We start from the raw sequence: 461,373 nt of genomic DNA on the forward strand, positions 1-461,373 counted from the left end.
CATTTTCTCCAATACTTCCAAAAAGTTGTTTCATTAACGTTTTGCGCATTTCAACATCATCTGGATGCAAATTATTAATTTCATAGCATATTGCCTTACCACGCTGGCGTGCTTTTGCCAACTCTGCAGCCTCTTTCGGATAATTAGCATCGTGATCTGTAAATAATTGTTTGCTAACCATTCTTTCTTGGATATTCATGCCACATTCTCCTTTATACATGCTTATATTTATTAGAATAAATTGCAAAACCTTATTTATGATCAGGTTTATGCAAAGTTTCTAGTGATGTTGTTAAGCCATTTAAACTGTCGATATCGAATAAAAGCAATGGGAAGTTTAATCATCTCGTCTAGGCTGATGACGATATATAAGAAAATGGGGGAGACTTGCCAAACAAAAGCACATAGGTAACTAAGCGGTAGAATAATAAGCCACATGACAACAGTGTCGCACCAAAATCCAAATTTAGAATCCCCACCAGCCGTGAATATACCCGCTATAGTTGTGGAGTTAAACGATTTGGCTATACAATAATACGCACTAATGTAAAGCATCCCATCTAGGTAACTTTGAGCAGTTGGATTCAAATTGACGATAGAGTATACCAGTGGTTTAATGAACAGAATCGTGCAGCCTGCAATGACCCCAAATATCAAAGCATAAAAACACATTTTGTTGCCCGCATGCTTTGCTTTCTCGATTTCACCCTGTCCCAAATACTTCCCAACAAGTACAGAGCCCCCAGTAGCGATGCCTCCACAGAGAACCACTGCTAGATTTTTAACTACAGACGCTATGGAATTTGCGGCTACCATATCGGAGTTCACATGTCCAATAATTGCAGCAGTAGCGGTAAGAGCTCCTCCCCAAACAATATAATTCCCCTGTACAGGCAGAGTATATTTTAGGAAATCTTTTAATAAATTTCGTTGAATGCCGTCACGTACAGGCAAACGAAAACGAATGGATCCCTTGATTATGGAATGAATCACACAACACGCTAGTTCAACAATCCGTGCTAAAACCGTGGCAAGAGCTACGGCTGAAATGGCCAGTTCGGGCCTTGATGGGAATAAAATAAAAATGCAAATGGCATTGAAGAAAATGTTCAAAATCAAACATAAGGAACTAATCCACGCACTAAGTTTTGCATTTTCCATACTTCTAATCACACTGAGATACATCTGCGATATTCCCATCACAAGATAAGAAAAGGAATTCATTTGTAAAAACCTTGAGCCGAATCGAATCAGTTCTGCATCATTGGTGAATAAACGCATAAGTGCACCCGGAAGAAAGAAGGAAGATAAAAAAAACAAAATGGAGACACAAAAGGAGAACATGCAAGCGATACTAAGAATGCGCTGTATGGTTGAAGTATCCTTTTTCCCCCAGTATTGCGCAGTGAGGATACTTGCCCCCGCTGACATTCCCATATAAAACAATGTTAATGCAAAAGTAATTTGCCCTGCGAGTGATACAGCTGACATTGCGGATTGACTAATCATGCCCAGCATAACTACATCAACGGATATCACAGTTGCTGATATTAAATTTTGTAATGCAATGGGAATAACGAGCGTCATTAACTCCCGATTAAAATCACGATTAGAACCTTTGAGTTGTATGCGGTTTCTCACCTATCTCCTGTCCTCCCCCACTGATCTACACAATATAAGGATAGGATAATATCATTGTTGTTTCCATTAATATTGGCTATAATTTTATAAAAATCGTATATTTACAAAGGGGGGGCTCTTTGATGACAAATTTAGAGGTGTTTTCTGATTTATCAGAACGTTTGAATTATAATCTTCCTGATTTACCGCTTTATGTCCGAAAGGGAAGCCTTCATCAATTTAACAATTATGCAGCAGTAGCGCATTGGCATTTGGACATAGAGTTTATCTACATATTACAAGGATCGATGGATTTCTCTGTGAATGGAAGTATCACTCGATTGCATCAAGGGGATGGACTTTTTGTGAATAGCCAACGTTTGCATTTCGGCTATTCTCTTGTAGACCATAAAGATTGTTTATTCCTTGTCGTCGTCATTCATCCCTCTATCCTTGGTGAGAAGCCTTCATTTATTCAAACATACTGGGGGGAAAAGTTTAGTTTAATGATGGCTGATTTTGTTGTACTTACAGATCAGGTTGATTGGCAGCAAAGAATATTACTGTCCATTCAAGAAATCTATCAGGAAATGCATAAGGACCATACTCCTCCAAATCCGCTTCGTCTGGCATCACAAGCTTTATCTTTGTGTGCAACAATAGGGGATCATTTGCAACCCATTTATGGGCAACCTGGAGTATTGACGCATGTTCAAGAAATGACGCGTTTCATTCATCAAAACTATGATCAAAAAATAACTCTTGAGGAGATCGCCTACGCAGGAGCCGTTTGCAGAAGCCGTTGCTGTACATTATTTAACAAGTATGTGGGCCAGACACCCAACAATTATGTCACTCAATATCGTCTTCAAAAAAGTTGCGAAATGTTAAAAGAAACACGAAGATCCATAAGTGAAATTGCACTTGCCTGCGGTTTTCAAAGTGCTAGTTATTTTTCATCCATTTTTCGTAAACAGATGGGTGTAGTTCCGCAAAATTATCGAAAACAAGTTTCGAATAACGATTCAACTTGAATGGAAGTAATACAAACCGATTTGAAATAATCTGGATTACAACAGTCTTCCAATCAAATTTTATTTTCTCAAAAGCGTAATATAGAAATTCAAACAATAAGGAGTACGGACTTTACGTAGAGGAACAACCTGTTTTTCACGGAGAGCGCTAACATGCCAGCGTCTTTTTAGATATTTAGGGGCAACATATCTCGCAAAAGTTTCATTCTTTATTGATACATGTGATGAGTCTGCTCATAAATCATTTCTTTTTCGGTACATAATAACCATTGGAAGTGCCTGTTTCTGCAACTCAAATGATAAAAGAGGGGGGCAATCACACCATTGCCCCCCTCTTTTACATAATGAAATACCAGTTGACAGACAAGGAAAGGGTCACTGCAAATCCAGTATTTTTTGAATCGTGAGAAGAACACCATTTTCTTCGTTTGACTTAGTAATGAAGTTTGCTGCCTTTTTAGTATTTTCACAAGCATTACTCACTGCAAAACTGTATTTCGCAATTGCCATGAGTTCCACATCATTCTCGCCGTCACCAAATGACATTGTTTCCTCGTATGTGACGCCCAACATTTCTTGCAGTTTCTTTACTGTCTCACCTTTATGCGTATGCAATGCCGTGATATCCAGCCATCTAGCTTCTGAATCAACAATATAAATTTTCCCACCCAACGTATTCTCAACATGCGCTCTTAATGCTGTACTTCGTCCCTCCGTGTCGAAGACCGTAATTTTGATAAAACAGCTATCTATGTTTGCAAAGGAGTCTGTTTTTAATACACGTTCATAGGAGCCTTTAACAACGTTATACATATCTTCTGAAATGGAAGAATGAACGTACGCAGCATCACTAGCACATACAATAAGTGTCATATTGTTGTCGAAGTCTTGAATTTGATCAATCGCCTGTAGAGCTAGATCTCGATCAATACTAAACTCTTTAACCACTTGGCCATCTTTTTTAATTCGAGCAGCACTGTCACCCAATATCCAAACTCCCTTGCCATGTTCGTCAAACAATTTTTCAACACGTTCACATTGTTTACCTGTACATGCGACAAATGTGACTTCTTTTTGCTGCATCTCGGCATAAACTTTTTTGAAAAGTTCGACATCGTACAAACTTTTATTGTTCAGAAATGTTCCGTCTAGATCAGTGACTACAAGTTTAATCATACTTATTACCCTCCTGTTTTTTGTTTGTCTTGTTTATCCTTCTGATTGCAATGATCGACGTATTTCACTTGCATGTTTTCCACCAGAATTTGAACTTTGCGAATATACAATTGCGCTAATGATAAAATACGAACCCATCAAAACGCACGTGGTCAATATATCCACCTAATATTCCCATCAAATTCGCCTCCTGTGAAATTCATAAAACTCTTTTTTTAAATACTTTATAATGGACATTTAAAATGTATTTAAAAAAATTCAAAACGAGTTGGTAACATGCTTATCTATGATCTCTCGCTACAAAACAAGATTAAAATATGTAACTGGTTTCATGTCAATAAATTAATTTCAGTACATTTTTCCAAGTTGCCAAGCCACAATTATGATATGTGATCGTTAAAATGCCAGCTGTTTAGGAAGAGGTATTTTAGAGAATATTAAATTTCAGAAATATCATTGCTACTTCCTATGCCTCAATATACAATAGAAGGAAATTGTTGATGAGGCCGATATGTGGTGAATATTTCGTTATTTGAATCACAAAAAATCACATAAAAAATCACATAAAAAATCACAATCTCGGCGAATATGAATGAATATAGGCAAATGAAATTTTCTGAACAGGGAACAAACCATGTTATAAAATAAGAGTTAAGTTCAGAAACGTTTATCGGCGAGAATCAATCCAGTTTTTTCACTTCATTACGCTCTAAAATGAAAGCGTTGACATGTATTTCAACCCACTATATACTTAGCTTAATTAAATGAATAGCACTAGGATTGTTACTGTTACGCAGGCAAAACCTAAGGAACAAAATATTAAGATCCAAGGATCTTATGTATTTTGTTATACTTAGGTTTTTTTGTTTATAGAGAGAGGGAGGTTAAATACAAGTGGTTTCGGCACTCTGCTGAAGCCATTTTCTTCTATTTATGAGGTCACATCTGAGAGGAGCGATAAACTTGGAATACAAATATGAGCTGGTCCAGGCAGACCATCATTTTCCGTTAAAAATTATAGTTCATTCCTCCAATGAACCAGCATACATACCTGGGCATTGGCACGATAGCATCGAAATATCCTATGTACTTTCAGGAAGAATTGACCATATCTATATTGATGGTGCGAGCTATAGCTCCAAAGAAGGAGATATTGTGCTCATTAATTCGAATGCTATTCATTCCTTTTCTGTGGCTAAGGGAAAAGGAAGAGAGGCCATAACCGTTCTGATTCCTTCTGAATTTATTAGAGCAAATGTCAACGGCAGTAACCCCATTTCATTTGACTGTATATCCATTTTCGAAACTAACGAGCAGAGATTACAGCATTTTGCGGAGCTGCGTGATTTGCTAAACACCTTATTTGTGGCTTATCTCAATCAGCATAATGACTCTTTAGCACATATCCATTTAACATCGCTATCTTATAAACTGGTGTATCTGTTATTAATGCATTTTAAAATGGACAATGAATCTATCCCCGGCTTTAACTCTGATAAATATTTGGAGCGGCTGACGCTGATAACCAATTATATCAAAGAGAATTACGATCAAAGCTTATCCCTGGATTCCATAGCCCAGGTTTTTGGACTATCTCCCGAATATTTGTCCCGTTTTTTTGTGAAGCATGTAGGGATGACTCTATTTCAATATATCAATGCCATCCGTCTGGAGAGATCTTATCGTGTTCTTATGAATACGGATCATTCCATCATACAAATTGCGTTGGAGCACGGTTTTCCGAACGAGAAGTCTTTTGCCAGGGTATTTAAGAAGGTTTTCCAGGCAACACCGCATCAATATCGAAAAGAGAACAAGAGGTATTCTGGAGCAAGGAGTCAGTAATTGACCTGAATTAGGCTAATAAAAGACAGGATGCAAATTAAAAAGATTATTAAAATAAATAATGTAAGCGTTCTATTAATGGATCTGGGAGGTAAGACATCATGTTTAAACGGTTTCAAAAGGCTGCTAAGACAACTATGTTACTCACTTTAGCTATCGGTACGACTCTTGTTTTCAGCTCCGGTGCATGGGCCAAGGATGTAAAGATACAGCCCACCTCATACCGGACGGTTGCGGAAGTTAAGGATTGGGGAGCAGCCATTACGAAGATCATTGTTAACCTGGGTAAGCCAGTCCCTAAAGATGCGATAACTAAGGATACATTTAAGGTGCATGTGGGAAGAAGCGACAATCGGTTGTTAAATCCCTTTATTGAAAATGGCAACCGGAAAGTCACCAAGGCCTATGTATCGGACAAAAGTGGCAATCCTGTAAATAAAACCGGAAGCTATGTTGTATTGGAAATGGAAATCGGTCCGACATTAACACTAAGCTCCGCTATTCATTATGATGCGGCAGGCTCCGGGTTTAATGCATGGAATGATAACAAATACACGATCACGCAGCAAAAAGCTATTAAAACCAAATCCGGAACGATTTCCGATTTGAAGATTGATACTTCCGCAGGACAGATACGGAAGTTGGTTGATCAATTTGCGACCGGTAAATCTACTTTTGATGGAGTTACTTTAACCTACGCAGACTATGCACCGGCAAAAGACAAAGTGAAAAACCCTTTGGTGATCTGGCTGCATGGTATGGGTGAGGGAGGTACCGATCCAACGATTCCGATTGCCGGAAATAAAGCAGCAAATTTTTCCTCAAAGGATATTCAATCCTATTTTGGCGGGGCTTATGTGTTGGCACCTCAGACCCCAACCTACTGGATGGATGGCTTTACAAGCTTTGGGGACGGAACCTCCAAGTATGAGCAAGCATTGATGTCCTTAATTAAGGATTACGTGGCCCAAAACAAAGACATTGATACAGATCGAATCTACATTGGTGGAGACTCCAACGGTGGTTACATGACTATGCTGATGATCCGTGACTATAAAGATTATTTTGCAGCAGCTGTGGTCGCATGTGAAGCCTTGAAGGATAGTCTTATAACCGATGAACAGATTAACGAAATGAAGAACCTGCCGATCTGGTTTGTGGCTGCCAAAACCGACACCGTGGTTCCGCCCAACGATTATACGGTTCCGACTTACAACCGTTTAGTGAATGCTGGAGCAAAGGATGTTCATATGTCGTTATTTGATAACGTAGTGGATACCTCTGGTTTGTATAAGAAGAGCGACCAAACACCGTATGAATACAACGGCCATTGGTCTTGGATTTACGTATATAACAACGAAGTATCGAAGGTGATTAACGGAAAGAAAACAACGATGATGCAATGGCTTGCCTCCAAAACATTGGACTAAAGTATAGCAATGATCTTATTAATTGCCGCGTAAGTCGCGGCTTTTTATATTTTGGGGGATGAGATCCTTTTCAAAACCAAATGCCAAGAGTCTCATACTGCAACGCTATATAAAACTCCGTCAACAAATAATTGACGGAGTTTAATTCTTCCTTTCACTTATTCACTTCAATCAGCCCATCCGGTTTTTCCCGATTAGAGAGTAATTCAGATACCGTAACGAAGGTATAACCTCTTTTCTTGAGCTCGGGTAGAATAATTTTCAAGGCTTCAACGGTTTGCGTACTTTGATGTACATAATCGTGCATGAGGACAATGTCGCCGTTACGGACGTTGCGAAGGACCTTATTAGCGATACGATGTACACCGGGTTTTCGCCAATCTAAGGTGTCCTGATGCCAGGACCATAAAATAATTTTCAGCCCTTTCTCCTTGGAGAGCTTGACCAGCGAATCGGTATAGGAGCCGCCGGGCGGCCTAAAAAGATGGGTCCCCGCACCAGTTGCCTGTACGATGCTCGCCTGAGCTTGATCCAATTCGGACAGAGCTTTGTTGCGAGAAATATACTGAAAGGATGAGTGAAGGAAGGTATGGTTGCCAACTTCATGCCCTTCTTCTCGTTCCCGCTTGACAAGGTGAGGCAGCTTTTCTACACGACTGCCGACGACAAAAAAGGTCGCTTTAGCATCGTATTCTTTAAGCAAATCCAAAATGGCAGGCGTATTGCTTCCATCCGGTCCGTCGTCGAATGTGAGGGCAATCAACTTGCGATGGGTAGGAACTTCCCATACAATGTCGCCGCGTTCTTCATAATAGGCTCTTCCCTTTGTAGGAGTAGGGGAGGCATGGGCTTGTGCATTGGTAGATGGAGTGGGACAAGAGCTGATACACAGTAAAGAAACAGCGATTCCAGCGCACAGCAAATGGTTATATTTCATCAGGCTTCTTCTCCGTTCTTACGTATTCTCACATTAGCTTGCCAAGAAAGAGCGCATACCATTCCCCGTTTCTAAGATTCATCATTTCAAATCACTCAAGATTAGATCTATTTATCGGATTCTAGAGGGAACATCACGCTGATTAATCAGGGTGTGAACGAGGTGTTCACCCACCTACCGAGTGGAGATTGTATAGAGATAACTAAAACCTCCAACTTCGTAATGGGCCAATGGCAGGCCCCTTACGGAATTGGAGGTTTTTTGTCTTTTTAACTAGACAGATTGTATGGATCGAACGCTAGCTCAACAGGGTTATAACCGTCCTTGTGCTCATACCTATAGAGAGTTGCTTTTACAATAAGAAAAAACATTAACATTTTACTCCAGCCCACTTGACGTTCCCTTTACATCGAAACGATACACTTACTGAGGTTGGTTTGAAAAGAAAGGGGCGCTCCGTTTTGGGTGAGCTTAACAAATCTATGGGACTGGGGACGAGGAGTCAGCAACAGACTTCGTCTAAAGCCCGCATACGCACGGGTTCGCTAAAAATTCAAAGACTGCGCGAAAACGCGCTGGCGTATACCTTTTTGGCTCCATCGCTTATTTTGTTCGTTATATTTATGTTTTATCCGATGATCAAGTCCGTTTATCTCAGCTTGCATTCTACAGATCCCGCAGGAAACGTTGCAGCATATGTAGGATTAGATAATTTCACTACACTTTTCAGCTCGGGATTGTTTCTGCAAGGGATTAAGGTGACACTCCTGTTTGCACTGTTAACCGTACCAGTAGGTATTTTATTGGCGCTGGTACTGGCTGCACTTACACACAGTAAATTGCGGGGAATGCGTATCTTCCAGTTTGCCTTTTCGCTGCCGATGGTGTTGTCGGTCGGTTCATCTGCGGTCATTTGGAAATTTCTTTTTCATCCGACACTGGGGATGCTCAACTATGTGCTTTCCCTCCTACATATCAATCCGGTTCCGTGGCTGACCAGCCCGGATTGGGCGCTGTTCTCAGTAGCCATAATGACCATCTGGATGAATCTTGGCTTCAATTACATTATCTTATCGAGCGGACTTCAAGGGATTCCAGATGACATGTATGAGAGTGCCAAAATGGACGGGGCTGGACCGCTCGTCACGTTCTGGCGTATCTCCATGCCACTGTTATCACCGACGATCTTTTTTGTGACCGTAGTTTCCATCATTGGAGCCTTCCAGTCTTTTGCTCAAATTAACATTTTGACCAAAGGCGGTCCGGTGAACAGTACGAATGTATTTGTGTATTCCATCTATCAGGAAGCTTTCGTTAATTTCCGGTTCGGAACGGGGAGCGCGCAGGCCATTGTCTTGTTTGCTGTCATTCTGCTGCTCACGATGATTCAGTTCAAATGGGTGGAAAGAAAGGTGCATTACCAATGAAACGACACCTGAATTCAACATTGCTGTATGTGCTGCTTACGATTGCAGCTGCTCTCATTTTGTATCCGGTTATATATACGTTTTTTATGGCAGTCATGTCTCCCGAGGAAGCGAGCGCTTACCCACCAAGCTTTTTCCCGCATTCTTTTCATATGGCCAATTTTACTGAAGTGTTTGAAATCGTTCCGATTGCAGCCTTTATTGGAAATACATTTCTCATTTCGGGTCTTACAATGATTGGGCAACTGATTACAGCGAGCTTGGCGGCCTATGCCTTTGCCAAAATGGAATTCAAGGGAAAAAACTTCATTTTCAGCATGTTTGTTGCGACAATGATGATCCCTTGGGAAGTGACCATTATTCCGAACTACCTGACGGTACGAAGCTGGAACTGGCTTGATACATATCAAGGGTTGACAGTTCCTTTTCTGGCGACAGCATTCGGAACATTCCTGTTAAGGCAATTTTTTCTCCAGCTTCCCAAGGAACTGTTCGAGGCGGCTCGAATGGATGGGTGCGGACATATCCGTTACTTTCTGTTCCATGTGCTTCCGTTATCGCGCCCTGCGCTCGGAACACTGGCTGTGTATTCGTTCCTGAATATGTACAATTCGTACCTCTGGCCTTTACTGATCACCAATAGCGAGAATATGCGCACGGTACAGATCGGCATATCCATGCTCGAATTTCAGGAATCGACTTCATGGAATCTGGTATTTGCGGGTACGGCTCTTGTCATTTTACCGTCTCTGCTCCTGCTGATCTTTGGACTAAAACAGTTGGTTCGTGGAATGGCGGCGGGTGCACTTAAAGGCTGACCACATATGTCAAAAGAAAGCAACACCTGCGCAAGCAGCCCATATACAGAGCTTCAACACACAAGAATATCGCAAGAGAATGCCAATTCAAGAATCATTTAATCAAAGGGAGAGAAGAGAGATTATGAGATTTTTTCGTCTGAAAAGTGCATTGACCCTGCTTATTCTGACTGCCATGGTGGTTGCAGCAGGTTGTAGCAATAATACTGCTGCAGAGAAGCCGAGTAATGGTAGTGATGGGGCAGCAGCGGCTTCTCCAGTGAAGCTGACTTGGTGGCATTCGATGTCCGGTAACGGTGAAAAAGCAATCAAGCAGATCGCTGCTGACTTTAACGCCAGTCATAAGGACATTCAGGTAGAGCCAGTATATCAAGGCAAATACGATGATAGCTTGAACAAGCTGAAAGCGTCGCTTGGTTCCAACAGCGGCCCGGACATCATTCAAGTATACGAAATCGGTAGTAAATTCATGATCGATTCCAAAATGATCACACCCGTACAACAATTTATTGATGCAGACAAGTTCGATCTGTCACAGCTAGAGCCGAATATTACACGATACTATACGATTGATGGTAAACTGAACGCCATGCCGTTCAATACGTCAAACCCGATTTTATATTACAACAAGGATGCATTCAAAGCCGCAGGACTTGATCCAGCTAATCCTCCGAAAACGTATGATGAGTTCGAAAAGGCTGCTAAAGCCTTGAGCAAGGATGGTAAATCCGGTGCTTCCATTGCCATCTACGGCTGGTTTATGGAACAACTGTTTGCCAATCAGAACGCAGATTATGTGAATAATGGCAATGGTCGTGATCAAGCGGCAACGGAATCCATGCTGAATTCGGATGCAGGTGTAAAAACCCTAACGTGGTGGAAGAAAATGATCGATGAAAAGGTTGTATCCAATCTGGGACGTAACTCGGACGATACGGCAAAGGCTTTTTCCGCAGGGCAAATTGCAATGACGCTGGATTCCACCGCTTCGCTGCGTAATATTGTGGAGCAGGTTGGCGATAAATTTGAAGTAGGCACAGGATTCCTGCCAAGAGCGAATGAAGCTAAAGAAGGCGGCGTGGTTGTAGGCGGCGCAAGCTTGTACATCATGAACAACAAGCCCGAAGCCCAGCAGAAGGCAGCATGGGAGTTCATTAAATTCGTCGCTTCCCCAGCTGTACAGGCACAATGGAGTGTGAATACCGGGTACTTCCCGATCACGAAAGCGGCCTATGACGAAAAGGTACTCAAAGACAATATGGTAAAATATCCGCAATTCCAGACGGCGGTTGACCAATTGCATGCATCGGCACAATCCACCGCTACACAGGGCGCAGTGATGGGCGTATTCCCAGAAGCGCGTCAAATCGTCGAAGGTGCAATCGAGGCTGTTCTGAGTGGCCAGCAACAGCCCAAACAGGCATTGGATCAAGCTACCCAAGAAATCACAGGCAAAATTGCGCAATATAATCAAACCGTGAAAAAATAGTCGGCCTTCCCTTAAAATCGGTTGATAATCTGTAGAATGGCCCCCTTATCATCCGATTTTATGACATAGCGGATCGAATGAGTGACCCCCTCACTTATTCGATCCGTTTTTGCATTTTCACTTTTAGAATAAGCGTTTAGACGAATTGTCTAAAATGAAATATTTTCATTTTTCCTATTGCTGGATAACTAAAAATGGGCTTATAATAAATACATAATTTTTGTACTGGACGGTCAGTTCAAAAAAGGAGGAAGCATGAAACAGCAGACAAAGGAAATTATTTTTAACGGCGCACTCAAAGCTTTTTCTGAACGAGGATTTAATGAAACAAATATGGAGGAAATTGCCAAGGTTTGTGGCATAGCCAAAGGAACCCTGTATTACAATTTTAAAAACAAGCAAGAATTGTACATTTACATTTTGAAGATGGGGATGGAGCGTTTTGTCCGGGATATCCATGAAGCAATGGCTCATACGCCTAAAGATCAGGTGGAGCTTAGGATTCGCAAGCTAATCCAAGTACATATTGAGTTTATTGTGAGAGAACCGGACTTTTGCCGTCTATTGGTCAGTAAGGGCTGGGTTTCGCAAGAGCAGCATTTTAATATTAGGCAGGTGCTGGCTGACTATTTTGATTTTATGGAGGCAGAGATCGATTCCGGCAAGTTTCATGGGAAAATTTCAAGTAAGCTGGATGCCAAAACAACAGCCAATTGCTTATTTGGGATTTACATTTTTGCACCGATGAGGTCAATGGTTTGGGGCGAAACGATGAATCTGCAAGAGGTTCGTGAAAGTATTGAAGTTTTTGTGTGTAATGCATTGGGCATGCAACATTAATATACAGATGGAGTGATGAAAACATGAAAGCTAAAAAATATACGATTTATGTCGTACTTATTATTTTAATCGCGGTTGGGATATATGCCTTAACTGCTCTTCCACGGGGTGGAAGCAGCTTGTCTGCGGATCAGTCTTCTTCCATTCCTACGGCTTATGTGGAGTCGGATACCCTCAATGCCAGCTTTAAAATGGCAGGACGGATTGACCAGATGCTCGTCAAAGAAGGCGATCAGGTTAAAAAAGGGCAGGTGTTAGCCCATCTGGAAAGTCGCGAGTTGGAAGATAAGGTGAAGCAGGCACAGGCGGCATTGCTGGCAGCCAAGAGTAATGTATCCAAAGCAAAAGCTGGAGTGTTGCAGGCTCAAGCAGGCGTAGGCCAGGCACAGGCTACTGTGAGTGCTGCTCAGGCCAAGAAAAGCCAAGGCACGACATCGGTCAGTGTGACCGCGGAGGCTTCCTCCAGCCAGATTGAACAGGCCAAGGCGGCTGCGAACGCCGCCAAGGCAAAACTGGATGCCCTCAAGAGCGGGGCAAGACCACAGGAGCTTGAGCAATTGCAAGTATCTGTGAAGGTAGCCAAGGAAACGCTGGACCTGACCGTTAAAAATCTGGAGCGTGCCAAAAAGCTTCAAGAAGCCGGTGCAGCAACCCAGGCATCTTTGGATCAAGCGACATTGGAACATCAACAGGCAGTGGCCAAGTATAATGCAGAGTCGCAAAAATTGGATATGGCACGGGAGGGAAGCCGCAAGGAGGAAATTACGGCGGCTGAAGCTCAATACCGTCAAGCCTTGGCTGCGGTGAAGGAAGCACAGGCAGGAGCGGGCAAAGTTGCTCTGCAACAGGAAGATGTCAAAGCCGCTCAGGCTTCGGTAGAACAAGCGCAATCTGCGGTGAAGGCGGCGCAATCCACAGTTGAGCAGGCTCAATCTGCGGTTGCAGGTGCCAATGCTCAGGTAGCCCAAGCGGAAGCCGCACTTCAAGAGGCTCAGACCTATTTGAGCTACACTACGCTGCGTGCGTCCGAGGATGGAATCGTAAAATCCAAGTCGCTTAGCTTAGGTGAAATGGCTAGCGCAGGGTTCCCGGTCTATACCATTGAAACTTTGACACAACGTTGGGCTAAATTCTATGTACCTGAAACGTCTCTGAACGGTCTTCAAGCAGGGGATACAGTCCAAATTAAATTGCTGTCTGGCGGTAAGGAGCTGAAGGGTAAAGTCATTCTGTTAGAATCGGCTGCTGACTTTGCTATTCAAAAACCGAGCCAAAGCTCCGGTGACAAGGATGTCCGTTCCTTCGGTGTTAAAGTAGCATTGCCAGACCTTGCTGCATCGGTTCCAACAGGCTCCACGGTTCTGTTTGCAGGCAAAGGGGCGCAGTAATATGCAGGATTCACAGGAAAGACTTCGTATCCGCGATGTGTTTCGCGAGGAATGGCTGAGCATCTTCCGGGACCGCCGCTTTATGGCTATTCTGCTGATTACGCCGATTGTGTATACGATACTATTCGGCTTCCTGTATTCACATCAGCGGATTACCGAGATGCCTGTCACTGTGTACGACGGAGATAATTCGCAGCTCAGTCGCCAGATCATTCAGGCGTTTGATTCGACCGATTCATTTGCCGTTACACGGCAAGCAAACAATCAGGATGATGTAGTCCGTCAAGTAGAGACTGGAGAAGCTAAGGTCGGAATCGTCATTCCCGACAACTTTACCACTCGGCTTAAGCATGGGGAGAATCCACCCGTGCTCACGCTGATTGACGGCAGTAATATGATGTATTCCAATAGTGCCAGTCGGATTGCGAATCAGGTTATTAGTAGCGTGAGTGCCGGAGTATCAGTCAATTCCATGAAACAAAAGGGAATGAACGCCGATCAGGCCGCCTCGACGCTGACTACCATCCCGTTCCGATCCAGAGTGCTATTTAACCCGGTATATGATTATAAGCTTTTCATGCCACTAGGGGTTATCTCTGCGGCTCTCCAGCAGTGTTTGCTGCTTGGTATCGCGTTGTCCTGCACGCGTGATAAGGAAGCAGGGACTTGGGGGAGATTTGGCGCATGGAGAAATACCCCTTGGCGTTTGGCTATTGCCAAACTGGCACCGTATTATGCAGCGGGAGCTTTCAATGTGCTGACTGTATTCAGTATCAGCGCTTTATGCTTCGATATTCCGTTTAGGGGACAGGTACTGCCGTTGATTTTAGTGTCGCTGGTTTTTAACTTTGCCTTGTGCGGATTAGGCTTCCTGTTCAGTCTCTTTTCCAAAACCAGAGTAGATGCGACCCAAACTCTGATGCTGATTGCTGTTCCTTCCTTTATGCTGTCAGGCTATACGTGGCCATTAGAGGCAATGCCCGGCTTCTTGCGGGGGCTTGCTGAGATATTGCCACTGACGTATTACCTGGATGCTGTACGGAACATCACGCTCAAAGGATTGGATATCACCTACATCTTCAAAGATATGATTGCTCTAGGCGTCATTGGTTGTGTGAGTCTGCTGGTGTCCTTTGCGATCTATCCGTTATTCTTTAGACAGCACCAGACGACAGGGCAGCATGCCGATGTGTCCGCTCAAGAAGGATTCACGCTAAAAGGCTGAGAGCAACTCTAAATATTGGATATCATAAAAAGGCAGATCAGGAGTAAACCCTGATCTGCCTTTTGCTTGTTCATATGGTTTAAAAGTGGAAAAAATATTATTGCGGCTGCTTAAGATCCTCGATAGAATCAATCGGCACATAGGATGGAACGACAAGCCCGGACATAACGCCAGTCATACTGGTTCCGATGTCATCCACCTTATCCTTGTATTGAGCCCAATAATCAGCATGCGTCAATGGAAGCCAAGCGGCTGCGGTAGCATCTACACTTCCGCCAGCTACGCCAGTCCACATCGGGCCGATTTCCACTTGCAGGGCTGTTACTTTATAGCCCAAATTTTGTTCCAATACATATTTCAATACGTTCGTACTGGCAATTTCAGAATCCCAAGCAGCGTAGCTCAGCTTCAAAGGATCGCCGCTGACGGGCTGCAGGCCCTTGATCCATTCCTGAACCTTGTCAGGATGTTTATCAGCCCAGTTCTTGGCAGCCTGCTGCGGGGCAGTACCGTCCTGAATCGCGATCATCACTTCACCCATATCCTCAGCAGTCCACTTGAAGCGGCTTAGAAATTCATAAGCCACAGGAGCATCCTGCTTCAAGCCTTTGCGGGCAATGGTATGGATTTCTTCCTTATCACCATACGCCTTCTTAGGGTCCTTCAAGTATTTCAGATCGTATTTGTTAAACATCCAGTGAGGGGTCCAGCCTGTTACAACGATAGGTTGTTTGGCTTTGATCGCCTTGTCCAGGTTAGCTGTCATAGCAGCGCCGGAGCTTTCAAGCAAATTCCAGTCGGACAGGTCGTAATCGTTCATGGCCTTGGCAGTCAGCTTCATCAATCCGTCGCCGGGAGCGACACCGACAATGCGGTAACCGACCTCTTTGCCAAAGTCCTCAGTTGTGGCGGAAGCCGTAGCCGCTTCGGCTCCGTTATCCTGCAAATCAGTAATCGATTTAACATCCATGTAAGCTGGAACGACCAATCCGGTTTTAACACCGCTCATATTAGCCCCAAGATCGTCGAGCTTATCCTTGTATTTAGCCCAGTAATCCGCATGTGTTAACGGCAGCCATGCAGCCGGTGAAGCATCTACATCACCACTAGCGACACCCGTCCACATAGGACCTGCTTCAACTTGAAGTGCGGTTACTTTGTAACCCAGTTTGTTCTCCAAAATATAACTTAGCAAATTCGTGCTGGCAATTTCAGAATCCCAAGCCACATAACTTAGCTTGAAGGTATCACCATTGACAGGTTGCAGTCCTTGAGTCCATTCCTGAACCTTGTCGGCATGTTTCTCCGCCCAATCCTTGGCAGCTTGCTCAGGACTGGTTCCGGCTTGAATGGCGACCATCATTTCACCCATATCTTCTGGTGTCCATTTGAAACGTTTTAGAAACTCATAAGCGATAGGAGCATCCTGGTGCAAGCCTTTACGGGCAATCGTATGAATCCCCTCGGCTTCACCATAAGACTTCTTAGGGTCTTCCAAATATTTGAGATCATACTTGTTGAACATCCAGTGAGGAGTCCAACCTGTAATAATGATCGGTTTTTTCGCTTTAATGGCTTTGTCCAGTGTGGCCGTCATAGCTGCACCGGAACCTTCAACCAGTTTCCAATCAGACAAATTGTAGTCTTGAATTGCTTTGGCAGTCGATTTCATAATGCCTGCCCCGGCATCAATACCGATAATTTTGTAACCGACTTCTTCGCCAACCGGGTTGGCAGCAGCGTTACCTTTGCCAGATGCGGAATGGTCCGTTCCAACAAAATATTGGGATGCACCAGCGATCAGAATGACAGCTGTAACTGCAGAAGTAATCCATACTTTTTGCTTGCTGGATACGCGGCTTTTGCCTTTTTGCGTAGGTTTAAACAGATTTTGCGTAAAACGGTCAAGCACAATAGCCAGAACGACAACAGCTAAGCCTGCTTCAAAACCTTTACCGATTTGCAGCTGTGTCACAGCACGGTACACAACAGCACCGATGCCTTCCGCACCGATCATGGAAGCAATAACAACCATGGACAGTGACAGCATAATCGTCTGGTTAATACCAGCCATTAAGGTAGGCAATGCCAGTGGAAGCTGAACTTTGAACAGCTTTTGCGCTGAGGTTGAACCAAAAGCGTCTGATGCTTCGATCAGCTCACCTGATACTTGCATAATCCCCAAGTTGGTCATGCGAATGGTTGGGGGGATTGCAAAGATAACAGATGCGATAACACCCGGCACAACACCCAGGCTGAAAAAGGTAACCGCTGGGAGTAAGTACACGAACGCAGGCATCGTCTGCATAAAATCAAGTAAAGGCGTGATAATGCGTGATGCCGATTTACTGTATGCACACCAGATCCCGATGGGAATCCCGATAACAATGGATACGAGCGCAGACGTGATGACCAGTCCGAGCGTATTCATTGTTTCACTCCAATAACCAAGATTATCAATCAGCAGGAAGCCGATGACAGTAAACAGCGTAAGCTGAACCCGCCCGATCATAAAGGCGATAATGCCGATGATCACGATGAACACCAGAGGGTGCGGAAGCATGAACAGGCCTGAGAAAAAGCCTACTACAGCTTCTATAATGGAAGAAATAACATTAAACAATCCAGCCAGATGAATACCCATCCAGTCGACAATGGCTTGAATCCACTCAGCGATTGGCAGTTTCGGTATCATGGGCATTCACCTCCTTCGTAGTAGTAACATCTCCACCAAGTGCGCCGAGTAATGCTCCACGGACGATAACGCCCAGCAGCTTTTGCTTGTCATCGACCACAGCCAGCGGTACCTTGGACGAGCTTGTAATTTCAAACAAATCATTAATGACAGTTTCGGCAGCAACCTGCGGTCCGTCCGTGATCAAAATATCTTCAATTTTCAAATTATTGCGCAGTGCATGAACAGCATCCTCGGCGTTAATAACACCCAGTAGCTTTTTGGTGCGGTCAATGACGAACAAATTGGAAATCCCACGCTCTCGCATCAATTCCAGAGCCACACGCGGACCACGATCCATGGTGATGGTTTCTGGACGAAGCATGACATGAGCAGCCGTCAATACCTTGGACAGATCCACATCCTCGACGAAGCGGGCTACGTAAGAGTTAGCCGGTTGGATCATAATTTCTTCCGGTGTACCGATTTGTACGACCGCACCGTCTCGCATCAATGCAATCCGGTCACCAATCCGCAACGCTTCATCCAGATCATGGGTGATAAACACAATGGTTTTCTTCATTTTATCCTGAAGCTCCAACAGCTCATCCTGCATGTCACGGCGAATGAGCGGGTCCAATGCACTGAACGCTTCATCCATCAGGAGCACTTCAGGGTCATTAGCCAGCGCCCGTGCCAGACCGACACGCTGCTGCATACCGCCACTCAATTCATCGGGCATTTTATCGCCCCAGTTTTTGAGACCAACCAGTTCCAGCGCTTGTTGCGCCTTTTCCTGACGCTGTGCTTTTTCTACCTTTTGAATTTCAAGACCATATTCTACATTTTCTAATACAGTCCGATGTGGGAACAGAGCGAATTTTTGAAAAACCATGCTGATGGTTTTACGACGAACTTCGCGAAGTTGTTCTTTGTTCATCTTACGGAGATCTTTGCCGTGGACCAGAATTTCACCGGAGGTAGGCTCAATCAAGCGATTTAGCATTCGCACCAAAGTGGACTTGCCACTGCCCGATAGCCCCATAATTACGAAAATTTCACCTTGCTTAATTTCCATGTTGGCCTTATTGACACCAACAGTAATCTGTTTTTCTTTGGCCAACTTTTCCTTGCCCCAGCCTTGCTCCAGGAGCGGAACACCTTGCTCTGCGTGAGGACCAAAGAGTTTGCTGACATTTTTGACTTCCAAAATCGTCATACATACACCTCTTCTTTCTATACTTTGCTTGGTATTAACCCCATGTTGCATTAAGGATTGAGTATAAAAATCATAATTCTGAACATCCTGAACGGTTAATGACAAAATTAATTGTAACAGAAGCATTGCTTACATTTCAAATAAAAAAACTGTTCATAAAGTACGTACAGAAAAAACTGTACAAAGTTTCCTTCAATATGCTCCTTCGTTCTATAGAATGCTCAAACATTCGGAACTTTACAACCGATAGTGCTTTTTTTAAAATAGACAATGAAATATAACCATAAGAAAAAGATTTATGTATATCCATAATTTTAAAAGTTTACTATCATTAGCAATTTTGCGAATTATGATTTTGAACGACCCATGCTGTTGTAATATAGACAGAAGCTTTGCTTTTGAAACATTTCATTTATTGTTGAAAGATTTCATATATTGCGTCAAAGCTAATCTTTTACGGGTAAATCGTTCATACTAGGTTGTGCAAAATGCTCTAAAATTAGGAGGTTGCAAGCATGAGCTTGTACCAGTTAGGTGATGAGCAGCAGGCTTCGCTGCAAAAAATTCGCAAACGTGTCATAGAAGCTATAGGTAAAAACATGGACCTGTATGGGATTACTTTGTCTGCGGGGCATTTATACGGTTTGCTTTTTTTTGCGGATAAACCGATGACGCTGGACGAGATGGGCCGTGAAATGGAAATGAGCAAAACGAGCATGAGTACAGGAGTTCGCACATTATTGGATCTGAAAATGGTAAATAAGGTATGGAGCAAGGGCTCACGCAAGGATTTGTATGAAGTTGAATATGACTGGCATCAAACATTTACTGACTTCTTCGCTATTAAATGGAGAAAAGCGGTAGAAACAAATTTACTGGTGCTGCGCAAAGCCATTGATGAGCTGGACAAATTGATGAATCAGGGTGAAGAGTACGAGGAATTTAAGGCGATTCTTCAGCAAGATCGTTTGAAAATGAAGCAGGCCGTCGCTTATTACAAGTGGCTAGACAGACTAATTGACTCTATGGAAAGCGAAGAAATTTACAAGCTGATTCCAAAAGAAGAAGTTCGGGATTAATCGCTATTTCCCTATCTTGTTTATAAAAATGCCGGAGCGCAAAAGTGCTTCCGGTATTTTTTGGTTTGGCCGTGTGCAAAGGGTATAATAGAGATATGTAAAGATTGATATTATACCGTTGTGTTGAACATACGAAATAAAGGGGGCTTCATGATGGAGAGTATTATAGTACATACTCGTCTAGGTCAATTGCGTGGGGAATCAGGAAATGGATATCATGTATGGAAAGGTATCCCATATGCACAGCCTCCTATTGGAAAACTACGTTTTCACGCGCCCCAGCCTTTGGAGTCTTGGGAGGGTGTGCGGGCTGCGACGAGTTTTGGGCCAATCTGTCCGCAACCTATGCCATCCGCTGAAAGTATGACTGGAAATCTGGTGGAACCGCCTAAGCAGTCAGAGGATTGCTTATACCTGAACGTTTGGACACCTGCTTCGAAGACTCCTGAGAAGGGACGTCCAGTGATGGTGTGGATTCATGGCGGTGCCTTTGTCACGGGGTCCGGGATTATACCTTTATATGACGGGGAACGCATGGCGAAGAATGGCGATGTTGTGGTTGTTACGATCAATTATCGATTGGGGCCGTTAGGGTTTTTGCATCTGACTCCAAAGGGAGATGGCCTGACCTCTAATGCGGGACTACTGGATCAGATCGCTGCGCTGAAATGGGTTAGGGATCACATCTCTGCCTTTGGCGGTAATCCGGACGAAGTGACGGTGTTCGGTGAATCAGCAGGCGCGATGAGTATTGCCGCTTTATTGGCGATGCCAGCAGCTGAAGGACTGTTCCAGCGTGCGATTTTGCAGAGCGGTGCGTCGCAGGTATTGCCAACTTCACAGGCCGAGCAAGTGACGGCTGTGTATCTACAGCAGCTGGGTGTGGACACTCAGCATCCAGAGAGGTTGTTTAGCCTGCCGACAGATGCGCTGATGCTAGCGATGGCGAAGACGCATGAAGTCATCGGACCAGGGATGGCGATGATCTATCAACCCGTTGTGGACGGTGTGACCTTGCCAGATGTACCCCTGTCTGCAATCGCGCAAGGTTCAGCAAAGCAGGTTTCCGTTTTGATTGGAACGAACTTGCATGAGGGGGCCTATTTCATCCGAAAAGAATCCCATCTAATGAACAAGTCGACAGCGAGACAAGCATTGGAAATGATGACGGGCATGTCAGACATCGGCAACCTGATAGAACCATTTCCGGTTACGATTGAGGGACAGGCGCAAATGTTGACCGATCTATTTTTTTGGCGTCCTGCGTTGGCTCTTGCTGTTGCACAGTCGGCGCATGCGCCTGTATGGATGTATCGTTTTGATTGGACATTGCCCGGGCATCCTACCTTTGAACAAGCGGTTCACGGTGCAGAGATTGCGTTTGTTTTCGATAATCTGGAGCTGCTAGATAAGCTTGGATTAGAGATTCAACCTTCGATGCAGAAGCTGGCTCAAGATATGCAGCAGGCATGGGTTGCTTTTGCACGTGATGGGAAGCCAGTGCTGTCCGAGGGGGCTTGGCCGATGTACGACAGAGAAGGGCGGACTACAGCTATTTTCCATCAGAATATTAAGGTGGAGCACGACCCCGAAGGAGATAGACGCCGTCAGTTAACCGGTCAGATGACCCTTTAAGTAACAAGAGAGAGAGCATATCAAGAACTCAAATGTAAAAAGCCTTCGCCCGTAATTTGTATACGGACGAAGGCTTTAGTTAGTCAGGATTTTGCAAAATTCGATTCCAGTCGCTCCAAAGTGCAAGATATTGACGAACTAAACCATTTTGATCTATATCTTGTTCATTGGAAGTCGCTTATTGGATTTTTGCAAAATCCTCTAGTAATTAGATGTACTACTGTTCATTCTTACATGCATGAAATTGCAACGATGCAATGTGTAAGTTAAATCTTAAATCGCTTAACCAGCTGTTGCAAATCCTGCGCCATGTTGGACAACTCCTGTGACGAAGAGGCGATTTCCTCCATAGCTGCCATTTGTTCCTGAGCAGCAGCAGATGTTGTCTGCGAGCTGTCCGCCGAATTGCGAGACAGGCTTGCCAAATGGGTAACGGTGGCGGAGACTTCCTCTGTACTGGCTGAGATTTGTTCAGCAGCAGCGGACACACTTTGAATTTGTTCCACGATATGAGAAGTAGAGCGCTCAATATTCGTAAATGCACCTTCTGCATCTTGGCTAATACGCATACCTTCACCTACCTGGTTACGAACATTACCGTTCATGGTAGCGGTAGAGCGTTGAATCAAATCGAGCATCTGAGTAATAATCTGACTGATGGAATCCGCGCTTTCCTTGGATTGCTCAGACAGCTTGCGTACCTCTATAGCGACTACGGCAAATCCACGCCCGGCTTCGCCAGCTCTGGAAGCTTCAATAGACGCGTTCAGAGACAACAAATTGGTTTGCTTGGCAATGGCGGCAATAGCCGTATTCATCTGCTTCGCATCGTCCGAGAGCTGGGATAGCTCATCCATTAAGCTAGCCGTTTGGCTGACAGCCTCCAGAATACGGTCCATTTGGGTCCGTACACTACTGATCATTTGACTGCCTTGAGCCACATCATGCTCGGTTTGTCCTGCTGAATCCACGATGGAGCTTGCCGATTCGGCAATGGTGCTGACACCCTTCGCCATTTCTTCAACGGCATTAGCGGTCTGCTCGGATGCCTCGGCGCTGGTGGCTGCATTTTCCGCGGATTCCATAACCGTTTCCGCTACATGTTGTACGGACTCCGTCGTTTGCTCTGTGCTTTCCTTAATTATCAGGGAAGAGGAAGCAAGTCGGGAGGAGGTTTGGTTGACCTCGGAGACCATCGTATGCAAGGAATGCGTCATCTGGTCAAAATTCTGTGCCAGTTCGCCGAACTCATCCTTGCTGGATAGATTAACACGTTCGGTCAGATTTCCGTCACGGACGATGCGTGTTCCTGCTTGCAGCTTGCGCAGCGGAATTAAGAACGAGCGGACCATAAGCACAATGATGATCGCCGCGGCAAGTATGGAAATAACAATTACAATCAGGCTTTGCTTCAGAATTGGTTGGGCTGCATCACTATAATCCTCCAGATCCGACAGTGCGACAATGCTCCAACCGGTGAGAGGGTCCTTAAGTGTAAAGGCCAGCATATCTCGATTCATAAATTGAATTTGCGACATGGAAGGAGCATCATTTTCAACGGTTGTCGCCACTTCGGGAAGTCCTTCTATGGCGTCAGCCGCTTTTTTGCCTGTCTTATTAAAGGCTGTTCCAGTCCCAGATACAACTTTATGTTCAGAATCAACAATAATGAGTCCTCCGCGCTCACCAATCTTAACAGACTGCAGACTTTCACTCATTTTGTCCAGGTTCAAAGCCAGGGCAACAGCTCCTTCACCGTCCTCCAGCGTTCCCGATATATTAACGACTAAATTCCCTGTCGTGACGCTGGCAACTGGAACACCGACGAATACTTTGCCCTTTTCCAGCATCGCATTTTTGTACCATTTTCTCTCCCTGGGATCATAATCGGACTCCTGTTTTTTCGGCGAACGTATGTATTGCCCCTTCTCATTGCCGAGAAGCGCTGCATCTAGCTCGGGGTGAGCCTTGACGATAACATCTAACTTTTTCTGAAGGGCTTCTTGGTTGGTACCGATGGAATCAGAATTGATTTCAGTGGTAAGCACGTCCAGATCTTTCATAATGGGCGCTACATACTGATTGACATTGCTTCGGATCAGATACAGATTCGTATATACGGAACCGCCCATTTGCTGACTGAGTTGTGTCGTAGCCCCCTGATAAGAAAAGTACCCGATAAGTACGCTCGGAATCAATAACACAGCTAAAAAAGATATTATTAATCTTGTCCTCATTAAATAAAACTGCTTGAGAAACCTGTTCCACCACGGAACTGTTTGTTTTGTTTTAGTCATAGTTCTTGCTCCTCTGTGTCTGATGATCACTACATTGTTTTATTCGACATAAACCGACGAATTTTATAGATGTAATCATTGGGAAACGAGAAATAGTAGCATATTTTAGACACTTTTTTTGAAAAACAGGTCTAAAGAACTATGATTAATATTAATGCGAACACATAAAAAGCCAAATCGGAGATGCAAAAGCATCTTCACAATTTGGCTTGGGTGAGTCATGAAAGGGACATTGAACTGTTAATTTTTTTGCTGACGTGAAATCATAAAGAGCGTAATCCAGATGAGCATAAAACCAGTCAATTGCGCTACAGTAACGATTTGCTGAAATGCGATCCAATTAATCACGACACCCACCATGGGAAAGCTCAATTCTGCCATCGTAGCATAAGACGCTTTGGTCGTACTTAAGCCTTTGTAATACAGCAATAAGCTAAGAAGACCCGGAAGCAATGCCTGCAATAGCAAGTTGATAATCACAGCTGCGCCTGCCCATGTACCGGCAGGCATATTCCATGGCGCATGCTCTACAGAGGTGAGGACAATCAGCAGAGGAAGCGCCACCATGAAGCGGAGGGAGGTTACCGTTTCATATTTCATTGAACGAAGCAAGTAACTTCCCATGACTGTCGAACCACCCCACAGAACTGCTGCACCGAGTGCAAGCAGACTACCGACCTGGACAAAATCACGAACATGCCCGAAGGGGAGCGACCAACCGAAGGTCAGAAGATACGTCCCGAACAGAGCGACGACAATTAATAATCCAAAATGACGCGGCAACATTTCCTTCAAAATAATACGGGCTAGAACAATAGCGACCAGCGGTTGAAGCTTCTGGAGCAAGAGTACAGCATTCAAATCACCATTGCTGAGCGCCATGGTAAAAATCACGCTGGCCAGAGCCGAGCCGCCCCACGAGACGAACAAAATAGCGAAAACTTGACGAAGCCGTACCGCTTTGAGTTCCTCACGATGCTTCCACAACATCGGTGTCAGAGCGAGGAAAAGCAGCATATGCTCCATTAGTACAATTTGTGTTGAAGTAAATGATTTTAGCAAAATAATACGAAACAGCGGATCAGCGCCCCACAAGGCTGCTCCTATTGCGACCAGCCAAAAACCGCTTTTCATGTGGGAGCTATGATCAAAACCTTTGGATGTTAGTACAGTAGAAGATTGACTCATACTCAATTAGCTCCTTGCGAATACAGGACCGGTGGCACAAAAACCCCCGCCCATGGCGAAAGGCCATGCAAGACGGGGGTTGATCAAATAAACTTGCCGCTTTATGCAAGTTAAATGAAGTTACTGCAACTGCAAAACCCATAACGCAGCATTCATCCACTTCGCGGCATGTTGATATTTCGATCTTCTTCCATCCGGACTCTACCGTCGGCTTTGGCATCTCACCAAATCAGTCCGTATCCTGTTGCCAGATACAGAGTCGCGGGCTTAGCTCCATGAGCCATACCGCCGGTTGGGAATCTCACCCTACCCCGAAGATCCTTATTCCGTTTTTTAATTTCTCCTATAGGATATACCTGTTTTAGAATGAAGTCCAGTGAAAAATGTGTGTATAACTAACAATGATTTTCATCTATTTTTCGAAAGCGTTTTACTAAGTTACATACTATGAAGTAATATCCTTATACTCAATGCGTCGAATCGCTGCATAAGCCACAAGCATTCCCAGTATAGAGAAGCCTATTTGCACGGGGGCTATGGAGCTAAGTGTAGCGCCGTTATTATTGGAGAAAAGCAATGCTACAATCAGGATTGAGGTCACAATGGTGGTGGGTACAGAGTATCTTCGCATCCCCATATACAGCGGAACCAGTCCCATAAAGCTGGCAGCAACGGCATTGATCAGCGTCCGTGCTGATTGTTGACCCAGTATCGAAAGAGTAAGGTTATCGGGTACAATCAAGACAAACTGGTTGAGCAGATGAATAGCAGCCGTAATGATTATTTCCGAAATAATAATAGACAAGAAGGTAAACAGCAGCACAACCAAGAGCTTGACGATCATCAGCTTCTGACGGTGAATCGGATACATGAACAGGATCGTAATCGATTTGGACTTAAATTCCCCTACGATAAAGCGGCACAGGAGAACAGAGGCAAACACAATAAATGTGGCTCTGACCAGCATGTCCATGAGATCGAGAAGCTGAGTGTACTGTGTAAATTCGGGTATTCCTGTACTTTGGCTGTCCAGCGCGATGATACAGAGCAGCCCAAGAATGCATGCATTGGCGATCAGTGCTGAACGGATATAACCGGCCAGATGAAATTTTTTCAGCTCCAATTGCATCAATTTAAGCATGGAGATCACCTCCGTTTAACAGCCGCAAAAAGTAGTCTTCCAGCGTACTGCTTTTCTGATGAATGGAATCCACTTCTATATCATTTAAAATGAGCGTCTTCGTAATTTGTTTCTGCGGTACATTTGAATCGTAAATACGTATACTCTGTTCATTGAGCACCCTTATATTATTCAGATTCAGATGATGGGAGAGGACGTAGGCCGCCTTTTTACAATCGTTGGTCGTAAATTCGATGTATTCCGTATTGGTTTCCCGCACCTGTTCCATCGACACTTCCTCAATCAGCCTTCCGTGATTAATCACGCCTACCGTATCCGCAATCTGCTCTATTTCCGCTAAAATATGACTGGACACGAGCAGAGTCATCCCATATTCCTTGCATAGCATGTGGAATAGTTGGCGGATTTCCTTGATTCCCACCGGGTCCAGACCATTAATCGGCTCATCCAAAATGAGTAGCTCTGGCTTAGTCGCAATAGCGCGGGCAATCCCGAGACGCTGTTTCATTCCCAGTGAAAAGTCTTTTACCGACTTGTCACCCGCATTCTGCAAGTTTACTAATTCCAGGGCATCCCGAACAGCCTGCTTATTATAGTAGCCCATGTATTCACAATGAAGTTCGAGATTTTGCTGCGCCGTCAGCCTATCATAAAAAATTGGGTATTCAATAATCGAACCCATCCGTCTGAGCAGATGATACGATTTTGGCGTTAATTTCTCACCGAATAATTCAATTTCACCCGATGTCGGCTTGAGTAAATTCGTAATCATTTTCATCATCGTCGTCTTGCCTGCCCCGTTAGGGCCGAGAAAGCCATAGGTTTCTCCCTTGCGCACATTCATGGTGACTCCCGCTACAATTTCGTTACCCTTCAGGGCTTTGGTCAACTGATGTGTACGTATTACGTAAGTCATGGGTGTTCTCCCTTCGTATACTGCTGATAATTCAAGGATAAAGGGCGAAATGTTCATTTTTCTTTCGTGATTCTTACAAATTTATTAAGTTGAGCATGTTTAGTACGATTAATAGTTGATTTTCTTCAATGTAAAAGAGAAGACTGTCCGCTCATAAGGTCTACTGGTCAATTGAACTTCTCCGTTCATCGTTTCAACCAGACGTTTGGCAATCGTAAGGCCCAGTCCGCTACCTTGTACCGCTTTATTGCGGGAGTCTTCCAGTGTATACATGCGTTCAAAAACTTTATCTTGCTCAGATTCCTGTATGCCTTTCCCACGATCCCATACCTCTATACGCACTGTATCCTGCTGTTCTGACAGTGTCAGGCCTAGCGTCCGTCCATCTGCCCCGTAGCGAATGGCGTTCGAGATCAGATTATTCAGCACCCGCCCAATCGCTCCTTCGTTCCCCAAGGCATGAATGGTATGCTCCGGGATCTCAATATGCACAGTAAACCCCTGTGCAGTCAGCAGGTCATAAAACTCTAAAATGCTGCGTCTGCACAGTTCTCCCACTTCCAGTCGTGTCAACGGAATATCCGTATCATTAGCTTCCAGTTTCGCCAAATTAAAAAAGCTTCCGATCAACTCAATCGCTTCGCTTGTCTTTTGATGAATTTTGGATAGCAGCTTTATACGTTCTTCCGGCAAAATAGTCGGATCGCCATCCAGCATCTCGGCATATCCAAGCACAACCGTAAGCGGGGTCTTGAGATCGTGTGAAATGTTCGAAATCATTTTGCGCATAGCAATTTGGCTACGGTTGTAATCTGCAGACACTCTGAGATTCAAGTCCAGCAGTCGATTAATTTCCGTCATGAGTCGTTGCAGTTCAACGTCACCTGTGACATATAGCAGCTTTTCCGCATGATTCACCGTCACAATCCGCTCTAGTAGGGCTCGGATATCCCTTATTTTGCGCTTATTGGCCATACGCTCCCGCCAAAGCCATACTATAACGACTGACATGATGAGGCCGACAATCCACTCAGAAATGTTTTCGATGTTCATATCAGCCATTCTCCCATTTGTAGCCAATGCCCCATAGCGTTTTAATGTGGACAGGATGAGAGGGATCTTCTTCGATTTTCTCACGCAGGCGGCGAATATGGACGTTAATCACGTTCTCGTCGCCCATATAATCGTCTTTCCAAATAAATCCGTATAATTGTGCTTTTGTAAATACCCGGTTTGGATTGGCTACAAATAGCTTCAAAATATCGGACTCTTTGGCTGTTAGCTGAATTTCATTTTCATTGCGTATGACTATAAAATGATCAAAATCAATGCGCAGACTGCCGTAGGTCAAAACTTGTGCTTGCGGTTGTTCCTCCTGCTGTTGCTGACGGGCATATGTAGTAGATCTGCGGATCGCGGACTGAATACGAGCCGTCATTTCCAGCATTGAAAAAGGTTTGGCAACATAATCGTCTGCCCCAAAGCCCAGTCCAAGCGCTTTATCCACGTCGCTGTCCTTGGCTGACATAATCAGAATAGGTACGGCGCTGTGGGTACGGATTCGGCGGATCACCTCCATACCGTCCACCTTCGGCATCATCAAATCCACCAGTACCAGATCATAGGTATGACGTTCAAAGGCAAGAAGCCCCTCTTCCCCGTCATAGGCAGTGGTTAGGCTGTATCCTTCCTTAGTGAGTGCTTTGAGTAGCATTTCGGCAATGGATAGATCGTCTTCAATAAGTAAAATATGCTGTGGCATAGGTGTGGAACACCCCTAATTTTTAGATTAAGCTCGTGTGACGAACTGTACCTGAATTATATAGAGCAGTGGAGGGGATTTCCATAAAAATATCCAAAGAAAAAATGAAAACTCCCTGGATCGTCCCAGGGAGTTACGTAATCAGCTGTGTCTGGCAATATATCTTTCCTCTATTATACTGAAAGAGTTTATAATCCGATGTTTGAAATACAGTGTTATAATATCCGGGGCATGCCTTATTATGAGAGATTAGGTATGTCGAATCACGCTGCGGTACAGGAGCGTCAATAAAGGAGAGCAACGATGTTTGTCATACGAGGAACACAAAAACTGCTGAAGGAATGGGAGACTGAACCACTTCAAGTTGATATTTATCCGCCTTTGAATAGTTGGCATGCCAGTTTATTTTTACTGAATCGAAGAAAAAATATAGTGTTTATGCATGATATATCCCGCTTAAGCATCACGCTGTTTGGGATTAAAAAATCGCAGTACAAAAACCTGCCGACTCTTTTTATACAAGCCTTGAAGGAATTAATGATCAGCGAAGGGTTTGATGAGCAGATCGTGAAGGCATACACACAGGAAGGCGAGCAGATGCTGGCAACTACGACGAATAGACATAGTGTGTTGGTAACCTTAGATGAGATTATATTTATTATGAAGGAACTGGATATGGAGCATGGGTGCGAGCTGGAAAAAAACCAGTGGAATAACCGGATTGTTTTCAAAACTGTTGAATACAAGTACCCTGTTGATGTTTTTAAAGAAGTGCTGGAAAAGCATTATAAACTAGAGCGTATTTGAGAAATTTATGATTTTACGAAATGAGTTCCATTTATTCCCTCTGTCCTATATAATCTAATATAGTTCTAAAAGACTATATAAAGAGAGGTAAGGGGTAAATGAAGATTAAATTAAGAAATAAAACTGGAATGATCAAGGAACGCAAAGTAGGTTTTTCATGGACTACGCTCTTTTTCGGTTTTTTCCCTGCGTTGTTTAGAGGGGATTGGAAGTGGGCTGTTATTATTTTTCTGGTATCGATCCTTACGAGTGGGGCGTCCAACTTTGTATTTTGCTTCATTTATAATCGCTTACATATTAATGATCTGCTGTCCCAAGGCTATGGCCCTGCTACTAAGAAATCCCAATCTATCCTGATTTCTAAGGGATTTATTGCTGAAAATTACGCTGCTAACTTTGCAGGTTAATTTGAGAGCTGTTTGTTAAACGAGACGTATCAAAAGGGCATCCACCAAAGTCCATACGGGCGGGGGATGCTCTTTTTTTATAACTCACATGATAGCAACGCTTGCGATGAAATGAATCATAGCGCAATAAGCGGCACACTTTGGTAAAATAAAACGATACAGGGTTTGACACCATCGGTCAGACTTATAAAACGGGGGGTACATAACGAAAGATGAAGAGAATTATTGATATAGCCAAAGAAGCAGGAATTGAAGAAGAACATCTAGAGACGTATGGAAAATATAAAGCAAAGCTGAACCCGTCCCTGTGGGAGCAGTTAAAGGATCGTCCGAATGGAAAGCTGGTGCTGGTTACGGCGATGAATCCCACGCCGGCGGGAGAAGGAAAAACGCTGACAACTATTGGGCTGTCACAGGCGCTGAATGCGCTGGGGCATAAAACCGTTGCTGCGTTGCGTGAGCCGTCCCTGGGCCCTTGCTTCGGCATGAAAGGAGGAGCAACCGGAGGAGGACAAGCCCAGATTGTTCCGGCAGAAGACATTAACCTGCATTTTACAGGTGATATTCACGCGATTTCGGCAGCGCATAATTTGCTGGCAGCGATGATCGATAACCATTTATTTCATGGAAATGCTTTGCGGTTGAAACCCGAGCGGATTGTGTGGAAACGCGCTGTCGATATGAACGACCGGAGTTTACGAAACATTGTAACCGGATTGGGGTCAGGTAATGGAGCAGTGAGAGAAAGTGGTTTTCTGATTACCTCGGCTTCAGAAGTGATGGCCGTATTATGTTTAAGTGAAGATATGGACGATCTTAAAGTGCGATTGGGTCGGATGGTGATTGGTTATAACGAAGATGGCGAAACGGTAACAGCTGAGGAACTAAATGCGGTGGAAGGTATGGCTGTGCTGCTTCGGGAAGCATTGAAACCCAATCTGGTGCAAACGTTGGAGGGAACTCCAGTTATTGTGCACGGCGGACCTTTTGCGAATATTGCGCATGGATGCAGTAGTTTGATCGGTACGAAGCTAGCCCTGAAGCTGGGAGAGGTGGTTGTCACGGAGGCTGGGTTCGGGGCTGAGCTGGGGGCAGAAAAGTTTTTTGACATCAAGTGCCGTCAATCCGGTTTGCAGCCAGATGCGGCTCTGTTGGTCGTAACCGCCAAAGCGCTGAAATATAACGGCGGTGTAGCTAAAAATGAGCTGGACGCAGAAAATCTGGAACAATTGCAACTTGGATTAGCCAACATGAACCGGCATATACGGAATTTGCAAAAGTTTGGCGTGCCAGTACTGGTAGCGGTCAACCATTTTGTAACAGATAGCGAAGCCGAGCTGGAACTGATTTTCTCGGAATGCCGCAAGCTGGGAGTACCCGTAGAGTTGTCACAGGTGTGGGCACAGGGGAGCCAAGGGGGAGAAAAGCTGGCCCAAAGCCTGCTCAACCTGCTCCAGGAGGACAAAGCCCATTTTGCACCATTGTATGAGCATACCCTTGGTTTGCAAGCGAAAATTAGTGTTATTGCGAAGGAGATTTACGGTGCGGCAGAGGTAGCTTACACTCCTGCGGCCAAACGGGCGTTGGCCGGTATGGAGCAGCTTGGTTTTGGACAACTGCCTGTATGCATGGCCAAAACGCCATATTCATTCTCAGATCAACCTTCTCTGCTAGGTGCACCGGAAGGCTTTACCATTCACGTGTCCAGCGTTGCTTTGTCTGCAGGGGCAGGCTTTGTGGTCGTGGAAACAGGCAATACTATGACGATGCCAGGATTACCAAAATCCCCAGCAGCTGAGCATATGTCGCTGGAGGCAGATGGAAGCATTCAAGGTCTAATGTAGTATCTTTAGAAAATGGCAGCTTCTCAGGATGAAGTGCCAAGCAGTTTGGGCAGTGCAGTAAGCAGTTTTTGTCGGGTTATGGCATCGCTCCAGTTCCAGCGTTCAGCTTCTACGAAATATACCCGACCTTGACGTACAGCAGGGAGGCTGCGCCAGAGAGGGCTGCTGATCATACGTTCCAGCGTATGTTTGGATTCTGGTGCTGTTGGGACAAGCATAAAAATGCGGTCCCCGGCGTAATCAGGCAATTCGCTTGGATCTATTTCCGCGAAGCCGTGTCCCTCGTCGAGCACCCTTTGGATCGGTTCAACGGGCTGAAAGCCCTGGGGGTGGTAGAGGGCCGACGAGAATCCGGACATACCCATGACAAAGAGCCGATCACCATGATCGAAGATGAAGACGGAGGCCGTTTCTCCGGCTGTGATTTGCGTACCGAGCTGCTGCCACATTGCCAGATTACGGGCTGTGAAGGTAGACAACCAGCGTTCGGCCTCTCGCTCCTTACCGAGCCAGACGCCAAGTGTACGCATCCGTTCCTCCAGCGTGGCGAAGGAGTTGAAGGTGACGGTGGGGGCGATGCTGGCAATGCGCTTATATTCCTGTTCGTCCGAATTGGCGATGATAATTAGATCGGGATCAAGAGCACTAGTCAAGCGGGCATCCAGTGGAAGGCCCACATCGGCAACATTCACAAGACGATGTTTATAGACGCTGTATTCACTGAGTTGCAGACTTCCACCGATGGCTTTGGCCCCTAATGCCAATAGATCGCCCATCGTTTCTCCATGATAGATGATGCGGCTTGCTCGGCGCGGAATATGAATATGGTGACCCGTCCAATCCTTGACGCGCACAGAACCGGAGACAGAAAGTGCGTACTTGCCAGGGGGAATCCCGGTCATTTGCCTAAACCGTCGATTAAAATAATATTCGTCAGAGAAACCAACCTGACGGGCTATTTCACGTAAAGGCCGTTTGCAATCCAGCAGCAGCCGCTTGGCATGATTCAAGCGCAGCTCAGTGAGGTAATGCAGCGGCTTTTTGCCTGTAATTTTACGAAACATTTGCGAGTATTGCCATATGGAAACGTTCGCCTGCTCGGCAAGCTGCTTGACGGTAATGGGCTTTTCATAGTTGTTTTCCATATATGTGAGAGTGCCTTCTACCGATGCTGGCAATGCCGGATTAGAGGTATTGTTTTGATCAATATCGGTGTGATCTTCCTGCCACAGCAAAAACAACTCTTGAAACATGATTTGCTGCCGTAATACGGATGTTTGGTTATGCGGCTGTACCGTTTGTTGGGTACTATAAAATAACTCTTCAATCAACTGAATAAGTTTGGAGGAAGAAGAGGAGACGATGTATTCGCGCGGTTCCGGCAGGACAGCTCCATGATATATGGATGGCATGCGCGCTGCGTGTTCAGCCAAGGCCATGTCCGCTTGTGGTTCCGACGTCAAAGCGATGACCTCAAACGTGATTTTGTAGTATTCAGGTACAGTTCCATTTAGGGGAGCGATTTGATAGGATTCACCTGGAGCTAGCCAATACCCATGACCTGTATGGAATAGATACTGCTCTAGGCCAATGTCCACCATCCCTGTCCCACTGATGAACATAAGCAGACAGTGATATGAACTGGGACGTGATAATAATTCATCGGTAGGCTCACCAATCAACGCAATTTCTTTAAAATGAAAAAGCAGTGAGCTGAACGGAGGAGGATATACGGACGACGGAGACTGGTTCACGGTATTGCTCCTTTTATTGAGAATGGTTATCATGTATATATGAGTATACCTCCTTTAGGTTCAACAAAAAAGAAGCCTATCAACAAGTGTCGATAAGCTTCTCCAATTTTATCTGATGAGCTTGGGCAATTCCTCCAGCAGCCATTCTCGAGTGGAAGCATCACTTTCAGTTTTGCCAATATCCTGAGTGTACACACGACCCTGTTTGACAGCAGGGAGCTGGAGCCACAGCTTGCTTTTCATTAACTGTTCGGTGGATTGTTCGGCTTCTGAACTTGGTGTTCTTAGTATGAAAATCCGATCTCCAGCGTATTGTCCGATCACTTCCTGAGATATTTGTACAAATCCTTTGTCTTCATCCAGTGCTTTCTGGATAGGAGGGGTAGGTTTGAAACCATTCTTTTCATACAGTAATTGTGACAGTCCTGTCCGTCCCATTGCGAATAAACGGTCACCTGGATAGTAGGTAAAGACTGAAGCAGTTTCCCCCGCCTTAACACCTTCTGCGTGAAGTTTGGTCCACATCTCCGCTTCCTTTATTTTATATTGGGCAAGCCAATCTTCAGCGTCCTTTTTCTTGTTCACAATGTCTCCGAGATGCAGCAAACGTTCGTTTAACGGAGCAAAGGTATCGAACATAATTGTAGGTGCAATTTTTGTTAACGCTGCGTATTGCTTTTCATCTGTATCGGCGGTAATGATCAGGTCAGGCTGTAGTTCCAAGGCTTTTTCCAAATTAATCGGGAACCCCAGATCAGCCACGTTCTGAACCTGCTTTTCGTAAACCTTGCCTTCAATCATAGAAGTTGATGTACCTACAGCTTGTACGCCTAAAACCAATAAATCCCCATAGTTTTCTCCAAAGTAAACGATGCGCCGAGGAGTCGTGGGAATATTCACTGTATGTCCCTTATAGTCTGTGTATTCACGAGTTGTGGCAGCTTCCGATGTTTTTGTAGATGCTGTCGTGTTGCTGTTTGCACTCTGATTGTCAGATGCGCCACATCCCAGCAGCAATGCCCCCATAAGAAAGAATAGGCAGATGAGAGCAGTGTATGGTCGAGTAGATTTTTTGTTGATTGTCGAGCTCTTGTTGGTCATAGCAACCTCCGTATAATAGAATGATTCAGAATTTTGCAAATGAGAATTATTATCACAAAAGCTATGATAAGCGCTGGACCCTCAATACTCAATGGACAAACTTGGTCAATGAATCCGATTTTGTACAAAATAAGTCTCATGTGTTCTTAGCTCATTTCATTCTTTAAATTTTATTGATTCGTCATTTTTTATGGTATAGAATAGCATTTTTATACATTTGAAAGGGGTTTTGAAATGGCATTGTTTATTACATATGTTTTACTAGGTTTCTCTATAGCACTACCTGTAGGTACAATTACGGTTGAAATGACGAAGCAAGGGCTAAAGAATGGATTCATGCATGGTTGGATTGTGGGCCTTGGGGGGATGACCATCGATTTGTTATTAATTACTGGCTTGTATTTTGGTCTGGCCTCAGTCTTGTCATTACCTGTTGTACAAGTGATTATGTGGTTCGTTGGAGCCCTTTTTTTGTGCTACGTGGGGTACGACAGCATTAAAAATGCAGATCATGATATTGCGCTAGAAGGAGAGAAAAAGACGAAATCATTATTTTCGTCCTATAAAAATGGGCTGCTTGTAGCTGTTTCACCAGGAAATTTAGTGTTCTGGGTGAGTGTTTTTGGAACTGTGCTGGCAAGTTCATTTGATCGGTCAAATACAAGTCAATTCTTGATTGTTGGCTTAGGCATTTTGTTTGGTATTCTTATCCATGATTTAGGCTTGATGACCCTCGTAGCCACAACACGAAAAGCCATGAATCGAACCGCTATCAAGTGGGTTACGATCGGTGCAGGCGTGGTTTTGATCGGTTTTTCGATTTATTTTCTGTATGAATTTATGATCACTCTCCAAAAGATTTTATAGCATTACGCAAGGATACGTTCAAGCTTGTCATGCCAGTCTGCATAAATCGAACAAGTCCTTCATAGACATGTACTAATTCATTTAAAACATGTGCTGAAGGGGTTGATGACATGCGCCGGATTTCATGGATGCTCGCCATGGTCATGTGTGTAACGCTGCTGCTGGCCGGGTGCGGCAAGAAGAGCGCGGACGATGTGGTTAAAGATTTGAGTGACGTGGTGAGCGACCTGAACAGCTACCACGGTACAGCTTTGATGACGCTGCATACCGGCGACACGCCGCAGGAATACAAGGTGGATATTTCCTACCGCAAGCCGTCCTATTACAGAATTGCCATGACGAACGAGAAAAAGGATGTTACGCAAATTGTGCTTCGTAATGATGAAGGTGTATTTGTGCTAACACCCAGCCTGAACAAAAGCTTCCGTTTCAAAAGCGACTGGCCAAACAATCAGGGTCAAGTATATTTATATGAAACGTTGGTTCGCAGCATTATCGGCGATGCCTCCCGTCAGTTGGCTACCGACGATAAATCCTATGTGTTTGATGTGGCAGCGAATTACAACAGCCATGCGCTGGTGAGACAAAAGATATGGCTGTCCAAAAATGACTATGCACCCACTCAGGTACAGGTGTCTGATGCGAATGCCAAGGTAGTTGTTGATCTGAAATTCGATCAATTTGCTTTTGATACGAAGTTTGACAAGGACTCTTTTGATATGGAGCGGAATATGGCTTCAGGTAAGACGAGTACAGGTAGCGCAGGGGCGCCATCTTCCGGAGCAGTAGATCCCAGCGGTCAGCCTGATCCTTCCGGTGCGATGGATGGGACGACTGGCGTGACGACTGGCGAACCCGGACAAGAGCAGGGGACCGCAGGGGATGCAGTCCAGCAATCGTCAGGGGAAGCCAAGGTGGACGGTACTGCCACAAACGATACGTCCAAACCGGATAAAGCAGCCAACGCAGAGGCGCAGCAACAAACCCCGGGCACATCGGATGCCGCAAACGGAACGTCAGCGGGAACAGATGCGGCAGAAGCTGTGATGGGTGAGTTCGGTTTGATCGAACCTTCCTACACGCCAGCCGGAGTACAGATCAAGGATACGCCGGAGCTGGAGGATAATGGTACACATGCCGTGATGCTGCGGTATAGTGGAACATATAATTATACCATTGTGGAGGCGCGTCCAAAAGATCGGGCGGTCGCACTGGCCGCAGGCGAACTGGTTGATATTGGAGGAAGCTTCGCCGTGCTGACCGGAAGCGAACAGCAGACGATGACCTGGATGAATGACGGAATCGAATTTAGAATCACCAGTGCTGACCTGCCTGTGAGCGAAATGATACAAATTGCCGCTTCTATACAGGATCAATCGGGTAAATAAAATTTTATAGACGGATGCAGACGGTCTAGAGTGTAAAAATGCTCTGCTGCCGCCCGTATCCGTCTTTTGTTCATTCGCAGTCTAAGATGTGCATCGCTTGTATATCCTATTCTATTGTAGAGATGGTAGAGGAGGCTGGTAAAGCCCACCTGCCATTGACAGCCACGTTTTTGAACATTACCATTAACCTTTGGAAGCAAGCACTTTGCCACACTCCGAATGGTAAAGGTTATGTTACAGGCTAACAATTGAAGAAGGTGACTGGATTTGCAAGCACAATACAGATCGACCCGGGCCGAAATCAACCTGGATCACCTTGGCGCCAACTATGAAGCTTTTCGCAAGGCATTGCCAGCGGATAAGCTGATACTGGTCTGTGTCAAGGCTAATGCCTACGGACACGGTGCCGTGGAAATTTCAAAGGAATTGGAACGCCTTGGTGCGGATTATTTGAGCGTCGCTTTTCTGGATGAAGCGTTGGAGCTTCGTCATGCGGGGGTTCAGCTACCGATTCTTGTACTCGGCTATACCCCACCGGAAGCTGTACAAACGGCTTGGGAGCATGATATCTCATTGACTGTGTTCAGTGAAGAAGTGCTGGAGGGTATCCGCAGACTGGACTGCCAAGGAAATGAACGCAAGCTGAAGGTGCACATCAAAATAGACAGCGGCATGGGAAGACTGGGTTTGCTGCCTGGAGAAGAGGCTATGGCTTTTGTCCGGCAGGCTCACGAATTAGAGCAGGTGCTGCTGGAAGGCATGTACACCCATTTTGCCCGCGCGGATGAAGAAGACAAAAGCTATACACTGCTACAATATGATCGGTTTCGGGGCGTGGCGGAAGCGCTAAGGGAACAAGGTATCACCATTCCCATTATACATACGGCCAATAGCGCCGCTACCATTGATACCCCTTCTCTTTCCCCCAATATGGTGCGGATTGGTATCAGTATATACGGTCTGTATCCGTCTGATGAGGTTAACCGGCAAGCCATTGAACTGCTGCCTGTATTGTCATTGAAGACGGCAGTGGTTTATACCAAGACGCTTCCTCCCGGCTGGGGAGTTAGCTATGGCACCCGGTATGTGACTTCCAGTGAAGAACGGATCGGTACACTGCCAATCGGCTATGCGGATGGATACTCCCGCATGCTGAGTGGGAAGATCGAAGTATTGATACGCGGTCGCCGCGTCCCGGTACTCGGCACGATTTGCATGGACCAGTGTATGGTATCCTTACAATCTTTCGCAGAAGATGCGGAAGAAATCCAAACCGGCGAAGAGGTTGTTCTCATCGGTCAGCAGTCCGGCGAAACTATCGCGGCGGATGAGCTGGCATCCAAGCTTGGTACGATCCACTATGAGGTGATCTGCATGATCGCAGACAGGGTACCTCGTGTATACACACGAGATCATGTTCCTGTTATTCGAGTGAACTCGCTTCTTCCAACCCACTGGAATTAATTTCATAACGCAAATTACCGAATAAAAGCAGGAGTTTTCGCAGAACGTCCCGAAATATGTACAAAGGAAAGAAAAGAGCGCTATAACTGTCAAAAGACGCATCAGGCTCCGCTGACACTTGTATTTCGGGGATCAAACGCCTGTACGAAAACGAACTGCGTAGTTTATAATGGAATGCAGCATAGATGATATACGAATATCATATACATTCTTGTATTCCGTTTGAATAAATTACCGGGAATAACGTTATAATGGTACAATGGCGACAAGGTTTTGGGGGTGGAAGAGAAGTTGGCCAATTTGCAGAACACCAAAAGAATAATGATCAGTTTGCCAGATCATCTCTTACAGGAAGTGGACGGGATCGTAGCTATGGAAAATTCCAACCGCAGTGAATTTATCAGGCAGGCCATGAAGCTGTATGTAGGCGAACGTAAAAAACGTTACATTCGTGAAGCTATGCAGCGTGGATACATGGAAATGGCTAAAATTAACTTGACCATGGCATCCGAAGCCTTTCACGCGGAGGAAGATGCAAACAGCACCTTGGGCCGTACAGTTAGCGGGGTGTAATCCATATTGATCGTAAAGCGCGGCGACGTTTTTTTTGCAGACCTTTCACCCGTAGTCGGTTCCGAGCAAGGTGGCGTCAGACCTGTGCTGATCATTCAAAATGATATCGGCAATCGGTTTAGTCCTACCGTGATCGTGGCAGCTATCACCGCTCAGATTCAGAAGGCAAAGCTGCCTACACACGTGGAAATCGACGCGGCGACGCATGGCTTTGATCGTGATTCTGTTGTTCTTCTGGAGCAAATTCGGACGATCGACAAGCAAAGGCTTACCGACAAAATCACCCACTTAGATGAAGAAACTATGCGCAAAGTGAGCGATTCGCTACAAATCAGTCTTGGTTTGATTGATTTTTAGCATGATGGAACGACGAGTGAAACGGGAAAAGGGCAGCGCTTGGGCGCTGTCCTTTTGCGTGTCTGATGAAAAATGCAGATAGGGCTTGCTCTAACGGCACCTGCTGGCGCTTTGAATCATTTTTTGTGATAATGAAAGACATGCTGTATGACAAGAGTTGTGAGGAAGAAGGGATAGGTTTGTCTAACGAGGAAACGAAGACGGAAATCCGGCAGGAGCCGAACGAAGCAGAACGCCAAGAGCGGATTGTCAAACAAGTGGCGAGAGAGCTGTCGCTGGCACTCAAGCAAATCCGGACAACGATCAGTTTGTTGGATGAAGGGAATACAATTCCTTTTATCGCGCGTTATCGTAAGGAAATGACAGGAGAGCTGGATGAAAATCAGCTACGTGAAATTGAAGATCGTGTAGTGTATTTGCGTAATCTGGAGGATCGTAAGGTAGAGGTCATCCGCATTATTGATGAACAGGGCAAGCTGACGGAAGACCTGCAGGTGGCTATCACTTCTGCGGTTAAACTTCAGGAAGTGGAGGATCTGTACCGTCCGTATCGGCAAAAGCGCAAAACCCGCGCCAGTGTAGCAAAGGAACGGGGACTGGAGCTGCTGTCCATCTGGATCTGGAGCCAGCCGAAGCAGGGCGATGCTCTGAAAGAAGCCGAGTCTTATGTAAATGCGGAACTGGGAGTGGACAGCGCCGAGGCGGCCATCCAAGGAGCCTTGGACATTTTAGCTGAAAATATAGCGGATGATGCGGCTATTCGTCAATGGGTGCGTCGATACACGCTGGACCATGGTATGCTGACCTCCGAAGCGAAGGATGCAGAGCAAGAATCTGTGTATGAGAACTACTACAGCTATCGTGAACTCGCTAAGAAAATGCCACCTCATCGTATTCTGGCGATTAATCGCGGGGAGCGGGAAGGCATTCTTAAGGTTGGTCTGGAGGTAGTGCCAGATTCTATTTACAATTACGTGGCAGGCCAAGTGATTAAAGGATCGTCTGTCGTGCAAGATCTGCTGCGCAGTGTCATTGAGGATGCGTATAAAAGACTTATCGCGCCGTCTATCGAGCGTGAAGTGCGCGCTGAAATGACGGAGAAGGGCGAGCAGCAGGCGATCTCCATTTTTGCAGGCAACTTGCGCAGCCTGTTGCTACAGGCTCCGATCAAGGGCCGACGTGTGCTCGGTGTCGATCCGGCCTATCGGACAGGCTGCAAGCTGGCGGTTGTCGATGACACCGGCAAGCTGCTCGAAGTGGCTGTGACGTACCCGACACCACCGAACAACAAGAAGCGCGAGGCTGCTGAAAAGTTCAAGCAGCTGATTGCTCAATACGGGATCGAATTGATTGTCATTGGTAACGGAACCGCTTCGCGCGAGACAGAGCAATTCGTAGCGGAAGTCATCGCGGACATTGGTGACAGCAGTCTAGCGTATCTGATCGTCAATGAGGCGGGCGCAAGCGTATACTCTGCCTCCAAGCTGGCACAGGAGGAATTTCCCGATTTGGACGTGGCCGAGCGCAGTGCGGCTTCCATTGCACGTCGTGTGCAGGACCCGCTGGCTGAGTTGGTCAAGATTGAGCCGAAGGCTATTGGTGTAGGCCAATACCAGCATGATGTGTCGCAGAAACATCTGGATGAAAGCTTAAAGGACGTTGTCGAATCAGCCGTTAACCATGTCGGTGTAGATGTGAACACGGCTTCCTCTGCGCTGTTATCCTATGTAGCAGGGATCAATGCGACGATTGCCAAAAACATCGTTAAGTACCGCGAGGAAAACGGTAAATTCAGCAACCGTCGTCAGTTGCAGAAGGTGCCGCGTCTTGGTGCAAAAACCTACGAGCAATCTGTTGGCTTTATCCGTATACCGGGTGGAGAAAATCCGCTGGATCGCACACCGATTCACCCTGAATCCTATGCTGTCGTAGACCGCCTGTTGGCGGAACTGGCCATCAATGCCCACGATCTGGGCACCAAGGCTGCAACGGAAGCACTGAACGTGTCCAACATTGACGAATTGGCCGCGAAGCTGGAAGTCGGCGTGCCGACACTGAAGGATATTCTGGACAGTCTCCAGCGTCCGGGCCGTGACCCGCGTGACGAGCTACCGTTGCCGGTATTCCGCAAGGATGTGCTGAAGATCGAGGATCTGGCACCGGGTATGGAGCTTCAGGGAACCGTCCGCAATGTCATTGATTTTGGCGCGTTTGTCGATATCGGTATTAAAAGTGACGGGTTGGTTCATATTTCACAGCTGCGCAGTGGCTTCGTAAAGCATCCGATGGATGTCGTATCTGTCGGTGATAACGTAACGGTGTGGGTGTTGAATGTTGATTTGAAAAAAGGCAGGGTTGGTCTGACGATGAAACCTCCTGCAGAGGCGCAATCGCAGGCATAATACTTTAAATAAAGCTGTACAACCTTCTTGTGAAGGGTTAACAAAAGCCGGAATCTCCGTACTGTATCGGAGATTCCGGCTTTCGTTTTTGGATGCCTTTAGCTTTTACCCGTTGTTGGCATCGAACTCCACGCCAGGTGCTTTATGATAAAAAAACCAACAATCGTTCAACAGTTTAATTTGGCGCCGGTCCTTTTTGTAAAAGGCCCGCATGAGCTGGTTGCTGAGCCATTGAGGCAAGCCGATCTCCTCCTCTGTGTTACATCTGTATGTTTAGCATATGGGGTGGGTACCTAAAGTGTGCTTATGAATTGGGGGTTAGACTTCGGCCGTTATTTTATAATATGCTTGTCAGTAAGGAGCAAAGGAGGAGAGACCGTAAGGATGGAGTCCAAGTCCCTGAGTAATTCAATGAACCATTCAATGAGCCGTTCTATGAGTAATGAAGAGCTTCAAGAATGGGTAGAGCGAATTTCGCTGGAGAGCTTCGGTGTGCCGTTTCGACATCAAGCCACCTTTAATGCACGCCTGTCTTCCACAGGCGGTAGGTATTTTATGAAAAGTCATCATATTGAAATTAATCCACATCAACTCGCAGCTTACGGACGTTCTGAGGTGGAGAAAATTATTAAGCATGAGCTGTGCCATTATCATTTACATTTGCACGGGATGGGCTATCAGCATCGAGATGCTGACTTCAAAGCATGGTTGGCCCGTGTAGGAGGAAGCAGGCATTGTCAGACTCTGCCGGGAAGAACGGAACGTAAGCCTCAGCCTTATCGTTACAAGCTAGTATGCGTTTCCTGTAAACAGGAGTATATGCGCAAGCGTAAGATGAATCCACAGCGATATCGCTGTGGGAAATGTGGAGGTAAGCTTCGCCTGTTGGCACTTGACGGCACCCCCTGAATCATGGTAAATTAACCATACTGTAAGATAATTTACAGTAATGTTCCCTGATAGCTCAGTTGGTAGAGCACTCGACTGTTAATCGAGTTGTCACAGGTTCGAGTCCTGTTCGGGGAGCCATGGAGAGGTACCCAAGTGGCTATAAGGGGACCCTCTGCTAAGGGGTTAGGCTGCGAAAGCGGTGCGAGGGTTCGAATCCCTCTCTCTCCGTTGGTATTTTAAGTAGAAAAAGGACGCTCGTATGCATTGTAATGATGCTTGCGAGCGTCCTTTTTGTCTAGATCTGCTTTGAAAATAACGGTGGACTGAAATTCGTTTAAATGGAGAGACGAACGTGCTGCGTACGCCATGAAGCGACGTCAGCCTGTCTTGTAAGCAGCCAATGACTTCTATTTCACAGTGTCAGCCTCAACTGTCTTAAGTATGTTCAACAGAGCATGAGCGACGCCATCTTCCGTATTAGTCAGAGTCACTTCGGAGCAGACGGCCTTAATGTCGTCTTTTGCATTGCCCATGGCAATGCCTCTTCCTGCCATTGTCAGCATGGAGATATCGTTGTAACTGTCCCCAATCGCTACAGCTTCCTGCATGGGAATGCTCAGATGATTCGCCAGATAACGCAATGCATTACCTTTAGACGCGTCCTTATGCTCGACTTCAAAGTTACGGTCTGAAGAGATGACCATGTTCAGGCCCTGAAAACTTTGGTAACGCTCACGGCCCCGATCCAATTTGGCTTGATCAAAGGAGAAACAGAGCACGTTATAAATCTCTACATCCAGTGGAATGTCCTCATATGAAGCGATGCGGGTATGTCCGGTCTGTTCATATTGTTTTTCGGCTGCGTGTAATAATGTATCCAGCGAAATATCCGGGTTGGCGCTCAGCAATCGATCCATTTCAACAGCAAGTAGCTGATGTCCGTTTTGTGGAGAATAAATAGCGCGGTCTGTCATGACCTCATAGTAAAAGTCGTTATCGTGCAGCCAGCTCAGCACTTCAAACGTTTCACTGCGGCCCATAGGAGTAGAGGTTAACTGACGACGATGCACATCGTGTACGGTTGCCCCGTTTGCTCCAATGACGGGAGTTATAAGTTCTGCTTCCTCTAGCTTTGTCCAGGCGTCATAAGCGGCTCTACCAGTGGCAATTGTCACCTGAACGCCTTGCTTTTGTGCTTGGCGTATAGCCTCCGCGTTCACTTTGCTTATTTTTCCTTCCTCGTTCAGCAGTGTTCCATCCATATCAATCGCAAACAGTTTCATTTCTCTCCAACTCCTGTCTTTCGATATCTCTGTGATAAATCATGAGTTCTAGCTAAGCAGTTTCATATTTTATGAGGGGACAACAACTTCAATATCATGATGTTGCAAAATTTCTAGCATTGCTGGTTCTGGCAATCGATCGGTGATCACGATATTAACTTCAGATAAATCAGCAAAACGATACGGGAAATTAATTCCGAATTTCGAATGGTCCGCAAGGATGATCACCTGATCCGCCTGTTTCATCATCTGATGCTTCAGCATACCGTCTTCTTCATGAATCAGGCTTAGTCCGTGAGATGATATGCCTCCAATCCCGATAAAAGCTTTGTCTACAAAATAATGAGACAAAGTGGCGATTACGGACGAGCCATATACATATCGGTGCTCTTTTTGCAGGCGGCCTCCCAACAGATGAATGGAGACACCGTCTTTTCCAGATAGTACGTCAGCCTGATTAATTGAATTGGTGATAACCGAACATTCCTGCACATTCAGTCTTTCTGCACACGCCTGTACGGTGGTAGAGGAATCCAATATAATACGATCCCTATCTCGTACCATGTTGGCAGCCAATTGTCCGATCACTTGTTTCTCCTCAGATACAGTAAGCAGTCTTTCGTTATAATTTCCAATTGGATCGTGATGCAGTTTAGGGAGAAGGGCGCCGCCGCGGGTGCGAATAATTTTTTGATGCTCCTCAAGTTTTACCAGGTCTCGACGGGCCGTATCCCGTGAAACATTAAAAATTTCACAAATATCATCCACCGAAATACGCTTGTGAAGCTGTAAGTAATCAACGATTTTTAACATTCGTTCTTCCTGATACATAGAAAGCTCCTCTGATATATAATGATTTCGGTATCTCGTAAGTGATTATAAGTAAATGTAAGTGATATTGCAATCATTTATCATGATTTTTCAGGGATTAGATGATTATAGATAAGTTAATGTAAGTGGACGTGCATTTTGTAATGATAAAAACTGCTTTTTTTAAAATTTAAAAAATAAGTATTGCCATTTGTTATTCTATTTGATATACTCTTTCTTGTCGCCAAGTTGGCGCATAATAATAAGGCCCGTTGGTCAAGGGGTTAAGACACCTCCCTTTCACGGAGGTAACAGGGGTTCGAATCCCCTACGGGTCATTGTTGTCTTTATAGACTACATGTTGCATGCTTAAGGGAAATTCCTGAGGTCTGGTCTAATGGCGGACAGCTTGGATGAACAGCATGAGCCATTAGCTCAGTTGGTAGAGCACCTGACTTTTAATCAGGGTGTCGAAGGTTCGAGTCCTTCATGGCTCACCATTTATATTTTGTTATGCGGTCGTGGTGGAATGGCAGACACGCTATCTTGAGGGGGTAGTGAGCGTACGCTCGTGGAGGTTCGAGTCCTCTCGACCGCATCAATGGAATGAACGGAAAAGTCTCTCGCGGTAGAGGCTTTTTTTTATTTGTGTAGTGATGTAATAAAGTAATGATTATGATGAAATAATGATTCCATAGTATAATATAACGCCATAATGTTATAGAATGATAAGTATAAACTTATGAAGTGACGGTGAAAAATATGGACACTCAACTGTTAGGAAATATATCAGAAAATATTTTGGGCTTGTTTCCGATTGTGAAGAAGAAATTTTTCACCTACGGTCCGCTCGATTTCCCATTACACTTGTCGCCTAATAACTTTCAGGTGCTAATGCTCCTGCGTGAAGTACGTTCGTCTACGGTATCTGATTTATCCAAACAGCTTAATGTCTCACGTCCGAACATGACTCCTCTTCTGGACAAACTGGTGGAGCATGGGTTGGCTGACCGCCAGTCGTGTGATTCGGATCGCAGAGTCGTGAATGTAGCGATTACACAGGAAGGCGATGCTTTTTGTGAACAGGTATTTCATACCTTCTCCAATAAAATTCAAGAAAGACTGGTGTATCTGCCAGAAGAAGATTTATTGCATCTGAGTGAAACTTTGAATGAATTGAAGCATATTTTACTTAAAATCGACAACTCTGCTACGTGATTGGCGTAAGTGAACCAGCTTAAAACCGCCCTTTCTTCGGAAAACAGGCGGTTTTTGTTGCGTGTTGTGGTATAATGGGAACCAACATACATAATTCGGTAATTTTAGCATACGTGATCTTTGAAATGGGAACAGAGAACATGATATCGTTATTTGAGAGCCTGCTAGGGAGGAAGGAACTTCTATGCAATCTATTTACCATCGCATCGAGGAACTCATCAAGGAACGGGGAATGACGAAAAAGGCGTTCTGCCAGCAGTTAGGCATTAGTACAGGGAACTTCGGGGATTGGAAAAGAGGAAAAACGACGCCAGGCACGAATAAACTCATTGAAATCGCTTCTTTTTTTGATGCCAGTCTGGATTGGATTATGCTGGGTCGAGATGTACAGGGTGAGGTGCTAAAGGAGTCGCAAGACCCTTATTTTTTTGACGCTTCAGGGCAACTGAATTGCCAGGGGGAACCGCTTAATGAGGCGGAAAGAAATTTTATACTTGAGTATATTGAATTTACCCGCTTTCGTAAAGAGAAAAACCAGCGCAATTCTACTATGGGGTAATGGTTGCTTAGGATTTGATGGGGATTACTAATGAGTAAGGCTGAAAAATGAAAATTATTTCAGAAAAAGTTACTGTTTCGGAGGGGAAACATTTTGGGAGATCAAACTATTTATCAGCGCATTGAAGCTTTGATTAAAGATCGGGGAATGACCAAGAAGGCATTTTGTGAAAAACTTAAAATCAGTTCAGGGAATCTCGGTGATTGGAGAAGGGGTAAAACAACGCCGGGTACCACCCATTTAATTCAGATTTCGGACTTTTTTAATGTATCGCTCGATTGGTTAATGAAAGGGATTAAGCCAGGAGAAGGCGTACTTCAGGAGCAGAAGGCTGCTTATTTTTTTGGAGTGATGGGGCCACTGAATTGCCAGGCAGAAGATCTTGAGACGGAAGAACAAAATTTTATTTTAGAATATGTTGAATTTGCGAAATATCGTAAGCAAAAAATTGAGAAGGATAAAACAAAGCCGGAATGATTTTTTGGCTAAAGATCGTCTGGGTGAAAACCCGTAAACGAACTGGAGGGGTTCGCTTTACGGGTTTATTTGGTTTCTTGGTGATATGGAATGACCTGTATGTAACTGGAATGCTTGTTGGATTTAGAGTGGCGATGCCTCCTTATAATCGTTATCGTCGATGTTCAGAATTGCAGCAACTTGTTTTCTGTACCTTTGTGCTTTGCGGGTGCCGTGAATCAGATTGGACAAGCGTGAAGGCGGAATATTGTGTGTCTCACAAAATGTTTTCTGATCCAGTCGAAGTTCGACAAGCTGTTGTTTGATGGCCCACCCGAAGGAGGTGACAGGCATTTTGTTGTTCAAAAGAAATCGCCCCTTACGGATTCTTACGGAATAATTGGTGTGTTATAATAATCATCAGTAAACATGTTAGAATTAACCATCTGAAACTATGATACACTTTTATACGTGTTTTTACAATCGTAAATACGTTATTTCGTCAAATTAATTACTTAGTTAAGTGCTAGGTGGTTCTGATAATCCGTAAGGGGGCAACATTAATGCATAGTTCAGCAAGCGGTTATCTTTATGCAGGACGGTATTATTATCGCTCATATATGTAAGTTAAAATAATTATTATATTTTTGTTTACAAATAGTTGATGAGAGAGTATAATAAATCTGTTGCCTCAATACATTATAATTTGCGGTCGTGGTGGAATGGCAGACACGCTATCTTGAGGGGGTAGTGGGCGTACGCCCGTGGAGGTTCGAGTCCTCTCGACCGCATTATATGCAAGACCCAGTTAAAAAGCATCCTGACACGATTTACGTGAAGGGATGCTTTTTTTGTTAAGCATTTCTCGTTATATTCTTTAGTCACGGAAGCCACGGTTGCAACAGGTCGTTTATTAACTGTGATAATGAAGAATGTCAGTTTTGCTGCAAAAGCTTCTCTATATCTCCCGCCAGCTTATCTGGAGTGGTTTGCGGTGCATAGCGCTTAAATACGTTACCTTCTCTTGTAATTAAGAATTTAGTAAAATTCCATTTGATCGCTTTGGACCCTAATACCCCCGGAGCTGTTTGGGTCAGGTAGCGAAATAAGGGGTGTGCTTGATCGCCATTGACATCTGTCTTGGCGAACATCGGAAAGGTGACACCATAATTGATCTGGCAAAACTCGGAAATCTCCTCACTGGAACCTGGCTCTTGTTTGGCAAACTGGTTACTGGGAAATCCCAAAATTTCGAGCCCCTGTTCATGATACTGGTCATATAGCTCTTGTAGCGCTTTGTATTGGGGGGTTAATCCACATTTGCTGGCAGTGTTAACGATAAGCAGAACGTTCCCTTCAAATGTGGATAACGGAATTTGTTTCCCTTGCAGGGTTTGCGCATCATATTCATAAACGGTCATAGCATCTCTCCTCATTCAATATTCAGCAATTAAATTTTAGACAATTTAAAGAAGGGTTGCAAGCCTGGAAAAGCTGCATAAAGCCTTCAGGCGCTGTAAAATCGTATTTTGCTCAAAACAGTAAATCGCACCGCAAATGGAGCGAATTAAGGTGTTTCTTCTTATAAAAGCGGGTTCAATCGGTGTTTAGCTGGTACATATAGCGTATTTTCTTCTCTTTTTACAAAAAAGGCCAATAACGCTTTACCCTACGCCAATATTGACATGCTTGTCATTTTCAAAAAGGGATGAAAAACAGAGATTAAAGGAGCTGTGAGAAGCATAGTTGCATTGTAAGCGTTATTATTAATCTTCTATGCTCTAAAGCCCGATTTATAACCCTGCAGTTGAGCTTTACAGTCTTCCATGCGCGGGTGTATGATTCAAGACGTAATTTCAAATTAATTTGAATGAAGCAACAACGAAATGTCTATAGCGCTGAATTTTGCAGTTGCAAAAGCGGGGGAACCAATCGAGACTGTACGGCTTCGGAAGCCGTGTGTCTCATGGGGTGAATTTTCCGGTCAAGTGCCAGAAATAGGGCGACTCTCACGTCCGAATCCGACAGCTAACCTCGTAAGCGTACAGGGAGAGGCAACAAACCGCCGTGTGCAGCCATGGTTTATTTTATCATGGATATGTCAGAAGCCGGAGGAAAGCCTTTTTCCTTCGGCTTCTTTTTGTTGTCTTTTTATACCGGGAGAGGAGCTACTGATGGAAGGTCGGTTAATTATTGTCACTGCACCGAATGAAGCGGGCAGAAGTTTTGTGAAATTGCTTATTTTCAAAAAATTGGCGTTTGCAGTTCTCACGAATAGCGCCCAGGAGGAACGACAGCTCAAAAAAATGGGTGTGGAGCACATTGTCCGCATCAATACCATGCAAGCGGGAAAATGGAATTTTCCAAAAAAAGAAATTGGTAGTGTGTATTTGTTCGAGAACAGCTTGAATCTGACTTGCCGTTTCCTGCAAATATGTCGACCACTAACATCGGAATCGATCTATGTTATTACACACGGCTGTAATCCACAAGGAATTTATCGGGGATTGGGAGCGGACCATGTGATCTACACATTGAACGGAGAGGTGGGTTTTCTGCTGAACGGATAAGCACTTATGACATAGTTGTTTTATGATTTTATGATGGAATAAGAATGGCGATCTGAGGATCGATACGGAGGGTATAAACATGATGGATATATACATGCTGCTCGTCATGGCTGTGAGTTATGGAGTGATACTGCTGTTTGTACGCTGGTGTGATGCGCAGACCTCTAAAGGAGGACGAAGAGGATGATCGTTATACTCGGGCTTACGGCTATTGTGTTTATGTATTTAATCTACGCACTCCTGAACCCTGAAAAGTTCTAGTCACTTGTAGGGATAGAGCGGGCGGGAACAACAGATCTGAACATTAAAGCATCATTGGTAGCAGGTTTTCGCAAACGTGTGCACTTCATAGATGGTCTGAATCGGGTCTGTTGTTCCAAACGCAGGAGCATTTTGAAGGAGGAATAGAGGATGGAGCTGCTTCAAATTGGAATTGTGATCGTTATATTGCTGCTCTTGGTTAAGCCAATGGGTACATATATGTATCATGTATTCTCGAATGAACCGAATCGGACGGATCGGATTTTTGGCAGAACAGAAAAGCTGATTTATAAGGTAGTAGGCTTGAAGAAAGTAGAGAGCATGCGTTGGACTACGTATGTTATGAGTTTCATTGCTACGAACGCCGTGCTTGTGGCAATCAGCTACTTGCTGTTGCGTTTACAGGGAATGCTTCCCGGTAATCCGACTGGAAACAGTAATATGGAAGCATCACTAGCTTTTAATACGGTAATCAGCTTTATGACGAATACGAATCTCCAACATTATAGCGGAGAAAGCGGGCTTACGTATCTGACACAGATGGCGTTCGTCACGATGATGATGTTCACTTCGGCTGCTTCCGGTTTTTCGGTTGCTGCGGCTTTTATGAGAGGATTGACGCGGCGCGGTGAAGGGATGGGCAATTTCTTTCAAGATTTTATTAAAGCCATTATAAGGATTTTCCTGCCGCTGGCCTTTGTGCTTACGCTGGTGCTGGTGGGATTGAAGGTACCACAGACGCTACAGCCTACGGCGGATCTTACGACGCTGAGCGGAACACAACAGCAAATTTCTATGGGACCCATTGCTTCTCTGGAGTCCATCAAGCATTTGGGAACAAACGGGGGCGGTTATGCGGGAGCTAACTCTGCGCATCCTTTTGAAAATCCAAGTCCTTGGACGAACGTGCTGGAAATTTTGGCAATGTGGGTAATGCCGGCTTCGTTGCCGTATACCTTTGGATTGTTTGCCCGTAATCGTAAGCAGGGCTGGATTATTTTTAGCTCCATGATGGTATTGTTTCTTATTTTTCTATCCATTACGTATGTGTCTGAGAAGACAGGTAATCCGTTAATCCAGACACTGGGTGTGGATGCTTCTCAGGGAAGCATGGAAGGGAAAGAGGTTCGTTTTGGCATCGGACAATCGGCCTTATTCACTGCGGTCACGACAGCGGCAACGACAGGTTCGGTCAATAATATGCATGATACACTAACCCCACTGGGTGGTATGGCTGCTTTGGGAGAAATGATGCTAAACGTCATTTTTGGCGGCAAGGGTGTCGGGCTGATGAATATGCTGATGTATGCGATTTTGGGTGTGTTTATATGCGGACTGATGGTCGGGAGAACTCCGGAATTTATGGGAAGGAAAATTGAAGGCAAGGAAATGAAGCTGATCGCCATTGCCATTTTGGTACATCCGTTTCTCATTCTCGCCCCAACTGCGCTTGCGTTTATGAGTCATTGGGGATATGATGCGGTCACTAACCCTGGCTATCACGGGTTGACTCAGGTGCTCTATGAATATGCGTCATCTGCTGCGAATAATGGTTCGGGGTTTGAAGGTCTTTCAGATAACAACGTATTCTGGAATGTTACAACGGGGATGGTTATGTTCTTCGGACGATATGTATCTATGATTGCATTGTTGGCTGTGGCGGCTTCGTTGAATGCCAAAGCACCGACTCCGGTGACGACGGGGACACTGCGCACGGACAACAAGTTATTTGGAGCCATTCTGATCGGAGTCGTGCTGCTGATTGGTGCGTTGACCTTTTTACCTGTCATCGTATTGGGACCTGTTGCTGAATTTTTGACTATGTGAAGAAGAAAATGAGAATGGATGAACGGGGTGTTTGACCATGAAGGAACAACGCAAACACATGCTGGACAGAAGCATCTTGAAGCATGCGATCAAGGATAGCTTTATAAAATTAAATCCGATGATGATGATGAAAAATCCTGTCATGTTCGTCGTGGAGATCGGTACATTGGTCGTGCTGCTAATGTTACTGTTTCCCGGTTATTTTGGAACTGACAAGGAAATGGGCTTTAACCTGGCCGTGTTTGTTATTCTGTTGTTTACGTTGCTTTTTGCCAATTTTGCCGAAGCGCTCGCGGAGGGGCGGGGTAAGGCACAAGCTGCCTCTTTAAAAAAATCCAAGCAGGATACGCAAGCTAACAAGCTTGTCGGAAATGACATTCAGGTGGTTAGCTCAACCGAGTTGCGTAAGGGGGACGTAGTTATTGTCTCCCAGGGCGAAATGATTCCAAGCGATGGTGAGGTCATTGAAGGTTTGGCTTCGGTGGATGAATCTGCAATTACGGGAGAATCGGCTCCGGTCATCAAGGAATCGGGTGGTGATTTTTGCTCGGTAACCGGCGGAACGCGAGTGGTTAGTGACCGGATTAAGGTGCGGATTACGACAGAGCCGGGCGAGACATTTATTGATAAAATGATTTCGCTCGTGGAAGGCGCTCAGCGGCAAAAAACGCCGAATGAGATTGCGCTGAACACTTTGCTGATTAGCTTGACGATTATTTTTCTAATTGTGGTGGTTACGCTAGCGCCGATTGCCCGTCATTTTAACATTGATTTGCCTGTTCCTGTGCTGATTTCGTTGCTAGTCTGTCTGATTCCAACCACGATTGGAGGACTGTTGTCAGCCATCGGGATTGCCGGTATGGACCGGGTCACCCAGTTTAATGTACTAGCCATGTCAGGCAAGGCGGTAGAAGCTTCTGGGGATATCAACACGATGATTCTGGATAAAACAGGTACAATCACCTTCGGGAACCGGATGGCGAGTGAATTCGTGCCTGTAGAGGGCGTGGAGAAGGCAGAGCTAGTGAAGTGGGCAGCAATTAGCTCTATGAAGGATGAGACGCCAGAGGGTCGCTCGGTTCTCGAGTTGATGCGCAAACAGGAGCATACGTTGGATGAATCCTTGGCGGCAGGTGGAACCTTTATCGAATTCAAGGCGGAGACCCGGATGAGTGGCCTGGATCTGGCCGATGGACGAAAGGTACGCAAGGGCGCAGTGGATTCCGTTCGGCAATGGATCGTATCGCAAAATGGCAGTGTTCCAGCCGATCTGGAAGAAAAAGCGAATCAGGTAGCCTCTGAAGGAGGTACACCGCTGGCAGTCGCGCTAGATGATCAGATATACGGTATTATTTATTTAAAGGATACAGTGAAGCCAGGCATGAAGGAACGGTTTGATCAGCTCCGGGAAATGGGTATCCGTACGATCATGTGTACCGGAGATAATCCGCTGACAGCAGCTACAATTGCACGGGAAGCGGGTGTGGATGACTTTGTAGCTGAGAGCAAGCCGGAGGATAAAATCGCGGTTATCCGACGTGAGCAGGAACAGGGTAAGCTGGTTGCCATGACCGGAGACGGCACCAATGATGCACCTGCGTTGGCGCAAGCCGATGTAGGTCTTGCCATGAATAGCGGCACAGTCGCGGCCAAAGAAGCGGCTAATATGGTGGACTTGGATTCCGATCCGTCCAAAATTATTGAGGTGGTCGCGATCGGCAAGCAACTGCTTATGACGCGCGGAGCATTGACAACGTTCAGCATTGCGAACGATGTTGCCAAATATTTTGCCATCATCCCGGCGATGTTCATGCTAGCCATTCCACAAATGGGCGCTTTGAACGTCATGGGGCTTGGCTCCCCGCTGTCCGCTATTTTGTCGGCGTTGATCTTTAACGCGGTTATTATTCCGCTTTTGATTCCGCTGGCCATGAAGGGCGTGAAGTATAAGCCGATGAGCTCGGATCGCCTGCTGGGACGGAATTTGCTGATTTACGGTCTGGGCGGTATGGTCGTACCGTTTGTCGGTATAAAGGCCATTGATTTGCTGGTGCATTTGTGGATTTAGCGCAGAAAGGGTGAACGACATGAGTGGTTTTTATCGGATGATGTCTGGACGCAGATTTGCTGCACACGAAAAAGCTGAATCTGGCGGACAAGGTCATAACAAACATACAGGGACCGGGACTGTGGCGGAAGGACAACCGGAGAGACAAGAGATGCGAGGAAGTACAGTTATTGGAGTGGCTTTGCGAACTTCGGTGCTGATGATTCTCTTGTGCGGTTTGGCATATCCGCTAGCCAGTACAGGAGTAGCGCAGGTCCTGTTTCCGCAGCAAGCAAATGGCAGTATGCTCCGTGACGCGGAGGGGCGGGTGGTCGGCTCCGAACTGATTGGGCAGTCTTTCACTGATTCGGCGTTTTTTCAAGGTCGGGTATCGAGCGTTGATTATAATGGGGTTGGTTCAGGCTCTAGTAACTACGCACCGTCGAATCCGGCCTTGATACAGCGAGTCAAGGACTCTATTGCGGATTGGCAGAAGCATAACCCGGGTGTACCCGTCAGTCGGGTTCCGGTGGACCTGATTACGAACTCCGGCTCCGGTCTAGACCCACACATCTCGCCACAGGCGGCATGGGTGCAAATTCCGCGCATTAGCGGCTTGACGGGTATCCCGCAGGATCAACTGAGAGCACTGGTGCAGGAGCAGACAGAAGGCCGCAGCGCCGGCGTGTTCGGCGAGCCGCGTGTCAACGTGCTCAAGCTGAATCTCGCGCTTGAGGCGCAAATGAAGGTAGAGCCTGCCAAGCCATAGATGGATCAAAAAAAGGTATTCCTGAGCGATAAGCTTGAGGGATACCTTTTTTCAGGGGTTTGAATTCTGTATAATGGAAAATATGAAATAAAATGTTTTATCATTTATGTGGATATGAATTTTTGTTCACTTATTTACTTAGCTTTACATTGCTTGATGAATTTTTGGTTTTCCTTAAGGCTGAAGCGAGTACGAACATGTATATAAATACAATAATGCCTATGATTAAATAAGAGAACTTAATATTCATTAGATCCGTGAGAGTACTGCTCAAAATAGGGCCGATCATTAGGCCAATCGAGTATGCCGTGTTATAGAGTGCAAAAGTAATTCCATAAGAATGAATTCCACTTCGTTGAGAGATATCAGCAAGTTGAGGTAAGCAGGGAGCAAGGACCATACCCATGCTAACCCCTAAAATAGCTAAAATAACAGCTTGAAGCGATAATATTGCTGGAAGTGCAGTTAGAGGAAGTGCGATGGATACCATAAGTAGACCGAGGAGAATTCCATTTTTATAGCCGACTTTACTAGAAAACTGTCCTATAAAAGGTGTTGCCAGGCCATAAGCAAGCGTGGGAATAGCAAATAATAATCCAATAATTCCTGGGTTAGCGCTAAATTTGTGCTGTAGGTGTAACGGTAATGTTGGCTCAAGTACGCTTGGGATGGATGCGCCGATAATCACCACTCCAATAACCAAAAGCAAATCTCTATTTTTCATGAACGAGAAAGGGGAAATATACTTTTCATTTTTCGCTTCCGGAATATCATGCAGGAGAATTAGTCGAAGTACAGCATCGATGACGGCCAAGGAGATGGCAAAGTAAAAAGGAAGCTGGTAACTTCCCCATTGATACAACCAACCGCCAATAGTCGGTCCGAGAAGGGTTCCGGCGGCTTGACCGGATAATGCCAAGCCCATAGCTTTACCACGTTCTTCAGAAGGGTATAGATCAGCCAAGAGAGCGAGTCCTGCTGTCCAGGTCATTGCGGCTGCTATTCCCTGAAGAGCGCGTGCCACTATAAGTAGCCAGAAAGTGTGGGCTATGGCAAACATAAAAGTGGAGGCTATGAGTCCAATTAACCCCCATAATAGAGGTGTCTTTCTCCCAATCCGATCCGTTAATAGGCCAAAAACAGGTGTAGCTATAAATAATGCGATTGCATAACTGCTGAATAAAAATCCGATTTCAGTTTGAGTTGCGCCCAGAGAATTTGCATACCTTGGCAAAATGGGAACGACTAATCCATAGATTAACATATCAATGAATACAGCTAATCCGACAACAATTAGTGCAGCTTTTTGCTTATTTTGTACTCCTTTACTCAGTTTCATTATTATATCCTCCTCATAAATTTCTTCTGATTTCCTCTTTAATTTGTTTAACAAATTTTAATTGAAGCTCGCATTGATCATAAATATTTCTGAAAATTAACATGACGTTTACGGGGATATCCATAAGTTCAGCTTTTTGTTCTTGCCCTAGTTTCATTTCTTTATAGATTTTTTCGATGGCTTGCTGCTGAAAACTTAAAGCTTCTTCAATTTCATGGAGCCCAGCCTCATCCATAAAAGTTAAAGCTGTGTACAGTGCTGTTGGAAACACAACAGAAGATTCTTTAAATGATTCGATTAAAAGCCGACTAAACTCACTTTTTCCAGCCTCCGTGATAGCATATATAGCTTTGGACCGGTTCCCTGTCTGTTCTAACGTTTCTAACTGTACAATTCCTTCTGAATCCATTTTTTTTAAGGCATGATATATGGAAGCTGGTTGCACATAAGCCCATTTATCCGTTTGTGCTGATTGCATTTTCTGTTGTATTTCGTATCCTGACATTGCTCCATATTGCAGCAAGAGCCCAAGAACCATCACACGTGTTGTACTCAAGATGATATCTCCTCCATAACTTTATTGCTAAATGTTTTATACTAAATATTTAGTAAAGGATTATAGTCGGATTATATCATTACAATCCAATGATGTAAAGGTTTATTGCCTACATGCATTCCTCACTATGCCTCTTCAAAAGGAGAGCCATGCTAACGAAATTAATCGGCCTTGGTCTTTGGAGACACTATGGTTGGCCTCAACATCGGAGTTAGATAAGCGGTCCCATTAATCCCTTTATTTTTAGGATAGTTTTTTACTGATTAAGTCTGATGAAATTATAATAGTTTGCGATTATAAATTTAGCCTGAAAAACATTAATTCAATATTTACTTTACGAAAATATGGAGGTAGAATATTTCTTGTGTAACATACTAAATATTTAGTATTTTATATTTTTTAAAAAATGTATAGTTATTAATGTTTTCTATTCTCTTAGAAAGGAGAGAACATATGAGCAGTTTATAATGATGCATACATTTACATCGGAAAGGTGCTTTCTGCAAGGGGAGTGATCCGAAATGTTAAGCAAGTTGATCAAGGATATCCGGTTTATTAGAGAATTGGACCCAGCGGCAAATAGTTGGCTAGAAATACTATTATGTTATCCAGGTTTTCATGCTTTGATATTCTATCGATTATCTCATTTCCTTTTTGAGGTTCATTTGTATTTATTTGCACGAATGTTATCTAATTGGGGACGATTTTTTACGGGAATAGATATACATCCAGGTGCAAAGATGGGAGATGGGATTTTTATAGATCATGGTATTGGAGTTGTAATAGGTGAAACTGCTGTAATAGGGAGCAATGTGACGATATATCAGAATGTTACTTTAGGAGGCACTGGGAAAGATGTGGGGAAAAGACACCCCACTATTGGAAACAGGGTTGTTATAGGGGCGGGAGCCAAAGTGTTGGGCCCTATTACAATTGGCGATTACTCCAAAATAGGAGCAGGTGCAGTTGTGTTAAAAAATGTTCCTGCCAATTGTACTGTTGTTGGTGTTTCGGCAGGCATAGTGAAATGGAACGGGTATTCTTTCATAAAAAACAACCAGCATAATAAGTCAGTGGTCAGATATCTTAAATGATCATATTTAGAGGAGGAACTATTATGCATAAGCAAGTCCCTGTGAAATTATCCAAATTAATCCATAATGAAGCGGAGTATTTCTGGTCTCCATCCGTTCGTTGGTGCAAAACAGAGGATGCTGTTGAAATTGAGCAATCCATATTCTCTGGTATAGCACTTGAATTATTTCCTGAATTGTACTACATAACGCAAAAAGGCATAAAGCTGGAATCTCTTATCGAGCATTATTCTCATTTAGATCAGGAACTTCTTGTTGATTTTATTAAACATTTAATTAATGAACGTATATTAGTAAATTTTATTTTATCCCCTCAAGAGCTCCTTTATCCGCATAATTATCTTGTACACAACCCTCACCACGAGGACACTTTTATTGATCCGGAACGATACAATCACTTCAAACAAAAACAGCTAGAACGCACATTTTCGAATGTAATGGATTATGATCTTCCTTTAGAGGATGTTTCTTACCCGGAAGAGATTGTTAATCGCAGATCTTTTCGTGATTTTGATATAAATCGCAAACTTTCATTTAAAACATTTTCAAAGCTAATCTCTGTTTTTAAGCAGACGATAACGAATGGCGAGATTCGCTATTTCTATGCAACCGATGGTGGATTATATCCAATCGATATATTCATTTATGTTAAGGATGCCCGTATAGAAAAGGTGAAGGCAGGCTTATATTACTATAATCCTGTACGTAATATGCTTCAAATGGTAAGCAGCGCCTGTGTTATCACACAAGAAGCGCATTATGCCCAAAATCAAGAAATATTTAGCACATCAGCTTTTTCCGTATTTATGGTTTATAACAGCGAGGTTACGATGCCAAAGTATGGAGGAATGGGCTATTTGTATGCCGCTATCGACTGTGGAATTATGGTACAACTGTTGACTCAAGTAGCTGAGCTGGAGCAGGTGGGGCTGTGCTCAATTGGTGATATGAATTTCCGTAAAATTAAAAAATATTTCAAACTAAATTCCAGTCAGGTTATGCTGCACTCTATTGAAGTTGGACTCAAGTAAATAGAACGATGGAACCTCGGCAGGGAGGAAAAACAATATGACTATCCACAGTCTATTTGAAAAGCAAGTAGTAGCTAATTCAGATCATCCCGCTGTTGTCAGTTGTGAAAATTACCTAACTTATCGCCAATTAAATGAAAAATCCAATCAATTAGCTGAAATATTGGTTGAGCACAATGTTTGTACTGGTTGTATTGTCGGAATTATGATGGAACGCTCTGTCGATATGATCATTGCAGTATTAGCAGTGCTTAAATCTGGAGGAGCTTATTTGGCACTTGATCCAGGTTACCCTGAGGAGAGAATTAAATTCATGCTGAGTGACAGCAATGTGAAGTTGCTACTTACACAACAGCACTTAAAATCTCCTAATCATCCGGGACTAAGTAAATTAACAGTGACTGAACAGTTGTATTCCAATCGTTCGACCAGCAATTTGGAGCGGAATGTTTGCTCAAGCGATCTCGCCTATCTAATCTATACATCAGGTTCAACAGGGCAGCCTAAAGGAACCTTATTAGAACATAAGGGAATTGAAAATTTACAGTTAATTTGGGCAAATAAATTCCATATTACTTCAAAAGATCGAATTGGCCAGTTCGCCAGCTTTTCTTTCGATGCCTCTGTTTGGGAAATTTTTATGGCACTTTTTAATGGGGCGACCTTATATATTATTCCTCAGGAAATAATACATCAGACCCTCGATTTTGAGTCCTATGTTTCAGAAAATATGATTACTGTATTAACATTACCTCCAAGCTATGCTGTTTATTTGGAAGCTTCGCGTATTACGAATTTAAGGTTGATGATAACAGCAGGATCTTCATCATCCGGTAATTTGGTAAATCAATGGAGTCCGTATACAACTTATGTGAATGCATACGGGCCCACGGAAGCGAGCATATGTGTTTCTTTATGGGTGGCTCCTTCAGCATATTTTGAAGGTAATTCAGTTCCTATAGGCTTGCCATTGCCGAATACGCATTTTTTTATTTTTGATGAGCAACTGAACCCTGTTGATTCTGGAAAAATCGGGGAACTTTTCATAAGCGGATGTGGGCTGGCAAGAGGCTATTTGAATCGTCCAGAGCTTACTAAACAAAAATTCATCCAACATCCAACAATTCCGGAATTAACAATATATAGAACCGGTGATTTAGTTCGGATACTTCCTGACGGGAATTTGGAATATCGTGGGAGGACGGATCAGCAAGTAAAAATACGTGGACATCGGATCGAATTGGAAGAAATCGAAGTGATTCTTCTTAAACATAAAGAAATCACAGAAGCAGTAGTGCAGGCTATTCAGGATGAGCAGGATCAGTTGCAGTTGTGTGCGTATTATGTAGCCCAAAATACGATAAGCACAACTGAGTTGCGTCAGTTTATCAAGCAAGAATTACCGATTTATATGATTCCAACCTATTTTGTTTATTTATCTGAACTTCCTATGACCATTAATGGAAAAGTGGATCGAAAAGCTCTTCCTATGCCAACTAGGGATTTATCAAGCCAACTTAATCATCATCAGCCTCGCACTGATTTAGAAGAACTTTTATGCCTACTAATGAGTGAGGTTCTTGGTGTAGACCAGGTGGGTATATATGATAACTTTTATGATTTGGGTGGTGATTCAATTAAAGCCATTCAATTATCTGCAAAGTTGAACTTCCATAATCTAAAGCTCAGTAGTCATCATCTTTTAAAACAACCTACTATTGCACAATTTGGTCAGTCCATTCAACAGATTCACCGTAAGAGTGACCAAGGAAAAATTTTGGGGAATGTTCCCCTTACCCCTATTCAGCATTGGTTTTTTACAAAAAAGTTAACTGATAAGCATCATTGGAATCAATCTGTTATGTTTTATAATCCAGAACGGTATGAAACAGAAGCATTGCTCAGAGTTTTGAGAACATTGGTTGAGCATCACGATGCGCTTAGAATGACTTACCAAATGGAGGGTGGCATTCTAAAGCAGATGAACATGGACATGAATCCTGAAGTATTCAGCTTCAATATACTCAACGTGCCGTATGAGGATGAAGAGCAATTTATTATCAACCAAATTTCGGAGATTCAAGGGAGTAAAAATCTAGAAAGAGGTCCATTAGTACATTTAGAGTTGTTCAGATCCAAGGTAGGAGATCATTTGTTGCTGTCCATACATCATTTAGTGATGGACGGAATTTCATTACGTATATTAATCGAAGATTTGACAAAGTCCTATGAGCAACTTATTGAGAGGAGACAGGTTGTACTACAGGAGAAAACAGATTCATTTCAAAGATGGGCTGAGGCATTAGAAAATTATTCATGTAGCGAGGAGGTAGTAAAACAAATTTCTTATTGGCTGGATTTTGAAGCAAGAGTTAATCAGGAATCGATACTGTGGAAGAGAGAACTAGTACAGAGGTCAACACAAAGGAACAAACGTAATTTAAAATTCGCTCTGTCAAAAGAAAACACAAAATGGCTTCTTGGTCAAGTTCATCATGCATATAACACCGATATAAATGATGTTTTGATAACTGCTGTAGGAATAGCTCTGTATGACTGGCTTAAAGTCAAACAAGTTGTAATCAATATGGAATCCCATGGCCGTACTGATATTTTACCTGATATGAATATTACTCGTACAATCGGCTGGTTTACATCTCAGTGCCCCGTACTTCTATGCATGCATGATTCTGACGATTTGTCTGAGTGGATTACAAAAACCAAAGAGAATCTTAGAACTATTCCAAATAAAGGATTGGACTATGAGGTACTAAAATATCTTAGCCCGGAACATCTGAGAGCGCCTTTGATATTTTCTATTGAGCCAGAAATTAATTTTAATTATTTAGGTCAACTTGACCAAATCTCGAATTCTCCATATTTCCAACTCTCTCCTTACAGTAGTGCAGCTTCCTTTGGACCTGAGGGATTAGGGAATATCAGCCCTAATAATGAACTGTGTTATGCACTTGAAATAACAGGATTTATCACGGGGGATCAATTGCATCTTTCTATCGGCTATGATAGTGCACGAATTAGTGGACAAGAAATCCAACATTTGACGGAGGGATATGAAAAGCAGCTTATCAAGGTTATTCAGCATTGCATAGACAAGAAGGAGCAGTTGCGCACTCTAAGTGATTTTACATTAAAAAATTTAAAGGAAGAGGATTTAGATATGATTTATGATGTACTTCTCAGTTCCTTGAATTCTAAACACTAGATTAGGCAGGTGAGTAGAGTGAACCCGTTTTCGAAAGAACAAATACAGGATATTTATGCGCTGTCCCCTATGCAAGAAGGCATATTATATCATTCCCTCTCAGATACAGATCCCAACACTTATATAGTACAGCTAATCCTAACCATGGAAGGTCATCTTAATGTTGAGCTTATGAGGCAAAGTTTTTCGACACTTATCCAACGGCACAATGTATTAAGAACTACTTTTTTATTGGAAAAAGTCAAACAGCCACTTCAGGTAGTGCTGACGGAAAGACCTCTTCAATTTGTTTATGAAAGCAGAGCTGATATATCAAGCCTGGATAAAAAAGAGTGGATTCAGCAATGTTTAAAAAAGGATCGCCTGCGAGGATTCAACTTGACGATAGATCCGCTCATTAGGCTATCCATGCTCGAGACAAGCCTTACTGAATGTACTTGTATACTCACTTTTCACCATATTTTAATGGATGGTTGGTGTTCCGATTTAATCCTTTGTGAATTATTTGAAATCTATACTGGTTTAGTTAAAGGACAAAGCCAATCCATTTGTATGGAGCAGCCTTATAGTCAGTATATAGAATGGTTGGCAAAACAAGACCAAGAAAGTGCACTTGAATACTGGAAAGATTATTTAAGCGGATTTGAAGAGTGCTCGATCCTGCCAGGTCAGACACGTACTAATGGAAACAAATCAATTCAAGATTATAGCTTGGGTAAACATTCTATTCAATTAGAGCGTCGGCTGTCCAATTTTTTAAAAGAATTGGCCCGAAACAACCAAGTCACATTAAACGCGGTCTATCAGAATCTGTGGGGGATTGTGCTGCAAAAATATAATAATAGTAACGATGTTGTATTTGGCTCAGTTGTTGCAGGAAGACCACCAGAGATCCCAGCAGTTGAGCGAATGATAGGGTTGTTTATTAATACAGTTCCCTTACGTATACAATCAGCAGGAGACTTAACCTTTACTTCACTAATACAGCAAATTCATCATCTAAATTTGAATTCCAAGCCCTACGAGCATTTGTCCCTTTCACAGATTCAAAATCAGTCGATTGGTCATAGCCTGTTTGATCATATTTATGTGTTTGATAATACGCCTTTAAATTCCTCATGGAAACATCAATTAGCAGAAGTAAATGTAAACATCAAGGACGTTGATGTTATAGAACATACTAATTATGACTTAAGTATTACAGTGCTTCCGGGAGATGAAACAAACATAACATTTATCTATAATTCCAATATTCATTCTGAAGATACTGTGATAAGAATGGCAAATCATATTTATAATGTTGCAATGAAAATCTACAGTGAACCTTCTGTTTGCTTGGAAAATATTTGTATTTTGAGTGCTGATGAGGAAACCGAACTTATTGCACTGAGAAGTTCAAAGAGTATGGAGCACAGCGGTACAGAAACACTTGCAGATTTATTTGAAAGGCAAGTTAAAGTTGCGCCATTTGCAACGGCCCTTACATGTGGAGAAACTCATATATCCTATGGAGAGTTAAATGAGCAAGCCAACAAACTTGCCTATGTTTTACAATATATGGGTGTTCAACCTGATCAACTAATTGGACTACTTACAGAGCGTTCACCAGAGATGATTATTGGGATACTAGGCATTTTGAAATCCAATGCAGGCTATACACCTCTTGATCCGGAAAATACAAGTGAGCGGTTAAAGGTTATTGTGCAGGATGCGAACTTATCAATCATTGTAGTTTCACGATCAAAATTTTCTTTAATTACAAAGCTAATAGAAGAACTGGAAGGTTCCGAAAGACACCAGATTTTGATTCTTGAGGACGTGCTGGAACAAACAAATGATCGTGATAAGAGTAATCCACTACGCATATCAGAGGCTAACCATTTGGCTTATGTGATGTATACTTCCGGTTCGACCGGTATACCTAAAGGGATCATGATTGAAAATATCAATGTGATGAGAATAGTGAAGGGCTCGGATTATGTACAAATTGCACCACAAGACACTATTCTTCAATTATCTAACTTTGCTTTTGATGGTTCTGTTTTTGATATATTTGGGAGTCTTTTGAATGGAGCAAGACTTGTTTTAGTAGACAAGGAGACAATGCTTAATGCATCTGAGTTAGCTCAGTTGATTTTAAAAGAGAATGTCTCCGTTTTTTTTGTGACAACTGCTTTGTTTAACACACTCGTTGACCTTGAAATTCATTGCTTGACCAATGTAAGAAAGGTGCTTTTTGGTGGCGAGCGAGCATCAGTAGCACATGTAAAAAAAGCATTTCAGTTAATGGGGAAAGGTAAAATTATTCATGTATATGGCCCGACAGAAAGTACGGTTTATGCGATGTATCATGAAATTCAAGAAGTTAATGAGGATATGTATACAATTCCGATCGGGCGACCCATTAAGAATACGGAGGTGCTTGTTCTTAATGGGGAAAATCATCAACAGCCGATTGGGGCAATTGGGGAGCTGTGCATTGCTGGAGAAGGTCTCGCACGAGGATACCTCAACAATGACCCATTGACTCAAGAGAAATTTTTCTATCTGTACGAAAAACGATTATATAAGTCAGGTGACTTAGGGCGACGGCTTGCAAACGGAGAAATTGAATTTCTGGGGCGTAATGACCATCAGGTAAAGATTAGGGGATTCCGAATTGAATTGGGTGAAATTGAAAAGTGTATCCTTGAAAATCAAGCTGTAAAAGAAGTATTCATCATGGAGCAGTCAGATAAACAAGGGGATAAGCGCTTATGGGCGTATTTTGCTGCAGATCAAGAAATGAATACCGAAAAAATCAGGCATTGGGTTGCTGAAAGACTACCGAACTACATGATCCCTGCCTTTTTTGTACAAGTTAAGAAGCTACCTCTAAGCGCAAATGGCAAAGTGGATCATAAGAAACTGACAATGTCCGATACAAGTCAGCTCTTTCAGGACCAAGCTATACCTCCAAGGAACAGCACTGAAGAGACGGTAGCCCGCGTATGGGAAACAGTGTTGGGGATTGAAAACATAAGTGTAGTCGAAGATTTTTATGCATTGGGAGGAGATTCAATAAAAGCGATTCAAATCTCGGCGCAACTTCGAGCGAAAGATATGATAGTGACTACTAAAGATATTTTCCAGTATCCAAGTGTAGCGGACTTAAGCACCTTTATTATAAAGGGACAATCCAAGCAGGCGCAGTCTGTGAATTCTGCTGTGATCCAAAAAGGCTATGACGAATTAGGGATTTCCGCAAGTGATCTGTACGAACTTCAAACAGAATTGAATTCTAAGATCAATTAACAGGAGGAACTAGTCATGTCGTCTAAACAACTTTTACAAAAGATTTATTCGCTAACACCGATGCAAGAAGGAATTCTATACCATACATTGCGTGAAGAAAATCAGGGTAATTTTGTAGTTCAGCTTTTTTTCAGTGTGGAAGGGCCTCTCTCACTAGATACTCTGAATAAGAGTATGCAATTGCTTGTACAGCGACATGATGTTTTACGTACGCTTTTTAATGTTGATAAAGCAAAGCGACCCATCCAAATGGTCGTAGACCATCTGGAAAATAAAATTGTTTTTCAGGATTTAACTGAAAAAAATCATGACTGCCAAATGGAATATATCTCTCATTATGCCGATGAGGAAAAAATGAAAGGTTTCGATGTAACTGCTGAAATGCTTGTTCGGCTTGCTGTATTTCAGACGAATCTACAACATTTCCGGTTACTGCTAAGCTTTCATCATATTATTGTAGATGGTTGGAGCTTGAGTGCGATAGTACAAGAGCTTTTTGAAATATATAGTGCCTTAACTACGCAACGTTCACCTAATCTAAAGGAAATACACTCTTTTCAAAATTATATCGAGTGGCTTAAACTACAGGATCAAGATTCTGCAAGTTTATACTGGAACCAGTATTTAGAGGGGATTGAACAGTCCAGTGCTCTACCATGGCAACCGAAACAGAAAAAGGAAGGCTACTTGCAGGAACTAGTTAAGTTTACCTTCGATCGGGAAATGACTAAAAAAATTAAAGAATTGGCACTTGCCTATCGTGTAACGATGAATGCTGTTATTCAGGCAATCTGGGGCATCGTGCTAAAAAGATATAATAATACCAATGATGTGGTTTTTGGAACAGTCGTTTCAGGAAGGCATGCAGCGGTTTCCGGAATCGATCAAATGATCGGAATATTTATCAATACCAATCCAGTAAGAATAAATTTTGAGCAAGATATCCATTTTGAAGACCTGTTGACACTCATCCATAAGCAAATGATTGACTCCCAAGAGCATAGTCATTATCCTCTGATGAAGATACAAGCGGCTACGCCATTGAAAGAGAATTTAATTAATCATATTGTAGTTTTTGAAAATGTGCCTTTGGAATTCAATTTATTAGACGGACAGCATGTCCATGAGTTGAAAATCTATGATTTTGAATTAAAAGACCAGACAAACTATGATTTCAATATCATTGTGATCCCCTCCGAGGAAATATCTGTATGCTTAAAATATAATGCATTCTGCTATTCAAATGAAGATATGCAAAAGGTTGCCGGACATATTCGTACGGTCACTACTGCCATCACTGATAATCCACATATACTTGTTAGAAATATTTCAATTCTCACACCAGATGAAAAAGAACGCATATTAACAGAATTCAACAACACAGAACATGTTTTTTCTGATCTGAAAAATTTACACGAATTTTTTGAGGACAGAGCTTTAGCTTATCCTGACAAAACCGCCCTGATCCTTGGTGAAGAAAATATGAGCTATGAAGAGGTTAACGAACGTGCCAATCAATTAGCCAGAATACTACGACGCAAGGGAGTATGTAGTAACCAGAGCGTTGGAATAATGGTTGAAAGATCATTTGAAATGATCATAGCTATATTGGCGATTCATAAGGCTGGTGGTGCTTATATACCTATCGATCCCGACTATCCCAAAGATCGTGTTCGTTATATGCTGCAAGACAGTGGAACTAACCTTGTCTTAACAAAGACAAGATGGAATGAACGCCTTGTAGGTTTAGGAATAGAAATCCTGCTCTTGGATATAAGCTTGTCTGATAACGAGGATAACACCAATCTTAATTGTGTTAATCATCCTGATGATGTGGCTTACATCATATACACATCAGGTTCTACTGGCAAGCCGAAAGGGGTAATAGTTCAGCATCGGTCCGTTGTCAACAATATGTTGTGGATGCAACGAAAGTATTCGATTACAGAAGCGGACGTTATCATGCAAAAAACAGCTTACACTTTTGATGTGTCCGTGTTTGAATTGTGCTGGTGGTATTTTCAGGGCGCAGCCGCCCTATGTTTATTGGAGCCTGGAGCTGAAAAAGACCCTGAGAGCATAATCCGCACAGTTGAACAACAAAAAGTAACTGTAATCCACTTTGTTCCATCTATGTTACATGCATTTTTAGACTATTTGGAGTATGGAGAGGGACACATTCAGCGTTTATCGTCTATACAAAAAGTATTTACTAGTGGAGAAGCACTAACATGCAGGCATGTTCAACGGTTTAACGATGGATGGAGAAGAGATAAAAACATTGTTTTCGCTAATCTATACGGACCGACTGAAGGCACTATACATGATTCTTATTTTGATTGTCCTTCTGATTTTAAGATGGATTCCATCCCAATTGGCAAGCCGATAGATAATATACAAATGTATATTATAGACCAGGATGGTCAATTGCAGCCAGTTGGTGTAGCAGGGGAATTATGTATTTCAGGTACAGGCGTAGCAGCAGGATATGTGAATCTTCCTGAAGCAACAGAAGAGAAATTTGTAAGAGATCCATTTAAAATCGGTCAACATATGTACAAAACAGGCGATTTAACAAGATGGATGAATGATGGAAATATTGAGTATATGGGGAGAAAAGACTTTCAGATCAAAATCCGAGGGTATCGAATTGAAACTGGAGAAATAGAAAACGTACTACTTCAATATTCAGGTATTCAGCAAGCATTGGTTACATTATGCATGGATGTCGAAAACAATGGATATTTATGCGCATATATTATTGGATCTCAATCTATTGATGAAAATGCTATAAAAGACTATCTTATCCATTATGTTCCATCGTATATGGTGCCGTCTTATTTTATAAAGTTAGACAGATTTCCTCTATCGCAAAGCGGAAAGATTGATCGTAGGAATTTACCCATACCGGGCATCAAAGTAAAGGCATCTGCTAGCTACACACCGCCAAGAAATCATATTGAAAACGTGACGTCGGAGATATGGGAAGAAGTGCTGGGGGTAGAAAAGGTTGGCATTCATGACCATTTTTTTGCGCTCGGGGGAGATTCTATCAAAGCCATTCAAGTGTCGTCACGTTTACAACGTCATCATGTGCATATCGGAATCAAAGATATTTTCGCAAATCCGACGATTGCACAATTAACTCAGGTGTTAGCTGTACAAACAAAAGTTGTAGATCAGAGTGTTGTTGAGGGGATCGTTCCGCTTACGCCAATTCAAAAGTGGTTTTTTGAACATCAGGGGATACAACGTCATCACTGGAATCAGTCTTTTATGTTGTATAGAAAAGAAGGATTTGAACCTGACATTCTTCAAGAAACGATGAATTATATCATTTATCATCATGATGCTCTACGTATGGTGTATGCAAGCGAGCAAAACTCTATTGTACAAACAAATCAGGACATGAAAGAGTCGGCTTGGTTGCAGGTTGTGGATCTATCAAGTGAACTGGATGTAAGGGATCGTATCGCAAATTTTTCAGAAAAGATTCATATGAGTATGGATTTAACTACAGGTCCTCTACTGAAAGTGGGACTATTCCAAACCATTGAAGGGGATCATCTCCTTATTGTTGCGCATCATTTGGTAATCGATGGTGTTTCTTGGCGAGTATTGATGGAAGATATCACACAGGTTTATAAACAGCTTAGTTCTGGAGAAAAGCCTTCATTACCGTATAAGACAACTTCCTATAAGAGCTGGGCTAGCGCACTGGAGGAGTATGCGAATAGTCCGGTATTACTTGATGAGATTCCCTACTGGATGAATATGGATCAGCGTCATATTGAGCCTCTGCCTAAGGATCACACATGTCCAACCAACTTTATCAAGGATACGAGATCGATAAATATTCAACTATCTAAGCAGGACACAGACAATCTGCTTCGTCATTCCAATCAGGCTTACAATACGGAGATTAATGACTTATTGTTAGCTGCGTTAGGGAGTGCATTCCGAGATTGGACACATCATACTCAGATTCTAATCGGTTTAGAGGGGCATGGGAGAGAAGACATAGTTCCTGATATTAATGTCTCCCGGACGATTGGTTGGTTTACAACGATGTATCCTGTAGTAATTGATCTTCTGTCATCTTGTTCTGTTCAGGATACTGTTCAACATGTAAAACAAACATTACGCCAAATTCCGAAAAAAGGGATCGGATATGGTCTGTTAAAATATGTTACTCATCCGGACTACAAAAAAATGATGAAGTGGAAACATCATCCTCAAGTTTGTTTTAACTATTTAGGTGAATTTGCCCAAAGCATAGATCAGGGAGTTTTTACGCTTTCTGATATGTCACAGGGCCAGATGCTTGATCCGCAATCAGAGCGAAGTTACTCCATTGACATAACAGGAGCAGTCATGGAGGACGAGTTAAAAATTTCTTTTATATACAATAAGTATGAATATGATGAAGATACCCTGACCGAAGTGGCCCTGAAATTCAAGAATCATCTCCTGGAAATTATCAATCATTGCGTAACATGTGGAACAAGGGAGGTTAGTGAAAAAATATACCCGACAGCGTTTCCCGATTTAGAACAATTAAACGCTCCTTTCGCGTTAACTGATATTCAGATGGCATATTTTTTAGGTCGAAATGATGAACTTGAAATGGGCGGCGTGTCCACTCATGTATATACCGAGGTGGAGACTGACGTTGACATGGTGCGTTTTAATCAATGTTTGAATAAAGTCATTCAGAGACACCCGATGCTAAGAGCAATTATCATGCCAAGCGGCGAGCAGGTTATTCTTAAAGACGTGCCTGAGTATCTAATGGCTATAGAAGATCTTCGATTCCTGACAAGAAGAGAACAAGAGGAACGAATTCATCTGGAGCGAAGCCGGATGTCACACCATGTGTTTGTTCCTGAACAGTGGCCGATGTTCGAATTTAAGGCTTTCCAGCTTGAGAATGATAAGTATCTATTGTGTATGGGCAGAGATTTGCTTATTGCTGATGCAGCAAGTATGGATATTATCGGTCGTGATCTGATGTATTTCTATCACAATCCAAATGCCGAATTGCCCAAATTGGACTTCAGCTTCCGCGATTATATTCTTGCTTATTTAGATTTGAAGCAATCTGAAATATATGAGCTGGATCGCAAATACTGGCTTAATAAAGTGGAAGATTTTCCATTAGCGCCTGTTCTTCCTTTACAATGTGATCCAGAACAAATAAAAACACCAAAATTCCAAAGAAAAGAGAAGATATACAATCAGCAACAGTGGATTTCTTTAAAACAGCTGGCTTTACAAAATGGAGTGACTCCATCCGCTTTGCTTGCGACCATTTATTCATATCTTCTTTCCATATGGGGCAATCAAGAGAACTTGTCCATTAATCTTACAGTCTTCAATCGTTACCCTTTTCATGAGCAGGTAGAACATATAGTAGGTGATTTTACATCAAACCTTCTGCTTGGCATTTCATTTAAACCGGGTATGTCATTCTGGGAAAAGGCCAGGGTCGTTCAGTCTGTCTTAATTGATGCATTGGAGCATCGCCACTATGAGGGTGTTGAGTTTATTAGGGATATTGTGAGACATCATGGGATTAGACATGGAAAGGCTGTAATTCCGTATGTTTTTACCTCTGTGCTTTCTGAAAATAACACGGAGCGCACACCTGGTCTTGAACAATTAGGAGACTTGAAAACGGGAATAACGCAAACCTCACAGGTCTATATTGATTTTCAGGCTACATTAGTAGCAGATGAATTATGGCTATTTTGGGATTATGTAGAGGAATTGTTTTCGCCAGAAATGATTGAAGGTATGTTCAGCCAGTTTACGCAAATCATTGATTCTCTTTTGTTAAATACTATGTATTCAAATTTGGAAATTGAAATAGAGAATGAGGATGTTATCCGATTATACAACAATACGAACAAGACTGTACCGCCTAGCACCTTGCACGGGTTGTTCGAGGAGCAGGCAGGGCGTACTCCAGAAGCGGTGGCCTTAATGTATAAGCATGAAAGTCTTACGTATGGAGAACTGCAGAAACGTTCGAATCAGATTGCCCGCTATTTGCAAGAGCAGGGGGTATGTCGTGGCGATTATGTCAGCGTATCGGCAAGCCGAAGTATTGCAACCGTTGCTAATGTTATAGGTATTTTGAAGGCTGGAGCAGCTTATGTACCGGTGGATCCGGACTATCCCGAAGAACGGCGCCACTACATCCATGAGCACAGTCAATGTAAGCTGACTGTTGAACCGGAGTTGTACGATACAGCCGGTGTAGCAGCATATTCTGACGAAGCTCTTCCGCTGGATTATCATCCGGACGATGTGGCATATGTGATCTATACATCGGGTAGCACAGGCCGACCGAAGGGAGTAATCACAACCCACGGAGCAGTAGCCAATACGATTCAGGATATAAATCATAAATTCGGCATTCATGAGCAGGACCGGATGATAGGTTTGTCCTCCATGTGTTTCGATCTGTCTGTATATGATCTGTTCGGTGCCTTGGCAGCCGGAGCGGCATTGGTATTGATTGACGATCAGCGGGATGTGGAAGATGTCATCTACACGATAGAGCGTCAGGGCATCACTATATGGAATTCTGTACCGGCTATTATGGAAATGGTGCTCGCCAACGTCACGGCTGACTTCTACAATAATGGAATTCGAACAGTGTTGCTCAGCGGGGACTGGATACCCCTACAGCTGCCTGAGAAAATAAAGCGACATTGTCCGCATGCAGAAGTGATTAGCCTGGGAGGAGCAACAGAAGCCTCGATTTGGTCCATCTACTACCCAATCAAGGAATGGGATAGACAGACCGCCTCGATACCTTATGGCAGGCCGCTAGCGAACCAGCAGATGTACGTGCTGAACTATGAGCTGAAGCCTTGCCCGGCGGATGTACAAGGGGAATTGTATATTGGCGGGATGGGGCTTGCGACAGGTTATCTGAATGATGAACAGAAAACCCAGGAATCGTTTGTGGAACATCCAGAGCTGGGCCGATTGTACCGAACCGGAGATTATGGAGTATGGCGTCCGGCAGGTTATATCGAATTTCAGGGACGGAAGGATCAGCAGGTAAAGATCCGTGGGTACCGGGTAGAGTTAGGAGAAATTGAAGGACGTCTACTGGCACATGAATTCATCAAAAATGCAGTAGTAATGGAACAAAGGGACCATCGCAATCACGTATATCTATGTGCGTACTATGTTCCAGCTGAGGAGGAAGTGACCCCGGAGGAGCTGCGAATATATTTACAACGGGAACTGCCGAATTATATGGTGCCGTCGCATTATATGGAACTGGAGAAAATACCGTTATCTCCTAACGGCAAGGTGAATCGAAGAGAGTTGCCGATCCCGGATGTGGAACAGCAAATGGACTCGAAATATGAAGAAGCACGTAATGAAACAGAGCAGAAACTGACGGAAATATGGAAAGAGGTATTGGGAGTCGAACGAATAGGAATCCATGATCATTTCTTTGAACTGGGTGGGAATTCGATTCTGATGGTGCAAATCCGAACAAGAATAAGCAGGGAAATGGGAATTGAATTGAATCTACGAGACTTTCTGCAGCATTATACCATAGCGAAGCTGTCAGAACGGATGAAGGAAGGTGTAGATACACAAGCGGCCATCGTGTATCCGGAGTTAACACCTGATCCAGAGCATATGTATGAACCGTTTCCGCTAACGGATGTGCAGATGGCTTATCTGATGGGACGCGAGGACCATTTTGAAATGGGTGGAGTGTCGACTCATGGATATACGGAGATTAAAACCGTCTTTGATATAGACCGACTTAACTTTGCATTACAACAGATCATTCAATATCAGCCCATGATGCGCGCAGTCGTATTTCCTACCGGAGAGCAGGTTATCCTGGAGAACGTACCGGAATATCGAATAACAGTGGTTGACCTTACCCATATGAGTTCGTCTGAGCAACAAGAACGGATAGTGTCAGAAAGAGAGCGAATGTCTCATTATGTATTTCCAACAGACCAATGGCCGCTCTTTGAATATAAAGCTTTTAAATTATCTGAAGGAATTCATTATTTGTTTATCAGCTACGACATGTTGATTACGGATGGAGCAAGTATTCAACTGATAGGCAAGTTGCTGGTTAAATTCTATCATGAGCCCAATTGGATGCCGTCACAGTTGCAGAGTACATTTCGGGACTACATTCTGGCATTGCAGCATTTTAAAAATTCGGAAACCTATAAGAAGGACAAACTGTATTGGCTGAATAAATTGGGCGATTTTCCTGCAGCTCCGGAGCTGCCTTTAAAAGCAGATCCCTCCGGTGTGACTGAGCCTCATTTTTGCCGTCTGGAGCAAGAGATCGATAGAGAAACCTGGGAGAAAATTAAAAAACAGGCGTATCAGTACAATATCACGCCTACAGCGGCTCTTCTTGCTGCTTATGCAGAAGTGATGGCCTTTTGGAGTAATCAGCCTCATTTAGCCGTGAGCTTGACCGTTTTCAATAGACTACCGTTTCACCAAGATGTGAACGACATGATTGGGGATTTTACTTCCGTAATTCTTATAGAAATTGATTTTAGGTCTGAAAAGGGATATTGGGAGAGGGCGAAACAGATCCAAGAACGTCTTTTAGAATCACTTGAGCATCGGCATTATGATGGAATTGAATTAATACGAGAAATATCTAAATACCATAATTATGGTAATCGTGCTGTTATGCCAATTGTTTTTACAAGCATGCTGCTGGGGACCAAAGAAAGAGGTGAAGTTAGTTGGTATGAATTAGGAGAAATACAAATGGGTGCGGGGCAGACATCTCAAGTTTACTTGGATCATCAACTTTTTGAAGATAACGGTTCGTTAAGGCTTGTTTGGGACTACGTTGAGCAACTATTCGATGAAAATGTAATCCATGCAATGTTCAAGCAGTATATTGATACATTAACTCTGCATACCAACTGCATAAAAATTACTGAACAAGAAATGAAGTTGATGGAGAGCTACAATAATACAGAGAAACTGATACCATATAGCACCTTGCATGGGTTGTTCGAAGAGCAGGCAGGGCGTACTCCAGAAACAGTGGCCTTAATGCATAAGGATGAATGCCTTACGTATGGAGAACTGCAGAAACGTTCGAATCAGATTGCCCGTTATTTGCAAGAGCAGGGGGTATGTCGTGGCGATTATGTTAGCGTATTGGCGAGTCGGAGTATTGCAACCGTTGCTAATGTTATAGGTATTTTGAAGGCTGGAGCAGCTTATGTACCGGTGGATCCGGACTATCCCGAAGAACGGCGCCACTACATCCATGAGCACAGTCAATGTAAGCTGACTGTTGAACCGGAGTTGTACGATACAGCCGGTGTAGCAGCATATTCTGACGAAGCTCTTCCGCTGGATTATCATCCGGACGATGTGGCATATGTGATCTATACATCGGGTAGCACAGGCCGACCGAAGGGAGTAATCACAACCCACGGAGCAGCAGCCAATACGATTCAGGATATAAATCATAAATTCGGCATTCATGAGCAGGACCGGATGATAGGTTTGTCCTCCATGTGTTTCGATCTGTCTGTATATGATCTGTTCGGTGCCTTGGCAGCCGGAGCGGCATTGGTATTGATTGACGATCAGCGGGATGTGGAAGATGTCATCTACACGATAGAGCGTCAGGGCATCACTATATGGAATTCTGTACCGGCTATTATGGAAATGGTGCTCGCCAACGTCACGGCTGACTTCTACAATAATGGAATTCGAACAGTGTTGCTCAGCGGGGACTGGATACCCCTACAGCTGCCTGAGAAAATAAAGCGACATTGTCCGCATGCAGAAGTGATTAGCCTGGGAGGAGCAACAGAAGCCTCGATTTGGTCCATCTACTACCCAATCAAGGAATGGGATAGACAGACCGCCTCGATACCTTATGGCAGGCCGCTAGCGAACCAGCAGATGTACGTGCTGAACTATGAGCTGAAGCCTTGCCCGGCGGATGTACAAGGGGAATTGTATATTGGCGGGATGGGGCTTGCGACAGGTTATCTGAATGATGAACAGAAAACCCAGGAATCGTTTGTGGAACATCCAGAGCTGGGCCGATTGTACCGAACCGGAGATTATGGAGTATGGCGTCCGGCAGGTTATATCGAATTTCAGGGACGGAAGGATCAGCAGGTAAAGATCCGTGGGTACCGGGTAGAGTTAGGAGAAATTGAAGGACGTCTACTGGCACATGAATTCATCAAAAATGCAGTAGTAATGGAACAAAGGGACCATCGCAATCACGTATATCTATGTGCGTACTATGTTCCAGCTGAGGAGGAAGTGACCCCGGAGGAGCTGCGAATATATTTACAACGGGAACTGCCGAATTATATGGTGCCGTCGCATTATATGGAACTGGAGAAAATACCGTTATCTCCTAACGGCAAGGTGAATCGAAGAGAGTTGCCGATCCCGGATGTGGAACAGCAAATGGACTCGAAATATGAAGAAGCACGTAATGAAACAGAGCAGAAACTGACGGAAATATGGAAAGAGGTATTGGGAGTCGAACGAATAGGAATCCATGATCATTTCTTTGAACTGGGTGGGAATTCGATTCTGATGGTGCAAATCCGAACAAGAATAAGCAGGGAAATGGGAATTGAATTGAATCTACGAGACTTTCTGCAGCATTATACCATAGCGAAGCTGTCAGAACGGATGAAGGAAGGTGTAGATACACAAGCGGCCATCGTATATCCGGAGTTAATACCTGATCCAGAGCATATGTATGAACCGTTTCCGCTAACGGATGTGCAGATGGCTTATCTGATGGGACGCGAGGACCATTTTGAAATGGGTGGAGTGTCGACTCATGTATATATTGAGTTAGAAACTTCATTGGATATGGATCGGTTTAATCATGCTCTACAAAAAGTTATTGAACGCCATGCTATGTTGCGAACGATTATCTTGCCGAACGGAGAGCAACAAATATTAGAGTATGTTCCAGAATATCATATTGAGATTATCCCGATGGAGGATCTCTCCAAGGAAGCCCAGGAACAAAGAATACTGACGGAAAGGGAGCGCATGTCTCACTATATTTTCAAGACAGATCAGTGGCCTCTATTTGAGTATAAGGCTTATCAATGTTCTGCAGAAATGTTTTACCTTTTTATTGGTTATGACATGTTAATAACGGATGGGGCAAGCTTTCAATTCATTCATCAGGAAATTATGAAATTTTACCATGATCCAGATTTAGATTTGGAAGGCGTGGACATTACTTTCCGAGACTATATGATGGCTTATACGGGTTTCAAATCCTCGGAAATATATAAGAGGGATCGGCAATACTGGATGGATAAAGTGGAATGTTTCCCTGACCCTCCTGCTTTACCGTATATTTCCTCACCAGGCCTGATTGTACAACCGCGTTTCAAAAGGGTAACCCAACACTGCGATAGGGAACTTTACGAAAAGCTAAAGCAAGTTTCACAAAAAAATCACCTGACACCAACTGCAGTGCTGTGTACTGTATTTGCCAAAGTGTTGTCATACTGGAGTAATCAATCCCAATTGGCGCTCAATTGTACTATTTTTAATCGTTATCCATTTCATAAAGATGTCTATAAGATGATTGGCGACTTTACGTCTGTTATGTTGCTTGACATCACGATTGAAGGAGGAAAATCTTTCTGGGAGCAAGCTGAATCCGTGCAAAACGTGTTGATGGAGGCGCTTGAACATAGACACTACGACGGCATTCAATTCATCAGGGAGATTATACGTCAACGTGGTGCTGAAACCCATAAGGCAGTCATGCCCATTGTATTCACAAGCATGTTACTGGATGCAGGGAAAGGTACAGATGAGTCTGTTTATTTTATGGGGGATATAAAGACAGCGGTGTCTCAAACCTCTCAAGTTTTTTTAGATTATCAGGTTCTGGAAGTAGATGGTGGACTCACGATCACTTGGGATTATGTTGAACAACTGTTTGATTCGGTATCAATTAAAGCGATGTTTGACCAGTACTTTATGCTGCTGGAATTTTACTTAAACTCAGATGAAGAAAATAGGTTCCCATGGGGACGTGAAAACTATCATCTGATTTCAGCTTTTAATGATACCTATGAAGAAATTCCAAGATCTACACTTCATTCCTTGTTTGAAAAGCAGGTTATTCGTTGGCCAGAGGCATTTGCGGTGATTTATAAGAACAGCCACATCACTTATCAGGAGTTAAATGAACGTTCTAATAGGGTAGCTCGCTATTTACATGAACATGGCGTGTGTCGTGGTGATTTTATTAGTGTATTAGCCAATCGGAGTATTGAAACCATTGTGAATATAGTAGGTATATTGAAGGCTGGAGCGGCTTATGTACCGATTGATCCTGACTATCCGGAGGAACGTTGTGAATATATTAGGGATCACAGTGGTTGTAAATTAATGTTGGAACCAGAACTATACGTTAAGAAAGGATTAGCGGTTTATTCTGGTGAAACTCTCCAGATCGAACATGATCCAGATGATGTAGCCTATGTGATTTATACTTCAGGTAGTACAGGCCAGCCTAAAGGAGTCATTGTTACACACGGGGCGGTAGCTAACACGGTGCAGGATATAAATCGTAAATTCAATGTGAATGAGCAGGATCGTATAATTGGATTATCATCCATGTGTTTCGATTTATCGGTTTATGATCTATTTGGAGCGTTAGCGGTTGGAGCGACTTTAGTACTTATTGATGATCAACGCGATATTACAGAAGTCGCCAAGACAGTGGAGGAACATAAAATTACAATTTGGAACTCCGTGCCAGCTATAATGGACTTGATGTTGAACCATGTGCTTGGAGAAGAAGAGGAAAGCTGTTATTACTGGAATAGCATGCACCGATCGTCTGGATCGCGCAAGAAAAACAGTTCCTTGCGTTTGGTCATTCTTAGTGGAGATTGGATACCTCTCAGTCTACCGAATAAAATTCGTAGACAATATATTCACGCGAATGTAATAAGTATGGGTGGGGCAACAGAGGCTTCTATTTGGTCCATTTATTATCCCGTATATGAAGTGCATGAATCCTGGGCCTCCATACCTTACGGAATGCCATTAGCTAACCAAACTTATTATGTATTGAATTATGATCAGGAACTTTGCCCAATAGGTGTAAAAGGTGAGCTTTACATTGGAGGTGTTGGCCTAGCCAAAGGTTATCTTCATGAAGAAGAAAAAACGGCATTATCATTCTTAAATCATCCGAAGTTTGGCAGGTTATATCGCACTGGGGACCAAGGAATTCTGAATTCAAAAGGATATATTGAATTTTTGGGACGTAACGATCAGCAAGTAAAAATCCGTGGTTATCGTGTAGAGCTTGGGGAAATTGAAAATCAAATTCTTCAAATTATTGGAGTAAAGGAAGCAGTGGTTTTGTATACCCCGGATTCGAGAGGAAATAAAATACTGTGCGCGTATATCGTGACCCAACCAAGTTTGACTATCCAGGATATTAAAGAAGGTATTAGTCGTGTATTGCCAAATTACATGGTGCCTACCCATTTTATTGGTCTTGAACAAATTCCTTTAACACCTAATGGTAAATTAGATCGAAAAGCACTGCCAGAGCCATCGGCTAAAACCATATTTCAAAAGAAATATGAAGCTCCAGTGACGGAGATGGAGTGCATTATGGTACGAATCTGGGAAGAGATTTTGGAGTACAGTTCCATTAGCGTAGACGATTCTTTATTTGAATTGGGGGTGGATTCGACAAGTGTAATTAAATTTGTGGCGAGACTAGCTACAGGGCACGGAATAGAGCTTCCGATTCGACAGATATTTGTGACACCGACTATTCGAGAGTTGGCCTCCTTAGTTTCATCATCTGAAACGCAGATTAGTGATCTTTCTAACGAAAGAATGTTGTTTAATCCAGAGGGAGAAAGAGACCGAAACATATTTTGTTTCCCTCCGGTAGTAGCTTTAGGGGTTGTATATCAAAGGCTTGCTGAATTCCTTGGTTCCTATCGATTGTATAGTTTCAATTTTCTTGAGATTGAACAAAATCGTCTCATTGCAGAATATATCCGCCTTATAAAAGAAGTTCAGCCTGAGGGACCTTACGTAATTCTAGGGATTTCAGCGGGAGGCAATTTGGGATTTGAGATTACAAAGGCCCTTGAAAAACAGGGAGATAAGGTTAGCCAGCTCGTTTTATTGGACTCATTTTACATTACAGAAATAAATTCAGAGCGGCTTACAACGGAAGAGAGTCGTAAATATGCGAAAGAAACGGTAGATCTTATGTTGGATAAATATCCACAATTGCAAAGTGAAGGAGATTTTTTTCATCTCCATGTTGGCGAGAAGATTCAAAGATACTATGCGTATTTGGATAATTTAATGAATTCTGGACAAGTTGCGGCTCATATTCATGTTATTAAATCTCTTCAGAGTCAAAGTAAACATATACGTGGAGATATCCGAATGTGGGAGCATTCTACAAGTGGGGAGTATTCCATTTGTGATGGTTATGGAGATCATGAAAGCATGCTTGATGCTACATTTGTTGAACAGAATGCAGAGTTAATTCTACACATATTGGAAAAATAAACGATAAAAAGAGGTATTCCTTGGCTATTTTGGCCTGTGGAGTACCTCTTTTTAATGGTTGCATCCAAACGGTCTGTCAACCTGATATCGTTTGTATAATGAGCACTACATTCAAGATAATGATGATAGCGGTCACGATCCAGGTTAGTACTTTTTGCCACATTTTATTTGCGAATTCACCCATAATCTTTTTGTCGCTGGTAAAGAGCAGTAATGGAATGATGGCAAAGGGAAGCTGGATGGACAGGATGACCTGGCTCAGCACAAGCAGTTCCTCCGCACCTTTTTCCCCTGCGATGGCAGTGACGATGACCGCTGGAATGATCGCGATGAGGCGGGTCACCAGACGACGCAACCAAGGTGAAAGACGAAGATTCAAAAAGCCCTCCATCACGATTTGCCCGGCTAAAGTGCCTGTTACGGTTGAATTTTGCCCTGAGGCGAGTAACGCTACCCCAAATAGTATGCTCGCCAGTGTGGTTCCCAGTAGGGGCGAAAGCAGATAATAGGCATCGCTAATTTCGGCTACATCTGTTCTTCCTGCCGTATGGAATACAGCAGCTGCCACGATCAAGATGGCGGCATTAATAAATAATGCGAACATCAGCGCTATACTGGAATCCCAAGTTGCAAATGTAATAGCTTCCCGTTTACCTGCTGAAGTCTGCTCAAATTTGCGAGTTTGTACAATAGAAGAATGCAGATACAGGTTATGCGGCATTACAGTAGCGCCCATAATACCGATGGCAATATACAGCATACTTGGATTCGTCAAAATTTGCGAGTCTGGTACAAAGCCGCCCAATACGCCGCCCCATTCCGGTTGTGCCAAAATGAGATTAATGCCAAAACAGCCGGCAATCGTCGCCATCAGCACAATGACGAGGGTTTCCAATGCCCGAAAACCTTTGTTTTGCAGCAGTAAAATGAGCATAACATCAAATGCGGTAATGATGACTCCGTATAGTAACGGTAGACCAAACAGCAACTTCAGCGCAATGGCTGAACCGATGACCTCGGCTAAATCCATGGCTGCAATGGCAATTTCGCACAAGAGCCATAAGCCGATCGCGACAGGACGACTGTAGGCATCACGGCACATTTGAGCCAAATCTTTACCTGTGGCAATGCCAAGCTTGCCAGATAAGGCTTGCAGCAGGATGGCCATTAGGTTGGAGATTAGAATGACACTAAGCAGCGTGTAGCCGAATTTTGATCCGCCGGCGATGTCTGTAGCCCAGTTGCCGGGGTCCATATAGCCGACTGCGACCATATAGCCGGGCCCAGCAAAGGCAAGAAACTTCCGAAACCAGGTTCCGTCTTTTGGGACGCTCAAGGAACGATTCACTTCCGACAGTGAAGCGATTTCCGCGAAGTTACCCTTTGTATTTTTCATACGCTTCACCTTCTTTATTGATGTTGAAATATATTATTAGTGACATAACGATTGTGTTATCCCTATTGTACACTCCCAATAGTTTTTGTCTAGTACAACTTTTGTGTGGTCAAGCAAGTTAATCGTATTTTTGAAGCAATATGGCCATCGTATAAGCTGAACCTAGAAAAACCAAGCTATATCGCTCTGAGGGGAGCGGCTTGGTCGTTTTGGATTTTTTAAATTGTTGTCCATCTTCCCGGTGAACGCCCGTTCCATATTTTATCAATTTTTTTCTCGCATGCGACAGGGTTACCCTGTCGAATTGTTAGGACCATAAAATGGTCTTACCTTATTCCGTCCCCGAAAATTAAACGACTGGTGGAGATGGTTGTTCAATGTAGACGGCCCAAGTAGGGGCCTATAACATATAGTGTAAACATGGTGGGGTGGAACTAAACGGTAAATGTACTAGTTTACATCCATATTTCAAATGATTCATTTTATGTAGTTCGTTTAAAGTACATACGAGAAGGAAATCATGTATTAACATGACGATAAGGTTCCTGCGGAATGCAAAAGATATAGTGAAGGAGAGATGAAATCATGGAAGCATTATACACAGCATCAGCAACGGTACATGGTGGAAGAGACGGTTCAGTCTCTTCATCCGATGGAGTTTTGAAGCATAAGCTCAGCACGCCGAAGGAACTGGGTGGCGCAGGTGGAGAAGCTACGAATCCAGAGCAATTGTTTGCGGCAGGCTATGGTGCCTGCTATGAGAGCGCATTGGCTAATGTGGCCCGGAAGGCTAAGGTGAAGGTGGACAATGTTGAGGTCACCAGCCACGTATCTATCGGCAAGGATCCAAGCGATGGCGGCTTCCAGCTGGCGGTACGTCTGGATGTGAAAATACCCGGTATTGAACGCGCCCAGGCCGAAGATTTGGCACGCCAAGCGCATGATTTTTGTCCGTACTCCAAAGCAACACGCGGTAACATTGATGTCGAGCTTAATGTCATTTGACTGCATTTCTATAACTTCTACACTCTGGCCGCCGATTTATCGGGGGCTTTTGCACATAGATCTTGATTCGCTGAGATTCACGACCATTTGACATCATCGCCAAAATTCATTAAGATGGCTTAGGTGATTCTGGTCATCAGGTACGAAACAAATTTGAAAAATACGGGTGATATGATGTCTTACAGACCGAATATTGTTAATTTCACGCTGGCTGGCAGCAACGAAAAAGAAGGGCTTTATGAGTTTAAAATGAGTTTGGCCGATGGAACGGAGTGCCGCGTTTTTTCTCAACGTCATCCGGAGTGGACCTTGACGAATATTAGTCGACTGCTAACGACGCCTTGCCCGGTATGCCATAAGGATTTTATCTGCAAGTGTATGGATAAGTTCCATGAGGAGTTTTTAGAGCAAATTAATACGAAACAGCTGTTTGAGAAAGCATTGAGCTAGTTTTTCAAACAGGTAAAGACTATACATTTCTAAACAAGCGTCGGATACTTTCGGCGTTTTTTTGTTTATATTCATATGGTTGCGTTGATGGTATTCATGCCGTTGATTTCCTGGAGGTGAAATGCTATATGAACCAGTCTGATCATGCTCATTCAGATCACTCCATTGTGTTGGTGGATGGGGTATGCCACTTTTGTCAGGGAGCAGTCCGCTTTATTATCAAGCGTGATCCTAAGGGCACATTTCATTTTGGTTCCCTGCAATCCGAGGCAGGACAAGAACTATTACGTGCAGGAGGACTATCTGCGGATCAGCTGGATACGTTCGTGCTGATTGAAGACGGTACGTATTATACGAGGTCCACTGCGGCTTTGCGAATTGCCAAACGTCTTCGTTTTCCATACCCGCTAGTCTATATATTCATCCTGGTTCCCCGATTTGTGCGCAACGCCGTCTATAACTGGGTGGCGCGTAACCGATATCGTTGGTTCGGTAAGGATGAAGAGGATCAATGTCTGATCCCCCCACCAGAAATTAGACAACGATTTTTTTAGTTTCTTTTTTAAGTTTCTTTTTTGGAGCGATGTCTACGAATTAGTAAGATCACAGCGATCACGATCAATATCAGGCTCGTAACAGCTACATACATGATATGTCGTACATTGGGCACGTTAACAGACAATTTTAGCTCGTTAGGTTCCAATGGAGCAATGTTCCAGTACAGTGTTTTTCCGTCTTCCGACACACGGTCCGCATTATGGGTAGCAGGTTGGATGGGCAAGGATAGGCTGAAGTTAAGATCCAGCTGCCGCTCCAGTAATTTGCGCGCAAACACATTCATTTGCTTAAATTTGTCACTCAGTCCTTGAGCTTCTTCAGGAAGCATCCGTGGTAGATCGAGCTTCATGGTAAGATCAATATTCGTTGTGAAAAAATGTTGGCTCACAGCGCGCTTTATTTCTAATCCCTCAGGTAGATGTAATCCCTGACTGGGATTTTTTTTGTTTGTACTCCAATCTCCTTGATAATGCCCCTTAATTTGATATCCCTTTCTTCCCTGTTCAGCTAGCGGCTGTACATCTACATTGTTGCTTTGAATACGCTTGACTAATTGATCTAGCACCCCGGGATTGTCCAACATCATCAGTGTCTGGTTGTTTACGCTGAACGTCGCATCCATATCTACACTTTGATCGAGATGAACATCTACATGGATGTCACCTCGAGCACAGGAAGTTAGGGTAAGCAGACAGCATACCAGCATAAAAATGAGCAGTATTTTTCGTATCCGAACTTGCCGACGTTTGTTCCGATATGGGCTGTACCCTATTGGCTTCATGACCTACACCTCTTTATATGTATTCTTTGGTTTAACGATTGGATATCTTCTATATATTACACATTGGGAGAACGAAAATCGAACGGTATAACGAAATACATAAGAAGAATTATATTTCACAAAATGTTTCCCTAGGTAAAAACTTTAGTGTATACTCTAAAATATAGTATTGATAAAAAATAATTGAATCAAGGAAATAGTTTGTCCCAAAACGAAATTCAAAGGAGGATTTTAAAACATGAACAAGCAGTTTAGGAAGGCTTTGCCGCGATGGGTAACGACGGTTGGAGTATTGTCACTAGCTCTGGTTCTAGCAACTGCATGTACCGATGCTAAGAAGAAGGAGCAGGGAACTGCGAGAGATTCGGGACAAAAAATAAAGGCAACGGCTACCATCGGTATGATCTCTGACATTGTCGGCAAGGTCGGCGGTAATCATGTGGAGGTCACGGGAATTATGAAGTCAGGCGTTGACCCGCATTTGTACAAGGCTTCACAGGGAGATATGCGCAAGCTGGATCAGGCCGATGTTATTTTTTATAACGGGTTGCATCTGGAAGGTAAAATGCAGGACATTCTGGAGAAAATCAGCAAGCAAAAACCCGTCATACCCGTGTCCAAGAACATCACACAGGATCAGTTGCGTGCAGGTAGCCCGGAAATGGGATCTGAGCATGATCCACATATCTGGTTTAACGTACAGAATTGGATGTCTGCGGTAGAAACCGTCAGAGATGAATTGTCGGCGCTAGACGCTGTACATGCGGAGGAATATAAGGCCAACGCAGAAGCCTATCTTACTGAGCTACGAGAGCTGGATGATTACACGAGAGAGCAGATTGCCAGTATACCGGAAGCCCAGCGCGTGCTTGTCACGGCACATGATGCTTTCGGCTATTTCGGAGATGCCTACCACATTCAAGTGAGAGGACTTCAAGGTATGAGCACAGAGTCAGAAGCGGGTTCTCAAGATGTGACCAAGCTGCGAGATTATTTGGTGGAGCATAAAATCAAGGCCATATTCGTAGAATCTAGTGTTCCGAGAAAGGCCATAGATGCGGTTATTCAGGGGGCCGCTCAGCAAGGTCATACAATTGAGGTTGGTGGCGAGCTGTATTCGGATGCCATGGGTGAAGAGGGCACAGAAAATGGAACATATATCGGAATGGTCAAGCATAACGTCAATACGATTGTTAAAGCTCTTAAATAAGGAGGCAGAGATACATGGGGCATTCACCACTTGTCGTTCGTGATTTATCGGTAGCTTATCAAAAAAAGCCCGTTTTGTTCGATGTTTCCTTTGAGGTGCCGGAAGGCAAGCTGATTGGTATTATCGGCCCGAACGGGGCTGGGAAATCTACACTGATCAAGGCAACGCTTGGATTGATTCCAAAGCTTAGGGGCGAGGTGCTAGTTTACGGCAAGCCCTATAAGCAACAGCTGCTTAAGGTTGGCTATGTACCACAGCGGGAGTCGGTGGATTGGGATTTTCCGACGAACGCATTGGATGTGGTTTTGATGGGACGGTATGGCAGATTGGGCTGGTTTAAGCGTCCGGGAGCAGCAGATCGTCAGGCTGCAATGGAGAGTTTGGACAAAGTTGGAATGAGCCAATATGCAGACAGACAGATTAGTCAATTGTCTGGCGGCCAGCAACAACGTGTTTTTTTAGCCAGAGCACTCGCGCAGGACGCTCAGCTTTATTTTATGGATGAACCGTTCGTCGGTGTGGACGCTGCAACGGAAAAAGCCATTATTTCATTGCTCAACGATTTGAAACAGCAGGGTAAAACCGTGCTTGTCGTTCATCATGATTTATCTACAGTCACGGATTATTTTGATCAGGTTATACTGTTGAACGGGCATCTTATGGCGTTTGGAGAGACGACAGATATTTTTACCGAGGAAAATCTGCAGCGTACGTATGGCGGGCGTCTGAGTATACTCAAAACAGGCCCGGATTCCGGCACGATACTTGGAGTGAGGTGAGCAGTATGACAAGCTTGGCAACGCTTTTGACCGATCCAAACATGCAGTGGATTTTGCTGGGCTGCATTTTGCTCGGTTTAAGCAGCGGGGTGATTGGCAGTTTTATGTATTTACGCAAGCAGTCGCTCATGGGAGATGCTTTGGCACATGCGGCTTTGCCAGGAGTATGTGTGGCATTTATGATCACAGGTACAAAATCTGTGTTTGGATTTATGATTGGGGCCGCCATTGCAGGGATTGTTGCGACCTTTGCTATCAGTGCGTTAACCCGGTATTCGCGAATTAAAAGCGATTCGGCGATTACAGCGGTGCTGTCGGTATTTTTTGGCTTCGGCATTATGTTGTTGACCGAAATTCAGCATAGTGGCGCAGGAAACCAAAGCGGATTGGACAAATTTCTATTTGGTCAAGCTGCGGCAATGGTATTGTCTGATGTCTATACGATGGCGGTAATTTCAGTGGTACTCATCGGAATATGTATATTATTTTTCAAGGAATTTAAGTTGCTCAGCTTTGATCCTGGCTTTGCGCGCGGACTTGGTTTTCCGGCAGGTTGGCTGGATAAGTTGTTGATGCTATTGATTGTCATTGCGGTGGTTGCTGGCATTCAGGCCGTGGGAGTCATAATGATGGCTGCCTTGCTGATTACCCCGGCAGTGTCGGCAAGATACTGGACAGAGAAGCTGGGTGTCATGGTGTGTTTATCAGGTTTGTTTGGTGCTATAGCGGGGCTTGGTGGGACGCTCATTAGCTCTCTGGGGCAAAATCTGCCTACAGGACCGTTATGTGTGTTGTGTGCGACTGTGATGTTTGGAATGAGCTTGATTTTTGCGCCGCAGCGCGGGATGATCTCCAAGGCTATCGTTCGGTTGAACGCCAGGAAAAATCTGGAGCTGACAGTCGGGACACAGCCAAGGGAGGAGCGTGCCCTATGAGTTCATTTTATGTAATTTTGACGGGAATGTTAGTGGCAGGGGGATGTAGTATCGTTGGGTGCTTTCTTGTGCTCCGAAAAATGGCTATGATCGGTGATGCAATCAGTCATGCGGTACTACCGGGGATTGTCATTGCCTTTCTCATCAGCGGATCGAGAGATTCGGTGTGGATGATGTTTGGTGCGGCAGTGCTGGGTCTTCTAACGGTGTATTTGATTCAGCTGTTCCAACAAAGCGGTCTGCAAAGTGATGCTGCCATTGGCGTGGTGTTTACGACATTGTTTGCTATCGGTGTTTTGCTGATCAGCGTGTTTGCTTCCAATGCCCATCTGGATATGGATCACGTTTTATATGGGGAAATTGCTTATGTGCCATGGAATACGTTAGAGATAGCCGGCTTTGATGTCGGTCCGAGGGCTGTGTGGATTACGGGTGCGATGTTTTTGATCAATTTGCTCGTGATAGGGGGCTTTTTCAAGCAATTTAAAATTACTTCCTTCGATCCCGCTTTGGCAGCTTCATTAGGCATTCCAGTTGTTTTTTTTCATTATCTGCTGATGAGTCTCGTCTCATTAACGACGGTGGCGTCATTTGAGAGCGTAGGCGCAATTCTGGTGGTTGGCATGCTCGTTGTACCGCCTCTTACCGCTTATTTGCTGACGGAGAAGTTGTCCCGCATGATTGTATACAGTGTCGGACTTGGAGCCATCAGCTCGGTCGCAGGCTTTTACACAGCAAGTGTATTGGATGCTTCTATTGCGGCATGTATGCTGTGTGTATCGGGTGTGTTGCTGCTTTTGGCTTTTCTCTTTTCCCCGTCTCACGGTGTGGTATGGCAAAAGTTAATTCAACAGCGGGGGATCGTTGGCGAAGATAGCAAGTGATTATAGGAAGTGATCCCATATGAGTTACCCAAAATAGCGTGCATTCAGGCATAAGAGACCTGAATGCACGTTTTTTTGCGCTTATGCTACCCTGTGCGGCTTTTTTTGGGGCAAGCTTGATTGATCATCTTGAATTGATTGGGACACGGGAGTACATTCATTACAACCATATAAGATGGACGGAACGAGCGGCTACGCTGTGGGGAGGAACGAAAGTGGAGAGCTTCAAACGTAAATCACCAGAGGAAATACTGGATTCGATTAACAAGCTGCATCGAGGCAGACTCAAAATATACATGGGTGCGGTCAGTGGCTCGGGCAAGACGTATCATATGCTGCAGGAGGGACAATCGCTGCAGCATGAAGGTATTGATGTTGTGATTTGTGCGGTCTCAACCATGCAGCGGCCTGTGACCGTGGAACAGGTCGGCACGTTGGAGCGCGTGCCTAGTATTCATTGGATAAAAGATGGTGAGGAGCAAAAGGATCTGAATGTGGAAGCTTTGGTGGCGCGAAATCCCGAGGTGGTACTGGTAGATCATTTGGCACATCATAACCGGAATGACGCTCCATTCCCAACACGGCTGGAGGATATTCGCTATTTGCTGGAGCAGGGAATTAGCGTCATTACGACAGTCAATGTTTATGAACTCGAAGGAATTACGGAGTGGGTATATCAGCTGACAGGCTTTGAGGCGGAATATACGGTTCCGGTTGATACACTGGAGCTGGCGGATGAAATTCGTCTGATTGATGCCACCCCGGAGATGATTTTGGAACGGCTGGCGAAAGGCTACATGCATACGCCCAATCCTGAGATGTTTCACCGGGGAAATCTGGGTAAATTGCGTGAGCTTGCTTTGCGATTGGTAGCAGAGGATGTGAATGATTCGCTGGAACGGCACCGGGAGGAGTTAGGCTTGCATGGGGCGTCAGGAGCCGCAGAGCGTATTTTGGTACCTGTCCAATATCATTGGAATGGGTCCATTTATGTACGCAGGGGGGAACAGGTCGCCAAGCGGTTGGGTGGAGATATGCTAGTAGTCTCCTTTGTCAGCTCGAAGCGCAAGCTGTCCAAGGAATCAGCAGCCTTTAAGCGCTCAATTGAGCAATTGGCTGACAAGATCGGATCAACATTTGAAGAAATCCCGCTTTTTTCCCGCAGAAGGTTGCCTCGCCAACTGATTCATTATGCGGTGACGCACAATGTTACCCGAATTGTTATGGGACATTCTCGGCAGACTCCGTGGCAGGAGCTGATAAAAGGATCGCTGGTGAACGGGATTTTAAAACGAATGAAAAATATGGATCTACTGTTGATTGCGGACCGAGCCGAGCAGGAGGGGGAACGAATTTTACCAACGATGAGACAGGAGGTAGAAGAGAATGATCCGTATCATCGTTTGAGCGTTGAGGAAGCACAGGCTGAGGCAGCCAAAATCCTGCGGGGCAAGCTCAAGGTATACATTGGCGCTGCTCCGGGGGTCGGCAAAACATACACGATGCTGAGAGAGGGAAATGATCTGCTGGAAAGCGGGATCGATGTAGTTATCGGATTGCTGGAAACGCACGGAAGGGCAGAAACACTGGCACAAGTAGGCTCTCTGGAGATGATTCCCCGTCAGTCCATTAAGCGTCATGGTGCACATTTGGAAGAAATGGACACCGAAGCCATTCTCAGGCGTAATCCCGAGGTGGTGCTTATTGATGAGCTGGCACATACCAATGTTCCCGGAAGTCTGAGAACTAAGCGTTATGAGGATGTGCTTACCATTTTGGAACAAGGGATTTCTGTGATATCCACAATGAATGTACAGCATCTGGAGAGCTTGAATGATGCGGTAGAACAGATTACGGGCATACGAGTGAGAGAGACTGTTCCCGACCATATGTTGCGTCTGGCCGATGAAGTACAGCTTGTTGATGTGGCTCCCAAATCGTTGCAGCAGCGTATGCGTGAGGGCAAAATATACGATCCTGCGAAGGTGGAACAGGCACTTAGACACTTTTTTAAACTGGGCAATCTGATTGCGTTGCGTGAACTTGCTTTGCGGGAATTGGCAGATGACGTAGATGAGCGGCTAGAATCCTGGGATCGACACGAATCACTTCGGGGACCGTGGCGCAGGGAGGAAGTGATCTTCGTAGGCGTGACGTTAAGCGAAAATGCTGAAAGGTTGATTCGCCGTGGTTTTCGTATTGCCTTTCGTCTGAAGGCTGTGTGGATTGTGACTTATGCTCATGTCGGTGAGCGTATACCTGAGAGGCTGAGCCCTCGTCTGGAACAACTAAAGCTACTGACCCACCGACTGGGGGGGACCTTTGAGATGCGGCTTGTTTCCAGCCGACGCGAGATTGCCGACATTTTGATTACTCCGGTGGAAGGATATTCAGGTACACAGCTCATCGTGGGGCAGTCTTCTCGAAGTAGCCGTTGGGGTAAGTCTGCGGTTGTGCCAAGGATTCTTCGTCAAGCACGTCATATGGATGTTCTAATTGTGGCGGATTATGATCCGGATATTAAGCTAGAGGTAGATCATTAATTAGCCTAGTAAATTCATAAATAGTCATATGCTGGTTACCGATGGTTCGCTGCTTCCATAGTATATTCTATCTCAAAGAAATGGAGGCGAATTTGAATGTATAAACATCGTAAGCATGATTGTCATTTTCCAAAGCCAAAAAAACGTGTCTTTAAGAAGATCATTAAGGTGACTGTCATTAAGTTTAAACCTAAATTTAAACGTGATCACTGGAAACATGAAGATTTTGATAAGAAATGTCATTGCCGGAAACGTCATCATCGCCATCATGACTGTCATCGTCGTCACCACAAATTCTACTAAGATGAAGATGGTAGGAGGCGGGGCTAGACTGCCCGCCTTCTCCTAGTACGAGGATTTTGGAAGATACTTGCACAAAAAATACTTGCTCTAATATAAGCGCTATGCTATTCTACCAATAAATAGATTGCACGTGACGGAAGCACCGTTCACCAACCGTATGTACTTACGGATGGATGAACGGTGCTTTTTTGCGTTGTTGTGTTAGGGAAAGGGATGAGCATTATGATTCCAGTGAAAGTGGTATTAGCCGTAGAAGGTCGGGATTATATTGAGCCGCTGCTGAATTATGTTCACGGAAGCGAGTACGCTAGAAGGCTGAGAATAACGGCTTTTTCGCAACCGGAGGCATTTCATCAATACATGATGGAAACCAGCGGAATGAAAAGACCGGATGTGGTGGTTGGTGAAACTGCCTTTTTGAATCTATGGATAGACAGGGAAGCTGCTGATATTCCTTGTTTGGTATTGCATGAGGGAGAACAAGTGAGCGAATATGGACAGCCTTTATTAAAATATCAGCCTTTATCTGAGCTGGTTGGTTTTATTTTGGAAACGGCGAGACAGAAGTCAAACGGTCGGAAAAGTGTAAACAGCCGGGAAGGTGGGATGATTATCGGCATGGTAGCAGCTTCCGGAGGACTGGGCAAGACAACGGCCGCACTCAATATGTCCAAACAGCTGGGGAATGAGGGATATTCGGTATTCTATCTGAATCTGGAGACGGTGGATTCAAGCTCATTGTTCACTGGTTCAGGCAGTGCTAGCGGAGCAGAAGGAGAAGGGCTGTCCAGGCTGCTCTATGATCTCAAGGCAGAAGGGAGTGAGGAGACTCCGTTATCCATGGCTTCCTATTGTGTTCGTCGCCCTGAAATTCAGGCGGATACTTTTCAGCCTGTCTATAATCGCAAGGAGCTGACGGACATGACTTGTGATGAAGCGAAAGAGCTGATTCGAACAGTTGCCGAAAGTGGACAGTATGATGTGGTGATCGTAGATGGCGATTCTGAAAAAGGTGATCGGGCTCAAGCCGTGCTTGAAGCTAGTCATAAGCTGATTTGGCTGCTGGCAGACGATTTAATGAGCATGCACAAGTGCGGATTATGGCTGGATGTTTTAGAAACCACGCGGCCTGAAGGACTTGAAGACATGATATGCAAAACCAGCTTTGTGGTGAACCGCTATATGGGAACTATGATCAACTCGTTACCTCGTGACTTCATGGAGCTAAACGGAGCGTTACCCTATATACCTTCATGGAAACAGATGCAGCACCGTGAGCTGCTGCTAAGTTCACCGATTTATCAGCGGGAAATTCGTCATCTATGCCGCGAGCTGCTGAATGTGGACAGTGTAACACATCCGGCCACCGTTTGGTCTTAAAAGGGGCTGATGAACATGAATGAGGAACGATTTAAGGCATTGCGAGGAGATATCCGAAACGGGCTGGACGTAACGTCTTCGGTAAAGGATGCAGATCTGGTACGGCATATTGAAAATCGAATTTTACACGATGTAGAGCTGGTGGGCTTAACTTCCCGGGAGAAGCACGCACTTGTCCGCAAGATTTTTAACTCTTTCCGTGGGCTGGATGTACTCCAGCCATTGATTGACGACCCGACCGTTACGGAAATTATGATCAACAGTCACCGGGAAATCTTTGTGGAGCGGGCTGGTGAGGTGATGCAGATACCCGATCAATTTGAGTCCCGCGAGCGACTGGAGGATTTAATCCAGACGATTGTAGCCGGAGTGAATCGAATTGTGAATGAGGCTTCCCCCATTGTGGATGCCCGATTAAAGGATGGGTCACGCGTAAATATTGTGCTGCCTCCAGTTGCTCTCAAGGGTCCGACGATGACCATACGGAAGTTTCCCGAGCGTCCTATGACGATGGATGACTTGATACGAATGGGTGCGCTGGATGCAGAAGCCGCTGCTATGCTCAAGGACTTGGTACGTAGCAAGTACAACATTTTTATAAGCGGAGGAACGGGTTCTGGTAAAACAACTTTTCTGAATGCATTATCCCAATTTATCCCGCCGTCTGAACGGATTATTACCATTGAAGATTCAGCAGAGCTGCAAATTGTGACGGTCCCTAATCTGGTCTCCATGGAAACACGGAACGCGAACACCGAGGGGAAGGGAGAAATCACAATTCGTGATCTGATTCGTTCCTCCCTGCGTATGCGGCCCAACCGCATTGTGGTGGGTGAGGTCCGGGGGAGTGAGGCATTGGATATGCTGCAAGCGATGAACACAGGACACGATGGATCGCTGTCAACTGGCCACGCAAATAATATCCGCGATATGGTCAGCCGGCTGGAAACGATGGTGCTGGGAGGGGCAGAGCTTCCGCTTGGAGTAGTACGACAGCAGATCAGCTCGGCCATTGATATATTTGTTCATCTGTCACGGATGCGCGACAAATCCAGACGAGTGCTGGAAATTAGCGAAGTGATTGGTTTTGAAAAGGGTGAGGTGACGCTTAACCCCCTTTATCGTTTTCAGGAGCGAGGAGAAAGCAAGGGGCGAATCGTAGGAGGTCTGGAACGTTGTGGCGAGGGTCTGCAACATACGTTGAAGCTGCAAATGGCCGGGATCAATCCCGAAAACTGGCACAGGGGAGGCGTATCAGCGTGAAGTCAGGAAAAACGGCGGCCAAGCAAGTATCACGTGAGGCCCCTTCTCTGCCAGATTATACGGTGTATACATTATCGACAGTACAAAAAAGTCTGTGCATATTCTTTAGTGGCGTGTTGTTCGCGATGATCGGTTATCTATTTTATCACCAATGGATATTATCGTTGCTGTGCGCTGCCGGGGCTGGGGTGATGCCTCGTTATTTTAGGCAATTTTTGCTGCAAAGACGCAGGTCTGCCCTAAGCATCCAATTCAAACAGGCTTTATATTCGCTCTCATCTTCTCTTTCAGCGGGAAGGTCGGTGGAGAATGGTTTTCGTGAGGCTGTAGAGGATTTGAGATTGCTTAGTCCAGATGGAGATCACGACCTGATTTTTGAATTTAACATTATTACCGCCTGTCTCGAAATCGGACAGCCTGTAGAAACCGCTTTGCAGGATTTGGCCCGTCGGGCGCAGATGGAGGATATTACTAATTTTGCGGATGTATTTGCGGCTTGCAAACGAACCGGAGGTGATCTGGTAGAAGTCGTAAGACGAGCTTCAAGTGTCATTGGTGAGAAGCTGGAAATTCAGCAGGAGATCGGTGTAATGATTGCGCAGAAACGTTTTGAATCGAGGGTTATGTTTGCGGCGCCTTTTTTGTTTGTATTGTTTATGACCATGACAGCGGGTGATTACATGATGCCCTTATACAGCGGTACAGGTATGATTTTATCAACCTTTTGTTTATTGGTGCTTGGTGGGTGTCTCGTGTGGATCAACCACATTATGAAGATTGAAGTGTAAGGAGAGATGGGTGTGGTGATGTTGATTTGTCTGGTCATGCTGGTTCTGCAAGTGGGAGGTTGGGTGGTGCTGAACCAGATGCACGGTGCTAAGTATGCGCATTTTCGCCATATGAAGTTGGAGGGACTGCGGCTGCAAAGACTTTCAGTCCCATTTGTACACATGATTCATGCTTCACGTGCTACTCATAGGCTGCCTTTGCTAATGTTCAAGCTCCAGCGTTCGGTGCAAAAGCTGTATGGTATGCGTAACAGCGGAGAAAAAACGATGCTTTTTCTGGCAGAAATGTTGGGTTACGGATATATGATGGCTGCTGGTGGAGCTATAATATCGCTTTTGCTGGGTGGGGATGCGACCGGGCTGGTGCTCGGATTGGGACTTGGTCTTCTGGTACCCATCGCGCTGATCAAGGATTTGCACGGGAAAGTACAGAAGCGGGATCAGCAAATTTTAATGGAACTGCCTGAACTGTTGAGTAAAATGATGCTTTTAGTAGGTGCAGGTGAGACGGTACAACGGGCATTGCTACATTGCGTGGAACGTAAAGGGGCGGATACGGAACATCCGTTGTATCGAGAACTGAGGCAGACGGTGGCAGAATGGGACAGCGGCTTTTCCTTTCAACAGGCATTTGAGCACCTGAGCAAACGTTGTGGTATTCAGGAAATGACAGTATTTACGACGACAGTTTTGTTGAATATGAGGCGCGGCGGGAGCGATTTCGTGATGGCTTTACGTGAGTTGTCCCAGACGTTATGGGGCAAGCGGACTTCAATTAGCCGCACAAGAGGGGAGCAGGCTTCATCTAAGCTGGTATTCCCGATGGCGCTGATTTTGCTAACGGTAATTGTGCTGGTGGGCGCTCCGGCTTTAATGATGATGAATATGTAGGAGGAATACAACGATGATGACATTAGTAACAGGCAGTATTCGTAAATTGTACAAGGATGAGGATGGTCTGGGTACGTTAGAAATGATCCTGATCATTGCCATTCTGATTGCGGTGGCAATTATTTTCAAGGATCAGATCAAGAAAATTGTAGAAGGGCTTTTGAAAAAGGCGGATAAAAAAAGTAACGATTTTATGGATTCATAATGCTGCACAAATTGGCACAAAAAGAGGACGGGAGCTTCTCCTTGGAAGCTTCCCTCGTCTTTCCCATTCTACTGCTGGTCATTTTTGTGATGTTATTTTTTTGCCTATATATATATCAAAAATCTATATTGGTGCAAGTCGCTTCTACTGCTTCAGAAAGAGCCGCTTACAGCTGGGATAACAGCTTCAAGGACCCACGTACAGGAGCATTTGCGCAAGGGCAACGGGATTCTCTCTATTGGCGCTTGAAGGATGATGTTATGCTGGGAGCCCTGTTTGGCTGGACCGGAGCCAACAATCAGGAAAATGTACAGGTGCCGGGCGGCAATGGGGGAGGCTCGTTACCTGCTCAAAAGCTGTCCAATGCAGAAAATAAAATGCCTGCGGGCATGCAGGGGCAGATGACATATGAGAACAGTATGATTCACCGTAAGGTGACCACAAAGTTAAATAAGATCGTGAAGGTACCTTTGCTGAATCAGTTTTTAGATCAGACAGATTTGCAAGGGAAAATGAGCTCTGGCGTGGTCGAACCTGTGGAATGGATTCGTACGGTGGAGTTGGTCCGTTATTATGGTGCGAAGTTTATGGGCAGAGGAACAGGTGAAAAGGTAGATTCGGCAGTTGTAGGGAAAGTATTGATGCAATATGGTCAAAACGGTCAGTGAGAAGTAAGTAACGGGAATGTAACTGGAAAGGAGGAAGCGGGTGTTTGGTAAGGGACACAATACAAAGGACGGGGAATCAGGTGCTGTCACGGTCTTTTTAATTCTGATTTTGGCGGTCATGTTCGGTTTTATTGCTGTATTTATTGATTACGCGAGAATTGCTGCACTGCATGTGCAGACTGAACGACTGACCCATGCGGCGGTTCGTTCAGTGATGTCTGCTTATGATCCGACATTACAACAGGAGTACGGTTTGTTTGCTTATGGCGAAGGCGGCGGAGAACAAATTATGGTCAAAGTGCTGAATGACAGCGAGCGGCGTACGGCACGCGCAGAAACGCTACCGCTTATGAATATGAAGCTGGATTCTAGTTCTCTGCAAATGGAAAGGGAGCTTGGTAAGTATGCCATATTTAACGAGCAGATCCGTGAAGAGATGAAGTATAAAGCACCTGTCGATTTTACGTTTGAAGTGCTCGAAAAGCTAAAGCCGCTCTCTCAAAATATGAAAGAGGCTTCTCATACGGTAGATTTGCTGAAACGGCTGCAAAAGCTGTACGACAGACGAGAGACCAAACTGGATGACATGCTGGAGAAGCAGCGTAAGGCAGGGGCTTATATGGAAGAGGTTCGTAAGCGGATTATTAAACAGAGGGGCACCTATATGCCCAATCAGTATATATGGGACCCGCTTGAGGTTGTAGCCGATATTGCCGCTCAATATAAGCATTACGTACATGTATATGAAGACAATAAGAAGAGTGTGGACGACGTTAAAATCATGCAGATGGAAAAATATGCACGTAGAGCGAGGGCAGCGCTTGATCGCCTGCGTCAGATCATGGTTCAAGCTGGGGAAGAACATGATAAGCTGCTTCTGGAAGCCAAGGAACCGTTAAATGAAGCACGGCAGATTAATGAAGAGATGCGCAAAGTCATTGCCCAATATAAGCAGAGGGCGGCCAATGCAGGCTACGATGAAGTTTCAGCAGCCCCTACTCCAAGCGGAGCAGGCTCCAACGCAGATCCGTCGGTAGGAAGCGCACGGCAAAAAGCAGAGGATTTATTGATTCCAGACAAGGAATTTGAGCAATGGGAAGCAGAAATTGAAAAGCAACGGACTTCTATAAATACTGCTAACAATAGAATAACGAGTATGATGCGTACGTTATCCTTTTATACAGATCCATTTTTGAATGCAGACATGCTCAAGCAAGAAGTCGCTTCTACGCTCAAGGAGATAGATAAATACTTAAATGCGTATGCTTGGGCGGGACCCGCCAATGTACTCGACGGTGAAGCCAGGACGATGGATACGCGACGCGGCCCGGACAAAGAACGCAAAAAAATGGAAAAAGAGGCGAAAAACAAGCTCAAACAAGCCTATCGGATTATTGAGGTTCTTTCCAAGGGTAAACAAAGTGCAGAACAATTCCAAAATCTGGAGCGGTATTACAATGAAAGTATTTCGTTTAACCAGTCTACATCCAGTCCATCTGTTTCCTCCGATTTGCCCTATGACACCTATGATGCAGCGGGAGCTTCTATGGATAGTATGGATGGTCTATACGGATCGGCATCCAATTTACTGACTCAACTGGGAGACGAGTTTTACCAGAATGAATACGCACTTTCTTACTTCCATCATGTGGATTTCAGCCGTTTTGGCAGTTTGGCCGGATCGGGTGGAAATGTGGGAAATGCTGCACAGATTTTGGGAGATCAGCTAGAGGTAAATAATCAGGAAGTTGAGTATATCCTGTATGGGTTCCATAATCCGACGGGTAATCTGGCATCCGCCTATGGGGAAATTTTTGCTATGAGACTTGCCATTCGAACAATGGAGGGATTGGTTAAGAACAGCTCAAAAGGTAATCCGTTGGTCGTTTTGGCGGCAGCTTTGTTATATGGAGTAGAAAAAGCGATAGAAGACATGATTATGCTGGCACAAAAGGGGGACGTGCCATTGTCTGATTTTCTGAAATTTCGAATGACATACAAGGATCATTTGCGATTGTTCCTGATGATCCATAGCAATAATGAACGAAAAATGTCCCGTATGCTGGCTCTGATCCGTCTGAATACAGATGTCAATCCTGCTGAGCGGCAAACGTATGCAACGGGTGAGGTCAAGAATGGGATGAGGCTGTGGTTTCTACCTGGGGTAATGAAGATGCTCGGGACCGCCTCAAAAGAAGGCGAGAGTATTAAGGGAAGTGTGTACTATGTCACGAAAACAGCGCATTTTTCCTATTAATCGGTGTTTACGGAAAGTTTGTGGGCAAAAGCAATGTGAACAAGGAAGTATTGTTTTAGAAGCGTCATTGGTGTTGCCAATGTTTCTGTTTTTTATTATTTTTCTCATTTATATGGTTCAGATGACACTGGTATCTACAGCGTTGCAGACCACCGCTTCAGAAGCGGTTAAGCAGGTTTCGGCTAAAATCTACCCAGTTTCTCTAGCTGTGGAGGCGGCGTCCGCAAAAATAGATGCAGCGCGTGAACCGCTGGATGAACTGCCCAAGTTATCTGTGAGTGAATATGCAAGCCAATTCGCTGCCCAGTTGCCACCTCCAATTGGTGATTGGGTAGAAAGCGCTGTTCAGGGCGGTCAAAAGCCGATGGAGGAACTGCGGGGGCGATTTACGGAAGCTGCACTCGATCCTGTTTTGAAGCCGATGCTAAAGCCTTTTATGGAGGAAAGCATTCTGGAATATGACCGTATTCATATAACGAGCGTACATGTACCTGCTCTTTCAGGAACTAAGGACCCTTATTTTAGAGTAGAACTGTCGTATGAACTGCCGATGAAGGTTCCTTTTCTGTATCGCAGCATTGTGCTTCAGGCGGCAGCTGAGGAACGTCTTTGGATTGGCGACACAGGGGAAGGAGCAGGTACAGGAAATGCGACGGGGGACAAGGATGCGGAGCATTCCATACAGTTGCTCGTTAAGCCTGAACCTGCTGTGAAGGGTGTGTACAATTTAATCAAGGCCAAGGTTGAGCCTGGGACGACTGCTAACCTTTCTGTGCTTTATAAGTCGGGTGAAAGCACAGCTCAGCACTTGGGCTGGATCTCTGCCAACGCGGACGGGATTATAGAATGGAACTGGTTTGTGGGAACGAACACAACACCTGGTCAATGGAGCTTTGTAATTGAAACAGAGGATGGTCAACGTATAGAAGTTCCGTTTACCGTGGAAAAGCCAGCTGATGGATAGGATGGATATAGACTTGTAGGGATAGCTACGATGGAAAATGATTTGGCAGTCTGCTAGTTCTATTTTATAAAGGGGGAAGATCGCATTGACGTGGATGTATATTGTATGCGGAGTTCTGCTCGCGATCGCGTTAGTTACGGATTTACGTAGCATGAAAATCCCTAATAAGCTTACATTGCCCGGCATAGTGGTAGGCTTGGTATTCAATACTCTATTTGGGGGATGGCACGGTTTTTTATTTGCTGTTGCTGGACTGGGTACCGGATTTGGGTTCATGCTGATTTTGTACTGGATGGGAGCTGTTGGTGCAGGAGATGTGAAGCTGTTCGGCTTGATTGGAGCATGGACAGGTGCCGCTTTTGCATGGCAGTCAGCTTTATATTCGATTTTTTTTGCAGGTATTATTGGCATAGGGATTTTGCTATGGAAGAGGGAAACCATCATGAGACTGCGGCGCGTAGCTTTTAATTTAGGAGGATTTTTTCTATTTCGCAGCGGAAAAGCACTGACCAGTGGAAATGAAGCACACCTCAGGTTTCCTTTTATGACGGCAGTCATCCCGGGAGCGATCAGTGCTTATCTTTACTTCTTGCCATGACATGTCCGCTGGGGGAGATCATGCTACCTCACGGAGATAGGAAATTGTTAAGGAGGTCATGAATTGTTTGGTTTAAGCAGGGATTTTGCCCGGAACGGCGGGACATTTATGATTCTAAACAAGGAAGACGGGCTCAAAACCGATGATTTAAATTCCGTACAAACTGGAATGATGACTGGTAATCGGATTCCCGGTCTGCTGGAACTTAGAATAAAGGAAGTCGATTTTCAGATTGAGTTACATTACGACATTTCGGGGCAACGCATGCTTTCCCAGTTATGGAAAGGTGGGGGCGTGTCGACTTCTGATTTCTACCGGATTCTTTTTGAAGTGGCAGATGCCCTCCATCGCAGCCCGCAATATATGTTAGATATTCGCCAGTTTATTTTGCACGAGGATTATATTTTTCTAAGTGGTTCAGGTACAAGGGAAACCGCCAGTTTAACCTATGTTCCTTTACGCAGTGTACAGTATGCAAGGCAAACAGGCAGTCAATTTAAGCAGATGGTTATTCGTTTAATGACTCGTGTGGCCCACTTTCAGGGAGAAAATATACAACGCATACTCGATCTGTGTGATAGAAATGAATTTGAATTGGGTTTGCTAAAGGAACTGCTGTTGCAAGGAATGAAGGCTGGTACAGAGAGTGCTAGCGTGCAGGCAGAAAGTATGGAAGAGCGAGCCTTTTCATCAGCCGATCCTATCCTATCTGCTCATACCTCACAGGGGAACTATACGGATCGTGGCGGAACATACGCGCGAGAGCATCGGGAAACTCTACAGGAGATTCAGGAGCTTAAACGGATCAATCGGCTCAAACCGTCCGTGAAACCAGAGGAGAATTCCGAGCATGTAACAGAAAACGAAGTAGAAGATGTGGAGTCTGGATTGCAAAAATATAAAACCTACATTGCTCTCGGATGTCTGCTCGCTTCGGCCATCGTGTGGCGTTATATTTATCTGGACCATCCAGAGACGGTACCGTTGATTATTTCCGTGGTGCTGACCTTGGTACTTGCCGCTGTTGCTTATATAAGCTGGACGGGGAAATGGGAGCGCAATCGAACTTCATCTCGTATGTACAGCGATTCAGTACCTGTATTGGATTCGGAATGGTTAGGGACTACTTCTTCCCCAGCACAGCGCAAAAATGATCGTTATCAGGTAGATAAGCTGACCGGATTTGTAGCGGGACGTCATCATCAAGACAAGCAATCTTCCGATTCGAGTGATCAAGGGCAGGAGAACTGGAGATGGACTTTTCCAAACTCAGAATCTAAGAGCGTGGGAAATCGAGTTACGGAAGATAGTAAGAAAACTTCAGCAAATTGTGACTTACACGAGCCATCGTGGAAAGGTGCGGAACGGGGAAATGAATTGGAAGCCAGTGATACCAGCGAGGCTTATTATAAGTCTCTCTCCGGGGTAACGGAGCTTCTAAATGCTGCATCTAAGCAGGAAACGATGCTGCTTCGTGCAGATCAAGAGATGCAGATTTCACCAGTGCAGCAATCACCGATGGCTTGCCTGGATCGCAAGCCACCAGGTAGTGAAGGGACAGAGCGCATCCGGTTGCAGCCAGACCAATTCGTTGCAGGCAGTTTTATCATCGGGAGAGATCCGCAACTGGTTCAGTTTGTAGAGCATACGGATGGAGCTTCCCGTTCTCATATTGAGCTTTGCATAGTTACAGGAGAACATAGCCACATTGTTAAGGATTTATCCTCGACGAATGGAACTGTTCTGAATGGAGAGCCTATGGTGCCTTATAAGGAGTACACAATGAAGGATGGAGATACTTTTAAAATCGCTGGAGTTTCTTATACTTACCGGTTGGACTCTTTTAAATCCTCCAATGCATCATAAATGAAGGTTATATGGATATATGTCAAGAAGATGCCTGTTATATTCAGAGCTTCTTTCTTTATGAATAGTGGACTATTCATGGGAATAAAATGGGGCATCTTAATAACTTGCAGTCTGCTTGAGAGATTGTATCTGACTAAAAAGAGGAACCCTAAGCTGGTAGTGACACTACCTACCAGCCAAGAGTTCCTCTTTTTCAATTCAATGCTGTTTTTGGGAAGAATGGAGTTCTTTAAGAGCGTCCTTAAGTGAAGGATAGTGAAACTTAAATCCGTGCTCCAGTGCTTTGCGCGGTATTACCTTCTGACCATCCAATACCAGCGTGCTCATCTCACCAACTAGCTTTGAAACGAGAATGCTGGGGACGGGAAACCAGTGCGGACGGTGATATACCGTAGCTACTGTCCTCCCAAACTGGTCGTTCGTCAAGGGGTGTGGTGATGAAGCATTCACTGCCCCGACGATTTCCGTCGTATGGATGCAGTACGTGATCAGACGAACGATATCTTCAATATGAATCCAGCTCATCCATTGATGGCCGCTACCTATTTTGCCGCCGAATCCGAAGCTATAAGGCATCTTCATGAGTGGGAATGCCCCTTTTTTTCTGTCCAGCACAAGGCTAATGCGTAACTTAATTAAACGGGCTTCAGAAGGGTAGGCATTGGCTGCTTCTTCCCATTGCTCAGCTACCTGAGACAGAAAATCTCCCGAACAGCGCGGGCTCGTTTCATCGAATGTTTCGGTCAGGGATGTACCATAGGCGGCAACAGCAGAAGCCTGAATGATTACTTTCGGTTTTTTTTGTAGAGCATTCAATGCTTGAGCCAACCGGGCAACAGATAGCAGTCGAGATTGAAGAATTCTTTGTTTGGACTTATCCGTCCAGCGCTGATTCAGCGTTTCGCCTGCTAAATTAACGACCGCATCTGTGCCTTCCAATACTTCAGGCTTTTGTTTTAATTCGTTCCAGCTCATATATTGCAAGCGGGGGCTCGCTTCGTGTCCTACCAGTGGCTTGCGGGTAACGACTTTCACGGTGTATCCGTCGTCTAGCAGGCTTTTGACCAGTGCACTCCCCACCAATCCAGTTCCTCCACATACGATGATGTTCATGGAGCCAGCTCTCCTTCCAATTCACAAAAAATACATCTGTTATAGAATATAACCCTTTTCGAGAGAAAAAAACTTCATATGAATGTCCTTTATACGGTTAAGTGTCAATCCATGATTTTATTTACCCCTGTTTGACTAACATATATTCTGATGTGTACTTTACTACTACGTGTTCCCTTAATAGAGTTATTTGAGGATTTTGCAAAAGCCCAATAAGCGACTTTCAATGAAGAATATATAGATCGAAATGGTCTGGTTCGTCTGTATATTGCACTTTGGAGCGACTGGAATCGAATTTTGCAAAATCCTGATTTAAGAAAGTTGCCATAAAAGCTATGTTGTTTGATTTCAATAATCACGTTAAAATGATTAAATTAAAATAAGACAAGCATAACAGGATAAGGGGATGAATCAGGGTCATGCTGAAAATTGGTTCTCATGTGTCCTTCTCGGACAAGGGTCTGCTCAGCGCTACAAAAGAAGCGTCTACTTACGGGTCCAGCTCCTTTATGATATACACGGGAGCACCGCAAAACACGCGTCGTAAGCCGATGGAGTCCATGTATTTGGAGGAAGGCAAGCAGTTAATGGCTGAGAAGGGAATGGAAGATATCGTGGTGCATGCCCCGTATATCATCAACCTTGGCTCTTACAAAGAAAACACCTATGAGCTTGCGGTCAGCTTTCTTCAGGAGGAAATTCGGCGCACACACGCGATAGGTGTAAAAAATATTGTGCTGCATCCGGGCGCTTTTACCGATAAGGATGCGGAATATGGGATCGGGCGTATTGCCGATGGTTTGAACGAGGTACTGAACGGCGTGAAGGAGACAGATGTTAACATCGCGCTTGAAACGATGGCAGGCAAAGGAACGGAAATGGGGCGTAGCTTTGAGGAGATTGCCTCCATTATAGATAAAGTAGAGCGTAACGAGCGTCTTACGGTTTGTATGGACACCTGTCACATTCACGATGCGGGTTATGATATCGTAAATGATCTGGACGGTGTATTGGAGCAGTTCGACCGTATTGTCGGCTTGAATCGCATTGCAGTTGTTCACATCAATGATAGTAAAAATCCAGTTGGTGCTCATAAAGACCGCCATACTCCGATCGGATCAGGCTGGATTGGCTATCAGACTATTCATAATGTGGTGCATCATGAAGCACTTCAAGGACGTCCGTTTATTTTGGAGACGCCATGGATTGGGAAGGAAGCCAAAACTCAGCGTCCGATGTATGAGGTTGAAATTGCCCTGCTTCGCGGAAATGTAAAGGAGCGCTTTGGGGATGAGTTTTTGGGTCAGGTAGAGCAATTGCATTCGTTTTTCAAAAAACAGGATGTGGATGTCCGTAAATTTGTGCTGGACACCTGGGCTCTGCTGAAAAATGATGCCAAAGCAAGAAAAGCCGATCCACGTGAGCCGTTGGAGCGTCTGTATGACATGATAACGGAAGCAGCACTATTTCCAGATTTGAGCGAAGAACACATTAATCAACGGTTGATTGCCTGGTTTGCCGGCAGTCATTTGCCAGTGACGGTATAAGCTAAGGGGGATTAATAGCCACATGGAAATTCACGTAAAACATCAGCCAAATAGCACTCTATCAGCCCATGAAAACCGCGCGCGTATGCTTGTATCTTGTCCAGATGGACCAGGTATTGTAGCGGCCGTGTCCCGTTTTTTGTACGAGCATGGGGCCAATATCGTTCAATCTGACCAATATACAATGGACCCGTCGGGCGGTATGTTTTTTATGCGGATTGAATTTGATCTGCCGAATTTGAGTGCAACCCAGCCACAGTTGGAGCAGGATTTTGCCGCTGTTGCTGAGCAATTCCGTATGGAGTGGACGATTTCTGCGGTTAGCCGCAAGAAAAAACTGGCTATTTTCGTTTCCAAAGAAGATCACTGTTTGGTAGAACTGCTGTGGCAATGGCAGGCAGGAGATCTGGACGCGGATATTTCATTGGTGGTTAGTAATCATCCGGATATGAAGGAGTATGTGGAATCGTTTGGTATCCCATATCACCATATTCCGGTAACCGCCGATACCAAGCCGGAGGCGGAGCGTCGCCAACTAGAGGTTATTGGCGAAGACATTGACGTTATCATTTTGGCCCGTTACATGCAGATTATATCTCCCAAGTTTATTGAGCATTATCGCAACCGAATTATCAATATCCATCATTCCTTTCTGCCTGCATTCGTGGGTGGGAAGCCATATGCCCAAGCCTATAATCGCGGTGTGAAAATTATTGGTGCTACTGCACATTATGTAACTGAAGAATTGGACGGCGGCCCGATCATTGAGCAGGACGTGCAGCGTGTAAGCCACGGAGATGATGTAAATGAGCTAAAACGGATCGGTCGCACCATAGAGCGGGTCGTTTTGGCAAGAGCCGTGAAGTGGCATGCAGAGGATCGTATTCTGGTTCATGAGAACAAAACAGTCGTTTTTAACTAATCTTAAAATTTTAGAAAAAATTTGTGAATCTATATTTTTGTTAAACAAAGCTCGTCGCATAACGGGCTTTGTTTTTTTATATAAGGATTTTGCAAAATCCTCATGTGAATTATTAGCCTTATAGCCGGTCAGTACATAATATTTTTGTGATTTTATATTTTTTTAAATGAGGTTAATACATTACGGGTATATTTATATGAGGACACGGTACTACATTTCCCACAATCATCTTTATAAACGATCTGGCAAACTTTCACGGCAAATGGTACAATATTTTAGAATGTATAAGTCATATTGAAACATTCAAGCAGATTCACTCACTTCAACAGACATCGTTTTTGTATCAGACGGTGATGTTGAAGAGTATGACCGAATGCAATTGACATACTTTTTACAATATGAGGAGGCTAACCATGACTGACCAGAACCAAGCGATTCAAAAGGATGAAAACTCCACGATCGACAATTTGTCCATCACAACTATTCGTACGTTGGCAATTGACGCCATCGAGAAAGCAAACTCGGGACATCCTGGTATGCCGATGGGCTCCGCGCCAATGGGATACCAACTTTTTGCTAAAACGATGAATCATAATCCTGATCAACCTACATGGGTTAACCGTGACCGTTTTGTATTGTCTGCAGGACACGGTTCCATGTTGCTATACAGCCTTCTGCACCTGAGCGGCTATGATCTTCCTATGGAAGAACTGAAACAATTCCGTCAATGGGGCAGCCTTACACCGGGCCACCCTGAGTTTGGCCACACTGCTGGTGTAGATGCTACAACCGGTCCTCTGGGACAAGGTCTCGCAATGTCCGTAGGTATGGCAATGGCTGAAGCTCAACTGGGCGCAACATATAATAAGGACGAATTTAAAGTTGTAGATCACTTCACGTATGCAATCTGCGGCGATGGCGATCTGATGGAGGGTATTTCCCACGAGGCTGCCTCGCTGGCTGGTCGCTTACAACTGGGCAAGCTGATTGTATTGTTTGATTCCAATGATATTACACTGGACGGCAAGCTTAATCTGTCCTCTTCCGAGAGTGTTGCCAAACGCTTTGAAGCTTACAACTGGCAAGTACTGCGCGTAGAAGATGGTAACGACCTTCCAGCCATTCAAAAAGCCATTGAAGAAGCGCAAGGCGACTCGACACGTCCTACGCTGATTGAAGTGAAAACAGTCATCGGCTACGGAAGCCCGAACAAACAAGGTAAAGGCGGACACGGCGGTACTCATGGTTCCCCGCTGGGATCAGAAGAAGCCAAGCTGACTAAAGAATTCTACAAATGGGTATACGAAGAGGACTTCCACGTACCACAAGAGGTTCGCGAGCATTTTGCTAAAGTAAAAGAGCGCGGTATCGCAGCGAACAAAGCATGGGATGAACAGTTCGCTAAATACAAAGCAGCTCACCCTGATTTGGCAGCTCAGTTCGAAACAGCTGTAAACGGCGATCTCCCAGAAGGATGGGATCGTGACCTTCCGAAGTACACGACTGAAGACAAAGCCGTTTCGACTCGTGTAGCTTCTGGTAATGCTCTGAACGGATTAGCTCCAAACGTACCTTTCCTGACAGGCGGATCTGCCGATCTGGAGAGCTCCACGATGACACATTTGAACAACCTGACGAACTTTACGCCAGAAGACTACGCCGGCCGTAACATCTATTTCGGTATCCGCGAATTTGGTATGGCTGCTGCGATGAACGGTATGGCGTTGCACCAAGGTGTAAAAGTATTCGGCGGTACATTCTTCGTATTTACAGACTATCTGCGTCCAGCTGTTCGTCTGGCAGCTCTGATGGGATTGCCTGTAACCTACGTTCTGACTCACGACAGTATTGCTGTAGGTGAAGATGGTCCAACTCATGAGCCGATCGAACAATTGGCTTCCCTACGTATTATCCCGAACTTGACAGTAATTCGTCCAGCGGACGGTAATGAAACTTCTGCTGCTTGGGCTTACACGCTGGAAAACAAGAAAAACCCGGTTGCTCTGGTATTAACTCGTCAAAACCTGCCAATCCTGGCTGCTACTGCTGAGCATGCACGCGAAGGTATCAAACGCGGTGCTTATGTGGTTGCAGATGCAACAGATGGCAAACCAGTTGCTCAAATTCTAGCTACAGGCTCCGAAGTGCAATTGGCTGTTAAAGCTCAGGAAGCACTGGCAGAACAAGGTATTCAAGTACGTGTTATCAGCTTCCCAAGCTGGGATCTGTTCGAAAAACAAGACAAAGCATACAAAGATTCTGTTCTGCTGCCAGAAGTGAAAGCTCGTTTGGCTGTAGAAATGGCATATCCACTGGGCTGGGAAAAATATGTTGGCGACCAAGGCGACATTCTCGGTATCAGTACATTCGGCGCATCCGCACCTGGCGACCGCGTGATTAAGGAATACGGCTTTACAGTAGAGAATGTTGTTAGCCGTGTGAAAGCTTTGTTGAAATAAAACACTGGAGCATCTAAAACAGACAGTCGTAACCTGAGTAAGGCTTACGGCTGTTTGTTTCATACAGTTGATGTTTTGCGAAAAGATCACTTTGGAATTCTTCCAGTGTATTGCATACGTGATACAGTGTGTATTTTCATACTGAAGCTGGAATCAAATCTATGTTATGATGCACCAATATTCATTCAACCATTGAGAGCAGATGAGGGGATAACGAATGACACAGTTTGATGGAGTAAGCGTAGTTAAAAAAGCAAACGTTTATTACGATGGTCAGGTTACAAGCCGTACAGTCATCCTGGGTGACGGTAGTAAGGTTACACTGGGGATTATGCTGCCAGGAACGTACGAGTTCGGGACGGATTCCCGTGAGATTATGGAGATTTTGGCAGGGGATCTGAGAGTGTTGCTTCCAGGTACTGAGGAATGGCTGGAAATACAAGGGACAGCAACCTTTCACGTACCTGCAAAGTCCTCGTTCAAGCTGGAAGTACGAAGTGTAACTGATTATTGCTGTTCTTATCCCGAATAGTAAGCTAAAACGGGTAAGCACACTCAGCCTTCAGGCCAAGTGTGCTTACCCTAAAGCTATGCCATATGTACACAAGCACAGCCGTATGGTTGCAAAGAAAGGTACAGCCTATTCGAGAGGTTGACCACCAATAGTGCGGCCAATCCATGCTTCGTATGTCTTCACGACAGCGGATAGGTCCTCGTCGCCGTAGCCTTGCGTTTGCCCGGCTTGAAACAGGCTTTTGGCAATGGATAACATAGGTGCGGGGATGGACAGGCTGTCGGTTAGTGAGGAAGCAAGCTTCAAGTCCTTAAGCATCAAGGCAAGTGAGAACTGGTTGCTAAAATCATGTTCAATGATTTTGCGCCCTTTCAGGTCAGCGGCCTTGCTGCCTGCCGATCCGAGTTGTACCAATTCAAGGAAGCTGTCTGCCGGGATGCCGGATTTAGCCGCGATAGCAAAGCCTTCAGCCAGAGCGAGGTTATGAATACCGACCATCGTATTATGAGCGAGCTTGGCTACGGCCCCGCTTCCATTAGGTCCCATATGAAGTACCTTTTTGCCCAGGGTATCAAAAACATCTGATTGTGCCGCAATGGCTTCTGCATTACCACCAACCATGAACACGAGTGTGCCGTCTACAGCGGCAGGCTTACTGCCTGTTACGGGAGCATCAATGAAGGAACAGCCCTGCTTGTCCGCTTCGGCGGCTAGTTGTTTGACCAGCTCAGGTGAAATCGTGCTGTTGTCCATTACAGTCATACCAGCCGTAAGACCGGCAAACACGCCATCTTTACCGTAATAGATGTCACGAATGGAGTGATCATCGCTGACCATGGTAATGACCAAGTGCTGACCTTCAGCTGCTTCACGAGGAGTTGAAGCTATACGTGCGCCTTGCTCTTCCAGTGGCTCGCAGCGCGAAGCGGTGCGATTATAAACTGTGACTCCGAATCCCTGCTTTAGCAGATTGGATGCCATCGGGGCGCCCATGGTGCCCAGTCCGATAAACCCGATGTTTTTCATTGCTAATCACCTTTCTTGTTGGAAGTTGCCGTCCGATGCAGATGCGAGTCGGCCCTGAATTGAATATTGAAACAGGTTGATCTCAGTTAATTGTAGCATGGGCATGCTACCCTATCTACAGGAGGGGCTGTCAAGCACAGGATACGTAGGTAACGCAAGCTTGTCAGGCCCAGCAAATTAAAGTATCCTATTCCTAAGTCCTTATGTTCGTATTCATGGTCTTAGTAATACCAAACAGGAGGTTCCAAACATGTCTAAAAAAGTTATTTTTGATTACACTAAAGCTCTCTCCTTTGTAGGTCAGCACGAAATTGATTATTTTGCAGAGCCTATCAAGCTGGCTCATGAGCAACTGCACAACCAAACCGGTGTAGGTTCCGATTTCTTAGGTTGGATCGACCTGCCTACCAATTATGATAAAGAAGAGTTTGCGCGCATCCAAAAGGCTGCTGCTAAAATTCAAAGCGATTCTGAAGTACTGATCGTAATCGGTATCGGCGGTTCTTACCTTGGAGCACGTGCTGCGATCGAAATGCTGTCGCATTCTTTCTACAATGCACTGCCTAAAGATCAACGCAAGGGTCCAGCTATCTATTTTGCAGGCAACAACATCAGCTCTACATATGTGAATCATCTGTTGGAACTGATTGAAGGTAAAGACTTCTCTGTGAACGTCATTTCCAAATCAGGTACGACAACAGAGCCAGCTATCGCATTCCGCGTATTCCGTGCAGCTCTGGAGAAAAAATACGGTAAAGAAGAAGCGCGCAAACGTATTTATGCAACAACGGATAAAGAACGTGGCGCTTTGAAAAAACTGGCTAACGAAGAAGGCTACGAATCCTTCATTATTCCTGATGATGTGGGTGGTCGTTACTCCGTGCTGACAGCAGTAGGCTTGTTGCCGATTGCTACTGCAGGCATTAACATCGAAGAAATGATGCAGGGGGCGGCAGACGCTTCCAAAGAATACAGCAACCCGAATGTAGCTGAGAACGAAGCTTATCAATATGCAGCCGTTCGTAACGCTTTGTACCGCAAAGGTAAAGCAATTGAAATTCTCGTAAACTATGAGCCGTCCCTTCATTTTGTATCCGAGTGGTGGAAACAGTTGTACGGAGAAAGCGAAGGCAAGGATTACAAAGGCATTTATCCTGCTTCTGTTGATTTCTCGACAGACCTGCACTCCATGGGACAATTCATTCAGGAAGGCAGCCGCAACATTTTCGAAACGGTAATCCAAGTAGAAAATGTACCTAGTCACATCACCATCGAAGCAGATGAGGATGATCTGGACGGACTGAATTTCCTGGCAGGCAAAACTGTGGATTTTGTAAACAAAAAAGCATTCCAAGGTACATTGCTGGCTCACACAGACGGACAAGTGCCGAACTTGATTGTAAATATTCCTGACTTGAGCCCTTACTCTTTCGGCTATCTTGCTTATTTCTTCGAAAAAGCTTGCGGCATCAGCGGCTACTTGTTGGGCGTAAATCCGTTCGATCAACCGGGCGTAGAAGCTTACAAGAAGAACATGTTTGCGCTGCTCGGCAAACCAGGCTTCGAAAAAGAAAAAGCTGAGCTTGAAGCGAGATTGTCTGAATAAGAGTGCTGTAACCTCTGATGCGAAACAGGATTTCGGTCAGAAGTGTTATAGTGTATAGCATCAATTAAAGTACAGGAAAGCAGTTCACCAGCTGCCAGAAGCGGGGGACTGCTTTCTTGTAAAATGAAGTAAGGAAGGTTATACGTGTATGTTGGAACAATACCGAACCGTACGCGGTGCCGGCAACAAGGAAATTGTGATTCGAAAATCCCGTTTTATCGGCCACATTCAGCCTGTTCAAACTGAGGAAGAAGCAACTGCTTTCATAGAGCGCATCAAAAAAGAGCATTGGAACGCCACCCATAATTGTTCTGCTTACATGATTGGGGAAAGAGACGAAATCCAAAAGCAATCGGATGACGGAGAACCGAGCGGTACGGCTGGAAAGCCTATTTTGGAGGTGATCCGCAACCAGAAGCTGAAAAATGTCGCTATTGTTGTTACCCGTTACTTTGGTGGGATTTTGCTGGGAGCAGGCGGTCTGATTCGCGCGTATTCAGATGGTGCTGTTGCAGCAATTGAGGCGGGGGATGCCATTACGCGTGTACTGCATCGTGAAGTTTTTGTAGAATTGGATTATACCTGGTTGGGCAAAGTGGAAAATGAATTACGCAATCGCAGCATCCGCACTGGAGAAACAATGTTTACGGATAAAGTTACCTTAACCTGTCTGCCGCTGGCTGGTGATGCGGAATCCTTTAGCAACTGGATAACAGACTTGACGCAGGGGCAATCGCTTGTGTCGGAGGGAGAGCAGCTTTACTTTATTGAAGGGGAATAAATAATATGGCTAGAAGAGCAGTAGAACAGGAGTTGTCAAGAGGGCGGATTCTGGAAGCGGCCAGGCACTTGTTTATTACCAAGGGCTACCGTGCGATTTCAATGCGCAGCATTGGCCAGCATCTGGGTTACAGTCATGGTTCGTTATATTATCATTTTAAAGAGAAGGCTGAACTGTTCTATGCCATTGTGATTGAAGATTTTAATACATTGCGTGGGATTCTACTGCAAGCAGCAACAGGTACACCTGATGATGGCCTGAGCAGACTCGAATACTTGATGCTGGAATTTATCCGTTTTGGTTTGGAAAATCCATATCAGTACGAAATTATGTTCATGATGCACGATGAAGAACTATTTGCATACTGCCGCACAGAACAAAATCGTTGTGTGGAACTATTTGCATCCATGATCCGTCAAGAATTGAGTGGTCAGGGGCATTCGGAGGAAGATTGCTCAAGGGTACCGAAAAGTCTGTTTTTATCCATGCATGGCTTTGTATCCTTTTATATTCAGGACGGTTTAACATTTGAAGAAATTAGGCCCGCTGCTTTAGCACATGTAAAGCTGCTGTGCAGACACCTATGAGCGTACCTGCATTCACACGCTTCGCCCATGAACATATAGGGCGCTTTTCTAGGTGTATGCACTTCATGACGGTGACTTATCATTACGGTACTTTGCGAAAGCGACTAAGAATTTAACAGACGATGATGCATCCAGTAGGAAAACATCATGGTCTGTTTTTTTTTTACCTGGTCCGTCAGCCCTCCATGATTTTTACATGGTATTGGCGTCTGCGTGGTCCGTCGAATTCACAAAAATAAAGTCCCTGCCATCGTCCGAGCAACAGCTTTCCGTCATGGATGATGATCGTTTGTGAGGGGCCTGTCGTAATGGATTTTAGGTGGGACGCTGTATTTCCCTCCATATGGCGATATTGGGGATGCTTCCACGGATAGACTTCATCTAGTCTTAACATCACATCATGTTTGACATCTGGGTCTGCATTCTCATTAATGGCGATGCCGGCTGTCGTGTGCGGACAATAAACAAGTGCGGTTCCTTGTTGCACCCCGCTTTTTTCGATCAATGAAGCAACCTCTCGTGTAATATCGCGTATTTCATCTCGCTGTATAGTGGATAATTCTAAAGTATGCAACAATAACTCCATCTCCTTTCTTCTTAATACTTTACCCTTTTAATTCCTAAGATAATATATAGAGTTGACGAAAATTACTTTCCTTTGATAAAGTATCACATAAGAAAAAAACATAGTATATGCATTGGAATAATTAAATGATTTTAAATGAGGTACGTGCTTTGCGGTAAGCAAGGCTGCTGCTGTTCCTGAACAGGTCCAGAAGCGGAAAGGAAGTGTACGGATATGCATGTGGAAGTAAGAGGATTAAACAAGCATTTCGGTAATTTTCATGCAGTAAAGGACGTATCTTTTGATATTCAGGCGGGCCATCTTATTGGCTTACTCGGTCCAAGTGGTGGAGGAAAAACCTCCATTCTTCGCATTTTGGCGGGTCTGGAGCAACCGGATGCGGGAGAAATTCATTTTCATGGAAAAAGGGTAAACGAGCTGTCCCCGCAGGAACGTGGAATCGGATTTGTATTTCAAAACTATGCTTTGTTCAAGCACATGAGCGTCTACGACAATATTGCCTTTGGTCTGAAAGTGAAAAAAAGCTCCAAAACCCGCATCAAGGAACGGGTCACAGAGTTGGTCGAACTAACGGGGCTCAAGGGATTTGAGCATCGTTATCCGCATCAGTTGTCAGGTGGACAGCGACAGCGAGTTGCTTTTGCGCGTGCTTTGGCACCAGAGCCTCAATTGCTGCTGTTGGATGAGCCTTTTGCAGCTATTGATGCCAAGATTCGTCAGGAGCTGCGGACCTGGCTGCGAGAGTTGATTGAGCGGGTGGGCATTACTTCAATTTTTGTCACCCATGATCAGGATGAGGCGATTGAAGTAGCGGATGAAATTATGGTGATTAATCAGGGACGACTGGAGCAGAAGGGAACGCCTTGGGATATTTATAAAAAACCGGGTACCCCGTTCGTAGCTTCCTTCATTGGGGAATCTACGGTGATTGAACAGGCAGGCAGTCTCAGAGGCTTCGAAGAAGCTGCTGGAGTGGGAACACGTGCCTTGATCCGTCCGGAATATATTGATGTCGGGCCAAGCGAGGAGTTTACGCTTCTGTCGGCGACCGAGGAAGGCGTAGTGAAGCATTTGCATTTTCGTGGAAGTGAGTGGATGGTTGAAGTACAGGTTGGGGACCATCGTCTCATGACATACCGTTCGCTGGAGAAGTCTACGCTGGAACCTGGTCAGCAGGTGCGAGTGTTGGTGCATCGAGCCTATCTCTATAATGACCAGTCCAGCTGGATGGTGGAAAACCGCTTGAAGGAAGATCCCATGCCTATCATCATTTAAAAATCAGGATTTTGCAAAATCCTCAAATATATACGATCACGCTTGGGGGGGATGTCTAGCCTGGTTTCACGGCTTTGGGCATGCTCCTTTTGGCGTTGGACGCTGGAAGGATTTACGCAGATGATTTACGTAGAATCGGTCTGTTCGTTATAATAGTAGTAAAAAGACCCAGATAGATAGGAGTTAAACCATGAATCGGCTTATTTTTCTTGGCACGGGGGATGCAATGGGGGTTCCGCGTGTATATTGTGATTGTCTCGTATGCACAGAAGCTCGCACGACAGGGGCGAATGTAAGATTGAGGTCGTCTGTGCTGATCGAAAGCGAGACGGAGGACTTTATGATTGATTGTGGCCCGGACTGGCGCAGACAGCTAGAATTACGTGGTCTGCGTTTTATCCCTACGATCCTTGTGACACATGCACATTTTGACCATATTGGAGGATTACCAGAATGGGCAGATGCCTGTCGCTGGACCGGGAATAGAGGTCGCTTGTATGCGCCACAGGAAGTGATCGATACGATCTTGCGTCAATTTTCCTGGCTCTCTGGAAACCTGGATCTTATTCCAGTAGATCAGGGAGCCCAACTTGGCGGGTGGAATATCCGGGGATGGCGTGTGAATCACGGGAAGAACGGATATGCCTACGCTTATCGTCTGGAGAAGGACGGCTTCTCGTGGGCTTACTGTTCGGATTCGATTGGATTGAATGAGGCGGAAATTCTGCCCTTGCACAATCTGAATTTGCTCGTCCTGGGAACGAGTTTTTATCATGAGGAGGCCGAGTATGCTACCCGTTCCGTATACGACATGCTGGAGGCTCAGGAGCTTATAGGAAGGCTTAAACCCCAAAGCACAGTGTTTACACATATGTCCCATGATGTGGATGTCACACGCAACTATGGGCTTCTGGAAGGGATTAGCTTGGCACACACCGGTATGAGTTTGCCGTTAGAATAAAGGTGCCCCTTACCCTCACATCGTTTGACTGATACGTAGAAGGGTGGAGATTCCTTCTTTGATTTGTAGCTCGTTGGCGTATGAATAGGACAGCCGTACATGCGTTTTACCCTCTGCGCCGATGGGATCAAATACATTGCCGGGGACAAAGGAAACAGACTCATGTACACTTCTGGAAAGTAGTTCATTGGGTTTCAACGTAGAAGGCAGCTGGAGCCACAGGTTGAGTCCCCCTGCCGGGCTGGTCCATGTCCAACCGGAGTCGCGGAGACTGTCTTCCATCGTTTCCTTACGAATCTGGAGCGCGATACATAGCTTTTTAATATGCTGCTGCATACGTGGAGATTGAAAGTATTGTAAAAACAGCTTTTGATTCAGCAGTGGCGATCCATTGTCCACCAACGCTTTGACGTTGAGCAGGCTGTTCATGAGCTGTGGTCGGCAGGTCACGGCTGCGATTCGTAGACCGGGTGCGACATATTTACTGTAACTTCGAATGTAGACGACGCTTCCCGAAACATCATAGGCGAAAATCGGAGAAGGGGGCTTTTGCCCAAAGCTGATGTCATAGGTGCTGTCATCCTCAACAATGAGACAGCCATAGCGCTCGGCTAGTTCTGGCAGTCGTTTGCGCTGCTCATCGGGTACTGTAAAGCCCGTCGGGTTGTGGAATGTTGGATTCATATAAAAGAGGCGTGGTTTTTCCGTTTTCATGCACCATTCAATCTGGTCCATATCATAACCTTCCGGTCGAATATCTGTCATCGTCAGCCGCACGCCTTGTCTACGGAATATTTCCATGGCAGGGCCATAGGCAGGGCGTTCGATCAATACACGGTCTCCTGTATGGAGCAGAGATCGGGCAATTAAATCAATGGCTTGCTGTGCTCCCGAGGTAATCATCACTTCATCCGGTGATAAAGCAAAATGCTTATCCACGCTAAAATGCTGCGCCATGGCCTCCCGAAGCTCGGTATCACCCTGTACAGCGGAATAGGTGGCTGCTACTTTCGGATGCTTTTCAAAAACCTGCATCATCAGCTCTCCCCAAAATCGGTTGGGCAGGAGAGAGGGGTCAATCAGCGCTTTGGAAAACTGGAAATTCGCATTCACTGATTGAACGCGGGTAAGTCCATCCATTCCTCTCCAGGCTGAAACTGACGGATCATCTGCCGCATGGGCAGATTTGGAGTGAATCGTGAGGTCTATGGACGTATGTCCCGAGTAGCCAGCATATTTTGCATGTCCAGTCGCTTGGGAAGCATGAACGTAATATCCTGATTTGTCCCTTACATAGACCAGTCCTCGTTGCTTCAACTCCTGATATGCCCGGAAAACAGTTAGCCGATGTACACCCAGCTCCTGAGCCAAGCTTCGTACGGACGGCAGCTTCATGTCTGTTTGCCAATCCCCGCGATCGATCCGCACAGTTACATAATGGATAACCTGCTCATACAGCTTTAAGGCATGATCGGCTGGAAAAAGTAGTTCGCTGTTGTTCTTACCCATGCTATCCACGCTCCTTTGTGTGTATTGTACTATATAGCACTTCAAAAACGTATACAACTGTTCTGTAGTTATACAACTGTTCTGTTCGTCTCCCTGTATGCTTAAAAGCAACTGAAGGGAGAGGGACGTATCATGATTGGGATCGCGTTTACAGTAATGTGTCTTATTTTTGGCACAACGTTTTTGGCCATAAAAGTGGGAGTGGAAGCCGGGCTTCCGCCGTTTTTATCGGCAGGGGTACGTTTTTTCGCCGCAGGGGCGATATTGTTCATCGCTATGAAGCTGACCGGAAAAGTACGATGGTCGTTATTATGGCGTAAGGAAATGTTGCTGATTGGAGCAGGAACGACCTTCGGTACCTTTTCGGCCTTGTATTGGGCTGAGCAATATGTCAGTTCGGGGATCGGAGCCATTTTGTCAGCAACCGGACCGATGATGATCGTCATTTTGCAATCTGTACTGCTACGGCAAAAAACGTCACGGATTACGGTCGTTGGCTGCATGATCAGCTTTCTTGGTGTGGTGCTGGTTGTGCTGCCCGGATTGGCGGTTCAGATCAGTGGTCTGTGGCTGGCGGGATGCCTTGTTATTTTGCTGGGGGAGCTGTGTTATTCAGGGGGAGCTCTTTATTCCAAGCGAGTGATGGATGTATTTCGTGAAACGAACCCGATTGCCCTGAATGCGGCGCAAATGATCCATGGGGGATGGATGCTGCTGTTACTGTCTGCGATCACGGAACCGTGGAGTTCTGAGGGGTGGCAGTACCTTCCTGCCATGGGGTCTTTACTCTATCTGATCCTGTTTGGTTCGATGATTGCACATACACTGTTCTACTGGCTCATGGAGCGTACAAATCCCCTGTTTCCGACGACGTGGCTGTATATATCACCGCCGATTGCGGTGGGCTTGGGAGCGTTGTTGTATGGAGAGCATGTAAGCTGGTGGATGCTGGCTGGGGTGCTGCTCATTGTGACCGGACTAATCCTTATGAACAATGGAATTATCCGTTTGGTGAACAGGCGTAAGTTACGTTCTGCTGCCTGATATTTTATAGCGGTCAGGTTATTATATGATCTGACAGAAAAGGCCTCCAAACTGTCGTATGTTACTGATCATGCGACAGTTTGGAGGCTTTGTTGTTGTATTACTTCATTTAAGAATTATGGGAGCAGGCACTTTTTGTTTATTCAACATTGAGTACGAATTTGTCGATGGCGTGCTTAACACCGTCTTCGTTATTGCTACGAGTGATGTAATCAGCCAGCTTTTTCAAATCAGGAATGGCATTCTCCATCGCTATGCCGAGACCAGCGCATTCAAGCATTTCATGGTCGTTCCAAGAGTCGCCGATGGCAATCGTTTCCGACAGTTCACAGCCAAAATGGTTTGCAAGGAAGGTAAGCGCGTGACCCTTGGTGCCTTCATGGTGCATAATTTCCAGAAAGTGAGGCTTGGATTTTGTAATGTGAACTTCATTGCCAAGCAGTACGCGAAGTTCAGGAATTAATTCATCCAACACTTCCGGCTCGTCGATAATCAGCAATTTAGGAGCCGGCTGCTCTATAACTTTACTGAATACAGGCTCTACAAAATATTCCGTGTTGTTCAGCTCCGTGTAATCTTTGATTTTCTGATTATCTTCACGTGTGTACAATTTGTCATCAATATACGTTTGCAGATGCAGATTGCGTTCCACGCAGAATTCATACAGACGACGTGCAGCCACGAGTGGAACATAACGCTCATACAGCACGTTTTCGTCCAGCAGGTTTTTAACCAAAGCTCCTTGATACGTAATGATCGGCACGTTCAAACCAGTCTGGCGAGCAATTTTGTGTGCAGAGGCATAAGCTCGTCCAGTAGCGAGGGTAACCACCACACCTTTCGCTACAGCAGCTTCTAATGCCTGTTGTGTCGCTGGTGTAACTTCTTTCTGGTCGTTAATGAGTGTATCATCAATATCAATGGCAATTAATTTATACATGTCGGTATTCTCTCCTTTATCTCTATCATGGGGCAATGCTAAAATTGTATCTTATAATATTCAAAATGACAATATCGCAATGAAAAGGGGACGGCTCCTATAAGAGCCTGTCCCCTTATAACCACTGAAGTATTGGTTTGAAACGATGGGAAAAAGTAACGGTTAGTCTTCCAAAAATACAAGTCCAACAAAATCGTCCAACTCAATATTACCAAAATAGTGCTTCAAATCGAGAGAAGATAAGGCTTGACGTACCTCACCTTCATCATAACGCTTGCCGCGCAGGATATTTTCAATATCAGCAACGTCACCCACACCGAAGAAATCCCCATAGATTTTAATATCACGGATGTAGCCTTCCTTAAGATCCATGCGGATATCAATAATACCGACTGGAAATTTACGTGTGTGCTTGATATTGCTCTCGGGGGATAGACCGTAGTTCCAATCCCACGATTGGTAGCGTTCTTTGGATATTTCATGGATTTTGGCCCAATCGGTATCGGTGAGCTTATATTGAGGTACTTGATCCAATTCTGATCCGAATATGAAACGCAACAGTTCCTCGCGAAATTGCTCTATGGTCATCTCACGGTCCATCAGTTCGCTGATGTTAGCTACGCGACTGCGGACAGATTTAGTGCTTTTGGATTTGAATTTTTCGGGATTGGCATGCAGTGATGCAGCCACATTGTCCAGATTCAGGTTAAACATCAATGTACCGTGGCTGAACATACGTCCGCGTGTGGCAAATTGGGCGTTTCCTGAAATTTTACGTTCTCCGACCTGCAGATCGTTGCGGCCTGTCATTTCAGCTTCTACTCCCATTTGGCGCAGAGCATCAATCACAGGTTGCGTAAATTTGAGGAAATTATGAAAGGACTCCCCGTTATCCTTGGTAATAAAACTGAAATTTAAATTACCGAGGTCATGATATACAGCACCGCCGCCGGACAGGCGACGAACGACTTGAATATTGTTATCTCTGACAAACTCGGCGTTGATTTCTTCAATGGTATTTTGATGCTTGCCTATAATAATAGAAGGCTGATTAATGTAAAACAGCAAATAGCTGTCGTCCAGCGGTAGATGCTTGAGCGCGTATTCCTCAATAGCAAGATTAATGGCTGGATCGTGTATCCCCTGGTTGTCGATGAACAGCATGTCCATTCCTCCGTATATAAACTGTGTAATTTTATGTGTGCCTCCTTCTATTGTAACCCAAGTGAGCCATGTACAAAAGCTCATTTGCATTGACGGGACGCAAAAAGCAGCCTCATAATGGAGCTAAATGATTGGAAACGGGCGGAAAGGATGAGAGGCAATGATAGAGGTTTACGGTCATGGCGGGGACAGGGAAACAGCTGCGGCGACATTTGGCGGGACTGCTGCTGATTTTGTAGATTTTAGTGCAAATATTAATCCGCTTGGTCCACCGCCGGAGGTGCTTGAGGCGCTGCAACATTCATTTGACACTGTGATTCGCTATCCAGACCCTGGGCATCGGAATTTTAAAAATATGCTCGCACGGCGACTGCATGTTCCACCGGAGTCGTTAAGTATCGGAAACGGAGCGGCTGAGAGCATGGCGCTCTTGTTATTGGGACTGGCTCCTAAGCGTGTGGGTACAGTAGAGCCGTGTTTTTCGGAATATGCCGAGCTGGCTGGCAAATTCGGAGCCGAGGTCAACCGGGTGTACGGGAAAGCCTCGCTTCAATGGAAGGCGGACGTGAAGGACATTCTTCAGCTCATGGAGCAGGTAGATGTTTTGTTCCTTGGGCAGCCGAATAATCCAAACGGTGTGCAATATGGTGAGCAGGAGCTGTGCGAGCTGGCAGAGGCGGCTGGCACAACGGGGACCGTGCTGGTGGTGGATGAAGCATTCATTGATTTTATTCCGCTGGAACGGCGAATCTCACTGCTGCCTGTGCTGGATCGCTATCCTCATGTGATTTTGATCCGGTCAATGACCAAATTTTATGCCATTCCTGGCTTGCGATTGGGCTATGCGATTTCTCATCCGGACTATATCCGGCGAATGACGGCCAAACAGGTGACCTGGAGTGTGAATGGATTGGCGTTGCTGGCTGGGGAGGCGTGTCTGAAAAGTGGGCAAGCATATGAGCGCAGAACACAGGAGCTGATTGCTGCGGAGCGCAACCGTCTGTTGACCGCCTTGGCGGAATGGGGCTGCGGTGTCGTTCCCGGTGAAGCCAATTACGTGCTGGCAAGGGCGCCGGGTACGTGGAGTGCATCGGCTATTCAGCAGGCGCTTGGACAACGCGGAATTCTTATACGTAGCTGTGCTATGTATCCGGGACTGACGACGAGCCATTTTCGGATTGCAGTGAGGGATGCAGAAGCCAACGATAGGCTGCTATCTGTATTGGGTAAAGTGCTGGAGGAGGAACAGCGGCGTGACAGTTAGCTTGATCATCATGGCAGCCTATCTTTTGGACAGGCTGATTGGTGACCCGAGGTGGTTGCCGCATCCAGTCATCGGTATGGGACATGCCATTTCAGCATTGGAAAAAGTGATTCGCCGCCAGGTACGAAGTGACCGAGGGCTGAAACGTGCGGGTATACTGCTTCCACTCATTGTGGCGGGAGGCTCCTTTGCGCTCGCCTGGGCGCTGTTGCACTTGCTTGCCTGGATTCATCCGTGGTTATCTGTCGGCGCAGAAATGGTGCTGATTGCGACCACGATTGCTTCCAAAGGACTAAAGGATGCAGGAATGGCAGTCTACCGAGCGTTGCAGGCGGATGACCTGGCTGTGGCACGGCGGGAGCTGGGCATGATAGTCGGGCGGGATACGCAGCAACTTGATGAGCCTGAGATTGTACGCGGTACGGTTGAAACGGTCGCTGAAAATATCGTGGACGCGATTATTTCCCCGCTTTTTTATGCCTTGATCGGGGGAGCACCCTTGGCGCTGGCTTATCGTGCTGTGAATACGCTCGATTCCATGGTTGGCTACAAAAATGAAAAGTATCTGCATTTAGGCTGGGCTTCAGCACGTCTGGATGATGTGGCTAACTACATTCCGGCACGCCTAACAGCGGCAATGCTTGTGGTAGCGGCGTGGATGTACAAGCGAAATGCTGCAAGAAGCTGGCGCACAGTCAAGCGAGACGCTCGTCTGCACCCAAGCCCGAACAGTGGCTACCCGGAATCGGCTGTTGCTGGTGCACTGGGGATTCGTCTTGGAGGCTATAATGTGTATCATGGCGTACGCTCCTTTCGTGCATACATGGGCGATTGGATACGACCGCTAGAGTCGAAAGATATACGGCATACAATCCAGCTGATGTTCGCCGTGTCCAGTATGTTTGTGGGATTGTGTTTGTTAGGAGCCGCAGGTTGTTTTGCCTTGGGATGGGTGCGGTGAGGGTGAGGAGTGACACACTGAATAATGATCGAGCAGGAAGTGACATGATCTTGAAACAAGATATAGCAGCAAAAAGGACAGTAGAATACGCACAAAGTCCGAACTCACAGGAGGATAAGGTGCCGTATGATGCTAAAGAAGATCTGCATTGGGACATGGAACTCGTGTTAGTTCGTCACGGCACAACCTTATGGAACAAGGAACGTCGATATCTGGGACACTCCGACTTAGGTTTGCTACCGGGAGCAGAGCAGGAATTAAAGCCTTTGCAGGAAAAATTGCAAGGGCACTCCTTTGCTCGAATCTATTGCAGCGACTTAATGCGATGTCGCCAGACCTTGCAGATCATTGTGCCGGAATCAGAGTTGACGTCTGGACGTTCCCTATCTACTATGCCTCCTATGATGGAACCATGTCTGCGAGAGCTTCATTTTGGCGAGTGGGATGGAAAAACGTATGACATGCTCAAGGATGTGTCGTTGTATCGAGCTTGGATTGATGAGCCGCAACGGATCACCCCACCTGGAGGAGAGTCTTGGACAGATTTTGTAAATCGTCTGCGCAAATTTCTTGACTCTCTGTATGAATGGCGTGTTGCTATGGAAGTTCAACCCATGGATTTGACTGCTGCGCCGCCCTCTGTTTTGGTTGTTACGCATGGTGGCGTAATTCGCCAGTTGGCTTGCATGCTGATACCGGGCCATGATTTTTGGAGTTTGAACCCGAAGCCGGGAAAAGCATTTAGGATGCAATTGAGGTTGGCAGGACCGTACAGTTACACAGCAGAAATGCTTCCTCATTAGGCTAGACACCAGCGGATAAAGAGGCTGTTTGGGTTGTAAGCAGCCTCTTTTTAACCTATAATCATCAAGTAAAAGAACGGCTTGACTACCACTACATCAAATATCCAGCAGACGAGGTCGGCGCAGTGTGATGAAACTATGGTTTCCCTTGCCTGCGCTGTTAAAAGGGAAGTCGGTGTAAGTCCGGCGCGGTCCCGCCACTGTAAATGGAAACATGCCGGTTAGTCCTGCTTTATGTGCTACTAAGCATATGAAGGAATTTCAGGACATGCATCTTACCATAAGTCAGGATACCTGCCCGTCCGCCTGTCACCATAATCCTTCGAGGAAAGGATGACGTGTTCGCAGTGACTGTCCGTGCGGAAAGAAGCTGCCGCCTGCGCACGATCTGCGCTAACGTGACCCCTGTGTCCTGATATGAGGATGCGGGGTTTTTTTGATAGGAAAAGAAGGCTGGATTTAGAAGATATCTGATGATGCTCAAGTAACGCTCTTAACGATTTTTTTATGAAGGGGTGCAAATCATGGCAGGAAAAAAAATAAAGGTTTGGACAACAGGTTTATTGGCTCTGATTTTGGCGGTTGTGCTGAGTGCATGTGGGGCGAATGGAAAAAATGCTGAAAATAAAGAGGGTCAGGCTTCTTCACAGCAGTCGGGACAGGCAGTAAACGCACAAGAGCCTCCGGGCAAAACGGTTTACCCGCTCACAGTTAAAGATGCAACAGGACAGGAATTTACATTCAAAAAAGCGCCGGATAAAATCGTTTCCGTCTCCCCGGCAGAAACCGAGGCATTGTTCGCCATCGGGCTGGATAAGGAAATTGTCGGCGTCTCCGACTACTCTGATTACCCGGAAGCAGCTACGAAAAAGCCTAAAGTGGGCGGTATTATGAAACCAAACGAAGAGGCGATCATTGCTGCGAACCCGGAAGTCGTTTTTGCAGGGATATCACTTAGTGAACAGGCTACGACCAAGCTGCGCGACATGGGAATTATGATTTTTAAAACGGAACCGAAGACAGTGGAAGATGTCATGGCTAACATCGAATTGTATGGGAAAATCACCGATCATCAGAGAGAAGCAAGAGCGGTGACTGACAAGATGAGAGCAGATGTAGCAGAAGTAAAAGAAGGAATTAAAAATATCGGTAAAGGGCAGAAGCTGCGGGTATACGTCGAGTTTTCACCAGGCTGGACAGTTGGTAAAGGCGAGTTTATGGACGAGCTGATTACGTTGGCGGGCGGTGAAAATGTAGGTGCCACGCAGAAGGGGTGGTACCAAATTAGTGAAGAAAATATTATTGCTGCGAACCCTGACGTGATTTTGTACAGCAAAAGTGTCAAGGACGACAAAACTGGTCAAACGCTCGGCGAAATTATTAAAGCTCGCAGTGGATGGGATCAAATATCGGCTGTTCGCCACAACCGGGTATTTGCCGTGGATGATAATTTGATCAGTCGTCCGGGTCCACGCGTAACGGAAGGTCTCAAGGAAGTGGCCAAGGGCGTGTATCCTGAAATTTTCAAATGAACCGTAAACTGATCGGCTTTGGAGGGACAGGTCTTGTCCTACTGTTGCTGACGCTGCTGCTCTGTCTTGGCATCGGCTCGGCCAAGCTTCCGGTCAGCCAGATCACAGGCATTCTGGTTAACCACCTTCCGTGGTTAGGCGATACGTTTACACCGGATTGGAATACATCCTCAGAGCAGATTATTTTGAAGGTCAGATTGCCACGAGTGTTACTGGGAATGTTGGTAGGAGCAGCGCTGGCGCTGGCGGGAGCCGGATTTCAGGGTGTGCTGCGTAATCCTTTGGCTGATCCGTATACACTGGGGGTATCCTCGGGGGCTTCGGTAGGAGCGGCAGTACTGATTTATTGGGGCCTTCAATTTTCATTTGTTGGTGTATGGACGCTGCCGCTAGTGGCATTTACGACCGGAATGCTTACGCTGTGGATGGTGCTGACGTTGGCACGGGAAGGTGGGAAAATTCCGACACAAAGTCTCATTTTGTCGGGTGTGGTGATGCAATCCTTTCTGGGAGCGGTTGTTTCCTTTCTGACAGCCATGTCGAAGGAGACGGTCAATGAAATATTGTACTGGACGATGGGAAGTCTTAGTCTGCGCGGTTGGTCATATACAGGAATCCTTTTACCTTATGTGGTCATAGGGCTGGTATTTCTATGGAACCGGGCACGTGTGCTGAATATTTTGGCTTTGGGTGAACGTCAGGCGGCGCACATGGGAGTTCATGTAGATGCGACGAAGCTATCTGTTCTGATTATTTCCACGCTGCTGACAGCAGCCGCTGTCTCGGTATGTGGTGTGATTGGCTTTGTGGGACTCGTTGTACCGCATATCATTCGTCTGGTGACAGGTCCTGATTACCGTATGATTGTTCCATTATCTGCGCTCGGTGGAGCTATTTTTATGGCTTGGGCTGATACGGCGGCTCGCACGTTGTTAGCCCCCACGGAAATTCCTCTGGGCGTGATGACGGCCTTTGTTGGGGCACCGTTCTTCGCATATCTCCTGTACCGGAACAAGAAGCTGCGCAGGGGGGGACTGCTGTGACAGAACAAAGTGAATCACAGAAGGTGCGTGATCGGGCATTAGAGGTAGTGGGTCTGACACGTGCCTATGGAGAGTTCCATGCTTTAAAAAATATAAGCTGGAGCGTCGACGAAGGAACTTGGTGGGGGATTATTGGTCCGAACGGCAGTGGAAAATCGACCTTGCTGCATTTGCTTTCCGGTGTAGATCAGCCAACTTCGGGAAACGTTCATATCTACGGCAAAAAGGTCGGTAGCTACAGCAGAAAAGAGCTTTCCCGACTCATAGCCGTACTCCAACAGGAAGGGCTTCCTCCAGTGGGATACACCGTCAGGGAAGTCGTAGAAATGGGACGTTTTCCCCATCAGGACTGGCTAGGCAGGGAAAAGGGTGTTGAGGTGGAGGCGATCACGGATCGCGTGCTGGAGCGATTGGGTCTTACCACGCTGGCGGACAGAGCATTAGACCGTTTGAGTGGGGGACAGCGACAGCGTGTAGCTTTGGCAAAGGTGATGGTGCAGGAGCCACGAATATTGCTGCTGGACGAGCCTACGACCTATCTGGACTTGCGCTATCAGCTTGAATTTATGGAACTGCTGGCAGATTGGCGCCAAGAAACGGGTGTGACGATCATTGCGGTCTTGCATGATCTTAACTTGACAGCCCAATTTTGCGAAGATTTGCTTGTACTCAAGGATGGAATGGTTGAAGGATTGGGAGCTTCATCGAAGTTATTAACCGAGGATCGGATTCGACGAGTATACGGTGTTGAGCCTGTGATGCTTCCGCATCCTGATAGCGGTGTGCCGCAGCTCTTGCTGCGCAGAAGTGCTTCGGATACAGCAGATTAAATAAACGATGAAACACACTTAAAAAGAGCAGGGAGTGGAAGGTATGAACGACAAGCTGCGTCAGCTGATCGATAGCATTGCCCAGCCGGATGGGGTGGCGGCCTCGGCAGCTTCAGCCCATTTGGACCAATTAACAAAGCCACCGGGAAGTCTTGGAAAGTTGGAAAGTGTGGCCATTCAGCTAGCAGGAATTACAGGAGTGGATAAGCCTGAATTCGATCGTAAAACGGTTATGGTCATGGCTGCGGATCACGGGGTGTGTGAAGAGGGAGTCAGTGCCTTTCCGGCTGAGGTTACACAGCAAATGCTGTATAACATGCTGTCAGGTGGCGCAGCAATTAATGTGCTGGCACGCCATGCGGGTGCAGATGTCAAGGTGGTAGATGTTGGCGTGAATGCGGATGTCGCTCACGCGAATCTGTTGAACCGTAAGATACGCATGGGTACTTCGAATATAGCTAAAGGGCCAGCGATGCTGCGTACTGAAGCGGAACAGGCGGTTTTGGCCGGAGCTGAAGCTGTAGCAGAAGCGGTCAAAGGTGGCACACGGCTATTCGTTACTGGAGAGCTGGGCATCGGGAATACCACAGCCAGCGCTGCGGTCGTATGTGCTCTCACCGGGCTGGAGCCGGAAGTTATCGTAGGCCGGGGAACGGGTGTAGATATGGCTGGGCTTACCCGCAAAATAGCGGTTGTCTGCCGCGCATTGGACGTGAACCAGCCAGATGCAAATGATGCGCTCGACGTGCTCACTAAGGTCGGCGGTCTGGAAATTGCCGCCTTGGCAGGAGTCATCCTCGGCGCAGCCGCACATCGCTGTCCAGTCGTGTTGGACGGCTTTATTTCCGGCGCAGCTGCCCTCGCAGCGCGTGCACTTGCGCCTGCAAGCGCTGCGTACATGCTCGCTTCGCACGCCTCGGACGAGCGCGGGCACACGGCGGTGCTCCGCCAGCTCAAGCTGGAGCCCATGCTTCATTTGGACATGCGGCTCGGGGAGGGCACAGGTGGTGCGCTTAGCTTGCACCTGATTGATGCGGCGTGCCGCATTATGCGCGAAATGGCGACCTTTGCCGATGCAGGCGTATCGGACGGTCAGGGAGCCGCGCAGCGATGAAAGCGCTCGTGACCGGCGGGGCACGCAGCGGGAAAAGCGGCTTTGCCGAGCGATTATGCATGTCGCGCGCGCCTGGCGCCTGCTACATTGCAACGGCGCAAGCCTACGACATGGAGATGAAGGAGCGCATCGCCCTTCATCGGGTCCAGCGCGAGTCTGCCGGGTACGACTGGCAGACGCTGGAGGAAGCGCAGGCGCTGCCGGAGCTGCTGCGACGGCTTGGCGGCGATCAAGCGTCGCAGCCATCATCCGCGCCTATGGTGTTAGTCGACTGCCTGACCCTGTGGCTGTCGAACGTGCTGCTGGCCGCAGGCGAGGACGGCGAGGCTGCGGCCAAAGTTGCCATTAATGAACTGACGGCAGCTGTGGAGCAGTATCCGGGGAAGCTTGTCATCGTGACCAACGAGGTTGGTGACGGCATTGTGCCCGAATATCCGCTTGGTCGGCTGTATCGGGATTTGAGTGGGGTTATGAATCAGCGGATTGCCCGTCTTTGTGATGAAGTATTTTTGGTGACGGCGGGTATTCCCGTAGAACTCAAACGGCTGGAATATAAGCTATGAGCCGCGAACGTCAGGCTGTTGCTGCTGCTTTTCAATTTTTAACGCGTCTTCCGGTGAAGGCGGAATTGGATTTTTCCCCGGATTTGCTTAAACGCAGTGCAAGTTATTATCCGCTGGTGGGAGTGGTCATTGGCATCATCGTCTGGGGCTTTGCGGCGCTTGCTTCTATGGTGCTGCCGCCGTTGCCGTGTGCGATTCTTACTCTTGTTGTCTGGGTTTGGTTGACGGGTGGATTGCATTTGGACGGGTGGATGGATGCGGCTGATGCCTTGTTCAGCTACCGATCCCGTGAACGGATGCTGGAGATTATGAAGGATAGCCGTGTAGGGGCAATGGGCGTTATTGCTTGTGTGTTGCTGCTCATGCTCAAGGCTTCTTTGCTATATACGGTGCTGGTTGAACGGAATGTGTCTGGCTTGCTGCTGCTTCCGATGGTTTGGAGCCGCTGGTTTATGGTACATGCGATGAAGCGCTGGCCTAAAGCCCGTAATGATGATGGACTGGCTGCGCGTTTTGCTGATATGAGTGGTGGCCGCGTAGGGTTGGCCGTATTCTGGGCTGTATTAGTGACCCTGAGTGCTGCCGTAGGACAATATCTTCTGGCAGGTTTGGCTACAGCAACAAAGGATACTGGGAATCTGTCGTTGGCAGGATCATGCTTACAGACCTTCCTTTCATATTCTGAAAGCCTTCCAATCTGGATAGGTTTTGTGTTGATTCCGGTCTTGGCTTACGGTGTTGGAACCTTCACGGCAAACCGTATTAACCGCCGCTTGGGTGGACTTACGGGAGATATATACGGAACTTTAAACGAATTGCTGGAGACTGTTTTATTGTTGTTTATTGTAATTTTGTACGGGGTGTGACCAGATTTGAAATGAATTCGTTAAAGGGGAAGAGGCAATTGTCAACTTTCGAACCGTCCTGCACGAGCCCGGCAGCCGTATTGATGCTTCAAGGAACAGCGTCGGATGTGGGTAAAAGCGTGGTGACGACTGCGCTTTGCCGTATTTTTACGCAGGACGGATATCGTCCAGCACCGTTTAAGTCGCAAAATATGGCGTTAAACTCTTATGTTACCGAAGACGGCAAGGAAATTGGACGCGCTCAGGGGGTGCAGGCTGAGGCCTGCGGTATTGAGGCCACGACCGACATGAATCCGATTCTGATTAAGCCGGTCAAAGATATGCACTCACAAATTGTTGTACACGGTGTACCTTATGCCTATATGAGCGCCTCCGATTACCGGAAGGATTTTTTGCCAAAAGCCAAACAGACCGTTATGGATGCTCTGAATCGGTTGCGCGATACCTATGATATTGTCCTTATGGAAGGGGCAGGCAGCCCGGCAGAGATTAATTTGAAGGACCGCGATATCGTAAATATGAATCTGGCAGGTTGGGCGGATGCTCCAGTGTTGCTTATTTCAGATATCGACCGGGGCGGTGTTTTTGCCTCTCTCGTAGGAACTATCGAGTTGCTGGAACCCCATGAAGTACAACGTATCCGCGGATTTATCATTAACAAATTCAGAGGTGATCTGTCTCTGCTGCAACCGGGATTAGACTGGCTGGAGGAACGGACAGGCATTCCTGTACTCGGTGTATTGCCCTATCTACCAGACATTCGCATTGAAGCAGAGGATTCGGTAGTACTGGATAAGAAGCCCAAGCAATCTGCAAAGGATAAAGAACTGGATATTGCAGTGATACGATATCCACGGATTTCCAATTTTACGGACACGGATGCTCTGGCCGCAGAGCCGGATGTGAGTGTTCGTTATGTCACAGAAGCCGGACAGTTGGGTGTACCGGACGCCATTATCTTACCGGGGACCAAAGACACCATTGGAGACCTGTTGGAATTGCGTGAGAGAGGTCTGGAGAAAGACATTCGGCAGGCTATGAATACCGGACGCACACAGCTGGTTGGCATTTGTGGAGGTTACCAGATGCTGGGTACAGCGCTAGTTGATTCCGAAGCCGTCGAATCTGGGTTGCCGCAGCAGGCAGAGGGGTTAGGTTGGCTGGCTCTGTCCACGACCTTTTTGAAGGAAAAGCAAACCGTACGCGTACAAGGAACCCTGTCTAATCATTGTCCGCTTTTGCTTGGCACTGCGCCTGATTCGGGTTATGCCTCCAAGCCAAGTATTGAAGGTTATGAAATACATATGGGCGTTACGGAGTATGTTACGGAACCATACGCACCTACAGATAGAACTTTAAACCTAAGCGAAATGAAAAGGTTATTCCATATCCGGCGTGGTGAAGGAACAGCTTTTGAGGAAGGCTGGGGTACGACAGACGGTAAAGTATGGGGAACCTATTTGCACGGTGTGTTTGATAATGACCGTTTTCGCCGATGCTGGCTGGATGGATTACGACAAGCCAAGGGCTTGGCACCTTTAGAAAGCACTTTTACTGTACGTGAAGCCAAGGAACGAGAGTTTGACCGTGTCGCAGAGGTGCTTCGGGCTCATTTAGATATGGAGCAAATTTATCGTATGATGGGAATGAATTCATAAACTTCATAAAATGATTATTTAAATCGCTCTTAAAAATAAAGAGGTATCTCTACAGCCATTTTCATGACTGAGAGATACCTCTCTTTATTCAGGATTTTGCAAAATCCTCTATGGTATCGGCTTACGTAATTTTAAATTTTTGGACAGCCTTTTGCAGCTCGGTTGCTTGTTTGCTTAATTGGCGAACAACCTCGCTGTGGCTTTCCATTTCATTCAGTTGCTCATCGGCATTTAAACCGATTTCCTGAATCATATGCTGTGCATTGGCAGCGATGAGAGCTGTCTCTTCCACGGAAGCAGATACTTCTTCCGAGCTGGCGGATACTTGTTCCGTTGCTGCAGATACCGTTTGAATCGTAGCATTGATCTTTTGCATAAGCTCACTTAGCTGGTTAAAGGCTGAGCTCGCTTGTTGAACCATTTCCGTTCCCGAATGAATTTCACGGCTCACCTGGGTCACAGAGTCCACAGATTGTTGCGATACTTCTTGAATGGTAACCAAATAGTCGGAAATTTCTTGTGTGGCTTCTTTAGATTGCTCCGCAAGCTTGCGCACTTCTCCGGCTACTACGGCGAAGCCCCGTCCATGTTCGCCCGCACGGGCAGCTTCAATGGAGGCATTCAGGGACAACATTTGAATTTGCTTCGTGATATCGAAAATAGCCGAAACGATACTGCCAATGGCTTCTGAGCGCTCATTCATACTATGGATGTATCGAAGCGATTCATCGGCAGCATGTCCTACCTGTGACATTTGAGCTACAGCTTTTTGAGCGAGCGTAGTACCGTTAACCGTTTCTTTTGTCGCTTCACTGATTTGATCGGATACATCATTGGCAGAGGAGGCGATGTGCTGAACACCTTGAGCGATTTCCTCCATAGCCTGCGCATTTTCAGCAGCAGCTGTAGCTATGCTGGTACTGCCCTTTGCTATTTCCTCTGCGGCAACTGTAGAATCCTGGACTTTTACACTCATAGCCTCAGTCCGACGAAGCAGCTCGTCCGATCCTCCAACAACCGCACCGGATGTAGAAAGCACATGGCCGATCATTTCTTTTAAGTTATGAGACATCGATTGGAAGCTGCGGGCAAGTTGCGCAATTTCATTGACGCCATGAACCTTCGCTTCTTGTGAAAGATCACCTTGAGCAATTTTTTCGCTATGACGAACCAATTCAGCAATGGGTTTTACAACTTTACGTATCACGAGGGTAGAAATAATTCCGCCCAGCAGGAGTGTTGCCACTGTAATACCTATGCAAATCCATAGAATTTGTTGGGATTTTTCTTGTACGAATCCAACATCTTCGTTCACGCCCAGAACTAAATTACTACCCGATATAGCAAAGAAGGCGGTTTTGTGTACTCCGTACGAATCGCTATAAATTTCACTGATATTCATCTCGCCTTGTTTTGCTTTTTTTACATCCTCTACAGGAATGAGTGCATCCTTGACCTTGTATACTGATTTTACATTCCGTGCGACGACTTCGGCTTTACCATCCTTCACTACCGCGATATATGCCGATTCTAATTTGAGAGTATCGACTTTGTCCTGCAGATAGGATTCCATCTGTATAGCGGAGCCGGAATCAGAACCGCTTCCTTGCCCGGCCTGAACAGCTAAGGAAATATTGAGATCCTGATATACATTTTTAGCTCCAATTTCTAGCAATTGGTCTACCTGAGGCATGACACTGTTATTAATGATACTCATGGATATTGCATAGAAACTGATGCTGAACAAAAGGGATGCAAAGAGCTGAATCAGCAAAAACATAATTCGTAATTTCGCGCCAATGGAACGATTAAAACTCTTCATGAAAATTCTCCTCTCACATGATGGTAATAAAGTCAGACGAATTCCCCTGCTTGATGTAGGCCGCTTGTCCAATAAGATGCTAGACACGCCATGATCTACTTGTTTTCCTCTCCTTGCTTGAAGAAAAGACTGAAAATGTTCGGATTCTATGTATATTTCAGCTGTATTCAAGGAACAAGAATGTGAAAGGGAAGTAATCCATGATTTACTAAAAAGTAGGTTAGACCTATTTTACATAATTAACAGGCGGTTGAATAGTCATATTTGCCCAAAAACAAACAAAAAATATATAACTATGGTCTTAGGTGTTTAGATGTAAGTTTGATGTGAATTATCAGGTGCATAAAAACGAATAGATTACTCCTTCTTTAAAACTATTGTAAAAAAGAAGTAATATAAGTAGCATAAGGAATACCGCTTTTATAACAATATTCTTCTAAGCTCGGTTTGGTAAGCTCGAAAGTGGTCTTCAATATACATATAAAAGGGGAAAAGGTAGTTATGAATGGGGATTTACTTTCCAAAGAAATGATTTCGCAGGTCAGAGGAGAAGATGAACTAGAGCCGACTTCCGGTAGTAACAGAGCTGCTACAGGGGGAAATCCGATAAGTCGCCTATTAGATTATGTATCAGGCGTATTCACTCCGATCTTGCCGGCAATGATTGGGGCAGGAATGATCAAGGTAATTATATTAGTTTTAATGTCCTTCGGTTTATTGTTGTCTGATCCGCAGGTATATACTATTTTAATGGCTATCAGCGATGGGGTGTATTACTTTCTACCTATTTTTGTTGCGGCAAGTGCGGCAAGAAGGCTGCGCAGCAATGTATTTGTTGCGGCAGCCATCGCAGTATCCGTATTCCATCCCCAACTAACAAGTTTATTCCAGTCAAGTGAGGAGGTACGTTTTGCCGGTCTGTCAGTTATAGACCCACAAGCTGCTTCATCTATAGTACTCATACTTGTTGTCGTTTGGATAGCATCGTGTGTCGAAAGATGGTTAGACAGATATACCCCTTATTCACTTAAATTATTGGTTGTCCCGACTTTGACACTGATGATCACTATACCTTTGATGGTGTTCGCTTTCGGACCACTGTGGAGTTATCTCGGCCAACATGTATCGGATGGACTAGGCTGGTTGTTTGACAATGCAGGAATATTTACAGGGCTGTTGCTCGGAGGCGCGATGTCTTGGCTTATTATTGCAGGCATGCAATATATAATGCTACCGATTATGATCAGCTCGCTTACAACATTGGGTTACGATCATATTTTTCCCGTGGTCATTGCAGCGGCTTTCGCTCAGGCTGGCGCAACATTTGGCGTATGTGTTAAATCCAAAAATGCCAAAGTCAAAACGCTGGCTGCGTCCACAGGTTTGTTAGCCATGCTGGGAATCATTGAACCGGCCATGTATGGTGTCAATATCCGTTTCAAAAAACCGTTAATAGCAGTTATGATTGGTGGAGCCGTTGGTGGGGCTTGTATGTGTTTGTTTGAAACAGAGCTTACTGCTATTGGTACCTCTGCTGGGCTGCTCAGCTTACCTTTATTTTCTGAACCCACGCTTGTGTACGGTATTGTGGGTATACTGATTTCGTTTGTTACGGCTGGCGTAATTACGTATTTTATGGGCTTTGTGGATGAAAAAGATGAGCATTCGCAAGTAGTATCTACATCTGGCATGAATGCTTCTCCGAACTCGGTTGTGGAAAAGAGCCTCGGCAGCTAAGTTGAATACATGTCGTTCTGTTCAGGACAAAAAAACAGCAAGCCTTCATCTTACGAAGGCTTGCTGTTTGTCATTTTGATAAATCTAAGGCTGAAGCAGATTTATTATTTTTATTTCAATAAAACCTACAAAAATAGTTGGCTTTGTGATATAGTAATCTTCGGATTGAAGGGTCACTTTAGAAAACATCTTACGTTTAAGTTTGGAGGAAATGATATATGGATACCTTCTTTATTATTTTGAATGTCATCGTGCTGCTTGCACTGCTCGGCGTGTTGGTCTGGATGCAGAAAAAGCACATCTCCTTTACAAAAAGGGTATTTGCCGCACTTGGCTTCGGACTGATCTACGGGGCTATTCTACAATATGCCTATGGGGCAGGCTCAGAGGTCATTACAAAATCAGTTGATTGGTTCAACCTCGCAGGTAATGGTTATGTCCGTTTGCTGCAAATGGTCGTTATTCCGCTTATCATGGTGTCGATTATTTCGGCTATTATGAATTTGAAAGGAAGACAGAACCTTGGCAAAATCAGCGTGTCCATTATTGCAGTACTACTGATTACAACGGCAATTGCTGCTTCAGTGAGTATTGTAACCAGTCTGTCATTTGATTTAAAGGCCATTGAGATTCAAGGTGGAGAAAAGGAACAAGCACAAGGCTTGAAGATGGAAGAGCGCCTTGGAACAGTTCAGGACATGACCATTCCACAGCAGGTGCTGGAATTTATTCCTTCAAATCCTTTTGAGGATATGACGGGAGCACGTCGTACGTCGACGCTGGCGGTGGTTATTTTCTCGGCCTTTATTGGGGTGGCTGTGCTCGGATTGGATCGTAAAAAACCGGAACAGGCGCAAACCTTCCGTAAAGTGATCGATGCAGTGTACGCTGTAGTGATGCGGATTGTAACGCTGGTGCTGAGATTGACACCTTACGGTATTTTAGCACTGATCACTAAAGTAGTAGCTACGACCAATCCAGATGAAATTTTGAAGCTAATCAAGTTTGTACTCGCTTCTTATGTGGCTTTGTTGGTCATGTTTATCATTCATCTTATTTTGCTGGCCTTGTTCGGCTATAATCCGGTGACGTATGTGAAAAAGGTATTGCCTACACTGGTTTTTGCTTTTACTTCTCGTTCCAGTGCGGCGACCATTCCGTTAAATGTTGAAACGCAAACGAAAAAGCTGGGTGTGTCCGACGGCATCGCGAATCTGTCTGCGACCTTGGGAGCGACTATTGGGCAAAACGGCTGTGCTGGTATTTATCCGGCGATGCTGGCGGTTATGATTGCTCCAACCGTGGGTATTGATCCAACGAGCTGGGATTTTATCCTCACGCTTATTCTAGTCGTTACGGTCAGCTCGTTCGGCGTGGCGGGTGTAGGCGGTGGTGCCACTTTCGCTTCCCTGATCGTGCTTTCCACCATGAATCTTCCAGTGGCATTGGCAGGATTGCTCATCTCAGTCGAACCGTTGATTGATATGGGACGCACAGCGTTAAATGTCAATGATTCTATTACCGCAGGTCTCATTTCAGGCAAGGTGCTCAAAGAGAACGATCAAGACGTGTTCAACAATCAAGGTATGGATTTGGATGCAACGGCGCACTCTTAAGTAAAAGATGACGGATGGTGTACACTGCAGTCTCATATCGCATCTATCGCATATGTAACACATGCACTGTGCACCTCAATACTCAGAGCTGACCTTAAGGTCGGCTCTTTATATTAGGCTTAGGACAGTGTAAATTATAGCTGTTCACGAATCCTAATCTATGATACATTAAAATAATGTTTTTCCGGCTTGCTTCGGATGAACCGCGGTTCGCAACCATCCCGCGCTATCAAAACTAGGAGGATTTCATGTTTAATCTGTTATGGGGGGCAGCTTTTGTCCTCGTCAATTTTATGTTCTTTTTGTTATGTTTTCGGTTGTTCGGTAAAAAAGGGCTGTACGCCTGGATTGGTGTTGCTACTGTACTAGCTAACATTCAGGTAACCAAAACGATTGATCTGGTCGGCATTACCACGACATTGGGAAATACGATGTATGTTTCTATGTATATGGCCAGCGACTTGCTGAATGAAAAATATGGGCCTAAAGAGGCGCGTAAAGCTGTGTGGTTCGGCTTTTTCACTCTGATTATGACGACGGTCACGATGCAAATGGTGCTGCAATTCGAGCCTACTGCAACGGATTTTGCCCAGACCCCGATGCAACAGCTGTTTGGATTGTTGCCAAGGCTTGCGCTTGCCAGCTTGACAGCCTATGCAGTCAGTCAATTGCTGGACGTGCGTCTGTACGCCTGGATTCGCAAGTTTTTCCCGGAACGTCATCAGCTCTGGATTCGCGGCAATGGCAGCACGATGATCAGCTCGTTTATAGATACGCTCATTTTCTGTACTATTGCCTTTTACGGTTATGCGTGGGGGATATGGATCGAGATATTATTCACCACCTACATTTTAAAATTTGTACTGACCGCGGCGGGTACACCCATTTTGTACATTGCACGCAATTTCCGCTTTATAGAAGAGGAGGGGCAAACCCTAAAGCCATGATGGCTTGGGGTTACCCCTCCTTTTTTCTGCTTTTTATATAATGAATAGCGATGGGTTTATCCGAGCACTGTCAGTTCTTTTGGAAAAGAGGTAAGCACTTCAACACCATCAGAGGTGACCAGAACGTCATCTTCAATCCGCACACCGCCGAGGCCTGGCACATAGATGCCGGGTTCGATTGTGAACACGAAGCCTTCATGAAGCAGATCGCTATTGCCTCCGTGTACAGATGGATATTCGTGAACACTCATGCCAAGGCCGTGTCCAACTCGATGGTTAAAGGCAGGGCCATATCCAGCGGATTCAACAACAGCCCGTGCTGCCTGATCTACGGATGCGCAGGAAACTCCCGGGCGAATGGCGGCAATTCCCGCTTCGTTCGAGCGAAGAACCGTATTATAAATCGTTTCGAGCTCAGTCGATAGCTTTCCAAAAGCAAAAGTACGCGTAATATCCGAAGCATAGCCATCGGAGTATACGCCCATATCAAACATGAGCAGATCGCCGTGTTGCAGCTTGCGGGTACCTGGAACACCATGAGGCAAGGCTGTTTTGGGTCCAGACAGCACTGTTGTGTCAAAAGACGGACCATCTGCACCGATTTTTTTCATCTGGTATTCGATTTCGGCCACCAGCTCGACTTCCGTCACCCCTTCACGCACATGGGTGAGACCGTGACGAAGGGCATCTTCCACCAAACGAGCTGCATGTTTCAGACGTTGTACTTCCTCAGGAGTTTTTCTCACACGCATTTCTTGAAGCACTGGACCCAGGTCCACATATTGAGCCGCGCCAATGGCAGTATGTAGCTGTTCGTAACGGAGGACGGAGACGTGCTCCTTTTCCAGTGCGAATGCTTTCACACCGGTGCCTGTGCGTTGACGAAGCAGATCATATGGATTGTCCGTATCGGTGTGGGTGGATATACGAGTCACAGAAGAAGCAGCTTGGGCGGCTTCTGCATCCAGGGCGGGTACGATCAGTTCTGGTTCTTGGTCCCGAAGCAACACCAGACCAAGAAAACGCTCATGCGGATCACTGGCAAAGCCCGTCAGGTAGTAAATATGTTTAGGATCGGTCACAAGCAGGCCGTCCCAAGACTGTGACTTCAGTTCATCATACAGTCGGGTTATTTTCTCATTCATAAAGTCTCATTCCTTTCTGCCTATTTATTCATTATAGCTCTTCATACATCATTATTTATAGCATGGAATGACTTATTCTCTTTCCTGACTTAATGTTTGCAGACGTGCCTGTACATTCTGATCATAGTAACCACCATGGTAGCAGAGTACCTTATCAACATCCAATACAGTCAGTTTATCGAGGCTCTTTAGGGCCAGCGGCATATCCGGCGTAGCCGACTCAGCGGGACCGACCAGTTCACCTTCGACTACAAGCAACTCATCTGCTGCCAACAGCAGCTTTTGTGCGGGCACATACAAGCTGATATGCCCGGGCGTGTGGCCGGGTGTATGAATAATCTGTATGCCTCCGCCATAAGGCAGATGCTCACCGTCCTCAAGAATATGAGCAAAGCGCAAATCTGGTAGGCGGCGAATCAGATCCTCTGCTTGTTGCTTGAGCGTAGTATCCAACTGATTAATCCGTTCCGGCGTTAGCTTCACAAATGGTCGCTCTCCTGTCATATAAGGGACGTCATCCTTATGGGCTAACAGGGCAGTATTCGGCAGCAAGTCCAGCAGTGCATGAACATTTCCGATATGGTCAATATCTTGATGTGTTAAAATAATTCTTTTCAGGCGGCTGATATCCTCACCCACATCTGAAATAGCCTTGCGTAATGGCTCCAATTGGCCGAGCATTCCCGTGTCAATCAGTGTAAGTCCATCCTCGTCCTTGAGCAGTACAGGATAAATGGTTGTTTTTCCAAAAAAAGATTCCATAGGTATTTCCAAAATCAAGAGTTGAGTTCCAATATTCATATTAAGCTGCTTCAGAATCCTTGACTCCGAAACATACCTCCCGTCTCGTCATGTTAAATCGCTTACTCCGTTTTTGTTTTTCTTCAAGCTCTATTATAAAACCCTTTGGGACTAATCCGCAAAACAACTCGATATGGCTGATCGGGCGCTTGTCTTGTACAATAAATAAATCACACAATAGGAGGCGGATACGAATAATGAATAACGACCAATCTTTTTCCATTGAATTTGCATGCAAAGAGGATCTTCCCGATATTGTGGACATTTATAATTCTACGATCGCAGGACGAATGGTCACGGCAGATCTGGAACCGGTGACAGTGGAAAGTCGAATTCCATGGTTTGAGGCTCATCAGGAAAACCACCGGCCTTTGTGGGTTTTAAAACAAAAGGGTACAATTGCCGGATGGGCCAGTCTTCAGTCCTTTTATGGGCGTCCAGCTTATAACGGTACAGCAGAAATTAGCATATACGTCCATGAGGATTCTCGTGGAACCGGAACAGGAAGTCGACTGGTGCAGCACTTGCTAAATGAATGTCCGAGACTGGGGATTACCACGTTGTTGGGATTTGTTTTTGGTCATAATGAGCCAAGTATTGGGCTGCTACGGAAGTTTGGTTTTGAGCAATGGGGGTACTATCCGCGTGTAGCTGTGCTGGACAGCATAGAGCGAGATTTGGCGATATTGGGTAAGCGAGTGGATGAATAAGCTTATGACATATAAATATTCTTTGTAACGTGTACAGAAAAAGGCTGTTTCCAAAATCGTCTCATACACTGCAGATGATTTTGGGAGCAGCCTCTTTTGCTTTTCTATTTTCATCGCTTTTAGCGCTGTGGTTTAAAACGTATACTGTGAAAAATCTGATTAAGCACTTCAGACAGCACCAAACCGACAGCAATCGCTCCTGCGATCATCAGCGTGCTCATCGCCAGCTCCAGTGCCTGCGGATAATGTTGTTGTACGAACTGGCGCATGGCATTATAGGCCATTCCCCCTGGAACGAGCGGAATCATGCCTGCGACACTGAAAATAATCACAGGCATTTTGTACAGCCGCGCAAAGCCTTGACTGACGATGCCGATGAGGATCGTTGCCAAAAGGCTGGCGCTCACAGGTCCCATGCTGTCCGTAGTTGAATAATAGACCAGCCAGCCTAGCATACCGACGAAACCGCATTGCAGCAGCGAGCGCCGGGGGGCATGGAAAAGTATGCCGAATGCAGCGGTGGCAATAAAGCTTGTGAATAATTGTGCAAGCATAGACTTGAATCTCCTCCGAATCACATATAAGAAATGATCACCGCAACGCCAGCTCCAATGCCGAAAGACGTCAGGCAAGCATCGGCTCCCTTGGAAAGACCCGAAACAAGGTGCCCGGACATTAAATCACGGATGGCATTTGTAATTAACAAGCCTGGAACCAGTGGCATGACAGAGCCAATAATAATTTTATCCATCATCTGTCCCCAGCCTACTATCGTTAATAGAGCCGCCAGCAAACCGATTAGAAAAGATGCAGAAAACTCTGAGAAAAACTTAACCTTAACGAGCCTGTGAAAATACTGTACGGCTGCAAATCCGATACCTCCGCATAACACAGCTGCGGGGAAATCTCGCCAAACTCCACCAAACATGATCATAAAGCAACCGCTGGCCAACGCAGCAGCCATCAGCTGTATACGGTTAGAATAACGGAGGGGACCACGTTCAATCTCCGAAAGCTCCTTGACGGCAGCGCGGGGAGACAAATCACCTGTGCTGATTTTACGTGAAATGGAATTGACCTCTGTCACCTTGTGCAAATCGGTGGTCCGCTCTACGATGCGGATGAGCGTGGCAGGCTCCGAGTCATTAATGGCAAAAAAAATCCCAGTTGGTGTGACATAGCTATGGGACTGGGATATGCCATAGGCCGAAGCAATGCGGGACATCGTGTCTTCAACACGATAGGTTTCGGCTCCATTTTGCATCATCAGTTTGCCCGCCAACAGACAAACCTCAATGATTTCAGGAGTAGGATAGGAATGATTATTCATGCTCGCTCTCTTTCATTCGTACCGGGCCGTTCGACCCTATTATTTTCATTTATTGTAGCACAAAAAGCCGCCTTTTCGGAGGCGGTTAGGTTAGGGGAAATCCAAGGAATTCGTCATGATTCTATCATATCAGGAATAACGGTATAGTAGGACTCTTCCAGATATGTTGCGGCCTCAGATAGGCCCATCAACTTAAGCTGTCCAGCTACAAAAGCACGAAGGGCAGAATGGGTGAACAGATGCCGTGTCTGGGCATCTCGAATAAAGGCCAGTCTGGCTTCACGCGAACCGTTGTGGAATAACTCACGCACAGCTTCGCCTTGTTGTTCCCAAAGGAAAGGCTCCGTTACGGTCAAGAGGGCACTCTCCTTAGAAGAGCTATGCTTCGCAGAAGAAGATACCTGAATGCCCAAGCCGTTCAGCGTAGGAGCTGCTTCATTGTGCTTCCGTTCTGTACGCAAACTATCGATATAGGCAGCCATATCCTGAATCGGTTCGATACCAAAGCGTTCCCGGAAGCATTCGCGTACAAACGCGGTACGTTCATCTACAACCTGAGGCAGTCGCTGACCTGCATGTCCAGAATAGTCATCTCCACTGGCGTAGTATCGTTGTAATGAACTGTTCTCTGTATAAACAACACTTAAAAAATCCTGCAAATGACGGGCAACCACCCATACACCCGTCCAATCGACGGGAGATACGCATACGATAGGGGCCTGTGAAAGGTCCTTTTCAAGACCAAAATCCGTTAAAAAGCCATAATGTATTCCGTCCACCCCTGCATGGGCAAAAGGAATAACATCTGGTGGTGTAGCCATATATCGTGGCGCGCGGCCCTGCTCCATAATCAATCCCAAATCAAAACTCAAAGAATGCCGGTTCGCTTCGAGCTCCTTTTCAAATTCTATAAGTGCCTCAATCAAAGGTGTAGCTGATCCATAGGCTAGGTTAGAACCGGAATCCATCGTGTATGCCTCCCTTATCCAATACATCCATAAAGCGTCCATCCCTAAAAGGTACGTGATTTTACACGAAATGTAAACCTGTATGACGAATCTTTTCAAAAATGTGACCTTTTACCCGTGTGTTGTCAAATAAAACGCTTTCGGGCAAAGCAGGACAAGATACCTATATTAGCTCGGTAGAGAAGTAAAGTGAGTTTGCGAAAATGCGGTCTTTTTCAGTGTATGTTAGCAACCGTGAAGTGTGAATGCAGGAGCGCAGTGTGAAGGACAGGGTGCAACGCAACAGGCCAACGGGTATAATATCAGGACAAGGTGAAAAGGAGCGACATCCGAAGATTTAACAGAAAGAAGTGGGCATATGAACTTGCAAAAGAAGGCTGTTTTTTTTGATGTAGATGATACGATGTACGATCATTTGCACCCTACACGCGATGCATTGCGAACAGTATTAGGATTGAGTGAGCGTTTTCCTTTTGAGAAAGCCTACCATCGTATTCGCTATTACAGCGATGTACTATCGGCTAAAGGAGGACTACTGGAGGGGAAGGCAGGGACGCATGAACTGGATGAGATGAGAGAAGGCCGTTTCATTCTGGCTTTACAAGAATTCGGGATAGAAATTACCCGTGAGCAGGCAGTACATGTTCAACAAGAATATTTGGATCGTCAGTACCGAATTGAGCCTTTTGAGGGGGCTACCTCGTTAATAAATGATTTGAGCTCGGCTGGCTTTTTAGTTGGATTAATTACCAACGGTCTTGAAGAACACCAGATGAGCAAGATCAAGGCTATGGCGTTGGAAAATCATGTTGCAGCAGAGCATATCTTTGTATCTGGAACCGTTGGCTATGCCAAGCCTGATCCGCGCATTTTTGAAGTAGTGAACGAACGGACAGGAACGTTAGCAGAGCACTGCTGTTACATTGGGGATTCCTGGCGCAATGACGTGGCGGGAGCTATAGCTGCGAATTGGCAGGTGATCTGGTTCAATCACAGGAACGCTCCCCCGGAAACTGACGTGCTAGGGATCTATAAAACAGCAGCAAGCTATGCAGAGTTAAGAAGGTTGCTTTTGCCGGACGCTCGTTAGACACGGCACATACCGTTTTTTCTAAAAAGAATCAACCTATTTTGAAGCCATTCCCAAAGCTAACCCGTAATACTATTTATCTGTTATAGATCTAATTTCATTGGTAATGGTTTAGAACAGAAAAGGAGGGGATCGCGCATGGTAGAACAATGGAGGCAGGCAGAAGACATCATAAGTCAAGTGACCGTATACAGTACAGAGGATAATGATCCGGTTACCATTAAAACAGCCACTCAAGACGTCCGCTGTATTGGCATCGGGACAGATGCGGCCGTATTTACGCTGGATACGTTGCCAGGCTACGCATTCAAGGTGTACTCAGACATGGCGATCGACAAGAAAGATGCGGAGGCCGACGTATATGAGCGTTTGCGAGGGTCTGACTTTTTTCCTCATTATTACGGAAAAGGCGACAAGTATATTGTCATAAGTTATGAATCCGGTATTACGTTGCTGGATTGTTTGCTGCAAGGAATTCCTGTGCCAGAGCAGGTCATTCTGGATGTGGAAAAGGCGAGAGAATTTGTCCGATCCAAGGGGCTGAACCCCCGTGACATCCACCTCAAGAATGTACTCATGCAAGACGGACGTGCCAAGGTATTGGACGTATCTGAATACGTGAAGGAAGGCGATGACAAGCGCTGGGAGCATTTGGTGTGGGCGTATCATACGTTTTATTCTGGTATCTCGGAGGTTAAAGTTCCCTCATGGATTTTGGATACGATTAAAAAATGGTACTACAAGCTGGACAACTCCAACTTTAATCTGGAGGAATTTGCCCAGCGTGCCAGTCAATTGTTCTCTAAATGGAGGTCATAACCGCTGTGAAGATAACGGATATGCAGTCTGATCTTTCCATAGCAAAAAGGATTGCACCCGCATTTAGGGGAGCAATCCTTTTCCTTTATCTGAAATCCCGAGGCACTCTTCTCGCTGTACCACTCGCAATTGCGGCTTGAATTACCTTTTCACGCACCCGTTGAACCGCACTCTCGTTAAATACACCAGGGATTATATACAGCTTGTTTAGTTCTTCAGGACGGATCGTGCCTGCGATGGCCTCGGCGGCCGCCAGCTTCATCTCTTCGTTGATTTCACGGGCACGGCAGTCGAGCGCTGCTCGAAAGATGCCTGGGAAACAAAGCACATTGTTAATTTGGTTAGGATAGTCCGAACGTCCGGTGGCGATGACACCCGCAATGTCCTCGACTTCCTCTGGCGCAATTTCGGGAACCGGGTTAGCCATAGTGAACAGTACCGGGGCTTCTTTCATACGTTTCACGTCTTCTCGTTGCAGTAGTCCGCCTGCCGAGAGTCCGATAAACACGTCAGCGTCCTTCAGAACCTCGGACAGCGTGCCAGACAGCCGTTCGGGGTTGGTATGCTGCGCATACCAGTTCCACATCTGATGCTCGTATGTTTCATCCGCTGTAAGCGCTCCGTGACGATCTACGCCAATGATATTGACTGCTCCTGCAGATAGCAAAATTTTCGTACAGGCCACACCCGCAGCCCCGATACCACAGACGACAATTTTGACGTCAGACAGGGCCTTGCCGACAACCTTGAGCGCATTGATCAGCCCTGCGTACAAAACGACAGCTGTACCGTGCTGATCGTCATGAAAAACAGGTATGTCCAGCTCGTTACGTAACCGCTGTTCAATCTCAAAGCATCGTGGCGATGAAATATCCTCCAGATTAATACCGCCAAAGGCTGGGGCCAATTGCTTAATGGCCTTAATGATTTCTTCGGTGTCCTGCGTATCCAGACAGATGGGAAAGGCATCGACGGACCCGAGCTGCTTGAACAGCATAGCTTTGCCTTCCATAACTGGCATGGCTGCATAGGGACCGATGTTGCCTAGCCCGAGGACAGCGCTTCCGTCAGAGACGACGGCGACCGTATTGCGCTTGATCGTCAAACGGAAAGCTTTGTCCGGTTCCTCGTGAATCGCCATACATACGCGTGCCACATCGGGGGTATATACCCGGGATAAGTCATCGCGGTTTTGAATGGGGACCTTGGGCTGCATTTCAATTTTGCCTCCGAGGTGTAATAGGAAGGTACGATCAGAGATGGATAATACCTTAACACCTTGTGCTTTTTTAATCCGGGCAATCATTTGATCGATTTCTGCTGGATCAGCAATGGTGACTGTAATATCTCTCACAGTGACCTTCTCAGAGGTGCGGATGACGTCAATGGCAATTACATCCCCGCCGTGTTCGTTTACCAACGTAATCAATTGTCCAAATTGGATGTGCTCTGTGGAAATTTCCAGTCGTAAAATGATATTTTTACCGCCAATACCGCCTTGCATGCAAATTCCTCCTTTGTCTTCCATGACAAAATCATACGTAGGATCGATTGATTGCGCTTACAATATGAAGCGGAAGTAAAATCTATGCTGATATTTTAAATTAGTGGTTTCTTCCCCTATCATAGTGAACAATCACTCGCTTGTACAGATTAAGTTGAATAATATCTTTTATTTTGTATCAAAAAAAGGACGAAAGCCTGGCTGTATTTCAGTCCAAGCGATCATCCTTTTTTTCAATGAAATGATTCACTTTATTTTCACGCATTCGATCTGTTACGTCATATTTTTACCGTAGTAAATTTCGTCCATTTCAATTTTGAGACGTGTTGATATATTTTGTTGCTCTTTTTCAGTCAGACTTTCCTTGGTGTAGCCGAACAGGTAATTGTCTAAATCGAATTGTTTTAGCTTACATTTGGTATGGAAAATATTTTCCTGATACACATTCACGTCGATCATGTCATACTGACTGCGCACTTCGTCTGGAATATAGTTTTGAATGGAGCCGATATCATGGTCGATGAAAAGCTTATGTCCATTCATATCACGTGTGAAGCCGCGTACCCGGTAATCAATCGTCATAATGTCGGTGTCGAAAGAATGAGTCAAATAGTGGAGTGCCTTGAGCGGGGAGATTTCCCCACAGGTAGAAACATCAATATCTGCTCGAAACGTACTGATCCCCTCGTCTGGATGATATTCCGGGTAGGTGTGAACCGTAATGTGGCTTTTATCCAGCTGTATCACGACAGATTCAGGTAGGGGGCCTGGTGACTCGGCATAAGATTCAGTCGGAACCTCCACAATGGGTCCCTCTGATATAAGTACTGTCACGCTGGCTCCTTGAGGAACATAATCCTGCTGGGCTACGTTGAGCACATGGGCGCCGATAATGTCAGATACATTCTTTAAAATAGCTGTCAGCCGATCTGAGTTGTATTGTTCATCAATATATTCAATATACGCCTCGCGTTCTTCTTTGGTTTTGGTGTAACAAATATCGTACATATTGAAGCTCAATGATTTGGTCAGGTTGTTAAATCCGTGCAGGGTAATCCGCTGTTCCGGTGTTATGGTCATAGGCTATTTCCCCTTATAGTCGCAGTATTCATACATAATATTCCCAACACGCCTTTTCATATACCGATTCATAAAATCAGTTCTGTAGCTGTTAGATTAAAAGGCTTGAACAAGTATGTCTTACCCGTTTGGCATAATTAAAAACAGGCAGGGGAGTGGCTTTGTTTTTACATGTATGGAAATTTTAATGTATATATACTTTATTTCTTACTCAGCAATTTTTAAGTAACAGGACTTATAATATGAACTATGTATACGAAGAAGGAACTGAACTGACAGAGAACTCGTAGTAGAACTTAAGAACCAGGTTAGTAATTCAGTAATTTAATGTGTATCACCTTCACAATGCCGAAAGCTTAACCGAATATGATTATAGACCCGGAAAAATAGTGATTTTGTATATTGCATAAATCGAGAAAGCAACTTCAGCTAATAATATGCGTATAATAAAATAAACGTAAGAAGCTGAGAATTATGAAGTTAAAATGAATTTGTTAGCGAGTTTAATTTACAAACCGATCCCATGTTACTGTCAGGATTTTGCACAATTCGATTCCAGTCGCTCCGAAGTGCAAGATATAGACGAACTAAACTACTTCGTTCTATACCTTTGTTCATTGGAAGTCGCTTATTGGATTTTTGCAAAATCCTTTACTGTAAGAAAAACGGTGGAAGGAGTATCAAGATGCTGGCTTTGTCCGATCCGGCCTGGACTCTGCTCCAAGGCCCTTATGGTTCTTCTCAATACGTCCCGGAAATGTTGAAGCAGCTCCAAGCCGGATATGATGGCGAAATGGCTGACACCTTGTATTGGGAGGAGCTGTATCACCAAAATACGTTGTATACTTGTACATTTGCGGCTGTACCTTACCTTGTAGACATTGCGTTAAAAAGTTCTGATATAGGGATTCGTGCAGATATATATAACATTTGCGGAATATTCGAAGCGAAGAATAACAATCCCTTACATACCAAAGTTCCTTTGGAATTTACAAGGGATCAGGTGAAAGTGGATTCTAGTCTGGCTGAATATATTTACGCGCAATATCGGTGTGCCATTGTCCGACTTGCAGAATTGACTGAAGAAATGGTGCTCTATGCGAAAGAACACGAAGGAGATGTCGGTAAACGCTATGTTCTGGCTGCGGGTGCCGCTTTTCAGGGTTATCGCTGCGTAGCTTATATGCTACAAAGCTTCGATACTGGTGACGAATATACGCTGGATTGTCCGCATTGCGGTACCCCGCTCTATATTTGGCCTGATGAACAGAATGACACTCTGGTTGTCTATGATAAGGATCCTGTAAATTCAGATAATCTGGTTCCCCAACCGATCCGCCCCCGTTCATTAGATCATAGAGGTGCTAATATGCAGTGGTTACACGAATATGCCCAAAAAATTGAAGAGAACAAGCTGATTGCCCAATTACCCTATTTAAATGGTTGGGTAGATTGTCCAGTGTGTAATACGCCCATATATATATGGGATGAGTTGATGAAAATGGCTGATGGTGTTCGGAGGTATACCGCTTAATCAATCAAAAAAGGGTGCTGTTTTCTACAGCCCCCTCATTTCCTCTTCTATTTTTCCATCTCATCTCCGTATGCTTTGCTCAATTCTACTCCCGAAACGGATTCAAAAAGGTTTTAGGAATGTCGGATTCAAAACGCAGCAATACTCCGGTGACGGGATGAATAAATGACAATACCCTCGCATGTAGGCCAAGGCGCCCAATCGACTTGGATTTGGAACCGTATTTTTTATCTCCAACAATGGGATGACCGATATCCTCCATATGTACGCGGATTTGATTTTTGCGTCCGGTTTCCAAACGTACTTCCAGCAAAGAAAAATGCCGATTGGCTTGGAGCAGCTTGTAGTGAGTGACTGCGTGCTGTCCGTCATTCGGATAAGGACTGGAATACATTTTTAGCGTCTTGCTTTCTTTCAGCCATGAGGTGATTGTACCCTCAGCTTTTTTAACCTGTCCTTCTACAAGAGCAATGTATGTTCGTTCATACACAACTTCCTTCCACGCTTTTTGCATTTCCTGCTGTATGGCTTCGCTTTTTGCAAACATCATCACTCCTGATGTATCACGATCCAAACGATGCAGTACAAAAATACGATTGTACGGATGTTCGCGTCTCACATGGGCCGTAAGCTGGCGATAGGCTGTTACTTCCTGCTCCTGCGCTGAAGCCACGGACAGCAACCCGGCATCCTTATGGATAACGATAATGGCTTCATCCTCATGCAAAATACGTAGCCCAGTCAGTGGTACGACGGGAGTTACTTTTTCCTTGGAAAGAGCGACAGTCTGACCTTGCTCCAGTGGAAAATTATGCACGGTACGCGGAATGCCGTTGACGGACACCTGCCCACGAGCCAGTGCTGATTTAATGGAGTTACGACCCATGCCAGTCACATGCTCTACTAAAAAGCTTAACAGCTCGGCAGGCTCCTGGACGATGTATGTTTTGGCAGGGGCTTTATCAAAAGCATTCGTTCTCCGTTGAGCTTCCGGTCTATGGGAGCCAGATCTTCCGGCAGGTTTATGACTGCGTTTGGAATGGCTTGCGTTTGACGTAGATTTTGTATGATTTTTCCGTTGGGGTTTCCGATTGTTCATGGGTTCTTTCTCCTTCTTGGAACCGTGTCTCTTCATAATTATGGACAAATTTGCGGCACCGTGTTCACTATATCATGAGAAAACAGCGAACGCCATAAGGGACTAAACCAGATTGGCAGTCTTCTAGCGGTTGAACATTACCCTGAACCCCGGTAAACTAAAGGTAACGAAAGAAAAGCCGATATGCGTCAAGGACGCTAGAAATATGAGGAGTTTTGAAACTATGAGTGTACAAGCACCAACCTTGGAACGGGCGCAGGACTTGCTGCAAAAATTTTATGGCTATCCCGATTTCCGGGAGGGACAAAAGAAAATTGTGGCCAGTATGCTGGAGGGCAACGATACGTTGGGCATCATGCCGACAGGGGGCGGAAAATCGATATGCTACCAGATCCCCGCGTTGTTGCATGAGGGGCTGACCATTGTCGTGTCACCGCTCATTTCGCTGATGAAGGACCAGGTGGATGCGCTGACCACGATGGGGATTGCTGCTGCCTACATCAATAGTACGTTGAGTGGTCGAGAAGTGAATGATCGCATACGAGCCGCACGGAATGGTGACTTGAAGTTACTGTATGTCGCACCGGAACGACTGGAACTGGACTGGTTTCGCGATGAAATGGCTCAGTTGCCGATTTCCTGCGTTGCGGTAGATGAGGCTCACTGCGTATCGCAGTGGGGCCATGATTTCCGTACCAGCTATCTGGCTGTGGCTCCATTCGTGGACGGGCTGTATGAACGCCCAATCGTGGCTGCGTTTACGGCAACGGCGACACCGCAGGTCATGGATGACATCGTGCGATTGCTTCGTCTGCGCTCACCGGAGACGTTCGTTACAGGCCTTGGACGGCCCAATTTGGCGTTCAGTGTGCTGCGCGGGGAAGACAAACGCAGCTTTTTACTGAATTACGCCCGTGAGCATGAGGGTGAATCGGGCATTATTTATGCGGCGACACGTAAGGACGTGGACGATTTGTACCAACGGCTGCGTGACGCAGGCATGGCGGCTGGACGCTATCATGCCGGGATGACAGATCAGGAACGTGCAGATAGCCAGGAAGGGTTTCTGTACGACGATATCCGTGTCATTGTAGCAACCAATGCCTTCGGCATGGGGATAGATAAATCGAACGTACGCTATGTCATTCACTACAACATGCCTAAAAATATGGAGGCGTACGTGCAAGAGGCGGGACGCGCAGGACGTGATGGCGACCCGAGTCAATGTATTTTGCTGTTCGGACCGCAAGATATTGTGACGCAGAAGTTCCTGATTGAGCAAAATCCACAGGATGAAGACCGCAAGCGTAATGACTATCGCAAGCTCCAGCAGATGGTTGATTATTGCTACACGACTCGTTGCCTACGTACAGCACAGCTTGAGTATTTCGGAGAAGCGGAGGAGCATGAAGCTTGCGGCATATGCAGTTCATGTACAGATGAACGGGAACTGGTTGATATGACCATAGATGCGCAAAAGATTTTTTCGTGCATTCATCGCATGCGGGAACGTTATGGGGTCTCGATGGTCGCCTCGGTGTTGAAAGGCTCGCGTAACAAAAAAGTGCTGCAGTATGGTTTTGACAGCCTACCAACCTATGGCGTGATGGGCAACCGGACGGAAAAAGAGATCGCCGAAATCATCAATGTTCTTGTTTCGGAAGGCTATCTGATGTTGTCCGAGGGACAATATCCGGTCGTACGCTTGCAGCAGCTTGCTGCTGAAGTGCTGAAGGGCCAGCGAGAAGTCATGCAGCGTGTTGTGCGACATGCCACGGCTTTTGCAGGTGGAGCAGGTTCACGCGGACGACAGGGACGCGATGCATACCCGGCTGCAGTCAACGAAACCGTGTTCGAGCAATTGCGCCTGATCCGCCGCGATCTGGCCGCTCAGGAGCATGTACCGTCTTATATCATTTTCAATGATGCGACGCTGCGTGAGATGAGCGTAGCGAGCCCGCAATCCGAGGCAGACATGTTGCGGATCAAGGGTGTCGGAGAAGTGAAGTTCCGCAAGTACGGCAAGCCGTTTCTTGATTTTTTTCATAATCAGGGGAATATCGGGGGAACGGTAAGCGAGGACGAGATTTATGCAGACGATGTGTACGAGGATTTTGAATAGCTATACTAAGGTAAGGCTATAACAGTCCATGCAAACTATAGAAGGTTGTGACCTATGAAAGTCATTTTATCAACGTTAAATGCAAAATATATTCATACCTCGCTGGCCATCCGATGTCTCAAAGCCTACAGTGAAAAGGACTTTGATATCGAGCTGGCGGAGTACACGATTAAGGACCCGGTGATGAACATCGTATCCGATTTGTTTCAACGGGGGGCAGATGTCATCGGCTTTTCCTGTTATATTTGGAACATTGAAGAGACGATTAAAGTCATCGATGTATTGAAAAAGATTATGCCCGAAGTCAAAATTGTTCTGGGTGGTCCAGAGGTATCCTACGATACGGATCACTGGATGAAGCGTTTGGCGAATGTGGACTTTATCGTGGTTGGTGAAGGAGAGGAAACCTTCCATCAACTGCTGCAGGAGCTGGAAGGGGATCGCAAGTTCCATTTTGTGTATGGACTGGCTTACCGTAAGGGAGAAGAGGTTATTCAGATGCCCGGTCGTCCGAAAGCGGACTTGAACGAGTTGCCGTCGCCCTATCGTTTTGCAGAAGATATACCGGAACTCGGGAAACGGGTTGTTTATTTCGAAACGAGCCGGGGCTGTCCGTTCAGCTGCCAGTTTTGTCTGTCAAGCATCGAAGTTGGGGTGCGCTATTACGATATCGAGCGTACAAAGTCAGATATTTTATATCTGATCGACAATGGAGCCAACCTAATTAAGTTCGTGGATCGGACGTTTAATATTAAACGCGATTATGCGCTGGAAATGTTCAAATTTTTGATTGAAAATCACCGTGGTTGTGTCTTCCAGTTTGAGATTACGGCAGATATTATGCGTCCCGAGGTATTGGATTATTTGGCGGAAAACGCGCCGCCGGGCGTATTTCGTTTTGAAATCGGCGTCCAATCAACGAATGATCCTACCAATGAGCTGGTTAAGCGTCGCCAGAACTTTACCAAACTTTCTCGTACTGTTACCAAGGTCAAACAAAGCGGTAAAATTGACCAGCATTTGGATTTGATCGCCGGGTTGCCCTTGGAGGACTACAACACATTCCGTAAAACGTTTAATGACGTTTTTGCGCTCGGCCCGGAAGAGCTTCAACTTGGCTTCCTCAAAATGCTACGTGGCACTGGACTGCGTATCGACGCAGATAAGTACAACTACACGTACATGGACGTGGCGCCTTATGAAATGCTGAGCAATGACGTCCTTTCCTTTGCCGATATCGTCCGGCTTAAGCGCTTAGAAGATGTGTTGGAAAAATATTGGAACTCTCATCGTATGGATCATACAGTCAACTATCTGATTGAGCGTGAATTCTCGTCCGCCTTTGATTTCTTTCAGGAATTCGGAGACTACTGGGAAGGACAGGGCTGGCAAAAAATCGGACATCAGCTCGAAGACTTGTTCACACGTCTCCAGTCCTTTCTGGAATCGCGTGGAACAAAGCGAATGGATATGGTGCTTGGACTGATGAAGCTTGATTATTTCCTTAACCATAAATATAAGCCGCGTAAAATTTGGTGGGAGCATAGCTTGGAGAAGAATGATTGGTCCAGCTATATGAAAATGGTTCTCCAGCACCCGGATGCGCTGTTGTCACCTGTGGTTGCAGATTTTGTGGCAGATGCGAGCAAGGAGAGTACAGGCGGAACGGATGTAGGCAGTCAACAGCCGCAGCCATACCGCGAGATTATCCCAGCCTTTGCTTCCTTGAAGCTGAGTGAAAAAGAACTGCAAAAGCACGCTGTGCTAGATGTACTGCCGTTCAGTCTGGATCATATCCTGAGTGGGGGTAGCCCATTGACTGCCGAAGGCCGCACGCTTCTACTTGTAGTCTATCAGCAAAATGGACAGCAAAAGCCGCTCTACTACACCATGCCGATCGGCAAAAATATCGCTGCGATTTAATATAAGAGGCATCGACTTTGATATACCAAGAGTCGGTGCCTTCTTTTGTCTTATAAAAAACAGGTGAGCACTCCAAATTTTACATTCGTGTAATCTATTGCTTTACGATACTTTACAAAGCAGATATATGATTACTTTATCATATATGAATATTAAATTTATTGGAGTGTGACCTTGTGAAAAAGCGTTCGATGAAAAAGAGTATCCTTGCTTTAGGTGCCATTACCGTTTTGAGTGCGCCATTGTTATCTGCTAATATCCCTAACGCTTTTGCAGCCTCATCTAATACCAAGTCTACTACGACACAGGTATCCAAAGGACAGAAAACCTCGTCAGCGAAAGTCGATGCCCCTAAGAATGTCATTCTCTTTATCGGCGATGGTATGGGAGAAGCAAGTCGCAACGCGATTCGCTTGGCGACGGTAGGGAAATCGGGATTACTTGAAATGGACAACATGCCTGTAACCGGCCTGGTTAGCACAAGTTCAGGGGATAACCTGGTTACGGATTCTGCCGCCGCTGCGACTGCTATTGCAACAGGTGTGAAAACGTATAACGGCGCGATTGGAATGGATTTGAATAAAAAACCAGTGACAACGATTATGGAGCTGGCTAAAAAAGCAGGCATGTCTACAGGTGTCGTGACGACAAGCCAAGTGACAGACGCAACGGGGGCTGCCTTTGGTGCGCATGTCGAAAAACGCTCCGCTCAAAGCGAGATTGCCAAACAGTATTTGGAGAAAAGCAAGCTGGATGTTATTCTGGGCGGTGGTGAGGATTTCTGGTACCCTGCCGGAACAGTAGGCAAACATCCAGATGCTCCGGCAGAAGATCCTGAGGAAGCGAGTAAGGGAACTCAAGGGAATTTGGTAGAACAAGCGAAGAAGCTGGGTTATAGCTATGTGACGGATCAGACAGGAATGAAAGCAGCCAAAGGTTCTAAGTTGCTGGGGCTGTTCGCCAATGAAGAGATGTTCCAAGCTCACAACAAGCAGGGTAACTCTTACAATCCAACGGTTTCTTTACCGGATATGACGACCAAAGCGATTGATGTTCTTTCCAAAAACCAAAAAGGTTTTTTCCTGATGGTAGAAGAAGAAGGAACGGATGAGATGGCGCATGACAATGAAGGTGAGCTAACGATTAAGGCTGGGCAACAGCTCGATAAGGCCGTTAAAGTAGCTAAAGATTATGCCAAAGCACATCCAGATACATTAGTGTTGGTGACGGCAGATCATGAAACGGGCGGTTTGGCGATTGAAGGCGAAGATGCGGAGGATGAATCCGGTGAAGGTGTTTCCAAAGAGGACGGCCCTTTTACGGTAAAAGGCTCTAATGAAAAGTTTTATATTGACTGGACCACGGGAGGACATACATCTGTTGATGTGACGTTAACCGCGATGGGCCCAGGCTCTTCTCAGTTTAGCGGGAATTACCCGAATACTGCCATTCATGATAAGCTGGTTAAGTTGCTTCAATTAAAGAAATAGCTCGGGGTGTAAGCCGCCACTTTAAAGGCTTTCCATATTGGCAATATGGTTTTTCCTGTGATAAACTAAAGCTAATAAGTATATACTGAAAAATAGCAAAGATGCAGCCAACATCCTCACTCTTTTACAACAGCCGCTTATAAGGGCGGTAGTTGTAGGGTTGGATTAGTAAAATAGACCGCTAACCTTTTCCAGAGGGCGGTCTATTTCTTTTTGTTGAAGGAAAGAATTAAGATCACCAATGTCGCAAATTGAATCATCAACATCAATGTATCTTTAACCTCCACAGGCATCACCTCCTTTGCAGGAGACTAGCCGACCGTGTTCTACCTTTACTCCTCCGTTGTTTTCTTTCCCCATACTAATTTCATTATAAAAAATATAATGGTCAGCATGATGACAAGCAATGCCATCTGCAAGCCATAGCGATGAATCAGTTCTCCTACTGCCTGTACATGATCGCCAAAGATACGCCCGAGTAGAAAGAAGATCAGCGTCCAGATCAAACCCGTTGAATAAGAGAAGAGGGCATAGCGCTTGAAGCTCATTTTATTGATTCCGACAATATAAGGAATAATGTGACGGACGATCGGCAGCAAATAACTGATGCAAATAGTGAAGTTCCCATACTTATGTATCAATTTTTCCGAAAACGTAATGTACTTGTCCATTTTTTTCTTCCGGCGTAAACGTTCTAGAATCGGTGTGCCCACGGTTCTCCCCAATACATAACCTAAGGACAGGCCTGATATAACCCCAAGATATACAATTAAAAAAGCGGGTAACGGGTGAAGTATGCCCATGCCTGTTACAGCCCCGCCAGTCATCACAATGACTTCATCCGGGATGGGCAGACCCACAATCCCAAGCCATAGAGAAAAGAATAATGCTGCATAGCCGTATTGTTCGATGATGGAAATTAAATATTCCACGTCCATACCCGTACTCCTTTCTTAAGCTTTCTTTCGGCATACATACACGAATGCGGGTGGAACATTCATGGGCACAAACTTGATTTCTTCAATATCAAACCATTCACCTAACTGCTGCTTCATCTGTTTAGAGTATTGAAAGGCCACAAACATTCCTCCATCCCTGAGCGATAGATGAATTTGTTCTACAATTTGATTCCGCATCGCTTGTGGAAAATTGAAAAAAGGCAGCCCGCTGATTATGCAGTCAAGCTGTTCTATTTGGGCATTTTTCATAGCAAGCTGAAGCTCACGCGAGTCGGAATAGCACAGATAATTCGGGAATCTTCTTTTTAAACTCTGCTGCATGGTTTGGTCTTTCTCAAAGAGTAAAACCTTAGGTTGAAATTCAGCAGCAGACGGGATGTATTGGGTAATTGCCCCTGTTCCAGCACCAAGCTCGGCAACAGCATGAACTTCACTCCATGGAATGGATTCTATCATATTTTTAGCTAAAAATCTGGAACTTGGTGTTACACTACCCACGTATGCAGGCGAGTACAAAAATTTGAATAGAAACATAAGTCTCTCGTGAACCAAATGGCTAATACGGATCATACATCATTTCCCTACTTTCAATTTTTAAAATACGTTCATTTATTCTTTGCTAAGAGTAACAAATTATCCCTTTACTTACTCCTGTCTCAAGTAGGGTTGATCCCCCCGTCTTGCGGAGGGGATTTTCCTTGACTATGGTCTAGGAAATAATGAAAGGGTTACGGTATTAATGAGTCTGTATTGATTCAGTTATCATTCAGCATACCCTCAGGTTGCATTCAGATTTGCTACCGATGAAAGGTAGGTGGGCAGCCAAAAACATTATGTACACTGAGAGGGGATCTATTTTGTCACTATCCATTAACACATCTTATCACGATTTCCTATGATCATTCGAATACGGTGAAGTCACATGAGAATGGACTAAATACCGCGGGTCATACCACACACAAGAAATCTAACGATTCACTCGAATTGAGTAAGGAATTCATGGAATACACGGGAGGAATGCAGACTCCGCTTCCTACGAATGCCACAGATGAAGAAATATCGGCTTTATTCGATAAAATCGCTAAGACTTTTGAACAATCTGTATCATCGTAGTCATAGTCATTAGAGTGCAACACCATAGCTTAGAACCGGTTAGCCCACACGTGTAAACTCATACTTTTATAAAGGGGAAATCTCGTATGAACATTTCATCCACATCCAGCAGTTCTATATCTATTTCAAGCACTTCATCTTCATCCAGTACCAACGATACAGCTAGTCTGGAAAAGCAAAAAGCTCAACTTGAAGCGGAGTACAACAAGGTACAGCAAAGTAAGGATAATAAAGATACAAAAGAAACAAAAATGAAGCAGCTTCAGCAACAAATTAAACAGATTGAAGCTCAAATTGCACAGCAAAGTTCGCAATCCAGCAGTACGTCAACTCCAAAAATGGAAAAGCCCGCTCCAAGTAACACAGAAACAACTCGTATCAACAGCGCTAACAGCAGCGATATTACGGGAGTTGGGAGATCACTGGATATTTCAATTTAATCATCCCCTCTCTTCTCCTGTATGGCAGACGATGGATATAAAGGATAGCAGGTTCTCCGTTTCAGAGGGGCCTGCTTTTTTCGTTACTAAATATTTTGCATGAATCCAGGGAACGACTTTAATCAGCGATATTTAGATTAGAATAATTCTGTCCATCTAAATTGAATCATGTGACTAAACATAGAAAAGTATATACAATATATAACAGTAGGAAGATGAAAGTATTTTAACCCTATTATTTTCTATATTTAAATCAGTAAGTGCTAGTAATCATTTCAAATTGGAGGATTTATGCCATGACGCTGGAACCTCAGATGAATCGAAGTAGTAGAGATGAAGCGCGTTTAGTCAGAAACAAGTTGATTGAGTTTAATGCGAAACACGTTCCAGCAGATATTCGAACCCAATACGAAGAGATTAATCTTACGCTTAAAAATGAAGACGGTCAGGTGATAGGCGGTCTCCTAAGTGTACTATGTTGGAACTGGGTGGAGGTTGATATTTTGTGGGTAGATCAGAGCTACAGAGGAAAGGGCTACGGTTCACAACTACTTGGTGAAATTGAACAAATTGCTAGAGATAAAGGGTGTGATTTTATACAACTTAATACCTTTACTTTCCAAGCGCCCGAATTCTATGAAAAGCAGGGGTATGAAGTCGTTGGTGTCATTGACGATGCTCCGAGAGGCTTTAAACACTATTATTATAAGAAAAATATCTACTGAGGACTCTATAGATGCGCGTACAGATCAAGGAAATGAATAAAGATCAGCATATCACCATTCGTAGTATTGGCAAGGAAAAAGTATACGGCTACTGGACATATTTTTGGCATGAACTGACTTCTGGATATGCGTATGTTGTCCCGTATGAACAAAGCTTGAATAAGATGATTCCCGGTTGTGTAATTTCGGTCGAGACTTCTCAATCCAGTATAGAGGGGTTCAGGAGGCTGAAGCCTACTGAAGAGACAGGGATTTTTCGACCTCAACCAAAGCTAGGCGACTACTGGATTCAAGGAACGATACATCAAGTGATGCAAGGCGAAGCAGACGAGATAGAATGTCTGGAGATTGTAGTAGGAGACACTACGTTTATTTTGGATTCTGAAGAAATGAATGGTGATGTCAACGTTAAAGCGGGCGACGGTGTCGCCTTTGAAATCATAGGCCTACAGTTGTTTGACGAGGGACTGTGAGCGTTCTATAGCGATTGATTCGAAAAGAGGTAACACATGTCTAATGATAATAGTAAATCGAAAACGTTGGGTGCTTTTCTGAAATCACGTCGAAATCGACTTCAACCAGAGCAGGCAGGTCTTAGACTTTCACAGGGTCAGCGAAGAACACCGGGGCTTCGCCGAGAAGAAGTTGCGATGCTGGCAGGTGTCAGTGCGACGTATTACACATGGCTGGAACAAGGTAGAGAAGTAACAGCATCTAAGGAGATTATCGAAAGTATAGGAGAAGCTCTACAATTAACTCATGATGAGAGAGCACATCTAATTCAATTGTGGAATCCCAATGAGGCGGTTGCTATTTCGCCCATCCAGACAAGGCTGAATCCACAGTGGCAACATATTATTGATCAGTTGTCCTATCCTTCCTTTATCAGCAATGAAAAAGCGGAAGTGCTTGCTTGGAATAGCGCGGCGAATGAGGTGATTACCGATTTTTCTTCCCTGTCCGTTTCTGAACGTGTCATGATTCGTTTATTGTTCGTGGATTCCGAATTACGTCGTCGAATGGTTAACTGGGAAGAATTCGCGTCCTATTCGGTAGCTGTTTTTAGAACCTATTATGACAAGTATTTAGGAGATCCTTGGTTTGAGGAGACGGTAGAACGGCTGCGTGTGGAAAGTATGGAGTTTGACACCATGTGGAAGCAGCATCATATCCAGCTCAAAAAAGTGAATCGGGTTTCCCTTCAAATCCCTGGCGCTGTGGAAGCAGTTTCCTATGATATTAATTCTTTAGCAAGTATTACGGACCAACCGGGTCTGCACTTTTGTATCTACACGCCAGTAAGCCAATCCTCTACCTGGTAATCTTGTTACTAGTATAAACGTACTGTGGTTGCCTCCATAAGGGTCTATTAGAATGAGTACATGTTCATTCCATCCATTTACCCAAAGAAAAGAGGGAACCATGATATGCTGAAAAGGAAATTGGGATGTGAAGGGCTGGAGGTATCAGCTCTGGGCCTTGGCACGATGATGATGCCGAACAACGAGGAGTCGGTGCGCACACTTCAGGGAGCGCTGGACCTTGGTGTAACGCTGTTTGATACAGCAGATCTTTATGGTGAGGAATACGCACAGCAGAAGTTTGGCGGCAATGAGAAGCTAGTTGGACGTGCGCTCAAGGGTCGTCGGGAGGAGGTAGTGATTGCCACTAAATTCGGGATCACACACACTCAGGGACCCAAGGGAGATCCGGCATATATTAAAAAATCCGTAGACGCCAGTCTGTTTCATCTGGGGATTGATTATATCGACCTGTATTATCAGCATCGAGTCGATCCCAATACTCCGATTGAAGAGACCGTCGGAACGATGGCCGATTTGGTTAAGGAAGGGAAAATCCGTTATATCGGCTTGTCGGAAGCGTCGGCTGAACAGATCCGCCGCGCGCATGCGGTGCATCCAATTACCGCAGTAGAAACCGAATATTCCTTGTGGAGCAGAGAAGTGGAAGACGATGTCCTTCCGCTACTAAACGAACTGGGAATCGGCTTCATCCCCTACAGTCCACTGGGTCGAGGTTTCCTCACGGGACAGATCAAAAAATTTGACGATCTGCCAGTGGATGATTACCGCCGTCATTTCCCTCGCTTCCAAGGCGAGAATTTCACCAAAAATCTAGAGGTTGTCCTCCTGATCGAAAAAATGGCTGCCCAAAAAGGTTGTACTTCTGCTCAGTTGGGGCTGGCATGGCTGCTTGCGCAAGGCGACCATATCGTCCCGATTCCAGGAACGAAGAGATTGGAAAGAGTGCGTGAAAATCTTGGTGCCCTACAGGTCTCTTTGTCGGAAGCAGAGCTTCAAGAGATCGAGCGTATTTCGCCTAAAGGTTTCGCAGCAGGTTCTCGTTATCCGGAGCGTGCCTAGAAAACGGAGTATTGGCATGATGATTAAGTTTAGGATAAGACCGTTCCTTTCTGGAGCCGCTTGGTAGTACCAGCGGCTCTGTAGAAAGGCGGTCTTTTTTTTACTAATTTTGACCGACTTAGGCATGAGTTCTCAAGTCTAGTCTATGGTTAGAGTTATTGCGCTCTACAAAATAACGAGTTAAAGTATGGGAAATGCCATATTTAACCACAGTTTGTCGGTGTGAAAGTAAAACTAGATTTTAGTGAATCGTGAATAAAGAAAGGTATGATCGGATTGACAACAGAAGTGACACACAAAATATATACCATGTGTATGATTCAGGACGGAAGTAAGGTATTGCTTATGAATAGACCCAATCGAAAGGGGTTTCCGGGTTATATTGCTCCAGGAGGAAAAGTAGAGTTTCCAGAAAGCATTGTGAATGGGGCCATTCGTGAAGTAAGGGAAGAAACAGGCTTAACCGTTACGAAAATCGTATTTAAAGGAATCGACGAATATTGTGACCCAAGCCAAGGGCTGAGATATATGGTCTTTAACTATTTGGCTACAGCCACTGAAGGTGAACTATTAAAAAATCCCCCCGAGGGAGAACTGCTGTGGGTGGATATGAAAGAAGCGCTAAATCTGCCGATGCAGGATTGGTTTAAGCGGAGATTTCCATTGTTTTTTGAGCCAGGAACGTTTGAAGTTAGTTCCGTGTGGCTGGCGGATACAGATGAAACTCTGAAAGCAACGATTAAGAGCTATGGTGTATAGAGATGACGACGACATTTGGAGAAAGGCGAAGAAGAATTGGCAAAAGGTTTTCTTACTGCTTACGCACAAGGGATGGAAGCTAAAGAAGGATTTACTGAGCGTTTCCGGGTGCATATGCTGCATCAGCAGGTTCTAAACTGGGGATGTGCCAAAGCGATGAAGCAAATCACTTGGGATGATAAGCTCTCTTTTGCAGATTGGGCGCAAAAATTCATGGATATTAAGGTATAAAGCAATAGCAGACAAATTGAGTGTTTAAAGAGGAGGTAGTGAGTGGGATGCAGACCGTCAGATTGGTAAAGCCGGATCAGGACTGGAAGGAAGCTTATCTTTCATTTTATGAGGAATGGAAACAGAGCCAGGAGCATATGGTACCTTGGGTGATCTCTGTAGAGCCGTACGATTTTGAAGGTATGCTGACGTTTTTAAGTAATCAGGAAAATGGAATGAACCTGTCTGAAGGCTGGGTCAAAAGCTCCACATACTGGCTTGTGAATGCGAATGAACAGGTTGTGGGAGCGGTGAATATCAGGCATGACCTTAACGAACACCTAATGAATGCCGGTGGTCATATCGGTTACGGTATCCGTCCTTCTGCACGAGGGAACAGGTACGCTGTTACAATGCTGGCCTTGGCGCTGGAAAAAGCAGAAGAGCTGGGGATTTCCCGAGTCCTGGTCGTATGCGACTCCGATAATATTGCCTCCAAAAAAACAATCATACAAAACGGCGGAATGCCGGACAAGGATTACATAGAGGAAGACGGAAACCGTGTAAGCCGGTTTTGGATCGAACTGTGAGTGAGAAAGAGGGGAACGCGAGAAGCTCATGAAATTATGGCCTGAATATGCGCAAAACATCATTGTTGGTGTTATTTTTGAAGGAAACTGGAATTGGTATGTGACGGAAAGAGAATATTGGTTTTTGAATACCGAGATGGAGGAACGGTTTGGTATCCCTATTTTGGATGAAACCACAGCAGGAGCATTTTTGGATCACATCTGTGAATATAAGGTGGCTACAGGGGAGCTAACTTCAATGCTCCAGTTGCTGGATGATGCTATTCAGCATCAGGATGAAGTGCTGGAGTTTTATCCTGCTCTGTATGTTAACTTTGATGAGAAAGTTCTCTATTCGCTATTTCCTGAGCCAGCTTCGTTTGAACACTATGTCCCAGTGGGGTGGAAAGGAGAATATCAAAACTTTTTGAACGAGGTACCTTCATCTGAACAGTATTGGATGATCGATGGAAGTAACTTTTTTGAAACATTCACTTGATAGAACGAAAGAGGAAATGAATATATGGATGCTTCCATGCATGAGTAGCTATATTAACCCATAAAATGTAGTTCTAAGGTCACGAAAACCTCTCCAAGGGCCATGTTTTTATTTCCTAATTGATATTGATAATTATTATCACTTATAATAAAAGCAGACATATTACGCTATGATAGGGAGAGTTGCAGAGTGACAGTGTCCTTGGAATTATATGATGTAACGATCATCGGCGGTGGTCCTGCCGGTATGTATACCGCATTTTACAGTGGAATGAGAGATATGAAGACCAAGCTGATCGAAGCCAAGCATGAGTTGGGCGGACGGATGCGCATATACCCAGAGAAGATGATATGGGATGTCGGAGGGGTTACCCCGGTTTTATGTGAAAAGCTGATTGATCAGCTGGAGCAGCAAGCGCGGACGTTCGAGCCTACCATTGTGCTGGGGCAGCAGATCACTGGTTTGGATCGGCAAGAGGATGGCACGTTCCTGCTAACTTCTGCCACAGGGGAACAGCATTGGACACGCACGATCGTTCTGGCAGTAGGCTATGGTATTCTCAAAATGGCTAAGCTGGAGATTGAGGGGGCGGACCGCTATGAGGTTACGAACCTGCATTATACTGTACAAGAGCTGGAGCCATTCCGGGACAAGCACGTTCTGATTTCCGGTGGAGGCGACTCGGCAGTGGATTGGGCGAATGAGTTGGAGTCTATTGCGGCGAGTGTGACCGTCGTACATCGTCGGGATCACTTTGGCGGACATGAGAAAAATGTAGCCCGTATGAAGTCATCTTCGGTCCGTGTTCTCACACCATACGCGGTAAGTCAGCTACATAGTAACAATGGAGAGACGATTGAACAGGTGACGATCAGTCATATAGATACGGACGAAATACAGGTGTTGAATGTCGATGCAGTCATTGTAAATCATGGACTAAAATCCGATTTCGGCCCGCTTCGGGATTGGGGACTGGATATGGGGGAGTGGCATGCCCGAGTGAGCGAAAAGCTGGAAACGAATCTGCCGGGGATTTTCGCGGCAGGCGATTTTGTCGAGTACGGAAGCAAGCTGTATCTAATTGCCGGTACGTTCACAGATGCGGCCCTTGCATTGAACAGCGCCAAGCTGTACATTGATCCAGCAGCTGACAAAGCGGCATATGTATCTTCTCATAACAGTCGGTTCAAGGAAAAAAACCGTGAGCTTGGTGTCGTGGAGTAAGATAAGAAACATAAGTTATATAGGATTAGAGATAGGTAGGGAAAATGTAAAAGAACTTCCGCGACTACGATTGATGTGGTTTTGGAGGTTCTTTTTTTGTCAGGTTACTGACTTCTCGTTCTAAAGGTTGGATAGCATACACCATATAGCATAAAATGAAGAATGATTCGTAGTAAGCAAATGGACAAGCATTAAAAAATCAAACGAACCTACCATAGAAAGTATGGACTGGATTGAAAGGTGACATATGAAGAGACGAACGGAGCAACAGGAAGCGATTTGTGCAGATATTATTCAAAAGGCAGAGCCCTTTGTACAGCAACAGTTGGAGCATGATCATAGTGGCCACGATTGGTGGCATATAGACCGGGTGAGAAAGCTGTCCCTTAAAATTGCTGCCAAAGAGGGCGCAGATTCGTTTATTTGTGAACTGGCAGCACTGCTGCATGATGTAGCGGATGAAAAATTAAATGATTCCAAACAAGCCGGGCTGGATAAAGTAGAGCAGTGGCTGCTTCTGCATGTAAATGATCTGGAGGTAATCGCGCACGTGATGACCATTATAGCTACGATGTCCTACAATGGTGGACAAAACCCGCCCATGGAGACGCTGGAAGGTCAAGTTGTGCAGGATGCGGATCGGTTGGATGCTCTTGGAGCGATTGGGATTGCAAGAACCTTTATGTATGCGGGCTCAAAAGGCAGTATGATGCATCACCCGGATAAAGATTTTTCACAGCATGAGTATCGTGCCGCAGGTAAAAGTGCCATATACCATTTTTACGAAAAGCTGCTAAAACTCAAAGATCTTATGAATACCGCTTATGCTCAAGAGCTGGCGGAGGTTCGGCATCAATGGATGGAGATGTACTTGGAGCAGTTCTATAGAGAATGGAATGTGGATGATGTTCAGCAGAGAGAGGAAGGCTGATGCTTCTTAGATGCAGTGATTCCAAGGAAAAAAGCTCGCCTTTTTGATAAATATTAGAAAAAATATTGCAATGCAATGATTTCTCTCCTACTATTGATAATAGTTATCATTGATAATGATAACTATTATCTGTAATCAAGCAGTAGAGGGGAGCCATTCAGGTTATGAAGAAGTTTGCAGTAGGGGTGTGTACTTTATTATCGGCAAGTTTGTTGTTGACAGCGTGTGGTGGAAAAGTGCAGGAGGTGGATAGCTCGGCTCAAACGAATTCCAATGCATCGACACAGACGTCAGTTTCCGACGGAGAAAGTGCCAAGACGATTACATATCTAGATAAGACTTATAAGCTGACCAAGACGGATCATATTATTGTAGCAAGTCTGGAAGCGATGGAAGATGCGGCTGTCCTGGGAGTAAAGCCGACTGGGGCGGTTACTTCGGGAGGAAAATTCCCCGAATACATGGAAAAAGCGATGGAAGGAGCCGCAGATGTTGGTGACCGAATGCAGCCTAGTGCTGAAACGATCCTGAAACTGAAGGCAGATGTGATTCTTGGGAGCTCCAAATTTCGGCCTGCGGTGGCAGAACAGCTGGGGAAGGTCGCTACATTGATTCCAGTATCTCATATTTCAACGAACTGGGAAGCGAACCTGCTCATGTTGGGGCAACTTACGGGCAAAGAGGCGAAGGCGAAAGAGATACTGAACAAGTACAAGCGAGATGCTCAGGCGGCCCAACAGAAGCTCAAGCCATTATGGGAAAACAAAAAGGTGCTTATGGTACGGATTCGTACAGGTAATCTGTATGTATATCCTGCAGATGTATATTTCAATCCTTCGCTATATGTTGATCTGGGAGCTAAGGTACCGGAAGAGTTAAATACAGTAAAGGCACAAGAGGCAGTTTCTTTGGAGAAGTTGGCTGATATGAACCCTGATTATCTGTTCGTGCAATTCTCGGAAGGAGAGAACAAGGATCAGCCGCAGGCATTAGCGGATCTGGAGAAAAATCCGATTTGGAGCAGCATCAACGCCGTAAAGAATGGGAAAACCTTCGTCAACATCGTAGATCCCAATGCTCAAGGCGGTACTTCATGGAGCAAACTAGCCTTTTTGGAAGCGGTTATGAACCGACTTTCGCAGTAAAGGTAGGAACATGGGAAAAAAGTTAATCTCTCCTTACCTTATCATCTTCGTCTCTCCTTTGTTTATCGTGTTAACGTTACTACTGTCTGTGATGTACGGAGCCAAGACGATAGAATGGGAGACGGTAATTGCTACCTTTTTTCATTTTGATGCTGGGAATGTAGATCATCAGGTCGTATTAAACTCTCGTCTGCCTAGAGCGGTCGGCTCTATATTGATTGGTGCTTTTCTCGCGATTTCAGGAGCCATTATGCAGGGAATGACGCGGAATTTCTTGGCTTCACCCTCCATTATGGGCGTGTCAGATGGAGCGGCATTTGTGATCACCTTAATGATGATCCTCGCGCCGAACTCCACTTCGATGGGGCTGATCGGCAGTTCTTTTGTAGGATCGGCTCTTGGGGTAGCTATTGTATTCGGTTTAGTCTGGATGATTCCCGGGGGTCTTGCTCCGGTTCGTATGGCCATTTTGGGAACAATCATCGGCACGTTTTTAAGCAGCTTGTCGGCCGTTCTTTCCATTTATTTTAATGTATCGCAAAATGTAAGCTTCTGGTTTAACGCACGACTGCATCAGATGGATCCCGGGATGATCCAATTGGCAATTCCCTTTGCTCTTGTGGCAGTTGTGGGGGCGATGCTGCTGGCCAAGCCAATAACACTACTGTCGCTAGGCGACGACGTGGCCACAGGCCTGGGACAGCGGTCATTACCGGTCAAGCTGGGGGCGATGCTCTGTGTAGCATTGCTGACGGGTGTTTCTGTTGCGCTGGCAGGAAAAATTGCTTTTGTTGGCTTATTGATTCCGCACATCACCCGATATTTAATCGGAGTAGATTACCGTTGGGTCATTCCATGCTCTGGTTTGATCGGTGGCGTTTTTTTGGGTATGTCTGATGTGTTGAGCCGTTTTCTAAATTATCCGTTTGAAACGCCTATTGGTGTGGTTACCTCAGTCATTGGCATCCCTTTCTTTCTGTACTTAATACGTAGAAAAGGAGGGGGAGAGCATGCGTAAAATCAGTGCAAAACGCCTGTGGCTCGTACTTTTAAGCATGGCTGCGCTCATTTTAGCAGCCTCCTATATTAGTCTGACCCATGGGGAGTTCGACATGACTCTGCAGGAAGTGGTTCAGACGTTGTTCCGTATTCATCCTACTCCGCAGTTGGATTTGGTAATTTTTGATTTTCGGCTACCTCGTATTGTGATTGCCGCCTTGGTCGGTCTGGGGCTGGGGATTGCTGGGGCGGCGGTACAGGGAGTTACACGGAATGGCTTGGCCGATCCCGGCATTTTGGGCATTAATGCAGGGGCGGGGGCAGCCATCGTCATATTTATGTTCTTTTACCAAGGACAGATGGAAACGACCGGCTGGACTGCGGCGTTGGCTATGCCCTTTTTCGGCTTGATTGGAGGTTTGATGGCTGCCCTGCTGATCTATTTATTTGCATGGAAAGCAGGACGCCTGGATCCGCAGCGGCTGCTTCTCGTAGGTATCGCGATTGGCTCTGGCTTCGGTTCCTTAAGCTTATATCTATCGCTGAAAATGAAAGCCTCGGATTTCGAGATGGCGACAGTATGGATGTCGGGCAGTATTTGGAGTGCGGATTGGAAGCTGGTTGCCGCCGTAATTCCGTGGCTTGTCATTTTGATCCCTGTTATTTGGTTGAAATCGTATGTTCTGGATCTGTTTCAATTGCATGAACTTACAGCTAAAAGTCTCGGCGTTGCGACCGAAAAGGAAAAGTCTATTCTTCTGCTGTCCAGCATTGGACTGGTGAGTGCCTGTGTGTCTGTTTCAGGAGGAATAGGCTTTGTAGGATTATTGTCCCCTCATATCGCCAGAAGACTGGTTGGCCTTCATCATCGTCTTGTGATTCCCGTATGCGGCATGGTGGGTATGGTGCTGGTACTGTTGTCTGATTTTGTTGCCAAAACGGTGGTTGCGCCTGCGGAAATTCCTGTTGGGCTGATTATTGCGGTGATCGGGGTCCCTTATTTTGTAGTCTTGCTGATGAAAAAAACGGCCTAATTGAATTGAAATTGAGGTTCTATAGGAGGTTATTCCCGTGAAAGACCTATTTACGCATGTTCATCGTTCCAGTGATGCACATGGAGCTGTGTACGTTCCTCGAAGTCAGCATCGAGTGATGTACTCACAGGCTGAAAACCGCGAGTATCATATTTATATTGCGATCCCTGCTGAGGAACCTCCTGTAACCGGGTATCCAATTATTTATGTACTGGATGCCAATTCTGTTTTTGGAACCCTGGTGGAAGCGGTGCGTGTTCAGGGCAGACGACCCGACAAAACGGGTGTTGTCCCAGCTATCGTTGTAGGAATAGGCTACCCAACAGAGGCTCCGTTCCATCCTTCTCGATATTACGATCTTACACTACCAAGGACGGCAGTAGAGCTTCTTGTAAGACCAAACGGAGAAGCACCTATTGAAAGCGGGGGAGCCGAGCATTTCCTGTCATTTATTGAAGATGAGCTAAAGCCTAAAATGGAGCGTGATTTTCACATCGATCGCAGCCGACAAACGATCTTCGGTCATTCATTAGGGGGCCTGTTCGTATTACATACCCTGTTTACAAGACCCGGCTCTTTTCAGATCTATGTGGCGGGAAGTCCCTCTATTCACTGGGGTGGGAGGGCCATTATGGAGGAAGAGAAACACTTTTTAGCCTCCACAGCTCAGGAACAGCGGAACAAAAGGCTGTTGATTGCGGTGGGTGAGCTGGAAGCAGGACATTCAAGTGGTATGCAGGAAAAGGCCAGGGAGCTTGCTGAGCGTTTAACAAATGTGAATGATTCGGGCTTGCATGTAGAATTCCGTGAATTTGCAGATGAAGGCCATATATCCGTGTTGCCAGTACTGGTGAGCAGAGCCGTTCGTTTTGCTTCGGTTTGTCACTAAAACTATGAAAAGAATCAAAAAATGAAGATATATAAAGGGATATAGAGTATAAAAAGGGATAAAATTCAAAAAAACCTCTCCAATGCTACCAGGAGAGGTTTTTTTGAATTGATAATTTTATTAAATATACAAATATGGACGAAAACAGACGATTTTCAACATTGACTGTAATTGATGGTTTAGTTATCATATTTTGTAACTCTTAATTGATAATGATTATCATTATTAGTTATTTAAATTCAAAATGAATGATGATTACAGCAGAAACTGGGCGTTAAACTGCTTTTTTTGATTTCGCTGGAAAGGGTGGAATGAACATGAGTGATGACGGAATACAGGGGAAGGTAGCTCTGGTTACAGGTGCTGCCCAAGGTATCGGTGCTGCTGTGGCGCGTTCTCTGGCCGAATTGGGAGCAATCATTGCCGCTGTAGACCGAAACGCAGAAGGTGTGAGCAGGCTGGTAGACGAGCTGGTGCGTGACGGCTATCGTGCAACGGCTTTTCCTGTCGATATCAGCCATCGTGCGGCTGTCGACGAGATGGTAGAGCAGATTGAGCATCATCTCGGACCAGTTGGCATTTTGGTGAATGTTGCGGGTGTGCTACGAATTGGGCTAGTAGACACGCTCCGTGACAGTGACTGGACGGAAACCTTTGCTGTAAACACAAACGGTGTCTTTTACATATCCCGGGCTGTGGTGAAGCATATGATTCCCCGGAAATCGGGTTCGATTGTCACGGTGGGTTCCAATGCGGGAGCTGTACCTCGTATGTATATGGCAGCTTATGCAGCTTCAAAGGCCGCTTCGGCGATGTTTACTAAATGCTTGGGATTGGAGGTTGCCTGCCATCATATTCGCTGTAATGTGGTGTCCCCAGGTTCTACGGAGACAGAAATGCAGTGGTCCCTGTGGTCTGATGAAAGTGGGGCACAAGCAGCTATTGACGGATCGCCGAACGCTTACAAGGTCGGCATTCCATTGCGAAGGTTGGCTGATCCGGCAGATATCGCGGATGCTGTTGTTTTTCTTGCTTCGGACAAGTCACGCCATATAACGATGCATGATTTGCGCATTGATGGTGGCGCTACGTTAGGTGTCTGAGTGGAATGCAGCGGTCTTGTATGGGAATAGGTAATGGCAATCGTGACAGAAAACAATGGAATAGGAGGCAATAACGTATGAAATCCAATACTGCGCTTGAAGTGCAAGCGACTCAGTTGCTAAAAGATTACAAGCCAGGCTCTTCCTTCTTTTTTGCGTCACCCACCCGGACTTTACTGGCCCAAGGTACGTTGGGGGCATTGCCGCATGGGGAGGCAAGCGATACGGAGGGCGGATTGACCGGGCGTGTAGCCACGTTGCTCGAGAGTGTGCGTCAGTCCCACGGTGGACATCCGATTGTGGTGGGAGCTATTCCCTTTGATGCTTCACGGGCTGCACAGCTTCTGGTTCCGGCAGAGACTCGATGGGCGGGGCCGCTTCATTCTCACTCTACGAACTGGCACTCCGAGAATGGGAAAGCTGCCGATTCAGCGAATGCTGCCAGCCGTGTGAACCCGACAAAGCTTGGGCAGGCTCCGGACTATGGTATTCGTTCCGTACCCGAACCGTCGGAGTTTGTACAGGGGGTGGAACAGGCCCTGAAATATATTGCGTCCGGGGAGCTGAGCAAAATCGTGCTGTCTAGAACGCTACAGCTAGATACTTCGGAACAAGTGGACATTCCCGGTTATTTGCATAATTTAGCCAGACATAATACCAAAGGCTATACCTTCGCTGTTGATTTACCCGCTTTGGAGGCGGAAGAAGCAGGCTCGGACGGGGCTGTTGTCGGTGTGGAACAGCGAACGCTGATTGGAGCTAGCCCCGAGCTGCTCGTTTCCCGAGAGGGGCTGCATCTGACGGTTAATCCGCTGGCTGGCTCTGCACCTCGCAGTGATGATCCTGTCGAAGACAAGCTGCGGGCTGCGGCATTGCTGGAATCAGTCAAGGACCGGCATGAGCACGCGGTAGTCGTTGAAGCGGTGGCCTTGGCACTCAGACCGCTATGCCGGAGACTGGATGTGCCGCAGGAGCCTTCGCTGATACAAACAGAGACGATGTGGCATCTTTCGACTGAAATTACGGGGGAATTGGCGGATTTGACGGTTTCATCTTTGGCCGTTGCCCTGGCGCTGCATCCTACGCCAGCCGTATGCGGTTCGCCTACAGAGCAGGCCAAAAAGGTTATCCGAGATATCGAATCGTTTGATCGGGGCTTTTACACGGGAATTGTTGGATGGTGTGATGCAGCCGGAGATGGAGAATGGGTGATTACGATCCGTTGTGCAGAAGCTGCAAAGCATTCCTTGCGTTTGTTTGCAGGGGCAGGCATTGTGGCGGCTTCAAACCCGGAAGACGAACTGGCGGAAACAGCAGCCAAGTTTGGAACCATGCTTCAGGCATTGGGACTGAAGCATGAATAACGAGAACGGTACAGAAAGAGGAGGAATATCATGATGTTGCCCGGATGCCCTACATGGCCGCAGGAATTTGCCGAGCGTTACCGGAAGGCAGGCTACTGGGAGGGAGTGACCTTTGGAGAAATGTTGAGGGAGCGTGCAGTATCGCAAGGTGACCGGACGGCAGTGACGGACGGCCAAACAAGTACAAGCTACCGTGAATTGGACGAAAAAGTAGATCGTCTGGCAGCCGGATTTTACCAATTGGGAATTAGATCGACGGATCGGGTCATCGTTCAGTTGCCAAATGTCACGGAGTTTTTTGATGTATGCTTTGCGCTGTTCAGATTGGGGGCGTTACCCATATTCTCGCTTCCGGCTCATCGAAGTAGCGAGATTGCCTATTTCGGTGAATTTTCCGAGGTGGTCGCTTATATCATTCCAGATGTATATTCGGGCTTTGACTATCGTGGACTAGCCAGAGAGGTACAAGCCAGAGTGGCAACCCTGCGTCATGTCATTGTTGTGGGCAAGCCGCAGGAATTTACGGCTCTATCCGGATTGTATATCCAACCTGATCAGTCGTTACCCCAGGCGCTTGCGGGGGATATTGCCTTTCTCCAGCTTTCCGGTGGGAGTACAGGCTTGCCCAAGCTAATTCCAAGGACACACGATGATTATATTTACAGTCTGCGGGGCAGTGTTGAAATATGCGGTCTGGATGAAGCTAGCGTGTATTTAGCTGCGCTTCCCATGGCTCACAATTACCCGCTCAGTTCTCCGGGTGTCTTCGGAGCCTTATATGCGGGAGCTAAAATTGTACTTGCGCCTACGCCGAGTCCAGATGATGCTTTTCCATTGATTGAACAGGAGCAGGTGACGATTACTGCTTTGGTCCCGCCGCTTGCGCTGGTATGGCTTGATAGTGCTTCGTCGAGAACCTGTGATTTGTCCAGTCTTCAGGTGCTTCAAGTAGGGGGAGCCAAATTCAATGAGGAGGCTGCTCGTCGCATAAAGCCGGAACTTGGGTGTACCCTGCAACAGGTGTTTGGTATGGCGGAGGGGCTGGTCAATTATACCAGACTGGATGATCCGGAGGATATCATTGTAGCAACTCAGGGACGTCCCATTTCAATCGACGATGAAATTAAAATATTGGATGATGAGGACAAAGAAGTGGCACCGGGAGAGGTAGGCCATTTGCTTACACGTGGACCTTACACGATTCGGGGTTATTATAAGGCGGATCAGCATAATGCAAGAGCATTTACGCGGGATGGATTTTATCGTACGGGCGATTTGGTGAGGTTGAGTCCCGATGGCAATGTGATTGTGGAAGGCCGAGCCAAGGATCAAATTAACCGGGGCGGGGAAAAGGTGGCGGCTGAGGAGATTGAAAATCATTTGCTGGCCCATCCCGGTGTGCATGATGCAGCGATTGTAGCCATGCCTGACGAATATTTGGGTGAACGTTCCTGTGCTTTTATTATCCCGTATGAGATGGTACCGACCGTAACGGAGTTGAAGAAATTTCTGCGTGAACGTGGTTTGGCGGCTTACAAAATTCCTGACAGAATTGAGTTTATAACAGAGTTTCCACAGACCAGTGTAGGCAAGGTTAGTAAAAAAGCATTGCGGGAAATGATTACACAGCAGCTAGCATCTGCACCTGAACCGCATGGAGACATAACGATGAGCAAGAACACATAACGCAAGACAGATACTCGTAATGAATCGAAAAATGAAAGGAAGCGATATGATGGCTATTCCTCCAATTTCAGCATATCCGATGCCGAGTGCTTCGGATATGCCCCAAAATAAAGTGGCATGGCGACCTGATCCCAGACGTGCGGTGCTGTTGATTCATGATATGCAGCAATATTTTGTTACCGCTTTTGAGGCTGGGCAATCTCCGGTCAAGGAGTTGATCGCTAACATCCAGTTGTTGAAAAGCCACTGCCAGCAGCTTGGGATACCTGTAATCTATTCGGCGCAGCCGGGAGGTCAGGCTCCGGAGAAAAGGGGGCTACAGCAGGATTTTTGGGGCAAGGGAATGGATGATGGACCTGTTCAAAAGGAGATTGTGAACGAGCTTGCCCCTTCGGATCAGGATATGGTTTTGACGAAATGGAGGTATAGCGCATTTCAAAAAACCAATTTAGACGATATATTGCGGCAATATCATCGCGATCAGATCATGATTACCGGTATTTACGCACATATTGGCTGTCTAATGACCGCGACCGAGGCATTTATGAAGGATATACAGCCTTTTTTTGTAGCTGACGCCTTGGGGGACTTTTCACTGGAATACCACAAAATGGCCCTGACTTACGCTGCTGAGCGTTGCGCGGTTACGATGCTGACTGCCCCCTTGATTGACGAGTTGGAGACTACGAAGGGGTCAGCAACGGAAGGTGCTCAGGTGCAAAGTGTAAATATGGCTACAGCTCAGACAGGCATAGCTGACCAGAAGCCTGGTGAAAGAGAAAGCGAGGCAAAGACTTTAGATTCAGCAATGGCTGAAAAGGAAGTGCCTGCGGCTCCGCAGTTAACTGAACAATTGGTACGTGAGCAGGTCGCAGGACTGCTGCAGGAATCAGCGGAAGGATTGGCTGCCCACGATAATCTGATGGATAGGGGACTGGATTCGATTCGTATGATGAGTCTTGTGGAAAAATGGCGCCGCTACGGGGCAAGGGTGACGTTCGTGGAGTTGGCTGAACGTCCGACACTTGCTGATTGGTGGAAGCTATTGTCTTCGCGAACTAGGCAGTCAATGCCTAATTTAGACTATTTTTCCCTTTAAAGGAGGGTTTGTGTATGCTCAAGCATCAGGCTATTCGTCTTCCTTTGTCGGGAGCGCAAGCGGGCATTTGGTTTGCCCAACAGATGGATTTGCAAAATCCGGCCTATAATACCGGTGAATACGTTGAAATTCACGGGACGGTCGATCCCATTTGCTTTAAGGAAGCACTCCGCCGCACGATGGCAGAGGCTGAATCACTGCATTTGCGGTTCGGAGAGAATGAGGATGGACCCTGGCAGATGATTATGTCTTCGGGGGAATGGACGCTGCACCAAATCGATGTAAGCGCAGCTCCTGATCCTCGTAAAGTTGCTGAAGTCTGGATGAGGGATGATTTGCTGAAGCCGATTGATCTTACCCAAGGGCCACTGTTTACACAGGCATTGTTTCGGGTAGGTCATCATCAATTTTTCTGGTATCAGCGTGTTCATCATATTGCATTGGATGGCTTTGGCTTTTCGCTCATAGCGCAGCGGGTGGCTCAACTGTACACATCTTTGGCGGAAGGACGCTTGGACGAAGAGGGCTGCTTTCCGCGGTTTAGTCAACTATTGGAGGAAGATTCGATCTATCGCGCCTCGGAGAAGTTTGGGCAGGAGCGTGAATTTTGGATCAAACGCTTTGCCGATGGGTTCGAGGTGGCCAGTTTGGGAGACCATGCAACGAGAAACTCCAGGCATGTAGCTTCGAAAGAAGCGATGGCTGGAGGTTTCGTACGCGTTACAGCCCATGTCACCTCTGCGGAGCGTGAACGTCTTCAGATGGCTGCGGAACGTCTCAACGTGAGCTGGCCGGATGTAATTTTGTCGGCAATGGCTATTTATATTCACCGGTTCACAGGTGCACAAGACGTTATACTTGGCTTGCCAATGATGAACCGATTAGGCTCAGCCTCGCTCCGTGTGCCGGGTATGGTGATGAATTTGTTGCCGCTGCGTTTGTCGATTCAGCCAGGAATGAAGGTAGCCACATTGCTCCGTCAATTGGTACAGGAGCTGGGTGAGATACGGCGTCATACAAAATACAGGCATGAGGAGCTACGGCGTGATCTGCGCTTGCTTAGTGAAAACAGGAGATTGTTTGGTCCATTGGTCAATATTATGCCATTTGACTATGAGCTGAATTTTAACGGTTCTCGCGGAATTACACATAACCTGTCGGCAGGCCCGGTTGATGATCTGTCCTTGAATGTCTATGACAGGTCGGACGGATCTGGATTGCGCATAGATTGGGATGCCAACCCTGCTATGTATAGCAAACGGGAAATAGAAGAGCATCAACAGCGTTTCTTGCAGTTGCTTACAAAGGTCGCAGCTTCGGAACCAGAACAGCCGATTGGACAAATCGACCTCCTGCTGCCTGCGGAGCGTCAGCTTATACTGAAGGGCTGGAATCGTTCTTCCAGTCCGATGCCAGTCGCTTCCTTACAGGAAATGCTCCAGCTACAGGCGGAACTTAGACCTGATGCTGTAGCTGTGGAATGTGACAACGACATGGTAATTAGCTATAAGGAGCTGAATAAGCGGGCGAACCGATTAGCCCATTGGCTGATTGCTCATGGGACAGGACCTGAGCAGATCGTTGCCCTGATGCTCCCTCGCTCCGTCAACATGGTTATAGGGATGCTGGCTGTGCTTAAAACGGGCGCGGCTTATGTTCCACTGGACCCTGATTATCCGCACGATCGTGTTGCTTATGTGCTGGAGCATGCGTCTCCGGTCTGCATTTTAACCAATGCCCAGGTAGCGGACCGCATTCCGGCAGACATTTCTGTGCCACGTATGCTTTTGGATGGAGGAAGCGGCCAAGGGGATTCGGCGGCTGTTTTGAACGGACATAATCATGAACTATCAGCCTACCCGGATACGAATCCTACGGATCGTGAACGTGTTCAGCCTTTATCCACGGACCATCCTGCGTATATTATTTATACCTCTGGCTCAACGGGCAAGCCGAAGGGAGTCGTTATTACTTTCAAGAGCCTGACAAATTTTTTGCTTGCCATGCAGGATCAATTCACGTTGTGTGAGCAGGATCGACTGCTGGCAGTTACGACGATATCCTTTGATATCTCCGGACTGGAAATCTATTTACCCTTGTTGAATGGTGCGCAACTGATTATTGCCCGGAAGGAAACCGTTCAGGAGCCGTCTGCTTTGGCCGAGCTGATTAACCGTTCACAGCCTACCCTGATGCAGGCGACGCCTACGCTGTGGCATGTGCTGGCAACGGAACATGCAGAGGCTATTCGGGGTTTGCGGGTGCTGGTTGGAGGCGAGGCTCTTCCAGAGGAATTGCTGCATGCACTCCAGCGTCTGGATTGCCGCATTACGAATCTGTACGGTCCCACCGAAACGACGATTTGGTCTACTGCAGCTTCCATCGAAAAAGGAGACACGGGAACACCGGCTATCGGCAGGCCTATCCGCAATACGCAAGTGTACGTGCTTGACGGTAGTCTTCAGGCAGTTCCGGCAGGGGTCACAGGAGACCTGTACATTGCCGGGGATGGGCTGGCTCGGGGATATTATGGGCGCCCGGATTTGACAGCGGAGCGTTTTGTAGCCAATCCGTTTGGCCATCCGGGGAGCCGCATGTATCGAACTGGAGATTTGGCCCGCTGGAGATTGGACGGATCTCTTGAATACGGGGGGCGTGCGGACCACCAGATTAAAATTCGCGGCTTCCGCGTAGAACTGGGTGAAATTGAAGCCGTTTTGGCGCGGCATTCCGATGTATCCCAGGTTTCTGTGATTGTCCGTGAGGACCGAGAGGGAGATCAGCGGCTGGTTGCCTATATCGTACCGATCGCTGCCGCAGCAACGCCGGTGCTTACCGGAGCTGAGACAGAGACTATTCAGCAGGAGCCGGGTAGGTCATCGGGACAAAGTGAGCAATCCGAACAAAAAGCGCCTGCCGAACCTTTTGGATATCAAAGTATAAGAGGGGACTTGGGCTCATCGCCTCATCGTTTGCATTCACTGGCGTTACGTGAATATGCCGCTGCGAGTCTGCCCGATTATATGGTACCTTCAGCGTTTGTGATGCTGGGGGCCTTGCCGCTCATGCCTAATGGCAAGCTGGACCGTAAGGCATTGCCTGCTCCTGTTATGGATAAGATTCTCCACGTCCGTACTCCCAGAACACCACAGGAAGCCATGTTGTGTGACCTGTTCGCAGAAGTGCTGGCACTACCGATAGTCGGTATTGATGACAGTTTCTTTGATCTGGGTGGTCACTCGCTACTTGGCGCACGCTTGATGGTAAGAATCCGGGAGGTATTCGGGGTAGAACTGAATATAGGCCGCCTGTTTGAAACTCCTACGGTTGCCAGTTTTGCGAAACGACTGGACCAAGGGCAGAGCTTAAGGCCCTCATTGCTTCCGGCCGTACGTCCACAACGAATTCCTCTCTCCTTCGCCCAGAGCCGATTATGGTTCCTGCATCGGATGGAGGGACCAAGCCCTACATATAATATCCCACTCGTTATCCGTATGTCGGGGGATGTAAAAGTGGAGGCACTTCAAGCTGCCTTAGGAGACATCGTGGCCCGCCATGAGACGCTGCGTACGATTTTTCCAGATGTGCAAGGTGTAGCGCAGCAGGTCATTCTGGAAATGCAGCAAGCTTGGCCTGTACTCCGTGTGACGAAAATTTGTGAGGCAGAGCTGCCACACATGCTTGCTGAAGGGTCACGTTACTGCTTTGATCTTGCAGTGGAGCCGGCTTTGCGAACCGAACTGTTCACGCTGTCTGCTGACCAGCATGTGCTGCTTATGACGTTGCACCATATTGTCGGAGATGGCTGGTCGCTGAATGCACTCACACGTGATTTGGCTACAGCCTATGCTGCGCACATCGACCGTAATGCACATGCGGAACAATCCGCACATCCTGAAAGCATGGCACCGGTGTTGCCGATGCTGCCTGTACAATATGCGGATTATGCGCTATGGCAGCAGGATCTGCTTGGCAGGGAGAACGAGGCTGGCAGCCTGATGAACAAGCAGCTTGCTTATTGGCACGACGCATTGAAAGGTCTACCGGATCAAATAGATCTGCCTACAGACTATCCACGCCCTTCCGAGGCCAGCTACCGGGGAGATACCGTAGTATTGCGTATCGCTTCCGAATTGCATGAGCAGTTGCTGCGTTTGGCTCGTGAAAGTCGGGGCAGCCTGTTTATGGTGGTGCAGGCCGGGTTGGCCGCATTGCTAACCCGATTGGGTGCAGGGACGGATATCTCGGTGGGCAGTCCGATAGCGGGACGTAACGCAGAGGGACTGGATCATCTCGTGGGCTTGTTTATCAACACGCTGGTGCTTCGTATCGACACATTGGGCGACCCTACTTTCCGTGAGCTGTTGGAACGGGTCCGTCGTACTTGTCTGGATGCGTATGAACATCAGGATGTACCCTTCGAGCGGCTTGTAGAGATGCTGAACCCTACACGTTCCAGATCGAGACATCCATTGTTTCAAGTTATGCTTGCTTTACAAAACACCCCTGATCCCGAATTGCTGTTGCCCGGTGTGGAAACTCAACTGCAATTGGCTAGCGTGGGTGCAGCGAAATTTGATCTGACGGTGGAGCTGCGCGAGTGTCGGACCGCAGACGGGCGACCTGATGGAATCGAGGGATGGATCGAATACAATACCGATTTATTTAAAAGAGAAACGATAGAAGCTATGAAGGTACGGCTGGAGCGACTATTGGTGGCCGCGGTGGCTAATACAGAACAACCGATAGGGGCCCTGGATATTTTGGGACCAGAGGAACGACACGAAATTCTCGTGAAGTGGAACGGTGACACGAACGCGAGCACTTGTCCTAACCAAGCGTCTACCTCGAGCTTGCCTGCTCTATTCGAACAACAGGCTGCCCGTACCCCGGGAGCTGTTGCAGTTTCATACGAAGGCAACCAGCTAAGTTATGAGGAATTGAACGCGCGTGCCAATCGACTGGCGCATCTGCTGATAGCGCGTGGTGCAGGTCCAGATCGCATTGTGGCGCTGGCGCTTCCTCGGTCACTGGATATGGTTATTGCATTGCTGGCTGTGCTTAAATCGGGAGCCGCCTACTTGCCGCTAGACCCTGATTATCCGGCAGACCGTCTCGCATATATGCTAGAGGATGCTTCACCTGCTCTGATGATTACCAGCATTCATGTGACAATATCCTCAATTCCGGTAACAAGCACGGTATTCCCGGTTGTACTGGAGGATCCTCAGATAAATAAGGAGCTGAAGTCATATCCGGACCGGAACCCGGTGGATGCAGACCGTCTGATACCTTTGTTGCCGCTTCATCCTGCTTATATTATTTATACGTCCGGTTCTACCGGAAAACCAAAGGGAGTAGTTATTCCTCATCAAAATGTCGCGCGTTTGTTTGATTCGACGCAGCCCGGGTTTCATTTTGGTCCATCGGATGTATGGACTCTGTTCCACTCCTATGCGTTTGATTTTTCAGTATGGGAAATTTGGGGACCGCTGCTGCATGGAGGCCGTCTTGTCATTGTGCCGTATACTGTCAGTCGTTCTCCGGAGCAATTCCTGCAATTGCTGGTGAACGAGAGCGTAACGGTGCTCAATCAGACACCTTCGGCATTTTATCAACTGATGCAGGCTGATCTTGAACAGCCTGTCCTTTCACAAAAGCTGGCGTTGCGTTATGTCGTATTTGGTGGTGAGGCTCTGGAACTGGGCCGGCTGCCTGCATGGTATGAGCGTCATGCAGACGATGCTCCTACCTTGGTGAATATGTATGGGATTACGGAGACAACTGTACATGTCAGCTATATTGCGTTAGACCGTGATATGGTGGCTGAAAAAGCAAACAGTCTGATTGGGCGTCCCATCCCTGACCTGCAAGTGTATGTGCTGGATCATCGACTTCAGCCTGTCCCGCCGGGTGTAACGGGTGATTTATATGTTGCCGGTGCTGGATTGGCACAAGGCTATTTGGGAAGACCCGCTTTAACGGCAGAGCGTTTTGTAGCCGATCCGTATGGTTTGCCGGGGAGCCGGATGTATCGGACAGGTGATTTGGCCCGCTGGCGGTCTGACGGCTCGCTGGAGTATGCCGGACGTGCTGACCAGCAGGTCAAAATACGTGGTTTTCGCATGGAGCCGGGAGAAATTGAAGCGGTGCTGGTTCGGCATGATGATGTGGCTCAGGCAGCGGTCATTGTCCGCGAAGATCAGCCGGGGGACAAACGACTCGTCGCCTATATTGTTCCTGTACCTGGCGGTGAACTGCAAGCGTCCAGACTCCGACTGCATGCAGGAGTCAGCTTGCCTGATTATATGATACCGTCAGCTTTTGTCACGGTATCCGATCTCCCGCTTACACCTAATGGCAAGCTGGATCGTAAAGCATTACCTGCTCCCATGCAGATGGCTGCGGGTGGAGGAAGGGGACCGCGAACGCCACAGGAGGAAATCCTGTGTGATTTGTTTGCCGAGACGCTTGGCATGGAGCGAATCGGTATAGATGATGGCTTTTTTGATCTGGGCGGTCATTCATTGCTGGCTGTGAAGCTGATTAGTAGAATCCGCGAGGCATTGGGTATCGAGTTGGGCATTGGCAACCTTTTTGGAACGCCAACAGTGGCTGGCCTAGCCGAGCAGTTGAACGTAGGTGCCAATCAAGGGGCTTTGGACGTTTTGCTGCCTTTGCGGGCAAGCGGATTGCAAGCTCCGTTGTTCTGTGTACACCCGGCAGGCGGATTAAGCTGGTGTTATGCGGGCTTGATCCAGTCCATGGGCAAGGATTATCCGATTTATGGCTTACAGGCTCGCGGGATCGCCCGACAGGAGGAATTGCCGCAGACGCTGGATGATATGGCAGCCGATTATATTCGTCATATTCGCACAATTCAGCCCACAGGACCGTATCATCTGTTGGGGTGGTCTTTGGGAGGGAATGTAGCTCATGCAATAGCGACACAGCTTCAATACGAAGGAGAGATAATTGCGATTCTGACCATGCTGGATTCCTACCCAAGCAACCATTTGCCGCTGCGGGGAGGACCAGATGAGGAGGAAGCGTTAATCGCTCTGTTGGCTCTGGGGGGTTATGACCCGGATAGTCTGAATGATGAGCCTTTGCGGCTTTCCACCGCCCTGCATATCTTACGAAGCGATGGTAGCGCCTTGGCCAGCCTCAGCGAGGAGACGATTTTAAACCTCAAGGATACTTATGTAAATTCTGTGCGTATCTTGGGGGAGTACGTTCCGAGACGGTACAAAGGTAATATATTATTTTTCCGATCTACAATTATCCCAGATTGGTTTGAGCCGATTGCTCCGGAAACCTGGCTTCCCTATATTGATGGACAGCTAGAGCAGCATGAACTGGATTGCCGTCATAAGGATCTGTGCCAGCCGGGACCCTTGGCTCATATTGGAAAACTGATGGCAGCAAAACTATACAGGCTTTCTAAATCAATACATCACAATCGCAAGGAGGAAAACAAACCATGATTAATCCTTTTGAGCAGAATGAAGGTGGTTATTTAGTGCTGATGAATGGAGAAGGACAGTATTCACTCTGGCCTGATTTCCAGCATGTACCGACTGGATGGGAGGTCGTTCACCCGACAGACAGCCGTGAGGCATGTATGGATTATATCAGCACACATTGGACAGATATGAGGCCGGATTCCTTGCATCCCAAGGCCGATGCAGTGCGTCGCTAATCGGGGAGTCATCATATCTTTATACAACTATACAACTGTTGCTCATATATGACTCATGAAATGATGACAAATGTAACGCCTTTTGATGATACCATACAATTTTTCGTGATCTCTAAAGTTTCATAGGAAGGCAGAGAACGAATCAGGCTGTTTTCTCTAACCGAGCATATCGGAGAGAAAGCGGCCTTTTTTATATAAATGTCATATTGATATTATCGGAAACATGTGTTATTTTATTGTTAATAACAAAATGATAATAACAAAATAATATAAACTATAAAGAAAGCGGGGAAGCGACTATGTTTGGATTTAATTTTGTTAAATTTCAGCCCAGTGAATATGTGATGAAGGTGAAAAACGGGAAGGTGGTTCGGGAGGGTGTTGGATTATCCTTTTATTACTACGCCCCGACCACCTCGGTTGTTGTCGTGCCCGTCTCTTCTATTGATGCGCCGTTCATGTTTGAGGACATGACAAATGATTTTCAGGCGGTGACGGTACAGGGGCAACTGACTTATCGAATTGTGGATTATCGGAGAACGACGCAGATTTTAAACTATACGTATGACTTGAAGGAACGACGTTACATTTCGGATGATCCAAGCAAGCTGGCCCAACGGGTGATTAACATTGCCAAGGTGCTTACCAAAAAGTATTTGGAGCGTGTCCCGCTCAAAGAAGCTGTTCAGTCCAGTGAACGTCTGGCCCAAAACATGACAAAGGATATTGCTCAGCATACGGAAATGGAAAAGCTCGGCATTGAGGTTATGGGGCTGTCGATTTTGGCGATTCTACCTAATAAGGAGACGATGAGAGCGCTGGAGGCTCAAGCGAGGGAAGAGATTCTTCGCAACGCGGATCATGCTTTGTATGAGCGTCGTAATGCATCTATTGAGCAAGAGCGGCGTGTGAAGGAAAACGAGCTGAACACTGAGATTGCAGTGGAGACGAAAAAGAAACAAATCCGCGAAACTCAACTCGATGCCGAGCGTTCTGTGAAGCAAAAGCAAAGCGAGATGAAAGAGGAGCAGCTACGATTTGACACGGCCTTGGAGGAGAAAAAACGCGAGCTGATTGAGCTGACCGTCACGAATAAAAAGGCAGAAGCCGATGCCAAGGCCTATGAGCTGACAGCCGTCATGAAATCGTTGCAGGATGTTGAACCGAACGTACTTCAAGCTATGGCTAACATGGATATGAGCCCGGATAAACTAATTGCGATTGCATTCCAGGAGCTTGCAGAAAATGCAGGAAAAATCGGTCAGCTAAATATTACGCCGGATCTGCTGCAAGGTCTCATGTCAGATACGGGAGCAAGCGGATCAGGAGGATCGAGAGGATCTGGAGGAAGAACACGATGAGCGGCCGAATGACAGAGCAGAAGATCATTTTGGTGAAGCGTAAAACGCGACTGGAGGAACTGATTGTCCGATACAATACGGTGCAGCAGGCTCGTTTCTTTATGGAACGGCTGGGTGCGGATTTCAGTGATTATGTGCTGGAGGACGAAAATTACCGCAGGGCGGTGGCAACGGCAACGTCGGAGTTAACGGCCTTGGGTCGTGTTCAGGTTGTGGAACGGGAGCATGTGCCGAACTTTATTTTTGGTGAGCAGGATACAGTGGTGGTGCTGGGTCAGGATGGGCTGGTAGCCAACACATTAAAATATTTGACCGAGCAGCCGCTTATCGGTGTGAATCCAGATCCATTGCGCTGGGACGGGGTATTGCTGCCGTTTACCGTATCCGACCTGCGATGGGTAGTGCCGGATGTATTCATGCACAGACGGCCAATTAAGGAAGTTACGCTGGCTAAGGCCCAATTAAATGATGGCCAATCCTTGTATGCTGTAAATGATTTGTTCATTGGACGCAAAACTCATGTCTCCGCGAGATATGAGCTAAGGCTGGAGGATCAGGTAGAGCAGCAATCCTCCAGCGGGATTATCGTTTCAACCGGATTGGGAGCGACGGGCTGGCTGACCAGTGTGCTGGCTGGAGCGGCCGGAATTGTCGGCAGTGCTACACGGCATCCAATCTCGCTGACTCCAAGCCAATTGATGCCCGGTACAGCCTTCAGTCAGGAAGGGACAGCAGACGGAATGAGTCATGATCATCGTGCAACCTGGAGTTCGCCATCGCTTTATTTTACGGTGAGAGAACCATTCCCCAGTCGAACGACTGCTGCGGATCTCGTGTTTGGTCAGGTAGCAGCCGAAAAACCGTTACGGATTGCATCGCAGATGCCGGAAAACGGAGTTATTTTCAGTGATGGAGTAGAAAGTGACTTTCTGGAGTTTAATGCTGGCATTGAGGCGACCATTGGACCGGCGGAGAAAAAAGGGCATCTGGTCGTGTAGAGGTTTGTACAGGACAGCAATGGGTAATTATGAGTAAGGTACAACCATCAGATGAAATTAAAAAAGGAGGAATCAACATGAGCGACCACACTCAAGACGAAGCGAAAATCCGCAACAAGAAGGACGAGGACGGAGATTCCTTGATGGAGAAAACGAAGCTGGAAAATGGCGTGGATATCGAGCCTGAGGCTGATGAATGGATTGCGAAGCCCTCACCAGTGTCATACGATGATACGAACTCCTCTTCGAAGAAATAAGGCTCTGGCATTCCAATAGAGCAGTGATGCAAAGACAGATGCTCCCTAATCGGGTCATCTGTCTTTTTTACATAGGTTAATTGAATCTGGAATATACCTTCCATACTAGCTCACGACGGCTGCTTACATCTGTTTTCAAGAAAATCGCTTTCAGGTGATCCTGCACCGTGTAGGCAGTAATATGAAGTGCGCTGGCCAGCTCCTTGGTCGAAAAGCCCTGAACAATGAGTTGGACAATTTGTCTCTCTCGTTTGGACCATGAGTACACCTCAGCCATAAGCGGTAGCATGTCAGTTGCTTTAGCAGCCTCAAAACATACGGCTAGCTGCTTCTGTCCCGTATGCTTCTGTCCGCCTTGCAGAAGGGTGGCTCTGATGGTTACCCATGGGGTTCCTGCGTCTGTGGAAGGGATACATAGTCGTGCTGGTGCAGTGGCAGTGGATAGCGCTCGCAAGCATACCACCCGGACGGGAGCCGGAAGACCGTCTTCATGGATTCCCTCCTGCTGCCGAAGCAGCTTTAGCCAATGCATTGCTACTGTATTGGACGAGATCGGTTCTAGCTTATCGGAAAGCATTAGAACTCCTGGCTCAAGTTCATTTTCCGTGATCATGACAGGGGCTGAAGATAAACCGACACTGGCCTGACGCAGATGGTAGGCTATGGACGGCGCTAACGTTTCAAGCAGTTGTTGCTCTTCCACGCTGAATACAGGCTTTCCGTGATGACGGAACAACGTAAGAAATCCCCAACAGCTCCCTTTGTACATAAACGGAACACGTAGCTCGTCCCCGAATCCGGCGGGTTGCAAAACATCTCTATATCGTGTGCTCCGATCCGGTTGGCCTTGTGTAGACCCATGTAGCGTCGCTACAGACTGTCCTTCTCGCACCAACTGATCATATTTCATCATATCGTCGTGCAGGTATTCGTATTCTAGTAGTTTGTTATGAATGTCCTCCACACCCGACTCTGTAAATGCCCCTGTGGAAAGCAGCGTACGCGGATCTACTGAGGTACAGCACGCCGCATCGAAAGTAACCTGAGTACGCAAGCGGTCGATTAGGGTGTGCTTGTAGTGTGCGTTCATTATTTACTCCTATCGAGAAAGCTGGAGATTCTCAAGTACGATTATTAAATCCCACATTTATGGGATGGTGGATATTCGTATTGTCTTTATAATTGAGAATGATTCTTAATTAAATCTACAATAAACGAATGGTCTGAGAAGATCAAGGCTAAATGTTTGGAGGAAAGCACATATGAGACATACCCCTATTGGAAATACGGACTCAAATCAACCTATGAGCTGGAATCATCCGAATGTGCACAAGTACGCGGATACGATTGCTTTAAAAATACCTGGATATGCTCATTTGTACGAGATGACAGATGGTTTGATAACCACACAGCTTGAGGCACAAGCTCATATTCAAAATATAGAGCCGAAGGTGCTAATTGTCGGAGCTGGAGGTGGTCAGGAATTGATTACGCTCGGAGGGCGCCATGAAGCATGGTCCTTTACGGCAGTTGATCCCTCTGAGCACATGCTGGATTTGGCACATAAGCGTGTGACACATGCGGGCATCAGTTCAAAAATATCGTTTGTTGCAGGTACGTTGGAAGAGTCATCCAGAGGACCGATCTATGACGCTGCAACCTGCCTGCTGGTGCTTCATTTTCTTCAGAACTTGGAAAGTAAACAGGCATTGCTACGTCAGATATCCGCTCGACTCAAGCCGGGTGCGCCTTTTTGTCTAGCTTCTATTAATGGGAATCCGCAGGAGCCTTCTTTTTCCATCCAAATGCAGGCATGGAAAGGTCATATGCTAAGTCAAGGCATTTCGCTGGAGGATTGGGAACGATTCTCTGCTTCCATCGGTCGTGAGTCAAACCCGGTGTCCAATGCGGCAATACAGGAACTGTTGATAAATGCGGGTTTTACCCACGTCACCCAGTATTATGGCGCTTTTTTAGTGAATGCATGGTTTGCGGTTAAAGAGGGAGAGATGGCTTATGACAAAGGCTAAAGCTAACATCATCATCATTGGCGGGTATGGCCATGTTGGAAAAATGGTATGCACGGAGTTAAGTGAAATGTTTCCCGGCAAGGTATTTGCCGCAGGTCGTAGCCTGGAGCGGGCCACTGAATTTAGCCAACAATCGCATGGTAAGATACGGCCTTTGCAGCTTAATATTCATGAGCCGATGGACCCGTCGATATTAGAGCAAGCCAAATTGGTGATCATGTGTCTGGATCAGGACAATACGGCCTTGGTACGTGCTTGTCTTCGACATGGGGTGCATTACATGGACATTACCGCGAATGCGGATTTTTTGAGTCAGGTGGAGCAGTGTCATCAGGAGGCCCGAGATTATCAGGCCACCGCCCTGTTAAGTGTAGGATTAGCTCCGGGACTGACCAATCTGTTGGCACTGCAAGCGACACAGCTCATGGATCAGACGGATGAGTTGAATATATCTTTGATGCTGGGCTTGGGGGATCGACACGGTCAGGCTGCCATTGAGTGGACAGTAGATCAGATTCATGCCGATTTGGAGGTTATAGAACAGGGACGTCCTGTGACTCGAAAAAGCTTTACCGATGGCAAAGTAGCAGACTTTGGTGCAGGAGTAGGTCGTCATCGGGCGTATCGATTCCCTTTTTCGGATCAGCAGACACTTCCACGTACGCTCAAAGTTCCTACGGTTAGCACACGCCTTTGCTTCGATTCACGCCTGACCACCCGGCTACTGGCAGGACTTCGAACGATAGGAGTATCAGGTCTACTCCGACAGCAAACCGTGCGTGATGCGGTGGTTCGCAGCTTTGGCAAGGTACATATAGGAGGGAATGCTGTAGCGGTGAAGGTAGATGCTCGAGGAATTCTCAATGGCAAGGAAACGAAGGTCGAATGCCGGCTAAGGGGTCACCATCAGTCTGAATTAACCGCTAAGGCATCCGTCTTTGCAGCGCTCGCCCTGTACCGTTCAGAACTTCCATATGGTGTATTTCACATGGAGCAGGTTTTTTCGTGGAATCGCATGCGGGTTTGGTTGGGACAGCAAGTATCCGTAGATATTCAGGTGAACGGACAGCAAGCATAGCAGTCATACATATTAATGAAGGACTCTCATATAATCCAAGCTTATTCAGCAATGTATTGCGGATAGGTCTTGGATTTCTTTTCCTATTGAACTACACTAGAAAGAAGTACATATTTTTGGAAAAGACCTAAGGGGATGATATGAAATGTGGACTCCCTATGAAACCAGCAGACAGCATACGCACGATTTTACAATAAAATATCGATTCTACACGCCGGAAGAAGGAGGCAGGAAACAACTGCCTATTCAGGGGTACCGCTGCGATTTTGCCTATGGGAGCGATGAAATCACGACGACGGGAATTTATGCCATACATCCTGAGTTTGAAGATAAAGATGGTCAATTGATCATGGATACCGAGCGCGCTAGCTGCTGAGGAGTCGATAAGAGATGGATATCGCTTATATCATAGATTTATTACGTAAACACGATGTGACCCTAGCTCCAGGCTTATCCACGCAGGAGATTACCGACGTCGAAGGCAGGTATGATATTCACTTCCCGCCCGATTTGAGGGAGCTTCTGATGAGTGTTCTTCCCATCGGTAAAAGCTTTATCCCTTGGAGAGATACGTCACCACAGCGGATGGGTGTAATCAAGCAAAGGTTGAATTGGCCGCTGGAAGGTATGATTTTTGATGTAGAGCAGCATGTATTCTGGCCTCCCGAATGGGGCGAAAAACCGACAGATTCGGCGGAAGCTGTTGATATATGTAAACGTGAGTTTTTACGTGTGCCCAAGCTAATCCCAATCAACGGACATCGATATATCCCAGAGCAGCCATCTGAAGAAGGGAATCCGGTATTTTCCGTATATCAAACGGATATTATCGTGTATGGGGAATGTTTGCAGGAGTATTTCAAGCTGGAATTTGGGGAGAAGCCTTATGAACAAATTGATTTTAATGCCGTAAAAAAAGTGCGTTTTTGGAGCAACTTGTGTGAGTGAGTGTCAGGAAGATGAATAAGTCGAAACGAAGGAAGGGGAGCATGATGTGAAGGTGGAGCAGGATTTGGAAGAAATCAAAGAAAGGTTGACCCAGATCGAGACCAAACTAGAACAAAAGTCGACCTCCAAGAGAATCTTGAAGTACATGATCATTATTTTCTTGTCTATTTTTTTTCTTTTACTTCTAATAGGAATTATTCAGTTTGTTTCAGCCTAATCGATACAAGAGGATGAAGGAAGGGAGCTATTTATGTCCATAGAAGCAATCATTTTTGATCTGGATAATACTCTTATTCATCGTAAACAGGCGTTTGCGGCATATACAGAGCGCTTTATAGAACGATTTATAGTGGCAGAAGAACCGGCGATCCGCGCGGCTGTCGTTGAACAGATACGATTGGCGGATCGGGACGGATACCGGGATAAGAAGGAACTGTATACCGAGCTGCATACAGACTTGGAACTGAAAAATCCCGATACGTCAGTACAAGAGATGCTGGGCTTTTGGTATAGTGAATTTCATAAGTTTACGGTGTTGATGGACGGGGCCAAGGAAGTATTGTCCGAACTGCGGTCGCGTGGCTTGAAGCTCGGTATTATTACCAACGGCTCACTCCGCACGCAGCAAGCGAAAATCGACCGAGTTATGCTGAGGGATTATGTGGATTCTATTATCGTATCGGGTGGCGTCAACATCCAGAAGCCTCATCCTCGAATTTTCGAGTTGGCTCTGAATGAGCTGGACATTGTCGATCCCGGCCATGCCTGCTATGTAGGCGATCACCCGACAAATGATATTCGTGGTGCACAAAGTGCAGGATTGCATACCATCTGGCTGGAAGGCTTTATGACGTGGCAGGAAACGGGCATTGTACCGGACTATCAGATTGGGAGTTTGCGTGAAATCACAGGTTGGCTGGATCGTCGTAGTTATTCAACGAATAAGGAGGAGGGTGCATCATGAGAATGGAGCAGCAACCGAATCCCATTCTCTTATCGTTCCCGGACCAATTCCAGACGGAGCGATTGACCATACGCGCTCCGCAGTGGGGGGATGGAGCGGCAGTCAATGAGGCGATGCGAGAGAGTGCGAATGAACTGCGGCCTTGGCTTCCGTTTGCAAGAAATCTTCCGACGGTAGAGGAATCTGAAATCCGTTCGCGTCAAGCCAGGCTTAAATTTCTGGATCGCTCTGATATGATGTTGTATATATTTGATACGGCTTCGGGAGAATTTGTAGCCAGCAGCGGTCTGCAGGTTTTACACTGGAGGGGATTTTAAGAAACGTCGAGTATGATGAAAAGGGAAGCATGGCACACCAAATGGTTTTTGCCAAGGTGCGTGGTATTGAATTTTAGTATCCTCACATGAACAGTTTGGAAGTTGCTGATATGTTTGTACGATATTACGGAGGCTCATTATGATTAATTATATTATGAAAAATACAGACAAGTTGGTGTGCATACAATATGACATCAGCAAAAGGTTCTGCAATCTTGCAAACGCTATCCAAGAGAGGGTGCTTAAAAATTTCCCGCAGCTTGGCGAAGATGTCCCAGCATTAGGACAGGTGATTTAGCATGAGGAGCGTTCGTAAGAGCGTCAGCAGGAAGGCCATTCGGGAAATAAAGGCGAAATTCCGCTGGAAGGCCCGTGCTGCGTACCTAGTTGCTGTGCTGGTCACGATCTTGTTGGGTTTGGGAAGCCGGGTTTTCTCCTCCCAGTTGCCTGAATTCGTTGCTAATCACTTTGGGGATGCCTTGTGGGCGTGCATGATTTATTTTGGGCTGAGAATGTTGGGGGTGAATCGTCAATTGTCCGTAGCCCTGTGGTTCAGCTTGCTGTTTTGCTTCGCCATTGAGTTCAGCCAGATGTACCAGGCTCCCTGGATTAACCACATTCGGGCAACGACTTTGGGCGGCTTGGTGCTTGGGAAAGGATTCCTGACCGCGGATCTGATCAGGTACACGGTTGGCATTGTGGTATCCTGGGCGCTGGACCAAGGCTGTCAAAAGCTGGTGGGGATCAATACATGTATAGACGATGACAAACCACTCAAATAATCTGAAAAGCGAGGGTTGCGCTTGAAACAAAAGGGAAAGCGTCTCAGGTTGTTCAGTAAGATGATTGGATTATGCGCAGGGTTCAGCTTGTTGTTTGCAACCATACTTATCCCAGGGCAGGCATTAGCCGAAAAACAGCTTGTGGCACCTCTTCGTTTTGATTTTGGCCCCGGCAAGGTAGCTGACGGCTACACCCAAGTCACTGCCAATGATGTTTACACGCCTGAGCGAGGCTATGGATTTACCGATCTTTCCAAAGTGAATGAAGAAGATCGTGGTGGAAGTGATGCTATACGCTCAGATTTTGTTCGTGTTCAAGGATCATCCTTTGTTGTCAATTTACCACCTGCGGATTACACGCTTTCCCTGATTGCCGGAGATACTGCCGGAAACACAGACATTACGGTTAAAGCCGAGTCCATCGTCAAGGTAGAACCTACTGCCAAAACAGCAGGACAATTTGTCGAGGCTGGATTTGAACTTGCACTCATCGACGGTCAGCTCGAATTGTATTTCTCAGGTAATGAAGCGAAGATTAACGCTTTGGTTATTACCCCAAAGGATGCTCGAACGGCTGGAGAACATCCTTCGGTATACCTTGCGGGAGATTCTACGGTTCAAACCTATAAATCCGCGATGAAGCCTCAGGCGGGCTGGGGGCAAATGATTGCTCCGTTCTTCACAGATGAGCCTATTTTTGTGAACCGTTCTATTGGTGGACGAAGTACGAAAACCTTTCTGGTACAAGGGCGGTTAGATGATATTTTACGCAATATCCGTCCAGGAGATTATCTGCTCATTCAGTTTGGGCATAATGATGCCGCGATCAACAACCAAGAGCGTTATGTTTCACCCGCGGATTACAAAGTTTACTTAAAAACCTACATCCAAGGAGCCATCCAACGCGGTGCAACACCTGTGCTAATTACTCCTGTTGGCCGCCGGGATTATGATGCGGCAAGTGCCTCGTTTCGGATTAGTTTCCCGGAATATGTGCAGGCCATGAAGGAAACAGCATCGGAGACAAATGTTGCACTGGTCGATCTTAGCCGCTTGAGTGTAGCGTACTATGATACACTTGGACTGGAAGGAACACTCCCGTTATTTTTGCATGTGGAGCCAGGGGTGTATCCTGCATTTCCTGATGGAGTGAAGGATGATACTCATTTTCAGGAATATGGTGCGGAGCAAATAGCTCGGCTGGTAGCTCAGGGAATACGTGAGCTGAATATTCCTTTATCCTCTTATGTACAGGTGGAAGATTCGCAATAAAACATTATTTCCATAGCCATGGTATACTTAGAAAATAAGCTGGCCCTACCCAAAGATAACATTGTTTAGGCTTGGGTAGGGCTTTAATGTTCTGGATCTTAAGGAGGAAGCGAGAATGACAGTCGCTCAACTTCATAAACTTATTAACGGTCAACTCCTGTACAATCAGCATCGGAGTTTATTTTATATGCGCGAGGGTTCTGTTCTGTTAGGACCTTCAACGGAAATGACGTACTGGCTGACGCAGAGAAGCTCAGAACTGATGCTCATGCTTCAAGGCTTGAAGCGCCAGCATATGTATAACGCTTTTGTGACGGATGTAGCGGCTAAAATACTGTCCCAGTTTGTAAATACCAATCAATATCTACATTTTCACACAGCTCATGTGAGGGAGCTTACGGAGCTGTATGATCGACTTTTCACCCGGATTGAGAACCTGTTCCAGAAGAAATTTATAGATAGAGCAACCTTGGACTTACTGCTTCAGCAGCATTACGGGCATTTGAGAGATTTTTTAACTCGTACCAACGGACGTGAAATGTTTGCTAAGTATGCAGAGTGTGAGTATACCTTTTGGATACCTTGTGAGGAATATACGCCGGAGTTGCAAGCCAATCTGCTAGGATTGGACATTGCTCGTTTGCAAGGGCCTGTTCTAGATGTTGGTTGCGGATCTGAGGCACGGTTGGTTACTTATTTACGTGCCTGTGGAATTGAGGCTTACGGAACAGATCGGTTGGCTGAAACAGAAGGTTGGGTCACTCAAGGAGATTGGTTAGAGACCACCTTTGGGGAACGCACATGGGGAACGATCGTTTCACATATGGCATTCTCCAATCATTTTATACATCATCATCTGAAGGCAGATGGTAATATTCATGAGTACGCTCGCAAATATATGGAATTGCTTAGAGCCATTCGGCCAGGAGGGAGTTTTATTTACAGTCCGTGCCTTCCATTTATGGAAGGGCTTTTGGATGCCCGACTGGGTTATCAGGTAGAGTATATCCAGTCATCTGAAGGTTACAGGGCCACGAAAATAACGCGTATACATTCATAAGCGCTAGTAGTAGTCCATTCATTTGTCAGATTCCTTCTTGGAATGGTATTATAAGGATAGATATTACTCTATTTGGGATTCAGTTGATGATAGAAATTCTCATGACGCTAATTTGACACCATAGAGGATGATCATTAGCAGCATGGCTGCACTGAATAATAATGATTAGCCTACGGATAACTGAATTTTAGGGAAGATTAAACCATATTTTCCTAAAAGCCGATATATGGGAATGAGGCGAGAACATACTGTTATTATACCCGCCCGAAAATGGATGTATATAATTGGGTTAGGAGAGTAGAAGAAGTGTCAGATCTGTATACGAAAAAAGAAGTAGAAGATTATGTAACCAACGTGGTTTTCGAACGACCTTTAGGTGTAAGCATTTCAGCCATTTTATTGATCTTTAATGGAGCACTTCTGTTAGTGACCCAGCTATTGACGCTTAATGCATTAAATGAGGCTTCTACGTTAGTAGGCATTTGTAGGGGCATGTTTCAAGGATTTATCGCGTTACTTGGTTTGGCAGGGACGACTGCCGGTATCGGCATGTTATTTGGTAAGAAGTGGGCTTGGTGGCTGGCAGTATTTTATTTTACATATGAGACCATGCGTTATACGTGTGCAATTCTGTTTATTCCAGATGTCCCTCCAACGTTGGGCGGTGTACAGTTAAACCCTGCTTTATACTACGTAAAATATGGTATGCGTATTATCTGGAATTTGTTGTTTACGTTGTTCATGTGTCGTAGTAAAGTAACAGGTTTTTTTCAAACAAGTGGAATCAGCAAGTGGAGAGCATGTATTGCATTATTCTTCATCAATGGAGTGATAGTTGGGATTGGCTGGTGGCTGATAAGATAAGGTTCTTCGATGTGAAGGAGGAGATGGATAATGTCAATGGAAACGTTTCCTATTTTAGAAACTGATCGGCTTCGTTTAAGACAGCTTACAGTAGGGGATGCGGAGGATGTATTCGGTTATTTCTCCAAGGATGAGGTCACACAATATTATGACTTGGAAAGCTTTACAGAGGTAGAGCAAGCCGAAAAATTTATTCGTTCGATGCTAACCAGATATGAGAAGCAAGAGGGCTTTCGTTGGGGGATTACATTAAAAGAAGCTCCTGAGCGGATCGTGGGTACAATTGGATTTCATAACTGGCAGAAGGAGCACTCCCGTATTGAAATCGGCTATGAGCTGGCACCGGAATATTGGCGGCAGGGTTTGATGACAGAGGCGATGAAGGTGGTAGTGGATTATGGCTTTCATTTGCCGCAGGTTCACCGTATAGAAGCCTTCATTGATCCAGATAACGAAGGCTCCAAACGGCTGCTACTCAAAAGTGGCTTTGCTAAAGAGGGTCACCTGAGAGACTATTTTTATGAAAAAGGTCAATTTGTCGACGCTGTTATTTTTGGATACCTTCGGGAAGAGCATCCCGTGGATTGTTAATTTACAAATACCCTTTGTCCCCGAAAGGCTGGAGTCGATCAAGCCAGGTCTGCTCCAGCTTTGCTAGTGCATCCTTGACATCAAAGAACGCGGATTCCTTTTTCTTCAAAACGTCCAGCACTTCAAATTCAAACGAATCTTCGCCGTACTCATTCCATTCCTGTTGTAGTTGTTTATTCTTAAATCCACCCATATTTAGCTCAAAACGCCGTCCATTCAGCGACTTTAAATTCGGCGTGGAAGAGACGAAAATTTTCCCATTACGTGTATTGCGAATGCAATAGATTCCTGCTTCCGTTTTAATCTCCATATACTGCTGCACCAGTTCTTTTCTTCGATTCATTGTCGAATCCTCCTATTTGAGCATTTTGCATAAATCCCAAGAGCGTTTTCAAATCAGCAATGTATAGATCGAAACGCTTTTAGTTCGTCTATATATTGTACCTACGAGCCTTGGGAATCGATTTATGCAAAATGCTTATTTCATAAGCGCCTAGCTTCAAGATTCCTTCAACCAATATTCACTGCCATCCGGCTTGCGATCCAACAGACTGTATTCAATCATATATCTTCGCACCGTGACATAATCGTCATACACTTCCTGTAAAATCGCATTGATATCCTTCTCATGATATATTTGTCCCTTCACAAAACGGCTCGCAATTTCACGCAGCACAATCAGCTTGTGCTTTTCTTGCATTTTAAAGGTCTTAAGGCGTCCGTCTGTACCATTCGGAAAATACTTCGTGAGCACCTTTTGCCGCTCGTTTTCCGTAATGTTGTAGCGTTCGTCCACCATCCGTGCTTGTACTGGTACTTCTACAATGGCAGGAGCGTGCCGATCTTTCTCCTTTAACAGCTCCATTAATGTGAGAAAAACCTTGGCCTGCCGTTCTTTTTCTTTGAGACCAAAGCGATGATTACGTATGGTAGATGCGCTACCGATTCCGGTTTCCTTTTGAATGTCCGCATCGCCCATGCCTTGATAAAATAACTGAAGCAACCGATTCTGATGATCCGTCAGTCCAGTCAGCTTTTTGTCCAGACCGATCAAATAGTCAAAGACCGAACCGTACGTCCGCTCAATATGAAGTCGCATGTACCTCTCCGCGTCATAAAATACCCCTTGATCCTGATATATGATGCCTTGCTCATATCGCTGTCCGTCCAGCAAGCAAATGACCTGCTCTCCTTGGCGAATATATCCACGCTTCAGTTCTTCGATACCAGCATTCCAGAATAGTTCGGAATGATCCATTTTAGCAAACACCTCAATTAAATGATGATTATATTATAGACAATATAACATTTTGTTTATTTTAAATCAATGAGTGGAATGAACGTAAGAAGTATACTGAATATTGTACTCAAAATGGTGTAGAGGATTCATTCCCGCTACTATTACGATGGAAACAGTGCGCAAATTATAGCAGAAGCTACGATTAAAAATGAAAAAAACTGTTTTAAAAGCTAATTATATTCGAGATCTGAAATTAGAGGCTACAGCCTATGCGGATCAAACCAAGGCCTATCCCGTTATAATGGTCATGGAGATATTATTGAAATTAGAACTGATAGTGGAAGGTTTATTAATGAGGATACGTATGTAGGGAAATTAATGATACATTGAGTTTGAGCTTGTGCCGTATGTGAAAATAATCCGTAAATCTAACAAAAATTGAAAAAGCCACAAGTTTTAATTAAATCAGAAGCAGAGTGGGTAAAAATAGCTCGACAAATGGGTGAAAATCCAGCAATTCAAATAGAAGCAGATGAGTTTGTGGCTAAATTCCTTAAAGGAAGTGTTAACCCGGGAATTGGAATGAAAAATTTAACAAGAGATATCAATTACTTAAGGGGGAAAGAAGGAGCAAGAGTATTTTTTAGAATGAATAATGGTCAAATGAATATTTTGGCTAAGGCTAATAAGGCCAACGAACAAACAGTAATTAATATTTTATATAAAGTTTACAGTAAATGAGGAGGACCAAATGAGAGTGAAAAAAATTGTATATCCAACTCCACTATCTCAAATAGTAGATATTGAAGATGATAATATAGATGTTTTTATTGAACTTGATGATGGGACTAATATTTCTGTTGTTGTATGTACTCCAAAAAATCTAATTAGTTATATGACCAAAGAGAATATTAATTTTATTCCTGCATCGCCATCAGATATTATTGTGAAGTCATTAACAGAAGAAACTATTGAACAAGCTATTGAAAATTATGCTCAAGAGGATGCTTTCTGGCTAAAGTTGTTTTTTGTAGCTGGCATTGATAAAACAGTCATAGATTTAGACAGAATTGATTTGTGTCTTAAAGAAATGAAAAGAATAAATCAGGAACTCTTGAACGATTAAAAATTAATAGTATGGTTATTTTGACCACATGGAGTATAAAACTCTATGCGGTTTCTTTTTAGCTTCATTCTGAAAATATATAATTAGGAGACAACATGCTCTAAGGTGATCATTTGCTCATTAAATTGGGATTAGGAGGATTTTTTCCTGTTCCACGGATGCAGTCCCATTATCTTGTAAGGAGAATATTTCGTGAAAATATCAAATATTATCAGAAAAGCCATAGGGAACAAATTGGCTGCTTTGAACTTTACTTATGAGCATTTTAACAATACATGGTTTTTTACAAGAGTAGTCAATGGGTTTAAGGAAACAATCCAAATCGATAAAAGTTATTGGACAGAGAATGCAATACGCATTACTTTTATAACTGAGTCCGAATCAGTTTATAGTTTTTATTTCATTGATGGATCAAAGATGGAGAAGTTGCATCACTATGAGGATGAGGATTCATTACGAGATATATTTATCACCCTAGGAAAGATTATTGATCGGTATGCTCTAAAATGGTTTGAAGAGAATGGCCTAAAGATACGCTTCCTTCTGCTAATTTTTTAGATAAAGGATAGTTTGAGAAGCTACAGAAATTTGTCGAGGTAAATAATCTGAACTTTAAAGATGAAAATTCATTAAAAACCATCGAAGCTTTGCTAAGTTTAGAACCGACGGAGGAAAATGTCCTGTTATCAAGCTATTTCTTAGGAGGACTGTTTACTCACACATTAGATGGAGAATGGGATTACGAATCCTTTTCAGAGGAAGTGTCGCACTTAGCTTGACACTTCGTCACATCAAAAAGACGCTTACGGCTGGGAACCAACGTTGGAAGAAATAAAACAATATACGCACCATAAGCGGGTTTTGACGCCCTAGGTATCGTCCACCCCGTAATACGTCGCAGCACTAGTTTTCCTCGGCCTATAGCTTGATTTACATAGAGAGTTATTACCTCGAGATGGACAATTATATGGTATTTATTATATTTTGTATTTTTATTCAAGGATTTGCGAATTTCAAATTGGCTTCCGTATAGTATGGTTTATCAAGACCCTAATCAATTCGAAGATAAAAAACATGAACTACCAGGTTTCCACCATATGTTCGCAGGGGATGTGCAACCATTTGTCCCAAGCTATATTTCCATTTTTTTTGGGCGCGTTAGCCCTTATTCTCCGCCTACACCAATTTAGCAATAAGAAAGTTATAAGTGATACGTTCAAACAATACATCAAACGGGTATGTGCAATCGAGTTTGGCGGTATTCCCAGACTAACTGAGCAAGCTATTTATGCGAATGGCTTTGCCGTAATCTCGTTTACACTTAATCGATTATATACCGAAGTGTATACAGACTTAGGGTATAATTTTAATATTACGAATTCAACAGCCTTCGATCAGTTCTACGTGCCAGGAGGCACCACGAGCCAGATGATAGATGAGGTGATTGACAAAATATCATCAGGAAGGGTGAAAAAGTCTATCCTCTCATGACGCTATATTGCGCCAAAAATCCATGTCATAATAAAGGAATGTCACAGTTTGAGACCAACAGGATGGTTTTAAAGGGGATGACTTATATGGATATCCTACAGCGCTTCTGCGGGGACGATATTTCAATACAGAAAGCTAAACAGGTAGCTTTGATTCCTAAATCCTATCCCGGAGAATTAATAAAGGGGATGACGCATCCTGCAATTGGAGCTATGAAAGGCTTCCTTAATGTCATTCGAAAGAGCTATAACTCTATCCCGCAGTTAGATAATACAGATTTGTTCGATGAGCAAACAGAGCAGGCAGTGAAGAAATTTCAAGAAATTAATAAAAAATCATTGAAAGTGGTAAACGGAATTGTGAATGAGCCGACATGGAAATTAGCTGGAGAGAAGTATTATTTTCTTGAAGGGGAACATTGAAGGATGCGGATTACTGTTCAATTTTAATCAGTATTTGTTATTTGGTTTCATACGCTCACTCCTGTATCGAAACTTTTTTTGAGCGTCCCTTGGGGTTATGGGTCGGTACAATAAATCATTATTGCATAGTTGTATCTCAATTGGTGGAGATGGCTCCCGATGCATTTGGTTTTTGCTTTCTCAAAATGAACAAATATGTGAAGTCATTAATACTATATGTTGAGCAGGGCATACGATATTTATGAAGGAGGGTGAGGATGTGATCATCCGTATCCGACCTAGACCAGATGACTCGCATAATGACAGTGATTCTATTGTGCAGAAGAAGCTGTTAATTGGTAAGGTATTCGACAAAGAGGTGAAGCGGGATATATCCATGTGGACCATTTCAGGACATAAGCCACAAGCTTTTTTCTATCGAAGTAAACTGGCAGTAGATGCTGACGGCTCCCCATTTGCTTATCATCCCCAAAATAAAGGGCTTGATGACCTGCGGAATGCAGGTCAACCAGGCAATTGGTGGGGGATTGTTACAAATAACCTAAAACCTTCGGGGAAACCCGTAATTCAAAAGGAAGGAGATCCTGCTCCAGGATATTATGTTTCCAGTACAGCGCTGTATGATCGGAGTAAATCACCCAAAGATCAGAACGCATATGTGAATTCTGGGATGATCCCTTATATTGTTCTTCCGTTCGAAAAAAGCTTTGGCGCTGTATTGGGCGATATGGCTATAGCCTATAATGTTATAAATGATCAATGGTCATTTGCAGTGTATGCGGATAATTATGAGTTAAAGTTCGGAAATTTAGGAATTGGAGAAGGCTCGATTGCATTGGCAAAACGATTGGGGATTAACCCCGATCCGAGAAAAGGAGGAACTGGAGGGAAAGCAAATGTTATATATGTAGTTTTTCCTAAATCAGGAAAGGGAAATGGCATCATACCTTCAGTTGGAGATATTGAGGAAACTGGGCAGAAGCTACTGGATAGATGGGGAGGGATCTCTATTCTTCAAGCAGTTAAGCAGTCTTTGGCCGAACCTGTTCGCATGGAACCATAGGCAGAGCAAAAAAGGTCTTTAGGGGATATCTAAAACAAACAATCGTGGTCAGCTTCATTTAAGGAAAGTAAGAGGGATTATTATGATCTATATTTTAGCAAGGAATCGAAGCAAAAGACCGACAAATAAAATCGGTCTTTTTTCTGTATTAGTGTATATCAACACCCATAACTATGAAGAAAACCTTTTATTGCAGGATTTCGTCCACTTTCACTTTGTCCAAGCCATATGATGGACGCGGCTTTTTTGACTTCCTCCATGTTCAAGTCATTCCCTACGACCAGCTCCACGATGCAATAAAGGGCAAACATTTGGTACTTGGTATCTGTAATCAGGTTAGATTCAAAATCAATGCTTCTTCTATAAATTTCACGACGAATTTCCCCTTTGTTTTTATGTGACGAATTGTCAAAGCTAAGTTCGATAGTGAGTTTGTATTCCAACCACATGGATTGATTCTGTGTAGTTTTTCTTTTCTATGGGTTTAAGAGGAGTTAAAACTGTATGGATTGTACAAGTTTATACAGGAAAAAAGGGTGAAATGAGGAAATATAAATGACCCAATGCTTTATTCGACATTTATAATACGTGGGAGAAATATATTTAAAGTGGCCTGATAGAAAGGGATTACGTTGTTCAAATTTAATTGAGTGGAAGGTCGGTAAAAAAGTATTTTGAATATTACACAAAGAACAGAGAGCCGTAAGAATGTTAACGGCTCTCTCTGGCAAGTATTCGATCAGTTCACTAGGGAGTACGCCGGTTCTAAACCTAATTGAAACAGTTTCCCATAACAAGAGAAGTCCATTTTACTAATTTGTATTATCCTCTACATACTCGATAACATCTTGAACATGGCAGTCTAGAGCTTTACAAATTTTATCCAGCGTATCAAATTTCACACCGTCTGTTTCTTCGTTGTAAAGCTTGGTAATTCCGTTTCTATGTAACCCAGTCTTGCGGGAAAGCTCGGCTATATTTATTCGTTTTTCGCCCATAATACGGGAAAGATGAATCTTTATCATATTTTCCTCCAGATAAATGCACTCTATAGTGTTAAAAAGAACCATTAAAGTATTGACAATAAACACTATTCAATGTATTCTAGAAACAACAAAAATAACACTGTAATGTGCATTTGGTTTATTGAGATGTTATTTGTGAACGTCATAGTAATATGCTTATCGTACCAAAACGTTTTACAATTAGCAATTAATTATCGTTCAACCACCTAGTTTGAAAGGCTACCTGGAGAAGAGAGTATATTGGCTAAGAAACTTTGAACAAAGGAATGGAGCGAGGATGTATGACAGAATCGGTAATGGGATTGGAACGGGTATCCATGGTTCAGGGGCCGTATGATTACCCTCATATGTATGAGATATGTGAGGGGATTCTGTACGACCGTCAATACTTCTTTTACCTAGAAAATGGCATACTGTGTTTGCGCCATGTGAAGAAGGTGGAGCAATCATATCATACGCATCTTTACCTGGATGGAGAGAGCGGAGGTCTGCAACTGGCAGAGGGAATACAAGGGGAGGTTATGCAAGTTGTCACGGAGATCATCGAACGCTTACGCGGCAAGGATGGACTGACATTCTTATTCGATGAACTGCTGTGGTTACATGGTAGGGGCCCCATTGAATTAAACCTTTTCAATAAGAAGGATGAAGTGACCTTAGGTGGCAGACAATTTGCTACGAAATAAATGATTCTTATGCTTTATATCATGGAACTTGTAGAAAAAAATTATGATTTCACCGAATATATCAGTTGTTGACTGATAAAAATGAGCGGATTCCGAATCCATATGGTCAATTCCAGCATCACAGCATCGGCAGAAGGACTAAAGCCCCAATCACCTCCGAATAAAATGTTTTGCTGCTGCTCTAATATAGGTGACTGAGGTTCTTCCAAGCCATACTGTTCTTTGAATCTCTCTTTCGTTTCATGATCTATGACAAGGTTATCCTGTGCAAAGGTATAGCAGATAGGAACACTTAACTGTATTAAAAGGAGTAATGCAATGGGGATAAGTAATTTTTTGCTTTGCATGGTTAGCTCCTATGATCTCTGTTTTTGACCTCTTAACGTGAAAATAATCCCTTTACAGGATTTTATGACCAGAATATAATGGTGAATAACAGCATCGATCTACATACACTGGGTTATCGGGGTATAGCGCAGCTAGGTAGCGCGCACCCTTGGGGTGGGTGAGGTCGTGGGTTCGAATCCCGCTACTCCGATTTCAATCAAAATGTCCTGCTGATGCAGCTAATGCGTCTGCCGGGCGTTTTTTTTGATATTACATACCCTATTAGTCTTTGTCTCTACTGGGTTTTGACGAGCTAGTCGTATGCAATGAATGTATGAAGCCACCTCTGAACTGGATTCGGAGGCAGAAGTGGCAACTCAACAATCGCTGGCGGAATGGTCTGCTGTATGACTTTTTTAATTTGCCTATAAAGATTCCTGAAGGGGCTTGGAAGAAGTACTGTAATCAGCATAACGGGGAAGCACAATAGTGTAGTATATTCCTACAATAACGGTACAGATCCCAACTAATAAAAACAAGACTTCAATTTGAATAAATGAAGGAAAGCTTATAGCAATGAAACCTAATGTAAGAGACTGGGACAGCATCATTAACGGATTAATTAAACCTTGCACACGTCCCATCATTTGAGGATATACAATACGAGGAAGCCATCCTCCTATGCCAATGTTAATGAACGGAAGTATCAGTGCGATGACAAAGTTGATAATCAGGAAAGCGTAGATGTGGTTAACAAATCCAAGTGTGCACATACCCATTCCGGCTACCAGAACTCCCGCTGCAATCATTTGGTGTAGTTTTAGCTTGGTAGAGATGAGAGAAGCAATTAGGGTACCAAGCAACACACCAGCCCCAAAAATAATACCCGTCCATACCATATACTGCTCATAATTGCCTGGAGCTAGCTTGTATTTAAGAATAAACATCGGTAAAACGCTAAAACCACCATTTAAAATACCGAACATAAAAAAGCCTGAAACCAACCAAAGCAATAGTCTGTTGCGTAATATGTAAAGAAACCCTTGTTTAAAATCGATCATGACAAGTTTGAATTTTAATTGTTTGAATTGATGTGCCCCGTTCGGAAGGCGTACTTCCTTTGGAATTTTGCAGGAACGAATAAGCAGTGCGGACACAATAAAAGAAACAGCATCAATTAGGATGGCTCCAGTAATTCCAAAGTGCCAGTAAACGACGGCCCCGAGAGTTCCTCCGAATAGCATGAAAAGACTCCCCATCATTTGATTGAGGCCTGCGGCAATGGTGTAATCATCTTCGCTTAATATCCCCTGTATAATGGCACTTTCGGCCGGGAAGAAAAATTTGGAGGCAGCACTACGGATGAACAGGAGGGCAAATATCAAAGGAATCGACTCGACCCAAATAAAAATAAGCAAACATAAGGATAAAAAAGCGCTGATCCAGTCACAATTAACAGCAATTTTTTGTCTGTCCATCCGATCTGCCAGCACTCCAACTACGAGAAATACTACCAGCATCGGAAGCGAATACATTAACTCGGCAAGCGTTGCATAATAAGGCTGATTTGTAAACCGTTTCAACAAATAAAACATGAATGCAGTAACCCCGATAATTCCTCCCATTTGTGAGGCGAAGGTTGCCAGAAAAAACCTGACATAATTCTTGTTTCTGAGTACTTGTTTTAGTCCAGTCACAGTTCCATCCCTTTCGCTTTCAAAGCGGTTTTTAGATGCCTAATTAAAATAATAGTGAAAAGTAGGAATATTGTACAGAAAAGTGACTTTAATGTCACTTTACGTTTGAATTTGCATCGTATCGGACCTTCTGCCTTTTAAATTCTGCTGTTGACGGTAATCATAGTGGGGTGGACTCGGAAGTTGCATTCAAACTCGTTTGGCGTTATGAGGTGCAACATAGACTAAATAACCAGCTGTCAGTTGATATTCGACGGCTGGTTATTTAAGTTGCCAGGTGTTTGATTACAGATTAGCCCGATTCATCTCATTTACGCATGGATATGTTGAGAAAAAGGAAATGCTCATAGCTAGAAAACTTTATACAATGGAAGAGGAATAAGAATTGTGAAATTCGACTTTTGATGAAGAATTTCATATAATGTGAGCATATTGTGAACAACTTAAATTGAAGATTAATAAAAAAATGAAAATGATTTCCGTCCAGCTATGAATTTCAAAATTTGACGGAGGGAACGAGATGACAATGGAAGAGAGCAGCAGACAGGTACCTTGGCAGGCGTATTACGGACCTAATCTAGGTTATGTGCAGGACCAGTATGAAAAGTATGTAGCGGACCCCGGAACGGTTGACCCGGCTTACCGCGAGCTATTTGATCAATGGGGTGAGCCGCCACAATCCGAATACTCGGCTGCTTCCATGATAGACAACAAATTGCAAGGCCCCCCCACAAGTGCTTTGGGGCATCTTGATTCGAATACATTACAGAAAGCGGTTACAGCGGGTAAAATGGTATGGAATATTCGTGAATACGGACATTTAGCCGCCCAAATCGATCCGTTGGAACTGGATGCAGAGCAGGATACACGCTTGCTTAATCCAGCATCTTACGGTTTAACTGAACAAGACTTGAAGGCTTTTCCAGCCTCTTTAATATGGGATAACGCTCCTGCGGGAACACTTAACGGATGGGAAGCCATTCAACGGTTACGTGTAGCATACACAGGTCCGATTGCCTATGAATTTAGTCATATTCATAACGAGGAGGAACGCCGCTGGCTGAACAGCTATGCAGAATCTGGCTGGTCCTCCAAGCCCCTCACCACACAGGAACGCAAGTCGTTGCTGAGCAGATTGGTAGAAGTAGAACAGTTCGAAGAGTTTTTGCATAAAACATTTGTCGGACAGAAACGTTTTTCCATCGAGGGTAATGATGTGCTTGTCCCTGTTCTCGACGAGATTATTCGTCTAACCACAAATGCAGGAGCAAGTCATGTCCTGATGGGCATGGCGCATCGCGGCCGTTTAAATGTACTAGCTCATGTGCTGGGCAAGCCTTACAGTAAAATTTTCTCTGAATTTCATCATTCGCCGAATAAGGATTTGATTCCGTCGGAAGGTTCCACAGGAATTAACTACGGCTGGACTGGCGATGTGAAATATCATCTGGGTGCTGATCGTTTTGTAAAAGATGGGGGAGCGGTGCAGGCCCGTCTGACATTGGCGAATAACCCAAGTCACCTGGAATATGTGAATCCGGTGGTACAAGGATTTTCACGAGCTGCACAGGAAGACCGCAGTGAGGCTGGTTATCCGAAGCTGGATGTGAGCAAGGCAGCTACCATTATTATGCACGGTGATGCTGCTTTCCCAGGTGAAGGTATCGTGGCAGAATCACTTAATTTCACGAATTTGCGCGGCTTCCGCAATGGCGGTTCAGTTCATATTATTGTGAATAATCGTCTGGGCTTTACGACAGAGAGTGTTGATTCCCGTTCGACCCGTTATGCCAGTGATCTCGCTAAAGGCTATGAAATTCCAATTGTGCATGTGAACGCGGATAATCCCGAAGCTTGTATTGCAGCTGCTCGTATGGCTGGCGAATATCGCAATCGTTTCAAGAAGGATTTTCTGATTGATCTGATTGGTTACCGTCGTTATGGTCACAATGAATCCGATGACCCGGAAACAACACAACCGCTGGTATATCGTAAGGTGAAGAATCATCCGACGGTGAGCAAATTGTATACTCAAAAGCTGATGAAGCAGGGGATTGTGGACGAAGCGTTTAGTGCCGGCCTCATTGAGAAGGTGCAAAACAGACTGAAGGAAGCGCATGAGCAGGTGAAGAATCAACCGGAACAAGAGCCGGAGATTACTCCTGTGAAGGCGAAAAAGAATCAGAGTTCTGTGGTACGTACTGCAGTGGAATTGAAAAAACTGCGCCAAATCAATGAAAACTTACTCAAATGGCCACAGTCTTTTCACGTATATCCGAAGCTGGATCGAATTTTACAGCGTAGAAAAACCGCTCTGAACGAGGGTGAAAAGGTAGATTGGAGTTTGGCGGAGACGCTGGCTTTGGCTACCATTCTCGCAGACGGCAAGCCTATTCGTATGACAGGCCAAGATGCGGAGCGAGCTACATTTGCTCACCGTAACCTTGTGCTGCATGAGCCTGAAACAGGCCGTACACATTGCCCGTTGCATACATTGCCGGAAGCACGTGCTTCGTTCAGTATTCATAACAGTCCATTGTCTGAGGCATCTGTCCTTGGCTTTGAATATGGCTATAACGTGTATTCTCCTGAAACGTTAGTGATTTGGGAAGCACAATTCGGCGATTTTGCCAACTGTGCACAGGTTATTTTTGACCAATTTATTTCCGCAGGCCGTGCCAAATGGAGACAGAAATCGAGTCTGGTGATGCTGCTACCGCATGGTAGCGAAGGACAAGGACCAGAGCATACGAGCGCACGTCTGGAGCGTTTTCTCCAGTTGTCCGCACAAAATAACTGGACTGTCGCTAATTTGAGCAGTGCCTCCCAATATTTCCATCTGCTGCGCCGTCAGGCTGCATTAAGCGAAAGTGAGGAAGCCCGCCCGCTGGTGATGATGTCGCCGAAGAGCCTGATTCGTAATAATCGTGTCGCTTCGCCTGCTTCTGAATTCAGTGAAGGAGCATTCCATCCTGTGTTGGAACAGCCTGGTCTGGGTGCACGTCCGGATCGTGTAGAACGCATTGTACTGTGCAGTGGCAAGATTGCCATTGATCTTGAAGAAGCATTGGAAAAGGATAAGAATGAGGCAGAAGAGCGTCTGCATATTATTCGTGTGGAGCAGTTATACCCTTTCCCGGAAGAGGAAATTCGGAATATTTTCGGACGCTTCCCGCATGTTAAGGAGTTCGTATGGGCTCAGGAAGAACCTAAAAATATGGGGGCTTGGAGTTACATTGAACCTCGTCTGCGGAATGTTGTGCCACAGGGAGCGGAAATTCGTTACGCAGGCAGACCAGATCGTTCAAGCCCGGCCAGCGGTTATCAGCAAGTACACAGCCTAGAACAACAGCGAATTATTCAATCGGCGTTGAAGCAGGATTCCAAAAACAATATTACACTGGGGAGGTAGCGGCTGTGAGCGATATTATAGTGCCGGCAATGGGAGAATCCATCACGGAGGGAACAATCTCCAAATGGCTTGTGAAGGAAGGGGATTCCGTAGGACAGGGAGATGTTCTGCTGGAGTTGGAAACCGATAAGGTCAATCTGGAAATTAGTGCGGAAGAAGCAGGTGTGGTGCAGAAAATCCTTCGTCAGGAGGGGGATACTGTGGTCATCGGTGAAGCTGTTGGTCTGATCGGAAGCGGCAGTGGTAGTGCGGATTCAACCGGTGCTGGAGAAGTTGCAGCGACTCAAGCGCCTGAAGCACCGTCCGTAGCGACTTCACCGTCTTCCGTAGGAGGCGGCGTTAAAGCAGAAGAAAAGTCTGCACCGCCTATTTCATTGAATAGCGACGGAAATGGGCAGACGGCATCACCATCTGCCCGGAAATTGGCGCGTGAGCGCGGGATTGATCTTGACCAGGTACAGGGAAAGGACCCGCTCGGACGTGTGTTCCAGGAGGACGTAAAAACGCATAACAGCGCTGAAGTATCACGTGCAGCATCTATATCTGCGTCTCCCGCTACTAGCAAGCCTGCGCCTCCGTCTCCAGCTCAAACGGAGTACAGCAAGCCTGTGGAACGCCAGCGCATGTCTCGTCGCAGAGCGACGATCGCTAAGCGTCTTGTTGAAGCACAGCAGACAGCTGCCATGCTGACCACTTTTAATGAAGTAGATATGACCGCCATTCTCGATGTGCGTAAACGCCGTAAAGATAAGTTTAAGGAAAAACATGATGTAGGCTTGGGTTTTATGTCCTTCTTTACGAAGGCAGTGGTTGGTGCTCTCAAGCGCTTCCCTACCGTGAATGCTGAAATTAATGGCGATGATATCGTACTGAAAAAATACTATGATATTGGGATTGCTGTATCTGCCAAGGAAGGTTTGGTTGTGCCAGTTGTGCGGGATGCCGATCGTCTTGGCTTTGCTGAGATCGAGAAGAGCATTGCAGATTTGGCTGGCAAAGCACGCTCCAATTCGCTTTCTCTGGCCGACTTGCAAGGAGGAACTTTTACCATAACCAATGGAGGTATTTTCGGTTCCCTGCTGTCTACGCCAATTCTCAATACGCCGCAAGTGGGGATTTTGGGAATGCATAAAATCCAACTTCGCCCGATTGCCATCGACGAGGAACGAATGGAAAATCGTCCGATGATGTATATCGCGTTGTCCTACGATCACCGGATTATTGATGGCAGTGAGGCAGTTCGTTTCCTGGTAACGGTCAAAGAATTGCTGGAAGATCCGGAATCATTGTTACTGGAAGGATAAAATAAATGGGGTAAGTGTATCTCCTCTTTACGTGTATGAAAAAAGCAGACTCTTGCGAGTCTGCTTTTTTTCCTGCATAGTTATCACATAAGGCTACAGACATTACTGTCAGTAGATGTAGAGAAGGGCGGGAACTGTTTTGGACAAAGACTTGCGCTATCCGATAGGATCATTCGTTGTTCCAGACACCATTACAGAAGAACAGCTTATCGCATGGATTCACGACATTGCTGAATTGCCTGCACAGCTGCGTCTGGCGGTCGAAGGACTGAATGAGCAGCAGCTAAATACGCCTTATCGTGAAGGGGGCTGGACGATAAGGCAGGTAGTTCATCATGTGGCAGACAGCCATATGAACAGCTATATCCGTTTTAAGCTGGCGTTGACGGAGGATACACCGACGATCAAGCCATATGATGAGGGACGTTGGGCCGAAATACCAGACGCCAGGGAACTTCCACTGGAGCCCTCGTTGCAATTGCTAGAAGGACTGCATGAACGGTGGGTGACCGTGTTGCGATCGTTGGGAGAGGATCAGCTACACCGATCGTTTATTCATCCTGAATCGGGCCAGACGATCCGCCTGGAACGAAACATCGGTATCTATGCCTGGCATGGCAAACATCACACAGCTCATATTACTTCCCTGAGAGAACGAAATGCATGGTGATTTTTAAAACTAACCCAAATGGAAAATAAAAAGGAATAAGAAAAGAAACCTTCAATTCCACTTTAATCGTGGTTTTAAAGGTTTCTTTTCTTATTTCCTTACAAGGCTGATGACTTGGGCGAGGTTGATTGTTCAGGTTCATCGGAGGCTCCAGACAATGTGGAAACAGAGGTCACCTCTGTATTAACATGACGGTCGAGCCAGTCTACGATGTCACTCATCACCTCGTCGCGGTTTGTTTCATGAAGCATCTCATGGCGACCATCAGGATAGAGGCGATACTCTATGTCCTGAAGCTCTAGGCTTCGATACATTTCCACTAGTGACAACACGCCTTTACCGAACAAACCCACTGGATCACGATCTCCGGCAAAAATATAAACTGGCAGTTTGGGATTGATATGTTTCAGCGAGGAAGGCCAGTGGATTTCTTGCAATAGCCTGAAAAAATCCAGAAAAAAGCCTGTCGTGCAAATAGCTCCACATAATGGGTCGTGCACGAACTGATCTACTTCCTCAGGATCACGGGACAGCCAGTCGAACGCTGTGCGCACCGGACGAAAGGCACGATTAAAGCCTCCAAAGACCATAGCGTTGAGCAACATACTACGATGATCCATTCCTTGCAGTTTGGCTTGCAGTAGAGCAACTTGCTCTCCGAGTTTTAGAAGACCACGTCTTCCGTTGGTTCCCGATAAAATAAACCCATGATACGTCTGCCGATCGTCATACATAATTTTCTGGGTTAAAAAGGACCCCATGCTGTGACCCAGCAAAAAACGAGACTGTTCAGGGAATTCCTTAGCCACAATTTCGCCTAGCTCCAGCATGCCATTTGCCATTCGATTAAACGCATTAGCTCCTGGCATACCCAGCTTATCAGGATCACCAGCCGTGCGCCCGTGACCGATATGATCGTTGGCATACACACCGTAACCGCAAGCAGTAAGCTTTTCGGCCAGTCGGATGTACCGATAGGACGTCTCGCACATACCATGCGAAATTTGAACAATCCCCTTAATGGGCAAATTCTGATCAGGCAGCCAGCGGTAGGCAAAAAGCTCTGTTCCGTCATTTTCAGCGATGGTGAAGGTGTATTCCCGCATAATTAGACATCACATCCTTTAAGCCTTAAGGAAGATAAGATCTAAGTACGGTCATTCCGTCATTCAGCGTGTAACCGCTCAGGTTAGCGGGCAACAGGAAGCAATCTCCAGCTTTACAGGAAAGAGACTCGGCATTATTGTTCCATGTTATGGTCCCACTGCCTTCACAAATCACGAGAATGGTGAAGCTGTCTTCCGTTGTAGAAAGTGCCCAACTTCCATCTACGATACCCTTTTCCACAACAAAATACTCACAGGCTGCTAGCTGGAGCCATTTTCCAGGCTGTAAGCCGTCCGTTTTCATCGTTGTTGCGCCTGCACCTTCGTAGGAGGTTACATTGAGGGAATCCTCGATATGCAACTCACGAGGCTTGCCATCCAGTCCGGGGCGATTATAGTCATATAAGCGATAGGTAGTATCCGAATTTTGCTGGATTTCAGCAACGACAACGCCTGCACACAGTGCATGTACGGTTCCAGCGGGGATGAAGAATGTATCGCCTGCTTCGACTGGAACCTGACGCAAACTGCCGAGGATGTCCCCACTTTCAAGAGCTATACGCAGACTCTCCCGGGTTACACCTTCGGTCAGACCATAAATAATCTTGGCATCCGGCTTGGCATCAAGCACGTACCACATTTCAGTTTTTCCTAATTCTCCGGCTGGAAGTCCTTTGTAATCATCTGTCGGATGCACCTGAACGGATAAGTCATCATTACAATCCAGTAGTTTGATCAAAAGTGGGAATCGTCCGCCTTTTTCCGATACACCCTTGGCCCCGAGCCAATCTTGCCCGTAGGTCTCGCGAATTTCATCCAGTCCTTTGCCTGCCAGCTCACCATTGATGACCGTTGTTGTTCCGTTTGGATGATCGGCAATCATCCATCCTTCCCCGATATGTCCTTCTGGTGGGGTTAGACCAAATTGCTCTAAGGCCCGTCCTCCCCAAACTCTCTCTTTGAACTCAGGTTGAAATTGCAGCGGGTATGGCTTTAGCATAATTTCTCTCCTCCATAATGAGTAAATGAGTGTGATCTAACAGAATAGGGAAATCAATAACGTGCCGATGGGCAATAAACTGGGATGAATAGCGCCCAAACGAGCTAAAAAAATGATAAACGAGCTAAAAAAATGATATATGTAAGGCGGCTAAAAAAGCCGCTCATAACCTGAGTTTAAAATCCGACATTATTTCTTCTCAACTGCCACTACGTAAGGTGAAGCGGCTCGTTGTAATTGACGATAAATAATGCTTTGACCGCTGGAGACCGGGAGAGCAGAAGCCCATTGAAGAACGGCATCTGCTTCTTCACTTCCTCCAGCATGCCCTGGATAGAGTACGGCAGTCAGAATGCCGCGTGGTCGCAGCAATTGTAAAGCAGCATCCAGTGCGACGAGCGTACTATGCGTATGCGTGATGACCGTAGGATCGGCGCCTTCGGATGGCAAGTAGCCGAGGTTAAACATGACCGCAGCGACTTTGCCATGCAGCATGTCCGGAACGGCCTCCCGCATTTGCTCATGACCTTGTAGTAGTAGCGATACTTCTGCTAATGAAGGTGAAGCGTTTTCTTCCAGTCGACGACGGGCGCAATGCAGTGCTTCTTGCTGGATGTCAAAGCCATAGACACGACCCCGTTTGCCAGCAGCTTTTGCCAGAAACAACGTATCTGCTCCTGTACCGACGGTAGCGTCTATAGCAGTATCGCCTGGCTGCACCCGCGTAGCCACCAATTGATGAGCGTAGCTCAGGACGGATAGGAATCCCATTTAAGGTTGCCTCCAGTATTTTCCCTGCCACGTTTCGCGTGACTTCAGTTCATGATCAATGGCATTGAGCACTTCCCATTTTTTGAGCGACCACATGGGTCCCACTAGCAAATCGCGTGGGGCATCTCCGGTTAACCGATGAACAATCATTTCGGGAGGTAAAAACTCCAGCGTATCAACAATCAGCTTCACGTATTCGTCCTTTTCCAGAAAGCGTAGCAATCCCGCTTCATACTGCTTGACCATAGGCGTTTTGCGCATGAGATGCAGCAGGTGGATTTTGATGCCCTGCACATCCATAGCCGCTACTGCACGTCCCGTATCAAGCATCATTTCATGCGTCTCTTGGGGCAGACCATAAATAATGTGGGCGCACACGCGGATATTCCGCTTGCGCAGCTTTTCCACCGCCTCCAGATAGCATTGAGTATCATGAGCGCGGTTAATCAGTTCTGAGGTCGATTCATGGACGGTTTGCAGACCCATTTCGACCCACAGGTACGTGCGTTCGTTTAGCTCGGCAAGGTAATCCACTACATCGTCAGGCAGGCAATCAGGACGTGTAGCGATGGACAGACCGACAACGCCGGGCTGCTCCAGAATTACCTCAAAGTATTCTCGCAGTTCCTCAACCGGGGCATACGTATTCGTGTAGGCTTGGAAATAGCCAATATATTTGGCGTTTGGCCATTTTAGATGCTGTCGATCCCGAATCGTATTGAACTGGGTGATCAGATCATCACGACGACGCCCGGCAAAATCACCCGATCCGCGTGCGCTACAAAAAGTGCAGCCCCCTTTAGCGATGGAGCCATCGCGATTCGGACAGGTAAAACCCGCATCCAGCATGACTTTGAACACTTTATTTTGAAATTGCTCACGCATTTCGTAATTCCAAGTGTGGAACCGTTTATCTCCCCACAGGAGAGGAGCAGGCAATAAATCTGTTTTCATGGGTGTACTCCTTTTTTTACGATCACCCTATTGTAACAAAAATTAGTCTTCATTGGGAATCATTTGACCGAACAAGTCAATAAAATGTGCGGATTTCATGGCGTTTCGGATTGAAAAAGGTTACACAATATGTTATATTGTAAGCGGTACCAGATATACAATAAAAGGACTGTTTTCGATCCTGAAGATAAAAGTTATCCGTTGCTAATGATTATTCTTCAGGGAGGCAGCTGTGCTGTTTCTATCGCCTGTTTTAGGGTAAGTGCACGTCGGTTCCATCACAAATAACCCGTGAGGTGATCTTTTATGAATGCGCAGGATAAGACGCGTATGGATAAAGTTACTGTTGAGTTAACCTTTGATGAGGCGTTGGCATTGACTGGTGTCCGTTTTGGGCAGGATCGTCAGATTGGAACGACCGCACGTCAAAAAATCAGAGCGGCTTGCCAAAAGACAATTGATTTTTCACCTGCTGATGGGGTAGACTATGAACAATTAAATTAGTTGGACCCCAATCCAAATATATTGAAAAAGGAATTTCATTTCCGTATCTTCAAGCGGGGGTGAAATTCCTTTTTCCTTGATAACAGAGTATATGGAGGAGTAACATGCGTTTACGCGGAAGAAAAGGAATACGGGAAAGTCTGGAAGAACAACAGGACCTAGTCATCTTGGAGCCGGCACAGTATAAGGGGAAATGGCAACAGCTTTTTGGTAATGATCGTCCCATTCATGTAGAGTTCGGTATGGGTAAAGGGCAATTTATAAGCCAAATGAGCTTCCGGAATCCGGAGGTTAACTATATTGGCTTTGATATGTATGATGAGCTGGTTCGCCGTGCAACAGAAAAGTCCCGTCTGGCCTGGAGTAATTCAGAGGTTGATACGCCGCCTAATATTAAATTGGCACTGGCAAACATTGAACAGATCGAGAATGTTTTTGAACCAGGAGAAATTGAACGCATTTATCTGAATTTTAGTGATCCCTGGCCTAAAGCCAAGCATGCACGTCGTCGTTTGACGCATCCGCGTTTTTTGGACAAGTACCGTCAGCTTTTGAACAGTAAAGGACAAATTCATTTTAAGACTGATTCGGAGACACTATTTGAGTTTTCTTTGAATTCGTTTGCCGATAGCGGTTTACAAATGACGAATATTTCGTTAAACCTTCATCGTGAGGGGATCAACGAGGAGCATGTCATGACGGAATATGAACAAAAGTTCATGGGCAAGGGTATGAATATTCATCGAGTCGAGGTGCTGATCGGCCAAGATGCTTTGGAAGAGTACGGAAAAACACGCCTTGAAAAGTACGGGAAATAAAAAATAGATCAAATGGATAAAATAAGACAGGGTGCTTCCTTTTAGGAAAGCACCCTGTTCGGTTCCAGTATATCCAAAATACTCTGTGCGCTCTGAAGAGGATAATATCGCGCTACATTGTGGACGTGCTCCTGTCGTTTGCGGACGATTTCTGGAAAATCGTGTAGCAGTCGGTTCATCCATTTCACGACAACATCCAGCGAAGTAATCGGTTCTCCGTAGCCTTGAGCCGTAAAGTATTGACAATTTTCCTCCTCCTGTCCAGGGAGAGGTTTGTGAAACAGCATCGGAATCCCTTTAGCCAATCCCTCGGTGCATGTCATTCCGCCGGGTTTGGTGATGAGCAGATTCGATACCTCCATTAATTTGTCGATTTCCCGTGTAAATCCGAAGATATGAATATTTGGATGATTAAACCTGGGATCTAATTGCATTTTACGACGAATTTTATCATTATGCCCCAAACAAAAAATAAATTGAATGTTCTCTCTCCACTGAGTAAGCGAACGATGTATGACTTCGTCATTCATAAGGCCCCAGCCGCCACCCATAACGAGTACGGTCGGGATGGGTTTAAGTCCAAATTGTTCTCTAATTTCATCGTGCCCAGGATGTTCCCAAAAATTTGGATGAACGGGAATACCAGTCACCTGGATTTTCGAGACGGGTACTCCGCGTGCTCGCAGCTTACGCATGACTTCAGGCGTAGATACAAAGTACCGGTCAACCTCGGGACTAATCCATGTTCCATGTGCATCGTAGTCTGTAATAACAGTACAAAGCGGAACATGTAAACCTAAGCGCTTCAAACGTGAAATTACCGCGCTTGGGATGGGATGAGTACATACCACCAAATCGGGACGAAGCTGCCGGAGAATGTTTCGGGTCTGCGTGTAGAACAGACGGTGCAAAGCGAGCGTTGTAAGACGGTTTAATGATTTTTTGTACTGATGACGGTAAACCAATCCGACTAGACGAGGCTGCGATACGACAGTCTTCTTGTATGCTGTAATAATAAGGGGGGCCATTCTTGGATTCAAAAAACTCCCCAGCTCCAGCACTCTTGTCTGCACATTCGGAGAAAGCTTCCGCAAACTGCTTGAGAGCGCGTAGGCAGCTTGAGTATGTCCGGCACCGAAACCTTCCGATAATAATAACACTCGTTTTTTAGCCACTCTCATTTCACCTGTTCCTGCTGGGATGTTCTCAATCATACCATATCGGCTTTAAGGCCAGAATGCAACCGTTCCTATTGCTGCAGACGTTCCGATCACCGCTCCTGCAAGTACATCCGTTGGGTAGTGGAGACCTAGATAAATCCGAGAAAAACCTACAATTGTCGCTACAGGCAACAGCAGCAGTGTTAGCATCGGTGACTGTAGCATAAAAGGCACGGTAGCTGAAAAAATAGCGGTCGTGTGCCCTGAGGGAAAAGAATGGTCCGACAAGGGGTTACGGAATGTATTTGTACCTGGTAGCGCTAAATACGGGCGAATCCGCGGGTACAGCTTTTTAACGATGGCTACGGGGATGTGACTGACCCCAAGAGCGATGGCTCCCTTCATACCGGAATCTTTCCACGGGTTCGGAGCGAGCCACCAAATAAGGAGTGTGGAGGCTATAGTAAAGGTAGCCCCGCCTAAATGTGTGAGATAATAAAGCCAGAAGTTCAAAAAACGGTTGTGTAAGCGTCCGTTGATCCATTTGAACAACTGCTGCTCCAGACTTACAAGTTTTACGACTAGACGTTGCATTTGGTTTCCTCCGGTTGCCGGTTCAGGTCAGTCGGCAAATATTTTGAGTCATTTTGACATAATCAGACCATAAGTAATTATTCTCTTGCTCTCATCATATTTTTAAACGCTGTTCATTTCAAGAATCACTAAAGATTCATAACTTACTTGGTTCAATTCTACACAAAAATGTTAATGGAATATAAGCTGTATTGTATAACTTTCTTTGCGTTCATCCGTCTAATAAGATAGAGTGTTTAGAAGTGGTTGCTAATTGGCCCACAAAAAGGAGGGACCAAAGAAATAAAAAGTTAGCAAATGGATGAAAATAAGACCTAAACGTCATGAATGAGAAGTCCAGCGCTGCATTCCCGGTTTAAACGGGAGTTTGTTGTGTTTTTTTGCTGCTGAGACCGGTTTAAGGGCTTTGACAAAAGATTGAAAACCAACGAAAATCGTAATGGCGTTCCTGTGTCAGCCAAAAGGGGGCTGCGCACAGCCAATGAAGAAAGCAAGGGTCGGGTCAAAAACTACAGAAAAGGCGCGCAAAGCGCCGCAACTTGCGCTACACAGATAGAAAACAAACAAACGCAAGATTTTAAGGGGTATAAAAAGGGGGTAACAAGAGATCATGTTAGACGCTATTTTTGTGACGCTCCAGGTCATACTGGCGGTGATCGCAGTCTATCAGTTTGCATTCTCCTTGTTCGGATTGGTTCGGAAGAAAAGGAAAGAGCACGCGGCTCCAGAAAAATCATTTGCCATTTTAGTCGCTGCCCACAATGAAGAACAGGTTGTCGGAGCATTGATGGAAAATTTGAAGCAACTTGATTATCCGAAGGAACTTTACGATGTGTTCGTAATCTGTGATAACTGCACAGATAAGACTGCGGACATCGTTCGCGCTCACGGCATGAATGCTTGTGAACGTACGAATCCGAATCTGCGTGGTAAAGGCTACGCTATTGAGTGGATGCTCAAGGAATTATGGGCTATGCCACGCCAATATGATGCCATCGTCATGTTTGATGCTGACAATTTGGCGCATACCAATTTCTTGAGTGAAATGAACAATGATCTGTGTACAGGTGCCCGTGTTATCCAGGGGTACATTGATACTAAGAATCCTGAGGATTCTTGGATTACAGCGGCATACGGGGTATCTTATTGGTACATCAACCGTTTGTGGCAGCTGTCACGTCACAATCTGAACATGGCTAATTTCCTCGGTGGTACAGGCATGTGCTTTGAAACAAATCTGCTTAAGGAAATGGGCTGGGGTGCGACAAGTCTCGTAGAGGATTTGGAATTCACCATGCGCTGCACGCAGTGCAACGTATATCCAAGATTTAATTACGATGCCAAGGTATATGATGAAAAGCCGTTGACGTTCAAAGCCTCGTCCAGACAGCGTCTGCGCTGGATGCAAGGTCATTTCACGGTCGCTCGTCGTTATTTCTTCCCGTTGCTGTGGCAAAGTATCAAGCATAGAAGCCTGATTAAATTCGATATGGCTCTTTATGGTCTGAACGTGTATATCGTACTGCTCACCTTCTTGATGACAGTAGCTATGTGGATAGATATCGCCTTCTTTGGTGGACCTAATATCGAGAACATCTATGTACAGTTACCAGCTTGGACCGGTGTTATAGCTATTGGTCTGAATGTTGCTACTTTTGTGCTCGCAATGATTTTGGAAAAGGTCACATTCAAAAAAGTATATCTGTACTTATTGCTGTTCCCGGTCTATGCGATATCGTGGTATCCAATTACGGTCTATGCGTTCTTCACACAGAACAACAAGCAATGGAGCCATACCCAGCATACGCGTGTCGTTCGCCTAGAAGAGGTTCAGAGCAAGCAAGGGTAATTAGACGGTGGAATAGGACTAGAGATCGGTGTCATCAATTTTTATTAAAGTGTTGACACCTCGATTGCACCGTGATAAGATATTTGAGTATGTTAATTGAAAAGTATGGATTAACAAGTAGAAGGTCCGACTTCTCACCTGCCCGGTATTGCCGGCTGGTCATGATCCAATGATTTGTGAATTGAACTTTCATGATGAATTGAGTATCAGACAGGGATGTCGGCTGTGTAGTCGTCATCCCTTTTTTGTGCTTAAACACAATACAACAATAACAGGTTCTGGAGGTGGAGGGTTATTAGTAAGGAACATATGATCAATGATGAGATTCGAGTGAGAGAAGTACGTCTAGTTGGTGCGAACGGTGAACAAATCGGGATTAAACCGACGCGTGAAGCTTTGCAAATGGCGATTGACGCAAACTTGGATCTCGTGAACGTGGCGCCTCAAGCGAAGCCGCCCGTGTGTCGGATTATGGATTACGGAAAATTCCGCTATGAGCAACAGAAGAAAGAAAAGGAAGCCCGTAAAAACCAGAAGATCGTTGACATCAAAGAGGTATGGTTCCGTTCCAACATCGAGGAACATGACTACCAAACCAAGTTTCGCAATGTGGTGAAGTTCCTGAATGAAGGGGACAAGGTGAAATGCTCCGTTCGTTTCCGCGGTCGTGAAATTACTCATGCTAACGTGGGTCAAAAAATTCTCGAACGTGTGAAATTGGAAGTTGCTGATCTTTGTACCGTGGAGCGCCAACCCAAGCTCGAAGGACGCAGCATGATTATGATATTGGCTCCAAAGAGTCAATGACAAATTAAGGAGGAAGTTCAATGCCTAAAATGAAAACACATAGCAGCCTTAAAGGCCGCTTCAAAATTACCGGTACTGGTAAAGTAATGCGTTACAAAGCTTACAAAAACCACTTGCTTTCCCACAAATCCAAACGTGCAAAACGCGTTCTGGGTACTAACCCTGAGATGGCACCTGGGGACGTTAAGCGTCTGAAACAAGGTCTTGCTAACCTGAAATAGCACAGCACGGCAATGAATGAAGTATAAACATTATTTGGGAGGTCATTTGATATGGCAAGAGTAAAGGGCGGATTCGTCGTTCGTCGTCGTCATAAAAAAGTATTGAAGCTTGCTAAAGGTTATTTTGGTTCCAAACACCGCATTTTTAAAACAGCTAACGAGCAGGTAATGAAATCGCTTGTTTACGCATACCGTGACCGTCGTCAGACGAAACGTAACTTCCGCAGACTGTGGATCGTGCGTATCAACGCAGCAGCTCGTTTGAACGGTTTGTCTTACAGCAAATTGATGCACGGCCTGAAATTGGCTGGTGTGGACATTAACCGCAAAATCTTGGCTGATCTTGCAGTCAATGATATTAATGCATTCAACTCTTTGGCAACTGTTGCTAAAGGCAAAATCAACGCTTAATTATTCATAATGAAGGCGTGGAAACCACGAAAGTGGTAAAGAGGTATCCCAAGCAGTACGCTGTGTAGGGATGCCTTTTTTTGTACATACTCAATGGTACGGAAAAGACTTTGTTTTCTCCAAAATACGAATAAATATGACGTAGGATGGAAGAATGTATGTTTTTTTTAAGATTGTAGCGCTTACATTGTTGAGGTTTTAAAAAAAATTGACCCAAGGTTATTAATTGTCTAGATTTTAGCCGATCATAATTGTATAATCTCTAAAGTAAGTCTTCTGTACGATCTGTCTCGTCAGTAAATGACATGCATGAGCATGTACATGTTCAAAGAAAAGAGACAGTCCAGGGATCTAACACTAAGGGGGAACAGTATCAGCATGAAGAAAATGTTCAGTATGTCTTTGGTTATGCTGCTGGCGATCTCGGTCATTCTCGCAGGCTGCGGTAACAAAAATCAAGGTGCGTCCAACGCAAATGGTGGAGACACAGGTGGTTCTGCCAAAACATCGAATGTCCAAATCGGCATGGTTACAGATGTGGGTGGAGTAAACGACAAATCGTTTAACCAATCTGCTTGGGAGGCACTACAAGCCACTGAGAAAGAATCAGGCGTTAAAGTTAAATACCTGCAAAGTAAATCCGATCAAGATTATATTCCTAACCTGAACCAATTTGTTAAGGGTGATTTTAACCTGACTTGGGGAATCGGTTTTAATCTGGCGAATGCGATTGGACAAGTAGCGAAAGACAACCCGAGCAAGAATTTGGCGATCATTGACAGTGTCGTGGATGCGCCTAACGTAAAATCGGTTGTTTTTGCTGAAAATGAAGGTTCCTTCTTGGTGGGGGTTGTAGCTGGTAAGCTTACCAAAACAAACAAAATTGGTTTTGTGGGTGGACAAGATAGCCCGTTGATCAAACGTTTTGAAAAAGGATTCGAAGCAGGAATTAAAGCTGTAAATCCAAATGCAAAATTGGAAGTTAACTACACAGGTGCATTTGATAAGCCGGATCTGGGTAAAGCAGCGGCTGCGACGATCTATAACAGCGGTGCAGATATTATTTTCCATGCAGCTGGCGGATCTGGTACAGGTGTATTTAACGAAGCACTCGCACGTAAGCAACAAGGTCAGCAAGTATGGGTTATTGGTGTGGATAAAGACCAATCGCTTGAATTTGGTGACGACGTAACATTGACTTCGATGGTAAAACGTGTAGATGAAGCTGTAAAACGCGTATCTAAAGAAGTAATTGACGGTAAATTTAAGGGCGGTGTCGAAACACTGGCTCTGAAGGATAATGGCATTGGTTTGGCAGACACATCAACGAAAAACGTACCTAAAGACGTGCTTGATATTGTAGAACAATACAAGCAAAAAATTATTAAGGGCGAAATTACAGTTCCTTCGAAATAAGTTTTGGCTTGAAGCATATAGAGGTGGCGACAAGGCTGGTTCATAAGACTAGCCTTGTTCTTACGTCTGGAGTTATATGGATTATAACGGGCAAAATCAGCTCATTGGAGCACATACTATAAAGTGTATAAGGGTGATCTCATGGATGCAGCGACCCCCGTCGTTGAGTTAAAGCAAATTACAAAACGATTCCCCGGCATCGTTGCCAACGACTCCATCAGCATCAAGCTGCATAAGGGAGAAATTCATGCCCTTTTGGGTGAGAATGGCGCGGGTAAATCTACGCTTATGAATATTCTTTTCGGACTGTATCAGCCGGATGAAGGGACCATTGAAATCGGAGGTAAACCCGTACAGATTGATAGTCCAAATAAGGCGATTGATCTGGGGATTGGCATGGTGCATCAGCATTTTAAACTCGTACAGCCGTTTACCGTTACTGAAAATATTGTCCTGGGCTCGGAGCCACGTAAGGGTCTGAAAATCAATTATAAAAAGGCTGCCGCAGAAGTACAGCGGTTGTCTGAGCAGTACGGCCTTCAGGTGAATCCGAATGCCAAAATTGAGGATATATCTGTGGGTATGCAGCAACGTGTAGAAATTATTAAAACGCTTTATCGCGGTGCAGATATTCTGATTTTCGATGAGCCTACAGCTGTACTGACACCACAAGAGATCACTGAGCTGCTGGACATTATGAAACGTTTGGTGGCTGAAGGCAAATCAATTATTCTTATTACTCATAAACTTAAAGAAATCATGCAAATTGCAGATACCGTTACGATCATTCGCCGAGGTCAGGTTATTGATACGGTCAAGACGTCTGAAACAACACCAAATGAGCTGGCTGAGAAAATGGTGGGCCGTCGTGTGTCCTTTAAAGTGGACAAGCAGCTTGCGCAACCAGGACAAACGGTATTGGAAATGAACAATGTAATTTCTAAAAACAAGGATGGTATTCATGTTCTAAATGAGTTGAACCTGCAGGTCAAGGCGGGCGAGATTTTGGGGATTGCCGGAGTAGATGGTAATGGACAGAGTGAGCTGATCGAAGCTTTGACAGGCTTACGCAAGGTGGATGGCGGGAGCATTCGTTTGCTCGGACAAGAGGTGGCCAATCAGTCACCACGCAAAATTTCAGAGGCAGGCGTTTCACATATACCAGAAGACCGTCATAAGCATGGGTTGGTGCTCGATTTTTCTATGAGTGAAAATATGGTGCTGGAGACGTATTACCAGGCGCCTTACAGTAAAAATGGCTTCTTGAACAAAGATGCTATAGAGAAACAGGCTAAAAGTCTCATTGAAAAGTTTGATGTTAGAACACCGGATATTCACACGAAGGCAAGAGCATTATCTGGTGGGAACCAGCAGAAGGCTATCATTGCACGTGAAATTGATAAAAATCCGGACCTTCTCATTGCAGCACAGCCTACACGCGGTCTGGATGTTGGAGCTATTGAATTTGTCCAGAAACAACTGATTGCGCAGAGGGACCAAGGTAAAGCTGTGTTGCTCATATCTTTTGAACTGGACGAGATTATGAATGTATCCGACCGAATTGCTGTCATCTATGAGGGCAAGATTGTCGGGGAAGTGCTGCCAGAAGAAACGAATGACCAGGAACTGGGACTGATGATGGCAGGAAGTGCAGTGAAGAAAGGAGTAGAGAATGGCTAATCTATTGAAAATATTCACAAAAGACTCCTTTGTACTGGCGCTGGTCTCTATTATTTTGGGTCTCCTTCTGGGTGCTATCGTGATGCTGATTGGCGGGTATGACCCTATTGTGGCCTATTCTGCTTTGTTTAGCCGTGTATACGGAGATTCTTATAACTTTGGAGAGGCTATCCGCGAGATGACTCCGCTGATTTTGACGGGGTTGGCATTTGCTTTTGCGGCCCGCGCCGGATTGTTTAATATTGGTGGCGAAGGTCAGTTTCTGGTAGGTATGACAGCTGCTTCGATTGTGGGCATTAAACTCCACGGACTGCCAGCTATCATTCATGCACCGCTAGCTGTGATTGCAGGCGCAGTTTTCGGAGGCCTGTGGGCTGCGATTGCTGGCTATTTGAAGGCCAAACGAGGCGTGAATGAAGTTATTACATGTATTATGATGAACTGGATCGGCCTGTATTTGGCTAATTTGGTGATCAATCAGTTCGCACTTATGGAAGGTGAGAATCGTTCTGTGGATATTCAGCCTTCTGCTTCAATTTCCATCGAATGGCTGTCCCAGATGATGGGGAATGCTCGGGTACATTGGGGTACGGTTATTGCTGTGCTGGCAGCAGTCTTTTTCTACATTTTCATGTGGAAAACAAAGCAGGGCTATGAGCTACGGGCTGTCGGATTTAATCAGGATGCATCCCGTTATGCAGGTATGAATGTAAATCGTAATATTATAAAAGCGATGTTCATTAGTGGAGTTTTTGCCGGATTGGCAGGGGCCTTTGAAGTGCTGGGAGTATTCCATTATCAATCTGTCATGGCAGGATCACCGGGAACGGGTTTTGACGGTATCGCTGTAGCTCTGATTGGGATGAATAACCCATTTGGTGTGCTGCTTGGTTCTGTTTTGTTCGGAACGCTTACGTATGGTTCTGCGGGGATGAGCTTTAGCGCAGATGTACCGCCCGAAATTATCCGGGTTGTCATCGGCTCGATTATTTTCTTCATTGCGGCCCAAGGTATTGTACGTTGGGTTGTGAAGCCGCTCTACTCCAAGCGGAAGAAAGAGAAGGTGTTGTAAAATGAGTTGGTTAACACTTGGTGAATTAATCCATACAACGCTCGTTTTTGCGACGGCGATTATTTTTGCGTCTCTCGGCGGAGTTTTTTCAGAAAAATCCGGTGTGACGAACCTCGGGTTGGAAGGACTTATGGTATTTGGAGCGTTTGCAGCGGGTGTTGGCGGATTTTATGCCGAGCAAGCTGGACTAGGAGGCACCTCTGCGGCTTGGGTAGGTGTGCTGTCAGCTGCGGTGTTCGGTATTCTGGTTTCGCTAATTCATGCTGTAGCCTCTATTACCTTTAAAGCTGATCAGGTAATAAGTGGTATAGTTATTAATTTTCTGGCAGCAGGTAGTACACTGTATATGGTCAAGCTTTTATTTGAGGGTGATGGTGACACCGGTCGGATTCAGGGTTTCAACGAAATATCCATCCCTTACCTTGTGGATATCCCGATTGCAGGAAAAGCCTTTTTCCAAGCTTACCCAACGACATATCTAGCCATTCTATTGGTTATTATTGGATATTTCACCTTGTATAAAACACCGTTTGGCTTGCGTTTGCGTTCCGTTGGGGAGCATCCAGGAGCGGCCGATACCGTGGGAATTAAAGTAAATCGTCTTCGTTATATTGGTGTGATGATTAGTGGGGCGTTGGCTGGGATTGGTGGAGCTACAATCACTCTGACTACAACCAACATGTTCTCACACAATACAGTTTCGGGGCAGGGATATATTGCTATTGCCGCTATGATTTTCGGTAAATGGAATCCGCTCGGTGCTTTTGGCGCAGCAGTGTTTTTTGGTTTTTCACAAGCCATTCGCAACTATGTGCAGCTGTTCGCATGGTCACAAAGTATTCCCCAGGAAATTATTTTTATGTTGCCGTATCTCCTGACGATTATTGTACTGGTAGCGGCTGTCGGACGTTCACGCGCTCCGGCCGCTTTGGGTCAACTTTATGATCCAAGCAAGCGTTAAACTTATAAACAACTGATGCTGTATGTTTTGCAAAATGTACATGGGTGTATAAAAAATCTGGTATCTGCATATGCAGGTATCAGATTTTTTTATATTGTGCAGGCATTTAAACATACGCTACTGGCATGAATGGAATAGACTGTGCTATGCAGATTGGACGGGACGCTCGGCCCCTGTCAGCTCCGGTCTATTTTGTGGTGGTGATGAGCTATCAAGGAGCCGTTCAATCTGTCCATCCGTTGAGAAGAAGGAGGAAATACGATGAAACAGGCAGTAACCAGAAAGCAGGTGGAGAAGCTTGTCGGCAAAGTCATCTTTGCTACTCGCAAGGATGGTTCCCAGGTCAGCGGCAAGCTGATTCGCATTTCGGGTAACCGACTGGTTCTTCAACCAAACCGCAAGAAAAAAGTAAACACGAAGGCAATTATTCCTCTGGTGCTGTTTGACTTGCTTGCCATCGGCACAGCTCCATACATTGGTGCCTATGGTGGGGGATATGGTGGCTACGGTCCGGGCTATGGAGGACCAGGATATGGTCCGCAGTCAGGCCCGTATACAGACGGGGGATACCCCGGGGTAGGATATCCGTATTACCCTAATTTATTTTAGTCATACAAAATCCTGAGCCCGAAAAAGATACTTTTTACAGTAACTTTTCGAGTTCGTGGCATCGGCTCAGAGCTACGTATCGCAGCATTTGATATTGATGACGCAGATAAAAGTGGATCCCCCTGATATTGTCTTCATCCACCATCACTTTAGCCCGCTTGCAGCGACGCAGTCGTCCGTAGTGTTCGGCATGCTCAAGCAGTTTTTTTCCGTATCGCATACCTTGATGAGCCGAAGAGATTGCGATCAAATCAATGTATAATAGTTCGCCATGCAGCATAACATGAATGAAGCCAACAACCTGTGCATTATCCGGTCTGCAAGCTACAAAAGTGATGCCCCGGTTTAAGCGCCGGGGTAATTCTTTGCGTATTTGTTCCATTTCTTGGGCACTTAAATGCGATAGGGGGACAAGCTCTTGCTCGATTAGACGAAAGATGATGTTGTCATCTTGAGAGCTGCGTTTTCGAATCATAAACGGGCCTCCTTTTCTACCCTTTTAACAAGATAAGACGTGGCTTTGGAGGAGTGTACTGTCTCACCGTGTGGTCTTTTTTATAATATGCGGGTACCTCTTACAAGCGTGCGACTCGGAGGTGCTTCAGAAAAGAAACATAAATTTTTATGAAATATGGGTATTGACTATCCCAGATGGGAGACATATAATGTGTCTAAACATTTGAAAGAATGACATGAACTCAACGGCAATGAAGAGGACGAAGTGATTAGGGCTCTTTTGTTCAGAGAGTGAGGCATTAGCTGCAAGCTTCACCAAAATCCCTTTTTAACGAGCTCACCTTGGAGCTGTTTTCCTGAAAAGTATTTGGGCCCGATGATATTAACGGCGTACTAAATCACCTATTAGGGAAAATCGTACGGTCTACGTTACAGACGCCAGATATGGAGATCCTTTGTGATTTCTGTACCTGCCAAGGTTCGATATTGCGAAATATCGGGCAAACACGGGTGGTACCACGGAAGCTACAGCCTTTCGTCCCTCAGTAACAGCAAGTCTGTTCTAGGGATGAAAGGTTTTTTTGTTTTTACAAATGTCAGATGTATGTAAATTTTGTAAAGGAGGATGACCAATGAGTGCACAAATTCCTGAAGTTAGGTCAACCAATGAATTACGTGAAAAGTGGATGAAGCCTGAAGTGATTACAGGTTCGGAAATTTTACTCCGTAGCCTGTTGCTGGAGGGAGTAGATTGTGTCTTCGGATATCCTGGTGGTGCAGTGTTATATATCTATGATGCCATGTATGGCTTTAAGGATTTCAAGCATGTCCTCACTCGTCACGAACAAGGAGCTATTCATGCGGCAGATGGTTATGCACGGGCGAGCGGTAAAGTGGGCGTCTGTATTGCGACTTCCGGACCTGGAGCGACAAACCTGGTAACTGGTATTGCGACGGCTTTTATGGATTCGGTGCCGTTGGTGGTCATCACGGGTAACGTTGTATCTTCCCTGATCGGTACGGATGCTTTCCAGGAAGCCGATATTACGGGAATTACAATGCCGATTACGAAACATAGCTATCTGGTAAGAGATGTAGAGGATCTACCGCGAATCATCCATGAGGCATTTCATATTGCCAACACAGGGCGCAAGGGACCGGTACTGATTGATATTCCGAAGGATATTTCTGCAGCCCAGACGTTGTTTGTCCCACAAACGGAACCTGTGACCATGCGGGGTTATAACCCGAAAGTGTTGCCCAACAAAATTCAACTAGACAAGCTAACTCAAGCTATTTCCGAAGCAGAACGTCCATTCATTCTGGCAGGTGGAGGAGTTGTATACTCCGGTGGACATGAAGCACTTTACGAGTTTGTTCGTAAAACGGAAATTCCTATCACGACAACATTGCTCGGATTGGGTGGCTTCCCAAGTGGACATGAATTGTGGACGGGGATGCCGGGGATGCATGGAACATACACCTCCAATCAGGCGATTCAACAGTCAGATCTGTTGATCTGTATCGGAGCCCGCTTCGATGATCGGGTAACAGGCAAGTTGGATGGGTTTGCTCCTCAAGCTAAAATCGTCCACATTGATATCGATCCTGCTGAAATTGGAAAAAATGTTGCAGCGGATATTCCTATCGTGGGTGACGTGAAGGCAGTGCTGGAATTGCTGAATCAGGATGTGAAACGTGCGGACCTGGCAGATGCATGGAGAGCGCAAATTCAGCATTGGAAGAATGAGAAACCTTATTCTTATAAGGATTCTGAAACGGTACTTAAACCCCAATGGGTTGTTGAGTTGTTGGATGAAACGACCAAGGGTGGTGCAATCGTAACGACAGACGTGGGACAGCATCAAATGTGGGCAGCGCAGTATTACAAATTCAATCAGCCACGCTCATGGGTCACCTCTGGTGGACTCGGTACGATGGGATTTGGTTTCCCTTCTGCAATCGGTGCTCAAATGGCCAATCCCGACAGATTGGTAATATCGATTAACGGGGACGGCGGTATGCAGATGTGTTCGCAGGAATTAGCCATCTGTGCAATCAATAACATTCCGGTTAAAATCGTAATTATCAACAACCAGGTGCTTGGAATGGTTCGCCAATGGCAGGAATTGATCTATAACAATCGGTATAGTCACATTGACCTGGCGGGAAGTCCGGATTTTGTGAAACTTGCCGAAGCATACGGTGTCAAAGGGCTGCGTGCTACGAATAAGGAAGAGGCACGTCGGGCTTGGCAGGAGGCGCTTGATACACCCGGACCGGTCGTTGTCGAGTTTGTAGTCAGCAAGGAAGAGAACGTATATCCAATGGTGACGCAAGGTTCGACAATTGATCAAATGCTGATGGGGGACGAGTAAAATGACAACAAAAAATACCATTGCTGTACTGGTAAATGATCAACCCGGCGTTTTGCAACGTGTGTCCGGCCTGTTCGGTCGCCGCGGCTTTAACATTGAGAGCATAACTGTGGGACAATCGGAAGAAGTTGGATTATCCCGTATGGTCATTGTGACTGTAGGGGATGAGAACAACCTAGAGCAGATTGAAAAGCAGCTTTACAAGCTGGTTGATGTGATCAAGGTCATCGATCTCAGTTCCAAACCAATGGTAGCCCGGGAATTGGCGATGATAAAGGTAAAGGCAGAACCGCCTCAACGGCCAGAGATTATGGGCGTGGTAGAAACATTCAGAGCAGCTGTAATTGATGTTGGAACGACGAGTTTGATTGTACAGGTCATTGGCGATACAGAAAAAATTGATGCCATGATCGAGTTGTTGAAGCCTTACGGTATTCGGGAGTTGACTCGAACCGGGGTTACAGCTATGATACGTGGCAATGCTTAATATGGAGCTTTAACGAATTACCGCTTATAGCGCATTACATCAATAAAGAACCGCCCGCATAAGAGCGGGGACTCGAAGAGATTTTTAGATGCTAATCACGAGGGAAAGTCTCTTGGAGTACCCGCTCATTATGAAGGGTCCAATTAAAAGGAGGAAATTAACCATGGCAGTTACAACGTACTACGAAAAAGATGCAGAACTCAGCGTATTGAAAGGAAAGACAGTGGCCGTTATCGGTTACGGTAGCCAAGGGCATGCTCAAGCACAAAACTTGCGTGACAGTGGTGTGAATGTTGTTATTGGTTTGCGTGAAGGCAAATCGGCTGATGTCGCAAGAAACGACGGTTTTGAAGTTCTGAACGTAGCTGATGCAACAAGCCGTGCAGATGTGGTTCAAATTTTGTTACCTGATGAAACTCAAGCTTCTGTGTACAAAAATGAAATTGAACCTAACCTGAAAAAAGGCGCAGCTCTTTTGTTCTCCCATGGTTTTAACGTTCATTTTGGACAAATCGTAGCTCCTAAAGATAGCGATGTATTGCTGGTTGCTCCAAAATCCCCAGGACATATGGTACGTCGTACTTATGTAGAAGGGTTTGGAGTACCGGGGCTGATCGCAATTGAGCAGGACGCAACGGGTCAGGCCAAAGAAATCGGACTTGCTTACGCAAAAGGCATTGGCTGTACACGTGCGGGCGTAATTGAAACCTCCTTCCGTGAAGAAACGGAGACGGATCTGTTCGGTGAGCAGGCGGTATTGTGTGGCGGCGTGAGCGCACTTGTAAAAGCGGGCTTTGAAACATTGACTGAAGCAGGTTATGCTCCTGAGATGGCATACTTTGAATGTTTGCATGAGCTTAAGCTGATCGTTGACTTGATGTATGAAGGTGGATTGGCAACGATGCGTGATTCCATCAGTAATACAGCGGAATATGGCGATTATGTAACTGGACCACGTGTGGTAACGGAAGATACGAAGAAAGCCATGAAGGATGTATTGACTGACATTCAACAAGGTAAATTTGCTCGTGACTTCATCCTTGAAAATCAATCTGGACGTGCATTCCTTACGGCAACTCGTCGTAATGAAGCTAACCATCCGATTGAAGTGGTGGGCGGACAATTGCGTGAAATGATGCATTGGATCAAAAAGTAATAATCTTTTGTACTATGAATTCGACTACATGCATTATTTATAAATATTAATTACAATGCGGCCCTGCTTATTGCGTGAGCCGCATTGTAATTTAAGGGTCCTAATCCTGAGGAGGTGCGTTAGGTTGCGCAAAATATATATATTTGACACAACGTTGAGAGACGGAGAACAGTCACCTGGCGTGAACTTGAATACTCGTGAAAAAGTGGAGATCGCTCATCAGTTGGAGAAGCTGGGAATTGATCGTATGGAGGCTGGGTTCCCGGCTGCTTCTCCGGGTGATCTGGCAGCTGTTAATGCAGTAGCAAAAGCTGTAAAAAATTCGACGGTGATTGGTCTTTCGCGTGCAAGGGAACAGGATATTGATGCAGTTCGCGAGGCACTCAAGGGAGCTCAGGACCCGTGTATCCATATCTTTTTGGCAACCTCTCCTATTCACCGTCAACATAAGCTGCGGATGGAGAAGGCACAGGTTTTGGAAACTGCTCGTGCTGCCATACGCTATGGGTTGAAATATTTGCCTAAAGTGGAGTTTTCCTTGGAAGATGCAGGCCGTACAGAGCTTGATTTTGTGGTTGAAATGGTCACCATGGCTGTACAAGAAGGAGCTTCTGTCGTCAACATTCCAGATACGGTAGGTTACTTGACACCCTATGAGTATGGAAATATATTCAAACATATTAAGGAAAATGTAATCGATGTGGAGAAGATTCAATTGAGTGCACATTGCCACAATGACCTGGGAATGGCTACTGCTAATACACTTGCTGCCATCCTGAACGGCGCGGATCAGATCGAGGGAACCATTAACGGTATCGGTGAACGTGCTGGAAACACGGCCATTGAGGAAATCGCCATGGCACTGGAGACGAGACAGGAATTTTTCCAGGCCAAAACGTCTCTGCAATTGTCTGAAATTGCGCGCACGAGCCGTTTGGTTAGCCGTTTGACGGGGATGGTAGTGCCGGGCAACAAGGCAATTGTTGGAGCCAACGCTTTTGCGCACGAATCAGGTATTCATCAAGACGGTATGCTGAAAGAGAAAACGACTTATGAAATCATGACACCAGAAAGTATCGGTCTGAAAGAAAGCAAGTTGGTACTCGGTAAGCACTCAGGTCGTCATGCTTTCCGTGAGCGTTTGATCGAGTTGGGCTACGAATTGAACGAAGAAGATCTGAATCGCGCTTTTGGGCAGTTCAAGGATTTGGCTGATAAGAAAAAGGAAGTTTCGGACGATGATATTTTGGCATTGCTGGAAGAAAAATTGGCTGATGCACCTGAAGTCTTCAAGCTGGAAACCATTTTTGTTACCTACGGGAATAAGGCTACGCCTTCCGCACAAGTGCGTCTGGTTAACGATGAAGGTCAGATTATTGAGACAGAAGCTGAAGGAAATGGTTCAGTCGATGCGATCTATAATGCGATTGATCAAGCCAGCGGTGAGAGCGTTGTACTTTCAGATTACTCCATCAAGTCTGTTACCCATGGTAAGGACGCTCTGGGTGAAGTCCATGTAGTGCTGACGCAAAACGAACTGTCTGTACAGGGACGCGGGGTAAGCACCGATATTCTGGAAGCAAGTGCTCGGGCTTACGTGGATGCGCTGAATGGTTTAATCGACAAGCGTAAAAACTACAGTAATCGCGTAGATTATAAATCTTAGTTTTTATGCAGACTTAAGAGTTGGGTTTACAGGGTCGGGTTTTTCCGGTCCTGTTTTCTTTTTTTCTGATGAAAAAACCAGCTTATAGGCTGTGCCTATTGAATTGATAGATTCTATATCTTGGTCAAAGCCCTGCCATATATGTTACAAAGAAGGTATGAAAAATACGGTTGTATGGCTGTATAACAAGAGGAGTGTACGTGATGGCAGACGTTAAAAAGATTGCGGTAATAGCGGGAGATGGAATTGGACCTGAAGTGGTCGCAGAGGCAGAGAAAATTTTGAAACGTACGGAAGAAGTATTCGGCTTTTCATTTGAAACGGAGCATGCGCTGTTCGGCGGGATTGCCATTGATAAGAAGGGCACACCATTACCGGAAGAAACACTGGCAGTATGTCAGTCTGCAGATGCTGTTCTGCTGGGTGCGGTAGGAGGGCCACAATGGGATAACAATCCAAAGGAACTTCGTCCTGAAACCGGGCTGCTAGGCATTCGCAAAGAGCTTGGTCTGTTTTCGAATCTTCGTCCTGCCGTCGTCTTTGACTGTCTCAAGGACGCGTCTACATTGAAACCGGAAGTGTTGGAAGGAACGGACCTGATCGTGGTGCGCGAACTGACGGGCGGCATTTATTTCGGCGAGAAGTTCAGACGAGAAAGTCCTCAGGGTGAGGAAGCAGTTGATACTTGCGCATATAATGTAACAGAAGTAGAGCGTATCGTGCGCCAATCTTTCGAAATTGCACAAAAACGTCGCAAAAAACTTGCATCGGTGGATAAGGCTAATGTACTGGAAACTTCCCGTTTATGGCGTGAAGTAGTGAACCGGGTTGCTGTAGACTACCCGGATGTCGAGCTGGAGCATGTATTGGTTGATAACTGCGCCATGCAATTGCTGCGTCGTCCATCTAGCTTCGACGTCATCGTGACGGAAAATATGTTTGGTGACATTCTCAGTGATGAAGCGGCTATGCTGACTGGATCCATCGGCATGCTCTCCTCCGCATCACTGGGAGAAGGCAGCTTCGGCCTATACGAGCCGGTACATGGCTCGGCGCCTGACATTGCAGGTCAAGGCCTGGCGAATCCCATTGCAACGATTTTGTCCGTTGCTTTGATGTTCCGTCTTACCTTCGGGTACGAGAAGGCAGCAGATGCCATTGAGAAAGCCGTAGCTGAGGTACTGGATGCAGGGCACCGTACGGCGGATATTGCGGTGGATAAATCTCAAGCAATCTCGACAACTCAAATGGGTGATCTGATCGCAGCAGCTATTCGCTAAAAGCTCCGTAAATGCACCCGTTCTGAAAAAAAGCTTCCTATTATATAGTAAGGTTATACAGTCTGGCTTTTTGGCAAATGTTTAGCACAGTAGCTCCTGAGCAATCAGGGGCTATTTGTATATTCAAAGGTTCAAAATGTGAATAAAATGTGAATTTTTAAGCTAGTTTAAAATAATTATAAAAAAGTAATGGTTACAATATTGACTTTGATTTCAGCGAATGATAACATTTATCAAGTAAGTTGTTGTTTATTACAATACAGATGATTGAGGAAAGCACATTTGGTGTTTTTCTTACATATTTTAAAGGAGGATTTCATATTATGGCAGAAAGATTGGTAGGAAGACCCGCCCCTGATTTTGCATTGGAAACAGTGACTGGAGACGGTCAAGAATTTGGTTCGGTGAAGCTTTCCGATTACCGTGGCAAGTGGCTCGTATTTTTCTTCTATCCACTGGATTTCACTTTTGTGTGCCCTACGGAAATTACAGCATTGAGCGATGCTGCTGACCAATTCAAAGAGCTGGATACTGAAATTCTGGGTATCAGTGTAGACTCCGTGCACAGTCACAAAGCATGGATCAACACAGCTAAAGAAAACAACGGTCTAGGCAAACTGAACTTCCCATTGGCTTCTGACATCACGAAAAAAACAGCAAGCGATTATGGCGTTCTGATCGAAGAAGAAGGCGTTGCATTGCGCGGCTTGTTCATCATTGATCCAGAAGGCGAATTGAAATATCAAGTGGTTAACCACAACGATGTAGGTCGCAGTGTAGAAGAAACATTGCGTGTACTGCAAGCTTTGCAATCCGGTGGCTTGTGCCCAATGAACTGGAAACCAGGCGATCAAAATCTGTAATATAAGCTTCACAAGTTGAAATTAATTAAACAAACAAGCCCCCAACTAGCGGTTACTCTACCGTTATTGGGGGCTTGCTTGCCTGCTCTGTGCAGCGAAAAATGTGAGGACAGCCTGTTTAATGAGGCAACGCAGAGTGAGGTAACAAATAATTATGGAAATGTTGTTGTGTTCTGGAGGAATTTTGCCTGACGAAAGCGAATAAGGTATTGTAGAAGATAAACAAGGCAGAACAGGTTTTGTTCAGAGGAGGCTGAGCCCGGATGAGTTATTGCTGTGGAGCAAGCATGGTAGGAACCAAGGGAACGCTGAAGCATTACCGCACCCAAGTTCATAATGTTCCTTTGCTGTTTTGCCCGGTATGTCGTCGCATTGAAGTTCATTATAAAGTCGAAAATGAGTATGAAATTTTGGCTGAATATGCACATGGAGATGGGGCAACCGAGATTGATTTTCAGGATTATGTCATGGAAGACGATGATACGATATTTGAAAATTGTGTGAATCGTGAAAGTGAAGATGCGTTTGAAATTGTGAAGCGTCAAATTGACATATCCCTGGATTTATTGATGGTAGCCAAACAGATGAATGATGAAAAATGGCAGGGAGAGCTTAAGAGAAGACTGGCCGTTATGAGCCAAAGACGATCCCGGCTTCAACATAATAAGAGCGGCAGTTGACATCCTACACACCAAAGAAGCTCTCAATTCTGGAGAGCTTCTTTGGTGTGTAGGGCGCTTGTTCCTAACTTCATTTTTCATTTTGGTAATGTTGCGCAGATATTATGACGAAAGAAAACAGGATAAAAATTTGGATTCGACACTTTTTCCGATTGACTGCGATCCTTAATCTTGTCTATCATAAAATAAGACTGGAATTGGAAAGAGATGGTCGGATTTCTGTGTAACTGTTTTCTACACCATTGAAGGGTAGTCGATAGATGCCTTTCTTTTCTTCAAGATTATTACGCGTCCGATACGGCCAGTTTGTCATTCCGAAACAAGGGGGAAGCCTGGCATGATCAGTGAATTCCAAGAAGCCTTGCTTGATACCGTGGGAGCTTGTCCTTCCACACAGATCGCCAATAACAAGTATGAAAATGTGCTGGAGAACCTGGATAGTGGTATCATGCTGTTTGACAGTGACGGGGTACTGACCTTTATTAACGTGCAAATGGCGAAATTGCTGGAGCTACCACGGAGTTCGCTAGCAGGTCGCAATTTGATGCAAATTTTGCATCATCCTGAGTTAAGCCGGTTTAAGAAGAAGAAAATCATGCGGATTTATAAAGAAACTATCTTTCATAGAAAGCGCTATCATGAGTTAATTGATGAGTATGGTCGGCATTGGTTGATAACAGTAACCTATGGTGATCAGATGGATGGCGATTTTTTGTTTAGCGTCAAGGATGTGTCGGATTATAAGCAGATTGAGCAAACAGCATATCAAAACGATAAGCTGGCGATGCTGGGACGCATCTCGGCCTCTATTGCTCATGAAATCCGTAACCCGCTTACCGCAATCCGGGGCTTTATTCAATTGCTTCGACCGCATTTGGTGGAGTTGGGCAGGGATGAGTATGCCCGCATTATATTAACAGAAATTGATCGTGCGAACGACATTATTTATGAGTTCTTAAATTCGTCCAAGCCTTCGGCTCCGCAAAAAACGGCTGTATCTGTGATGGGGCTGCTGAAAGAAGTAGTGATGCTGACAGAAAGCGAAGCATTGATGAAGGGTTGCCAGATTGCATTGGACGAAAATGATGAGCTCATGAAGGTTTCCATTGATGTGAAGCAGATTAAGCAGGTTATTCTCAATATGATTAAAAATGCAATGGATGCCATTGAAAGCATGGGTGGGGAACGAGAGGGCTGCATCGATATTCATACAGTGCTTGAGGGCAATTATGTCCACATTTGTATTGAAGATAACGGATTAGGTATGGATCACAATACATTGACGCGTTTATTTGATCCTTTTTTTACAACAAAAGAAAGTGGAACCGGATTGGGATTGGCTGTGAGCTATCGAATTATCAAAAATCACGGAGGTTTCATACATGTAGACAGTAAACATGGAAGTGGCACACAATTCAAAATCACGCTTCCTGTAGTTTAATATGGGGAGGTTTTCGCAGAGGGGTCCTGTACATACTATTTCTTTTATGTTGTGCAGCGTTGGGGTATAGGTATCACCTTTTTGGAAAAGGTTATCTGAAGCGCATAATCTGACAAGATGATGCGCTTTTTTGGTGCTGTAAGCTCGGTTATTTGCGTAAATGCGAAAATGAATTCATGAATTTAAGACAAAAAAATGATTCACCTTTCACAGATTAAATGCTATTATATACCAGAATACAACATTATTTTTGATACTATAGACTTAAACAACGGCTTCCAAAGCTGTCAAACGTCTTAGATGATCGGAATCTCCGATATGCAGGGGGCTGAAGAGGCTGAATGAGTATACGGCTGGAAGTAAAAAAAACGATAGGTATCGGCATTGCTGCGATAGTTTTGTTTGTCTTGGTTCAGTTATTTCACGTAACTTTGAATAAGATATACTCCCATAATGTTTTTTTCTTGTTATATCCGATCATAGGGTTTGCCTGTGCTGCGATTTGTTTTTCTATTTTTTATCAATCCTGGTCCGTTTTACTGGAACAGTTATCCTTGCAGAGACTTCTTATTGCCCCGACGTTTTTGGTGGCTGGTCTGCTTTACCTTGTTCATATTGTTTCGTTTAGTTTCGTGAGCCTGACGGACTTTGCTTTGTCTCCGGGCGTTTCGTTATGGCTGCTGTTTGTAAATCGTGCCTTTACCTCTGTCTTGCTCTTATGCGTTTGTTTCCTCCCGTTTAACAAGACGAAATCTGAATACAAAGCGGTGGCTTTGTGGGCAGGGATAGGCTGCACTTTGCTGATTCTAGGAGTTATTAAGATATTTGGTGCAGGCTTACCGGATCTACGTATACGATACGAAATAGGTAACCTGGGCTGGACGTTAAATCTGGCTGTCATGTTACTACTTGTGTTCACTTTTATTTTCGGGGTGCGAAAATATCGGAAAGTTCGCCCGGCGGAGTTGGGCATGTTGCTTATGGTTCGTGGAATTGGACTGTGTGTTGTGAGTCAGTTGTTCTATTTATTTTCTGAGCAAATGAGCGATATTAATCACCTATTGGGACTTTTGACCAACGCGATAGCATTCTATAACATGTTGAGCGGGCTGGTCCGGTTGATGGTTCTGGTTCCTTATCGTGAAAAGCAGGCAGCCGAATCTGAGTTTAATCACATTGCTTATAATGATGATATAACAGGACTCCCCAATCGTCGCCGCCTTTCCCAACGTTTAGATAAAATATTGCGCAAATCATTGAAATCGGATGAGACAGTAGCACTTTTAGTTCTAAATATTGATCGTTTCAAGGCGATTAATGATTCGCTTGGACATATGGCAGGAAACTATTTGCTGTATGCAGTAGGCGAACGCTTGGGGCATTTTAGCCATGAAGGGGAAGCTGTCTTTAGCATGGGCGGAGATGAATTTGCCTTTCTTCTAACGGGATACGAAGATACAGATGCTATGAGAAGTCGTATTGATGATATGGTGAAGCTGTTCGATCTGCCTTTCGATATTGATGGTGAGTCTTATCATGTGACGGTGAGCGTTGGTATAGCTTTGTACCCGTTGGATGCGAATCAGAGTGAACAGCTTATTCAGCAGGCGGATACGGCTGTACATAGTGCTAAAGAGCAGGGAGTGAATTTTCAGCGGTATGCTAGTTCGATGCAGATGCGAGCGCATGAAAGACTCCAGCTGGAAAATGATCTGCGGCGAGCGCTTGAAAATGAGGAATTTTCATTGGTGTATCAACCTCGTGTCCACCTGCAAAGTGGCGAGCTAACGAGTTTGGAGGCGCTGGTGCGTTGGAATCATCCTCATCGTGGGATGGTGATGCCAGGCGATTTTATTCCGGTGGCTGAAGAAAGTGGTTTAATTGTGCCCTTGGGGGAATGGGTGTTACGGGAGGCCTGTCTGCAAAATAAGCATTGGCAGGAGCTTGGGTACCCACCAATCCCGATTTCGGTCAATTTATCCATGCGCCAATTTCAGCAAAAAAAGCTGGTGGATGTAATTCGGGGCATTTTGACCTATACGGAACTTGAAGCACGCTATCTAGAGCTGGAGATTACCGAGAGTATGACCTTTGATAAGGATCGAGCCTTTGAACAGTTAAAAAAAATAAAGGCTATTGGTGTCGCAATCAGTATTGATGATTTTGGAACTGGCTATAGCTCATTGCATTATTTGAAGAATCTCCCGATTGATCGTCTGAAAATTGATCGTTCCTTTGTAAATGAGGTACTGGTCGACAGCAAAAATGCAGCAATTGTATCTACTATTGCCTCCATGGCTCACCATTTGAAGCTGAAGGTTACGGCTGAAGGGGTAGAAAATGAGGAGCAGCTTCATTTTTTGCAGGCACAAGATTGTCATGAGGGTCAGGGGTATTACTTTAGTCGCCCCATTCCGGCAGAAATCTTTGAAAAATTGTTTTTACGTGAACCTATGAATTGGCTGGCTCAGGATAGTATGTAGTATGCTTGCATTTTGCTGAAAGGTAAGTTATACTAAATAACATCCTGATTCAGCTGGTTGACGATAGGTTAAGCGTGCCATACATAAGAATCGAGATATTATAAAATGCGGGTGTAGTTCAATGGTAGAACTTCAGCCTTCCAAGCTGATAGCGTGGGTTCGATTCCCATCACCCGCTTACTATTTTAAGAAGTTCGAAACCCTTGTGACGCAAGGGTTTTTGTTTTGTTTGGAGTAGATAAATACATTATAGCCGGGGTGCCAATGGGGTATCACGGCTTTTTGCGTTCTTACGAACTATTTTTACATCGCTGCTTGTTTACTTTTCCTGCAAGTTCTACGTTCGCCGCTGCTGATTTTCCGAATACGTCGACGAATGGAATGACTGGTTTTGCCGGACAGGCAAAAAGTGAAAATGGAGTTACTAAGCCTGCCACAACAGGGAGAAAAGGTAGTGAAAAGGGCGGCATACTTGATGATAAAGGCAATGGCGATTTTAAAGATGTGGGGAGTTTTCCCGCTATCAGCAATCAAAAATCGCGTGTAACCAACTGGAATCCAAGCAAGAACTATAGCTATCAAGTTCAGACTCCTGAATATACTAAAGAGTTTGTAACGAAATATGCAGGATCGTCGAATAACTTTGGTATTTGGAAAATAACGAGGGTTATTTGCAAATGTGTTGTGATCTGCTATACTGATCGCAAGTAATTATCCCATGAAAAGGAAGGTAACCATACGTCCGATGAAGTAAGCACACTGATTTTCCCACTTAACTGCACAGTTACTGGCAGGCGGCTGTAAGCTGCAACGGGAGAAGTGTGTCTGAAAATGAATGTAGGGACGTATGCGTTTATTCCGGAACGGGATTTGGCTTATTCGTTTACGGTGTTATTTTTCATAAGCGTATGTTCTGAAACGATTCATAACAGTCATTCTATATTCCTTGTATGCAAGCCGCAGCCTTCTGCGGCTTTTTTTATTGCTTCCGGGGTCAAAAAACCGGGCTGGGAAAGGATGATCATGGTATGAGAACGATTTTGCGTATTCGCAATGTAGTAAAGGATTGGAACGGGACATCTTTATTTGAGAATGTGTCGTTGGATGTGATGGAAGGAGAACGGCTCGCACTTTTTGGAAGAAATGGAGCAGGTAAAACGACGCTATTGCGAATATTGCTGGGAGATGAAGCGCCAACCTCTGGTCAAGTAGAGCATGATTTGCCACTGGAAGAGCGGGGCTGGCTGAAGCAGCAGGATACGGTGGATGGGTCTCGAACCGCACTGGAGGCCGCACAGCAGGCCAGCCCTCGACATTGGCTTCTCAAGCAAGCGTTGGGACAGCTGGAAGCTGACCTAGCCGATGCTGGGAAGGATATGGAGCATCATTTGGAGCGTTACGGCGAGCTGATGGATGAATACGAACGCCTGCAAGGCTTTGCCTGGGAGTCTGAGGTGGAAAAGGCGCTCACTCGAATGGGAATGCCTGTCCAGACGTGGTCCATTGCTTATGGTGACCTGAGTGGCGGACAGAAGACGAGAGTGCGATTGGCCGGACTCATGGTCAGGCAACCGAAGCTGCTGGTGCTGGATGAGCCGACCAACCATTTGGATGCCGAAAGCTTGCATTGGCTGGAGCAGTGGCTGTCTACGTATCCGGGAACGCTGCTGTTTGTATCGCATGACAGAGCCTTTTTGGATCGAGTGGCTACGAGTATAGGTGAGCTCGCGTCGACAGGTATTGGACGCTATAAAGGCGGCTATAAGGAATATAAAGCGCAAAAGGAGCGGGAACTGCGAGAGCAGGAAGCCAGCTATCGGAAGCAGGAGCTGGCGAAACAGGCACTGGAGGAAACGATTCGAAATTACAGGGAATGGTTTCACCAGGCACATCGTAGCGCATCCAAAGTCGAAGTGGCTATTACACAGAGCTTCTATAAGGCCAAGGCTAAAAAAAATATATCCCGTTATCATGCGAAAGAAAAAGAACTGGAGCGACTGGAGGCTAACAGGGTAGAACAACCACGTGAAGCTCCGTCTTTGCACATGAAATTAAGTGACAGCGGGTTTCAGGCAAAATATTTGCTGCGTGCTGAGCAGGTTGACTTTAGCTACGACGACCGTATCATTGTGAAAAATCTAAATCTGATCGTTGCACGTGGAGACCGTCTGGCTGTTCGGGGGCCCAATGGAATTGGTAAAACCACGCTGCTTCGGTTATTAACAGGTCAAATGGAGCCGCAGACAGGAAAAATCACAGCCAACCCACAGTTGAACATCGGATATTTTTCACAGGAGCTGGAGCAGCTCCCAGAGGATCAAACGTTGCTGGACAGTCTGCTTGCGCTCCCGACGATGACGCAAACAGAAGCGAGAACAGTGTTGGGCTGCTTTCTATTTGCGAAAGAGGACGTGTTTAAAAGGATCGGGACACTCAGTATGGGAGAAAAATGCAGGGTAGCTTTTCTGCGTCTGTACTTTAGTGGAGCCAATCTGCTGGTGTTGGATGAACCGACGAATTATTTTGACATTGAAACCCGTGAAATTGTAGAAGATTCTTTGCGCAACTATGATGGAGCACTGGTGCTCGTCTCACATGATCGGGAGCTGGTGAGGTACACGGCAACTCGGTTACTCGATATGAAGCCGGGGGGCGGATATGAAATCTATGAGGGGACAGCCGACGAAAAGCAAGAAGATGAGCGGAGCCGTCAACGGGAGCCAGAAGACCAGGAGCGGCGTGAGGAACGTCTTCGATTACAATTGCGTCTTACAGAGTTGATGGGAGTGACGGGCACGAATGACGAAAATGAGAAGTTGTTGAGCGAAATCAGGCGCATTCGTGCAAATCTGGAGCGGTTGGATGATCTCGATATCTAAAGGAATGAAACGTATGCCCTGCTTGCCAAAGCGCGGTAGTTTGCATATAATAATGAACAATAGTTCGAATTTTTGAAAATGTCTTGATGGAGAAGAGTAGACAGTGTCCGATTGAACAGGGAGGAAGCGCCGTAGGATTGAGAGCGTTTCTGCAAATACTGGGCTGTTGAAGTTCGCTCCGGAGCAGTTCCTTGAACCTCAGGCGCCATGTGAATGGCGAATGTGCAAGTAGGGGATACCGGTTCACGACCGTTACAACGTGCAGAGCGAGACGATGATGCACAGCATGAACAATCACCTGTAACTAGTGCCGTAAGGCAGAACGCCGGGTGAGCTAAGCTTATTGTCTAACGAGGGTGGTACCACGGTCTTTTCGTCCCTTACCGGGAGAAAAGACCTTTTTTTGTTGTCTGAAAAGCTGGATATGAAGAAAGGGGACTGAACAGGCGATGAGCGAAACCATCCAAATGAAGGAACATTTGCTGGCCTTGAAGGAAGAAGCACTGGAAGTATTGGAGAAGGTGGCAACACCCAAGGAACTGGCTGATCTACGGGTCAAATACTCGGGAAAAAAGGGCGCATTGACTGAAATTTTGCGCGGTATGGGCAAGCTGAGCGCGGAGGAACGTCCGGTTGTTGGACAGGTCGCCAATGAGGTGCGGGAGGCGATTGAAGAAGTCGTTAACCGTAAGCAGGATGAGTTCACGAAAGCGGAAACGAATGAGCGTCTGCAAGCGGAAAAAATCGACGTTACGCTGCCTGGACGCGCGCTGCCGCAAGGTGGACTGCACCCGCTCAACAAAGTGATTGAGCAAATCGAGGATATTTTTACAGGTATGGGCTATCGAGTGGCTGAGGGTCCACAGGCAGAGACGGATTATTATAACTTCGAAGCATTGAATCTGCCTAAAAATCACCCGGCACGCGATATGCAGGATTCATTTTATCTGACCGAGGATCTGTTGATGCGTACTCATACGTCACCAGTTCAGATTCGCGCGATGGAGGCGATGAAGGGTGAAACGCCTATTAAGGTAATTTGTCCGGGTACAGTATTCCGACGTGATGATGACGATGCAACACATTCTTTTCAATTCCACCAAATTGAAGGGCTTGTCATTGGAAAAGACATTCGCATGAGTGATTTGAAAGGAACCTTACTTCAATTTGCACGCGAAATGTTCGGAGAATCGACCGAAATCCGTTTGCGCCCAAGCTTCTTTCCGTTCACAGAGCCGAGTGCTGAAGTAGACGTAACTTTTGTGAAGAAAAATGGCGAACGCGTGTGGATTGAAATTTTGGGCTGTGGCATGGTCCATCCGAAAGTGCTAGAGATGGGCGGTTTTGATCCCGAGGTGTACAGCGGCTTTGCATTCGGTATGGGTGTAGAGCGGATTGCTATATTGAAATACGGTATCGATGATATTCGTCATTTTTATAACAGTGACCTGTCGTTCCTGAAACAGTTTGCGCGTCAATAAACAACTATATCAAGGGAAGTGAACCCATATGAAAGTATCATTCGAGTGGCTGTCCGAGTATGTATCGCTGGATCAGGTAAGCGCGGAGGATCTGGCAGAGAAAATCACCCGTTCGGGCATAGAAATTGATGAGGTCGAGCAGCGCAATCAAGGGATTACTGGCGTCGTTGTCGGCTATGTTAAAAGCAAGGAAAAGCATCCTGATGCTGATAAGCTGAATGTATGTATTGTCGATGCAGGTCAGGAGGAAGATCTGCAAATCGTGTGCGGTGCCAAAAACGTGGATGCAGGTCAAAAGGTTCCGGTTGCAGTTGTAGGTGCAAAGTTGCCGGGAGATTTCCACATTAAAAAGGCCAAGCTGCGTGGTGTTGTATCCATGGGTATGATTTGCTCGGCCAAAGAATTGGGCATGAATGACAAGCTATTGCCAAAAGAATTGCAAGAAGGTATTTTGGTGCTGCCTGAGGATGCTGAAATTGGTATGCCAATTACGAAGCTGCTGGCGTTGGATGATCAGGTGCTGGATTTTGATCTGACACCCAATCGTTCGGATTGCCTGAGCATGCACGGAGCAGCATATGAAGTGAGTGCGATTCTGGGACGTGATATTTCTCTGGCTGATCCGGCTAAGGATCTGGTGGAAATTAGCGATGCAGCGGCAGATCATCTGTCTGTGAAGGTAGATACTCCTGAACTGTGTACGCACTACGCGGCCCGTTATATTACAGGTGTAAAAGTGGGGGCTTCCCCATTATGGATTCAAAACCGTCTGATGGCGGCAGGTGTTCGTCCGATCAACAACATCGTAGATATTACGAACTACGTCATGCTGGAATACGGTCAGCCGTTGCATGCTTTTGATGCGGATAAGCTGGAAAATGGAAATATTGAAGTTCGACTCGCTCGTGCAGGCGAAACATTGATTACACTTGATGATCAGGAGCGTAAGCTGGAGCCGCATATGCTGCTGATTACAGACGGTGTGAAACCAATAGCATTGGCAGGCGTGATGGGTGGAGCTAACTCCGAGGTTACGGATGCGACGGTCAGCATTGCGCTGGAATCTGCGAAGTTTGACGGCGGTACAGTTCGCAAAACGTCTCGTCAACTTGGACTGCGTTCAGAAGCAAGTCTGCGTTTTGAAAAAGAGGTTGATTCAGGCGCTGTTGTGCCTGCTGTGAATCGTGCAGCTACGCTGATTCAGCGTTATGCAGGAGGCACTGTACACCAGGGCATCGTAGAATCTGCGTCTGCAAAAGCTGAAAACCGCATTATCAAGCTGTCGCTAGATAAGATAAACCGATATTTGGGAACCGAACTGTCGCTGCTTGAGGTGAAAACGATTTTCGGTAGACTTCATTTCGGATGTGGCGACGTAGAGCAAGGGGTACTGGAAGTTCAAGTTCCTACACGCCGTGGAGATATCACCATTGACGTGGACTTAATCGAAGAGGTTGCTCGTCTGTATGGTTACGACAATATCCCGACCACGCCGATTGAAGGTCCTACAACTCCGGGAGCTTTGACAGCATCACAATCATTGCGCCGCTCCCTGCGCAGATTGCTGGCTCATGGTGGCTGGCAGGAGACGATCAGCTACTCTTTTGTACATCCGCAAAGTACGGGGTTATTTAATGCCCTGACAGAAGGCAGCCATCCGGTACGTTTGGCTATGCCTATGAGCGAAGACCGTAGTGTTTTGCGTACGAGTATCATTCCGCAGATGCTGGATACAGCGGTGTATAACATGAACCGGAAGCAAGACAATCTGGCGATTTTCGAGATGGGAACAGTATTTTATACAGAGGAACAAACATTAACCCGCCAGCCGCAGGAAATTCAAGTGCTGAGTCTGTTGTTGACTGGGGTACGCCGTGAAAAACAATGGAATATTGGTGCTGAAAAGGTTGATTTCTTTGATATTAAAGGCGCGCTTGAAACGGTGTTTGACTATTTCGGATTGAGTGCCAGCATTCGTTATGTCGCTGACCAACCGCAAAGCTACCACCCGGGCCGTTCCGCTTCGGTATGGCTGGATGTGAATGGAAGCTCTCAACGGATCGGTACCCTTGGGCAGATTCATCCGGAGCTCCAACAATCTTATGGGCTGAACGATACGTATGTTGCAGAAATTGCGTTGCAACAGGTCATTGAACACGCAAACTCTCATATTCAGTTCAGAGAGCTGGCTCGCTTCCCATCCGTGGAACGTGACATTGCCCTCGTGGTCAATAAAGACGTTGAGGCAGGCGAACTGCTTCGTGTTATTCACGCTGCAGGCGGAGAGCTGTTGCAGGATGCACGAGTGTTTGATGTATTTACAGGCAGTAAGCTTGGTGAAGATAAGAAGAGCGTAGCTATCTCTCTGACCTATCGTCACTGGGAACATACGTTGACGGATGAAGAGATCAATGCGGCGCATACTCCTGTCGTTACGTCTCTGGAACAAACTTTTGGAGCGGAATTGAGAAAGTAGCAGGAAATGCGGGAAGCCGTATCGAATCTTAGTGACAGAGGTTCGATACGGCTTTTTGGCCTATCATCATAGAAGCTCTCTTACTCTGATAATTACCCGCTGCGGGGAAGCCGGACTAATAAGGTTGAACGCTTCACGGAAGGCGGGTTACCATAGTACCGGACACACCTTAGAATCAACATACAGTAGTATTGAAGGAGGGCATAATTGTGACTACACCAGATCGTACTCGCGTCACTGTAGAGATCTACGGTACTTCTTATAAACTCGTCGGCAGCAATACCGATTATATGAAGCAGGTTGCCAATTACGTGGATGAGCGTATGCACAGCATTTCTCAAGCTCATTCGCGTCTGGATATGCCCCGAATTGCCGTGCTGGCTGCGGTTCATATGGCAGAAGAAGCTGTACAAATCCAGGAAATTCAGAGTCATATGAACCGCTTAGCAGCGGAACGAGCAGAGCTCAGGGGAGATCTGGCGCAACTCCAGACAGCTCTAGGGGAACAACAGCAAAAAAATACAGATATGCATCAATCTCTTATTCAACTGAAGGAAGAAAAGGAAGCAACGCAGAAGAAGCTGATGGAAACCGAATCTGTATCAGCCATGGAGATTGCCCAATTGAGGGCAAAGCTGGAACAGCAGGAGAAAAAAGCGGCTGAACTTGAAAATGGACAAAAACAAGCTAAACGTGAATTGGAGGAGTCCCGTCAAGAAGCTTCTCGCAAGCTGAAAGAGCAGCAGGAGGCGGCCAATGCGCGTATCCGGCAGATAGAAGAGCAGATGAAGAAGGAAGTATCTGAAGCGGCTAAACAGGCTGAAGCCAAGCTGTCAGCTGCAGAGAAGACTCATCAGGAGCAAAAGCGCACAGAACTGGACAAGCTGCGATCTGCTTTGCAGCAAGAGCATAGCAAGAAGGTAAGCGAATGGCAAACTAAGTGCTCTGGACTGAATGAGCAGCTGGAGCAGGAACGTAAACAGGCTGAATTGGCGTTGAATGAAGAAAAGCTCCAGCATCAGGAAGCGCAGAAACGAGCTGATGAAGCTGCACTGGAGCAGGAGATTCGGGTCGAGGAGCTTCAGGAACAATTAGAACAAGTACAGGCAGGCAGTACAGAGCTTTCTTCTCGTCTGGGAGAGGCTCAAGAGCAAGCAAGAGTACTGAAGGAACTACAGTCCGAGCTGGAGTCTGTGCTGGAAACACAGCGACAGGCTGCGATAGAGCGAGAGCAGGCAGATACGCTTGCACGTGAAGAATTGCAAAGTCGATATGATCAATTAGAAGCTGAAGCCAAGGCTAAGCAGCAGCAGACGGCTAAGCTGGAGGAAGAACAGCGACGGATGCAGAAGCTGTTGGAGCAAGCTCACGTATCTTCTCGCAAGCTGCAAAGTGAGCTGGCTACGCTAGCTGAAAGCGAGAAGTCATGGAAGAAGCTTGCAGAAGAACGCCAGGTGGCAGTTGATGAGCTGGAGCTCTCCTTGCTGGAAGCACGTGAACAGAAGGAAGAAATACAAGAGCAATTACAGCACGCAGCGGCTGAGCTCGAAGCTATTAATGATAAATTTGCTTCACAACAGCAACGGCTAGTTCAACTCGAAGCGAGAATCAAGGAGCTTTCACCTGAGCTGATTCGCGTTCAGGATGAGCTTGAGAAAGCCAAAGTCCGAGAGCAAGAGGGAACTAAGGCGTATCAATCGCTTCAGGAGCAATATGGAAGCATGAAGAGCCGAGCTGGACAGCTGGAGCAAAATATCAAGCAGCTCCAGCAGGAAAATCGAGAACGGCGGAGTGAACTGGAACGTGCTGAGGAAGAATCCCTGGAATGGCAGCTTAAATACGATCAGTTGAAGGCTGAAGCGGAACGTTTGGAAGCTGAAGATGCTGCCCGTAAGGAAGAATTTGCTTCTTGGGAGCGGGAAATAGCGGTAACGGTTCAACAAAAGGAACAGCTTCAGGAGGAGATTCGTTTGGCTGTTGAAACTGCCAAAACGGCGAAGGCTGAACAGCAGTCCATAGAGCAGGAACGGATGGCCTTGCAGTCTGAATTGGACGAAGTGGGTCAAAAATATGAAATGGCAGCGCATCAGCTTCGTCTGTTGCAAGTACAACAGGACGTAGATCGGGAAAATTCGGAGAAGATTTCTACGGAATTACGTCAATTACAGGAAGAATACACCAAGCTTCAAACTGAGTATAATGAATGGATTGAACTTATCGAACAGGATCAGTAGATACGGATTATACATGTAAGGCAATCCCCGGCTGCTCATTGCCGGGGATTGTTTGTTTATTGTATCCACTCAGAGGTGTAAATGACAAAAAGCTGTCCTTTGGCAGATGAATTCTGCTTCGGGACAGCTTTGCCAGAAGCGATTACTGAAATTAATTCCCGTTTTTGCGACCGGCTTCAAACGGTGTCGATACCGGAATGAACAGGTCGATAATCCCGATAACCAATGCAGCGAGCAATGCGCCCAGAACGGAAACACTGACATGAGTGACGACATATTGAGCGACCCAGATCACCAGAGCGCTCACAAGAAAACCTACGATACCGCGTCCAAATGGGGAGACGCGTCGACCAAACACCGCCTCAACGATATAGCCAATCAAGGCAATGACAATGGCTAGGATCAGCGCGCTCCAAAAGCCGCCTACACTAAATCCGGGAACGATCCAGCTTACGACCATCAGCACCAGAGCGGCAACGATGAAACGTACAATGTGCCCGAGAATGCTCACGGAATAACCTCCTTTGTTTTTTGAATCAGGGTTAGACAAAGGTTAGTGTGTGGCATGAAGAGCTTTCTTATGTGTAAAACAGAGTTGGCAAATAGCGTAAGTTTGCTGCTTTCGGTATAATATAGATATAAGTGAAAGGAGTAGTGAAGTTGGACTCTAAAATTTTCAAAACCCTTGAATATCAAAAAATTCTAAATAAACTAAGTCACTATGCCCAAACGGCAACGGGACAACAGACAGCCCTTCGGCTACAGCCCAGCGATGATTTGGAGCATATCAAGAAAATGCTGAAAGGTACGGATGAGGCCTATGCTGCTGATCGCCTCAAAGGAGTGCCTTCATTTAACGGAGTAGTGGATATCACTCCGGCGGTGAAGCGTGCCCGTATTGGTGGAACATTAAGCCCGCATGAGTTGCTTGGCATTCGGACAACGGTTCAGGCCGCACGCCGTATACAAGTATACGTGACAAGTTTGCATGAAGAAAATCCTGTCGAAACATTGCTGTATTGGAGTGAGCAGCTTTCGGAGCAGAGAGGTTTAGAAAACTCCATCAAAGGCTGTATTGACGAAAATGCAGAAGTGTTGGATTCTGCCAGCACAGAGCTTTCACAAATCCGTCGGGAGCTGCGCTCGGGAGAAGTGCGTATTCGTGAGAAGCTGGATTCCATGATTCGTTCCTCAACTGTATCCAAAATGCTTCAAGATCAGTTGATTACGATTCGTGGAGATCGGTTTGTGATCCCGGTTAAGGCCGAATACCGTTCTTATTTTGGCGGAATTGTTCATGATCAATCCGGGTCAGGTGCAACATTGTTTATCGAGCCTGAATCTATCGTAGCCATGAACAATAAGCTGAGGGAAACAAGGCTGAGAGAAGAGCGTGAAATTGAAGTCATTTTACAAAAGCTGACCGCACTTGTCGCAGAACAAGCGGATATGTTGCTGTATGATGTGGACGTTTTGGGCAATCTTGATTTTATTTTTGCAAAAGCGCGTCTCGCCCGTGAAATGAAGGCAACCTTGCCTTTAATGAATGACCGAGGGTACTTGAAGCTGAAAAAAGGCAGACATCCTCTAATTCCGTTGGAGCAGGTCGTTCCCATAGATGTAGAGCTGGGCAATTCATACACCTCCATTATCGTTACCGGACCAAACACAGGGGGGAAAACCGTTACCCTGAAAACCATTGGCCTGCTTAGTTTGATGGCGATGTCTGGACTGTTTGTACCTGTTGAGGATGAAAGCCAGCTGTGTGTATTTGATGCAATCTATGCTGATATTGGTGACGAGCAGAGCATTGAGCAAAACTTGAGTACATTTTCCAGTCACATGACCAATATCATTAGCATCCTGAAAAATATGACGCCCAAAAGTCTTGTATTGCTTGACGAAGTGGGGGCAGGAACGGACCCCGCGGAAGGTTCGGCTTTGGCTGTGTCCATTTTGGAGCATATACATGCCATGGGTTGCCGTATGGTTGCGACGACTCACTATAGTGAATTGAAGGCGTATGCCTATGAGCGTAAAGGAATTATTAATGCAAGCATGGAGTTTGATGTCGCTACCTTAAGCCCGACTTACCGCCTTCTGGTCGGTGTCCCCGGACGAAGTAACGCATTTGCCATTGCCGAGCGATTGGGATTGCCAGGGCGCATTTTAGACTATGCCCGTGGTGAGGTAACAGAAGAAGACCAGCGCGTTGAGCACATGATTGCGTCACTGGAGCAGAACCGTTTGACAGCTGAGCAAGAACGGGAAAAAGCGGAGCAGTTGCGTAAAGAAATGGAAGCATTGCGTAGCCGTCATCAGATGGAGCTGGATAAGCTGGAGTCCCAACGGGACCGTATGCTGGAAAAAGCTGAGGATGAAGCAAGAGTTCTCGTGGATAAGGCTCGTAGCGAAGCTGAGAAAATCATTACTGATTTGCGTAAATTGGCTCAGGAAGAAGGGGCTTCGGTTAAGGAGCACAAGCTGATTGCAGCTCGCAGAGAACTGGATGAGGCTGAACCGAAGCAACGCAAGAAAAGTACTGTCAAACGCCCGGCCGCTACGCGTACTCGTTCTATCATGGCTGGCGATGAAGTATCCGTTCACAGTCTGAATAAAAAAGGCCACGTGGTTGAACTGTCCGGTACCAAGGAAGCTGTGGTTCAATTGGGGATCATGAAGATGAAGGTCAGTCTGGATGATCTGGAACTACTGCAACCTGCCCAAACAACGACTCCAAGAGTTCAAAAACCAGTCACTGGCGTTAAACGGACACGGGATGATAACGTACGAAGTGAACTTGATCTTCGGGGGGCGAACGTGGAGGAAGCCTTGATGGAAGTGGATCGCTTCATGGATGAAGCGTTTCTGGCCAATCTGGGTCAGGTACACATTATTCATGGCAAAGGTACGGGTGTTCTGAGAACCGGTATTCAGGAGTACCTCCGCAAGCATAAACATGTGAAAAGCTACCGTATCGGTAATTACAATGAAGGCGGCACAGGCGTAACCGTTGCTGAATTGGAATAGCTATGGGGTGCCGGCTTTGCTCGGGAACGCTTGGTAGAACGGGAGGGACGAAGTGAAGATGGCGATTGATGAATTGCTGTCACATCCGTTGGGGATGATGCTGGGTTATTTCTCGGTGGCGGTGCTGGAGTTAATTGTATTTTTGTCGTGTTTTGAGCTGGTAACCCGCTATAAATGCTGGGAAGAGATCAAGCGCGGCAATGTTTCGGTAGCCATGGCTACGGGAGGGAAAATGTTCGGTATTTGCAACGTGCTCCGCTTTGCAATGGAAGCCAAATCGAGCGTGTACGATACGATGATTTGGTCGTTCGTTGGCTTTTTACTGCTACTTGCGGCGTACTTTCTTTTTGAGTTTCTGACACCGGTATTTTCTATCGATCAACAGATTAAAGAGGATAACCGTGCTGTCGGCTTGTTCTCCATGATTATTTCAATATCGTTATCTTATGTGATCGGTGCCAGTGTAACTTGACACCTCCTGTATACTAGAGCTTGGTATACGCTTGGAACGGAAGGATGAGAAAGCTTGGAAATGACTATTTGTCCATGGTGTAACATGGAAATTATTTGGGATGAAGAATTGGGACCTGAGGAAGAGTGTCCCTATTGCCATAATGATCTGAAAGGGTACTCTGACATCACTGATGATGAAGATGAGTCTGTTTCTCCACCTGTTCATAGACATGCCGGTGAGCATGGACATGAAGAGACGAAACATGATCATGCGGCTTCTGTAACCCCGGCGCCCCACACTCATGGAAAAGAAGACCTGAAGGGTTATCGTACATTGAGTATTCAGCTCGGTGATGATGAAGAGCAGGATATTTTATATGAGGCAGAGGATGAAATCGTAGTTGAAAAACCGGTTGATGCACCGTTGTTGCAGGATAATGAGCTTCATAAGTTACCTGTGCTGCATACTTTGCAAAAATTTGAAGAAAGCGGTGCGGATCTGATGGCTTATGAACAAGGCGCTGAACAAATACTCGACAGACAAGATGAGGTTCTTGAATGTTCCCAATGTGGAGAGTACATGCTGCATGCGGGTTCGCAAACCGTAACCAGAGAAGGCTTTGAATCGTCGATGTCGCCAGTACTTGGCAAACCTGTTCTGGACTTGCCATTCGTCTTGAATGTTTATGTGTGTCCTAGCTGTTTTCATGTCCAGCACACATTGTCAGAGAATGACCGACTGCGGATGCTGGAGAAGCTCAGCGGTATTTCCAACAATTAAATAGCAATCCCCCGGATAGGCTCAAGCTCAATACGGGCATCTTAATCGAAGAAATCTTTGAACAAGCTGGCTTGAAATAAGCTGATTGGTGATTTTTCGGTTAGGGGGAACTGCATTGAAATCAAACCTGAACGGACAATCCATTCTGCTATTAAGCTTGAATGGATTGTTTGTGTTTGCAGCAGCATTGTCAGGCACATTTCTCAACGTATATTTATGGAAGAGCAGGCAGGATTACGCGATGATTGGCTGGTTTAATGTCAGCCAACAAATTGCGCTGGGAATTATGGTCTGGGTGGCTGGAAAATGGGTCAAGGAACATAACAAAATGAATGCCCTGCGCGTGGGGACAGCACTGTCCGGTCTGTTTTATTTAATCGTGTTATATACGGGACCGCAGGCTGTAAACTACATATGGCCGCTCGGAATGTTATTGGGTGCAGCATTAGGTTTATTCTGGCTGGCGTTTAATGTAATTTTTTTCGAAGTCACAGATCAGGCAAGTCGCGATCATTTTAACGGATGGGTCGGTCTGCTGGGTTCGTTTTCCGGTATCGTGGGTCCTTGGCTGTCTGGTTGGATTATTGCTCGTATGGAGGATGATGCGGGTTATCGAGTAATATTCAGTATTTCCTTAGCTTTTTATGTCGTAGGAGTGGTGCTTAGTTTCTTTCTTCGCAAGCGTAAGCCGACAGGAAATTACAATTGGAAGGAGCCTAAGCAACGATTGTCACAAAAAGGGAGCATGTGGCGTCCCTTGTCGTTATCACTTGTTACCCAGGGCATTCGTGAAGGGGTTTTTGCCTTCCTGATTACGCTGCTCGTGTATGTAGCTACTCAACAGGAATGGAAGCTGGCACAGTTTTCACTTATCACCTCGGCGGTTTCGTTTTTCAGCTTTTGGGCTGTCGGAAAATGGCTCAAGCCACACTATCGCTCGGCTGGTATGCTGTTGGGTGCTGTATTGTTGGTGATTGCGCTTTTACCCTTATTGTGGCGTATGGAGTATATCACGCTACTGATTATGGGGATCGGCACCGCTATATTCCTGCCCTTGTATTTAATTCCTATGATCTCAGCGAGTTTTGATTTAATGGGTACGAGTGAAGGAGATGCGAATCAGAGAGTGGAACTGGTTGTACTGCGTGAACTGTGCTTAATGGTAGGACGGTTGACCGGTACACTCATTTTCTTGGGCGTCCTAAGCATCAGCAAGGCTCCTACAGCGATGATTTGGTTGTTGATTGGACTTGCATTAATGCCAGTGATCGGCTGGTTTTTTATGCGAAATGTGCTGAAGATGGAACAGAAGACAAAGCGAAGCAATTCTCATTCCCATGCACAACGCTGGCGCAAGCAAACGGAATAACAGGAAAATTCAACACAAAAAGAACCTCAGAATTCACTTATATAGGCGAAAGGAGGTTCTTTTTGTATTCATATGTTAAACCATTGGTTTTGTTGCTTCTGGCGAGGGTTTGGTCGTACGGGTCAGAGAATATAGCTCCATTTCAGGTCGGTGTGCGCCCGTCAGTTCATCAGCCAATAGCTGTGCGGCCATCATATTCGTAACCGATCCATTCCCTCCATAACCCTCCAAAAAGTAGCAGTTTGGAAAACGCGGATGTGGACCAATATACGGCAAGCCGTCGTGAGAGGAGCCGCATATAGCCGCCCAAGCATAGTCGATCTGAAAAGGTACTCCGGGAAAATGCTCCTGTAGTGCTTGCAGCAGCTTTTGCTGTTGGTGTAGCAACCTGATTTCACGCTGGTTGGCGTCCAATACAGGTTCATCCAAACCACCAATAATGATGCGTCCTTGCGGTGTGGAGCGCATATATAGATAGGGACGGGCAGTTTCCCAGATCAGACACTGCTCATGCCACAAGGGAGCATCTCCGATTGGATTGGTGGCGATAGCATAAGAGCTTTGCAGAACGGCTCCCCGATCGGTTTTAATCTCTTGTGTTTCATAACCTGTTGCAAAAACAACCTTTTTTGCTCGGATCATTCCACCGTTAGTATGACAAACGACCTCATTATCATGGAATTCAAAATGCTTGGCTTCCGTATGCTCATATAAGCGAACACCGAGACGGTTGGCAGATTGCAGCAGGCCCTGGGCAAACAAAAATGGATTAACCTCAGCATCTTCGTGTGTGTACAATGCTGCCGGTTTTTGAAAAGGAAATCGGGCAGCAACCTGTTGCTCATCCCAGTACTCTACTGGAAATCCAAACCGGGTTAGCTGTTTGTACTCTTCCTGAAGCACCTGTATATCCTCCGATGTACTTGCATAGTACAGGCTGCTGCGCCGAGTAAAGGAAGGGTCTGTATCCAGTGTAGCAGCCAGCTTATCTAACTGATCCAGTGCATCTTTACTCATGCGGTAAAACAGTACGCCGTTCGTTTCACCAAACGTATTAATGAAAGAGGTTAAGGTCTTGTCATTGCTGTATTGCAGCAGGCCAGCATTGGCCGAAGAGCTTCCAGTTACCAGCTTGCGTTTGTCAATAACCACGGTGTCTACTTGTCGCTCTCCCAATAACCGGGAGCAGATGGCCCCTCCCATCCCTCCTCCGATGATCAATACATCACAAATTAAATCCTCTGCCAAAGGCGGAAAATCCAGTGTCTGCTCCAAGGAATTCGGCCAATATGTGTTCCCGCTTATCAATTCCATATAAAATAGCTCTCCTCATAGGCAATATGTAGTATCTCTTATGTGTACATACTATTTCAACAAACGGACAAGATAACCAGCGTGCAACAAAACATTTAAGGAGGCACAGAGATGATGCAATCTACGAACATGCAACCCTTGACAGGCAAAGAGCTGGAGTATATCGCGGACTCCATTTCCAATGAACAACTACTGTTAAAACAATGTGCAGCGACAGCGGCGTCCATACAGCAACCAGTCATTCAACAGGCCTGTATGCAACTGGCAAGAACTCATGAGCACCACTTGAATCTGCTTTCCAATGCCCTGCAACAGCATCAGCAGCTTGCTCCAATGCAACCGCAGCAGTAATTATGGATTACCAATAAAGGAGGTATGACAAGATGTATTCACAAAACAATATGTCATTTATGCCCGAAGAAGACTTGCTCTATACCATTCTAGCTGATATGAAACGTACAGTGCGGGAGTACACAACAGCGACAACAGAATCCAATTGTCCGTCTGTGCGTCAGATGTTCACTGACCTTACGAACGACACATTGCGTATGCAAGGTGATTTATATCGTTTGATGAGCCAGAACAATATGTATGCCACTCCTTCTAAAGCACTGCGCATTGATTTGGACAAACAGATTCAAGAAGCTCGTAAGACCCAACAAGAATGCCAACAGTTCATTCAGCAAAAGTCGGCATCCGCGGGAATATATGGTCAATCTATGCATCAGCAAGGTCAGTCTGCTCACCAAAACAACCCTTACTATATGTAAAGGGATATTCCGTTTCTAAAGCAATTTCCCATAACAGCCGTCCATCTGCCGGGTTTACCGGAGTGGACGGTTTTTCTTTGCAGGTTTAAAGTGCGTATTGTATGATGTATAGTAATCTCTTTTGATGGAGGCCTTATGTAGAATGACAGAGCTGAATGAATTGAAATTAAAAGTGCTGGAATTGTTAAAAGAAGATGCAAGAAGAACACCGACTCTATTGGCTACTATGCTGGGGGTTGACGAGCAGGATGTACGCATCTCAATGAAAGAGCTCGAAGACCAACACGTGATTGTCAAATATGCCGCTGTAGTTAATTGGGACAAAGTCGACGACGAAAAGGTTACCGCTTTGATCGAAGTGCAAATTACACCCGAGCGTGGAAGAGGCTTTGAAGGGATTGCAGAACGCATTTATTTGTATCCGCAAGTTAAATCGGTCTATCTCATGTCCGGAGCATACGATTTGCTGGTAGAGGTTGAAGGCCGCAATCTTCGTGAGGTCGCTAATTTTGTGTCGGAGAAACTGTCGCCTATTGATTCGGTCTTGTCTACCAAGACTAATTTTACGCTTAAAAAATACAAGCAGGACGGAATTATCTTTGAGGACCATCAGGAAGATAATCGTCTGATGATTTCGCCGTAAAGGAAGATCATGATGAATCTCAAAACAGAAGCATTTACCGACAGTAACAAAGCTATGAGTTCCTATTTGTCCCCGTTGGTGCGCGAGATCCCATCTTCGGGTATTCGTAAGTTTTTTGACTTGGTGGGTGGCAACAAGGATATTATTACCCTTGGTGTAGGCGAACCGGATTTTACAACCCCTTGGCATATGCGGGAAGCCTGTGTCTATTCATTAGAGCGAGGTTTTACCAGCTATACGTCTAATGCGGGAACGCCAGAACTGCGTGAAGCGATCAGTGATTATCTAGATGAGCAATTTGAAGTCCGTTATGATCCTAAAAATGAGATTATCGTGACCGTTGGGGGAAGCGAGGCGATTGATCTTGCTTTGCGTGCGTTAATTGTACCTGGCGACGAAATTCTCGTGCCCGAACCGTGCTACATTTCATATTCTCCAATCACTGCAATTGGAGGCGGGATTCCGGTAGGTATTGAAACCTTTGCTAAGGATGAATTCAAGCTGACGGCTGAGGCGCTGGAGGCAAAAATTACACCTAAATCCAAGGTGCTGATTTTATGCTATCCGAGCAATCCAACTGGGGCTACGATGACTTATGAAGATTGGCTTCCGATTGCCGAAGTCGTGGAAAAGCATGATTTGATCGTCATTTCTGATGAAATTTATGCTGAATTGAATTATGGAGAGAAGCATGTCAGTTTTGCGGCTATGCCTGGTATGATGGATCGTACGATTCTCGTCAGTGGTTTTTCCAAAGCCTTCGCCATGACAGGTTGGCGTATTGGATATACATGCGGACATCCCGATCTGATTGCCGCTATGCTCAAAATCCATCAGTACACCGTAATGTGTGCGCCTTCTATGGGGCAAGTTGCGGCACTGGAAGGGTTGCGGAATGGTTTGGGTGAGAAAGATCGTATGGTAGAAGCCTATAATCAGCGTCGCCGTCTGATGGTTGAAGGGTTTCGGGAAATCGGCCTGGAGTGCCATGAGCCAAGAGGGGCTTTTTACGTTTTCCCTAGTATTCAAAGTACGGGACTCAGCTCAGATGAATTTGCACAGCGTCTTTTGGCAGAGGCTAAAGTTGCGGCTGTACCAGGTAATGTGTTCGGTTTGGGAGGCGAAGGCTATCTTCGTTGCTCATACGCGACTTCTGTTGCTCAGCTGACGGAGGCACTGGATCGGATTGGTCATTTTGTAGAAAAAGTAAGAAAAGAAGGTTAAAATTATTTTTTTATGGGTAATTAATAAAAAATAGTCTTTTATTTCTAAATTTCTATGCTATAATTTGAAATCGATAGCAGGAAGTTCAATTTTTCAATTGTAGGAGGAATGCTCATGTCATATGTTGGATTTAATTCGTCTAGTTCAATAGGATACGACATTTCTCTGGAAGATGAAATTTTGTTCCTGCGCAATGAGATGATGCGGACGTTTCAGGAAGAGCAGTCCTTCACCTCTGATCTTGTCATTGAGATCAGCTGCAAGCTCGATTTGAAGATCAATGAATATATGAAGCTGTATGGTACGGAATGCAAGGTTTAACCGTGTGAAGTCAGCCAAATGTAAGAAGAAGGCCGTCGAGCCTTCTTTTTTTGCGTTCACAACTTATGATATATTAATGGCATGGAAGAGGGGGCGTACATATGAGAGCGGGGCTAAAAAGGCTATCGCCGTGGATCATCGGAATGCTGACACTTGTATTATTGGCTGGATGTGGGGGACGGGACAAGGACAGCTTCTCCATTTTTATTATGGATAAAGGGGATGCTTCAGTCATCCGTGAGGAGCTGGCACAAAAGCTTAAGGATAAGCTGGGCGAACAGGCTCCGACTATTGAGATTTCAGTCAGTCCGCTGTATAACCAGCAGAAGCTGGTTGTAGAATATGCGGCCGGGGAGCATGATCTGTTTCTTTTGCCGGAAGAGGACATGAAGTTGTATGGACAGAATGGTTCGAATCTGCCGTTAGATGATGCTTTTGACAAGAAGACGTATGCCCGGGGCGTGTTCGAGGGCGGCGTATTTAAGAAGAAGGGGCAGGAGGAAGAAGGAACAGATGTGAGCAAGGAAACTCATTTGTTCGGAATTCCGGTGGAGCAGATGAAGATGTTTAAGGAGCTAAAATATAACTCCAAAACACTATTTGCTACCGTTCCGCCTCGTACAAGCAATAAGGAAGAAGCCATCAAGGTGCTGAAAGCACTTACGGAATGATAAAGGGGATGAAATGGAATGGGAATCTATACTAGAACAGGTGATGAAGGACAAACTTCTGTGATCGGCGGTCGAGTGTCCAAAGATGATGATCGTGTGGAGGCGTACGGTACAATTGACGAGCTGAACAGCTTTGTAGGACAAGCGATCAGCTTTGCCGAAGGGGAAGAGTTTGCGGATATTCGGACTCAATTGGAAGAAATACAGCAGGAGCTGTTTGATTGTGGTTCGGATTTGGCATTTGTTAAAATCAGTGAAAGCAAATATAAGGTGAAGGACGAGCTGGCAGAGCGTCTGGAAGGTTGGATTGATGCATGTCAGGAGGAAAATCCGAAGGTGGAGCGTTTTATTATACCAGGTGGTAACACATTATCCTCAACGCTTCATGTATGCCGTACGGTTTGCCGACGCGCAGAACGCCGTGTGGTTACACTAGGTAAACATACGGACATTAATCCGGCGGTACGTCGGTATTTGAACCGCCTTTCTGATTATTTCTTTGCCGTTGCTCGCACAGCGAATGTCCGTCAGGGCGTACCCGATGTCGAATATGTGCGCAGCAAAAAAGTGTTCCGCAAATAAGGAGGCAACCGGGAATTTGTGATGAGCTTGTACTATGAACCTATCGTATATACGATCCCTCCGGAGGAGGAGGGCATGCTGTTGAAGACTATTTTACAAAAACGTATGAACATTTCTCGAAAGTTAATATCCAAACTCAAGCTGACCGAGCAAGGTATTATGCTGAACGGGACACGTGTGTACATCAGCGTAAAGGTGAAATCCGGGGATCGAGTAGAAATTCGCATGGAGCGCGAGCGTTCTGATGATATTTTACCTGAACCCATTCCTTTTGAGATATTGTTTGAGGACGAACATCTGTTAGTGGTGAACAAGGCGGCGGGCATGATTGTCCATCCGACTCATGGTCATTACACAGGAACACTGGCTAACGGGGTTGTGCATTATTGGCAGACCAAGGGGGAGCTGTTCCGGTTTCGTCCTGTTCATCGTCTTGATCAGGAGACGACGGGGGTGCTGGTCGTAGCCAAAAATCCATATGTACACCAGCATATTTCTGAACAGATGATTGCGGGAACGGTGGATAAGCGCTATACGGCTCTGGTGCATGGGCGCCCTGAGCTGCAGGAAGGTAAGGTAGACGGACCGATTGACCGCAACCCGGATGATCCGCATTTACGTATGGTGACTCCGGATGGTTATCCTGCCCTTACGCTGTATAAGCTGGAGGAAGTGTGGAACGGGGGAAGCCGCATCGGACTAAAGTTGGAATCCGGGCGTACGCACCAAATTCGAGTGCATATGACTTATATCGGTTGTCCGTTGATCGGAGATAAAATGTACCGGATTACACCTGATGATGCTGCGCAACGTGAGCGATATGATCAGCTTGATGCCAGGATGCCTCGACAAGCCTTACATGCTTCAGAGCTGTCCTTGGAGCATCCTGTAACCGGGGAGCGGCTGACGTTCTATGCTCCTCTACCTGACGATATGGCTGAAATGCAGGAGCTTTTAAGAGAAAACCAAATGGAGGTTAATCTAGCGATGAGCCAACTGAAAGTATATCAGTATTCTAAATGCAGTACCTGCCGTAATGCAGTGAAATGGCTGCAAAACAAGGGGCATGAGACGGAACTTATTCCTATTTTTGAACAGCCGCCTGGCCCGGAGGAATTGGAAGAATTGATTCGCAAAAGCGGGCTGGAGCTGAAAAAGTTTTTCAATACAAGCGGTGAGGTGTACAAAGAGTTAAAGCTGAAAGATAAGCTGGGAGACATGAGCCGTGAAGAGCAAATTTCGCTTTTATCCTCAAATGGAAGATTAATCAAACGCCCGATTGTAACCGACGGTAACAAAGTAACGGTAGGGTTCAAAGAGGAAACATTTGAGGGCACATGGGGAGCTCAATAACGCCCAATTTACCCCCACGATATGTTATACTGTGGGGGTTAAATATTATGATGAATGGGAGCAATACAATCTGTGACACAACGCAATGAACAATCCGTAATGCTGGTTGACGGCATGGCCCTGCTATTTCGCGCTTATTATGCAACCGCCGCAAACGGTTATATCCGTCGTACAAAAGCTGGGGTGCCAACGAACGCCATATATGGTTTTATTCGATATTTTTGGGATGCAGTCCAAACGTTTAATCCTACACATGTTATTTGTTGCTGGGATATGGGCGGAACGACATTCCGTGGGGAACATTTTGCTGCGTATAAGGGAAATCGAGCCGACGCACCAGATGATTTGATTCCCCAATTTACATTGATTCGTGAAGTGACGGACAGCCTCGGTATTCCCAACATTGGAGCGGAAGGCTTTGAAGCCGATGATTGTATCGGTACGCTTGCACGCCATTATTCGCAAAATGAGGACATGGATGTAATGATTCTCTCGGGAGATCATGATTTACTTCAATTAGTGGATGATCGGACACGGGTCATTATTATGAAAAAAGGCCACGGCAATTATATGGTATACACCCCGGAGACCCTGCTGACTGAAAAAGGGCTTAAGCCACGCCAAGTGGTGGACCTTAAAGGCCTGATGGGGGATGCAAGCGATAATTATCCAGGAGTACGAGGTATTGGTGAGAAAACGGCACTCAAGCTGGTGCAGGAATACGACTCTATTGAGGGCATTCTGGAGAATCTGGATCAATTAACACCATCGGTCCGCAAAAAAATTGAGAGTGATTTGGATATGCTGCATCTTTCACGCAAACTCGCTGAAATTCACTGTGGTGTACCTGTAGCATGTGCTTTGGATAGCTGTCTACTGACGTTGGATCACGTGCAAATTGTAGACAAGTTTGAGCAGCTTGAAATGAAAAGCTTGTGTACATTGATGGGTGTCGCAACCGGATCATAATGAAGCTATTAGGCCTGGTACGACAATTTAAATAAAGTAAGTTATATAGGGATGCTGAGGCTGGATGCGTCAGTGTCCTTATTTGTATACGTTATGTTAACGGAGTTATATCGTCTTGTGAAGGATTATATACAATTGCGATTAGGGGATTGACCTCAGGTACATTTCAGGTGAATATAGTGGAGAGAGAACCGGATTATCGAAAGGGGACAACAGCAACTATGACAGTATTGGGAGCAATTGAGGCAGGCGGTACCAAATTTGTATGTGGAATTGGCAACGAACGTGGAGAGGTACTGGAACGAGCGAGCTTTCCAACAACCACACCAGCAGAAACAATGGAGAATGTCATCGCATTTTTTGAAGGCAAGGGCATTGAAGCATTGGGCGTAGGATCGTTCGGGCCGATTGATCCTATCGAAGGTAGTGATACATATGGTTATATTACAACAACGCCAAAGCCACATTGGGGAAATTACAATCTGATTGGTAAACTGAAAGAGCATTTTGATGTGCCTATGGGGTTTGATACGGATGTGAATGGAGCAGCACTTGGTGAGTCTATTTGGGGTGCCGCCAAAGGATTGGACAACTGTCTGTATATCACGATAGGCACAGGCATCGGGGCAGGTGCTTTGGTTGGTGGAAAGCTGATACATGGATTATCTCACCCGGAAATGGGGCATATTCTGGTACGTCGTCACCCAGAAGATACTTACGAGGGGACATGTCCTTATCACGGAGATTGTTTGGAGGGTCTGGCAGCAGGTCCTGCGCTCGAAAAAAGATGGAAGGTTAAGGGACATGAGCTTTCTGTCGATCACTCGGCCTGGGAAATGGAAGCGCACTATCTGGCACAGGCTTTAATGAGCTATGTTTTAATCCTGTCTCCGCAAAAAATTATTATGGGCGGGGGAGTAATGAAGCAAGACCAATTGTTCCCGCTCATTCGTACCAAACTACAAAAACTTTTGAACGGATACGTGCAGCATTCGAGTCTGACAACAGATATTGAGCAATATATCGTATCTCCAGGATTGGGTGATAATGCTGGATTGTGCGGTGCTCTGGCATTGGCAAAGGAAAAGCTGAATCATTAGAATTTAGGGTTGACGGCACTCCAAGGTACGGTTATTATATAGGCAACAGTATAGTACGGCTCAAAAAGGGAAGCACCTTTCTTGCGAATACGCAGGATAGGTGCTTTTTTTTGCGTTTTTGTGTTGTGCGGGACTGTCTTTCAACGATATGAGGGAGGAAGAAATCATGGAGATAGTATTTTTAAATCGCTTGTCCAAACGGAATGAACAGGGCTATGAGGACTTTGCTCAGGTATGGATTGGGCAGCATGAAGGGGGATGGAGTGCAGGCTGGAGCACACACCATGTCCCGGATGAAAGTATAGACGACCTTTGGTATGAGGGCAGCTTGTGGCAGGAATTACTGCATGTATACCGTCATGAGCTGGCGCTCAAAATGGCTGAGGGCTACAGGCCCCTAATCCATGGTGTATTTCATGAGCAAGAAGGATCATCAGGACGAGGACAAACGCTGCAAAAGCTGTATTGCTACAGTGATTTGTTTCCACGTGATGAAGTGTATGAGCAATTGACGATGTGGAGACGGCAAAAAGCAGCAACGGAACGAAAAGCACCTTATTTTATCGCTACGAATCGACTGCTTCGACTCATTAGCGTTTATCTTCCCCATACCGAAGAAGAACTGTTGGAGCTGCCTGGTATGGGTCAGGGTAAGGTGTCGCAATATGGGACGGAGCTATTGGCTATTACGACACAAAATGACCGGACCACGCCATTTCCGTTGAACTGGGTAACAGAGACGCTGGAAGAAGAAGTTTTTTTGTCATGGTTATACAAGCAAAAAGAGAACCAGTACAGGCAGGAACTGAACAAATTCAGCTTAACTAGAACGATTATTGAAGGCATTTCGGACGGTCTTTCACTGGAGCATATCGGAATGAAGACAGGTTTGCATCGTAGAGAGATGATTGAAGCTGTGGAGCATTTGGATAGAGATGGTATTGATATGGAGAAGCTGATCCACAAGGAATTGGTGAATGTATCTGAGGCGGAGCAGGCAGCTATCTGGTCTGCTTATGAAGAGTTGGGGGATACGTTGCTCAAGCCCGTCATGCTGAAAGTGTATGGGGAAGAAAAGGCAACCGAAACAGGACTGGATCAGATTTATGAGCGTCTGCGTCTGATCCGTATACGGTTTCGTCATCAGCAGGTACCCGACCGACATGTTGGATAATATAGAACTGGTTGGATAAAGCTCGGTATTAAAGTATATTCAGGGTCCAACATACTAAAAAGCAGCAGCCAGTTCCTCACAGGACACGGCTGCTGCTTTTTATGACCAAGCTTGAAAATAGAAAAAAGTATCCAATTCGATACTTTTTTCCTTTTTCTTTCTAAACCCAGTCTTTCTTACGGAAAATACAGAACATACTGACGCCTAATGCCACCATAATACCAATGACGACAAAATAGCCATAACGTGTATGAAGCTCAGGCATATTATCGAAGTTCATCCCATATATTCCGGTAATGACCGTCAATGGCATAAATACGGTCGTAATTGCTGTAAACACACGCATAATTTCATTGGCACGGTTGGCGATACTGGATTGATAAGCTTCTCGAAGGTTACCCATCAAGTCGCGGTAAGTTTCGAAAGTCTCCGAAATTTTCACAGCATTTTCATAAATGTCGCTAAAATATTTTTGCAATTGATCGTCGATGAGCCGTAAATCCCGCTTGTTCAGGGTATTGATGACTTCTTTTTGCGGACCCAGCACTTTTTTCAGCCACAGAATCTCACTGCGTAAGCCGATGATTTCGTTCAAATGCGACTTTTTCGTATGCATTAGAATATCTTCTTCCAGCTTTTCAATGCGGACCTCAATCCGGTCACCAACCAGAAAATAGTTGTCAACAATCAAGTCGACCAACAGATACATAAAACGGTCAGGCTGGCTGACTTCTTGCTCCCACAGCATAGGCTTGAGGGTACGAAGCTCATTGATTTTCTGCTTGGTCACCGTAATGATAAAATGGCGGCCGAGAAAAATGTTCAAAGCTCGCAAAAATATTTCTTCATCATCAAAACGAATGCTATTTACAACGATAAAATAATGGCTTTCATAAATTTCAATCTTCGGACGCTGTTCTTCTTCACTCAAACAGTCTTCTACTGCAAGATCATGCATGGAAAATAAAGGCTGGAGCACTGCCAAATCATCGACATCGGCATCAATCCAATAAAAACCTTCTGCCGGTGCAGTAAGCGCCATTTCAATTTCTTCGACAGGGGTAAAAACCCCGTTGTTGACCAAACGGATTTTCATATACGTCACTCCTTATGCTCCGTCGTAACGGAAATACGTTTACCTTAAGCATAAGGAATGGACTCAGTTAGCCAGTTAGCCGGTGCGGGTAAGCGTGCACTCTCATCAAAAGCCGGAGGCTTTTGGAGCATGCAGAGCCTGGCGTCCCGTCTTTCGGCAAGCTGAAGTCATTCCTATGCTGTTGTTCAGGGATCGCCGCCTATTCGGACTCGGGTCGCCTTCCATTCCGGATTCACCTCTCAAATGTTCTTTTTTTAGATTGCCACAGTATCGCAGGAAACACTCAAATCTGCACTACTGCTCCATATTTTTGCCTAATAGCACTTGTATAGTATAACGCTCGGCCTACGGCCTTTCAAGCGCAAAATCATGGGCAAAATCAACAGTAGTGGCAAGAGCTTCAGCGATAGGAGGGATATGATTTAACCTATGGAAAAGGTAGACAAAATGTGAATGCAGGTTACAAATTTGCAAGTCCCATCTTGACGAAGCCCAGCCGATGCATTAAAGTGAACAACAAGAACTTTGTGAACCCAAAATGAATATAGCGAAATCTTATCAAGAGCAGGTGGAGGGACTAGCCCGATGATACCCGGCAACCGGCGATTTTAATCGCACGGTGCTAATTCTTGCAGGACGCGCGCTTTGTACAAAGCGCGTTGCCCTGACAGATGAGAGAGGCGCATATGGATACAAATATGACCTTTCTCTAACCAGAGAAAGGTCTTTTTATTATATGCCCGGCATCTCAACAAGACGATTTCCGCAAAACTTACCGAACAAGGAGTGAGTTTACATGCCGATTAAAATCCCAGACACATTACCTGCTAAGGAAGTGCTGGAGGGCGAAAATATTTTCGTAATGGATGAAAGCTTGGCTTATCATCAGGATATTCGTCCGTTGCGTATCGCCATTTTGAATTTAATGCCTACAAAGGAAACGACGGAAACCCAACTGTTGCGCCTGGTCGGCAATACGCCGTTGCAAGTGGATGTCACGCTGGTGCATATGAAGTCTCATGTATCCAAAAATACATCGCAAGAATATTTGAACATGTTCTATAAAACGTTTGACGAGATCAAGAACAGTCGTTTTGACGGCATGGTCATTACAGGAGCCCCGGTTGAACAGCTTGAGTTTGAGGATGTGAACTACTGGGAGGAAATCCGGCAAATCTTTGAATGGACGAAAACGAATGTAACTTCGACCATGCATATCTGTTGGGCCTCACAGGCAGGCTTATACCATCATTTCGATGTCCCTAAATATGGGCTCGACTACAAATGCTTCGGTGTATTTCCACACACCGTGATTAAACCTAAAGTAAAATTGTTACGCGGCTTTGATGAACTGTTTTATGCTCCTCATTCCAGGCATACGGAGGTTCGTCGGGAAGATATTGATCATATCGCCGAATTAGAAGTTTTATCCGAATCCGAGGAAGCTGGAGTGTACCTCGTAGCCACGCTTGACGGTAAACAAATTTTTGTAACTGGGCATTCTGAATATGACCCGCTTTCACTGAAATGGGAATACGACCGCGATGTAGCCAAAGGAATGGATATTGAAGTCCCCAAAAATTATTTTCCTAATGATGATCCTGAGCGCACCCCCCCCTCAATTTGGCGGGCGCACGCCAATTTATTATTCTCGAATTGGCTGAACTATTATGTATACCAAGAAACACCTTATGATATCGGGCCCCAGATTTAAAATAGGAGCATGGCTTTGTAGAGTATGTAGAGTATCACCTTGCAGTAGCGCAGCAGTATAGTCTTTGACATCCATTTTTGCAGGATTGGTTATAGCACCCACTATGGAAGTTAACAGGAGGATTCATATGAGTGAGAAACAGTGGAAAATCGAAAGTAGATTGGCACAAATCGGTTCAGTAGAAGAGCCAGTAACCGGGGCTGTTAATTACCCGATTTACCAATCTACGGCGTTCCGCCATCCCCGTCTGGGTCAAAGCACAGGATTTGATTACATTCGGACGATCAATCCCACGCGAAAGGTACTGGAAGAGGCTTCTGCTGCACTTGAATCGGGTGATGCAGGCTTTGCATGCAGCTCAGGTATGGCGGCGCTGCAAACGGTATTTGCATTGTTTGGACAGGGAGATCATCTCATAGTATCGCTGGATCTGTATGGCGGGACGTATCGTTTGCTGGAGCGTATTTTGTCTAAATTTGGTGTGACAGCCAGTTATGTGGATACGAACGATCTTGAAGCGCTCGAACAGTCATGTCGACCGAATACCAAAGCTGTATTCATAGAAACGCCTACAAATCCGTTAATGATGATTACTGATATTCGAGCGGTGGCTGAATGGGCATCACAACATCAATTGCTTACCATTGTAGATAATACGCTGCTAACGCCATATTTCCAGCGGCCATTGGAACTGGGCGCGGATATTGTGGTACATAGCGCAACCAAATATTTGGGCGGACACAACGATGTGCTGGCAGGGTTGATCGTAACCAAAGGCAAAGAGCTATCAGCTGAAATTGCATTCCTGCACAATTCCATAGGGGCCGTGCTTTCCCCAAGCGATTGCTACCAGTTAATGAAGGGCATGAAGACGTTAGCGCTGCGTATGGACCGACACGAGCATAATGCAACAGTGCTGTCTAAGTATTTACTGACGCATCCGGCTGTGGCGGAAGTATTTTATCCAGCTCTCGAAGGCCATCCAGGTCGTGAGATTCAAAATAAACAATCCAGCGGAAATACGGGTATCTTTTCCTTTAAAGTAAAGGATGCTCGTTATGTGGAACCTTTGCTTCGTCACATTAAGCTCATTGCGTTTGCGGAAAGTCTCGGCGGTGTGGAATCGTTAATGACCTATCCCGCTGTGCAGACACATGCGGACATACCAGCAGAAATTCGGGATGCAGTCGGGGTAGATGACAGGCTGTTGCGTTTCTCCGTAGGCATTGAGCATACAGACGACCTAATTGAAGATTTGCGTTCGGCGTTGGAAGCGGCACGTCAAGAAGTAGAAGGAGGAGAGCTGCAATGATAGAGGATGCGAGGAGGATCGGGCAGGATCTGAACAAAGAGCGGAAGTTCGCTACCAAGCTGCTGCATTTTGGCTCTGAAATTGACAGCTTTACGGGGGCATCGAGCGTCCCGATCTATCAAGCTTCTACCTTCCACCATCACGATATTTTTAATCCTCCACAGCATGACTATAGCCGTTCAGGTAATCCGACACGACAAGCTCTGGAGGATTATATCGCTTTATTAGAAGGCGGGGCGTGCGGTTTTGCCTTTGCATCAGGTATGGCGGCCATCTCTACTACATTTATGCTCTTGTCTGCTGGAGATCATGTCATTGTTTCCGAGGACGTATATGGAGGAACATATCGACTGCTGACCTCCATTTTGAAACGGATGAATATCGAAACGACCTTCGTCGACATGACGGACCTCAACCTTGTGAAAGATGCGTTGCAGGAGAATACAAGGGCTGTATATATGGAAACTCCGTCCAATCCGACACTCAAAATTACCGATGTGGCAGGAATAACTTCTTGGGCACAGGACAACGGGCTTTTAACGTTATTGGATAATACTTTTATGACACCTTATTATCAACGTCCGATTGAGCAGGGAGTTGATATTGTATTGCACAGTGCGACCAAGTTTCTGGGCGGACACAGCGATGTGCTGGCAGGACTTGCGGTAGCACGTACCGAATCGTTGGGAAGACAAATCAAGCAGCTCCAAAATGGACTGGGTACCGTGTTGGCTCCGCAGGAGTCATGGTTGCTCATGCGAGGTATGAAGACACTGGAGGCTCGTATGGCTCACAGCGAAAAGAGCGCAGCGAAGCTCGCTAACTGGCTGAACGAGCGCAACGACATTGAGGCGGTTTACTACCCGGGTCTGGAGAATCATCCAGGGCGTGAAGTTCATGAGCGCCAATCCAGCGGTTATGGTGCAGTGATATCTTTTGATGTGGGTTCTGGTGAGCGTGCAAAAGAAGTCCTCAGTCGCGTACGTATTCCAATTGTAGCGGTGAGTCTGGGAGCTGTGGAAAGCATCTTGTCGTATCCGGCGATGATGTCACATGCGGCTATGCCCCATAGTGTACGATTGGAGCGCGGGATTACGGACGGACTACTTCGTTTCTCCGTAGGTCTGGAGGATATTGATGACCTGATCAGTGATCTGGATGAGGCGCTGTGCTAGAGCGATAGTACATCGCAGCATCTTCGTCGTTTTCACGCCGGGAGTAAATATGTACAGTACTAAACAGCAAGTTTCCAGCATTTCAGGAGGCTTGCTGTTTTCTATAAAATAACATGAACGACAGTGTGAAAAAAGACACTTTTCAGTTCTGTTTTCTTATTTTTTGGCTATATGCAACGTTGAGATAAGCTTGGCAGTTGCCTGTTTTCCTAGGTGAAAAGCAGAAAGAAGCGGGAATAAGTATGGTTCCTTACCTAAAGATATGTTAGTATTATCATTAGGTTTTACTATGCTAAATAGCACAGACAACATACAAGGCTAGTCATGAACATACATTACGGCAGGGTTCGAACGCAGGTTTGTGAAAGCATTCTCGTTCATAAGTCCTGTCGTTCATTTCGTCGCCCTGTGACAGCGAAGGAGGATACACCATGAGTGTAATCGACCATATTTTAGATAAAGCCCTACGCGGCGAACGCCTGAATTTAGAGGATACCGTTGCTTTGTTCGAATCAGACGAGGTAGAAAAAATCGGTCATGCGGCGAATAAAGTCATGAATCGCATGCATCCCGATCCCGTTAAAACCTTCGTTATCGGACGAAATATTAACTATACAAACGTGTGCGACGTATACTGTCGCTTCTGCGCTTTTTATCGTAGACCGGGTTCTGATGAAGGTTATGTTTTGCCGGATGAGGTGATCTTTCAGAAGATCAAGGAAACGCAGGAAGTAGGTGGCACCGAAATTCTAATGCAAGGCGGTGTGAACCCGAATCTGCCGTTCAGTTATTATACCGATTTGCTGAAAGGTATCAAGGAGCGTTTTCCCGATATTACGATGCACTCCTTCTCGCCAGCTGAAATTCACAAAATGAAGGAGAAATCTGGTCTTTCTATGGAAGAAACAATCCGCGCCATTCATGAAGCTGGATTGGATTCGCTTCCGGGCGGAGGTGGAGAAATTTTGGACGACCGCACACGCCGCAAAATTAGCCGTCTCAAAGGCTCTTGGCGTGATTGGATGGATGTCATGCAAACGGCTCACAAGGTTGGGATGAACACGACTGCTACGATGGTTATTGGCTTTGGCGAGTTGATGGAGGAGCGTGCGCTGCATTTGTTGCGTGTTCGTGATGCTCAGGACGAATGCATTGAAAACAAATATAATTCTGAAGGATTTTTGGCCTTTATTCCTTGGACCTTCCAGCCAGACAATACCAACCTGAAGAAGGAACGTCAGACGCCGGAGGAATATCTGAAGACCGTTGCGATCAGTCGTCTTGTATTGGATAACATCAAGCATATTCAATCCTCATGGGTAACTATGGGACCTGAAATCGGTAAAAAATCGTTGTACTACGGTTGCGATGATTTTGGTAGCACCATGATTGAGGAAAACGTAGTTTCCGCTGCAGGCGCAACGTATAAGGTTAACATTGAATCCATTTTACAGTTGATCCGCGAGACGGGTCACATTCCGGCACAGCGTAATACCCGTTATGATATTATTCGTACTTTTGACAGTGCCAGTAGTATTGAACATGATTTTATCATGCAAAATTAATATCCGTTAATATAGTGTTCATTACAAAACGCTTATCTGTACTAATCGTTATACATAGATTAGTGCAGATAAGCGTTTTTTTGATGTGTTACTTTGCTATGCTTTCCATCGTTTCATATACATGATCTCAGCCTGCGGGTCTGCCATTTGGATGACTGCCTTAAAGCGCTGCAAATCCAACAGATGAACGCTGTAAACGATGATCATTTGTTCTTTTTTATCCTCAGATTTGCTTTTAATCTTGCCCTCTATCTGGGCAGTGCCTACAACAGGCGTGCTGTGTATACGCAGCCTGCGATATATGGCATCCTCGACGGTTGGCTGCTTCTTGCTGACAACACAAACCATACGCGTCAGACCGGTAAACATCAGCCGGGTTGTTTCATAGGCGGCGAGGCAGGATAAGGCTGAATATAGAGCTGGCTCCCAGCCTAGCACAAAGCCAGCTGTAATGAGCAGCAGACCGTTACATAGCATAACAATCTGTATTAACGGAATCTTGCGGTGTGTTAGCAACAATGTGGATGGACGGCCATCGCCTGGTTCGTTAAGTCCTAGTGAATCAAGCAGACCACCGTGACGAGCTGCCAGCCCTGCGCCAAGCCCGATACAGATTCCGCCGCCCAAAGCACATACGACCGGATGGCCGCTCACTGCCGGAAAAGGCGAAAGAATGATGGCTGAGCCTGAAAAGGCGAACAAGCCGGGTAGTGCACGGAGCAGCATGGGTTTGTGAGTGGATAATGAATACAGCAGCATGAGTGGCAAGTTCAAAACGAATAGCAATAACCCAAAATGCTCTTGTGTATAAAGCGACATGAGTCTGGAGATCCCCGTGACGCCTCCAGCGATCATATCATGCGGATGCAAAAACAATTCTAGACCGACGGATGCCGTAATTCCGCCAATCACCGTATAAAAGACAGGGAACCTGCTCGCATCTTCTGAAGCGGGCTTCACAAGTCGTCTCATAGAGTTTCGGCATGTTTAATAGCGTGCGGCATAGCCTTCCCTCCTATGGATTGTCGTATCCAGCTTTACAGTTACGCCGAGTTACTTTCTTCTTTTCGTAGGCGGGGGTCCTTGAACTTGAATATTTTGTTTAACATATTAAAAATAGGCTTTGACTGCTTTGTCAGAAGTGGTCCAAGAATGGCTAGTATGAGTACATAGATAGCTGCAAAGGGTTGAACAATATCAAGTAAACCGCCTTCTTTACCCAAGTTGGCCATGATAATCGAAAATTCACCCCGTGCCACAATGGTCAGGCCGATATTTGCTGACGCTTTGGGAGATAAGGAGGCCGTACGCCCAGCCAGCATTCCTGCCCAAATGTTACCAAACAACGTGAGGACGACTGCTGCCAGCGCAAGCCATATCGCGTTTCCTCCCAGGGACAGTGGATCAATGGATAGTCCAAAGCTGAAGAAAAACAGGGCACCGAAGAAATCGCAGAAAGGAACAATTAAATGCTCGATTCGTTTGGCATGTTCTGTTTCGGCTAGTACCAGACCGACCAACAGGGCGCCGATAGCTTCCGCCACATGAATCGTTTCCGAAAAACCTGCCACCAGAAACAGAGAGCCAAAAACAACAAGTCCGAATACCTCATTGGAGCGAATACGGAGAATCCGATTTAACAGAGGGACGGCCTTACGGCCGATAATAATGACTGCAAGCATAAAGCCAAGCGCGATTAGCGCTGATAGCAGCACACCCCCGAGCGAGGATGAATCGCTAAGAACCAATCCGGAGAGGATGGAGATGTATACGGCGAGGAAAACATCCTCGAACATAATAATGCCCAAAATCATTTCAGTTTCAGCATTGGCAGTCCGCTTGAGATCTACCAGCACCTTCGCAGCAATAGCACTGGATGATATGGTTGTAATTCCGGCGATAACCAGTGTTTCTGCTACAGGAAAGCCGCTCAGGAAGCCAAGAGCCAGCCCCAGTGTGAAATTGATGCCAATATAAATGGTGCCACCCACGGCAATGGAGCGGCCTGATTTAATTAATCTACCTACTGAAAACTCCAGACCCAAGTAAAAGAGAAGAAACAGCACTCCGATTCTTCCCATAAAATCAATAAAAGGGGCGCTTTCGATAAAGCGAAAATCAAAATGCCATAGCTCCATCGCATGCGGTCCAACTGCCATTCCGATCAGGATATAAAAAGGGATGACCGAGAAGCGCAGTTTGGAGGAAATAAGTCCGGCTGCAGCGATGAGAGCAATTGCCAATCCAACCTCAAATACCAGATGATCCATCCAATCACCCGCTTCCGTTCATAAGGATTTGTTTAAAGCGTTTTTGCTGATCGCGTTCCCCAACAACAACTACAGTGGCATCATCGTTAATAATCACTTCAGGACCAGGATTTACATATTTCATTCCCTTTTTCTCCACAATGGCAATAACAGTGGCTCCCGAATTTTGTCTAATATCCAGCTCACCGATGGATTTGCCAACACTTGCATAGTGAGATTCCACTCTATACCATTCGATAATAAAATCGTCAAACGTCATTTCTACACTTTCAAGCTGTTTCGGCTTATATGTCATACCCCCGATGATGGAGGCTACCAATCGTGCTTCCTGATCATTCAGGGTTGTCATAGAAATACTTTGTTCCAAATCCTCGTAATCAAAGTGATACAACTCACGCCTGCCATCATCATGAATAATAATGACAATTCGGTCGCCACTCTCTGCATCTATTCGATACTTAATCCCGATTCCTGGCAAAATAGACTCTCGAATATCCATTTGTAAAGCCTCCTGTACGATACGTTATTTAAATGAATGGTATGGGAAATAAATCACATGCTTTGGGAGTGACATGGAAACTTTCTTTTTGTATTAAATTTTATAAATTAACATAGAAAACCTGGTAAATATACTTAACGTATTACACTTATTGGGAACGGTTAACAAATAGACATGCAAATGTGGTGATGTGCATGCTTAAGGGAGGTTAAGCCACATAACTAGAGGTAAATTTGATGGGGAACAAGTACAATTGCTTCTTTAGTTTGCAAATGACAGGAATAAAAGGCAGACGTAGTTTAGGGATGCTCAATAGCAGCACAAACGCTATCAAAATGACAAAGGGAAGTGATTTGGCCGCAGCGATCACCAGATGAAGTAAAGGGGAGGATTTGCGTATAGCTGGTTTGGGATGGTGCTCCAGACCGTGAGAATCGGTTTCTAACGAGGAAACATCAGCATGAGACAGGAGAGAAGATCCCGCAGTAAACTGAAGGGATTGAGTAGTGTCTTCCGCATGAAACGTCACAGGAAGGGACAAAATCTGAACGAGGCTCAATATGACGATCATGAATGTACGCAGCATGTTCAGCATCGTTGACATCTTATCTCCTCCCTCTTGTGAAAAATTCATATTAATTTAACCTTAACATACCCCACCCTAAATATTCAAACGTCTTTCGTTTTTTTCCTATACCACAGTAATTGTTTATAACACGCCAACCGGCTTTTTGAAACCTGATCATCCTCTTTTGACTATGTCTTTCTGTTTCCAGTCGTTCACTTCGTATAACCCTTCAGAGGCCGCCATATACTGAAAGCAGTGATCGAAAGGAGTGAGCCAATGGAACTGTTTACAGTGTGGACCAATACAAACGGAGATCAGGAAACCGACCGGTTTTACGAAGTGGTCAAAAGTAGAACAAAGGGGCTACATATGTCACGGCGCGGATTTCGATTCACTTTCAGACAGCTGGACAACAAAGTGGCATGGACCTGCAAGGGCACAGAAAGCAATTCGGCGTTTGAAAGCTTTCTCCCCTGTGTATACAGCATCATGTCTTCGGCAATAGCGGATTATATTATCGAGGTCAAGGAGTGGGGGCTGCTTAATCTCATTCTCACCAAAGCCTGTTCGCTGCTGGAGAAAGAGGATACAGAGCAAATTCGCAGTATGATTCGTTCACTGTTAAACGATGATGGCCCCAGAGGTCGTTTGAAGCGTCATGGTAAGCTGACCACTCTCCTGGAGAAGGATTTCAAGGAGCTTCGTGTGATCAATTTGGAAGGACTGATTCAATTTAGGCTCCATGCGTATAAAAAAGAGCTTGAAGAAATCGTCGACTATGCCATGGAAGAATTCTGGGCAGATCGGCAATACGAAGAATTTATGGGGCTGCTTAAATATTTTGTTTTTTTTCAGGAAAGCAAAGTTCCGCTCGTACACGTACTTCACCAAGGCGGACATAATTTTACGATTCTGGATAGTGCCATGGTGCCGATACCGACTCCCGATGCAGATGACATCATTGTCGAGATGCCAGGCATCGAACTGGAAATGGAGGTCGAGGATCGAATCGTGAGCACCCTTATTTCGATTTCTCCTGCTTCCATTATATTGCATACAGACGATGAGCACACCCCCATAGTGCGGACACTCCTGCATATTTTTGAAGATAAAGTGAAGCTGAGCAGATTTTATCCAGGTCAGGATGTTCAAAAATAATAATCTGTTCGTATAAACCAATGGATTTCTGGAAAGCCTTTGCCTCAAGGGGAGGTTTTTTATGAGATCCATGTTGGTATGGAAACGGATTTTGGGAACCGTGTTAATCGCAACCTGTCTGGTATTGCCCGGCAATGAAGTTTACGGTCACAAAGAACCGGTCCAGCATAAGAAATGGCAGTCCACACCTGTTTTAGCTCCACGCGAAGAGCAGGTTATTACGACCATGACGGTCACGGCAACAGGATATACAGCAGGCTATGAATCGACTGGCAAGCGGCCAAGTCATCCCGGTTACGGTATTACGTATTCCGGTGTAAAAGTGCGTCGTGACAAGAACACACTGTCTACGATTGCGGCTGATCCCAAAACGTTTCCTTTGGGAAGCATATTGTACATTCCTGGTTATGGATACGGGATTGTAGCAGATACAGGTTCTGCGATTAAGGGCAATAAAATTGATTTGTATTTTAAAACAACCCGGCAGGTGTATTCTGAATGGGGCAAGAAAGATGTGGATGTTCAAATTATAAAAAAAGGGAACGGAAAATGTACGGAAAAGATGGTGAAATCGCTCCAAAAGGCTATAGAAACGCATAAAACCATTCCGACCGCGACACTGGATGCTTCCATATAATCCTTGAATATTGTTTTTTCCAACATCACATACTATGTTGCGGGATGAGTTTATCCCACAAAACATACTGGGAGGTTGAGAATTATGCCAAATCAAGGCGGAAGTTCTTTCACGAACAAAGGCTTCAATGCAAGCACAGGAAATCAGTTCAAAGCGGAATTTGCACAAGACAATACGGTAGGTGTTGTTTCACAAAAGGTAAAGCAGTCTGAACAAAATAAAATTCAAGACAACTTCCAGACACCAAATGAGAAGTATGATGAAGAATTTGCAACAGATCAAGGCGGTACAGGTGCAGTAGCACAAAAAGTTCAAAACTCTAGTCGCAACAAAATTCAAAACAATGCTCAAACACCGAATGAAAAGTTCGACGAAAACTTTAACACGAAATAAAAAAGCATATACAATCGATAATGCTCCGGATTATATCCGGGGCATTTCGTTTTGAGTAAAAGTGGTTAGGTACAAATAGGTCTAAGGTTTTATCTCCTTTTTAATTGTTTTTAAGGTGGAATTAAGGTTTAAAGTGCAAAATAAAGTCAGTTAAACAACACCACCTTGAAGCATAGGGTTTGGGAGGAGATATACAATGGACGAATTTAAAAATAATAACTCCGGACGCCGGAACGACAACGATCAGGTTGATACCGATAACGTAACTCGGCAAAACGATTCGAACGGTTCCTCATATTATTATTCTTACGGCCCTTTTTCTTCAGTTCAATCGGACGGACAACGTAAGGAAGGGCAGTCGGTGGAAAAAGATGTTGAGATCACGCCACCGCAGGCAGTAAGACCCCTTCCTCCCTCATACCATCGTGCTATGCCTGAGCAACAGGATGGTTCGGGTCGGAATGGCGGCAACTGGCAATTCAAACCGAATAAGCCCAAGTCGCAGGTGAAAACAATTTTCTTATCTTTTTTGGCCGGGATGCTGGTCATTACGGTATTGATGTATACAGCTGACCGAACAAATATGTTCACACCCGAGACGGCGTTGACTTCGGCGGCAGCTGAAAGCGGAGAAACGACTAATTCGGGAACAACCAGTTCGACTCCAAGCGCAGTTCCGGCTGTGATGCCTTCAGGCACCGCTGATGTTCAATCTGTTGTGGCTAAGGCTGGACCGGCAGTCGTCAAAATCGAAACGCTTGCCAAACAAACCAGTGGCAGCAGCGGCAGACAAAGCAGCCCTTATTACAATGACCCGCTGTATCAATACTTTTTCGGTAATCAGTATGGTGACAGTGGCAGCAACGGTAACAGTAATGAAAATGAAGGTAGCAACAGCGGACAGCTGACTCCGCTTGGTATTGGTTCCGGTTTTATTTTTGATAAATCGGGTTACGTCCTAACCAATAACCATGTTGTTGAAGGGGCGAGTGTGGTTCAGGTTACAGTAGAGGGAACTAATAAGCCTTACGAAGCCAAAGTCTTGGGCAAAAATGCTGATCTTGATTTGGCGGTACTTAAAATTGAAGGCAAAAATAACTTTCCGACAGTAACTTTGGGTGACTCCGATAACGCTAAAGTCGGCGAGTGGATGGTCGCAATTGGCAACCCAGAAGGCTTTGAGCATTCGGTAACAGCCGGGGTGCTAAGTGCGAAAGAACGTACGATCACCATTAATAGTGAATCAACTGGAAAACCGACGCAATACAAGCATCTCATTCAGACGGATGCGTCCATTAACCCTGGTAACTCTGGTGGACCGCTGTTAAATCTGCAAGGGCAAGTTATCGGTATGAACGTAGCTGTTAGTGCAGACGCACAGGGAATCGGGTTTGCGATTCCGTCCAATACGATTTTGGAAGTCGTCGATAAGCTGAAAAATAACCAGCCTATCCCTAAAGAACCTGTACCTTTCATTGGTGCAAGTCTGTTAAATTTGAGTCCTGAAGTAGCCAAAGAACTGGGAACAACCCTGACCGAAGGCTCGGTTGTGCGGGATATTATATACAAATCACCAGCTTATCAGGCTGATCTGCGTCCTTACGATGTGATTATCGGAGCCAATGGCACGCCTTATAGCACATCACAAGAGCTGATCCAGTTCATTCAAAAACAAAAAGTGGGTACAGCACTGACGCTTAACATCGAACGAGCTGGGCAGAAAAAAGATGTTCAACTGAAAATTGGCAACAAAAATGACTTTAGCTCGACGCTCCAGCAATAAGATGATAACTTTACAAAAATGAACATGTGCACGCAAGAAACGGAAGGAAGATCCCTTCCGTTTCTTGCTGTATGAAGTAGCAAGATGCTACGCGCGTGTACTCCTGCTACAATAGAGGGAAAAGAAGAGATAAAGGAGTTCGATCGTGTATGCGTTCTACTATTTTGATCATTGATGACGATGAAAAAATTGTTTCCATGCTGCGCAGAGGGCTGGCATTTGAAGGCTATGAAGTGCTGACAGCCGCCAATGGAGCAGAGGGCTTAAATAAAATGCTGACAGCTGAGCCTGATGTAGTCGTGCTGGATGTAATGATGCCGCAAGTCGATGGTTTTGAGGTATGCCGTCGCATGCGGGAGGGGGGGAGCACGGTACCTGTCCTAATGCTTACAGCCAAGGATGAGGTTGAGAATCGGGTTAAAGGCTTGGATCTAGGGGCCGATGATTATCTCGTCAAGCCGTTTGCTCTGGAGGAGTTGCTGGCACGAGTGCGAGCGCTTTTGCGGCGTAAAACCGAACAACAGGGCAATAACGGAAATAGACTTACCTTCGAGGATTTACAACTGGATAACGAATCCCGTGAAGTGGTTCGTGGCGGCAAACGCTTGGAACTGACGGCCAAAGAATTTGAACTGCTCCATTTGTTCATGCAAAACCCGAAGCGTGTTCTGTCGCGTGATCTGATTATGGACAAAATTTGGGGCTATGACTATAGCGGAGAATCGAATGTGCTCGAAGTATATATTGCCATGCTACGACAAAAAACGGAGCAGGATGGCGGTAAACGTCTCATTCGTACAATTCGGGGAGCTGGCTACATTTTAAGAGGTGATGTGTAATATGTCTATTCGGTGGCGGCTGACAGCTTGGTATTCGAGCATCTTGGCTATAGTGCTTGTCATTTTTGGTCTGGCTATTTACGGACTGGTTTATTATTACACATACAATGAAGTAAAAAGTCAGCTTACGACTCAGGCGCCACGGATTAACAAGCAGCTACTGCTTACAATTAAAGGGGGGTTATTTGAAGTCCCCAATCTGGATTTGGGTTTAGTGCAAGAACGTGGAATTGATGATTCACAGCTATATGTACAAATTTACAATTATACATCAGGTGTTACCAAAACCACCCAAAACATGAAAGACCTCAATATCACCTTCCCTGTTCCATCTACAGCGACAGGAGCAGTTCAAAATGAGGGGATCCGGCGTGTGAACGTAAATGGGGATACCTTTATGATTTACCAACAGCCCATTAAGTCCGAGGAGTTGGGCTTGGTAGTCGGGTTGCTACAGGTAGGGCAATTCACGGGCTCTCAGGATCGACTCATGAACAGGTTGCAAAATGTGCTTGTATATGGTTCGTTGTTTGCATTACTTGCTGCTGCGACTTCAGGTCTCTTTCTGGCCCGCAAGTCTATGAAGCCGCTGGTCAAGGTAATTGAGGGGGCAAATCAGATTCAATCCAGTAATGATTTGAGTGTTCGGATTGAATATGACGGACCACCAGATGAAATTGGACAATTAATCGGGACAGTTAACAACATGCTGGGGCGTACAGAGGTGTTTTACAAGGAGTTGGAAGATGCGTACGGTGCACAGCGCCGTTTTGTGGCTGATGCTTCCCATGAGCTTCGTACGCCGCTAACGACGATCCGTGGCAACGTTGATTTTTTGCTCAAAATGTGGACTACCGAACCAGGAGAGCGACCGAATATGGATGAAGAGATGATTCGTGAGCTTTCTATGGAGGCATTAAATGATATGGCGGATGAAGGCAAACGGATGAGTCGTTTGGTGAGTGATATGTTGTCACTCGCGAGAGCGGACACAGGGAAAACGTTCGATAAGACTCCCGTTGCGCTGGAACCCCTTGTAAGTGAGGTTGCCCGTCGTGCTCAGTTTTTAGAGCGAACGGCCGAATGGAATGTGGGAGATTTTTCGTTGCTGAATGGTATTTATATGGATGGGAGCAAGGATTATTTACAGCAAATGCTATTCATTTTCATTGATAATGCATTCAAATACACACCTGAAGGTACAGTCCGATTTGATGCCATTGTTTATCAAGGACAGGTGGGGCTACGGATCAGTGATACGGGCATTGGAATGGACAAGAGTGAGGTTCCCTTTATTTTTGACCGCTTTTACCGGGCAGATGAGTCGCGCGGGGTGACAGAGGGAATTGGGTTGGGGCTGTCTATTGCCAAGTGGATTATTGATGAACATCACGGGTCTGTGGAAGTGGTTACGCGTCAAGGAGAAGGAACGACATTTGTCATCTGGCTTCCGGTCAGCTTTTCCGCGCCTTTGGAATAGGCTATAATAGGAAGGCAACTACATCATAGAATTGGCCGGTAAAGGCTTGGATGCCCACAGCTACCGAGTTATCGGAGCTGTATACTGTGTCGAAGAAAGCGGGGGCTCATTTTGGAAGTACTCAGAATTTCGCCCCGGGGTTACTGCTACGGCGTAGTCGATGCCATGGTATTGGCTCGTCAGGCAGCCAGAAATCTGGACTTACCCCGGCCTATTTATATATTGGGCATGATCGTGCATAACAGTCATGTCACGAATTCCTTTGAAGACGAAGGGATTATTACACTGGACGGCCCGAACCGTGTGGAGATTTTAAGCCAGGTAGAGAGCGGCACTGTTATCTTTACTGCTCATGGCGTATCACCAGAGGTACGCAAGCTGGCACGAGACAAGGGGCTGACTACGGTAGACGCGACTTGCCCTGACGTCACAAAAACGCATGATCTGATTCGGGAGAAGTCTGCCGAAGGCTACCAGATTGTTTATATTGGCAAAAAGAATCATCCAGAGCCGGAGGGAGCTATCGGTATTGCTCCTAACCATGTTCATCTGATTGAAAAGGAAGAAGAGATCGACAGTCTTACGTTGCCAGCTGGCAAAATCCTTATCACGAATCAGACGACCATGAGCCAATGGGACATCAAGCACATTATGAAGAAGCTGCTGGAGAAGTTCCCGGGTGCTGAGATACACAATGAAATCTGTTTGGCGACGCAGGTACGTCAGGAAGCGGTAGCTGAGCAAGCTGGACAGGCGGATCTGGTGATCGTTGTCGGTGATCCACGCAGTAACAATTCAAACCGATTGGCTCAGGTGTCGGAGGAAATTGCTGGTACAACAGCTTATCGTATTTCTGATGTAACCGAGCTGAAGAGAGAGTGGCTTGAGGGCGTAGCCAAGGTGGCTGTAACTTCTGGGGCTTCAACGCCGACACTGATTACCAAAGAGGTTATTACGTATTTGGAGCAGTATGATGCGGCTAACCCCGATACGTGGGAGATTCAGCGAACCATAGATATGAAAAAACTGCTGCCTCCTGTACGAGAAAAGTCAAAAACGACGAAATAGTATGTGATTGATTACAGCCGTTATTCGGATACAACCATCCGGATAGCGGCTTTTCAATTGTTTAAATTTATAGATATTATCCGGTAAGCTTCACTAAGTTCGAATATTGAATAATTCGGGATAATTAAACCTTGACGAGTATAGCTAAAACAGGTATAGTTGCTTTAACGAATAAAAGCTTAAAAGCGAACAAGCGTCTAAGTGTCATAATGTTAATCTATTACTGGTTAATAAAATATGTTTCATAGAGAGGAAGAAAAAAATGATCGTTATCGCTGGTGTTCAAACACCTGAAGAGCATATTCAAGCTATTGTTGAAGTTATTGAGAAAGAAGGATTGCAGGCTCATGTATCAAGGGGATCGGATCGCACGATCATCGGACTGATCGGTAGCGTAGAGCCCAAGCTGGCTGAACATCTGCGTCAAATGAAAGGCGTAGAAAATGTGGTTAAAATATCGAAGTCCTACAAATTGGCCAGCCGTGATTTTCATCCGGAAAATACGGTTATCTCCATTAAAGGTGTAAATATCGGTGGGGGCGAGCTTGTCATTATGGGTGGACCATGTGCCGTTGAGTCTGCTGCACAGATAGATGAAATTGCTGGATTGGTCAAGGCAGCAGGTGCGCAAGTTCTCCGTGGAGGTGCCTTTAAGCCGCGTACAGGGCCTTACAGCTTCCAGGGAACTGGTGTAGAAGGACTGATCATGATGGCTGAGGCCGGCCAAAAGCACGACCTCCTGACCATCACAGAGGTCATGACACCTGAATACGTAGACATTTGTGCGGAATATGCGGATATCCTGCAAGTAGGTACACGTAATATGCAAAACTTTGATCTGCTGCGCAAGTTGGGAACTTGCGGCAAGCCAGTGTTGCTCAAACGCGGTTTCAGCTCGACTTATGATGAGTTCTTGAATGCTGCTGAGTACATCTTGGCAGGCGGCAATCCGAATGTTATGTTGTGTGAGCGCGGTATTCGTACATTTGAAACCTACACTAGAAATACGCTCGACTTGTCCGCGATCCCTGTTTTGCAACAGTTGAGCCATTTGCCGGTCATTTCCGATCCTAGCCATGGCACAGGTAGACGTGAACTGGTTGTTCCTATGACGAAGGCTTCGGTCGCTGCCGGAGCGGATGGTTTAATTATTGAGATGCATACAGACCCTGACAACTCGATGACGGGTGACGGCGTACAATCCCTGTTCCCAGATCAATTTTCAGATTTGCTAAAAGATTTGGAAATATTGGCTCCTGCGGTGGGGAAAACATTTCACACGCCTACTACCATTGCTTAAAACCAATGTTTAACATTAATGCATAAAAGTTTTGCTGCAACGCAGTAATGAGATTTAAATTGCCTAAAAGCCCGATGTTTCGGGCTTTTTGTGCTATTCAAATGTTATCAAGGGCGTAAGCATATCTAACATTAGTTTAAAAAATACCTTACATAGCTATTGACCCGTGTCATGTTTGAGATTTATAATGACGACAGAAAAAAACATTCGATCATGAACATTTCAGGGTTGTATAAGACTTAATGTTCGGAAAAATTGGGAGGAAGAAGACATGTCCGTTGAAAACGTATTGAAAACAATTCAGGAAAATAATATTGAGTGGGTAGATTTTCGTTTTGTAGATTTGTCTGGTCGTGCTCACCATATTTCATTGCCAGCTTCCGAAGTAGATGCAGAAACATTTGTTAACGGTGTTGCTTTCGACGGTTCTTCCATTCCCGGCTATCGTGGCATCGAGGAATCCGACATGGTTATGCTGCCCGATCCAGAAGCGGTTTTTATCGACCCTTTCACTCAGCATCCTACACTGAATATTCTGTGTGACATTGCTACGCCAGATGGCGAAAAATACGACCGCGATCCTCGCGGCATTGCAAAAAAAGCTGAGGAATTTCTGCAATCCGCAGGAGTCGGCACAGCAGCATTTTTTGCACCTGAGTCCGAGTTTTTCATCTTTGATGATGTTCGCTACGAAAGCGGCATGAATAGCTCCTCCTTTTTCGTAGATTCCGAGGAAGCAGCTTGGAACACGAACCGCAAAGAAGAAGGCGGTAACCTGGGCTTTAAAGTGGGAGTGAAGGGCGGATATGTACCTGTAGCGCCAGTAGACACCCAACAAGATATTCGAAGTGAAATGTGCCGTTTGCTTGAAGAAGCAGGTCTGAGAATTGAGCGCCATCACCATGAGGTAGCTACGGCAGGCCAAGCGGAAATCAACTTCCGTTTTGACACACTCAAGAAAACAGCAGATAACCTGCTCGTTTATAAATACATTGTACACAACACAGCTCGTCAATATGGTAAAGTAGCAACATTCATGCCGAAACCAATTTTCGGAGACAACGGAAGCGGTATGCACGTTCACCAATCCATTTTCGATGGCGACACTCCTTTGTTCTACGAAAAAGGTGCTTATGCTAATCTGAGCGAAATGGCTCTTCATTACATTGGTGGTATTCTGTACCATGCACCTGCGTTGATTGCTCTGACAAATCCAAGCACAAACTCATTTAAACGTCTCGTTCCAGGCTACGAAGCACCAGTTAACCTGGTATTCTCCAAAGGTAACCGTTCTGCGGCTGTACGTATTCCAGTAGCGGCTGTTACTCCAAAAGGCTGTCGGATCGAGTTCCGTACACCAGACTCCACTGCTAACCCTTACCTTGCTTTCTCTGCGATGCTGATGGCGGGTCTGGATGGTATCAAGCGCAAATTGAACCCAATCGAATTGGGCTATGGTCCACTTGACACTAACATCTACGAACTGTCTGACACTGAAAAAGGTAAAATCCGTAGTGTACCTGGTTCATTGGATGAGGCTCTGGATGCTCTGGAAGCTGACTACGAATTCTTGACTGAAGGCGGCGTATTTACGAAGGACTTTATTGATAACTATGTAGAGTTCAAACGTTCTGAAGCTAAATCGGTGAACATCCGTGTTCATCCACACGAATACAGCCTGTATTTTGACTGCTAAACATAGCTACTTTGAGTAACAAGCATTAGCTTACGGGTAACAATTGTTATTCAAGATAGGTCTCCGGTCTTAAGCCGGGGACCTTTTAATATTAAAATGAAAATCACAGAATAAAGATGTTAAATATGTTAACATTCACAACTTTGTCACATCATAAATGAAATTGAAAACATTTTTATACAAGTCTTGAACGCATTTATGAATACTGCTATCATAGCGATAATATCCACACCAGAGTAGAGAAGGGATGGGAATTTGTTGAGTAAGAGAGCCTACAATTTTAATGCAGGACCAGCGGCATTGCCGCTCAAAGTACTGGAACGTGTACAAGCTGAATTCGTAGATTTCCAGGGAACAGGGATGTCGATCATGGAAATGTCACACCGTGGAGCTGTGTATGAATCTGTTCATAATGAGGCGCAGGAACGTCTGTTATCTCTGCTGGGCAATCCACAGGGCTACAAGGTGTTATTCCTACAAGGGGGCGCAAGTACGCAGTTTGCAATGCTACCTTTAAATTTCTTGCGCGAAGGACAGACTGGGAGCTATGTAATGACAGGTAGCTGGTCGGACAAGGCATATAAAGAAGCCAAGCTACTGGGCAAGGCTCATATTGCTGCATCCTCCGCTGATGAGAAGTACATGCGTCTTCCGAATGTGGATTCCTTGGACTTGCCTGAGAATACTGCTTATGTGCATATGACGTCCAACGAAACGATTGAAGGTACACAATTTAAGCAATTTCCGGATACGGGTTCCGTACCATTGATTGTGGACATGTCCAGTGATATTTTTTGCAAGCCTTTTGATGTTACTCAATTTGGATTGATTTATGCTGGCGCACAAAAAAATCTGGGACCTTCTGGTGTGACGGTCGTGATTGCCCGTGAAGAGTTGCTGACTTCCTCACCGGACAATATTCCTACCATGTTGCGTTATAGCACATATGAAAAAAATAACTCTCTCTACAATACCCCCCCATCTTTTGCCATATACATGGTGAATGAAGTGCTGAAATGGATTCAGGAAGAAGGCGGTTTGGAAGGTATTGAGCGTGTGAACCAGCAGAAGGCTGCTTTGCTATACGACCGTATTGACAGTAGCGAAGGCTTCTATCGTGGTTGTGTGGACAGCGCTGATCGCTCTATCATGAATGTAACCTTCCGCCTCGCGAATGAGGATCTGGAAAAACAATTTATTAAGGAATCCGAACAGGCCGGGTTCATCGGACTGAAGGGACATCGCAGTGTAGGAGGGCTTCGCGCTTCGATCTACAATGCTGTTCCATTGGAGAACTGTCAAGCATTAGCCGAGTTTATGGACGGATTCAAGCAACGTAACAGTTGATTACGTCGACATATATTTCGATACACGATATTTGAAATCGAAAAAGTAAATGTAGAGCCTTCCCTGAATGTGTATAGGGGAAGGCTTTTAGTGGTGTGGGTTGAAATTTTTGTCGTTTGATGTTCATATCTGTCTGATTTTGTTAAAATAGAAGAATGTGTATGTTTTCAATGTATACACTTTGGTTAAACTGTAGGTTATTTGTCTGATGAATTTAATGATGAAGGGAACGAAACGAGATGCCATTACATATTGTGCTTGTCGAGCCGGAAATCCCGGCTAACACAGGGAATATTGCCAGAACGTGTGCTGCAACCGGAACTCATCTGCATTTGGTGAAGCCACTCGGCTTCCGTACCGACGATGCCACGTTAAAACGCGCCGGACTTGATTATTGGTACGCTGTCCACATTGAATATCACGAGTCTTTTGCTGAAGTGCAGGAGAAATATCAGGAAGGTCGCTTTTTTTATGCGACGACCAAAGCAAATCAGCGGTATAGTGATATTGCATTTCAGGATGGAGACTTTTTGGTATTTGGTAAGGAAACGAAAGGCTTGCCTCCTGAATTGTTAGCTGCTAATCCAGATACATGTATCAAGATGCCTATGTCTGATAAAGTAAGATCTCTAAACTTGTCGAATTCCGCTGCAATTATCGTATATGAAGCGCTGAGACAAATGGATTTTCCGGATTTATCATAAAGAGCATCAGGTGAACAAGTATAAATGCGAATAAAGAACCAGGACCTTAGTTGCTAATAAAAGTTTCACTTTTATTGCTCAAAAGTACATGACAGTGGAAGTTAAATCAAGCTTGTATGGTCAAAAATTTGCGAAATTTCTCAACTAGGGCTAATAATAATTGGCTTTCCGGTCGATAAAAATATTATAGACATTCTGTACCATACTTTGATATGGTTCATGATTTTATGAAAAAATGTAATAAAATTTCCTGTGATCAGCAGGATTCGACAAAAAGACAGCGAATACTACATAAAGAATAGTGTCTTTGTACCTAGTTTTTCGCATGGTAAGAAATTGTAAGTTATTACTCAATAGGAGAGGTGTACGATCACGATGAAACCTGCCGGTGTGGTACGTAAAGTTGATCAGCTGGGGAGAATAGTTTTGCCTAAGTCACTGCGTAAAAGATATCAAATGAATGAGGGAGATCCTGTCGAAATTTTGGTTCAGGGTGACCACATTATTTTGGAGCGTTACCGTCCAAAATGTGTATTCTGCGGGTCAGTAGAACAAGTGAACGATTTCAAAGACCGTTATATTTGTGCTCAATGCCTGACAGAAATGACACAGTATTCCTCCTAAATGAGGCAAAAGCATCACGACATTCGTTCGTGATGCTTTTTTTCGGATAGAGACGTACGTCGGCAAGCATATTTAATTTGGTAGCAGACTACACATAGCTATTTATAGAACAAAAAATGAGTAGGGACTGGACGCAAATTACCATCTGACGGTTTGTTTACGACTCGACCGTTAAGTATAAGCGACGAGGAACCGCCTCCGTCCAAATTATAGGCATCTTGAACACCTAGATTGTACATTTTTCCTTGCAGTTCTTCGAGCGTCGCGCCCGAACCCCCGCTTTCATTGTAGCCGTCTACGACAATAATGAGCAACTGATCATCTTTATAGTTGCCAATGACCGTACGTGGGGCCCGCTTGGGGGAGACTTTCCATTTGTCAGGAATAGGCATTTTTTGTCCCCTTTGCAGCAGGACGGGAACGAAGGTAGCCCCAAAGGTAGGCTTTAAGCTGTCAAGTGCACCTTGACTGTAAAATTTGCCACCGATAAGCTTGCCATCGTTACTCAATCCGACGAAGGATAAATCCTTAAAACTGGACTGAAAGCCAGTAAGGTAGTGGCCATTCAAGACAGTAGTGCTTAATGGATAGCGTTTGCCGTCTCCATCCGCAAAGCCGCCTGCATTGATGCCTGCAATAGCTCCGTGTCTCAAGACTGCACGCATGGTGGTTTCGGAGCCACCCAATTTGTCACTTCCCAAAGACATTTTCATAGCAGTAGGATCTTTAAGTTTGACCTTCATAGCGTAGCCATGATAAATTCCCGGGTTTACCTTAAACAATTCAATGGTAATCCGGTTGCTATCTACCCGCTCATAGGGAACTCCCAGTTTGGCGGTGATGCGTCGATCATAGATGACCGCGGGCCGCTTGGACTGCGTAGAGGCAGTCACGATAAGCTGATTCATCGTTTGGGTCGTTTGCTTGTAGAGCTCAGAAGTCCGGCGAATTGTAGATAAGGTGTACGTTGCCGTTTGCTTGGCTTCATCAAGCTGCTTGCCTACTGATTGCGTTTGTAGAGTGACTTCAGCTTTTTGCAGACTTGAAGAAGTAGACCCAGGAAAGCTCAATGAGGGATGCACTAACAAAATACACCCCAACAAACCGATAAAAGGAGCAAGGGCCAACATAAAGAACCGGTTCACTTGTTTTGCGTCTACATTCATTTTAGCAAGTCCATTTTTTTCTGAAGTGTATTAAGTTGCTGCTTAACTTCGTTTAATTGGGTATACAATTTATTGCTGTTATCGGTCTTATTGTTTGCATTATCCTTCGTAAAGGTCAGTAGTTCATTGAAGGACTGGACTTTGCCTTGCAATCCGCTAACTTCCTTGGAAAGAGCAGTCAGTTGCTTTTCATAGTCAGATTTGAGTGCTTGAATCTGTTGGTCTGTATGGGTTTGCATCTCGTTTAGCATTTGCTGCTTCAAGTGATTGCTATACAGATAGGTTGCTAGAGCACCTAGTATAATAAGAATGAACCAAAATAGCAGAAAAGCCTTTATGGGTAACCCCTTTCTTGAATTGCTCCGCCGAGCTTCGGCAGAAGGATGTTCAGGTGAAGCTTGCATACGATTTTCAACTCCCGTGTAAAGTCAAATTTCCAGTCTTTATTTGCAGTTCCAATTCTATCATGGGCCTATTTATTTCGCAAAAGCGAAATAGTCGTATAAAAATATTGGAAAAAGAGATTGCATCGGAAGGAAGTCCTAGGATACAATTTCCTTAAACGTTTTTCGCTTCCTATACGTTCACATTCGCGCAATTTCTACATATGCAATCACCAATTTTAGGATTATTTTCGCTATTAACTATGTATTTTTTTGTAAAATCAGGAGGTTTAGATATGAGAAAAGTATGGCAGGTGGTCATCATAGATATCCATCCTACAAGTATGCTGGGAACAAAGCTTATTTTGGAAGACCAGCAGGATTTGCTTGTCAGAGGGATGTCTTCCTCCGGAACGGAAGGCTTGGAGCTGGCTTGCTCCATTCGACCAGAAATCGTTTTAATGGACTACAGGTTGCCTGAGGGAACGGCGGAACCATTTTTGACACAAATGCGGGCCTTGTCTCCGGACAGCCATATTGTTATTATGACGGATGAGGATAATATTACTTTGTTTCAGCAGCTAATTTCGCTCGGAGCAAATGGAATGTTATCCAAACAGGCATCACCGAGCCAGTTAATCCATCTGATCAACGGTTTACGCGAAGGATTTGCTTCCTTGCCGATGGATTGGATTCGGTATGGAAACTGGCCCTTTATGCCGTTAATGGCATCCGAGCCTTTTGACGAATTGACACAAACCGAAGTGTTTATTATGGAACGTATTGTACAAGGAATTACATATGACAAAATTGCTATCGAGATCGAAGTTAGCCGGCGCTCCATTGATAATTATCTACGTAAAATTTATGCAAAATTAGGCGTGTCCAGCCGGGCGCAGGCGATTGAACGTTATGCCTTATATGCGCGTCAGAGGAAGCAGCTATATGCCTGATGCGTCAGCCCGGAGATCATGACCTATTTTTCAGGAGAAGGAGGATGTTCATGCAATATTCCTTTGCTTCACGAACGGCTGCGATGTTGGCTTCTCCAGTGCGTCATATCCGGGAAAATGCGAGAAGACACTCCTTTATATCTCTGGCTGAAGAATTGCCTGCACAAGAGCTGTTTCCGGTGAAGTTGCTGGAAGAAGCGGCCCATGATGTGTTTGGCTCCGGCCCTGATGCCCTCCAGTATGGTGAACCGGAGGGCTATTTCCCTTTGCGAGCATGGCTTGCGGGTGAGTGGGAACAGCGTAAAGGAGTAAGAGTACCACCAGGTCAAATCCTTCTCACGACAGGTAGTCAGCAGGCCATTGACCTGATCATAAGGCTGATGGTGGATGAGCGTGATCCGGTATTGGTCGAAAATCCTACATCTCCTGGATGTTTACAAGTACTATCTATGCAGGGTGCACAGATCGTTCCTGTAGAATCAGATGGGGAAGGTGTCATTCCTGATAAGCTTGAAGCTTTAATGATCCGTTATCGACCCAAGCTTTTTTTTGCCACGCCAACGTTTACGAACCCCACGGGCTCCTTGTGGAGCGCGGCAAGGCGGCAGGAAATTTTGGACCTGTGTAGGCATCATGAGGTACTGGTAGTTGAGGACGATTCTTATGGTGAATTGCATTTGAAGCAAAAAAATGAGTCCCATGACAAGAGTCCGCATGGTCAGAGTCGAAAATTCGCAGAGACTTACCCCTCACTATTTGCGTTGGATCATGCGGGTCAGGGCGGTCAAGTGCTCTATATCGGTTCGTTCAATAAAACCGTTGCTCCTGCGCTGAGAACGGGTTGGGCTGCTGGTCCTGCGCCGCTGATTGAAGGAATGTACGCCTTGAAGCAGTTGGCTGATATGCAATCCAGTACGATGAACCAACGGCTGCTGTTCCAATTGTTGACCAGCTCGCGTTTTCAATGGCACGAGCACTTAGCGATGCTGAACAAGGAATATTCGACTCGACTTCAATTAATCTTGGAGTTGCTCAAGCGTCCGTTTTGGAAAGACGTGACGTATCATATTCCGTCCGGTGGCATGTATGTATGGGTGCAGTTGCCCGAGGGGCTGGACAGCGCATTGCTGCTAAAGGCGGCGTTACCCAAAGGCGTAGCCTTTATGCCAGGTGCGCTATGTGCGGTTGGTAGTGAAGGCGCGTCCCATATTCGCCTCAATTTTAGCCATCCGGGCCGTGAGCAATTGCTTATGGGCATGAATCTGATCGGTGAGACGATTAGTGAATTTACTGCCCGGAGCTAGCAAAAACCATCGCCCCATGTCAGTCATCCTCCGTTTCCGCAGCAACGGTGGAGTAAGTGATTGGCGCTTCCGCAATCTGGCGCTGTCCACTGTCCTCGTCAAGCTCTGCGTCCATTCCAGCGGCCGTTTTAATGCCATGTTCTTGTAGTACTGCCGCATACTCATTTAGGGCAGCTTCGCCAAACGGAGTCAGTCGATAGCGGCCGCGGGATACGCGCTCAAACCAGCCGTAGTAGTTATGCTGAAGCACGGCAGCAGCTGTGCTGACGGCTGCTATGCGAGCGAGCTGCGCCGGAGCGGCCTCCCCCAAGCTCTGCAAGGCTGCCGCTACGCGCAGCGCTTTTTCCCGATAGGCAGTGACCAGCTTGCGTCGGGTGCTGCCGCCGGTATTGTGGTCACCGCTGCGTGCGTGAAATTCCCGCAGTAGCTTTTCCTTGCGCGAGCCGTGGCGTACCGTTGCTGCGTTGTGGACATTGTCGCTATGCGCCGCAGGCTTACACAGTACCTCAACGAGCGGCGGCTTGGTTTTAAAATGGGTAACGGTGAGCAAGCCAAGTCCTAACTGGCGGCACAGTCCGACCAGCTCGTTCCAGCGCTGATTCACGGCCCCTTTTTTGGCACGATTCCGTTCTACAGCCACATATACATTGCTGCTTAGTTTCAAACGCTGCATGCCTTGCAGCACAAGCGCCAGGTTAAACGTCTTTTTGATCTCCACAATCAGTGGTGTCTGTTGCCCTGGCTTGATACCCACCAAATCGCAGTTGCGCACCTCTCCTCTGACTTCATATCCCAAGTTCTCAAAAAAGGCTTTCACCGGAGCGTACAGCTCCGTCTCATGCCGAACCGCCATGACTTCTTCCGCTCCTTTATCCCATTATTCCGAGCTTATATTGTACCATAATGCGTCAGGTCCGCGTCGTTGTTGTATATTTTAGCACAGTGTATCCCTTGGTTTTTTCGATAAAGCAGAGAGACCTGTCACAAAAAATAGGTCAATTCTGAAATCAATCTGCATAGGTATGTATTACACTTTTTTTAAGGGGATTGCATCATATCCTGAAAGGCGTGACGAGTGTAGCCATAATCATCCGGAGTGGAGGATAGTCATTACGCAGTCATGGGAGGAACCGAGCATGAATATTTTTGAACGCGTTGCGGAGTACCGGGCGGAAAACAACCGTCTGGCCTGGAGCGGCACTTTTAGAGAGTATATTGAGATACTCAAGAAAGACCCGACGCCGGCGATGACAGCTCATGCACGGGTTTACAAGATGATTGAATCTTTTGGTGTAGAAGAGGTTGGGGGACATAAGCGATATAAATTTTTTGAGCAGGAGATCTTCGGACTGGATCGAGCGCTGGAAAAGTTGGTGGAGGAATATTTCCATTCCTCAGCCAGGCGACTCGATGTGCGCAAGCGTATCCTTCTTTTGATGGGACCCGTCAGTGGGGGGAAATCGACACTGGTCACGTTGCTAAAGCGTGGCCTGGAGAAATTTTCGAGAACGGATCAGGGAGCCGTATACGCGATTGAAGGCTGCCCGATGCATGAGGACCCGCTTCATCTGATTCCCCATGAGCTGCGTCCCGATTTTGAAAAGGAGCTGGGTGTACGGATTGAAGGTAATCTCTGCCCATCCTGCCAGATGAGATTGCGCACAGAATTTGATGGCGATATTGAAAAGGTCCGCGTGGAGCGGGTGTTTATATCGGAAGAAAACCGGATTGGTATTGGTACGTTCAGCCCTTCTGATCCGAAGTCACAGGATATTGCTGATTTGACGGGCAGCATCGACTTTTCCACGATTACGGAGTATGGTTCGGAATCCGACCCGCGTGCGTATCGGTTTGACGGAGAGTTGAACAAAGCAAATCGTGGACTGATGGAGTTTCAGGAAATGCTGAAATGCGATGAGAAGTTTTTGTGGAATTTGCTTTCTCTGACCCAAGAGGGGAATTTCAAGGCCGGGCGGTTTGCGCTCATCAGTGCAGATGAGATGATCGTGGCTCACACCAATGAATCCGAGTATAAAAGTTTCATTGCAAACAAAAAGAACGAGGCATTGCAATCAAGGATGATTGTAATGCCGATTCCTTATAACCTGAAGGTGTCTGAAGAAGAAAAGATTTACGCCAAGCTCATTAAACAAAGTGATATGAGACATATCCACATTGCGCCTCATGCGCTGCGTACGGCTGCCATTTTCTCCGTGCTTACCCGCTTGAAGGAGACGAAGAAACAGGGGATGGATCTGGTCAAAAAGATGCGCATGTATGACGGTGAAGAGGTCGAAGGATACAAGGAAGCCGATCTGAAAGAAATGCAAGGTGAGTTTCTGGAGGAAGGTATGTCCGGGGTAGACCCGCGGTACGTCATTAATCGCATTTCTAGTGCATTGATTAAGCAAAATGTGGAATCCATCAATGCCCTGGACATTTTACGAGCAATCAAGGATGGTCTGGATCAACATGCCTCCATCACAAAGGAAGAACGGGAGCGCTATCTGAATTTCATTTCCGTGGCTCGTAAGGAGTATGACGAATTGGCGAAAAAAGAAGTGCAGAAGGCCTTTGTGTACTCTTTCGAGGAATCAGCCAAGACGCTGTTTGACAACTATTTGGATAACATCGAAGCTTTTTGCAATTGGGCGAAAATTCGCGATCCGCTCACAGATGAGGAACTCGACCCGGATGAGCGGCTCATGCGCTCTATTGAGGAGCAAATCGGGGTATCGGAAAATGCGAAAAAGGCATTCCGTGAAGAAATATTAATCCGTATTTCTGCGTATTCTCGCAAGGGACGGAAGTTTGAGTATCATCATCATGATCGGCTGCGAGAAGCCATTGAGAAGAAGCTGTTCGCCGATTTGAAGGATATTGTGAAGATTACGACTTCAACCAAAACGCCTGACGCTAATCAGCTCAAACGGATGAATGAGGTGATTAAACGACTGATTGAGGAGCATGGCTACACAGGAGCCAGCGCTAACGATCTGTTAAGGTATGTAGGTAGCCTCCTGAATCGGTAAGACGAAATAATAAATAAGTACAGTATGGTGAAACTATGGGTTGATCTGGATGGTGTCATACGGTTGTGAGGTATCCGATGAACGTGTTTCGTAGCGGGAATTCGGCAAGCACAGGGGATTTCAGGTGCTGCCGAATTCTTTTTTTGTATCATTAAGCAGTTGAGTTTATATATTTTTTTCTGAAATTGCTATGAAAAAAATCATAATTAATCTTCTGCTTTTTTAACATTTTCTAAAAAGTTGCCGATAAATATGGTAATGTAAAATCTATGTAAACTATTATTTGGAGGAACTTATGATTCATGTCGCGGAGAGTAGATTAAAACAGATACAATATATTGGTATTACTGATGATGATTTGGCTTTATTGCATCATTATCAGGGACTATTCCAATCTATTGTGAATAAGGTGGTAGATCGGTTTTATGAGCATGTAGAAAAGGTTCCGCATCTCATATCGATTATTTCCAAATGGTCGAATATTGAACGACTAAAACAAACACAACGTGAATACTGGCTTTCTCTCGCAGATGGAAAAATAGATGATCAGTTTATCGAACACCGTCTTTTTGTGGGGCAGGTACATTCCCGAATCGGATTGTCTTCCGATTATTATTTGGGCACGTACATTGCTTATCTTGATATTGCAGTCGACATTTTAAAGCGTTCGGGGATAGAGGACTGGTTTTCTATTGTGCATGCTCTTTCCAAAATGTTCAACCTGGATTCCCAGCTTGTACTGGAAGCTTATCAGGAAAAGGAAAAGGAACAAATTAACGAGCTGGCCGACGAACAAACGCAGGTGCTGACCGTTGTGTCCCGAATTGCGCAAAATTTGACCGGAATGATTGCTGAGCTTAGGGAAAATACGGATAATATCGCGGAGAGTGCCTGCAACACTGCTTCTTCGCAGGAACATACAGAGAAATTGGTACAGCATTTGAGTGACGAGATTAAGCATATTGAGCAGATGAGCGGTACGATCCGGGAACTGTCCGATCAGACTCATCTGCTGGGACTGAATGCGGCGATTGAGGCTGCCCATGCGCAGGAAGCAGGGCGCGGGTTTCAAATTGTGGCACAGGAGGTGCGAAAGCTTGCATCTAATTCGAAGCAAGCACAGGAGCAAATTCAGCGCAAGGTGCTGGATATTGCCCGTATGCTTGACAGTGTGCAATCCGAAACCGCTGCAACAACAGCCAGTGCCCGGCAACAGGCCTCCAGCTCAGAGGAATTGGCTTCGTTCACAAAGCTGATCGAAAACATGGTGAAGGAATTGGAAATGCTGCAACATTCCTCGGAAATGCTAAAGGTGTAAGATGTGGCTTGAAGGCTATCCTTACGTTGGTTGCTTCACTGCTATAACGATTCAGTCATAGACTTTTTCCATTCTATATGAGCCGCAAGTACTCTTTTCCATAACTCGTCCCGTTCCTGGTGACTGTAGTTAACGAGCGGCTCGCCAAATACATCTGCCAACACTTCCAGCCACTGCGATTTCTTATCCAGCTCTATTTTTTCCAAACCGTTTAGCCCGCGTTTTTTCCAAATACATCCTCTGAGTTCATTCGCCTCTAATGCTTGCCTTTGCCGAATCAGAAATAGGTTAAACCATGGAGATTCTGCTGAGCGGCTATAGAAATGATGTTTCGGCATGAATTCTTCCAAATCCTGAACAACCGCAGGAGCAAAATCAACGCCAACAAATGAAGCAAGCGAGTCATGCTCTAACCGCCAACCTTTTGTAACAACCCCGGATTCCATGACTTTATAATGAAGAGGAGCCTGTTCATAAGTTCCCATACGGAGTGGAAGAGGCTCATATGGCATATCGCCCAGCCCGACATCAACAATCCATACTTCATCTTCATGATGCTCATTTAGCAAGTTCACTGTTAGTCCAAGATGAAATGAATTAATGCGTGGTTCAGCTCCCAGAGGTTGTACCCCGGCACGATGCAGAGAAACTTTGTACCCTAGTGAATATAGTAGTGCACTAAAGGCACCATTCAGATGAAAACAATAACCACTTCTCCCATGTAGAATGAGTTGAATGGATTCTTGAAAACCAATGGCTGCCGGTTTCCTTGCAAAAATGTCCAATGTTTGCCATGAAAGATGTTTTACATGAGCCTTATGCAGCTCAACTAAATAGGGAAGGGTAGGAGGCTGAATTTCGAGAATTCCGATTCTGTTTAAATAAGCTTTTATTTCTTCTTTTGTCATGGTGTACATGTACAATCACCTCTATTGTTAGTTTCCCAAATTCTCTTCTCGAAACCATTGAGCGTTGAGTCTTAGCATCATTGTAGAAGGAGGAAGTGCTGTTTACAATGCTATAAATTTTTGATTGTACCGGTACAGTTAGCAAGTCGATTGGCTTTAGCGGCATGCGCTTTTCCTGTAGTTGTTGTCAGAACACAAAAAAACAGACCGTTTCATCGGGTCTGTTTTTTTGTTTAGTTCCAAGCTGACCGATTATAATAGTGATCTGAGTTCACGTCGGTATTTGTTCAAATGAACGAACGAGGGAATGACTCGTTTGGCAGAACGGAAGCCGCCTATTCTGATATTGCGGACCACATGATAGGGAGAGATCAATAGTGCGTGAAGCAGATGCAAATCATGGGTGCTCAATGGACGATATCGTTGATAGTAATCTATCGCGCGTAGCATCTTTGTCCCATTCCAAAGACAATTCCGATGAAGAAGATGGGAGAGATCTTTCATCCTTACATGTAGGGAGCAATTTTCAAAGTCGATCAAATGGATTTTGAGCTGTTTGTCTTTAATCAGGTTGGGATAATTATAGTCGCCGTGTATAAATGCGGCGGCTTTTTGCTCCCGAGCAATGGCTTCTCTAACTTTGGGCTGCTGTAGACGATGGGACACTTCTTCACAAAGTGCTACGAGATGTGCTGTGCCTCTGTATGGGATGAGGCGTTTTTTGTATCCAGCTATTTCATCGCTCAAGCCTTCATAACGGATTCTGGATGGCGGAGCTTCAGTGATAGGAAAGCCCACGGCACTGGAATGGAATTTGGCTAAAGTAGCAATTCCCTTTTTGAAGTCTATTCTTTTTGTGAATTCTGGTCTGAGTCCATGAACCCAATTGGTTAATGTATACGAAACACCTTCATAGGTCATGTAAGCCGTTTGTTGTACTGTTGGATAGACCTTTTGGCTGCGTGTAAACCCGCGCTCATCCAGGTAGGACAAGACACGTGTAATAAAACGGATCTCTTCTTCCGGGAATTTGTAGGGTTTTAAGCAATAAGTCGTATTAGCGGTCTCAATCTTGTGAATGTCCTTCATTTGACGGGTACGCTGAATTTTGATTCCATACATCTGCTCAACGTTCGATAAAATCGACATTTTGCTCCTCACTTTCTTTTATACATGAGCCCACTCCTGCAAAATATGGATGATTTGTAATCGAAGAGGCCACGACTGATCCCAATGGTCCAGGATTTCACGATCTCTTGAACGGTGCGGGTGTCGGGAAGCATGCCAGGCTTCTCGTGGTAGTTTATATAAAGCCGTAACAATCTTCCGTTCAGTTCGGCTTAGTGGCTTGCGTTTTTGGTATCCCTTCAGCAAGGACTGCACAAATTCAGGATTGAATTGAGTCGTATTCATAAGGGCCTTTGCCAAATCAGCATAGACTGAGCCGATCTTAACCCGATCCCAATCAATGATTTTGAGATGACCGTCATCCGAAATAATGACATTTGGGGTAGTGATATCACTGTGTATCAAGGAGGGGTGCCGATGTTCCATCCGAAGCAGCCTTATGATGGATGCATCCTGCAAATCCTTCCATGCTCGCCTGGATAAACGTTTGCAGTTTTCGCCGTGAGCATTGTACCAGTTGCGGTACGTTTTATCATGGCGACTGTTTTTTATCATTTTTTTTTGAAAAAGACGATCTTGGTTTTTCCATATCCGCAATTGTTGAATGGTCGGAGGGGACTTTACTTTATCCATCCGATGCAAGCCGGTGGAGGTGGCGTGAAGTGTGGCAAGTGCCCGCCCCAGTTTTTCGAAATCTTCAGCGGTCTCCAGTCCCCGTCCTTTGACCCACTGGCTTACATAAAATGGCGTTCCTTGATATAGAGTCCATAACTTGCCGGAATGAATGGGGAGCCATGCGGGCATGTAGGTATACTTTCTCTTTTTCAAAATCCTTATATGGCTCGCAGCTCGTTCCATCTGTTGAATCGTATTTGAACGGACCATCTTTGTACGACTAAAAGGTTTTAATGCATAAGTTCCTTTTTTCGTTTTCACCTGGATCACTGCATTTTTTCGGTATAATGATGAGACTAAGCTTGATTTTAATGGAATCAGGCCGAAACGACGGGTGATTTTGCGAATCTGTGCTTTAGTATAGGATTTCGCCATAAGAACCTCACTTGACTTTGAATTGAAGAACAAGGTAATCCTCTGTTAGTTATCAGTCTATTCATAAGGAAATAATAGGTGCAGTTTTATGAAGCTATCTTCGTTCTTTTCTTGTGTCACATGGGTCAAAAAAAAACGGAGCAGCGAAAGTTCGCTGCTCCGTTTTAATTAGCTCTGTATTTAGTTACCCTGATTATTGACCTGGGTGATTAATATTCGTTGTCATCATCTTCGTCTGTATCCACGATTGTGCCAGATGATGCATGGATTTCAAGTTCAACGGTTCCTTCGTTGGTGAGTACCTTTACCTCGTAGATGAACTGTCCATCTTCCTTATCCAATTTAGAAGACAAAAGGGTACTCCCGGGCACGTGTTTAAGCGCAATTTGCCCAGCCTGCTTTTCAGTCAGGGTGATGTGATTTGGCTTGTTAAGGATGGACTCGTCATTCGAGTCATGATCAAGCTCAGAATGGGAACGGATGGTTTTCCCAGTATAAGCATCAACATCTATATCCCAATCTTTATCTCCTTGTTGGAGATCCACCTCATAGTAGACCTTTCCGTTTTTGCGCTCCAGTTCGACATCTTCAACTTGTGCATTATTCCCCACAGCTTTCTTGGCAATGTTGGCAGCGGCGGTCGCTCCAATAAGACCCGTAGGTTTAGCGGCCCATACGGCACTCGCTGAGACACCCGTAACCGTAACTCCAAGCAGAACCGTGGCTGCCATAATTCCTAATGTATAATTTTTTTTCATTACATCATTCCTCCTTGTGCTATAAGCATGAATACAGCTTATCTCTTGAACATGAGAGGAACATAATAGAATCATGAGAAAACCATGAGAAACATGAGCTAAGATGATCGTCAAATCGTCATGATTCGTCGTGCTCCTGTTTTTCTTTTTCCCAAGTTATAGAGTCAATAGAGCCCGATACTGCATTGACCTGTACTACTGCTTCACGCCTATCTTTTACCTCAACCTCAACCAGATAGTAGAGGCCTTTGTCGTTGCGATGAAGCTCAATATCATCGGATGTTCCGTTAACTGCTTGGGCAGCAAGCTTGGCTGCTTCTTTCTCCGTAATGACGAGAGAAGCTGGGTCAGGTTTATTAGTTGGATTCGATGTGTCTCTGGTTGGTGAGGTACCGGGCTTGTGGTCCTGGGGCTCCTGCTTCGCATCTGTATAAGCCTGTGTCCGCTTAATAGAGTCGATGACACCGTCATAGGCATTGGCTCTTATATCGTATTTCCCTTTGGCGCGTTCCAGCCTGATCAGATAAAAATCACCCAAGCGTTGCGTTTCAAGCACCTCACCGGGATACTGATGCAAAACGGATTGGATGACGGCCTTTTCTTCCAATGGAGAAGCTGCTAACGACCGTGCCCAAGGCCACTGTAAAAGGCAAATTGTAATCAACACAGCCGCCAGCGTACCTCCAATCATCCACACATAGATAGCTTTCATCGGTATTCCCACCTTTGACTTATTATTTTGGAACGGTAGGGAGGATGATCGTTGCAGTTGTTCCGCTTCCCTCTACACTTTCTAGCCCAATTTGAGCATGTATAGCTTGTGCAATTCCTGTAGCCAATGATAAGCCTAGCCCAGCCCCACCTTCCTCGCGGCTTCTGGCTTCATCCACACGATAGAAACGGTCGAATACTTTAGATAACTTTTCTTCCGGGATTCCAATTCCTTGATCTGTGATTTTTATGCAGGGTTGAGTTGTGCCGTCCACGGTATCAATCATCAGGTGTATCGGCTCGTCACTGTATTTGCGTGCATTATCCAAAAAGATAAATAGGAGCTGCTTCAGCTTATTTTCATCGGTATAGCCAATGCAGTCTGCCTGTACATCCAGTTGAATTTGTCGGGCGAACGCATTTTCAAATGTAGTCTTTAATTCTGTCGCTATTCTGGTCAGGCGTACAGGCTCCAGCACGACATTCCACTGTTCTTCGTTTCTGGCCAACAAAAGAAGCTGCTCTGCCATGTCCTTCATTCGAATCGCCTCGGAATGGATCGCTTCAACGGATTCGGCAAAAATCTTGGGATGCTGCAACCCCCGCCGTTTGAGCAGGCTGGCATAACTTTCAATAATGGTGAGCGGCGTCTTCAATTCATGGGACGCATTAGATACAAATTGTTCTTGCCTGACGAAATTTCGCTCCAGCAGTTCAATCATGTCATTAAATGTTTCACCCATTTCGACCAGTTCGTCGCGTGATGATGAATGGAGCGGAAGACGTTTAAATTTCCCGCTGCGCTGAATTTCTTTCATCGTGCTAATCATAGATGTAATGGGACGTGTAATCAGTCTGCCGAGCAGTCTTCCCGATACCACGACAGGAATGAGCGCAATGCCAGTGACAGCAACAAGTACGATTCTGAGTACCTGTAGCGTCTGCATCGTCGGTTGCAGACTTTCGGTCACCTGGAGATTGACAACCTCGCCATTGGTCCAAATCATGGGGAGCGATACAAGAATGTAATGGTTGCTTTCATAGGTAATGATGCGAACCTGCCGTGTTTCATCAAAAACGCCCTTCATCAAGCTAAGAGATTGCTCGGAAGAAGAGGTGATAGGGGGAAGAAAGTCGCCTTCTGGTTTCATTAGCCGAAGCATGCCATCCAGCGGTACATAGGCTCGGAGAAGATCCTCAGCGGCTACGGATACCGGAGCACGTTGAATCCCACGAATCATGTTCTCTGCTGCGGCCTCTACCTGGTCTTTTCGACTGTCTATCGAAAGTTGGCTGAATAGGAAATAGACTGAGAAATGAATGGCCACAAGTAAAATCCCGAATAATAACGAGGTATACGTATGGATTTTGTTTTGTAGCTTCATAAGGATTCCTTCAGAACATAACCAATTCCGCGTACAGTATGGATCAGCTCAGGGAGCTGGCGCGTAGGGTCGATTTTATTGCGCACGTAGCGAATATACACATCGACCACATTGGTATCGCCCATATAATCTATACCCCATACATTTTCCAGTAATTGTTCGCGGCTAAGTACCTGTCGCTGGTGTCTAAGTAAATGAACGAGCAAGTCAAATTCTCGCGGTGTAAGCTCAATGTTGTGCTCTCCTCGAAGAACTTCACGAGTACCTTCATGGAGACGTAAATCCCCGGCACTAAGCCATTGATCTACCACTTGTGGAGCCATGTCTTTCGTTGCACCCACTCTGAGTGCGGCCCGTACACGTGCAAGCAGCTCTTCGATCACAAACGGTTTGGTAACATAATCATTGGCTCCCAAATCGAGTCCCTCGACCTTATCTGCAATGGAACTTTTAGCCGTCAGCAAAATGACAGGAACGTTCGCATCATGCTTACGAATCCTCCGAAGTAGCTCGATGCCATTGAGACCGGGAATCATAATATCCAGCAATACTAGATCCCAATTGCCTTTGCAATACGTCTCCAACCCATCAATTCCGTTTTTTTCTTTACATACTTGATAGCCTTCAAATTGAAGCTCGATCTCTAGAAGCCGGGCAATCTTCTCTTCGTCTTCTACGATCAAAATAGAATGTTTCATGATCATGCCCTCCTGTAGGCGAATAGCCGATACGGAAGTATTTTAGCATATACGGACAGGTAAGACACTTCAAAGCGCAAGGCAGTGAGGGAAGAGATGTTTATACTGCGTCATATTTCCTTGACATTAAAAAGAGTCAAAGTCTAATGATGGCGCTATGGAAAGTTGGAGTAACATAAGTTCAGGTCGCGGGCTTGCCCTTTGTCGCTAGGAGCGTAAAATAAAATGAAGCGAGAGCAGGGAGGGCAGGACATGGATAAGAAAATACTGATAGCGGACGATGAGGCAAGCATTCGAAATGCGCTGGCTTATGCGTTAAAGCGAGAGGGCTTTTTGGTGGAAACCGCCGTTGACGGGGAGGACGCCTTGGAAAAAGTACGTTTGTTCCATCCGGATGTGCTCATACTGGATGTGATGATGCCCAAATTGGGTGGATATGAGGTGTGCCGCCGTTTGGAAAGTCGGAAGGGCATCGGTATTTTACTGCTGACGGCCAAAAACGATATCGTTGATAAGGTACTCGGACTGGAGCTGGGTGCGGACGATTTTATGAGCAAACCGTTTGATCTGAGGGAGCTGCTCGCTCGTATTAAAGCATTGGTACGGAGACTGGAGCGAGAAGGAGCACCTGCTCCGGAAGGAACAGAAATGGTACTCGGCCCATTACGGGTACGTCCGTCCAGCCGAACGGCTGAACTTGGAGCCATAGCGCTGGATCTGACCCCCAAGGAGTTTGATGTGCTGGCGCTGTTGGTGTCTCATGCGGGAAGGGTGTATACACGGGACGAGCTGCTGGAGCAGGTATGGAGCTTCGATTATGTGGGCGGAACGCGGACGGTGGATATTCATATCCAGCGTTTGCGCAAGAAGCTTGAGCCGCATCAGGCGATATTGCAGACCGTGTATGGTATCGGCTATAAGGCAGAGAAAATGACGTGAACGAACATCATTCACTCCATCAGCAAGGAAGCTTGCGGTCCACCGACCAGCAGAAGCGCAAACGCAAACCTACAGGCTTGAGCCTGCGTTGGAAATTTCCGCTGGTACTGGCGGCTTTGCTGCTGTTTACTGTCGGTGTGCTGAGCTGGCTCGTGCTTACTGGTATTCGCGCTAACCAGACAGACCAAATGGAACGCAGCTTAAAGCGTCAGGCCGAAATTGTAGAAATGCGTGTAAAACAGTCTTACCTGTTGGGAGTGCGCCAATCACCGGAAGACTTTATGAAGAAGCAGGCACCTGGGCTCGCAGTGGAACTGGGCGTATCCAGTAATATGCGCGTTATTTTATATGATGGTCAGGGGCATGAGGTTGGCAATTCTCTACCGCTGGCTTTTAGAACAGATGTCAGCCAGGCGCTCTCCTATGCGATCCAAGGCAAAATTGCATACATTACGGAAGGAAGCGCAATCACTTATTTGGCTCCGCTTCAAGGTCCGGACGGCTTACTGGGAGTGGTACAGCTTCACAGCTCAACAGAAGCGCAGCAGCAGTTCTACCGAGCCATTGCCCACTTGTTTCTATGGACGGGGGGTGCGGTGCTGGTATTGAGCTTTATCTTAGGTTTAGGCTATGTCAGCCGCCAGACGAGGGACATCGGAAGACTAACTCGCGCTTCTGAACAGATATCGGCAGGGCATTATCCGGAAGCCAGACTGCTGCGGCGGCAGGATGAGCTGGGAAGACTGGATGAAGGGATGCTCCAGATGAGCCATGTGATCCGGGAGAGCATTATCGCGCTGGAAAACGAAAAGCTTCGGCTGGAAGAAGCGGTTCAGCGTTTGAGAGAGCTAGAGCAGCAGCAAAAATCTTTTATTGGAAATATCAGTCATGAACTAAAGACCCCGTTAACCTCTATTCAAGCTTATGCTGATTTACTGGATATGTATGGGGATGATCCTGAACTGGTGCGTGAAGCGAGAGAAAGCATCAGTAAGGAAACAAAACGGTTATACGAGCTTGTCGAGGACTCGCTGCGGCTATCTGTGCTGGATAAATATGATTTTGAATTGCATACGGAGGTTGTGGAATTGCATTCGCTACTGGAAGATGCGGGGAGCCGTATTCGAGGAAAAGCGGCAGCGCGTAGATTGGATTTTTCGATAGATACCGTTCCAGCCCAGGTGTGGGGAGACCCTAAGCATCTGATGCATATTGTACTAAATTTGCTGGATAATGCAGTAAAGTATAATCAAGACGGTGGATGGATTACGTTATCGAATCGGGTAGAACAGGACACTGTGATTGTGTATGTACGCAATTCCGGTCCGTGGATTCCTAGGGAGAAATGGGACATGATTTTTGAGCCGTTTGCTACTTTAAGTCGTGATCGATCTCGTCAGGACAGCGGTACGGGACTCGGTCTTCCTCTGGCGCGCAGACTTGCGGAGCGTATGGGGGGAGAGTTGCAGCTTACGGCTTCAGATTATAGTAGTTTGGAAAATGACAACGGGCATACAAATGTAAGTGGAAATGAATTTTCGCTTAGACTCCCTCTCTTGGTTCACGATGGCTCCCTGTAAACGGCCGATTGTTAGCACAGGGCTAGAATGGTGTCTTGTTTACAACTTGGAAACAATTCGATGTATTCATGAGATGTTCGGGCATTAAACTGGGGGTATCGTTAACAAGGAGGCCGTTGTACATGATAAAGAAAAACATAGACAGCTATGGGCAAAAGAACGGTTCCTCTCATCGCGAAGATTCCCGTACAAGAATTTTCAGACAGAAAGCCACGGGGGTGCTTATGACCGGCTTAATCGCCGGGGGATTGCTCAGCGGTTGCGGCATGAAGAGCGCAGGAGAGACAAATCCAGCATTCGGTATGAAACCGGGCCAACAGCTTACTGTGATTGACACGGATGCAGCCCAGAAGCAAGTAACGGACGAGCTGGTGGTATCGTCTATCGACAGGCTGGGGGATGTCTACGCGAGGTCTTGGCTGAGTGACGAAGAGCTGATTGTGGAGCGTAAAACCCAGCTGTGGATTCATAATGTAGAGACAGACAAGGAGCGGATTTTAACACCAGGTCGTAAAGCTCCACAGTTACTTGCTGTGGTATCACCGGATCAGCGCCATGTCTTCTTTACTGAAGGTAGCCCCAACAGCAAATATGATATTCAGGGCTACATTTTGGAACTAAGCAGTGGTAAGGTTACATCGATTGGCAAGTTGGATATGACTAACGAAGTGAGCTGGAGCGATGAGAATCATCTCATTACAGGCACACCGGATGGTAAAATCCGACTGATTGGTCTGGACGGCAAAGCTGAAGAATTGAATTTTCAAGATCCGAATCGCTCTGAATTGATGTCTCATGTTGAAAAAGTGGGTAACGCCATATTTTATACAGGCAGTGATAAACAAGGGTATCCAGTGCTGAATCGGTTCACCCTTAATCATCCTCAGGCTGTGACCATTGCAGAGGGTGCCATGTCCTTTGCCGTGTCGCCTGACGGTGAGTCTATCGCCATTGAAAAGCGGAAATGGAATACATCCGAACCAGCCCGTATGATCATTTTGGATGAACAGGGCAAAGAGAAAGGAATTGTCGGGCAAGGTACTTTAATGAGTCGTGGAAGCTGGTCCAGTGACGGGTCCAAGCTTGCTTTTTCCATTTATGATGAGGATCAGCAAGGCATGAGAGGGCTGTATGTATTTGACCAGTCCACGGGTAAAACCACTCCGGTTACGACCAATATCCAATCCTATGACAGCCCAACGGTATGGAGCCCATCCGCCCGGTTTTTATCCATGTACCAGAACATTTCGGAAGGTGGAAAACAGCTCAATCAAAGCTATATCGTCGAATTTAAGGAAAAGTAGTAAAAGGCGCATATCCGTATGTTCGGAATGCGCCTTTTTAAATGAAGGCTGGCTATTGATTTTATATGAGAATCAATTTCATAACTCATTAAAGTTTGATGGTTGTAACTAGAAATATACAAATTTAAACATTTTGATCTATATCTAGTTTTAATTGAAGCAGCTAGAGGTATTATGAAATGGATGCATGACTATACAAATTTACGATGATGCTTCTTACCGTCATATGAGAATAAGGCGAGCTTACCCTCAATCATCGTTTCCAAATGAACGGTGCGCCCCCACAGCTGATATACATACGGAAGCGTGCGCTCCATATATTTTAAATCTAGCTCAATGCCTTCGTACTGGTGCTTGAGCTTCAACTCGCCCGTATGCAGGTAATCTCCATCCTCGACGACGATATAAGGGGAGCCTCCATTCACACGTGAAAACACGAGATGATCCCGTATGTTTTCCCAGGATTTATCGGTAATTTTCCAATCAGGTCCCCGTTTCTCAAACACGTACAGATCCAAATCCTCTGTCAGCTTCTTGGTCATGTAATTGCGTATAAAAGAGGTGTCTGAGTCAAACTCTCGCACCTCGAACATTTTAGCTCGACCCTCGCCCGGTTTGCGCCCTTGTCGCTCTTGCTCCTCACGGGTTGGGTTATCCCAACGTTTTTCAATATCCTCAAATATTTTCAGTCCCAAATAGTACGGGTTCAGGCTTTGCTTGGAAGGCTGTACGACGGAAGCATTCAGCATCGCAAATTCAACGGTTTCCTCCCCTGTCAAATCCAGTTCCCTTACAATCCGCTGATGCCAATAGGAGGCCCAGCCTTCATTCATGATTTTGGTCTCCATTTGGGGCCAGAAATATAGCATTTCGTCCCGCAGCATCGTCATAATATCTCGCTGCCAGTCCTCCAGTACCTCGGAGAATTCCTGAATAAACCAGACGATATCTTTTTCAGGTTCCGGTGGGAACTGGCGTACCTTAATACCCTCGGTCTCGGCCGAATCATGCTGCTTTACTGTGTCCAGTGACCACAGATCATCGTAAGGTCCGATGGGACGCTGGTGTTTTTTGGGTTCTTTTTGCTCCTTGATTTTGAGTTCCATATAGCGCTGTTTATCCAGATGCCTTGGTTTGATAAGCTGTGGGTCTACATGCTCCTGTATCGCCAGTACAGAGTCAATGAAGGATTCCACAGTCTTTGAACCGTATTCCATTTCATAGCTGTTGATTCGATCTGCTGTGGCCGACATACTCTCCACCATATTGCGATTAGAAGCTGAGAAGCGGGCGTTGTGTTTGAAAAAATCACAGTGTGCCAGTACATGAGCGACAATTAGTTTATTTTGCACCAAAGAATTTCCTTCCAGCAGGAAGGCATAGCAGGGATTGGAGTTAATGACCAGCTCATAAATTTTGCTCAATCCAAAATCGTACTGCATTTTCATCTTGTGAAACGTTTTTCCAAAACTCCAGTGGCTGAAGCGCGTGGGCATACCATAGGCTCCGAACGTATAAACAATATCCGCCGGACAAATCTCATATCGCATCGGGTAGTAGTCGAGCCCGAATCCATCTGCAATCTCCATAATTTCTGATATCGCATATTCTAGCTCCTTCTGGTCGGTGCTCATCCCACCGTTCCCCCTTCCCGTTTGCGAAAAAAGGTGCGTAAGGCTTGGTATACCTCACCTTTTTCCTTAATGACATAGTACATAAACTGATCCTTTTTAATATTCTTGTAGGCTGACATCAGCGTGCTGCTGCGATTATATTGATTCACTTCGCCATAGCCGAACATATTGCTCCGCTTTATAAGTTCCTCGATTAGCTTCACGCACCGCTCATTGTCTGAGGTCAGGTTATCGCCATCCGAGAAATGGAAGGGATAAATATTGTAGCTGGAAGGAGGATATCGTTTGTCGATAATCTCTAGTGCTTTCAAATAAGCGGAAGAGCAGATCGTGCCGCCACTTTCTCCGCGGGTAAAAAATTCTTCTTCCGTAACCTCTTTAGCCTCGGTATGATGCGCGAGAAAGACAATTTCCACCTTTTCATACTGACGGCGCAAAAAGCGGGTCATCCAGAAAAAGAAGCTGCGAGCACAATATTTTTCAAAAGCGCCCATTGAGCCTGAGGTGTCCATCATGGCTATAATGACCGCGTTGGATTGGGGAATGGTCTTCTCTTCCCATGTCTTGTAACGAAGATCGTCCGGACTAATATGATGAATGCCCGGTTTCCCTTCACGGGCGTTGCGACGCAGATTCTCGAGAATGGTTCGTTTCTTGTCAATGTTCGCTTGCATGCCTTTTTTACGTATATCATTGAACACGATAGATTCAACCTCAATTTGATCCTTGTCTTTTTGCTGTAAATTCGGCAATTCCATTTCCTCGAACAGCATATCTTCCAGTTCTTCTATGCTGACTTCCGTTTCCATAATATCGTGTCCCGGCTGGTCGCCGGCTTTCTCACCTTTACCAGGCTTCTGGGAGGCAGGATCACGTCCGATGACATCCCCTACCTGACTATCTCCATCCCCTTGGCCTACATGCTTTTGCTTTTGATAGTTATAAATGAAGCGATATTCATCCAAGCTGCGAATCGGCACTTTAATAATCTGTTGACCGTCCGACATAATAATATTTTCTTCCGTTATCAGATCGGGTAGATTTTGCTTAATGACATCTTTGACCTTCTGCTGATGACGTTGCTGGTCCTGGTACCCTTTGCGATGCAGCGACCAATCTTCGCGGGATACGACGAATGAATATGGCTGGCGTGGTTCTGGCATTATTAGGCACCCCCCAAGTGGATACACGGCACAGTTTGGCCTTGTTGGTTATTAAGTATATTCACGGGGATGAACGATATGTGATGGAACTCGATTTAAATTCTGCCCGTTTGCTTTTATAATGAAAGTAAAAAATGTAAAAAAAGAATGGAGAACCTTGGGTTATGGAAGAAATTGCAGTACTTATAGTAGACGATGAGCAGGGATTGCGGGATATGCTGACAACGGTGTTGAAAAAAGAAGGGTTCCTTCAAGTTAAGCACGCTGCAACAGGTCGGGAAGCGCTGCAAGTCGTGATGGAATCGCATGTGGATGTGATTGTACTTGATGTTATGCTGCCTGATAGCGATGGGTTTGAGATATGTCGTCAAATGCGTCTATATACGGATGCCCCTATTCTTTTTTTGACGGCAAGAGATACAGATCTAGACAAATTAATGGGGTTCGGTATCGGAGGAGACGACTATATTACCAAACCGTTTAACCCGCTGGAAGTCGTTGCCCGTATGAAGGCACGAATGAAATATCGGAAAGTTTCGACAGTGGCCATGAAACCGACCTTACGCACTTTAGATTTTGGATATTTTCGACTGGAACTGGAATCCGGTGTGTTGTATGTGGAGGACAAGCAGGTCGAGTGTCCGGCACGTGAATGGCTGCTGCTGGTATTTTTGTGCAAGCACCCTAACCGTATTTTCAGTGTACGGCAGCTTTACGAGGCGATATGGAGCGAGGCCTTCTTGGGTGATGAGAAGACCGTAGTGATTCATATCTCCCGTTTGCGGAAAAAAATAGAACCTGATCCCAAGCACCCGCAATCTTTAATCAATGTAAGGGGGCTTGGTTATAAAATGATGTCAGTCAAGATGGAGGAATGAGGATGAACTCTCTGGTTAAGATGTCCTTCCGTTTTATGAAAGTAACGTTATGTTTTGTACTGGCCTATGTCCTATGTTTTGTTATTTGCACGATCTTATATATTTTTATAAAAAGTATATTTGGAGCATCTCAAAATATAAATATTAATCTATTCTGGACAGGACTTGGTATCGTGCAGAGTGTTGTGTTCATAGCTGCCTACGGATGGTATATAGGCAAACCTTTGGTGTATGTAATTAAATGGATTGGAAATATTGCGACGGGGGAATTCCAAGCACCGCTAAGTGAACTGGAACTACCGGAGCGCAAAAAAAATCAGAAAAATAGCTATAAACCTCCGTATCAATTGTATAAAGAAGTTTTTGAACAAATGAACATCTTATCGTCTCAATTGCGCAGCAATGAGGAAGAGAGAGTGGAATTAGAGAAACGAAAACAGCAGTGGGTAGCAGGTGTCAGCCATGATCTCAAAACACCATTATCCTATATTGAAGGATATGCGGCCATGCTGACTGCTCAAGAGTATGATTGGTCCGATGAAGAAAGAAGAAGCTTTAGTATGAGTATCAGTGAGAAAGTGACTGAAATGAAGCAGTTGATTCAGGATTTGAATGCTTCTATGCAGCTTAAGGAAAGTCCATTGCCCGTCCAATTGGAGAAGGAGGACATTGTGGAGTTTCTCCGTAGTGCAGTCATAGATATCGCTAACCATCCTTCGGCTGAGCAATACGAATTTTCTTTTACGTCCATGGAGGCGACTTGTATTATGTCCTTCGATAGCAAGCTATTAGGCAGAGCGCTGCAGAATTTTTTGATTAACGCCATCATTCATAATCCTCCAGGTACACACGTTTCCATGGAAGTGAACAAAGAGAACGATAAGCTTCATATTTCTATCGAAGATGATGGAATAGGAATGAATCCTAATGAGTGTAAGCAGGTATCTCACTCCGAAGGGCATGGAATACCTATTGCCAAAAGCTTTATTGAAGCGCACAACGGAACGCTTCATATCCTTTCAGGCAGTAAAGCGGGTACAAGGATGGAGATTTCACTGCCGCTAAACAACTAACTTTGTAACATCGAATCTCACATTTTGCAGTGTGCTCGATTTTTTTGCCTGTTGTTTAGGGACTGTTTACTTGATGTTAACTTTACTTCAGTAAACTGTATGTAACTTAAACTTCAGCATTAGAAGTCGAGAGGAGATCAGGAAGTGTCTGAATATGTAATACATACACAGCAGCTAACTAGGCGTTTTGGAAAGCGGGAATTTGTAAAACGAATAAATCTCCAGGTACCTGGACAACAAATTTATGGGTTTTTGGGACCTAATGGGGCGGGTAAAACAACCACGATTCGTATGCTACTTGGGCTGATTAAATCCACCTCCGGAGAAATTGAGATTTTTGGGAAAAAGCTGAAGGATCAGCGTATGGAAATATTAAAAGATGTTGGTTCCTTGGTTGAATCACCTGCCTATTATGCCCATTTATCCGCATATCGAAATTTGGAAATCGTTACAACCATGCGTGGACTGCCGACCCGAAGAATTCATGAAGTGCTGGATTTAGTGAGATTAACCAAGGATGCGTATCGTCCGGTAAAAGGATATTCCTTGGGGATGCGACAAAGACTGGGGATTGCTATGGCGCTTATTGCCAACCCCAAATTATTGATACTTGATGAACCGACGAATGGTTTGGACCCATCTGGTATTCAGGAAATTCGGGAGTTAATTATGAGCCTCCCTGGTGCTTACGGAATGACGGTACTGGTTTCGAGCCATTTATTAAGCGAAATTGAGCAGATTGCAACCTATGTAGGAATTATTAATCAGGGTGAAATGATCTTCCAGGGAACGATGAAGGAACTCACCGCCAAAAGCAAGCCTCAATTATTCATTGAAACCCCAGATCCTGTTCTGGCTGCCGGTGCACTGATTCAGCATGGATGGACAGCTGGAGCTGAATCGATTGAACAAAATGAGGTCGTGACTCCTATTGTAGATCGGCAACAATCTTCGGAGATGATCAAGGTGCTTGTGGAACACAATCATCCCATTTATCGGGTCACAGAGAAGAAAAAAACATTAGAGGAGATATTCCTGGAGCTGACAGGTAAGGAGCGAAGCTTATGATACTCCGGGTTATAAAGTCAGAGGGGCTTAAGCTGAAGAAAATATGCTGGTGGATTCCTCTTATACAGGGGTGTGTACTTACAGGCATGACTGCCGTGGAATGGTATCTTTACTTTCGGCAAGGACCAGGAGGTGTCTATGCTGGTTTTGCCGTTATGTTTATGTTCCTTTCGTTTGTGATGCTGCTTGGCGGTACACTTTTGGCGAGCATTATGGCCGGTACAGAGCATGATACTCAAACATGGAAGCAGCTTATGGTCATGCCTGTTCCCAGAAGCTATATCTATTTATCCAAAATTGTATGGATCGTGATTCTGCAGTTGGGTACCGCCTTGATCACTGTAGCAGGTATGAGCCTCATCTGGGTGTTATATACAAACGAACCCATTCCTTGGCGGATCATGCTGTTACAGCCGATTAATGCAAGTTTGGCTACCCTACCAGTACTTGCAATTCAACTTTGGCTGTCTACACTTTTCACTAATCAGGCATTCCCATTAGCGTTTGGTATATTCGGCTCTATTGCAAGCTTGTTTTTGGCACGCACAAGTATTCTGTGGATTAAAATATTGCCTTGGTCGTACCCTGCCCTATCAAGTCCTCTAATGAAGGAACACATGATTTGGGTGATCGTTGCTTTAAGTGCGGGAGTCATCTTTACGGGACTTGGTACATTACAGTTTACCAAGCATGAATTCAAATAGAGAGGAGAAGATACATGGGCTCTATTTTACGCGTAGAGACAATAAAGCTTCAATGGATCATGGTATGGATTCTCATTATATTGGATGCGGTCATAAATTCTTTAATGGGAGTCCTGGAGCTGAACGATTTGAAACAGTTTTTTTCGCCCAGCTGGTTAACTTTATATACGTATTCAGCGCAATTTCACTCTATGTTTTTTTATCCGCTCTATTGTGGAATTATCGCTTCTCTTTTGTGTGCGTATGAGCATCGGGATGGGGGATGGAAGATTTTATTAAGCAGCCCGTATCCTCGTCAGCAAATTTATTATGCAAAATATATATTGCTCATTCTCATACTGGGTCTTGATCAGCTTATATTTATATTGGGCTATTTTGTAAGTGGAAATATAGCAGGTGCTCCAGGAGAAATCCCTTGGTCTGTCGTTCTTTCTACCGGCTTGGGAGGGTGGCTCGGGATTTTTCCCCTGGCAGCACTACAGCTTATGCTTTCGATAAAAATTCGGAATTTTGGAGCTTCTTTGGGAATGTCTATTTGTTGTGTGGTTCCTAATATTGTCATAACAGGCTTTCACTCTTCCATAGGTGCGTGGTTTCCTTTTACGATTCCTTATTATATTATGATGCCGCAAACAGCGACTTATGCGCCCAGAGTTGAGCCTTACAGCCTCGGCTTGATTGTCATTTTTACGTTTTTAGCCTATCTGTATGGTGGAAGAAAGATGTTTGCGAATAGGGACTGGTTGTAGTTAGGATTACAACCACAATAGTCGAATTACAGCCATACTCACAATACCGACAACGACGGTAGCCAGCAGGTTTTTACTCCACAAGGCGGTCACTAGCGTTGGAAAGACAGCCATAAGCACTTGCCCATTAAAAGTGACGGAGGTCTCGGTTCGGACGAGTAGATTTTCCATCACGAGTGCAGTGAAAATACAAATAGGAATATAGGAAAGCCATTGTAGCACTGGCTTGGGTAGCGCCAGCCTTTGCAGCACGACAAAGGGAATGATCCTTGGGACAATCATGGCACCGATAATGATATACAGGACATGGGGATTAATGTTCATTTGTCGGTTAACACTCCAATCGTTGCGGTGATCATGGTCGCTACAATGACAGCAATATGTGACGGCACCCACCAGGACAAAAGGTACATCAGAACAGCCATACATAGCACAAGCAGCAGACGATGCTTGAGTTTGGAGGTAGGGACACTTTGGAGCTGGGAAATGAGTAGGGCAAGAAACATCGCAGGCAAGGCAAAATCCAGACCAAAAGCCTCCGGTCGGGAAATCCAGTTTCCGAGAATCCCTCCTGCCACACAGGATGCAATCCAGGCGAGATAAGCTGTAATATTAAGCCCGTTCATCCAACGGTCACTGACCTGTCCGCCTTTAGCCAATTTATCAGACGCTACCCCAAAGGATTCATCCGTCAAAAGAACGCCGATACCTATGTTTTTCCATAGTGAATATTTAGAAAAGTAAGGAGCCAGCGATGCACTTAGCAGCAGATGGCGGGCATTCACAATGAATGTCGTTAAAATAATGACGGATGGAGGACTGGCTACAGCCAGCATGGAGCACATAATAAACTGGGAGGCTCCTGCGTATACAAGCGCCGACATCAGGGCAATTTCCATGGTGCTAACCCCTGACGAAGCGCCCACAATCCCTGCCGCGAACCCAATGCATACATAACCAAGCAATGTAGGAATGCAATCTTTAACCCCTTGTAAAAAGCTGAGTGAATCATGCTTCGTTCCGCTCAACTCCGAAGCTATGGACATTTTAATCTTACCCCCAGTGTATAAATTTTTTAATAGTATATAACGGAAGTCGTAAAGTATCAATATATTACACAATTGTATGTTATATTGAATATCACCTATAGCGAACACACAGTATTATTGTCCGCTCTCGGCTACACTCTTCTATTCAGAAAAATTACAGCCTAATAGAGTAGAATACAGGAGAATTGCCCTTAAAAAGCTGTTTGATTTACTATTGATGACCCAAGGAAGGCTATGTATTTACCAAAAAGCTTCGCTCGTGTTCCGGTTGCAGACGATTTGGCAGCAGCCAGTATCCAAGAGCGGTGTTCAAATCGGATGTGTTCATACAAGGACTGTTTTGACTGAATGGGGAGTTCGTAAAAAAAGGGCGTCCCAGTCAGTTCATGACTTATGGGACAACCCTAAGATGGTAACTTATATAAGCTCCTGCCGTTTTTTCAGATATCTGTAGAGAATAATTCCCGAGACCGCGCAGATGGCTGCGCATAGACCGATAACTCCATATCCCGCCTGAAGCCCGCGCAGCATGCCAAGCTCAGTAGTTGCGCCGTAGACTATCTTGACCCCTTCGATTACCCAGCCGATCACATAGTTGCCAATGACACTACCTATACCCATCAGCGTGACGACGAACGTAATAGCTGTATCACTGTCCTTCGGATATCTCCGTGCTATGAACGCCATCACGGTCGGATAGATCATTGCAATGCCTGCACCCGATACGGCAAAGAGAAACGCCAGTCTCTCCCCACCCGCGATTGCTGCGAACGTACATATCGCTGAGAAGGCGGAGAATAGAATCGTCGAAAGCACAAACCCCATCCGGTCAGTGAGCGGACCAAGCAACAGGCGCCCCAACGAGAAGGTAAGAAAGAACGCTGAGAGCATGCTGGACGCCTTCACCGTACTCCATGAATACGCTTTCTCTAAGAAGTTGACTAGCCAGCCCCCAACTGCGAGCTCAGAGACTACCCCAAACGACAGGATCATTACCATCATCCAGAGTGCCGGATCGCGGGTTAGGGTCTTGAGTGAGGTCCGTTCCTCATGCTGCAGATCGTCTCCCGGGAAGGTGCTGAGCAGTGCGGCCACAATCGGCAGCAGGCAGAGCGACAACATAGCCAGATACATCCCCCGCCAGTCCAGCGTATGTCCAAATACCGTCAGTGACATGACTCCCGTCGCCAGCAAAGGGGCGACTGTTGAGCTGAGCCCATAGAAAAAGTGGGACAAATTCATCATCGTGCCGGTATTTTTCACAAAAATCCTCGCCCCCAAAATGGCGAGCGCAATCTCCAGCATGCCGTTCCCGATATACATCAAGAAGTAGGACGAGGCGAAGAAAGGATACGTGTGCGACAGATAGATGAACACTCCCGAGATGATCATGGAAGCAAAGGAAATGATGCTGACCGCCTTGATTCCCCACTTACGGACAAGAACGGCGGTGAACGAGCAGGCAATCAAATAACCAAGTGCGTTTAGAGACAACAATGTTCCGAGCTGCTGTTCATCCAGATTGAAGTCGAATTGAATGCGTGGAATAGCAGGGCCTTTAATATTTTCCGAGATGCCAAATACAATAAAGCCAATAAAAATTGTTGCCAGCTGCATCGTGTACATGTAACGGGACTTGCGGGTTTGCGGATTCAAATTTAGTCCCTCCTAGATAGTCAACGTTGGTTTTCTCACCTGTTGGGTGTTCAGGGACGGAAAAGTCATAGGATAGCAGCCCTCCTTCAGGATATTACAATAGTTTTGAAAAACGTTTTAATAAGTGAAGTTTAAGGACATTTATATTCAATGTCAAATGTTTTTATTGGCATGTTGAAGTTAACGAGGAACCTGACCATATTACAGTAAATTATAGCATGCCTACTTCCCGTTTAAGCCTTGTATATACCTTGATCGGCTTCTATATATAGCGAACACACAGTCTTTTGTGTATTCTTCATATATAGACTTTTGGATACGAGGAGGTATAATTCGGTGGATTCAATGCAATATATTATTGGTTCTAATTTGGCTCAAATCAGGAAGACTAGAGGACTTAGTTTGGATAAGGTGGCTGAACTGACAGGGGTCAGCAAAGGGATGCTGGCTCAGATTGAGAAGGGGAAATCCAATCCTACGGTAACAACCCTTTGGAAAATTGCGAACGGTTTGCACGTATCCTTCTCCACCTTTCTTAAAGAAGACCCGCCGCAAATCACGAAGATTCGAAGGGAAGACCTGCATCCGGTTATTGATGAGGACGGTAACTATTTTGTTTACCCTGTATTCCCGTATCACGCGGAAAAGAAGTTTGAGGTGTTCACGGTAAGTCTGAAGCCAGGCTTTACACACCAGGCAGAGAAGCATCTGGGAGAGGAAACGATTCTCATGATCCGTGGGGAAATGTACTTTGAGATGCAGGGGCAACAGCTCAAGCTGAGTGCAGGGGATGCCGTGCAATTTCAAGTATCTGACATACATACCTACCGCAATGATTCGGATGAGGATGCCGATTTTTATGTATTGATTTATTATGCGGATTAGTGGGATGATTAGCATAGTCTAAAACAGGCTTCCACATCAGGATTTTGCAAAATCCTGAGATATAAAAAGAGAGCAACGAGGAAAAGAGAGGAAAGAACCCATGGAAAGCAAGTACATCCGAGAAACCTACTGCTTTAAGACATCCCGAGTATTTCCCAACGATATCAACAATCATAACACGCTCTTCGGCGGCCGACTGATGTCGTATATCGACGATATCGCATCTATTGCAGCTGCTAAGCTGTGTCGTACGAACACAGTTACAGCCTCTACGGATTCGGTGGATTTTTTGCTACCTATCCATCCGAGTGATTCTGTCACGCTAGAAGCGTTCGTAACCTGGACAGGCCGTAGCTCGATGGAGGTGTTCGTAAAGGTAATTCGTGAAGGACTAATGACTGGCGACCGAAAAATCGCAGCCACCGCCTTCCTGACCTTTGTGGCATTGGACGAGAACAACCGTAAAGTGACCGTGCCGCAGGTGATTCCAGAAACAGAAGAACAGTTACAATTGCACCAGACGGCTCCATCACGCGCAGCCATACGGCGTCAGCGGAGGGAAGAAAGCAAGCAGCTGGCTAGTTTTCTGACAACAGATTATCCGTGGGAACTGTAACGTACTAAAGATTATCAATTTCATCGTTTTACGTAAAAAGGAGCCGTTATTTCCGTTAGCAGTCACCATGATCTGCTCGGAATACGGCTCCTTTTGAAAATAACTTGGGCTATTCTACTTTAACTACACGGAAATGCTGATTTGTCCCACCATTATCGCCCCATTGAATGGCTTTGGCTCCATCGACGGTGGCGCCTTCAGAAATATCGATCAGCTTGCCAGTTGCCCGATTTTTCAGCTTGTAATAGCCCCCGGTTACGGATACTAATTGCCAATGCTGACTGGACCAGCCTCCGTCGCTCCACTGCTCAATAACTGTACCGTCTGTTGTCGTACCGCTTTCAACACCAATTAGCTTTCCGCTGTTGCGGTTCATAATTTTATAATATCCGCTGCCTGCATCCTTGAGCTGCCATTGCTGGTTTGCTGCCCCGGAATTTGCACGCTGCTCCAGATCTGCGCCGTCCGTCGTTGCATTGCCAATAATGCTTAGTGGCTTATTGCTCTTGCGATTCACTAGCTGATAATAGGCATCCGGATCAATGGCAATTGGCGTCGTTATCCCCTCGACCACACCACTGGCGGTGTCAATATTAATGCTGTCGAACCAATCCATAGCTAATGAAGTCGCTGTTGGAAAACGTAGTGGCAACCATACATATTGAGAATCCTGCACAGGACCGCTCCATGCACCCGCCCAACGGTCGCCCAAATACAGGTATGAAGTTGTCTGGGCACCTTCAACAGGAATCACGTAAGCCGACTGTGAGCCATATGTCGTACCGTCCCCGAAGTTTATCGTATTACTCCAGGTTCCTTCAATGCTGGATGCGGTAGCATACTTGGCCTGATTGGGATTCCAGCCGGTCGCCCCAGATGTAATCAGGAAGTAGACGTCTCCTTTTTTGAACATCGCTGGAGCTTCACGGTATTGTCCAGGCCAAAGTGTAGTCACCAGCGATTCAACTTGCAGAAAATCCGGTGTCAGACGATAAATGTTCAGATCCGCGTTTACCCGGGTAGCCGAAATGAGGTAAGCTGTACCGTTATCGTTGTATACGGTCATATCGCGCGAATCGTAATCCAGCGGACGGAAGCTACCCTGATAGGTGTAATCGCCGTCCACCGTATCGGAGGAGGCGACAGCCACTCGGGCCTCGTTGTAATTAACCCCATTTTCCTTGTGCATCCATAATACGTATTTGCGTGTTTTTTCATTATAAATCACTTTCGGACGTTCAATATTCGAAACATTCAGCTCTACGGCGGAGCTGCTGGTCAGTACGTTTTTACGAAACTCCCAGTTTTTTAAATCAGAGGAACGGTAGGCGGATACCGCCTTGAACGTGCCGTTGGGATTACGATTTTCACCAAACCAATAATAGTAACCGTCTACTTTAATCATACCACCCCCATGGGCATGGACCACGTTTCCATCTGTATCTTTAAACTGGATGCCATTCACGACATTCGCTGAAGCGGCTGAAGCGGCTGAAGCGATCTTAGGTGAAAACATCTGAAAAATGCTCAACGTCAGCAAAATAGAGAGCATAATACACAGCAAGCGGGCAAAATCATATTTCATTGTTTCGTCCTCCTCTGTATGCTTTATTTTAAAGCGCTTTCATTAACGGAATCTACGAAGCAGTTTTAATAGAGCTACTTATCCCAATTGTATCCATATTGAATTGAAAGTGCTAGAGTAGTATATTGACCATGTACACGGCACACACCATCCATATCTAACAGACTTCCATCGAACGGTGAGTGTTACAAACTGGCTGATATTCATTAGGTATATAGGAGGCGACCATGAAAATATACGCGATTGATACGAGCAAGCCGGAAGCTGAGGAGCATTACGAATTACTGGTACATCGGGTTTCACTAGAAAAGCAGCACAAGTTAGATCGTTTTTTACATCGGGAAGATGCTTTGAGGGGTTTATATGCCGATGTGCTGTTAAGATGGTTGGCCTGCCGGCAATTGAAGGTATCGAATGCCAGTCTTCAATTTACATACAATGCATTCGGTAAGCCTTCCTTAATAAATGCACCTGCATTCCATTTTAATGTTTCTCACTCGGGAAAATGGGTGGTATGCGCTATTGATGATCACCCGCTTGGAATCGACATTGAGCAGCTTCGTCCTATTGATTTTGAGGTAGGTAGGGTGTGCTTTTCGGACACAGAGTATGATGCGTTAATGCGTCAGGATGCAGACAGCCGATTGTCCTATTTTTACGATCTATGGACGCTTAAGGAAAGCTTTGTGAAGGCCGAGGGGCAGGGACTAACCCTGCCGTTAAAGTCTTTTTCATTCGAGTTGAATGCAAAACCGTTCATAGGCTTTACGACAGAGGGCTTTACCACCGAGTATTGTCATTTTAAACAGTATGAGCTGGATCAGGATTATAAAATGGCTGTCTGTGCAGCTCATGACCAATTTGCCGAGCAGGTGCAGCAGATAGATATAAATACACTACGCTTGGAAGTGGCAACACAGGCTTAATATGTAGTGGATATGCGTATAGTTGAAAAAAGGAGATGAGTGGCGTTGACATTCGTTTTGTTCAAGCACGGCCGGTTGTATGGGGAGTGGGCTTCCAAAGGAGACTCCATCGTTGTACAGCAGGGTCGGATACAGGCCGTCGGATATGCTCGGGAGCTTGAATTGCAGTTGTCCGGTAAGGAATATGAAACCGTGGATTGGGAAGATGCCTATGTACTGCCAGGCTTAACCGATTCACATATGCATTTGTCTATGCATGGTATGAAGTTATCTATGCTCGATTTAACATCAGCTACCTCCAAGGGCGAGATGCTGGCTATGCTACGCAAACGGGTCGCTGTAACGCCGCCGGGAGAGTGGATTTTAGGACTTAACTGGAACGAAAATGCTTTTATTCCTGTTGAAATTCCGGATATATCCGAGCTGGATGCCATTACAGATCAGCATCCGGTATATCTCACTCGTACGTGCTTTCATACGTTTTTGGCCAATTCAGAGGCATTTCGACGTGCGGGTATTAACGAGGACACCCCTGACCCGGCTTCGGGGGCCTATGGACGAGACGCAGATGGACGGTTGAACGGTTTAATTTATGAGGAAGCATCCTTTGCCTTTACTAGCGTGCAGCCAGAACCGGATTATTCGGTTAAGAAGGATACGATTCGGCGGGCTTCTATGGATGCGTTAAGGCTTGGTTTGACTGCTGCGCACACAGAGGATTTACGTTTTTTGGGCAGCGTGGAGACGATGCAGCGAATTTACAGGGAGCTGAGAGAAGAAGGCCTTCCTTTTCGCACACACCAGCTCATCTATCATCCATTTTTGGAAGAAGCGAAAGTGCAAGGGCTGCGTGCAGGTACCGGAAATGAGTGGTTTAAAATCGGTGCGATAAAAATGTTTGCCGATGGCGCTATTGGTGGAAGAACGGCATTATTGTCTGAACCCTATAGTGATGCTCCGCATACCTGCGGAATGGCGATTCAACCGCAGCCGGAGCTGAATCAGATGGTGGCTGCTGTCAGAGCCGCAGGCTATCCTGTGGCTGTGCATGCCATAGGAGATGGGGCGACGCACATGATTTTGACAGCGATGGAGGCCCATGCGCTCACGGAGGAAAGCGGTTTGCCAGATCGCCTGATCCATGGACAGGTGCTTAGGGGGGATTTGGTCAAGAGAATGGCGAAGCTGTCGCTGATTGCGGACATCCAGCCCCGTTTTGTCGCAAGTGACTTCCCTTGGGTACTGGATCGGGTGGGGAAAGAGCGGACGGAATATTTATATGCCTGGAAAAAGCTGCTGGAAGCAGGTATTCCATGTGCTGGAGGTAGTGACGCGCCGATTGAGCCGTTAAACCCTTTTCTTGGTATTCATGCGGCAGTGACTCGTGCCAAACCGGAAGAAATGCATGAGGGCTATCTTCCCGCTGAAAAGCTGGATGTACATGAAGCCATTCGTTTGTTTACCACGGGAAGCGCAGTAGCAGCCGGTGAGGCTGATGAAAGAGGCACGATAGCTGAAGGGAAGGCAGCTGACTTTACAGTCATTGACCATGATGTATCGGAAAGCCCGCAAGCTTTACTTGATGTTAAGGTACGGATGACCGTTGTAAACGGGAAAGTTGCATATCGGTCATAGGCCGGTGCTAAGTATGTATGCCAAAAGCCTTCAACTTCACTTTTTATGTGAGGTTGAAGGCTTTGTATTTTATAAACCACGCTGTATAAATCGGTCAGCGTTTTTTACACTGGACCACAGATCAGAGCTGCCTCCGCCCGCATACCAGTAAGCGAAGCCAGCAAACCCAGCATCCTGTCCCAAGCGATACTTACGAGTGAAGGATCGTCCTTCTTCGAGCCACAATTTATGAAGCTGTGTGTCTTTGTAAGACACGGTATACTGCTGAATATCCTCATTCCAGATTGGTTGGGAGACGGAACGGGATACGAGCTGGTTTTGCTGATCTAGTGAAATATCAGAGGAAGCGATTGACTTTCCGCTAGCGTTAAGCGTCCAGTTCCGTGTAAATAATGGTAACGCCAAGATCGCTTTCTCTGGATAGGTGGTTTGTACAAAACGCCGCACGCTTTCACGGAGCCATGGCAGTGAGGACACAGAGCCAGGGATCGAGCTGCCTCCCCAGTGCTCGTCATATCCCATCAAGATCAGATAGTCTGCCGCAGCGCCAAGCTGTTTATAATCAAAGGCGGCAGTCCAGTCCGTTCCGTAATCAGGAGATACACAAATCGCCAGTACCGTATTCTGACTTTTTAACTTAGCTTTTAATTGTTGGACGAACAATGTTAAATGGGCACGATCCTGACCATCTACATTTTCAAAATCAATGATAAGTCCATTCAAACCGTGTACAGATACAGCATTAGCAAGCTGACTTATGGTTCTATTTCGTAGAACCTCACTGGACAAAATTTGGTGCGTCAGTGCCAGGTTGGAACGGTTGCCTACCATCGCCCAGATATTTTTATGATGCTGTTTGGCCCAGGTGAGCAGCGATGAATTGGTATAATCGCTGATAATACCTGTTTCATTCAGAAAAAACCAACGTGGTGATAGGGTGTTGATGTTGGATTGGAGCACCGTATTTTCAAACTGCTGAACGGTTTGATCATATTGCCAGCCAATTCGGATGGAAGAAGCGGTGGAAGCAGTTTGGTTAGCATGTTTTGTTGAATACGTTAGCAGTCGCTCCAGTAAGACCGCTGTTTCTTCACGAGTCAGAGAGGATGCAGGACGAAAATAGTTACTTTCACCTTTCATAAAGCCGTAACGATTTACGGTGGTTACCGCATTCAGAGCCCAATCTGCAATTTCTCCAGTATCTGTGAAGGAGGAAGTAGCATCTCCTGATCCGCCCGAAGAGCGGATGAGACGTGCGATCATCAAAGCCGCTTCTTGACGGGTTATAGGACTATTAGGTTGGAATGTGGCAGACGTTCCCCCCTGAACGATATTGAGCTGCGAAGCCGCTTCAATCCATCCATAGTACCACGTCTTTTTGGCAACATCTCGGTAGGAGGGAACGGGTGCTTGTACAGGCTCTAGACCGAGTGTACGGTCCAATGCGGTAACCCATTCGGCTCTGGTAACAGCCTTTTTAGGAGAGAAGTAACCAGGTCGTGTACCGTTCAAAATTCCTTTAGCGTGCAGGGAAATAATAGACTGATAGGCATAGCTGTGTGCAGTATCCTGGAACGTAGCGCCGGATGCTGCTGCTGGAGCAGCTAAGTATGAAGAGAATGTTGTGAATATTGTGATGGCTGCCGTTGCTGATAGGGTAAGCTTGGCTAACCAACGTGATCGTTTGGAACTCATACCAAATAACCTTCTTTTTTATGATAGATTGTAGATTCATAGTTCGTTACTCGACGAATAATACTATCAAAAAGAGGAAAGTTATTCATTGCTAAATTGCTGGAAAAATACCAAAAAACCCGCTACCTATGCGGCAACGGGTCTGATATTGGATGAACTATGCCTTTTTGGCATACATAATACCGATAGTCTGTGGACCACAATGACTGGAAATGACACAGCCTGCTGTAGTTAGCAGTACCTCTTGTGCGTTCGTTTCTTCTTTCAAGCGAGCTTGCAGCATCAGCGCATCTTCCTCGGCCAAAGCGTGCACGACAATAATGATATCGTTATCCATCTGATCTCGTTGATTCAGAGCGTTTTGAAGCATCTGATCCAGTGCTTTTTCACGTTTGCCACGGACTTTGTAGGCTGGCGTCATTTTTCCGTCAATTACTTTGATCACCGGACGAATTTTGAGCAGACTGCCGATCAGATTTTGCATGCCTGAGCATCTTCCGCCTTTATACAGGTATTCAAGTGTATCAATGACAAATTCCGTATCTATTAGCGGCCTGGTTTTCGTCAACATGTCTACAATCTGCTCTATCGTATTGCCGTTGGTTGCCGCACGAGCAGCTTTCATCACAAGCAGGCCAAAGCCGCACGACAAATTCAAGGAATCAAAAACCGTAATGCGGCCTTCCGGAAATTCGGAGGCAGCGAGTAGCGCATTCTGGTACGTTGATGATAGCTCGGAAGACAGACTGATATATAAAATGTCGTCCCCTTGTTCTATGTAAGGAGCAAAGGCTTGAATAAAATCCGACGGAGAAGGTGCGGCGGTACGTGGTAAATGTCCCTCGCGACTTACACGTTGAAATAATTGTTCCGGGTGAATGTTCACCCCATCCTGCAATGCTTCATCACCAAATACCGTATACAAAGGTACAATGCTAATCTCGTACTGTTGCCGCCAGTGAGTTGGAATATCACTGGTACTGTCGGCAAAAATTTTAATTTTGTTCATACATTGAATCCTCTCTGTGTGATGCAGAAAAATTATAAAGATTGCACGGAGGAAGGATAGATATCCGCTGTGCTATTCGGAACGGAAAGACCGATGGCAAGAAGTGCAATAAAGCCCACAATAATAAGTGCATTAATGATTAAGCCTGTAATAGCAAAGGTCTTCTTACGGTTTTTTAACGCAATTCCAATGATACCAACGACAAGTCCGCTACAATTCAGCAACAGGCTGCCTAAAAAAATAAAAGGAAGCAATACCGTTCCGGTTTGCTGCAGAGCGATTTCCGGGTTCATCGTCTGGTATTGGCCGAAATGAGCCAGTAGATTAATAACCATAATAGCCAGAATAATATATCCGATCAGACTGACAAGCGACATAATAAAAGAAGCAATTCCGGGACCGGAATGTTTGAGCTTGACCGGAGGCTGGAACACAGGAGATTCTGAAAAAACAGGGTGCTCCTCAGACGCAGCAGGCTTTTGCAAATTAGGATCTTGGTTACTCATTTTTTCCACTCCTTGAACATAGTCCGAACAGGTACTAATTTTCCACAAAATAAACAAAAAAGCAAGCCACCCTACACATTACCCTTCAAAAGACAGGGTCTAATCATCCAATTCTGTATGCGGTCTGTTCACACACGCTGGCTGGTAAACTTCATACGGTTTCGATAAAATAAGAAGAACATTCGGCTAAAAGGATGAGATGAAAAGGAGTACACAAACATGCAACGAAAATGGATATTTACGGGATCTATAATGATGATGTTGGCGGTAGCCATTGGAGCGTTCGGGGCACATATTGTGAAAGCCCGGATCGACGCGGATGCTTTGGCCGTATATGAAACAGGTGTGAAATATCATATGATTCACGCTGTCGGTTTGCTGATCATTGCGTTGGCTGCTGGACAGTGGGGGCCTTCCAACCGTCTAAGATGGGCAGCTCGTCTGTTATTGACGGGTATCATTTTGTTTTCTGGTAGCTTGTATGTGCTAAGTCTGACCGAAATTCGTGTGCTGGGGGCTATCACCCCTCTAGGAGGCGTGTGTTTTATAGCAGGATGGATATTACTGGCATGGGCTGCCATGGGTCTGAAGAAAGAGGATTAAAGTTCTTTTCGGATAATACAAAAAAAGAGAATGGACAAGAAAGACATCATGTTTTTCCTGACCGTTCTCTTTTTTCATGCTTCGTTTTTTTGTGAAGTATTTACATTTACGATGTGATTTCATCGATCTCATTCATTTTAAAGGAGTACACTTGTTTCTCATCTACATGATACACACTCAGCAGGCTATTATCATGGTCCAGATTGAGGATGCGGCAAGGAATGCTGCGTTGTCCACCATAGCGGTTTACGATTAACCGTACAAGCGTATTATCATGTATATAGCGTTTGATCCATTCATACGTACTAAGGTCTTGTTGTGTTGCAGGCTTTGGCTGTACGTGGGATTGTTTGATCTCTTGAACGACTGGCGGCTTGTTCGTAATTGCGGCTGATTTCTTTTTAGAGAATTTTTCCGCGAGCGTAGCGGCTGCATCAGATGGGCTATTCACGGCTGACTGTTTTTTTAGGTACAGCGCAGCTTCAATTAAATTGCCAAGTTCGATACCGGATTGAATCCGGCTATCCGCAATGTGTTCGTTTTGGCTCAAGAGATTAAGCAGGAACTGAAGGGCCTCTACATTCGAACGGCCTTTAACTAATACATCTACATTAAATAAATAACTGGTTTCGTCTTGATTTGATTCCTTTTTCATACATCCTCCAGCCCAAGCCATGGGTAATTAGTCTTTTATGGTACCTATCAATATATCATTAAAATGTAATCTATCATAGTGCCTAAGGCCCTGTTGTTGGATATTAACAAAAATAAAATCTATATAAAGCTCTATGTGTAAAATTTTAATGGAGTACACTGGAATTGTACATTTTTTGCATGTGTATACGAATGAGGAAAGTATGTGAGCATCGGATATAGATAAGCAAAGACAGAGTTACATATACAGAGAATAAAGGAGGTAGTGGGTGAAATCAAGTAGTTTAAATTTTAAATATATTATAGTGGAAAAACATAACGAAGAAGTATTATTCATCCAGAAGAAAAGTAAAATCCCCCCTTAACGAAAGGGGGACTGGGCATATAAAAAACATGATATATTAACATGGTATATTATAGTAAGTGAAATTAAAGCGAATTTTATTTTTGATCAAAAGGGGATTCGTTGTGATCGAATAAGGTAGTCATGTTCGACTGCCCAATTCACAAGACCACTCCAGAAATCTTCACAGGCTGAAATGATCTTCGCTGGTTCAGCTAAATCTCCGGACATAACCAACTTAACTACATGATCAAATCCTTCTGGACGACTCGGTAGTTCCAGGGCCTCCGGTAGAACCATTGAACCCGTTGAGAAGAGCTTCTGATTGTGTAACCCAACTAACATAGCCCCATATTGGGCAAACTGCATTACCAAGTATGGCAAGTAGGTATGAGGACCATTTACACGGACATTCCTAAGCTTTCCTATAAACTCGTACATTTCACCTACAAGCACTTCGTTGATGGCATGCCTGAAATCTTCCTTTGTTGGGGATTCGGCAGCTTCCTTTAATATAGAAAAAAAGTCTTCAGGATCATACAGACGAAGTGGGGAAAAGAAGGGGCCATGTGTCAACGGCCATTCGCCCTCAACAGTAGCGGCAATTTTAAGAAGAACGTCTGAACTATAGACGTTCACCTCAGCTTTCCAGGGTCCCGCTGACCATTCATGGCTAAATTCTACGGGGCCGTTTGATTCACTTAGTACACAAAACATTTCAATGTCCGAGAAAGGGCCGTCAGTACCTTTGGCAACAGATCCATAGACCCCTATAGCCAGAATTTTGTCTCTGTATACTTCATGTAACCTCGCAGCTATATCGTGGCAAGTCTGAAGTCTCTCACTTCGAGAAATGTTGACAGGTCCATTCATATCCATTAGTGATCTCCCTCTGTTTCTTACAGTCTAAGTGGCTTGTCCAATTTACGGATTCGCCATTCAGCGAGGGTTTAATTTCACTTGTGAGCCCTTGCCGCCCGTCTGGATTCCAGTATCCTTCACTCCGACTTCCTTCAAATCGACTAGTAGCCGCTCTAGTACCGCTTTGGCGACAGGTGCTTCTTTTGCACCAGACGCTTTAACGACCAGCTGCACCGGTTTGCCGGAACGCAGATGTTTGTCTGCCTGACGCAGCTTCGTGTCGTAATCATGTTCCTCAATATGAGCAGTGAAGCGAAGCTCCTTGATCTTTTCTTTGCCGCTGTTTTTTGCGGCTCGGCCGACATTTTTGCTTGCTGCGGCTTCTTTTTGCGCCAGCGCTTTTCCTTTACCCTTCGCGACCAAGCTACAGGGTGGTGGACTGCTCATCAGTGAGGTGCAGACCAGGTCCACCCCTTTGGATCGGGCCATAGCCAAGGCTTCTGACTTGGATACAACGCCGAGCTTCTCCCCTGCGAGTCCAGTGAGCACCACTTCGTCAGCTTTAATTTGCTCGTTGATTAATACCGCCACGTAAATGAAGCCTCCCTTAAACAATGATAAAGCTATCATATACGGAACCTGTTTGCGATTCAATTTTAGATTTATCTGTATTGACAAAAGTCACTTAGCCCTATAATCTTTACTGATAATGATTATCATTTTCCAATGCAATATACATACAGGGGTGATTGAGAGAAATGAAAAAGATGTTGAATAGCCTATTATTATTTGTAGTTTTTACTATTGTATTGGCGGGCTGCGGTGCGGCTGGGGATAGCTCGAAGACGGAAGGTACTGCAGGGTCTGAGCAGACATCCACAATGGCTGGTCCGGTTACGGTTAAGGATGACCATGGGGAAGTCAAGCTGGACAAGCCAGCGGAACGTGTAGTTGTACTCGAATGGACGTTTACCGAGGACCTCATTGCACTTGGCGTACAGCCTGTCGGCAATGCGGACAATGAAAACTACAAGCTGTGGGTAACACCGGAGGCGAAGCTGGCTGATACCGTAACTGATATCGGCACACGGGGCGAACCGAATCTAGAAGCGATTGCGGCGCTTAAGCCGGATCTTATTATCACTAACGCCGATAACAATGCAGCGATCTATGCACAACTTAAGGGGATTGCACCAACGATAGAATTCGATCCTTACAAGGGGAACGGCTATGATTACGACCGTATGGTCGAAATTTTCAAGCAAGTCGCTGTGGCTACCGGAAAAACGGAACAGGCTGATAAGGTCCTAAGCGAACTTGACCAGCACTACGTAGAGGCAAAGGCTACATTAGAGAAAGCGGGCAAAGCAGACTTTCACTATGCGCTGACACAGGCCTTCACAGCTCAAAATGCTGCCAGTCTGCGAATGTTCAAGGAAAATTCGGTTGTAGTGGGAACGCTCGCGAAAATTGGCATGGTGAACGACTGGAAGTCGGACAAGACCGAGAAATATGGGTTTAGCACCGTTGGCATTGAAGCTCTTCCAGCTGTGCAGGACAGCAATTTTATCTATATTACGCAAAAGACGGACGATGTATTTGGAGCCGCGATGAAGAACAACTCGGTATGGAACGGACTAAACTTTGTCAAAGAAAAACGGACCTACCCACTGGACGGTACAACATGGACGTTCGGCGGCCCAATCTCATCCAAAGTACTGGTTGATCAGGTAGTCGGAGCTCTGACGAAATGACCCGAACAGACACAACGGGTTTATCGAAGACTTGGCGTGTAGGAAGCATCATTGGGGGCGGATTGATCGTCCTCATCGTGCTTTTTTTTGTAAGCTTGTGTTATGGAGAGGCTTCGATCCCGCTTCACACGGTAATTGAGGCGTTGACCCAGCGTCAGGATACGCTTGAACATAACATGGTGTGGGATCTCCGGATGCCGCGTACGGTCATCGGAATCCTGGCTGGTGGTGCGCTTGCCATCGCTGGTGCTTTGCTTCAGGCCATCACCAAAAATCCGCTGGCGGCTTCTGATACACTAGGAATTAACGCTGGTGCCTACTTTGTGGTTGTCCTTGGCGCGGTGATGTTTCCCGGACTGCTGCATCAGGCGCCGTTTCTATTTGCCGCTGTCGGCGGCCTGCTGGCAGCGGTACTCGCTTACTTCATGGGCGGGGGACGAGCGGGAAGTCCGATTCGGTTGGCGCTTGCCGGCTTGATTGTATCGATGGTTCTCGGTTCGTTTACCGGAGCTTTGCATATCTTTTATTCATTTGAAACGCAGGGACTGTTTCTCTGGGGTTCTGGCTCGCTTGTGCAAAACGACTGGAGCGGGACGACTTACGCCTGGCCCTGGGTCGTAGGACTCTCGGTCATTGCCTTTCTGCTGTCAAGACAATTTGATGTCCTGGATCTGGATGAGTCCACATCCACGTCACTTGGACAAAAGGTTAGTTTGACCCGGGCGGTGGGTATTGTATTAGCTGTCCTGCTGTCGACCATTACAGTCAGCGTCATTGGACCTATTGGTTTTGTGGGTTTGGTAGCTCCACATTTGGTGCGCTTAAGCGGCCTAAAAATGCATCGCTGGGTGCTGCCTGGTTCCTTTCTGTGGGGAGCATTACTGTTGACAGGCGCTGACGTGCTGGCGAAGATGGTCCACCAATCAAGCATGGATCTGCCGACCGGAGCAATGATGGCCTTGATTGGGGCTCCTTGGTTAATTTGGTTGATTCTGTGGAAGATGAAGCTGCCTTCTGGGATTAATGGACAATCTTCAATGAACATAGGAGTGCGCTCTCGGAAATTACCCTATGGCAGGCTGGTTACGTTGCTTGGGTGCGGTGCCGTGCTGTTGACCGTATTCAGCCTGATGTTTGGAGGGATGCGAATTCCGGTTGGCGATTTGCTGTCTGGCCTATTTGGCGGTGAGAACGCAAATTCGGCCCTGCTGCAGTTTAGAATTCCGCGCACACTGGTGGCAGCCGGGGCTGGTATCGCGCTTGCGGTCAGCGGTGTCTTGATCCAATTAGCCGTTCGTAATCCCTTAGCGGATGCCTCGATCATTGGTGTTTCTTCAGGGGCTGGCTTTGGCGCGCTTGCAGTGATTATCGTTTGGCCTGGGCTGCCTGTTTATATGCTGCCTATCGCGGCGATTGCCGGAGCGACGGTGTCGGCGGCGGTGATCTTCTTTTTATCATGGAACAAGCACCTAAACCCGTCTGTGGTCATCCTACTTGGGATTGCTGTATCAGCGATCGGAGCAGCTGGTATTCAGATACTGATTATCCAAGGTTCGCTTTGGGGCAGCACAGGCTATATTTGGCTGACGGGTAGTACCTACGCTCGAAACTGGGGGCAGGTGGCGACGATTTTGGCTTTTCTGCTCGTGTTGTTGCCAATAGCCTGGTGGCTAGCTCGCCGCTTCGATCTTTTGGTGTTTGACGACAGCAGCGCTATGGGACTGGGACTTCCGGTGCGCCGCACCCGGTTGCTGGCGATGGCAGTGGGGGTGCTGCTGGCGGGCGGAGCGGTAGCCTGTGTAGGTACAGTTGGCTTCATCGGGCTGATTGCTCCGCATATCGTGCGTACGTTGATTGGGCACCATGTACGTCGCTCTATCGTTCTGTCTAGCATCTTGGGAGCGGTAATGCTGGTGCTGGCTGATACGATTGGACGGACAGTGCTTGCGCCGACTGAAATTCCTTCCGGATTACTGATCGCACTGATCGGTGCACCGTATTTCCTGTACTTGATGTATCGCTCCAATAAGAGTAAGTCAGTGTAGTTGAATATGTACTTGAACAGGCTGTTTCCCAACGATTTCCCGTGGGGAAACAGCCTTTATTATTTATTTTTCTACGTAATCATTGGACTTTATATTTACAAATCTAATAAAATAGATATAATGTTTTATATGGAACCGTCATTGATTTATAAAGCATTGTCAAACGAAACTCGTCGTCTAATTATGCTGTGGTTAAAAAAACCAGAAGAGTTTTTTGATGAACAGGCTTATCTGAAGCAAGGGCTTAATTTTCAAATTGGTGTATGTGTGGGAGATATTCAGGCTAAAGCGGGACTTGCGCAGTCTGTGATTTCAAGTTATTTATTAACGATGCAAAAATCCGGTTTGTTAGAGTCTGAGCGTATTGGGAAGTGGACGTACTATCGTCGGAATGAAAAAACAATCCGGGAATTTGCCGAGTACGTTCAAAAGGAACTATAAATAGAAAGGAGGTTTTTTTTCACGTAATATATCTACAAATCTATATATATAATTAATTTGGAGGCTTATACTTAAAATGAAAAAGGTTAACCCGTTACTTATTATCATTCTGGCTTTAGGCGTATTCGGCATTATTACAACGGAAATGGGAATTATAGGCGTTCTCCCTCAAGTAACCCAAAAATTCAATGTATCAGCTGCCCAGGCTGGTTGGCTCGTCAGTATTTTTTCTTTAGTTGTTGCCATTTCAGGTCCATTTTTGACCTTACTCGTTTCCGGTATGAATCGTAAAATCATTCTATTAATCGCTGTATTCAGTTTTGTCATTTCCAATATTGTCTACGCCTATACCACTCATTTTGAGGTCATGCTCATTTTTCGTGTTCTTCCCGCTATTTTTCATCCTGTCTTTTTTTCGGTCGCCCTCGTGACTGCAGCTCATCTTGTTCCCCGTGAAAAGAGTAGTAAAGCCGTCACCAAGGTTTTCGCTGGAATTACGGTAGGATTTGCGTTTGGCGTGCCTTTGACTTCCTATCTTGCTGAAAAGATATCGTTAGAAGCTGCTTTCTTATTTGGAGCTGTCGTAAGCATGATTGCATTTGTGGGAATACTCGTATGGCTTCCTTCCCTGCCAGTTCAGGAAAAGATGTCTTATGGCAAACAGCTTGGTATATTACGTAAACCTCAATTGTGGTTCAACATTGTGACTGTTATTTTTATCTTTGCAGCTATGTTTTCGGTGTATAGCTATTTTGCCGAATATCTTGGAGAAGTAACTCTGATGAACGGGTCATGGATCAGCATGATGTTGATGGTCTTTGGAATCGTCATGATTTTTGGAAATTTTTTATTCGGGGGATTATTACATAAAAATCTGACCAAGACCGTCATCATGTTTCCTTTGCTATATATGGTCATTTACGCATTCACCTATGCTCTGGGTGCTTCTTTCCTACCGATGATTGTGGTTGTGCTCATTTGGGGGGCCGTGCATTCTGGGGGGCTTATTATTAGTCAAACATGGTTAACCACGGAAGCGAAAGAAGCCCCAGAGTTTGGTAACAGCCTGTTTGTCTCATTTTCTAATCTAGGTATTACGATGGGGGCTGCTACGGGCGGGTGGTTTATCTCTCACTTGGGAATACACCAGCTCATCTGGAGCGGACTGATGTTTGCACTGCTAGCATTCTTATCTATGATTATAAAAATAAAAATATTCAATTCGAATGCAGCGGAAGCTAACGTGCGTTAAAATATGGAGAGACATTAGAAGAGTACTCTACATTATCCAATTGGGAGGAATAGATGAATATTCGAATGTACCACGATCTGGAGGCTCAATTGGAAGAAGAGATTTGGGAGCTTGGAGAGGATGCAGCTCATACACTCCCATTAGATAGCAACTTGGCTGTGGAAAAAGCACAGAAGGCTTGGGATCTAATACCCGAGCCTAAGCATAAATGGGGCATCACAGGTGTAACCTTGCATCAATACGTTCAAATTCTCAATTATAACGGGCATACGCAGCGATCAGTAGAGCTTTTAAATGAGGAGATTTTAGATTTGGAAGGTACAGGGTACCGGATTATACATGCTGAACCTTATTATTCAGATGGCGGAAACACTTCTTCATCAGAGCAAGCCTGTATTAGCTCATGAATATCTCCAGAAGGCATACTCGATTGGGAGGGCAAGAGCGTTTCGGGACCAGCCCAAGCTTTATCTCGAAATAGCAAAAAGTAAAGCTCTAGATGAACAGGATATACTACTTCAATTTGCGGCGTTAGATGTGAACGCCAAATTTTTAAGCGACTTAAGGGATAATAAACAAACATTGTAATGACCTCATATAGTCTGAGATAAAATGCTGATATGGATTAGACGGACAATGGGTTTCAAAATTATTTGTGGGGAGGACCAATGCATTGAAATTAAAAGAAGTGCTCTTAGGCACCCATAGTTTCGAAGCGATAAAAGCTTTTTACGGCTCTCTCTTGGATTTGCAGGTTGCGGAGGAAAGCCCTTCGCGGCTGTCGTTTCAAGTAGGGGAATCGGCTCTTGCCTTTCAGGAATCCTCCCATATGGAAAATGAGTTTTACCATATTGCATTTACGATTCCAACAAATAAATTCACAGAAGCAAAACAGTGGGTAATCGACCGTGGAATTTCATTGATTTCAAGACCCCAAGAAGATGAGTTTTTTTTCGAAAACTGGAATGCAACCGCGCTTTACTTCTATGATCCGGATCATAACCTCGTCGAGTTCATCGCTCACCATACACTCGACAATGCAGTCACTGAAGCTTTCGGGCCCAACTCTCTACTTCGTATAAGCGAGATCGGTCTTCCTGTCGATGATGTCCCTGAAGTATCTAGGATAATCACCGAAACGTTCCAACTTGATCCATGGGGAGGGGCTGGACAAAAGTTCGCGCCGCTAGGGAATGTAGAAGGATCATTTATAGTCATAGACAAGCAACGGCCTTGGTTTCCTGATGATAGGCTTCCGGCCGTATTTAATACCAGTGTCTTGTTTGAAGGTCCATACTCTGCCCGTCTTTCACTGCATAATGGTTTGTATGAATTGAGGTCAACCTGAGTTAAGGCTTCATCTCATCGCCATCACCCCCGGATTTCTGGAATAAAGCTTACGATAAGGGGGGAAATCCGGGGGCCATAATACATTCAGGAGAGAATATATGAATATTAGACTACTTAATTCAAATGAAAAATATCCAATGGAGCTTTTGTTACTAGCTGATCCTTCGCACCAACTTGTTGAGGAATATTTGAAAAGAGGCCAGTGTTTTGTAGCAGAGATTGACAATCATATTGTTGGAGTCTATGTTCTTTTACCTACAAGACCTGAAACAGTTGAGTTAGTGAATATAGCAGTATCAGAAGATATGCATGGTAAAGGAATAGGCAGACTATTAGTGACACATGCCATTGAAACAGCTAGGGCACAAGGTTATAAAACGTTAGAAATTGGTACAGGAAACTCTAGCATTGGACAGTTAGCTCTCTACCAAAAATGTGGTTTCAGAATTGTAGGTGTAGATCTAGATTTCTTTATCAGACATAATTATGTAGAAGAAATTTATGAGAATGGCATACAGTGTAAAGATATGATTCGTATGTCTCAGGATTTATAGAGCTTAATTTTCTTTACAAACCCTTCAAAGGTATCTTAAGTAAGGTTCTGAAAGGTATATGATATTGTGCCAAAAGATGGTACAATGAATTGCGGAAAGGCTATACAATCATTGGATTGCAATAGTCCTTTTTTAATGAGTTGATATCCTACTAAGTTCCTGACAAGGGGTGGTTACTTTGTACAACACAACAACCACGATACTCACAGAGATAACAAAACATATGAAAGATCATGATTTAATCCTAAGTGATTTAGCTAGAGAAGCAGAAATGAATCCGGGCACCATGAGCAGTATTATTAATGGGAACCGCACACTTTCAGTCGATCAGTTAGATCGAATTACAAAAGCAATGGGGCTTCCCGTTGGCTATTACTACGAACGGTATGTGTCTGAGTATTTAACAGAGGCTAATCCGAATTGGCGTCGAATGAGTCCTTTTATACATAATTGTGCGAAATTAAATAAATTGGACTGCATTCATGATGTGGTTAATTTATTGATGGATAAACTAGGCTATTCAGAATCTTTATTTGAGCTTGCCGAAGAACTATTTCATGAAAAAATGTATCAAGCGGCAACCATACTTTATGAAAATGTGGCTGTAAGTGAGAAAAAGCAATATTCAGAACGTCTGGCTATGTGCCAGTACCGTTTGTTCCATACAAGGCAAGGAGATAATCAAGAGAAAAACTATGAAGCAGCCGTTCAATTTGAAATATACGTTGATCGACTAGATGAGATAGAACAGTTAGATGCATTAAAAGATCTGGCGAATACATACCGTTCGTTACGAAAATGGGACAAAGTAGAATTATTCGCTAAAGCTTTGGGAGACAAGGCAAAAATTCAATATAACATGGAGCAACAACGGCATCCTTCCAAAAAAGAAAATGCAAAGAAACCAAGCTTTCCTCTGTTTGCTTATTGGGCTTTTTCTCATTTACTTCGTGCAGAAGTTTGTGAGGCCCATAAAGATTATGAGAAGGCACTTCAGCATACGTACACATATGGTGACTTAAGTTGGGTGAAAGAAACTGATGAAACTACTTTGAAGTGGAAAAAGCAATATGAAGAGTGGGCTGTGGGGAATACCTATTTGAATAAGATTCTTGCTGGCGAAATAAGCGTTCTATCTGATTATCTAGTTTATATATCATCAAGAAAAGATGAGATTCTTCCTGCACTTGATATTATAGTTGATTCCGCTAATAGGTACCATTTTGATGTGGATGATATTTTAAAGCAATTCGAGGAGGCAATTGTAACTTTTCTAGAACAACAAAAAATCGAGGGTTTTTACACTAAGCGTTTCATAACAGAACGTTTTATGCATTTTTCGAAGGAATTATCGATCTACTATTTGACCAAGAAAAGATATTCTGATGGCTTTAAATTTTTAATAAGTTGTTTGGAAAAATCTACATTAATCAATAATAAATCATATATAATTACATGTATGCGGCTGTATGAGTCTTATCGAGAATATGCATCATCTGATGTGAAGACAGCATACAGAAAATTGATTAATGAGGTGGATAAGGATGAAACGTAAAATAATTTTTACCTTATTGGTAACAAGTTTTATGTTGTTGACACTAGTAATTCCTTCAGCGGGTTATCAGGATTCTGAACATAGCTACCAACCTGCACAGCATGGCGAAATGTAATTATTCCCAACAGAAAATAGATGCTTGATATTTAAAGCACTTAAAAGGTACAGAGTACAAAACCAAATGGATAATGGAACAGGTTAGATGGAATGATCCCTCTAGCCTTTTTATTACCTATTTTGCTGTATATCAGCAATATGAGGAAATCTTCTTTTGAGGAATATATGTAAAAAGTGCAAAAATGTAATGTGTGTTATTGTACACAACTGAAGGGTGTATGGCTTTGTTCTAAAAGACGATACAATTATGGGTGATAAAGTGATTTTTACTAACCATTTCTCTATTACATCGTTTAACTGCATATTATATGTCGAGTTTATGTTGAAAGGGTGGTTTATCTATGGAGATCACACCTACGATTAGAGCAGAAGTTCAAACCTATCTGATACGGAAAAGCTTAACCATGACCGAGTTTGGTCACATGATTGATTTGAATGTAGGGACAGTTAGTGGCATTGTGACGGGCAACCGATCAATTTCAGTTCACCAGCTAGATCGCATCACTATGGGAATGAATTTACCACCAGATTATTTTTATGAACGTTATATTGAAGAATGTATTGAGGAAGAACCGCTCAACTGGCGAAGAATCAGCCCTTTTTTGTACCGCTGCGTGGAGTTAGGGCGACTTGATTGCTTGCGAAGAGTTGTAGGTATGTTGCTAGATAATCCTGTTTATCTTCCTTCACTTTTTGAAGTAGCCGAGGATTCTTTTAAAAAAGGTTATACTGAAGCAGCGGCGTTCCTTTATGAAAATGTAGCAGAAGGGGAGAGATATCAGTATTCAGAACGATTAGCGGTTTGCCAGTATCGATTGTTTACGATTCGTATTAGAGACGATCAAGAGAAAAACTATGATGCAGCCATTCAATTTGAGCCTTACGTTGAACGGTTAGATGAGGTAGATCAGTTAGAGGCATTAAAAGACTTGGCGAATACATACCGTTCGTTACGAAAATGGGATAAAGTAGAACTATTCGCCAAAACTCTGGAGATTAAAGCAGATATTCAATATAAGTTAGACCAAGCTCATGACGTAAAAAAAGAGAACTTGAAGAAACCTGTTTCTCCACCTTTTGCTTACTGGGCGTTTTCTCATCTGCTTCGTGCTGAAGTTTGTGAAGCACGTAAAGATTATGAAAAAGCACTTCAACATACGTACAAATATGCTGATTTAAGTTGGGTGAAGGAAACCGATGAAGTCACCTTTAAATGGAAAAGGCGGTATGAAGAGTGGTCTGAAGCCAACGCTTATGTAAATAAACTTCACGCTGGTGAAATTAGTGTTTTGGATGATTATGTAGCGTCCTTTTCTTCCAGGAGTGAAGAGATACTTCCTGGATTAGATAATATAATTGAAGCTGCAAATCGGTTTCGTTTAGATATTGATCATATTCTAAAGCAATTTGAAAAGGAAATCTTAACGTTGCTGGATAAGCCTGAGTGTATGGGGGTGTACAATCAACAATTTACTACAGAACGTTTTACTCATTTTTTAAGGGAATTGGCAATTTATCTTTTGCGTAAGGGGAGGTTTTCAGAAGGTTTCACATTTTTGTTCAGTTGTTTGGAAAAGTCTGCTGAAGCTAATAATAGAATACAAGCAATCAGATGTATGAGGTTGTTTACACATTTTAAAGAACATGCATCTGCTCACACGAAGGAAGTCTACGGAGATCTGATTAAAGCGGTTAACGAAGATGAAGAGTAAGCTGATCCCACCATTCCAGTTTTATGTTAGTAGCCAGTGAAGGCACCTCCTATTGAACATTGAGAGAATGGCTCGAATTACGGACCAACGGGTCACCACGTGGCAGTCTGAGAATAAAATGCTCTCAAGTTCAAAATCACAGCCATTAGAAGGAGTAAGAGTATGAAGACAGATAAAATAAATGATACCTACTATGCTGGATTTGAAGGAGAACCAGAAATAAGATTGATTTATACAAATTCAGATAAAAGCTATGTATTGAAGATATGGAATGGATACTTTGATACATTAATGGATTGTTTGGTTCAACTAGAATCTGCACAAAGTAATATACTAAGTGAATATTATGCTCACGAAGGCTGGTATGAGGAAAGTCCATGGGAAGTGGAAAATATTAGAGAGACCCTACAATTGTTTGATTCATTTGATATTAAATATTTGACCGAGGAAGAAGCGAAAAGTTTGACTAATATATTACCTGTACTTCCTGATCTTAAGAACGATATAATTATATTGTTACAGAAAGCCGTCAATGGAAACGGCAATGTGTTCATTGAGTATGATTAATATTTTATAAGCTTGCTCCTTAACATTAAAATGGGAGCAGGCTTTTTTGCATAGTTTGTCAATTAAATAAAGGGTCGATAAAGAAAAGGAGCTATTGCGATTGGTTGGCTCCTTTTGTTTTGGGATTATTCTGGGAAATCTACTTATTTCCTTTTATACATAAAAAAACGATTGTATACACCACTCCAGCAATGAGGCTTAGTATAAACGAGATTGATAAAGTTCTGAAAATAAAAGTAGAAGTGGGTACTGTATAAAATTCAAACATACCGTTGATTGAAGAACTCATTGTTGTTGGCCCTTTAATAAAGGAATAATAAATTCCTACACAAAAACCGTAAGACAAATACTTAATTAGATTTTTTTCAAATTTACTCATTTACTAGCCTCCAATAATGTTTATGGAAAAGGAGAAATTTGTACTATGAAGCCATTCAAAGTTATATAGGAAAAGCCTTTAAATATAGCGTCCTAGAATTATATAGTAAGGATGTTTATTGATATTATGTCAATTATATTGTTATAAATCAAGAAAAAGTAATAATGATATAATCAACATTAATCAATACTTGATCACTAGCCTATGGATAGAACAGCTAAAACTAACTTAGGCATCATCTAACTGCTTATACACTACTTTAGACATAATAAATCTGTTTATTTCAGTTCATATGTCACATGGATTAAAAGGAAATAACAGGATAGCAGATGGATTTCCCTAAATCACCCCTTCTGATAAGATTATTTCCATCAAAATTAAAGTGGGCGTGGTAGAATGGGGAGAATATTAGTTCCACCTGACAAATTGATGGAAGTGGCTGATCAGTTCTTACACAGAAAGCATGAAATGGAACGTATGCTGAATTTTTTGAGTGGACGAATTGATTTTGTCCAACAAGGCTGGTCTGGAGCTACCCAAGAGAGATTTTTTCAGGAATTTCAGGTTTCTCGACAATCCATGAGTGTGACGATTGAACGACTATCAACAGTAGCACAAGAACTTATTTTTATTTCAAAAAGTTTTACACAGGTAGATGGAGAGAAAGTGGTACTGGATGTGCCGTGGCTTGGCACCCCTGTTAAAACGGCATCCACAGGTGAAGGTTGGTTACATAAAATCTTTGAACAGATTGGACAAGCTGAGATCACCAAGTCTGAAGCTCAATTGGAAGCCAGCAAACTTCAAGGAGAAATCCTTTGGGATACTGCACAGGGAGCAAAAGGAGCTATTCAGGGGAATTTGACAGTGGGGATATGGCCTGATAAAGAACGGAATTATGATCATCCCATGGCAGCTAAAGTAGGAGAAATTCTCGGAAATGTAGCTACAACATTGCAAGGGGCAGGTGAGGTAGTAGCTGGAATAGGTGGAGAAGGATTATCCGTTGCTGTTTCATCTACAGGTGTAGGGAGTATCATTGGGGTACCCGGATTAATTGGATCGGCAGCTTTGGCGGCTCATGGAGCTACAACTGCGGTTAAAAGTGCAAAAGGAGCAGGGGAAAGCTCAGCAGAATTGTGGCAGATGGCGAAAGGAGAAGGTGGAGGCTCATCAAAATCCACTCCTTCTTCGGGAGCTAAGGCAGAAAAGGCACCGCATGTCGTCGAGGGAACCCACAATAACAATAGGGGTAGCATAATTAAGGAAGGAAATAAGACGAAATATACAAACCCTGCTGGCAATGAACTGACATGGGTTGATCAACATCCCAAAAATATTAACCGTGATATTGAAAACTTTATGAATAGCTCAGATGTAGGAAAGGCAACTGAAGCAAAAGTAGCTGGCTTTTTAAAAGAAGAACGTGAAGTCACTGGTTTTGGGCAAAAAATATTAAAGAAAGATGGTCAATTTGCAGGTGATTTAGATGTGGTTACAAAAAATGAATTAATTGAGGTAAAGGCTTCAATCAAAGCAGTTAAAGAAGGACAACTTGAGAAAATGACAATTACTACTGATAAGCTTTATTTTAATCCAGAACAGAAGAAAGTTATACTTTATATTGATAAGCCTTTGGGCAATCTATCTCAAAGTAATATAGAAAAATTAGATAATATCAAGAAGCTAGGAGTAACTGTTGTAAATTCCTTGGAGGAATTAAGAAAGGTGGTTAAGTGATGGGGAGTTCGGCTTTTATTTTAATAGAACGAGAAAAATATACACCTGAGAAATTACTAGGAGATGCAATCGTAGCTGCCTTTCATGCAGATGCTGGATTATATTTTGACAATGATAAAAAATATAAGAACGAACAGTTTTTTTCAACAACTCTAAATATATCTTATAACCCACTGGGTGCTGAAAATAACCAGCAGTTTATATTCTATATTGATGGAATTTATAATTACGAAATTAATTATGAGCATGATGAGGATATTAGTGGATTAGATTCAAGCTTGTCCTTGTATCAAGTAGGATGTATTGAAGATGTTTATGGTGTTGAAGAGCTGATTTTTCGATTTATATATGAATATCTCAAGCTAAATCCTACTGACTATTTTTGGATTCCTGATTACGATTGGGTCTACAGTTGGGAAGATATGCAGAAGTTCAGATCTCTGCCCTATGATCCAAACTGGTGCTATAAAAATCCTAAATCAATATAATTCACAACGATTAATGAATATCTATAAGCTTGCTCCTTTAATAATAAAATGGGAGCAAGCTTTTTTCATAGTAATTTATCTGATAAAGAAGATAATTTGCATGCACCTCAAAATTAAGAGGCGGGTTTAAACAGGAGAGTCTTCAATCAGGCTACTAACTTAGCCATATGGGTAAAGTATACGGAAGGTGCGTGAATGTTATGAAGTATGATACATTCTTAAAATTATGGGAAGAACAAAATAGTCTAATGAGACTATTGTTCTGTGAAAATAAAGTGTTAGACTGAAAAACAAAGCATTAGACCGTGAAAAATAAAGTTGTAGACTGGCAGCCGGCATTAGCCAACGGGCAGGATAACGCAACCATTAGATGGACTTATGGTTCTCATATGATACAATTTATCCCAGAAGTATCTTCGCGGGTTAATGAAAAGCAGCGGTGATGAACTAATAGGAGACCAACACAAAAAAGTGGTAGTTTTATGGATATGCAATAGTTTACTATAGGATCTTATTCTCGGTTCGTCTGAACCGATTGTAACGGAGATTCATGAAGTGCCTGGAGAGATGGAAATAAAAGTGTTGCCTGACAATGGGCAGAGCGGGATTGGAAGAGCGGAAGTGAAGTGGCAAAGCCCGTAAGCGTAGGTCACAGCTCATAATACGAACGGAGAACTATAGCTTAACCAGGAAATTACTGGAAAATGTGGAGGATAATTTGGATCGCAATTCGCTGGAATCGAGCGGAGATTCACTTCGCAGACAACTGGTGGCACTTCGCGCCGAATGGAACTTGGTACTAAAAGGAGGGGTAGGACACATGCGAGAAGAACAGGAAATATTCGCGGGCAAAGGATATAACAGGTCGTACGCAATTGCTACAGGTCTACCGATTTTGAATATTAGGGGTAGCTTATCGCGTGAAAGTAACGGTCAACTACCGTTTCCTTGGGTGACAACGGGCATCAAGATTGATAAAGAACAGATGCTGGAAACCGTTATGAAGCAGAAGTCACTCGAGTATTTGTTCAAGATGCAATTCAGTAAGGAGGAAATGACCGACCGCAATTTGGTTGTAGGCTGTTATGAATACAGGGATCCGAATGACAAGGAACAAATAACGCTATATGCGCTGGTTTCGTTGAAGGAATTTCTCGCGAGATACGGCGATGAACGGGCATTGGAGATTCTGATGCGAGTTGGCTGCGCATACGAGAAGATTATGGAGGAATGCGATGAAGCCATTGAAGAACACTATGCAGTGTTGCGCCAGGCACTTCATTTGAAGAATCTGAGGGAAAAATATGACGTCGTTTACCAATGGGTTGAAGAGGAAGGGCAAAAGACGTACATAATCAGATACACCAAATCGAGTTATACGAAGATTAAAGCTGAATCATTCGTAGAGTTAACCAAACTCTATGATGAGCAACGGAAGAAGGACGCAAAGAAGACGTTCTCGACTCTGGAGCCGTTAGAAGCATTCATGCAAGCATAAGAAAACCGCCCCTTTACGGGGCGGTCAGGCTGTCGAGAAAGTCTCGACAGCCTATTTTATGTTAATTTTGTTTAAGACGACACCGCGTTAATGTTGTATAATATAGGTAACTATTGTAGAACGGATGGTGTTGATATGCTACGCTCCAACCGCGAAAAACAACAATCCTACGAATTTGTTTCCATCGAAGATCTGGTTCCTCAAGATCACTTGCTCCGCAAAGTAGATAAGTATATCGATTTTTCGTTTATCGATGATAAAGTTCGACCACTGTATTGTGCAGACAACGGGCGTCCTGCCATTGATCCTACCGTATTGTTTAAAATGATCTTTCTCGGTTATTTCTATGGCATTCGCTCAGAACGGCAACTCGAGCGAGAAATTCAGACGAACCTAGCTTATCGTTGGTTTCTGGGGTTGGGCTTAACGGATAAAGTTCCGGACCATACGACGATTAGCTGGAATCGTCGCACTCGCTTTAAAGACACCACGATCTTTCAAGATATCTTCGATGAAATTGTGCTGCAGGCGATCTCTCACCGAATGGTGGGTGGGCGTGTTCTCGTCACCGATTCCACACACGTCAAAGCCAATGCTAACAGGCACCAGTACACCAAAGAACAAGTGTTGCAGAATACTAAAGACTATATGGACGAGCTGAACGAAGCGGTGAAGGATGACCGGAGAAACCACGGAAAAAAGCCTTAAAATCCCGAGAGGAAGTGAACGAAGAAAAAGAAATTAAAGTGAGCAAAACAGACCCGGACAGCGGCTATATGATCCGTGATGGCAAGCCCGAAGGCTTCTTCTATCTGGACCACCGCACGGTGGATATGAAGTACAATCTGATTACGGACGTGCATGTGACACCGGGGAATGTACATGATTCTGTCCCCTATTTGTCCCGTTTGGATCGCCAAAGAGAACGTTTTGGTTTTCAAGTAGAAGCTGTTGCACTAGATTCAGGTTATTTAACAACGCCGATTTGCCAAGGTTTGCAGAACCGAAAGATTTTTGCCGTGATTGCTCACCGAAGATTCCATCCCAGACAAGGACTGTTTCCGAAATGGAAGTTTGAATACGATGCCAAACGCAATGCGTATAGATGCCCAGCCCAACAGGAACTGCCCTACCGAACGACGAACCGTAAGGGATACCGGCAGTATGCCTCTGACCCAGCCCAGTGCCAGCATTGCCCACTGCTAAGTCAGTGTACCCAGTCTCGAAACCACCGCAAAGTGGTGACTCGGCATGTCTGGGAAGACAGCAAAGAGTGGGTACGGAGCAACCGGCTGAGCCCATCTGGTAAAAAGCTGTACCGCAAACGAAAAGAGACGATTGAGCGAAGCTTCGCGGATGCCAAAGAGCTCCATGGGTTTCGCTATTGCCGTTTGCGCGGTCTTCCAAACGTCAGGGAACAAGCCCTTATGACGGCAGCCGTGCAGAACATGAAGAAGATGGCGATCCACCTAGATCGCCTGGAGAAACAGGGGTAACCCCCTGCTTCTCCAGAGACCAGAGCATTATGATGTAAAAAAGAAACCCGCGTCTCAAAATGACGGGGTTTCTCGACAATCTGACCGCCCCTTTACGGGGCGGTTTTCAACATTTCATCGAACGAAGATTCGAGGAATATCCAGCGATAGAGAGGATTCTCGACAGTCGCATCGGAAAGTGCTGACCCGTACGCCAGATATGGTCGAATGGGGACTGATGGAAGACGTTGATCCAGCCGATTATTTCGGCAAAACCATAGAGGTAGAACGATTTAAGGCGATTGGAAGCCTAACGATTCAGGGAGAATTTATCGCCTCGGTGTTTCTTACTAACGGCAAGCCGATCGGCAGCACCGAAACGGTTGTAGATATATCGCATGAAATAATTTTGCACCACTTGTTACGCTAACAGAGAACGTTAGTTCAATAAACCAGCGGCAGTCTAGGACTTTATTTTCAGGTCCTTGACTGCCGCTGGTTTTATATTTGGGTCAGTCTAAAACTTATTATTCCAAGTTTTGGTAAAAAAATTTGAAATATAGAAATATTCTTTTGAATGGATATTTATTATCAACCGTTGAATACAATAATATGGCATACACTTTATATGTGAACAATAATGATAATTCTGTAGGTATTTATGTCATTGATTTAAAAACATCAAAGAAGATCAAACAATTCACTATAGAAAATCGTTTACATGGTTTAAAAGAATACTTTCCGGTAGGCCAAAATGGAGCATCACTACAAATATTTAAAGGCAAGCTTATTGTATTTCTTGATGGCAATACATCTGATACACAATTTCATCCTATAATGCAGATAATTGACCCTAAAAATGGTAAGTTGGAAAATGAAACATCTTTGTCAGATACTTCATTTTTGTTTTATGACAGCCAAATTTACAACGATAAATTATATATTCTCTCTGAAGACTTAAATTATACTATTTTCAATGACCTCAACAAAAAGCCTAAAAAGTTGAGATTAAAACAAAGCAATTCCGTCTCCGAAAAAATACAAAATGAGAAAGGAGTAATATCTGGAGTACAGTATTTTGCAGGATCTGTTTTTGTCCTATATGATTATGTCAAAAATTCTCCTGTTGATAGAATAAGGGAAATAAGAGAATATGACTTATTGACAGGCAAAGAATTACATGTCATTCCTCTAGCATTTAAATCAAACAAGGAAATGATTCGTTTTTTTCTGACTAATTAACTTTAAGGAGTGATTATTATGATTTACTGGTTATTTCCAAAACTTAATCCCCTCTTCCCTACTTTTATATTTTGCCCCATTCTGGCAATCTTGATCGGAGTATGTTTCGCCTATTTCAAAGGAAACATCTACTTAGGATTAATACTAGCCTTGCTACTGCCTCTTATATTTATTGCCACCAATTTAGAAACCATTGCAGTTAATATAGATGCTTGGCTTCTATATGGTTTTATCTACGCAATTATTACGTTTGTGGCTTATAAGATGGCGTTTTCACAGTTAGGAAAATCGAGTTAATTTTTTTACACTATTATCAATAGTCACCACGATCAAATTTTCGCACACTAACTTAGGTATAACAGGCGACGATGCATCTTTTGAGTTCAATCCAGTTTATTTGCTAATTGAAAATCATTCCGAAAATGATGGGTCTGGTTACCCGATTAAAATTTCTGGGAATGGATATGCAAATTAATTAATGAAGAGTTAGGGAAGAAGTGAAGGCTAAATTGAAATTTTGGGGGTTGGCTGCCCTTACTGTTACGTTTGCAATAGTTCTTGGTAATAATGTTTTTGCTAGTGACGATACTTCTGAAGAAATGAAGAGCGTTACAAAAGCAATAGTCCCTGATAGTGTATTAGAAGAAATTAATCATCCTGATAAATTTTATACTAAAGATGGGTTATTTATAAAAAAACCACAATCTCTCCATGATGAAGATAAGTTCAGTCAAGATGAAGTAGTCTACGACGTTTCAAAGGCTACGAACAAAACAAAAGCGATCATTCAATATGACTTACATCAAGGAAGAAGACAGTAAATAGATTTGTATACTAAAGGATTTAAAAGTTGAATTGTATAATTGGAATATCTAGGGCGACTTCGGTTGCCCTTTTTATTATGCTCAATTTAGCCAAGTCTTTTTCCAACACTATGTCATATAGTATACCTTTTGCAATAGTAGTTTGATGTGTGTCAAAAATATTTATGAAACATGTGAAATAGTATATGAAATATATTGAAATATTTCATCATGTGAACAGTTAGCCAGTTATAATGGAGTGAAGCTGCTGGATCGCAATGATTTAATTCGAATGATCGAGCTATTCAAAGAACAACAGCACTGCAAAGTAAAAGATATTATCGAAGCAGAGCCTTATTTGAGTCTGGATTCATGGGACGATTATAGGAACAATGAAAAATTTATTAAGAAGGATCATAAGACTGAAAAATACCAGAAACAAACGGTGTTGTAACGAAGGAAAACGGGACCGGAACGGATAGGGATACCCCCTTATCGGTCCGGTTTTCACTATTTTCACACAAAAGGCTGTCTAATGGTCGAAGAAAAACTACTTTTGGGACAGTCCCATTTTTGCAGACGAATAACTATCTATTGATGGTTGTAGTAAGAGAACTTATTCTCAATTAACGACTTCATGCCTGAGCAAAGTTTTTTTACTGTGTTACTTCCGTGTGCGTAATAATAGATCGTACAGATCTCTGCTGGTTGTAGGCTTTATCAGCAGTAAGTCCCCGTCAGCTTCTTTCCAAAATTCACCCAAAACGATATAGGGCTTATCTTATATATCTATTTTTCGTAATGATTCCAACTCTAAACGTATACCTTCAATTGAAATATTTTCAGCTGTTTAAAAATGCCTTTTTACATCGCCCGGCAGTTGAAAACCTAATGATGCTTCTACCTGTTCAATATTATATAAAGATGCACCGCCATCTAAAACATCCGAACTACTGTAAACGTTTCTAAGCGAAGCCGCAAACTTTGGATATGTCTGGAATACTTGCGGTATCTTTTTGTTAAGCTGTTCAAGTTGAATTTTATCCTGCTCTTTTTGAATCTTACAAAAAGCTTTAAATTCGGCTTCATAGTGTTGTTGGTATAAATCGGAATTTCCGAATGGGATGTCTCTCGCCGAAAGATATTCGACGGCTCTCTTTTGGCTGGCAAGGATAGGCACCCATCGAAAGCCGTGCTTGATGGGTTTGAGTTTAAGAAAAACGCCACGGGATAAGTGCTTTTCCAATTGAACTTTATTTTCTTCCCACCATGCTTGCCACTCTTCTGGAGACAGCTCGCATTGAGCTAATTGAACGAATGTTTTTTCAAATTTTTCTATCAATTCACAACCCTCCAAAAAAACATCAAGTTATTGTCTTTATTCTTATGGTAGTCTGTTTTCTGGAAAAAAGGGAACTAAAGGGTGCTATTCAAGAAGATTTAACCTTTAGGGATGCTACCTGATAAAGACCGAAGACTAATTTGGACTCACAATATAGAGGATTAGTGAATGAGGCGTTGGAAGGGTTTGGGGATTGGCTATGATCTCTTAACTTTCTGGCTGATTATTCGGATAAGAAAATCAATGATTAGTCCAGTCAGAGAGAAAGAAACAAAATGGATGATAAAGGCAGGAAGCTGGACCCTAAGAGTTGCACTATCGATTGCTAATTTTGCACTATTAAAATCAAAAATCCAATGTCGGAATGGCTCAGTATATACAATAAAATTTAGAAGTGGATTCAATCCGATAAGGAGGATATTTTTATCATCATTTCCCGAGTAGTTATTTAAGCATATTAAAATGCTTGTTACTGAAAACCAAAACGTTGCTTTTTTATAAGGCATAAGCAAAACCCTTCCCATTGTTTTCTTTTATATGGTATCAGTTCCCTTAGTAATAAAGAGGATTTACGTCACCATGCAGATAAATCCAGATTAGCAGATCGAATAATAGAAGGAACGGACAATACAAGAAAAATTATAGATACTAATGGTCTGCGTAATGAAGTGCCAATAACTGATGCACAAATTGGAAGTTTAACTCAATATGCAAAAAAACAGGAATGCCACAAGAAAATATCCGTGTAGCTGGTCCTAATGATACCTCTCCTACAGGTTTATTATTCGATATGATTATTAATATAAATAATGATGTACTGCCTTCTAATGTGACAGATAAATTAGCAGCTAATAGCCGGATTACTGGTCATGGAACAATAGCGTATGAAGTTGTTGGACATTATGAAGCAGGACTAGCAGGAAAATCCTTTCAGGTTATGGATGATGAATTTAACGTTATAACTAGGAACTTTGCACTTGATGAAGCTCAAGCAAGTAGCCGAGCTGCAAGATTTGCTCCTGATTAACTCAATTAAAAAGAATTATGCTTCTAAGAGATGGAATTACCAGATTAAAAAACGAAGGTATCAAAATTAGGGAAGTTAAAGATATACTGTTCATACATGAACGTTAGAATGGAGAGGTTCTCTTTTGGAGATTATGAAGTTAGATGATATTATTAAAACACCCAATAAAGGAATCATTTTAATTGGAACAAATATTGGATTAAATAAGCAGGATCATACCAATTTGAAAAGTTTGATAGGTTCAAAAATACAAGTAGATAAGTTAGATGGGACGAAATGCGAACTGGACGTATTGGATATTAGCATTTCTTTCTCCATTGCTAATCATCCGCTAATTGGAATTAATGTGAAGGATTCAGAAAACATTGAAGATATAAAAAAGGGAACACAAGTATTGCGATTGTTATAGATTTTCAATGTAGTACGATTTTCATAAAATAAATTAAGTGAATATTACGTTGATGAAGACTGGTATGAGGAAAATTCATTTGAGAATCTAACAATTATAATATAATAAAGTACATTATTAGAGAGGAGGGGGGATTTATGAATCGGAAATCTTTTATCATGGCTTTGGTAAGGGGCATTTTCGGGTATTTTCCTTGTGGATTTGGGCTTCCAGCAGTATTTGTGGCTTATAGCATAAACAGTCTAAGAGGTTTTTTAATTGGAGGTACATCCTTCCTTATCGGGGCACTTGTGCTTTACTTCACAAGACGCTATGAATCATCAGATTGGTTACTATAGATAGATAAATATTTTGCTAGAAGGAGCATATCATGTTAACACCAAAAAAAGAAGAGAGCCTCAGTAAGTTTATGAGTAAGATTCTTAGGCATACACCAGAACAGTTTGGTCTTGAGCTAGACCATGAGGGTTATTGTGACATTCAAGAACTGATTCAAGGAATAAGATCAGAGAATAGATGGTCTGATGTAAGCGAGTCGGATATCAAGCAAGTAGTAAGCCATTGTCCAAAACAAAGATATGAGATTGTTAATGGGTACATAAGAGCTAATTATGGGCACAGTGCAGGCAGATTGGATTATAAGGAGGCCACTCCACCAACCATTCTCTATCACGGTACAAACACAAAGGTAATCCATAACATTTTTACTGAAGGAATTAAGCCAATGGGCAGAAAGTATGTACATCTGTCTGAAGCCCTTGAGTTTGCAATTCTAGCAGGTAAAAGACGTGGGGAACTGGTGATCCTTGAAGTAGATACAGAAAAGGCATTGGCTAATCAAGTGAAGTTTTATAAAGCCAACCATGGTGTTTGGCTTGCTGACCTTGTGCCGTCACAGTACTTAAAGAAGTTTGAATAAAGCATAGACCTAGAACATTAACTTATGATCAAGAGACTAGATGGAATGATTCGTCTAGTCTTTTTGATTTCGCCTGTTTTACTGTACATAAATAAGATTTTTAATATTTTGAATGTATCCACGAGTGTCCACACTTACCCGCAAATGCCGCATAAAATATCCCGGATGAATAAAGAGGAGGTGCATGAAATCACCATGATACACATGGAACCTATTCAAGTGGGTGAGCATACATTTATCGGAGTCGAGGTCAAACTGCCTAAAACAACGCTGTTAACCATATCCAACTCCCGTGGTTACATCATGTGTGGTGCGCTGGATGTTGGATTGCTCAATGAACGGCTGGCGGATCGGAAAATTCTTGCCGCACGAGCTGTGGGGGTAAAAACACTAAAGGAACTGTTGGAAGCGCCGATGGAGTCAGTGACGACAGAAGCCGAGCAACTGGGGATTAAACCAGGGATGCCAGGCTATGAAGCACTATTGAAACTGGTGTAGTGAAGCCTATGTGCATATGTTGCATAAAAGTAGAGGAACAAGAACCGAAAAAAACCGGACTTTTTGGCTCCGGTTTTTTTCTATGAAAAGTTACACTCTATCGAGCAGACTATTCGGCTTTATACGAACGGTATGATCTGCAAGAACGATTAATCGGCAAACAAAGCGGGGAGGTTGTCGCTAAAGGGTGCTTGGACAATCCCTTTTTCGGTAATGATGGCGGTAATGTACTCATGAGGTGTAACATCGAAAGCTGGATTGTAGACTTTGATGCCCTTCGGGGCGGTCCGTTTACCAAAGCTTTCGGTAACTTCCTCCGCAGAACGCTCCTCAATCGGAATATCTGCGCCTGTTGCGGTCTGCAAATCAATGGTAGATAGTGGCGAAGCGACATAAAAAGGAATGCCATGCGCCTTCGCTAACACGGCTAGGCTATAGGTGCCGATTTTGTTGGCGACATCGCCATTAGCAGCGACTCTATCTGTGCCGACAATAACGGCCTGTACCCATCCTTTGGACATCACCATGCCCGCCATATTGTCACAGAGCAGGGTGACATCAATGCCTGCCTGCTGAAGCTCGAAAGCGGTCAGGCGCGCTCCCTGCAGCACGGGGCGGGTTTCGTCGGCAAATACTTTGAGATGGATGCCGTTCTCCTGCGCAAGGTACATCGGCGCGAGCGCTGTTCCGTATTTGGCTGTCGCCAACCCGCCTGCATTGCAGTGAGTGAGTACGCCCATCCCGTCCTCGAACAGAGGTAAAGCATGGATGCCGATCTGGCGGCATACTTCCTCATCCTCTGCCTGAATGGCTGTGGCTTCACGCTCCAGCCCGGCATTCCAGTCTTCGATCTGGCCCCCGCTAGCATCAGCAAGGAGTTCGCCGGCTCGCTTCTTCATGCGATCCAACGCCCAGAACAGGTTCACTGCCGTCGGGCGTGAAGTAGCCAAATGTCCGCACACGTCGTGTACATGCTGCAGCCACCCAGCAGCGTCGGTGTCGTCGTAGGCGGTAGCTCCTAGCACAACGCCGTAGGCCGCAGCCATCCCGATGGCGGGCGCACCACGTACTTTCATGGCATGTATGCCATCCCATACTTCCTCGGCCGTGAATAAATCCAGCATGACAATCGTTTCGGGTAGCAGACGCTGATCCAACATGGACAAGCGGTTGCCTTTCCACACCAACGAAGATAGAGCCTGACCGGACACTGCAGCTTTCCCGGAGGTTACGGGGGCCGCTTCTTTCTTTTCACTCATATTCATTAAGCTCCTTTAGTTTGGGCAGCTGTTGCTGTCCGAACAATGTCTCCCAGTTCCCGAATTGAATGAAGCCCGCGATTGCGAAGAACCAAGGATTTACCGATAGATAACGCCAGACGTTCCGCAGCTTCCTTGAGGTCAGGATCGGCTATTGTCTCGATATCTGCCACATGCGACAGGCTGATGATACGGCGGATCACTTTGCACCCTGCAAAACCAATCGTATCTTGTAGTACTTTCTGAAGATACAAGTCCTGATACCCCGCTGTACGTGCCATATGATCGGTGACATGCTCGTCCCACAGTTTGCGGAACCTACGCTCAAACTGCTCCCATACCTGAATGGCAGTCTCCAGAACCCAGTCGCGCCTTTCTTTTAGAGCCTTCTCACCAGAGGTCCATCCGGGCTGTGCAGCGTAGTTCAACAGCAGATTGGCGATCACCGCTCCGATATCAAAGCCCATGGGTCCGTAGTAGGCAAATTCAGGATCAATGACTTTAGTTGATTCGGTCGTTACAAAAATGCTACCAGTATGAAGGTCACCGTGCAGAAGCGCTTCGGTTCGTGTCAAAAACTTTTCTCGCAGCAAAGCCACTTCCAGATGAAGCGCTTGATCTGTACGGAGTGCCTCTGCTTCGTCTTCGATGTACGCACCATAGTTGTTATTATCTGAGAACCGATACGGTTCATCCAGAATCAGATCCTCAGTTATTTTGCAGAGATCCGGGTTGATAAAACGTTTGACTAGGTCTTTTTTATCCTGCTGATTCATGCCCAAATCTGAGGTGAAGAAGAGCATGCGTGCCAGAAACTCCCCAATATGATTAGCGAAATATGGATATGTGTTTCCTTCTATTAGTCCCTTGCGCATGATGGTGTGGGAGCTAAGATCCTCCATCACGGTCAATGCAAGCTCATCGTCATACGCCAGTATCGCAGGAACCAATTCGGGGCAAATGTGGTGCTCCTGCTGAAGTGCCTCGCGTTCAATACGGGCACGATCCAGTGAGAGCGGCCAGGATTCACCCACAATTTTTACATAGGGAAGTGCCTGCTTGGCAATGATACTCTTGTTAGATTCAGAATCCGTAATATGAAAAACCAGATTTAGGTTACCATCACCGATTTCCCGGCATTCCAGACGAGCTTCCTGACTAAAAAATCCGGGGATGTTCTTCACGAATTCGATTGCTTCTTCAGTCGTTAAAGGATGATATTGGGACAACGAAGTCACCTCCATAAATTGTGCACATGTAAATAGTCTGGAAATATCACAATATTAAACCAAGTATTTTGATAGGATAGAGAAAGTATAACGAAAATCATTGAAGTTTTGTACATTTTTTTTATGGAGGATCGAAAGAGGGGAAAGGAGAACTCTTCTATTTGTTTCGTTTCCGTATAGAGAGGGTAAGTATGAAACAGACGTCCGTCAGGTGATTAGGATGCCCGCTGGCGTCTTACCGTCAGCAATGACGGTGATGGATACGTAAACGTTCCTGAAAATCAATTTGATGAAAAAGGAAGGGATTTATGATGGCTAAAACAACAAGTAACTCGAAAAATACGCAAACCAAATCGGTGGAGGAACTTTTAAACCGTCAAGTCGCTAACCTCAATGTGTTATATGTAAAAATTCATAACTATCACTGGTATGTGAAAGGCTCCAGTTTCTACACACTCCATGTTAAATTTGAAGAGTTATACAATGAAGTGACATTGAAAATGGATGAGATCGCCGAGCGTTTGCTCGCGTTGAAAGGTTCACCTTCCGCAACATTGAAGGAGTACCTGGAGCTGTCGTCGATTCAGGAAGCAACCGGCAATGAAGATGCTCCCAAGATGGTACAAACCTTGATCGAGGATTTTGCAACGGTATGCGAGGAGTTTCAGGAAGGTATTGAACTGGCGGAAAGCAATTCCGACCAACCAACTGCAGATTTGCTGATCGGCTATAAAGCGGATCTGGAGAAACATATGTGGATGCTTCGCTCTTATTTGGGCTAATTGTAGTGATGGGATTACGCTTTGAAATAAACTTTTTACATGTAAAACGCTACTGACGTCATGCTGTCAGTAGCGTTTTTATGGCTGAAAAGAGATCATGCACCTCGTGTTTTTTGTACAAATTTATAATTATATAAACATTCGCAGGATGTATTTTGCCATTTGTGTGCTTGGTAGGGTGAACATTTTATGAAGAAAGTTGGATAACGTGTGTCTGTTGGTTGCACCCTTCAAGATATTTATTATAAAATAACTTGAGAATCATTGAGAATCAGTTTAGAATGATTATAAATAAATTTTTAAATATTACTTGAAATCAGGGGGCTCCCCTGTTTAAATATACTTTCTGATTTCGACACCACACTACATTTTTTGGAGGGTATTGCGAATATGGCTACAAACTTTAAGATTGAAGGTCTCAAAGCGACCATTGAAGGCAAGGAAATTTTGAAAGGTATTAACCTCGAAATGAAGGGCGGAGAAATCCATGCCATCATGGGTCCTAACGGTACGGGTAAAAGTACACTTGCGTCTGCTTTGATGGGTCATCCAAAATATGAAGTCACAGATGGTAAAGTAACTTTGGATGGAGAAGACGTGCTGGATATGGAAGTGGATGAGCGTGCACGTGCAGGATTGTTCTTGGCGATGCAGTATCCGAGTGAAATTGCAGGGGTAACGAACTCTGACTTTTTGCGTAGTGCAATCAACGCGCGCCGTGAAGAAGGACAAGAAATCTCCCTGATTAAGTTTATCCGTCAAATGGAAAGTAAAATGAAAGAGCTCGAAATGAATCCTGAGTTTGCTCACCGTTACCTGAACGAAGGCTTCTCTGGTGGTGAGAAAAAACGGAATGAAATTTTGCAAATGATGATGATTGATCCGAAAATTGTCATTCTTGATGAAATCGACTCCGGTCTGGATATCGATGCTTTGAGAATCGTGGCTAACGGTGTGAACGCTATGCGTTCCGAAGATCGTGGTTTCCTCGTGATTACTCACTACCAACGTCTGTTAAACTACGTTAAACCAGATTATGTACATGTAATGATGCAAGGACGTATCGTTAAATCCGGGGGTCCTGAGCTTGCTGAGCGTCTGGAAGCAGACGGTTACGACTGGATCAAGGAAGAGCTGGGTATCGTTGATGAAACTGTAGGACAAGAGGCGTAAGCCGGAAGCGAGGAGGAAAACTGATGACAACACAAACAATCCTTCCGGTAGATTCCGAGCAACTGCGTGTTCTGTCCGAACGTAACGGCGAGCCATCTTGGCTGGCTGAAGACAGACAAAAAGCACTTGAGCTTGCAGGCAAACTGGAGCTTCCGGTATTTGAAAAAACAAAAATCGAACGTTGGAAATTAAACGATTACGGTCAACATAAACAGAGCGAGGTCATTGCATCGGTAGGGCAGGTTCCTGCAGCCATTGCTGATCTGGTCAAAGAGCAACAGGAGGGCGGTCTGATTATTCAGCGCAACTCCGGCGCGGTATACGTGAAGCTGAGCGAGGAATTGGCGGCGCAAGGCGTCATTTTCACGGATTTACAAACAGCGGTTAAAGAGCATGCTGATTTGGTTAAAGCTCATCTGAACACAGTGATTAAGGCAGAAGAGAATTCATTATCTGCATTGCACGCAGCACTCTGGAACGGTGGAGTATTTGCTTATGTGCCTAAAAATGTAGAACTGAACGTTCCGCTTCAAGCTGTATTCCTGACAGACGATGCGACTGCAACGTTTGCGCCGCATGTGCTGCTTATTGTCGAAAGTCATAGTTCCGTGACGTACGTAGACAACTATGTATCTGCGGATTTGGCGGCACCTGTTCTTCATAACGGTGCGGTAGAAGTTGTTGCAAATGCAGGGGCTAAAGTTCGCTATGCGACAGTCCATCAGTTTGGAGAGCAAGTAACGGATATTTCAATTCGTCGTGCCACGTTGGGAAATGACGCAGCAATCGAATGGATTGTGGGCGAAATGAACAACGGCAATACAGCAAGCAATACCATGTCCGTGCTCAAAGGTAATGGCTCCAATTCGGATGCCAAGATCATTGCTGTAGGTTCCGGCTCACAAAAGCTGAACTATACGACACAAGCACAGCATTTCGGCAAAAATTCCGCCAGTCAGATGATTACGCGCGCAGTGATGCGTGAAGAAGCGTCTTCCATCATTAACGGAATTACAAAAATTGAAAAAGGTGCTACCAAAGCAGATGGTCAGCAAACAGAACGTGTTCTGATGCTCAGCCCGAAAGCTCGTGGTGACGCTAACCCAATCCTGCTGATTGATGAAGATGATGTAACAGCAGGTCACGCAGCATCGGTTGGTCAGGTTAACCGTGAACAAGTGTATTACTTGATGTCCCGCGGGATTAGCCGTGCAGAAGCTGAGCGTCTGATTATTTATGGCTTCTTGGCACCTGTCGTATCTGAGATTCCGCTCGAAGGACTTCAACATCAGCTGCAAAGCCTTGTTGAAAGGAAGTTAGGCCAATGAATACTGCATTGATCCGTGAACAATTCCCGATTTTACATCAGGAGATTAACGGTCATCCGCTGGTTTATTTGGATAATGCGGCTACTTCGCAAAAACCGCTGGCGGTCATCGAGGCGATCAAGCACTACTACGAATATGATAATTCAAATGTTCACCGTGGTGTGCATACCTTGGGTAGCCGCGCGACGGATGCTTATGAAGGTGCGCGGGAGAAGGTAGCCCGCTTTCTGAATGCCAAGCGCAGTCAGGAAATTATTTTTACACGCGGAACAACAACGGCGCTGAATCTGGTGGCTTCTTCTTATGGTGGAGCTAACTGTAAGGAGGGTGATGAAATTGTCATCACACAAATGGAGCATCACAGTAATCTGATTCCGTGGCAACAGGTAGCCAAAGCCACAGGCGCAACTTTGAAATATATTCCACTTCAAGAGGATGGTAGCGTTGATCTTGCTGATGTGGAGAATACCATTACAGAAAACACGAAAATTGTAGCGATTGCGCATGTCTCCAATGTGCTTGGTGTTGTGAACCCTGTCAAAGAGATTGCAGCTATTGCGCATCGCAAAGGCGCAGTTATTGTTATAGACGGTGCACAAAGCACACCACATATGAAAGTAGACGTGCAAGACATCGATGCTGACTTTTATGCCTTTTCGGGTCACAAAATGTGTGCGCCTACTGGGATCGGGGCACTGTACGGCAAGAAGGCGCTGCTGGAAAATATGGAGCCCATTGAGTTCGGCGGGGAAATGATCGACGATGTGGGATTGTATGAATCCACATGGAAGGAGCTGCCTTGGAAATTCGAAGGTGGAACTCCGATTATCGCTGGAGCTGTTGGTTTGGGAGCTGCTATTGATTTTCTGGAAAGCATCGGAATGGACGCCATTGCACAGCATGAGAGCCGTTTGTCCAACTATGCCCTCAAACGTCTCCGTGAAGTGGAGGGGTTGACGATATACGGACCGGCAGAACGTCATGTTGGGCTCGTAACATTCAACCTGGATGATGTGCATCCGCATGATGTAGCTACTGTACTGGATAGCAAAGGGGTGGCTGTACGTGCGGGACATCATTGCTGCCAGCCATTGATGCGCTGGCTGAAAGCCAGTGCAACTGCACGTGCCAGCTTTTATCTCTATAACACGGAAGAAGAAGTCGACGCTCTGGTCAGCGCCTTAATCCAAACAAAGGAGTATTTTGGCGATGCAACTTGATGACTTGTACCGACGCGTGATTATGGATCATTATAAAAATCCGCGCAATCGCGGACGTTTTGAGGATGATGCCGTTACGGTGGATTTGAATAATCCTACGTGTGGTGACCGGATTTCTCTTCAACTCAAAACGAAAGATGGCGTGGTCGAAGATGCCCGTTTTACTGGTGAAGGCTGCTCGATTAGTATGTCCTCAGCTTCGATGATGACAGAAGCAGTCAAAGGAAAAACGATTGATCAGGCATTGGATATGGCGAGCCGCTTCTCTTCTTTAATGAAGGGAGAAACCGTCGAATTTGATGATTATGAAGAATTGGAAGCTTTGTCAGGCGTAAATAAGTTCCCGGCCCGCATCAAATGTGCGACACTGGCTTGGAACGCGCTGCGCAAAGGGATTGATGAAGATAAATAATTTAAATAGAACAGAGGAGGTTTGAGAAACATGGCCAAGAAAGCACCGGAAATGGAAGAGTATAAATACGGCTTTCGTGACGAGCACAAGTCCATTTTCCAAACAGGTAAGGGTCTCACTCCGGAAATCGTAAAGGAAATCTCCAAAATTAAGGATGAGCCAGAATGGATGCTGGAGTTCCGTCTGAAGGCACTGAAGCAGTTTGAAAAAATGCCAATGCCAAACTGGGGCGGAGATATGGATGAACTGGATTTCAACGATATCCAGTACTATGTAAGACCTTCCGAGAAACAAGGGAAGACGTGGGAAGAGGTTCCTACGGAAATTAAAGAAACCTTTGATAAACTGGGTATTCCTGAGGCGGAGCAAAAGTTTTTGGCTGGTGTATCCGCACAGTATGAATCCGAGGTTGTCTACCACAGTATGCAAAAGGAACTGGAAGATCAGGGCGTTATTTTCATGGATACCGATACGGCGTTGCGTGAGCATCCTGAGATTCTGAAAGAGTATTTTGCAACAGTTGTACCTCCTGCGGACAATAAGTTTGCAGCACTGAACAGTGCGGTATGGTCAGGCGGGAGCTTCATCTATGTACCAAAAGGTGTGAAATGTGAAGTTCCATTGCAGGCTTACTTCCGTATCAACTCGGAAAACATGGGTCAATTTGAGCGTACGCTCATTATTGCTGACGAAGACAGCTTTGTGCATTATGTAGAAGGCTGTACGGCTCCGATTTACAGCACGAACTCGCTGCATAGTGCCGTAGTCGAAATTATTTGTAAGAAGAACGCACGCGTTCGTTATACAACGATCCAGAACTGGGCACCAAACATTTATAACCTGGTAACCAAACGTGCGGTTGCAGAAGAAAACGCAACGATGGAATGGGTCGATGGTAACATCGGTTCCAAGTTGACGATGAAGTATCCAGCCGTTGTATTGAAAGGCCGTGGAGCGAAAGGAATGGTCTTGTCCATCGCTGTTGCAGGCAAAGGCCAGCATCAGGATGCAGGTGCAAAAATGATCCACTTGGCACCAGACACCACGTCCACCATTGTATCCAAGTCGATCAGTAAGCACGGCGGTAAAGTAACGTATCGCGGATTAGCTTCATTTGGTCGTCAGGCTCAAGGTGCAAAATCCAATATCAAGTGTGATACGTTGATTTTGGATAATCAATCAACCTCAGATACTATTCCTTATAATGAAATCATGAATGATGACATCACGCTTGAGCACGAAGCAACGGTTTCCAAGGTATCGGAAGATCAGCTGTTCTATCTGATGAGCCGTGGTTTGACTGAAGCAGAGGCAACGCAAATGATCGTTATGGGCTTTATTGAGCCATTCACAAAAGAACTGCCGATGGAATATGCGGTAGAGATGAATCGTTTGATCAAGTTCGAGATGGAAGGTAGTATCGGTTAACGGAAAAGTTAAGCGTATCGGCTATTCTTGGTTTTATTTATTGGTCATGATACCGAAATGATACCGATTAGTCGAATACGCTCATTGCTTCACGTTTTCTTTCGACGTAAAGGTGCCCGTAGGTGTTGGCTGTTTGCTTGATGTCGTCGTGTCGCATCAGTTCCTTTACGAGATAGATATCTACACCTTTGTTAATCAGGTAAGATGCGTAGCTGTGACGCAAGTCATGAATTCGCAGTTCAGGAAAAATGCGTTTAAAATGTTTGCGAAAGTGTGAATAGTGGTATGGGGCCACTATACCGAATACAAACATATCATTATTGAATCCGTAGATTTTCTCTGCGGATTCTTTTTTTATGTGCTCCAGCATTTCGCCTATAAAGGCAGGAAACGGAACGTAACCTACACTACCCTTAGTTTTGGTTGTAGTGATCTTACGTGTGGCTATATCAATTGTTTTGTTTACATGAAGTAGGTTCTCCTCAAAATTCATATCTGACCACTTTAGTGCAAGTCCTTCTCCTACTCGTAACCCCGTGTAAAACAGTAATCTAGCCAACTCCTGGTAGTGTAGATGCTCTAGACCGTTAACCCGATGGTCAAAATCCGCGCGTCTTATGAAATTAATATTTGGTCGCACTCGCTGAATTGAACCAGCCGCTAGAGTGGGATCAACTTTTAACCCGAAAAATTTTATGGCGTGATTGACTAGCACTTTAAAATTACTGTAGACGGTTCGAGCGCTATTGAGGGATTCCATTGATGTCTCCAAATGGGTTTTAAACTCTAGGACTTGCTCTAAAGTGGTGTTTTTGATCTTGATGCGCCCGAATTTCGGTTTAATATGGTGATTATACTCGTTTGTGCGTCGTCGGATTGTTTTATCTTTGAGTTTTGTATGTTTAATATTGTGTTCAAAGAGTTCATCAAAAGTGACATCATCCGAAAATTTACTCTTAACACTTGCCAAAAATTCTGCTTCAGCTAAAACAGCGTCACGGCGTCTCTTAAACCCTCGCTTAAGTTTCTGATCAGGGCGCCCATAAACATCCTTGTACCTCACCTTGAAATAGTAAGTGTTGCGTTTCTCATCTTTGTAAATCGGCATTGTATTCCATCGCTCCAAACATATGTTCTATTTTTGTGTATATGTAAACAGCCCTGCGGCTGGAAAGCGCAAAGTTACCATAGCTTCAAGGACGTCAAGCGGATTACATGATTTCAAGCACGCCAAGCGGATCAAACACAATAACATGCCGATCATCAGCCTTTACAGACAGGCCGTATTTCTCCGTGAATCGATCAATAGCAGCCTGTAAGAATTCCTCAGTGACGCCCAAGTATTCAGCCAGGTCATACCTACCCGATATACGGGCATGGTGGGCTTGTACAATGCGATCCAGAGGAATCATACACTGGTAAGCCCATTGCCTGGCGCGCAGCTCCTGCTTACGGTTACGTATGTCTTTCAGATTAAGGATGTTACCAGCACTGGTGTGGTAATGGCCAATCTCTTCAGCAAGGATACAGGCTTTCCCTACAGTAGTGGGGACATACTTATTTACCCATACAATCCCATCGGCATATAAGCCTTTATTTCCGGGCAGCATTGGCATTTCGTATACTTCTATGCTGTGTTTGTGAGCCTCATTGAGAAGCACCTCGTATGTTGCCATATCATCTGCCCTTTCGTTTTGACCTTACAAATTCCTTGAAACGTTCTATCTCCTCCAGTTCTTCCACTGTCCACTCTTCACCGTCGTGGTGAGCTGCGATGATCTCTGGTTCATAATTTTTATGAGGCTCCAGTGACACTTTTACATCTTTAAGAACATCCAGTAAATCCTGTTTGAATTCTGTTGTTACTGGGAAGTTACCGAGAAGACCTATCAATCCAATAGGTTCTAAGTCTAGCGGTACATCATAATATTCCTTTTTTAGGGGTTTAAATTTTTCTCTTATTATGTCCTTAACATGGTTTGGGAAATAAAGCTCCCCGTCGGAAACTTCGGACAATTCTCTTATCAACTGTTCTATCTGTTTGTCGAATCCAAGAATCACAAAATCGGTATTTTCCCAGAATACGACTATCCACGTCACTCAAACTGATAAGGATAACTGGAACAGTAAGGCTCCAGGCAACCACACGCACCCGAACGCAACACCGACAACACCGGGTTTTGAATCTGCTGCGGATAAAACCAAACTGGATGGAATAGAGGATGGTGCAAATAATTACGTGCATCCAGCTACGCATCCGCCGTCCATCATCGCACAAGATACTGCCAATCGATTCGTAACTGATGCTGAAAAGGCTGCGTGGAACGCCAAAGCTGAAACGACAGTAGCTACGTCAGACACAAAAGGTCTTATGTCTGCTGCGGATAAAACAAAGCTAGATGGTATTGAGTCAGGCGCAGAAGTGAACCAAAACGCCTTTTCTACGTTTAAAGCACCAGGACAGGCTGATGTTACTGCTGGTTCCAAGCAGGAGACGATTAACTTTGCTGGCGGTACAGGTATCACCGTTACGACTGATCCTGCTGCCAAAAAGGTTATGATTACGGCAACAGGCGAAGCTACACCGGGGCCGCATGCTTCATCTCATATCACAGGAGGAACAGACATTATTCCTGATGCTGTTGTAAATGGTTCATCTGGGCTTATGAGTGGTGCAGATGCAGATTTTGTACGCAATACTGGCGAAACAAAAACGGGTGCTCAGGCCAAAGCGGACGCAGCAGAAACAGCATCTAAGAATTACACAGATACCCGTATCACTGAGTTGGAAAAGGATGTTTCAGCTGTGGCTGCTGTGGCTGCTGGTGCGGAGACGCCTGCAGGGGCGCAAGCGAAGGTCAATGAGTTGGGTGCAACAATTGCTACGCAATTGGCAGATAAGGTGTCTCAGGAAGTGGCCATGTTTTATAGAGGTACATTAGCATCGGGCACAGGACTAAATACAATTAATAATAATGCTGTATACAGATTATCTGGAAGTTATCCAAATTACCCGAGCTTTGCAAAGAGCAGTGATGCCGTAATGGTAGTGTTTAAGGGGGCAGATTATGTTGTGCAGACGCTCTATGTTAGCAGTGCTGATTCCGGCGTTGCGGGAGTGCAGAAAATTACGCGCGATGGTAACGGATCAATCTGGAGTGCATGGGTAGAAGATGGAAAGGCTTCTGTTTTTACGGAAGGTACATGGCTGAATGGGTGGACGGGTGACTTACGGCCTAAGATAGTAAAGAATAATAAGGTTGTGACCATTCATTTTTACGGTGTGAGAAGTGGAACGGCAGCACAGCCTGCATTTATACTTCCTATTGGATATAGACCTGTGTATGACGCGGAATTTTTATCCGACACTACAAATAAAGCGAGTATCAAAGCTGACGGAGGCGTAATACCATCTGGTAATCTCGGTTATTTCAACTTACTTTCGTTGCTCATCAGTAGAAAGGAGAATATTCATGAACCATGATTTGTACAGGATTGCAAATATTCCTGAGGATCTATGGCCGCTGAGTAGAGTGGTTGACGGAGTTATTTATACCCCTACGCTGGAGGAATTGCTTTCTAATGGCTTTATTACTCAAGAAGAATACGATAGACAGAAGTCGCTTTTTAATACTCAACCATCTGAAATCGAATTGCTTCGGGAAGAAAATACTACACTTAAACTTGCTCTGGCTGAACTAGCTGAAACTCAGGAGGCTAATAAGACGGAGACTCAATCGGCGCTTGCTGAGCTTGCTGAAATGATCACAGGAGGTGCTTAATTGTGGTTAAAGTTTATTGCGATCTAATTAAGAAGGATCTAAAGACTATTGATGATGTCCCGTTGCGTTGGAAGGCAGAAGTACAAGCCCTGATTAACTTCGAAGCTTAATTGCGCTGGAGGTGAAACATTGATAACGATGTGTTAGTAGCACTTTGGAAACTTCACTAACATGACAAGGTTGACGAGTGAAAGAAACATTTAATATTGTTTCAAATCAATTGATATTCCGATAACGCCAACAACAGCAACCACAGGTTGTGAAAAGATCCAAAGTGCTACAATTGTAATTACTATAACAGTGTCGGTTCTTGTTGTAGGGACAGAGCTTTTACTCGCTTATTTTTTACCGCAGTTGAAATTATATTGACAATAATAATTATTGGGATCAATAAAATAATACTGAGAGAGGTATATAACATTGACCATTTCAGTGAACTTGTAACTACAAATGTTAAATTAAATTCGGTTCTAATAGATCCGAGAAAGAAATTCAAAATAACAAACATGTGTGAGTGGAATGCAAATATTAGTATTGTGGTTTTACCAATAAAAGATAATGACTTTGATTGATTAATAATTTTCGAGATAACAATACAAAAAATAATGCCAAAAAAAGCAGCTAAGTAGTAATAAAAGTAGTTGTGATACACTAGGCCAAACATGTCTACACTAGATAACTTCGAATTAAGTTTAGAGAAGATATATAGCAATAAAGCTGAACCTATCAGAATTTCTGTATTGTATCGAGAAATTCTTTTTTCAATAAAGTCGTTGTGGGTTTTAAATATGAATCCAACCCCAAAAAAGACCAAAGCGGTAAAAGAAGCGTCAATAAACCAAGGTAATCTAACCTTAGATAGTTCGCTGTAGTAATGCCCTAAAATTGAAGATGCAATAATGATTATTACTAGGTAGGTTTGGTTGATGCTAATTTTCGTAATAAAATGAAAAAGCAGCTGAACAATAAATAAGCAGGGCAAGAACCATAATACTGTATCAATCTTCATTGTAGTTGCTGATGCAATTATAAAACCTTTGATAATTGCATAGGTGGAGAAATTGGTGCTAAACACATCCTTCTCCCACAATATGTATATTAGGTATCCTATCAAGGAAAATACAAAATATGGCACCGCTAATATTTTAATCTTATGAAAGATAAACTTTGGGGTGTCATTATTTTTTTGGGGGTTGAAGACAAAACCAGATAGGAAGAAGAAAAGTGGGATATGGAAGGCGTAAATTATACTTTTCATTTCTGGTGTAGCAGGGGAGTGACCAATTACTACGAGAATAATCGCAATGCCCTTGGCAATATCAAGCCACTCAATTCGTCTTGATGCGTTCATCTTATTATCAATCCTTTTCTTGTTGTTTATAACAGGTAGATTATACCACAATTTAAATATCATAATGAACATAATATTGAAGATAAGTAGTGAGGTGAGGTCTTGATAACAATTCTAAATTCATAGCGTCAACCTCTAGCTGTCTTAGAGAATTACCTCAACTATGGAGGATTACAATGAACATACTTGAAATTATTGCAGAATCGGACATTCTGGTACCGAACGAGGTGACGATAGCGGATAAGGTCTTGTGGCTGAGCGCTTTGAACCAAGATTTCTTCAATGTGGTCAAGATCCCAAAGGTGATACAGTTTGGTTGCGTGGCTGGGCAGATAGACTTCACATTGCCACCAGACGTCAGGCAGAAGAACATAGACCTGTTGCTGATTGGACCATCACAATACCGTAGTCTGGATCATGAGGATGTAACACCGTACCAAAACTCATTTTCATACGACGACACAACCAAAACCATATCGATCTATCCAGCCCCTTATGCTGACCTAAGAGGCTTTTTGCGCTACTATCGGATCGCTACAACAACGTTCTTATCTACGGCTCTTAATGTACCTCCAGACGCACCAGAAGAATATCACTGGACGTATATCCCGGCGCTGGCTGCGTATATCGCCAACAGTCAGGACGACAGCGTTAAAGCAGCAAATTATGAGGCGCAGTATAAAGCTGCGTGGAATGTAGCTGCTCAGAACCATCAGGCAGGTGTTGTAAAGTGAAGCCTATTCAATATGACAGCCCCAACTATCAACCATTGCCGGGAATCCTTTCACCTGTTTCTATCCGCGAGTTTCGAGGGTTGAACACTTATGATCCACTGTCCATTGACGAGCGGTTTCTGACCGACATGCAAAACATGACAACCAGTGATTATCCTGCTATTACAACGCGCCCAGGTTATGCGGTCATTGGACAAGCGGGTAATAGAGTGTTAGGCATGGGAGTGTGGGAAGGGCGAGAGCTTCATGTCGTGTTCAACGATGGCACATGGCGGCGCTGGAACGGCTCAGACTGGGCTACACTTGTAAGCGGCCTGAACACATCGGCTGAATGGACTTTCACTAATTTTCAAGGCAACCTTGATCGTGTAAACATGATCGGATGTAATGGCGTGGATGCTATGCGCCGATATGACGGCGGTAGCGTGCAGTGGCTTGGCGGTTCATCGCCTGCCAGCGGCAAGTACATTACCACCTACCAAAATCGATTGTGGTGTGCAGTAGGTAAGGAATTATGGGCTTCCAAGCCGGACAACCCAACTGTGTGGGATAGCTTCTTAACCGAAGAAGGAAGTTACCGTAGGCAAATGGAATCATCACGCGGCGAACAAATAAGTATGCTTACGGGGAGTTTGACCAAACTCACTATAGGAATGCCAAATAGCCTGCATGAGTTGTATGGCGGCTTGCCTTCAGATTTCAACACGAAGTTGATTACTGAGGATATGGGGCCAGTGGCAAATAAGGCTACAGTGACTCAGGAAGGATTCCTTCGCTTCATGCATAAGACAGGCATATACGACTACGGCGGCGGTACGCTTCCAAGCAAAAGTTTCTCAGATATCATAGGAACTTATTTAGACGGTGTAACAGACCAGAGCGCGGCGGGGACGGACGGTACGCGGATGCTATTCAATATCCCGGGAGACAAGTTGCTGGTGTATGATCCGCGTTCAGGTATTCAGGCGTGGAGCTTATGGCGTGGTATTCAAGCTGTCCATTTTATTCAGATGCAGAACAAACTTTACGTGGGCGATGCGCAGGGCCGCGTATTGCGTTTAGAAGGTCAAACAGATGCCGGAAATGCTATTGCTTGGAGTGCGACAACAAAGCCGTTTAACGGCGGTACAATCGCTCAGAAACAACGTTGGTATAAGCTATGGGTAGTTGTGGAATTGTCCGGCAACATGGATATACACGTTTCACCATCCATATCCGCGAATGATTGGACATTGGTCAACTCTATTTCTGGTAGCGGTGCCCCTCAAGTTCGAAGGGTTATTATTCCAGTAGCAAAGTTCACACGAGAAAACTGGACTCGTGTTAGGTTCTCTGGTTCTGGCTGGGCACGAATCCACGAGTTCACAAGACAAGTACGGCAGTTGCCGCTTTATTAGGAGGTTTAGCATGGCGACATGGAGTGACAGCCCACGTTTAAGTGGGCCGCCGGATACACAAGATTTAGGACAGTTGCTGCTATACGTTAAAGACCTTGCCAACACCGTAGCGAAAATGGCAAAGGATTTGGAGTTTATAATCAATGGCAACTTGGATGCCAATAACATTCGGGCAAATAGTATACAGACAAAGAATTTACAGGCTGGATCGGTGTCTGCTGATAAGATTCAGGCCGGAGCAATTACCTCGGAAAAGATTCAAGCCAACGCGGTGACAGCCGATATGGGTAAAATCACAGCGGGGGAAATCTATGGCGCTTATATCGCTACTTCAGAAGACCGATTCCCAATGGTAACCTTAACACCTGATGGGCTCACAGGCTATAATTCACGTGGTGGAGAAGCTTTGTCGCTCGGACAGTCCAGTGAAGGTGGGGCGCTTTTGTTTATGGACGATGGATCACCACGAGGTAGTATTTTTGGAGACTCGGAAGGATTTCATATGGGTAATATGGCTAGTGTTCATATTAAATCTATCGATGATAAGACTTATTTAGATGGTGCAGTTAGTTTTGAAAATGCAACAGAAGTAAGTGGATTGATGATGGGATATATAGAAGGGCTGAGAGATAAACTTTCTGATTTGGAAAATTCCATTGGAGAACTTCGTGGAGAACTAGTAAATGGATTAATCGTGAATGCGGCATTTGACCCGGCAAGTCGTAACCTGAAGTTATTTAGTCAGACAAGAACAGTTGCTACAGTAAACATTCCTGCTGGTACTAGTTCGACAACATAATGTTTACTGCACCTCCTACCGATGGTAATATTAGGACATATATACTATGTAGGGGGTATGATTCTTGAAAAAATGGTCGTATTTACTTAGTGGCATATTGATAGGTGTAGTTGTTGCTACAGCTGGTAGCTCATTTGCAGATCAAGTCCAATCTTTAATCGGAGAAAAGGTAGCAGGGGAATATGCGGTCAAGGTGAATGGTAATTCGCTCGTCGAAAATGCCATCGTCGTTGACGGAAAAGCGCATGTACCTTTGAGAGCTGTAACCGACTCCTTGGGAGCAAGTTTAAAGGTGGAAGGAAAAACAGTTGAAATAACTGCGGGGAATACTACTGAAACACCTAAAATAACGAATAGTAGTGATATAGCGCAAACCCAATTAAATGAAAAAAGCAAATCCGAAAAACTTATTATCTACTCTGAATCAGATAAATCTTTTTGGGGAAGATCGCTGAGTGACGTAGAAGACAGTCAAGTTAAACTCAAAAAAAGAATTGATGAACTATCAAATCTACCAGCCAGTAATGACCCTATTACTCAAGAATCAAGAAAAAAATCTTTAGTACACACGCAGGGACTTATAGAGGAAAATAACAAAAAAATAGATGAGTACAAAGCGAAAATAGCTGAGATTGAGGAAAATCTCGCTAAATATAAAAACTATCGTAAATAAATAATTACCAAGGACCCTCAATTGAGAGTCCTTTTTTCATGCTCAGAAACGGAGGTGCGAAATGGCAACCACCAATAATTACGGTATCCGACAAGCTCTTAATAACAAAGGCGTGAACAATAGCCGAATTGGATACAGCAATGGATATGTAACAGTAGATGGGAAGAACTTTCTGAAAGCTGGTTCTGTTAACAATGGATCTGCCATGACGACACAACAGGGATTTAATAATGTATGGAACAGCTTAAAGCCTACCAGCGCACCAGTAAAGGTTCCTAATCAGCCTACATCTTCTCCAAGTCCAATGGTGCAGGCTGCTACCGGTGTACAGAGCTCACCACAGGCCACGTATACACCAATACAACGACAAACGGAACAAACGCTACAACGGATGAATGACATGATAAACAACCAGCCAACGTTCCAGTATAAAGCTCCTGACCCGTGGAGTTATAATCCACAGGATGATCCATCGTATACATCTAGTCTCGCAGAGGCTAAACGAAATATAGCGACAGAGCAGGCTGATACTAACGCTCGTTTGAGGGCAAATGGTCAAGGTAAATCGTCTTATAGCGAGTTGGTCGCTAATCAGGTTGCAGACAACACCATGTCGAGCCTAGCAAATACACTGGTACCGCAACTCATGCAGCAGTCATATGCACGGTATCAGGATGCGGCCAATCGTGATTTACAACTTCAACAGCTCAATTATGGAGTTCAGCGAGATAAAATGGGCGCCCTTACTAATTTGTATGGCTTGCAAAACCAGGAGTATTTCCAGAACCCGATCACAGAAGCGCAGCTTACGGGCAACTATCTGCCGGCAGAAGGCCGACAGGCAATTGATCAGTTATTGTCACTCAAACAGCAGGCAGAAACAAAGGGCGTCACAGCAGAGCAACGTGCCAGCCTGACGAAGCAAGCAGACGGTATCCGGGCACAGTTGTCAGCATTGGGTATTGATCCAAGCAAGTACGGAGCAAATGTGAATTACAATACAGCGCGTATAGTAAGCCCTAGTATTCGTACACTCCAAGGACAGCAGATGGATCTACAAAACCGACAAGCGAATCAACAAGCTGCTACTGCTGTTAGTGAGTTGAGTGGAAAGTTGGTTACACCGCAGAGTGATTGGCAGGGTCTGTATCGACAGGCGGCTAATCCAAACGCGCCACAAACATTCCAAGCCCAACAGTTTGCGTATCAGAAGGCAAGGGACGCTATCACAGATCAACAATGGAAGATGAAGTTTGACCAAGACGTTCAGCAGTTTGGTATGACTTACGCGTTGCAAAGCTTACAAGAGCAAAACCAAGTTGCATACCGTCAAGCTACACTTGCGCTTCAAGCGGACGATAATGATCGTCAATGGGCTGATTTGGATTATCGTCAATCCAATCCATCAGGTGCTAAGGGAGGCCTAACAGCTAACCAAGTGCTGGAGAGCATGAAGGGCCTGTATTCGGTTCCTGTGTATGGTAAAAACGCAGATGGCGATAGTGTTAAAGAGGGAACAAAGATAACCACAGATACAACACAACGTCAACAAATGTTCCAGAATGTTGTTGATGCTGGTCTTTCAGACGCAGAAACACGCCAAGTACTTTCCTCATTAGGAATGAGTAAGAAGGAAATTGATGACTTCAAAAAGCTATACCCGGGAAACTGACTAGCCCCGGTGGCTCCGGGGCCTACAAAAACTACTACAAAGCAACTAAAGACGCAACAGCAAATCCACGTAATTACTCTGTTACTAGCTCTGCTGTTGCGTCTGCACTCCAACAAAAAGGACTGCCGCAAAGCTGGCTACAACCTACGCTTGAATTGGTGGCTCGGGAATCGAGTTTTAATCCAAATGCCAAAAATCCGAAGTCCACAGCCCGTGGGCTTTTTCAGTTTTTGGATGGTACCCGCAAGTCTTATGGCGGCAATAGTATGAACTGGAACGACCCAACGCAACAAGCATTAGCAGGAGTTCAATATATTAAAGACCGATACGGCACACCCGAAAAAGCATTAGCATTCTGGGATAGAAATAAATGGTATTGAGGTGGATTATATGGCAAGCGAATTTGACGCAGTGCGAAATCGAAAAAAACAAGGAGCAGATGCCAAAGCTAGGGTATTGGCTCGCGTGAGTAATCCCAATATTGGTGGTAGTAATCCTGAAAGTGAATTCGCGGCTGTGCGAAATCGTACTGCCGATATTTCACCTCCTACGTTATTAGACAATGTAAAGAGCGCTCTAACAAGTCCGGGTGTACAGGACTTTGTTAATAGAGGATTGAGTTATGCAGGTCAAGAGATGCAACGACAGGCGGCTGAACGTGAGAAAAATCGTCTCAAGCTGCCTCCATCCCTGATAATTGGTCCTGGCTTTATTGAAAACTCCACGTTTACACAGGCGACCCAAGGTAACCGTGATGCCATAGGCACGTATAGAGCGGCAACTGGTAAGACTAAGACTATCAAGCCATTAAGCGCATATGAACAATGGATGGATGGTCTGGACCAAGACATAAAAAGGTTTCCTGCAATTGCACCATTAAGACCGATATCAGGAGGAATTGCAAAACTCTTGTTGGATACGAAGCCAGGACAGTTTACATCGCGTACCTTTGGACAAGCGGGTAGTTTTGTAACGGGTGATAAGCCTTACTATGATGTTACAACTGGCAATGCTACAGCCGATAAGGTAGCAGACATAACTGGTTCTTACTGGGATTGTAGCTTCAGGGATTAATCCTGGTGCCCCAGGTGTTCAAGGACAGAACCTAATAACTGCCCCGCTTAGAAGCTGCTGAAGGCGTACTTGCTACACACGCTGGTAACGCCCTTACAAATACTATTAGCAGACAAGCCACAAGAATTCCGGGAGTAAGTGCCGGGACTGCGGATAAGTTAACTCGTGGAGTGTTGAGTGGGGCTGCTGCTGGAGCTGTTGGTAATACAGCAATCGGCATCAACCGTGATGAGACTACGGGCAGAGAGATGGTGCATAATGCCGCTATGGGTGCAGCATTTGGAGCTGGTGGGGAAGTAGTAGCCAGAGGTGTCGGAACTGGCTGGCGCGCATTGTTTAAGAAAAACGGCATTCCTGACAGTGAAGTGTCTGAAATTCTCAGCCTGCCTGTGGGTAGAAAGGACGCTCGTATTAATTCGGCAACGGCTCGATCTGTCCAGCAAGTTGGTGACGAGGCAATTGCTAATCCGTTTACGTTCGATTTGCCTGAGGGCTTGCCACAGACGCGGCGGAACATGGCAAACGCTGCTGAAGGTCGTGGAGAGATACAGCAGATTAACTCACGTCTGCAAGAGCTGGAAAGTCAATATGGACAAAGATTGATTGACGAGTATAAATACCTCAAACAGTCTCGTGACAGTCGCGGCGGGGTGTCGCAAGGCCAGCTTCAGCGGACCCCAGATGGTGATGTTATTGGCTGCACTGGACGCACGTCACAAAATCGACTGTGGTATCAAGATTTCTATCAGGCTAATGGTTGGGCTCCAAGCAATAAGGATTTATATAACCTGGCAAAAGAGCGTGTTGATAAAGGTTTTATGGATGAAACGGGTCGTGTGTCATCATGGAGACAAACAAGTGGGTTCGATGAACAAGTGGCAGCCTATACAGCAGCTCGGGATAATCTGCGTACTGGTGTACAGGAGCTCGACCCAGCTTTACACGTTACGGATCAACCACTTGTGTCGAGCCGCTTAAAACAAGAGAGTTCAGGATCAGGACCCCGTGTTAACGAGAAGTCAATTAACAAGCAGGAAACTTTCAACATTAACGACCCAGCGGTTCCTGAGTTCATGCGTGCAAGACAAGCCCGGCAGGAAGCAGCGAGAGCGAGACAGGAGTCGGTCGCACCTGAGAATTCGCCTATCCAGCCGGACGAGGATTATGTCCTGCCAAAGCAATACGAGGAGCAAACTGGATTGGGTATCTCGGCATTCAGCCGGAAAGACCCGTATGATTCGCTCTCCACGTCTACCCGTTCGCAATTGGTCTCCCGTCAAATGCGTGAACCTCGCAGCTTAAAGGGGTCGGCTGATCGTCTATACACTGCATTAGTTGACGATCTGCATTCTATGAATAAGTTTGACAAAATGGTCGAGGACGTACTTGGTAGGGAATTGAAAGCAACGGAGAGTACCCACAAACTCGGGCTAGCTGCTCGCGGTTCGGACATGGTAGCAAAGCAGATTGTCACAGATAAGATGGTCAACAGTGCTGGCGAGGTAGTGGGGGATTCGTTAAAAGACGTTCTATCCACTTTGCCCGGCGGGAAAAACGCGCCTAAGGTAGAAAGCGGCACACGTGAAGAACTACGCTCACGAACCAGTAAAACCATTTATGTAGACTTTGAAGACTACCTTATCAATAAGCATGCCATCACTCGGTGGGATCGTGGCGAAAAGGTGTTCGCTGATAAGCTGGAATGGACGCCAGAGAAAGGGCAAAAAATTGTTGATGAATACGAGCGGCTGTTTCCTGAGTTTGTAGAGACTGCTGATAATTTGTATAAATTCAATCAAAACTTGGTTAATACTTGGCTGGTAGATACGGGTGTTATCAATAAAGAAATGGCAGAGGCTTGGTTCCGTGAGAATCCGTACTACGTACCAAACAAGCGTTATTTCACATCACTGGAGAAACGCAACGGGGCTGGCGGAAAGGCTAAACAGGGGTACGGCAATCAGTCTAATCCAGTCAAAGGCTACAGCAAAGACGGTTCACAGAAGAAAATCATTTCGCCGATTGAAGCTACGATTGAAAACGTCGATGCCTATGTGAAGACGGCCAAGCGTAACCGAGTCATGCAGCAGTTTGTTAAGAACTTGAACCAAGACGCTGAAGCATTTAAGGATATGGCCACTGTTGTTGTGCCTCGTGATATGGCTAAAGAGCAAGTAGCGCGAGAAATCCTTGAGGCAAACGGATTAGATAAATTTATGCAGAGCTTGGACGAGGACTATGCACGATTACATCGTAATCGGTTGGACACCGACGATGTTGTGCGTGTGCTAATGGATGGCGATCCGGTACGTGTAAAAGTCCATACGCTCAGATTCTTGATGCGGTTACATCCCTTGGCCCGCAAGGTGCCAATGCTGTTATGGATGCAATCGGGTGGTTGACAAATAAAATGAAGACATTGACTACTGGAGCCAACCCGGTGTTTTCCTTAACACGTAACCTGTTCCGGGATATTCCACAGGCATATGTGGCTTCTAAAACAACCAACAACCCGGTTAGATTCATGGTGGATCTGGCCGACGCATCCATTCAGATACTTCGTAATGGTGAGCTATACAAGCAGTATAAACGGTTAGGTGGCGGTCATAGTTCTCCTATTGCTGCAGACCGAAATTTGCTGAAGCAGAGCAAAACAGCGGTGTTACCTAAAGATATGAAAAAAGATTTACTACCGCGCTTGTACTACGCTTACGAGAACGCGCTAAACGCGGTTGAGTCTGCGCCGCGTCTAGCTGAGTTTAAACGAGTACGCAAAGGTGGCACCCCGGATGATCTTCAAAAAGCACTTTTTGCAGCTCAAGACGTAACGGTTAACTTTAAACGGCGAGGCAAACTGGTAAGGGATTTGGATAAAGCATTCCCTTATATGAATGCAGCCCTTCAGGGGTTGGACCAATTCGCCCGTGTTTTTAAAGACAATCCAGTGAGGGCAACCACAAAAGCTGTACTGGCTCTTACGATTCCTAGCGTTCTAACTTATATGTGGAACCATGATGATCCGAATTACAAGAAGCTGAGTAACCGGGTAAAGGACTCATTTATTTTGATTCCTAAAGGGGATGGCACATTTTTTAAGATCGCCAAACCGCAGGAGCTTGGTACTCTCTTTTCGGACTTGCCGGAACGGCTGCTCCGTAAGTTTCAGGACGATGATCCGGCAGCCTTTAGAGATTTTGCTGACCGTATCCGTACCACATTCACCCCGCCCGGAGTACAAGGGGCACTGAAAGAGGGCGGAATAATTGACAGGATGCTTGGGATAGGCGGTGAGACAATTCTTGGTCCTCTCTCAGACTTAGCTGCTAACAAAACCTTTTCTGGATCGCCAATTGTTCCAGGCTATTTGCAACCTTTATCACCAGAGTTACAGACCGACGCCAAAACGACCAAAATCGCGACATGGATTGGAGAGCATACAGGTACAAGTCCTAAGCAGTTAGATTATCTGGCCCGGCAATATACAGGCTTTATTGGTCAGTTTGGTCAGCCGCTTTTCTCCCCTGGTGGAGACTTTGGGGATGCTCTGACACAACAAGTTACCGCTGATCCGGTTTTCAGTAACGATATCAGCACAGAGTTTTACAAATACAAGGGTAAGCTAGACCAAGTAAATAATGATTCTGATTTACGGAAGCCTCCTGCTTGGTATGATGATTCGCTGCGTAAAAAGTTGAACAAGATTAGCAAGAAAATGAGCGCAATTCGTAAGGATGTTAGAGTTGTGCAGAACGATGAATCTATTAGTAATAAGGAGAAACGTGCAAGATTACGTGCGCTTCAACAACAAATAAACGATCTGGCTGAGGGCGGCAATGAGCTGGCCCGAGGTAAAGTCCCTTATTAATAAGGTGATGCAGGGCGCGTTATATGATGCGCTCTTTTTGTTGTTTAACATAATTTTGACCAAAATAGGAGGAAATTAAGTGGATAGATTGGATTTAGTATTTAAATGGTTTACTGCTGCTGGTAGTACGGCAGGAGCTTATTTTTTTGGTGGCTGGTCTGGTGTGCTAGGCGTATTACTGGTGTTCGTAATCTTTGACTATATAACCGGGTGTGTAGCAGCAGGGGCAACAGTTGGATTAAAAAGCAAAGTTGGCATGATCGGTATTGCCCGTAAGGTATTCATCTTTGCAATGGTTGCTGTGGGGCATCTTGTGGACGGTATGCTGGGAGATAGCCACTTGTTTAGGGATACTGTGGCCTACTTCTATATGGCAAATGAACTGCTATCGATCATCGAAAACGGAGGAAGGCTGGGCGCACCTATCCCTCCTGTTATCCGGCAGGCTGTTGAGGTATTGAAGGGAAAAGGCGGTAACGATAACGACAAAGGAGCTGATAAGTAATGCAAATGCGCAAAATATCAAAAGCTGGCATTGATTTAATTAAATCGTTCGAAGGATGCCGCTTGTACGCCTACAAGCCTGTACCCACTGAAAAGTGGTGGACTATCGGATGGGGTCACTATGGTCTGGTCAAGACCCCATTTTATAGACACTGAAAAAAGACCCTAGGCTATAAGCTGCTTCCGATACTCTTTCGGAGGCAGCTTATTTAACTTTCGTTGTGGTCGACATTGGTTGTAAAATCGAATATATTCTTCTATTCTCCTTTGTGCCTCGTCCATATTTCGGATATCATATGGGTAGAGCCCTTCCGTTTTGAGATGCGAGAAGAAGCTCTCCATCGAGGCATTATCATAACAATTGCCTCGGCGAGACATGCTGATCCGGGCGCCAACCTTTGGTAGCATGTCATGGTACGCATGGGACGTGTACTGGAATCCCTGGTCGCTGTGAACGATGAGGCCAGTCACGTCTTTTTGCTGTTTAAAGGCTTGTCGAAACGTCTGTAAAACCAGTTCGTTATCATTTCTATGGCTCATCTGGTACGCGATAATTTCGTTATTGAACAAGTCTTTAATCGCAGACAGATATAGCCAGCAATCCCCCACACGATATTGCGTGATATCTGTGACCCATTTTTGATTAGGCTTGTCCGCCTTGAAATCCTGTTTTAGCAGATTTTTCGCCACACGACCTTTCGTAGAGGAAGCATAGTTGCAGCGATGTTTCTGGCGAATTTGTGAGCGGATTCCCAAGACCTGCATGAGCCGGAGTACCTTTTTATGGTTCATCCAGACTCCATGATCGTGCTGCAAAAATAGTTGAATTTGGCGATAGCCGTAGACCCCGTTATACTGCTCATACACTTTCTTCACAAGTGCTTTCGCGTCCCGATCTCGATCTGCTCCTCTACGCTTTAAGAAGGCGTAATATCCACTTCTGGAGACTTTGAAAAGCGTACACAGTTTGCTAATAGGATAGTCTTTCGCAGCTTTCTCAATGGTTATATATTTGTGTGCTTCATCTCCTGTATCCAGATTTCCAAACACTTTTTTAGCATGTCATTTTCCCGTCTCAGCTTCTGTACATACCTATCCTGGTCGATATACTCCTTACGCCGTCCTCGCTGGTCCATGAGCCCGAATTCACCGAGTTGCTTGTATTTGCGCATCCATTCTTTTAATCGATGTCGATCTGCGATCCCAAACTTCTCCATGAGTCTACGATACGTCCAACCTTCTTCAATATGGAGTCGTATGGCCTCTACCTTGGTTTCAAACGTATACTCGTTAAACTTTGTTCCCTTTTTCGCCGGCATAAAAAATGCACCCCTTAGATTTCATCGGATAAACCAGGGGTTTATTCCAATGTCTATTCTAATGGGTGCACTTCAAGGTCACTGAAGGTCTTTCTAAAATTTATTTTAATGCAAATTCACTTACTAGTAATAATGGTATGGATAAATTCAAAGAACATTTTTCAAGCAATTTAATGATTTCACTGGAGAATTGTGCAGACTACTTATCTGAACACAGTACTGAAGAAGTTGTTGAGGATGAGAAAATTCTTGAGTTACTTAAAGAAGTTAATGAACTTGAAGAATTCATAATTAACAGTAAATTACAGAATGAACTAGAGAAAATACTTATTTATCAACTAAACAATGTTAGAGATTCTTTATTAAAATATAAATTTTACGGCTCCCAAGGTATTATTGACAGTGTTGCAACTACGCTAGGAACATTAATTTGGAATCGAGAGAAAATTGAACACAATAATGATAAAGGTACTGTTGAACGAATTTTTAATCTTATAGTAAAAATTAATTCAATTTTTAGTCTCAAGGATAATAGTATTAAATTAATAGGTGAAATTGTTAGAAAACTAACTGGTGGAGATAATTAATACCTCAACTAATATTGAGGTGGACTCGTAAGTTTTTCAGGTGACATCATAACTGTCACTACATCCGTAGAGGCTTATGTGTCGTTATCTTCGGACAGGGGTTCGACTCCCCTCGCTGAACATGATAGAATGATTTTTCAAATCGTTAATACTTGTAAAATTAGGCATAACAATGATAAGCAACAGGGTAAATATAATAAAGATGTCTGATATGCATGGATGTTTCACTATTATCTTGCAACAGTTCACGCGCTCTTGCGTCTTAAAGATAACTAAGATTTTAAAAAATTTGATTGAGCTCCTTAAATATTTGTGAAAAACTCTGCTGGTTTATTTTAGCAGGGTTTTTGTATTTTGAATAAAGAACGTTTGTTCCTGCTATATTCTGTTCGTGCTGTGGGAATCAATATACATAGTGTTTATTTTCTATACAACGATCGTACTAGATACATAAAGGAAAAGAGGTGAGGTAAGGATGAAGAAATGCAAAGCGGAAATTAGAGCGGTAATTAAAACTGTTCCGCATCCAGAACCGCAGAGATTAGTTGACTTGTGGGCAAAGATTGTTCTGAAGGAGATACTAGATCGGGAAAAGAGAGGTGAACTTAATAGTCGAAAAAATTAGCATATATAATAGAAGGAAAAATTTAAGCTTTCGGTAAAATGTGATACCACCCATGATACCGAAAGCTTTAAAGACTAAAGAAAAATCGTTAATTTAGCTGTGCGCAGAAATACATAAATCCTGTAATTAAGCGGATTTCTGTTTCGTTTGCGCCTAATCTAAATCGAGATGGAAGGTAGTATCGGTTAAAACGCAGTAACCCTTGGTATTACAAGGCTCTTGAGGTATTCTAAAGCTTGTTAAATCCGAGTCGTGCCGATTTTATGCCGATTCGGATTTCCTGCTAGTATAGGAGACGAACTTTTTAAGTTCGTCTTCTTTTGTTTTTTCTGTGATACCTAAGTCCATAAGCCTTCTTTCTACTACAAAAAAAATTATGCTTAGGACTGCAGATAGTTGCCTAGCACTTATGTATGTTTGCTTAATAGGATGTTGTGAGTGACATAAACATAAGGAGGCATGCCAACAGATGCAGAAGAATAAAGCTGGAGTGAAGAAGAAAACCCTCTCTTCTAAGCAGACACAGAGACATGTACATGAATTTGAAGGTAGCACCAAACTGGCCGAAGAAGGTGCAGACCGACATAACCACCGCTTTGCAGGTGTTACTGGGCAAGCGATTCGAGTTGGAAGAAGTCATGTCCATGAAATTGATCTTACGAAAACTGATTTCGTGAACCATTTTCATAATCTGAGAAGGATTAGAACAGGGCCCGCTATTCCAGTCGGAAATGGTAAGCATGTACATTTTGTTACGGGCCAAACTACATTAAATGATGGTCATGTACACCAGTTTAATTTTGCAACATTGATTCAGGCACCTCTTATTTAATGAACGGTGGTTTGACCGAAGCTGAGGTAACACAAATGATTGTTATAGACATCTGCTCATACAGAATGAGAGCATCGTCTTTGAAATCAAAAAGCTCTGCTAACCATAATTGGTCGGCAGGGCTTTTAGACTTACATTAATTCTGTACTTCATGATTTATGATCGGCTATGATTTTATGCCTTATGATAAGCCGCCTTATTCGAATATTAAGTATATATTTTTTGTAACATTTTTATGGTCAGTGTCACCAATAAGCAATTCTTTAATGTTGGGACAGCTCGTCTGCCACTTGTTTATTTATCTGAAGTTTTATGGTCTAAGTCATGATGTAACTCGGTTGCTGGTATTTTGGCATTATAGATTTGTCCCTTGGCAACTGGTTTTGAGATGTATACATAGCTCCCGGTTCCATCCGGCGCACTCCCTGTTGCCCACAAACCTTCACTAGATTCTTCGCCCTCAGACAAATTCCAAAACTCATAAGCTTCAGGCTGAGACTCTTGTTCTGCCTCAGGGGGAAAAGAAGCCGGAACCACAACACCGTTTTTCTCTTCTAATTCTTGGATTGCCGCCATCCACTGATACTGGTGATAGCGGTCACGCGCTAGCATTTTCCGTAGTGTAGCTCTGACGCTTTCATCTTGTGTCATATGATATAGCCTTGCTACCTGCAATCGACCCTGACTCTCTGCGTGCAAATTGGATCGCATATCTGCCAAAAGGTTGCCACTTGCGACGATATAAGAGCCGTTCCATGGAACTCCATTTGAATTAGTAGGCAATCCGCCTAGACCGCTGACCAGCATGTGCTGTGGGTTAATTCCCCCCATTATGGCAGCTGTAACAGGGTCTTTTGCAGCTTGTTCTTGATCTTCTGGTTTAGCTCCATCAAGTAGTTGACTAATTAAAGCACACAGCATCTCCACATGCCCTACTTCTTCAGTTCCAATATCCATCAGCATATCTTTATATTTTTCATCACCGCGACAGTTAAACCCTTGAAATAAATATTGCATCATCACGGTCATTTCTCCAAATTGCCCTCCCAAAACTTCTTGTACCTGCCGGGCAAAAAGAGGATCAGGGCGCTCTACTTTCACTTCAAACTGCAACTCTTTTTGATGTCTAAACATATTTACTCCTCCTATAGCTAAAGCAGCTTAGTGAATTCTAACTGTATTTAACCTTTTCAAGATGTAATAAAACGAGGAGCAGCATCACAACAATCTGACACGGGTCTTTATATTTACTTTCTGTTTGTTTGGTTTGTATATAAATTATTAAAGAGGGAAGCCTATGTTTCACTTTAAAATGAAGAGTCTAAGGAGGGTATTTGAATTGTATTTTTATAAAGAAGATTTAATTAACTTAATAGTACCCGATAAGCCCGATCCCGCTGCTGCTAAAGTGATTCAAGAAGTGTTAGGTGGTCGATTCGGAGAAATGCGTACTATGATGCAGTTTTTCTTTCAAAGTAATAATTTTCGTGGTAATGCTGTGCAGTACAGGGATTTGATACGAGGAGTTTTTCTAGAGGAGCTTAGTCATGTTGAACTGGTCCAACATACTATAAATCAACTTCTGACTGGCTCAGGCGCAGACCAAGCCGGCGATGCGGGAATGGATCATGCTCCTTTAGATGAGGCGATAAAACACGCAAATCCTCATCATTTTATTATGGGAGCCCAAAGTTCCTTACCTGTTGATGCAAGTGGGAATCCTTGGCTAGGTAGTTATGTTTATTCCCATGGGAATCTGGTTAGTGATTTGCTTGATAATCTCGTACTCGAATCTACAGGGGTTCTGCAAAAATCCCGAATTTACGAAATGAGCTCGAACAAAACATTCCGGGAAACGTTGGCTTTTTTGATTGTGAGGGATAATGCTCATCAAAACGCGTTTGCCAAAGCGTTAGAGACACTTGGAGTTGATTGGGGAAAATTGTTCCCGGTTCCAAATTACGATATTAACAAGTATCCAGAATGCCGGAAGTATGTTGAGATGGGCTTTCATAATGCGCAGTTTAATTTTCGATTGGATTCTACCCGTATTGGGGAAATATTCAATGGGCAAACTCCAAGTAGAAACGGTGGGGATTTGAGTGTAATAGATCCTCCTGAGGGTTTTCCTCTTCCGTATATGCCCGAATTGCCTAATGAACATAGTCCAGGGCTACACGATCTTACCACTTAGGATTAAACCATAAATAAAGATAGTAACAAGGTTAATATCCGTAACTTAAAAAGAGGCTGTCCTTCGTAGAAGAACCTACGAATCAAGGACAGTCTCTTTTTATTCGCGTAGTCTGTGCTTCGGCAAAACATTTCGTTCCACCGAAGTAACGCCGGGAGGCAGTAGCGGATCAGGATTCCAAATAAATTTCATCAATGGATACATGGCGTTCCCTAGACAAATCTACATATTCATCATCGTTAATTCTTACTAAGGGTCTGAAGTAATCAGCAGGATTGTTCAGAATTATCGTTCCTGTCTGACCTGTAGTCAACAGAACCTGCTTATTAATGAAATTAGGAAGCATGTGTCTGATGAACACTTGGGTAGCTTCTGGGTTTAGATGTCCAAAACTCATGCTGTGCAGCTCGCGTAATACGGTGAGTAGCTCCTGCTTCGTTTGATACACACGATTGGAAATCATCGCGCTATACACGTCGGCAATAGCTGTTATGCTGGCAAAAGGATGAATTTCTTCCTTGAACAGACCATGGGGATATCCACTTCCATCTTCACGCTCATGATGCTGTAAGGCGACAATTGCAGAAATCTCATCGCTGGTTGAATTGCGAATAATATCATAGCCATATAGCGAATGTTTCTTCATTTCATGAAATTCTTCAGGTGTCAGTTTATCCGGTTTGTTCAAAATTTCATCGGGTATCATGGACTTGCCTATATCATGTAAATATCCAGCTTTACCGGCGGCATATGCTTCTTCTTCCGTATATCCAAGCCATGTGGCAATGTAATATGACAGTACGCCTACTTGGAGAGAATGATTATAGGTATAGTGATCTCCCCGTTCCATAATTAACAGCAGAGATACGACATCTTTTTGACGAGCCAGCTCTGAAACGAGAGGGCCGAACAGCTCATCAACTCGATATTCATCAAATTTTCCAGTTGAGGAAGCTTCGAGAAACATGCTTTCAAAGCCACTGATCGTCTGCTCCATGAGAGGAACGGCACGTTTGAGGGACTCGGGGGAAGCTGGAACATCGGGGGCAAAGTCAACCGGAATGCTCGCAGAACCGGCATCAATGTCGATATAATCGACACCGTGCATAATGAGCTTGGAAATATCGTCATGCTGTAGCTCGGTGCCCTGAACCATGACAGGTACACCGTGCCCATTGTATGTATCGGATGTGAGGCGATCTCCTGGCTTGGCATCGGTAACGTGTACTCTCATGCGCTAACCTCCTTATTGTCGTAAATTTGTCGAAAATACGAAACAAACTTAATATATCAAGAATTATATGGGATGACAACGACTAATTTACTATTATTCCAAGCTGTAAAATAGGTCCCAGGGACCCGATTCCTATCAGATACCTACAGTAGATAACGTCAATACTTTTCACTATGTTTGTAATATGAGATTGCCCAGAGACTACAGCGAAGCTTAAGGACTATGTCCACCCATATGTACCATATTGCTAAATAACATGATATGCTTAAACATTAGAAGCTCCAAAGTCGATATATAAAATATAGAGGAGGGCGGTTATGGAGATGACGACTCGGCAAACGTTGACCATTTTGCATACCAATGATATCCATAGTCATTTTGGCAGTATGCCTTCGATAGCCGCGATGATTAATGAACGAAGAGCTGCATTAGGGGATGCGCTACTTGTGCTTGACATAGGAGACCACATGGACCGGATGGCCCCCGAAACGGAAGGAACGCTAGGTGGGGCAAATGTGGATGTGATGAATCTAACAGGATATGATGCCATTACGATCGGTAACAATGAGGGACTGACTTTTACCCCGGATATGATTGAACAGGCATATGCGGGCATTCATTGTCCGGTCATATGTGGCAATATGACTGAGTGTGCCACAGGGATGAGTCCTGCGTGGATGAAGGAATACCTTATCGTAGACAAAGCAGGAATCAAGGTCGGTTTACTCGGTGTGACGGCTCCTTTTGTAGAGTTTTATCAATTGCTGGGCTGGGATGTGCTCAATCCGTTTGATGTGCTGGGGAAGCAGATCGCGGCACTGAGAAAGCAGGTTGATGTTTTGGTCGTGATGTCGCACCTGGGTCTACCTTCCGATAAAAAGTTAGCGTCGCAATTTCCTGAAATTGACGTTATCCTTGGAGGTCACACCCATCATGTGCTGGAGGAACCGCTTTGGATCGGGAAAACAGCTTTATGTGGGGCGGGTAAGTTCGGAACGCTGCTGGGTGAAGTGACGCTAAGTCGTAACAATAGCCTCGAACCGTTTCGAGTCACGTCAGGCGGTGTAGTTCCTGTGGATCTGACAATACTGGACGAAAAAGTGGCATCGGCCATTGTGGTGCATCGCAGACAAGCAGAGCGCGCCATGGAGAGCACGGTTGCTGTGACGGATCGGAAACTGGAGATCGCATATGATCAGGAATCCCCTTTCGGGAATATGCTGGCACAATCGGTGTCCCATTTTACAGGAACAGAAATTGCCCTCGTCAACGCGGGACAACTGCTCGGCCCATTACCTCAAGGGGATATCAGCAAAGGAATCCTGCATTCCTTATGCCCTTCACCGATTAATGCCTGTGTTATGAAGTTGCGGGGGAGCGATATTCGGTTGGCGCTGGAGCAGTCCTTGCTGTCTGAATTTGCGGACAAGCCTATGACGGGCTTTGGCTTCAGAGGCAAAGTGCTCGGTACGATGTGTGTGGATGGCTTGGCTATTCAGTATGACCCTGGCCGTGCTCCTTATGAAAAAGTAACGGACATTCGTGTAGCAGGTCAACCTTTGGAAGAGCATGAGGAATACACAGTGGGCACGTTGGATATGTTCACTTTCAAAGCAGGTTATGAGGTGCTTGCGAACGGAACAGATCTCCGATTTATGCTTCCAGAATTTTTACGGGATTTGATTGAAATGGAGTTGAAGCGTCCGGGCGCGATGGAAGAATGTTTTACAGCTAGGTGGCTTCAGGTATCAAAACAATCGGGAGAGGATTAAGCTGCGACTGGTACCTATTACATTATTGAGAGCCGGCATGAAGCTGGGCAAAAAAATATACAATGAAAATGGAATGGTGCTGCTCTCGGAAGGTGTTGAGCTTACTTCGCGATTGATTGAACGTCTAGGCCAAGTCGGTATTGGATATGTATACATTGAGGATGCTGTGACAGAAGATATCGTCATTCCTGAGATGATCCATGAACAGACAAGGGCGGCGGCGCTACAGGAAATCAAAAAGCAATTTCAAGGGTTGTCATCCTACTCCGTAGATCATAAGCACAAATATTTTGGCAAGTCATTTTATAAGGTGATGGAATCTATTCTGGACGATATTGGAGGCCGGCAGGACGCCGTCATTATGTTGATGGATATTGGGGCCGCGGATCAGGATTTGTATCATCATTCTTTGAACGTATGTCTATATTCACTTGTACTGGGAATTTCCAACGGCTACGATAACAATCAGCTGATGGAGTTGGGAATAGGTTCACTACTGCACGATATCGGTAAAATGAAAATTTCACCTCAAGTACTCTATAAGCCGGGCAAATTGACCGAAGAGGAATATGAGCATATGAAAACACACACGGTGATCGGCTACAAGCTGCTTAAAGACGAACCTGGAATTCCCTTGTTGTCGGCTCATTGTGCATTACAGCATCATGAGCGTATTGACGGCAGCGGATACCCACACGGTTGGAAAAAGGACCAGATCCACGAATATGCGAAATGGATCGGCCTGGCAGACTCGTACGACGCAATGACAGCAAGTCGGATATATAAGCAGGCTTTGTTGCCTTATGAGGCGATGGAAGTGCTGTACGCCGGGGCAGGAACGTTATATGAGCAGCGAATGCTAGAAGCCTTTCGTGACTGTGTGGCTATTTACCCCTTGGGACTCTCTGTGGTGCTCAACACGGGGGAAGAGGGGGTCGTGGTGCGTATACATTCCAAAATCCCGCAAAGACCCGTCATTCGCATTGTAAGGGACCGGGATGGGCAGGAAGTGAAAGCACCTTATGATGTGGATTTGTCCATATCCCTCTCGGTTATGATTACAAATACATTGGGTGCTACTGTGGCCCCTTTCGGAGGAGTACACGTAGATTAGCAGATGATGTGGAAGAAAGCATGCAGACACTTTACACATCATGATATGATAATTATACGTCTTTTGAGGTTAATAATAGAAATAAGGTGAAAACATAATGACAGTTCTACAAAATAACACGCTACCCCAAATATCGCCAACCTATGATCCGTGGGACCCGATTGTCTCATTGCGTACACATGGTCGTCATTTGCTTACGAGTGTGGAAATGACCGTAACGCATCTGTGTAATATGCGCTGTGAGCATTGCGCTGTTGGCGACATGCTGGTTATGAAGGAGGTCCCTTTCCTTCCGTTAGACCTAATGCTGAAGCGTCTGGATGAAGTCGAGCATCTGGAGACCATCAGTATTACAGGCGGGGAACCTGCTTTGCTCGATAAAACAGTGGATGAAGTGATCGTTCCACTGTTGAAATACGCCAAAGAGCGCGGTATTCGCTCGCAAATCAACTCCAATCTGACGTTAGATATTCGCAGATATGAGAAGATGCTTCCTTATCTAGATGTGATGCATATTTCGTTTAACTATTTGAATGCGGACGATTTTTATGAAGTGGGTTTTGCAAATACAGGCCGGCCGACCCCACGTGCGGGTGCTGTTCGCCTGTATGAAAAAATGATCGAGAATGCCTGCAGATTAAGTGAAATGGGAATGTTCATTTCAGCTGAATCCATGATTAATTATCGGACACACACGAAGCTGGAGGGCATTCATCAGTTGATCAACGAAATGGGATGCCGACGGCATGAGGTTCATCCAATGTATGCGTCAAATTTTGCCTCTGCTTTGCCTGTGCTTTCACTCGACGACATGCGGAACTCTATCCATAAGCTGCTGGATGTACGTAATCAGGACATGTGGATGTTGTTTGGCACATTACCGTTCTTTGCTTGTTCGGATCGGGAAGAAGACCGCAAACTGCTTCGCCGCTTGCGTCAGGAACCGAATATTACGGTGCGTAATGATCCAGACGGAAGAAACCGTGTGAATGTGAATATGTTCACGGGTAGCGTGTATGTGACGGATTTTGCAGACATTCCGGCTTTCGGCAACATTCAGGAAGACAGTCTGGACGATATTTTTGGTGAATGGCTGAATGAGCATCCGCTGAATCAGACTGTGAACTGTCATTGTGATGCCGCTGCCTGTTGTGGACCGAACCTGCTCGTAGCGGATATGTACTACAAAGGAATAGACTTTAAATCAAGAAAAGCATTACAACTATAGAAATGGGGAGTTCGTATTGGATGGTCATACCGAGTTTCATTGGGGATTGCTAGCTGTGAATCTCCTCTTGGTACTGCTGCTTGTCTTTCTAAATGGTGTATTTGTGGCCGCAGAATTTTCGTTGGTCAAAATGCGCCAATCCCGATTGACGCAGCTCCAAAGCGAGGGTCATCGCCTGGCAGGCTATGCGCTGAAGGTGAACCAAAGGTTGGATGCTTATCTGTCCGCCACCCAATTGGGCATTACGCTGGCTTCATTGGGTTTGGGTTGGATTGGAGAGCCAGCAATATCCGGCTACCTGATAGAGCCACTCATGCACAAACTCGGTGTAACTGACGGCACCCTGATTACAACGATATCCGTTGTCGTCGGATTTTGCGTAATTACCTTTTTGCATATTGTATTGGGGGAATTGGCTCCCAAGTCTTTAGCGATTCAGAAGACTGAAGGTGTGGCGTTGTTTTTATCGGCGCCTTTGCTGCTTTTTTATAAGGTCTTTCTACCTGTGATCTGGGTATTGAATGCTGCGGCAAACTTGCTGTTGCGTGCATTCGGGATTCAGCCGGCGAGTGAAGCCGAAGCGGCTCATTCGGAGGAAGAGATTCGTATATTGATGAATCAGAGCGCCAAAAGCGGTGTGATTGATAAGGACGAAATTAAGCTGATGGATAATATTTTTGATTTTTCCGACTTGCTTGCACGTGAAATCATGCTGCCGCGTACAGATATGGATTGTTTGTATACGAATTTGTCGTTTAAGGAAAATCTCAAGATTATCAGCGAGACCAAGCATTCCCGCTACCCGGTAGCGGTTGAGGATAAAGACCAGATTATCGGTTTTGTCCATATCACGGATCTTCTGCTAGCTGAGCAGGGGGAACAACTGGATCTGGCTTCGGTGGTACGTCCTATTTTGAATGTGCCGGAGTCTATGGAAGTGAGCCACGTGCTACGCCTTATGCAGAAAAAACATTCCCAAATGACTCTCGTGGTAGATGAATACGGCGGAACGGCCGGGCTGCTGACAGCGGAGGAAATTTTGGAGGAAATCGTCGGGGATCTCTATGATGAGTTTGAGGATGAACGCCCAAGCGTGGAAATCAAGGAGAACTTCATCTCTGTGGACGGTCGTATGCTCATTGAGGATGTCAATGATTTGACTGGAGTAAACATTGAAGACGACGAGGTAGATTCCATCGGAGGATGGCTGTTTAAGGAATTGGAAGGCATTCCGGTGAAAGGGAAGAAAATTGAGTTTTATAACCTTACCTTCGAGGTGGAGGAAGCAACAAGGCTTCGCATAATGAGAGTGAAGATTCACCGCAAGCCTGAGCCTGTGATTGAAGATGAGCTTTCTACCGATTGAGTCCTGATTCACATAGATAGGTAAGATCAGTTCAGGTATGTAAGTTATTATAGTGTGCTGAAGCAAGAACCTTTAGATCCACGTTACCGTGGTTTTAAAGGTTCTTTTTGATTAGAAATAGTTCTATAGTTATTTTTTTTGAACAATTATTTTTATCTGTGATTTTTTGTTCGAGACTTGGGCGATGCGGCATATGTTGAATAGTAAAGCAGATGGATCAACCAAAGGAGGTCCCGGCCCGTGAAATTTCCACAGCAAGGTGAGTATGCCCCGTTTGTCGGTCCGTTCGATCCGTGTCCGCCCGTTCTGTGCAAGACTTATGTGCTTCCGCCAAACTTGTTTGTGCAATTTCAGCCCCCTGGTCTACCGCAATTCAGTCCAGATGAGGCGCTGACGAAGGGAACGCTATGGCCTTTGCTTTACAGCCCTTATGAGCCTAGAAGAAACCAGGGGGGAGGCGAATAGAATGGAGAATCCAAATCAGGGTCAGTCCCCATTCCAATTCCAGCAGCAAAATCAGCATGAGAGTGGACAGCAACAGCCGAATCCATATCAAAGCCCTTATTCAAATCCGTATCCATACCAGAACCAGTATCAGAACCAAACTCAGGGCTATAGTCAAGCCGGAAACCCGACCCAAGGCTGCACGCCCCAAACCAAGCCGGGGGATGCCCAGTTTTATGCGTTGCTGGAGAAGCTCCAAGCGGTGGATTTTGTGTTGGTGGAGCTGAATTTGTATCTGGATACGCACCCAGATGATTTACAGGCCATCGAGCAGTTCAATAAGCTGACGCAGGAAAGAACGGCGATTGCTAACGAGTATCAGATGCTATATGGGCCTTTACAAAATTTTGGTCGTGCCTATTCCAAGTATCCTTGGGAGTGGAGTCAATCCCCTTGGCCGTGGCAGGTCTAGGCAGGTACAACCTTTTAACAATCTTTTATAAAGGAGGGGACATGAATGTGGGTATATGAGAAGAAACTGCAATATCCCGTACGTGTCAGCAAATGTGATCCTCATATGGCCAAACTGCTTATGGAGCAGTATGGTGGAGCGGATGGCGAGCTGGCAGCGGCATTGCGCTATCTGAATCAGCGATATACGATTCCCGATAAGGTGATTGGTGTACTGAACGACATAGGCACGGAGGAATTTGCGCATCTCGAGATGATTGCGACTATGATTTATAAGCTGACCAAGGATGCGAGCGTGGAGCAAATGAAGGCTGCCGGTCTGGGTGAATATTATGCGGCACACGACCATGCGCTATATTATCAAAACGCTGCTGGAGTTCCTTTTACAGCGGCTTATATTCAAGCCAAAGGCGATCCTATTGCTGATCTATATGAGGACATAGCGGCAGAGGAAAAGGCTCGAGCTACATATCAGTGGCTGATTGATCTGACAGACGATGTGGATTTGCAAGATAGTCTGAAGTTTCTACGTGAACGTGAAATAATCCATTCGCTCCGTTTCCGTGAGTCAGTGGAAATTTTGAAGGGGGAAAGAGACCGGAAGAAAGTGTTCTGATAAAATGATATACGAGGTCTCTTGGTGAGCTTAAGCTTGCAGGAGACTTTTTTCTTTTGAAGTAATCTAAGCTAATGAAATGGTCGTTCCCGAAGAGCGGCAATGGGCATTTATATATAAGAGGGGATAAAAATAAAAGCCCCGAAAAATTGCAGGCTGTCCGCCGGGTATCGTGCCGAGCACATATCGGCATGATGACTAAGGTCGGCTACATTGAACGACCTTTCCCCGGCGCGTCTTTCTCATCCCTATTGCTTCAGTTGTGCGAAATACTTCTCGTTATATAGAACACTTGGATGAGTAGGGTGGTGCAACTGAGCTATGCGATGATGCGATTTTGCCTTTTCGATGTCACCGATTCGGTCGTAACACAGGCATAATTGCAAGTGTGGAAACCAGGTATAGTACGACGAATTGGTTAGGGCCATCACATCTTGTGGAGGCTCTATCAACGTTGCCTGGTGAAACCAGTAAATGGCTTGAGTATACTGTTCGTCTTCAATCAACAAATTGCCAAAGACACAGCAGAACTGGGCGCGTGGTACATCAAGGTTAAGTGTGCGAAGCAGAGCCATACGCTGCTCCTGTTTTTGACCCTGGTGGGCGTAGCAATCCGCTAGCTTAAAGCAAGCAGCAATCCGATCCTCAATCCATCCTAGATCGAGTCCCAAATAGTGTTCGTACTGCTGGATGGCTTCTAGTATGCGTCCATTATCATATAGTTCATTAGCGAAGTAGTAGTGATCTCGCTCAGAAAATGCAGTGCCTTGCTCCCGATGCTTAAGATATATATGCAAATTACGATCAGTGTAGGCACGTGTCTTTTTATGAGTCACCGCTATATTACTGTGAAAGGTGCTGCCAGTCACATGCAGGAATTCGTGCACAAAGCCGATCCATCTGAATCTTCGATCACGCCGCACAATTCGGTTTCTTTTGAGCTTATACAACGGCTGTCCTTGTTCATCTACAGACAGCACATAATCCATCGTAATGCTGTCATAGGAGAGGTTGGCTTGTTTTTTCCAGTTGAGAAATGATATTCGGTCTTTTTCTTCCAGTATGTCATCAGCATCCAGCCAAAATTGATATTCTTGCGTTGCCTGATCAAACGCATAATTGCGGGCTGCGGAGAAATCATCGCACCATTCAAAATGGTATACCCGAGCATTGAACGATGCAGCGACCTCTTGGGTACTGTCAGTGGAACCAGTATCTACGATAATGATTTCATCTACCAGGTCATGGACTGATTTCAGACAGGTATGAAGGGCTTCTTCTTCATTTTTGACAATCATACATAAGCTGACAGTTACCATGCTCTTTGTCCCTCCCAAAAAACTTGGTATAATCTCCATTTTATTAGGATAGCTTGCTCATTATGTAGTAATTCCGAGGGCTCGTTGAGAGGATGGTGATAATCATAAATTCAGTCTTGCTCTAATAAATTAGAAAATCAAAGTCTGATATGAGGGGGAGGAGATTGTGCAAAATTCGATATTATCAAGTGCGACCGGGAAATAAATTTGATGGCTAAATGTAGTTAGAAAACGGGTAGAAAACTGAAAAAGAGTAGTTGTTTGGATGGTAAGATTGTATTTTTGTATGGATGTCGTTTTCATTGATATTTCCAGGTGCAAGTCCATTCATACTACGCTCACTCCCATATCGCTCGGTTGCAATTATGGTATGCCTTAGGATATGGAGGGGGGAACGGTTATGAGGCTTCTGCCTGATGGAGGCGTTGAATCATGCGTATACTAATCGGTAGCCCGGTGCACCAGAAACCGGAAATATTGTCTTTATTTCTTCAAGCTTTAGAGCGACTGGAGGCACCTGATGTGCTGCCCGATTATTTATTTGTCGATGATAATGACAATCCGACTTCAAGCCAATGGCTTGCCGATTTTTCCAATCGGCTGCCGGGCAGGGTTTTGCCCTTGTTAACAGGTCCACAGCAAGTGGAGAACCGAAGTGATGAGCACACTCATTATTGGCCGCCAGCCCTCGTCTGGAAAGTGGCCGACTTCAAAAATCGTCTTATTGATTATGCACTTCAGCATAATTATGACGCGCTGTTTTTAGTCGACTCAGACCTGATTCTCCATTCCCGTACCTTATGTAAGCTGGTGGAGGCGGAGAAGGATATTGTATCTGAGATTTTCTGGACACGCTGGCAGCCGGAGGGGCCTCTATTGCCTCAGGTGTGGGTTAGTGATGAATATAATTTGTTCCATCGTGAAGAAGGCGAAGTGTTGTCGGCAGAGGAGCGAGCGCAACGCGAGTTGCATTTCATACACCAAATGCATGTTCCTGGTTTGTACGAAGTGGGGGGGCTAGGTGCTTGCACCCTAATCCGCAGACGTGCACTGGAAGCAGGGATTCACTTTGGTAAAATCAAAAACGTTTCCTATTGGGGAGAAGATCGACATTTCTGTATTCGGGCAGCTGCATTTGGATTTCCACTTTTTGTGGATACACACTATCCGGCGATGCATCTGTACCGGGAAGCGGACAGAATGAAGGCAGAGCAGCTACTATTCACCCTAAATTATTTTACAACGAGCGCTGTTCATACGGACCAATCAGAACATTTAGCATATCTAAATCACTCCGATACTTCTACTAACTCTCCTGCCTTCAATCCTTCTGCATCATCAAGTCCATCTAAGTTCCCTGAACCTCCTGTTATACCGTATGACCTCCGTGAGTCAGCTGTCTTTGCCAAGTACACGGCAGATTCTTTTGTTATACCACAAACGTTCCCTGGTCCACGACAAAGTGAACTTCATACGCCGCCTGTCTCCAAACCCAAATTGACGCTGACCATGACGGTTTACAATGAGGCAGATCGCAAGCTCATTGACGTGCTGCGGAGTCATCGGGAATATATTGATGAAGCGGTCATTATTGATGATGGCAGTCAGGATGATAGCGGAGAGTTGTGCCGTGAGATCCTAAAGGGAATCCCATTGCGTTTAATACGCAATGAAACAGCTTCTTTTAGCAATGAATTAGAGCTGCGTAAGCAGCAGTGGAGAGAGACGTTGGCTTCTTTTCCGGAATGGATATTAAATATGGATGCTGACGAAATGTTCGAATCCCGTTTTGCTCAAGGGGTACATTCTTTGTTAGCGGGAACGAAAGCGGATACGATTTGTTTCAGGTTGTTTGATATGTGGAATTCCACGCATTATCGCGATGATGATTATTGGCAGGCTCATCAATATTACCGTCCTTTTTTAATTCGATATAAGGCAGGGTTCTCTTATAAATGGAAGGAGCAGTCCTTGCACTGTGGGAGATTTCCCGAAAATGTGCTTGACCTTCCCAGTGAAATCAGCAACTACCGCATCCAGCATTGGGGATGGTGTACACCTGCTATTCGCATGGCCAAATTTCAGCGATATCAGTTACTTGACCCAAGTGCTCGTTATGGCTGGAAAGAGCAATATGAATCTATTTTGGACCCGAACCCCCGACTCACGCTTTGGGTAGATCAGGACAACATAAATGGAGAAAAAGAAACTGCACCAGAGTATGAAGCTACCCATGATGTGAACGCCATGGATGTTGCCGAGATTTCGAGTGTCCAGGTTATGAATAATTCCGGTCTACAAATTAAAAGTGAAACAAAGGACGTATTTTATAGTAAATGCAAACTGTGTGGTTCGTCTGACACGGGAGTATTTCATAGCTATGAACGCTTTACCTTGATGGGGTGCGGTTCCTGTGGCTTGGTTTTTCGTAATGATGTGGATCATATACAGCCGGAGGATATGATTGCAGAGATTTATAATGCCGATTGGGTTGCTATGCGGGATAGTGCAGCAGCGTCAACTTATGGGGATCATGCCCTTTTTGGACTCATGCTACTGGATATGTTCAGTTCCGGTAAAGGAAAATTGCTTGAGATTGGATCAGGTACCGGAGAGTTTATCCATGCTGCCCTTCAAGCCGGCTGGGATGCAGTGGGTATTGAACCTTCCATAGACTCGCGTGCTTACGCCAAACACAAATATGACGTGGATTTATTGCCGGGTTACTGGAACGGTGAAACCGAAGAAGATACTCAAACCGAAGAAGCATGTGATATGCAGGAATTGAATGAAGCACAAGAAATGCAAGAAGCAGAAGAAGATACTGAATTACCACTGGATCACAAATACGAGGCCGTAGCATGCTGGCATGTGCTGGAGCATATTGCGGACCCTGTTGCTTTTTTAACAGATTTACGCGAACAGCTTCAACCTGACGGGACGTTATATATTACAGTGCCCAACAAAAACTCGTTCACCAATGAGGCTTATGGTGTTTATTCACCTTTATTTACCGAGGAAGATCATTTATATCATTATTCTGAGCATACGCTGGCGCTCTTACTGGAAAAGTCTGGATTGCGCTCGGTGGCTTTGTTTACCCGCCAGCTTCCCTCTGGTTTGGATGCCTTGCTGCAAGCCCATCCTTTGTACGGTGATCTTGCCTTTACGGAGCAAATGGGATTGTTGGCCAAACTTCAAGGCGAGAAACGGGGTCATGAACTGTGCTGTGTTGCAAGAGTAATTTAAATCTCTCCAAAAGGAGGCAGCATCCATGAACATGTCTGACCCGTATCTGTCTCGCTTTTTTGTATATTCTGATCCCAACTCCTCCAGCATGATTTACAGGCTCCCCCAAAGCTGGTGGAGTCGCCCCTATGAGTATGAGTGGTGTCTTCAATTTATGTCCGGTCAAGATTCGGTGCTGGACGCAGCGTGTGGAATTCCACATCCATTCAAATTTGAGTTGGCCCGCCGTTGCGCTCAGGTCTATGCTTGCGATCTGGATATACGGATCGTTTCCGTGGATGCCATTTTGGCCGAGGTGCGGCGGGATATCGGAGAAGAGGCTGCCGAGCGCATTCAGGAGATTTTACCGGTTCGGCTCCACTCCGCACATGCCAATCTGACGGCTCTGCCCTATGAGGATGCCATTTTTGACAAAATTGTATGTATTTCAGTGCTGGAACATTTAACACCTGAGGAGTCTTTGGCAGCCTTACATGAATTTCACCGGACCTTACGCGATGACGGAATGCTTCTGCTGACGTTTGATTACCCTACAGTGGATCTATCAGCGATGGAGCAATGGATAGAGCAGGCGGGATTTTCGTATTGGAATGGTGTGGATCTCAACCTTCCAAGGGGTGCCTTACACACGGATATGTGGGGTGGTTTGCATTGTTTCAGGACTGTTTTAAAAAAATATAAGAGTTAGCGGTATGCGCAATGAGGTTTACACGGACCTCTCTTATTGCTTATCATGAGAGGGGTTAGAGTTGTAAACCTACATAGGAAAGGAATGACTGATAACTACATGAACAATGCACCTGTGTTGAAGAAACCTGAGGCTATGGTATTTGATATGGACGGTACACTTTTTCAGACGGAGACGCTATTGCTTCCTGCGTACCACAAGCTGTTTGATACGCTGCGCGCCGAAGGGCTTTATGAAGGAGAGACTCCTCCCGAGGAGCTTATTTTGAATAGTTTGGGTATGCTGCTGGATGAAATCTGGAGAAGAGTGATGCCGGAAGCCAGCGAAGCGGCCCATAGAAGAGCGGACGAGCTGCTGCTTCAGCTGGAACTGGAGGGATTGAAGAGCGGAAGTCATGCCCTGTATCCACATGTAAAAGAAACACTCCAGGCCCTTCATGAGCAAGGTGTCCGATTGTTCGTAGCTAGTAACGGTCTGGAGGACTATGTAAAGGGGATCGCTGCTGCGTATGAAATGGTTCCCATTTTTGAAGGACTGTACAGCGCTGGGGAGTACAGCACGCTTTCCAAAGTGAATTTGCTGGAAATTCTATTGAGCAAGCACGATATTTCGAACGTATGGATGGTAGGAGATCGTTCCTCAGATGTGGAAGCAGGCAAAAAGAACGGACAGACGGTGATCGGTTGCGCTTATGCGGGATTTGGTGTGGACGATGAGTTGAAGGGGTCTGATGCGATTATTACGGACTTTACGCAACTGCTTACACTTTATAAAAACGCTGAGTAACTGTGAAACACAGGTTATTGGTTATAAATAGGCTCGACGCACCATATAATTAAACATGCTGGTACTGTCGGGCAGATGAAAAAAAGAAAGGAAGGCAGCCACTTTACGCGGAGCCTTCCTTTGTCTTATTCTCTGTCTTATTTTCTGTCTTATTTTCTGCTTTATCTTCTGTTTTATCTTCTGCTTTGTGGTCAGCCTGAGGCTTTGGATTAATTTGTGTGTGGTAGACCCACAAGGCATATTCCATGGGCTTGGCGATGGAGCGGCGATAGGTTTCTTTTTCACCAATACGCGAAAAGACCTCACGGGCTGGCTTCGGGTTGACTTCCAGCACATATATATGACCGTGCTTATTAATTGCCAAATCGAGTGCAAGCTCACACAATGCCCCGTAGCTTTCTTCCAGATACGCAGCGATGTCCAGTCCGAGTTTTTCCCCTTGCTTGATGATTTTCTCTCTATGGCTTTCATCACGAATCCATTGCGTTAGCAATTGGCTCATCGGTACTGCCTTGCCTCCACCATGCAGGTTGGAAGTGACACTCCGATGCGCCCCGATTCGCCCGGCGCATCCGGTTAGCTCCCATACTCCTTGGCTATTTTTCTGTACCAGCATACGGTAATCATGGACTCTGCCATTCGGCAACTGCACAGGAATGCCTTCCTGAACAATGTAGTTATCCATGTTCCAGCTGCTCAGACGCGGCTCCAGACGGTCTAGACGTACCCGCTGTTGGGGAATGATATGGCGTTTGCGATTGCGGCCCTCAATCAGATACAGGCCTCCTTGCTTGTTAACAGGTTCAATACGTAAAATACCGCGGCCTCCCGTACCGTTAATCGGTTTGAGGTACACTAGTGAATTCTGTTTGAGCATCCGTTTGACACTATGAAATCCACTGAACAGCTCTGTTGCAGGCAAATGGGGGCGAAAGGCAGACCTTCTCGCAAGCTGCTGATGAATGACCCATTTGTTACTCAGCGGTCGGTTTAAATATACAAGGTCTGTGTATTGCAATCGGAACTGCTTCAACTGACGATATCGCTCACTGCGCTGTACCCGGCAACGGTCGAAAATCATGTCTGGGAACTCTCGCCACTTTCGGCTCCATTTTCCGCTGTGTGGATCATAGATTTGGGCAAGGAGCAGCCTGCGATCCTTATGGACATCCGCAGGAGTGAATACATACATATCCAGTCCCAGCCGTTTCCCTTCTGCAATCATGCGCTCATATATGTCGCGTTCCTCTAATTGCTTCTTGTTGTTCAAATACAAAGTCATGATGCCTAGGACAGGTTTTGGCACAGCATTCCACCTTCCTCTGCCGTCTGCTTATCTTGGGATAACTCTCCGTGAAATATCAGCGTGGGTTTCCCGGTTGGTCCAGTCGTCATTTCATGCGCAACAAGCCCAGCGCGGAAACAGGTTTTGAGACTGGACATATTGTCGGCGGCTACGCTGCACGTCAGACGGCGCAGCTGTTTGAGCTGGGCGGACAGCAGTCTAGCGCCCAGTCTGCGGCCCCGGTAAAGCGGACGAACAATTACGATGCAAGCATCCTCCCCGTAATTCAGAGCGAGGGAAAATCCGGCAATCCGCAGCCCCTTCTCCGTGCGCACAAATGCACACAGGAGGGAGGAGCCAGGGGTGTTCAATTGCTCGGGCGTTAAAACGGCCAACTGCCGCAGAGCATTACGAGTAATGCGCATGCCCCCTGAGCTGCGGGCCAAAAACAGCAACTGTCGTCGTCTCAGCAGCCAGCTCCGGGCAGGCAAATGTTGAACATCGCTAATTTGCGGCATGATTCCACTTCCTTGATCATGATTTCATTCGTCCGGCCAAAAAGGAGCTGTACTGGAATATGCGTCTAAGCGACTTTTGGCGGATTTCCGGCTCGTCAAATTTCATTGGTTTGGCATTGGCCTCAAAAAACCAGAGGGTTCCGAGCGTATCCACGCCCAGATCCATGGACATTTCGCCATGAGAAAGACCGGATGCGCGTTCAATTTGACGTGCAATCTGTATGGCCGTACTTTTAACTTTGTTCAGTAGATCCGTGCTGTCCTCAGGCCCAAACAGTGAGGACAGTAGCTTGAAAGGGTCCTCTACACTCCCGCCACGCGGGACATGTGTGGTAATGCTCCCCTTACCGGCCAGTCTGGCACCGACTCCGGTGATACTCCAGGAGCCACGGATATTTTTTTGTACCAGGATACGCAGGTCGAAGGGTTTTTTCTGATGGGTTGCCAGATCGATACCCTGTTGAATGATATAAGGTGAGTTGCCTGCTTCCCGTCGGATACGTCCCCACAGCCGGGATAGCGATACAGATCTGTAGGTTACACTTTTTTTGTCATGCTGAATGGTCAGTCTGTAAGCCATTAGATGGTCTGGGAGGAATTTAAGAATCATAATCCCCTTTCCGGCCTTACCGTTTTCCGGCTTGAGATACAGGTATGGATACGTAGACAGCATTTTTCCTAAGGAAGATAGGTTGCTTAACCGTTTGGTTGCCGGAACAAGCTGACGAGTCGTTTCTGAGGTGCGCAACCACTTGAACAGTTCCCATTTGTTAAAAAAGCCTGGATTGTACAGCTCAATGCCTGAGGCATGTGAAATTTCATCCAACTTTGTGCGCACAGAGGTTTTAAGTTCATAATTACGGTTGGGGATGCGATTATAAATGACCTGTGGAGGTGGGAAATTCTGTTCCTCCCACGTCTGTAAGCTCTTGTTGAAGACATAGCCCTTAATCGTCTCATCTGCCAGTTTCAGGTCCCTGACGGTAACAATGTACACCTGATATCCCATCCGTGTTCCCGTTTCAAGAATATCCCTGAAATTGCGCTGATTGCCCTTGAAAAATTGCCCTTCGTCGTGCACTGTCAATACAGCAACGACTGGCTTATGCTCCGCCCGGGTATTCATAGTTCCTCTTTTCTGCGGAATTTACTGAGGTAAAGACAGTGGTCCAAAATATGCTCCACGGATGCTTTACCCTCCGCACGCAACGATGGATGCTGAAAAATGGATCGGCCTGGCTTGGAGTTGGCTTCAAACATCCATACCTTTTCATCCTGATCAATGCCCAGATCAAAGCCGATTTCACCCAATAGATGCTGGTGATGGTGTTCAATGGCTTCAGCGAGCGTAACTGCTACGTTCTTGGCACGTTGAAGCACTTCACCCGCCCGGTCTCCGAATACCCGGTTCAACGCCTGTTCAGGTGTCATAAGAGAGCCGCCATTTTTGATATGGGTTGTGACACTGCCACGTCCGGCTTTTTTGGCTCCAATGCCGACGACGACCCACTGATTATTTCCATTTTTATGCATGTGAAACCGGAAATCAATCGGGCAATTGTCAATCTCGATCAGCTGGATACCCTGTTGAATGACATAACCCTTTAACATCTGTCCCTGATTGGAGTGAAGCATCCTGAGCATGGAATTAAAAGAGGCGAATTTTAGCAATACATTGCTACTTTTCTTACGGTACCTCACATAATAGCCTTGCTTGGGAACATGGGACAGACGATAGATTCCTTTACCGAGACTGCCTCCACTTGGCTTGTAATAAGCAAATTGATGTCGCTCCAGCATACCTCGGATACGTTCAGAGCTGGGATTCATATATGATTCAGGGACATAGCGGTTAACATCTGGGTTATTCTCCAGCAGATTATAGATATCGGACTTATTGAAAAAGCTCCAGTTAAAAAAGGGAATTCGTTTGCGGGAAAAGCGTTCGCGTAGTTGATTGATCGCCGGGGAAAAATCAGAGCGACGGCTCGGCAAACGGTTATAGATCACGTCCGGCAAAGGTACAAGTTTACGTGTGAATTCCCCGCTGGATGACAGAAAATAGCCGTTAATCGTATCATTTTGCCAGTTGATATCCCGAGGGGTGAAGGCAAAAATATAAGATTTTTTGCTGCCTTCCCTCAGCAGTTGCTTAATAAAGCCTGTGCGCGATCCGAAAGGGCGAGTGGTGGAGGTGGTACCGTCAGACAGCACGCCAATCAACGGCCCTAGCTGTATATCACCATCCAGATTCCGCAAATAGATGGCCCCGCTTTTGGGAACACGGATTGCATTACGTAAGCCGGAGGTCAAGTATAGATGGCGTCCCGCCTTCTGAATTGGTTTTACTGTAGCGGGAATCTGATCCTTACCGAGCCGCAGACGAACGGACTTGGCTCCGGATAATCTAAGGCTTTTCAACAAGGCAGTGGATATATACGCCACCTTGTCGGGCTGCTGTGAGAAATGCACATTGCAATGCGTTAAACTCATCTGTTTATCCTCCTATACCGTATGTTCAAGGGAGGCGCCCGCGCCCTTTGGCCCTGTCGCTTTGGAATGGGTCATTAAATATCGAGCATATTCGAGCGGGCGGTTGACCGACTGGAAAGCGCACTCCGGCTGACGGGTCTGAAAAAAGGCGGCCCGACCAGGTCGGGAATTAACCTCCAATAGCCAGATGTTCCCGCTCTGGTCAATACCATAATCAATTCCCAACTCGCCAAGGCGGCCATAACGTTCCTCCAGCGCCCTGGTAATGGTCGAGGACAGCGCCCTCATCTGCCCGATGATGAGACGCGTGGTGTCCGCGCCAAATTGTTCACGAAGGTATGGCTCAGCCGGATGGGCTTCGCCCCCACCGTGCAGATTAGAAGTCAGAGTTCCTTTTCTGCCTTCTCTTACAGCAAAGCCCGTCAGGCGCCAATGGCCGTTGCCATCCTTTTGCATGAGTGCGCGAACATCAAAGGGATGATTGCTTTGGCTTGTTAATTTCAAATAAGGCTGCACGATATAAGCGCGTTTGTGTGCAATTCCGTGGATCCATGACAATCCTGCATCCAATTCGGGAAACAAACGCCGGAACGGACGGTTACGGGAGTCTCTACCCTGTACAAGTAGTCCCTGGCCTCCTTCTGCCAGCCGGAGATATAGTGTGCTCTTGCCATGTGTTCCGGTCTGTGGCTTCATAAACAGCTCCGAATGGCGTCCTAGCCATTCCACAAGCTGGGCCGTGTCCCGGTAAGGCGCCGTAGGCGGCACAAAAGGACGTACTTTATCTACCGCATGCAAAGCGCGATACACCTGCCATTTGCCAGGTAAGTTACGCGACCAGTAGATGAGCTTGCGCGAATTTTGCTCCGCCATGTCTTCCAGTGTGCGCCTGACATTCTGGCTCTCGTGGACATGGAGACAGCGGTTATACACAATATCCGGCAACGGAAAGCGGCCGGATGTCCATACTCCGTTACGATAAACATAACCTCGTATGGAGTGATCTTCAGGTGAAACTCCTTCGACGGTAAACGCCATTACGCTAAGATCAGAGCGCCTGCCCAACAGACTTAGCCTGCGGCAAAAATCGGCTTCGGTAATAGGGGGAGTGGCGGCCTGATTCCGGCTAACAAGCACGCCCAGCGTGCCTGGCACAACAAGAGACACCGACAACAGCTCCTTTGGCAGCCAGACTCTGGAAGAGATGAATTCATTTGAAGCCGGCTGAATAACAGCAGTATTCAATCATTTTTTTAACGGACGGGCGAGTTTTCTGATCATTTAACGGCGTGTTGTCATTCTTCGATGGCTTCGAATTGACCTCCAGCAACCAGATGCGCCCCGTGCTGTCTATTGCCAGATCAATACCAAATTCTGCGAAATGGGCGGGAATTGCTTTTTCTACTCCGCTTGCGATATCCAGTGCTGCTGTTTTGAGAGAGGTATGCCCATTCGATTTAACGGTTGCGGGCAGCGTGGTCTTGGCAAGTGCTTCCTTGACAGTACTCAGCGTGCCGCCTCTTGCCAGATTGGACACAAAGTGGCTTCCTCCGGCGATCCGGGCGACAATGGATGTTACGGTCCAGGTTCCGGACGAATTTTTCTGTACAAGCGCACGAAAGTCGACCGGACGCTTACCGTGATCAATCAAGGTAAGTCCCTGTTGGAGTTGAAAGCGTGTTGTTTTCATTTTTCCCGCTAAGCTTTTGTACAGCTTATCGACGTTGGCATACGTTTGCTTGCGGGGTGTGCCTGCTGTTGTGGATAGCACCGAAAAGGTGCCATCGGTTTGCTTGTTAATGCGCATTATGCCTTTACCCAGGCTTCCGCGCACTGGCTTGAGAAAAACAGCGGGATACTGGTTGCACATTTTTTTGAAAACAACAAAGGTTTGCAGCAAGTGGGACTCGGGTAAATACTTGCGCAGGGAAGAATTTGATTTAAGCGCATCAAATACTTCATTCTTATCCAAAAACTTTTCGTTAAAAATGGTCGTGCCGTACTGCGATTTTACTTCTTTCATGAAATGCTGTACGCTAGTTCTGTTCTCGAGTTTACGGGAGGTAAGACGATTATTGACGACATCGCCGGCGGGCATGACCGTCTTTTTCCAGCCTCCGTCATACACCCATCCCTGAACTCGCCCGGGCTGACTTCCGATATGCTCCGGGGTGAAGAAATACACATATGCTCCTTGTCTGCGGCATTCCCCGACTAGTTCACGGCAGAACAGGGTGATCGACCCGAAAGGCTTGTCGGGCTGTTCGGGATAGTCCCGACTGACCAGCACGCTAATAAGTGGGCCCACTCGAAGTGTCCGGCGACCTCGGCTGTAGGTTACTCGCAGATCACAATTGGCATGAAGCCCCATTTTTCGGGCTAGCACGCTTCCCACACGTAGGCCGCTATAGCGGGGCACCGATATGACGGTAACCTCTTGGCGGAACGAACCGAAGGCGAGCTGAACGGGGTGGCCAGCGGATATTTTCCATTTGCGAAGCAAGGACTCGCCGACCATGAGTACGTCATCCTGCAAGATGCCCGATCCGATGATTTGAATCGTTGTTTTTTTGATGGACATCGTGGATCTCCTTCCGGGCAGCAACTTGATGTCTTGAAAGTAACGGGAAACGTGAATGGGCTGTAATAGCACTGATTCATCATATGAGGACATATATCCCTTGGTGATTGACGGACAATGTGAAATGTTGACACTAAACTTGTATTGGAGGAATAAACAATCATGAACATCTACGACAAAGCCCATGATTTAGCGAAAGCATTGAAGGAAAGCAAAGAGGTAGAGGAAATTACGTCAGCGATGAAGCTGATCGAAACCGATCCAGAAGCCAAGAAAATGCTCGACGATTTCCGTGAACGCCAAATGGAAGTACAACAACGCATGATGAGCGGCGATATGCCAGCACAGGAAGAGATGGAAAAGATGGAGAAGCTGTTCGAGGTGTTAAGTTTGAATCTCAACATCCGTCGCCTGTTCGACGCTGAACGTCGCCTGAGCGTGATTATTGAGGACGTTAACAAAATTATTGCAGACAGCCTTCAAGATTTGTACGGTTCATCTCTGTAAGTTTGTCTCATATTCCTTCCTGTCCTCTCATAGACTAGATACATAGAGTCACAGGGAGAGGAAGGGATACGATTGGGTTCTTTTAAAAAATGGAAACATGGTTTGTATACACTGATTGCGCTGGCTATGGTCTTGGTCGCGTTACCACGCATCTCGCTTGCAGGCGGTTTGAACTGGGTCAACGGCTTTGGGATAGTATGGGTACTTTTTGCGCTGCTAGTCATCGGAGCGAACATGCATTTTTTGCTGGGTGTAGATGAGGAAAAGCGCAAAACGCTGGAGCGTGTACGGCGGGCCAAAATGCAGCAGTGGCAGATGAAATGGGATAAAAAAGCTGACAAAGGCAGTATGCAGTGAGTTTTTTTTCAGCTTGTCTTGGGCTGGCCTCCCAGATTACAAATCAATCATAGTAAGAAGCGGTCCTTGTAAAGAGGGGATCGCTTTTTTGCTATTTCCGAAGCAGAGAACTCAAAATGAACAAAGGTCTAAAATAAAGGGTTTTTGTGCTATAATAGATACAGAATGATACAGATTGAACGTTGGGGGTGTAACAGAGTTGGACGGGCTAGATGAAACAGTTACGAAGCATGAGCAGCTATTGCGACATATCGAGCAGTTGAAAATAGGCTCCAAAATTTCTGTGCGCAGGTTGGCTAAAGAAATGAGCGTCAGCGAAGGAACGGCCTATCGGGCCGTGAAGGAAGCTGAAAACCTAGGAATTGTCATTACCAAGGAACGGATCGGAACAGTACGAGTGGAGAAGCGCCCGCGCGGCTTGTCCGAGCAGCTGACCTTTGCAGATGTCGTGAATATTGTAGAGGGACATGTGCTGGGCGGAAGTGAGGGGCTGGAGAAGCCTTTGCACAAGTATGTGATCGGAGCGATGCGCGAGGAAGCTATGGCTCGTTATATTGACGCAGGTAGTTTGCTGATCGTAGGTAACCGTGAGGATGCGCATTCACTTGCATTGGAGCAGGGGGCAGGTGTGCTTATTACAGGGGGCTTCGGTACGAGCCGAGAGGTTAAGCAGCTCGCAGACAAGATCAGTCTGCCGATTATTTCCTCACGCCATGATACTTTTACAGTGGCATCTATGATTAATAGAGCCATATTTGACCGCTTGATCAAAAAGAAAATTATGCTGATTGAAGATATTGCGGCAGGCAAACCGAAAACGTTGACTTTGAAAATCAACAGCACACTTACCGAGTTTGAAGAACTTTCGGTGACGACCGGACATCATCATTTTGCAATCGTGGATGAATGGAATCGTTTAATTGGTATCGTCAGCCGCAAAGATGTGGAGGGGCTTCAACCTGAGCATACGATGGATAAATGTCTGATCCGCAATCCGATAACGGTCACCTACCAGACCTCGCTGGCTTCAGCCGCGCAAATGATGGCGTGGGAAGGTGTGGATTATTTGCCGGTCGTGGACCGCAATCGCAAGCTGCTCGGGTCCGTTACACGGCGTGAGGTGCTGGAGGCGCTGCGTAACGCCCAAAAGCAGCCGCAACTTGGCGAGACGTTCGACCAGCTGATCTGGAACGGGTTTGCTGAGGAGCGTAATGAGGACGGATCGTTATTTTTTCGCGGGTTTATCATTCCGCAAATGGCGACCAATTTAGGTACGATCTCGGAAGGCGTACTGGTCAACGTGATGACACAAGCGGGCTACCGGGCAGCTAGAGACAAGAGCGGCAAGGATTATGTGCTGGACAATTTGACGACATATTTTATTAGACCCGTACAGATAGAAGATGCTGTCGTTCTTCGTCCGATGCTGCTCGAGATGAGTCGCCGCACCTGCAAGCTAGAAATTGCAATTTCACGGGAAAATCATTTGGTATGCAAAGCAGTGATGACGCTTCATTCCATTGAACATGGTTAGTCTACAATGGATCGGAGTAAGGTGTGAAGTCGAATAGATCGACTAGTGGCTTTCAGGCAATCTTTCTTTTGCTTCCAGCCAAATTTGCAGCACGCCTTCCATTACAAGCATCGTTTTGACCTGGATCGTATACTCCTTGTCACGAACGGTGTATTTTTTTTGGTGCAGCAACATACGTACCAGCTTGCTGTCAGAGTCAATCTCGAACATATCTCTGCCACGCAGCACCTCCAGATCACGACTGACACGGCGAAGAAGTTCCTTCAGGTTGATAGGATCAATTTTTTCGGCCGAAGCTTCCTCCGCGATCAGCTTGATTTCTTTGACAACGGTTTGGCGCTTGCTGTATTTGCGCAATGTTTTGTTGTCCTCCTCGGCTTGCTGGAGCTGGAATTGAAGATCCTGGTTGTTCGTCCATAGCTGATTGAAGCTGGCATGCCAGATGACGTTGTAGATCATGCCTCCCGTAATCATACCGAGTACAAAGACGGAGGACAATTGCATAAAAGGACGCAGGCGCTCAAAAGGGGGAACTCTCATAGTCGTTTCACCTCACGGTCGTCCGTTGCCGCATACCCACTTGACCAGCTCTGCACCCATATGAGCGCCTAAAAAGGCGAAAATCAAATACAATATCTGCTTAATGGCAGGTGACAAATTACCATCCAACATATTGCTTTCAATGACCCGGATCGGGTCCATCGTTCCCCCCACAGCGGCAGCAAGCGCCCATATTTTAATTCTTCCGGCAACCTCTAGCATCGTCTGGGTGGGCGGCTGAAGCGATACCACAGCTCCCATTCCGCCGAGCATGGCTCCACCGAGCACGATGCCGAAGGCAATGAAGAAGTCGAGAATCGCTTTGGATATAAAAGTGCTCATGCTCTTTTCCTCCTTAGGTATACGAATCAAGACCGCGCTTGTCCGCCGAGGTCTGTACTTTTATTCTATGGGCGCTACTAACGCGGATATGATAAAATAGTTTGAAGAAAATCAAGCGGTGAAAGGAAGAGAAGCGCATGAGTTCATTTGTGCATTTGCATGTTCATAGCGAGTACAGCCTGCTGGACGGCGCGGCTCGTACCGCGGAGTTGGTCAAACAGGCATCAGCTTACGGAATGAAGGCGCTGGCCCTTACAGATCACGGGGTCATGTACGGTGCCATTCCTTTTTATAGAGCGTGTGTAGAGAACGGCATTAAGCCGATTATTGGGTGTGAGGCCTATATGACGGCAGGATCGCGCAAGGAGCGTGGCAGCCGCAAGGATCAGCCCATATATCATTTAATTTTGCTCGCCAAAAATAAAACAGGCTATCAAAATCTGATGAAGCTGTGCTCCATCGGCCATTTGGAGGGCTTTCACTATAAGCCGCGCATCGACATGGAGGCTTTGGCTGCCCATCACGAAGGCATCATATGCCTGAGCGCTTGTTTGGGCGGTGAAGTGCCGCAGCATTTACTGCATGGTCGGGAAGCCGAGGCACGACGAGCAGCGGAACGATATCGTAACATTTTTGGCGATGATTTTTATCTGGAACTCCAGGATCATGGTCTTTCGGAGCAAAAACGTGTAAATCCTCTCTTGATCGCACTGGCGAAGGAACTGGATATTCCACTGGTCGCGACGAATGACGTGCATTACTTGACTGAGCCAGACGCGGACGTGCAGGATGTTCTGATCTGTATCGGGACAGGAAAGACAGTTGACGATGAGGAGCGTTTGCGTATACCAACACGTCAGTTGTATCTGAAAAGTCAGGAGGATATGGCTCGTTTATTCCCGCATGTGGCAGAAGCCATCGCCAACACGGTGCGTATTGCTGAAAAATGCGAACTGGAGCTGGAATTCGGTCAATCCATTTTACCTGAATATCGCCCGCTACCGGAAGGAATGACCTCTTCGTCCTATTTACGCAATCTGTGCGTGCAAGGGCTGGAGCGTCGCTATGGAAGCGATTCCGGATGGGAGCAGCCGGAGGAACGGGAAAGGCTGAACCAACGGCTAAACTATGAGTTGAATACCATTGACAGTATGGGTTTCAGCGATTATTTCCTGATTGTATGGGATTTTATTGCTTTTGCTCATAAGCATAAGATTGCAACGGGACCGGGACGTGGTTCCTCAGCAGGCAGTTTGGTTGCCTATGTGCTTAACATCACGAATGTCGATCCGATGAAATACAACCTTCTCTTTGAACGATTTCTGAATCCTGAACGAATTAGTATGCCAGATATAGATATTGACTTTAGTGATGAGCGGCGTGACGAGGTTATCGACTATGTAGTACAGAAGTACGGAAATGAGCATGTAGCGCAAATTATTACCTTTGGAACGCTGGCGGCAAGAGCCGCTGTCCGTGACGTCGGTCGTGTATTGAACGTGCCATATGGCGAGGTGGACAAGGCAGCCAAGCTGATTCCGGCGCAGCTAGGCATTAATATCCGTCATGCGCTGGAAATTACCCCGGAGCTGAAAACGCTATATGAAACGAAGCCCAAGACACGTGAACTGTTGGATATGGCGATCAAGGTTGAAGGAATGCCTCGTCATGCTTCAACACATGCAGCGGGTGTTGTCATTTCGCGGACTCCATTGACCGATGCGGTTCCGCTTCAAGAGGGGAGCGAAGGAGTACCTTTGACGCAGTACTCGATGGAAATTCTAGAGCGCATTGGTTTGCTTAAAATGGATTTCCTTGGGCTGCGTACGCTCTCCATTATTGAACGGTGCATACACTGGATTGCGGAAGAGCATGGAGAAACGCCTGATTTTAGCCGTATTCCCGATAACGATCCGCATACCTATGACTTGTTGGGCAAAGGAGATACAGGAGGCGTATTCCAGCTGGAGTCAGCCGGTGTACGCCGGGTACTCAAGGATTTGAAGCCGAGTGTATTTGAGGATATCATTTCTGTCCTGGCTTTGTATCGTCCGGGCCCGATGGGTTTTATTCCTAACTTTATACAGGCCAAGCATGGTCAGATTGAGATTTCTTATCCGCATCCTGACTTGGAACCGATCTTAAAGGATACGTACGGTATTATTGTGTATCAGGAGCAAATCATGCAGATTGCTTCGCGCATGGCGGGCTTTTCCCTGGGAGAAGCCGATCTGTTGCGCCGGGCTGTGTCCAAGAAAAAGCGCGAAGTGCTGGATCTGGAGCGCGGACATTTTGTTGAAGGCAGTATGAAGCAGGGATACACGGAGGAGGAGGCCGGCAGGGTTTACGATATGATTGTTCGTTTTGCTGACTACGGCTTCCCGCGTGCTCATGCAGCTGCTTATGGTGTGCTAGCATTTCAGACGGCTTATCTAAAGGCACATTATCCAGTACAATTCATGGCTTCAATGCTGACGGCGGTGATGGGAAGTCATCGGAAAGTGGCTGAATATGTCGTCGAATGCCGTCGTATGGATATCGCAGTGTTGCCACCTGATGTGAATGAAAGCGGGGTGCTGTTTACTCCATTACAGCAAGGAGGCATCCGCTTCGGCCTAGCTGCAATTAAAAATGTTGGCACACAGGCGATGGAGAGTATTCTCGCTGTTCGTAAGGAACGGCCTTTCGACAGCCTGCTCGATTTTTGTCGACGTGTCGATTTGCGAGTATGTAATAAGAGAGTAATTGAATCGCTTATTCAGGCAGGGGCCTTTGACTCATTGACGGGTCATCGGGCACAGTTACTTGCCATGCTGGATGAAACGGTGGATGCAGCCGTCAAGTGGCGCAAGGAACGGGATGACTTGCAAATTGATATGTTTGGTTTTGTGGAAATGCCCAATTGGGATATCGAATATCCCAATGTACCCAAATTCAGTGCCAGCCAGCAGTTAGAACTGGAACGTGAACTGCTGGGACTGTATTTATCCGGGCATCCGTTGGATGATTTTGAGTCGCTGTTGGAAAGCAGCGAGGCGGATCGTCTGATGGAGCTGGGCGATGTCCCAGATGAAACGGTTGTTGTGACCGCAGGCATGGTAGTGTCACTCAAAACGATTACGACCAAGCAGGGTAAGGCTATGGCCTTCATTGAGCTGGAGGATCAGATTGAGCGCTGTGAGGTTGTGCTGTTTCCTGAGGTATGGAAGCGAAGCCAGCAGTGGATTGAAAAGGGAGCTTTGCTTACGCTTCGAGCCAAGATGCAGCAGCAGGATGAGCACTTCAAGCTCCTTGCGGATGAGGTCGCCCCGCTAGCGGAAGACTCGCTGGCACGGCTCCTCCAGCGCCGACGTGCCAGTACGCGCTCGTCCGCAGCAGCTGGAGCATCCGTACCAGCTGCTGGTTCTGCTGCTGGCGGCCCGGGCGGGAGCGCGTCGCGTGTGTCGTCCCCGCCTTCGGCAGCCACTGCATCTGCTTCGCCTCAAACGATGGCGGCTCGCCCCGTGGCGGCGGCTTCACCGCGCGGAGTCGAAGCGGCTCACGGTGAACAGGTGCCGGTCCCGCGCAGCGCGGAGCCGACCACTCGTCAGCGGGTGTTTGTCAAAATCACCCGCCAGGCTGAGGAAGACGCCAGCTTGTTGGTCAGTCTCAAGGCGCTGCTACAGGAGCATCCCGGTGCTATGCCTACCGTACTTTTTTATGAGAGCAACCAGCGTCTGCTGGCGTTGAGCGATGCTTACAGCATTAAGCCCTCTCCTCAGCTTTTTGATCAAATGGAGTCGATGTTGGGTGAAGGCACGGTGAAAGTCAAATAATAGGTACACAGTAACCCGCCCTTATTGTAACGGTTTAATGAACATTTTCCTTCCCTCCCGCATACACTTGGAAAACTGGCGGAACAGGGGTTCAACACGTACCCTGCACCATAAGGTCCCGCACGGTGAAAGAATAGAACTGCACGGTGAAAGCGGGAGGGAAATTATGTCCTATGAATATGCAGAAACTTTGCTAAATCGCAGAGGCATTCGTATCGAGTCCATTGCGGACATTGTTTTTCAGCTTCAGCTAAAATATTATCCTCATTTGACGATGGAAGAATGTATAGACAGTGTCAAAGCCGTTTTGCAAAAGCGCGAGGTTCAATATACGTTGCTCACAGGCATTGCGCTTGATGAATTGGCTGAAAAAAAACTTCTCCCTCAGCCGCTGCAAGCCATTATGGAGGCAGACGAACCGCTGTACGGAGTGGACGAGACACTAGCTCTTGGAATTACGAGTGTGTACGGCATGATTGGCTTAACCAGTTTTGGTTATCTGGATAAGGAAAAGACGGGGATTATCGAACAGCTGAACCAAAAAGGCAGTGGTATTCATGTGTTTTTAGACGATCTTGTCGCCGGACTGGCTGCCGCTGCTTCTTCGCGAATTGCACATCGGAGTCTCCATGCCAAGCATTATCCTGCATCATTGGACGCTTAGTTGACCTGTGTAAACAGAGTTGATGATTTTCTAGGCCCTCCGACGGAACTTAAATGATCAGGAGGGCTTTTGTTGCGGGAAAAAAGTAAGGTATGTTATCATGAGTCTATTATATGGGCTCAAAACTTGAGGCTTAGGGGGTAGAAACAAGGCATGTGGACGGTGATTTATATTGCACCGACGGCCAGACTGGCTGACATGATTAAGCTCAAACTGTCTGAAGAAGGTTTTATGGTGCAGGCCCGGGCCATCAGCGCATCCAAGCAACAGTTTGAGATACTTGTGCCTTCGGGTGAAGTCGAAGAAATTCAGGAAGTGCTTAATTCGATTTTGCGCCCTTGAGTCCGGAACGGCGGAAGTGATACAGCAGCATGGGTGGAACAAAGGATGCACGATCGGCGGTAATGTTTTAGGAACAGGCGTTGACGTGTGTATGAACATAATGCTTAGAGGTGCCGCATAGACGGTAGAGGACCTTGTATCGGTTACGGCTGACAAATAAACGGCTGGAGAGGTGTAGTTGTGTTTAAAGATTTATTCCAAAAGAAGCGTAAATACGCGACCATCCCTTCGGAACGGGCGCTGAGCGGCGATCAAGCGGACATGCCGGATCGTCCCAAACGGGAAATTCCCGAAGGTCTTATGACCAAATGTGGCAAGTGCGGAAGTATTCAATACAGCAAAGAACTAGAGAAAAATTTGAAAGTGTGTCCGGTGTGCGGATACCATATGCGTTTGAATGCAATGGATCGCATTCGCATGGTGCTCGACGAAGACACGTTTACGGAATATGATGCCGATATGATTTCGGTTGACCCGCTGGACTTTCCGGGATATGCGAGCAAGCTGGAGCAACAGACCCTGAAATCTGGCTTGCGAGAGGCTGTCGTTACGGGCGACGGCCTTATTTATGGACATCCTGTTGTCGTTGCTGTGATGAGCTTTGACTTCTTTACAGGTAGTATGGGTTCGGTCGTAGGAGAGAAAATTACGCGCGCCATTGAGCAAGCAATAGACAAGCGTCTGCCGCTAATAATTTTCTCAACTTCCGGCGGAGCACGTATGCAGGAAAGTATTTTAAGCTTGATGCAGATGGCAAAAACAAGTGCTGCTCTTGCTCGTCTGGATGAGCAGGGATTGCTCTATATTTCTGTTATCACCGACCCGACTACAGGTGGAGTATCCGCCAGCTTTGCTACGCTTGGAGATATTAATATCGCAGAGCCAGGAGCTGTATTCGGTTTTGCAGGGCGTATTGTAATTGAACAGACAATCAGACAGAAGCTGCCGGATGATTTTCAAACTTCTGAATTTAATTTGCAGCACGGACAATTGGATATGGTTGTACATCGCAAGGAACTGCGCGATACCCTTGGGCAACTGCTTGATCTACACAGTGTGAAAGGGGAGGAATAGATGGCTGGCGAATTGCCTTATGAAAAGCCCCTGGTCGAGATGCGACAGAAGATCGAAGAACTCAAGCAATTCGGACAGGATAAGCAAATTGATTTTACAGATGAAATCAACCGTCTCGAGGAACGTTATCTCGAGATGGAAGAAGAAATATATTCGAACATTACAGCACCACAAAAAATGCATTTGGCTCGTCATCATCAAAGACCAACATCTCTTGATCTGATAGAGCAGGTGTTTACGGATTTTATTGAATTACACGGCGACCGCTTGTTTGGAGATGATTTGGCGGTTGTAGGCGGGATTGCCAAGCTGAATGGTATTCCGGTGACCGTCATTGGCCAGCAGCGTGGTAAGGATACGAAAGATAACATTGCACGTTTTTTTGGTAGTGCCCATCCGGAAGGATTCCGTAAAGGCTTGCGTCTGATGCAGCAGGCTGAGAAATTTAAACGCCCTATTATTACATTCATTGATACGAAGGGCGCTTATCCGGGTAATACAGCAGAGGAGAGAGGTCAATCGGAAGCGATTGCCCGCAACTTGCGGGAGATGGCAAAGCTTTCGGTGCCTGTTATTTGTGTGGTCATCGGCGAGGGTGGAAGCGGCGGTGCGCTTGCGTTTGCAGTCGGTAACCGTGTGCTGATGCTGGAACATGCCATTTATTCGGCCATTTCTCCAAACGGTGCAGCTTCGATTCTATGGAAAGATGCTTCCAAGGCCGATCAGGCAGCTGAAGCCATGAAGATTACGGCTAATGACCTCCTGCGCATGGAAATTATCGAGGATATTGTGCCGGAGCCGAAAGGGGGCGCGCATCGTAACTATGAAGTGACCGCTGCCGCAATCAAGGAGCTATTGGAACGTCATTTGGCGGAACTTACCAATATGAGCTGCGATGAATTGAGGGAAGATCGGTATCAGAAATTCCGAAAAATAGGTCAATACACCTTCTTGAAGTCTTCGGAAACTGAACCTATGTTGTAATACGCTGTAAACGGGTAACAATAAATATGACGAACTTCCTATACAAATAGGAAAAAGTGTAGTAGATTTAATTGTTGGAAAAAGATATAAAGAGTAGCACCTTTGAAAACGGAGGAAAAACCCAAATGCGCAAAACTAAGATTGTATGTACCATCGGTCCTTCCAGTGAGTCATTGGAAAATGTGAAGAAACTGATTTTGGCTGGTATGAACGTAGCCCGCCTGAATTTCTCTCACGGTGATTTCGAGGAGCATGGCAACCGGATTAAAAACATCCGTCAAGCTTGTAAGGAGCTTAACAAAAATGTTGCTATTTTGCTCGATACGAAGGGGCCGGAAATCCGGACAGGAAAGCTCGAAGTTGAACCTATAGAGCTTGTTCAGGACGAGTTCATTACGCTGACAACGGAAGAAATTCTCGGTACGCAAGATCGTATTTCTATTACGTACAAAGATCTTCCCTCGGACGTGGAGCCCGGCTCCACCATTCTGATCGACGATGGTCTGATCGGACTCACCGTTATTGAAGTATCAGGCACTGAAATCAAATGCCGCATTGTCAATGGCGGAACGATCAAAAGCAAGAAGGGCGTTAACGTTCCAGGCGTTGCAATTTCTTTGCCTGGTATTACGGAGAAAGATGCTAATGATATCATTTTCGGTATTGAGCAGGACATTGATTTCATCGCGGCTTCTTTTGTTCGTAAAGCAAGTGATGTACTGGAAATTCGTGAATTGCTGGCGAAACACAACGCAAGTCATATTCAAATCATTTCCAAAATCGAAAATCAGCAAGGTGTGGACAACCTGGACGAAATTTTGGAAGCTTCGGATGGCCTGATGGTTGCCCGTGGTGACCTTGGTGTGGAAATTCCTGCTGAAGAAGTGCCTCTGGCGCAAAAATTGATGATTAACAAATGTAATGTAGCTGGCAAGCCTGTTATTACGGCAACACAAATGCTGGATTCCATGCAACGTAACCCGCGTCCGACTCGTGCGGAAGCAAGTGACGTGGCGAATGCTATTTTTGACGGAACAGACGCAATTATGCTGTCCGGCGAAACAGCTGCGGGTAAATATCCAGTAGAATCCGTATTGACAATGTCACGTATTGCAGAAAAAGCTGAGTCCTCTCTGAACTACCGTGATTTGTTCAAAAAACAAAGAACGGCTCAAGAAATTAGTATCACAGAAGCAATCAGCCAATCCGTTTCTATTTCTGCACTTGACCTGCATGCTAAAGCGATTCTGACGTCCACACAAAGCGGAACAACGGCGCGTATGATTTCTAAATATCGTCCAGAAGCTCCGATTGTTGCTGTGACAACACAGGAAAGAACAGTTCGCCGTTTGGCTCTGATCTGGGGCGTACATGCAGTACAAGGCAGACCAATCGTTGACACAACAGACAGTCTGTTTGACAACGCGCTGGAAGGTGGTCGCAAATCTGGCCTCGTTAAAGAGGGCGATTTGGTTGTGATTACTGCGGGCGTACCTCTTGGTGATTCCGGTTCTACGAACCTGATCAAAATTAGCTGCGTTCCAGCACAAGCGTAATTAAAGCCTCCGTGAAATAATACCGAGGCTGTATGTATCGTTACAACAAGCAAAAGAGCATTCAAGTCAATAAGACTTGGATGCTCTTTTTTATGTTCTCTAGCTTTTTATTTCTAGTCCTTCTTGTCGTATGAAATCAAGGAATGCCTGTTGCATCAAGTTCATGTGTGTATCTTGTTGATACACGATGTTTATTTGATAATCAGCCTCGGGATAAGGAAGCCATTCCACCGAGGGAACAGCATTTTCATGATTATCGACTCCGCTTGCAGGAAAGAAGGCAAGCGCCTCTCCGCCGCTTACGACTTGCTTTACCGCTTCCCAAGAGTTGATTTCCAGATGAGGCTTAACTAGCGAGGAGTACAGATCTACAACGGATGAACCGCTATATTTTACCCATGTGTGCTTGTCCAGCATATCGGTTCCATCGAACTCCTCTAATTTGACTTCAGGTGCACGTACAGAACGGATAACTCCTACTTGATCTGAAGCCACTGGCTCTGCCACCGTATACTCCGGAAGAGATCCTCTATCGTCGAGAAAAGCAAAATCAATTTCCCTCTGTTTCAGTAGCTGCTTAATTGCATCCGGGGATTGAATCTCCAACTGGATACGACAATCTGGATACCGCTCAGCAAACTTAGCCATCAAAGTGGGGAGGAGATACGTACCTGATATCGACTCTGCACTCAGATGTAATTGCGCCTGTGACTCTTCTGTCAGTTCATCTACAGCTTGTCTAGCTTCTTGCTCCAGAGAGATGATCTGCTTTGCGTAAGGTAATAATTTTTTTCCAGCTTCCGTTAGCATAATCCTGCCTTGTTGAAGAGAGAATAAGGAAACACCCATTTCCTTTTCCAAGCTTTTCATATGAAAGCTGACGGTAGGTTGTTTGACTTGCAAAGCTTCGGCCACATCCGTCGCCTTATGGAATTTGTCGATCAGCATCAAAATACGCAATTTTAGAATATTCATGGAATCCAACAGTTCTCCTTATATGTCATTCATATGTGAATTTCAAACTATAGATTAATTATATACCGAAAAATAATTTATCTATCAATATTTTATATTTGTTTTACAAAACCACGTCGTTCGTCTAACATTCCAGGCCTACAATGTAAAAGTGTTGATGGTCATAAATAAAAAACCGTCACTTAACTAAGGGGAGGACAATAAAAAATGTTGAAAAAATGGCCGTTCATTCTGATGACTCTCACCATGGTATTTGCACTTGCAGCTTGCGGATCAGGTAACAATGCTGCACCACAAGGAGACGCTGCTACAGGAACAGACAATAAAGCAGCTGCTGAACTGACAGGAAACATTCTGGCTGTTGGCTCCACTGCACTTCAACCATTGGTAGAGCAAGCGGGACAAAAATTTATGGCTGTCGATAAATATAAAGGCATTGCAGTTCAAGTGCAGGGCGGCGGTAGCGGTACTGGCTTGACTCAGGTTTCCGGCGGACAAGCGGACATCGGTAACTCCGACGTGTTTGCAAAAGAAAAATTGGAGAGCGGCGCAGATGAGCTGGTCGATCACCAAGTAGCTGTTGTAGCCATGTCAGCGGTAGCGAATCCTAAAGTAGGTGTTATAGACCTGAAAAAAGATCAATTGGTACAAATCTTTACAGGTAAAATCACGAACTGGAAAGAAGTTGGCGGTGCAGATCAAAAAATCGTTATCGTAAACCGTCCAAGCAGCTCCGGTACTCGTGCAACATTTGAAAAATACGCATTGGGACAAAAAACGGAAGATCTGCCGGGCTCCATTCAAGAGGATTCCTCCGGTACTGTGAAAAAGCTGATTGCTGAAACACCGGGTGCGATTGGTTATCTGGCTCTGTCCTACATCGACAACACAGTAACTGCTTTGAAATACGATGGCGTTGAAGCTAACGTTGAAAATGTAGAACAAGGTAAATATCCAGTGTGGGCTTACGAGCATATGTACACTAAAGGTGAGCCAAAAGAGCATGTGAAAGCATTCCTGGACTATATTCTGTCAGATGAAATCCAAAAAACGGATGTCGTAGACTTGGGTTACATTCCAGTAGCAGGTATGCAAGTGAAACGTGATGCTGACGGTAATATCACGAAATAAGGAGAGTCATACCTCCTGTTCGATGAACGCAGCTAACGCGAGTATATTCACGAAGAAGAGGCGGACTAGCGTCCGGCCTCTATTCTTCGGTTAAAGGAGTTACAGTATGGAACCAATTGAAGGGAAGGCATACATGGAACAGAATAAACGATCCCGAGTTATGAAAGAAAGACATTACTGGGAAGAATGGACCGGCCGCATATATACGTCGGTTTGTGTCGTTTTTTTAGTTGCAGTCATTGTCTCCATCGTATATTTTGTTGCCTCCAAAGGTGTAGCTACATTTGCGGTGAATGGAGTCAGTCTGCGAGAGTTTTTCTTTGGAACCAAATGGAGCCCGGATGGCGAGCCTAAGTCCTTCGGCGCGCTTCCGTTCATTACGGGTTCTTTTGCAGTAACCATACTGGCGGCTTTAATTGCCAGTCCGCTCAGCTTATGTGCGGCTTTATTTATGACGGAAATCGTGCCGAAATCGGGTAAACGTATCCTTCAACCCGCGATTGAATTATTATCCGGTATTCCGTCTGTTGTATATGGCTTTGTCGGCTTGACCGTGATCGTCCCGCTACTGCGGAACGTGTTTGGAGGACAAGGCATCGGCATTCTGGCAGGCTGCCTGGTGTTGTCAGTCATGATTTTGCCGACGATTACGAGTATTATGGCGGATGCGTTGTCTTCCTTGCCGGGGGGGCTACGTGAATCCTCCTATGCTTTGGGTGCTACCCGCTGGCAGACAATTGCCCGTGTTATTATTCCGACGCTGCTGCCTGCTCTTTTAACAGGAATTATTCTCGGTATGGCTCGTGCCTTCGGGGAAGCATTAGCTGTACAGATGGTAATCGGGAATGCTCCGCACATACCGCATTCCTTGCTGGAATCCGCTTCGACCTTGACCAGCGTCATTACACTAAGCATGGGCAATACAGCGATGGGCTCCGTTCATAACAATGCTCTCTGGAGCATGGCGCTTGTTCTTCTGCTCATGACATTCATTTTCGTGCTGCTGGTAAGGCTGCTTGAAAGGAGAAACCGAGTTTGATGAAAGCTAAAACGACCGACAAGATCGCTACATTTGTAATCTGTTTCTTCGCTTTGTTCATTGTTGCACTTTTGGTGGGATTACTGGGCTTCATTTTGGCCCGCGGAGTCAGTCATATTTCTTTTGACTTTTTAACCAGTGCTCCCCAAACATTACGTGCAGGCGGTGGTATTGGCCCACAACTATTTAATTCCGTATTTTTGTTAATCTTAACTTTGATTATCACCATTCCGATTGGCTGGGGCGCAGGTATTTACATGGCGCAATATGCAAAGCCGGGGAAAATTACGGACTTTATACGACTTGTCGTCGAAGTATTGTCCTCCTTCCCGTCGATCGTCATCGGATTGTTTGGACTACTACTTATCGTAAATACGTTTGATTTTGGCTTTTCCCTCTTATCAGGAGCCTTGGCTTTGGCCGTATTTAACCTGCCGCTGATGGTTCGCACAACGGAGCAGGCTTTCCGAGCTGTACCGAAGGAGCAAAAGGAAGCTGGACTTGCGCTTGGATTGTCCAAGTGGAAAATCATTACCTCCATTTTGTTGCCAGCTGCGCTGCCAAGCTTGATTACGGGTACCATTTTGGCCGCAGGCCGTATTTTCGGGGAAGCCGCAGCATTGCTGTTTACAGCAGGGATGAGTACGCCGCCGCTTGATTTTACTGATTGGAATCCATTGCATGCTAGATCGCCTATTAACCCGATGCGACCTGCTGAGACATTGGCTGTTCATATTTGGAAGGTCAATAGTGAGGGGATTGCTCCTGACTCCAAAGATATTGCTGCAGGCGCTTCTGCCGTACTGGTGCTGCTTGTGCTTGCATTCAACTTGAGTGCAAGATGGTTCGGAAGAGTTGTATACCGCCGTCTGACAGCTGCCAAACGTATGGATTAGAAAGGGGATGGAGAACAATGGAACATGTGATTACGCGAACGGCAAAAACCGCCGCACCAGCAACATCCGTTCAGTCTACGCGTTCGGAACAGCTTGTGGGGCAACCGCCGCATCCGTTCAGTACTGAGGATTTGAGTATTTATTATGGCAGCTTTGAGGCTGTGAAAAAAGTGAATCTAGCCTTTCCCGAGCAGACAGTGACTGCCCTGATCGGGCCTTCCGGCTGCGGTAAATCGACCTTTTTGCGCTCCCTTAATCGGATGAATGATGAGATTGCATCTTCCTCTACAACGGGACACATCTGGATGGATGGACAGGATTTGACGGCACCGGAAACGGACGTGATCAAGCTGCGTCAGCAAATTGGCATGGTGTGGCAGCGTCCCAACCCTTTTTATAAATCCATTTACAATAATATCGCCTTCGGTCCTAAATACCGTGGGGTGCGCAAGAAGAAACAGCTTGATGAAATCGTCGAAAGCAGCCTGCGTAAAGCAGCATTATGGGATGAGGTCAAGGATCGCCTTCACGACTCCGCTCTAGCGCTGTCTGGCGGGCAACAGCAGCGGCTTTGCATTGCACGTGCACTATCCGTTCAACCGAAAATTCTGTTACTTGACGAGCCAGCCTCAGCGCTGGACCCTGTGTCTACAGGCAAGGTAGAAGAGCTTATTACCGAATTGAAAAAAGAACTGCGCATCGTTATTGTGACGCACAATATGCAGCAGGCTGCACGAATTTCCGATTATACTGCTTATTTTTATATCGGAAGTCTGGTTGAACATGGGAAAACGAACGATATTTTCACGAATCCTGAAAATGAGCTGACTCAGGAGTACATCATGGGTCGATTTGGTTAAGCGATGCTGCTCATCGACCTACTTTATATTAGCTCCACGTAAAATCCTCTTACTAATCCAGCATTAGTAAGAGGATTTTTATTGTTCCCAACGTTTTGTAACTTTTTTAATCTATTAATAAATTAAAATATATTGATCTTTTGGGTATATTTTCATATAATACAACTAACTATTTATCATGCATAAATAGTGGTTTAGTTCCCCTCGCTATCAAAAAGAATCTTCAGCAAGAATATATAGGGTTAAACTGAACGCAATGACCCAACTCAAAATAAAGGAGAGGTTCAAATGAAGAAGAAGATGTATTCAACCGTAAAGATGATAGCGCTTTCAAGTTTGGCGATTACAGTAACGTCAGGACTCCTAAGTCCCTCATGGGCTGCGGCACAGGAGATTGTGCCGGCTACATATGATTCAGGACGTGAATCGGCGACTGCTTCTTATGAACTTATCACAGATTCAGCTGTGGGACGGGACGTTTATGGCGGTGATGTAAATTCAGGTGTTTTGGATCATGAGCAATTATTTGGGCTGTCGGCTGTGGCGAAGCCAACCGCTGTTGTCAATACAGACAGCATCCTAAACAAGATGCGCGATTTCAGTAAGTTTTCTACGGGGAATACATCCAAGGATACTACACTTGCCTTAAATATTGTATCCTGGCAATTGCCACATGGCGGATTCTTCAAAGCTATGGAAAAGAATTATAAATCCAAATGGGATGGCAAAGCTGCACGCTCCACATGGAAGAGCAAGGATGGTGTTGAACTCGGAACGTTCGATAACGAGGCGACGACAACCGAGATTCGCTTTTTGGCGGATGTATACAAAAAAACCAAAAATAAAGACATTAAGAACAGTGTACAAAAAGCAGTTGACTTCGTACTAACTTCTCAATATTCCTCCGGTGGCTGGCCTCAAGTATACCCTAAACGTGGTAATTATTCCGATGCTGTAACTTATAATGATGATGCGATGGTCAGAGTTATGGTTTTGGCTGACGATATCGTGAACAAGAAGCAGCCGTTTGATAGCGATATTCTGGATAACTCTTACCGCTCCAGACTTCAGCAAGCGCTAAACAAAGGTATCCAGTACACAATTAAATCTCAAATTGTAAATAATGGTACACCAACAATCTGGGGTGCACAGCACGATCCGGCTACTTATGCATCTGTTGAAGCCCGGGCATTTGAGTTACCTTCCAAAACAACTACGGAATCAGTAGGCATTACTGCTTTTCTCATGTCCCAGCCGCAAACCGCTGAAGTGAAAAAAGCGGCTCAAAGTGCTTTGAAATGGTTTGACGCGAACCGAATCGACGGTATGAAATACAATCGTCAAGGTCCGGAGTTTTTCCAAAAGGACGCATCGAGTGTAATGTGGTATCGGTTCTATAATGTGGAAGACAATAAATACTTCTTTTCAGACCGGGATGGCAAAAAGTATACCGACATCATGAAAATTAGTGAGGAAAGACGACTCGGTTACGCCTGGGCGGGAAGCCAAGCTAAGAGCTTGCTTAAGCTGGCTTCGGATAGCGGATATTATAAACTGTCCAAGCCGTTGCCACAATAATAAAGGCATTATTATATATGATTTGCGAGGGAGGACCGGTCGGTCTGCCCTCTTTTTGTTCCCGGGCTGTAAATATGGTTTAATGGAGAGAGGGCAAAATAGAGATAAAGATGCACAAAGATAGGAGAGCTTGTATGACTCAAGAGGAGAAACAAACGGAATTACGTTGGTATGGCGCACCGCTACGTGTCCGTTATCAGGAAAGCGACCAGATGGGGGTCGTATATCATGCAAATTATTTGAACTGGTTTGAGATCGGGCGTACCGAAATGATCCGACAGGCGGGTTTTAACTATCGGAGCATGGAGGGACGTGGAGTTTTGCTGCCAGTTATTGAAATCAATGCGAAATATGCGAGTCCTGCTCGATATGATGATTTAATTACCGTTTATACCGCAATTACCGACTTCTCCAGACTGCGTCTAAACTATACCTATGAGGTTCGGCGGGTAACGGATGATGAGCATCAAAGGTATCTAGGAAAGGTATGGACCCAGGCAGACACGCTGCCGGGAGAGCTGCTCGTCACTGGGATGACACGTCACGTATGGGTGAACACCGAATGGAAGCCCGTTCGACTGGACCAGGCGCTACCTGAGCTGTACACTGCATTAAGGTTTGCTTTTACAGGCGGGGAGGGACAGAAGTCATGATGATGCGTAAACGTCTGTGGCTGTTGCTGCTGCTCATTCCTTTGGCGGAGCTGTACGGGTTTATATGGGTAAGTCACTGGATTGGAGCAGGCAAAACGATTTTACTCATCATTCTGACGACGCTAATCGGGGCTGCCATGATGCAATTTGAAGGTCGTAAGGTGATTGCCGATGCGAAAAATGAAATGAATCGGGGACAAATGCCCGGCCGTAAAATGCTGGATGGATTATGTGTCTTTTTTGGTGGGAGTTTGCTGCTTATCCCCGGATTTTTAACAGATATTATTGGTTTTACGTTGGTGTTCCCTTTAACACGAGCGTTGTACCGACGCTTTTTATTAAAGTGGCTGGAGAAAAAAATGAAAAACGGCAGTATTACGTTTCGGCGGTTTTGACGTGAGCTGCCGTTTTTCCTATCCATGATCTAGCGGACTCTTCCAGCGAGAATATAATTGCGCAAGTCCTGAATGACATTCGCACGATTCAGTGCATCAACGACAATGAGTGATACAGGTCCGATAATGAGTCCTAAAACGCCAAATAGCTTGAGCCCGATGAACATACCGATAAGGGTGGGAAGCGGGTTTAAGCCCACGCTGCTGGCCAGCACCTTAGGCTCCACGATCTGTCGTCCAATCAACAGGATGATATAAAGGATCGACAATCCTACCCCTAGCGCCAAATTACCAGACATATACGCATACAGTATCCACGGAATCATCACAATGCCAACCCCCAAATAAGGTAGCAAGTCCACCAGCCCGATCATCAAACCGATGGTAAAGGCGGATTCCACACGCAATATGAACAGCCCAACAATGACCGTTAATGCCGTAATGGAGATGATAATAAACTGTGCACGCAAATAGCCGTACAGTGCTTTACGCAGATCGTGCCATATATCCGACAATGGCTTGCGAATCGTATCAGGAACCGTGTTTGCGAGCATCCGACTATGTCGGTCCCAATCCTTACTAATAAAAAAAGCTGCTAATACAATAACCATTAGAACTGCTCCCATATTAGGCAGAGAGGTCAGTAAGTTCAAAACCCCATTAAAAAATTGAGCGACTAGCGTAGTGACAGCCGAACTGACGGTTTGAGTTGTTTTATCAATATTACTGTTAATGGTATGTTGGTAATCCGGATTATCCCGGATAAAATGGTTAATTTCAATAATTACATTTTGAATCAAATCACTTTGTGTCCAATCGATAAACAGGCTTTTAAAACGCTCAATATGTCCGTCAAAAGTCATGGCCAACTTTATAACTTCTCGAACCATGCGGGTGATTGCTGCAGACAGGATAATTGCAATTCCACCTAAATATACAAATAATGAGACCGTGACAGCCGTCCAACGTGGCATACGGGCTTTGCTGCGCAGAAAACCAACCAGTGGATTCATGGCATAAGCCACAAGCCAGGCGAATAGGAAAGGATAGACGAGAGGGAAAAGCACATATATGCCCAGTAACAGAGCTACAATCACGATTGCCACCCATAGAGCACGAAATATGCGATTCAGGATTAACCGGCTCAAGCTTTCACGGCTCCTTTCTTTTACGATAGTTTTTCATAAAATAAATGCTCTACTATACATATGCGGGAAAGGGGGGAGACAAGACCTGTGTAAAAAAGTGCAAATGAATCAATATTTTTTGTAAGGGGTTTCAAAAATTTATTTATGGAAGCGATAAAACATTTGAATGTGTTGGAATAGCCCTCAATGTTCACATAAACGACAAAATCCAGTATAGTGAAAGAAGGTTTAAATATTGACATATGGCGTTAACATTACTCAGCTATTTAAAACGCATATCTTACTTTTGAAAATGTTTACATTGCAAGTCCGTTCACAATGTTTTTACAAAGGAGAGATGTAACGATGACAGCGACTAAAGGTCTGGAAGGGATCGTAGCGACCACTTCCTCCATAAGCTCTATCGTAGATGGCGTTCTCACGTACCGGGGTTATAACATTGATGATTTGGCTGTTAACGCCGATTTTGAAGAGGTAGCTTATTTGTTGTGGTTTGGGAAATTACCTGATAAAGAGCAATTGCAGGAGCTTCGCAACCAGTTAAGCGAATACGCTGCTATTCCGGATGAAATTGTTACTCAATTAAAGTTATATCCGAAAGATTTGAGCACGATGGCTGCCTTGAGATCAGCCGTATCGTCTCTCGCTTTGTATGACCCAGAGGCGGATGATATGTCGAGAGAGTCTAATGTGACCAAAACCGTCAAGCTTCAGGCGCAATTGCCTACCATTGTGGCAGCTATAGCACGTATACGCGAGGGCTTGGAGCCGATTGCGCCTAAAAAAGGTATTTCTATCGCTGAAAACTTTTTGTATCAGCTGACTGGCAAGGATCCAGAGGAGACGGCTATTAAAGCGTTCAATCAGGCTCTCGTGCTGCACGCCGATCATGAATTAAATGCCTCTACCTTTGCTGCGCGTGTAACGGTAGCCACATTGTCGGATATTTATTCCGGAATCACGTCTGCTATTGGAGCTTTAAAAGGACCACTGCATGGCGGGGCCAATGAGGCTGTGGCCAAAACGCTGGAGGAGATTGGTGGTTTGGATCAGTTGGACTCCTATATCCAGGCGAAACTGGATAATCGCGAAAAAATTATGGGCTTTGGACACCGAGTCTATAAAAACGGTGATCCGCGTGCCAAGCACTTGCACAAAATGTCCCGCGAGCTGGGGGAAATGAACGGCGACACAACGTTGTTTGATATGTCAGTTCGAATTGAGGAAATTGTAACAGGACAAAAAGGCTTGAAGCCCAATGTGGATTTTTATTCTGCCTCTGTGTATACCCAACTGGGTATCAAGAGAGACCTGTTTACACCTATTTTTGCTATGAGTCGTGTATCCGGTTGGACAGCGCACATTTTAGAGCAGTATGAAAATAATCGCCTGATTCGTCCTCGCGCCGAATATACAGGTCCAATGGATCAAAAATACGTATCACCAGAGTTGCGCTAATCCCTTGTCGAAGGAAGATTGAGGTTGTATACCCTGAATTTAAAAAATAAGGTACAATAGAGGGGACGACGAGAGATGTACGTTTTTGTCTGTGATAAAGATCATGTCTTTCGTCCTGTACCCATTCATATCTGAGGAGGAAAAGGAACTTATGGCGAAATTTGAAAAGTTTGAGCTCCCAACTGAAGGCGAAAAAATTACGATTGATAACGGTCAACTACAGGTTCCGAACCATCCGGTAATTCCGTTTATCGAAGGTGACGGCACGGGTCGCGATATCTGGAAAGCCTCCAAGCGCGTACTGGACGCAGCTGTAGAAAAAGCATATAACGGCAGCAAAAAGATTGCCTGGTATGAAGTATTCGCTGGTGAGAAAGCTTTCAATACATACGGCGAATGGCTCCCTAACGATACTTTGGAAGCCATCCGTGAGTATATTGTAGCCATTAAAGGTCCACTTACGACACCTATTGGCGGTGGTATCCGTTCGTTGAATGTGGCATTGCGTCAGGAACTGGATTTATACGTATGTCTGCGTCCTGTTCGTTATTTTAACGGTGTTCCTTCTCCAGTGAAACGTCCTGAATTGGTAGATATGGTTATTTTCCGTGAGAACACAGAAGATATTTACGCGGGGATCGAGTATGCTGAAGGGTCCGAAGACGTGAAAAAGGTTATTCAGTTCCTCCAGCAAGAGCTGGGTGTGAACAAAATCCGTTTCCCTGAAACCTCTGGTATTGGCATTAAGCCAGTTTCTTCCGAGGGTTCAAAGCGTCTGGTACGGGCAGCCATTCAGTATGCAGTTGACCACGGACGCAAGAGTGTAACGCTTGTACACAAAGGTAACATTATGAAATTTACCGAGGGTGCCTTCAAAAACTGGGGTTATCAAGTGGCTGAGGAAGAATTTGCAGATAAAGTATTTACTTGGGCCCAATATGATGTAATCAAGGAAAAAGACGGTGAGGATGCGGCTAATGCAGCTCAAAAAGCAGCTGAAGATGCAGGCAAAATCATTATCAAGGATGCGATTGCTGATATCGCACTTCAGCAAGTACTGACTCGTCCTTCTGAATTTGATGTGATTGCTACGCTCAACCTGAACGGGGACTATCTGTCCGATGCTCTTGCAGCCCAAGTTGGTGGCATTGGTATTGCGCCAGGTGCGAACATTAACTATGTAACAGGGCATGCTATCTTCGAAGCTACACATGGTACAGCACCAAAATACGCCGACAAAGATGTAGTGAACCCTGGTTCCGTCATTCTGTCGGGCGTAATGTTGCTTGAACACTTGGGTTGGAAGGAAGCGGCTGACCTGATTTACAAAGGGCTGGAGACGTCTATTAATAAGAAGATTGTAACTTATGACTTTGCTCGTCTGATGGATGGTGCTACACAAGTGAAATGCTCCGAGTTCGCAGATACCATTATTAGTAACCTGTAAGGAAGGGGAATACCACTTGTCCATTCAACGTAAAAAAATATCCATTGTTGGCGCCGGTTTTACCGGTGCCACTACCGCATTGCTGCTGGCTCAAAAGGAGCTAGGTGATATCGTACTGATCGATATTCCGCAACTAGAGAATCCGACCAAAGGCAAGGCGCTTGATATTTTGGAGGCCGGTCCGGTACAGGGATTTGACAGTCAGATCACGGGCACTTCCAATTACGAGGATGCAGCTAACTCAGATATCGTCATTATTACAGCTGGGATTGCACGCAAGCCGGGTATGAGCCGTGATGATTTGGTAAATACGAACGCAGGAATTGTAAAATCCGTTTGTGAGAACGTGAAGAAGTATGCGCCAGATTCTATCGTTATTATTCTGAGCAATCCGGTAGATGCTATGACCTATACTGCCTACCAAACGCTGGGTTTCCCGAAAAATCGGGTTATTGGTCAATCCGGTGTGCTGGATACAGCGCGATATTGTACCTTTATTGCACAAGAGCTTAACGTTTCCGTCGAAGACGTGCGCGGCTTCGTTATGGGGGGCCACGGTGATGATATGGTGCCCCTGGTACGCTATTCCAGTGTTGGAGGTATACCTATCGAAACCCTGATTTCGCAGGAACGTATCGAAGCGATCGTACAACGTACACGCGGCGGTGGCGGAGAGATCGTCAACCTGTTGGGTAATGGTAGCGCATATTATGCTCCGGCAGCTTCGCTTGCACAGATGACGGAAGCGATTGTAAAAGACAAAAAACGGATTATCCCGGTCATCGCCTATCTGGAGGGAGAGTACGGCTATCAGGATTTATTCCTTGGCGTACCGACACTTCTTGGTGGCAATGGCATCGAAAAAGTGTTCGAGTTGGAATTGACAGCCGAAGAAAAAGCAGCGCTCGATCAATCCGCGGAGTCGGTCCGCAGTGTGATTAAAATAGTTACTGTTTAGATTCAATTTTCTACTAAAACGGTGACTATTACCTGAAGAGGTGTCCCTAAGCCATAGTCATGGCCGCGGGACACCTCTTTTACTCATAAACAGAATATAAGAAATCTATTCGTTTTCTTCCTTTTCCCCGCCATATTCCTTTGCTTTGACTCACTTCCCCGGTATAATAGAGTTCATATGCATTGATAGTTACATGAGGACTTTGCAAAATCCTGACATAGAAAAGCATGTCCCAAAACACTGAAAAGATGGTAGTCATTCGTTGGAATATGATCGTTCTATGGAAAAAAAGTTTGTAAGAAAACAAAGAAGTGGAGGTTGTAAAATGTTTTTTATTCACATTATTGGATCACTGGCGATGGGTTTTTATTTATTGCTCCCCTTCGTGGTGGGCAAAATCGACAAATTGGCTCCTAGCGTGCAGGAAGGAACGATATCGGCTGTTCAGCTATTGAACCGTTTGGCTCAATTTGCGCTGATCTTAGTGCTTGTTAGCGGTATCTATATGATTTTTCCCTGGGGTTCTTATTCGGTAGCATGGATTGTTGTTGTTTTGCTGTTGTTTCTTGCCATTTCCGGTATTGCGGGAGCCATGGGTAAGCCGTTACGGCTGTCGCTGGAAGCGATTCGTAGCCAACAGCCTATTACGCAATATGCTGGCAAAATGCGAATGTTCAGTACGCTGCTTGCAGTCTTCCTGATTTTAATTACGTTTTTAATGGTATACAGCCATATTATTTAATTATGCATTTAGTGAGAGTCTATAATCGAATGATGACAAATGCTAAATTGAAAAACGGTCTGTGCTGAATAAGCATAGGCCGTTTTTTTTGCGCTCAAATCACTACATTGTTCTTTTTTCGTTTAACGAATAACTTTGTGTGGTAATTCAGGAGTAGAGTGGATGCAAATGTTGCATCCTAAAAAATATCTGATTTTGAAGGGAGAATGTACAATGTCTAAAAGCAATCAACCTCAGCAAACTTTGCCCCCACAGCATCAGGACCAGCAACCGGGGATTGAGTCCAAAATGTCGCCTGCACCCCAATTTGAAAAACCAACTTACAAAGCCGCTGGCAAGCTAACAGGTAAAGTTGCACTTATTACTGGTGGGGACAGTGGAATTGGTCGGGCTGTAGCTGTCACGTATGCCAAAGAAGGTGCGGACGTAGCCATCATCTACTTGAATGAGCATAAGGATGCGGAAGAAACAAAACGTCAGGTGGAACAGGAGGGACGCAAATGCGTGTTGATTCCTGGCGATATCGGAGATGATCAATTTGCCAAAAAAGCGGTTCAACAGACAGTTAACGAACTGGGCAAGCTCGACATCGTTGTGAACAATGCAGCGGAGCAGCATCCACAGCAAAAGCTGGAGGATATCACCAAAGAACAGTTGGAGCGCACGTTCCGAACGAATATTTTCGGTATGTTCTTCTTGACGCAAGCAGCATTGCCGCATTTGAAAAAAGGGAGCACGATCGTCAACACCACATCGATTACCGCGTATGCTGGGAACAAGACACTCATTGATTATTCATCGACCAAAGGGGCAATCACATCCTTTACACGTTCCCTTTCACTCAATTTGGCAGATCAAGGCATTCGGGTGAACGCTGTAGCACCAGGGCCGATCTGGACACCGTTAATCCCGTCTACATTTGATGCCAAGACGGTCAGCGAGTTTGGAGGAGCGCAGCCAATGAAGCGTCCGGGTCAGCCGGAAGAATTGGCGCCAGCCTATGTGTACCTTGCTTCAGATGATTCTTCTTATGTAAGCGGACAGGTTATTCATATCAATGGCGGTGAAGTTATAAACGGATAAAAGGACAAGGGAAAGGTTAGGGCTGTGTTATGCCCTAGCCTTTTTTCTTTTCACAGTGGAACATAATGAAGGTAGCCTGTAGAATGAGACTTAACTTACATAAAGGATGGGCATATTTTATGAAATCGTTTCGTTTCAGGCTTACCCTGATCATGCTGATTTTGATTGGCGTATCTGTCCTTGCTGCTGGAATCACGATGGGACAAATTTTTAAAAATTCGAATATGAAGGTGCTAGAGGAGAACATGGGACGGGAGATCGACCTGCTTCGAGCTACATTCCCTTTTGTTAATGCAGATGCCCTGTCCAGCACGGATTATGTCTCTTATTATTCTCAAAAGGCGAAGGAAATTGCTCGTCTTACGGAATCGCGGGTGACCTTCATTCGCAAGGACGGGACGGTGGTTGGAGATTCGTTAAGCGATCCGCGAAAGATGGAAAACCACGCATCTCGTGAAGAAATTCAGCAAGCTTCAACAGAGAAGATTGGACGCACGATTCGTTACAGCGAAACCTTGCAGCGGAATATGCTATACGTTGCAGAGCCTGTTGTATCGGATAAGGGTTTTGACGGATATATCCGTTTGTCCATGAATCTGAAAGCGGTGGAGGAGGGAGTACAGCGCGGCTGGACGGCCATCGGGATTGGTCTAGTGTTGCTGTTTATTGCTGCTGGACTGGTGAGCTATCGTATTGCTCGCAGTCTGACTTCACCTATTGAACATATTACAGGGGTAGCCAACCGCATATCAGGACTGGATTATGACGCAAGAGTCGGTGTACAGCGCCGGGACGAGGTAGGGCAACTGGGTGAAGCCATTAATCGTATGGCTGATAGTCTCCAAAACCAAATGAAAACGATACGTGACAATGAGGATCTGCTCCAGAGCGTTATGAGTAATATGACAGGCGGGATTCTAATGATTGATGCAAGTGAGTGTATTGCGCTTGTAAACCGTGAGTCTGAGCGAATGCTCGGTGTCGTGGGTAAACGGGTGACAGACAAGCCATATCATGAGCTGAAGAAGCATTATGAGCTCACAAAGCTAATTGAGGGCAGTATACAAAGCCGAGAAAGGCTGCATGGTGAGGTTCATTTGTACAATCCCGAGGAAAGACTCGTGTTGCTGGATGGTGTCCCGATGTATGAGGATGAAGGCGGATACCGGGGGATGCTGTTCCTTTTACAGGATATTACGGCTATTCGACGGTTGGAAAATATGCGGAGCGAATTTGTGGCTAACGTTTCTCATGAGCTAAAAACGCCGATTGCCGCAGTCAAGGGTTTTGCCGAGACGTTGCTCGGTGGCGGGGTTAAAGATGAGGAGACGGCCCGTTCATTTGTGCAAATTATATATGATGAAAGCGAACGATTGAATCGGCTGATCGGTGACATTCTGGAGCTATCCAAAATTGAGTCCAAGCGTTCCCCTCTGGAATGCTCGCCGGTGCACGTTTCGTCGTTCATAGAATCATTGCTGGAAAAACTGAACAATGTAGCTGCAAAAAAAAGAATTACGCTGCACATGGATATCCCGGATGAACTGTTTATGGAGGCAGATGAAGATAAGCTTCAGCAGATTTTCCTGAACCTTTTGTCTAATGGCATCAACTATACACTTGATGGTGGCAAGGTAAAGATTAAGGTTCTAACGATACAGCGCGAGAATGACACCGAAAAGGTCGTATTTACAGTCAGTGATACAGGTATTGGAATTCCGAAGAAGGACCTGCCACGTATCTTTGAGCGTTTTTACCGGGTGGACAAAGGTCGCTCGCGCAACTCTGGCGGAACGGGGCTGGGATTGTCGATCGTCAAGCACTTGGTCGATTTGCATCATGGCATACTTTCGGTGGAAAGTGAGCTTGGATTGGGTACCACATTTACAGTTGAATTACCGCTATTGCAACAGGAAGAATGAACTATAACCTTTTTTACATTCTGTTAACAATGCCGTGATAAAATAAACGGGTGTCGCATGAGTATGGAAAAAGTTTCAGGATTTTGACCAATGCGCCTTTAACAGGTAAACAGGAGATGAAGTTATTTATGGGACAACGCTTGCTGGTTATTGAGGATGAACCAACGCTTGCCAGATTGCTATCCTACAATTTGATACAAGAAGGCTTCGAAGTGGATACGGAGGATCATGGCAGTGCCGGGTTTGAGAAAGCCTCCAGAGAGTCCTACGATTTGATCCTGCTGGATTTGATGCTGCCGGGAATGAATGGACTGGACATTCTGAGCAGACTTCGCCATCAGGGGCTGACAACGCCTATCATTATCTTAACGGCCAAAAACGGTGAAGCCGAGGTTGTCCAAGGGCTGAAGTCGGGTGCGGATGATTACATCACGAAGCCTTTTGGCGTTTCTGAGCTGTTGGCCCGCGTGACGGCTGTGCTGCGAAGAACTTCCGGTGGGGATGAAGGAGTGTTGTCTGATCAGAAAGATAGCTCCAAAATTCAATTGGGGGAGCTGGAGATTTACCCTGAAAAATATGAAGTCATTCTTGGAGGTCAGTCCATCAGCCTCAGACCAAAGGAATTTGAGGTGCTTCTTTATTTGTCCCGCAAGCCGGGTGTGGTATTAACCCGAGATGATCTGATGAATGCTGTTTGGGGTTTTGACTACATTGGCGGGCAACGGACCGTGGATGTACACGTCAGTTCCTTACGTAAAAAGCTGGAGCTGGATCCCGACTCGGTTCATATTGATTCGATCCGTGGAGTGGGGTACAAGCTGGTTGTAAATAAAAAAAGAAGCGCTTCTCATTTATTATAAATGAGGAGCGTTTTTCTTTATTCAGGGTAGTGTCCGGGGACCTTTGTGTCCATTTTGTGATTTTACATTTCATTAACAAAACTAGACGCTAGAATCAACAAATGACCGATATGATGTTCCCGTCACTCCAAGTAGTTAAAAAAAGGGGACTTCAGAACGATGATAACGGAACCAAAGACCCAGCCGAGCTCCACTGCCGTGATTGAACGTGAAGCATACAAGTCGATTACTACCTATGTGCCATGCCGGGAGGTTCCGATCATTGGTACGGACATGTCTTGTAAACAACTGTTAGCCCTTATGAAAACACAGGAAGATATACCTTGTGTCATTGTTGTGGATAAAAATGATCTTCCATTGGGCATTATTATGAGAGATGCGTACAATCGCCATTTTACGGGCAGATTTGCTGCGGCGTTGTTCTATGACAAGCCTGCGGCCCTATTTGCCGACCCCGATACATTAATTGTGGATCTGAAAAGTCGGGCATCGGACATTGTGGAACTGGCGATGCTGCGTGAAGATCAGCGTTTTTATGACTGTGTGTTGATTAAGGAAGGAACACGGTTACTCGGTGTACTCACGATTCGTGATATCCTGTCCGTCGTGCAGCGAATGCAAAGAGAAGCGGACGAAGAGCGGGGAGATGTGATTCGGCATAGCTATGACGGAGTCCAGCGTATTCAGCTGACTGTGCTGGATGCAGCTAAAGAGGCCGATGACAGTGTGCGGCTAACCCGCTCAATGAGTGAATTATCCCGCCGTGGCAAAGTAGAACTGGAGGATGTTTTGCTCTCCTATCGTGCGGTCACGGAGCAAATGAAGCGGCAGCATGAGCAAATGACGGCGTTGACGCAATCGCTGAATGACATTGCGGGCATGGCCTCATCCATTCGTGCATTGGCAGATCATAGCGGACTGCTGGCGATCAACGCGTCCATTGAAGCGGCGCATGCTGGCGAACATGGACGAGGCTTCCAGGTTGTGTCTCAGGAGGTACGGAATATGTCACTCCAGACGAAAGCTTTTTCCACGCAGATTACAGGCTTACTCACCCATATCGAGCAAATGCTGCGTGACACCGCTGAACTGACGGATACGAGTATGCAGCAGATTCATACAGGTTCTCAATATATTTCTGCCGGAACACAAACTTTTGCCAAACTACTGCAGGCCGTCGATGAAATTGAAGCCAAAAACAGCGAAATGTCCCGTTCCGCAGAGGAAGCAGCTTTAAATGCAGCCGAAATTGCGCAGGAGCTTGAGCTCATGCTAAGTTCTTGATCATTTTACATACCGTTAACAAATCCACCACACTAAATTTACACACAGCTTATATAATCTTCATATTGTGCAAATCAGGTGCAATGCTTGAGGATCATAACTGCAACACGAAGGAGATCATAAATCCATGAATGATTCCGTAATCCGGATTGATAAGCTGAATTTATATTATGAGAAATTTCACGCGCTGAAACATATAAACCTCGATATTCCTGAAAAAACGGTAACTGCCTTTATCGGCCCGTCCGGCTGCGGCAAATCGACCCTGCTGCGTACGCTGAACCGGATGAATGACATGATACCGGGAACACGTATTGAAGGCACCGTGAGTATCGCAGGTCAGGATATATACGGCGATACTATGGAAGTAGAAACTCTGCGTAAGCAGGTGGGAATGGTTTTTCAACAGCCTAACCCGTTTCCCAAATCGATTTATGATAACGTGGCCTACGGCCCGCGTCTGCATGGAGTTCGGCAAAAGGACAAGTTGGACGAATTGGTCGAGCAAAGCCTGCGGCAGGCGGCACTCTGGGAAGAGGTCAAGGACTTTTTGAAGCGTTCAGCTCTGAGCTTGTCCGGTGGACAACAGCAGCGGTTGTGCATTGCCCGGGCGCTTGCTGTACAACCAGATATTTTGCTTATGGACGAGGCGACATCTGCGCTGGATCCGATCTCCACGATGAAAATTGAAGAACTGGTTCAGGAATTGCGAGACACATATACCATTGTCATGGTGACGCATAACATGCATCAGGCAGCTCGTGTGTCTGGTAGAACTGCATTCTTTTTGAATGGTGTTGTGGTGGAAGCGGCAGATACAGAGACAATGTTTTCCACGCCGCAGGATTCACGAACGGAAGATTATATTTCAGGGCGATTTGGCTAAAGCCTACCTGATGAATATGCCAGAAGGGGTGACTTCGAAATGATACGTAGAAAAGGTTTTGATGAAGGGTTAGATGAACTGAGAGCCGTACTGCGCGAAATGGGTGCACACGTTTCGAAGGCGCTCGATCAGGCCATTGAATGTTTGCAGACCAAAAATACAGAATTGGCTCAGCAGGTGGTCAAAAATGATGCATCCCTCAATACGCTGGAAGAGAATATTCTCGATATGGGTTCCAAGCTCATTATTACCCAGCAGCCGGTAGCGAAGGATTTGCGCCGAATCATTGTTGCATTTAAAATTTCCAGTGATCTGGAACGAATGGGCGATTTGGCACTTGATATTGCCAAGGTGACACTTCGCTTGGAAGGGCAGCAGATCATTAAGCCGCTGGTGGATATTCCGCACATGGCTTCCATTGTTAAAGAAATGATAGATGATGCGATCAAATCCTATTTGGATGAAAATACAGATCTGGCCTACAAAATGGCCAAAGAGGATGATCGTGTGGATTCCATGTATAGCCACATGATCAGCGATCTGTACGCCTTTATGGTAGAAAAGCCGGCAGAGGCTTCACAAGCCATGCTGCAACTGCTTGTAGGACGATACATTGAACGAATTGGTGACCATGCTACGAATATCGGTGAAAGCACTGTATATCTCGTGACAGGGGAGAGACCAGATTTGAACCAGTAGAGCTTTCAGGTATATAGCGGTTGTTTCTGACCCAGACTTGTCTTTGAGCAAAAGGCAATTTTGGTTAGGAAGCAGCCGTTTTTTTCTGAAAAAGGAGTCTTGTATGTTAAGATAGGAAGAGGAATGCGTAAAACGTAAGAACGTTACGAATGCATTGATGAACTTGCGAGGTGCTAAATGGATAAACTCATGCTTATAGATGGTAACAGTATCATTTACCGGGCGTTTTTTGCTATGCCACCGTTAACGAATTCGAGTGGGCAGCAGACGAACGCGGTGTATGGATTTACGACGATGTTATTGCGGCTCTTGGAGGAGCACAAACCAACACATATTCTGGTTGCCTTCGATGCCGGTAAAATAACGTTTCGCCATAAAGGATACGAGGATTACAAAGGTGGACGGGAGAAAACACCGCCAGAGCTGTCTCAGCAATTTCCGTTGCTGAAAGAGCTATTGACCGCTTTTGGCATTGCCCAGTTTGAACTGGATGGCTATGAGGCGGACGATATTATAGGCACCCTGTCCAAGACAGCGGACGAAGCCGGTTTCAATGTGCTGGTCGTGACCGGGGACAAGGATATGCTTCAATTGGCTTCAGACCATGTCACAGTCGGCTTGACCCGCAAAGGGGTTACTGAGGTGGAGACGTATGGACCTGAGCAAATTCAGGAACGATATGGCCTGAAGCCGCTGCAAATTATTGACCTTAAGGGTCTGATGGGCGATACGTCGGACAATATTCCTGGTATTCCCGGCGTAGGTGAAAAAACAGCGCTCAAGCTGTTGCATCAATACGGTTCAGTCGAAGAAGTGCTGGCGCACACGAATGAGCTGAAGGGCAAAATGAAAGAACGTGTTGAGACACATGCTGACGATGCGCGAATGAGCAAGGATTTGGCGACCATTTATCGGGATGTAACGTTGGACAAGCAGCTGGAAGATGTGGCCTTCGGCGGGCTGCAAGCAGAAACGGCCGGGCCAGCTCTGGCGAAGCTGGAGTTCAAGTCCTTGCTGGAGCGTTTATCTTTTTCAAGTGAGGTTGGCAGTACTGGGGTAGACGTAGAGGAAGCCGCGGCTGACGTAACAGTGCTGGATCAGCAGCGGATTAGCGAATTGGTAGAAGTGTTGGATCATGTGGATGTGCTGCATGTTGAAACGCATGGTGATAATCCGCATCATGCTGACATCGTAGGTCTGATATTTGCCGCAACGGGACAGCAGTTTTTTATGACACTGGATGTACTGCAAAGCGATACAGCTACACCTATTCGCGAATGGCTTGCTGACCCTGAACGCAAAAAACGCGGTCATGATCTGCATCGTACGGATTTGGCTTTACACTGGCATGGAATTGAGTTTGCAGGTGCCGAGTTTGATGTGCAATTGGCAGGGTACTTGCTGGATCCAACCGATGCAAACCAGACATTGAGCGGATTGGCAGCCAAATATGGCTTGTCTTCGATCCGTCCTGACGAAGAAGTGTTCGGTAAAGGAGCTAAATATAAAGTTCCTGACGTGGATGTACTGTCCGATCATGTGGCGCGTAAGGCAGCGGTGATTGAAGCTTTGGTGCCTGTGCAGCAGGCTGAGCTGGAGAAAACGGAAATGCACAAGCTGTTTCATGAGCTGGAGATGCCGTTGTCCCGCATTTTGGCGGATATGGAGAAGCAGGGCATTTTGGTGAACGTAGAAGAACTGCGTGCTTTGGGTAAAGAATTTGAAGCCCAGATCGCAACGTTGGTGAACGAGATCTACAGCATTGCCGGAGTAGAGTTCAATCTGAATTCGCCTAAGCAGTTGGGTGAGATTTTGTTTGATAAACTGGGTTTACCTGTCATTAAAAAGACGAAAACGGGGTACTCGACCGATGCGGAGGTACTGGAAAAGCTGGCCCCCTATCATGATATTGTACAAAACATTTTGCAGTACCGTACCATTGCCAAACTCCAATCGACGTATGTTGAAGGATTGCTTAAAGAAATTTCGGAGAAAACGGGTAAGGTGCATACGTATTTCCGGCAGACGGTTGCAGCAACTGGACGCTTGAGTAGTCAATTTCCGAATTTGCAAAACATTCCAATTCGTCTTGAAGAAGGTCGCAAAATCCGCAAAGTATTTGTTCCGTCCGAACCGGGCTGGTCTATTTTGGCGGCAGACTACTCACAGATTGAGCTGCGGGTGCTGGCTGATATTTCGGATGATGAACGTTTGAAGGAAGCCTTTGTCCACGATATGGACATTCACACCAAGACCGCATCCGATGTGTTCGGTGTAGCAGCGGAAGATGTGGACTCCAATATGCGGCGTTCTGCGAAGGCAGTCAACTTTGGGATTGTCTACGGGATCAGTGATTATGGTCTGTCACAAAATTTGAATATTACGCGGAAGGAAGCGGCTCGCTTTATCGACCAGTATTTTGATGTGTTCCAAGGCGTTCGCCGTTACATGGATGATATTGTGAAGGATGCGAAGCGGGACGGCTACGTAAAAACGCTGTTGGAACGCAGACGCTATTTGCCGGAGATTAACGCCAGCAATTTCAACCTGCGTTCATTCGCGGAGCGTACAGCGATGAATACGCCGATTCAAGGCACCGCAGCCGATATTATCAAGTTGGCGATGGTACAGATGGATAAGGCGCTACGTGAACGTAATCTTCGCAGCAGAATGCTGCTCCAAGTACATGATGAGCTTGTATTCGAGGTTCCGCCTGAGGAAATGGAAACGATGAAAGAGCTTGTCCCGGCTACCATGGAAGCTGCATTAAAGCTGGCTGTCCCGCTCAAAGCCGAAGTAAGCTATGGCAGCAATTGGTATGAGGCCAAATAAGATATTTCAATGAGTAGATAGTCCCAATTTGACGCTGCTTCCGTTATAATATAGGGTGAGGTGAAGACATCATGCCGGAATTACCGGAAGTAGAAACCATTAAACGAACGCTAAACGAGCTTATCGTTGATAAACATATAGATCATGTCACCGTGAATCTGCCGCGGATCATTCAACGGCCCGATGATATCCACGCTTTTGCGATGGAATTGGCCGATCACCGTATTACAGGGGTGGAGAGACGCGGAAAGTTTCTGCGGATTTTGCTGGACGGGCTGGTGCTGGTCTCCCATCTTCGAATGGAAGGGCGATATGGATTATATTCACAACATGATCCTGTGGAAAAGCATACCCATGTCATCTTTCATTTTAAAGATGGTACGGAGCTGCGTTATCAGGATGTGCGCCAGTTTGGCACGATGCACTTATTTCCAGCAGGACAGGATTTGCTGGAAAAGCCGCTGAACAAACTTGGTCTGGAACCGATGGACGAGGCCTTTACACCAGAAATGCTGCGTGCCGCTGTTGGAACTCGTTCGACTTCGATCAAGGCAGCGCTGTTAAACCAGTCATATGTGGTGGGCATCGGGAATATCTATGTAGATGAATCGTTGTTTAAGGCGGGGATTCATCCAGCACAGCCTGCCAAAAGCCTAACGGATAGCCAATTTCATGTCTTGCATGAAGCCATTGTCTCCACGCTAGGTGCGTCCATTCAGGTTGGAGGCTCGTCCATTAAATCGTTCGTTAATGGACAGGGCAAAGCGGGCGACTTCCAGCATCAATTGCAAATCTATGGACGTAACGCGAAGCCTTGCATCAACTGTGGTACATTGATCGAAAAATCTGTCGTAGCCGGACGGGGCACACATCATTGTCCGGTCTGCCAGCCTCTGCGCTAAACAGGCGCAGTCACCCCAAGCCCATCCCTCTCATATATTGTTCCAAGTACCAATACTGCGGAGGATTTCGGTTGTTATAAGACCCTGCCTTCGCAATGGGAGGGAATTGGAGTGGCTAATCATTGGGGAGCCCTGCTGTTACTGGCATTTGCGCTAAGTTTGGACAGTTTCGGAGTCGGTGTTACATATGGTCTGCGCAAAATGAAAATTCCACTGTTGTCGATTGCTATCATCTCCGTATGTTCAGGTTTGGTGATCGGCATATCCATGCAATTGGGCGCATTACTATCTCGTGTCCTGTCTCCTGTATATACGACCGTTTTCGGTGCTGTCATCCTGATCTGTATTGGCTGTTACTCTTTGATTCAAGCTCTGCACCGCAAAGAGGATTTGCCAGAGGATTCAGTGGAGCCCCCTCGGGGTCTGCTTCTTACAAAACAGACTGATCCAGCGAGCAGATCTGTTCTTGGGGAGAAGGAGGGTGTAGAGAATGCTGATACCGAGTCTTTCCCCAGCTCAAGAAAAGATCTGTCGGCAGAAGCTTCTGTGGAGCAGCAGGAACGAACAGTATTTTCTCTGGAGCTTCGCAAATGGGGGCTTGTTATTCGGATTCTTCGAAGCCCGTCTGCTGCGGATATGGACCGTTCCGGCAGTATATCTGCTACCGAAGCGGTTTGGCTGGGTATTGCATTATCGGTCGATGCGTTCGGAGCGGGACTCGGGGCAGCTATGCTTGGTTTTCAGCCACTGTCTACTGCGCTGGCTATTACGTTATTCAGTGGAACATTTTTGATTGCAGGGATGAAGGCAGGCTTTTTTCTATCAGCATTTCGATTTATGAAGGCGCTGGGTGTATTGCCGGCATTATTACTGATTATGATGGGCATATTGAAGCTGTTATGAGGTGAAAGAGCATGAATATCGGATTAACCGGAGGTATTGCTACCGGAAAAAGCACCGTGTCGGCTCTTTTGGTCGCCAAAGGTGCGCTGCTGATCGACGCAGATGCCATTGCCCGGGAAGTGATGCTTCCGGGGCATCCGGTGTTGGCGGCGGTCATTCAGCATTTTGGACAAGCTATAGTGAACAGTGACGGAACTCTGCATCGCAAAAAGCTGGGAGAGATTGTATTCGGAGACCCTGCCCAGCGGCAGGCACTTAACGATATTACACATCCTGCTATTCGTGAGGAAATGCGTATGCGCATGGAAGCATTTGAACGGGAACAGCCGGACAAGCTTGTTTTGGCAGATATTCCGTTACTGTACGAGTCGGGGCTTGAGAGCTTGTACGAGGAAATTATGGTTGTGTACGTACCACGTGATATTCAGCTCCAGCGTCTGGTGCTCAGAGACGGTCTGACGGAGGAGCAAGCTGGACTTCGGCTGTCCGCACAAATGGATATTGAGCAAAAGAAAAGCTTGGCCGATATCGTTATTGATAATAGCGGAACACAGACTGAGACGAAGCGACAAATTGATCAATTTTGGCAGCGGAAGGGACTTGCATGAATATTTTGCGAAAGAAAAGAGTCCTGCTCATTTTGTTTGTCGGGTTTGTCCTGATTCTATTCCTTAATTCAAATTGGATGTCCTGGTTCTATCCAATTCAATATAAGGATGAGATCCGGCAGTATTCACAGACGTATGAAGTAGACCCATTTTTGGTGGCGTCTATTATCCGTGTAGAAACCAATTTTAAAACCAGTAAGCAGTCACATAAGGGGGCGCTAGGGCTGATGCAGATTATGCCGAATACGGCAAATTGGATTATGGACAGCGCCCAGATTCAAAAGGTTCCGCTGGACAGTGTCAAGCACGAGCCTGGCACCAATATTGAGCTGGGAACCTGGTATTTGCATAACCTATCCATAAAGTTTCAGGATAATCCTGTAGCAATCGTAGCTGCTTACAATGCAGGGCCGGGTAAAGTTCAAGAGTGGCTGGATAAGGGAGTGTGGGATGGAAAAGAAGAGTCCATCAAGCAAATCCCTTTTGGTGAAACACGACATTATGTACAGCGGGTCATTTATTACTACAGGCAATACACGAAAATTTATAATGATTTTTAAATCCAAGTTAATGACATGATGAGCTTTTCGCTTTAAAATTAAAAAAGCGTTGGACAGGCTGTTTTTACCAGCCCATCCAGACACTTTTTCTTGTTATTTTTGCATTATTACCGCGATTATTGGTATTGACCTGCCAATTGTTGTTCGGCGATCGTTACGAGGCGTTTTGTGATGTAGCCCCCGATCGAACCGTTCTCATAGGAAGTCATGTTACCTTGGTATCCATCTTGAGGAATGCTGATACCCAACTCTTGAGCGATTTCAAATTTCATTTGCTCCAGAGCGCCGGAGGATCTGCTGACTACCAGATTGTTGGAGTTGCCATTGTTTCCTTGTGCCATTGTTGTTCACCTCCTCGCGATATGGTAAACATATTATGATCTGTTTTGACAAAATTATTACTAAAAGTCTTCGGGAATTTATTGGAAAAAGAAAGTGGTGAGATTATGAAATGTCCGTATTGTGCCTACAATGGCACGAAAGTACTGGATTCGCGACCTGCGAATGATAATAAGTCCATCCGTCGCCGCCGTGAATGTGAGCAGTGTGCCAGGCGTTTTACCACCTTTGAAATGGTGGAGGAAACCCCTCTCATGGTCATCAAAAAAGACGGCAGCCGTGAAGAGTTTAGTCGTGATAAAATGCTGCGCGGTCTCATTCGAGCCTGCGAGAAGCGTCCAGTATCCGTCGAGCAACTGGATATGATCGTATCCCAGGTGGAGAACGCTATCCGCAACACAGCAGCCACAGAAGTGGATAGCCAGCAGATTGGTGAGCTGGTCATGGAACAGCTTTACCCAGTGGATGAAGTCGCCTACGTACGTTTTGCGTCCGTCTATCGTCAGTTTAAAGACATCAATATGTTTATGAAGGAACTGAAAACACTGTTATCTAAAGATACAGCCAGCGACTGATCGCTGACTGTATCTTTTCTGGGCCATGAAGGGAGAAAATTATATTTTTTTTATAAAAGTATTGACACAGGGTTAAATATTTTATATGATATAGAAGTCGCTTGAAACGTTGATAAAACTTGCTTATGATGGGGCCTTAGCTCAGCTGGGAGAGCGCATCGCTGGCAGCGATGAGGTCAGGGGTTCGATCCCCCTAGGCTCCACCAAACTTTTATTATGGACTCTTAGCTCAGTTGGTAGAGCAGTTGACTCTTAATCAATTGGTCCAGGGTTCGAGTCCCTGAGAGTCCATCCTTTTAGAAAAACGGCAGAGATGCCGTTTTTTTGTTGTTTATAAATCTATTCCCAGTCTAACCGAGAACAGTTATGAGTTGAATGAGCGCGTAACTGCATGCACAGAAAACAGATCCTACAGGAAATAGACGTCGTTTTTGAATTGCAACCCATTGTTCACGAGTGCAAGGACTAGTTATTTGCAGACATGGGCTGCCCATTGACGAACTCTCAGAACAATGCGGACTGTCTGTAGACCGCATTAAGAAAATCGTATACTCAAAAAAAATGTACCCTTTTATCTTTCGATGGATTTTTTATCAGCATATTCAAAAGAAGTATGAAAAAAACATCATTGTTTAACGCTCACTTACATAATTGGCAAGGATTTCGAGATACTCGTCATTCACCAATTTTCTTGGGGCGAATACGGCTGTTAAAAAAGTTAGAGATTTTGAACGCGCGATTTTTTCATCCATCATGGAGTGGTCGGCTTCAGGTAAATGAATCACGGACAGTAGCTCTGCGGGGATTTTCTGGCGATAGACTCGCTCGGTATCCTTTACATCAACATTAATATCTTTTCCAGCCAGAACCAAGAGTACAGGAGAATGGAAGTGACTTAATTCTTCGGTGGAATCAGCCAGAAAATTTTTGCGTATAAAGCTCCATCTTTCTTTGGAAATCATATCGTCAGGATCGGCTATGCTTAGATATTCTTCATAAGAAGCCTGTTTTTTCAGTAACTGTAGAATTTCTTGCGGAGCAACTCCTTCTCGCTCCAGTTCTTTTCTGGTATTAAATTGTCCTTGGGAAATCCAGTTCACGGCAGGCGATACAAGGATGCTGAATGCAATATCATGCTCCTCTTTAACGATCTTTGGAATGACCCATCCTGCTTGACTGGCTCCCCATAGGCCGATTTTTTGCTTATCAATCATAGGTAAGCTTCTTGCCCAGTCTATTGCATATCGGATCTCCTGTGCGCGGTCCTCCATGCTTTGGGCGAGCCAATTGCCAGGAGCGCTGTTAATACCGGGCTTATTCAGTGACAAGGAGGCATAACCCTTGGAAGCGAACTTTTCCCACAGTGGTTTGTATCCATCATCATAGGTGTCATTAATAGGACCATCCCCATGGACAAAAACAACCAATCCAACCTTTCCCGAGTAGTTCTTAGGCAAAGCTAATGTACCTGTTAACAGCCCTTTAGGTGTCGTGATTTGTATTTTTTCTTCTGTCATCTTGTAGGAATTTTGATATAGAACAATGAGTACCAAGGCAACAGCCAGAGCTGCCGCAATATCAAAAGTAAGCTTGAGTGTTTTTTTCAATGATGCTCTCTCCTCGAATGCAGGTTCTCTTTCCAACTCATCAGATGCCATACAGGCTCCTTGAACCAAAAATGCCGTAACCCATTATATTTGGATTGTTTTACTTCAAACGCCAGTTGGTGATACAAACGGATAGCCCCTTGGTTCTTATGCGCTACGTGAAGCGTCAATGCATGAAAACCAGATTCAACCGAAAATTGCTGTGCGAAAGCTACAAGATGGCGTCCTATTCCCTGATTACGATGACTTGAACGAATCGCCAAATGATCAATGTAACACTCATTTGCAGCGGGGGTATACTCTAGCGCATGCATACCTGCCAAAAATTTAAATACATTGAAACAACCAAACTGTTTTAGGAGCGGAGTCAAAGAAATGGGGTTTGTTTCAGGAAGTGAAGAGTAGGAGGGTTTCCATTTAAGGGAAAGAACACCGATAACTTCTTCGTTTTCTTTGGCTACAAATTGTTTCATAGATGTAGAATAAGGATTTTGAACCCAAACCTGCATTAACAACTGCTGTGTAGCTTGATCCTCTAGTGTAACAAGAGATTGGAATTTTGCTTTAAACGATTCGACTAAAAGACTGCAAACAGCTTCATGGTCTTGTTTCTGGTATGCAACAATGTCAAAAGATTTTGCACTCATGTAACACCCTCCAAGATTTATTCTACTTTGACTTGAATTTCATATTGTAGCTTGTTGTTGTCGAACATCGAAAGATAAGATTTTTCTACTAGAACAATCTTGCTTTGGCAGTTATATTGGTGATGAGCTACATATCGTTCCATTTGTTTGATTTCATAATCAATCTCAGGTTCTTCAATGACGGAAAGATGCTTATAAAGATAGTTGCCTTCTTCCAGAATATAGTCAGCCACATCCGCCGTTTCATAACACAGCTTCAACTGTCCAGCATCAGACAAGTAATGCAGGTCATTTTCAAATAATCGAGGTGGGGCAGGGCGGTGTTCAAATAGGTTTCCGGCAGTGAACTCTTGACCATTCTCCAATGCAAACCATAGCTTTAAATGACGGGGACCTAATCGTTTGACTTGATACTCATCGCCCTGCTGGGTCCGATTATTATATTCTTCTAACACTTTGTGAATAAACTGTTCATGCATCTTTAAGTTAGCTATTTCAGCTTGTACTTTTTGCAACAAATGCTCTAAAAGCTGGTTATAATCATCGGCAGCATAGGAAGTCATACATTCTTGAATCTGACCGACAGGGACATTTAATTTACGTAGTAATAAAATATGCGAAAGCTGATAAATCTCATGAAGCCCGTACATCCGATATTGATTTTCTTCAGTATGTGATGGATAGAGGATTCCCTTTTCTTCAAAATATCGCAGTTGATGTACAGATACATTCATAAGCTGAGCAAGCTGGCTGATCGTAATGTGTTCTTTCAATGAGAGGACTCCTTACTGATAGTTGAATAACTCCACTATAAACTTTAGGTCAGACCTAGGGTCAATAGAAAATATCAAATCTAATCTTGGATAGGCGTAGGTGTCGAGCATTTGATGCCCATACCAAGGAGAGGCTGGAGAGTTTACCTGTCGGTGATAACCCGTTATAATCATAAGATTAGTGAGCATAAACAAGATGCTCAGGATGAAGGTTAGAATGGGGAAATCATGTTGAAAACTTTTAAAAAGGTATACATTGAGATAACGAGCATTTGCAATCTCGCATGCAGCTTTTGTCCTCAAACACAGCGTGTCAAAAAATTTATTGATCCGGAAGTCTTTCGAAATGTGCTTGATCAGGTCAAACCACATACAGATTATATCTATTTGCATGTAAAAGGAGAGCCGTTGCTCCATCCGAAAATTGATCTTTTACTGGAAAGTGCTCATGAGAAAGGCTTAAAGGTCAATATTACCACTAATGGTACCTTGCTGCCGAAGACCGGACATAAGCTGCTTGGGCAACCAGCGCTGCGTCAGATGAACTTCTCTCTCCATAGTTTTGACGGACATGAAGGCTCCGTGGATCGAGAAGGATATTTGGGTAATATTTTCACGTTTGTAAGAGAAGCGGTGAAACACAATGTTATTATTTCGTTCCGTCTCTGGAACTTGACTGAAGATAATTTGACTAATGTGCAGCGTCAGCGCAATCGGGAAACACTTGAACGACTGGAGCAAGAGTTTGGACTGGACTATCGGATTGAGGAAAAGGTGATACCGGGTAGTGGGGTCAAAATTGCACCAAACGTTTATTTGAATCAGGACCACGAATTTGAATGGCCGAGCCTCAGTGCCCCGGAAGATGACGGAAAAGGCTTTTGCCATGCACTCCGTAGCCAAGCAGCGATATTGGTGGATGGAACGGTGGTCCCTTGCTGTCTGGATGGAGAAGGTGTCATTAATTTAGGTAACGTGCATGAGCAATCTTTTTCCGACATTGTGGAAGGGGAGCGTGCAAATCGTCTGTACTTCGGGTTCTCCAAAAGAGAAGCGGTAGAAGAGTTATGCCGAAAATGCGGGTACCGCAAACGATTTGGAACATAGTCATACAGGTAGAGCTTTAATCGACAGTAGAATGAATTGCAAGAAAGATAGCCCTTTTGCAGGGCTTTTTTACTTATATTTTGATATATACATACATAATTAATGGTTTTAAACTGTTCAGAGGAAGTTGGTTATATTTGATTGCTTGTGAGAATGATTATCAATTATAATAAATTTAATTCTGATAGGACGGAATAAGAACTGAAGGAACGGTTTGGATGGGGGCTGAGCGGTAGTAATGAAGTTGAACGATCACACTTTGCTGTGGAATCATGTTTTTATACAGGTGATGGATGTTCGTCATAGGAAGATCGAAAAAGGAGAGGAGCTTCGAGCCTATCGACTTCCTGCCAGTGCGTTCTTATATGCCGTGCGTGGAAGCGCACGGGTACGGTTGGATAACAGTATTCACAGGATAGAGCGTTTCCATGTACTGCATGGCGGAAAAGGAATGTGCCTGAGTATCCTGGCGGAGGATGTGCTTGAATATTACATCATTTTGTACAAGGCGACGCTTGCCCTGCCTGATCGCAAAGAGATTGCACAATTGCTGGAAAAGGAAAATCCTTTTCAGAATCAGTATGCTTTCGCACCACACTACCCGCTGTCCCTGTACGAGAAAGTGAAGCTGTTGGAGCAAGAATGGCGTGGAGCTTCTGGACTTGGCAAACTGCATGTTAAAGCCTTGTTTCATCAATTTGTATACGAGTTGTTGCAGCAGTTGTATTGGCAGGGCATCGAACCTCTTAAGCCCGACTTGATAGCGCAAGCTGTAACATATATTCGCGATCATTTCAGTCAGTCTATGACACTTGAGTCCATTGCGAAGGAGCTAGAATGCAGTACCGGACATTTATCCAGGTTGTTCAAAAGTAAAATGCATACCAGTCCGATTCATTACTTGGGCCAAGTAAGAGCAGAACGAGCGGCAGAACTGCTAATGCAGACGGACGCCACTTTACAGGAGATCGCAGAGCGTGTGGGATATCCAGATGCCCATTCGTTAAGTCGCAGCTTCAAGAAATATAAGGGACTATCTCCCGTACGATTCAAAAAGGAGCGGGAGCATCCTGCCCAGAAGCAAGATCAGGATATGTCCCAAACGATGCTTAAATATGCCCTTCAGCGGACATCTTTCACAAGTTATACTGATATTGATTATCAATATCGGTATCATGTGGAAGGGGATTCATTCATGCACGGAAGAGTTAAAATAACGACCATGATGATTATGCTGTGTTTATCATTGATGCTGGGAGCTTGCTCGGCTCCGACGAATACAAATGGAAGTTCGCAAACGAAGGCTAATCATACAGCGACAACATCCAACAGCGATGGACAAGCGGCAGTACAAGCGCAGATAAGAACGGTTAAGACATTAAAAGGTGATGTGGAAGTACCTGCAAACCCGAAACGAGTGGCATCGGATCAGTATATGGGTCATCTTTTGAAACTGGGGATTATTCCGGTAGGGGTCAGAAGCTATATGCTGAATGAGGCTTGGATTGATCGATCGGGATATCCCAAAGATAAGTTGGCCGGAATCAAGGATCTCGGTGATTTTCCTATGGATTTGGAGGAACTGACCGTTCTGCAACCGGATTTAATTATCGGTTCAATCGAAAAGAACATCAACAGCTACCAAAAGGTAGGAACGACCGTGTTCTTGCCGTATTGGGAGGGCGAATCTACAGCGGGGCCACTGGATAAATTCCGCAGAATCAGCGAAATCTTTGGCAAGCAGAAAGAAGCCGAGCAGTGGATTACTGAATACGAGAAGAAAGCTGCAGAGGCCAGAACGAAAATTCAAGGTATCGTTAAGGACGGAGAGACGGTTTCAATTGTACAAGTCGCCAATAAATCGATATATGTTTTGGCAGCGAAAGGCGGCAATTACGGAAGTCCGACTATTTATCAGATGCTAAAGCTGCACCTACCAAGAAGGCATTGAATATGAAAGAAGGATTTGAAAATATTTCACTTGAGGTTTTACCCGAGTATATGGGAGATCACATCTTTGTATACGGTTCAGAAGATGAAGGGGCTAATCAGATTCTGCATAGTGAGCTATGGAAAGGCCTTCCGGCTGTAAAAAAAGGACAGGTTTATATGTACGGTTCATTTAGTGATAAAGGGGATGAGTTTGTGATGGAAGACCCTTATTCATTGGAGCTCCAGCTGGATACCATAGTTAATCTCTTATTAGCCCACAAAAAATAAAGCTGAATACAGCTATAAAAATCAAAATACGTTACCGATGAAACACATGATATATTGAAAAAAAACTGCTAAAAACGAGGGCAAACCTCTGTGTTTAGCAGTTTTTTTGTCGTAATTCAACAGAGGCACTCTCACCTCGGTCGCTTATTGTAGTCGTCACCGCGCCATTAATGACGGCCGTTCGCTGCAATGTCCCAGTTTACAAAAAAACAGTGACTATTATCACGAAAAACGACATATTTCGACACTGGAATGCCATATTATAGTAAGTGTTGATAGGCTATAATCGTAGCAGTGAAAACAGATGGTCACAAAAATTTATTAGAGTCAGGATTGGTGGTTCAAATAATGAAGCTGGCAACAAAATTAACCTGGATGATGCTCATCATACTGCTTCTCGTAGGCTCCTCCATTGGATACTTTGGATATCATACCGCTTATCATCAAGTGGATGAAGCTGCTGGGATCGAGCTGGTGGGTTGCGCCAATATTACGACTGGCCTTATAGATCCTGCGGATATATCGGCTCTGGTCAGTGGAGATAACAGCAAACTTGCTGCCATTGAAGACCGGATCGGCTGGATTGTAGCACATAAGCCTATTTTTAAAGAGGCTTTCATTATCTCCTTGGATGGAAAAATTCTGGCCGCCGATGCCAACTTCAAGCAAAGAGGCTATCAAGCTGGCGATTCCTTCTACTTCACAGACGAAGACAAAAAAATGATAACTACCATGAAGCATTCAGCATATTCCAAGGTTTATACATATGAAGGAACCTCGCTCAAAACCGGATACGGCCCCATTTATCAGGACCATGATCCCACCAAGCCCATTGTTGCACTGATGGCCATCAATTTTGACGGTTCGTTAATTCAGGAACGGACGTTGGATATTATTGTTCAGCCCTTTATTATTGGCGGCTCCATTTTTATCGTGGCTATCCTTGTTGTTTACCTGTTGATTCGCCATATGGTAAGTCCGCTTACCAAGCTGTCAGCCTCTGTGAATACCATTACCAAAGGCGACCTTACTCATGAACCGCTTCTTTTCAAAAGCAAGGATGAAATCGGGACGCTGGCTCGCGACTTCAACGATATGACAAAGAATCTGCGCAACCTGATTACTCAGGTCAATGACACCTCTATGCTGGTCGCTTCTTCCTCTCAAGAGCTGTCTGCCAGCGCACAGGCAACGAACCGTGCTGGAGAGCATAGCGTGAATGTTACGATTGAGTTGGCCGATGGGGCGCATACCCAACTGGAGAATCTGGAAGGAAGCTATAAAGCTGTTCAGGATATGTCACGCTTCATCAGCGATATTGCCGGCAATGCAGACATCGCAATGAACAAGGCCGCGGATAATGTCCAGAAAGCACGTCTTGGCCGGGAATCAATGGATTCCACCACCTCCCAAATGGGAGTTGTCAGCGAAAGCATCGGCGATCTCTCAAGCATTATTCATACGCTTGGCAGCCACTCCAAGGAGATTGAGAACATTGTCGGCACCATCGCCAGCATCGCCGAGGAGACCAACTTGCTGTCTTTGAATGCAGCGATAGAAGCTGCGCGCGCCGGAGAAGAAGGTCAGGGCTTTGCCGTTGTCGCTGGCTCTGTCCGCAAGCTGGCCGAACGTTCTGCTAATTCTGCCACACAAATCAGCGAGCTGATCAGTCTGATTATCGCCCAAATGTACAAGGCAGGAGAAACTATGAAGCGTTCCACGGACGAAATGATGCAGGGCAAAGAGTTGATCATATCAGCCGGACGCTCCTTCTCGGAGATCGAGGTCTCCATCTCCGATATGTCTTCCCAAAGCGAGCAAATATCAGCCACAGTTCGGAATCTGGCGCTGATCTCTGAAGGGCTCGTTGAAGCCATTCAGAATACCGTAATGGTCTCTAACCATACGGCTGAAGGGGCGAAATCCCTGTCCGCCTCTTCGGAGCAACAGCTTGCTGCCATGCAAGAAGTGGAATCCTCCGCAGCGCTTCTCTCATCACTTGCCGAGAAGCTTCAGGTGTTTGTGGAGAACTTCAAGATTTAAATATTTATTTTTAGTTATGTAACGCGAGAATTGTCTAGATCTATAGAGGAGAAGTGCGTATAAACTACATTATCGATGGATTACGAGGTTCAAAGAAAAATAAACCGCTAAAGACGAGGGTAAACCCTGTGTTTGGCGGTTTTTTTATAGTGATTTTACGAAGGCATTCTCTCAGTCGCTTATGGTAGTCGTTACTGTCATTCGTGAAATTTTGTGCTGGGATAGTGGTCACTCCACCTAATATATTACCAAGCGCGACAATAGCTGTGTAACGATTAACCACTGGAGTGACATTGATACTCGTTGTGATAGCAATGTTTCCAGATACGATACTGTCTGCTTCCAGATAGATTCGAATAATAGACATAGGAATTCCTCCATTCCTAATACTCCAGATAAATATCATAGTTTATGTGAATATTCTAGATATGGATTGGATGGGGAGGAGTCTTATAATTATTTCTCTTTGTTCAAGCTTCTTTGGGCCCGGGTTACTATTCGCTTCGTTTCTTTAGTATCCGAAGCCATCAGCCATGCATTACAAACTTGAAGAACCCATTCCGGGTTGGTTTTGCTGGCATCATTCAACCAATTGCCAACGGAGTCCTGGACATATTTGACCGGATCGGACTGAACAGCCTTCAAGAGAGGAAGAGCCAACTCGGGATGTTCTTTTAGTTCAGGGATGTGCTTGGCCCAAACGCCTTGTGGCCGGGTTAATTCAATGGCAAAACGACGTATGTTAGCATCCTCATCTCGCACCCAACTGTCTAACAGGGCAAGCCCTTCAAGCAGTTGCAAGGATATGGATTCTCTCACGGCCATCCAGGCTATTTCACGTACTCCGAAATGGGAATCCGCTGCAAAGGGGCGAATGCCAGCCAATTTTTTCTCTACACTTAAACAGGGGGCAACCCCGATGATGTAGGCAGCCCAGCAGCGAATGCTATCTGAAAGATGCGAGGCCATCGCATCAAAGATGCGAATACGTTCTTCTATCGCTTGTTGCTCAAACACATGAAGCCACGCTCGCGCGATTGCGGGTATCATTTTCATGATCTTCTTTTCCTTCAGCTGATTCAATTCGGTCAGGAAGACATCGGATGATTGCTGCAAGCCAAATTCATCAAGAGTATTTTGCAATAGTACAACATGATCGACAGCCAGCCATTCGGTGAGATTCACCGTCTGAAGCCGCCCCTGCTGTAGCAGCTGAAGCACATCACTAGGAATATCTGACCCTTTGCGAGCACCTTTTCGTTGTAACATTTCATCCACTCCATATCGTAAATTGTCTGATAGGTATACGATACTTTTTTGGGTTGGAGTATAGATGTAATGTAGTTTACAACTTCACTAACTTTTCGCGATGGATGTAAATCGTTTTAAAGCCGGTTTTAATGACCTTTTCTTTGACAAGCTCCTGAAGAGCAGCTGTTACAGCCTCACGGGTGGCCCCGACCAGATTAGCAATTTCTTGATGAGAGAGAGGAAAATTGATTTTGCAATACTCATCACGGCTTTGGAGGGCGAACTGATCGGACAATTTCAGAAGAATATACAAAATTTTATCCTGTAAATTTCCCAAAGCTAAATGCTGGGCCAGACTGCTCATTCCTGAAATTCGGTCACTTAACACCTTGATCATGTTCATCATGAACCTGGGATGTTCTATTAAAAAATGCTCGAATCGGTCTTTGTCCATCCGGCAGATATCGCATTCTTCTATCGTTTCTATATACATCTCCCTTGTTCCTAGTGAAATCATATCCATTTCACCAAATACATTTCCCTCGCGGAGGATATCCAAAGTAAATTGCTTCCCGTCAGCATTTAGCTTATATAGACGTACTTTGCCCTTTTTCACAAAATAAAGTCCCTTGGAAAAGGTCTCTGGAGTTTGTATAAAGTTTTTTTTCGGTATAGTCGTAATGGAGGTCATTTGATCCATTTCAATTAAATCTTCTAATGAGAGACTATGAAGCAAATTAAATTGGGACAAATATTGAATGCTATTCATATGTTCTCCTTTTCGGTTGCACAGGGTATACAGAATCATAATACAATTATAGCTTCTATAAGGTATTTTGACCTCTATTACTCACTTGTTTGCGCTAGAGTGAATAATGAATTTTGGGGAATCTGTTGGATTTATATAAAAGAGAGGTTGGTATAAAATAGATATACATGATTAATAGTAGATACATAAAGAGTGAGGTAATAACGATGATTAAATTAAAAGATGTAGGCAATTTCAAGGTTCTTCCTGAGATAGCGATGCATATCGTTCAAGGCAATATATCCGCTCTACGCCAAGCGCTGACCGAAGGCTGGGATATAGAACAAGGAATCGTACTCAGCAAATACACGACATTAAGTCCATTGGATATTACACTCATCACTGAGCAAATGGAAGTCTTGAAGCTATTGGTCAATGAGGGGGCCCAACTTAATGTGAAGGATAATCCCGCATTCCTGACGGCTGTTCGCTATGGTACCGAAGAGATTGTCCGTTATGTGGTCGCCCATGGCGCCAAGCTGGACGGTAAAAATCATGTCAAATCTGGTGCTTATGAGCAAGCCTACTACGGTAACAAAAGTAATATGCTGCTTATCCATGAGCTGGGCCTCGATATGAAGCAGCATGCTGGAGCAACACTCCGCAACGCAGTTAGTGAGCATGACTTGAAAACAGTAGCTTTACTATTGGAACATGGCGTAGATATTAATTTCAATGCCCCTAATATGGTATATCCATATAAAGCCACGCCTTTGACAGTGGCGGCGCGCAACAACGATTTTGCGATGGTGAAGTATTTGGTTCAGCTAGGCGCTGATGTGACGCTGGCAGAAAAAGATGGAGAACGGGCATATACAATTGCACTAAGTAATAAAAACGTAGAAATGGCTGAGTATTTAAAGTCTGTAGAGCCTCCGGCATTTCATAATCTGGAAAATAAACGACATGCTTTGAAAAGCTACAAGCTTCCGAAGGATTTAATAGCCTTTCTGACGGGGGATCAGCTCCGTGTGAACCTGCCAGAAAATGATCTTGATATTCAATTTGTTGAGTTCTTTTCAATTATCGATACGGTTGAGATGAAGGTAGGTCGGCAAAAGCTGTTGCGTCTGTCTCTAAACGTAGATAATTACTCGGATATTATATTGGTGTGGAATCGAAAGCAGAAGTGCCTGGGTTATTATGACGAGGAGCATCAGGAATATGCGGATGTGTGCAGCTTTGCTGAGTTTCTTGCACAGCCGGAAGATTATCTGGAGAAGATTATTGAGGGTGAATATGTATCATAACAAGGTGAGCCATGAATGCGGTATGCACGCAGACATGGCTCTTGTTATTTTAAAATACAGCGCTTGTGTTTACTAGGTGTCTAATGCACATCAGGAATGGTTACGTATGAGCCGAATGAGGTTTCAGGGAAATTGGGACGAATTGTGCGCATAATGGTAAAATAGTACTGATGGAAGCTTTAGAACGTTTTTGAACGTTTACTGCTGAATTCCTATGTAAGAAGAATGAATTTACATAAAAGCAGATGAATTTTCTTTAAAATGTAAACGCAATCATGTCGATTAGAGCGGGAATTCACCATTTTGTAAAAAAATGAAGTTGGAATGAATTTTTTTGAATCTTTTTGGAGAAAAATGATTGTTTTTTATCAGGTTTGTGGTACGATATAAACAGTTGGGGGAATGAAGATGCTGACGGAAGAAAGATACAAGTTAATAATACAGCGCTTACAAGAACGTGGTGTTGTAAAGTTGCAGGAATTGGCTGATCTGTTGGGAGCTTCTGAATCAACAATTCGGCGCGATTTGATAGATCTTGAGGGCCGTCAGTTGCTAAAACGGATTCATGGTGGGGCAACCTTACTGAATCAGAAAAGTCAGGAACCTGGCATGGAAGAAAAAACATTCAAAAACGTTCAACAAAAAAACGCAGTCGCCCGCATGGCAGCCAAAGAAATTTTGGATGGCGAATGTATTTATCTGGATGCGGGAACAACAACGATGGCGATGATTCCTTACATTGAAGCTAAAGACGTGACGGTCGTGACGAATGGTCTATCCCACGTAGAAGCACTGGTAAGTAAAAGAATCAGAAGCTATCTACTGGGAGGGATGATGAAAATTCATACCAAAGCCGTAATTGGCAGTATTGCCCTACAAAATTTGGACAATTTTCGATTCGACAAGTGCTTTCTAGGAACGAACGGGGTGGATATGGAAATGGGGTATACGACTCCTGATCCTGAAGAGGCGCTAATCAAGCGGCGAGCCCATCAGTTGTCAGGCAAAACGTATGTGTTGGCCGATTCCAGCAAAATTGGAGAAGTAACCTTCGCCAAACTGTTCGAGCTCAAGGAAGCTATACTTATTACCGAATCGATGCCAGAACGCTCACGCCGATCCATCGCTCAGAAAACTAAGATAATCGAGGGATAACAATGATATATACAGTAACGCTGAACCCTTCCATTGATTATATCGTGGAAGTTGACGATTTGAAGCTTGGTGATTTGAACCGGATGAAACGTGATTTAAAATTGCCAGGTGGTAAAGGAATTAATGTATCACGTGTACTAAACCAGCTGGGAGCAGATAGCACGGCGATCGGCTTTCTAGGAGGATTCACAGGCAAGTTTATCGACGATACATTGCGGGAAGAATCCATTAAAACTGATTTTGTAATGATCGAAGATGACACACGGATTAACATTAAACTCAAGCATGGCGATGAAACGGAAATTAACGGTTTGGGACCTGTGATTCGTGAGCAAGAGGCCGATGCGTTGGTGCAAAAGCTGGCCGCACTCCAGAAAAATGACATTGTCGTCTTGTCGGGAAGTATCCCGCCGTCACTTGGAGGAGACTTCTATGATCGGCTGATTAGCGTATGCCAGCAAACTGGGGCTGAATTCGTCATCGACACCACAGGTGAGGCGCTGATGAAGGCACTGGTTCATAATCCGCTGCTCATCAAGCCAAATCACCACGAGTTGGCTGAGTTGTTTGGCGTAACTATTCACTCAAAGGAGGAGATCGTCACTTACGGTCGTAAGCTGCTGGAAGCAGGTGCAAAAAATGTACTGATTTCCATGGCAGGAGAAGGGGCTTTGTTCATTACGGCAGATGAAGTGTATCACGCAAATGTACCAGCAGGAACGGTTAAAAATTCTGTAGGCGCAGGTGATTCAATGATTGCTGGATTCGTGGGTACGCTGGCTCTTCATGGCGATCCGATCGAAGCATTCCGTGCAGGAGTGGCATCCGGAAGTGCAACTGCGTTTTCCGATGATCTGGCTACTAGAGAGAAAATTGAACAATTACGGCCGCAAGTCACGATTTCAAAACGGTAATCCGGCTGCATCATGAGCTTATTATGCGTGTATCGACACGCTGACCGAACTTAGGAGAGTGTGAAAAATGAGAATAACAGACCTGATGATTAAAGAAACGATGATCATGGACCTGCAGGCGACGACAAAAGACGAAGCGATTGAGGAACTCATTGCTAGCCTTGAAGCAAGTGGACGTATTAATGACCGTGCCTTGTTTAAAGAAATGATTTACAAACGTGAAGCAGAGTCCAGCACTGGAATCGGCGGCGGCATTGCGATGCCGCATGCCAAGACCAAAGCTGTGAATGAAGCGACTGTCGTTTTCGCCAAAAGCAGTAAAGGCGTAGAATTCGAATCGTTGGACGGTGAGCCGGCAAAAGTGTTCTTTATGATTGCGGCTCCAGAGGGAGCAGCAAATACGCATCTTCGCACACTGGCAGCCCTTTCCCGGCTGTTAATTGATACCGATTTTATCGGGAACCTTATGAAAACGCAAACACCGGATGAAGTATCTGTGCTGTTTGATACCAAGCAGGCGGAAGAAGACGCTGCCAAAAAAGCAAAAGAGGCTAAGAAAGAGGCAGCCAAAGCGCAGCAAACGCCAGACGTTATCGTTGGCAATCCGAATTCTGACGAGTTTGTGGTTGCAGTGACCGCTTGTCCTACAGGCATTGCACACACGTTTATGGCTGAAGATGCTCTTATTAAGAAAGCGAAAGAAATGGGTGTAAATATCCGTGTAGAGACGAATGGCTCGGAAGGCGCACAAAACGTACTGACAGCGGATGAAATTCGTCGTGCCAAAGGAGTAATCGTCGCAGCTGACAAGAAGGTTGAAATGGCCAGATTTGACGGTAAACCTGTATTACAAAGACCGGTAAGTGACGGTATTCGTAAATCTGAGGAACTGATCCGCAAAGCGCTGAACGGCGATGCGCCAATTTATCGTAGTGAAGGTAAAGGCAGCGCTGAAGAGTCGAAAGCGGAGAAGAGCAGCGTAGGCAGCAAAATCTACAAGGATTTAATGAACGGTATTTCTCATATGCTGCCATTCGTTGTAGGCGGGGGGATCTTGCTAGCCATTTCCTTCTTGATTGAACAGGTAGCGGGAGAAGATAATGTATTCTTCCAACTGTTACAAACGATTGGCGGCGGAACAGGTGCGTTCCACTTCCTGATTCCGATACTGGCCGGATTTATCGCGATGAGTATTGGGGACCGCCCGGCACTGATGCCAGGTATGGTTGGGGGTCTGATGGCTGTAAACTCCAATGCAGGTTTCCTTGGCGGTCTGGCAGCAGGTTTCCTGGCAGGTTATGTGGTGATCTTCCTGCGTAAAGCTTTTGCAGGTCTACCAAAAACGCTGGATGGTTTAAAACCAATCTTGTTATACCCGGTATTCGGACTCCTAATTACAGGCGCGATTATGTTCTACCTGTTTGATCCAATTTTCGGTGGTATTAATACGTGGCTTGTCAACGTTCTGAACAATTTAGGAACAGGTAATGCAGTTATTTTGGGTCTGATCCTGGGCGGAATGATGTCGATTGACATGGGTGGACCTTTCAACAAAGCAGCTTACGCATTTTCGATCGGTGTCTTTACTTCCAGTGGTAACACGAACGGAGCTATGATGGCGGCTGTTATGGCGGGCGGCATGGTACCTCCGCTGGCAATCGCATTAGCTTCGACGTTCTTCAAAAATAAGTTTACTGAGCAAGAGCGCAAGTCTGGTTTGACGAACTATGTACTTGGATTGTCCTTCATTACGGAAGGAGCCATTCCATTCGCAGCTGCTGATCCTCTGCGTGTCTTAACCTCTTGTATTGTAGGTTCAGCGATTGCTGGTGGTCTGACGCAGTTCTGGCAAATCAATCTTCCAGCTCCACATGGCGGAATTTTTGTAGCAGCTCTTGCCAATCATGCTTTGCTGTTCTTGCTTGCAGTGGTGATTGGTTCCGTGATTTCTGCGCTCATTCTGGGACTGTGGAAAAAACCGCTCGAAGCGGAATAACAGGTATGACAACAAGAGTATAAAAATAAAGAGAGGGCCACATTTTCTTAGGCCTTCAAAATAGTAAAGCCGCTAAACACCAGGTTTCTGAGTGTTTAGCGGCTTTTTCTTTATGCAAAGATGATATAACTTATTAGTAGTCTTGCATAGATGCTATAGCCTGCAAAGCTCCTTAACCAGCTGTATAAATAGCTTTCGGGCCGAAGACATATACTGCTGGTGATGGTTGTTTTGTAATAGTCCAATGGCAATATTAGGGTCTGTTAACTGGAGGGGGACGGTGACCAGTTCCTCCGGCAAAGGCATTGACGATAGAACCACTCCAACTGAAGGAATCGTTTTTACGAACGTGGGGATCGACGAGATTTGACTGACAGTATAAAAAAACGGCATCGACGGGAAGTGTGAAAGCTCTTTCTCCAGTCGTATATGGTACAAGCAGTTCTTACCTCCGACGATAAGCGGATACGCGTACAGATCTTCGAGCTGAAGCTCACTTTTTGCCGCGAAGGGATGATTACGGGACACAATAAAGGCGATGTGTTCGTGATATATGGATTCAAAGTGTAAGGAAGGAATGGAGTGAGGTTCCCCAGAGATAGCAAAATCCAGCTTACCATCCACCAAAGCATGTGCGAGTGCATCCGTGTTTCCAACTGTAAAATGACACGTAATATTCGGTTTATGCTCTCGAAACTGCTGCAGAGCCAAGGGGAGTAAGGTAGCCGCTACCGTTTCAAGCACACCGATATGGAGCGTGCCGATCTCCTCCTTTTTCAGCGACTTCGCCTGGTCCATTACAAAATTCCAATGCTGAATAAGTCCGTCTATCTCCTCGGCATATAGTTTGCCCGGGGACGTTAACTCCGCATCCCAACCCCTTTTAAAAAGTTGAAATCCCAGCTCTTTTTCAAGCCTCTGGATTTGGTTCGTGACTGTAGACTGAGCGTAGTTTAATTTGACAGCAGCTTTTGAAAACGTTCCTTCTTCGATTATGGTACGAAATGTAGTTAATTCTTTCAGATCCACGCTTGCTCATCTCCATCGATGAAATTGAATATATTTATGATTATTTTCAATTATACAGATGAAGGGTAGAGGAGTACAATCATCTTATCCCAACGGATAGGAGAGATGAACATGCCATTTGTACGAGTTGGCTACATGGAGCAACAATACACAGAGCAAGAGCTGCCTGACATTAGCCGCTGTATCATGAATGCTTTGATCGAACATTTTCAGGTTCCGGAAAAAGATTACTTTCAGGCTTTTCATGCTCATAAGCAAAGCGAGTTTTATTATAGTCCCGATTATTTGAATGTACCCAGAACTGACAAGTTGCTGTACATCCAAATTACGATGGGATCGGGTAGAACTACGGAACAAAAAAAGGATTTTTACCAAAGATTAGCCGAACTCATCTCTATTGAATGTAAAGTCCGACCGGAGGATGTTTTTGTGACACTGGTAGAAACTGAATTAGAGGATTGGTCCTTTGGCAATGGACTTGCCCAGATGATTGTATGAAGCATAAATTAATCAAATCGAGTGTTCGGGAAACGATAGGTGATTTTGCACCCGCTTTTGTAACCTATACGGAGGATGTTCTTTTTGGAGATGTATGGAGAAGAAGTGAGTTGTCTCTTAGGGAACGGAGTTTTATTACAGTTGCCGCTCTGGTGGCGGGTGAGCATGTGAATCAACTTCCTTATCATCTGAACCTGGCCAAGGAAAACGGGATTTCGGAGGAAGAACTGGTTGAAGTCATTACACAGCTTGCCTTTTATGTAGGATGGCCCCGGGCAGCCTCAGCCATTCAGGTTGCCAAAGAGGTATTTTGCAAAGAGAAAGAAGGTTAAGCATGAACCTAAAAAACTGCTAAGCACAAAGGATTCCGAGTGTTTGGCGGTTTTTTGGCATGATTGTATTGTTATTCTGCATTGAAAGCGGTATAGTAAGAGTAATTGAATGAGGGGTGAAGTGCCCTTCGGGATTGTTACTGGTGAGCAGGCGATACCCAAATAATGACTAATTGATTTAGTCGTTATTTGGTTTTTTTTTGTTATTACAAACTTTGTCATTACATCAATGAGGTGAGCAGATAAATGATCATCCGGCAAATTTTTAACAACAATGTTATCCGAGTCGAAAATCAGGTGGGTCATGAATTTGTTGTCATAGGAAATGGTCTAGGCTTTAAAAAGAAAAATGGCCAGAGGGTCGATGAAGACAAAATAGAAAAAACCTTTGTATTAAAGTCCGATAAAATTCCACAAAAATTAATAGATCTTATTGGGGAAACATCTGTAGAGTATTTAAAGGTGGCGGATGAAATTGTAGGCAGCGCAAAAAAGGAAATGGGAGATATTTTTAGTGACAATATCTATATTTCTCTGATTGACCATATTCAATTTGCCATCTCTCGATACAGAAAATCCGTAGGACTTAAAAATTCACTGTTATGGCAAATTAAAAAATTTTACAAAATAGAATTTATGATCGGAATGAACGCATTGGACATCATCCATGCTCAATTTGGCATCCAAATGGATGAGCATGAAGCAAGCTTTATTGCTATGCATTTTGTAAATGCAAGACAAGACGGTCAGGGAATGAAACAAACGGTTGAGATTACCGAGATTATTGATGACATTTTCAACATTGTAACCGATTACTACGAGATTACACTGGATGAAACTTCGTTCAATTATTCTCGGTTTATTACTCATTTGCAGTACTTTGCCCAACGATTGCTGAGTAATGAACAAGAACAACTAGCTTCAGGGGATAATTTCTTGTATGACCAAGTCAAAGATAAATACGAGAAGGCTTTTCAATGCACCCAATTAATCAATCAATATTTAGAGTTAAAGCATGAAAGTGCTATGTCGATTGATGAAAAAGTGTATTTGACGATTCATATACAGCGTGTAACTTCCAGAAATGATATAGCTAGTTCTTAGAAAAAAAGCTTGCAAACGATTTCTAAGTGATTTATAGTAGGCTCACAACTTAAATATAAGGATTGTTACTGGTTAAGCAGGCGATACCTAAATGAATGGCAGTGATCATTTTCTTTGATCATACAGGCCTTTCGTTTAGGTATTTTTTTGTTTCCAGGCAATCTGCCCAAGAGGAGAATGAACATGGACCATAAGAAAATGGGCGAAGACATCGTACGTCTCGTTGGAGGAGAAGAAAATATCAATGGACTTGTCCATTGTGCTACACGACTCCGATTTGACCTGAAGGATTCACGAAAAGCCGAAAGAGAAGCGCTTGAGAAGCATGAGGGAATCATTACCGTTGTTGAAAGCGGAGGACAATTCCAAGTTGTTATTGGCAGCCATGTTGCCTATGTATATGCAGAGATCATGAAAAACAGGGATTTTGGATCGAATTCCCCTGCAGCCAGTGAATCAAGTGGGAAAAAAACATCGGTCATATCCACAATCTTTGAAGTCATTTCCGGTAGTTTCTCCCCATTGATTCCAGCGATGGCGGGCTCGGGAATGATAAAAGCACTCCTGACGGTTTTGACCTTGCTAGGATGGATGTCTGCAACAAGTGATACTTATATGATCCTGTCTGCTGCAGGGAATGCTGTGTTTTACTTCTTGCCTATTTTGCTGGGGATTACGCTTGGTATAAAGCTGAAGGCGAATCCTTATGTAGCTGGTGTGATCGGTGCGGCTCTCATGGAACCCAACTTTACGGGGCTGATGGACAAAGGCTCTGATGTATCGTTTTTAGGAATACCGGTGGTTATGATGAACTACTCCGCCAGTGTTTTCCCGATTTTTATATCCATTAGCATCTATGCGTTGGTAGATAAGTTTTTGAAGAAGATCATTCTTAAGGATTTACAGCTATTTTTAGTTCCGATGCTGGCTTTAATGATTATGGTTCCGCTATCTGCGATGGCTTTTGGACCTTTCGGTACAGGGGTAGGAGATTGGATTTCTTCAGGTGTGACATGGTTAATCGGTGTAAGTGGCATTTTGTCAGGGATTGTTCTTGGCGGTTTTATGACCTTTATGGTCGTCTTCGGACTTCACTGGGGTTTTACCCCGATCACGATTCAAAATATCGGTGTTGGCGGTGATCCGATTGAGGCGATGGCTGCAGCAGCTGTATTTGCTCAAATTGGGGTCGCATTTGGTATCTTCCTGAAGGCGAGAAAAGATAAAACACTTAGAACTCTTGCCGGTTCCACGAGTATTACAGGATTGCTGGCGGGTGTGACAGAGCCGATTGTGTATGGTCTGGTGCTTCGCTATAAACGTGTCATTCCGATTGTCATTATCGCAGGTGCTCTAGGCGGTGCCATCAATGGACATTTTGGAGTGAAAATGACGGCGTATGTGTTTCACAACATTTTTGCGATTCCAGTGTATACGCCAACCTTGTTATACGTGATTGCCATTGCCTGCTCATTCGCGGCAGCAACCGCACTAACCCTTATTTTTGGGTATGAAAGCAAGGTGAAGGAGGAGACCCCAGAAACAGTTGAATCCGTGAAAACAGCAGAACCAGAACCTGTTGTTACAGCAACCAAGGCTGTTGACATCAAGAAAGAAACGATCTACAGCCCGATCACAGGCAAGGCTATACCATTGAGCCAAGTGAATGATTCGGCATTTTCTACAGGGGCGATGGGAAAAGGCTTAGCCATTGAGCCGTCTGTCGGTGAGGTCGTAGCGCCTATAGATGGAGTTGTAACCTCGCTGTTTCCCACAGGACACGCCATCGGCTTGACTTCAAAGGCGGGTACGGAGATATTAATTCATATTGGAATTAATACCGTTGCGCTGAAAGGGAAGCATTTTAATCCAGTCGTTCAAGAAGGAGATATCGTAAAACAAGGGGACTTGTTAATCCAATTTGATAGGGAGCAGATTATAGAAGCAGGATACGAAATCGTGACCCCTGTCATCGTCACGCTTACAAAAAATAAAGTGGATGTGTTTGAGACAAATCAGGAGCAAATTCAAAAAAATGAAGTATTGCTAACGTTGGTTGTGTGATACAGGAAAGCCTATCATCACATTCATGAATTGCAAAATCAGAAGGATATAACGATAACTGGAGGGACTATAGCATGAAACATAATCAATTGAAGGCATTTCCTGAAAATTTTTTCTGGGGAGGTTCAACTTCCGCTTATCAAGTAGAGGGTGCATGGGACGAAGATGGAAAAGGCCCCTCTGTCATTGACATGTCTAACCACGTTGAAGGAGTCACTGATTTTAAGGTAACCAGTGATCATTACCATATGTTCAAAGAAGACGTAGCTCTGATGGCTGAAATGGGCTTTAAAGCATATCGTTTCTCGATTGCTTGGACACGTATTTATCCCCTGGGGGCAGGTGAAGTGAATCAGAAGGGAATCGCGTTTTACAGCTCATTAATTGACGAACTAATTAAATACGGGATTGAACCGATTGTTACCATGTATCATTTTGATCTGCCTTATGCTCTTGAACAACAAGGCGGTTGGTCGAAAAGGGAGACGATTGATGCCTTCGAACAGTATGCCAAAACATTGTTTGAGAACTTTGGAGACAGGGTGAAATATTGGTTAACCATTAATGAGCAGAACATGCTGATTCTCCATCCCGGTTCTATTGGCACATTAGATACAAGTCTGGAAAATCCGCAAAAGGTACTGTACCAACAAAATCATCATATGTTAGTCGCACAGGCGAAGGCGATGGTATTGTGCCATGACATGCTGCCTAATGCGAAAATTGGACCAGCACCGAATATTGGGGTTATCTATCCAGCCAGTTCCAAGCCTGAAGATACGCTGGCGGCGGACAACTATGCAGCCATTCGCAACTGGCTCTACCTGGATATGGCTGTATTTGGCCGTTACAATCATATTGCCTGGAGCTATTTGGTCGAGAAAGGCTATGAGCCTGTTATTGAAGAAGGGGATATGGATATATTAGCGAAGGGGAACCCGGACTTTATCGCATTTAATTATTATACCTCTCAAACCGTAGGAGAAAGTTTAGATGACGGGAATGATTTTTCACATACAGGAGATCAGCATGAAATTGTGGGTGAACCCGGAGCATATCGAGGTTCCGTCAACCCCAACCTGCAAACGACGGAGTTTGGTTGGGAGATTGATCCGGTCGGTTTTAGATCCACGTTACGCCAAATTTATTCTCGCTACCACTTGCCTTTGATCGTGACAGAGAACGGCTTGGGCGCTTTTGACAAGCTGGAAGAAGGGGATGTAGTGAATGACCCTTATCGTATTGACTTTTTCAAGAAACATATTGAGCAGATTCAATTTGCTATTACAGATGGTGTAGACGTATTCGGCTTCTGTCCGTGGTCTGCAATTGATCTGGTGAGTACCCACCAGGGCTCCAGCAAGCGTTACGGGTTTATTTATGTGGATCGTGAGGAGTTTGATCTCAAGGATTTGCGTCGTATTCGTAAACAAAGCTTCTACTGGTATCAAAAGCTGATTGCCACAAACGGCGAAGTCCGTTAATTAAAGTATCGTAATTAGAGCACCTCCCTAAATAGATTTTCATTTAGGGAGGTGTTTATTCATTTGAGCAACAACTATCCCTTTTCCAGAAGTGTGATTATATAATAGAAGAAACACAAACGGAAAGGACATCATGCATTGACCCTACAACAATTAAAATATGTCATTGAGGTTGCCAATCGAGGCTCCATGAATGAAGCGGCAAAGCGGTTGTTCATTTCCCAGCCCAGTCTGTCGAACGCGATTCGTGATTTGGAGGAAGAAATTCATATCACCATTTTTGAGCGTACCAATAAGGGGATTTCTCTGTCCAAGGAAGGCGTGGAATTCCTCGGTTATGCACGTCAGGTCGTTGAGCAGGCGGAGCTGCTGGAAAGTCGCTATCTGGATGCCAAGCCTACACCACAGCATTTTGCTGTGTCCACGCAGCATTACGCTTTTGCCGTAAATGCATTTGTGAATCTGGTGAATCAATATGGTCAAGAAGAGTATGAATTGGCTTTGCGAGAGACCAAAACCCATGAAATCATACAGGATGTCAAAAGCCTGCGCAGTGAGATCGGAATCCTGTATCTGAACGAATTTAACGCCAAGGTCATTAACAAGCTGCTAAAAGATGCGAATCTACAATTCAACAGCCTGTTTACGGCCAAGCCACATATTTTTATCAGTGCCAATAATCCGCTATCCCAACAGTCCATCGTGACCATTGACCAGCTTTATCCGTATCCGTATTTGTCCTTTGAGCAAGGGGAGTACAATTCCTTTCACTTTTCCGAGGAGATTCTCAGTACGTTATCGCACCCCAAAAGCATTCGCGTCCATGATCGGGCGACCCTTTTTAATCTGCTCATTGGCTTGAACGGCTATACCATTTCTACCGGGGTGATCAGTGCGGATCTGAACGGTAACGACATTATTTCCGTCCCTCTGGAATGTGATGAGTCTATTAATGTGGGATGGATTTGCCATAAAAACGCTGCGCTCTCCAAGCTGGCCACTGTCTATGTAGAAGCACTGCATGAGGCGATAGGGGAATAAAAGATTGGGTATAGCCTTAGGCTATAACTAGCTATAGTTTATTGGAGTTACCTTATAACTGAAAATGTATGTTATCTTTCTTACAAGAACTTCACTATAGAAGCGAAAAAGGAGATAACCCTAATGAGCAGCATCCTTGATAATGCATCCCAACGTAAAGTGACCCCTTTTAGACATGATATGGTCGGCAGCTTTTTGCGCCCGCAAGCGATTAAAGACGCCAGAATTCAATTTCAAAATAATGAAATATCTGCGGACGAGCTGAGACAAATTGAAGATAACGAAATTATCAAGCTAGTGGAAAAGCAAAAATCCGTAGGACTTCAAGCCGTGACGGACGGTGAATTCAGACGCTCTTGGT

The 461,373-nt window shown here is 45.2% G+C and carries 416 protein-coding genes, 10 tRNA genes, 3 pseudogenes and 4 riboswitches (2 of these 433 only partly in view); of the genes and pseudogenes, 315 read left to right on the forward strand and 114 right to left on the reverse strand.

Annotated elements, in window-relative coordinates; genetic code table 11:
* Positions 1-199: the 5' end (the start) of a sugar O-acetyltransferase gene (locus MKY35_RS06285; RefSeq protein WP_342445896.1), read on the reverse strand. 431 nt of this gene lie to the left of the window's left edge; only the first 199 of its 630 coding nucleotides appear in the window; it begins with the start codon at positions 197-199; its stop codon lies off the left edge, out of view.
* Positions 200-267: 68 nt separating this feature from the next.
* Positions 268-1,641 (reverse strand): MATE family efflux transporter, encoded by a 1,374-nt coding sequence (locus MKY35_RS06290; RefSeq protein ID WP_342445897.1) that lies wholly within the window; start codon positions 1,639-1,641, stop codon positions 268-270.
* Between the two features lie 122 nt (positions 1,642-1,763).
* On the opposite strand from MKY35_RS06290, the gene MKY35_RS06295 reads away from it, so the two are divergent.
* Positions 1,764-2,654, forward strand: coding sequence for an AraC family transcriptional regulator (locus MKY35_RS06295; RefSeq protein WP_342445898.1), 891 nt, complete (start codon positions 1,764-1,766; stop codon positions 2,652-2,654).
* Between the two features lie 375 nt (positions 2,655-3,029).
* On the opposite strand, the gene MKY35_RS06300 is transcribed toward MKY35_RS06295, so the two are convergent.
* The gene (locus MKY35_RS06300; protein WP_165144873.1) at positions 3,030-3,830 is read right to left on the reverse strand and encodes a Cof-type HAD-IIB family hydrolase; all 801 of its coding nucleotides are present in this window, start codon (positions 3,828-3,830) and stop codon (positions 3,030-3,032) included.
* 963 nt (positions 3,831-4,793) lie between these two features.
* Here MKY35_RS06300 and MKY35_RS06305 point away from each other — a divergent pair.
* On the forward strand, positions 4,794-5,675 hold the full coding sequence (locus MKY35_RS06305; protein WP_342445899.1) for an AraC family transcriptional regulator: 882 nt from the start codon (positions 4,794-4,796) through the stop codon (positions 5,673-5,675).
* 101 nt (positions 5,676-5,776) lie between these two features.
* Positions 5,777-7,105 (forward strand): prolyl oligopeptidase family serine peptidase, encoded by a 1,329-nt coding sequence (locus MKY35_RS06310; RefSeq protein WP_342445900.1) that lies wholly within the window; start codon positions 5,777-5,779, stop codon positions 7,103-7,105.
* Positions 7,106-7,259: 154 nt separating this feature from the next.
* Here MKY35_RS06310 and MKY35_RS06315 read toward each other — a convergent pair whose 3' ends face one another.
* A complete protein-coding gene (locus MKY35_RS06315) occupies positions 7,260-8,042 on the reverse strand; it encodes a polysaccharide deacetylase family protein (RefSeq protein WP_342445901.1) in 783 nt (260 codons plus the stop codon).
* Between the two features lie 461 nt (positions 8,043-8,503).
* Between MKY35_RS06315 and MKY35_RS06320 the strand changes: the two genes are divergently transcribed.
* The 6 genes from MKY35_RS06320 (at position 8,504) to MKY35_RS06345 (ending at position 15,229) form a co-directional block, all read left to right on the forward strand.
* A complete protein-coding gene (locus tag MKY35_RS06320) occupies positions 8,504-9,469 on the forward strand; it encodes a sugar ABC transporter permease (RefSeq protein ID WP_029516314.1) in 966 nt (321 codons plus the stop codon).
* Positions 9,466-10,287 (forward strand): carbohydrate ABC transporter permease, encoded by an 822-nt coding sequence (locus MKY35_RS06325; RefSeq protein WP_029516315.1) that lies wholly within the window; start codon positions 9,466-9,468, stop codon positions 10,285-10,287. Before MKY35_RS06320 ends, MKY35_RS06325 begins: the two co-directional genes overlap by 4 nt.
* A gap of 124 nt (positions 10,288-10,411) precedes the next feature.
* Positions 10,412-11,776 carry an ABC transporter substrate-binding protein gene (locus tag MKY35_RS06330; protein ID WP_342445902.1) on the forward strand — a complete coding sequence of 455 codons (1,365 nt, stop codon included), beginning with the start codon at positions 10,412-10,414 and terminating at the stop codon, positions 11,774-11,776.
* Positions 11,777-12,031: 255 nt separating this feature from the next.
* Positions 12,032-12,616: a TetR/AcrR family transcriptional regulator gene (locus MKY35_RS06335; RefSeq protein ID WP_069011115.1), complete on the forward strand. Its 585-nt coding sequence runs from the start codon at positions 12,032-12,034 to the stop codon at positions 12,614-12,616.
* A gap of 23 nt (positions 12,617-12,639) precedes the next feature.
* Entirely contained in the window at positions 12,640-14,004 is a 1,365-nt protein-coding gene (locus MKY35_RS06340; RefSeq protein ID WP_342445903.1) for an efflux RND transporter periplasmic adaptor subunit, read from the forward strand.
* A 1-nt stretch (position 14,005) separates the two neighbouring features.
* Positions 14,006-15,229 (forward strand): ABC transporter permease, encoded by a 1,224-nt coding sequence (locus tag MKY35_RS06345; protein ID WP_342445904.1) that lies wholly within the window; start codon positions 14,006-14,008, stop codon positions 15,227-15,229.
* Positions 15,230-15,326: 97 nt separating this feature from the next.
* Here the strand turns inward: MKY35_RS06345 and MKY35_RS06350 are convergent, their stop codons facing one another.
* Together MKY35_RS06350 and MKY35_RS06355 are read right to left on the reverse strand one after the other, a co-directional pair.
* A complete protein-coding gene (locus tag MKY35_RS06350) occupies positions 15,327-17,924 on the reverse strand; it encodes a glycine betaine ABC transporter substrate-binding protein (RefSeq protein WP_342445905.1) in 2,598 nt (865 codons plus the stop codon).
* A complete protein-coding gene (locus MKY35_RS06355) occupies positions 17,899-19,122 on the reverse strand; it encodes a glycine betaine/L-proline ABC transporter ATP-binding protein (RefSeq protein ID WP_029516322.1) in 1,224 nt (407 codons plus the stop codon). Before MKY35_RS06355 ends, MKY35_RS06350 begins: the two co-directional genes overlap by 26 nt.
* Before the next feature lie 515 nt (positions 19,123-19,637).
* On the opposite strand from MKY35_RS06355, the gene MKY35_RS06360 reads away from it, so the two are divergent.
* Both MKY35_RS06360 and MKY35_RS06365 read left to right on the forward strand, forming a co-directional pair.
* Entirely contained in the window at positions 19,638-20,201 is a 564-nt protein-coding gene (locus tag MKY35_RS06360) for a transcriptional regulator (protein ID WP_029516323.1), read from the forward strand.
* 153 nt (positions 20,202-20,354) lie between these two features.
* Positions 20,355-21,836, forward strand: coding sequence for a carboxylesterase/lipase family protein (locus MKY35_RS06365; protein WP_342446616.1), 1,482 nt, complete (start codon positions 20,355-20,357; stop codon positions 21,834-21,836).
* A gap of 266 nt (positions 21,837-22,102) precedes the next feature.
* On the opposite strand, the gene MKY35_RS06370 is transcribed toward MKY35_RS06365, so the two are convergent.
* The 6 genes from MKY35_RS06370 to MKY35_RS06395 form a co-directional block, all read right to left on the reverse strand.
* Complete coding sequence (locus tag MKY35_RS06370; RefSeq protein WP_342445906.1) at positions 22,103-24,133, reverse strand: methyl-accepting chemotaxis protein; 2,031 nt, start codon at positions 24,131-24,133, stop codon at positions 22,103-22,105.
* Between the two features lie 240 nt (positions 24,134-24,373).
* Positions 24,374-25,321, reverse strand: coding sequence for a DMT family transporter (locus tag MKY35_RS06375; protein WP_039269607.1), 948 nt, complete (start codon positions 25,319-25,321; stop codon positions 24,374-24,376).
* A 178-nt stretch (positions 25,322-25,499) separates the two neighbouring features.
* A riboswitch (FMN riboswitch) is annotated at positions 25,500-25,644 on the reverse strand.
* Between the two features lie 122 nt (positions 25,645-25,766).
* Entirely contained in the window at positions 25,767-26,462 is a 696-nt protein-coding gene (locus MKY35_RS06380; protein ID WP_342445907.1) for an ABC transporter permease, read from the reverse strand.
* Entirely contained in the window at positions 26,455-27,378 is a 924-nt protein-coding gene (locus tag MKY35_RS06385) for an ABC transporter ATP-binding protein (RefSeq protein WP_342445908.1), read from the reverse strand. The genes MKY35_RS06380 and MKY35_RS06385 overlap by 8 nt, the downstream gene beginning before the upstream one ends.
* Positions 27,379-27,486: 108 nt before the next feature.
* Entirely contained in the window at positions 27,487-28,431 is a 945-nt protein-coding gene (locus tag MKY35_RS06390) for a sensor histidine kinase (protein WP_342445909.1), read from the reverse strand.
* A gap of 1 nt (position 28,432) precedes the next feature.
* Positions 28,433-29,140, reverse strand: a complete 708-nt coding sequence (locus MKY35_RS06395; protein WP_342445910.1) for a response regulator transcription factor — start codon at positions 29,138-29,140, stop codon at positions 28,433-28,435.
* A 303-nt stretch (positions 29,141-29,443) separates the two neighbouring features.
* Here MKY35_RS06395 and MKY35_RS06400 point away from each other — a divergent pair, with 303 nt between their 5' ends.
* The 3 genes from MKY35_RS06400 (at position 29,444) to MKY35_RS06410 (ending at position 32,198) form a co-directional block, all read left to right on the forward strand.
* Positions 29,444-29,947, forward strand: coding sequence for a hypothetical protein (locus tag MKY35_RS06400; protein WP_029516337.1), 504 nt, complete (start codon positions 29,444-29,446; stop codon positions 29,945-29,947).
* Positions 29,948-30,045: 98 nt separating this feature from the next.
* On the forward strand, positions 30,046-30,354 hold the full coding sequence (locus tag MKY35_RS06405; protein WP_029516338.1) for a hypothetical protein: 309 nt from the start codon (positions 30,046-30,048) through the stop codon (positions 30,352-30,354).
* Between the two features lie 212 nt (positions 30,355-30,566).
* Complete coding sequence (locus MKY35_RS06410; RefSeq protein WP_342445911.1) at positions 30,567-32,198, forward strand: formate--tetrahydrofolate ligase; 1,632 nt, start codon at positions 30,567-30,569, stop codon at positions 32,196-32,198.
* Between the two features lie 23 nt (positions 32,199-32,221).
* Here MKY35_RS06410 and MKY35_RS06415 read toward each other — a convergent pair whose 3' ends face one another.
* Together MKY35_RS06415 and MKY35_RS06420 are read right to left on the reverse strand one after the other, a co-directional pair.
* Positions 32,222-33,952: an ABC transporter substrate-binding protein gene (locus MKY35_RS06415; protein WP_342445912.1), complete on the reverse strand. Its 1,731-nt coding sequence runs from the start codon at positions 33,950-33,952 to the stop codon at positions 32,222-32,224.
* A 108-nt stretch (positions 33,953-34,060) separates the two neighbouring features.
* The gene (locus MKY35_RS06420) at positions 34,061-35,053 is read right to left on the reverse strand and encodes an ABC transporter substrate-binding protein (protein ID WP_342445913.1); all 993 of its coding nucleotides are present in this window, start codon (positions 35,051-35,053) and stop codon (positions 34,061-34,063) included.
* 234 nt (positions 35,054-35,287) lie between these two features.
* Between MKY35_RS06420 and MKY35_RS06425 the strand changes: the two genes are divergently transcribed.
* The 6 genes from MKY35_RS06425 to MKY35_RS06450 all read left to right on the forward strand — a co-directional run bounded on the left by MKY35_RS06425 (position 35,288) and on the right by MKY35_RS06450 (position 42,104).
* A complete protein-coding gene (locus MKY35_RS06425; protein ID WP_039269618.1) occupies positions 35,288-35,920 on the forward strand; it encodes a LysE family transporter in 633 nt (210 codons plus the stop codon).
* A gap of 110 nt (positions 35,921-36,030) precedes the next feature.
* Positions 36,031-37,308 (forward strand): DUF4367 domain-containing protein, encoded by a 1,278-nt coding sequence (locus MKY35_RS06430; protein WP_342445914.1) that lies wholly within the window; start codon positions 36,031-36,033, stop codon positions 37,306-37,308.
* 267 nt (positions 37,309-37,575) lie between these two features.
* Complete coding sequence (alr, locus tag MKY35_RS06435) at positions 37,576-38,772, forward strand: alanine racemase (RefSeq protein WP_342445915.1); 1,197 nt, start codon at positions 37,576-37,578, stop codon at positions 38,770-38,772.
* A gap of 291 nt (positions 38,773-39,063) precedes the next feature.
* Positions 39,064-39,345: a ribbon-helix-helix protein, CopG family gene (locus MKY35_RS06440; RefSeq protein ID WP_007429334.1), complete on the forward strand. Its 282-nt coding sequence runs from the start codon at positions 39,064-39,066 to the stop codon at positions 39,343-39,345.
* Between the two features lie 6 nt (positions 39,346-39,351).
* Entirely contained in the window at positions 39,352-39,702 is a 351-nt protein-coding gene (locus tag MKY35_RS06445) for a type II toxin-antitoxin system PemK/MazF family toxin (RefSeq protein ID WP_007429335.1), read from the forward strand.
* A 179-nt stretch (positions 39,703-39,881) separates the two neighbouring features.
* Entirely contained in the window at positions 39,882-42,104 is a 2,223-nt protein-coding gene (locus MKY35_RS06450) for a Tex family protein (RefSeq protein ID WP_342445916.1), read from the forward strand.
* Between the two features lie 105 nt (positions 42,105-42,209).
* On the opposite strand, the gene cmpA is transcribed toward MKY35_RS06450, so the two are convergent.
* Positions 42,210-42,344 (reverse strand): cortex morphogenetic protein CmpA, encoded by a 135-nt coding sequence (gene cmpA / locus MKY35_RS06455; protein WP_007429337.1) that lies wholly within the window; start codon positions 42,342-42,344, stop codon positions 42,210-42,212.
* A gap of 144 nt (positions 42,345-42,488) precedes the next feature.
* Here cmpA and MKY35_RS06460 point away from each other — a divergent pair, with 144 nt between their 5' ends.
* The 3 genes from MKY35_RS06460 to MKY35_RS06470 all read left to right on the forward strand — a co-directional run bounded on the left by MKY35_RS06460 (position 42,489) and on the right by MKY35_RS06470 (position 43,223).
* On the forward strand, positions 42,489-43,013 hold the full coding sequence (locus MKY35_RS06460) for a SprT family protein (protein WP_342445917.1): 525 nt from the start codon (positions 42,489-42,491) through the stop codon (positions 43,011-43,013).
* Positions 43,014-43,057: 44 nt separating this feature from the next.
* Positions 43,058-43,133 (forward strand) — tRNA-Asn (locus MKY35_RS06465).
* A gap of 1 nt (position 43,134) precedes the next feature.
* Positions 43,135-43,223 (forward strand) — tRNA-Ser (locus MKY35_RS06470).
* A 179-nt stretch (positions 43,224-43,402) separates the two neighbouring features.
* On the opposite strand, the gene MKY35_RS06475 is transcribed toward MKY35_RS06470, so the two are convergent.
* Together MKY35_RS06475 and MKY35_RS06480 are read right to left on the reverse strand one after the other, a co-directional pair.
* Positions 43,403-44,278: a Cof-type HAD-IIB family hydrolase gene (locus MKY35_RS06475; protein WP_029516346.1), complete on the reverse strand. Its 876-nt coding sequence runs from the start codon at positions 44,276-44,278 to the stop codon at positions 43,403-43,405.
* A gap of 69 nt (positions 44,279-44,347) precedes the next feature.
* Positions 44,348-45,109 (reverse strand): DeoR/GlpR family DNA-binding transcription regulator, encoded by a 762-nt coding sequence (locus tag MKY35_RS06480; protein ID WP_029516347.1) that lies wholly within the window; start codon positions 45,107-45,109, stop codon positions 44,348-44,350.
* A 245-nt stretch (positions 45,110-45,354) separates the two neighbouring features.
* Here MKY35_RS06480 and MKY35_RS06485 point away from each other — a divergent pair.
* The 6 genes from MKY35_RS06485 (at position 45,355) to MKY35_RS06510 (ending at position 47,342) form a co-directional block, all read left to right on the forward strand.
* Positions 45,355-45,426: transfer RNA gene (locus tag MKY35_RS06485), tRNA-Glu, on the forward strand.
* Between the two features lie 86 nt (positions 45,427-45,512).
* Positions 45,513-45,588, forward strand: a tRNA-Lys gene (locus MKY35_RS06490).
* A gap of 15 nt (positions 45,589-45,603) precedes the next feature.
* Positions 45,604-45,686: transfer RNA gene (locus MKY35_RS06495), tRNA-Leu, on the forward strand.
* Between the two features lie 164 nt (positions 45,687-45,850).
* The gene (locus MKY35_RS06500; protein ID WP_023987598.1) at positions 45,851-46,306 is read left to right on the forward strand and encodes a MarR family transcriptional regulator; all 456 of its coding nucleotides are present in this window, start codon (positions 45,851-45,853) and stop codon (positions 46,304-46,306) included.
* A gap of 184 nt (positions 46,307-46,490) precedes the next feature.
* The gene (locus tag MKY35_RS06505; RefSeq protein WP_342445918.1) at positions 46,491-46,865 is read left to right on the forward strand and encodes a helix-turn-helix transcriptional regulator; all 375 of its coding nucleotides are present in this window, start codon (positions 46,491-46,493) and stop codon (positions 46,863-46,865) included.
* A gap of 93 nt (positions 46,866-46,958) precedes the next feature.
* Complete coding sequence (locus tag MKY35_RS06510; protein WP_342445919.1) at positions 46,959-47,342, forward strand: helix-turn-helix transcriptional regulator; 384 nt, start codon at positions 46,959-46,961, stop codon at positions 47,340-47,342.
* Positions 47,343-47,465: 123 nt separating this feature from the next.
* Here the strand turns inward: MKY35_RS06510 and MKY35_RS06515 are convergent, their stop codons facing one another.
* Complete coding sequence (locus MKY35_RS06515; RefSeq protein WP_342445920.1) at positions 47,466-47,687, reverse strand: XRE family transcriptional regulator; 222 nt, start codon at positions 47,685-47,687, stop codon at positions 47,466-47,468.
* Positions 47,688-48,029: 342 nt separating this feature from the next.
* On the opposite strand from MKY35_RS06515, the gene MKY35_RS06520 reads away from it, so the two are divergent.
* Positions 48,030-48,112: transfer RNA gene (locus MKY35_RS06520), tRNA-Leu, on the forward strand.
* A 144-nt stretch (positions 48,113-48,256) separates the two neighbouring features.
* Here the strand turns inward: MKY35_RS06520 and MKY35_RS06525 are convergent.
* Entirely contained in the window at positions 48,257-48,742 is a 486-nt protein-coding gene (locus MKY35_RS06525; protein ID WP_069012206.1) for a glutathione peroxidase, read from the reverse strand.
* Between the two features lie 465 nt (positions 48,743-49,207).
* Positions 49,208-49,380, forward strand: a riboswitch (cyclic di-AMP (ydaO/yuaA leader).
* A 115-nt stretch (positions 49,381-49,495) separates the two neighbouring features.
* On the opposite strand from MKY35_RS06525, the gene MKY35_RS06530 reads away from it, so the two are divergent.
* The 4 genes from MKY35_RS06530 to kdpC all read left to right on the forward strand — a co-directional run bounded on the left by MKY35_RS06530 (position 49,496) and on the right by kdpC (position 54,795).
* On the forward strand, positions 49,496-49,891 hold the full coding sequence (locus MKY35_RS06530; RefSeq protein WP_023987603.1) for a hypothetical protein: 396 nt from the start codon (positions 49,496-49,498) through the stop codon (positions 49,889-49,891).
* Between the two features lie 411 nt (positions 49,892-50,302).
* Positions 50,303-51,979, forward strand: a complete 1,677-nt coding sequence (kdpA, locus tag MKY35_RS06535) for a potassium-transporting ATPase subunit KdpA (RefSeq protein WP_342445921.1) — start codon at positions 50,303-50,305, stop codon at positions 51,977-51,979.
* 37 nt (positions 51,980-52,016) lie between these two features.
* Positions 52,017-54,047 carry a potassium-transporting ATPase subunit KdpB gene (kdpB, locus tag MKY35_RS06540; RefSeq protein WP_342445922.1) on the forward strand — a complete coding sequence of 677 codons (2,031 nt, stop codon included), beginning with the start codon at positions 52,017-52,019 and terminating at the stop codon, positions 54,045-54,047.
* 19 nt (positions 54,048-54,066) lie between these two features.
* Positions 54,067-54,795: a potassium-transporting ATPase subunit KdpC gene (gene kdpC / locus MKY35_RS06545; protein ID WP_342445923.1), complete on the forward strand. Its 729-nt coding sequence runs from the start codon at positions 54,067-54,069 to the stop codon at positions 54,793-54,795.
* A 130-nt stretch (positions 54,796-54,925) separates the two neighbouring features.
* Here the strand turns inward: kdpC and MKY35_RS06550 are convergent, their stop codons facing one another.
* Both MKY35_RS06550 and MKY35_RS06555 read right to left on the reverse strand, forming a co-directional pair.
* Positions 54,926-56,134 carry an MFS transporter gene (locus MKY35_RS06550; RefSeq protein ID WP_342445924.1) on the reverse strand — a complete coding sequence of 403 codons (1,209 nt, stop codon included), beginning with the start codon at positions 56,132-56,134 and terminating at the stop codon, positions 54,926-54,928.
* A 13-nt stretch (positions 56,135-56,147) separates the two neighbouring features.
* On the reverse strand, positions 56,148-56,690 hold the full coding sequence (locus tag MKY35_RS06555) for a PadR family transcriptional regulator (protein WP_025716185.1): 543 nt from the start codon (positions 56,688-56,690) through the stop codon (positions 56,148-56,150).
* A 521-nt stretch (positions 56,691-57,211) separates the two neighbouring features.
* Between MKY35_RS06555 and cysE the strand changes: the two genes are divergently transcribed.
* From cysE to MKY35_RS06580, 5 genes are read left to right on the forward strand one after another with little or no spacing between them, the layout of a single operon-like run.
* A complete protein-coding gene (gene cysE / locus MKY35_RS06560) occupies positions 57,212-57,784 on the forward strand; it encodes a serine O-acetyltransferase (RefSeq protein ID WP_342445925.1) in 573 nt (190 codons plus the stop codon).
* 23 nt (positions 57,785-57,807) lie between these two features.
* Positions 57,808-58,815: a SagB/ThcOx family dehydrogenase gene (locus MKY35_RS06565; protein WP_342445926.1), complete on the forward strand. Its 1,008-nt coding sequence runs from the start codon at positions 57,808-57,810 to the stop codon at positions 58,813-58,815.
* Positions 58,816-58,852: 37 nt separating this feature from the next.
* Complete coding sequence (locus tag MKY35_RS06570; protein WP_342445927.1) at positions 58,853-62,038, forward strand: amino acid adenylation domain-containing protein; 3,186 nt, start codon at positions 58,853-58,855, stop codon at positions 62,036-62,038.
* Positions 62,039-62,056: 18 nt separating this feature from the next.
* Positions 62,057-65,332, forward strand: coding sequence for an amino acid adenylation domain-containing protein (locus MKY35_RS06575; RefSeq protein ID WP_342445928.1), 3,276 nt, complete (start codon positions 62,057-62,059; stop codon positions 65,330-65,332).
* A 15-nt stretch (positions 65,333-65,347) separates the two neighbouring features.
* A complete protein-coding gene (locus MKY35_RS06580; protein ID WP_342445929.1) occupies positions 65,348-79,936 on the forward strand; it encodes an amino acid adenylation domain-containing protein in 14,589 nt (4,862 codons plus the stop codon).
* 76 nt (positions 79,937-80,012) lie between these two features.
* Here MKY35_RS06580 and MKY35_RS06585 read toward each other — a convergent pair whose 3' ends face one another.
* Positions 80,013-81,332, reverse strand: coding sequence for an Nramp family divalent metal transporter (locus MKY35_RS06585; protein WP_029516354.1), 1,320 nt, complete (start codon positions 81,330-81,332; stop codon positions 80,013-80,015).
* Between the two features lie 585 nt (positions 81,333-81,917).
* Here MKY35_RS06585 and MKY35_RS06590 point away from each other — a divergent pair.
* The 3 genes from MKY35_RS06590 to MKY35_RS06600 all read left to right on the forward strand — a co-directional run bounded on the left by MKY35_RS06590 (position 81,918) and on the right by MKY35_RS06600 (position 83,341).
* Positions 81,918-82,337 carry an organic hydroperoxide resistance protein gene (locus tag MKY35_RS06590; protein WP_342445930.1) on the forward strand — a complete coding sequence of 140 codons (420 nt, stop codon included), beginning with the start codon at positions 81,918-81,920 and terminating at the stop codon, positions 82,335-82,337.
* A gap of 123 nt (positions 82,338-82,460) precedes the next feature.
* On the forward strand, positions 82,461-82,787 hold the full coding sequence (locus MKY35_RS06595) for a hypothetical protein (protein ID WP_013309265.1): 327 nt from the start codon (positions 82,461-82,463) through the stop codon (positions 82,785-82,787).
* 128 nt (positions 82,788-82,915) lie between these two features.
* Positions 82,916-83,341 (forward strand): thiol-disulfide oxidoreductase DCC family protein, encoded by a 426-nt coding sequence (locus MKY35_RS06600; protein WP_039269644.1) that lies wholly within the window; start codon positions 82,916-82,918, stop codon positions 83,339-83,341.
* An 8-nt stretch (positions 83,342-83,349) separates the two neighbouring features.
* Here the strand turns inward: MKY35_RS06600 and MKY35_RS06605 are convergent, their stop codons facing one another.
* Positions 83,350-84,126: a DUF3153 domain-containing protein gene (locus tag MKY35_RS06605; protein WP_039269646.1), complete on the reverse strand. Its 777-nt coding sequence runs from the start codon at positions 84,124-84,126 to the stop codon at positions 83,350-83,352.
* Between the two features lie 238 nt (positions 84,127-84,364).
* Between MKY35_RS06605 and MKY35_RS06610 the strand changes: the two genes are divergently transcribed.
* The 15 genes from MKY35_RS06610 (at position 84,365) to MKY35_RS06680 (ending at position 101,660) form a co-directional block, all read left to right on the forward strand.
* Positions 84,365-85,336 (forward strand): zinc ABC transporter substrate-binding protein, encoded by a 972-nt coding sequence (locus MKY35_RS06610; RefSeq protein WP_342445931.1) that lies wholly within the window; start codon positions 84,365-84,367, stop codon positions 85,334-85,336.
* 14 nt (positions 85,337-85,350) lie between these two features.
* Complete coding sequence (locus tag MKY35_RS06615) at positions 85,351-86,115, forward strand: metal ABC transporter ATP-binding protein (protein WP_342445932.1); 765 nt, start codon at positions 85,351-85,353, stop codon at positions 86,113-86,115.
* A 5-nt stretch (positions 86,116-86,120) separates the two neighbouring features.
* The gene (locus tag MKY35_RS06620; protein WP_342445933.1) at positions 86,121-87,050 is read left to right on the forward strand and encodes a metal ABC transporter permease; all 930 of its coding nucleotides are present in this window, start codon (positions 86,121-86,123) and stop codon (positions 87,048-87,050) included.
* The gene (locus MKY35_RS06625; RefSeq protein WP_069012197.1) at positions 87,047-87,934 is read left to right on the forward strand and encodes a metal ABC transporter permease; all 888 of its coding nucleotides are present in this window, start codon (positions 87,047-87,049) and stop codon (positions 87,932-87,934) included. Before MKY35_RS06620 ends, MKY35_RS06625 begins: the two co-directional genes overlap by 4 nt.
* Before the next feature lie 215 nt (positions 87,935-88,149).
* Positions 88,150-90,477, forward strand: a complete 2,328-nt coding sequence (locus MKY35_RS06630) for a histidine kinase (protein WP_342446617.1) — start codon at positions 88,150-88,152, stop codon at positions 90,475-90,477.
* A gap of 525 nt (positions 90,478-91,002) precedes the next feature.
* On the forward strand, positions 91,003-92,160 hold the full coding sequence (locus MKY35_RS06635) for a ParA family protein (RefSeq protein WP_342445934.1): 1,158 nt from the start codon (positions 91,003-91,005) through the stop codon (positions 92,158-92,160).
* Between the two features lie 15 nt (positions 92,161-92,175).
* The gene (locus tag MKY35_RS06640) at positions 92,176-93,423 is read left to right on the forward strand and encodes a CpaF family protein (protein WP_342445935.1); all 1,248 of its coding nucleotides are present in this window, start codon (positions 92,176-92,178) and stop codon (positions 93,421-93,423) included.
* Positions 93,420-94,211 carry a type II secretion system F family protein gene (locus MKY35_RS06645; protein ID WP_318626876.1) on the forward strand — a complete coding sequence of 264 codons (792 nt, stop codon included), beginning with the start codon at positions 93,420-93,422 and terminating at the stop codon, positions 94,209-94,211. The genes MKY35_RS06640 and MKY35_RS06645 overlap by 4 nt, the downstream gene beginning before the upstream one ends.
* 6 nt (positions 94,212-94,217) lie before the next feature.
* A complete protein-coding gene (locus tag MKY35_RS06650) occupies positions 94,218-95,102 on the forward strand; it encodes a type II secretion system F family protein (RefSeq protein ID WP_342445936.1) in 885 nt (294 codons plus the stop codon).
* A gap of 13 nt (positions 95,103-95,115) precedes the next feature.
* Entirely contained in the window at positions 95,116-95,307 is a 192-nt protein-coding gene (locus MKY35_RS06655) for a Flp1 family type IVb pilin (RefSeq protein WP_013309278.1), read from the forward strand.
* The gene (locus MKY35_RS06660) at positions 95,307-95,975 is read left to right on the forward strand and encodes a TadE family protein (RefSeq protein WP_342445937.1); all 669 of its coding nucleotides are present in this window, start codon (positions 95,307-95,309) and stop codon (positions 95,973-95,975) included. Before MKY35_RS06655 ends, MKY35_RS06660 begins: the two co-directional genes overlap by 1 nt.
* Before the next feature lie 40 nt (positions 95,976-96,015).
* On the forward strand, positions 96,016-98,232 hold the full coding sequence (locus tag MKY35_RS06665) for a hypothetical protein (RefSeq protein WP_342445938.1): 2,217 nt from the start codon (positions 96,016-96,018) through the stop codon (positions 98,230-98,232).
* Positions 98,201-99,196: a TadE family protein gene (locus MKY35_RS06670; RefSeq protein WP_342445939.1), complete on the forward strand. Its 996-nt coding sequence runs from the start codon at positions 98,201-98,203 to the stop codon at positions 99,194-99,196. The genes MKY35_RS06665 and MKY35_RS06670 overlap by 32 nt, the downstream gene beginning before the upstream one ends.
* Before the next feature lie 85 nt (positions 99,197-99,281).
* Entirely contained in the window at positions 99,282-99,794 is a 513-nt protein-coding gene (locus MKY35_RS06675; RefSeq protein WP_025722689.1) for an A24 family peptidase, read from the forward strand.
* Between the two features lie 63 nt (positions 99,795-99,857).
* Positions 99,858-101,660, forward strand: coding sequence for a DUF6382 domain-containing protein (locus MKY35_RS06680; protein WP_342445940.1), 1,803 nt, complete (start codon positions 99,858-99,860; stop codon positions 101,658-101,660).
* A gap of 201 nt (positions 101,661-101,861) precedes the next feature.
* Here MKY35_RS06680 and MKY35_RS06685 read toward each other — a convergent pair whose 3' ends face one another.
* A complete protein-coding gene (locus MKY35_RS06685; RefSeq protein WP_342445941.1) occupies positions 101,862-102,776 on the reverse strand; it encodes a TIGR01777 family oxidoreductase in 915 nt (304 codons plus the stop codon).
* A 419-nt stretch (positions 102,777-103,195) separates the two neighbouring features.
* On the opposite strand from MKY35_RS06685, the gene MKY35_RS06690 reads away from it, so the two are divergent.
* From MKY35_RS06690 to MKY35_RS06705, 4 genes are all read left to right on the forward strand, one after another.
* Positions 103,196-104,323 carry a deoxyribonuclease IV gene (locus MKY35_RS06690; RefSeq protein ID WP_029516373.1) on the forward strand — a complete coding sequence of 376 codons (1,128 nt, stop codon included), beginning with the start codon at positions 103,196-103,198 and terminating at the stop codon, positions 104,321-104,323.
* A 22-nt stretch (positions 104,324-104,345) separates the two neighbouring features.
* Positions 104,346-105,245 (forward strand): formyltetrahydrofolate deformylase, encoded by a 900-nt coding sequence (gene purU / locus MKY35_RS06695; RefSeq protein WP_023987631.1) that lies wholly within the window; start codon positions 104,346-104,348, stop codon positions 105,243-105,245.
* A 413-nt stretch (positions 105,246-105,658) separates the two neighbouring features.
* The gene (tkt, locus tag MKY35_RS06700; protein ID WP_342445942.1) at positions 105,659-107,704 is read left to right on the forward strand and encodes a transketolase; all 2,046 of its coding nucleotides are present in this window, start codon (positions 105,659-105,661) and stop codon (positions 107,702-107,704) included.
* Positions 107,705-107,921: 217 nt separating this feature from the next.
* On the forward strand, positions 107,922-108,236 hold the full coding sequence (locus MKY35_RS06705; RefSeq protein ID WP_013309288.1) for a pyrimidine/purine nucleoside phosphorylase: 315 nt from the start codon (positions 107,922-107,924) through the stop codon (positions 108,234-108,236).
* Positions 108,237-108,344: 108 nt separating this feature from the next.
* On the opposite strand, the gene MKY35_RS06710 is transcribed toward MKY35_RS06705, so the two are convergent.
* The gene (locus MKY35_RS06710; RefSeq protein ID WP_342445943.1) at positions 108,345-109,244 is read right to left on the reverse strand and encodes an NAD(P)-dependent oxidoreductase; all 900 of its coding nucleotides are present in this window, start codon (positions 109,242-109,244) and stop codon (positions 108,345-108,347) included.
* A 250-nt stretch (positions 109,245-109,494) separates the two neighbouring features.
* On the opposite strand from MKY35_RS06710, the gene MKY35_RS06715 reads away from it, so the two are divergent.
* From MKY35_RS06715 to MKY35_RS06725, 3 genes are all read left to right on the forward strand, one after another.
* A complete protein-coding gene (locus tag MKY35_RS06715) occupies positions 109,495-110,850 on the forward strand; it encodes a glucose-6-phosphate isomerase (protein WP_013369975.1) in 1,356 nt (451 codons plus the stop codon).
* 148 nt (positions 110,851-110,998) lie between these two features.
* Entirely contained in the window at positions 110,999-111,631 is a 633-nt protein-coding gene (locus MKY35_RS06720) for a YigZ family protein (RefSeq protein ID WP_023987635.1), read from the forward strand.
* 5 nt (positions 111,632-111,636) lie between these two features.
* Positions 111,637-112,218, forward strand: a complete 582-nt coding sequence (locus MKY35_RS06725) for a TetR/AcrR family transcriptional regulator (protein ID WP_029516378.1) — start codon at positions 111,637-111,639, stop codon at positions 112,216-112,218.
* Positions 112,219-112,393: 175 nt separating this feature from the next.
* On the opposite strand, the gene MKY35_RS06730 is transcribed toward MKY35_RS06725, so the two are convergent.
* Positions 112,394-112,795 carry a secondary thiamine-phosphate synthase enzyme YjbQ gene (locus tag MKY35_RS06730; RefSeq protein ID WP_342445944.1) on the reverse strand — a complete coding sequence of 134 codons (402 nt, stop codon included), beginning with the start codon at positions 112,793-112,795 and terminating at the stop codon, positions 112,394-112,396.
* Positions 112,796-113,017: 222 nt separating this feature from the next.
* On the opposite strand from MKY35_RS06730, the gene cysA reads away from it, so the two are divergent.
* Both cysA and MKY35_RS06740 read left to right on the forward strand, forming a co-directional pair.
* Positions 113,018-114,079 carry a sulfate ABC transporter ATP-binding protein gene (cysA, locus tag MKY35_RS06735; RefSeq protein WP_342445945.1) on the forward strand — a complete coding sequence of 354 codons (1,062 nt, stop codon included), beginning with the start codon at positions 113,018-113,020 and terminating at the stop codon, positions 114,077-114,079.
* 190 nt (positions 114,080-114,269) lie between these two features.
* Complete coding sequence (locus tag MKY35_RS06740) at positions 114,270-115,040, forward strand: MBL fold metallo-hydrolase (RefSeq protein ID WP_342445946.1); 771 nt, start codon at positions 114,270-114,272, stop codon at positions 115,038-115,040.
* 15 nt (positions 115,041-115,055) lie between these two features.
* Here MKY35_RS06740 and MKY35_RS06745 read toward each other — a convergent pair whose 3' ends face one another.
* Positions 115,056-116,549, reverse strand: coding sequence for a PLP-dependent aminotransferase family protein (locus MKY35_RS06745; protein WP_342445947.1), 1,494 nt, complete (start codon positions 116,547-116,549; stop codon positions 115,056-115,058).
* 132 nt (positions 116,550-116,681) lie between these two features.
* On the opposite strand from MKY35_RS06745, the gene MKY35_RS06750 reads away from it, so the two are divergent.
* A complete protein-coding gene (locus tag MKY35_RS06750; protein ID WP_342445948.1) occupies positions 116,682-117,593 on the forward strand; it encodes an EamA family transporter in 912 nt (303 codons plus the stop codon).
* Between the two features lie 139 nt (positions 117,594-117,732).
* Here MKY35_RS06750 and MKY35_RS06755 read toward each other — a convergent pair whose 3' ends face one another.
* Together MKY35_RS06755 and MKY35_RS06760 are read right to left on the reverse strand one after the other, a co-directional pair.
* Positions 117,733-118,533, reverse strand: coding sequence for a Cof-type HAD-IIB family hydrolase (locus MKY35_RS06755; RefSeq protein WP_029516384.1), 801 nt, complete (start codon positions 118,531-118,533; stop codon positions 117,733-117,735).
* 162 nt (positions 118,534-118,695) lie between these two features.
* On the reverse strand, positions 118,696-119,697 hold the full coding sequence (locus MKY35_RS06760; protein WP_029516385.1) for a lipoate--protein ligase: 1,002 nt from the start codon (positions 119,695-119,697) through the stop codon (positions 118,696-118,698).
* 160 nt (positions 119,698-119,857) lie between these two features.
* On the opposite strand from MKY35_RS06760, the gene cobD reads away from it, so the two are divergent.
* The 10 genes from cobD (at position 119,858) to MKY35_RS06810 (ending at position 130,331) form a co-directional block, all read left to right on the forward strand.
* Complete coding sequence (gene cobD / locus MKY35_RS06765) at positions 119,858-120,961, forward strand: threonine-phosphate decarboxylase CobD (RefSeq protein ID WP_342445949.1); 1,104 nt, start codon at positions 119,858-119,860, stop codon at positions 120,959-120,961.
* The gene (gene cbiB / locus MKY35_RS06770) at positions 120,951-121,922 is read left to right on the forward strand and encodes an adenosylcobinamide-phosphate synthase CbiB (RefSeq protein ID WP_342445950.1); all 972 of its coding nucleotides are present in this window, start codon (positions 120,951-120,953) and stop codon (positions 121,920-121,922) included. Before cobD ends, cbiB begins: the two co-directional genes overlap by 11 nt.
* 50 nt (positions 121,923-121,972) lie before the next feature.
* A complete protein-coding gene (locus MKY35_RS06775; RefSeq protein WP_342446618.1) occupies positions 121,973-122,725 on the forward strand; it encodes a histidine phosphatase family protein in 753 nt (250 codons plus the stop codon).
* Positions 122,726-122,847: 122 nt separating this feature from the next.
* Positions 122,848-123,042: riboswitch (cobalamin riboswitch) on the forward strand.
* Positions 123,043-123,249: 207 nt separating this feature from the next.
* A complete protein-coding gene (locus MKY35_RS06780; RefSeq protein WP_342445951.1) occupies positions 123,250-124,257 on the forward strand; it encodes a cobalamin-binding protein in 1,008 nt (335 codons plus the stop codon).
* On the forward strand, positions 124,254-125,300 hold the full coding sequence (locus MKY35_RS06785) for an iron ABC transporter permease (RefSeq protein WP_342445952.1): 1,047 nt from the start codon (positions 124,254-124,256) through the stop codon (positions 125,298-125,300). The genes MKY35_RS06780 and MKY35_RS06785 overlap by 4 nt, the downstream gene beginning before the upstream one ends.
* Complete coding sequence (locus MKY35_RS06790) at positions 125,297-126,130, forward strand: ABC transporter ATP-binding protein (protein ID WP_342445953.1); 834 nt, start codon at positions 125,297-125,299, stop codon at positions 126,128-126,130. Before MKY35_RS06785 ends, MKY35_RS06790 begins: the two co-directional genes overlap by 4 nt.
* Before the next feature lie 43 nt (positions 126,131-126,173).
* Positions 126,174-127,244 (forward strand): nicotinate-nucleotide--dimethylbenzimidazole phosphoribosyltransferase, encoded by a 1,071-nt coding sequence (gene cobT / locus MKY35_RS06795; RefSeq protein ID WP_342445954.1) that lies wholly within the window; start codon positions 126,174-126,176, stop codon positions 127,242-127,244.
* Complete coding sequence (gene cobU / locus MKY35_RS06800) at positions 127,241-127,807, forward strand: bifunctional adenosylcobinamide kinase/adenosylcobinamide-phosphate guanylyltransferase (RefSeq protein WP_342445955.1); 567 nt, start codon at positions 127,241-127,243, stop codon at positions 127,805-127,807. The genes cobT and cobU overlap by 4 nt, the downstream gene beginning before the upstream one ends.
* Positions 127,804-128,673, forward strand: coding sequence for an adenosylcobinamide-GDP ribazoletransferase (gene cobS, locus MKY35_RS06805; protein WP_342445956.1), 870 nt, complete (start codon positions 127,804-127,806; stop codon positions 128,671-128,673). The genes cobU and cobS overlap by 4 nt, the downstream gene beginning before the upstream one ends.
* 38 nt (positions 128,674-128,711) lie before the next feature.
* Positions 128,712-130,331, forward strand: coding sequence for a cobyric acid synthase (locus MKY35_RS06810; protein WP_342445957.1), 1,620 nt, complete (start codon positions 128,712-128,714; stop codon positions 130,329-130,331).
* Between the two features lie 121 nt (positions 130,332-130,452).
* Here the strand turns inward: MKY35_RS06810 and MKY35_RS06815 are convergent, their stop codons facing one another.
* Positions 130,453-132,153 (reverse strand): methyl-accepting chemotaxis protein, encoded by a 1,701-nt coding sequence (locus MKY35_RS06815; protein WP_318626855.1) that lies wholly within the window; start codon positions 132,151-132,153, stop codon positions 130,453-130,455.
* 501 nt (positions 132,154-132,654) lie between these two features.
* Here MKY35_RS06815 and MKY35_RS06820 point away from each other — a divergent pair.
* The 3 genes from MKY35_RS06820 (at position 132,655) to MKY35_RS06830 (ending at position 136,453) form a co-directional block, all read left to right on the forward strand.
* Complete coding sequence (locus MKY35_RS06820) at positions 132,655-133,890, forward strand: PTS transporter subunit EIIC (protein WP_342445958.1); 1,236 nt, start codon at positions 132,655-132,657, stop codon at positions 133,888-133,890.
* A gap of 218 nt (positions 133,891-134,108) precedes the next feature.
* Complete coding sequence (locus tag MKY35_RS06825; RefSeq protein WP_029516398.1) at positions 134,109-135,506, forward strand: L-cystine transporter; 1,398 nt, start codon at positions 134,109-134,111, stop codon at positions 135,504-135,506.
* Positions 135,507-135,754: 248 nt separating this feature from the next.
* Positions 135,755-136,453, forward strand: coding sequence for a queuosine precursor transporter (locus MKY35_RS06830; protein ID WP_029516399.1), 699 nt, complete (start codon positions 135,755-135,757; stop codon positions 136,451-136,453).
* Positions 136,454-136,509: 56 nt separating this feature from the next.
* On the opposite strand, the gene MKY35_RS06835 is transcribed toward MKY35_RS06830, so the two are convergent.
* Together MKY35_RS06835 and MKY35_RS06840 are read right to left on the reverse strand one after the other, a co-directional pair.
* Complete coding sequence (locus MKY35_RS06835) at positions 136,510-137,598, reverse strand: Xaa-Pro peptidase family protein (RefSeq protein WP_069012552.1); 1,089 nt, start codon at positions 137,596-137,598, stop codon at positions 136,510-136,512.
* Positions 137,599-137,670: 72 nt separating this feature from the next.
* Entirely contained in the window at positions 137,671-138,399 is a 729-nt protein-coding gene (locus MKY35_RS06840; protein WP_069012553.1) for an MBL fold metallo-hydrolase, read from the reverse strand.
* A 197-nt stretch (positions 138,400-138,596) separates the two neighbouring features.
* On the opposite strand from MKY35_RS06840, the gene MKY35_RS06845 reads away from it, so the two are divergent.
* Positions 138,597-139,109: a GNAT family N-acetyltransferase gene (locus tag MKY35_RS06845; RefSeq protein WP_069012554.1), complete on the forward strand. Its 513-nt coding sequence runs from the start codon at positions 138,597-138,599 to the stop codon at positions 139,107-139,109.
* A gap of 119 nt (positions 139,110-139,228) precedes the next feature.
* Here MKY35_RS06845 and MKY35_RS06850 read toward each other — a convergent pair whose 3' ends face one another.
* From MKY35_RS06850 to MKY35_RS06860, 3 genes are all read right to left on the reverse strand, one after another.
* Positions 139,229-139,663 carry a threonine/serine exporter family protein gene (locus tag MKY35_RS06850; protein WP_013309318.1) on the reverse strand — a complete coding sequence of 145 codons (435 nt, stop codon included), beginning with the start codon at positions 139,661-139,663 and terminating at the stop codon, positions 139,229-139,231.
* Between the two features lie 20 nt (positions 139,664-139,683).
* Entirely contained in the window at positions 139,684-140,439 is a 756-nt protein-coding gene (locus MKY35_RS06855) for a threonine/serine exporter family protein (protein ID WP_322251339.1), read from the reverse strand.
* A 113-nt stretch (positions 140,440-140,552) separates the two neighbouring features.
* On the reverse strand, positions 140,553-141,407 hold the full coding sequence (locus tag MKY35_RS06860) for a hypothetical protein (protein WP_029516405.1): 855 nt from the start codon (positions 141,405-141,407) through the stop codon (positions 140,553-140,555).
* Between the two features lie 358 nt (positions 141,408-141,765).
* Between MKY35_RS06860 and MKY35_RS06865 the strand changes: the two genes are divergently transcribed.
* On the forward strand, positions 141,766-142,497 hold the full coding sequence (locus MKY35_RS06865; protein WP_029516406.1) for an HAD family hydrolase: 732 nt from the start codon (positions 141,766-141,768) through the stop codon (positions 142,495-142,497).
* A gap of 138 nt (positions 142,498-142,635) precedes the next feature.
* Positions 142,636-143,316, forward strand: coding sequence for a serine/threonine protein kinase (locus tag MKY35_RS06870; RefSeq protein WP_029516407.1), 681 nt, complete (start codon positions 142,636-142,638; stop codon positions 143,314-143,316).
* A gap of 85 nt (positions 143,317-143,401) precedes the next feature.
* Here the strand turns inward: MKY35_RS06870 and MKY35_RS06875 are convergent, their stop codons facing one another.
* Both MKY35_RS06875 and speD read right to left on the reverse strand, forming a co-directional pair.
* The gene (locus MKY35_RS06875) at positions 143,402-144,820 is read right to left on the reverse strand and encodes an NAD-dependent malic enzyme (protein ID WP_342445959.1); all 1,419 of its coding nucleotides are present in this window, start codon (positions 144,818-144,820) and stop codon (positions 143,402-143,404) included.
* 273 nt (positions 144,821-145,093) lie between these two features.
* On the reverse strand, positions 145,094-145,900 hold the full coding sequence (gene speD / locus MKY35_RS06880) for an adenosylmethionine decarboxylase (protein ID WP_029516409.1): 807 nt from the start codon (positions 145,898-145,900) through the stop codon (positions 145,094-145,096).
* A 685-nt stretch (positions 145,901-146,585) separates the two neighbouring features.
* Between speD and MKY35_RS06885 the strand changes: the two genes are divergently transcribed.
* The gene (locus MKY35_RS06885) at positions 146,586-147,434 is read left to right on the forward strand and encodes a hypothetical protein (RefSeq protein ID WP_029516410.1); all 849 of its coding nucleotides are present in this window, start codon (positions 146,586-146,588) and stop codon (positions 147,432-147,434) included.
* 85 nt (positions 147,435-147,519) lie between these two features.
* On the opposite strand, the gene MKY35_RS06890 is transcribed toward MKY35_RS06885, so the two are convergent.
* A complete protein-coding gene (locus MKY35_RS06890) occupies positions 147,520-148,533 on the reverse strand; it encodes an RluA family pseudouridine synthase (RefSeq protein ID WP_061829078.1) in 1,014 nt (337 codons plus the stop codon).
* 223 nt (positions 148,534-148,756) lie between these two features.
* Between MKY35_RS06890 and recQ the strand changes: the two genes are divergently transcribed.
* The 3 genes from recQ to MKY35_RS06905 all read left to right on the forward strand — a co-directional run bounded on the left by recQ (position 148,757) and on the right by MKY35_RS06905 (position 154,068).
* Positions 148,757-150,655, forward strand: a complete 1,899-nt coding sequence (recQ, locus tag MKY35_RS06895) for a DNA helicase RecQ (RefSeq protein WP_342425842.1) — start codon at positions 148,757-148,759, stop codon at positions 150,653-150,655.
* 54 nt (positions 150,656-150,709) lie between these two features.
* Entirely contained in the window at positions 150,710-152,578 is a 1,869-nt protein-coding gene (locus MKY35_RS06900) for a radical SAM protein (RefSeq protein ID WP_069012020.1), read from the forward strand.
* A 176-nt stretch (positions 152,579-152,754) separates the two neighbouring features.
* Positions 152,755-154,068: an alkaline phosphatase gene (locus tag MKY35_RS06905; RefSeq protein ID WP_342445960.1), complete on the forward strand. Its 1,314-nt coding sequence runs from the start codon at positions 152,755-152,757 to the stop codon at positions 154,066-154,068.
* 332 nt (positions 154,069-154,400) lie between these two features.
* On the opposite strand, the gene MKY35_RS06910 is transcribed toward MKY35_RS06905, so the two are convergent.
* Together MKY35_RS06910 and MKY35_RS06915 are read right to left on the reverse strand one after the other, a co-directional pair.
* Entirely contained in the window at positions 154,401-155,006 is a 606-nt protein-coding gene (locus MKY35_RS06910; RefSeq protein ID WP_029516415.1) for a DedA family protein, read from the reverse strand.
* A gap of 15 nt (positions 155,007-155,021) precedes the next feature.
* A complete protein-coding gene (locus MKY35_RS06915; protein WP_322251346.1) occupies positions 155,022-155,597 on the reverse strand; it encodes a phospholipid methyltransferase in 576 nt (191 codons plus the stop codon).
* Between the two features lie 629 nt (positions 155,598-156,226).
* Between MKY35_RS06915 and MKY35_RS06920 the strand changes: the two genes are divergently transcribed.
* The 24 genes from MKY35_RS06920 (at position 156,227) to MKY35_RS07035 (ending at position 183,518) form a co-directional block, all read left to right on the forward strand.
* Complete coding sequence (locus tag MKY35_RS06920; RefSeq protein ID WP_322251347.1) at positions 156,227-156,580, forward strand: FlxA-like family protein; 354 nt, start codon at positions 156,227-156,229, stop codon at positions 156,578-156,580.
* 296 nt (positions 156,581-156,876) lie between these two features.
* Complete coding sequence (locus MKY35_RS06925) at positions 156,877-157,305, forward strand: GNAT family N-acetyltransferase (protein ID WP_342445961.1); 429 nt, start codon at positions 156,877-156,879, stop codon at positions 157,303-157,305.
* A gap of 32 nt (positions 157,306-157,337) precedes the next feature.
* Positions 157,338-157,778, forward strand: coding sequence for a hypothetical protein (locus MKY35_RS06930; RefSeq protein WP_342445962.1), 441 nt, complete (start codon positions 157,338-157,340; stop codon positions 157,776-157,778).
* Positions 157,779-157,814: 36 nt separating this feature from the next.
* Positions 157,815-158,627, forward strand: a complete 813-nt coding sequence (locus tag MKY35_RS06935; protein WP_342445963.1) for a helix-turn-helix transcriptional regulator — start codon at positions 157,815-157,817, stop codon at positions 158,625-158,627.
* Between the two features lie 105 nt (positions 158,628-158,732).
* Positions 158,733-159,689: an aldo/keto reductase gene (locus tag MKY35_RS06940; RefSeq protein ID WP_342445964.1), complete on the forward strand. Its 957-nt coding sequence runs from the start codon at positions 158,733-158,735 to the stop codon at positions 159,687-159,689.
* Positions 159,690-159,956: 267 nt separating this feature from the next.
* Entirely contained in the window at positions 159,957-160,448 is a 492-nt protein-coding gene (locus tag MKY35_RS06945) for an 8-oxo-dGTP diphosphatase (protein WP_342445965.1), read from the forward strand.
* 15 nt (positions 160,449-160,463) lie between these two features.
* On the forward strand, positions 160,464-160,679 hold the full coding sequence (locus MKY35_RS06950; RefSeq protein WP_342445966.1) for a hypothetical protein: 216 nt from the start codon (positions 160,464-160,466) through the stop codon (positions 160,677-160,679).
* 47 nt (positions 160,680-160,726) lie between these two features.
* The gene (locus tag MKY35_RS06955; protein ID WP_342445967.1) at positions 160,727-161,248 is read left to right on the forward strand and encodes a GNAT family N-acetyltransferase; all 522 of its coding nucleotides are present in this window, start codon (positions 160,727-160,729) and stop codon (positions 161,246-161,248) included.
* A gap of 28 nt (positions 161,249-161,276) precedes the next feature.
* The gene (locus MKY35_RS06960) at positions 161,277-161,726 is read left to right on the forward strand and encodes a hypothetical protein (protein WP_342445968.1); all 450 of its coding nucleotides are present in this window, start codon (positions 161,277-161,279) and stop codon (positions 161,724-161,726) included.
* Between the two features lie 189 nt (positions 161,727-161,915).
* Positions 161,916-162,950, forward strand: a complete 1,035-nt coding sequence (locus MKY35_RS06965) for an NAD(P)/FAD-dependent oxidoreductase (RefSeq protein WP_307348795.1) — start codon at positions 161,916-161,918, stop codon at positions 162,948-162,950.
* Positions 162,951-163,197: 247 nt separating this feature from the next.
* Positions 163,198-163,881, forward strand: a complete 684-nt coding sequence (locus MKY35_RS06970; protein ID WP_342445969.1) for an HD domain-containing protein — start codon at positions 163,198-163,200, stop codon at positions 163,879-163,881.
* A 164-nt stretch (positions 163,882-164,045) separates the two neighbouring features.
* Positions 164,046-165,026 carry an ABC transporter substrate-binding protein gene (locus MKY35_RS06975; RefSeq protein WP_322251357.1) on the forward strand — a complete coding sequence of 327 codons (981 nt, stop codon included), beginning with the start codon at positions 164,046-164,048 and terminating at the stop codon, positions 165,024-165,026.
* A 10-nt stretch (positions 165,027-165,036) separates the two neighbouring features.
* Positions 165,037-166,044 (forward strand): iron ABC transporter permease, encoded by a 1,008-nt coding sequence (locus MKY35_RS06980; protein ID WP_342445970.1) that lies wholly within the window; start codon positions 165,037-165,039, stop codon positions 166,042-166,044.
* Positions 166,037-167,059 (forward strand): iron ABC transporter permease, encoded by a 1,023-nt coding sequence (locus tag MKY35_RS06985; RefSeq protein ID WP_342445971.1) that lies wholly within the window; start codon positions 166,037-166,039, stop codon positions 167,057-167,059. The genes MKY35_RS06980 and MKY35_RS06985 overlap by 8 nt, the downstream gene beginning before the upstream one ends.
* Positions 167,060-167,177: 118 nt before the next feature.
* Positions 167,178-167,948 carry an alpha/beta hydrolase-fold protein gene (locus MKY35_RS06990; protein ID WP_342446619.1) on the forward strand — a complete coding sequence of 257 codons (771 nt, stop codon included), beginning with the start codon at positions 167,178-167,180 and terminating at the stop codon, positions 167,946-167,948.
* A gap of 317 nt (positions 167,949-168,265) precedes the next feature.
* Positions 168,266-169,051 carry a 2,3-dihydro-2,3-dihydroxybenzoate dehydrogenase gene (locus MKY35_RS06995; protein WP_322251360.1) on the forward strand — a complete coding sequence of 262 codons (786 nt, stop codon included), beginning with the start codon at positions 168,266-168,268 and terminating at the stop codon, positions 169,049-169,051.
* 77 nt (positions 169,052-169,128) lie between these two features.
* A complete protein-coding gene (gene dhbC, locus MKY35_RS07000; protein ID WP_342445972.1) occupies positions 169,129-170,415 on the forward strand; it encodes an isochorismate synthase DhbC in 1,287 nt (428 codons plus the stop codon).
* 33 nt (positions 170,416-170,448) lie between these two features.
* Positions 170,449-172,101: a (2,3-dihydroxybenzoyl)adenylate synthase gene (locus tag MKY35_RS07005; protein WP_342446620.1), complete on the forward strand. Its 1,653-nt coding sequence runs from the start codon at positions 170,449-170,451 to the stop codon at positions 172,099-172,101.
* A gap of 49 nt (positions 172,102-172,150) precedes the next feature.
* The gene (locus tag MKY35_RS07010) at positions 172,151-173,200 is read left to right on the forward strand and encodes an isochorismatase family protein (protein ID WP_342446621.1); all 1,050 of its coding nucleotides are present in this window, start codon (positions 172,151-172,153) and stop codon (positions 173,198-173,200) included.
* A gap of 14 nt (positions 173,201-173,214) precedes the next feature.
* Positions 173,215-180,687 (forward strand): amino acid adenylation domain-containing protein, encoded by a 7,473-nt coding sequence (locus MKY35_RS07015; RefSeq protein WP_342445973.1) that lies wholly within the window; start codon positions 173,215-173,217, stop codon positions 180,685-180,687.
* Complete coding sequence (locus tag MKY35_RS07020; RefSeq protein ID WP_307348818.1) at positions 180,684-180,902, forward strand: MbtH family protein; 219 nt, start codon at positions 180,684-180,686, stop codon at positions 180,900-180,902. The genes MKY35_RS07015 and MKY35_RS07020 overlap by 4 nt, the downstream gene beginning before the upstream one ends.
* 299 nt (positions 180,903-181,201) lie before the next feature.
* Positions 181,202-182,263 carry an SPFH domain-containing protein gene (locus MKY35_RS07025; protein WP_342445974.1) on the forward strand — a complete coding sequence of 354 codons (1,062 nt, stop codon included), beginning with the start codon at positions 181,202-181,204 and terminating at the stop codon, positions 182,261-182,263.
* On the forward strand, positions 182,260-183,261 hold the full coding sequence (locus tag MKY35_RS07030) for a sugar kinase (RefSeq protein ID WP_342445975.1): 1,002 nt from the start codon (positions 182,260-182,262) through the stop codon (positions 183,259-183,261). The genes MKY35_RS07025 and MKY35_RS07030 overlap by 4 nt, the downstream gene beginning before the upstream one ends.
* A gap of 77 nt (positions 183,262-183,338) precedes the next feature.
* A complete protein-coding gene (locus MKY35_RS07035) occupies positions 183,339-183,518 on the forward strand; it encodes a hypothetical protein (RefSeq protein WP_013309345.1) in 180 nt (59 codons plus the stop codon).
* Positions 183,519-183,594: 76 nt separating this feature from the next.
* On the opposite strand, the gene MKY35_RS07040 is transcribed toward MKY35_RS07035, so the two are convergent.
* Complete coding sequence (locus MKY35_RS07040) at positions 183,595-184,608, reverse strand: LuxR C-terminal-related transcriptional regulator (protein ID WP_342445976.1); 1,014 nt, start codon at positions 184,606-184,608, stop codon at positions 183,595-183,597.
* A gap of 172 nt (positions 184,609-184,780) precedes the next feature.
* Between MKY35_RS07040 and MKY35_RS07045 the strand changes: the two genes are divergently transcribed.
* The 12 genes and pseudogenes from MKY35_RS07045 to MKY35_RS07100 all read left to right on the forward strand — a co-directional run bounded on the left by MKY35_RS07045 (position 184,781) and on the right by MKY35_RS07100 (position 193,424).
* Positions 184,781-185,548 carry a methyltransferase gene (locus tag MKY35_RS07045; RefSeq protein ID WP_342445977.1) on the forward strand — a complete coding sequence of 256 codons (768 nt, stop codon included), beginning with the start codon at positions 184,781-184,783 and terminating at the stop codon, positions 185,546-185,548.
* A complete protein-coding gene (locus tag MKY35_RS07050; RefSeq protein ID WP_342445978.1) occupies positions 185,535-186,626 on the forward strand; it encodes a saccharopine dehydrogenase NADP-binding domain-containing protein in 1,092 nt (363 codons plus the stop codon). Before MKY35_RS07045 ends, MKY35_RS07050 begins: the two co-directional genes overlap by 14 nt.
* A gap of 145 nt (positions 186,627-186,771) precedes the next feature.
* Positions 186,772-187,002: a hypothetical protein gene (locus MKY35_RS07055; protein ID WP_342445979.1), complete on the forward strand. Its 231-nt coding sequence runs from the start codon at positions 186,772-186,774 to the stop codon at positions 187,000-187,002.
* Between the two features lie 14 nt (positions 187,003-187,016).
* The gene (locus tag MKY35_RS07060) at positions 187,017-187,574 is read left to right on the forward strand and encodes an SMI1/KNR4 family protein (RefSeq protein WP_342445980.1); all 558 of its coding nucleotides are present in this window, start codon (positions 187,017-187,019) and stop codon (positions 187,572-187,574) included.
* A gap of 250 nt (positions 187,575-187,824) precedes the next feature.
* Positions 187,825-188,538, forward strand: coding sequence for an HAD family hydrolase (locus MKY35_RS07065; protein WP_342445981.1), 714 nt, complete (start codon positions 187,825-187,827; stop codon positions 188,536-188,538).
* A pseudogene (locus MKY35_RS07070) lies at positions 188,535-188,932 on the forward strand (hypothetical protein). Before MKY35_RS07065 ends, MKY35_RS07070 begins: the two are co-directional and overlap by 4 nt.
* Positions 188,933-188,994: 62 nt before the next feature.
* Entirely contained in the window at positions 188,995-189,153 is a 159-nt protein-coding gene (locus tag MKY35_RS07075) for a hypothetical protein (protein ID WP_209949598.1), read from the forward strand.
* A gap of 1 nt (position 189,154) precedes the next feature.
* Complete coding sequence (locus tag MKY35_RS07080; RefSeq protein WP_342445982.1) at positions 189,155-189,637, forward strand: DUF2809 domain-containing protein; 483 nt, start codon at positions 189,155-189,157, stop codon at positions 189,635-189,637.
* Between the two features lie 60 nt (positions 189,638-189,697).
* Complete coding sequence (locus MKY35_RS07085; RefSeq protein ID WP_029516446.1) at positions 189,698-190,909, forward strand: SGNH/GDSL hydrolase family protein; 1,212 nt, start codon at positions 189,698-189,700, stop codon at positions 190,907-190,909.
* A 115-nt stretch (positions 190,910-191,024) separates the two neighbouring features.
* Complete coding sequence (locus tag MKY35_RS07090) at positions 191,025-191,969, forward strand: class I SAM-dependent methyltransferase (protein ID WP_342445983.1); 945 nt, start codon at positions 191,025-191,027, stop codon at positions 191,967-191,969.
* 306 nt (positions 191,970-192,275) lie between these two features.
* Positions 192,276-192,833: a hypothetical protein gene (locus MKY35_RS07095; RefSeq protein ID WP_340954859.1), complete on the forward strand. Its 558-nt coding sequence runs from the start codon at positions 192,276-192,278 to the stop codon at positions 192,831-192,833.
* A gap of 30 nt (positions 192,834-192,863) precedes the next feature.
* Positions 192,864-193,424, forward strand: a complete 561-nt coding sequence (locus tag MKY35_RS07100; RefSeq protein ID WP_342445984.1) for a GNAT family N-acetyltransferase — start codon at positions 192,864-192,866, stop codon at positions 193,422-193,424.
* A gap of 1 nt (position 193,425) precedes the next feature.
* On the opposite strand, the gene MKY35_RS07105 is transcribed toward MKY35_RS07100, so the two are convergent.
* Positions 193,426-193,767 (reverse strand): GIY-YIG nuclease family protein, encoded by a 342-nt coding sequence (locus MKY35_RS07105; RefSeq protein ID WP_342445985.1) that lies wholly within the window; start codon positions 193,765-193,767, stop codon positions 193,426-193,428.
* A gap of 156 nt (positions 193,768-193,923) precedes the next feature.
* The gene (locus tag MKY35_RS07110; protein WP_342445986.1) at positions 193,924-194,682 is read right to left on the reverse strand and encodes a DUF2087 domain-containing protein; all 759 of its coding nucleotides are present in this window, start codon (positions 194,680-194,682) and stop codon (positions 193,924-193,926) included.
* 420 nt (positions 194,683-195,102) lie between these two features.
* On the opposite strand from MKY35_RS07110, the gene MKY35_RS07115 reads away from it, so the two are divergent.
* The 6 genes from MKY35_RS07115 to MKY35_RS07140 all read left to right on the forward strand — a co-directional run bounded on the left by MKY35_RS07115 (position 195,103) and on the right by MKY35_RS07140 (position 198,766).
* Positions 195,103-195,405, forward strand: coding sequence for a hypothetical protein (locus MKY35_RS07115; RefSeq protein ID WP_342445987.1), 303 nt, complete (start codon positions 195,103-195,105; stop codon positions 195,403-195,405).
* 10 nt (positions 195,406-195,415) lie between these two features.
* The gene (locus MKY35_RS07120) at positions 195,416-195,790 is read left to right on the forward strand and encodes a hypothetical protein (RefSeq protein ID WP_342445988.1); all 375 of its coding nucleotides are present in this window, start codon (positions 195,416-195,418) and stop codon (positions 195,788-195,790) included.
* A 192-nt stretch (positions 195,791-195,982) separates the two neighbouring features.
* Positions 195,983-196,348 (forward strand): hypothetical protein, encoded by a 366-nt coding sequence (locus MKY35_RS07125; protein ID WP_342445989.1) that lies wholly within the window; start codon positions 195,983-195,985, stop codon positions 196,346-196,348.
* 516 nt (positions 196,349-196,864) lie between these two features.
* A complete protein-coding gene (locus MKY35_RS07130; RefSeq protein WP_342445990.1) occupies positions 196,865-197,281 on the forward strand; it encodes a hypothetical protein in 417 nt (138 codons plus the stop codon).
* Positions 197,282-197,367: 86 nt separating this feature from the next.
* Entirely contained in the window at positions 197,368-197,703 is a 336-nt protein-coding gene (locus MKY35_RS07135) for a peptidoglycan-binding domain-containing protein (RefSeq protein WP_342445991.1), read from the forward strand.
* 259 nt (positions 197,704-197,962) lie between these two features.
* Positions 197,963-198,766: a glycoside hydrolase family 75 protein gene (locus tag MKY35_RS07140; RefSeq protein WP_342445992.1), complete on the forward strand. Its 804-nt coding sequence runs from the start codon at positions 197,963-197,965 to the stop codon at positions 198,764-198,766.
* A gap of 158 nt (positions 198,767-198,924) precedes the next feature.
* Here MKY35_RS07140 and MKY35_RS07145 read toward each other — a convergent pair whose 3' ends face one another.
* Both MKY35_RS07145 and MKY35_RS07150 read right to left on the reverse strand, forming a co-directional pair.
* Positions 198,925-199,215 carry a hypothetical protein gene (locus tag MKY35_RS07145; protein ID WP_342445993.1) on the reverse strand — a complete coding sequence of 97 codons (291 nt, stop codon included), beginning with the start codon at positions 199,213-199,215 and terminating at the stop codon, positions 198,925-198,927.
* A 363-nt stretch (positions 199,216-199,578) separates the two neighbouring features.
* Positions 199,579-199,791 (reverse strand): helix-turn-helix transcriptional regulator, encoded by a 213-nt coding sequence (locus MKY35_RS07150; protein WP_342445994.1) that lies wholly within the window; start codon positions 199,789-199,791, stop codon positions 199,579-199,581.
* A 281-nt stretch (positions 199,792-200,072) separates the two neighbouring features.
* On the opposite strand from MKY35_RS07150, the gene MKY35_RS07155 reads away from it, so the two are divergent.
* Positions 200,073-200,477 carry a hypothetical protein gene (locus MKY35_RS07155; protein WP_342445995.1) on the forward strand — a complete coding sequence of 135 codons (405 nt, stop codon included), beginning with the start codon at positions 200,073-200,075 and terminating at the stop codon, positions 200,475-200,477.
* Positions 200,478-200,518: 41 nt separating this feature from the next.
* Here MKY35_RS07155 and MKY35_RS07160 read toward each other — a convergent pair whose 3' ends face one another.
* Entirely contained in the window at positions 200,519-200,824 is a 306-nt protein-coding gene (locus MKY35_RS07160; protein WP_318626831.1) for a hypothetical protein, read from the reverse strand.
* 117 nt (positions 200,825-200,941) lie between these two features.
* Between MKY35_RS07160 and MKY35_RS07165 the strand changes: the two genes are divergently transcribed.
* Positions 200,942-201,015, forward strand: a tRNA-Pro gene (locus MKY35_RS07165).
* Between the two features lie 214 nt (positions 201,016-201,229).
* On the opposite strand, the gene MKY35_RS07170 is transcribed toward MKY35_RS07165, so the two are convergent.
* A complete protein-coding gene (locus MKY35_RS07170) occupies positions 201,230-202,501 on the reverse strand; it encodes an MFS transporter (RefSeq protein ID WP_342445996.1) in 1,272 nt (423 codons plus the stop codon).
* A gap of 520 nt (positions 202,502-203,021) precedes the next feature.
* On the opposite strand from MKY35_RS07170, the gene MKY35_RS07175 reads away from it, so the two are divergent.
* From MKY35_RS07175 to MKY35_RS07185, 3 genes are all read left to right on the forward strand, one after another.
* Positions 203,022-205,913 (forward strand): 2-oxoglutarate dehydrogenase E1 component, encoded by a 2,892-nt coding sequence (locus MKY35_RS07175; RefSeq protein WP_342445997.1) that lies wholly within the window; start codon positions 203,022-203,024, stop codon positions 205,911-205,913.
* Between the two features lie 5 nt (positions 205,914-205,918).
* The gene (gene odhB, locus MKY35_RS07180) at positions 205,919-207,217 is read left to right on the forward strand and encodes a 2-oxoglutarate dehydrogenase complex dihydrolipoyllysine-residue succinyltransferase (RefSeq protein ID WP_069012075.1); all 1,299 of its coding nucleotides are present in this window, start codon (positions 205,919-205,921) and stop codon (positions 207,215-207,217) included.
* 139 nt (positions 207,218-207,356) lie between these two features.
* Positions 207,357-207,887 carry a YfiT family bacillithiol transferase gene (locus tag MKY35_RS07185; protein WP_029516462.1) on the forward strand — a complete coding sequence of 177 codons (531 nt, stop codon included), beginning with the start codon at positions 207,357-207,359 and terminating at the stop codon, positions 207,885-207,887.
* 98 nt (positions 207,888-207,985) lie between these two features.
* On the opposite strand, the gene MKY35_RS07190 is transcribed toward MKY35_RS07185, so the two are convergent.
* The 4 genes from MKY35_RS07190 to MKY35_RS07205 form a co-directional block, all read right to left on the reverse strand.
* Positions 207,986-208,993 (reverse strand): alpha/beta fold hydrolase, encoded by a 1,008-nt coding sequence (locus MKY35_RS07190; RefSeq protein ID WP_342445998.1) that lies wholly within the window; start codon positions 208,991-208,993, stop codon positions 207,986-207,988.
* A gap of 25 nt (positions 208,994-209,018) precedes the next feature.
* Positions 209,019-209,993 carry a type I phosphomannose isomerase catalytic subunit gene (locus MKY35_RS07195; protein ID WP_342445999.1) on the reverse strand — a complete coding sequence of 325 codons (975 nt, stop codon included), beginning with the start codon at positions 209,991-209,993 and terminating at the stop codon, positions 209,019-209,021.
* A 189-nt stretch (positions 209,994-210,182) separates the two neighbouring features.
* Complete coding sequence (locus MKY35_RS07200) at positions 210,183-210,764, reverse strand: class I SAM-dependent methyltransferase (RefSeq protein ID WP_029516465.1); 582 nt, start codon at positions 210,762-210,764, stop codon at positions 210,183-210,185.
* Complete coding sequence (locus tag MKY35_RS07205; protein WP_342446000.1) at positions 210,765-211,718, reverse strand: TIGR01212 family radical SAM protein; 954 nt, start codon at positions 211,716-211,718, stop codon at positions 210,765-210,767.
* 306 nt (positions 211,719-212,024) lie between these two features.
* Between MKY35_RS07205 and MKY35_RS07210 the strand changes: the two genes are divergently transcribed.
* Together MKY35_RS07210 and trmB are read left to right on the forward strand one after the other, a co-directional pair.
* Positions 212,025-212,222, forward strand: coding sequence for a hypothetical protein (locus MKY35_RS07210; RefSeq protein WP_013309373.1), 198 nt, complete (start codon positions 212,025-212,027; stop codon positions 212,220-212,222).
* Positions 212,223-212,326: 104 nt separating this feature from the next.
* On the forward strand, positions 212,327-213,040 hold the full coding sequence (gene trmB / locus MKY35_RS07215) for a tRNA (guanosine(46)-N7)-methyltransferase TrmB (protein WP_029516467.1): 714 nt from the start codon (positions 212,327-212,329) through the stop codon (positions 213,038-213,040).
* 41 nt (positions 213,041-213,081) lie between these two features.
* Here the strand turns inward: trmB and MKY35_RS07220 are convergent, their stop codons facing one another.
* Positions 213,082-214,254 carry a UDP-N-acetylglucosamine--LPS N-acetylglucosamine transferase gene (locus MKY35_RS07220; protein WP_049816935.1) on the reverse strand — a complete coding sequence of 391 codons (1,173 nt, stop codon included), beginning with the start codon at positions 214,252-214,254 and terminating at the stop codon, positions 213,082-213,084.
* A gap of 12 nt (positions 214,255-214,266) precedes the next feature.
* Positions 214,267-214,794 carry a phosphatase PAP2 family protein gene (locus tag MKY35_RS07225; RefSeq protein ID WP_029516469.1) on the reverse strand — a complete coding sequence of 176 codons (528 nt, stop codon included), beginning with the start codon at positions 214,792-214,794 and terminating at the stop codon, positions 214,267-214,269.
* A 610-nt stretch (positions 214,795-215,404) separates the two neighbouring features.
* On the opposite strand from MKY35_RS07225, the gene MKY35_RS07230 reads away from it, so the two are divergent.
* The 9 genes from MKY35_RS07230 (at position 215,405) to MKY35_RS07270 (ending at position 223,820) form a co-directional block, all read left to right on the forward strand.
* Entirely contained in the window at positions 215,405-216,643 is a 1,239-nt protein-coding gene (locus tag MKY35_RS07230) for a glycosyltransferase family 2 protein (RefSeq protein ID WP_029516470.1), read from the forward strand.
* A gap of 309 nt (positions 216,644-216,952) precedes the next feature.
* The gene (gene infC / locus MKY35_RS07235; RefSeq protein ID WP_010349250.1) at positions 216,953-217,450 is read left to right on the forward strand and encodes a translation initiation factor IF-3; all 498 of its coding nucleotides are present in this window, start codon (positions 216,953-216,955) and stop codon (positions 217,448-217,450) included.
* Between the two features lie 20 nt (positions 217,451-217,470).
* A complete protein-coding gene (gene rpmI, locus MKY35_RS07240; RefSeq protein ID WP_013309379.1) occupies positions 217,471-217,671 on the forward strand; it encodes a 50S ribosomal protein L35 in 201 nt (66 codons plus the stop codon).
* 51 nt (positions 217,672-217,722) lie between these two features.
* Positions 217,723-218,082, forward strand: a complete 360-nt coding sequence (gene rplT, locus MKY35_RS07245; RefSeq protein WP_007429517.1) for a 50S ribosomal protein L20 — start codon at positions 217,723-217,725, stop codon at positions 218,080-218,082.
* Positions 218,083-218,460: 378 nt separating this feature from the next.
* Positions 218,461-219,498, forward strand: coding sequence for a BMP family protein (locus MKY35_RS07250; protein WP_165145041.1), 1,038 nt, complete (start codon positions 218,461-218,463; stop codon positions 219,496-219,498).
* 141 nt (positions 219,499-219,639) lie between these two features.
* Positions 219,640-221,178, forward strand: a complete 1,539-nt coding sequence (locus tag MKY35_RS07255; RefSeq protein WP_029516472.1) for an ABC transporter ATP-binding protein — start codon at positions 219,640-219,642, stop codon at positions 221,176-221,178.
* Positions 221,171-222,250 carry an ABC transporter permease gene (locus MKY35_RS07260; RefSeq protein ID WP_069012850.1) on the forward strand — a complete coding sequence of 360 codons (1,080 nt, stop codon included), beginning with the start codon at positions 221,171-221,173 and terminating at the stop codon, positions 222,248-222,250. Before MKY35_RS07255 ends, MKY35_RS07260 begins: the two co-directional genes overlap by 8 nt.
* Before the next feature lies 1 nt (position 222,251).
* Positions 222,252-223,211 (forward strand): ABC transporter permease, encoded by a 960-nt coding sequence (locus MKY35_RS07265; protein ID WP_010349245.1) that lies wholly within the window; start codon positions 222,252-222,254, stop codon positions 223,209-223,211.
* A gap of 261 nt (positions 223,212-223,472) precedes the next feature.
* A complete protein-coding gene (locus MKY35_RS07270; RefSeq protein ID WP_342446001.1) occupies positions 223,473-223,820 on the forward strand; it encodes a hypothetical protein in 348 nt (115 codons plus the stop codon).
* Positions 223,821-223,854: 34 nt separating this feature from the next.
* On the opposite strand, the gene MKY35_RS07275 is transcribed toward MKY35_RS07270, so the two are convergent.
* The gene (locus MKY35_RS07275) at positions 223,855-224,295 is read right to left on the reverse strand and encodes a GNAT family N-acetyltransferase (protein ID WP_029516474.1); all 441 of its coding nucleotides are present in this window, start codon (positions 224,293-224,295) and stop codon (positions 223,855-223,857) included.
* A 613-nt stretch (positions 224,296-224,908) separates the two neighbouring features.
* Here MKY35_RS07275 and ilvB point away from each other — a divergent pair.
* The 15 genes and pseudogenes from ilvB (at position 224,909) to zapA (ending at position 245,780) form a co-directional block, all read left to right on the forward strand.
* The gene (gene ilvB, locus MKY35_RS07280) at positions 224,909-226,654 is read left to right on the forward strand and encodes a biosynthetic-type acetolactate synthase large subunit (protein ID WP_029516475.1); all 1,746 of its coding nucleotides are present in this window, start codon (positions 224,909-224,911) and stop codon (positions 226,652-226,654) included.
* A gap of 1 nt (position 226,655) precedes the next feature.
* A complete protein-coding gene (gene ilvN, locus MKY35_RS07285) occupies positions 226,656-227,141 on the forward strand; it encodes an acetolactate synthase small subunit (RefSeq protein ID WP_023987760.1) in 486 nt (161 codons plus the stop codon).
* A gap of 163 nt (positions 227,142-227,304) precedes the next feature.
* On the forward strand, positions 227,305-228,297 hold the full coding sequence (gene ilvC / locus MKY35_RS07290; protein ID WP_013309387.1) for a ketol-acid reductoisomerase: 993 nt from the start codon (positions 227,305-227,307) through the stop codon (positions 228,295-228,297).
* A gap of 124 nt (positions 228,298-228,421) precedes the next feature.
* On the forward strand, positions 228,422-229,963 hold the full coding sequence (locus MKY35_RS07295; RefSeq protein WP_342446002.1) for a 2-isopropylmalate synthase: 1,542 nt from the start codon (positions 228,422-228,424) through the stop codon (positions 229,961-229,963).
* A 203-nt stretch (positions 229,964-230,166) separates the two neighbouring features.
* Positions 230,167-231,243 carry a 3-isopropylmalate dehydrogenase gene (leuB, locus tag MKY35_RS07300; RefSeq protein WP_029516477.1) on the forward strand — a complete coding sequence of 359 codons (1,077 nt, stop codon included), beginning with the start codon at positions 230,167-230,169 and terminating at the stop codon, positions 231,241-231,243.
* Positions 231,244-231,566: 323 nt separating this feature from the next.
* Entirely contained in the window at positions 231,567-232,106 is a 540-nt protein-coding gene (locus tag MKY35_RS07305) for a peroxiredoxin (protein ID WP_023987763.1), read from the forward strand.
* Positions 232,107-232,369: 263 nt separating this feature from the next.
* Positions 232,370-232,786 carry a hypothetical protein gene (locus MKY35_RS07310; protein ID WP_013309391.1) on the forward strand — a complete coding sequence of 139 codons (417 nt, stop codon included), beginning with the start codon at positions 232,370-232,372 and terminating at the stop codon, positions 232,784-232,786.
* 337 nt (positions 232,787-233,123) lie between these two features.
* A complete protein-coding gene (locus MKY35_RS07315) occupies positions 233,124-234,227 on the forward strand; it encodes an ATP-binding protein (protein WP_039269745.1) in 1,104 nt (367 codons plus the stop codon).
* Positions 234,228-234,568: 341 nt separating this feature from the next.
* Positions 234,569-236,710, forward strand: coding sequence for an EAL domain-containing protein (locus MKY35_RS07320; protein ID WP_322251378.1), 2,142 nt, complete (start codon positions 234,569-234,571; stop codon positions 236,708-236,710).
* 107 nt (positions 236,711-236,817) lie between these two features.
* Positions 236,818-236,888 (forward strand) — tRNA-Gly (locus MKY35_RS07325).
* Positions 236,889-237,151: 263 nt separating this feature from the next.
* Positions 237,152-237,371, forward strand: a pseudogene (locus MKY35_RS07330) (pectate lyase); the annotation flags it as partial.
* A 367-nt stretch (positions 237,372-237,738) separates the two neighbouring features.
* Positions 237,739-239,589 carry an ABC-F type ribosomal protection protein gene (abc-f, locus tag MKY35_RS07335; RefSeq protein WP_342446003.1) on the forward strand — a complete coding sequence of 617 codons (1,851 nt, stop codon included), beginning with the start codon at positions 237,739-237,741 and terminating at the stop codon, positions 239,587-239,589.
* 449 nt (positions 239,590-240,038) lie between these two features.
* Positions 240,039-241,070: a phenylalanine--tRNA ligase subunit alpha gene (gene pheS / locus MKY35_RS07340; protein WP_269321413.1), complete on the forward strand. Its 1,032-nt coding sequence runs from the start codon at positions 240,039-240,041 to the stop codon at positions 241,068-241,070.
* 28 nt (positions 241,071-241,098) lie between these two features.
* Positions 241,099-243,546, forward strand: a complete 2,448-nt coding sequence (gene pheT / locus MKY35_RS07345) for a phenylalanine--tRNA ligase subunit beta (protein WP_342446004.1) — start codon at positions 241,099-241,101, stop codon at positions 243,544-243,546.
* Between the two features lie 209 nt (positions 243,547-243,755).
* Positions 243,756-245,780 (forward strand): cell division protein ZapA, encoded by a 2,025-nt coding sequence (zapA, locus tag MKY35_RS07350; RefSeq protein ID WP_342446005.1) that lies wholly within the window; start codon positions 243,756-243,758, stop codon positions 245,778-245,780.
* 151 nt (positions 245,781-245,931) lie between these two features.
* Here zapA and MKY35_RS07355 read toward each other — a convergent pair whose 3' ends face one another.
* Positions 245,932-246,291: a phage holin family protein gene (locus MKY35_RS07355; protein ID WP_342446006.1), complete on the reverse strand. Its 360-nt coding sequence runs from the start codon at positions 246,289-246,291 to the stop codon at positions 245,932-245,934.
* A gap of 149 nt (positions 246,292-246,440) precedes the next feature.
* Here MKY35_RS07355 and MKY35_RS07360 point away from each other — a divergent pair, with 149 nt between their 5' ends.
* From MKY35_RS07360 to MKY35_RS07375, 4 genes are all read left to right on the forward strand, one after another.
* The gene (locus MKY35_RS07360) at positions 246,441-248,810 is read left to right on the forward strand and encodes an endonuclease MutS2 (protein ID WP_039269755.1); all 2,370 of its coding nucleotides are present in this window, start codon (positions 246,441-246,443) and stop codon (positions 248,808-248,810) included.
* A gap of 58 nt (positions 248,811-248,868) precedes the next feature.
* Complete coding sequence (locus MKY35_RS07365; RefSeq protein WP_013309402.1) at positions 248,869-249,282, forward strand: DUF350 domain-containing protein; 414 nt, start codon at positions 248,869-248,871, stop codon at positions 249,280-249,282.
* A 54-nt stretch (positions 249,283-249,336) separates the two neighbouring features.
* Positions 249,337-250,044: a hypothetical protein gene (locus MKY35_RS07370; protein ID WP_342446007.1), complete on the forward strand. Its 708-nt coding sequence runs from the start codon at positions 249,337-249,339 to the stop codon at positions 250,042-250,044.
* 115 nt (positions 250,045-250,159) lie between these two features.
* Positions 250,160-251,413 (forward strand): MFS transporter, encoded by a 1,254-nt coding sequence (locus MKY35_RS07375; RefSeq protein ID WP_069012839.1) that lies wholly within the window; start codon positions 250,160-250,162, stop codon positions 251,411-251,413.
* Between the two features lie 75 nt (positions 251,414-251,488).
* On the opposite strand, the gene MKY35_RS07380 is transcribed toward MKY35_RS07375, so the two are convergent.
* Positions 251,489-252,727, reverse strand: a complete 1,239-nt coding sequence (locus MKY35_RS07380; RefSeq protein WP_342446008.1) for an FAD-dependent oxidoreductase — start codon at positions 252,725-252,727, stop codon at positions 251,489-251,491.
* Positions 252,728-252,841: 114 nt separating this feature from the next.
* Here MKY35_RS07380 and MKY35_RS07385 point away from each other — a divergent pair, with 114 nt between their 5' ends.
* From MKY35_RS07385 to MKY35_RS07440, 12 genes and pseudogenes are all read left to right on the forward strand, one after another.
* A complete protein-coding gene (locus MKY35_RS07385) occupies positions 252,842-253,078 on the forward strand; it encodes a hypothetical protein (protein ID WP_039270154.1) in 237 nt (78 codons plus the stop codon).
* Positions 253,079-253,110: 32 nt separating this feature from the next.
* Positions 253,111-253,497, forward strand: coding sequence for a spore coat protein (locus MKY35_RS07390; RefSeq protein ID WP_039269762.1), 387 nt, complete (start codon positions 253,111-253,113; stop codon positions 253,495-253,497).
* A 142-nt stretch (positions 253,498-253,639) separates the two neighbouring features.
* The gene (locus tag MKY35_RS07395; protein ID WP_069012836.1) at positions 253,640-254,140 is read left to right on the forward strand and encodes an Lrp/AsnC family transcriptional regulator; all 501 of its coding nucleotides are present in this window, start codon (positions 253,640-253,642) and stop codon (positions 254,138-254,140) included.
* A 12-nt stretch (positions 254,141-254,152) separates the two neighbouring features.
* Entirely contained in the window at positions 254,153-255,364 is a 1,212-nt protein-coding gene (locus MKY35_RS07400; RefSeq protein ID WP_342446622.1) for an aminotransferase class I/II-fold pyridoxal phosphate-dependent enzyme, read from the forward strand.
* A gap of 114 nt (positions 255,365-255,478) precedes the next feature.
* Positions 255,479-255,685 carry an aspartyl-phosphate phosphatase Spo0E family protein gene (locus MKY35_RS07405; RefSeq protein ID WP_307348954.1) on the forward strand — a complete coding sequence of 69 codons (207 nt, stop codon included), beginning with the start codon at positions 255,479-255,481 and terminating at the stop codon, positions 255,683-255,685.
* Positions 255,686-255,786: 101 nt separating this feature from the next.
* Complete coding sequence (locus MKY35_RS07410) at positions 255,787-256,356, forward strand: hypothetical protein (protein WP_069012834.1); 570 nt, start codon at positions 255,787-255,789, stop codon at positions 256,354-256,356.
* Between the two features lie 18 nt (positions 256,357-256,374).
* Positions 256,375-256,938, forward strand: coding sequence for a cob(I)yrinic acid a,c-diamide adenosyltransferase (locus MKY35_RS07415; RefSeq protein ID WP_342446009.1), 564 nt, complete (start codon positions 256,375-256,377; stop codon positions 256,936-256,938).
* 21 nt (positions 256,939-256,959) lie between these two features.
* A pseudogene (locus MKY35_RS07420) lies at positions 256,960-257,898 on the forward strand (RluA family pseudouridine synthase); the annotation flags it as partial.
* Between the two features lie 27 nt (positions 257,899-257,925).
* Positions 257,926-258,291 carry an arsenate reductase family protein gene (locus MKY35_RS07425; RefSeq protein ID WP_141695545.1) on the forward strand — a complete coding sequence of 122 codons (366 nt, stop codon included), beginning with the start codon at positions 257,926-257,928 and terminating at the stop codon, positions 258,289-258,291.
* Positions 258,292-258,363: 72 nt separating this feature from the next.
* Positions 258,364-259,260 (forward strand): 5'-3' exonuclease H3TH domain-containing protein, encoded by an 897-nt coding sequence (locus tag MKY35_RS07430; protein ID WP_080710677.1) that lies wholly within the window; start codon positions 258,364-258,366, stop codon positions 259,258-259,260.
* A gap of 221 nt (positions 259,261-259,481) precedes the next feature.
* Positions 259,482-260,360 (forward strand): ROK family protein, encoded by an 879-nt coding sequence (locus tag MKY35_RS07435; protein ID WP_342446010.1) that lies wholly within the window; start codon positions 259,482-259,484, stop codon positions 260,358-260,360.
* 166 nt (positions 260,361-260,526) lie between these two features.
* A complete protein-coding gene (locus tag MKY35_RS07440) occupies positions 260,527-261,534 on the forward strand; it encodes an HRDC domain-containing protein (RefSeq protein ID WP_342446011.1) in 1,008 nt (335 codons plus the stop codon).
* 160 nt (positions 261,535-261,694) lie between these two features.
* Here the strand turns inward: MKY35_RS07440 and corA are convergent, their stop codons facing one another.
* Complete coding sequence (gene corA / locus MKY35_RS07445) at positions 261,695-262,630, reverse strand: magnesium/cobalt transporter CorA (RefSeq protein WP_023987788.1); 936 nt, start codon at positions 262,628-262,630, stop codon at positions 261,695-261,697.
* 552 nt (positions 262,631-263,182) lie between these two features.
* Positions 263,183-263,308, forward strand: a riboswitch (SAM riboswitch).
* 118 nt (positions 263,309-263,426) lie between these two features.
* On the opposite strand from corA, the gene metA reads away from it, so the two are divergent.
* From metA to mqnC, 4 genes are all read left to right on the forward strand, one after another.
* Entirely contained in the window at positions 263,427-264,344 is a 918-nt protein-coding gene (gene metA, locus MKY35_RS07450) for a homoserine O-succinyltransferase (protein WP_039269776.1), read from the forward strand.
* A 127-nt stretch (positions 264,345-264,471) separates the two neighbouring features.
* Positions 264,472-265,656, forward strand: coding sequence for a PLP-dependent transferase (locus tag MKY35_RS07455; protein ID WP_342446012.1), 1,185 nt, complete (start codon positions 264,472-264,474; stop codon positions 265,654-265,656).
* Positions 265,653-266,831, forward strand: coding sequence for an aminotransferase class I/II-fold pyridoxal phosphate-dependent enzyme (locus tag MKY35_RS07460; RefSeq protein ID WP_342446013.1), 1,179 nt, complete (start codon positions 265,653-265,655; stop codon positions 266,829-266,831). The genes MKY35_RS07455 and MKY35_RS07460 overlap by 4 nt, the downstream gene beginning before the upstream one ends.
* A gap of 431 nt (positions 266,832-267,262) precedes the next feature.
* Positions 267,263-268,396 (forward strand): cyclic dehypoxanthinyl futalosine synthase, encoded by a 1,134-nt coding sequence (gene mqnC, locus MKY35_RS07465; protein WP_029516502.1) that lies wholly within the window; start codon positions 267,263-267,265, stop codon positions 268,394-268,396.
* Between the two features lie 96 nt (positions 268,397-268,492).
* Here mqnC and MKY35_RS07470 read toward each other — a convergent pair whose 3' ends face one another.
* The 4 genes from MKY35_RS07470 to MKY35_RS07485 all read right to left on the reverse strand — a co-directional run bounded on the left by MKY35_RS07470 (position 268,493) and on the right by MKY35_RS07485 (position 271,769).
* A complete protein-coding gene (locus MKY35_RS07470) occupies positions 268,493-269,356 on the reverse strand; it encodes a YitT family protein (protein WP_342446623.1) in 864 nt (287 codons plus the stop codon).
* An 83-nt stretch (positions 269,357-269,439) separates the two neighbouring features.
* Positions 269,440-270,666 (reverse strand): cation:proton antiporter, encoded by a 1,227-nt coding sequence (locus MKY35_RS07475; RefSeq protein WP_342446014.1) that lies wholly within the window; start codon positions 270,664-270,666, stop codon positions 269,440-269,442.
* 4 nt (positions 270,667-270,670) lie between these two features.
* Complete coding sequence (locus MKY35_RS07480) at positions 270,671-271,165, reverse strand: cation:proton antiporter regulatory subunit (protein ID WP_039269782.1); 495 nt, start codon at positions 271,163-271,165, stop codon at positions 270,671-270,673.
* A 208-nt stretch (positions 271,166-271,373) separates the two neighbouring features.
* A complete protein-coding gene (locus tag MKY35_RS07485) occupies positions 271,374-271,769 on the reverse strand; it encodes a hypothetical protein (RefSeq protein ID WP_069012825.1) in 396 nt (131 codons plus the stop codon).
* Between the two features lie 240 nt (positions 271,770-272,009).
* On the opposite strand from MKY35_RS07485, the gene MKY35_RS07490 reads away from it, so the two are divergent.
* The 12 genes from MKY35_RS07490 (at position 272,010) to MKY35_RS07545 (ending at position 284,762) form a co-directional block, all read left to right on the forward strand.
* Positions 272,010-272,891, forward strand: a complete 882-nt coding sequence (locus MKY35_RS07490) for a putative sporulation protein YtxC (protein WP_069012824.1) — start codon at positions 272,010-272,012, stop codon at positions 272,889-272,891.
* Positions 272,892-272,952: 61 nt separating this feature from the next.
* A complete protein-coding gene (locus tag MKY35_RS07495; RefSeq protein WP_013309429.1) occupies positions 272,953-273,528 on the forward strand; it encodes a 3D domain-containing protein in 576 nt (191 codons plus the stop codon).
* A gap of 84 nt (positions 273,529-273,612) precedes the next feature.
* Positions 273,613-273,921 (forward strand): hypothetical protein, encoded by a 309-nt coding sequence (locus tag MKY35_RS07500; protein ID WP_029516507.1) that lies wholly within the window; start codon positions 273,613-273,615, stop codon positions 273,919-273,921.
* A gap of 196 nt (positions 273,922-274,117) precedes the next feature.
* On the forward strand, positions 274,118-275,704 hold the full coding sequence (locus tag MKY35_RS07505) for a trypsin-like peptidase domain-containing protein (RefSeq protein WP_342446015.1): 1,587 nt from the start codon (positions 274,118-274,120) through the stop codon (positions 275,702-275,704).
* A gap of 149 nt (positions 275,705-275,853) precedes the next feature.
* Positions 275,854-276,543: a response regulator transcription factor gene (locus MKY35_RS07510; protein ID WP_029516509.1), complete on the forward strand. Its 690-nt coding sequence runs from the start codon at positions 275,854-275,856 to the stop codon at positions 276,541-276,543.
* Between the two features lies 1 nt (position 276,544).
* Positions 276,545-278,023, forward strand: a complete 1,479-nt coding sequence (locus MKY35_RS07515) for a HAMP domain-containing sensor histidine kinase (protein WP_029516510.1) — start codon at positions 276,545-276,547, stop codon at positions 278,021-278,023.
* Positions 278,024-278,134: 111 nt separating this feature from the next.
* A complete protein-coding gene (locus MKY35_RS07520) occupies positions 278,135-279,091 on the forward strand; it encodes a 4-hydroxy-3-methylbut-2-enyl diphosphate reductase (protein WP_342446016.1) in 957 nt (318 codons plus the stop codon).
* A 262-nt stretch (positions 279,092-279,353) separates the two neighbouring features.
* Entirely contained in the window at positions 279,354-280,391 is a 1,038-nt protein-coding gene (aroF, locus tag MKY35_RS07525; RefSeq protein ID WP_013309435.1) for a 3-deoxy-7-phosphoheptulonate synthase, read from the forward strand.
* A gap of 271 nt (positions 280,392-280,662) precedes the next feature.
* On the forward strand, positions 280,663-282,087 hold the full coding sequence (gene glnA, locus MKY35_RS07530) for a type I glutamate--ammonia ligase (protein ID WP_342446017.1): 1,425 nt from the start codon (positions 280,663-280,665) through the stop codon (positions 282,085-282,087).
* Positions 282,088-282,342: 255 nt separating this feature from the next.
* The gene (serC, locus tag MKY35_RS07535; RefSeq protein WP_080683023.1) at positions 282,343-283,434 is read left to right on the forward strand and encodes a 3-phosphoserine/phosphohydroxythreonine transaminase; all 1,092 of its coding nucleotides are present in this window, start codon (positions 282,343-282,345) and stop codon (positions 283,432-283,434) included.
* Between the two features lie 239 nt (positions 283,435-283,673).
* Positions 283,674-284,138, forward strand: coding sequence for a tRNA (uridine(34)/cytosine(34)/5-carboxymethylaminomethyluridine(34)-2'-O)-methyltransferase TrmL (gene trmL, locus MKY35_RS07540; RefSeq protein WP_023987805.1), 465 nt, complete (start codon positions 283,674-283,676; stop codon positions 284,136-284,138).
* A 375-nt stretch (positions 284,139-284,513) separates the two neighbouring features.
* Entirely contained in the window at positions 284,514-284,762 is a 249-nt protein-coding gene (locus MKY35_RS07545; RefSeq protein ID WP_013309439.1) for an AbrB/MazE/SpoVT family DNA-binding domain-containing protein, read from the forward strand.
* A 98-nt stretch (positions 284,763-284,860) separates the two neighbouring features.
* Here the strand turns inward: MKY35_RS07545 and MKY35_RS07550 are convergent, their stop codons facing one another.
* Both MKY35_RS07550 and MKY35_RS07555 read right to left on the reverse strand, forming a co-directional pair.
* The gene (locus MKY35_RS07550; RefSeq protein WP_342446018.1) at positions 284,861-285,928 is read right to left on the reverse strand and encodes a phosphodiester glycosidase family protein; all 1,068 of its coding nucleotides are present in this window, start codon (positions 285,926-285,928) and stop codon (positions 284,861-284,863) included.
* Positions 285,925-286,332, reverse strand: a complete 408-nt coding sequence (locus MKY35_RS07555; RefSeq protein ID WP_342446019.1) for a hypothetical protein — start codon at positions 286,330-286,332, stop codon at positions 285,925-285,927. The genes MKY35_RS07550 and MKY35_RS07555 overlap by 4 nt, the downstream gene beginning before the upstream one ends.
* Before the next feature lie 275 nt (positions 286,333-286,607).
* On the opposite strand from MKY35_RS07555, the gene MKY35_RS07560 reads away from it, so the two are divergent.
* Positions 286,608-287,264, forward strand: coding sequence for a response regulator transcription factor (locus MKY35_RS07560; protein ID WP_029516517.1), 657 nt, complete (start codon positions 286,608-286,610; stop codon positions 287,262-287,264).
* Positions 287,265-287,314: 50 nt separating this feature from the next.
* Entirely contained in the window at positions 287,315-288,568 is a 1,254-nt protein-coding gene (locus MKY35_RS07565; RefSeq protein ID WP_165145068.1) for a PLP-dependent aminotransferase family protein, read from the forward strand.
* Positions 288,569-288,587: 19 nt separating this feature from the next.
* On the opposite strand, the gene MKY35_RS07570 is transcribed toward MKY35_RS07565, so the two are convergent.
* Positions 288,588-289,421: a DUF2161 family putative PD-(D/E)XK-type phosphodiesterase gene (locus MKY35_RS07570; protein WP_322251387.1), complete on the reverse strand. Its 834-nt coding sequence runs from the start codon at positions 289,419-289,421 to the stop codon at positions 288,588-288,590.
* Between the two features lie 283 nt (positions 289,422-289,704).
* On the opposite strand from MKY35_RS07570, the gene MKY35_RS07575 reads away from it, so the two are divergent.
* Both MKY35_RS07575 and MKY35_RS07580 read left to right on the forward strand, forming a co-directional pair.
* Complete coding sequence (locus MKY35_RS07575; RefSeq protein ID WP_342446020.1) at positions 289,705-291,600, forward strand: PrkA family serine protein kinase; 1,896 nt, start codon at positions 289,705-289,707, stop codon at positions 291,598-291,600.
* A gap of 295 nt (positions 291,601-291,895) precedes the next feature.
* The gene (locus tag MKY35_RS07580) at positions 291,896-292,918 is read left to right on the forward strand and encodes a globin-coupled sensor protein (RefSeq protein ID WP_342446021.1); all 1,023 of its coding nucleotides are present in this window, start codon (positions 291,896-291,898) and stop codon (positions 292,916-292,918) included.
* A 41-nt stretch (positions 292,919-292,959) separates the two neighbouring features.
* Here MKY35_RS07580 and MKY35_RS07585 read toward each other — a convergent pair whose 3' ends face one another.
* From MKY35_RS07585 to MKY35_RS07615, 7 genes are all read right to left on the reverse strand, one after another.
* Complete coding sequence (locus MKY35_RS07585) at positions 292,960-293,835, reverse strand: arylamine N-acetyltransferase (RefSeq protein WP_342446022.1); 876 nt, start codon at positions 293,833-293,835, stop codon at positions 292,960-292,962.
* A 243-nt stretch (positions 293,836-294,078) separates the two neighbouring features.
* Complete coding sequence (locus MKY35_RS07590) at positions 294,079-294,975, reverse strand: aminoglycoside phosphotransferase family protein (RefSeq protein ID WP_342446023.1); 897 nt, start codon at positions 294,973-294,975, stop codon at positions 294,079-294,081.
* Positions 294,976-294,993: 18 nt separating this feature from the next.
* On the reverse strand, positions 294,994-296,004 hold the full coding sequence (locus tag MKY35_RS07595) for an aminoglycoside phosphotransferase family protein (RefSeq protein ID WP_342446024.1): 1,011 nt from the start codon (positions 296,002-296,004) through the stop codon (positions 294,994-294,996).
* 209 nt (positions 296,005-296,213) lie between these two features.
* Positions 296,214-296,762 (reverse strand): PepSY domain-containing protein, encoded by a 549-nt coding sequence (locus MKY35_RS07600; RefSeq protein WP_342446025.1) that lies wholly within the window; start codon positions 296,760-296,762, stop codon positions 296,214-296,216.
* A gap of 118 nt (positions 296,763-296,880) precedes the next feature.
* Entirely contained in the window at positions 296,881-297,474 is a 594-nt protein-coding gene (locus tag MKY35_RS07605; protein ID WP_342446026.1) for a PepSY domain-containing protein, read from the reverse strand.
* Between the two features lie 22 nt (positions 297,475-297,496).
* On the reverse strand, positions 297,497-298,858 hold the full coding sequence (locus MKY35_RS07610; RefSeq protein ID WP_342446027.1) for a HAMP domain-containing sensor histidine kinase: 1,362 nt from the start codon (positions 298,856-298,858) through the stop codon (positions 297,497-297,499).
* Positions 298,855-299,556, reverse strand: a complete 702-nt coding sequence (locus MKY35_RS07615) for a response regulator transcription factor (protein WP_069012810.1) — start codon at positions 299,554-299,556, stop codon at positions 298,855-298,857. The genes MKY35_RS07610 and MKY35_RS07615 overlap by 4 nt, the downstream gene beginning before the upstream one ends.
* A gap of 252 nt (positions 299,557-299,808) precedes the next feature.
* On the opposite strand from MKY35_RS07615, the gene MKY35_RS07620 reads away from it, so the two are divergent.
* From MKY35_RS07620 to MKY35_RS07630, 3 genes are all read left to right on the forward strand, one after another.
* A complete protein-coding gene (locus tag MKY35_RS07620; protein ID WP_025723943.1) occupies positions 299,809-300,495 on the forward strand; it encodes a response regulator transcription factor in 687 nt (228 codons plus the stop codon).
* Positions 300,492-302,075, forward strand: coding sequence for a HAMP domain-containing sensor histidine kinase (locus MKY35_RS07625; RefSeq protein WP_342446028.1), 1,584 nt, complete (start codon positions 300,492-300,494; stop codon positions 302,073-302,075). Before MKY35_RS07620 ends, MKY35_RS07625 begins: the two co-directional genes overlap by 4 nt.
* 122 nt (positions 302,076-302,197) lie before the next feature.
* On the forward strand, positions 302,198-303,379 hold the full coding sequence (locus MKY35_RS07630) for a WD40 repeat domain-containing protein (protein ID WP_342446029.1): 1,182 nt from the start codon (positions 302,198-302,200) through the stop codon (positions 303,377-303,379).
* Between the two features lie 191 nt (positions 303,380-303,570).
* Here MKY35_RS07630 and MKY35_RS07635 read toward each other — a convergent pair whose 3' ends face one another.
* Positions 303,571-305,013, reverse strand: coding sequence for a SpoVR family protein (locus MKY35_RS07635; protein ID WP_342446030.1), 1,443 nt, complete (start codon positions 305,011-305,013; stop codon positions 303,571-303,573).
* Complete coding sequence (gene yhbH, locus MKY35_RS07640) at positions 305,010-306,176, reverse strand: sporulation protein YhbH (RefSeq protein ID WP_307349046.1); 1,167 nt, start codon at positions 306,174-306,176, stop codon at positions 305,010-305,012. The genes MKY35_RS07635 and yhbH overlap by 4 nt, the downstream gene beginning before the upstream one ends.
* A gap of 164 nt (positions 306,177-306,340) precedes the next feature.
* Between yhbH and MKY35_RS07645 the strand changes: the two genes are divergently transcribed.
* The 5 genes from MKY35_RS07645 to MKY35_RS07665 all read left to right on the forward strand — a co-directional run bounded on the left by MKY35_RS07645 (position 306,341) and on the right by MKY35_RS07665 (position 310,648).
* Positions 306,341-307,054 (forward strand): response regulator transcription factor, encoded by a 714-nt coding sequence (locus tag MKY35_RS07645; RefSeq protein ID WP_342446031.1) that lies wholly within the window; start codon positions 306,341-306,343, stop codon positions 307,052-307,054.
* 2 nt (positions 307,055-307,056) lie between these two features.
* The gene (locus MKY35_RS07650; protein WP_322251397.1) at positions 307,057-308,127 is read left to right on the forward strand and encodes a HAMP domain-containing sensor histidine kinase; all 1,071 of its coding nucleotides are present in this window, start codon (positions 307,057-307,059) and stop codon (positions 308,125-308,127) included.
* A gap of 144 nt (positions 308,128-308,271) precedes the next feature.
* Entirely contained in the window at positions 308,272-309,195 is a 924-nt protein-coding gene (locus tag MKY35_RS07655) for an ABC transporter ATP-binding protein (protein ID WP_190298922.1), read from the forward strand.
* Positions 309,192-309,899, forward strand: coding sequence for an ABC transporter permease (locus MKY35_RS07660; protein ID WP_025723953.1), 708 nt, complete (start codon positions 309,192-309,194; stop codon positions 309,897-309,899). The genes MKY35_RS07655 and MKY35_RS07660 overlap by 4 nt, the downstream gene beginning before the upstream one ends.
* 14 nt (positions 309,900-309,913) lie before the next feature.
* Positions 309,914-310,648 (forward strand): ABC transporter permease, encoded by a 735-nt coding sequence (locus tag MKY35_RS07665; protein ID WP_342446032.1) that lies wholly within the window; start codon positions 309,914-309,916, stop codon positions 310,646-310,648.
* 6 nt (positions 310,649-310,654) lie between these two features.
* Here the strand turns inward: MKY35_RS07665 and MKY35_RS07670 are convergent, their stop codons facing one another.
* The 3 genes from MKY35_RS07670 to MKY35_RS07680 form a co-directional block, all read right to left on the reverse strand.
* Positions 310,655-310,972, reverse strand: coding sequence for an AzlD domain-containing protein (locus MKY35_RS07670; RefSeq protein WP_342446033.1), 318 nt, complete (start codon positions 310,970-310,972; stop codon positions 310,655-310,657).
* Positions 310,969-311,694 (reverse strand): AzlC family ABC transporter permease, encoded by a 726-nt coding sequence (locus MKY35_RS07675; protein ID WP_342446034.1) that lies wholly within the window; start codon positions 311,692-311,694, stop codon positions 310,969-310,971. The genes MKY35_RS07670 and MKY35_RS07675 overlap by 4 nt, the downstream gene beginning before the upstream one ends.
* 420 nt (positions 311,695-312,114) lie before the next feature.
* Positions 312,115-313,353, reverse strand: a complete 1,239-nt coding sequence (locus MKY35_RS07680) for an MFS transporter (RefSeq protein WP_029516543.1) — start codon at positions 313,351-313,353, stop codon at positions 312,115-312,117.
* Positions 313,354-313,689: 336 nt separating this feature from the next.
* On the opposite strand from MKY35_RS07680, the gene MKY35_RS07685 reads away from it, so the two are divergent.
* The gene (locus tag MKY35_RS07685) at positions 313,690-314,238 is read left to right on the forward strand and encodes a helix-turn-helix domain-containing protein (RefSeq protein ID WP_029516544.1); all 549 of its coding nucleotides are present in this window, start codon (positions 313,690-313,692) and stop codon (positions 314,236-314,238) included.
* Between the two features lie 100 nt (positions 314,239-314,338).
* A complete protein-coding gene (locus MKY35_RS07690) occupies positions 314,339-314,854 on the forward strand; it encodes an acyl-CoA thioesterase (protein WP_013309488.1) in 516 nt (171 codons plus the stop codon).
* A gap of 109 nt (positions 314,855-314,963) precedes the next feature.
* On the opposite strand, the gene MKY35_RS07695 is transcribed toward MKY35_RS07690, so the two are convergent.
* Positions 314,964-316,439, reverse strand: a complete 1,476-nt coding sequence (locus MKY35_RS07695; protein WP_342446035.1) for an RICIN domain-containing protein — start codon at positions 316,437-316,439, stop codon at positions 314,964-314,966.
* Between the two features lie 227 nt (positions 316,440-316,666).
* Between MKY35_RS07695 and MKY35_RS07700 the strand changes: the two genes are divergently transcribed.
* Together MKY35_RS07700 and MKY35_RS07705 are read left to right on the forward strand one after the other, a co-directional pair.
* Positions 316,667-317,365 (forward strand): 4'-phosphopantetheinyl transferase superfamily protein, encoded by a 699-nt coding sequence (locus tag MKY35_RS07700; protein WP_322251410.1) that lies wholly within the window; start codon positions 316,667-316,669, stop codon positions 317,363-317,365.
* Between the two features lie 45 nt (positions 317,366-317,410).
* A complete protein-coding gene (locus MKY35_RS07705) occupies positions 317,411-319,000 on the forward strand; it encodes an amidohydrolase (protein WP_342446036.1) in 1,590 nt (529 codons plus the stop codon).
* A gap of 69 nt (positions 319,001-319,069) precedes the next feature.
* Here the strand turns inward: MKY35_RS07705 and MKY35_RS07710 are convergent, their stop codons facing one another.
* The 3 genes from MKY35_RS07710 to MKY35_RS07720 form a co-directional block, all read right to left on the reverse strand.
* Positions 319,070-320,695, reverse strand: coding sequence for an S-layer homology domain-containing protein (locus MKY35_RS07710; RefSeq protein ID WP_322251412.1), 1,626 nt, complete (start codon positions 320,693-320,695; stop codon positions 319,070-319,072).
* Between the two features lie 157 nt (positions 320,696-320,852).
* The gene (locus MKY35_RS07715; RefSeq protein WP_322251413.1) at positions 320,853-321,704 is read right to left on the reverse strand and encodes a DegV family protein; all 852 of its coding nucleotides are present in this window, start codon (positions 321,702-321,704) and stop codon (positions 320,853-320,855) included.
* Positions 321,705-321,736: 32 nt separating this feature from the next.
* Positions 321,737-322,210 carry a hypothetical protein gene (locus tag MKY35_RS07720; protein ID WP_069012792.1) on the reverse strand — a complete coding sequence of 158 codons (474 nt, stop codon included), beginning with the start codon at positions 322,208-322,210 and terminating at the stop codon, positions 321,737-321,739.
* Between the two features lie 219 nt (positions 322,211-322,429).
* Here MKY35_RS07720 and MKY35_RS07725 point away from each other — a divergent pair, with 219 nt between their 5' ends.
* Complete coding sequence (locus MKY35_RS07725; protein WP_342446037.1) at positions 322,430-322,813, forward strand: DUF423 domain-containing protein; 384 nt, start codon at positions 322,430-322,432, stop codon at positions 322,811-322,813.
* A gap of 106 nt (positions 322,814-322,919) precedes the next feature.
* Here MKY35_RS07725 and MKY35_RS07730 read toward each other — a convergent pair whose 3' ends face one another.
* The 3 genes from MKY35_RS07730 to infC (MKY35_RS07740) all read right to left on the reverse strand — a co-directional run bounded on the left by MKY35_RS07730 (position 322,920) and on the right by infC (MKY35_RS07740) (position 325,262).
* Complete coding sequence (locus tag MKY35_RS07730; RefSeq protein ID WP_029516552.1) at positions 322,920-323,468, reverse strand: hypothetical protein; 549 nt, start codon at positions 323,466-323,468, stop codon at positions 322,920-322,922.
* A 450-nt stretch (positions 323,469-323,918) separates the two neighbouring features.
* Positions 323,919-324,689, reverse strand: coding sequence for an ANT(4')-I family aminoglycoside nucleotidyltransferase (locus MKY35_RS07735; protein ID WP_342446038.1), 771 nt, complete (start codon positions 324,687-324,689; stop codon positions 323,919-323,921).
* A 60-nt stretch (positions 324,690-324,749) separates the two neighbouring features.
* Positions 324,750-325,262 (reverse strand): translation initiation factor IF-3, encoded by a 513-nt coding sequence (infC, locus tag MKY35_RS07740; RefSeq protein ID WP_342446039.1) that lies wholly within the window; start codon positions 325,260-325,262, stop codon positions 324,750-324,752.
* 167 nt (positions 325,263-325,429) lie between these two features.
* Between infC (MKY35_RS07740) and MKY35_RS07745 the strand changes: the two genes are divergently transcribed.
* The 10 genes from MKY35_RS07745 (at position 325,430) to MKY35_RS07790 (ending at position 336,018) form a co-directional block, all read left to right on the forward strand.
* Positions 325,430-326,425, forward strand: coding sequence for an iron-siderophore ABC transporter substrate-binding protein (locus tag MKY35_RS07745; protein ID WP_342446040.1), 996 nt, complete (start codon positions 325,430-325,432; stop codon positions 326,423-326,425).
* Positions 326,422-328,470 carry an iron ABC transporter permease gene (locus MKY35_RS07750; protein ID WP_342446041.1) on the forward strand — a complete coding sequence of 683 codons (2,049 nt, stop codon included), beginning with the start codon at positions 326,422-326,424 and terminating at the stop codon, positions 328,468-328,470. The genes MKY35_RS07745 and MKY35_RS07750 overlap by 4 nt, the downstream gene beginning before the upstream one ends.
* Before the next feature lie 129 nt (positions 328,471-328,599).
* Positions 328,600-328,911: a helix-turn-helix transcriptional regulator gene (locus tag MKY35_RS07755; protein WP_023987858.1), complete on the forward strand. Its 312-nt coding sequence runs from the start codon at positions 328,600-328,602 to the stop codon at positions 328,909-328,911.
* Between the two features lie 76 nt (positions 328,912-328,987).
* Positions 328,988-330,163 (forward strand): MFS transporter, encoded by a 1,176-nt coding sequence (locus MKY35_RS07760; protein ID WP_342446042.1) that lies wholly within the window; start codon positions 328,988-328,990, stop codon positions 330,161-330,163.
* A 53-nt stretch (positions 330,164-330,216) separates the two neighbouring features.
* Positions 330,217-330,570, forward strand: a complete 354-nt coding sequence (locus MKY35_RS07765) for a hypothetical protein (protein ID WP_342446043.1) — start codon at positions 330,217-330,219, stop codon at positions 330,568-330,570.
* A 266-nt stretch (positions 330,571-330,836) separates the two neighbouring features.
* Entirely contained in the window at positions 330,837-331,511 is a 675-nt protein-coding gene (locus MKY35_RS07770; protein WP_341039146.1) for a VOC family protein, read from the forward strand.
* Between the two features lie 100 nt (positions 331,512-331,611).
* Positions 331,612-332,067 carry a GNAT family N-acetyltransferase gene (locus MKY35_RS07775; RefSeq protein ID WP_342446044.1) on the forward strand — a complete coding sequence of 152 codons (456 nt, stop codon included), beginning with the start codon at positions 331,612-331,614 and terminating at the stop codon, positions 332,065-332,067.
* Positions 332,068-332,290: 223 nt separating this feature from the next.
* Positions 332,291-333,622 carry a helix-turn-helix transcriptional regulator gene (locus MKY35_RS07780; RefSeq protein WP_342446045.1) on the forward strand — a complete coding sequence of 444 codons (1,332 nt, stop codon included), beginning with the start codon at positions 332,291-332,293 and terminating at the stop codon, positions 333,620-333,622.
* Between the two features lie 458 nt (positions 333,623-334,080).
* Positions 334,081-335,451, forward strand: coding sequence for a helix-turn-helix transcriptional regulator (locus MKY35_RS07785; RefSeq protein ID WP_342446046.1), 1,371 nt, complete (start codon positions 334,081-334,083; stop codon positions 335,449-335,451).
* A 162-nt stretch (positions 335,452-335,613) separates the two neighbouring features.
* Positions 335,614-336,018, forward strand: coding sequence for a hypothetical protein (locus MKY35_RS07790; protein ID WP_341071855.1), 405 nt, complete (start codon positions 335,614-335,616; stop codon positions 336,016-336,018).
* Positions 336,019-336,157: 139 nt separating this feature from the next.
* On the opposite strand, the gene MKY35_RS07795 is transcribed toward MKY35_RS07790, so the two are convergent.
* A complete protein-coding gene (locus MKY35_RS07795) occupies positions 336,158-336,397 on the reverse strand; it encodes a hypothetical protein (RefSeq protein WP_039269860.1) in 240 nt (79 codons plus the stop codon).
* A 396-nt stretch (positions 336,398-336,793) separates the two neighbouring features.
* On the opposite strand from MKY35_RS07795, the gene MKY35_RS07800 reads away from it, so the two are divergent.
* The 9 genes from MKY35_RS07800 (at position 336,794) to MKY35_RS07840 (ending at position 344,097) form a co-directional block, all read left to right on the forward strand.
* Positions 336,794-338,137, forward strand: coding sequence for a WXG100 family type VII secretion target (locus MKY35_RS07800; protein WP_342446047.1), 1,344 nt, complete (start codon positions 336,794-336,796; stop codon positions 338,135-338,137).
* Positions 338,137-338,625: a hypothetical protein gene (locus MKY35_RS07805; RefSeq protein ID WP_029516567.1), complete on the forward strand. Its 489-nt coding sequence runs from the start codon at positions 338,137-338,139 to the stop codon at positions 338,623-338,625. Before MKY35_RS07800 ends, MKY35_RS07805 begins: the two co-directional genes overlap by 1 nt.
* 718 nt (positions 338,626-339,343) lie before the next feature.
* Positions 339,344-340,123 carry a hypothetical protein gene (locus MKY35_RS07810; RefSeq protein WP_255305263.1) on the forward strand — a complete coding sequence of 260 codons (780 nt, stop codon included), beginning with the start codon at positions 339,344-339,346 and terminating at the stop codon, positions 340,121-340,123.
* A 135-nt stretch (positions 340,124-340,258) separates the two neighbouring features.
* Positions 340,259-341,619, forward strand: a protein-coding gene (locus MKY35_RS07815) for an IS1182 family transposase (protein WP_342444054.1) whose coding sequence is annotated in 2 segments (ribosomal slippage) — positions 340,259-340,829 and positions 340,829-341,619 — 1,362 coding nt in all. Because the reading frame shifts where the segments join, the coding sequence is not laid out codon by codon here.
* A gap of 199 nt (positions 341,620-341,818) precedes the next feature.
* Positions 341,819-342,028 (forward strand): hypothetical protein, encoded by a 210-nt coding sequence (locus MKY35_RS07820; RefSeq protein ID WP_342446048.1) that lies wholly within the window; start codon positions 341,819-341,821, stop codon positions 342,026-342,028.
* Positions 342,029-342,171: 143 nt separating this feature from the next.
* On the forward strand, positions 342,172-342,840 hold the full coding sequence (locus MKY35_RS07825; protein WP_342446049.1) for a hypothetical protein: 669 nt from the start codon (positions 342,172-342,174) through the stop codon (positions 342,838-342,840).
* A 9-nt stretch (positions 342,841-342,849) separates the two neighbouring features.
* Positions 342,850-343,137, forward strand: a complete 288-nt coding sequence (locus MKY35_RS07830) for a hypothetical protein (RefSeq protein ID WP_311083082.1) — start codon at positions 342,850-342,852, stop codon at positions 343,135-343,137.
* A gap of 200 nt (positions 343,138-343,337) precedes the next feature.
* Positions 343,338-343,661, forward strand: coding sequence for a hypothetical protein (locus MKY35_RS07835; RefSeq protein WP_342446050.1), 324 nt, complete (start codon positions 343,338-343,340; stop codon positions 343,659-343,661).
* A 241-nt stretch (positions 343,662-343,902) separates the two neighbouring features.
* Complete coding sequence (locus tag MKY35_RS07840) at positions 343,903-344,097, forward strand: hypothetical protein (protein WP_342446051.1); 195 nt, start codon at positions 343,903-343,905, stop codon at positions 344,095-344,097.
* A gap of 396 nt (positions 344,098-344,493) precedes the next feature.
* Here the strand turns inward: MKY35_RS07840 and MKY35_RS07845 are convergent, their stop codons facing one another.
* Positions 344,494-344,985 carry a hypothetical protein gene (locus tag MKY35_RS07845; RefSeq protein WP_342446052.1) on the reverse strand — a complete coding sequence of 164 codons (492 nt, stop codon included), beginning with the start codon at positions 344,983-344,985 and terminating at the stop codon, positions 344,494-344,496.
* Positions 344,986-345,709: 724 nt separating this feature from the next.
* On the opposite strand from MKY35_RS07845, the gene MKY35_RS07850 reads away from it, so the two are divergent.
* The 5 genes from MKY35_RS07850 to MKY35_RS07870 all read left to right on the forward strand — a co-directional run bounded on the left by MKY35_RS07850 (position 345,710) and on the right by MKY35_RS07870 (position 347,838).
* Positions 345,710-346,012, forward strand: coding sequence for a hypothetical protein (locus MKY35_RS07850; protein ID WP_342446053.1), 303 nt, complete (start codon positions 345,710-345,712; stop codon positions 346,010-346,012).
* A gap of 133 nt (positions 346,013-346,145) precedes the next feature.
* On the forward strand, positions 346,146-346,421 hold the full coding sequence (locus MKY35_RS07855; RefSeq protein WP_250273858.1) for a hypothetical protein: 276 nt from the start codon (positions 346,146-346,148) through the stop codon (positions 346,419-346,421).
* A gap of 137 nt (positions 346,422-346,558) precedes the next feature.
* Positions 346,559-346,759: a hypothetical protein gene (locus tag MKY35_RS07860; protein WP_342446054.1), complete on the forward strand. Its 201-nt coding sequence runs from the start codon at positions 346,559-346,561 to the stop codon at positions 346,757-346,759.
* A 32-nt stretch (positions 346,760-346,791) separates the two neighbouring features.
* Positions 346,792-347,340 carry an RNA 2'-phosphotransferase gene (locus tag MKY35_RS07865; RefSeq protein WP_342446055.1) on the forward strand — a complete coding sequence of 183 codons (549 nt, stop codon included), beginning with the start codon at positions 346,792-346,794 and terminating at the stop codon, positions 347,338-347,340.
* 195 nt (positions 347,341-347,535) lie between these two features.
* Positions 347,536-347,838, forward strand: a complete 303-nt coding sequence (locus MKY35_RS07870; RefSeq protein WP_017425931.1) for a DUF1805 domain-containing protein — start codon at positions 347,536-347,538, stop codon at positions 347,836-347,838.
* A 149-nt stretch (positions 347,839-347,987) separates the two neighbouring features.
* Here the strand turns inward: MKY35_RS07870 and mtnA are convergent, their stop codons facing one another.
* Positions 347,988-349,097: an S-methyl-5-thioribose-1-phosphate isomerase gene (mtnA, locus tag MKY35_RS07875; protein ID WP_342446056.1), complete on the reverse strand. Its 1,110-nt coding sequence runs from the start codon at positions 349,095-349,097 to the stop codon at positions 347,988-347,990.
* Between the two features lie 5 nt (positions 349,098-349,102).
* Entirely contained in the window at positions 349,103-350,326 is a 1,224-nt protein-coding gene (gene mtnK / locus MKY35_RS07880) for an S-methyl-5-thioribose kinase (RefSeq protein WP_342446057.1), read from the reverse strand.
* A 311-nt stretch (positions 350,327-350,637) separates the two neighbouring features.
* Here mtnK and MKY35_RS07885 point away from each other — a divergent pair, with 311 nt between their 5' ends.
* The 6 genes from MKY35_RS07885 (at position 350,638) to sufB (ending at position 356,669) form a co-directional block, all read left to right on the forward strand.
* Positions 350,638-351,108, forward strand: a complete 471-nt coding sequence (locus MKY35_RS07885) for a Dps family protein (RefSeq protein ID WP_013309551.1) — start codon at positions 350,638-350,640, stop codon at positions 351,106-351,108.
* Between the two features lie 390 nt (positions 351,109-351,498).
* Positions 351,499-352,281, forward strand: a complete 783-nt coding sequence (gene sufC, locus MKY35_RS07890; RefSeq protein ID WP_029516585.1) for a Fe-S cluster assembly ATPase SufC — start codon at positions 351,499-351,501, stop codon at positions 352,279-352,281.
* A 23-nt stretch (positions 352,282-352,304) separates the two neighbouring features.
* Positions 352,305-353,609 carry a Fe-S cluster assembly protein SufD gene (gene sufD / locus MKY35_RS07895; protein ID WP_025719242.1) on the forward strand — a complete coding sequence of 435 codons (1,305 nt, stop codon included), beginning with the start codon at positions 352,305-352,307 and terminating at the stop codon, positions 353,607-353,609.
* Positions 353,606-354,829 (forward strand): cysteine desulfurase, encoded by a 1,224-nt coding sequence (locus MKY35_RS07900; protein WP_342446058.1) that lies wholly within the window; start codon positions 353,606-353,608, stop codon positions 354,827-354,829. The genes sufD and MKY35_RS07900 overlap by 4 nt, the downstream gene beginning before the upstream one ends.
* Positions 354,819-355,241: a Fe-S cluster assembly sulfur transfer protein SufU gene (gene sufU / locus MKY35_RS07905; RefSeq protein WP_069012768.1), complete on the forward strand. Its 423-nt coding sequence runs from the start codon at positions 354,819-354,821 to the stop codon at positions 355,239-355,241. Before MKY35_RS07900 ends, sufU begins: the two co-directional genes overlap by 11 nt.
* Before the next feature lie 30 nt (positions 355,242-355,271).
* Positions 355,272-356,669 (forward strand): Fe-S cluster assembly protein SufB, encoded by a 1,398-nt coding sequence (sufB, locus tag MKY35_RS07910; RefSeq protein ID WP_013309556.1) that lies wholly within the window; start codon positions 355,272-355,274, stop codon positions 356,667-356,669.
* A 67-nt stretch (positions 356,670-356,736) separates the two neighbouring features.
* Here sufB and MKY35_RS07915 read toward each other — a convergent pair whose 3' ends face one another.
* From MKY35_RS07915 to MKY35_RS07925, 3 genes are all read right to left on the reverse strand, one after another.
* Positions 356,737-357,777: a tyrosine-type recombinase/integrase gene (locus MKY35_RS07915; RefSeq protein WP_342446059.1), complete on the reverse strand. Its 1,041-nt coding sequence runs from the start codon at positions 357,775-357,777 to the stop codon at positions 356,737-356,739.
* A 103-nt stretch (positions 357,778-357,880) separates the two neighbouring features.
* Positions 357,881-358,345, reverse strand: coding sequence for an ImmA/IrrE family metallo-endopeptidase (locus MKY35_RS07920; protein WP_342446060.1), 465 nt, complete (start codon positions 358,343-358,345; stop codon positions 357,881-357,883).
* Position 358,346: 1 nt separating this feature from the next.
* Entirely contained in the window at positions 358,347-358,730 is a 384-nt protein-coding gene (locus tag MKY35_RS07925; protein ID WP_342446061.1) for an XRE family transcriptional regulator, read from the reverse strand.
* On the opposite strand from MKY35_RS07925, the gene MKY35_RS07930 reads away from it, so the two are divergent.
* The 3 genes from MKY35_RS07930 to MKY35_RS07940 are packed head-to-tail and all read left to right on the forward strand — an operon-like array spanning position 358,711 to position 360,561.
* Positions 358,711-360,153 (forward strand): hypothetical protein, encoded by a 1,443-nt coding sequence (locus MKY35_RS07930; RefSeq protein ID WP_342446062.1) that lies wholly within the window; start codon positions 358,711-358,713, stop codon positions 360,151-360,153. The two genes, MKY35_RS07925 and MKY35_RS07930, sit on opposite strands and share 20 nt — an antisense overlap.
* A complete protein-coding gene (locus MKY35_RS07935) occupies positions 360,143-360,451 on the forward strand; it encodes a hypothetical protein (protein WP_342446063.1) in 309 nt (102 codons plus the stop codon). Before MKY35_RS07930 ends, MKY35_RS07935 begins: the two co-directional genes overlap by 11 nt.
* Before the next feature lie 2 nt (positions 360,452-360,453).
* Entirely contained in the window at positions 360,454-360,561 is a 108-nt protein-coding gene (locus MKY35_RS07940; RefSeq protein ID WP_342446064.1) for a CD1375 family protein, read from the forward strand.
* 182 nt (positions 360,562-360,743) lie between these two features.
* Here MKY35_RS07940 and MKY35_RS07945 read toward each other — a convergent pair whose 3' ends face one another.
* Positions 360,744-361,802 (reverse strand): acyltransferase family protein, encoded by a 1,059-nt coding sequence (locus MKY35_RS07945; RefSeq protein ID WP_342446065.1) that lies wholly within the window; start codon positions 361,800-361,802, stop codon positions 360,744-360,746.
* Between the two features lie 176 nt (positions 361,803-361,978).
* Between MKY35_RS07945 and MKY35_RS07950 the strand changes: the two genes are divergently transcribed.
* From MKY35_RS07950 to MKY35_RS08000, 11 genes are all read left to right on the forward strand, one after another.
* Complete coding sequence (locus MKY35_RS07950) at positions 361,979-362,536, forward strand: hypothetical protein (protein ID WP_342446066.1); 558 nt, start codon at positions 361,979-361,981, stop codon at positions 362,534-362,536.
* Positions 362,533-363,933, forward strand: a complete 1,401-nt coding sequence (locus tag MKY35_RS07955) for a hypothetical protein (protein WP_342446067.1) — start codon at positions 362,533-362,535, stop codon at positions 363,931-363,933. The genes MKY35_RS07950 and MKY35_RS07955 overlap by 4 nt, the downstream gene beginning before the upstream one ends.
* Before the next feature lie 10 nt (positions 363,934-363,943).
* A complete protein-coding gene (locus MKY35_RS07960) occupies positions 363,944-364,732 on the forward strand; it encodes a hypothetical protein (protein WP_342446068.1) in 789 nt (262 codons plus the stop codon).
* 64 nt (positions 364,733-364,796) lie between these two features.
* Entirely contained in the window at positions 364,797-365,405 is a 609-nt protein-coding gene (locus tag MKY35_RS07965; RefSeq protein ID WP_342446069.1) for a 2,' 3'-cyclic nucleotide 2'-phosphodiesterase, read from the forward strand.
* A 61-nt stretch (positions 365,406-365,466) separates the two neighbouring features.
* Entirely contained in the window at positions 365,467-367,077 is a 1,611-nt protein-coding gene (locus MKY35_RS07970; RefSeq protein ID WP_342446070.1) for a hypothetical protein, read from the forward strand.
* A gap of 155 nt (positions 367,078-367,232) precedes the next feature.
* Positions 367,233-367,457: a lytic transglycosylase domain-containing protein gene (locus tag MKY35_RS07975; RefSeq protein WP_342446071.1), complete on the forward strand. Its 225-nt coding sequence runs from the start codon at positions 367,233-367,235 to the stop codon at positions 367,455-367,457.
* 85 nt (positions 367,458-367,542) lie between these two features.
* Positions 367,543-368,151, forward strand: a complete 609-nt coding sequence (locus tag MKY35_RS07980) for a hypothetical protein (RefSeq protein ID WP_342446072.1) — start codon at positions 367,543-367,545, stop codon at positions 368,149-368,151.
* A 170-nt stretch (positions 368,152-368,321) separates the two neighbouring features.
* Positions 368,322-370,553 carry a hypothetical protein gene (locus tag MKY35_RS07985; RefSeq protein WP_342446073.1) on the forward strand — a complete coding sequence of 744 codons (2,232 nt, stop codon included), beginning with the start codon at positions 368,322-368,324 and terminating at the stop codon, positions 370,551-370,553.
* 8 nt (positions 370,554-370,561) lie between these two features.
* Entirely contained in the window at positions 370,562-372,016 is a 1,455-nt protein-coding gene (locus tag MKY35_RS07990; protein WP_342446074.1) for an LPD38 domain-containing protein, read from the forward strand.
* A gap of 79 nt (positions 372,017-372,095) precedes the next feature.
* Positions 372,096-372,521, forward strand: a complete 426-nt coding sequence (locus tag MKY35_RS07995; RefSeq protein WP_342446075.1) for a phage holin family protein — start codon at positions 372,096-372,098, stop codon at positions 372,519-372,521.
* A complete protein-coding gene (locus MKY35_RS08000) occupies positions 372,521-372,676 on the forward strand; it encodes a hypothetical protein (RefSeq protein WP_342446076.1) in 156 nt (51 codons plus the stop codon). The genes MKY35_RS07995 and MKY35_RS08000 overlap by 1 nt, the downstream gene beginning before the upstream one ends.
* Before the next feature lie 9 nt (positions 372,677-372,685).
* Here the strand turns inward: MKY35_RS08000 and MKY35_RS08005 are convergent, their stop codons facing one another.
* Together MKY35_RS08005 and MKY35_RS08010 are read right to left on the reverse strand one after the other, a co-directional pair.
* A complete protein-coding gene (locus MKY35_RS08005; RefSeq protein WP_342444534.1) occupies positions 372,686-373,570 on the reverse strand; it encodes an IS3 family transposase in 885 nt (294 codons plus the stop codon).
* Complete coding sequence (locus MKY35_RS08010) at positions 373,525-373,839, reverse strand: helix-turn-helix domain-containing protein (protein ID WP_025722639.1); 315 nt, start codon at positions 373,837-373,839, stop codon at positions 373,525-373,527. Before MKY35_RS08010 ends, MKY35_RS08005 begins: the two co-directional genes overlap by 46 nt.
* A 137-nt stretch (positions 373,840-373,976) precedes the next feature.
* Here MKY35_RS08010 and MKY35_RS08015 point away from each other — a divergent pair, with 137 nt between their 5' ends.
* Both MKY35_RS08015 and MKY35_RS08020 read left to right on the forward strand, forming a co-directional pair.
* The gene (locus tag MKY35_RS08015; RefSeq protein WP_342446077.1) at positions 373,977-374,426 is read left to right on the forward strand and encodes a hypothetical protein; all 450 of its coding nucleotides are present in this window, start codon (positions 373,977-373,979) and stop codon (positions 374,424-374,426) included.
* A 1,094-nt stretch (positions 374,427-375,520) separates the two neighbouring features.
* Entirely contained in the window at positions 375,521-375,883 is a 363-nt protein-coding gene (locus MKY35_RS08020; RefSeq protein ID WP_029516587.1) for a YmaF family protein, read from the forward strand.
* A 294-nt stretch (positions 375,884-376,177) separates the two neighbouring features.
* Here the strand turns inward: MKY35_RS08020 and MKY35_RS08025 are convergent, their stop codons facing one another.
* A complete protein-coding gene (locus MKY35_RS08025; RefSeq protein WP_342446078.1) occupies positions 376,178-377,017 on the reverse strand; it encodes a manganese catalase family protein in 840 nt (279 codons plus the stop codon).
* A gap of 205 nt (positions 377,018-377,222) precedes the next feature.
* On the opposite strand from MKY35_RS08025, the gene MKY35_RS08030 reads away from it, so the two are divergent.
* The gene (locus tag MKY35_RS08030) at positions 377,223-378,077 is read left to right on the forward strand and encodes a manganese catalase family protein (RefSeq protein ID WP_029516589.1); all 855 of its coding nucleotides are present in this window, start codon (positions 377,223-377,225) and stop codon (positions 378,075-378,077) included.
* A 169-nt stretch (positions 378,078-378,246) separates the two neighbouring features.
* On the opposite strand, the gene MKY35_RS08035 is transcribed toward MKY35_RS08030, so the two are convergent.
* Positions 378,247-379,311 (reverse strand): HD-GYP domain-containing protein, encoded by a 1,065-nt coding sequence (locus tag MKY35_RS08035; RefSeq protein ID WP_342446079.1) that lies wholly within the window; start codon positions 379,309-379,311, stop codon positions 378,247-378,249.
* A 317-nt stretch (positions 379,312-379,628) separates the two neighbouring features.
* On the opposite strand from MKY35_RS08035, the gene MKY35_RS08040 reads away from it, so the two are divergent.
* From MKY35_RS08040 to MKY35_RS08070, 7 genes are all read left to right on the forward strand, one after another.
* Entirely contained in the window at positions 379,629-381,083 is a 1,455-nt protein-coding gene (locus tag MKY35_RS08040; protein ID WP_342446080.1) for a bifunctional UDP-sugar hydrolase/5'-nucleotidase, read from the forward strand.
* Position 381,084: 1 nt separating this feature from the next.
* The gene (locus MKY35_RS08045) at positions 381,085-382,197 is read left to right on the forward strand and encodes an HD-GYP domain-containing protein (protein WP_342446624.1); all 1,113 of its coding nucleotides are present in this window, start codon (positions 381,085-381,087) and stop codon (positions 382,195-382,197) included.
* A 97-nt stretch (positions 382,198-382,294) separates the two neighbouring features.
* Complete coding sequence (yfkAB, locus tag MKY35_RS08050) at positions 382,295-383,425, forward strand: radical SAM/CxCxxxxC motif protein YfkAB (protein ID WP_342446081.1); 1,131 nt, start codon at positions 382,295-382,297, stop codon at positions 383,423-383,425.
* A gap of 16 nt (positions 383,426-383,441) precedes the next feature.
* Positions 383,442-384,791 (forward strand): hemolysin family protein, encoded by a 1,350-nt coding sequence (locus MKY35_RS08055; RefSeq protein ID WP_029516594.1) that lies wholly within the window; start codon positions 383,442-383,444, stop codon positions 384,789-384,791.
* Between the two features lie 240 nt (positions 384,792-385,031).
* Positions 385,032-385,256: a spore coat associated protein CotJA gene (locus tag MKY35_RS08060; protein ID WP_029516595.1), complete on the forward strand. Its 225-nt coding sequence runs from the start codon at positions 385,032-385,034 to the stop codon at positions 385,254-385,256.
* A gap of 1 nt (position 385,257) precedes the next feature.
* The gene (locus tag MKY35_RS08065; RefSeq protein ID WP_342446082.1) at positions 385,258-385,707 is read left to right on the forward strand and encodes a spore coat protein CotJB; all 450 of its coding nucleotides are present in this window, start codon (positions 385,258-385,260) and stop codon (positions 385,705-385,707) included.
* 45 nt (positions 385,708-385,752) lie between these two features.
* Positions 385,753-386,322 (forward strand): manganese catalase family protein, encoded by a 570-nt coding sequence (locus MKY35_RS08070; RefSeq protein ID WP_029516597.1) that lies wholly within the window; start codon positions 385,753-385,755, stop codon positions 386,320-386,322.
* Between the two features lie 248 nt (positions 386,323-386,570).
* Here MKY35_RS08070 and MKY35_RS08075 read toward each other — a convergent pair whose 3' ends face one another.
* Positions 386,571-387,641 carry a glycosyltransferase gene (locus MKY35_RS08075; protein ID WP_342446083.1) on the reverse strand — a complete coding sequence of 357 codons (1,071 nt, stop codon included), beginning with the start codon at positions 387,639-387,641 and terminating at the stop codon, positions 386,571-386,573.
* 432 nt (positions 387,642-388,073) lie between these two features.
* Between MKY35_RS08075 and MKY35_RS08080 the strand changes: the two genes are divergently transcribed.
* The 3 genes from MKY35_RS08080 to MKY35_RS08090 all read left to right on the forward strand — a co-directional run bounded on the left by MKY35_RS08080 (position 388,074) and on the right by MKY35_RS08090 (position 392,364).
* The gene (locus MKY35_RS08080; protein WP_342446084.1) at positions 388,074-390,890 is read left to right on the forward strand and encodes a bifunctional glycosyltransferase/class I SAM-dependent methyltransferase; all 2,817 of its coding nucleotides are present in this window, start codon (positions 388,074-388,076) and stop codon (positions 390,888-390,890) included.
* A 25-nt stretch (positions 390,891-390,915) separates the two neighbouring features.
* Positions 390,916-391,578, forward strand: coding sequence for a class I SAM-dependent methyltransferase (locus MKY35_RS08085; RefSeq protein ID WP_342446085.1), 663 nt, complete (start codon positions 390,916-390,918; stop codon positions 391,576-391,578).
* Positions 391,579-391,662: 84 nt separating this feature from the next.
* The gene (locus MKY35_RS08090) at positions 391,663-392,364 is read left to right on the forward strand and encodes an HAD family hydrolase (protein ID WP_340884918.1); all 702 of its coding nucleotides are present in this window, start codon (positions 391,663-391,665) and stop codon (positions 392,362-392,364) included.
* A 103-nt stretch (positions 392,365-392,467) separates the two neighbouring features.
* Here MKY35_RS08090 and MKY35_RS08095 read toward each other — a convergent pair whose 3' ends face one another.
* Genes MKY35_RS08095 through MKY35_RS08120 form a run of 6 tightly spaced genes read right to left on the reverse strand, consistent with a single transcriptional unit; the run spans position 392,468 to position 399,241 of the window.
* Entirely contained in the window at positions 392,468-393,670 is a 1,203-nt protein-coding gene (locus tag MKY35_RS08095; RefSeq protein WP_342446086.1) for a YheC/YheD family protein, read from the reverse strand.
* Entirely contained in the window at positions 393,652-394,167 is a 516-nt protein-coding gene (locus MKY35_RS08100; protein ID WP_069011207.1) for a GNAT family N-acetyltransferase, read from the reverse strand. Before MKY35_RS08100 ends, MKY35_RS08095 begins: the two co-directional genes overlap by 19 nt.
* Before the next feature lie 16 nt (positions 394,168-394,183).
* Positions 394,184-395,293 carry a YheC/YheD family protein gene (locus MKY35_RS08105; protein WP_340884923.1) on the reverse strand — a complete coding sequence of 370 codons (1,110 nt, stop codon included), beginning with the start codon at positions 395,291-395,293 and terminating at the stop codon, positions 394,184-394,186.
* The gene (locus tag MKY35_RS08110; protein ID WP_342446087.1) at positions 395,290-396,660 is read right to left on the reverse strand and encodes a YheC/YheD family protein; all 1,371 of its coding nucleotides are present in this window, start codon (positions 396,658-396,660) and stop codon (positions 395,290-395,292) included. The genes MKY35_RS08105 and MKY35_RS08110 overlap by 4 nt, the downstream gene beginning before the upstream one ends.
* Before the next feature lie 12 nt (positions 396,661-396,672).
* Entirely contained in the window at positions 396,673-397,827 is a 1,155-nt protein-coding gene (locus MKY35_RS08115; protein WP_029516606.1) for a YheC/YheD family protein, read from the reverse strand.
* 43 nt (positions 397,828-397,870) lie between these two features.
* Positions 397,871-399,241: a YheC/YheD family protein gene (locus MKY35_RS08120; RefSeq protein ID WP_029516607.1), complete on the reverse strand. Its 1,371-nt coding sequence runs from the start codon at positions 399,239-399,241 to the stop codon at positions 397,871-397,873.
* A gap of 162 nt (positions 399,242-399,403) precedes the next feature.
* Between MKY35_RS08120 and MKY35_RS08125 the strand changes: the two genes are divergently transcribed.
* The 3 genes from MKY35_RS08125 (at position 399,404) to MKY35_RS08135 (ending at position 401,639) form a co-directional block, all read left to right on the forward strand.
* Positions 399,404-399,748 carry a YlbF family regulator gene (locus tag MKY35_RS08125; RefSeq protein WP_013309578.1) on the forward strand — a complete coding sequence of 115 codons (345 nt, stop codon included), beginning with the start codon at positions 399,404-399,406 and terminating at the stop codon, positions 399,746-399,748.
* Between the two features lie 72 nt (positions 399,749-399,820).
* On the forward strand, positions 399,821-400,105 hold the full coding sequence (locus tag MKY35_RS08130; protein ID WP_013309579.1) for a hypothetical protein: 285 nt from the start codon (positions 399,821-399,823) through the stop codon (positions 400,103-400,105).
* A 199-nt stretch (positions 400,106-400,304) separates the two neighbouring features.
* Positions 400,305-401,639, forward strand: a complete 1,335-nt coding sequence (locus MKY35_RS08135) for a DRTGG domain-containing protein (protein ID WP_342446625.1) — start codon at positions 400,305-400,307, stop codon at positions 401,637-401,639.
* 42 nt (positions 401,640-401,681) lie between these two features.
* Here MKY35_RS08135 and MKY35_RS08140 read toward each other — a convergent pair whose 3' ends face one another.
* Positions 401,682-402,179, reverse strand: a complete 498-nt coding sequence (locus MKY35_RS08140; protein ID WP_165145279.1) for a hypothetical protein — start codon at positions 402,177-402,179, stop codon at positions 401,682-401,684.
* A gap of 12 nt (positions 402,180-402,191) precedes the next feature.
* The gene (locus tag MKY35_RS08145) at positions 402,192-402,521 is read right to left on the reverse strand and encodes a YtrH family sporulation protein (protein ID WP_013309582.1); all 330 of its coding nucleotides are present in this window, start codon (positions 402,519-402,521) and stop codon (positions 402,192-402,194) included.
* 137 nt (positions 402,522-402,658) lie between these two features.
* Here MKY35_RS08145 and MKY35_RS08150 point away from each other — a divergent pair, with 137 nt between their 5' ends.
* The 6 genes from MKY35_RS08150 (at position 402,659) to pyk (ending at position 410,956) form a co-directional block, all read left to right on the forward strand.
* Positions 402,659-406,336 (forward strand): DNA polymerase III subunit alpha, encoded by a 3,678-nt coding sequence (locus tag MKY35_RS08150; RefSeq protein WP_342446088.1) that lies wholly within the window; start codon positions 402,659-402,661, stop codon positions 406,334-406,336.
* Positions 406,337-406,502: 166 nt separating this feature from the next.
* Positions 406,503-407,000: a phosphatidylglycerophosphatase A gene (locus MKY35_RS08155; protein ID WP_023987905.1), complete on the forward strand. Its 498-nt coding sequence runs from the start codon at positions 406,503-406,505 to the stop codon at positions 406,998-407,000.
* A gap of 153 nt (positions 407,001-407,153) precedes the next feature.
* The gene (locus MKY35_RS08160; protein ID WP_013309585.1) at positions 407,154-407,342 is read left to right on the forward strand and encodes a hypothetical protein; all 189 of its coding nucleotides are present in this window, start codon (positions 407,154-407,156) and stop codon (positions 407,340-407,342) included.
* A 180-nt stretch (positions 407,343-407,522) separates the two neighbouring features.
* Positions 407,523-408,416, forward strand: a complete 894-nt coding sequence (gene accD / locus MKY35_RS08165) for an acetyl-CoA carboxylase, carboxyltransferase subunit beta (protein WP_029516612.1) — start codon at positions 407,523-407,525, stop codon at positions 408,414-408,416.
* Positions 408,417-409,400 carry an acetyl-CoA carboxylase carboxyltransferase subunit alpha gene (locus MKY35_RS08170; protein ID WP_039269886.1) on the forward strand — a complete coding sequence of 328 codons (984 nt, stop codon included), beginning with the start codon at positions 408,417-408,419 and terminating at the stop codon, positions 409,398-409,400.
* Between the two features lie 125 nt (positions 409,401-409,525).
* Positions 409,526-410,956, forward strand: a complete 1,431-nt coding sequence (pyk, locus tag MKY35_RS08175; RefSeq protein ID WP_029516614.1) for a pyruvate kinase — start codon at positions 409,526-409,528, stop codon at positions 410,954-410,956.
* A 99-nt stretch (positions 410,957-411,055) separates the two neighbouring features.
* Here the strand turns inward: pyk and MKY35_RS08180 are convergent, their stop codons facing one another.
* The gene (locus MKY35_RS08180) at positions 411,056-411,931 is read right to left on the reverse strand and encodes a LysR family transcriptional regulator (RefSeq protein WP_342446089.1); all 876 of its coding nucleotides are present in this window, start codon (positions 411,929-411,931) and stop codon (positions 411,056-411,058) included.
* A 207-nt stretch (positions 411,932-412,138) separates the two neighbouring features.
* Between MKY35_RS08180 and MKY35_RS08185 the strand changes: the two genes are divergently transcribed.
* The 7 genes from MKY35_RS08185 (at position 412,139) to MKY35_RS08215 (ending at position 418,483) form a co-directional block, all read left to right on the forward strand.
* Positions 412,139-413,062 carry a phosphate ABC transporter substrate-binding protein gene (locus MKY35_RS08185; protein WP_342446090.1) on the forward strand — a complete coding sequence of 308 codons (924 nt, stop codon included), beginning with the start codon at positions 412,139-412,141 and terminating at the stop codon, positions 413,060-413,062.
* 106 nt (positions 413,063-413,168) lie between these two features.
* Complete coding sequence (gene pstC, locus MKY35_RS08190; protein WP_013370343.1) at positions 413,169-414,101, forward strand: phosphate ABC transporter permease subunit PstC; 933 nt, start codon at positions 413,169-413,171, stop codon at positions 414,099-414,101.
* Positions 414,101-414,997 (forward strand): phosphate ABC transporter permease PstA, encoded by an 897-nt coding sequence (gene pstA, locus MKY35_RS08195; RefSeq protein WP_023987910.1) that lies wholly within the window; start codon positions 414,101-414,103, stop codon positions 414,995-414,997. The genes pstC and pstA overlap by 1 nt, the downstream gene beginning before the upstream one ends.
* A gap of 17 nt (positions 414,998-415,014) precedes the next feature.
* Positions 415,015-415,857, forward strand: coding sequence for a phosphate ABC transporter ATP-binding protein PstB (gene pstB, locus MKY35_RS08200; RefSeq protein ID WP_039269891.1), 843 nt, complete (start codon positions 415,015-415,017; stop codon positions 415,855-415,857).
* A gap of 288 nt (positions 415,858-416,145) precedes the next feature.
* Positions 416,146-417,435, forward strand: a complete 1,290-nt coding sequence (gene pelA / locus MKY35_RS08205; RefSeq protein WP_342446091.1) for a pectate lyase — start codon at positions 416,146-416,148, stop codon at positions 417,433-417,435.
* A 134-nt stretch (positions 417,436-417,569) separates the two neighbouring features.
* Positions 417,570-418,088 carry a thioesterase family protein gene (locus MKY35_RS08210; protein ID WP_307349297.1) on the forward strand — a complete coding sequence of 173 codons (519 nt, stop codon included), beginning with the start codon at positions 417,570-417,572 and terminating at the stop codon, positions 418,086-418,088.
* The gene (locus MKY35_RS08215; RefSeq protein ID WP_013309596.1) at positions 418,085-418,483 is read left to right on the forward strand and encodes an FxsA family protein; all 399 of its coding nucleotides are present in this window, start codon (positions 418,085-418,087) and stop codon (positions 418,481-418,483) included. Before MKY35_RS08210 ends, MKY35_RS08215 begins: the two co-directional genes overlap by 4 nt.
* A 29-nt stretch (positions 418,484-418,512) precedes the next feature.
* On the opposite strand, the gene ytvI is transcribed toward MKY35_RS08215, so the two are convergent.
* Positions 418,513-419,631 (reverse strand): sporulation integral membrane protein YtvI, encoded by a 1,119-nt coding sequence (ytvI, locus tag MKY35_RS08220; protein WP_342446092.1) that lies wholly within the window; start codon positions 419,629-419,631, stop codon positions 418,513-418,515.
* A 345-nt stretch (positions 419,632-419,976) separates the two neighbouring features.
* Here ytvI and citZ point away from each other — a divergent pair, with 345 nt between their 5' ends.
* From citZ to MKY35_RS08295, 15 genes are all read left to right on the forward strand, one after another.
* Positions 419,977-421,089 carry a citrate synthase gene (gene citZ, locus MKY35_RS08225; protein ID WP_029516623.1) on the forward strand — a complete coding sequence of 371 codons (1,113 nt, stop codon included), beginning with the start codon at positions 419,977-419,979 and terminating at the stop codon, positions 421,087-421,089.
* Between the two features lie 151 nt (positions 421,090-421,240).
* On the forward strand, positions 421,241-422,536 hold the full coding sequence (gene icd / locus MKY35_RS08230) for an NADP-dependent isocitrate dehydrogenase (protein WP_342446093.1): 1,296 nt from the start codon (positions 421,241-421,243) through the stop codon (positions 422,534-422,536).
* 16 nt (positions 422,537-422,552) lie between these two features.
* The gene (gene mdh, locus MKY35_RS08235; protein ID WP_028542892.1) at positions 422,553-423,494 is read left to right on the forward strand and encodes a malate dehydrogenase; all 942 of its coding nucleotides are present in this window, start codon (positions 422,553-422,555) and stop codon (positions 423,492-423,494) included.
* Positions 423,495-423,819: 325 nt separating this feature from the next.
* Complete coding sequence (locus tag MKY35_RS08240) at positions 423,820-424,236, forward strand: hypothetical protein (RefSeq protein WP_023987918.1); 417 nt, start codon at positions 423,820-423,822, stop codon at positions 424,234-424,236.
* A 213-nt stretch (positions 424,237-424,449) separates the two neighbouring features.
* A complete protein-coding gene (locus MKY35_RS08245; RefSeq protein WP_029516625.1) occupies positions 424,450-425,319 on the forward strand; it encodes an SDR family oxidoreductase in 870 nt (289 codons plus the stop codon).
* 119 nt (positions 425,320-425,438) lie between these two features.
* Positions 425,439-427,241, forward strand: a complete 1,803-nt coding sequence (locus MKY35_RS08250) for an ATP-binding protein (protein WP_342446094.1) — start codon at positions 425,439-425,441, stop codon at positions 427,239-427,241.
* Positions 427,242-427,369: 128 nt separating this feature from the next.
* Positions 427,370-428,101 carry a response regulator transcription factor gene (locus tag MKY35_RS08255; protein ID WP_013309604.1) on the forward strand — a complete coding sequence of 244 codons (732 nt, stop codon included), beginning with the start codon at positions 427,370-427,372 and terminating at the stop codon, positions 428,099-428,101.
* A gap of 159 nt (positions 428,102-428,260) precedes the next feature.
* Positions 428,261-429,385 carry a methyl-accepting chemotaxis protein gene (locus tag MKY35_RS08260; protein ID WP_342446095.1) on the forward strand — a complete coding sequence of 375 codons (1,125 nt, stop codon included), beginning with the start codon at positions 428,261-428,263 and terminating at the stop codon, positions 429,383-429,385.
* Positions 429,386-429,512: 127 nt separating this feature from the next.
* Positions 429,513-430,271 (forward strand): phosphate ABC transporter ATP-binding protein PstB, encoded by a 759-nt coding sequence (gene pstB, locus MKY35_RS08265; protein WP_023987922.1) that lies wholly within the window; start codon positions 429,513-429,515, stop codon positions 430,269-430,271.
* 39 nt (positions 430,272-430,310) lie between these two features.
* Positions 430,311-430,970 (forward strand): phosphate signaling complex protein PhoU, encoded by a 660-nt coding sequence (gene phoU, locus MKY35_RS08270; protein ID WP_025721993.1) that lies wholly within the window; start codon positions 430,311-430,313, stop codon positions 430,968-430,970.
* Positions 430,971-431,147: 177 nt separating this feature from the next.
* Entirely contained in the window at positions 431,148-433,802 is a 2,655-nt protein-coding gene (gene polA / locus MKY35_RS08275; protein WP_342446096.1) for a DNA polymerase I, read from the forward strand.
* A gap of 71 nt (positions 433,803-433,873) precedes the next feature.
* Positions 433,874-434,704: a DNA-formamidopyrimidine glycosylase gene (mutM, locus tag MKY35_RS08280; RefSeq protein ID WP_029516630.1), complete on the forward strand. Its 831-nt coding sequence runs from the start codon at positions 433,874-433,876 to the stop codon at positions 434,702-434,704.
* A gap of 111 nt (positions 434,705-434,815) precedes the next feature.
* On the forward strand, positions 434,816-435,607 hold the full coding sequence (locus MKY35_RS08285) for an MntP/YtaF family protein (protein WP_342446097.1): 792 nt from the start codon (positions 434,816-434,818) through the stop codon (positions 435,605-435,607).
* Between the two features lie 11 nt (positions 435,608-435,618).
* Positions 435,619-436,215 carry a dephospho-CoA kinase gene (coaE, locus tag MKY35_RS08290; RefSeq protein ID WP_342446098.1) on the forward strand — a complete coding sequence of 199 codons (597 nt, stop codon included), beginning with the start codon at positions 435,619-435,621 and terminating at the stop codon, positions 436,213-436,215.
* Positions 436,212-436,775, forward strand: coding sequence for a lytic transglycosylase domain-containing protein (locus tag MKY35_RS08295; protein WP_029516633.1), 564 nt, complete (start codon positions 436,212-436,214; stop codon positions 436,773-436,775). The genes coaE and MKY35_RS08295 overlap by 4 nt, the downstream gene beginning before the upstream one ends.
* 116 nt (positions 436,776-436,891) lie before the next feature.
* Here MKY35_RS08295 and MKY35_RS08300 read toward each other — a convergent pair whose 3' ends face one another.
* Entirely contained in the window at positions 436,892-437,116 is a 225-nt protein-coding gene (locus tag MKY35_RS08300; protein WP_025685069.1) for an alpha/beta-type small acid-soluble spore protein, read from the reverse strand.
* A 105-nt stretch (positions 437,117-437,221) separates the two neighbouring features.
* On the opposite strand from MKY35_RS08300, the gene nrdR reads away from it, so the two are divergent.
* From nrdR to MKY35_RS08315, 3 genes are all read left to right on the forward strand, one after another.
* Complete coding sequence (gene nrdR / locus MKY35_RS08305) at positions 437,222-437,689, forward strand: transcriptional regulator NrdR (RefSeq protein ID WP_013309614.1); 468 nt, start codon at positions 437,222-437,224, stop codon at positions 437,687-437,689.
* Between the two features lie 130 nt (positions 437,690-437,819).
* Positions 437,820-437,895: transfer RNA gene (locus MKY35_RS08310), tRNA-Ala, on the forward strand.
* A gap of 12 nt (positions 437,896-437,907) precedes the next feature.
* Positions 437,908-437,980: transfer RNA gene (locus MKY35_RS08315), tRNA-Lys, on the forward strand.
* Between the two features lie 341 nt (positions 437,981-438,321).
* On the opposite strand, the gene MKY35_RS08320 is transcribed toward MKY35_RS08315, so the two are convergent.
* From MKY35_RS08320 to MKY35_RS08330, 3 genes are read right to left on the reverse strand one after another with little or no spacing between them, the layout of a single operon-like run.
* Positions 438,322-439,296: an alpha/beta hydrolase gene (locus MKY35_RS08320; RefSeq protein ID WP_342446099.1), complete on the reverse strand. Its 975-nt coding sequence runs from the start codon at positions 439,294-439,296 to the stop codon at positions 438,322-438,324.
* Complete coding sequence (locus MKY35_RS08325) at positions 439,293-439,943, reverse strand: GNAT family N-acetyltransferase (RefSeq protein ID WP_141695481.1); 651 nt, start codon at positions 439,941-439,943, stop codon at positions 439,293-439,295. Before MKY35_RS08325 ends, MKY35_RS08320 begins: the two co-directional genes overlap by 4 nt.
* A 17-nt stretch (positions 439,944-439,960) precedes the next feature.
* Complete coding sequence (locus MKY35_RS08330; protein ID WP_342446100.1) at positions 439,961-440,716, reverse strand: MerR family transcriptional regulator; 756 nt, start codon at positions 440,714-440,716, stop codon at positions 439,961-439,963.
* A 228-nt stretch (positions 440,717-440,944) separates the two neighbouring features.
* Between MKY35_RS08330 and MKY35_RS08335 the strand changes: the two genes are divergently transcribed.
* The 4 genes from MKY35_RS08335 (at position 440,945) to MKY35_RS08350 (ending at position 446,086) form a co-directional block, all read left to right on the forward strand.
* Positions 440,945-441,823: a radical SAM/SPASM domain-containing protein gene (locus MKY35_RS08335; RefSeq protein WP_039269916.1), complete on the forward strand. Its 879-nt coding sequence runs from the start codon at positions 440,945-440,947 to the stop codon at positions 441,821-441,823.
* Positions 441,824-442,067: 244 nt separating this feature from the next.
* On the forward strand, positions 442,068-443,774 hold the full coding sequence (locus MKY35_RS08340; protein WP_342446101.1) for an AraC family transcriptional regulator: 1,707 nt from the start codon (positions 442,068-442,070) through the stop codon (positions 443,772-443,774).
* A 2-nt stretch (positions 443,775-443,776) separates the two neighbouring features.
* Positions 443,777-444,043: an ABC transporter substrate-binding protein gene (locus tag MKY35_RS08345; RefSeq protein ID WP_342446102.1), complete on the forward strand. Its 267-nt coding sequence runs from the start codon at positions 443,777-443,779 to the stop codon at positions 444,041-444,043.
* A 348-nt stretch (positions 444,044-444,391) separates the two neighbouring features.
* Positions 444,392-446,086, forward strand: a complete 1,695-nt coding sequence (locus MKY35_RS08350; RefSeq protein ID WP_342446103.1) for a methyl-accepting chemotaxis protein — start codon at positions 444,392-444,394, stop codon at positions 446,084-446,086.
* A gap of 64 nt (positions 446,087-446,150) precedes the next feature.
* On the opposite strand, the gene MKY35_RS08355 is transcribed toward MKY35_RS08350, so the two are convergent.
* The 3 genes from MKY35_RS08355 to MKY35_RS08365 form a co-directional block, all read right to left on the reverse strand.
* Positions 446,151-446,453, reverse strand: a complete 303-nt coding sequence (locus tag MKY35_RS08355; RefSeq protein WP_342446104.1) for a hypothetical protein — start codon at positions 446,451-446,453, stop codon at positions 446,151-446,153.
* Between the two features lie 89 nt (positions 446,454-446,542).
* Positions 446,543-447,355 (reverse strand): DNA alkylation repair protein, encoded by an 813-nt coding sequence (locus tag MKY35_RS08360; RefSeq protein ID WP_342446105.1) that lies wholly within the window; start codon positions 447,353-447,355, stop codon positions 446,543-446,545.
* A 76-nt stretch (positions 447,356-447,431) separates the two neighbouring features.
* Positions 447,432-448,106 (reverse strand): Crp/Fnr family transcriptional regulator, encoded by a 675-nt coding sequence (locus tag MKY35_RS08365; protein ID WP_342446106.1) that lies wholly within the window; start codon positions 448,104-448,106, stop codon positions 447,432-447,434.
* A gap of 206 nt (positions 448,107-448,312) precedes the next feature.
* Between MKY35_RS08365 and MKY35_RS08370 the strand changes: the two genes are divergently transcribed.
* From MKY35_RS08370 to MKY35_RS08385, 4 genes are all read left to right on the forward strand, one after another.
* Positions 448,313-449,395 carry an ankyrin repeat domain-containing protein gene (locus MKY35_RS08370; RefSeq protein WP_342446107.1) on the forward strand — a complete coding sequence of 361 codons (1,083 nt, stop codon included), beginning with the start codon at positions 448,313-448,315 and terminating at the stop codon, positions 449,393-449,395.
* 408 nt (positions 449,396-449,803) lie between these two features.
* Positions 449,804-450,550, forward strand: coding sequence for a DeoR/GlpR family DNA-binding transcription regulator (locus MKY35_RS08375; protein WP_029516644.1), 747 nt, complete (start codon positions 449,804-449,806; stop codon positions 450,548-450,550).
* Between the two features lie 2 nt (positions 450,551-450,552).
* Positions 450,553-451,464 (forward strand): 1-phosphofructokinase, encoded by a 912-nt coding sequence (gene pfkB, locus MKY35_RS08380; protein WP_342446108.1) that lies wholly within the window; start codon positions 450,553-450,555, stop codon positions 451,462-451,464.
* Between the two features lie 67 nt (positions 451,465-451,531).
* Complete coding sequence (locus tag MKY35_RS08385; protein WP_342446109.1) at positions 451,532-453,460, forward strand: fructose-specific PTS transporter subunit EIIC; 1,929 nt, start codon at positions 451,532-451,534, stop codon at positions 453,458-453,460.
* A gap of 153 nt (positions 453,461-453,613) precedes the next feature.
* On the opposite strand, the gene MKY35_RS08390 is transcribed toward MKY35_RS08385, so the two are convergent.
* Entirely contained in the window at positions 453,614-454,489 is an 876-nt protein-coding gene (locus MKY35_RS08390) for a LysR family transcriptional regulator (protein WP_039269928.1), read from the reverse strand.
* 111 nt (positions 454,490-454,600) lie between these two features.
* On the opposite strand from MKY35_RS08390, the gene MKY35_RS08395 reads away from it, so the two are divergent.
* The 7 genes from MKY35_RS08395 to MKY35_RS08425 all read left to right on the forward strand — a co-directional run.
* Positions 454,601-454,987 carry a tautomerase family protein gene (locus MKY35_RS08395; RefSeq protein WP_342446110.1) on the forward strand — a complete coding sequence of 129 codons (387 nt, stop codon included), beginning with the start codon at positions 454,601-454,603 and terminating at the stop codon, positions 454,985-454,987.
* Positions 454,984-455,319 (forward strand): carboxymuconolactone decarboxylase family protein, encoded by a 336-nt coding sequence (locus tag MKY35_RS08400; protein WP_342446111.1) that lies wholly within the window; start codon positions 454,984-454,986, stop codon positions 455,317-455,319. Before MKY35_RS08395 ends, MKY35_RS08400 begins: the two co-directional genes overlap by 4 nt.
* 246 nt (positions 455,320-455,565) lie before the next feature.
* Positions 455,566-456,423, forward strand: coding sequence for a PRD domain-containing protein (locus MKY35_RS08405; RefSeq protein ID WP_342446112.1), 858 nt, complete (start codon positions 455,566-455,568; stop codon positions 456,421-456,423).
* A 183-nt stretch (positions 456,424-456,606) separates the two neighbouring features.
* Positions 456,607-458,487 (forward strand): beta-glucoside-specific PTS transporter subunit IIABC, encoded by a 1,881-nt coding sequence (locus tag MKY35_RS08410; protein WP_340884965.1) that lies wholly within the window; start codon positions 456,607-456,609, stop codon positions 458,485-458,487.
* A gap of 74 nt (positions 458,488-458,561) precedes the next feature.
* On the forward strand, positions 458,562-459,971 hold the full coding sequence (locus tag MKY35_RS08415; protein ID WP_039269938.1) for a glycoside hydrolase family 1 protein: 1,410 nt from the start codon (positions 458,562-458,564) through the stop codon (positions 459,969-459,971).
* Between the two features lie 138 nt (positions 459,972-460,109).
* The gene (locus tag MKY35_RS08420; protein ID WP_029516653.1) at positions 460,110-461,012 is read left to right on the forward strand and encodes a LysR family transcriptional regulator; all 903 of its coding nucleotides are present in this window, start codon (positions 460,110-460,112) and stop codon (positions 461,010-461,012) included.
* Between the two features lie 123 nt (positions 461,013-461,135).
* Positions 461,136-461,373 carry the 5' portion of a 5-methyltetrahydropteroyltriglutamate--homocysteine S-methyltransferase gene (locus MKY35_RS08425; RefSeq protein ID WP_342446113.1) on the forward strand. Its footprint extends 902 nt past the window's final position, so only the first 238 of its 1,140 coding nucleotides appear in the window; it begins with the start codon at positions 461,136-461,138; its stop codon lies off the right edge, out of view.

Origin of the sequence: Paenibacillus sp. FSL L8-0638 (genome assembly GCF_038593075.1) — a bacterium.
Lineage (GTDB): Bacteria > Bacillota > Bacilli > Paenibacillales > Paenibacillaceae > Paenibacillus > Paenibacillus polymyxa_D.

Coding starts and splice junctions, on each gene's coding strand:
- MKY35_RS07510 (WP_029516509.1), top strand. CDS start 275,854: ATGCGTTCTACTATTTTGATCATTGATGACGATGAAAAAATTGTTTCC.
- MKY35_RS07820 (WP_342446048.1), top strand. CDS start 341,819: ATGGTCGAATGGGGACTGATGGAAGACGTTGATCCAGCCGATTATTTC.
- MKY35_RS08035 (WP_342446079.1), bottom strand. CDS start 379,311: ATGAGAGTACACGTTACCGATGCCAAGCCAGGAGATCGCCTCACATCC.
- MKY35_RS07865 (WP_342446055.1), top strand. CDS start 346,792: ATGTTAACACCAAAAAAAGAAGAGAGCCTCAGTAAGTTTATGAGTAAG.
- MKY35_RS07385 (WP_039270154.1), top strand. CDS start 252,842: ATGCAATCTACGAACATGCAACCCTTGACAGGCAAAGAGCTGGAGTAT.
- MKY35_RS08210 (WP_307349297.1), top strand. CDS start 417,570: ATGACTCAAGAGGAGAAACAAACGGAATTACGTTGGTATGGCGCACCG.
- MKY35_RS06920 (WP_322251347.1), top strand. CDS start 156,227: ATGAACATTTCATCCACATCCAGCAGTTCTATATCTATTTCAAGCACT.
- MKY35_RS06460 (WP_342445917.1), top strand. CDS start 42,489: ATGGAGTCCAAGTCCCTGAGTAATTCAATGAACCATTCAATGAGCCGT.
- MKY35_RS07585 (WP_342446022.1), bottom strand. CDS start 293,835: ATGTACACCATGACAAAAGAAGAAATAAAAGCTTATTTAAACAGAATC.
- MKY35_RS07175 (WP_342445997.1), top strand. CDS start 203,022: ATGACAATGGAAGAGAGCAGCAGACAGGTACCTTGGCAGGCGTATTAC.
- MKY35_RS06890 (WP_061829078.1), bottom strand. CDS start 148,533: ATGAACAATCGGAAACCCCAACGGAAAAATCATACAAAATCTACGTCA.
- MKY35_RS07505 (WP_342446015.1), top strand. CDS start 274,118: ATGGACGAATTTAAAAATAATAACTCCGGACGCCGGAACGACAACGAT.
- MKY35_RS08185 (WP_342446090.1), top strand. CDS start 412,139: ATGTTGAAAAAATGGCCGTTCATTCTGATGACTCTCACCATGGTATTT.
- MKY35_RS07945 (WP_342446065.1), bottom strand. CDS start 361,802: ATGAACGCATCAAGACGAATTGAGTGGCTTGATATTGCCAAGGGCATT.
- MKY35_RS07570 (WP_322251387.1), bottom strand. CDS start 289,421: ATGGCGGTTCGGCATGAGACGGAGCTGTACGCTCCGGTGAAAGCCTTT.
- MKY35_RS07915 (WP_342446059.1), bottom strand. CDS start 357,777: ATGCCGATTTACAAAGATGAGAAACGCAACACTTACTATTTCAAGGTG.
- MKY35_RS06830 (WP_029516399.1), top strand. CDS start 135,755: ATGTTTAATCTGTTATGGGGGGCAGCTTTTGTCCTCGTCAATTTTATG.
- MKY35_RS08350 (WP_342446103.1), top strand. CDS start 444,392: ATGAAGCTGGCAACAAAATTAACCTGGATGATGCTCATCATACTGCTT.
- MKY35_RS08365 (WP_342446106.1), bottom strand. CDS start 448,106: ATGAATAGCATTCAATATTTGTCCCAATTTAATTTGCTTCATAGTCTC.
- MKY35_RS06870 (WP_029516407.1), top strand. CDS start 142,636: ATGGTAGAACAATGGAGGCAGGCAGAAGACATCATAAGTCAAGTGACC.
- MKY35_RS07060 (WP_342445980.1), top strand. CDS start 187,017: ATGGATATCGCTTATATCATAGATTTATTACGTAAACACGATGTGACC.
- MKY35_RS06760 (WP_029516385.1), bottom strand. CDS start 119,697: ATGCTGTTCATCGACAACCAGGGGATACACGATCCAGCCATTAATCTT.
- pstC (WP_013370343.1), top strand. CDS start 413,169: ATGGAACCAATTGAAGGGAAGGCATACATGGAACAGAATAAACGATCC.
- MKY35_RS07860 (WP_342446054.1), top strand. CDS start 346,559: ATGAATCGGAAATCTTTTATCATGGCTTTGGTAAGGGGCATTTTCGGG.
- MKY35_RS06475 (WP_029516346.1), bottom strand. CDS start 44,278: ATGAAACTGTTTGCGATTGATATGGATGGAACACTGCTGAACGAGGAA.
- MKY35_RS07075 (WP_209949598.1), top strand. CDS start 188,995: ATGATTAATTATATTATGAAAAATACAGACAAGTTGGTGTGCATACAA.
- MKY35_RS06835 (WP_069012552.1), bottom strand. CDS start 137,598: ATGAATGAGAAAATAACCCGACTGTATGATGAACTGAAGTCACAGTCT.
- MKY35_RS06710 (WP_342445943.1), bottom strand. CDS start 109,244: ATGAAAAACATCGGGTTTATCGGACTGGGCACCATGGGCGCCCCGATG.
- MKY35_RS06375 (WP_039269607.1), bottom strand. CDS start 25,321: ATGAGTCAATCTTCTACTGTACTAACATCCAAAGGTTTTGATCATAGC.
- MKY35_RS06615 (WP_342445932.1), top strand. CDS start 85,351: ATGGGGCATTCACCACTTGTCGTTCGTGATTTATCGGTAGCTTATCAA.
- MKY35_RS06355 (WP_029516322.1), bottom strand. CDS start 19,122: ATGACGATTTTGGAAGTCAAAAATGTCAGCAAACTCTTTGGTCCTCAC.
- MKY35_RS08140 (WP_165145279.1), bottom strand. CDS start 402,179: ATGAGAGTTCCCCCTTTTGAGCGCCTGCGTCCTTTTATGCAATTGTCC.
- MKY35_RS06620 (WP_342445933.1), top strand. CDS start 86,121: ATGACAAGCTTGGCAACGCTTTTGACCGATCCAAACATGCAGTGGATT.
- MKY35_RS07260 (WP_069012850.1), top strand. CDS start 221,171: ATGGCTAATCTATTGAAAATATTCACAAAAGACTCCTTTGTACTGGCG.
- MKY35_RS07605 (WP_342446026.1), bottom strand. CDS start 297,474: ATGAAAGCTATCTATGTGTGGATGATTGGAGGTACGCTGGCGGCTGTG.
- MKY35_RS08040 (WP_342446080.1), top strand. CDS start 379,629: ATGGAGATGACGACTCGGCAAACGTTGACCATTTTGCATACCAATGAT.
- MKY35_RS06550 (WP_342445924.1), bottom strand. CDS start 56,134: ATGAAACTGAGTAAAGGAGTACAAAATAAGCAAAAAGCTGCACTAATT.
- MKY35_RS06955 (WP_342445967.1), top strand. CDS start 160,727: ATGCAGACCGTCAGATTGGTAAAGCCGGATCAGGACTGGAAGGAAGCT.
- MKY35_RS08260 (WP_342446095.1), top strand. CDS start 428,261: ATGATAACGGAACCAAAGACCCAGCCGAGCTCCACTGCCGTGATTGAA.
- MKY35_RS06750 (WP_342445948.1), top strand. CDS start 116,682: ATGATTGGGATCGCGTTTACAGTAATGTGTCTTATTTTTGGCACAACG.
- sufC (WP_029516585.1), top strand. CDS start 351,499: ATGGCTACAAACTTTAAGATTGAAGGTCTCAAAGCGACCATTGAAGGC.
- aroF (WP_013309435.1), top strand. CDS start 279,354: ATGATCGTTATCGCTGGTGTTCAAACACCTGAAGAGCATATTCAAGCT.
- MKY35_RS06315 (WP_342445901.1), bottom strand. CDS start 8,042: ATGAAATATAACCATTTGCTGTGCGCTGGAATCGCTGTTTCTTTACTG.
- MKY35_RS07015 (WP_342445973.1), top strand. CDS start 173,215: ATGCTCAAGCATCAGGCTATTCGTCTTCCTTTGTCGGGAGCGCAAGCG.
- MKY35_RS06745 (WP_342445947.1), bottom strand. CDS start 116,549: ATGGGTAAGAACAACAGCGAACTACTTTTTCCAGCCGATCATGCCTTA.
- MKY35_RS07225 (WP_029516469.1), bottom strand. CDS start 214,794: ATGCAACGTCTAGTCGTAAAACTTGTAAGTCTGGAGCAGCAGTTGTTC.
- MKY35_RS07690 (WP_013309488.1), top strand. CDS start 314,339: ATGGAAAGCAAGTACATCCGAGAAACCTACTGCTTTAAGACATCCCGA.
- MKY35_RS08125 (WP_013309578.1), top strand. CDS start 399,404: ATGAACATCTACGACAAAGCCCATGATTTAGCGAAAGCATTGAAGGAA.
- MKY35_RS07750 (WP_342446041.1), top strand. CDS start 326,422: ATGACCCGAACAGACACAACGGGTTTATCGAAGACTTGGCGTGTAGGA.
- MKY35_RS06530 (WP_023987603.1), top strand. CDS start 49,496: ATGGAAGGTCGGTTAATTATTGTCACTGCACCGAATGAAGCGGGCAGA.
- MKY35_RS07005 (WP_342446620.1), top strand. CDS start 170,449: ATGTTGCCCGGATGCCCTACATGGCCGCAGGAATTTGCCGAGCGTTAC.
- MKY35_RS06590 (WP_342445930.1), top strand. CDS start 81,918: ATGGAAGCATTATACACAGCATCAGCAACGGTACATGGTGGAAGAGAC.
- MKY35_RS07620 (WP_025723943.1), top strand. CDS start 299,809: ATGGATAAGAAAATACTGATAGCGGACGATGAGGCAAGCATTCGAAAT.
- MKY35_RS07695 (WP_342446035.1), bottom strand. CDS start 316,439: ATGAAATATGATTTTGCCCGCTTGCTGTGTATTATGCTCTCTATTTTG.
- MKY35_RS07455 (WP_342446012.1), top strand. CDS start 264,472: ATGAGTGAGAAACAGTGGAAAATCGAAAGTAGATTGGCACAAATCGGT.
- MKY35_RS08000 (WP_342446076.1), top strand. CDS start 372,521: ATGCAAATGCGCAAAATATCAAAAGCTGGCATTGATTTAATTAAATCG.
- MKY35_RS08150 (WP_342446088.1), top strand. CDS start 402,659: ATGAGTTCATTTGTGCATTTGCATGTTCATAGCGAGTACAGCCTGCTG.
- MKY35_RS08245 (WP_029516625.1), top strand. CDS start 424,450: ATGTCTAAAAGCAATCAACCTCAGCAAACTTTGCCCCCACAGCATCAG.
- MKY35_RS08015 (WP_342446077.1), top strand. CDS start 373,977: ATGGATAAATTCAAAGAACATTTTTCAAGCAATTTAATGATTTCACTG.
- cysE (WP_342445925.1), top strand. CDS start 57,212: ATGTTAAGCAAGTTGATCAAGGATATCCGGTTTATTAGAGAATTGGAC.
- MKY35_RS06505 (WP_342445918.1), top strand. CDS start 46,491: ATGCAATCTATTTACCATCGCATCGAGGAACTCATCAAGGAACGGGGA.
- MKY35_RS07035 (WP_013309345.1), top strand. CDS start 183,339: ATGAGCGACCACACTCAAGACGAAGCGAAAATCCGCAACAAGAAGGAC.
- MKY35_RS07380 (WP_342446008.1), bottom strand. CDS start 252,727: ATGGAATTGATAAGCGGGAACACATATTGGCCGAATTCCTTGGAGCAG.
- MKY35_RS06380 (WP_342445907.1), bottom strand. CDS start 26,462: ATGCTTAAATTGATGCAATTGGAGCTGAAAAAATTTCATCTGGCCGGT.
- MKY35_RS07490 (WP_069012824.1), top strand. CDS start 272,010: ATGGAACTGTTTACAGTGTGGACCAATACAAACGGAGATCAGGAAACC.
- MKY35_RS07855 (WP_250273858.1), top strand. CDS start 346,146: ATGAAGTTAGATGATATTATTAAAACACCCAATAAAGGAATCATTTTA.
- MKY35_RS07155 (WP_342445995.1), top strand. CDS start 200,073: ATGACAGAATCGGTAATGGGATTGGAACGGGTATCCATGGTTCAGGGG.
- MKY35_RS06635 (WP_342445934.1), top strand. CDS start 91,003: ATGATTCCAGTGAAAGTGGTATTAGCCGTAGAAGGTCGGGATTATATT.
- MKY35_RS07460 (WP_342446013.1), top strand. CDS start 265,653: ATGATAGAGGATGCGAGGAGGATCGGGCAGGATCTGAACAAAGAGCGG.
- MKY35_RS07780 (WP_342446045.1), top strand. CDS start 332,291: ATGAAAGATCATGATTTAATCCTAAGTGATTTAGCTAGAGAAGCAGAA.
- MKY35_RS07710 (WP_322251412.1), bottom strand. CDS start 320,695: ATGAGTTCCAAACGATCACGTTGGTTAGCCAAGCTTACCCTATCAGCA.
- yhbH (WP_307349046.1), bottom strand. CDS start 306,176: ATGCCAGAACCACGCCAGCCATATTCATTCGTCGTATCCCGCGAAGAT.
- MKY35_RS07760 (WP_342446042.1), top strand. CDS start 328,988: ATGAAAAAGGTTAACCCGTTACTTATTATCATTCTGGCTTTAGGCGTA.
- MKY35_RS07365 (WP_013309402.1), top strand. CDS start 248,869: ATGGCGATTGATGAATTGCTGTCACATCCGTTGGGGATGATGCTGGGT.
- MKY35_RS08410 (WP_340884965.1), top strand. CDS start 456,607: ATGGACCATAAGAAAATGGGCGAAGACATCGTACGTCTCGTTGGAGGA.
- MKY35_RS06985 (WP_342445971.1), top strand. CDS start 166,037: ATGCGTAAAATCAGTGCAAAACGCCTGTGGCTCGTACTTTTAAGCATG.
- MKY35_RS06990 (WP_342446619.1), top strand. CDS start 167,178: ATGTACTCACAGGCTGAAAACCGCGAGTATCATATTTATATTGCGATC.
- MKY35_RS06670 (WP_342445939.1), top strand. CDS start 98,201: ATGTCACGAAAACAGCGCATTTTTCCTATTAATCGGTGTTTACGGAAA.
- pyk (WP_029516614.1), top strand. CDS start 409,526: ATGCGCAAAACTAAGATTGTATGTACCATCGGTCCTTCCAGTGAGTCA.
- MKY35_RS06720 (WP_023987635.1), top strand. CDS start 110,999: ATGTTGGAACAATACCGAACCGTACGCGGTGCCGGCAACAAGGAAATT.
- MKY35_RS07100 (WP_342445984.1), top strand. CDS start 192,864: ATGTCAATGGAAACGTTTCCTATTTTAGAAACTGATCGGCTTCGTTTA.
- kdpC (WP_342445923.1), top strand. CDS start 54,067: ATGAGTGGTTTTTATCGGATGATGTCTGGACGCAGATTTGCTGCACAC.
- mutM (WP_029516630.1), top strand. CDS start 433,874: ATGCCGGAATTACCGGAAGTAGAAACCATTAAACGAACGCTAAACGAG.
- MKY35_RS07475 (WP_342446014.1), bottom strand. CDS start 270,666: ATGGATCATCTGGTATTTGAGGTTGGATTGGCAATTGCTCTCATCGCT.
- MKY35_RS07615 (WP_069012810.1), bottom strand. CDS start 299,556: ATGAAACATTCTATTTTGATCGTAGAAGACGAAGAGAAGATTGCCCGG.
- MKY35_RS06500 (WP_023987598.1), top strand. CDS start 45,851: ATGGACACTCAACTGTTAGGAAATATATCAGAAAATATTTTGGGCTTG.
- recQ (WP_342425842.1), top strand. CDS start 148,757: ATGAGTGTACAAGCACCAACCTTGGAACGGGCGCAGGACTTGCTGCAA.
- MKY35_RS06840 (WP_069012553.1), bottom strand. CDS start 138,399: ATGAATATTGGAACTCAACTCTTGATTTTGGAAATACCTATGGAATCT.
- MKY35_RS08370 (WP_342446107.1), top strand. CDS start 448,313: ATGATTAAATTAAAAGATGTAGGCAATTTCAAGGTTCTTCCTGAGATA.
- polA (WP_342446096.1), top strand. CDS start 431,148: ATGGATAAACTCATGCTTATAGATGGTAACAGTATCATTTACCGGGCG.
- pstB (WP_039269891.1), top strand. CDS start 415,015: ATGGAACATGTGATTACGCGAACGGCAAAAACCGCCGCACCAGCAACA.
- infC (WP_010349250.1), top strand. CDS start 216,953: ATGATCAATGATGAGATTCGAGTGAGAGAAGTACGTCTAGTTGGTGCG.
- MKY35_RS08295 (WP_029516633.1), top strand. CDS start 436,212: ATGAATATTTTGCGAAAGAAAAGAGTCCTGCTCATTTTGTTTGTCGGG.
- MKY35_RS07200 (WP_029516465.1), bottom strand. CDS start 210,764: ATGGGATTCCTATCCGTCCTGAGCTACGCTCATCAATTGGTGGCTACG.
- MKY35_RS08020 (WP_029516587.1), top strand. CDS start 375,521: ATGCAGAAGAATAAAGCTGGAGTGAAGAAGAAAACCCTCTCTTCTAAG.
- MKY35_RS07630 (WP_342446029.1), top strand. CDS start 302,198: ATGATAAAGAAAAACATAGACAGCTATGGGCAAAAGAACGGTTCCTCT.
- MKY35_RS06740 (WP_342445946.1), top strand. CDS start 114,270: ATGAATCGGCTTATTTTTCTTGGCACGGGGGATGCAATGGGGGTTCCG.
- MKY35_RS06655 (WP_013309278.1), top strand. CDS start 95,116: ATGATGACATTAGTAACAGGCAGTATTCGTAAATTGTACAAGGATGAG.
- MKY35_RS06850 (WP_013309318.1), bottom strand. CDS start 139,663: ATGCTTGCACAATTATTCACAAGCTTTATTGCCACCGCTGCATTCGGC.
- MKY35_RS07085 (WP_029516446.1), top strand. CDS start 189,698: ATGATTGGATTATGCGCAGGGTTCAGCTTGTTGTTTGCAACCATACTT.
- MKY35_RS07440 (WP_342446011.1), top strand. CDS start 260,527: ATGGAGATAGTATTTTTAAATCGCTTGTCCAAACGGAATGAACAGGGC.
- MKY35_RS07850 (WP_342446053.1), top strand. CDS start 345,710: ATGCCACAAGAAAATATCCGTGTAGCTGGTCCTAATGATACCTCTCCT.
- MKY35_RS07790 (WP_341071855.1), top strand. CDS start 335,614: ATGAAGACAGATAAAATAAATGATACCTACTATGCTGGATTTGAAGGA.
- MKY35_RS06860 (WP_029516405.1), bottom strand. CDS start 141,407: ATGGATTCCGGTTCTAACCTAGCCTATGGATCAGCTACACCTTTGATT.
- MKY35_RS08010 (WP_025722639.1), bottom strand. CDS start 373,839: ATGCCGGCGAAAAAGGGAACAAAGTTTAACGAGTATACGTTTGAAACC.
- MKY35_RS06925 (WP_342445961.1), top strand. CDS start 156,877: ATGACGCTGGAACCTCAGATGAATCGAAGTAGTAGAGATGAAGCGCGT.
- MKY35_RS08065 (WP_342446082.1), top strand. CDS start 385,258: ATGGAGAATCCAAATCAGGGTCAGTCCCCATTCCAATTCCAGCAGCAA.
- MKY35_RS06885 (WP_029516410.1), top strand. CDS start 146,586: ATGCTGGCTTTGTCCGATCCGGCCTGGACTCTGCTCCAAGGCCCTTAT.
- MKY35_RS07220 (WP_049816935.1), bottom strand. CDS start 214,254: ATGATTGAGAACATCCCAGCAGGAACAGGTGAAATGAGAGTGGCTAAA.
- citZ (WP_029516623.1), top strand. CDS start 419,977: ATGACAGCGACTAAAGGTCTGGAAGGGATCGTAGCGACCACTTCCTCC.
- pheS (WP_269321413.1), top strand. CDS start 240,039: ATGAGCGAAACCATCCAAATGAAGGAACATTTGCTGGCCTTGAAGGAA.
- MKY35_RS08170 (WP_039269886.1), top strand. CDS start 408,417: ATGGCTGGCGAATTGCCTTATGAAAAGCCCCTGGTCGAGATGCGACAG.
- MKY35_RS06400 (WP_029516337.1), top strand. CDS start 29,444: ATGTTTGTCATACGAGGAACACAAAAACTGCTGAAGGAATGGGAGACT.
- MKY35_RS07920 (WP_342446060.1), bottom strand. CDS start 358,345: ATGGCAACATACGAGGTGCTTCTCAATGAGGCTCACAAACACAGCATA.
- MKY35_RS07595 (WP_342446024.1), bottom strand. CDS start 296,004: ATGGCGAAATCCTATACTAAAGCACAGATTCGCAAAATCACCCGTCGT.
- MKY35_RS07575 (WP_342446020.1), top strand. CDS start 289,705: ATGAATATTTTTGAACGCGTTGCGGAGTACCGGGCGGAAAACAACCGT.
- MKY35_RS07560 (WP_029516517.1), top strand. CDS start 286,608: ATGAGAAAAGTATGGCAGGTGGTCATCATAGATATCCATCCTACAAGT.
- MKY35_RS07320 (WP_322251378.1), top strand. CDS start 234,569: ATGAGTATACGGCTGGAAGTAAAAAAAACGATAGGTATCGGCATTGCT.
- MKY35_RS07735 (WP_342446038.1), bottom strand. CDS start 324,689: ATGGATATGAATGGACCTGTCAACATTTCTCGAAGTGAGAGACTTCAG.
- MKY35_RS06420 (WP_342445913.1), bottom strand. CDS start 35,053: ATGACCAACAAGAGCTCGACAATCAACAAAAAATCTACTCGACCATAC.
- MKY35_RS07210 (WP_013309373.1), top strand. CDS start 212,025: ATGAATGCGCAGGATAAGACGCGTATGGATAAAGTTACTGTTGAGTTA.
- MKY35_RS07775 (WP_342446044.1), top strand. CDS start 331,612: ATGAATATTAGACTACTTAATTCAAATGAAAAATATCCAATGGAGCTT.
- MKY35_RS08100 (WP_069011207.1), bottom strand. CDS start 394,167: ATGCCGCAAATTAGCGATGTTCAACATTTGCCTGCCCGGAGCTGGCTG.
- MKY35_RS07485 (WP_069012825.1), bottom strand. CDS start 271,769: ATGTCAACGATGCTGAACATGCTGCGTACATTCATGATCGTCATATTG.
- MKY35_RS06900 (WP_069012020.1), top strand. CDS start 150,710: ATGAAAGTCATTTTATCAACGTTAAATGCAAAATATATTCATACCTCG.
- MKY35_RS07765 (WP_342446043.1), top strand. CDS start 330,217: ATGAATATTCGAATGTACCACGATCTGGAGGCTCAATTGGAAGAAGAG.
- MKY35_RS07030 (WP_342445975.1), top strand. CDS start 182,260: ATGAGCGGCCGAATGACAGAGCAGAAGATCATTTTGGTGAAGCGTAAA.
- ilvC (WP_013309387.1), top strand. CDS start 227,305: ATGGCAGTTACAACGTACTACGAAAAAGATGCAGAACTCAGCGTATTG.
- MKY35_RS08385 (WP_342446109.1), top strand. CDS start 451,532: ATGAGAATAACAGACCTGATGATTAAAGAAACGATGATCATGGACCTG.
- MKY35_RS07960 (WP_342446068.1), top strand. CDS start 363,944: ATGGCGACATGGAGTGACAGCCCACGTTTAAGTGGGCCGCCGGATACA.
- MKY35_RS07800 (WP_342446047.1), top strand. CDS start 336,794: ATGGGGAGAATATTAGTTCCACCTGACAAATTGATGGAAGTGGCTGAT.
- MKY35_RS07725 (WP_342446037.1), top strand. CDS start 322,430: ATGCAACGAAAATGGATATTTACGGGATCTATAATGATGATGTTGGCG.
- mtnA (WP_342446056.1), bottom strand. CDS start 349,097: ATGAGTGAAAAGAAAGAAGCGGCCCCCGTAACCTCCGGGAAAGCTGCA.
- rplT (WP_007429517.1), top strand. CDS start 217,723: ATGGCAAGAGTAAAGGGCGGATTCGTCGTTCGTCGTCGTCATAAAAAA.
- sufB (WP_013309556.1), top strand. CDS start 355,272: ATGGCCAAGAAAGCACCGGAAATGGAAGAGTATAAATACGGCTTTCGT.
- MKY35_RS06330 (WP_342445902.1), top strand. CDS start 10,412: ATGAGATTTTTTCGTCTGAAAAGTGCATTGACCCTGCTTATTCTGACT.
- MKY35_RS07720 (WP_069012792.1), bottom strand. CDS start 322,210: ATGAGTAACCAAGATCCTAATTTGCAAAAGCCTGCTGCGTCTGAGGAG.
- MKY35_RS08255 (WP_013309604.1), top strand. CDS start 427,370: ATGGGACAACGCTTGCTGGTTATTGAGGATGAACCAACGCTTGCCAGA.
- MKY35_RS08145 (WP_013309582.1), bottom strand. CDS start 402,521: ATGAGCACTTTTATATCCAAAGCGATTCTCGACTTCTTCATTGCCTTC.
- MKY35_RS07480 (WP_039269782.1), bottom strand. CDS start 271,165: ATGGATATTCGAGAGTCTATTTTGCCAGGAATCGGGATTAAGTATCGA.
- ilvN (WP_023987760.1), top strand. CDS start 226,656: ATGACAACAAAAAATACCATTGCTGTACTGGTAAATGATCAACCCGGC.
- MKY35_RS08345 (WP_342446102.1), top strand. CDS start 443,777: ATGAAAGAAGGATTTGAAAATATTTCACTTGAGGTTTTACCCGAGTAT.
- tkt (WP_342445942.1), top strand. CDS start 105,659: ATGACTGACCAGAACCAAGCGATTCAAAAGGATGAAAACTCCACGATC.
- MKY35_RS07120 (WP_342445988.1), top strand. CDS start 195,416: ATGAGAGTGAAAAAAATTGTATATCCAACTCCACTATCTCAAATAGTA.
- MKY35_RS08360 (WP_342446105.1), bottom strand. CDS start 447,355: ATGTTACAACGAAAAGGTGCTCGCAAAGGGTCAGATATTCCTAGTGAT.
- MKY35_RS07110 (WP_342445986.1), bottom strand. CDS start 194,682: ATGGATCATTCCGAACTATTCTGGAATGCTGGTATCGAAGAACTGAAG.
- MKY35_RS06970 (WP_342445969.1), top strand. CDS start 163,198: ATGAAGAGACGAACGGAGCAACAGGAAGCGATTTGTGCAGATATTATT.
- MKY35_RS07195 (WP_342445999.1), bottom strand. CDS start 209,993: ATGCTAAAGCCATACCCGCTGCAATTTCAACCTGAGTTCAAAGAGAGA.
- MKY35_RS06820 (WP_342445958.1), top strand. CDS start 132,655: ATGAATGGGGATTTACTTTCCAAAGAAATGATTTCGCAGGTCAGAGGA.
- MKY35_RS06370 (WP_342445906.1), bottom strand. CDS start 24,133: ATGACTAAAACAAAACAAACAGTTCCGTGGTGGAACAGGTTTCTCAAG.
- MKY35_RS06565 (WP_342445926.1), top strand. CDS start 57,808: ATGCATAAGCAAGTCCCTGTGAAATTATCCAAATTAATCCATAATGAA.
- MKY35_RS06295 (WP_342445898.1), top strand. CDS start 1,764: ATGACAAATTTAGAGGTGTTTTCTGATTTATCAGAACGTTTGAATTAT.
- MKY35_RS06815 (WP_318626855.1), bottom strand. CDS start 132,153: ATGAAGAGTTTTAATCGTTCCATTGGCGCGAAATTACGAATTATGTTT.
- MKY35_RS06600 (WP_039269644.1), top strand. CDS start 82,916: ATGAACCAGTCTGATCATGCTCATTCAGATCACTCCATTGTGTTGGTG.
- MKY35_RS06610 (WP_342445931.1), top strand. CDS start 84,365: ATGAACAAGCAGTTTAGGAAGGCTTTGCCGCGATGGGTAACGACGGTT.
- MKY35_RS08375 (WP_029516644.1), top strand. CDS start 449,804: ATGCTGACGGAAGAAAGATACAAGTTAATAATACAGCGCTTACAAGAA.
- pfkB (WP_342446108.1), top strand. CDS start 450,553: ATGATATATACAGTAACGCTGAACCCTTCCATTGATTATATCGTGGAA.
- MKY35_RS06755 (WP_029516384.1), bottom strand. CDS start 118,533: ATGTATAAATTAATTGCCATTGATATTGATGATACACTCATTAACGAC.
- MKY35_RS07730 (WP_029516552.1), bottom strand. CDS start 323,468: ATGAAAAAGGAATCAAATCAAGACGAAACCAGTTATTTATTTAATGTA.
- cobU (WP_342445955.1), top strand. CDS start 127,241: ATGAAAGCGCTCGTGACCGGCGGGGCACGCAGCGGGAAAAGCGGCTTT.
- MKY35_RS08160 (WP_013309585.1), top strand. CDS start 407,154: ATGTGGACGGTGATTTATATTGCACCGACGGCCAGACTGGCTGACATG.
- MKY35_RS07990 (WP_342446074.1), top strand. CDS start 370,562: ATGAAGACATTGACTACTGGAGCCAACCCGGTGTTTTCCTTAACACGT.
- MKY35_RS06865 (WP_029516406.1), top strand. CDS start 141,766: ATGAACTTGCAAAAGAAGGCTGTTTTTTTTGATGTAGATGATACGATG.
- MKY35_RS06980 (WP_342445970.1), top strand. CDS start 165,037: ATGGGAAAAAAGTTAATCTCTCCTTACCTTATCATCTTCGTCTCTCCT.
- mqnC (WP_029516502.1), top strand. CDS start 267,263: ATGAGTGTAATCGACCATATTTTAGATAAAGCCCTACGCGGCGAACGC.
- MKY35_RS06480 (WP_029516347.1), bottom strand. CDS start 45,109: ATGTATCAGGAAGAACGAATGTTAAAAATCGTTGATTACTTACAGCTT.
- MKY35_RS07660 (WP_025723953.1), top strand. CDS start 309,192: ATGATACTCCGGGTTATAAAGTCAGAGGGGCTTAAGCTGAAGAAAATA.
- MKY35_RS06395 (WP_342445910.1), bottom strand. CDS start 29,140: ATGCCACAGCATATTTTACTTATTGAAGACGATCTATCCATTGCCGAA.
- MKY35_RS08080 (WP_342446084.1), top strand. CDS start 388,074: ATGCGTATACTAATCGGTAGCCCGGTGCACCAGAAACCGGAAATATTG.
- MKY35_RS08325 (WP_141695481.1), bottom strand. CDS start 439,943: ATGAGTGCAAAATCTTTTGACATTGTTGCATACCAGAAACAAGACCAT.
- MKY35_RS06350 (WP_342445905.1), bottom strand. CDS start 17,924: ATGATACCGAAACTGCCAATCGCTGAGTGGATTCAAGCCATTGTCGAC.
- MKY35_RS07580 (WP_342446021.1), top strand. CDS start 291,896: ATGATTCATGTCGCGGAGAGTAGATTAAAACAGATACAATATATTGGT.
- MKY35_RS06690 (WP_029516373.1), top strand. CDS start 103,196: ATGCTGAAAATTGGTTCTCATGTGTCCTTCTCGGACAAGGGTCTGCTC.
- MKY35_RS06960 (WP_342445968.1), top strand. CDS start 161,277: ATGAAATTATGGCCTGAATATGCGCAAAACATCATTGTTGGTGTTATT.
- MKY35_RS07145 (WP_342445993.1), bottom strand. CDS start 199,215: ATGTGGTTGGAATACAAACTCACTATCGAACTTAGCTTTGACAATTCG.
- MKY35_RS07610 (WP_342446027.1), bottom strand. CDS start 298,858: ATGAAGCTACAAAACAAAATCCATACGTATACCTCGTTATTATTCGGG.
- MKY35_RS07495 (WP_013309429.1), top strand. CDS start 272,953: ATGAGATCCATGTTGGTATGGAAACGGATTTTGGGAACCGTGTTAATC.
- cobT (WP_342445954.1), top strand. CDS start 126,174: ATGAACGACAAGCTGCGTCAGCTGATCGATAGCATTGCCCAGCCGGAT.
- MKY35_RS07275 (WP_029516474.1), bottom strand. CDS start 224,295: ATGATTCGAAAACGCAGCTCTCAAGATGACAACATCATCTTTCGTCTA.
- MKY35_RS07885 (WP_013309551.1), top strand. CDS start 350,638: ATGGCTAAAACAACAAGTAACTCGAAAAATACGCAAACCAAATCGGTG.
- MKY35_RS06935 (WP_342445963.1), top strand. CDS start 157,815: ATGTCTAATGATAATAGTAAATCGAAAACGTTGGGTGCTTTTCTGAAA.
- MKY35_RS07010 (WP_342446621.1), top strand. CDS start 172,151: ATGGCTATTCCTCCAATTTCAGCATATCCGATGCCGAGTGCTTCGGAT.
- MKY35_RS06940 (WP_342445964.1), top strand. CDS start 158,733: ATGCTGAAAAGGAAATTGGGATGTGAAGGGCTGGAGGTATCAGCTCTG.
- MKY35_RS07040 (WP_342445976.1), bottom strand. CDS start 184,608: ATGAACGCACACTACAAGCACACCCTAATCGACCGCTTGCGTACTCAG.
- MKY35_RS07555 (WP_342446019.1), bottom strand. CDS start 286,332: ATGCAAGCTTCACCTGAACATCCTTCTGCCGAAGCTCGGCGGAGCAAT.
- MKY35_RS06585 (WP_029516354.1), bottom strand. CDS start 81,332: ATGAAAAATACAAAGGGTAACTTCGCGGAAATCGCTTCACTGTCGGAA.
- purU (WP_023987631.1), top strand. CDS start 104,346: ATGGAAATTCACGTAAAACATCAGCCAAATAGCACTCTATCAGCCCAT.
- MKY35_RS08250 (WP_342446094.1), top strand. CDS start 425,439: ATGAAATCGTTTCGTTTCAGGCTTACCCTGATCATGCTGATTTTGATT.
- MKY35_RS06685 (WP_342445941.1), bottom strand. CDS start 102,776: ATGAACATCATCGTATGTGGAGGAACTGGATTGGTGGGGAGTGCACTG.
- MKY35_RS07870 (WP_017425931.1), top strand. CDS start 347,536: ATGATACACATGGAACCTATTCAAGTGGGTGAGCATACATTTATCGGA.
- cysA (WP_342445945.1), top strand. CDS start 113,018: ATGCATGTGGAAGTAAGAGGATTAAACAAGCATTTCGGTAATTTTCAT.
- speD (WP_029516409.1), bottom strand. CDS start 145,900: ATGACCATAACACCGGAACAGCGGATTACCCTGCACGGATTTAACAAC.
- MKY35_RS06340 (WP_342445903.1), top strand. CDS start 12,640: ATGAAAGCTAAAAAATATACGATTTATGTCGTACTTATTATTTTAATC.
- MKY35_RS07410 (WP_069012834.1), top strand. CDS start 255,787: ATGAGAGCGGGGCTAAAAAGGCTATCGCCGTGGATCATCGGAATGCTG.
- MKY35_RS06570 (WP_342445927.1), top strand. CDS start 58,853: ATGACTATCCACAGTCTATTTGAAAAGCAAGTAGTAGCTAATTCAGAT.
- MKY35_RS07045 (WP_342445977.1), top strand. CDS start 184,781: ATGAGACATACCCCTATTGGAAATACGGACTCAAATCAACCTATGAGC.
- ilvB (WP_029516475.1), top strand. CDS start 224,909: ATGAGTGCACAAATTCCTGAAGTTAGGTCAACCAATGAATTACGTGAA.
- MKY35_RS08085 (WP_342446085.1), top strand. CDS start 390,916: ATGAACATGTCTGACCCGTATCTGTCTCGCTTTTTTGTATATTCTGAT.
- MKY35_RS07500 (WP_029516507.1), top strand. CDS start 273,613: ATGCCAAATCAAGGCGGAAGTTCTTTCACGAACAAAGGCTTCAATGCA.
- MKY35_RS07515 (WP_029516510.1), top strand. CDS start 276,545: ATGTCTATTCGGTGGCGGCTGACAGCTTGGTATTCGAGCATCTTGGCT.
- pheT (WP_342446004.1), top strand. CDS start 241,099: ATGAAAGTATCATTCGAGTGGCTGTCCGAGTATGTATCGCTGGATCAG.
- MKY35_RS08180 (WP_342446089.1), bottom strand. CDS start 411,931: ATGAATATTCTAAAATTGCGTATTTTGATGCTGATCGACAAATTCCAT.
- MKY35_RS07715 (WP_322251413.1), bottom strand. CDS start 321,704: ATGAACAAAATTAAAATTTTTGCCGACAGTACCAGTGATATTCCAACT.
- MKY35_RS08075 (WP_342446083.1), bottom strand. CDS start 387,641: ATGGTAACTGTCAGCTTATGTATGATTGTCAAAAATGAAGAAGAAGCC.
- MKY35_RS06785 (WP_342445952.1), top strand. CDS start 124,254: ATGAACCGTAAACTGATCGGCTTTGGAGGGACAGGTCTTGTCCTACTG.
- MKY35_RS07270 (WP_342446001.1), top strand. CDS start 223,473: ATGAAACAGGCAGTAACCAGAAAGCAGGTGGAGAAGCTTGTCGGCAAA.
- MKY35_RS06625 (WP_069012197.1), top strand. CDS start 87,047: ATGAGTTCATTTTATGTAATTTTGACGGGAATGTTAGTGGCAGGGGGA.
- MKY35_RS07315 (WP_039269745.1), top strand. CDS start 233,124: ATGATCAGTGAATTCCAAGAAGCCTTGCTTGATACCGTGGGAGCTTGT.
- MKY35_RS06875 (WP_342445959.1), bottom strand. CDS start 144,820: ATGCAAGGCGGTATTGGCGGTAAAAATATCATTTTACGACTGGAAATT.
- leuB (WP_029516477.1), top strand. CDS start 230,167: ATGGCAGACGTTAAAAAGATTGCGGTAATAGCGGGAGATGGAATTGGA.
- MKY35_RS06605 (WP_039269646.1), bottom strand. CDS start 84,126: ATGAAGCCAATAGGGTACAGCCCATATCGGAACAAACGTCGGCAAGTT.
- MKY35_RS07395 (WP_069012836.1), top strand. CDS start 253,640: ATGACAGAGCTGAATGAATTGAAATTAAAAGTGCTGGAATTGTTAAAA.
- MKY35_RS06430 (WP_342445914.1), top strand. CDS start 36,031: ATGCGCCGGATTTCATGGATGCTCGCCATGGTCATGTGTGTAACGCTG.
- MKY35_RS07230 (WP_029516470.1), top strand. CDS start 215,405: ATGTTAGACGCTATTTTTGTGACGCTCCAGGTCATACTGGCGGTGATC.
- MKY35_RS07055 (WP_342445979.1), top strand. CDS start 186,772: ATGTGGACTCCCTATGAAACCAGCAGACAGCATACGCACGATTTTACA.
- yfkAB (WP_342446081.1), top strand. CDS start 382,295: ATGACAGTTCTACAAAATAACACGCTACCCCAAATATCGCCAACCTAT.
- MKY35_RS07250 (WP_165145041.1), top strand. CDS start 218,461: ATGAAGAAAATGTTCAGTATGTCTTTGGTTATGCTGCTGGCGATCTCG.
- MKY35_RS07050 (WP_342445978.1), top strand. CDS start 185,535: ATGACAAAGGCTAAAGCTAACATCATCATCATTGGCGGGTATGGCCAT.
- MKY35_RS07935 (WP_342446063.1), top strand. CDS start 360,143: ATGAACCATGATTTGTACAGGATTGCAAATATTCCTGAGGATCTATGG.
- MKY35_RS07025 (WP_342445974.1), top strand. CDS start 181,202: ATGTTTGGATTTAATTTTGTTAAATTTCAGCCCAGTGAATATGTGATG.
- MKY35_RS07950 (WP_342446066.1), top strand. CDS start 361,979: ATGAACATACTTGAAATTATTGCAGAATCGGACATTCTGGTACCGAAC.
- MKY35_RS07755 (WP_023987858.1), top strand. CDS start 328,600: ATGGAACCGTCATTGATTTATAAAGCATTGTCAAACGAAACTCGTCGT.
- MKY35_RS07415 (WP_342446009.1), top strand. CDS start 256,375: ATGGGAATCTATACTAGAACAGGTGATGAAGGACAAACTTCTGTGATC.
- MKY35_RS06410 (WP_342445911.1), top strand. CDS start 30,567: ATGAAGAGAATTATTGATATAGCCAAAGAAGCAGGAATTGAAGAAGAA.
- MKY35_RS07635 (WP_342446030.1), bottom strand. CDS start 305,013: ATGAGCACCGACCAGAAGGAGCTAGAATATGCGATATCAGAAATTATG.
- MKY35_RS06725 (WP_029516378.1), top strand. CDS start 111,637: ATGGCTAGAAGAGCAGTAGAACAGGAGTTGTCAAGAGGGCGGATTCTG.
- trmL (WP_023987805.1), top strand. CDS start 283,674: ATGCCATTACATATTGTGCTTGTCGAGCCGGAAATCCCGGCTAACACA.
- MKY35_RS06845 (WP_069012554.1), top strand. CDS start 138,597: ATGAATAACGACCAATCTTTTTCCATTGAATTTGCATGCAAAGAGGAT.
- MKY35_RS07970 (WP_342446070.1), top strand. CDS start 365,467: ATGGCAACCACCAATAATTACGGTATCCGACAAGCTCTTAATAACAAA.
- MKY35_RS07435 (WP_342446010.1), top strand. CDS start 259,482: ATGACAGTATTGGGAGCAATTGAGGCAGGCGGTACCAAATTTGTATGT.
- MKY35_RS07700 (WP_322251410.1), top strand. CDS start 316,667: ATGAAAATATACGCGATTGATACGAGCAAGCCGGAAGCTGAGGAGCAT.
- MKY35_RS07795 (WP_039269860.1), bottom strand. CDS start 336,397: ATGAGTAAATTTGAAAAAAATCTAATTAAGTATTTGTCTTACGGTTTT.
- MKY35_RS06660 (WP_342445937.1), top strand. CDS start 95,307: ATGCTGCACAAATTGGCACAAAAAGAGGACGGGAGCTTCTCCTTGGAA.
- pstA (WP_023987910.1), top strand. CDS start 414,101: ATGAAAGCTAAAACGACCGACAAGATCGCTACATTTGTAATCTGTTTC.
- MKY35_RS07400 (WP_342446622.1), top strand. CDS start 254,153: ATGAATCTCAAAACAGAAGCATTTACCGACAGTAACAAAGCTATGAGT.
- cobD (WP_342445949.1), top strand. CDS start 119,858: ATGATAGAGGTTTACGGTCATGGCGGGGACAGGGAAACAGCTGCGGCG.
- MKY35_RS06325 (WP_029516315.1), top strand. CDS start 9,466: ATGAAACGACACCTGAATTCAACATTGCTGTATGTGCTGCTTACGATT.
- MKY35_RS08405 (WP_342446112.1), top strand. CDS start 455,566: ATGATCATCCGGCAAATTTTTAACAACAATGTTATCCGAGTCGAAAAT.
- MKY35_RS08070 (WP_029516597.1), top strand. CDS start 385,753: ATGTGGGTATATGAGAAGAAACTGCAATATCCCGTACGTGTCAGCAAA.
- MKY35_RS07160 (WP_318626831.1), bottom strand. CDS start 200,824: ATGCAAAGCAAAAAATTACTTATCCCCATTGCATTACTCCTTTTAATA.
- MKY35_RS07310 (WP_013309391.1), top strand. CDS start 232,370: ATGAGTTATTGCTGTGGAGCAAGCATGGTAGGAACCAAGGGAACGCTG.
- MKY35_RS06825 (WP_029516398.1), top strand. CDS start 134,109: ATGGATACCTTCTTTATTATTTTGAATGTCATCGTGCTGCTTGCACTG.
- MKY35_RS06915 (WP_322251346.1), bottom strand. CDS start 155,597: ATGATCCGTATTAGCCATTTGGTTCACGAGAGACTTATGTTTCTATTC.
- MKY35_RS08395 (WP_342446110.1), top strand. CDS start 454,601: ATGCCATTTGTACGAGTTGGCTACATGGAGCAACAATACACAGAGCAA.
- MKY35_RS07090 (WP_342445983.1), top strand. CDS start 191,025: ATGACAGTCGCTCAACTTCATAAACTTATTAACGGTCAACTCCTGTAC.
- MKY35_RS06300 (WP_165144873.1), bottom strand. CDS start 3,830: ATGATTAAACTTGTAGTCACTGATCTAGACGGAACATTTCTGAACAAT.
- MKY35_RS07130 (WP_342445990.1), top strand. CDS start 196,865: ATGAACTACCAGGTTTCCACCATATGTTCGCAGGGGATGTGCAACCAT.
- sufD (WP_025719242.1), top strand. CDS start 352,305: ATGACAACACAAACAATCCTTCCGGTAGATTCCGAGCAACTGCGTGTT.
- MKY35_RS07255 (WP_029516472.1), top strand. CDS start 219,640: ATGGATGCAGCGACCCCCGTCGTTGAGTTAAAGCAAATTACAAAACGA.
- MKY35_RS08400 (WP_342446111.1), top strand. CDS start 454,984: ATGAAGCATAAATTAATCAAATCGAGTGTTCGGGAAACGATAGGTGAT.
- MKY35_RS06335 (WP_069011115.1), top strand. CDS start 12,032: ATGAAACAGCAGACAAAGGAAATTATTTTTAACGGCGCACTCAAAGCT.
- MKY35_RS07105 (WP_342445985.1), bottom strand. CDS start 193,767: ATGAATCGAAGAAAAGAACTGGTGCAGCAGTATATGGAGATTAAAACG.
- MKY35_RS06640 (WP_342445935.1), top strand. CDS start 92,176: ATGAATGAGGAACGATTTAAGGCATTGCGAGGAGATATCCGAAACGGG.
- MKY35_RS07425 (WP_141695545.1), top strand. CDS start 257,926: ATGAGCCAACTGAAAGTATATCAGTATTCTAAATGCAGTACCTGCCGT.
- MKY35_RS06910 (WP_029516415.1), bottom strand. CDS start 155,006: ATGGACGTGGAATATTTAATTTCCATCATCGAACAATACGGCTATGCA.
- MKY35_RS06975 (WP_322251357.1), top strand. CDS start 164,046: ATGAAGAAGTTTGCAGTAGGGGTGTGTACTTTATTATCGGCAAGTTTG.
- MKY35_RS07390 (WP_039269762.1), top strand. CDS start 253,111: ATGTATTCACAAAACAATATGTCATTTATGCCCGAAGAAGACTTGCTC.
- MKY35_RS08215 (WP_013309596.1), top strand. CDS start 418,085: ATGATGATGCGTAAACGTCTGTGGCTGTTGCTGCTGCTCATTCCTTTG.
- MKY35_RS08415 (WP_039269938.1), top strand. CDS start 458,562: ATGAAACATAATCAATTGAAGGCATTTCCTGAAAATTTTTTCTGGGGA.
- MKY35_RS08110 (WP_342446087.1), bottom strand. CDS start 396,660: ATGAGTTTAACGCATTGCAATGTGCATTTCTCACAGCAGCCCGACAAG.
- sufU (WP_069012768.1), top strand. CDS start 354,819: ATGCAACTTGATGACTTGTACCGACGCGTGATTATGGATCATTATAAA.
- metA (WP_039269776.1), top strand. CDS start 263,427: ATGCCGATTAAAATCCCAGACACATTACCTGCTAAGGAAGTGCTGGAG.
- MKY35_RS07065 (WP_342445981.1), top strand. CDS start 187,825: ATGTCCATAGAAGCAATCATTTTTGATCTGGATAATACTCTTATTCAT.
- MKY35_RS06995 (WP_322251360.1), top strand. CDS start 168,266: ATGAGTGATGACGGAATACAGGGGAAGGTAGCTCTGGTTACAGGTGCT.
- MKY35_RS07135 (WP_342445991.1), top strand. CDS start 197,368: ATGGATATCCTACAGCGCTTCTGCGGGGACGATATTTCAATACAGAAA.
- MKY35_RS06855 (WP_322251339.1), bottom strand. CDS start 140,439: ATGAATAATCATTCCTATCCTACTCCTGAAATCATTGAGGTTTGTCTG.
- dhbC (WP_342445972.1), top strand. CDS start 169,129: ATGAAATCCAATACTGCGCTTGAAGTGCAAGCGACTCAGTTGCTAAAA.
- MKY35_RS07675 (WP_342446034.1), bottom strand. CDS start 311,694: ATGTCCATAGCTTCGGAGTTGAGCGGAACGAAGCATGATTCACTCAGC.
- MKY35_RS07545 (WP_013309439.1), top strand. CDS start 284,514: ATGAAACCTGCCGGTGTGGTACGTAAAGTTGATCAGCTGGGGAGAATA.
- trmB (WP_029516467.1), top strand. CDS start 212,327: ATGCGTTTACGCGGAAGAAAAGGAATACGGGAAAGTCTGGAAGAACAA.
- MKY35_RS08090 (WP_340884918.1), top strand. CDS start 391,663: ATGACTGATAACTACATGAACAATGCACCTGTGTTGAAGAAACCTGAG.
- glnA (WP_342446017.1), top strand. CDS start 280,663: ATGTCCGTTGAAAACGTATTGAAAACAATTCAGGAAAATAATATTGAG.
- MKY35_RS07900 (WP_342446058.1), top strand. CDS start 353,606: ATGAATACTGCATTGATCCGTGAACAATTCCCGATTTTACATCAGGAG.
- MKY35_RS07265 (WP_010349245.1), top strand. CDS start 222,252: ATGAGTTGGTTAACACTTGGTGAATTAATCCATACAACGCTCGTTTTT.
- MKY35_RS07600 (WP_342446025.1), bottom strand. CDS start 296,762: ATGAAAAAAAATTATACATTAGGAATTATGGCAGCCACGGTTCTGCTT.
- MKY35_RS08300 (WP_025685069.1), bottom strand. CDS start 437,116: ATGGCACAAGGAAACAATGGCAACTCCAACAATCTGGTAGTCAGCAGA.
- MKY35_RS08155 (WP_023987905.1), top strand. CDS start 406,503: ATGTCCTATGAATATGCAGAAACTTTGCTAAATCGCAGAGGCATTCGT.
- MKY35_RS06650 (WP_342445936.1), top strand. CDS start 94,218: ATGGGTGTGGTGATGTTGATTTGTCTGGTCATGCTGGTTCTGCAAGTG.
- MKY35_RS07805 (WP_029516567.1), top strand. CDS start 338,137: ATGGGGAGTTCGGCTTTTATTTTAATAGAACGAGAAAAATATACACCT.
- MKY35_RS08105 (WP_340884923.1), bottom strand. CDS start 395,293: ATGAATACCCGGGCGGAGCATAAGCCAGTCGTTGCTGTATTGACAGTG.
- MKY35_RS07645 (WP_342446031.1), top strand. CDS start 306,341: ATGGAAGAAATTGCAGTACTTATAGTAGACGATGAGCAGGGATTGCGG.
- kdpA (WP_342445921.1), top strand. CDS start 50,303: ATGGAGCTGCTTCAAATTGGAATTGTGATCGTTATATTGCTGCTCTTG.
- MKY35_RS08120 (WP_029516607.1), bottom strand. CDS start 399,241: ATGTCCATCAAAAAAACAACGATTCAAATCATCGGATCGGGCATCTTG.
- cobS (WP_342445956.1), top strand. CDS start 127,804: ATGAGCCGCGAACGTCAGGCTGTTGCTGCTGCTTTTCAATTTTTAACG.
- pelA (WP_342446091.1), top strand. CDS start 416,146: ATGAAGAAGAAGATGTATTCAACCGTAAAGATGATAGCGCTTTCAAGT.
- MKY35_RS07565 (WP_165145068.1), top strand. CDS start 287,315: ATGCAATATTCCTTTGCTTCACGAACGGCTGCGATGTTGGCTTCTCCA.
- MKY35_RS06405 (WP_029516338.1), top strand. CDS start 30,046: ATGAAGATTAAATTAAGAAATAAAACTGGAATGATCAAGGAACGCAAA.
- MKY35_RS07150 (WP_342445994.1), bottom strand. CDS start 199,791: ATGATAAAGATTCATCTTTCCCGTATTATGGGCGAAAAACGAATAAAT.
- MKY35_RS06365 (WP_342446616.1), top strand. CDS start 20,355: ATGGAGAGTATTATAGTACATACTCGTCTAGGTCAATTGCGTGGGGAA.
- MKY35_RS06425 (WP_039269618.1), top strand. CDS start 35,288: ATGGCATTGTTTATTACATATGTTTTACTAGGTTTCTCTATAGCACTA.
- MKY35_RS07650 (WP_322251397.1), top strand. CDS start 307,057: ATGAACTCTCTGGTTAAGATGTCCTTCCGTTTTATGAAAGTAACGTTA.
- abc-f (WP_342446003.1), top strand. CDS start 237,739: ATGAGAACGATTTTGCGTATTCGCAATGTAGTAAAGGATTGGAACGGG.
- pstB (WP_023987922.1), top strand. CDS start 429,513: ATGAATGATTCCGTAATCCGGATTGATAAGCTGAATTTATATTATGAG.
- MKY35_RS06945 (WP_342445965.1), top strand. CDS start 159,957: ATGATCGGATTGACAACAGAAGTGACACACAAAATATATACCATGTGT.
- MKY35_RS08025 (WP_342446078.1), bottom strand. CDS start 377,017: ATGTTTAGACATCAAAAAGAGTTGCAGTTTGAAGTGAAAGTAGAGCGC.
- nrdR (WP_013309614.1), top strand. CDS start 437,222: ATGAAATGTCCGTATTGTGCCTACAATGGCACGAAAGTACTGGATTCG.
- MKY35_RS06310 (WP_342445900.1), top strand. CDS start 5,777: ATGTTTAAACGGTTTCAAAAGGCTGCTAAGACAACTATGTTACTCACT.
- MKY35_RS07785 (WP_342446046.1), top strand. CDS start 334,081: ATGGAGATCACACCTACGATTAGAGCAGAAGTTCAAACCTATCTGATA.
- MKY35_RS06780 (WP_342445951.1), top strand. CDS start 123,250: ATGGCAGGAAAAAAAATAAAGGTTTGGACAACAGGTTTATTGGCTCTG.
- MKY35_RS06360 (WP_029516323.1), top strand. CDS start 19,638: ATGAGCTTGTACCAGTTAGGTGATGAGCAGCAGGCTTCGCTGCAAAAA.
- MKY35_RS08240 (WP_023987918.1), top strand. CDS start 423,820: ATGTTTTTTATTCACATTATTGGATCACTGGCGATGGGTTTTTATTTA.
- phoU (WP_025721993.1), top strand. CDS start 430,311: ATGATACGTAGAAAAGGTTTTGATGAAGGGTTAGATGAACTGAGAGCC.
- MKY35_RS07745 (WP_342446040.1), top strand. CDS start 325,430: ATGAAAAAGATGTTGAATAGCCTATTATTATTTGTAGTTTTTACTATT.
- MKY35_RS07590 (WP_342446023.1), bottom strand. CDS start 294,975: ATGTCGATTTTATCGAACGTTGAGCAGATGTATGGAATCAAAATTCAG.
- MKY35_RS07190 (WP_342445998.1), bottom strand. CDS start 208,993: ATGCGGGAATACACCTTCACCATCGCTGAAAATGACGGAACAGAGCTT.
- kdpB (WP_342445922.1), top strand. CDS start 52,017: ATGAAGGAACAACGCAAACACATGCTGGACAGAAGCATCTTGAAGCAT.
- MKY35_RS07405 (WP_307348954.1), top strand. CDS start 255,479: ATGTCATATGTTGGATTTAATTCGTCTAGTTCAATAGGATACGACATT.
- MKY35_RS07670 (WP_342446033.1), bottom strand. CDS start 310,972: ATGAACATTAATCCCCATGTCCTGTATATCATTATCGGTGCCATGATT.
- MKY35_RS06580 (WP_342445929.1), top strand. CDS start 65,348: ATGTCGTCTAAACAACTTTTACAAAAGATTTATTCGCTAACACCGATG.
- MKY35_RS06930 (WP_342445962.1), top strand. CDS start 157,338: ATGAATAAAGATCAGCATATCACCATTCGTAGTATTGGCAAGGAAAAA.
- MKY35_RS06715 (WP_013369975.1), top strand. CDS start 109,495: ATGTCTAAAAAAGTTATTTTTGATTACACTAAAGCTCTCTCCTTTGTA.
- MKY35_RS07305 (WP_023987763.1), top strand. CDS start 231,567: ATGGCAGAAAGATTGGTAGGAAGACCCGCCCCTGATTTTGCATTGGAA.
- corA (WP_023987788.1), bottom strand. CDS start 262,630: ATGAAAATCCGTTTGGTCAACAACGGGGTTTTTACCCCTGTCGAAGAA.
- MKY35_RS06525 (WP_069012206.1), bottom strand. CDS start 48,742: ATGACCGTTTATGAATATGATGCGCAAACCCTGCAAGGGAAACAAATT.
- MKY35_RS07205 (WP_342446000.1), bottom strand. CDS start 211,718: ATGAAAACAGATTTATTGCCTGCTCCTCTCCTGTGGGGAGATAAACGG.
- MKY35_RS06345 (WP_342445904.1), top strand. CDS start 14,006: ATGCAGGATTCACAGGAAAGACTTCGTATCCGCGATGTGTTTCGCGAG.
- MKY35_RS08335 (WP_039269916.1), top strand. CDS start 440,945: ATGTTGAAAACTTTTAAAAAGGTATACATTGAGATAACGAGCATTTGC.
- MKY35_RS07550 (WP_342446018.1), bottom strand. CDS start 285,928: ATGAATGTAGACGCAAAACAAGTGAACCGGTTCTTTATGTTGGCCCTT.
- MKY35_RS06705 (WP_013309288.1), top strand. CDS start 107,922: ATGACACAGTTTGATGGAGTAAGCGTAGTTAAAAAAGCAAACGTTTAT.
- MKY35_RS08355 (WP_342446104.1), bottom strand. CDS start 446,453: ATGTCTATTATTCGAATCTATCTGGAAGCAGACAGTATCGTATCTGGA.
- MKY35_RS07080 (WP_342445982.1), top strand. CDS start 189,155: ATGAGGAGCGTTCGTAAGAGCGTCAGCAGGAAGGCCATTCGGGAAATA.
- MKY35_RS06385 (WP_342445908.1), bottom strand. CDS start 27,378: ATGACTTACGTAATACGTACACATCAGTTGACCAAAGCCCTGAAGGGT.
- MKY35_RS07665 (WP_342446032.1), top strand. CDS start 309,914: ATGGGCTCTATTTTACGCGTAGAGACAATAAAGCTTCAATGGATCATG.
- icd (WP_342446093.1), top strand. CDS start 421,241: ATGGCGAAATTTGAAAAGTTTGAGCTCCCAACTGAAGGCGAAAAAATT.
- coaE (WP_342446098.1), top strand. CDS start 435,619: ATGAATATCGGATTAACCGGAGGTATTGCTACCGGAAAAAGCACCGTG.
- MKY35_RS07020 (WP_307348818.1), top strand. CDS start 180,684: ATGATTAATCCTTTTGAGCAGAATGAAGGTGGTTATTTAGTGCTGATG.
- rpmI (WP_013309379.1), top strand. CDS start 217,471: ATGCCTAAAATGAAAACACATAGCAGCCTTAAAGGCCGCTTCAAAATT.
- MKY35_RS06390 (WP_342445909.1), bottom strand. CDS start 28,431: ATGAACATCGAAAACATTTCTGAGTGGATTGTCGGCCTCATCATGTCA.